Origin of the sequence: Tardiphaga sp. 709 (assembly GCF_032401055.1) — a bacterium.
Taxonomy (GTDB): Bacteria; Pseudomonadota; Alphaproteobacteria; order Rhizobiales; family Xanthobacteraceae; genus Tardiphaga.
The window spans coordinates 2,150,901-2,612,273 of record NZ_CP135529.1 but is presented as its reverse complement, the minus strand read 5'-3'; the positions used below and the strand labels follow the sequence as shown (position 1 = coordinate 2,612,273).

The window sequence follows — 461,373 nt, the reverse complement described above, 5'->3', positions numbered from 1 at the left end:
GCACCACGCGTCACGCCAGCGCGACCGAGAATGGCCAGGCCTATTTCGAACGCGCGCTGACCATTCTGGCCGATCTGGATGCCGCCGATCAGGCGGTGGCGCAGGCGCAATCGACGCCGCGCGGATTGCTGCGCGTCAATGCGCCGATGTCATTCGGCACGCTGCAACTCGGGCCGGCCATCGCCGACTTCATGGCGCAATGTCCGGAGCTGCAAATTCAGCTCGTACTCTCGGACGATCAGGTCGATCCGATGCAGGGTGGCTTCGATGTCACGCTGCGTATCGCCGATCTGGAATCATCCAGCCTCATTGCGCGCAAGATCGTCGCCATTGATCGCGTCGTCTGTGCATCGCCGGATTATCTCAGGCAGCACGGTACGCCAAAGCTGCCGGAAGACCTGCGCAGCCACGCACTTCTGACTTACGGCTTCCTGCTCACGGGCAATCAATGGAAGCTCACGGGCAAGAATGGTGACGATCACTGGATCCAGCCGAGCTGGACGCTCTGCGTCAACAATGCCGAGGTGCTGCGCGATGCCGCCATCAAAAGCAGGGGAGTCGCGCTGCTGCCGACCTTCATTGCCGGCGATGCATTACGTGCAGGATCTCTGCGCGGTGTGCTCAGTGCCTACAAGGCGCCGCCGTTGACGCTCTATGCGATCTATCCACCGACGCGGCATCTCGCCGTGAAGGTGCGGCTGTTCATCGACTTCCTGGTGGCGCGCTTCAGCGGCGTGCCCGAGTGGGACAAGCAACTCAAAACGTAGGGCGAATTAGCGCCAGATCGCGCGCATGCGGGAATTGATGTCCATGCGCACACCCTGCGCGGCCGCACGCGCCGGATCGACTGCCGCGACCTGTGGCCAGGTCGTGCGTTCGAACAGGTGGAGCAGCGCTTCGGGTATGAAACGCGTGCGCGACGCATAGACATGGCGGTCGCCTTGCGCGTGCTGGCCATGGGTGAAGAAGCGCTGCGGCACCATCAGGTGCAGATCGTCCTTGGCGCGCGTCATCGCCACGTAGAGTAACCGGCGCTCCTCCTCGATCTCGGCGGATGTGCCGGTGCCCAAATCCGACGGCATGCACCCATCGACCACATTCAGCACATAGACCGATTTCCATTCCTGCCCCTTGGCGGAGTGGATGGTCGAAAGGATCAGATAGTCCTCGTCGAGCAATGGCACGCCAGACTGATCGCTGGTCGCGTCCGGTGGGTCGAGCGTGAGTTCGGTGAGAAAACGTTCTCGCGACGGATAGCCTGACGCGATCTGCTCGAGCTGGATCAGATCGGCGCGGCGCGCCAGCGGATCCTCGTGAATGCGATCGAGATGCGGCTCGTACCAGCGCCGCGCCAGTTCCAGTTCGGCGGGCCAGCCGGCACGGCCTGATTTGATTTCACTGATGACCTCGACAAAGTCGCGCCAGTCGGCGGCCGCGCGCGGCGGAGCCGGTGCGTGAACAAGGGCGTCGATCGGATCGGGCGCTGCGATCATGTGATCCAGCGCACGCTGCGCCGATGCAGGTCCCACACCGGGCAGCAATTGCATCAGGCGGAAACCGGCAACCCGGTCGCGCGGGTTTTCGACGAAACGCAGCAGCGCCAGGATGTCCTTGACATGCGCGGCATCGAGAAACTTGAGTCCGCCGAATTTGACGAATGGAATGTTCCGCCGCGTCAGCTCTACCTCAAGCGACCCGCTATGCGACGACGTCCGGAACAGCACGGCCTGTTCCTTTAGCTTCATGCCGCCTTCGCGATTGTCGAGCACACGCGCAACGATGGCGCGGGCCTGATCGGTCTCGTCCCGGATGGTGACGAGTTGCGGCTTGGCGGAGGAGACGCGATCGGTCCAGAGATTTTTGGTGAAGCGCTCGCGCGCGAGATCGATCACGCCATTGGCCGCTGCCAGGATCGGTTGCGTGGATCGATAGTTGCGGTCGAGCGTGATGATTTGCGCGGGTGGACTGAACTGCCTGGGGAAATCGAGAATGTTGCGCACTGTGGCGGCGCGAAACGAATAGATCGACTGCGCGTCGTCGCCGACGACGGTGAGGCCCGCCCCGTTGGGCTTCAAAGCCATCAGGATCGCCGATTGCAGGCGATTGGTGTCCTGATATTCGTCCACGAGCACGTGATCGAAGCGACCGCCGATATCGCTAGCCAGTAGCGGTTCGCTCGCCATCTGCGCCCAGTACAGCAGCAGGTCGTCGTAATCGAGCACGTTCTGCTTCTGCTTGGCTTCGACATAGCCGGCGAACAGCTCGCGCAGCTCGGCCGACCATGCCGCGCACCACGGATAGGAGGCGCCCAGCACGTGATCGAGCTCGGTCTCGGAATTGACGCAGCGGGAGTAGATCGCGAGGCACGTGCCCTTGGTCGGAAAACGCGTCTCGGTTTTGGAGAAGCCGAGTTCGTGCCGGACCAGATTCATCAGGTCGGCGGAATCCTCGCGGTCGTGAATGGTGAATGCAGGATCGAGTCCGATCTGTTCGGCATAGTCCCGCAGGAGTCGCGCGCCAATGCCGTGAAAGGTGCCGGCCCAGGCCAGTGCGTCGGTCATGACGCCGGCATTGTCGCCCATCACCTTGCGCGCGATGCGTTCGACGCGGCGGCTCATTTCGCTGGCCGCGCGCCGCGAGAAGGTCATCAGCAGGATGCGGCGCGGATCGGCGCCATTGACGATCAGATGCGCGACGCGGTGTGCGAGGGTGTTGGTCTTGCCGGAACCGGCACCGGCGATGACCAACAGCGGAGCAGACGTGATGCTGTTCCCCTGCGGGAACACGCCATGCTCGACGGCACGGCGTTGTTCTGGATTGAGGGCGTCGAGATAAGAGGCTTGAGCGAGCAAGGCATGTATCCGAGGTGACGAATCACGCTCGCTGATTCCCGCTTTGTTCGCAATGGAAGAGCGGCGTGCCGAAGCGCGCCGCTGGAAGAATTAGGCCGCCCGCACTTCGCGCAGGAACACATCGACCTGCGTGCGGAGGTCTTCGCCGTTGCGTGACAGGTCCGCGGCCGATTCCACCACGCGCGACGCGGCGAGGCCGGTCTCGCGGGCGGCGTCATTGACGCCGGCAATGTTTTGCGAGACCTCGCCGGTGCCGCGGGCGGCTTCGGCGACGTTGCGGGCGATTTCGAGCGTGGCTGCGCCCTGTTCCTCGACGGCGGCGGCGATGGCGCTTGCGATCTCGCTGACGCGGCCGATGGTCGAGGTGATGCTCTGGATCGAACCCACCGAGAGCTTCGTGGCGTTCTGAATCGCGCCGACCTGTGCCGAGATTTCGTCCGTTGCCTTCGACGTCTGGGTAGCCAGTGCTTTCACTTCGGAAGCGACGACGGCGAAGCCGCGGCCGGCTTCACCTGCGCGGGCCGCTTCGATGGTGGCGTTGAGTGCGAGCAGGTTGGTCTGCGCAGCGATCTCGCTGATCAGCTTGACGACGTCGCCGATCTTCTGTGCCGCCTCCGCGAGGCTCTGCACTTCGCTATTGGTGACGTTCGCTTGCGACACCGCATCGCCGGCGACGCGGGCAGATTCGTTGACCTGCTGTGCGATCTCGCTGATTGAGGCGTTGAGCTCCTCGATAGCAGCGGCGACCGCCTGAGCGCTCTGCGTGGCCTCCTCGGACGCTGCCGCGACGGCTGCGGTCTGCCGGGTCGATTCCTCGGCGGTGGCCGCCATCGATTGCGCGGTGTTGCGGAGTTCGCCGGCAGCCGAACCGACGGCGGTGACTACGGTACCAACGCTGCCCTCGAAGCGCGAGGCGAGAGCATTCATGGTGTCGCGGCGATCGTTCTGGGCGCGCTCGCGCTGTTCTTCCTGCGCGGCGCGCAGCTGTTCGGTTTCAATGAGACCGGTCTTGAAGATTTCGACAGCGCCGGCCATCGAGCCGATCTCATCCTTGCGGCCTGCACCCGGCACGGCAACCGTGTGGTTGCCGCCGGCGATCGTGCGCATGGCGGTTTCGAGCGCGCGGATGGGCTTCGCCATGGAGCGTCCCATCCAGGTGGCGATGGCGCCCGCGAGCAGCAGCACGCAGGCAGAAATGATGCCGAGCCAGTTGAGCGACGAGCGCATCAGGCTTTGATAGCTGCTGGTATCGCGGGTGATTTCGAACACGGCGACGTTGTCGCCGGAGAAACTCTTGATCGCGCCGAAGGTGGTTGCGACCGGCTTGTTGTTGAGTTCGCCATATTGCGTGACGATTTCCCCTCCGAGCGCGCGCCGGAGCAACGCAGCGTCGGGTGCCGTCGACGTCAAGGTCGATGCCAGGGTCATGACCTTGTTGTTCTGGCCGTCGATCTGATGAATGCCGACGTCAACCTTGAAACGTGCCTTCATGCTTTCGACGAAAGTCTTGCCGAAGGGGGCGCCGACATCCATCGTGCCGAGCAGTGTGGTGCCGTCCATGATGGGAACGACGCCGAAGACGTTGAGCGCGTCGCGACCAGGCTCGATGCCGCCAACAGGCTTCCGGCTCGACTGTCCCTGAACGACCATCTTGCGGCGTTCGCCGACATTGTCGCCGAAGGTGCCGGGATTGTGCACACGGGCAAACGTTACGGCCGGCGGAACCTGGATGGAGATCAACTCGATGCCGCGCGGCTTGATCAGTTGATGCGCTTCCTTGAGGCTTCCGATCATCCGCTCGCGGTCATTGGCTTTCAGCGCATCCTTGGAGGTCTGGCTCGACGCCATGGTTTCGGCGACGGCCAGAACCGTGCGAGTCTCTGCGTTCAGCGCTGCCGTGAGATTGGCGTAGTCGTCATGCGCTTCGCGCGTAAGGGCCGTGTCGATGATCGCCTGTTGCTGCCACATGCTGAAGGCAGCGAGCGCGCCGCACGATCCGGCAGCGACGAGCGTGATGGCGACAATCATACGTGCCGAAATAGAATTGAGTGCTTGCATCGACGTGCCCCTTGGACCGCGACAAGCAATTTTGCTGCGGCACTGAAATTCCACGTGAAAATAGGGAAGCCGAGTGAAGGAGCCCTTAATTACCTCTGCTGTGTAGGTATCCTGGTATCATGATTCCATTATGCCGCAGCAGATTTTGGCTTCGGGCGATGCCAGCATCAGTCGTGATCGAATGTGCGACGATACTAGTGGAGCCGAGACGAGCCATTCCCCGGCGCAAGGCACCGGTCCACGTGCGAGAGAAGAACCGCCGATTTGAGGGGCTTCTGGAGGCGACAGACGGCGCCGAGCTCGGTGGACATCGCGAGAAAATCGGGCGCTGACACGCCTGCCGGTGAGGCCGCGTGATCTGACATGACGATGATCGGGATCTCCGGGCGGCACTGATGCGCCAGCTTCATCGTCTCCAGCCCGTTCATCCCGGGCATGAAGATATCGATGATGAGCAGATCGAAATCCGCGTTGCGGAGGATGTGGCGCGCGCGCGGGCCGTCACTCGCGCAGGTGACGCGGTGGCCTTCGCGCTCCAGCATCAATTTGGTGAAGATCTGAACGACCTTGTCATCGTCGACGATCAGGATACTTGCCATCTGCCGGTCCCCTGGATGCCGTCGCGCCAGTGCGGAGCATGGTTGTCTGGTTACGCACGCATCGCTACATGCCACGTTGCAAATGTGGCTTCTCGTTAAACGCCGCATCGAGCAGCGACCTGTGCACCTGAATATGTCCGTCATAACTGACGAAGCCGAGCTTGCGAAACTTGTTCATGAAGAAGCTGACGCGCGACCGCGTGGTGCCGATCATCTCCGCCAGCATTTCCTGACTGATGTCGATATCGATGGGATGGCTGGCGCCTCCCTCGCCATAGTGAGCGAGGATCAGTAACAGGCGCGCGAGGCGCTTCTCGCTTGAATTGAACAACTGATCGATCAGATCTTCTTCGATGCGGTTGTTGCGCGACAGAAGATAGGCGACGAAGAATTCTGCGAAAGCCGGCTCATCGCGCAGATGGGCGAGCATCACCGACTTGTTGATGGTAACAATCGTGCAGTCTTCCATCGCCGTCGTTGTGACGGTGCGCAACGGATGACCATTCAGGCAACCCTCACCGAGGAATTGTCCGGGTTCGAGCAGGCCGACGACGGCTTCCTTGCCTTGTTCGGACAGGACCGTGAGCTTGATACGCCCGCTCAGGATGTAACAAACAGAATCTGCCGTCTCACCCTGACAGAAGATGTTCTGGTTTTTCTTGTAGTCGGTCGTAACCTTTCCGATGCCGGGGCAGATCAGAAAATACGGCGCATCGAACTCGGCTACAGCAGGGACCTTCAAGGCAGCTAGCCGTGTCATCGCGAATCTCCGGAGATCGATCTTTGCAGGTCAGCGTAAATCTATTCAGGGTTGTATTGTTCCCGTCAGATCTAGTTAAATTGCCGGCATAGATCACAAACGCACATGCGTAGGCGGGAGGATTGATGGGGTCATCAATGCCGATGCGCACATAGATACCACCAGGCGCGTGACGCGGCGTAGTTACGTCATCGGATTCACTGCCCTGAAACAACTTCCCTCCATGTTGCTACGCAACTTAACGCGCAGATCGTCTGTCATGTCCGCAACACACGCTGCCCTCGAATTGCGAGGGTTAACGAAACGTTTCGATCGGCCAGCTGTCGACGGACTCGATCTTACGGTTCGTGCTGGCGAGTTCTATGCGCTCCTGGGTGCCAACGGAGCCGGCAAGACGACGACATTGCGCATGGTCGCTGGATTGCTGCGCCCCGATGCAGGATCGGTGTCGATACTTGGTATCGACGCGCTCGCCGATCCCGTTGCGGCAAAGCAGATCATGGCCTGGGTCTCCGACGAGCCGATGATCTATGACAAGCTGACGCCGCTCGAATATCTCGAATTCGTTGCCGGTCTATGGGGCTGCGATGCTGAAACGGCAGAGAGCACGTCGCACGGATTGTTGGCATCGCTAGGCCTTGGTCCACATCTGCATGAGCGATGCGAAGGCTTCTCCAAGGGGACGCGCCAGAAGGTGGCGCTGGCCGGCGCGCTGGTGCATGAGCCCCGGCTGATCATTCTCGACGAACCTTTGACCGGGCTCGATGCCGTGTCGGCGCGTCATGTCAAAGGCCTGTTGCAGGATCGCGTGCGCTCCGGCTGCACAGTGATCATGACCACGCATATTCTCGAAGTCGCCGAGCGCATGGCTGACCGGATCGGCGTGATCGCTGCGGGCAGGCTCATCGCCGAAGGTACGCTTGCCGAATTGCGTCAGCAGAACGGACAGGGCGACACCAGCCTCGAAGACATGTTCGTGGCGCTGGTGGACGGCGCACCGGTCGCCGCATGACGCCATCCGCCAGCGTGATGTGGTTTGCCGGCCATGAAGTCCGGCTGGCATGGCGAGAGATGCTGGGCATGCTCACAGCGGGCCGTCGCTGGCGTCCGCGCAGCATTTCGCTTCTGCTGATTGTCTTCGTGATCTTCCTGCATTTGCCGGCCTATGCGGTGGTCGGCCGTTTCGCAGATGTGCAGACGCCGCTCGATCAATCGACGGCGATTGTTATCACTGCGAGTATCTTCCTCGCCTGGGCGCTCGTTCTGTCGCAGGCGATCGAGTCCGTCACCCGCGTGTTTTATGCGCGCGCCGATCTCGATCTCATCATGTCGTCGCCGGCACCGCTCACCAACCTGTTCTCCGTTCGCATCGCGGCCATCGCATTGACGGTGACGCTGATGGCGATGTTGCTGGCGACGCCTTTTGTCAACGTGCTGGTGATCGGCGGCGGCGCACGCTGGTTCTCCGCCTATGCCGTCGTCATCGCGATGGGCCTGTCCGCATCGGCGTGCGCCATCGCCATCACCGTCGGACTGTTTCAGCTTTGCGGTCCCGCGAAGACACGACTGGTCGCGCAGATTATTTCTGCGGTTACGGGCGCAGGCTTCGTCATCGCATTGCAGGTTGCGGCGATTCTCTCTTACGGCACGCTGTCGCGTTTTGCCGTGCTGACCTCCGATGCCGCAGCCGCCTTTGCGCCGGCGGCGGACAGCGTGGTGTGGTGGCCCGCGCGCGCGATGCTCGGCGATATCGCAGCACTGGTGCCGCTGCTGGCGGCCGGGTTGATCCTGCTTGGCATCACGATGGCGATCTTCTCGCCGCGATTCAGCAACTACGTGGCCAGTGCCGTGCCATTGGCGCAAGTTGGTCGGAAGAAAGTCGCAAGACCGTTCCGGACGGGATCCCGGCGTAACGCCTTGCGTCGCAAGGAGTTTATCCTGTTGTGGCGCGATCCGTGGTTGGTCTCGCAAACGCTGATGCAACTGCTGTATCTGCTGCCGCCGGCCTTGATGCTGTGGCGCAGCTTCGGCGAGGGCGCCGGCGCCTTCATCGTGCTGGCCCCAGTGATCGTGATGGCCGCGGGTCAGCTCGCCGGCGGCCTGGCCTGGCTGACGATCTCCGGTGAGGACGCCGCGGATCTGGTGACGACCGCACCGCTTCCGGCAAACACGATCGTCACGGCCAAGGTCGAAGTCGTGCTGGTGATCATCGCCGCCGTGTTCACGCCGATGGTCGCAGGTCTGGCGCTCGTTTCACTGCAGCTGGCTGCGGTGACGGCATTGGCGACCGTTGTGGCGGCAGCCTCGGCGACGGCCATCCAGCTCTGGTTCAGGGTGCAGGCACGGCGCAGCCAGTTCAGGCGACGTCAGACGTCATCGCGTATCGCGACCTTCGCCGAAGCCTTCTCGTCGATCGGCTGGGCTGCGACGGCGGCGCTGGCACTGGTGCTGCCGATTGCCTCTGTGATCTCGGGTGTCATGACGGCAGGCCTCATGGCGCTGACGTGGAAGATCAGTCCTGTCAGGACCTGAAACAACAAAGCCGCCCGCGGACACGGATGGCTTTGCAATTACCGACTGCCTCTTAAACGACTAAGCCACCATCGACATCCGTGCGACGGCAGGGGTGGCTTCGCTAAAAACCTCTTCGGTGATCACCCTAAAGCGCACCAGCGGCGTCGGGCCGAAATTGGTGGAGATTGCGACGTCCGCGGCATCGCGGCCGCGGGCCATCACGATGCGCCCGATGCGCGGATGATTGTGGCGCGCATCGAAGGTGTACCACTTGTGTCCGAGATAGACTTCGAACCAGGCGCTGAAATCCATCGGCGCGGGATCCTTGGGCACGCCGATATCACCGAGATAGCCGGTGCAGTAGCGCGCCGGAATGTTCATGCAGCGGCACAGCGCGACGGCCAGATGCGCGAAGTCGCGGCAGACGCCGATGCGCTCTTCATGACCTTCAAAGGCTGTACGATCGTTGCGGGCATGGTGATAGCCGAACTCGATGCGTTGATGCGCGTAATCGACAATGGCTTGGACGCGCGCTGCGCCATCCTCGATATGGCCGAACAGCGACCAGGCCAGATCTGACAGCTTCTGAGTGTCGCAATAGCGGCTGCCGAGCAGGAAGACCATGACATCGTCAGGTAGCTCGCCGACCGCCTGCAGCGGCCCGGACGGCGGAGCCGCATCCGGCAGCCCGCTATCTGAAATCAGAAAGTCATTTTTGATCTCGATGAGCCCGGGCGGTGCGACGATGCGCGTGCAGGTATTGCCGAACATGTCGAGATAGTCATGCGCCTGTACGTCATGGGAAAACTGGATGCGGTGTGGGCTCTGCAAATCCTTCGCGCGCGAAGGATGAATGCTGAGCATCAGGATCATGGGTGTTTCCTGCAAACACTGGAAAGCGATGTCGTAGCCCGCGCGAATCTTCACTTTTACGTCTCCACTAGCTCGGCAAATCAGGAATTCATCGTTGCCAGACAAGTGTAGTCACCAAACATCGTTCCGAGGTTCAGTGACAGGAATGTGCAGAAAATGTGGGCAGCGAGGCCGCGCCGGCCTCGCTGCGCCATAAGCTATTTCTTCAGGGACAATAGCAGCAGCGAGCGGGCGGTCACCTGATACATATGGCCGAACGGGAAATCCTCGCCGCCTTTCGTATCGGGGATATTGGTATCCACCAGAAGTTCCCAGGCCTGTCCACCAAACGCCTCGGGCATCGTGAAATCGACCAGTCCTTCGAAGCCGTTCAGAATCATCAGCATGGTCTGGTCCTCGGCGGGCTTGTGGATGCCGGTCTTCTGCGCGCGGCCGTCCAGCAGCATGCCGAAGCATTTCATGTTGCCGTCTTTCCAATGTGTGTCTTCCATCGGGCCGCCATTGGCGTTGATCCAGGTCACGTCGCGGACGTCGAGATCGGGATCGTGTTCGCCGGTCAGGAAGCGGCTGCGACGCAGGACCGAGCAGCCGCCGAGCAGTTTGATGAGCCGCTTGGTGAAAGCGAGCAGATCCTTGCCCTCGGTCGTCAGGCTCCAGTTGAACCAGGAAATCTCGCTGTCCTGGCAATAGGCATTGTTGTTGCCGTTCTGCGTGCGGCCGAATTCATCGCCGCCGAGCAGCATCGGCGTACCCTGCGAGAACAGCAGCGTTGCCAGCATGTTGCGCTTCTGCCGCTCGCGCAGCGCGATGATCGCCTTGTCGTTGGTCGGCCCTTCCACACCGCAATTCCACGAGGCGTTGTTGGAGGAGCCGTCCTTGTTATCCTCGCCATTGGCCTCGTTGTGTTTCTCGTTGTAGCTCGTCCAGTCGTTCAGCGTGAAGCCGTCATGGGCGGTGACGAAGTTGACGCTGGCCCAGGCGCGGCGGCCCTGGTGGTTGAACATGTCGCCGGACGCGACAAGCCGCGGCGCCAGTGCCGAGACCGGCGCTTCGCCACGCCAGAAGTCGCGCGCGGTATCGCGGAATTTGTCGTTCCATTCCGCCCAGCCTGGCGGGAAGCCGCCGACCTGATAGCCGCCGGGCCCGATGTCCCAAGGTTCGGCGATCAGCTTCACTGTCGTCAGCAATGGGTCCTGATCGACGGCTTTCAGGAAGCCGCTCTGTTCGGTGAAGCCGTAGACTTCTCGCGCGAGAATGGTGCCGAGATCGAAACGGAAGCCGTCGATGTGCATCTCCCGCACCCAGTAGCGCAGGCTGTCCGCCACCATCTGGATGACGCGGGCATTGGACAGGTTGACCGTGTTGCCTGTGCCAGTGTCGTTGATGTAGTAGCGGGGTTTGTCCGGCATCAGCCGGTAATAGCTGGCATTGTCGATGCCTTTGAAGGATAGCGTCGGGCCAAGCTCGTTGCCTTCGGCGGTGTGGTTATAGACCACGTCGAGGATGACCTCGAGCCCGCCGGCGTGCAGCGCCGACACCATCTCCTTGAACTCGCGCAGCGAGTTCGGTACGTCCGATGCGTAGCGAGGATCGGGCGCGAAGAAGCCGATGGAATTGTAGCCCCAGTAATTCACCAGCTTCTTGTTCAGCAGATAGTCGTCATTGATGAAAGTATGGATTGGCAACAGCTCGACCGAGGTGATGCCGAGGCCGCAGAGATAATCCACCACAGGCTTGCTGCCGAAGCCGGCATAGGTGCCGCGCAGTTTTTCCGGCACGTCGGGATGCAGCTTGGTGAAGCCCTTGACGTGGGTCTCGTAGATGATGGTCTGGTCCCATGGCACAGGCTGCCGGCCGGCTTCACCGGCCCAGTCGAAGTCGCGATCGACAATCACGCATTTAGGCATGAACGGGGCGGAGTCGCGTTCGTCGAAAGTGGTATCGTCGCCGCTCTCCATCTTGTAGCCGAACACGGCCGGATTCCATTCGAGCTGCCCGGCATGGGCGCGGGCATAGGGATCCAGCAGCAGCTTGTTCGGATTGAAACGATGGCCCTTTTCCGGCTCATACGGGCCATGGACGCGGTAGCCATAGAAAGTGCCGGGGCTGACGTCCGGGATGTAGCCGTGAAACACCTCGTCGGTATATTCCGGCAGCTCGATTCGCGTTTCCTTGTCGCCGTCGAACAGGCAGACCTCGACCTTGGTGGCATTGGCCGAGAAGAGCGCGAAGTTGGTGCCCTTTCCGTCCCAATGCGCGCCAAAGGGATAGGGAAGACCTTCTTCAACTACTCTGTTCGTCACGATTGCCCCACTGTCTGGTGATGAAAATGCGCGGGATAACTGCGCCGCCGCATTTCCGTTGCAATGCAATCAGGTTGTTTCGGAATATATCTTGGCCTGCGAGGGTCGCTAGCCCGGAGTTTTGCTTATGACCGACGTCTCCCGTCACAAACGCATCGCATTGCTGGGCGCGCCAGTTGAAGTCGGGGCCTCGCAGCGCGGGACTTTGATGGGGCCGGCGGCCATGCGGACGGCAGGCTTGGGGCCGCTGCTGGAGGAGCTTGGCTTCGAGGTGGAGGATCATGGTGACCTCATGCCACCGTCTGTGCCTCTGTCGACAGATACGCCGCCGGAGAATGCCAAGCATTACCGTGTGATCCAGAGCTGGATCCAGGCGTTGAGTGCGCGAGCCTACACGCTTGCCAAATCGGGCGCGCTGCCGATCTTCGTGGGGGGTGATCACAGCCTGTCCATGGGATCGGTCAATGGCGTGGCGCGACACTGGCACGAGCAGGGGCGCGAACTGTTCGTGCTGTGGCTCGACGCGCATGCCGATTACAATACGCCGCACACGACCATCACCGGCAACATGCACGGCATGTCCGCGGCCTTTCTGTGCGGCGAGCCCGGTCTGGATGGCTTGCTCGGCGTTGATCCGCGCGCATCGATCAAGCCTGACAATCTCGATCTGTTCGGGATTCGCTCCATCGACAAGCTCGAGAAAGAGCTGGTGCACGCACGCAAGGTGGCCATTGCAGATATGCGGCAGATCGACGAGTTCGGTGTCGGAGTTCTGATCCGCCGTGTCATCGAGCGGGTCAAGGCGCGCAACGGCGTGTTGCATGTGTCCTTCGATGTGGATTTCCTCGATCCTGCAACAGCGCCCGGCGTTGGCACCATGGTGCCCGGCGGCGCGACCTATCGTGAGGCGCATCTGATCATGGAGCTGCTGCACGATTCCGGCCTGATGTGTTCGCTGGATGTCGTCGAGCTCAACCCGTTTCTGGACGAGCGCGGGCGTACCGCACGGGTGATGGTCGAGCTGGTCGGCAGCCTGTTCGGGCAGCAGATCACCGATCGGCCGACACCGAGCAACGCAATTATACCGCCCGGCTAGTTCACGTTCGGCAAAACCTCGATTGGTTCCGGGCTTTCGTGCGCGTTACGCGTGATCGTTTTGTCATGCTCTCGGAACTAACCCTGCAGTGCGGGATTGCTACCTCATGGTTCACACACGAGGAGCACGTCATGATTAAGCATCTTGCCATCATCGCCGTTGCTGCGGCGGGCATCAGCAGCGCAATTCCAGCCAAGGCCCAGGAGTTCGGCGTTGGCGTCGGTCCGGGAGGCGTTACGGTTGGCGCCGTCGGCCGCGACCGCTATCGCGACGACTATGATCGCGGGTACTACCGCGATCGTCGTGACCGCAACGAGACCGTGATCATCAAGCGCAGCCGCGACCGCGATCGTGGCTATTACGATGGCGGCGTCGAACGTCGTACTGTCATCGAACGCTACTAATATTACGCCGAACGAGAGGCGGCCCTTCCTCGGAAGGGCCGTTTTTTCGTGCGTGATGGAAGCCTCAGAACATTGAGTGACAGGACCATGGCAACTGCAGCGACAGTCTGGTGGCAGGCCGGTACCATCTATCAGATCTATCCGCGGTCGTTTCAGGACTCGAACGGAGACGGCATCGGCGATCTCGCGGGCATCGTTGGCCGGCTGCCTTATCTGCGGCGGCTCGGCATCGACGCGATCTGGCTGTCGCCGATCTTCCCGTCTCCGATGGCAGACTTCGGCTATGACATATCAGACTATATCGGCGTCGATCCGATTTTCGGTACGTCGGCCGATTTCGATGCGCTGGTGGCTGCGGCTCACGGTCATGGTCTGAAGATCATTCTCGATCTGGTGCCGAACCACACCTCGGATCAGCATCCGTGGTTTGTCGAAAGCCGGTCATCATCAGATAATCCCAAACGCGATTGGTATATCTGGCACGATCCGAAGCCGGACGGCAGCGCGCCGACCAACTGGATGTCGGAGTTTGGCGGCAGCTCCTGGCAATATGACGAGGCCACCCAGCAATATTACTATCATGCCTTTCTCGACAAACAGCCCGACCTGAACTGGCGCAATCCTGCCGTTCGTGACGCCATCTATGAGGTGATGCGGTTCTGGATGCGCCGCGGCGTAGATGGCTTTCGCGTCGATGTGATCTGGCATCTGATCAAGGATTCTGAATTTCGCGATAACCCTGCAAATCCGAATTTCACGGCCGGGCGCCCGCCACACGAGGCTTTCCTGCCGCTCTACTCGACCGATCGGCCGGAGACGCTGGATGTGGTCGCCGAAATGCGCCGCGTGGTCGATGAATTCGACGATCGCGTGCTGATCGGCGAGATCTATCTCCCGTTCGATCGGCTGGTCGCCTACTACGGAAGTGACCTGTCGGGCGCGCATCTGCCGTTCAATTTTGCGCTGCTCTCCGCGCCGTGGAATGCTTTTGCCATCGGCGAATTGATCGCGCGCTACGAAGCCGCACTGCCGCTCGGCGCCTGGCCGAACTGGGTGCTCGGCAATCACGACCGGCCGCGCGTCGCTAGCCGGGTTGGCATGGCCCAGGCGCGCGTCGCTGCGATGTTGCTGCTGACGCTACGCGGGACGCCGACGCTATACTATGGCGACGAGATCGGCATGAAGCAGGTGCCTATTGCACCGGATCAGGTTCAGGATCCGTTCGAAAAGAATGTGCCTGGGATTGGTCTCGGCCGCGACGGATGCCGCACGCCGATGCAATGGGGTGCCACCGAGCATGCGGGTTTCACGACCGGCCAGCCCTGGCTGCCGCTGGATGCGGACTATCCGCATCAGAATGCGGCGGCGCTTGCGGCCGATCCCCATTCGATTCTTAGCCTCTATGTGAAGCTGATCGATTTGCGCAAGCACATGCCTGAGCTTGTGTTCGGCGGCTATGAGCCTGTGGACGCTGCGGGCGATGTGCTGGCCTATCGGCGCGTCTATGACGGGCAGGCGCTCCTGATTGCCCTCAATTTGAGCGGTGAGCCTGTCGTATTGCATGTGGAGGGCGGCGAGATTTTGCTGGCGACGGCGCTGGATCGTAAGGGCGAGAACGTGTCGGGCCAATTGGAGTTGCGCGGCAATGAGGGCGCTATTGTAAGGTTACGATAGCTCAGGTCCATCAGCCATCTTCCTGGACTGCCTGGCTTGCGCTCGCAATGACGCGGAGGGGCTGGTGCGATTATCCCGGATGCGCATCCGTCTCGCCATCGATGTCGCTTCTGCGCAGCAGATAATCCAGACCGCCGACACGATACCAGCGATAGGCATAGGCCTCCAGCATCAGATGATGCTTGCCTTTGGCGTCGGCGCGGCTGTGGTCTTCAGCCAGAAGGTTGATCAGGTGTTCGCCCTGCTGGCCGTCTATCCCGACAGCAAAGGTAACTTCGCAGGGTTTCTCGTCGAGATTATGCACGAACAAGACCGAGTTGTTGCGCCAGTCATAGCGGATCGCGAGCACGGCCGGATTGCGCGTGGCGATGATGGCAAAGTCGCCCCAACCGATCTCCGGCACTTCCTTGCGCATGCGGATCATGCGCTCGGTCCAGTTCAGCATCGAATTGGGATCGCGGCGTTGTTTGGCGACATTCACGTGGTCGTAGCCATAGGGGCCTTTGTTGATCACCGGGTTTTTCGACCTGTCGCTCTTGGTGAAGCCGGCATGCGGCTCGGTCGACCATTGCATCGGCGTTCGCGCGCAATTGCGCTCCGGTAGGGATAGATCGTCGCCCATGGCGATTTCGTCGCCATAGCGCAGCACCGGTGTGCCGGGCAGCGTGTACATCAGGCTATAAGCGAGTTCGAGCCGGCGCCGGTCGCCGCCCAACATAGGCGCCAGCCGACGGCGGATGCCGCGGTCGTAGAGCTGCATGTCCTTGTCCGGGCCGAATTTGGCAAACACCGTCTGGCGTTGCTCTTCAGTCAGCCGTCCAAGATCGAGCTCGTCATGATTGCGCAGAAACAAGCCCCATTGCGCCGTCGCCGGGCGCGGCTTGGTCACCTTCATGGCCGCCGCCAGTGGACGTACATCGCCGGAGGCCAGCGCATAGAAAAGGTTCTGGTTGACGTGGAAGTTGAACATCATCTGCATGCGGTCGCCATCGTCTCCGAAATATTCCATGTCGGTTTCCGGCAGCACATTGGCTTCGGCGAGAATGATTGCATCGCCCTTGCGCCATTGCAGGAATTCGCGGAAGGCGCGCAGCATGTCGTATTGTTCGGTCGGCTTATTGACCTTCGGTCCCTTGGTGGCGATCACGAAGGGCACGGCGTCCATGCGGAAGCCGGAGACGCCGAGCTGCAGCCAGAAGCCCATAATCTTCAGGATCTCGGCCTGTACATAGGGATTTGATGTGTTGAGGTCGGGCTGAAAATCGTAGAAGCGATGGAAGAACCAGGACTTCGACGTGGTGTCGTGGGTCCAGGTCGATTTCTGCACGCCGGGAAACACCATGCCCTTGTTGGCATTGGCTGGCTTCTTGTCCGACCAGACATACCAGTCGCGATACTTCGAATCCCTGGCGCTGCGCGCGTCCTTGAACCAGGCATGCTGGTCCGAGGTGTGGTTGACCACGAGATCGATGATGACGCGGATGCCGCGCTGGTGGCAGCCATGGGTGAATTCGACAAAGTCGCCGAGCGTGCCGTAGCGCGGATCGACGCCGTAATAGTCTGAGATGTCGTAGCCGTCGTCCTTGCCGGGCGACGGCTGGAACGGCATTAGCCAGATCGCGGTAATGCCGAGGCCATGAATGTAGTCAAGCCGCCGCGTGAGGCCCTTGAAATCGCCGCAACCGTCACCGTCGGCATCCATGAAACTGCCGACGGACAGGCAGTAGAAAACGGCGTTTTTGTACCAGAGGTCGTCGATCATGATGGCACCGGTATGCAGGACGGTGCGGTTCAAGTCGTGGCGCAAGCGAGGGTTCCGTTTTCGCCGGCGGTATCCATCGTTCTCATTGCAAACAAAAACGCCGCCGGTTGCCCGACGGCGTGTTGATAATGCGATCGGCTGGTGTGCCGAAGCTCAGTCGAGACCGATTGTGGTCAGGTCCTGGAACCAGTGCTGGGCCTGCACGAACTTCTTCACCTTAGGCGACAGCGCATGCGGGTTGGTGTCGTGAACTACCCAGACCAGCACGGCATCGTCGACGATCTGCGCGTGGGCTTCGGCGAGCAACTCGTCCTGCTTCTTCGGATCGAACGTGTTCTTGGCTTCGTCGATCAGCGCATCGACCTTCGGGTTCTTGTAGCCGCCCCAGTTCACGCCGACCGGTGCGATCTGGCCGGAGTGGAAGAAGCGCACGATGGCGTAGAGCGGATCCGAGGTGACGTAAGCGATGTTGTTGGACGTGATGCCCTTCATGCTGTCGTCGGCCGCACCCTTGCGCCATGCGGTGTAGAGAACTTCGAGTTCGACGACCTTGAATTCCACCTCGACGCCGATTTCCTTGAAGCTCTGCTGCAGGAATTCGTTGATCGGCAGCGACAGCATCTGGCCGGTGCCGCCATTGGCGATGATGAACGTCGCCTTCAGCGGCTTCTCCGGGCCGTAGCCGGCTTCCTTCACCAGCTTCTTGGCTTCGGCAAGATCATACTTGATCTTGAATGTCGGCTTGCCGAACCACGGGCTCGACGGATCGACCTGGCCGATGGCGGGCTTGGCGAGTCCGTTCATCAGCGCGACGACGGCATCGCGATCGATGGCGAGGTTGAGCGCCTTGCGCAAGCGGACGTCGGTCCAGGGTGAACCCGGCAGCACGCTGAGGTGATAATTCCAGACATGCGGCGTGACGTTGTCGACGATCTTCATGCCGGCGCCCTTGAGCTGCGGCACAGCGTCGGGAGCAGGGGTCTCGATCAGGTCGACCTGACCGGCGAGCAGCGCGTTGGTGCGGGTGAGGGCTTCCGGCATGGGCACGAGCACGAGCTTGTCGGCTTTCGGAATGCGCTTCTTGTCCCAGTAATCCGGATTCTTGCTGAGCTCGGCGAGCTCGCGCGGAACGAGCTTGGTCAGCTTGAACGGGCCGGTGCCCGACGGCTGCGATGCGAACTTGTCCCAGTCCTTGCCGACCTTCTCATACTGCGCCGGGCTGGAGACCAGGAACCAGAGCATCTGATACGGGAAGAAGGAGTCGACGGTCTTGGTCGTGATCTCCACGGTGCCGTCGTCGATCTTCGCGTAGCTTGCGACCGAGGGCAGGCGGGTCTTCACCTGCGCGCTCTGGCGCTTGTCGAATTGCGGCGCCTTCTCGTTCAGCACCTTGTCGAGATTCCAGATCACCGCATCGGCGTTGAAGTCGCTGCCATCGTGAAACTTGACGCCCTTGCGCAAGGTGAAACGCCACTTGGTCTTGTCGGTGTCGTCGACCTTCCATTCGGTGGCGAGGCCGGGAATGAGTTTACCCGGACGATCGGCGACATCCATTTCCCAGGCGACGAGCGGATCGTAGATTGTGTAACCGGTGAACTGGTAGCCGCCGGCGCCGCGATCGGGCTGACCCGTGGTCAGCGGCACGTCCGCCATCGAGATGCCATAGCGCACCACCGTTTCGGCTTGCGCCGGCGCGGCTGCACCTATGGCGGCGGCGATGGCCGCAACAAACAACGAGCTTCGAACGCGCATAAACCAGACTCCGTATGGTGGGATATTGTCTGCCAGATACCTGCAATCCTGATGCCAGATTGGGCATTTCGAACGGTTGGTGTGTGCTGGTGTGCTGCAGTGCCGCAGTTTGAGTCATTGCGGTGCAAGGTTGCAGGCCTTGGCACAAGCGTTGCATAAGAATTAGCCAGTTTAGAACAAACCAACACTGGCGAGAGCCAACGTGTCATCCAAAGCCAAGAGGGACTGATTACGATGCGTATCGAAAAGCCGACAAAGAGCCGTCTCGCGGCAGCAGTCACGATGCTGACGCTCGCCACGGCCCTGACCTTGCCACAGGTGGCGCGCGCCGAAACGGTGCTGCGCATCGGCATGACCGCTGCCGACATTCCGCGCACGCTTGGCCAGCCCGATCAGGGCTTCGAAGGCAATCGTTTCACCGGCAATACGATGTATGACGGCCTGACCGGCTGGGATCTGTCGTCCGCGACCAAAGCGAGTGTCGTTATCCCGGCGCTCGCCACCGAGTGGGCAGTCGACGACGCCGACAAGAAGAAGTGGACCTTCAAACTGCGTCCCGGCGTCACTTTTCACGACGGTTCGGCCTTCAATGCGGACGCCGTGGTCTGGAATGTGGACAAGGTGCTCAAACAAGATGCAGTCCAGTTCGATGCCAGCCAGGTCGGTGTAACCGCCTCGCGCATGCCGACTTTGGTGTCGGCGAAGAAGATCGACGACATGACCGTCGAGCTGACCACCAAGGAGCCGGACTCCTTCCTGCCGATCAATCTCACCAACCTCTTTATGGCGAGCCCCACCAAGTGGCAGGCGCTGTTCGACAAGGCTGAAGGCGCCGATGCCAAGGCCAAGTCGCAGGCCGCATGGGCGGCCTTCGCGCGCGAAGCTTCTGGCACCGGCCCGTGGAAGATGTCGAAGTTCACGCCGCGCGAGCGTCTCGAACTGGTGAAGAACGACGCCTACTGGAACAAGGACCGTGTTCCGAAGACCGACAAGATGGTGTTGCTGCCGATGCCGGAAGCCAACGCACGCACCGCTGCGTTGCTGTCCGGTCAGGTGGATTGGGTCGAAGCGCCGGCGCCCGACGCGGTCAAGGAAATCACCGCGCGTGGCTTCAAGATCGAGAAGAACGAGCAGCCGCATGTCTGGCCGTGGCAGTTCTCCCGTGCCGAAGGCTCGCCGTGGAACGACATCCGCGTCCGCAAGGCCGCCAATCTCTGCATCGATCGTGAAGGCCTGAAGGATGGTCTGCTCGCCGGCCTGATGGTGCCGGCAAGCGGCACTTTCGAGCCGGGCCACCCCTGGCGCGGCAAGCCGACCTTCGAGATCAAGTATGACCTGAAGGCAGCGCAAGCGCTGATGAAGGAAGCCGGTTACGGCCCCACCAAGAAGCTCGAAGTGAAGACGCAGACCTCGGCGTCCGGCTCCGGCCAGATGCTGCCGCTGCCGATGAACGAATATCTGCAGCAGGCGCTGGCGGAGTGCTACTTCGACGTCAAGCTCGACGTCATTGAGTGGAATACGCTGTTCACCAACTGGCGCCGCGGCGTCAAGGATCCCTCGGCGAACGGCTCCAACGCCACCAACGTCACCTATGCGGCGATGGATCCGTTCTTCGCACTGGTTCGCTTCCTGCAGTCGTCGATGGCGCCGCCGGTCTCGAACAATTGGGGCTTCATCAACAATCCGAAGTTCGATGAACTCGTGACCAAGGCACGCACCACCTTCGATGCGACGGCACGTGACGCGGCGCTGGCCGAGCTGCACGCCGCTTCGGTCGATGACGCAGCCTTCCTCTACGTGGCCCATGACGTCGGTCCGCGTGCGCTGAGCCCGAAGATCAAGGGCTTTGTGCAGCCGAAGAGCTGGTTCGTCGACTTCTCGCCGGTGTCGATCACGCCGTAAGCAACAGGTGAATATCGGCCGCACATTGTGCAGCTGATATTCGCACGAACCTCTCCACGTCATGGCCGGGCTTGACCCGGCCATCCATGCCTTCTTCGCTGCAAAGACGTGGATGCCCGGGTCAAGCCCGGGCATGACGAACGAGGGGGCAGAGTCTGAACCGAAGGTGATTAGTGTTCGTCTACATCGCGCGACGCGTCGTCTATGTGATTCCTATCGTCCTCAGCGTGGCGCTGGTGTGTTTCCTGCTGGTGCACATCACGCCCGGCGATCCTCTCGTGGCCATTCTCCCCGCTGACGCATCGCAGGAACTGGCGCAGCAACTGCGCGTCGCTTACGGCTTCGATCGCCCGCTGCCGGTCCAGTTCGGTCTGTGGCTATGGCGTGCGCTGCATGGCGATCTCGGCAGCTCCATCGCCACCGGACGCCCCGTGCTGGCGGAAGTGCTGAAGGCCGTCGGAAACACCGTGACGCTGGCCATCGCCGCGGCGGCCATCGGCTTCACGCTCGGTCTGTTCTTCGGCCTGATCGCCGGCTATTTCCGCGACACCTGGGTCGACAAGGTGGCGACCTCGATCGCCATCGCTGGCGTCTCCGTGCCGCATTACTGGCTTGGCATGGTGCTGGTCATCATCTTCTCGGTGCAGCTCAACTGGCTGCCTGCGGTTGGCGCAGGGCCGGGCGGCTCCGGCTCATGGGCTTGGGACTGGGAGCACATCAAATATCTTGTGCTGCCGGCGATCACGACATCGGTCATTCCGATGGGCATCGTGACCCGCACGGTGCGTGCGCTCACAGGCGATATCCTGTCGCAGGATTTCGTCGAAGCGCTGCGCGCCAAAGGCCTGCAGGAAACCAAGGTGTTTCGCCACGTCATCAAGAATGCGGCGCCCACGGCGCTGGCTGTGATGGGCCTGCAGCTCGGCTACATGCTCGGCGGTTCGATCCTGATCGAAACCGTGTTCTCGTGGCCCGGTTCGGGGCTTCTTCTGAACTCCGCAATCTTCCAGCGAGACCTGCCGCTGCTGCAGGGCACGATCCTGGTGCTGGCGCTGTTCTTCGTGTTCCTCAATCTTCTGGTCGATATCGCGCAGGCATCGATCGATCCGCGCATCAAGCGGAGCTGACCATGCTGGATATCCTCTCATGACTGTAATGACAGACACCGCATTGCAGGCGGCGCCTGCCACCAAGGCCCGCGGCTATTGGGCCACGGTCGGCCGCCGCATCGTGCGCGACAAAGTCAGCATGGCCTGCGCGTTCATTCTGCTGCTGATCTTCCTGGCGGCGATCTTTGCGCCCTATCTGCATCTCGCAGACCCCTATCAGGGCTCGATGATCCGTCGCCTGCGCGCGATCGGTACGCCCAATTATCCGCTCGGCACCGACGAACTCGGCCGCGACATGCTGGCGCGCCTGATCTATGGCGGCCGTCTGTCGCTGTTGATCGGCATCCTGCCGGTGATCCTGGCCTTCATCATCGGGACGGGTCTTGGCGTTGTGGCCGGCTATGTCGGCGGCAAGCTCAATACCGCGATCATGCGCACCGTCGACGTGTTCTACGCGTTCCCGTCGGTGCTGCTGGCCATCGCGATCTCCGGCGCGCTCGGCGCCGGCATCGTCAATTCGATCGTGTCGCTGACCATCGTCTTCGTGCCGCAGATCACGCGTGTCGCCGAGAGCGTTACCACGGGCGTGCGTAACATGGACTATGTGGAAGCCGCGCGTGCCTCCGGCGCGAACGCTTTCACCATCATGCGCGTGCACATGCTGGGCAACGTGCTGGGTTCGATCTTCGTCTACGCGACTGGCCTGATCTCGGTGTCGATGATCCTCGCTGCCGGCCTGTCGTTCCTCGGCCTCGGTACCAAGCCGCCGGAGCCGGAATGGGGTCTGATGCTGAACACGCTGCGCACCGCGATCTATGTCAATCCGTGGGTGGCAGCACTCCCAGGCGCGATGATCTTCGCGGTGTCGATCTGTTTCAATCTGCTGAGCGACGGCATGCGCAGTGCCATGGATATCCGGAACTGATGGCATGAGTGATATTGTAGAAGAAATCGACAAGCTGGAGCCGCTGGAAGACATTGGCGGTGTTGCACAGCCGCTGTTGCAGGTGGTCAGCCTGACCAAGCACTTCCCCGTGCGCGGCGGCTTGTTTGCGCCGAGCAAGACCGTGCGGGCGGTGGACGATGTGTCCTTCGCCATTTCCAAGGGCGAGACCGTCGGTATCGTCGGCGAATCCGGCTGCGGCAAGTCGACGACAGCGCGGCTGCTGATGCATCTGATGCCGCGCAATTCCGGCGATATCATCTATGACGGCCGCACCGTCGGGCGCGAACTTTCGCTGCGCGAGCTACGCCGCGGCATGCAGATGGTGTTCCAGGATAGCTATGCGTCGCTTAATCCGCGCCTGACCATCGAGGAATCGATCGCCTTCGGGCCGAAGGTGCACGGCATGGCCGACAAGGCCGCGCGGCTGCTGGCGCGTGAGCTGCTCGGCAAGGTCGGCCTGCGGCCCGAGACCTTCGCCAACCGCTATCCGCATGAAGTCTCCGGTGGCCAGCGTCAGCGCGTCAACATCGCACGTGCGCTCGCGCTGTCGCCGCGTCTTGTCATTCTCGATGAGGCCGTCTCGGCACTCGACAAGTCGGTCGAGGCGCAGGTGCTCAATCTGCTGGTCGATCTCAAACGCGAATTCGGCCTGACCTATCTGTTCATCAGCCACGATCTCAACGTGGTGCGCTATATCTCCGACCGCGTGCTGGTGATGTATCTTGGCGAAGTGGTTGAACTCGGTCCGGTGGACGAGGTCTGGGACGGGCCGGCGCATCCCTATACGCGGGCGCTGCTCGCCGCGATGCCGTCATCCGATCCCGACAACCGTACCGAGACGCCGCCGATCACAGGCGATCCGCCGAACCCGATTGATCCACCGTCCGGTTGTCGTTTCCACACACGCTGCCCCTTTGCCGAAGCGATGTGCGGTGAGGCGACGCCGAAGCTGACTGAAATCACGGTAACCGGCCATCAGGCTGCCTGTTACATGGCGATTCCGGGCTCGGGACACAGCAAAGCACCTGCCGCAGGAGTGCAGTGACATGACCAAACCGACTGCCAAGCAGATCAAGGCGCTGACCGAAGTCAGCGGCCTTCCGGCCTCCGACGAGGTTGCGGAGCGCATCGCCAATTCGATCGGGCCGGCGTTCGAGGGATTCGCGGCTGTGGCTGGGACGCTGCCGTTCGATCTTGAGCCCGCGACCTTCCTCGCTGTTCAGAATACGAAGGCTGCCAAATGAGCGCGACCGAACCCGCATTGCTGTCGCTGACGGAAGTCGCCGACGCTATCGCCACAAAGAAGATTTCGTCGCGCGAAGCCACGCAGTCGTGCCTCGATCGCGCCGTGAAGTCGCAGCCGAGCCTCAACGCCTATATGTCGATCGAGGCGGATACGGCGCTGACAGCGGCCGACGCAGCCGATGCCGAGCTCGCCAAGGGGGAAAGCCGCGGCGTGCTGCACGGCGTGCCGCTGGCGCACAAGGACATGTATTACGACGAGGGACATGTCGTGACCTGCGGCTCGCATATTCGCCGCGACTGGGTGGCGACCACGACGGCGACATCGCTGCAGCGCCTGAAGGATGCCGGCACGGTGCGGCTCGGTTCGTTGCAGATGGTCGAATTCGCCTATGGCCCGCTCGGTCACAACGTGCATTACGGCGCCGTGCATAACCCCTGGCATGTCGATCACGTCACCGGCGGTTCATCGTCCGGCTCGGGCTCGGCCGTTGCGGCGCGTCTCACTTTTGCGGCGCTCGGCTCCGACACCGGCGGCTCGATCCGGCTGCCGGCGCATTTCTGCGGCGTCTCCGGTTTGAAAACGACCGTCGGTCTGGTCAGCCGCGCCGGTGCGATGCCGCTGTCGCAATCGCTCGATACGGTCGGTCCGCTGGCGCGCACCGTCGAGGATTGCGCGCTGCTGACCGGTCTGATGGCCGGTGCGGATCCGCTCGATCCGACCACCAGCACGCGCCCTGTGCCGGACTACATGGCGGCGACGCGCGTGTCCGCCAAAGGCATGACGGTCGGTATCCCCAAGGCGTTCTATGTCGACGATCTCGATGCCGATACCGCGGCCATTCTGCAGAACACCATTGCGACGCTAAAGGATGAAGGCATCAAGATCGTCGAAGTCGATCTGCCCAATCAGGGCCAGCTCACGGCAGCCTGCCAATTCGTGCTTGCGACGGAAGCCGCGGCAATGCACAAGCGCTGGATGATCGAGCGTCCGCAGGACTACGGCGCGCAGGTGCTGATGCGGTTGCAGAACGGTCTCGCGATCACCGGCGTCTCCTATATCGAGGCGCTGCGCTGGCGCGGTCCTGCGCTTGCGGCCTATCTCGCTGCGGTGACCGGAACTGACGCGGTGCTCGCTCCGGTCTCGCCCGGCGCGGCTCCGACCATTGCCGAGACCGATGTCGGCAACAGCTCGGGTGCTGAAGCGATGATCCAGCGCCTGACGCGCTTCACGCGCCCGATCAACTATCTCGGTCTGCCCGGTCTCTCGATCCCCGCGGGTTTCACCAAGTCGAAACTTCCGGTCGGCATGCAGCTGATTGGTCGGCCGTTCGATGAAGCGACGCTGGTGACCATCGGTGCTGCCTTCCAGCGCGCCACGGATTTCCACAAACAGTGCCCGGAGTTGGCATGAGCAATCTTGTCGAGGTTCGCAATCTCAACGTCCGGTTCGGCGGCGAACGCACCGTCTATGCGGTAAACGATCTCAATCTCACGCTCGGCGAAGGCGAGGTGCTTGGCCTGCTCGGCGAGTCCGGGTCAGGCAAGAGCGTCACTTTGCGCGCGCTGATGCGACTGCTACCCAAAAAGCGTACTCAGATCACCGGCACGGTCAACGTGCTCGGCAAGGACGTGCTGGCACTCGACGATGACGAGCTCTCGGCATTTCGCGGCCAGACGGTGTCGATGATTTTCCAGGAGCCTGCGCTGGCGCTGGACCCCGTTTATACGATCGGCCAGCAGATCGCCGAAAGCGTGATGCGCCACGAGGGCAAGAGCCAGGCTGAGGGCGTGAAGCGCGCGCTCGAAATGCTCGAGGTCGTGCGCATTCCCTCCGCCAAGCGTCGTCTCGATGCCTATCCGCACGAGATGTCCGGCGGCATGCGGCAACGCGCGATGATTGCGCTGGCGCTCGCCTGCAAGCCGAAGATTCTGCTCGCCGACGAGCCGACCACGGCACTCGATGCCACCGTGCAGATCCAGATCCTGCTCTTGCTGCGCGAGCTGCAGCGCGAGTTCGGCATGTCGATCATCTTCGTCACGCACGATATCGGCGTGGCCATCGAGATCTGCGACCGCGTCGCGGTGATGTATGCAGGTCAGATCGTTGAACAGGGCACGCTGAGCCAGATCGTGCGCTCGGCCGTGCATCCCTATCCGCAGGGGCTGCTGGCCTCGACCGTGCACGGCGCCAAGCGCGGGGCACGGCTTGAGACCATTCCCGGTACGCCGCCGTCGCTCGACAAGCCGCCGGTGAATTGCTCCTTCGCGCCGCGCTGCAAATTCGCCCAGCCGCGTTGCGTCGAGGCGCCGCCGCCGAATGTCGAACTCGCCGATAATCGTGTGGTGCGGTGTATTCTGGCGGAGCAGGCGGCAGCGGCAGTGCCGGCCTGACGCCTTCCTACCCCGCCAAATTCTTCAGCAGGAACGTCAGCGCCGTCTGCGCGAAACTGTGCATGTTGCCGGACCGGTCGCTGCTGCCGGTCTCCAGCGTCATGACCTCGTTCCGCGGGCCGGCGACGGCCATGCAGCTATGGCCGGCGGCGTCGCCGTAGCGATTGCCGGAGGGGCCGGTGGCGCCGGTCTCCGACAGACCCCAGTCGCAGCCGAGGCGGGTGCGGATCTGCGTTGCCAGCAGTTGTGCATAGGGCTCGGAAGACGAACGCATGCCCGGTACCCGAAACGCATCATCGGAAATATCCATCAACACGCGCCTTGCATCGCGCGTATAGATCACGCCGCCGCCGATGAAATAGGCGGAGGCGCCGGGCACCGCGAGCAGCGCGGCAGAAATCAGACCGCCGGTGGAGGATTCGGCTATGCCGATGGTCTGCTTGCGTGCGATCAGCTCAATGGCGATCTTCTCGGCGAGGGGAATGAGATCTCTCATGACTTCTTTCCCCAAGGTTTAGACCAGGGCCTGATCCACGGCTTCTTTGCCAGTGATCCGTAGACAGCGCGAATGAAATTCTTGCTGGCGGTTTCGTTCGGCGCCCATTTGGCGTCGAGATCGGCGAATGGCTTGGCCGCCAGAACCTCGTCCTCGGTCTTGCCTTCCTTGATCAGCTTCGCCATGCGATCGCGCGCCGTCACCAGCATGGTGCGATAGTCGACCAGCGCAGCCTTGTTCGCGAGCGGACCGTGGCCGGGAACGATCTTAGTGTTGTCATTCGCCAGTTTCAGATAGGCGTCTGTCGCTGCGATCATGCCCTTGATATTGCCGCCGTTGAGGAGATCGATATTGGGATAGCGGCCATTGCTGAATGTATCACCGGTCGCAATGACATTGGCGCTCTTGAAGTAGACATAGGTGTCGCCGTCGGTATGCGCGTTGTCGGGATGGCGCAGTTCGGCGATGCGGCCGGGCAGACTGAGTTTAAGCTGATGCGTGTAGGTGTTGGTCGGCAGCGCCGCCTTCGGCGCAGGCGGATTCTGCGCGCCGGTCAGGAAATTCGTGGTGCCCTTTTTCAGGCGGGTTCTGACCTTGACGTTGGCGACGATGGTCGCGCCTTCGTTGGCAAAGGCCTCATTGCCGCCGGTGTGGTCGCCGTGGAAATGCGTGTTGACGAGATACTTGACCGGCTGCGGTGTCACCGCGGCGATGGCGGCCTTGATCTTGTCATGCAGCGGGGCAAACTGGCTGTCGACGAGGATGGCGCCCGATTTGGCCGTGGCCAGCGTCATGTTGCCGCCCTGGCCTTCGAGCATGTAGACGCCGTCACCGAGGTCCGTGGTCTTGATCTCGACTTTTGAGAAGTCGGGCGGCGGCGGTGCTGCCGGCGGTGTGGGCGCCTGCTGTGCGAGCGCAGGCGCCAGCGCCAGAAGGGTGAAAACCGCGGCCAGTGTCGTCCGATTCATCGCAAGCTCCATTCCGAAACAGGCCAGACTTCTAGCATGTTTCGGATGGCGATCTGCTCGCGAACACGTGATGTCGACAATGCCGATCAGCGGCCAGGACGGTCACGCTCCGGCGGGACCTGCGAGAGCAGCCACTCACGAAAAGCCTTCAGCTTCCGCGAGTCCGAAGAGGCTTCGGGCGACACCAGATAGAAGCCGGCATCGGCGGGCAGGCTAATGTCGAACGGCATCACCAGCCGGCCCTTGGCCAGATCGCCCTCCACATAGGTGGTGCGGCCGATCGCGACGCCGAGGCCATCGATAGCGGCCTGCAGCGTCATGAAAATCATGTCGAAGGTCAGGTCCGGTTGCTTCGAAATATTGGCCGGCAGTCCGGCGGCGGTGAGCCAGAGCCGCCAGTCATCGTCGTAGCCGCCGCTCGAATGCAATAGTGTATAGCCGGCAAGGTCCTGCGGCTGTCGCAGCGCCTTTTTGCCGGTCAGGAGCGCGGGGCTGCACACCGGAAACAGATGATCGGCGGTGAGCCAGTCCGCGCGCAAGCCCGGCCATTGGCCGCGGCCGTAGCGGATCGCGGCATCGACATCGCCGCTCTTGAAATCGACCATGCTGGTCGACGTCGTGATACGTACATCGATATCGGGATGGGCTTTCTGGAACATCGAGATGCGCGGCAGGAGCCATTTCGACGCCATCGACGCAAGCGTGCTCACGGTCAGCACGTGGTCGTTGTCACGGCGCTTGAGTCGGTCCGTAGCAAGACGCAGATCGTTGAAGGCCGCGCGTACGCTCGGCAGATAGTCGTGTCCTTGCGGGGTGAGTGCGAGCGCACGGTTTTGCCGAATGAACAGTTTGAGACCGAGCTCCTCTTCCAGTCGCTTGATCTGATGGCTGATCGCGGTCTGCGTGACGTTCAGCTCGCTTGCCGCATTGGTGAAGCTCAGATGGCGCGCGGCGGCTTCGAAGGCGCGCAGCCCGTTGAGTGACGGCAACCGGGTGCTCATCCGCGCTCTCTCCCTGGCGATTCACCGCTCGTGCCATCCATGAATTTTTGTCATGTGATGCGGTGCACAATGTCGTTTGTGCGATTTGGAAATGAAGTCGATATTTGCCGCATAAATTTAGCTTCAGGAGAGAAAAATGTCTACTTGCACCCATGAATCGATGACAAATTATCATGCCCCGCTGAGCCTCGGAGCGATCGCTGAGACCCTTCACGTCTGGCGTGAGCGCGCCAAGCAGCGGCGTGAACTGGCGCAGTGGAGCGAGCGCGACATCCACGATGCGGGTTTCTCGGTGAACGACGTGATGGCTGAGGCCGGCAAGCCCTTCTGGCAGGCGTGACGCCCAAGGGATGTTAGGGAGCGACTGCGATGAAACATCTCAACCTCGATGATCTCGGCCAGTATTCAGACGTGCTGTTGCTGCGTAGCGGAACAGCCGTCACGGTGCGCTTTGTCGAGGTTGCAGATGCCGAAGCGTTGCAGGGCTATTTTCGCGGCCTGTCGACGCGTTCGCGCTACAATCGCTTCATGGGTGCCGCCAGTGAATTGCCGGCCGGGCAGCTGCAGAAGTTCATCCATGTCGGCGAGGCCGACAGCTTTTCGGTCGTCGCAACGATCTCGCGCGATGGTGCGGAGACGATTGTCGGGGAAGCCCGCTATGCGTTCGATGAACTGACATCCCGTTTCGAGATGGGACTGTCTGTTGCCGACTCCATGCAAGGGCAGGGCGTCGGCGCGGCGCTCCTGTCCAATCTGGAGTGTCGCGCTGCGGCGTTGGACGCCGATTTTCTGTTTGGCGACACATTGCGCTCCAATGAGGCGATGCTCGCGCTGGCGCGCAAGGCCGGCTTCACATTCGCGCCGACACCGGGCGATTGGAAGCAGATGCGGTTCGAGAAGCAGATCGATACGACGCCGGCCCGAACATCTTGCGCAACATGGCGCCTTGCAGCGCAGTCGCTGCAGCCGACACTTGCCTGAGCGCGGCAAGATTAGCCACGCCGAGGCAAGAGCGACGCGACGAAGCAATCCAATTCCCTCTCTCTAGCTCCGGATTGCTTCGTCGCAAGTGCTCGTCCCGAAGACGGAATCAAGCTGTCTGTTTGGTAAAGTCGGTTGACGTAGCTACCTCGCGCCACGCTGCCAGTTCCTTCTCGACAAAAGCATGCTTGCTCTCGATCCGCGCAACCGTGTCGCTGCCGAGCGGCAAGCGGACCGGAGGGGTCTTGGCAGCCGCGAGCTGCATGAAGGCCTTTGCCAGCTTGCTGGGATCGCCGGGCTGCGCATGATTGGCGTCGGCGGCATGGCCGCGAGTCTTGCCGACGGTTGCGTGATAGTCGCCGATCTCGAGCGCGGTGCGCACCAGCGAGTTATCATCCAGAAAGTCGGTGCGAAAGAAGCCGGGCTCGACCACCGTCACATGGATGCCGAGCGGCGCGACTTCGGCGGCCAGCGCTTCGCTGATGCCCTCCACGGCGAATTTGGTAGAACCATAGACGCCCCAGCCGGGGAAGCCGGCATATCCGCCGACTGATGACACGTTCATGATGTGACCTGAGCCCTGCCGGCGCATATGCGGCAGCACGGCACGGGTGACGCCGAGCAGGCCGAATACATTGGTGGCATAGAGACGTTCGACTTCCTTGGCGCTGGCTTCCTCGATCGCGCCGAGCAGGCCATAGCCGGCATTGTTGACCAGCACATCGATGCGACCGAATTTTTTGACGGCTTCAGCCGCAGCTTCATGAGCCTGGGCTTCGTTGGTGACATCGAGCCGCGTGGCCAGCAGGCGTTCATGGGCACCGAGGCGTGCGGTGACGGCGCTGGGATCGCGGGCCGTTGCAACGACGGCGTCGCCCTGGGCCAACGCTTCTGCCGCGATGAGGGCGCCGAAACCGCGGGATGCTCCTGTGATGAACCAGACACGCATGATGGTCTCCCTTTCGTATGGCCCCGCGTCAGTGCCGGGCTGATGGGAGGAAACTAGCGGCTCGCCAGAGCTGAAATAATCCTCTATTTATTCCATGCGTTCATGAGCTGGATTCAACAATGAGCCTGATCGGCCCGGCCGACCTTGCCACCTTTCTGGCGATTGCCCGGCATCGCAGCTTTCGCAATGCCGCCGTCGAACTTGGCGTATCTGCTTCGGCATTGAGCCATGCCTTGCGCGGCATCGAGGAGCGGCTGGATATCCGGCTGGTCAATCGCACCACCCGCAGTGTCGCGCTGACCGAGGCCGGGGAGCGGCTGTTTGCGCGGGTTAGCCCGGCATTCCAGGACATCGATGACGCGCTGGAAGATCTCAATCATTTTCGTGGCAAGCCGGCGGGGACGTTGCGCTTCAATGCCGCCCGGCAATCCGCGCAGCTCGTGCTGCTGCCGATCGTCACGCGATTCCTGAAAGCCTATCCGGAGATCAATGTCGAGATTGCCGTGAATGACGGTCTTGTCGACATGGTCTCTGCCGGCTTCGATGCGGGTATCCGCTTCGGCGAAACTGTCGCAGCGGACATGATTGCCGTGCCTATCGGTCCGCGGCAGCGATCGGCCGTCGTTGCGTCACCCGGCTTCTTCAAGCAGCACAGGCCGCCGCAGACGCCACACGAGCTGAAGGATCTGCCCTGCATCCGCTATCGATTCTGGGGCGGTGCGCTTTATCGCTGGGAATTCGAGCGCGGCGGCATCGAGGTCGAGATCAACGTCACGGGCGCGCTCACCTTGAACGATCAGGACCTGATGGTGGACGCTGCGCTGGACGGAGCCGGGCTGGCTTACGTGTTCGAAGGACAGGTCGAGGAGTTGATCGCCAAGCGCAAGCTGGTGCGCGTGCTCGCCGACTGGTGCCCGGCCTATCCCGGCTTCTTCATGTATTATCCAAGCCGGCGACAACTGCCGGCGGCATTACGCGCCTTCATCGATTTTGCCAAAACGCCCGCTCCTGCAAAGTCGAAGACCTAGATGCGTTTCAGTTGCCTGAGAAGTTCGGCTTGCGCTTCTCGATGAAGGCTTGCACCGCCTCGCGGTGATCTGCCGTCATGGTCGTGCGGATCAGCCGCTCGGCTTCATGGTCCCGCGCCGTCGCAAAATCGAAGGCCAGTGCCTCGTCGAGATTGTCCTTCATATAGCGCAGTGCCAGCGTCGGCCCCTGCGCCATGCCGCGCGCCAGCGCGAAAGCCTCGTCCTGCAGCCTGTCGTCGGGCACCACGCGGTTGAACAACCCGATGGCTTCGGCGCGGCTTGCCTCCACTTTTTCGGCGGTGAACATCAGCTCGCGCGCGCGGGCTGTGCCGACGAGACGCGTCAACAGCCAGGCGATGCCGTAATCGCCGCTGAGACCGACGCGCAGATAGCCTGTCGAGACGAAAGCCGATTGCGCGGCGATGCGGATATCGCAGGCCATGGCGATGGCGAGGCCCGCACCTGCAGCAGGGCCTGGGAGCGCGGCAATGGTGGGCTTGCGCACGGCAACGAGGGCGCCGGTCAGGAGGCGCTGGCGCTCCTGCAGATCGGCGACACGCTCGTCGAACGACATCTCCAGCACCGTCTGCTTGCGATGCGCGCCCATGCCCTTCACGTCGCCGCCGGAACAGAAGGCGGTGCCGGCGCCGGTAATCAGTAGCGCGCCGACATCAGGATTTTCGCCGCAGGTGCGGATCATTGTGCGCAATGCGGGCGTCAGATGGTCCGACAGCGAGTTGCGCGCTTCCGGCCGGTTCAGGGTGATGACGGCCACGCGCTCGCGGATCTCACACAGCAGTTCACTGGTGCCGGTGTCGATGACCTTTACGGCTTCGCTCATGTGTCTCGCCCCGTTCTCGCGTCAGAATTTCTCGACCCATGGACGGATTTCGAGCTCCGAACTCCATGCACTGCGGGGCTGCTGTAGCACGTTCCAGTAATTCATGGCGATGGCATCGGGGTCGAGCATCGAGTCCGGCCTGTCCGCTGGCTCAACGCGGACTGAACTGCGAATACCGCCATCGATGACAAAGTGGGCGATGTGAATGCCCTGCGGCGCGAATTCGCGGGCCAACGACTGGGCCATGCCACGCAAAGCGAACTTGCCCATGGCGAAGGGAGCCGATTGCGCAAAGCCCTTGATACTCGCGGAGGCACCAGTGAACAGGATGGCGCCGTGCTTGTTGGGCAACATGCGCTGCAATGCCTGTTGCGCGACCAGAAATCCGCCGAAGGCGCTAACTGCGATGGCTTGTGCAACATCGGGAGGTGCGAGCTCGATGAAAGGCCCGCGGGCGCGCTGGCTGGCGTTGTAGACAACGATATCCGGCGCGCCGATCTGGCGTTCGACATCTGCAAACAGTCTGGCCACATCTTCGGCCTGGGTCGCGTCGCAGGCAAAGGCCTTGGCGCCGGTCTCCTGGCACAGCGCATCCAGCTTGCCAGGATTGCGGGCGGCGAGTGCGACGCGGATGCCATGTTTGGACAGCAGCCTCGCCAGCGATGCGCTGATACCCTCACCGACGCCGACGATCAAAGCGGTTTCGTAATGCGGAATTTCCATGGATCAAATCTCCGGCTGGGGCACTTTATTCGCTGGCGCGGCAGGCGCATGATGAAGATGGAAACGCAACTGCCAAACACAAGAGGTCGTCATGAACGCCCACGCCCAGATTGCCGCCAATCTGATCGCACCCGATACGTCCGGCATGAACTTCTACCGCGCCGATCCGGCGCTGACCGATCTGCTGCGTATTCATCTGCCGGAGGATCTGTTCAACCATATCGAACCGCATCTTGATCGGCTGGGCGGTCTTGTTGGTGGGCCGCTCGATGAAGCGGGGCGGATGGCCGACAAGCATGGACCAGTGCTGCATCAGCGCGACAAGTTCGGCCAGGACGTGCAGTGGGTGGAATATCACCCGGCCTATCGCGAGCTTGAGAACGCAGCCTTCGGCGAATTCGGCATTCACGCTTTGTCGCATCGCAAGGGGATCATGGGCTGGCCCTCGACCTATCCGGTGGCGGCCAAACACGCCTTTACGTTCCTGTTCAACCAGGCCGAGTTCGGCATGGGGTGTCCCATCAATGTCACCGATGGGGCGGCCAAGTTGCTCTCGAACTATGGTGATAACGCACTGAAGGCGAAATATCTCGACGGCTTGACGCAGACCGACATGAGCAAGCTGACCCAGGGCGGCCAGTTCATGACCGAGAAGGAAGGCGGCTCCGACGTCGGCAAACTGACGACGCGGGCCGTGCAGGAGGGCGATCACTGGCGGCTGTATGGAGAAAAGTGGTTCTGCTCCAATGCCGATGCGAAGGTCGTGATGCTGCTGGCGCGGCCGGAAGGTGCGGTCGGCGGCACCAAGGGCGTCGGCCTGTTCCTGATGCCGCGGACGCTCGATGACGGCACGCCCAATCACTACCGGATCGTGCGCTTGAAGGACAAGCTTGGTACGCGGTCGATGGCGTCAGGTGAGATCAAGCTCGAGGGCGCCATTGCATATGCCGTTGGCAAGCTCGATCGCGGCTTCGTGCAGATGGCCGAGATGGTGAACTCGTCGCGTCTCTCGAATGGCGTGAAGTCGACCTCGCTGATGCGCCGCGCCTGGCACGATGCGATGGCAGTCGCGCGCGGCCGTGTCGTATTCGGCCAGCGCATCATCGACATGCCGCTGGCGCGGCGGCAATTGATGAAGATCATGGTGGCGACCGAGCAGGCGTTGTCGATGAGCTTCCTCACTGCGGATGCGCTGGACCGCGCCGAAGCCGGCAGCCAGGACGCCGCAGCGCTGCTGCGGATCCTGACGCCGACGCTGAAATTCCGTGCCACGCGTGATGCGCGCAAGGTCTGCGGCGATGCGATGGAGATGCGCGGCGGTGTCGGTTACATCGAGGAATTCGCCACCGCGCGGCTGCTGCGCGATGCGCATCTCGGCTCGATCTGGGAGGGCACCGGCAATATCGTAGCGCTGGATGCGCTGACGCGTGCCGTGGGCCGGCATGGCGCGGAAGCCGCGCTTGCGGCCGATCTGCATGCGCGGCTGGACGATTCTCCGAGCGTGCCACAGGCATGGCGCGATCGGCTGCGCGGTCTCGCCGACCGTGCCATCGGCTTCGCGCGCGAGGTCGCCGCACGGTCGGACAACGAAGGCGACGCCCGCCGTGCGACCAGTTCTCTGTATCATGTGGCCAGTGCCGTGGCACTCACATGGGAAGCGCACCGCATCCACGCACGACGCGGCGATGCGCGGCGTCTGCTGTTGTCGCGCCTTGTCATCGATCATCGCCTGATGGCGCCCGATCCGTTCGCGCTGGTGGAAACCGAGACGCAGAAGCAGATCGTCACGCATCTGCTCGGCGAGCGCGATGTCAGTATGGCGGAGGCCGGCCGGCTCGTGCTGGCCTGATCTGATCGCAGGGGCTATGACGGCGGGCTGTTGTCTTTCAGGAACTCGAGCAGCAAGCGGCTGACCTCTTCTGGTTGCTCCTGTTGCACCCAATGGCCCGCGCCGTCGATCAGATGAACCGCGCGCATGTCCGTGCAGGCGCTGTTCTGCATGGCCTCGATGGCGCCGGGACGCTGATAGATGCCCCAGTCCTGCTTGCCCGAGATGAAAGCTGAGGGCACGTCGATGGTGCGCCCGGCGAAGGTCTCGTAGTCTGCATTGAACGCGCCTGTCGTGTTGCAGCGGTACCATTGCAATCCGCCCTGGAAGCCGGTCCGGGCATATTCGCCGGCATAGAAGGCCAGCTCATTGTCCGGCAGCCATTTGCACAATGCGACCTGCTCGGGCGTCGGCATTTCCGCAGCGACGGTCTCGGCCATGGTCTGGCCGCGGTCCATCACATAGTAGGTTGGCAATTTCGCGAGTTCGCTCGCGGTCCAGCCTTGCAATGGAGTGGGCGTATTGCCCGACCAGTCCGCACTTTTGTGATGATAATAGGCGCGCAGGAAATCATGCACGCCTTGCGGCGCGTGCTGCATATGCGCGTTGGCATCGCGCGTCGCGTAGTACCACTGATAGTGGATGCGCGGCCGCGGCAGTGCGGCGAGGTCGCGATGCACGGGATCTTCCGCCTTTGGCGGAGCCGGCTGATCGGCGGTACCGAATGGCAGCGGCGGAGGCCCGGCGAAGGGCGCACTCATCAGCACGACGGATTTGAAGACATCCGGCCGCACCAGTGCGCACCATGCTGCGACCGAGCTGCCGTAGTCATGTCCGACCACCGCATCGACATGGCGATAGCCGAAGGCTGCGACCAGCCCGACCGCATCGCGCACGAGGTTGAGCAGATTGAAGGGACGCAGATCGCCATCATAGTCGGCGCTCCAGCCGGTGGTGCGGCCATAGCCACGCTGGTCCGGTGCAATCACGTGATAGCCGGCCGCGGCCAGCTGCGGCATCACCTTGCGCCAGCTGAAGGCCAGTTCGGGAAAGCCGTGCACCAGCAGGATGCAGGGCCGGCCCTTGGTTTCGAAGCCGGCCTCCAGCACATGGACGCGCAAACCGTTGATGTCCTCGACAAAGCGCGAGCGAATTCCAGCCGGCAGAATGTTGGGATCGATGGGTGTCACGTCGCCTCCATGCTGCACTTGTGCGGCAGCGTGAGTGCACTCCAGCGCAAGCACCGTGAAAAGACAACTAGCGTTTGAAGCGGGCCACCAATTCGATATGGGGCGTATGCCGGAATTGGTCCACGGGTGTGACCCTGTCGAGCTTGTAGCCGCCATCGATCAGGATCTTTGCATCGCGTGCGAAGGTCTGGACGTTGCACGACACGGCGACGACGACGGGCATCTTGCTTGCCGCGAGCCGTTCAACTTGTGCCTGCGCGCCCTGACGCGGCGGATCGAACACGACAGCGTCGAAGTCGCGCAATTCCTGCGGTACCAGTGGACGGCGAAACAGGTCGCGCATCTCGGCCTTGATCGGCTTCAGTCCCTTGGTGTCCTTGATGGCCTGTTGCAGCGATGTGATCGCGCCACTGTCGCTGTCGAGCGCGGTGACCTTGGATTTGGTTGCAAGCCGGAGCGCAAAGGGACCGATACCGCAGAACAGATCGGCGATGTTTTTCGCGCCTTTGCAGAGCTGGAGCACAAGCGCCGCCAATGTCTCTTCACCGGCCGCGGTGGCCTGCAGGAACGAGCCGGGTGGTAATGTGACCTGTGCGCTGCCCATCGTCACGACCGGCGGCACGCGCATCAGCACGAGTTCGCCATGCCGTGTCAGCCGCGCCAGTTTGTGCGCTTCGGCAATGCGCGACAGTGTCGTGATGATCGCGGTCGGCAATGGCCCGGTGCCGCGGACGTCGATATCGAGTCCGTTACTGGCGGCTGTCACCTGAATGTCCAGCGGTTTGCTGACCGGCTTCAACACCTCGGCCAGCGCGCGTGCGGCATCGAGCGCGCCATCCAGTCCAGGATCCAGGATCGGGCACGCGTCGATGGCGATGATGGCGTGGCTCGCCGATGCCGCAAAGCCGACACGCAGCTCGCCATCGCTGCCACGCCGGGCATGCAGCGTCACGCGGCGGCGGCCGGCGCCATGGGCATCGACGATCGGATCGACCGGGCAGGTGATCTTCGCCTGTGCCAGCGTGTCGATCACGATCTGGCGCTTCCAGGTCTGATAGGGATCGGGCTGCCAGTGCTGGATGGCGCAGCCGCCACAGCGCGTGAAATAGGTGCAGAACGGGTCGATCCGTTCCGGACTGGCCGTGTCGATCTGCAGCAGTCGCCGCCGCTCCGGATGCCCGTCATCGGGGCCGGCCTCGACGACCTCATGCGCCAGCGTGTAGGGCACGAATAGTGACGCGCCGTCTGCGAAGCTGACGCCGTCGCCGCGCTGGCCGACATGATCGATGGTCAGGCGTTCAGCCACGCCGGGCACCCATGAAGAATTCGATATTGCCGTCGCCGCCGGTGATTGACGACGGGAAGACTTCAATATCAGTGCAACCGAGCGTCCTGGCAAAATCCGTGATGTCGTCGCAGATGGCCTGATGCACCGCGGCGTTCTTGATGATGCCGCGTTTGGATTGCTTTCGATCGGCCTCGAATTGCGGCTTGATCAGCGCTAGCAGGCTCATCGGCGCCGCCGCGAGCGACAGCGCAACAGGCAGTACCGCCTTCAGCGAAATGAAACTGACATCGATCACGACCACATCCGGGCGGGCCGGCAGACGCTTGTTCTCATAGCTGCGGATATCGGTCTCCTCCATCGAGATGATTTTCGGATGGCCGTGCAGCGATGGATGGAGCTGGCTGTGCCCAACATCGATGGAGAACACCATGCTGGCGCCGTTGGCGAGCAGCACTTCGGTAAAGCCGCCGGTGGAGGCGCCGACGTCAAGACAGACGTGATCCTCGATCTCGATCGGGTATTGCTCGAGCGCACCTGCGAGCTTGACGCCGCCGCGCGAGACCCAGGGATGCGCCGGTTCAGCCTCGATCGCGGCATCGAGCGGTAACGGTTCGGAGACCTTGGCGACAGCCTTGCCGTTGGCCTTCACGAGACCTGCTTCGATGGCAGCTTGGGCACGTGCGCGGCTTTCGAAAATGCCGCGTTCGACGAGAAGCGTATCGGCGCGCTTGCGTAGCGCAGTCGCAGTGGTCGGAGATTTCATCATGGTCAGTACGATGCAGCAAGTTTCAAACAGGCTTCGAAGCTCGTCAGATCCTGCCAGAGATCATTGGGCGCTTCGCGGGGGACGATCATGGACGCGCCATAGAGATCGAGCGCGTGGATCATCATCAGATTGTCGGCGAGGCCGAAATTTTCGACGGTGAGCCCGTTCGCATCGACCAGATGGCCATCATGATCGGTGATCTCCGTCATACGGCGGACGCGGTCGATATAGAGCGCGGGGTCATTGCAATAGCCGAAGCACAGCTTGCCGTGGCCCGCCATATAGCCGAGCTCGAACACCGTACCGGCATCGGCGCTGGGGCCGCGGAATGGCGTGAGATTGGCGATGATGATGTCGCAGTGGTTCATCATCGCTTCGTTGCCGTGGAATATCTGGCGCGAGGCGTCGCCGGCATTGATGTCGATGGCGTTATCGAGCGGGAAGAACCCGTGTGCGCCGTAGCGCTTGCAGAGCGCGACCTTCTGCCGGCCGATCTCGGCGGCATTGGGCAGGAACACGTCGGGGCCTGCGAGATAGATATTCATGAAGTCCCCGTCTCATAGTGAGCCGCGCCGACATTGACGAGCCAATTCAGACGAGAACGAGGCAATCCGGCGGTTTCTGCCGAATTGCCTCGTCGTATTCTCTTCGCAATTGCAAACGCGATGTTGCGTTCAACGACAGATCAGGCGAGCTTGACGGTCTCGGCCTTGAAATCCTTGCCGAGGGTCTCGAACACCTTCTTGACGATCCCCTTGGAGTCCAGACCCGCCTGGGCATACATCGCTGCTGGCGTGTCGTGATCCTGGAACATGTCGGGCAGCACCAGCGAACGCATGCGCAGACCGCCGTCGAGCATGCCGTTGTCGGCGAGCAGCTGCATCACATGCGAGCCGAATCCGCCAATCGAACCTTCCTCGACGGTCAGAAGGATCTCGTGATCGCGGGCGAGCTTGAGGATCATGTCAGTGTCGAGCGGCTTCATGAAACGTGCATCGGCAATCGTGGTGGACAGGCCGTGGGCGGCCAGTTCGTCGGCCGCCTTCTCGCATTCGGCAAGGCGCGTGCCGAACGACAGAAGAGCAACCTTGCTGCCTTCGCGGACGATGCGGCCCTTGCCGATTTCCAGGGGGATACCGACTTCAGGCATCTCGACGCCGCGGCCTTCCCCGCGGGGATAGCGCAGGGCGCTCGGTGAATCGTTAATGGCGACCTGGGTCGCGACCATGTGCACCAGTTCGGCCTCGTCGGAGGCAGCCATGATGACCATGTTCGGCAGGCAGCCGAGATAGGCATTGTCGAATGAGCCCGCATGGGTCGCACCATCCGCACCGACCAGTCCGGCGCGATCGATGGCGAAACGCACGGGCAGATTCTGGATCGCCACGTCGTGGACGATCTGGTCGTAGCCGCGCTGCAGGAAGGTCGAGTAGATGGCGCAGAACGGCTTGTAGCCTTCGGTCGCAAGACCGGCGGCAAAGGTCACCGCATGCTGCTCGGCGATGCCGACGTCGAAGGTGCGGTTCGGGAACGCCTTGTTGAAGATGTCGACGCCTGTACCCGACGGCATGGCCGCCGTGATGGCGACGATCTTGTCGTCCTTCTCGGCTTCCTTGACGAGGCTCTGGCCGAACACGTTCTGATAGGCCGGGGCGTTGGGCTTGGACTTCGATTGGGTGCCGGTGGCGACGTCGAATTTGACGACCGCATGATATTTGTCAGCGGCGGCTTCGGCCGGACCGTAGCCCTTGCCCTTCTGGGTCACGACGTGAAGCAGGATCGGGCCGGTCTCCATGTCGCGGACGTTCTGCAGCACGGGCAGCAGGTGATCGAGGTTATGACCGTCGATCGGGCCGACATAATAGAAGCCGAGCTCTTCGAACAGCGTGCCGCCGTTGACCATGAAGCCGCGCGAATATTCTTCGACGCGCTCGGCACGATCGGCGATCAGCTTCGGCAGATGTTTGCCGAGCTGCTTGGCGGCATCGCGCAGCGAGCGGTAGGTCTTGCCCGAATACATGCGCGACAGATAGGCCGACATGGCGCCGACCGGCGGCGCGATCGACATGTCGTTGTCGTTGAGGATGACGATCAGGCGGGAATTCATCGCGCCTGCGTTGTTCATGGCTTCATAAGCCATGCCTGCCGACATCGAACCGTCACCGATCACGGCGATAACGTTGTTCTTGCCGCCGGAGAGGTCGCGGGCGACCGCCATGCCGAGGCCGGCCGAGATCGAAGTCGAGGAGTGCGCAGCGCCGAACGGATCGTATTCGCTCTCGCTGCGCTTGGTGAAGCCCGACAGGCCACCGGGGGTGCGCAGGGTGCGGATACGGTCGCGGCGACCGGTGAGGATTTTGTGCGGATAGGCCTGATGGCCGACGTCCCAGATGATGCGGTCGCGCGGCGTATCGAAGACGTAGTGGAGGGCGGTGGTCAGTTCGACAACGCCGAGGCCGGCGCCGAAGTGGCCGCCGGTGACGGACACCGCATCGATGGTTTCCTGACGAAGCTCGTCGGCAACCTGACGAACCCGCTCGATCTTCAGCTTCCGGAGATCTTCCGGAGTCTTGATGGTATCGAGCAACGGTGTCTTACTAAAATCGGTCACGGCACTATTCCAATTTTACATGTCCGGGACTGCGTCTGGCTTCGGGGCCGTCGCGTTTCCGCGCGCCCACCGGACAACCGCAGCCTCCAGAACCGGGAAGCCTGTTTCGAGGCCTTATAATGGGCTTCGATTTTTCAGTGTGATATCTAACATGCTTAGCGGCGACTTCATCTGATCATTTTTGCCAGATGAATGAAGCGCTTATCTACGTTAACGGCCGGCGTTTCAGCCTGCTCGTCAGCGCATAGTCCTAGTCCCTTTACACCAAAGCGATGGCCAAAGCCAACCGCCGTGCCTGCGGGGGTGGCAGCACAAAGGCGCTATGGACATTCGCGCGGTGTCCTAACCGATGCGCCGGGCGACCGGTTCCGTCTCATGGGAACCCGTATGAGTGGGGCTCTTCGCGCCCAAATCGAGCTTTTTCCATGCGTTTTCGCGGGTAGTGGGGGGGCCATCGACCAACGCCAAAGTTGTGGCCGGCTGACTGACACGCCCCCTGAGAGGCACGGGCCCGCAAACGATCATGAAGAAATCGTAGGCATGCGGCCGCTCATTGGCCATGACGAACTGGAAGTGCACCCGGAAGAACTTCCAGCGGAACCGGTTGTAATGTTCCGGGCGGATGATTTCACGGAACCGGACGGGGACGATGGTTGGATTCCGCCGGGCCGGGCCAGCGTCGATCCCGTGACCGACGATGGGATCGAACGGGAAGAAGTTCATCACGTCCTTGCGGGACTGGCAGTCGATCCAGTCGATGGAAGGCTCCACGGCCAGCAGCCGCAAATTGTCGCGAAAGCCTTGCGCGACTCTATGGAAGCCGACGATCGGCATATTGCCGCCGAGCGTCAGCAGCACGACGCGAGGGCCGTGGCTGCCGAGTTCCGGATCGAGTTTCAGCGCGCGGGCGAGGATTTCGGAGCCAAGGAACGACCCGGAGCTGTGACCGACCAGCACGATTTCCTGCGCTTTGGTAGACTTGGCAACCTGGACCAGATGCTGCGCGAAGCGGTCGATCCGGGCGTCCCAGTCCGGCCGGTTGCCGTGGGAGAACTGCCAGGTGAAGATGGTGTCGGCCATCAGATAGAGCAGATAGGTGTGTTTTTCGGTGTATTTCAGCAGCGAGCCGAGGACGGCCACAAACACCGCCGCAGCGCCGCAGCCCACCAGAAATCCGTGTATTCCAAGCGCCTGCAGCCCTAGCGCGAATAGCCAGGCGATACCCGCCGACCAGATCGCTCCGTTGAGCAGCAGGACGTGGGGCCAGCTGATGAAGGTGGCGAAGCGCCAATGCGCCTTCCAGAACCGGCCCATCGTGCCCGAGAAGACGAGGCCCCAATAGATGGCGATGGCGTGGATGAGCGTGCGCCAGATCGGCACGGCCAGATCGCGCTGGATCATGTCTTCCCAGCGCAGGAAGTCGTAATCGGTCGTAGTCTGCCAGCCGTCACCGGAGGTTTCGATGCGCCAGGAGGCGGATTCATGCGCGAATTCGCCTTCGGTATGGCCCTTCGGCCGGCTGACCGAGGTGGTCAGGCCATAGAGGCGGCCGAACTTGCGCAGTTCGGTCCGAAACATGCGGTAATACTGCGAGAGTCCCCGCGGATCGTATCCCTGCACATAGATGACATGACGGTGCTGGACGCGCACGCTGGTTCCCCGGACTGACGGCGGACTATAAACAGGCCGCGCCATGCGCCAAGCGCTAATTCGGCCGCGGGGTGGTGCGAGGTCTCAGCCCGCGCGATTTCCTACTGGACGTCCAGCGGTTCGGTGCCGATCGCTTTGCCATTCGAATCCGTGGTGATCTTGTCCACGCGGGCTTCGGCCTGACGCAGCAACTCGTCGCAGCGCCGTTTCAGCGCCTCGCCGCGCTCATAGATGGCGACCGACTCTTCCAGCGGCACCTTGCCGTCTTCGAGGCGCTTCACGATCGATTCCAGTTCTTCGATCGCGGTCTCAAACGTCAGCTTCTTGACGTCAGCATGGGTGTTCTCGGCCATTCGGTTTCCCGTGTGCGCATTTTGGAAGGACGGAGTCAAAGATATGTTTGAGGGCGTATTGTGGCGGGTACGTTTTGCGACCTGCGCCCCTGTCAGCGCGATGCCCCCATCAGCGCAGAAACATGGGCTGCGGCCGATTCTTTCAAGCCCTGCAGATCATAGCCACCCTCGAGTACCGAGACAATGCGGCCACCGGCGGTGCTGTCGGCCAGATCCATCAGCTTGCGCGTCACCCAGCCGAAATCCTCGGCGTCGAGATTGAGCGACGCGAGCGGATCGCGACGATGCGCATCGAAGCCGGCGGAGATGATCAGCAGTTCCGGTGCGAATTTCTGCAGTTGCGGCAGGATGAGGTTGTCGAAGGCAGAGCGGAATTTTGCACTGCCGTCGCCATCATGCAGCGGTGCATTGACGACCGTGTCGTGCTCGCCGCGTTCCTGGGATGCACCGGTGCCGGGAAACAGCGGCATCTGATGTGTCGAGCAATACATCACTGTGGGGTCGGCCCAGAAAATGTCCTGCGTGCCATTGCCATGGTGGACGTCGAAATCCACGACGGCCGCGCGGGTAATGCCGTAGGTGCGCTGCGCATACCGCGCTGCAATCGCGGCCTGATCGAAGAAGCAGAAACCCATCGGCTTGTTGTGCTCAGCATGATGGCCGGGCGGGCGGGTCGCGACGAAGGCATTGCTGTGCTCGCCCTTCATCACCGCGTCGGTCGCCGCGATTGCGCCGCCGACGCCGCGCATCACGGCTTCCCAGGTGCCGGGGGACATCGACGTGTCGCCGTCGAGATAGACGAGGCCGTTGCTCGGCGCGACATGGCGCAGCTCATCGATGTAGTGATTGTCATGGCAGAGGCTGACCACTTCGAGATCGCCCTCTGGCGCTTCGCCCCGCACCAGCGCCTTGAAGCGATCCTCACCTAGTACCTGTTCCACAGCGCGTATGCGGTCGGGGCGTTCGGGATGACCGGGCGGCGTGAGGTGATCGAGCGAGGCCGGATGGCTCAGAAGAAGTGTCGTCATGCAAATGGTCCGCAAGCGCAGGGTGCGCTGGTATGATGAGACGATAACCTAGCCGGTCAGGTCAGGTTCCGATAGGGGGGCATCGCTGGTGCGGTCGGCCCCTGACAAAGCTACCGATCAGAATTATGGATCGCTTTCTTCACATTCGATTCATGTCGTTTCATCGACACCGCCTGACGCCGCGGAATTGAAACGCGCGTTAAGTCGTGGCTGCTATCGGTGGAGGTTGCGGCATTCTGCGGAGAAGGTGCGCATATTCCATCGTCGGACTCCGCAGTGGCGCTCGCGTCTGGGGTGGGTTCGTACGCGATGAGTGAATCGAGATATCCAAGGCGCGTACCCCATCTTCTGCGTTCGGTGTGGCCGTTCGTCGCTATCGTCTTGCTGCAGGCATTTCTCGCCGGCACCAGCATCCACATCCTGTCGTCGGTCCGCGCCTATGTCACCGGCGAAAGCCGATGGTCGAAGGGGCAGATGGAGGCGGTGCATTCGCTCAGCCTCTATGCCGAGACCGGCGACGACAGATATTATCGTCTCTATCAGGCGAGCATCGCCGTGCCGCTCGGGGATCTCATCGCGCGCCGCGCGCTCGAACAGCCGGTGCCGGATCTGCGGGCTGCCTATGACGGATTCCTGCAAGGCGGCAACGATGCCGCCGACATCCCCGGCATGATCTCGCTGTTTCGCAATTTCAGCAAGGTCGTCTATCTCGCCCGAGCCATCGAGACCTGGCACGCCACAGATCCCGTGATCCAGAATCTGGTGGATACGGCCGACGCCATTCACGCCAGCGTCACCGATGGCAAGGTGGGATCGATGCGCCTCGCAGCCCTGAAGGCGCAAATCGACCAGATCAATGAACAGACCTCGCCGCTGGCAGTGGAGTTCTCCCGGCGCCTCGGCATCGGCTCCCGCGCCATTCAAGGCATTCTGCTGGTCGCCAATGTGCTTACCGCGGCGCTGTTGATCCTGCTCGGCATCTGGCGGATACGCAAGCTGCTGATCCAGCGTCAGCGCTTCGAGACGGCGCTGAAGATCGAGAAGGAGCGTGAGCAGAAATACATCTCACGTCTCGCTTTCCAGGCCTCGCATGATGCACTGACGGGGCTGGCGAACCGCCGCGAATTCGAGCGTCGGGTCCAATACGCATTGCCGCGGATCGACGCCGATGCGCGGCCGCATGCACTGATGTTCCTCGATCTCGATCAATTCAAGATCGTCAACGACACCTGCGGCCATGCTGCCGGCGATCATCTGCTGCGGCAGGTCTCGGGCATACTGAAAAAACATCTGCGCCCGGACAATCTGTTGGCCCGCCTTGGCGGCGATGAATTCGCCGTGCTGCTGGAGCGCTGCGAGCCGGATCGTGCGGCTGCGACCGCTGAGCGATTGCGGCGGACGGTGGAGGAACTGAACTTCGTCTGGAACGGACGTTCGTTCAACGTCACCGTCAGTATCGGCCTCGTCTGTATCGCGCAGCCCGACGTGACGCTGGAAGAGGCGCTGCGCGCGGCCGATGCAGCTTGCTACATGGCCAAGGAGAAAGGCCGCAATCGCGTTACACTGCATCAGCCCAGCGATTCCGAATTGCTGCAGCGGTTCGGCGAAATGAACTGGGTACAGCGCATTCACGATGCGCTGGAACAGGATCGTTTCTGTCTCTATGCCCAGAAGATCATTCCGCTGAGCGAGCGAGAGGATGGCACTCTGCATGTCGAACTGTTGTTGCGGCTGCGCGACGAGGCGGGGCAACTGGTTGCGCCCGGCCATTTCATTCCCGCGGCGGAACGTTATGGGTTGATGACGCTGATCGATCGCTGGGTGGTCAGGAGTGCGTTCGCCATTCTCGCCGCGCGATTGGCCGAAGGTGCCACGCCGGTCTCGACCTGTGCCATCAACCTGTCCGGCGCGACATTCAAGGATGAAAGCTTTCTGGATTATGTCCGCGAGCAATTCCGTATCTATCGGATACCGCCGACCATCATCTGCTTCGAGATCACGGAGACCAGCGCCATCGCCAATCTCGCCGATGCCAACAAATTCATTCAGGCGCTGCAGCAGATCGGCTGCCGCTTCTCGCTGGACGATTTCGGCAGCGGCATGTCGTCCTTCGCCTATCTCAAGCACCTGCCGGTGGACTATCTTAAGATCGATGGTTCCTTCGTCAAGGACATGCTCACCGATCCGATCGACCGTGCCATGGTCGAGATGATCAGCCATATCGGCAAGATCATGGGCAAGCGGACGGTGGCCGAATTCGTCGAGAGCGCCGAGATCATCACGGCGCTCACCGAGATCGGCGTGGACTTTGCGCAGGGCTATGCGGTGGGCCGGCCGGAGCCGTTCGATGTCCATAGCGAGATCGACCGGAGGAACGTGGCGTAGAAGGTGGAGGCCGTTCAATTTAATGATCGTCATGGCCGGACGGCGCGAAGCGAACTTCGCGATGATCTCAGACCTTTCCCCCACGTCATGGCCGGGCTTGTCCCGGCCATCCACGTCTTCCTCTTTTTGCGGCCAAGACGTGGATACGCGGGACAAGCCCGCGCATGACGGCTGAGTATGCGATGACGGCTGCGCGTCGTTGCCTATTCGAATTTCAAACAGCCACTGTGCTTCAGACATGCGTCATCGCCCCCATTGTTTGCGGCGCGGGGGCGCCGTCGTCGCTTGCATTCCCGCCCCCTGTGAGAGGGCGTGCGGAACGCCGGGTGCCCGTTGCACCCTTGGGCCTGATGCGAATGCGGTCTTCCGCAATTGTGAGTGCATCAGGACTTTCGGAGGCGCCGAGCGAGTGCCCGACGTTCCGCATGCGGTGTTTTTTCAGCCTGCTTGCACTTTGCCTTGGCGAACGGTCCGATCACCAAAATGATGGTCCCACGGCGGAGGGACAGGGAGCCTCAAGCGAGTAAGCCGGACGCGTTTCGAGTTGGTCGTCCGTCACACTGTCCAGGGGTCTTTCCATCCCAAGGCCAGCCGTCTCCTTGCCAGTGGCAGTGCTGGCGCAGATCCGTCCTGCCCGAAGACAGACGTCCCCCATGAACCGCGTAACGCCGCATCTCCGGCGTCCACCGCATCCCACCCCGCGAACGTGACGATCGCGATCGCCCCTCTCGGTGGGGCAGGACGAAGGGGAATATAATCAAGATAGGGATACTGTCAATGGGATATAGGAATATTAGGGTGCTACCCCGCCCCATACTCGTCATTCCGGGGCGCGGGCGCGCCTTCGCGCACGCGAACCCGGAATCTCGACATGTTCAGCGCAAAACATTTCGGGATTCCGGGTTCGCGTCCGGCAAGTGCCGGCCGCGCCCCGGAATGACGAGCGAACGCCTCGGAATGACAGCCTGGCGCAGACCGTCGTTGCCCTAATCCACCCGCGCAATCCGCCCCAGCGGCATCGGCGACACCGGGCTGTTGGCCTTCATGTAAGCGTTCAGCGCATCGACATCGTAGACGCCGACCAGCGGCTCCCGGCCCTCTTTCAATACCGTGAAGCCATCGCCGCCGACGGCCAGAAAGCCGTTCACGGTGACGCGATAATTGGCCGTGGGATCGATCACCTTGCCATCCAGCATCATGCGCTCGGGCGGGACGCGCTGACCCGCCGCCGCCGTGTTATCCCACGCGTAGCTGAAGCCTTTCGACACCTGCAGGATGCGGGGCCGGCTCGGCGTGATCCATTGCTGCTCGAGCATCGCCTTGATCTGCGCGCCTGTGAGCGTCAGCGTCACCAACTGATTGCGGAACGGCTGCGCTGCGAAGACGTCGCCATAGGTCACGCTGCCGTCTGCCGATTTGGTGATGTCGGCGCGGATGCCGCCGGGATTGGTGAAGGCGATCACGGCGGCGCCGAGATTGCCGGCCGATGTCGCGGCGAGATGTGCGTCGGCGATGATATCGCCCAGCGGGCTTTCGCCGGTCGTCATGTCGGGCATGCGCGACAGCGTTGCGGTGACCGATCCGGCAGGGCGACTGGCAATGGGCGCGGCAACCTTGTCATAGGCGGCAAGCAAGGCCGTCTGGGTGGGATCTGCGGCATAGGTTGCCGTCCGCACGATGACGTTGTCGGCCTTCGCGCTGATGACATCGCGCGTCGTGCGGTCGAGCTTGAGATCGATGGTGGTGACCAGCGTGCCGTATTTGTCGCCCGAGGTGACGAGGCGCCCGTCGATCTGGCAGGTATAGGCGCGGTGGGTGTGACCACTGACCACGACATCGACCGCCTTGTCGAACTTCTTCACGATATCGACGATTGGTCCGGAAATACCCGGACATTCATTGTAGTCGCCGGTGGGGAAGCCGCCTTCGTGGATCAGCACCACGATGGCTTCGACACCTTTGGCCTTCAGTTCGGGCACCAGTGCGTTGACGGTGTCGGCTTCGTCCCTGAATTCGAGGCCGGCAATGCCGGGCGGCGCGACGAGGCCGGGCGTACCTTTCAGCGTGAGCCCGATGAAGGCGACGGGAATGTCGTCGAATGTCTTGATCTGATAGGACGGCAGCAGTGGCTTGCCGGTCTTGGTATCAATGGTGGAGGCGGCGAGATAGTTGAACGTCGCGCCGGCAAAGGGATGCGGACCCTGGCAGCCATCGACGGGATGGCAGCCGCCGTTCTGCATACGCAGCAGCTCCTCGCGCCCTTCGTCGAATTCGTGATTGCCGACCGAGGCGATCTCAAGGCCCATCATCGACAGTGCTTCGATGGTCGGTTCGTCATGGAACAGCGCGGAGAGAAATGGGCTGGCGCCGATCAGGTCGCCGGCAGCGACGAACACGCTGTTCGCCTTGCCAGCGCGGAGCTGCTTGACCAGCGTCGCCATATGCTCCGCGCCGCCCGCGGGCACGGTGATCTTCTTCGTCCTATCGGCGGGATCGTCGATGGTGATGCCGCCGGGGGCAGGGCGCAGATTGCCGTGGAAGTCGTTGATGGCAAGGACGGTGATGTCGACGGGAGATGCGGGGGTCTGGGCGTGGGCGGCCGGCGCTACACACAATAGTGCGCCAGCTAGAACAGTGCACGCAGCGAGCGCTGCATTCTTAACCTCTCCCCGTGCTTTACGGGGAGAGGTCGGATCGCTCTTGCGATCCGGGTGAGGGGCGGCGCAAGGGCATTGCCATTCGGGAGAGCTATCGGGTCGCATGATTTTGAGCATCTTGTATCGATGATTGAGGACTTTGGCGTCTCAGTGCGACAGCGATGTGATCCGCGAGATCTCCATCGATGCTGGCATGGTGCCATGCCCCTCACCCGCCGCGAAGACGCGGTGACCTCTCCCCGCCTAGCGAAGCTGCGCTTCGCACGGGAGCGGGGAGAGGTTAAGAGAAGCCAGCACCTACGCCTTCTTGCGCGCGAAGAACGCCTTGAACGCCGCGCTCGCCTCCTGCGACTTCATGCGCTCGCCGAACAGATGGCTCTCCTGATCGATGCGCCGCGTGAGATCCTCGGGCGGGAGCTTCAGCAGCCGGCGCGAGATTGCCACGGCTTCCACCGGCAGGGCGCAAATTTCGCGGGCGACCTTGCGCGCCTCGACTTCGGTGTGACCGGGCGGCACGATTTCGTTGATGAAACCGGCGGCTTGGCCATCTTCCGCCGTCATCGTGCGGCCCATCACCAGCGCGGCGAAGGCCCGCTGATGACCCATGGTGCGCGGGAACAGCAGGCTGGAAGCGGCTTCCGGCACCAGGCCGAGATGGATGAACGGCGTTGAGAAGGTTGCGGTGGTCGAGGCTAGCACATAGTCGCAGTGGAACAGCATGGTCGTGCCGATGCCGATGGCAATGCCATCCACCGCGGCGATGATCGGCTTGGTGTTCTGCGCCAGCGAATACAGAAATTTCACGGCGTTCGACGCGCGTGGGGCCTCGGCCTTTTCGGCGCTGTCCTTCAGAAAATCCTGCAGGTCGTTGCCCGCGGTGAAGGCGCCGGAGCCGCCGGTGATGATCATGCAGCGGATATCGGGATTGTTCTGCGCGGTGTCGATCGCGTCCGACATGGCGTGATACATGTCCTGCGTCAGCGCGTTCTTCTTTTCAGGCCGGCGCAGCGTGATCACGCGCGTGGCCTCTTCGTCGGTCACGATCAGATGTTCGGTCATGTCAATTCCCTGGCATAGCCCAAGCGCCCCGCAAAAAGCGCGGCTGCCGCGTTTCCTCTGCCGGATATTACATCAATCCGCTGCGGCCGATATGGTGGGCGACGGTTTATGCCAGCAAAACGGCATCGGCCGACATCACGGATTCACTGGAGTCCATCACGGTGCGTTCAAGCGAACCAGCCTGCACTGCAACATTCTCGGCGAAGAACCGCGCCAGTGTGACATAACGCGTCGCATCGCTGCCGCCGTCGATGTCGCGCGCTGCAAGCGCCTCGTTAGCCAGCATGCAGCCGCCGAGCGCGGAGCCGAACAGCCGCAGATAGGGCGTGGCGCCGGACAGTGCGTCGTTCGGCGCCGAGGCCAGCTTCTCCAGCAGCCACTTGCTCGAACGCTCCAGCGAGCCGAGCGCGTCGCGGAGTTTTGCGCCGGTGGTGCCGAAACCGGGATCGTTGGAGGCCTCGACGCGGCTGACGATGCCGGAGAGCTCCTCGATCAACGCCCAGACCGCTTCGCCGCCTGATGCCGCGAGTTTTCGCGTGACGAGATCGATCGACTGGATACCGTTGGTGCCTTCATAGATCGCGGTGATGCGCGCATCGCGGTAGTGCTGTGCCGCGCCGGTCTCCTCGATGAAGCCCATGCCGCCATGGATCTGCACGCCCAATGACGTCACTTCATTGCCGATATCCGTGGAGAAGGCCTTGGCGATTGGCGTCAGCAGGGCGCCGCGTGCCGCCGCTTCGGTGCGCACCTTGGCGTCGGGCGAACGCGCGGCCACGTCGAGCGCCACGGCGGTGGCGTAGCAGATGGTGCGCGCAGCGGCGGTGAGCGAGCGCATCTGCATCAGCATGCGCTTGACGTCGGGATGCACGATGATCGGGTCCATGCCGGCGGTCTTGCTACCGATGCCGCGGCCTTGTTTACGCTCCTGCGCAAAAGCCAGCGCCTGCTGATAGGCGCGGTCGGCAATGCCGACGCCTTCAAGGCCGACGCCGAGCCGGGCCTGGTTCATCATCGTGAACATGCACAGCATGCCGCGATTTTCCTCGCCGATCAGGTAGCCAATGGCGCCGCCCTTGTCGCCCATGGTCATGGTGCAGGTGGGCGAGGCGTGCATGCCGAGCTTGTGCTCGACGCCTGACGCATGGATGTCGTTACGTTCGCCGAGCGAGCCGTCGGCATTGACGAGAAATTTTGGAATCAGGAATAGCGAGATGCCCTTGGTACCGGCGGGGGCATCGGGCAATCGCGCAAGCACGAAATGCACGATGTTATCGGTCATGTCGTGATCGCCATAGGTAATGAAGATCTTGGTGCCGGAGATGCGATAGCTGCCGTCCGCCTGGCGCTCGGCACGCGAGCGCAGCGCGCCAACATCGGAGCCGGCCTGCGGCTCGGTGAGCTGCATGGTGCCGGTCCATTCGCCGGTGACCAGCTTCTCCAGATAGATCTTTTTCAGCTCGTCGCTGCCATGGGCATCGAGTGCTTCGATGGCCGACAGCGTCAGCAGCGGGCAGAGGCCGAAGGCGATATTCGACGCGCTCCAGATTTCGGTGCAGACGGCATTGACGGCCAGCGGCAGGCCCTGTCCGCCGAAGGCCTCGGGACCGGAGACGCCGTTCCAGCCGGCGGCGGTCCAGCGCGCATAGGCATCCGGCCAGCCGGGGGCGGTGGTGACTTTGTTATCTGCGAGCTTGATGCCGTTCTTGTCGCCCACCGTATTGAGCGGCGCCAGAACGTCACTGGCAAAGCGGCCGGCCTCTTCGAGCACCGCAGCGGTCATATCGGCGTCGAAATCGCCATAATGCCCGGCTTTCAGGGCCGCCTGCAGGCCGGCGCCGTGATTGAGGGCCAGCAGCATGTCGTTGATCGGTGCTCGGTAGGTCATGGCATCTTGCTCCCGGAAATTCTTTCAGCTTTCCGCCGTCTTCCCACGAAACGGGCGGCCCCTCAACACGCCAAAGGGCGCATCCGGGGCTGGCTGTGGCTGGGGCAGGAAGATCCGGGCCTCCGTAGGGGGAAGCAAGATCCGTCAACTTCTCCAGCATTATCAATGACTATCCTGAAGGTGACTTGTGCGATACGACGCATTCATGTTGACGCGGATCAAAAGCTGGGCACGACAGATCAAGACGGACACGCATGCCGTCTATCTCGCCGCGCGCGATCCGCGGGTGCCATGGTTTGCGAAAGTTCTCGCGATCGCTGTCGCCGCCTATGCGCTGTCGCCGATCGATCTCATTCCGGACTTCGTGCCGGTCCTTGGCTATCTCGACGACCTGATCATCGTGCCGCTGGGCATCTGGCTCGTGGTGGCGCTGGTCCCAAGCGAGGTGATGGCGGAGTACCGGATCAAGGCGCGCGAGGCTGCAGAACGCCCGACCAGCAGATCGGGCATGATCGCCATCATCGTGTTGTGGCTTGCGAGCGCACTCCTGCTCGGGTGGCTCGGCTATCGCTACTGGACGCGGGCCTGATCGCCCAGGTCCGTCAGAACCTGACCTTCACACCGGCATAGAAGGCGCGCGGCCGCGCCGGGCTGACCGAACGTGCGTCCGTGAACTGAGCGCCGCCATTGGCAAAATTCGGCACCGAGTCGGTCTCGAAGAAAGTCCCGTAGGTCGAATAGCGCCGGTCGAGGACGTTGTCGACGCGGGCGAAGACCTGCACGGATTTGTCGATCTGATACGACGCATGGGCATTGAACACGGTATAGGCTTCAAGTTTCGGCGCCTGGTTGGAATCGTCACCGACGAAATACTGGCTGCTGACGAACAGCGCATCAGCCCCGACCTTGAAAGCGTCAGTCACCGCATAGTCGAACCCGGCCTTGACGCGGTGACGCGGGATCGCCGGGATCTGGTTGCCGGGCAGGATCTGGACGTTGCCGTTGTCATCCTTGAACGGGCTGTTCGATCCGATGGCGAGCGCATCAAGGAAACGCGCATCGACGAAGGCATAGCTGGCATAGAGCTGCAGGGTCGGCGCACGCAGCGTGACTTCCGCTTCGATGCCCTGCCGGCGCGTCGAGCCCACATTCTGGAAATAGCCGTAGCCTTGCAGCACCGGGCTCGGGATCGCGAGAATGTCGTCGTTGTTGGTGGCGCGGAACGCGCCGAGCTTCCAGCCCAGCGTGCCGGCATTCAGCTCCTTGGTGCCACGCAGACCGGCTTCTATCGTATGCGAAACCACCTGCTTGAGCGGCGGATCGGAGATCAGGAAGGCGCCGACGATGCAGGGATTGGCGGGGTCGGCGCAGCCGAGTTCCAGCGGGGTCGGCGCGCGGTTGGCTTCCGAATAGCCGGCATAGGCGGTCAGCTCAGGCGTGATCTTGTAGGTGCCGCCGATGATCGGATTGAAGCGATTGAACGTGTGGTCACCGTTGAGCGCGGTGCCGATCTGATCCTCGAGCACGATCTGCGCGGTGTTGAAGCGACCGCCGCCGGTAATCGAAAAGGCATTGGTCACATCGAACGTGTCGAGCGCGTAAATGCCGCCATAGCGATTGGTGGTGCGCAGCGACACCGGGCCGATCGCGATCGGATCGCCGGACTGACCGAGGGAAATCCCGCTGCCGGTGACGATGTAATCCGGGCCGATCGTGCCGAGTTCGGCGCTGGCCGTGAACTGGCTGACGCTGGACGAATAGCTGGCGCCGACGACGAAGCGGTTGTCATGACCGAAGAGCTGATCGGTATTGGTCGCCTGCAGGGAGCCGCCCACCGTGGTCGAGCGCGTCGAGGTGCGATCATTCTCGCCAAGAACCGCGCCGGGCGCGAAGGGATTGGCGAGTTGCGCGCCGTTCAGGCCATTGGCCGGCGTGTCATCATTGCCGAAACACAGAAGGGTCGGATCTTCGCAGGGCTGGGTGCCGGTCGGATTGCCATCCTGGGTCTTGTTGCGGAAGAAGCGAAGATGCGCTGCCGCCTCCACCGTCCAGGTCGGCGTCGCCTCGACCTTTCCAGTGAAATTGAGATAGCCGACGCGGTTGTTCGCGGTCTGCGGCGTCGTATAGGTGGCGCCGTAATTCTGCTGCAGCAGCTCGACCGGAACAGTGGCCGAGGCGCCGAATTTGTTGTTGGCGACGCCCATATTGAGGTGAAATTCGCTGCTGTCGCTGCGATAGCCGACATCGCCGTAAAAGCGTCGGACGTCCGATGTCGCGAAGTTGCGGAAGCCCTTTTCATGCAGGCCTTCGAGCGCGCCATAGACGGCGAATCCCTCGACCTGCTTGCCCCATTGCGCCGAGCCCTGGATGCGGCCGAACGAGCCGCCCATCGTGCTGAGCTCGGCTCCCTGATAGTTGAAGCCGTCCTTCATCTGGATGTTGACCGCGCCGCCCAGCGCGTTGAGGCCGAAGGCGGGATTGTTGGTGACCACGCTGACCGAGCGGATTGCCGCTGTCGGGATCAGGTCCCAATTGACGGTGTCGCCGAAGGCTTCGTTGATGCGCACGCCATTCTGATACACCGCGAGCCCCTGCGGCGTACCAGCCACCGGCGAGGCCACGAAACCGCGAAATTGCAGGTCGGGCTGGAAGGGATTGCCCGCGACTTCGTTGATCAGAATGCCGGGCACTTGCTGTTGCAGCGCATCCGTGACGTTCAGGGAATTGGCGCGTTCGATCGCGCGGGCATCGACATAATTGATACTTGCTGTGACCTTGTCGACGTCGATGCCGGAACGCGATGTCGGCGTGGTCGGATAGACATAGACCGTGCGGGGCCGCTCGGTGGTGACCCGCTGGGTCGTCTGACGCCGGGGGCCGCGTTTGCTGGCGACGGCAGGGGCGGACACCACCACCGGCGGCAGCACTTGCGGTTCTCCAGGAGGACTTTGCGCAAAAACCGTTTCGGAAACCGGTAGAAGACCCGTCGACAGCGAAGCAACGACCAGCACTCTCACGCGCATCTGTTCCACCCCATTCCCATTCCGCGTCGGCGCTCTGATGGCACCGTCCGGTAGCGTGATACTAGCGAGTGAGGAGGACTGCGCTATCTGCAAAGTGTCGAAATCCGGTTCAGTTATTTTCCCGATAAAGTCGGGACAAATTCCCGATCTCGCGTCACAGGAGCATTTGGCAGTGAATCAGTCACGGGAATGATAGCCTCGACAGTCACACCGTCCACATCAGATCTGACTATGAGCGTCCCGCCCAGGGCCCAGACCCGCTCTCTCATGCCAATGAGGCCAAAGCCGCCATTGTGATCGGGATCGAGGCCGAGGCCATTGTCGCGCACGCGGACCAGTACGTTGTCACGCTCAGGCGTCGCCGCCGCTCCCGTCACCGGTTCGATGACCACGCTCACGGCTGAGGCTTGCGCGTGGCGGAATACATTGGTGAGTGCCTCCTGCACGACACGATAGGCGGTCAGTTCGGCGATCTCGCCAAGGGGAGCAAGCGCTGGCGATACCCGGCTCTCGATCATGACCTCGGGATGGGATTCGCGCCAGAGACGCAGCAAGACCGTGATAGCACCGGACAAGCCGAGATCCGTCAGCCCGACCGGCCGCAATCGCTCGAGAATGCGGCGATTGAACTGCTGCAAGACATCGACCTGCGCCAGAATGGCAGTGCCGTGCCGCGACAAGGCGCCTGTGCCCGACGGATCGTGATCGGCGAGGCGCATCACTGCGCCTGCATGGGCGCGCAGGGCAAAGAGATATGGCCCGAACTCATCATGCAGTTCGCGTGCGATATCTTTGCGTTCAATATCCTGCAGCGAGACGGCCCGTTGGGCCAGACGCCGCCGGTCTTCCAGCACATCGCCCAATGTGGCAGCGAGATGATTGAGCCGGATGCAGAGTGCGGCGAGTTCCGGCGCGCCCGCGGGGGCGACGCGTGCCTGATAGTTTCCCGCTTCGATATCGACCATGGCCTGCGACAATGCATCGAGCGGCGCCAGCGCCCGCCTGACGACCAGACTCGTGACGACGAACAGCACCATTGCAACGATCAGGCTGACTGCGAGCTGGGTGACGATGCCATCCCATATCTCCCGCATCTCGTCATCCGGATGTGAGGTGATCAGCAGCGTCTGCCGCTTCTCGCCAACCATCACCGATACCGACTCCGATATCCGCTCCGGGTGAATCAAGGATACGAACCACGATGGCGGAGAGCCTGCATCATCGCTTCGACCCTGACCGTCACTCTTCGGGGACGGCATGATCCCGTCGCCTTGCCTGACGATACTGACATGTCGCAATCGATTCAGATCGGCGACAATTTTATCGAGCCGCGCATTCGGATCCTGCGCTTCGCTCAGGCCAGCTCCGATACTTTCGATGACTTCACGCGTCAGCCGGATCACGCTCTGGTCCTCAGCCTGGACGCGCGGGCCAGCTTCCAGCGCGAGCCGCGCGACATTGGCGACCAGGCCAAGAGCGAGTACGAGCGCTACCAGGAGATTGATCCGCGCGCGCAGCGAAAGATTCTGCCACATGACCATGCTTTCACTCGCATCTCGCCTGCATGCCGCGACTATGAACTTGACAGCGAAATTCGACGGCGATCATATCGGATCGAGGCGACCTTCGATTGTCAATCATTTCACTCCAAAGGCGCGCGGCTGATGCAGCGCAGCAATCGAGGAGCAGGCCTGGACCTGCCGACAGAGTTTACGGGGTTAACCCATGCGCGTTCTGATCGTCGATGATCACCCCATCGTCACATCGGGCTGCCGCGCGGTGTTCGCGGACGATCCGGAGATCGAACTGCTGGAAGCGTCCGATGCCGCCAGTGGGGAGCAGGTTTTCCTGACCGGCGACCCCGATATCTGCATCATCGATATCAATCTGCCGACAGTGTCCGGATATGAACTGGCGCGGCGCATCCTGCTGCGCGACGACACGATGCGCATCATCATGTTCAGCATGAATGACGACCCGATCTTCGCAGCCCGTGCGATCGAGAGTGGCGCCAAGGGCTATGTCTCCAAGACCGGCGACCCACACGATCTCCTGGAGGCCGTCTATGAGGTTGCGCGTGGCGGCGTCTATCTCCCACCGGCGATGGCGCGAAGCCTTGCTTTTGCCGGACCTGCGCTGACCCAAAGCCCGCTGTCGAAGCTGAATTCGCGCGAGATGGAGATCCTGCGACTGCTCGGTGCCGGCAAGAGCCTCGCCGAGATTGCATGGATGGTTCACGCCTCCTACAAGACGGTGGCCAATACATCGTCACTCATGCGGCAAAAGCTCGGCGTCCGCAGCTCGGTCGAATTGGTGCGCTTCGCCATCGAGCGTGGCATCGCCTGACCGGGCGTCCCTGATTAGACATCACTTGTTTCGGCGATGTCGCATCGCTGCCGCACCCAACCTGTAAAGTCATGACCATGCAGACAGTTTCGCTCAATCGATCATATGGCGGCACACAGGGTGTCTACAAACACGCCAGCCGCGCGACCGGAACTGACATGACATTCTCGGTCTATGTGCCGCCGCATCAGGATGGCGTCAGGCTGCCCGTGGTCTGGTATCTCTCGGGCCTCACCTGCACCCACGCCAATGTCACCGAAAAGGGCGACTTTCGCGCCGCATGCGCCGAACTGGGGCTGATCTTCATTGCGCCGGACACCAGCCCGCGCGGTGCCGATGTTCCCGGTGACGCCAACAATGCCTATGACTTCGGCCTTGGCGCCGGCTTTTACGTCGATGCCACCCAGGAGCCCTATGCGCGCAACTATCGCATGTGGAGTTATGTGACCGAGGAGCTGCCGCAGCTCGTAGCCGACCAATTCCCCATCGATAGCAGCCGTCAGTCGATTTTCGGCCATTCCATGGGCGGGCATGGCGCGCTGACCATTGCGCTGCGTCATCCCGATCGCTACCGCGCGGCCAGCGCGTTCGCTCCGATCGTGGCGCCGTCGCTGGTGCCGTGGGGAATCAAGGCGCTGGGAGGCTATCTCGGCGACGACAAAGCGGCGTGGCGAAAGCACGATGCGGTTGCCCTGATCGAGGACGGCGCGCGATTCCCCGAATTGCTGGTCGATCAGGGTGACGCCGACAATTTTCTGGCCGAACAATTGCGGCCTGAACTGCTGCAGAGCGCTTGCACAAAGGCGGGCATTCCGCTGACGCTACGCCACCAGCCCGGCTACGATCACAGCTACTATTTCATCTCGACCTTCATGGCGGATCATCTGCGCTGGCACGCGGCGCGGCTCAAAGGGTGAGTTGCGGCCCGCATTACTGCGGCTGCGGGGCACCGTAATTCGGAGCGAGCAGGCGGTTGCGAACCAGATAGCTCGTCGCGCGCGACCAGCTTTCATCGGTATTGCCGCGCAGGTCAGCGCTCATTGTGGCGACCAGCCGCCCGGTGTGAACATTTCGCAGGGTGATGTTCATATTGAGGATCAGGTTCGAGACCTTCTGTACGAGCCCCGTAATGACAAGGTCAGCGCCGATCTGCTGCGCGAGTTGTACGTCACAGCCGCCGCATGCCTGCAGGTTCCGGCCTTGCGCCGCAACATTGAGGGATGACATATCCAGCAGCTCGAAACGGCCGGACTGCTTCATCTCCTCGCGAAGCTGGTCGGCAGCATGGAGCAGTCTTGCCTGCTCGTCGCTGCGGCGTCCCTTCACCTCGCCTTCGAGGCTCGTATCCAGCCATTCGAAATTGAACACCGCCACTTTAGGCGCTGCGGCGTGAGCCGTCGCTGTCATCATCAGTAACAGCACGGTGATCGATAGGGCTCTCATCGCGGACCTCGCATCATTAAAATGCAACGCGTCGGCAGAATCCGAGGTTGCAAGCTACGATAATTGGTTCATGTTTCAAGCCACGAGACCCTTCACCGGCGCCAAGCCGGGAAGGAGTAGCCGGAGGGAACATGATACGGTGGTTGATCGGCGCGATCAGTCTATGCGCCGTGACGTCGTCTGCGCTGGCGGCCGAACCGCTGATGATCAGCATCGGTTATCTCGGTCAGGCCGGCATCAAGGCAACTCTTTCGCTGGTCGAATTACCGTCCGAGAACGATGGCATCGCCGGGGCGCGGCTCGCCATCGAGGACAACAACACCACGGGCAGGTTCCTGAAGCAGCAGTTCGGGCTGGAAGAGGTCCGTGTGAAGGAGGGCGACGATGTCGCCGGAGCCGCGCGCAATCTCGCTGGCCGTAATAGTTTCATCATTACCGACCTGCCGCCTGATGCATTGCTGCAGGCGGCGGACGCGGTGCGTGACCGCGGCGGCATCCTGTTCAATGTGGGGGCCGCCGACGATCGGCTGCGCGAGGCGGACTGCCGTGCCAATGTGATCCATATTGCGCCGACGCGATCGATGCTGGCGGATGCACTGGCGCAATATCTGGTGTGGAAGCAGTGGAAACGCTGGCTGCTCGTGGTCGGCTCGCATGACGACGATCGGCTTGAAGCCGACGCCTATCGTCGTGCCGCCGCCCGGTTCGGCGCAAAGATCGTGCAGGAACGTGTCTTCGAGGACACCGGCGGCGCGCGGCGCACCGATAGCGGCGTTACATTGATCCAGCGCCAGATCCCGGTCTTCACGCAACAGGCACCGGCCTATGACGTCATGATCGCCGCCGACGAGAGCGAAGTCTTCGCATCCTATTTGCCATATCGCACCTGGGATCCGCGACCGGTCGCGGGATCGGCGGGTCTGGTGCCGACCAGTTGGCATGCCGCACAGGATCAATGGGGTGCCGTGCAGATCCAGAACCGCTTCACCAAGCTGAACGCGCGCCGCATGACAGCGCGCGACATGCAGGCCTGGCTCGCGACCCGCATGATCGGCGAAGCCGCGTCCCGCACGCGTTCGGGCGACGGCAAAGCCATTCTGGCGTTTCTGAAGTCGCCCGATTTCTCCATCGCCGGCTTCAAGGGTCAGCGGCTCACGATCCGTGACTGGAACCTGCAGCTACGCCAGCCCATCCTGCTGGTCGACGGGCGCATGGTGGTTTCGGTATCGCCGCAGGACGGCTTCCTGCATCAGGTCTCTGAGCTCGACACGCTCGGTATAGATCGTCCGGAAAGCAAATGCAGGCTGCAATGATAATGAAGAGATCAAAGATGCTGTGCCGTGTCTGGTTGTGTGGAGCGGCGACGTGGCTTGCAACGGCAGTACCTGCATCGGCCTTTCTCGCTTATGTGTCGAACGAGAAGAGCAACACCGTTTCGGTGATCGACACCGATAGCTGGACCGTCACCGCGACCATCAAGGTTGGTCAGCGTCCGCGCGGCATCGAACTGACGCGCGATGGCAAATCGGTACTTGTCGCGGTCGGCGACGACGACACCATCCAGATCATCGACGTCGCCAGCCAGAAGGTGGTCGACTCGCTGCCATCGGGTCCCGACCCCGAGCTTTTCACCCAGGATGCCGCCGGCAAGATTCTCTATGTCGCCAATGAGAACGACAACACGGTGACCGTACTCGATCTCGAAAAGCGCGTGCGCATCGGCGACGTGCAGGTCGGTGTCGAGCCCGAAGGCATGGCGATCAGCCCTGATGGCAAGATCCTGATCAACACGTCCGAAACCACCAATATGGCGCATTTCATCGACACCGCGACGCGCGAGATCGTGGCCAATGTCCTGGTCGATGCGCGCCCGCGCTTTGCCGAATTCAAGCGCGACGGCTCGGAACTGTGGGTGTCCTCCGAAATCGGTGGCACCGTGTCCGTGATCGATCCCGCCAAGCGGGTCGTGACCGACAAGATCGAGTTCAATATTCCCGGTCTGCGGCGCGAAGCCATTCAGCCGGTCGGCATCGGCATGACCCGGGATGCCAAAACCGCTTTCATCGCGCTCGGCCCCGCCAACCGGATCGCCATCGTCGATGCGGCGACCCACAAAGTGATCAAGTATCTGCTGGTGGGCCAGCGGGTCTGGCACATGGCGTTTACCCCCGATGAGAAATATCTGCTGGTCACCAATGGCGTCTCCAACGATGTCTCGGTCATCGACGTCGTGGCGCAGAAAGTCATCAAGACCATTCAGGTCGGCGAATTGCCCTGGGGCGTCGCCATGGCACGGCCATGACCACAATCGAGACATCCCGCCCTGACCAGATCGCGCACGACGCGCCCGAGCCATTTGACGCGCCGGCGGTCACACCCGCTCTGTCGGTCGCAGGCATCAGCCATTGCTATGGTCGTCGGCAGGCGCTGTCGGATGTCTCCTTCAATGTCGCACCGGCGAGTTTCACGGCTCTGCTCGGCCTCAATGGCGCGGGCAAGAGTACGCTGATTGCGCTGATCACCCGGCTGTTCGGCATTCAAACTGGACGGATCAGCGTCTTCGGCCACGACATCAGCGACACGCCGAGCGAAGCCTTGCGGCTGCTCGGCGTGGTGTTTCAGCCACGTACGCTCGATCTCGATCTGTCTGTCATGCAGAACCTGCTCTATCATGCGGCGCTGCAGGGCATTGCACGGCGCGAGGCTCGCGTGCGCGGCGACGAGGTGATTGCGCGCATCGGCCTTGCCGACCGGGTGAACAGCCGGGTGCGAGATCTCTCCGGCGGACAGATGCGACGCCTCGAGATCGCCAGGGCACTGCTGCACCGGCCGCGGCTGCTGTTGCTGGACGAAGCGACCGTTGGCCTCGACGTGCAGGCGCGCGCCGATATTCTTGCGCATGTCCGGATGCTGGTCGCGGAACAAGGCATTGGCGTGCTGTGGGCAACCCATCTGTTTGACGAGATTGCCGCCAGCGACGATCTCGTCGTGTTGCATCACGGTCATGTGCTCGCACGCGGTCCCGTGACGCAGATCCTGGGCGAAACCGGCGCTGCCAATTTCGACATGGCTTTCCGGGGCATGACCGAGGCGGCCGACCGGGGCGGGAGGTCATCGTGAGTACAACATTTGTCACGCATGAGCGTCGCAAGCTGGGTTTCGGCAATTATGTCACCTGCCTCAACGGCATCCTGTGGCGCGAGGCGTTGCGCTTCCTGCATCAGCGCGAACGCTTCGTCTCGGCGCTGGTGCGTCCGCTGGTATGGCTGTTCATTTTCGCCGCCGGCTTTCGGCAGGTGCTCGGTATCTCGATCATCCCGCCTTACGAGACCTATATTCTCTATGAGGTCTATATCGCGCCGGGCCTTATCGCGATGATCCAGTTGTTCAATGGCATGCAGTCCTCGTTGTCGATGGTCTATGACCGCGAGATGGGGAATATGCGGACGCTTCTGGTCAGCCCGCTGCCGCGCTGGTTCCTGTTGGTCTGCAAACTGCTGGCCGGGACGGTGGTCTCCCTGCTGCAGGTCTATGCGTTTCTCCTGATCGCGTGGTTCTGGGACATCGCTCCGCCGCTCATTGGCTATCTCACCGTTCTACCGGCACTGATCCTGTCCGGATTGATGCTGGGATCGCTGGGCATGCTGATCTCGTCGCGCATCAAGCAACTGGAGAATTTTGCGGGGGTCATGAACTTCGTGATCTTCCCGATGTTCTTTGCGTCGTCCGCGCTCTATCCTTTGTGGCGCGTGCAGGAGGGCAGCCCGATGCTCTATTATCTCTGCCTGTTCAATCCCTTCACGCATGCGGTCGAACTGATTCGCTTCGCGCTCTATGACAAGGTCAACTGGCTCTCCCTTGCCGTTGTCGCGGGCTGTACTGCCGTCTTCATGATCGGTGCAATCATTGCTTACGATCCCGGCCGCGGCCTTGCCCGCCGGGCACCAGCCGGGGGCGAGACATGAACAGACCGATCGGCATCATCACGGCACTCTTGTTGATCTGGTCGGGCACTGCGCGGGCCGCCGATCCGCGTTATCCCGACTGGCCGTGCGTTCAGGCCAAGGTGCCGGAAATCTCGCTGGCTGCCGTCTGGGCCGGACCGCCGATCGACGATGTCGCCAGCGTCTGGAAGGACGATGCCCAGGTCAGCTCGCTTGTCGAACGTCTGGCGACACGGCGCGTGCCCGTTGAGGAAGCGCAGAAGGCGATCACGGATTTTCTCTCGCGATCGCCGGACAAGGCCAGGTCAGGCAAACTGATCTTCGCCGGGTTGTTCGACAGTTTGAACGCGCAGCGCGCGACGGTGTTGGCCGGTCTCGAACGCGTCACGCGCAAACAGCGCGAAGCGGCGGATCGCGTCCGCGCCGACACGGCCATGCTGCAGACACTGCAGAACGCGTCGCCACCCGATCAGGCGAAGATCGACGAACTCAACAACAAGCTGCTATGGGAAGCCCGCATCTTCGACGACCGCCGCCGCGTCGTCACCTTCGTCTGCGAGGTGCCGACGCTGATCGACCAGCGCCTGTTCGCGCTCAGCCGCACCATCCAGCAGGAGATGGAATAGTATCGCGCGCCAGGGCGTGTACCCATATGTCCAGCAAGCTTCAAAAGCCTGCGGCGACGATGGCGCGCAGCAGCTTCGCGTTGCTGAAGCCAATATCTTCACGCGTTAATCCCATGCGCAAGATCACCAATTTGCGCGAGGGAATGACCGCGATCACCTGACGGAGGTGGCCTTGCAACATAAACGTGTCGGCAGGGAGATCGAATCCTTGGCCCCGGGCCAACCAAAGCTGTCCACGACCATAGACGGGGCCTTGGCCCTCATCGGACGCTGGCGCAGGTGAGCGCATATAGTCGACAAAGCCCGCCGGCAAAAGCTGTTGGCCGTTCCATTCCCCGCGCAATCGCAAAAACTCGCCGAAGCGCGCCCAATCGTGTGCGTTGGCGTAGAGGAAGCCTTCGCCGAGAAACGTGCCGGCCTCGTCGGCTTCGATAACGGCGCTATTCATGCCCAAAGGGTTGAACAGCCGCTCGCGCGGATAAGACAGAGCCCCCTCGCCAATCGCGTTCTGCCACAGTCGCGTCAGCAGGACGGACTCGCCGGACGAATAGTGGAATTTGGTTCCCGGTGAGGCGACGAGCCTTCGATCCCTCGCGAAAGCCGCCGCATCCCGCACGAGATACTCCATGCGCCCCGGGTCGGTGTGTCGCCCCTGATCTTCGTTCCATTCCAGTCCGCCAGACATGGCCATCAGATCGGCGACCGAGATGTCCGAGCGGGCGTCCCCCGCCCATTGCGGAAACAACTTCTTCTGATCGAGCGAAAGCTTGCCGTCCTTGATGGCCAGGCCGACCAGAGCCGCCGTGACGCTCTTGGTCATCGACCAACCCAGCAAGGGTGTTGAAGCGGTGAAACCCTGGCCATAGGTTTCGGCGACGATGCGCCCGTCGTGAACGACAACGATGGCGCGCATGCCGGGACCTTGAAAAACCGGATTGTTCACCGCCGCCTGCAAACGTGTGTTGTCGGATAATTGCGCCTTCTCGCCGGTCGGCCAAAGCTTGTCGGCGTCTTTCGTAGACGAGAGTCGCAGTGCGGCAGGGCGGTCCCAAGATTGGTCGTTCAGGACGTTGGTGCAGCCCCGTCCCTCGACATATTGGGCGTGACGTTTGGCGAAAAAACCGAAAAGACTGGCGTCGACGCTGTGGTCGGCGGCGCTGACGTCGATTTTCATGAGGCGGAAGATCGGATGTCCGAGGGCCAGCAGGTCGGTACGCAAGATCGCATCCGCTTCGCGCTTGGCCATGAATACGTTCGAGCAGATGGTCTTCGCCGCAGCAGCGGAGGCGAGCCGTAATTCGTCCTGATGGGCGATGACGATCCAACCGCCGAGCCCGAGTATCGCCAAGGCCAAAACACCGACGACGAAACCGAAAAGCCTGAGCGCCCAATGCATGATGTCTTAATCCCAGCCAAGGGGAGTCTTTTACTATGGCGCGGAAGATGGTTCCAAGCGCGCCCTAGTTTGCCGGCGGCCGCGGTTCAGGCTGCGCATCCGCCAGCGGTAGATCCTCCAGCTCCCAACCGTCGGTGCCTTCCGGATACCAGACGACATTGCTGTAGCCATAGGACACCGCGCGCTTTGCGGCATTCCACGACATCCAGCAATCGGCCTGACAGTAGATCACCAGAAGCGCAGCACGGTTGCCGGCCGATGCGCGCGCGAGACCATCCCGCAGATAGGCCTCGGTCTCGGTGGCCAGCCTGCCGTAGCCGGTGTCGGGCAGCCACAGGCTGCCCGGAATGTTGTGCCGCGGCTTGTCGCGCCAGACCGTTTCCGGCGGCAAATTGGCCGGTTTCGGCGGACGCGGCATGACATCAATGAAAGCGCCTCGTTTGCCGCGCCAGATCGCCTCGGCGTCTTTCGTCGTGATGACGCGTCCGCCTTTCAGCGTCGCCGGCACCGGCGTGCGATAATTGTCGGTGCGATAGTCGTCGGGCTCGGGGACGATATCCTGTGCCCGGGCCGTCGTGACCATCACCAGTGCCATCGCGAGAAGGATGGCGTAACGCATGGTCACGGCGACTTGGCTGCCGCCTCCGGCCCGATCGGACGATTGTTCTCATCGAGAATGGGAACGCCGAAATCGAGCAGGACCTTGTTGATGGCCGGTTGGTTTTCCTGAATCAGCCGGTTGAGCTGCCGCTTCCAGTTCTGATCTGCGGAGCGCACGCCCATGCCGATGCGATAGACGAGGCGCGGCCCGGTGGTTTCCTTGACCAGCGGCGTGACATGAAGCGGAGGATTGGCGTTCTTGGCGTAGAAGCCCGCCATAGGCCCCCACAGGATCGCTGCGTCGATATCGCCAGATGTGAGATCCTTGATCATGGCCAGTGCTGATGAATCAATGCGGGTATCGATCACCAACGGATAGGGCTTCGCATTCACCATCAGGCCGTTGACCGCCATATTGGTGGCCGGCGGCGTCCCCGCCACGATGCCGATATGCTTGCTCTTCAACCTGGCGTCATCCAGCGTCGTGACGTCATCGAGACCGGCGCCGGTCTTCGAGACCAGCGCATAGGCCGTCCGGTAATAGGGATTGGTGCCCTGGACGAGGTCGTCGCCCTGCGGGAAGCCCATGATGACATCGCAACGATGCGCGCCGAGAGTCATGCGAACGAAGCCCGTCGCCTGCGGGAAATAGACGTAATCGAGCTTCTTCTGCAGTTTGGCTGCGAACAGCTCGGCGAGCTTGTTCTCCAGACCCTCGCCCTTCTCATTCGAGAACGGCATGTTGCGCGGATCGGCGCAAACACGCAGGACCTGCGGATCGACCAGTTCGATCGAGAGATCGTCGGTCGCAGCAGTCTGGGCAAGCGCGGTGCATATGCCCTCAAGCAACAGCGCACTCGCGAACAGCGATGTGAGTAGCGCGCGACGTGTTCCGGATCGTTCCGCTCGGTGCTGCATGCGCTACCTGCCGTTCACATTTGATGGGTGACACGACAAAAACCTAGGCCTCTCGTTTTAAGCGTGCAAGATGCAATGGGGCGCTTCCGATGTTGCGCCGCACTTTCCGGGCAATTGCAGAGTCGCTGCTTCCCCGGGGTGATATGGAGATGCAAATGACATCTCGCTTTGCGATGCATGCAGCGCTCATCATGCTGGCAATGCTCGCATCCGCTCGCGCGCAACAGCAGACCTTGGCGATCAGTGAAATCGCACCGGGTGTCTTCATGCATCAGGGACGCATTGCCTTGATGTCGTCGGACAATGACGGCGCCATCGCCAATATCGGCGTCGTGATCGGCGAGCAGGCTGTTGCGGTGATCGACACCGGCGGCAGCGTGCGGGAGGGGCGGCAACTACTGGCCGCCATTCGCGCACATACAGACAAGCCCATTCGCTACGTCATCAATACCCATGGCCATCCCGACCATATGTTCGGTAACGCCGCTTTCGTCGCTGACGGAACCGAGTTCGTCGGCCATATCAGGCTGCCGCAGGCACTGGCTGTACGCGGACAGTATTATCTCGACGCATTCAGGCGCAGCATGGGCGACGCGCTGATCGATGACGTCCGTATCGTACCGCCAACCCGGCTCGTCGATGGTGAGCTCGTCCTCGATCTTGGCGGGCGCACACTTGTCGTGAAAGCCTGGCCCACCGCCCATAGCGATAGCGACGTCACGGTATTCGACTCGGCGACGAAGACGTTGTTCGCTGGAGATCTGGTCTTTCTCCGCCATATCCCGGTGCTCGATGGCAGCATCCAGGCGTGGCTCAAGCTGCTGGACGATCTCGCGGCGCTGCCGGCCGAACGCGTCGTTCCCGGCCATGGTCCAGTGAGCGATTGGCCGCAAGCCCTCGCCGCCGAACGCCGGTATCTCGAAACACTCGCGTCCGGTATCCGCAAGGACGTCATCGACGGCAAACCGATCGCGGCAGCTACGAAACACGCGGCAGAAGCCGAACGCGGCAAATGGGAGCTTTTTGACGACTATAACGTCCGCAACGCAACTGCAGCATACTCACAATTTGAATGGGAATGACCGCCGGTTGGGTTAGTATCAAGTGCGTCGCTTCTTCCCTTGCGAGGGCCACTCCATGCCGGAATTTGCAATCCGCAGCGTCTGTGCCGCCATCCTGCTGAGCGCCTTACTCAGTCCGCATTCTGTGTCCGCGGCTGGTCCGGAGCCTTACGATCCATGGCCGGGGCTGGTGCAGGACATTTTCGACAGCCGACCGATGGAAGACGGCAGCAACCTGATTGCACTCGAGATGCCGACGCGCGCGGAGGATGCCGCCATCGTGCCGGTGACGTTGCGCCTTAAGCCGACGTCGGACGCACGCTCGCGGGTGGTGACGATCACGCTGGTGATCGACCAGAACCCGGCGCCCATGGCCGCGAAATTCAAGCTCGGGGCCGACGCAAATGTCTCGGAGATTTCAACGCGTGTCCGAATCAACAACTACACCAACGTCCATGCCGTCGCGGAGACCAGTGACGGCAAGCTCCATGTGGTGCAAACCTATGTGAAGGCATCCGGTGGCTGCTCTGCGCCTGCGGCGAAGAATGCCGAAGAGGCCAAGGGCCGGTTGGGCCAGATGCGCTACAGGGAGTTTGCTGGAGCGCAAAACGAGGAAAAAAGCGGTACGCGCGAGGCGCAGGTCATGATCGGCCACCCCAATAATTCCGGCCTGCAGATGGATCAGGTCACGCAACTCTATATTCCGGCCCTCTATGTCGACCGGCTCCAGCTTTGGCAGGACAACAGCCCGGTCCTGTCGGTGGAGGGCGGCATCTCGATCTCCGAAGACCCGAATATTCGATTCACTTATGTCTCAAATGGCGCAAAGACGTTCCGTGCCGAAGCCAAGGACACTGACGGGCATCAGTTCAAGCATGAGTGGAAGGTCAATGGCTCCGGCATGTAACGCAGCGCATCATGCAGGCGATCGCGCTAGAAGCAGCGCACTTCAGCCTCGGCTTGGGCGCGCCTGACGTCATTGATGGCGCTGTTGGCCTGCTCCGAGGTCCGAAACTGGGCGCTCAGATTGCCGCGCACCTGCGACATGCTCAGCGCCGTTTCCGCCGTGATATAGCGGGTATAGGGCACAATCGACGCCACCACATCGATGGAGCACGAACATTGCTCGATCGACTGCCGGGTCTCGCCATTTGCCTTCATGCAGCCGAAGACATATTCGGCACGCGCGGAGGTCGGATAGTCATTGATCTCCGCTGCCTGTGCTGACCCCGACAAAAGGGCAATGATCGCAAACGGGGCGAGATATCCTGTCATTCGATCGGGTCCCACGAAAGCCCCAGCAAAGCTGGCGAAGACGACTGGCAAACTATACTAAGAAAACGAAACGGCTCAATAAGCCGAACAGATATGGAGGGGACATGTCGCGCGCATCTCTATCGATGGCTGTCATACTGCTGCTCATCGCAGGCAACGCTCATGCTCAAGGCAAAGCCGGCAAGGGCATCCGGCTCTGGAATCTGACGACGTCGACCATTACCGGGTTCCAGCTATCCCCGGCCGGAAAGCAGCAATGGAGCGCCAACCTGACACTGGCGGACAAGGATAAGGAAGTCGATCACGACGAGCGGCTGCGCATCACGGGGATAGAGCCCGGCAGTTACGATGCCAAGGTCAGCTATTCCGAGGCGCGCCAATGCGTGGTCAGGAATATCGAGATCAAGGCCGATGCCGTCTTCTCGATTGCAGACAGGGATCTACAGGATTGCAACAAATAGCGCCGGGTCGTTTGGTCAGCCGGCCTTTGTTCCCTGCGCAGTATCGGCCTTGTCATGGCTATGCGGATATTCGCAGCGCCACTTCACCGCGGTCCATTTCGGATGTTCGCCGATCCACTGGGCGATGTAGGGCGGCGCTGCCATGGCACATTGATGCAGCGAGAAGTCCGCCGTAAACGACAGGTTTCGCTCTTCGCAGGTGTTTGGCGACATCACCGCGCAGACTGTCAGGACCAGATTGATCATATTCATGTCGGCATCCCTGATCGTTCACCGGACGATAGCATCTGAAATACGCGCCCGTCAGCGCGAAGTTTCGGCGATTTCCAGGCTAAAAATTGATCCCATAAACGAGACGGGCCTGGTGACGTTCGAAATTGACCAGATCCAGCGTCGATCCTGGCACCTCCGAACGGCCCCATAATTGGGTGCTCCAGCTTGCAGTCAGCCGTGATCGGTCAGAAAGCTGGAAATAGGCGGTTGGCCCGACGAACAGCGCCTGACCAGCCAGTTCGCCAAGGCCGATCCCTTCATATCGGCGCATATAGCGCGCCTCGCCTCCGAGAAGGATGCCGGGACGCACCTGCATCATGACGCCGAGCGCCGCTCCGATGCTCGCCTCGCGTTCCCGCGTTCCGGTATCGACATAGCGCGTCCATTCCGGCTGATAGATCAGATTGAGCGCCGCAACGGCGACGTCAGGGACGATCTCGCGATCGAAGGCCAGCGTGAGCCCCGTGCCGTAGCTCCTGACCCGCGCTGCGCTCGTTTCGTCGATCCCGTTGAACTGCGCGTCGATCGCGAGCGTCATGCCGACGGGGGCCGTTTCGCGATCGAGAAATCTGTAGCGGAAATCCAGCGATACCCCCTGCCAGGCGAGCGTGCGCTGATCGGCGAATCCGGGAACGCCAGTGATCCGATGGGCTGAGAAGCTGCTGCCGATCTCGATGCGAATGTCCTTGGCGGGAACGAACTCCAGTTCGAATTCCTGCTCGCCCGCGCGATAGCGACCGCCGGATTTGCCGAATCGCCCGGTCGTCTCGCTCTGGAATTCTCGCTCGCCCACCCGGCCGACGTCACTGCCGATCATGAAGCCGAAAATATGCTCGGTATCGATGTTACCGGCCTGCACGCGTGGCACGGCCAGCGTGCTGAATGCAAGAATCGCCGCGTAGACTGTCCTGACGCCGCGCTGCACCTGCATCCAATCCTGTCATCGAAGAGAGACGTATATAAAGATAACGTGCCGCGCGAGCCTAGTCGAAATTGGCCCAGCCGCGAAGACGTCTCTGCGATTGACTTGAACATCGCACCAGGATCGGTTGCTATACACATGCGGCGCGCCGTTAGTGCCAATAGTCAGGGAAGGATATGTCTATGGCGAGACTCCTGGTCCTCTACAAAACACCGAAGAAGCCCGCAGCCTTCGACAAATACTATCAATCTGTACATATCCCGCTGGCAAAGAAGATTCCGGGGCTGAGACACTATGGTGTCAGCACAGGGGGCGTCACAACGCCGACGGGTGACAGCGATATTCATCTGGTCGCCGCGCTGGATTTTGAAACGGTTGCAGCGCTCAAACTGGGCCTCGCCTCGCCGGAAGGGCAGGCCGCAGCAGGCGATCTCGCGAATTTTGCGGATGGCGGCGTAGATCTTCTGATCTTCGACACGAAGGACGTCTGACAGCCGCAACGCGCGTTCAGCGGCCTCTGCCCGGCTCACAAACCGTAGTCTGCGAGCCGGGAGAGATCGATCAAGACGATCAATCTGTCACTTACGGGCCGCGCAGGCGTACATGTTGATTTCCATGCCGACCTGCACTTCCACGATCTTCGGAGTCTTCCAGCTCATCTTGGTCTCCTCAGAGTTTGCGCGATGATTGCGCCGCCGCACGATAAGCAGTGAGGCGACGTCTTTCAACTTAACTCCTCAGGTTGCGGCGCAAAATGTGCAGGCAACCGAAGTGTAACTACACTTCCGCGGTGAGGGCAGGCCGCTGATGGCCGTGATGCGCTCTGTGAATCGCGGACGGAGCCACGCCAAAATACTTCCGGAACACGCGACTGAAGTGCGAAGAACTTGAGAAGCCCCAGGAAAACGCGACGTCCGTGATCGTCTTTCCGTTCTGCGCTTCCAGTTCCTGCCGGCAATTCTGCAGCCGCGCCTGCCAGATATAGTCGCTGACAGTTATCCCGCGGTCGCTGAACAGCATATGCAGATAACGTTTGGTGCAATGCAATGCAGACGAAATCTGATCGATGCTGAGCTCGGGGTCACGCAAATGTTCCCGAATGAAACCCTGCGCACGGACATACATGGCTTCCGGCCCGACACGATCAAGCGTCATGTCGACTTCCCGCAGCGGCAACAGCAACAGATCAATCAGTGAATCGGCAACACCGATGGCACTGTTTGGCGACAGTCTGGTCGCTTCGTGAAAGGCGGCCTGTACAAATTCGTGCGCGATGCGCCCGGTGCCGGCGCGCGCCGACAGTTTGCAGGCGGCCAGATTTCCCGCACCGAGGCCGCGCTCATGCAGCAATTCCTTGGGCACGATCACGACGTCATGGCGTGTAAAGGCCGGGCTGACGATGGTGTGCGGACACGACACGTCATAGACGAGGCAATCGCCGGGCCCGATATCGATCCGGCGACTATCCTGTTCGAAATGCGAGACGCCATAAGTTTGGAACACGATCTTCACGTATGGATGATCGCTTTGCCTAATTCGCGGGGCCGCATGGCCGATTCGATGCTGACTCGCCTCGATATGACACAATTTCAGCCGCGAAACCGATGTGCAGCTGATCAGCGCATCGAATGTGGATGCTTCCAGCGGATCGATGTCAAATCGCCCGCACAGATCGGTCAGGGCATCTGACCAAACCTGGATCTGCCTTGTCGGCGTCAATCCGGATGTGCTGAGAGAACTAAGCGTATCGGACATGAACAATTCACCGATCAAAGACCATCACGTAACAATAGGTCGCGCGACGGAACTATACTTACAGAACGAAGCACATATCGAACGCAGCACATATGGAAGAATGTGCAAAACAATATGTAAAGGCGCAGCCCGCAGCTCGTGAATCGTGGTCAGAGTAACTCACTTCTCCTTGTCGATCCTCTGACTCGATACCAGCCCCGTCAAGTGAAACATCACCCTTAGGTCGCAGTGCGGCGATCCGTGTGCAGTGCGAAAGGCGCGGACTTTCCAGATACCTTTCAGGTTTTTCGTCAATGTACGAGAAAATTATCTTGCACGGGTTCTCTGTCGAGCAAGCCTGCTTCGCTCTTGGGCAAGTATGCAGCAGCGGATCTTGCTACTCATAGATACCAAAATGAAGCTGGGCCGCTTGACGAGACCCGGCATTATGTCTGGGAGGACATCACGATGCGAAAGGTGCTGCTTGCGACCTGTCTTGGCACAATGGCGGCCTCTGCCGCGAGTGTTGCCATCGCCAATGATGAACTGACAAAGATGGCGCAGAACCCGAAAGACTGGGTAATGCCAGCGGGCGACTACGCCAATACGCGCTATTCGAAGCTGAACCAGATCACGGCGGCTAATGTCGGCAAGCTGCAGGTGGCTTGGACCTTCTCTACCGGTGTTCTGCGCGGCCACGAAGGCGGTCCGCTGATCATCGGCAACATGATGTATGTGCATACGCCGTTCCCGAACAAGGTCTACGCAATGGACCTGTCGCAGGACAACAAGATCGTCTGGAAGTATGAACCGAAGCAGGATCCGAACGTCATTCCGGTGATGTGCTGCGACACCGTCAATCGCGGCGTTGCCTATGCGGACGGCAAGATCTTCCTGCACCAAGCCGATACCACGCTGGTCGCACTCGACGCCAAGACCGGCAAGGAAGTTTGGACCGTCAAGAACGGCGACCCTGGCAAGGGTGCAACGGGCACGTCGTCCCCGCTCGTGGTCAAGGATAAGGTCCTGATCGGCATCTCGGGCGGCGAATTCGGCGTCCAGTGCCACATGACTGCCTATGACCTGAAGACTGGCAAGCTCGCTTGGCGCGCCTTCTCGGAAGGACCGGACGACCAGATCATGGTGGATCCGGAGAAGACCACCGCGCTCGGCAAGCCCGTCGGCAAGGATTCCAGCATCAAGACGTGGCAAGGCGATCAGTGGAAGATCGGCGGCGGCTGCACCTGGGGCTGGACCTCCTACGATCCGGAGCTGAATCTCGTTTATTACGGCTCGGGCAATCCCTCGACCTGGAATCCGAAGCAGCGGCCGGGCGACAACAAGTGGTCAATGACCATCTTCGCGCGCGATGCCGACACAGGCATGGCCAAGTGGGTCTATCAGATGACGCCGCATGACGAATGGGACTATGACGGCGTCAACGAAATGATCCTCAGTGATCAGCAGATGAACGGCCAAAACCGCAAGCTGCTGACACATTTCGATCGTAACGGCCTCGCTTACACCATGGACCGTGTCACCGGCGAATTGCTGGTTGCCGAAAAATACGATCCGAAGGTGAACTGGACCACCGGTGTCGACATGAACAAGTCGTCTCCGACCTATGGCCGCCCGAAAGTGGTCGATCAGTACTCGACCGAGAAGCAAGGTGAAGACGTCAACACCAAGGGCGTATGCCCGGCGGCACTCGGCACCAAGGATCAGCAACCCGGAGCCTATTCGCCGGATACCCAGCTGTTCTATGTGCCGACCAACCATGTCTGCATGGACTATGAGCCGTTCAAGGTGAACTACACCGCCGGCCAGCCTTATGTGGGTGCGACGCTGTCGATGTACCCGCCTCCGGGCGAAACCCATATGGGTAACTTCATTGCCTGGGACAACAAGACCGGCAAGATCGTCTGGTCCAACAAGGAACAGTTCTCGGTCTGGTCGGGAGCGCTCGCCACTGCCGGTGGCGTGGTGTTCTACGGGACGCTGGAAGGCTACCTGAAGGCGGTCGATGCCAAGACGGGTAAGGAACTCTACAAGTTCAAGACTCCGTCCGGCATCATCGGCAACGTCACCACCTACGAAAACAATGGCCGGCAATATATCGCCGTCCTGTCGGGCGTCGGCGGCTGGGCCGGCATTGGTCTCGCAGCGGGTCTGACGGATCCGACTGCCGGTCTCGGTGCCGTCGGTGGTTACGCAGCCCTGACCAACTATACCGCACTCGGCGGCGCGCTGACGGTCTTTGCACTCCCACAGTGAACTGACGCATCAGTCACCGGCGCATGGTTCGTCCATGCGCCGGTCTTTTCTGAAATCGCATGCCGAGGACAAGCTATTGCGTCACATCTGGTCTGTCATTGCCACGATTGTTGTCGTGGCCTCTGGGAATACGAGCTTCGCCGAGAATGCCGGCGATCCGAAAGCCGTCAAATCCGAGGACGGCAAGTATCTGGACAAGGAGGGCAATCCGACCTTCAACGTTGCCGCCGATGGCACCATCGACTGGTACACATATTCGGGTTACCGGCGCTATCACTCGGAATGCCACGTTTGTCATGGCCCCGATGGGATGGGATCGACCTACGCACCGGCACTGAAGGACTCGCTGAAAACGATGAGCTATGGCGACTTCCTCGGTGTTGTCGCCAGCGGCCGCAAGAATGTCAGCACGTCGCAGGAAAGCGTCATGCCGGCCTTTGGCGATAACACCAATGTCGCCTGCTACATGGACGATCTCTACATCTATCTGCGTGCGCGCGCCAATGATGCGGTCGGCCGCGTCCGCCCGGGCAAGCGCGAGGAAAAGCCCGCAGCCTATACGGAGGCCGAGAGCGCCTGCATGGGAAAACCGCACTGATGCGGATCACGAGCGAGCCGCTGACCTGCAATCCCGGATGACGCAGACTCGGACAGTACAGGACCGGATGACGCAAGATCAAATGACCGAGGGAGTTGAGAATGAAGACCCGCGCCGCAGTCGCCTTCGAAGCAAAGAAGCCGCTTGAGATCGTCGAAGTCGATCTCGAAGGGCCGAAGGCAGGCGAAGTTCTGGTCGAGATCAAGGCGACCGGCATTTGCCACACCGATGCCTATACGCTCGATGGTTTCGACAGCGAAGGCATCTTTCCTTCCATCCTCGGCCATGAAGGGGCCGGCATCGTGCGTGAGGTCGGTCCCGGAGTCACCTCGGTCAAGCCCGGCGATCATGTCATTCCGCTCTACACGCCGGAATGCCGGCAATGCAAAAGCTGCTTGAGCCAGAAGACCAATCTCTGCACCGCGATCCGCGCCACCCAGGGCAAGGGCGTGATGCCGGACGGGACTTCGCGCTTCAGCTATAAGGGCAAGCCGATCTACCACTACATGGGCTGCTCGACCTTTTCGAACTTCACGGTGCTGCCGGAGATCGCGGTGGCGAAGATCCGCGACGACGCGCCGTTCGACAAAAGCTGCTATATCGGCTGCGGCGTCACCACCGGCGTCGGTGCCGTGGTCAATACGGCGAAGGTCACGCCGGGCTCCAATGTCGTGGTGTTCGGCCTTGGCGGCATCGGCCTCAACGTCATTCAGGGCGCACGGATGGTCGGAGCCGACAAGATCGTCGGCGTCGACATCAATGACGACAAGGAAGAATGGGGCCGCCGCTTCGGCATGACCCATTTCGTCAATCCGAAGAAGGTCGATGGCGACATTGTTCAGCATCTGGTGGGGCTGACCGATGGCGGCGCCGATTACACCTTCGACTGCACCGGCAATACCACGGTCATGCGCCAGGCGCTCGAAGCCTGCCACCGCGGCTGGGGTGTCTCCGTTGTCATTGGCGTCGCGGAGTCCGGAAAAGAGATCGCGACCCGGCCATTCCAGCTCGTCACAGGTCGCGTCTGGAAAGGCACAGCCTTCGGCGGCGCGCGCGGTCGTACCGACGTTCCCAAGATCGTCGACTGGTACATGAACGGAAAGATCGAGATCGATCCGATGATTACGCATGTGCTCAAGCTGGAAGAGATCAACAGGGGATTCGATCTGATGCACGAAGGAAAATCGATCCGATCGGTGGTCGTGTTCTGAATGCGAGCTGCAACACCAAAGTGCCAACACAACAATGCTTCACACAAGTGACGCATCATACCAGGAGGATAGACTGATGACTGTTCATATCCACCCGTCCGTTGACGGCGGTGTCAAACAAGGTTCAGGCCATTTTGCCGGCGGAACGCTGGTCTGCAAATGCAGCGACAAGCCGGTCAAGGTTGGCGTCAAAGGCGACGTCGCTCATAACCACGCCTGCGGCTGCACCAAATGCTGGAAGCCAGATGGGGCAACCTTTGCGGTGATCGCAGTTGTTCCGCGCGAAAATGTCACCGTACTGCAAAACGGCGACAAGCTGCGCATCGTCGATCAGGCCGCAACCATCCAGCGCCATGCCTGCACCGGATGCGGCACCCACATGTTCGGCCGCATCGAGAACAAGGGACATGCGTTCTATGGCCTCGACTTCATTCATCCTGAATTGTTCGAAGAATCCGGCTCGGCCGCACCGGGCTTCGCCGCCTTCGTCTCGTCGGTGATTGAATCCGGCGTGAAGCCGAGCGACATGACCGCAATACGGTCGCGCCTCAAGGAACTGGGACTCGAACCTTATGATTGCCTTTCGCCTGCGCTGATGGATGTCCTCGCCAATCACGTGGCAACGGCCAAAGCGGCCTGAGTTAACACAGCATATGAGCATCCGCCGGTGGCGACATGTCGCCACCGGCGTTGCTATCGGTAGATTCGCTCCGGCAAGGCGCTTCGACCGAGTGGGTTACCCGAATAATCGCGCTTCGGCCTCGCTGCGATCGGCCCGCTGCTTTGTGCGACACTCACAGCATTGACTGCACGAAGAAGGAGAGCCCGCAAGCGCTCGTCATGCCCTTTCGCTTTCGCGCGGCACAGCGTGCGGACATCCATGCGGTCTGACCGCGTGAATCTCAAATATCACGGTCAAGCCCAGATTATGCCTTAGCGAAAGTCAGCAGTCGTTGTCGGCGGTTTTGCCCGGTGCAGCCGTTGCTCCCTCGGCCTGCTGCGCTGCAGTGGGCCGTCCTTGCATCTGTTTCTGAGCATCCTCGGACGACGCTGGAGTATTGCCGGCCTGCTGGTTCATGGCGCTCGTCGGTGGGTGCTGACCAGTGTTGGAATTTGCACTGCCTACCGTCGTTCCGGTGTTTCCCGGCGTCGGGCCAGAGCCCGCGTCACGCATTTCTGCCGATTTGTCAGTGGTGCAGGGCCCCGCATACGCTGTAGCGCCACTAAGCCCCAGTGCGATGGCGCACGCGAGAATCAGTCGAGTCATTTTCATCTGTCTCTCCCTTGGGTAACGCAAGCAAGCTATGCATCTGCGTGCATGCAGCATTTCCAACAAATCGTCGGGAGACGCTTAGGTTCCGTGCGTCGGTGGTAAATCAGCCCCTGAATGCGCGATCCGTGGCTCCACGCATTCTACGTTGCCGACGCAGGAACACTCTGAAGTAAAATAATTACCGGATCTGGGCGGCCACCGGTCCGTATCATTATCAGAACCGGGAAGGCGAGGCCGATGACCATTCCGGCCAACGCCCTTTTATCCCGAAACCCTACCTTGCCGGGGCCTTGGTGTCCGCAATGCGGACATTCGAGAATATGCGTTAAGCGGCTTCGGGCTGATTACACTCGACGTGATGCTCGGCAATCAGGTCCATGGCCTTGTGCCGCCACATCTCGGCGTCGGCAAGATGCTTCCAGCTTTCTTCGGGGAAGTGCGCGGCTCGCTGACGGCAAAGGCTTTCCATCGCGCGATAGGTCTGAAGCTCTTTCATACCGACCTCCCGTTTTGTTTATCCTATCTCCGGTTTGATGGCGGGCTCAAGAAGATTCAAAGCAGATGTTTTGCAAGGATGCTCTCCGACGCGATCCTTGTCCGCCGGTTGCATCTGGCCCTTTCGTCCTGCCGCATTTCTTGGTCTTTCATGATCATCTCCTTTTCAGAGGAACACTTTGAACAATCGCAGGTTTCTCAATTCATCATCAGGAGATATCGGTGCCCGAATACTCAGAAGAGCAGATCCGGAAATATGCCCATCAACTCTGGGAGAGGGATGGTAAGCCCGAAGGCAAGCCAGAGGACTTCTGGCACCGAGCCAAGGGTGAATTGGAGAGACCCAATCCTGACGATCCGAAACCGATGCCTGAGTAACGCATGAGAAGCGCAGGCAGTGCGTCAGAACGCCAAGCCACAGGTCAGGGTCTGTGTAGCTAAAGTATTTTGGGCGCGCATGATTGAGCACAACGCGCCCGCTGAATCACGTCGACCAACGACGCCTGTTAAGGGATGTGTGCTGGCACGGGCGTTTTGGAGGAGGCCGAGTGCAAATTGACGCAGGGCCGGTGCAGCAGGGACTACTTCAAGAATGGACCAAGGGAGCTGTCAAACGGCACCGTTCCGAGCTGTCTCTAGCGCATTGCTCAGCTCGTGAAGCTCATAGGGTTTGCGCAACAGCGGAAATTCCAAACCGGACTTCCGCGAGGCATCACTATAGCCCGATGCGAGAACCACCGGTATGTGCGGGTGACTTTGTTTGAGATGGCGAGCGAGACCAAGACCGTCCATTTTTCCCGGCATCACAACATCACTGAACACAATGTCGATGCCGTTACGCTCGACTTCGCGCAAGGCGGAATCTGCGTCGGCTACCCATTTCACGCGGTATCCTAGCTCCTCCAAAAGGAGGGCGCTGGAGGTTGCAACATCGGGATTGTCTTCAACAAGAAGAACGGTGCCCGCTCCTTCGGCCAGAACCTCTGCTTCGTGCGCGCCAGCATGGCCTTCTCCGCGCGGAAGGCGAATGACGATTTCGGTGCCGGCGCCGAGGCAGCTTTTGATCCCGACATTGCCGCCGGCCTGATTAACAAAGCCATGAACTTGCGAGAGCCCCAATCCCGTTCCCTTGCCAACAGGTTTGGTCGTGAAAAACGGGTCGAACACCCGCGCAATGACATCGTCGGGAATACCAGTGCCAGTATCGATCACCTTGATGCTCACATACTCGCCTCTATCATCTCCATCAGCGACACAGTAATTCTCGGCCGCAATCGTCAAGGTGCCGCCGTCGGGCATGGCATCACGCGCGTTTATGCCCAGATTGATAAGTGCGGTCTCAAGTTCGGTTTGATCCGCAAATACCGGCCAGAGTCCGGCGGGTACAGAGATTTCGAGCTGTATCGCGCTGCCCAAAATCGTTACCAAAACCTCGCGCACAGCCTGTACTGTCTCTCCAACGTCAAGCAATACCGGATCGACCTGTTGGCGGCGCGCAAACGTGAGCAGCTGGCGGGTAAGTGATGCACCGCGACGAACGCTGGCCTCGATCGCTTCTGCTGCCTTGACCACGCGAGGATCGATGGCGTGGCGCTTGATCAGCCGAGTGTTGCCGGTAACCGCCATAAGTAAGTTGTTAAAGTCGTGGGCGACTCCGCCGGTCAGCTGTCCGAGCGCATCCATCTTCTGCGATTCCGCTAGCTGCTTTTGCATACGTTCAAGCTGCTGCGCCGCTTGACGTCGTTCTGTGATATCGCGCGTTATCTTGGCAAAGCCAATCAATTCGCCTGCATTGTTGCGAACGGGATCAATGACCACGCTCGCCCAAAAAAACGAACCATCTTTGCGAACGCGTAAGCCTTCCTCCTCGTAGCGGCCCTTCTCACGCGCAATTGCTAGCGCACGCGCCGGTTTTCCCGCGTCCCGGTCACCGGGGGTGTAAAAGCGCGAAAAGTGCTGGCCGATAATTTCCTCGGGAAGATAGCCTTTGATCCGCTGACCGCCCAGGTTCCAGCTGGTGACCCGACCTTCCGGATCAAGCATGTACAGGGCGTAGTCTGTGACATTCTCCACCAGCAGCCGAAAATAACTTTCGCTTTCGTTCAATGCGGAGCGTGCCTGCATCCGCTCGGTAATGTCGCGCGTGATTTTCGCGAAGCCGACAAGAACATCATTTTCATAGATGGCATCAATGACGACGGAAGCGAAAAATCGCGAACCGTCTTTGCGCATCCGCCAACCTTCCGCTTCGAAGCGCTTATTCCGACGCGCGGCCTCTAATGCGGCGGCCGGAAGCCCGGCTTCGCGGTCTTCCGGGGGATAGAAAATAGAAAAGTGCTGGCCCACGATCTCATCCGCGCCATATCCTTTAATCGTCTCGGCACCCGCATTCCAATTCGATACGATGCCGTTCAGGTCCAGCAGATAGATTGCGTAATCCGTAACGCCCTGTACGAGGAGCCGAAATGCACGCTCGCTTTCGAAGAGGCTACGCTCGGAGTTATTATTCTCAGTCATTAGTCACTTCCCTCGAAGCTTAATTAACGCGCGCCTGGGTTATTGGCTGGTTATCGCCGGCTAGGACTAAACCTTACAGCTGTTGCCGACGAAACGCTCTACTCGACGGTCAGGTCTTCAAGTTCTTCAGTAACGCTTAAACAGTTCACACACTCGAACGTTCGCAGTGGGTTGCCCGCGAGAAGATACTCGCATTCGCGTCAATGCTCCGAAGAGAAGGCAGCCGGGGATCAAGCGCACGGATAGCAGCTTTCATCTCCCGTGTGCCGGCCGGCGAAATGCCGCGCCTGGCCATTCTAGCGACCGATGGGGTTCGGCGGTTCAGGGCGGCGGGAGCCCGAACAGTCGACGCGCCCTCAAGGGAGAGCTGTCTTAGCCGAGCAATGTCGTTCTCTGTCCAGCTTCGACTGGTGGGATGGGGCATGCACTTACCTTTCAGGAGGCCGTAGGCCAGGAGAATTGGCCCAAATGTGAAGGTTGGCGTACCTCGGGCAGGCTTGCTCAAGCAGCCGATCCCGCTCCACGCCGGCGGGCATTCGCATTGCGCGGGCGCGCAACGCCTTCGCCTGATCAACCAGGATCTGCTGGGGATCGTTGTCTCTGAAAAAGTGACGCGGTTTCATGCACGCCTCCCTTCCATTGGAGGGGCGGGAGCGCGAATGGCGTTCTCATCACGGATAAAAGCCGAGAGCCACGCGGTGACGACGACCAATGATCTGGGCTCGCATTGGTTCCGCCCGAGGGAACTCGTGGCGAGGCATCATTAAAGCCGTTCTTGCTGGAGAGCAGATGGCCGGCGTGTAGAAGGAGTTTGCGTGCAATCTCTCGACAACGCGAATTGCTGCGGGTTAACCGGAAACTTTCGGGAATTGGACAGCTATTTGCGCCGATTTCGCCAGCCAGAGACTGTTCCGTTCGGGGGAAAAGCGCGAATTGCGGGCCATTCTCGAAACATCAGGGAAAATAGACGTCCGACGGGACTGGTCTGGCTGGGGCGGGAGTGCTGTTCGCACCTGTCTCTAAGCCAATTCCCTGCAAACAGGGAATTTTACAGGGAACTCATCCGCTTCGACAGGAGCGACCGTCTCGTGGGGCAGTTCCTGGGACAATTAAACAGGGAATTTGTTTTCGAAAGCAGGGAAGCTTCTGGGTCGATCAGAGATGAGAAAGTCATCCTCGCGATCAAAAGCGGACATCAATATTTTTAAGCCCAGAACGCGGCTTGCGCCATCTCGTGCTTTAGTTGACCGCGCTACCGCTTTATTCGTCGGCAAGGAACACCAATTTCTTCTCACATGTCGGCGCGACTTTTGCTCCGTGTCAGGCTGCCCATTCTGAGGTTGGAGGCGTCCGTCATGAGCACCTGAAGATATGGATCGTAACTTGGCGGACCAGTTTGGTTGCCTTCCTCAGGGACGTACCCATGCACTGCGCGGTTCGTGAGTACACTCCCATCGGTCGACGGCCTACAGCTTATCGTTGTCGTGCGAGGACATCTTGCGACGGTTCGGCTCAGACGAAGGTCATCACTCACCAACTCTGCCTGTTGGTCCGAAGAATGGCGTGTCGGCCGAGACGGACGACATTGCACGAGCACTCTTGAGCGGCTCGTCGCCGATCCGCCGCCCATTAATGTGGCAGCTCTGCCCAAATCATGGGAGCGGACGATCCAAATTATTGTACGTCCCGGGACAAGCTTTCTGCGGACATGCGCCCGTAGGCTTCTTCGAGGTTAGGAACATGGTTCAGGCCATGACAACGTCGAAGGAGCGATCGAATGGTCAAGTTGCATTTTGCTGACATCCGTAGGCTTTGGCCTGAAACGGGCGCGATGATCGGATGGCGTGCGGCGGCAGTGGGCGCGCTATTGGCGGTCGGTACCTTTGTTCCGATGTCGGCGCAGGCGGCCGTGCCGGCGGCTTGCGCCGAGTTGCAGGCGAAGTATCCGGACTGGAAAGGCAAGACGCTCGTCAACGCCATTAATCCGCATACACCGGGCTATGAATCGATCGATCCCAAGGATCCCAACAAATATATCGGTTTCGATATCGATCTCGGTGAGCAGATCGGCGAATGCCTTGGCTTCAAGCTGACCTACAAGGCTGTGACCTTCGCAGCCTTGCTGACCACGCTGGCATCGGGCCAGGCCGACATCGTGATATCCGACATCTATGCCACCGAGGAGCGCGCCAAGGCGGCCGATTTCATCACCTATTCCAAGGTGTTCGACGGCGTGCTGGTCGCCAAGGGCAATCCGAAGAAGATTACCGGCATCAACACCTCGCTGTGCGGCACGGCTGCGGCGGAAAACACCGGCTATGTCGAAGTGCCGCTGATCCAGGCGCTGGGGCCGGAATGCAAGAAGGAAGGCAAGGCGGAGCCGACCATCCAGCTCTATGACAACAATGCCAACTGCATCCAGGCGATCCTTGCCGGTCGCGCTGACACCTATATCAACGACGTCAACACTGTCGACAACGCGGTGAAAGCCTATCCGGACAAGCTCGAAAAGGCGGTTGCGGTGACGATCCCCTATCAGGTCGGCATCGCCGTGCCGAAGGACAAGCCCAAGTTTCGCGATGCAGTGAAGGCCGCACTCACCGAGATCTACAAGTCCGGTGATCAACTGGCACTGCTGAAGAAGTGGAAACTCGATCCGGAAAACCTGATGGAGCCCGGCCTGCTGACGGTGAAGTAACGCCGGCCCGCAAGCAAGGATACTCTCACGTAAGGGCTTTCCGCCTCCATGGAGCTGTTCCTCCACTATCTCAGCATGCCGTATATGATCGAGGGCATCCAGGCGACCTTGCAGGTCACCGCCCTCGGTCTGTGCGGCGGGCTGATCCTCGGCCTGATCCTGGCATGGATGCAGCTCAGCAGGTTCAAGCCGCTGGCATCCTTCGCCCGGGTCTATGCCGTGATCTTTCGCGGCACCCCGCTGATCCTGCAGATGGTGTTTGCCTATAACGCCCTGCCGCAGATCGGCATCAAGCTTCCCGCCATTCTCGCCGCCGGCCTGGCACTGGCTTGTAACGAGGCGCCATTCATCGCCGAAATGCTGCGCTCCGGCGTACTCGGTGTCGATCGCGGTCAGGTGGTGGCCGGCCAGGCGCTCGGCATGACCCCGGGCGTCCTGATGCGCCGGATCATCGCGCCGCAGGCGATCCGCTCGATGATCCCGGCTTTCGGCAATGAAGCGGTCAGCGCGCTGAAGAACTCGTCGCTGGCCTCCGTCATCGCCGTGCAGGAGCTGACGTTGCGCTCGACGCAGCTGGCATCCTCGACTTTCGATTTCTTTTCGATCTTCTTCGCGTCGGGTCTGATCTATCTGCTGCTCACAGCGGCGATCGCCGGCATCCAGCTGCTTCTGGAATGGAAGTTCGACCTCGATCGTACGACCAGGCAGAACCAGTTCATGCGCTTCATGCCGTGGTATCGCGCGCCTGGCAGCGACGATCCGCTGGCGCCGCAGGCGGACATGCTGCCGGAAATCCTGCCCGACGGCGGCATTGCGGAATTACCGCCGCCGCGGATGCGGCCGGAACGCGCCGATCGCGCCAAACGCGCGGAGATGCTGGCGCGCAACAATGTCGCCGTCGAGGTCTCCGATCTCCGCAAGAGCTACGACAGGAACGTGGTGCTCGACGGCGTCGACATCACGGTGCGGATCGGTGAAGTGATCGCGCTGCTCGGACCAAGTGGCTCCGGCAAAAGCACGCTGCTCCGCTGTATCAACAATCTCGAACTGTGGAACGGCGGCGCCATCAAGGTCGCCGGCCGCCAGCTCGGCTTCAACGCGCACGGTAAGCCGCTGTCGCCACGTTTGCTGGCGAATGCCCGCGCCGAGGTCGGCGTCGGCATGGTGTTCCAGCAGTTCAACCTGTTCGGCCACCTCACGGCCAAGGAGAACATCGCCGGCCCGCTGCGTTGGGTGCACGGTGTCGCGCGCGCCGCTGCTGAGCGCCGCGCCGATGAACTCCTGGCGCGCGTCGGTCTCAGCCACCGCGCCGATGCGCTGCCGCGGCATCTGTCAGGCGGTCAGCAGCAGCGCGTCGCCATTGCCCGCGCGATCGCGCCCAATCCAAGCGTGCTGTTGCTGGACGAGCCGACGTCGGCGCTCGATCCCGAACTGGTCAATGAAGTGCTCGAAGTGATCCGCCGCCTCGCGGTCGAGGACGGTCTGACCATGATCATCTCGACGCATCAGCTCCGCTTTGCCAGCGAAGTGGCCGACCGTGTGGTGCTGCTCGCCGGAGGCGCGATCATCGAGGAAGGCCCAGCCAGTGAAGTCCTGACCAATCCGCGCAATCCCGTCGCGCAGCGTTTTCTCAATGCGATGGAGGCGGAAGTCTCGTGATCATCGCGCCTGTGAAGTTCGTCCATTTGCTACCGAGGGCCTCAGCATGAAGCATCATCTTCTTCCGGTGTCGCCGAAGACCGTTCACTGGGGCTATTTCAGCAAGGTGGTCACGCCGGCGCTGACGCTGAAGTCGGGCGACCGCGCTACCATCGAAACGCTGACGCATCATGCCAATGACGATTACGAGCGCATGATCGAAGGCGATCCCGGCGCCGAAAGCGTGTTCAAATGGACCCGCGAGCACAAGGCCGTCGTCCGCCGCGGCTCCGGTCCGACGGAAGGTCCGTTCGTCCGCGGCTCAGGCGAAGGCGTCGGCGTGCATCTGCTCACCGGGCCGGTGGCGATCGAAGGCGCGGAGCCGGGCGATGTGCTGGAAGTGCGTATTCTCGACGTGCGCCCGCGGCCGGCCTGCAAGGCCTGCTATGCCGGCAAGTGCTTTGGTTCTAACGTCGCGGCCAATTGGGGATTCCACTATCACGACCTGATCGAGGAACCGAAGCCGCGCGAGGTCGTGACGATCTTCGAGCTCGATACGTCGGGCGAGCCGTTTGCCAAGGCGGTCTATAATTATGTCTGGACGCCGCAGACCGACCCCGATGGTATCCTGCATCCAACCATCGACTATCCCGGCGTACGCGTCGATCACGCGACCATCAGGAAACGCGAAAGCATCCTGCCCAATGTCAGGGTGCCGGCACGGCTGCATTTCGGCACCATGGGCCTCGCGCCATCTGAGGAGGATTTCGTGTCGTCGATCCCGCCGAGCTACACAGGCGGCAATATCGATGACTGGCGCGTCGGCAAGGGCGCCAAGATGTTCTATCCCGTAGCGGTGGCTGGTGCGTTCTTCTCGGTCGGCGATCCCCATGCCGCGCAGGGCGACAGCGAGCTCGGCGGCACGGCCATCGAGACCTCGCTGACCGGCGATTTCGAGTTCATCCTGCACAAGCATCGCGACCTTGGCGGTACGCCCCTTGAAGGCCTGACGCATCCGATGCTGGAAACGCCCGACGCCTGGTCGGTCTACGGCTTCACCTTCCCGAATTATCTCGCCGAGCTCGGCGCCAATGCGCAGCTCGACGTCGCCAATCATTCCAGCCTCGATCGGGCCATGCGCGATGCGTTCCGCAAGCTCAGGCGTTTCCTGATGACGGTGCACAAGATGAGCGAAGACGAGGCGATCTCGCTGATGTCGGTCGGTGCGGATTTCGGGGTGACGCAGGTGGTCGATGCCAATTGGGGCGTCCACGGCACAATCCGCAAGAACGTCTTCCGCTGTGACTAAGCGGATGAAATTGCACTGAATTCGGCTATGAGGATGATGGCGCGGTGATCGGGGAAGTTGCAGGGCAGGGCGCTGCGTCCTTCGGGATGGCACGGAGGTTGCTTCGCTTCGGCTATGAAGGTCGATGCATGAGCCTCCGTCCGTTCACCAGTGAATCCTACTCTGAAGACGACCGCCCCGAAGCATGGCGCGACGTCCTGAGTTCGATTGGCCTGCAGCCGACGGCTGCGACGACCACGCATCACGGACATGCCACCGCAGTTCGTCGGACCTTCGAAGGTATTGCACTGGCTAAATTGTCTGCCGGCGCACAGGCGATCTCGCCATTGTCGGATCTCGCCAGCGACCATCCGCTGGTGTTGCTGCCGCTCGAGGACGGTGTTGCACTGAAGACCGCCGCCGGACATCAGATCGTCGCCGTCGGGCATCTGCTTTTGCTGCCCCGCAAAGGGTACTGGAGCGTCGCATTCCAGCGCGACATGCGCGCGGTGGTGCTCTCGGTGACGTCCGATCCGCTGCACAGCCGCCGCGCCAGTGCTCCCGCCATCGCTGATGTCCAGGTCGTAGGCCCCGGCGGCTTCGGCGACGTGTTCGCGCGTATGATGGAACAGGCGGCCCGCAACCTCGAAACATTGTCCGATGCCGAATGGTCGGCGATCGCACAAAGTCTTGCCGATCTGTTGCCGACCTTTACACGTCAACTGGCCGAGCCGACGGCCGATCTCAACAGCGGCACGGCGACCAAGGCTGCGACCTTGCATCGGCTGTGCCAGACCATCGAGCGACGCCTCGACGATGCGGATCTGACGCCGGCCAAGGTGGCGCAGGCCGAGGGCATCTCCGAACGTTATCTGCAGAAACTGTTCGAAGGCACCGGCAGCAGTTTTACACATTATCTCCGCGAGCGCCGGCTGCAGCGCACCTGGGCCGATCTGTCGAATCCGTCCGAGGCGCATCACTCGATTTCCGAGATCGCCTTTCGTGCCGGCTTCAATGACTCCGCGCATTTCAGCCGCACGTTCCGTCACCGCTTCGGCCTGTCGCCGCGCGAATTCCGCCAGAACGAAGCCGAGCGCTTGACGGCGTCGGCGACGGCGGCGGGACAACGCGGATGGCCGCAGGAAGCGCTGGCTCAGTTGCGCAGCCAGCACGGGCCGTCGATCACAGGGAAGATTGCGCAGCCGGAGCCGGCCGCGACGATCATGCAGGGCATCGCGGATGCTTCGAAGAATCAGCGGCACCATCATCTCGCCGCCGATGCATCTCGCGTGCACTGGGGCTATTTCAGCCGCTCGTTGCCGCCGCAGATCGAGATCAATTCCGGCGACACGATCACCATCGAAACACTGACGCAGCACGCATCCGACGATCCCGAGCGGATGATCAAGGGCGATATCGGCGCTGAGAGCGTGTTCTGCTGGACGCGCGATCAGAAGAATGTCGATCGCCGCGGTGCCGGTCCGATGGACGCCTCGATCTATGGCCGCGGTGCCGGCGAGGGCTTTGGCGTCCACATTTGCACCGGGCCGGTGGCGATCAGGGACGCGCAGCCCGGCGACGTGCTGGAAATCCGTATCCTCGACATCGTGCCGCGCGCCAGTCGCAATCCGGATTTCGACGGTCAGGTTTTCGGCAGTAGCGTCGCGGCGTGGTGGGGCTATCACTACAAGGAATTTCTCGCCGAGCAGAATGCGCGCGAGGCGGTAACGATCTACGAAATTCTCGATCACGACGACGTGCCATATGCGCGCGCGCTCTATTCGTATCGCTGGGAGCCGCAGACCGATCCGTTCGGCACCGTGCACAACACCTACGACTATCCGGGCATTCCGATTACGCCAGCCTCGGTGCGGCGTCGGCATGACGTGCTCGACGGCATTCGCATTCCCTTGCGCCCGCATTTCGGTGTCATTGCCGTGGCGCCGCGCGAGGCCGATCTCGTCGATTCAGTGCCGCCAGCCTATTTTGGCGGTAATCTCGACAATTGGCGGCTCGGCAAGGGATCGACGGTCTATCTACCGGTCTCGGTGCCCGGCGCATTGCTGTCGGTCGGCGATCCCCATGCTGCGCAGGGCGACGGCGAACTCGGCGGCACGGCGATCGAATGTTCGATGACCGGAACCTTCCAGGTGGTCTTGCACAAGAAGGGCAATCTCGCCGGCCAGGCATTCGCCGATCTCACTTATCCGCTGATCGAGACCGAGAGTGACTGGGTGCTGATGGGCTTCAGCCATCCGAACTATCTCGCCGAATTCGGCGCCAAGGGGCAGAGCGAGGTCTATGCGACCTCGTCGCTCGATCTCGCGATGAAGGACGCCTTTCGCAAGATGCGGCGTTTCCTGATGAACATCAAAGGTCTCACCGAGGATGAGGCGATCGCGTTGATGTCAGTCGCGGTCGACTTTGGCGTGACGCAGGTGGTCGACGGCAATTGGGGAGTCCATGCCATTCTGAGCAAGCGGGTGTTCGACCACACGTCAAAATCATAAAGTCCAGGAGACGCGCTGTTGCGATTTCACATGATCTCCGGCGGCCCGAAGCCGGTCGCGCCGTTCAGCCATGCTGTGGAGACCGACGGCTTCGTGTTCGTCACTGGGCAGATGCCGGACACGCCGGCAATGCCGGGCGTGCTGCCTGATGGCATCGTGGCGCAGACCGAAGCGGTGATGGAAAATCTGCGCGTGGTGCTCGCGGGGCTTGAGCTCGGCTTCGAGCACATCACCATGACGCGGATCTATCTTACCGAGTTCAAGCGCGACTACGTGGCGATGAACGAAACCTATCGCAGCTATTTTCCGCCGGATCGCCTGCCGGCGCGGACCTGTGTCGGCGTCACGGGCCTCGCTTATGACGCTCTGATCGAAATCGACCTGGTTTGTCGACGGCCCACATAATGGTCGGTGCGAAGAGATGGAAAACCTAGTTCGCCTTTTCGATCAGGCTTTCCAGCAGGCGCTTCAGGTCGGCCGTTGCCTTGTTGCCGTAGTTCTCGGCGATATGGGCTTCCTGGCTCAGCGCCAGCGAGTTCAGCCGCAGGGTCAGTGTCTTGCCGCGGTCGGAAATGAACATCACCACCTTGCGGCGGTCGTCGGGGTCCTGCACCCGGTAAACCAGCGCATCAGACACCATGCGATCGACCATCTTGGTCAGGGTCGGATGATTCAGCAGAACCGCATCGGCGAGGTCGCCCATGGAGTGGCCCTTGCCGTCGGACAACACTTTCAGAATGCGCCACTGTTCGACCGGCACGCCTTCCTTCTTGAAGCGCGCATCGAGCTGGCGATTAATTTCCCGGTTCGCCTGCGCCAGCAGATAAGCGAGGTGTTCGGTGATGGGCGTGCTCGGCGTTCTGGCCACGGTTGGGAAACTTTACTGGAATGGGTGATGAATATTAAGCGACTTTGCCTGATCCATATGCACGGGAATCGTTGAATATTCAATATTTTCCTCTACGATATTTTCTTTCGCACGATTTTACTGACGATCAATTGATGCCGCACCGCCGCTGACAACGTCGAAAGGAGAGCGACATGCTCTCGTCACTGCAGATTGCAACGACCGGCGCGCTGCCGATGCCGGCGCCATGGTTGCTGAAGGGCTTTCATGACAGCGGGGGAGGCCGTGACGCGATTGCACGTCCCGATCTGTTTCCGCGGCGTCGCAATCGCGAAAAGCTGCGCGTCGTCAATTTTATCGGCTTGTCCGGTCCGGCCGGGATCTGGGGCCTGGCGGGCACCAATAGCATGATGCTCGCGGCTTCGGAGATCAATCGGCGTGGCGGCATTCTCGGGCGCGAGATCGAGCCGGTGTTTCATGACGCCGGCGGCGATATCGATGGCGTTGCTCGCACGGCAACCGACATGATCGCGGCTGGCGATGTCGATGTCATTATGGGCTCGCATATCAGCGCGGTCCGCGTCGCGCTGCGCAAGGTGATCGCCGGGCGCGTGCCCTATATCTACACGCCGGTCTATGAGGGCGGCGAACGAACGCCCGGCGTGATGGCGATCGGCGAGACGCCGCGCGATCAGTCGCGGCCGGCCATCGAATGGCTGGCGAATGAAAAGAAAGCGAAGCGCTGGTATCTGATCGGCAGCGATTACGTCTGGCCGTGGCTGGCCCACAAGGCCACCAAGACATACATCGCCGGCGCCGGAGGGCGTGTGGTGGGTGAGGAATTCGTTGCGCTTGGCGAGCAGAATCACGATGCCCAGATCGCCCGTATCCGGGCCGCCAAGCCGGATGTGGTGGTCATCTCGCTGATCGGCACCGACAGTATCGTGTTTAACCGCGCCTTCGCCGAACATGGTCTCTCGTCGAAGGTTCTCCGACTGGCGGGGGCCATGGATGAAACGCTGCTGCTCGGCATGGGCGCGGATAGCTCCGAGGGGCTCTATTGTGCATCGGGCTATTTCGTCGACCGTGCGTCGGCGGCGAATGATGCATTCCGTGCGCAATATGAAGCATCGTTCGGGCGCTGTGCGCCTGTGCCGGGATCGGTCGCGCAGTCGAACTACGAGGGGCTTCGGTTTCTCGAATCCGTGGCGACCAAGGCGGGCTCATTCGACGTCCGGTCGATGCTGAACGCGGCGTCCAGCGTGGCCTATCACGGCGCCCGCGGCGAGGTCAGCATACGCGGCGGGCGGGCGAAAATGCCGATCTATCTTGCCGAAGCAGACGGTCTGGATTTCAGGCTCATCCGGACATTCTAGGTCAGTCGCAGACCCGATTCAGGACGACCGCGAAAAATAATACTTGAAAAGGAAAATATTTCTCTTTCTAATGATGCGCGAAAGGCGACACCGTCGTCGCCTTGACGGCGTGGGCATCCCGAAGAAATGCCGCGCCGGTTGCATCGTGGATATCAGGAGAAATCATCGTGGCCGTTTCACTTCCCACTCCCGATCAACTCCTCGCCGTCGCCGATCAGTGCGGCCTCGCGCTGTCCGATGAGGACGTCACCTCGTTCCGCGCGCTGATGCAGGGATCCGTCGATGCCTACAACGTCGTGGCGGCGATGCCCGACGAAGTGCCCGAAGTGAAATATCCGCGTACGCCTGGCTATCGGCCCGCGCCGGAAGAGAACACGCGCAACGCCTGGTATCGCAAGTCGGTGGTGAAAGGTGCGCCCAGCGGCAAGCTCAAGGGCAAGACCGTCGCGCTGAAGGACAACATCATGCTGGCCGGCGTGCCGATGATGAACGGCTCGTCCACGCTGGAAGGCTATGTGCCGGATTTCGACGCCACCATCGTCACACGCATGCTCGATGCCGGCGCCGAGATCATGGGCAAGGTGCATTGCGAGATCCTTCTGCATGTCCGGCGGCAGCCACACCAATTCGACGGGCAACGTGCATAACCCGCACAAGATGGGCTATTCCGCCGGCGGGTCGTCGTCCGGCAGTGCCGTTGTCGTGGCGCTTGGCGAAGTCGACATGGCAATCGGTGGCGATCAGGGCGGCTCCATCCGCATGCCGTCGTCCTTCTCGGGCACCTATGGCATGAAGCCGACCTGGGGCCTGGTGCCCTATACGGGCATCATGCCGATCGAGATATTCGTCGATCACACCGGTCCGATGACATCCAATGTCGCCGACAACGCGCTGCTGCTGGAAGTGCTTGCCGGCGATGACGGCTATGATCCGCGGATCAAGTCGCCGGAAGTGCCGGAATACACCAAGGCGCTCGGCGCCGGCGTCAAGGGCATGAAGATCGCCATCGTCAAGGAAGGTTTTGAGCAGCTCGGCGCCGAGGACGCGGTCAACCGCAGCGTCCGCGAAGCCGCCAGGCGCTTCGCCGATCTGGGCGCGACAGTGGAGACGATCTCGATCCCGATGCATCTCACCGCGGCGGCGGTGTGGACCCCGATCGGCACCGAAGGCATGACCCAGACCATGATGGTGGGCGACGGCTATGGCCTCAGCCGGTCGGATCTCTATTCGACCTCGCTGATGGATGCCCATCGCGGCTGGCGCGGGCAGGCGGATTCGCTGTCCGAAACCACGAAGCTGCTGCTGCTGTTCGGCACCTATATCAACAATAGTTTCGGACCGCGCTTCTACGGCAAGGCGCTGAACATCTCGCGTCGCGTCACGGCTGCCTATGACAAGGCGCTGGCGAGCTATGATCTGTTGCTAATGCCGACCACACCGATGAAGGCGACACCGCTGCCGGCGCCCGGCGCGCCGCGTGAAGAAGTCGTCGGCCGCGCCTTCGAGATGATCTCCAACACCTCGCCGTTCGATATCTCGCATCATCCGGCGATGTCGATTCCCTGCGGCATGGTCGATGGCCTGCCCGTCGGGTTGATGTTGGTCGGCAAGCATTTCGACGAGATGACCATCTATCGCGCGGCTCATGCCTTCGAGCAGTCCGCTGATTGGAAGACGATGTGAGGAATCCATGCAGAAGCGGGGATCGGTGATCGCGCATGGATAATCTGATCATGGCGATCTTCGAGATCGCCAGTTTCGGGGCGATCGTCGTGCTGGTCGTGCTGGGGCTGGGGATCATCGCCAGCATGATGGGCATCTTCAATTTCGCGCAGGGCGAGTTCGTTCTGCTCGGGGCCTATGTCACCTATATCGTCCATTCCGCCGGCGCGCCGGTGTGGCTGGGCATGATCGCCGCACCCTTTGTGGTTGGTGCTTTAGGTTTCGTACTGGAGCGGCTGATCGTCCGGCGCTTCTATGCTGCGCCGATCGTCGCCATGCTCGGTACCTATGCGCTCGGGCTGATCATTCGCGAGATCGTGCGCGGCCTGATCGGTGGGCTGTATCTCTCGGTACCGGAGCCCATCGGCGGCTCGGTGGCCATCGGCGGCATGCATTTCTCAACCTGGCGTCTGGTGATCATCGTGATCACCGCACTGGTAATGGCAGGGAGCTATCTGCTGCTGGCGCGCACCGCGTTCGGCCTGCGCATCCGCGCTTCGCTGGAGAACCCGGCGCTGGCGCGAGCCTCCGGCATTTCGACCAACGCAATCTATGGCGCAACCTTCGCCTTCGGCGCCGCGCTCGCAGGTCTGGCCGGCGCGCTGATCGTGCCGGTGTTCACGCTGTTCGCCGATCTCGGCATTCGCTTTCTGATTCAGGGCTTCGTCGCCGTCATGGTCGGCGGCATCGGCTCCTTTGCCGGACCGGTGGCTGGCGCCGGATTGATCGGCACGCTGAGCGCGGCGCTGCCCTGGGTCATCTCGCCCGTTATCGCCGATGTCGCCGTATTCGTGCTCGCCATCATCTTCATCAAATTCCGGCCGCAGGGCCTCGTTGCAGGAAAAGGGGTTTAGTCCGATGTCTCATGACGCCAACACTCTCAGCCGCCGCCGCTTTCTCGGCAATGCGGCGCTGTTCGGTACGGCCGTCGCCACCGGTGTCGGCAGCTGGGTCATCCCCGCTGGCTGGGCCAATGCGGCTGCCGGACCGATCAAGGTCGGTGTCGGTACCGATCTGACCGGGCCGATGGGCTATGCCGGCAATGCCGACGCCAATGTGGCCAGGATGGTGATCAAGGACATCAACGATGCCGGCGGTCTGCTTGGCCGGCCGCTGGAACTGTATATCGAGGACACTGCGTCCAATGAATCCGTCGCGGTCGGCAATGTCCGTAAGCTGATCCAGCGCGAAAAGGTTGATCTGGTCATCGGCGGCATCACCTCGTCGATGCGCAACGCCATCAAGGACGTCATCGTCTCCCGCGGCAAGACGCTCTATATCTATCCGCAGCTCTATGAAGGCAAGGAATGCACGCCCTATCTGTTCTGCACCGGGCCGACGCCGGCGCAGCAATGTGATGAATTCATCCCCTGGCTGATCAAGAATGGCGGCAAGAAGTTTGCGCTGCCCAGTGCCAATTATGTCTGGCCGCATACGCTGAACGTCTATGCCCGCAAGGTGATCGAGGCCAATGGCGGCGAGGTCGTGTTCGAGGAGTATTACCCGCTCGACCAGATCGATTTTTCGTCGACCGTGAACCGCATCATTTCGAACAAGGTCGATGTTGTCTTCAACACCGTCATTCCGCCAGGTGTCGGGCCGTTCTTCAAGCAGCTCTCTGAAGCGGGCTTCCTCAAGAATGGCGGGCGGCTCGCTTGCGTCTACTATGACGAGAACACGCTCAGCATCAATCAGCCGGCCGAGATCGAGGGCCTCGCAAGCTGCCTCGATTACTTCAAGGCGCTGACGCCGGAAGATCCGTTCAGTGCCAAGCTCCAGGCGGCCTACGAAAAACAGTTCCCGGGCAATTTCCTGTTCGCGGCTGGCAGTGCCGCGACCGGCACCTATCGCGGCCTGAAACTGTGGGAGGCGGCCGTCAAGGAAGCCGGCAGTGTCGATCGTGATGCAGTTGCCAAGGCGCTCGACCATGCCAAGATCGCCGAAGGCCCGGGCGGCCCGGCCGAGATGGTCCCCGGTCAGCGGCACTGCAAGATGAAAATGTACACGGCGGTGGCGAAGGGCGGAAAATATGAGGTCGTCGCGCGCAGCGCCGGTCTCGTCGATCCCAAGGAATGCTGAGCCGATAATCCGAACCTCGCGGGAGTGACCGATATCACTCCCGCTTCTCTTTCTCTCATGTCGGCGACCTAATGACCGAGACGACGCCACTCTCTGCCGTATCTCTGACGCGAGGCATCAGCGCATCGCGCCAATGGCGCGTGCTGCCGATGATCGAAATTGCGGTGCTGGTCATTGGCTTGCTGCTGCCGCTGGTGCTGCAGGACTATCTCACCGTCTATGCCACGCGCGTGCTGATCCTCTGCCTGTTCGCGCTGTCATTCGACCTGGTCTGGGGCTATGCCGGCATCATGAGTTTCGGCCAGGCCGTGTTTTTCGGCTCGGCCGGCTATGGCGTGGCGCTACTGGCGCGCGATCTCGGCATTACGTCCATCCTTCTCGTGCTGCCCGCTGGTCTTCTGATCGGCTTCGCCTTCGCGCTGCTGCTCGGCGGCTTTCTGCTGCTTGGTCGCCATCCCGCCAGCGTCATCTTCGTGGCGCTGGGCACGCTAACCGGCTCCTATGCCTGCGATCGTCTGGCGCGGGGCTGGTATTATCTCGGCGGTCAGAACGGCATTCCCTCGATCCCGCCGATGACAATCGGCAGCTATGAGTTCACAGAGGGGCCTTCCTATTACTACATGGCCATCGGCTTCCTGATCGTAGTCTATCTGCTCTGTCGTTTTTTAATGCGCTCGCAATTCGGCCTCGCGCTGGCCGGCCTGCGCGAGAACGAACAGCGCATCGCCTTCTTCGGCTACAAGGTGCAGCACCTCAAGGCGATCATCTTCTCGCTGAGCGGGGCTATCGCTGGGCTCGCCGGCAGTCTCTATGCGTTTCACGAAGGCTTCGTCTGGCCGAACATGCTGGGCGTCGTGATTTCCACCCAGGTGGTGCTCTATGTGTTGTTCGGCGGTTCCGGCACGCTGATCGGCGCCGTGATCGGCACGGTCGTCATCGAGGCCGTCAGCTTCTGGCTGTCGAACAGTTATCAGGACATCTGGCCGATCATCCTCGGCGTATTGCTGCTGCTGGTCATCCTGTTCCGGCCCGCAGGACTGGTCAGTCTGTTGTTGTCAGAGCGCGAGCGCGTCGGCAGCTTCGGCCGGCCGGGGAAGCGATAGTCATGGCGCTTCTCGAAGCAAAAGGCCTCATCAAGATCTTCGGCAAGCTCACGGCGCTGAACGGTGCCGATCTCACCATCGCTGCCAATGAATTCCATGGCCTGATTGGACCCAACGGCTCCGGCAAGAGCACGTTGATGAAATGTATCGCCGGCGCCGAGACACCGACGCAAGGCACGGTCACTTTCGGCGGTCACGATATCACGCAGGCTTCGCCAGCTGAGCGCGCCCGTGCCGGCATGAGCCTGAAATTCCAGATTACCAGCGTGCTGCCGGCGCTGACGCTCTACGACAACATCCTGCTGGCGCTGCAGGCACAGACATCGCTGCTCAACCTGGCGCTGTCGCGCACCCGCGGCGTGCTGCATGACAAGGTTATGGCGATGCTCGAACAGTTTCGTCTCGTCGATCGCGCCCACGAGCCGGCATCCGCGCTGTCGCACGGGCAGCAGCAATGGCTTGAGATCGCCATGGCGCTGGCGCCCGAGCCGAAGCTCCTGCTGCTCGATGAGCCGACCGGCGGCATGAGCCTGGAAGAACGCCGCGTCACCGGCGAATTGCTGCAGCCGATCAAGGCGCGCTGTTCGCTCGTCATCGTCGAGCACGATCTCGATTTCATCCGCGATATCTGCGACCGCCTCACGGTACTGGATCAGGGCCAGATCCTGCAGACCGGCTCGGTGCAGCATGTGCAGTCGTGCCCGAGGGTCCAGGAGGTCTATCTCCGCCGTGCCTGACGATAAATTCCTCGATATCCAGTCGCTGGATGCCGGTTACGGCCGCAGCCAGGTGCTGTTCGGCGTCACGCTCAGCGTGCCGTGGCGCGGCGGCGTCGCCATTCTCGGGCGCAACGGCGCCGGCAAGACCACGCTGATGAAGGCTGTTGTCGGCGAGTTGCCGGTGCTCGGCGGTGCGGTGAGCCTCGATGGCCGCGATGTCGGCAAACTCCCGACCGAGCAGCGCATTCGCCGCGGCGTCGGCTATGTCCCGCAGGAACATTCGGTGTTCGCCAAACTCTCGGTGCGGGACAATCTCGCCGTCGGCGCGCTGACCAATCGCGACAGTGGGGCAGTCAACCGCGTGCTGGAGATCTTCCCGAAGCTCGGCCAGCGGCTTGATCAGTTTGCCGGCACGCTGTCCGGCGGTGAGCGCAAGATGCTGGCGATCGGGCGCGCCATGCTGTCCGATCCCAAGATCTTGCTGCTGGATGAGCCGACTGAGGGCGTCTGGATCGGTGTCATCGAGGAAATCACCGAGCGCCTGATCCTGCTGGCGAAGGACATTGCCGTCGTCATCGTCGAGCAGCATCTCGATCTCGCGCTTCGGGTCGCGAGCCGCGCTTACGTGCTGGATCGCGGCCGGGTTGCGCTGACGGGTTCGGCCAGCGAAATTCGCGACGATCCGAGATTGTTGCAGTATTTGGCGCCTTAGAGCCAAGCGAGATCGGTGGCACGCGCCTTTGCAGCCTTTGCTTCAGGGTGAATAGTGTCCGCTTCTGGCAGTGGGCTCAATTGGTCGGTGCAACACTCTAATCTTGTAGCAAAGATGGAGTGCGGACATGAACCGGCGACAACGCATTAACTACTCGGCGGCGCAACGATCCGAGATCTGGGATCGTTGGCAAGCAGGCGAACCGATGAGTTCGATCGGACGCCGGTTTGACCGCGATTCCTCATTGGTATTCTCGATCATATCGCCGACTGGCGGTATCCGGCCGCCGGATCGGTGCCGTGCCAAGCGAGCGCTTAGTCTGTCTGAACGGGAGGAGATTTCTCGTTGGCTCAGCATGTGCCGCTCCTTGCGGTCGATCGCACGTCATTTGGGACGATCGGCTTCAACCATCAGCCGTGAAGTCCGACGCAATGGTGGGGCGGATCGCTATCGGGCAGCCCGGTCCGATCAGGCCGCCTGGGATCGATCGCGGCGACCCAAGCTCTGCAAGCTGGCTTGTCGTCCGTTCTTGAGGCGGACAGTATCGACCTTGTTGGGGAGGCACTGGTCGCCGGAACAGATTGCCGGCTGGCTGAAGCGGACGCACCCGGCGGAGCCCGAAAAGCAGGTGTCACACGAGACGATCTATCGCAGCCTGTTCATCCAGGCGCGCGGCGTCCTGAAAAAGGAGCTTCTTGAGCACCTGAGAGCAAAGCGTACGGTTCGTCGCTCCAGGCATGCGAGCATGAAACGGAACGGGCTCGGCCAGATCAAGAACGCCGTATCCATCAGTGAACGACCGCCTTCCGTCGATGATCGTGCGGTCCCTGGCCATTGGGAAGGCGATCTGATCGGTGGATCGAGGAATAGCTATATCGCAACGCTTGTTGAACGGCATTCGCGCTATGTGATGCTGATTAAAGTCGCGAACAAAGATACCGAAAGCGTTGTCTCGGCGTTGATCAAGCAATCGCGGCGGTTGCCCAGCGAACTTTACAGGTCCCTGACTTGGGACAGAGGTAAGGAGCTCGCCGACCATCAGCGACTGGCATTGGCCGCCGACGTCGATATCTATTTTTGTGACCCTCGCTCCCCATGGCAGCGCGGATCAAACGAGAACACCAACAGGTTGCTGCGCCAATATCTGCCGCGGGGCACCGATCTCTCCTTGCACAGCCAAGCCAGGCTCAGCGCCATTGCAAGGCAGCTCAATGAGCGACCACGGAAAACCTTGCTTTATCAGACGCCGGCTGAGAGGTTTGCCGAATGTGTTGCAGCGATCGGTTGAACTCACCGCGCAAAGCGGACAACGTCATAAAACGCTTCTGATCCGGAAGTCCGGCCTTACTGAGTGTTCGAGGTCGCCTTTCGGAATGCTGGATCCCAGGCGGTACATTTATTCAGAGGTTTAAAGTGACATCATAAATTCCGTGATCTTCTGTGTCTGCCATGACTTCGAAACCCAGCTCTCTGCACATTTGAAGCATGATCGTGTTTTCGCGCATGATTTGGCCAACGATCTGTTTAAGCCCTTCGGAGCGGGAATATTCAATAATCAACTGCATCAAAGCCCAACCGAGCCCTCTGCCTTTGAGGTCCGATTGAAGGAGGATGGCATATTCACCGGAAACGCCGTCATCTTTACGATGCATCCTGACGACGCCAAGCGGCTCCTGGCTCGCCTCATCGAACGCGATGAACGCCATGGCCCTAGCGTAATCAATCTGCGTCAAGCTTACGAGAAACGGGTGGGAGAATTCCTTGATGGCACCGAAGAAGCGAAGCCTGAGATCGCCCTTATTAACGCGGGAGAGAAGCGTCAGAACTAGAGGTTCATCCGCCGCCGTGATTGGCCGCGTAAAAATTCTCCAGTCAGAATTGAGAACGAGATGTCGCTCCCATTCGACCGGGTAAGGACGAGTTGATCCACCGACCGCGTTCATGTGTGTCTCGTGGCCTGATCCTATTAAAAACCGCCCTGCAGCTTGGCAGAGAGCACCTTCAGAATACCTTCGTAAGTGGTGATCATCTTCTTGTGCCAATCGATCGTCTCGGTCGTTATGTCCTGCCAATCGGCACCGTTGGCACGCTTGCCGATCTGCAGTTCGCCAGCTTCCATAGGCGACATGTGCTCGTGGCATTCGTCCAGAGCCTCCCTGATGCCATGTGCGTATGTTTCAAGATTTATCATGAGGACCTCGTTGGTTACATGGTACAGACGGGTAGCCCGTCGAATGTCTCTCGGTAGTTTGAAGCAGACGGTAGATCTCCTAGGCTGGATCAGAGATGCTATCAGCTAGGTTCCTTACGCAATAACGCGCGATGACCAACTCCTCGTTCGTCGGAATGATCCGGATTTCAACACTGCTATCCCAAGTGCTGATGCACGCGGATCCTGCATCGTTTGCGTCTGTATCGAGGGTGAGACCTAACCAGCTCATCCGCTCGCAAACGCGCCGGCGAATTTCCTGTGCGTGCTCGCCAACCCCGCCGGTAAAGATCAGACAATCCAGACCATGGAGACTGTTGACCATCATCGCCGACTCTCTGGCGATGGACGTCACGAACAGATCGATGGCTTCGGAGGCATGCGGGTCTTTACTGGCGAGCAGTGCTCGCATGTCGCCTGATAGTCCCGACACTCCAAGCAGCCCGGATTCTCGATAGAGCAGATTTTCGAGGTCGGTTGCCGACATTCCGAGCTCTTGCTGCAGATAGAGGAGCACGCCAGGATCAATGGCGCCGCAGCGGGTGGCCATCACGAGGCCGTCAAGTGGGGTAAAGCCCATCGTGGTGTCGATACTGGCACCGCCACGCATGGCGCATAGGCTGGCGCCGCTGCCCAGATGCGCAATAACGCACCGTTTTTCGGCGGCAGATGGTGAGAGTTCCTGGAGTCGTCCGGCAATGAACTCGAACGACAGTCCATGAAATCCATAGCGGCGGATGCCGGTGTCGTGGAGCTGGCGTGGAATGGCAAAGCGGGTGGCGGACGCGGGAAGTGAGTGGTGGAACGCCGTGTCGAAGCAGGCAATTTGGGGCAGTTCCGGGCGTTCGGTCATGATGGCACGTATCGGCGATAGACAGCGTGGCTGATGCACCGGCGCCATCGGTGTCAGCTTGGCAAGCTTATTGACGATCGATCCCGTCAATCGGACCGGCGCTGCGAAGGCCAGTCCGCCATGGACCACGCGATGACCAACTGCAATCAGATCATCACTGGCAAGATAGCCATCGACCCAGTTTAAAGCATCGAGCAGCAGTTCTTCTCCGTGTCCGTCTGCAACTTTGCGATGCTGATCATAGAGAACGGCACCGTCGGTCACTTTGATCGTCAGGCGCGGTTCGGCATCGTGTTCGTCCAGACTCCCACGGCAGAGCAATCTCGGCTCTCTATCCGATGCGATTTCGAATAGCGCAAGTTTGATGCTTGAAGAGCCGGAGTTCACGACAAGGACGGCATCTGGCATTGTTTGTCCTCAGTCGGCCGTGTGCTTGGTGAAGCGGTCTGGCCAGCTCCAATCGCGAATCTGCGGCATGTCTTCGCCATGGGCGCGCACATAAGTTGTGTGTTCAAGCAGCTTGTCGCGAAACTGCTGCTTGATCGCCGGTGCTGTGACGCCGAGGCGAGGAACACGTTCGATGACGTCGATGGCGAGATGGAAGCGGTCGAGCCGGTTCAGTACCACCATGTCGAACGGCGTAGTCGTCGTCCCTTCCTCCTCGAAGCCATGTACATGCATGCCGTCATGGTTGGCGCGGCTGTAGGTCAGGCGGTGGATAAGGTTGGGATAACCGTGAAAGGCGAAGATCACCGGCTTGTCCCGGGTGAACATGCCATCAAAGTCGCGGTCATCCAGTCCGTGCGGGTGCTGCGTCTTGGGTTGCAGCGTCATCAAATCGACGACGTTGACGACGCGGATCTTCAGGTCGGGTAGGGCTTGCCGAAGAAGGTCGACCGCGGCCATGGTTTCGAGGGTAGGCACGTCGCCACAACAGGCCATCACGACGTCTGGTTCGCTGCCCGTGTCTTCGGTGCCAGCCCAAGGCCAGATACCGATCCCAGCGTCGCAATGGGTCGCAGCTTCCTCAATGCCGAGCCATTGCGGCGAGGGTTGCTTGCCGGCAACGATGACGTTGATGCGGTCATACGTCCGAAGCACGTGATCAGTGATCCAGAGCAGTGTGTTGGCGTCCGGCGGGAAGTAGATCCGGACGATGTCGGCCTTCTTGTTAGCAACCAGGTCGACAAAGCCCGGATCCTGATGACTGAAGCCGTTGTGGTCCTGACGCCAGACATGGGATGTAAGGAGATAATTGAGAGAGGCAACGGGGCGTCGCCAGGGCAGCGCCCGGGACACTTTCAGCCATTTGGCATGCTGATTGAACATTGAATCGACGATGTGGATGAATGCCTCATAGCAGGACATCAGCCCGTGGCGTCCGGTCAGCAGATAGCCTTCCAGCCAGCCCTGACATAGATGCTCGCTAAGCACTTCCATCACCCGGCCGTCCTGGGCGAGATGGACATCGTACGGTTCGACGCCCTCCATCCAGACGCGCTCGGTCACGTCAAATACGGCGTCTAGCCGGTTCGACGCTGTTTCATCTGGACCCATGATGCGGAAGTTGCGCGCATCGGCGTTCAGCTTGATGACGTCGCGCAGGAACTGCCCCATCACGCGCGTTGCTTCGCCTTCTGTTCCGCCGGGATGGGGAACATCGATGGCATAGGCGCGGAAGTCAGGCAGCTTTAGCTCGCGCTTTAGCAAACCACCGTTGGCATGGGGATTCGCTCCCATGCGCCGGCGACCCTGCGGCGCCAGGGCCTGCAACTCAGGTAGCAGCCGGCCAGCTTTATCGAACAGATCGTCGATCCGGTAGCTGCGCATCCATTCTTCGAGCAGACTGAGATGTTCAGGATTGCCGCGCGGGTTGGCAATCGGCACCTGGTGAGCGCGCCAAAAACCCTCCACCTTCAAGCCGTCAACTTCCTTGGGTCCGGTCCAGCCCTTTGGACTGCGCATGACGATCATCGGCCATTTCGGCCGATCCACCGTTGCGCGACCGTCACGGGCCGAAGCCTGGATCGAACGAATCCTGTCAATCGCGCGCTCGAGCGTATGTGCCATCAGCGGGTGCATCATGGCGGGATCGCTGCCCTCGACGAACATCGGCTCATGACCGTAGCCATGAAACAGATGGCGTATTTCGTCGTCGCTCATCCGCCCCATCACGGTGGGACTGGCAATTTTGTAACCGTTGAGATGAAGAATGGGCAGTACCGCGCCGTCATGCTTCGGGCTCAAGAACTTGTTGGAGTGCCATGACGCGGCGAGGGGGCCGGTCTCCGCTTCGCCGTCTCCGACGACACAGGTGACGATCAGGTCGGGATTGTCGAAGGCCGCGCCGTAGGCGTGCACTAGCGCATAGCCGAGTTCGCCGCCTTCATGGATAGAACCGGGAGTTTCCGGAGCCGCATGACTAGGAATGCCTCCCGGAAACGAGAACTGTCGAAACAGTTTCTGCAGTCCGTCTTCGTCCCGGGTAATGTCCGGATAGACCTCGCTATAGGTGCCTTCCAGATATGTATTTGCGACCATGCCCGGGCCGCCATGGCCGGGGCCGCAGATATAGATCATGTCGAGGTCGTGGGCGCAAATAATGCGATTCAGATGCGCGTAGATGAAGTTTAGCCCAGGCGTGGTTCCCCAATGGCCGAGCAAGCGGGGCTTGATGTGGTCCTTGCGCAACGGCTCGCGCAGCAGGGCGTTGTCGAGCAGATATATCTGACCCACCGACAGGTAATTTGCGGCGCGCCAATAGCGATCAATCAATTGCACCTCGTCGGTGCTGAGGAAGGCCTCTCCATAGCGTGGCATATGCTGCACCTTGATCCAGTCGCTGCACGGCGGCAAATATCTTCCGCCAATATTCGCAATCGCTTTGTCGTAAATTTCAGCGGCTTGCGGGCGCGTCGCCGTGCAATATACCGATCTTGAAGTGTTTCTTGGCGTAAGCGACGATTTGACCATCGGTCGGATGGTCAGCGGCCTCGACGCCGACAATGCGGCTGCCGATGTGCGTGTGCTCTCGCAGATAGGTCGCCAGTTCGGTTTTCGCCTGCGCCGGACCAATGATCAGAATCTCACCGGCATCACTCACCGCGTCCGCCACGTCTTTCATCAGTCCCTTGTCTTCGTGGACGTGACCGCTTCCGATTTCGTTGGCCTTGTGATGAATGTGGCGTGTCTCGAATGTCGGATGGAGATCGAGTTGATCTGTCCCGGTGAGGCCGACATGGAATATCTTCGCTTCGCGATGGTCGATCCAAACGACCGCATGAAAATGATGCATCTTGTTTCCTTGTTTGCGATTTGCGCTCGCGTCTAACTTGCTCTTGCAGCGGTGTTATCTTCTGCAGAAGCGAGGTGCATGCTTGTTGTTGCGGAATATCGTCGCAGAACAGTACGGCAAACGGCGAGTGGCCATTTGACATACGTCAAACAGCTGTCACGTCAGAAACGTTTTAATTAAAGAAGACCACGAACACGCATCGATGATCGATTTCGATAGATCCAAACCGCCAGAGCGGCGGAAGTTCCGAATATAAGTTTCAGGCCGACGATAACGCTCGCTCCAGCAATCAGCGGAAGGAACTTCGTTGTATGATTTGAGGTGAATCCGTGTCACCCCACATGTGGCATCCGCTTGAACCCGCGCGCGTCGTCTGGCTGACGACGCTCGATGGCGCCTCCATTGGCCTCTTTGGCATCAGCGCAGGAGATCGTCGTGATGAATACACCTTTGCTCATTGCCAGGGCCAATGGCGATGCGCTGGAACTGTGCCCAACAGGAAGTTGGACCGTCGTCAATGCGGCAACTCTGGAGCAACTATCTGCCAGCATTGCGCCTCAGCTCGCGCGGGCACGGTCGGTAACCGTGAACATGTCCGGCGTCCGCGAGCTCGACACGTTGGGCGCTTGGCTTATCGAGCGAATATCGCGACATTTGGCCGGCGGCGGACAACGTGCGCACATTGTTGGTGCTGCAGAAGACTATATCGATCTGATCGAAGAATTGAGACAGGTCAATCGACGACGTAATCCGGGTCTCACCGAGCGTAAGTCCATCGCCGGCAGATTGGAAATGCTGGGTCGGGCGGCGCTGGCTGCAATTCTGGATCTGTCGGCTTTCCTTCAAATGCTCGGCGCGATTTGCCTGGCCGCTGTCGGTGTGCTTCGCCGCCCGAGATCGTTTCGGCTGACATCACTGGTTTACCAGATCTATCGGGTCGGCTGGCAGGCGCTTCCGATCGTGGTGCTGATTACATTTCTGATCGGCGCCATTATCGCGCAGCAAGGCATATTCCACTTCCGCAAGTTCGGCGCGGAGGCCTATGTGGTCGATATGGTCGGGATCCTGGTGTTGCGTGAACTGGGGGTTCTGATCGTTGCAATCATGGTCGCCGGAAGATCCGGAAGCGCCTACACCGCTGAACTGGGCTCCATGAAGATGCGCGAGGAGATTGATGCCCTATCGACGATGGGTCTTGATCCGGTCGATGTGCTGATCCTGCCTCGCGTCGTCGCGTTGATCGTCGCGTTACCGATCCTAGCCTTCGTAGGGGCGGTCGCGGCGCTTTACGGGGGAGGCCTCGTCGCATGGTTTTATGGGGGAATGTCGCCGGTAACATTCATAGCCCGGTTACATGAGGCGATTTCGGTGACGCATTTCGAAGTGGGTATCATCAAAGCGCCATTCATGGCGCTGGTGATCGGGATCGTCGCGTGTAGCGAGGGGCTTCGCGTGAAAGGTAGCGCTGAATCCCTAGGCAAACAAACAACGACATCTGTCGTGAAATCGATCTTCCTCGTCATCGTTCTCGACGGACTATTCGCCGTGTTTTTCGCATCGATAGGAATGTAGCGATGCAGGAGACAGGTACACATCTTGCCATTCATGTTGAGGACCTAGTTGTCGGTTTCGGCCGCCATATCGTCATCGATCATCTTTCACTCGATGTTCGACGGGGCGAAATCCTGGGGTTGGTCGGTGCCTCCGGTGGCGGGAAGTCCGTGCTGATGCGGACTGTGATTGGTTTGATTGAGCGGCAAAGCGGAAAGATCGAGGTGATGGGGAGCGATATCGGTCTGACGCCCGCGCGCCGGGCAAAGGGTGTCGCTGCAAAATGGGGAGTGCTGTTTCAGCAGGGGGCGCTGTTTTCGTCACTCACGGCATTGCAGAACGTTGAGTTTCCGCTTCGTGAAAATGCAACGCTCTCGGACGAACTCATGGCCGAGATTGCGAATGCCAAGCTTGAAATGGTGGGTCTCGCACCTGAGGACGGTGCCAAGTTTCCGTCGGAGCTTTCCGGCGGCATGACAAAGCGAGTCGCGCTTGCACGCGCATTGGCGCTGGATCCGGCCATTGTCTTTCTCGATGAACCGACTTCCGGCCTTGATCCTATCGCAGCTGGCGATTTCGACACGCTGATCAAGACGTTGCAGAAGACCCTGGGACTGACGGTCTTCATGGTCACGCACGATCTCGCCAGTCTGAACACCGTTTGTGATCGCGTTGCGGCCCTGGCTGATGGAAAAATCGTCACGATCGGACCGATGAGCGAGCTGCTTCGATCCGAGCATCCATGGGTTAAGGCTTATTTCCATGGCAAGCGCTCCCTCATGCTCCAACCAAAGGCGATCTGATATGGAAACGCGCGCTCCTTTCGTCATCGTCGGCGCATTCGTTCTCGCAGCTATCGCTGCGGTGTTCGGCTTTATATTCTGGCTGCATAGCACCGGAAATTCAGGTCCGCGGACGGCCTATCAAATCCAATTCGACGGCTCTGTGCCGGGTCTGCTGGTGGGTGCCGCGGTACTCTTTAACGGCATTCGCGTAGGGGAGGTGACGCGTCTCGATTTGGCGGCCGATAGCCCCAGTCGCGTCACTGCAAGCATCTCGGTTGTGAACACCACTCCCGTTCGCAGTGACACAAAGGTGGGATTGGACTTCCAGGGACTGACGGGGGTGCCGGTAATCGCATTGGAGGGAGGTAAATTGTTGACGAATTCCGCTCCCGTGACGATGCTGGTAGCCGAACCCGGCGCTGGCCGCAGTATGACACAAGCGGCACGCGATGCCCTTGGGCGGGTCGACGGCGTTCTGGCGGACAATGCCGCGCCGCTCAAAAGCACGATCACCAATCTTCAAGTTTTCTCAGAAGGACTCGCTCGCAACACTGGAAAGCTCGACGGAATTGTCAGCGGTCTGGAGCGAATGACGGGCGGCGGCGTTTCTCCGGTATCTAAGGTGACCTATAATCTTCGCGCTGCTGTCGACTTCCCGGCACCAACCAAAATACTTAAGGGGCAGTTCGCGATACCCGAGCCAACAGCTGTCGTCCTTTTGCAGACGCAACGATTCTTGTTTTCGCAGCCCAAGGACATGGCGGCCTTCCCCGACGCGCAGTGGGCAGACAGCATTCCCAAGCTCGTCCAGGCGAAGATCTTGGAGAGTTTCGAAAACTACGACGTAACACATGCACCTACGCGGCCACTGGACGGCGTTCAGCCCGATTATCAGCTTTTGATGGTGAGTTCAACCGATCGCTGCAACACATTCGGCAAACCTCTCAGCCGGCGTCTGATAAAGCAAGGTTTTCCGTGGTCGCTCATTGAGCTGCCTTGCAATGGCGCTGAGCCTGGCTTGGCTGTGCAAGGAGAGATCGGTGCCCCGCGGCAGATATTGGCGCAGCAACCTGTTGGTGTTCTCGTTTGATCCGCGCTGCCATGGGGAGCGAGGGTCACAAAAATAGATATCGACGTCGGCGGCCAATGCCAGTCGCTGATGGTCGGCGAGCTCCTTACCTCTGTCCCAAGTCAGGGACCTGTAAAGTTCGCTGGGCAACCGCCGCGATTGCTTGATCAACGCCGAGACAACGCTTTCGGTATCTTTGTTCGCGACTTTAATCAGCATCACATAGCGCGAATGCCGTTCAACAAGCGTTGCGATATAGCTATTCCTCGATCCACCGATCAGATCGCCTTCCCAATGGCCAGGGACCGCACGATCATCGACGGAAGGCGGTCGTTCACTGATGGATACGGCGTTCTTGATCTGGCCGAGCCCGTTCCGTTTCATGCTCGCATGCCTGGAGCGACGAACCGTACGCTTTGCTCTCAGGTGCTCAAGAAGCTCCTTTTTCAGGACGCCGCGCGCCTGGATGAACAGGCTGCGATAGATCGTCTCGTGTGACACCTGCTTTTCGGGCTCCGCCGGGTGCGTCCGCTTCAGCCAGCCGGCAATCTGTTCCGGCGACCAGTGCCTCCCCAACAAGGTCGATACTGTCCGCCTCAAGAACGGACGACAAGCCAGCTTGCAGAGCTTGGGTCGCCGCGATCGATCCCAGGCGGCCTGATCGGACCGGGCTGCCCGATAGCGATCCGCCCCACCATTGCGTCGGACTTCACGGCTGATGGTTGAAGCCGATCGTCCCAAATGACGTGCGATCGACCGCAAGGAGCGGCACATGCTGAGCCAACGAGAAATCTCCTCCCGTTCAGACAGACTAAGCGCTCGCTTGGCACGGCACCGATCCGGCGGCCGGATACCGCCAGTCGGCGATATGATCGAGAATACCAATGAGGAATCGCGGTCAAACCGGCGTCCGATCGAACTCATCGGTTCGCCTGCTTGCCAACGATCCCAGATCTCGGATCGTTGCGCCGCCGAGTAGTTAATGCGTTGTCGCCGGTTCATGTCCGCACTCCATCTTTGCTACAAGATTAGAGTGTTGCACCGACCAATTGAGCCCACTATCGATATCAGACGATTTGACGTTGGGCCTGATGAAACGCCAGCGGCAGAAATTGAGTTGTCTACAAAGATTCTGGATAAGGATGGAAAGGTCATCGCTTCCCGAATATTTCGCCAAAGCCAGAGGATCGAAAAGCTGGATGCACCAGGAACCGTTCGGGCTTTCGACTCCGCTTTCTCAAACCTTGCCAAAGAGCTCGTCTCTTGGACTACCCAGAGTTTCTGACTTCGGAATCAGCAATGGTTGGGTTGTTCGCTTTTGGCGCAAAGCGGACCTTCATTCGTAAATCCGAGCCCTTGTGGAGGGGTGCCGTTGGTGCAGGCCGTGATTGCAGATCGCTGATACGCCCGATTCCTCCAGGCTCCGGATATCTTCGAAGGACTTGAGGCAGAGGTCCGGATTTCGCGCATTGCGAGGGCCGGTATTGCGATCGAGATTTTAGCACGCTGGAAGCGTCTTAGCTCCGATCTCAAACCGTGTGCAGGGCGCCTGGCAAGCTCCGCTATTTAGGCCATACGGTGCAATGTGGACGTCCAGCCTTCCGTGCTGCTACTTGTTCAGTCACATTCATCTCGATCGTTTGTCCGGGCCTCGTTTCGCATGCAGAATTCCACTGGCCAGAGGAGACGGATGTCATTGGCGGGCATCCGTCTTGACCGGGCTTCGTCAGTGGCATTGCCCCAGCAAATTGCGGCGCAGATGCGCGACGGGATTCTGCAGGGGATGCTGCCGGCGGGCACCCAGTTTCTCGGTTCGCGGGAGATTGCGCGCGAACTCGGTTGCTCGCGCATGGTGGTGTTGAGTGCCTGGGACATCCTCTACGCCGAAGGCTATCTGGAATCGATGCCGCGCGGCGGTGTCTCGGTCGCCGCGGTCAGCCGCAACGCAGCATCGCCGGCGGGCGCGTCTGCGGATATCTCGCGCATCGCCGGTCCCATCTCTCAGCGCTGGCAGTTGCTGATTGGCTTCACCTACGAGACCAATTGGGCGTCGGATTTCAGCCCCGGTGCGCCCGATATCTCGACCTTTCCGTTCGGCGATTGGGCTCGGTTGCTGCGCCAGACGTCGCTGCAACCTGACAAGGAGGAATGCCTCGATTTGTCCCCCGCCGGCCTTCCGGAGCTTCGGCGCGAGATCGCGGACTTCCTTGGCGCGGTACGTGGTCTCGTCTGCACGCCTGAGCAGATCGTCGTTACCTCGGGCACTTCCAGCGCGCTGGACCTGTGTAGCCGCATGATCCTCGATCATGGCGACGAAGTTTGGGTGGAGGAGCCGGGCTTCGTCGAGGCGCAGTGGTCGCTGACGGCGGCCGGCGGTAAATTGGTGCCGATACCGGTGGACGACAAGGGGCTATGCGTCACCGAGGGCATTCGCCGCGCGCCGAATGCGAAGCTGATCGTGGTGACGCCGTCGCATCAATATCCGCTCGGCGTCAGCATGGGGCTGGAGCGGAGGCTCGAATTGCTCGACTGGGCCAATCGCAACGACGTCTGGATTGTCGAGGACGACTACAATTCCGAGTTCCGGCATCAGGACAGCATGATCGCGTCGCTGAAGTCGCTCGACCGCGAGCAGCGCGTGATCTATCTCGGCACCTTCTCCAAGATCATGATGCCGAGCTTGCGCTTGGGCTACATCGTCGCGCCGGAGCGCTTCGTCGAGATCTTCACCAAGGGCCGCGCGCGCATCGACGTGCACAGTTCCGGCATCGGCCAGCGCGCGCTCGCCGAATTCATGCGCGAGGGCCATCTGCTGCGCCATCTCCGCCGCATGCGAAAAGTCTATGCGGAACGGCAGCAGGCCTTAATGGATGCGATCCGTCAGTATTTGCCTGATGATCTCACTGTCGCTCCCTGTGCAACCGGTCTTCATCTCGTCGCTCTGTTCACCGAGCGCCTGAAGGCGCGGATGAGCGATGTGGAGGCGGCACGGCTGTTGAAGCAAGGGGGTCTCCACGTGCAGCCGCTATCGCAGAATCATCTGGAGACGCCGATCTATGCCGGCCTCGTATTGGGCTATGGCCGCCTCAAGCCCACCGATGCGCCGCGCCTGATCGCGAAAATGGCGCAGCTTCTCGGTGTGGAGCCATCTGCAGCAAAAAAATAATCCGATCCGCCATATGCGTTTCCCGGCAGTGGCCACGCGCCTGCAAATTGCTCAATCTTCGGCGGGTAGCTCCCCTTGCCGCCGCGTAGGCGCGATCTCGTCGAGCCATCGACGGCGCGACAACTGCCGCACATCCTGCATCTGAATAAATCAGCGCGCTGATGGGATCGTTGCTGCATTTGCGTGCAGCGCTTGCACTGTAACTAAGCACCTTAGCGCCTCGCTAGCGCATTACCCTGCGTCCGGCAATCTGGCCTAGTCGTTTCCAGCGAGTCTGGCTCTATCCGGATGCGCGCGATGCGCCAAGATTTTGCAGAACGAGGTTCGACAGGGGACGGTGGCAGATGATGGCTGATCGCGGGCGTTTGTTGAGATTGACGGGCAGCGTGGTGCTGATGGCGCTCACACCAGCGGCGGCACAGGCGCAGACGCGGGCCGAGACCCTGCGCCAGGTGACCGGCAACAATATCCCGACGCTGGACCCCACCACGCCGGGTGCGACACGTGAGGCCTTTGGCGTCTCGACCAGCATCTATGACCGCCTTGTGGCCTTCGACCGCAAGCGCGACGAGAACGGCGTCTGGGTATTTGATCGCAGCAAGATCCGCGGCGAATTGGCCGAGAGCTATGAGGTCAGCCCGGACGGGCTGAAGATCACCTTCAAGCTGCGCGATACCAAGTGGCACGATGGCACGCCCGTCACCGCAGAAGACGTGAAATGGTCGCTCGATCGTGCCGTCACTGCCAAATCCATTGCCGCAGGGCAAATGGGCACGGGATCGCTGACCAAGGCCGAGCAATTCGCGATTGTCGACGAGCGCACGATCACCGTAACACTACCCAAAGCGGATCGTCTGGCGCTGGCCAATCTCGCCACGCCGCTGGCGCCGATCTTCAACAGCAAGCTCGCGAAACAGCATGCGACCGCCGAAGACCCCTGGGCGCAGGAATGGCTGAAGACCAATACCGCTGGCTCGGGCGCCTATACGGTCGAGATGTTCAAGCCGGGCGAGCAGTTGATCCTGAAGCGCAACGACAACTGGAAGAGCGGCCGTGACGGCAAGCTGCCTTACTTCAAGCGCGTCATCGAACAGACCATCGGCGATCCCGCCACGCGCGCCAATCTGATCGAGAAGGGCGATGCCGACATCGCCATCGATCTGCAGGCCAGCGACGTGCCGTCGCTGCAGCAGCGCGGCAAGGTCAAAGTGGAATCGACGCCGCAGACCAACGGCTTCACCATGATTGCCTTCAATACGCAAATGGCGCCGTTCGACAATCTCAAGGTCCGTCAGGCCATCGCCATGGCGCTGCCCTATAACGACATGTTCAGCGCAGCGATCTTCAAACGCGGCTTCCCGCTGTTCGGCGCGTCGTGGACGTCGCCACCAAATGGTGATTTCCCGCAGCCGATGCCGGCGAAGATCGATATGGCCAAGGCCAAGCAGCTTCTGGCTGAAGCTGGTTTCGAGAAGGGCTTCAAGACCACTTTCAGCATCAATGTCGGCTCCGCAGCTGTTACGGAGCCCATGGCGGCGCTGCTGAAGGAGGCGCTGGCGAAGCTCAATATCGAGGTCGATGTGCAGAAGCTGCCGGACTCGCAGATGTCGACGCAGATCACCGAGAAGAAACTGCCGTTCTTCACCGAAGGCTCCACCGCCTGGCTGCCGACTACGGATTACTTCTTCCGCAACTTCTTCACCGGTAACCAGCGCTGGAACTATAGCTCCTGGAATGACGAGCTGGTGGTGAAACTGGCCAATCAGGCTCGGTTCGAGCAGGATCAGGCCAAGTATGACGAGATGGGCAAGCAGATGATCGCGGAATACGTCAAGGAAGTTCCGCTGGTGCTCTTGTGGCAGTCCAACCAGGACGCCGTGATGATCCCGCAGCTTGATGGCTACACCTACTGGTTTCACCGCCAGGTCGATTTCCGCGATCTCGCCCGCAAGTAAGCGAAGACGAACGACCCGGCGATGTAGTCCTTGTGCTGCATCGCCGGCCCTGAACGAAAGCGGGACCAACGCGCGTGACGAATATCTGGGAAATCGGAACCGACATCGGTGGTACCTTCACCGACATCATCGCCATTCGGCGCGACACGTCAGAGACGCGGATCGCCAAGGTGCCGTCGCGCCCGCACGCGCCGGTGCAGGCGATGCTCGAAGCCATCGAGGCTGTTGGTCTGCGCAAGAGCGACGTGAAGCGCTTCATTCACGGCACCACCCGGATCACCAATGCGATTGTCGAAGAGCGCCTGCCCAGGATCGCGCTGATCGCGACGAAGGGTTTCGAAGATGTTCTGGAGATCGCGCGCTATCGCCGCCGCGACCTCTATCGCCTGGATATCGCGCCAAAGGCCAAGGCGTTGGTGCCGCGTGAATTGTGTTTCGCGCTCGATGAGCGCCTTGATCACGAGGGCCAGGTGCTGAGGCCATTGGCCGAAGCCGAAATCAAGCGCCTGATCGCCTGGCTGAAGGAGACCGGCGTGGAAAGCGTCGCCGTCTCGCTGCTGCATGCCTATGCCAATCCCGTCCATGAACAGATTCTAGCCGAGCGGTTGAAGGCCATTGTGCCGCATGTCTCGCTGTCGCATGAGATCAATCCCGAAGCGCGCGAATATGAGCGCACGTCATCGACGGCGTTCAATGCAGCGGCAATGCCGATTGCGGTGGAATATCTGAGCGAGCTTGAAGAACGTCTGCCCATCGGTCCGGGCCTGCAGGTGTTTCATTCAGCCGGCGCGATGATCCCGATCTCGGCCGTCAAGCGCCGCCCGCTGGTGATGGCGATGTCCGGCCCGGCCGCCGGCGTCGCGGCCTCGGTCAGCATCGCGCGCCAGCTCAAGAAATCCCGCGTGCTCACTTTCGATATGGGCGGCACAACGACCGACGTCTGCCTGATCGTCGATGGTCAGGCGGAGATGGCCGACGGCAAGATGCTTGGCGATCGCCCGCTGCGTCAGCCGATGCTCGCGGTGCATTCCATCGGCGCCGGCGGTGGCTCTATCGTACGCGCCGGCGCCGGCGGTCTGACCGTCGGGCCGGAAAGTGCCGGCTCGGAGCCTGGCCCGGCCTGCTATGGCCGTGGCGGCACCAGGCCGACCATCACCGATGCCAACGCGCTGCTCGGCTATCTCAACCCCGAAACCAAGCTCGGCGACCGCATCGGCATCGATGTCGATGCCGCAGCCCGCGTGATCGAGCCGATCGCGCAAGGACTTGGACTGAGCCTTACCGAAACCGCACTTGGCATCATCCGCGTGGCGAATGCCACCATGGCTCGCGCGCTGCGCCGCGTGACGGTGGAGCGCGGGATCGATGGCCGCGACTGTACGCTGCTGGCGTTCGGCGGCGGCGGCCCGATGCATGCGGCGGGTCTCGCCGAACTCTACGGGATCACAGAGATCGTGGTGCCCGCCGCGTCCAGCGCCTTTTCCGCGCTGGGATGTCTGACCGCCGATTTCAGCTTCCTGCAGCAGCAGACTCTGCGCGTCGCGTTGGACGGGATCGATCTCGCCAAGGTCACGCAGCGTATCGACGTGCTGGTCGAGCAGACCCTTGTGCCTTTGCTCGCCAATGCGATCCCGCGCGACTCCATCCAGACCGAACTGGTCGCGCTGATGCGCTATGCCGCGCAGGCCGATGCGATCCCCGTGCCGTTCACGATGCCGCTCGATGTCGATAGACTTCGGCAGGACTTTCTCGTCAAGCATCGCGAGTTGTTCGGCTACGCGACCAACGAAAGCTGCGTGATCGAATCCGTGCGTGCGCAGGCACGGCAACCCTCGACCACCGAAGTGAGCCGTCCGACGACAGTTTTGCACGCCGAAGCTGCTCCGAAACGCCGTTGCTCGTTCGATGGCGCGCTGGACGTCATGACCGATGTGGTCGATCGCAGCGCCATGACTTCCGTCGTGACCGGTCCGGCGATCATCGAAGACGCGTGGTCCACCGTAGTCCTGCCGCCGCAATGGCAGGCGACGCCGGACAGCAACGGCAATCTCTATCTCGCGAAGGTGGCATCATGAAGCTCGACCCCTTTGCCGTCGAAGTGATCCGCCATGGCCTGTCGGCCGCAGCGGAAGAGATGAGTCTGGTGATGACACGCTCGGCGCGCTCGCCGCTGCTGCGCGAGGCCGGCGATCTGTCCTCGGCGATTACCGATGCGCAGGGCGAACTGGTCGGGCAGGGCCGCGACATCCCGGTCCATCTCGGCGCCATGGCCTATACGATCCGCGAATTGCTGAAGGTCGTGCCGGCTGCGACACTGAGCGAAGGCGATGTGTTGATCTATAATCTCGGCGCGCTCGGCGGCAATCACCTCAACGACGTCAAGGTCGTTCGCCCGGTGTTCTTCCAGGGTGACATCGTTGCCTTCGCCGTCAGCCTGGCGCATTGGCCTGATATCGGCGGCACATGGCCGGGCAGCTATCTCGCCAAGGCCATCGACACCTTTCAGGAAGCACTGCGGATTCCGCCGATCAAGATTGTCACGGCGGCGGGTGTCAGCGATGCCATCGTCCAGTTCCTCAAGGTCAATGTCCGCGATCCGGAATCCTGCGAGGGCGATTTGCTCGGCCAGATCGCCTGCACGCTGGCCGGCGAAAAGCGCATCGTCGAATTGTGCAAGCAGCACGGCAAGGCAATGTTCGTGGCGGCGCTATCGCGGCTGCACGATCTCTCCGAAGCCGAGATGCGCGAAGCCATTCTCGGGTTACCTGACGGCGTCTATGAAGGCGAGGATTTCCTCGACGACGGCGGCCCCAATGACGAGCCGGCGCGTATCCATGTCAAGATCACCATCAAGGGCGACGAAGCGACGTTCGATCTATCCGGCAGTTGCGACCGGGTCTCGAATTTCTGTAACACCACGTCCTTCATCGCGAAATCCGCGGTGGCCTATAGCGCGCGCATCATGAGCGGGCGCGACATGCAGCAGAATGGCGGCGCGTTACGTCCGCTCACTATCATCACCCGACCGGGCTCGATCTTCGAACCCGGTCTCACCGCGCCGGTGGCGGCCGGCAATCACGAGACATCGCTGCGCATCGTCGATGCGATCTTCCTCGCCATGCAAAACGTGATTCCGGAGCGGCTGTCGTCGGGCGGCGCCACCACGTCCGGCATGCTCTCTTTCGCCGAGCCGCGGCAGGATGGCTCCTGGAAGATGCTGTACGAGGTCCATGCCGGCGGCGAGGGCGCGCGACACAACCGCGCCGGCTGCGCCGCGACCCGCGTGCACTTGACCAACACCTCCAACACGCCGGCCGAGGCCATCGAGGCCAACTACAATATCCGCGTCGAGCAGCAGGCGATCCGCTGGGGCTCCGGCGGGGCAGGCGCCTATCCGGGCGGCGACGGTGTCGTGCGCAGCTACCGCATCCTTGCCCCCAGCATGCATCTGACCAGTTGTGTCGAGCGCAAGATTATTCCCCCGTTTGGCCTGAAGGGCGGCGCACCCGGCAAGACCGCACGCCTCACGCTCACGCGGGGCGGCGAGGTAATCGACGTCGAGGGCAAGTCGAACCTCGTGCTGCAACGGGACGATGTCATCACCATCGAGATGTGCGGCGGCGGCGGCTATGGCCGCGCGTGATGCACCTCCGCAAGGATAAAAAGGATAATCGATGAGCAGACTTTTGCGGACGGGCCTCAATGCCGGCGACAGCGCCCCTCTGACCGTGGTCGGTGGCGAAGGCGTCTATTTCCATCTGCAAGATGGGCGCCGCCTGATCGACGGCAGCAACACCGGCGGCGGGCTCGGTCATCGCCACCCGAAAATGGTGGAAGCCATTCGTGCAGCCGCGGATACGCCGGTCGTCAACGAGGGCTGGACCTGGATCGGCCGCGAGAAAGCTGCGGACGATCTGATCAGCACCGCCTTCGCGGGCGAGGAGGACTGGGTCGGCGGGGTACGCTTCTGCATCAGCGGCTCCGAGGCCAACGACATGGCACTGTCGCTCTGTCAGGCTCTGTCGCAAAAGTCAGCGCTGGCGACGCGCGAGCGCGCCTATCACGGTCTCGTCGGTCTGTCGCGCAGCATGACTGTGCAGCCGCACTGGCATGGTGGGCTCGCCGTGCAGGCCGGCGGCTCGCGTCTGCCGGCCCCGATGGCGCCGGTGAAGATCCTGCCTGCACCTGACGGGGCGATCTACGGCGCGCCGCTCAGCAACCAGCCGGTCAAAGACGTGCTCGCCGATGCTGGCACTGTTCTGGCAGATACGGCGGCGACCATCATCGACTACACGCAGGGCGGCAATTACTACGACGGCGACTATCAAGACGAAGTCGCCGATCACGCCGCCAAAGCAAATTCGATCTGGATCGCCGACGAAGTCGTCACCGGCGCCGGCCGTTCTGGCCGCTGGTTCGCGTTCCAGGGCGCCAAGAGCCGTCCGGATATCGTCACCATGGGCAAGTCGCTCGGCGGTGGTGCTGCAGCGGTGGCCGCAGTGGTGGTCTCGAAGAAGATCGTTGAGCAGCTCAAGGGATCGAGCTGGCAGAACTACGGCACGCTACGTGGCCATCCGATCAGCATGGCCGCCATCAGTGCCTATCTCAATGTGGTGACGGAAGAGGACATTCTGGCGCGCGTGCGCGCCATGGAAGTGTTCTTCACGAAGCGCCTGCTCGAACTCGCCCGTAACCATCCGAGCGTCAGCCGCGTTGCAGGCCAGGGCCTGCATTGGACCGTCGAACTGCACGGGCCCGACTGGCGTTCATGGGCTGCTGACACCAAGGAAAATCCGATCGCTTCACGCGTCGCCGCACGGGCGATGGAAGCAGGCGCAGTGATCGGCACATCAGGCGAGCAGACCTCGCTATTCCTGGCGCCGCCGCTGATCATCAGCGAGCAGGATGCCGAGCGGCTGCTCGCAGCGCTCGACCACGGACTTGAACTTGCCGATGAGGAACATGCGCGTTCCGGCGGCCTCAACTGATACACGACAACAGAGACTTGAAGATGCAAGACGAACAGGACATCCGCGCCGTCATCGTCGGCTATTTCGAAGCGCTGTATGACGGTGATGTCGCCGGTTTCCGTTTCGCCTGAGTATCTGCATGAGGACCGCGTCAGGAGGCTTGCCGTGAGTGCCGTCTCTCCGTTCTGGCCGCCCGGCGAGCCGCACACGCTGCCGTTGCCCGAGGGTGTCCTGTACGATGCGCTGGTGCGGGCGGCGACGGCGCGGCCGGATCATCCGGCTACGCTGTTCTACGGCGGAGTGCTCACTTACGCGGAACTGTTGCGGCAGGTCGACGCGCTCGCCGGCTATCTGCAGAGCATCTGCGGCGTGAAGCGCGGTGATCGCGTCATGGTCGCGCTGCAGAATTCGCCGCAATATGTGATTTCGTATTACGCCGTCATGCGGGCCGACGCGGTCGTGGTGCCGATCAACCCGATGAACAAGACCGCCGAACTCGACCATATCGCGTCCGACAGCGGCGCTGGCGTGGCAATCGTCGGCGGCGATCTCGTCGATGTCTTCACGCCCCTGCTGAGGCATGCCGTCAACAATATCATCGTCGCGCACTATCACGACTATGTGCCCGAGCCATCGCCTTACACGCTGCCCGCCTGCGTGACGCAAAACGGATCGTGCCCCACCGCGCCGGGCTGGCGCGCCTGGGACTCTGTGATCGCGCGCAACGAGACGCCGTCGCCGATGACCGCGACGCTAACCGATCTCTGCCTGTTCCCTTACACATCCGGCACGACAGGCAAGCCGAAGGCCTGTATGCATCTGCACTCAAGCGTGCTGTTTACGGCGGTGTTGCAAGCGCGCTGGTACCGGCTCGGTGGCGATGACGTGCTGACTGGCGTGCAGCCGTTCTTTCATGTGGCGGGCATGCAGGGCTCGATGAATGCAGCGATCTCGGTCGGCGCGACGCTGATGCTGATGGCGCGCTGGGATAAGGACCTGATCCCTGGTCTGTTCGAGGCCCATGGCGTGACCTTCTGGAACGCGGCGCCGACCATGATCGTCGACGTGCTCTCCAGCCCGACATTCCGCGAAGAATGTTTTGCAAAGCTCAAGGTCATCACCGGAGGTGGCGCGGCGATGCCGGTGGCGGTGGCCGAGCGGCTGAAGACCCGCTTCAACCTCGAATTCGTCGAGGGCTACGGCATGACCGAGACCATGTCGCCGACCCACATCAATCCGATGGAAGCGCCAAGGCGCCAGTGCCTCGGCATCGCCGTGCACCAGACCGACGCGCGGATCATCGATCCCGACACGCTGACCGAGCTCGGCAATGACGCCATCGGCGAGATCGTCGTCAACGGCCCGCAGGTGCTGCAGAACTACTGGAACAAGCCCGAAGCGAACGAGACCTCTTTCGTCACGCTGGGCAGCAAGCGCTTTCTACGTACCGGCGATCTCGGCTATCGCGACCGCGACGGCTATTTCTTTGCTGTCGATCGGCTGAAGCGGATGATCAATGTCAGCGGCTTCAAGGTGTGGCCGGCGGAAGTCGAGTCCATCATGTATGGCCATCCCGCCATCAAGGAGTGCTGCATCATCTCGACGCCGGACAGCTATCGCGGCGAGTCGGTGAAGGCACTGGTGGTGCTGCATGATGCGGCCAAGGCGTCGACAACGGCAGACGACATCATCGGCTGGTCGCGTGGTGCCATGGCCAATTACAAGACGCCACGCTCGGTGGTGCTGGTCGATAGCCTGCCGCGCTCGGAAAGCAACAAGATCAGCTGGCGGTCGCTGCAGGAAGCGGAGTGGACATGACGACAGCAACCTCGCCAGCGGCCGAGCTTGGTCCCGAAGGACAGTTCTGGGCCCATCTGCGCGCCGGCAGACTGATGATCCAGCGTTCGCGCTCGACCGGCGAATATGTGTTCTATCCGCGCCTGATCGCGCCCTGCAGTGGCGCAGACGATCTCGAATTCGTCGAAATCAGTGGCTTCGGCACGGTCTATTCGACCACCATCATGCGGCGGCCCGCGAAGCATGGCGGCGACCACAATGCCTGCGTCGTCGAGCTCGACGAGGGCGTCCGCATGCTTAGCCGCGTCGTCGAATGCGCGCCGGATGAGGTTCATATCGGCATGCGCGTGCAGGCGGTGATCGCGCCGGTGGATTTCGGCACCTATGCCAATAGCGAACAGCCCATCGTGCTGTTTCGCCCCGTGGGAGCCGCGCCATGACCGCATCCTCGTTGCGTGGCAAGAGCGCCATCGTCGGTATCGGCACCTACGGCCTCGGCCGCGCGCCCGGTCTGTCCTCGATGGACCTGATGGCCGGCGCCACTGCCCGCGCCGTTGCGGACGCGGGTCTTCAGTTGAAGGACATCGATGGCATCTGCGGTGGCACGCTGTATCACATGTTCCCGACGCTCTCGATGGGTGAGTATCTCGGCATCCGTCCGAAATGGGCGTGTTCGGACATGACCGGCGGTTCGTCCTTCCTGTCGCATCTCCTGCAGGCGACAATGGCCATCGAGGCAGGGCTCTGCACCACGGTGCTGATCGCCTATGGCTCCAACCTCAAAGGGGTCGGCACCTTCGGCATCCACGAACTGCCGACCTTCGAGAAAGTCTACGGCCTGATGTCGCCGCTGCCCGGTTACGCGATGTGCGCCGCGCGGCACATGTATGAATATGGCACCACGCGCGCGCAGATGGCGGAAGTCGCCGTGGCCGCGCGGCAATGGGCACAGCTGCATCCCGATGCGACGATGAGGGCGCCGCTGACCATCGACGACGTGCTGGCATCGCCGCTGGTGGCCGATCCGCTCTCGCGGCTGGATTGCTGTCTGATGAGTGATGGTGGCGCTGCCGTCATCGTCACCAGTCCCGATCGTGCGAAAGCGCTGAAGCACAAGCCGGTCTATTTCCTCGGCGGCGCCGGCGCAAGCTGGAGCCGCGAGGTCTCGCAGATTCCGGATTTCTGTACGACGCCGACGGCGGAATGCGCGCCGCGCGCGTTCGAAATGGCGGGCATCACCACGGCTGATGTCGATGTGTTGCAGCTCTACGACGCCTTCACCATCAACGTCATCATGTTCCTGGAAGACATGAGCTTCTGCAAGAAAGGCGAGGGCGGCGCCTTCGTCTCCGGTGGTCGGATCGCGCCGGGTGGTGCTCTGCCGGTCAATACCAATGGTGGTGGATTGTCGTTTGCGCATCCAGGCATGTATGGGCTGTTCACGCTGATCGAAGCGACGGAGCAATTACGCGGCAATGCCGGCGCACGGCAGATCGCGGATCCTGAGATCGCGATCGCTCATGGCAATGGTTGCACCTTCTCGCATGAATTTACGGCCGTGCTTGGCGGCGCCAACACGCTGTAATGACAGATCTGTTGATGTCCTTCATCGGCTTGCGTCGCCGTCTGTTGAAACAGGTACAGGTTGCCGAAGCCCGGCGATGAATGGGTCATGTATGTATCGCGCCTCTACGGTGAAATGTTCCTAGCTTTGCTGGCAGAGGTCGCTTACCCGGCCGACGCAAACCTTCATCAGCGATCATTGCCGCCAGCCTTTGAACGGAAAGCGCATACGAGCCGAATGCGAGAGAAAAGCGCCCCTTTGCGGGCGCTCTTTTTTGGCCACTCCGAGGAACGCATTAGCAACGAGTTGTCAGGATGGGCAGGGGATGAGTTGTCAGAATGGATTCCGGTGAAAATCCATAACCATCTGATAATATTGTGAAATATTGGCTGGGGCGGGAGGGATCGAACCTCCGAATGGGGGAATCAAAATCCCCTGCCTTACCGCTTGGCTACGCCCCAACGGCCAAGGCGACAACAGGCGGGCTGGGCCCGCGGATCGCTTTGGCTCCGTGGGTCTATAGAGAGAGCTGCGCAATTTCAACCACCTGCCAGCGGTGTTCCCCGCTTCCGGATGCGACTGACTTTTGTGCAATTGGGGTGTCGGCTTCTGCCGGTGTGCGTGAGCCCCTGACGCCCTGAATTTTCCGATTTTCGCGGTCGCATATTAGACGACAAGGCCTGTGAGCTCGCCCAAGGCGACGTTCCCGAAGCCTGTCCGTAGGCGCGGGCTCTCGCCAGCACGCCATAGAATGTGTTCGGAACGACCGTTCTAGAGTTGTATATGCGGGACGTGCTTGAGCGAGACCTCATCGAGGGCCTCGCCATACCCGGCATCCGCGTAGCGGATGACGCCGAGGCCCGTGTCGTTGTCGAGGCTCATGGCGAGTCGTTCTGCCGCGGCGGCCGTGCCGTCGGCGATCAGGGTGACCCCGGCGCTGGTCATGTAGCCGGCATAACCTCCGCCGCCGGAGTGGACGGCGACGAGATCGGCCTGGGACGAACATAATGCCATGGCGTCGAGCAGTGGCCAGTCGGCGATGGCATCGGAGCCGTCGCGCATGTTCTCGGTCATGATGTTCGGATGCGCCATGCCGGCGGCATCGAGATGATCGCGCGAGAAGGCGACCGGTCCCCTGAGCGTGCCACTGGCGACGAGTTCATTCACGCCCAACGCCAGTTCGCTGCGCTCGCCATGGCCGAGCCAGGCGATGCGTGCCGGCAAGCCTTCGAAAGGCACGTATTGGCGCGCGAGCTTGATCCAGTTGGAGACGATCTGGTTGTCGCCGAACAGGCGCAGGACGAGATCGTCGATGGCACGGATATCGTCGGGATCGCCCGACAGCGCCATCCAGCGGAACGGACCGATGGCGCGTGCAAATAGCGGGCGCAGATAGGCTTCGGTGAAGATCGGGATATCGAAGGCATTTGTGACGCCGCCTTCCTTGGCGTGAGTGCGAATGAGATTGCCGTTGTCGAACACTTCCGCGCCGCGCGCCTGGAAGGTCAGCATCGCGCGCACATGGTCGACAATCGACGCGCGGCTCTCCTTCATCAATTGTTCTGGCGCTGTCTTGCGCATGACGCGCGCTTCCTCGAGTGAGCGCGTGCGCGGCACATAACCGTAGACGAGATCGTGGGCTGCGGTCTGGTCGGTCACTACATCGGGGATGACGCCGCGCCGGGCGATTTCCGGATAGATATCGGCGGCATTGCCGACAAGACCGACCGACAACGCGCGACGCTCCGCCTTCGCGGCGGCGATCATCTCCAGCGCTGAATCAAGGTCGGGGGCGATCACTTCGAGATAGCCGATCTCCTTGCGCTTGCGCGCCCGTTCCGGATCGATGTCGACGGTGAGGATCGCGGCGCCGGCCATGCGCCCGGCGAGCGGCTGCGAGCCGCCCATGCCGCCGAGCCCGGCGGTGAGGACGAAGCGCCCGGCGAGCGTGCCGCCGAAGCGACGTTCGGCGATGCGCATGAAGATCTCGTAGGTGCCCTGAATGACGCCCTGCGAGCCGATATATTGCCACGCGCCGGCCGTGAGTCCGCCCCAGCAGATCAGACCCTTGCGTTCGAGTTCGTAGAAGATCTCGGCCTTGGCCCATTGTCCTACGATGTTGCAATTCGCCATGATGACCAGCGGCGCCTTGGCGTGGGTGCGCAGCAGGCCGACCGGCTTGCCGGACTGAATGACCAGGGTCTGGTCTTCCTCCATGGTCGTCAGCGCCTGCACGATGGCCTTGTGTGCGGGCCAGTTACGGGCCGCGCGCCCCAGCGCCGCATAGACGACGAGATTCGACGGATCCTCACCGACCGCGAGCACGTTTTCCAGAAGCCGCAACAGACCTTCCTGCCGCCAGCCCTTGGCGCGCAGCGTTGGGCCGCCAGGAATCGGAAAATCGGGGTGCCGTGGATTCGCTGATGTCATGGCGGACTCCTGTCGTGTCTCAGGCCAGTGCGTAGCGTGCGATCTCGATGCCCATGGCGCGTTCGACAGAGGGATAGACCGCCGGATCCTTGACGCTGGAGGCGAGCGGAATGATCGTCTTTGGCACATGGAACAGATGCACGTTCATGCCGACTTCGAGATGGCCGACGCTCATCGGCTCCGCATCGTCGGACAGCGTCGCGATGATGTCGGGGAAGGTCGCGAGACGATTGCCCGATGCATCGACGATGGCCATGTATTCGTTCATCACATGCAGCGTGATGGCGCGGTCGCCTTCGCCGATGATCAGCGTGCCGATGTCGAAGGCTTCTGGCGTATAGACCACATTCTTCGCCGTGATCTTGCCGCTGCCGATGATCGCGCCGCCGGTGTCCTTGCAGATCGCGTCGATCACGGCAGACGGACCTTTGGACTCGGCGGCGAGGATGGCTTCGCCGAGGCGCAGCGCGAGCGAGATGCCGCCCAGAGCGGCGTTGTCGCGCACATAGGACGCGCGAACCGGATTGCGGCAGGATGCAATGAAACCGCCGGACATGTCGCCGGCGGTACGCAGGATCGGCGACACCTTGGCGGTGGCGCCCCGCACGGTGAGCTCGATATAGCGGTTCTCGGCGCGGTTGCCGCCGGCGGCTGTCTGGATCATCGGCTCGGGCGAGCCGGCAAGACCGATCGAGCCCATGTCGCCGGTCGGATGCGCGCGCATGTCGCCGACGGCATCGACCACCTTGGTGCCGAGCAGGGCCGATGGCAGCCACGCATTCATGGTGGACGACTTGCCATTCTGGCCGATGATGAGGCCTTTCAGCGGTTCACCCAGCGCATCCTGCAGCAGTTGCACCGCGCGGACGTAATCCTTGCCCTGCATCTCCCAGGCGGTGGTCGACGCCGGCGCGCCGATCGCGGCTGCAGTGGCCACCCAGTCGTCGTCGTCGAGTTCGTCGATCGACACGAGTTCGGGCTTGCCGACGAGAATGGCGGCGCGGCCGAGCATGCGCCCGTGATCCGCCCAGCCGCCGCCACCGGCAGCGTAGACACCGCCGCCGCGCACGGCGGCTTCAATATCGCGTTCGGTCAGAATACGTCCCATCGGAATGTCTCCTCGGCAGATGTTCTTGTGTTCGATATGTGGTCGGTGATCGGAACGGCGGGCGTCACGCCACCGGAAGTCGCTCTGGGAGAAGCAGCGGCGGCCGCACGAATTGTCCGCTGCCGGGCTCGGCGAGAACCTTGCTGCCGTCGAAGGCAAGCTGGCCGCGCACGTAGGTCGCAGCAACGGTCCATGGCAGCGTGATGCCGTTATAGGGCGACCAGCCGACGACGTTGTTGCCGCTCGCTGCGGCATCGTAGATGACGGGCTTGTCCACCAGCACGGTGATGTCGGCGTCGAGGCCGGGCGCCAGCGCGCCCTTGCGATCGTCGATGCGGAAGTGCCGTGCCGGATTGAATGACATCAGCTTCGCGGCATGGGTCAGCGGCAATTCGCGTTCGACGAGGCCCTTTACCAGCAGCGGCACCATGGCCTCCAAGCCGGGGACGCCCGACGCGTTGGCGAGCATGTCCGGATTGATCTTGCGATCCTCCGACCAACTGACGTGATCGGTCGAGACCAGCGAGACGCGTCCGGCTGCAAGCTCTGCCCAGAGCGCCTCGACATCGGCACGCGGGCGCACCGGCGGATTGATCTTGGCCTTGCCGCCGAGGCGGGAGACGTCATTCTCCTCGTCGAGCACGAGATAGTGGATGCAGCATTCCACCGTGGCGTGATGACCCTCGGAGCGATACCACGCCGCAATATCGTAACCGCGCGCGACAGAACAATGCACCACATGGGCGGGACAACCGGTCTCGGCGCCGGTCTCATAGATCTGCAGCATCGCCAGAATTTCGGCGAGCGGCGGGCGCGACATGGCATGCGCGCGCCAGTCGGTGATGCCTTTTGCCTTCACCTTGGCGACGGCATCGCGGATGAATTCGTCGTCCTCGTTGTGCACGCCGGCGGCGAGGCCAGTCGGCGCAATGGCGGCGAAACAATCGGCGAGCAGCGGCGCGGGGATGCGCGGAAAGCGCTTCGGGTCAGTGCCGAAGGTGGAGAACTTGAAGGCGGCGACGCCGGCCTTGGCCTGTTCGACAATGCGCGCCGGACCCTCCTCGGGGTCGATAGTGCCATAGAGCGCGAAATCCACGCGCGCCTGTTTGCTCGCATGGGCAATCTTGCGCTCGACTGCAGCAGCCGAGCAGACCAGATCGCCTTCGTCATAGGGCATGTCGACGATGGTGGTCACGCCGCCGGCTGCGGCGGACCGCGTCGACCACACGAAGTCTTCCTGATTGCGCTGCGACAGCGAGTGGACCTGTGCGTCGATGGCGCCCGGCAGGATCATGCCGGACTTGAAATCCTGCCGCTCGCGTGCGGCGGGCGGCGTGCCTTCGCCGACGGCACCCACGCGCCCGTCGCGGACCGCGACCCAGCCGTTCTCGATGATGCTGTCGTGACCGATCACCTTGCCGGTGAGAACCAGATCGAAATCCATGTGCAACTCCACATTCGCCGCCGGTACGCCGGCTTGTCGTGATGGTCCCGCGGGACCGTATGTCCTAGAGCCTGTGTTCCAGCCGCGCGATCAGCCGCACGACCGGCAACAGCAGGAGCAGATAGATGATGGCCGCGAGGATCAGCGGCGATGAGTTGTAAGTGAGCGAGCGCGCCAGATTGGCGGAATGCAGCAGCTCCGGCACCGAGATGACGCTGGCCAGCGTCGTGAGCTTCACCAGCTCGACCGTGTTCGAGAGCAGATCGGGCAGCACGTTCCGGATCGCCTGCGGCAGCGTCACGTAAAGCAATGTCTGTGTGGCAGAGAGTCCGGTCGACCGCGCGGCCTCGCGCTGGCCCTTCGGCACGCTAACCATGCCTGCGCGATAGATCTCGCCGTAGTAGCTCGCCGAATTGATCAGGAAGGCGACGGCGACTGCCACCAGCGCGGGCACGCGCAGTCCAATGAAGGGCAGGCCCGCGTAAACGAAGACCAGCAGCACCAGCGGCGGAAAGGCACGGAAGAAGTCGACGGCGGCGATCGCCGGCCAGCGCAGCAGGCGATAGGGGCTGGTGGTCAGCAACATCACGAGGATACCGCTGACGAGGCCGATCGGGATCAGGAACGAGCACAGCAGAAGCGTCTGCAGCAGTCCCTGCAGCAGGAACGGCGCAACCTTCGCCATGACGTCGAGATTGAAGAATTCCTGCGTGAACTGCTCCATCAGTGCTCACCCCACCGATAGTTGCGTTCGAGTGTACGGGAGGCGATCACGAGCGGGATGAACACCAGCACATAGAGCAGGGCGCCCATGGTGAGCGGCGTCGCATTGGCGGACATCGACAGCGCGGAATTGGCGCGGCCAAGAATCTCGTTGACGCCGATGGCGCTGCCGAGTGCGAGGTTCTTGGTGATGGAGATGGCGCGATTGGTCAGCGGCGGAATGCCAAGGCGAACGGCCTGCGGCAGGATCACGTAACGCAGGGTTTGCGCGAAAGTGAGGCCCGTGGAGCGCGCGGCCAGCCATTGGCCCTTGGGTACCGAGGTGATGCCGGCCCAGAAGATCTCTTCGGCAAAGGCTGCAAGCACCGCGCCGAGGGACATCCACAGCACGATGAGGCTGGGCAGGACGATGCCGATATTGGGAAATCCGAAGAACAGGACCAGGATGATCGCCAATGGCGGCAGCGAGCGGAAGATATCGACGAACACGATGATGAGAAAATTGACCGGTTTCCAACCGATTGCACGCAAGGCGGCGAGGCAGAACCCAGCACCGATACCTGTGATGACCACTGCGAGGCCGGCAAGAATGGTAACGCCGGCGCCCTGCAAAATCTCCCAGCCATACTTCATCGCGATATCCGCGTTGAAGAAGGTGAAGACGAAGCGGTCCCAGTTGCTCATCGCGTCGGCGGCGGCCATGGCCTAGTGCCTGATCTGCGCGAGAAAACGTTTGGTACGTTCTTCCTGCGGCCGCAGGAAGATGTCTTCGGCACTGCCTTGCTCGATGACGAGACCGCCATCGAGGAATACGACCTTGTCGGCGGCTTCGCGGGCGAAATTCATCTCGTGGCTGGCGATAACCATGGTGATGCCGCGGTCGCGGAGGTCCTTCACGACAGCGAGCACGCTGCCGACCAGTTCCGGGTCGAGCGCCGAGGTCGGCTCGTCCATCAGGATGATCTTGGGATTGAGCGCGAGCGAACGCGCGATGCCGATGCGTTGCTGCTGTCCGCCGGAGAGTTGCGCAGGATAGGCGGCCGCCTTGTCGGGCAGGCCCACCAGCGCCAGCATCTCCGCGGCGCGAGTGTTGGCGTCAGTGGTGCTCATGCCGGCCACCTTGCGCAGGGCCAGCGTGATGTTCTTCTGCACGGTGAGGTGCGGATAGAGATTGAAGCTCTGGAATACCATGCCGATCTGTCGCCGCGCGGCATTGATATCGGTGCGCGGCGACAGCAGGTCGACATTGTCCATGATGATGGAGCCGCCATCCGGCTCCTCCAGACGATTGCAACAGCGCAGCAAGGTACTCTTGCCTGAGCCGGATGGGCCGATCAGAAAGACCAGCTTGCCCGGCTCGACCAAAAGATCGACGCCCTTCAGGACTTCTGTGGTGCCGAAGCTCTTCCGGACGCCGCGTGCTTCGAGCAGATAGCGGGGCACAGGCGCTGCTGCTGCCGAACTCATGAACAGGTCGGTTTCTGCTCGGCCGGGTCATAGCCGGCAACGCCCGGTGCGCCATAGCCGGGATAGATGGTGGTGGTCGCCGAACCGGCCTCCGGCTCGACACCGAACCACTTCACGTAGAGTTTCTTCAGCGTGCCATCCTGCTTCATGCAGACCAGCGCGTCTTCGAGCTTGTTACGCAATTCAGTATTGCCGTTGCGCAGCGGCATGCTCCAGACGAGGCCCGTCTTGTAGAGAAAGGCATTCTTCAGCCGCGGATTGTTCTTCACGATCCAGGCAACGACGGTGGCGGCCGAGATGTTGGCGTCCGCACGGCCGGCGAGCACGGCCTGCGCCGCGTCGGTGCTGGTGGCGAAGGATTCCGACTTCCAGCCATATTTGGCGGCATTGTCGTTGACCCATTTCTCGTAGATCGCGCCTTTCTGCACGGCGATGGTCTTGCCGGAGAGATCTTCGAGCTTGGTGATGGGAGGTGCCGAAGCCAGCGTCATGAAACGATAGTCGGCGTCGACGAAGCCTTCCATGAACAGCAACTGCTGCGCACGCTCGGGCGTGACGGTGACCACAGCGGCGAGGAAGTCGTAGGTGCCGGCCTGAAGCGCCGGAAGGAGACCGGCGAATTGCGCGCCTTCCACCGTGATCGGGCGCTTGATGCGCTTCGACATCTCATCGACGACGTCGATATTGAAGCCTTCGAGGCCGCCCGACAGTTTGGGCATCGCATGCGGCGCGAAGGTTGAGTCGATCGCAGACTTCAGCGGTTCCTGCGACTGCGCGAATGCGGGGCTGGCCAAAGCCAGAAGCCCGGCGGCAACGATCATTGCTTTCATCGAACACCTCCATTGGCGCGGCCAGGCCAAGCCGGCATCTGGCTTCCGCGGTCCCTGTTATGAAAGCTAACGCAATTGCGCATCGGGGGGATATCCCATTTGATGGACATCCTATACGCTCTCGCTGCAGCGCGGAAAAATCGACTACAGACCCGGATGACAATGGAATGGACATTGCGACCTTGGTGATGACCGCCGTGGTGCTTCGTTGCGGCAATGTGCGTGAGGCCGCGCGTCAACTTGGACGCGCACCCAGTACGCTCTCGGCAGCGGTGAAACGGTTCGAGCGCTCCATTGCGGCGCCACTGCTGAATCGCGTGGGTGCGGCGAGCTTTCTCACGCTCGAGGCACGGCGAATGCTGGATGAGATTGAAGCCGCCGCGGATATAGCGATGGGGATGATCGCGCCCGATAGGGCAGGCGATGTAGCACGGGCTTTCTGCGCCGAGTGTGATGTCAGTCTCACGGCCTTGCAGCGTGTCGCATTGGTTGCGGAAACCGGCAGCGTACGCCGTGCCGCACGCATCATTCGTCTCGGTCAGCCGCAGCTCGCGCGACAGATTGCACGCGTTGAAGATGAACTCGGCAGTGTGTTGTTTTATCGCTCCCGTATCGGTGTCACGCCGACGCCGGCATGCCAATTGCTGGTCACGTCGTTGGCTGAACTTGAAAAAGCCATGCAGCGACTGTCACGGCGTGCGCGTGAGCGTTTTCGTTCGACCAATGCCACGATCAGGCTCGGGGCGGTGATGCCGCTCGGTCACGAAAGCAATGTCGCGCGGCTGCTGGCCTTTCTCGTCGCAGCCTGGCAGCGGGATCGGCCGACGCAGCCGCTGTTCGTCACCAATGGTACGGCAGAGGATCTGCTCACCGGCTTGAAGGACAAGCGCTGCGATGTGGCGCTGATCGACAGCGATACGATCCCGGCAGATGTCTCGTCTCGCGCGCTGGTGCGATCGAAGCTTGTGGTCGTCGGCGCGCGCGCGGTGCTGGGTGACCAGCCCGATGTCGTGCAGGTGCTTCGGCAACAGCCGCTAGCGCTACCCAGCCGACGCACGGGACTCGGGCAAGCCGCGCACAAACTGCTGGCGCAATTGCTGCCTCAGGCAGAGATAGATGCGCTGACCATCACGGAAATCGACTCGATCCCGATCATCGCCAATCTGATGCTGGATTTCGGCTTCGTCTCGGTGCTCCCCGAAAGCGCGCTCGTCTCGTTCGATGCACGCCTCGTGGCGCTGCCGGTTGATCCCGGGCTTGAACTTATCCTGTCGCTGGTCTGGGTGCAGACCGAAGGCGCGCGGCGCGGCGCCCGCTCCATTCTTGCTGCCCTGCGCAACTATGCGCCGGCAACGCCAGCAGCCGCCATGATGGTCAACAGCGATTGATTTGAATGAGCTTGGCTACTCGTTGGCGTTGACTATGAATTATAATTCTTGATCTTTTCCAATTTCGTGCATTATGCTGCAGAGATGCGAACGCGAGGGCAATGCTCACGCCTGGCGTCAATCTGCATTGGTAGGCCGGATCAACCGGTCATCAATTATTCCGAGGGGAGACGAGCCGATGACCACCAAGGGGTTTCTGCGTCCGTTGACGCGGCGCGCCATGCTGTCCGGGACCGCCGGTGCAGCAACATTCATTGCGACGTCGCCGCTTCATAGCCCGGCCATCGCGCAGAACGCGCCGTTGAAGGTGGGGATGATGCTTCCCTACACCGGGACCTATGCGAAGCTCGGCCAATTCATCGATGATGGTTTCCGCCTCTATGTCGAACAGAAGGGCGGCAAGCTCGGCGGCCGCGATATTGCGTTCGTGCAGGTGGACGATGAATCGAAGCCGGAAGCAGCCACCGACAACATGAACCGGCTGGTCGGCCGCGAGAAGGCTGACGTCGTTGTCGGCACCGTTCATTCCGGCGTCGCCATGGCCATGGTCAAGGTCGCGCGCGACACCAAGACACTGCTGATCATTCCGAATGCCGGCGCCAATGACGCGACGGGTCCTGCTTGCGCGCCGAACATCTTCCGCACGTCGTTCTCGAACTGGCAGAGCACCTACCCGATGGGCAAGGTGATGGCCGATGCCGGCATCAAAAACGTGGTCACGATCACATGGCGTTACACGGCCGGTGCCGAGATGATCGGCGCCTTCGCTGAAAACTTCACCAAGAACGGCGGCAAGATCGTCGCGGACCTGACGGTGCCATTTCCAGAGGTGGAATTTCAGGCACTGATCACGCAGATCGCGCAGTTGAAGCCCGATGCCGTGTTCAGCTTCTTTGCAGGCGGTGGCGCGGTGAAGTTCGTCAAGGATTATGCGGCGGCGGGCCTGAACAAGACCATCCCGCTTTATGGCGCAGGCTTTCTGACCGACGGCACCATCGAAGCGCAGGGTGAAGCCGCCAAGGGTATCAGGACGACGCTGCATTACGCGGACAATCTCGATAATCCCGCCAATCTCGCCTTCCTCAAAGCCTTCAAGGCCAAGACAGGCAAGGACGGCGATATCTACGCCGTACAGGGCTACGATGGCGCGGCGCTGCTGGATATCGGGCTGACGGCTGTCGGCGGCGACTTCAATGCGCGCGACAAGATGATCGCGGCAATGGGAGCTGCGAAGATCGACAGCCCGCGCGGGTCGCTGTCCTTCAACAAGGCGCATAACCCGATCCAGAACATCTATCTGCGCGAGGTCCGCAACGGGCGTAACGAGATGATCTCGATCGCCCAGGCCGATGTCGACGATCCCGCGCGGGGCTGTAAGATGACCTGAAGCATCGTTGCGCGGTCTGTCGATGAAGATCGAATCGTCGAAGCCTGTTGCGCGCAAGGCCGTCCGTGACGGAGGTGTTACTGCGCAGGAAGGTACGCCCTCATGCTTGATTGCGCCGGCGACTGAAGGTGGCCCGCCGTGGTTGGATTGATCTGATGGACCTCATCACACTAGGCGTTCAGTTGCTGAATGCGGTTCAGTACGGCGCGGTCCTGTTCCTTGTCGCGAGCGGTCTGACACTGGTGTTCGGCATCCTGGGGGTCATCAATCTCGCCCATGGCGCGTTCTATATGCTCGGCGCCTATCTGGCTTACTGGATCACGTTGATGACTGGCAGTTTTGTTGTCGCCCTGCTTGTCGGCGTACTGGTTGCCTTTGTAGTCGGCATTCTGCTTGAGACCGTCTTCGTTCGTCTTCTCTATGGCCGGGATCATCTGGCACAGGTGCTGCTCAGCTTCGGCCTTATCCTGGTGATCGACGAAGTCAGGCAGTTGCTGTTCGGCAAGGACGTGCACGCGGTCGCCCCACCCGCGTGGTTGTCGGGGTCGATCCAGCTGACTGACAACCTGTCCTATCCGCTTTACCGGCTGGCGATCTGTGTGTTCTGCCTAATAGTGGCACTCGTCATCTTCTTCGTGATCGCGCGCACAAAAATCGGCATGATCGTGCGGGCAGGTTCGGAAAATCGCGAGATGGCGCGCGTGCTCGGCATCAAGTTCGACCGGGTCAATCGCTACGTCTTCGCCGCCGGCATCGCGCTGGCGGCGCTCGGCGGCATCCTGATCGCGCCGATCTCGACAGTGTTTCCCGGCATGGGGGATGGCATGCTGATCCTGTCCTTTGTCGTGGTCGTGCTCGGCGGCATCGGTTCGGTCGCTGGCGCAGCCGTCGGAGCACTGCTGATCGGCCTCACGGATACGTTCGGAAAGGTGTTCTTTCCCAGCGTCTCCAGCATTCTGATCTATGTGGTGATGGCAGCCGTGTTGCTGTGGCGGCCCAGTGGAATTCTCGGACGCCAGGATGCTTGATATGAGCATGCCCAATCTGCGGGTCCGATTGTTCGGCATCGCCTGTATGGCTATGGCGATTGCGCTGCCATTCTGCGTATCGACCTATTACACGCAATTCTTTGCCAAGGCGCTCATCATGGGCATGCTGGCCATGTCACTGAATCTCGTGGTCGGCCATGGCGGTCTGGTGAGCCTGTGCCATGCCGCCTTTTTCGGCCTCGCCGGATATGTACTTGCGCTGTTGTCGCCTCGTTATGATGCGGCGTCGCTGTTAACGACGCTTCCGATTGCGATCCTGTGCTCCGGCACTGCGGCCCTGCTGATAGGCGCACTGGTACTGCGCACCCGCGGCGTCTATTTCATCATGGTGACGCTCGCCTTTGGCGAGATGCTGTTCTTCTTCTTCCACGATACCAAATTCGCGGGTGGGTCGGACGGCATCTCCATCAACATCCGGCCCGAGATCGCCATTGCCGGCCGCCAATTGCTCGATCTCGACAAGCCCATGACTTTCTACTTTGTCGTGCTGGGTTTCCTGGTGGGTGTGATTTCACTGCTCACAATGGTGCTCCGCTCATCTTTCGGGCGGGCGCTGGCGGCATCCCGGGACAATGAGCGCCGGGCGCGGTCGCTCGGCTTTCCGATCTTTCGCCTCCGCCTGACGGCGTTCACCCTGTCTGGCGCGCTGGCGGGCGTTGCCGGCTATCTGGCCGCGGCCCAGTTCGGCTTCGTCGCGCCGCAGATGCTGGGATGGCACCAGTCGGCGACAATCCTGGTCATGGTGCTGATCGGCGGCCTGCGCTCGGTCACCGGGCCGCTGGTCGGTGCGCTGGTTCTGATCGGCATGGAAGAAGTGCTGAAGGCGCATCTCGACAACTGGAAGCTTGTCGAAGGTTTGATCATCATCGGCATCGTAATCCTGCTGCCCAATGGTGTCCGGCAGATCTGGTCGATGGTGTTCGGGGCGTCGCCGCAACGCGCGGCCGAGATGAAGTCTGCAGCCGCGGAGGCTCGTCATGCATGACGTTGCGCTGCGTGCCGCTGGATTGCAGAAGCGTTTCGGAGGCTTGCTGGCCGTCTCCGATGTGTCGATCGATATTCGCGCCGGCGAGATCCACGCGGTGATCGGCCCGAACGGTGCCGGGAAATCCACGCTGATCAATCTGCTGGCCGGCGAACTTCTGCCAACCTCGGGTGAGGTCTTGTTGAATGGCGTGGATATCACCTCCTTGTCGCCGGATCACCGCGCGCGCGCTGGCCTCGGCCGCGCCTATCAGAAGACGACGTTGTTTGCGCAATTCAGCGTTCATGAGAATGTGCGTCTTGCGGCGCAGGCTCGTTCAACCGCGCCGCTCCGGATGTTTGGCGGCACGCGGTCCGACCGGCCATATCTCCAGTTGGTCACCGATGCGATCGACCGGGTCGGGTTATCCGCACGCTCGCAGATCGTTGCCGATAAACTGAGTCACGGCGAACAGCGCCAGCTCGAAATCGCGATGGTGCTGGCGACCAATCCGCAGGTCATTCTGCTCGACGAGCCGCTGGCCGGCATGGGACCATCGGAGGCGCGGGGCATCATCGGATTGATTGCGTCGCTGAAGGCTGACCGTGCGCTGCTGGTGGTGGAGCACGACATGGATGCGGTGTTCGAACTCGCGGACCGGTTGACGGTGATGCAGGACGGCCGTGTCATCGCCACAGGTTTGCCGCAGGACGTGCGCGTGGATCCCGGCGTGCGTGCCGCCTATCTCGGTGCTGATAGAAGCATCGCATGATGACCTTGCTGGAGGTGGAAAAGCTCGATGCGTTTTATGGCGCTAGCCAGATTCTGCACGGCATCGATCTGACCTTCGCGCCGGGCGAGCAGGTGGCGTTGATCGGTCGCAATGGCATGGGCAAGACCACGCTGCTGCGTTCGCTGATGGGATTGATGCCGCTTTGTCGCGGCAGTTTGCGCTTCCACGGCCATGATATCCGCAATGCAGCGCCCGAGACGATCGCGCGATGCGGCATGGCGCTGGTGCCGGAGGGGCGGGGCATTTTCGGTTCGCTGTCGGTCACCGAAAATCTGGTGATGGCTGCGCGACCAGGAAATCACGGGCGTCAATCCTGGACCCTGCCGAAAATCTTCGAGCTGTTTCCGCGTCTGCATGAACGCCGCAATAATGGAGGGCATCAGTTGTCGGGAGGTGAGCAGCAGATGCTGACCATCGGTCGCGCGCTGATGACCAATCCCGATATGATCATGATCGATGAGGCCACGGAAGGCTTGGCGCCGCTGGTGGCGCAGTCGATCTGGCAAACGCTGGCGATCGTCCGGGGCGAGGGCATCGCGACCATCGTCGTTGACAAGGATTTTCGGAGTCTCGCGAAAGTCGCCGACCGAATGGTGATCCTGTCAAAGGGCTGCGTGGTGTTCGACGGAACGCCGGCTGCACTGGCTGCGCAGCCGGACGTGCTGGAGCGTCATCTCGGCGTTTGAGCGATCAGGCCACGACGACGGTCAACGCATCGTCGTTGGCCGCAAGAATATTGTCAGAAAGCGGCTCCGGCCATTGCACCACGAGGCGGCCGAACAGATCGTTGAGTTCTTCCCGTTCAATGGCGTCGTAAAAACAGGGCGTCGTGGCGCGCGCGATGAAGCTGTGCAGCAGGTGCGCGGCGTCGTAGTCATAGACGATGTCGCCGGGAACGCTTCCCGGTCTGCGCAGCAGGAAGGTTCGCAGGCTTGTCAGGCGTGCCTGCCCGCCGTCTGTTGCGGCAAAGGAGAGCACGGCTGCCTGATGCGCAATGCGTGGGCCGTCCTGCATCCGGTCATACATCGGCAGCGCATTGGCGCTGATGACATCGGCGAGATCGCGGAAATCGTTTGAGACGTCTTCGGAATGCAGGGTATTGCGGATCGCCATGACACCGACGGGATCGAAGCCGCGTGCTTGCAGAAGCTCGCCCAATGTCACGACGCAGCGCTTCTCAGCCCGAAAGCCTGGGCATTGGTGTTCAACACACGCGACACCGCGCCGACCAGCTGCGCTGCAGCCTTGTCCTTGCTGAGGCCGGCCGTATCGACAATGGCGGATGCGCGGGAATAAAGCGGTTCGCGGCTCAGCAGGATTGTGCGCAATTCCTGCATAGCGGAGCGGTCGTCGGCCATCGGGCGCAAGTCACCCTGGCGGCGGACGCGCGCCATATGTTCTTCGGGCTTGGCCTTGAGCCAGATTGTGTAGAACGACGACAATACGCGATCGAAGGTCACAGGTTCCGAGACGATGCCGCCGCCGGTCGCAAGGACGATGGGCTCCTTGCGTCCCAGCAGGCCGTTCAGCGCGGCCTGTTCCATGCGACGAAAGCCCTCCTGTCCATAGAGCGCGATGATCTCGGCGACCGATAGTCCGTTGTGCTGCTCGATCTCCTTATTGAGCTCGACGAAGCTCCAGCCGATCTTGTCCGCCAGCAATTTCCCAAGCGTCGATTTTCCGGCGCCGCGCAGCCCGATCAGGGCGATGCCGCTGAATGACATATAATTCTGGAACTGACCGTTCCCGCGTCCGGCGAGAACGTCCTTGGCCTGGGCGATCTGGTTCGGTGTCGCGTTGCGAACGAGGTCGCGAATGACCGGCCACTCCGTTGTCGGTTCGTCCGCCGGAATCAGATCTTCGAGATGGGCGCCCATGGCGCCGGATACCCGGCGCAGCAGCACGATAGACACGTTGCCCTTGCCGCTTTCCAGTTGCGCGATGTAGCGCTCCGAAATCCCCGACACTTTCGCCAGTACCTTTCGCGACATGCCGCGCAGGCCGCGCATGGTGCGGACACGCTGACCGAGCTGTTCAAGAAAGGCGGTTTCGGGATCGGCCTGGTCGGTCATGTGGCGTGCGTGCTCGCAGAGGATTTCAGGAAAGATAATTCCGGATGCGATTGACAGCAACCGGAGTTGGTGACTTTATATGAATTATAATTCAAAAAAGACGATAGGGAGAGCACCGTGAGCAACGGTTGTGGAATCGCCCAAGGTGCAAACGCATCATGAGTGGGTCGTCCAGTTCTTACAATGCGGTGACCTGGCTTCTCGACCGCAACATCGATGAGGGCCGCGGTAGCAAGCTTGCCTTTACCGACACGGTATCCGAACTAACCTACGGTGACTTGCAGGCAAAAAGCTGCCAACTGGCCAATTTGCTGAAGCGGCTCGGCGTCCGGCGCGAAGAACGTGTCGCGATGATCATGCTCGACACTGTCGACTTTCCGGTGGTGTTCCTCGGCGCGATCCGTGCCGGCATCGTCCCGGTGCCGCTCAACACTCTGCTGACCTCGGAGCAATACGCCTATGTGCTGGCCGATTGCCGGGCGCGCGTGCTGTTCATTTCCGCGGCGCTGTTGCCTGTGGTCGACGACATGCTTGGTCGATTACCGGATCTTGAGCATGTGATTGTGGTCGGCGGCGTTGCCAATGGCCGCAAGAGTCTGGCCGACGAAATCAGGGACGAGAGCACAAGCTTCACGACGGTCGCGACCCATGCGGACGAGCCGGCCTTCTGGTTGTATTCATCCGGGTCCACCGGCATGCCGAAAGGCGTTCGCCATCTGCACGCCAGTCTGGAAGCAACGGCGACGACCTATGGCAAGCAGGTTCTCGGCATCCGCGAGGATGATGTCGGACTGTCTGCGGCCAAACTGTACTTCGCTTACGGCCTCGGCAACGCCATGACATTTCCCATGTCGGTCGGCGCCACGACGGTGCTCAATTCGGAGCGCCCGACGCCGGCCACCATATTCGGCCTGATGCGCCGATATCAGCCGAGCATCTTTTTCGGGGTGCCAACATTGTTCGCGGCGATGCTGAACGATGAGGGGTTCAAAACGGAAGCTCGCCTCCCGCGCCTGCGCATTTGCACCTCGGCCGGCGAAGCGCTTCCGGAGCCGGTGGGCAACGGCTGGAAGAGCCGCTTCGGCGTAGATATTCTCGATGGCGTCGGCTCAACCGAACTGCTGCATATCTTTCTGTCGAATGCTCCCGGCGATATCAAATACGGCACGTCCGGAAGGCCGGTGCCAGGCTATCGTGTGCGGCTCGTCGATGACGCGGGCCTCGATATTGCCGATGGAGAAATCGGCGAGTTACTCGTCGATGCGCCGTCCGCCGGTGAGGGATACTGGAATCAACGCAGCAAGAGTCGTCGCACCTTCGAAGGTCATTGGACGCGCACCGGCGACAAATATGTCCGCGATGCCGACGGGCGCTATACGTTCTGCGGACGCGCCGATGACATGTTCAAGGTGTCCGGCATCTGGGTCTCCCCGTTCGAGGTGGAGAGCGCGCTGATCGCGCATCCCGCCGTATCCGAAGCCGCGGTCGTGCCGGAGGCCGACGCCGAGGGGCTGTTGAAGCCGAAGGCCTTCGTGGTGCTGAAACCGAATGCCGTGCTTGAGGGCCTGCGCGAATCCTTGAAGGATCACGTCAAGCGACGGATCGGTCCGTGGAAATATCCACGCTGGATCGAGGTTGTCGATTCCCTTCCCAAAACAGCCACCGGAAAAATCCAGCGCTACAAATTGCGCGATGGAGCGGCGGTCTGAAACCGAGAGATGGATGACAAGATGAGCGCATTGCAATCCGCGGGACGGCTGACCATCGGTGCGTCCGAACTCGAATACCGCATGATCGGTCCGCAACCGGATGTGGCGCCGACCATCGTGCTGCTGCATGAAGGGCTGGGCTCGGTCGCGCTGTGGGGCGACTTCCCGGACAAGCTTCAGGCAGCGACCGGGGCCGGCGTCTTCGTCTATTCGCGCGCCAGCTATGGCGCGTCGACCCCGGTCGCGCTGCCGCGGCCGCTGGACTACATGCATGTCGAAGCACTTGAGGTGCTCCCGCAGTTGCTCGATGCCATCGGCTTTCGCCGCGGCTTGCTGGTCGGTCATTCCGATGGTGGATCCATCGCGACGATCTATGCCGGCGGCATCCAGGATCACCGTATCCGCGGCGTCTCGATGATCGCGCCGCATTTCGTCGTCGAGGATATTTCTGTAGCGTCCATCGCCGACATCAAGAGGGCGTACGAACAGGACGACCTGAAAGCCAAGCTCGCGCGCTGGCATGATGACGTCGACAACGCGTTTTATGGCTGGAACGGCGCATGGCTCGACCCGCAGTTCCGCGACTGGGATATTTCCGACTATCTCGCTTATGTGCGCGTGCCCGTGCAGATTTTGCAGGGAGCCGACGATCAGTACGGCACCATGAAGCAGATCGAGATCGCCGAGGTCGAATGCTATTGCCCGGTGGATGTCGAGATCATTCCAGGCGCTGCGCATTCGCCCCATCGCGAAGCCCCCGAGACAACCTTGCGGGCCGTGGCGGATTTCGCCGATCGCTTGCTGCATTTTCACGGCGAGGGCGAATTACGCGCTGCGTAAGCGGGGATGGTCGTGACTGTCACTCCTTCTCTCGCGATGCCGCGCTGGCCCTATCGGCTCGGCAAGCAGACGAAGGCTGATCACGACACGCTGGCGCAGGCCAAGGCACTGGTCCCGATGCGCTATGCAGGCTTCGTCCCGGCCAGTGATCCGGCGTTGCGCTATGGGCTCGCGCTCAACGACGCCGGCTTCTTCTGGGAGGCTCACGAAATTCTCGAGGCTGTCTGGAAGGTCGCGCCGCAAAGAGGGCGTGATCGGATTCTGCTTCGCGCCTGTATTCAGGTTGCCAATGCCAATCTGAAACTCAGTCTGCAGCGGCCGCGCGCGGCACATCGATTGCTGCAGGACGCACTGTCCGAACTCGATGAACTCGCCATGCGCCCGCCGGCGGGTATTGCGGGAAGCTTTTCCGAGCACTTTCCGGTCGCGATGCTGGCGTCTGCGCTCGCGCATCAACTGGCGATCGACGAGGCCGAGCGGGGTCCGGTCCAGATCACCGGAACATGAAAGAAAATGCATAATTCTATCGGATTTCCCTAGACGCCCTCAATATCATGAATTATTATGCATATAACTAAGGCGCACGACGCATAAATCAAGACTGTCAAAGGGTGGAGCATGGCCGCAGAGCAACGCGTTCTCTCGAACGGCGCCAAATTTATCGACTTCCAAACCGATCCGTCGCGCTACCGCCACTGGAAGCTCAGTGTCGATAACGACGTGGCAACGCTCACCATGGATGTCGATGAGAATGGCGGTCTGTTCGAGGGCTATCAGCTCAAACTGAATTCCTACGATCTTGGCGTCGATATCGAACTGGCGGATGCCGTGCAGCGGCTTCGCTTCGAATATCCCGAGGTCAAAGTCGTGCTGCTGCGCTCCGGCAAGAACCGCGTGTTCTGCGCTGGCGCCAATATCCGCATGCTGGCCGGCGCTACCCATGCTCACAAGGTCAACTTTTGCAAATTCACCAACGAGACTCGCAACGGCTTTGAAGACTCGAGCGAAAATTCCGGCCAGCGCTTCATTTCGGTGATCAATGGTACTGCTGCGGGTGGTGGCTATGAACTGGCGCTGGCAACCGATCACATCATCATGGCGGACGATGGTTCGGCGGCGGTCGCGCTGCCGGAAGTGCCGTTGCTGGCGGTGCTGCCGGGCACTGGCGGTCTGACGCGCGTGGTCGACAAGCGCAAGGTGCGCCGCGATCACGCCGACTATTTCTGCACCATTGAGGAAGGCATCAAAGGCAAGCGCGCAGTGGCGTGGCGGCTGATCGATGACATCGTTGCCAACAGCAAGCTGGAAGCGAAAGTCGCCGAGCGGGCCAAGGAGTTTCTGGCGACGTCAAAGCGCAATGGCACGGGCGAGGGCCTCAAGCTGCCGCCGCTGAACCGCAGCTTCGATGACAGCGGTATTCGTTACGGTCTGGTCAATGTCGATATCAATCGCGCAGAGCGTATTGCTACTATCTCGATCAAGGCGCCTGACGCCGCGGCGCCGTCGGATATCGACGGGATGATGGCGCAGGGTGCTGCCTTCTGGCCGCTGCAGGTGGCGCGCGAGCTAGACGACGCCATCCTGCATCTGCGGATCAATGAACTTGAGACCGCCATGCTGGTGTTCAAGTCGCATGGCGACGGCGCCAATGTGCTGACCCATGATGTCTTCCTCGAAACACATAAGGTGCATTGGCTGGTCAACGAGATCCGGCAATACTGGAAGCGAGTGCTGAAGCGTATCGACGTGACGTCGCGCACGCTGGTGACGCTGGTCGAGCCGGGCTCGTGCTTTGTCGGCACCCTGGCCGAGCTCGTCTTCGCTGCGGACCGCTCCTACATGCTCGTCGGCCAGAAGCAGGGTGACAACCGCGCACCGCCAGCGATCGTATTGAGCGCGATGAATTTCGGGCCTTACCCGATGAGCCACGGGCTGACGCGGCTACAGTCGCGCTTCCAGGCCGATCCGGAGGATGTAACCCGCGCGAAAGCGCGGATCGGCGAGCCGCTCGATGCGGAAGCCGCCGAGCAGCTCGGGCTCGTCACCTTCGCGCTCGATGACATCGACTGGGATGACGAGGTGCGTGTGTTCTTCGAGGAACGCTGCAGCTTCTCACCCGACAGCCTCACGGGCATGGAAGCCAATCTGCGCTTTGTCGGACCGGAGACGATGGAATCGAAAATCTTCTCGCGGCTGACCGTCTGGCAGAACTGGATCTTCCAGCGGCCCAATGCGGTCGGCGAGAACGGCGCGCTTGGACGTTACGGCACCGGCCAGAAGGCGCAGTTCGACATGACGCGCGTGTAAGCCTCCGCAACTGGAACAGCGCGGCCATGTGTCACTCTTTGGATAAATGCAAGTCGGTAGCTTGCCCAATTCGAACGATCAGAAATACAGCGGGAGATCCCAGTCATGAACATCATGAATGTCGACTACAGCACCAAGATTCCGAACAACGTGAATCTGGCCGAGGATCGCCAGGTGCTCAAGGCGCTGGAGGGATGGCATCCCGGCTATCTCGATTGGTGGAACGACATGGGGCCTGAAGGTTTTCAGGAATCCCTCGTCTATTTGCGCACCGCGATATCAGTCGATCCCAAAGGCTGGGCCAAGTTCGACTATGTGAAGATGCCTGAATATCGCTGGGGCGTGTTGCTGGCGCCGCAGGACACCGAGCGCAAGGTGAACTTCGGACGACATATGGGTGAACCCGCCTGGCAGGAAGTCCCCGGCGAATACCGCGCGATGCTGCGCCGTCTCGTCGTCATTCAGGGTGACACGGAGCCAGCGTCGGTCGAACAGCAGCGCCATCTAGGTCAGACCGCGCCGTCGCTCTATGATTTGCGCAACCTATTTCAGGTCAATGTGGAGGAGGGGCGCCATCTCTGGGCGATGGTCTATTTGCTGCAGAAATATTTCGGCCGCGACGGCCGCGAAGAGGCCGACGATCTTCTCCGCCGCCGCTCGGGCGATGCCGATGCGCCGCGCATGCTCGGTGCTTTCAACGAGGCCACGCCGGACTGGTTGTCCTTCTTCATGTTCACCTTCTTCACCGACCGCGACGGCAAGATGCAGTTGGAAAGTCTCGCCCAATCCGGCTTCGACCCGCTGTCGCGCACCTGCCGCTTCATGCTGACGGAGGAAGCGCATCATATGTTCGTCGGCGAGACGGGCGTCGGCCGTGTGCTGCAGCGAACCTGCGAAGCGATGAAGGCGGCGGGGATCGAGGATCCCAATGCCATCGAAAAAATTCGTGCGCTCGGCGTCATCGATCTGCCGACCATGCAGAAGAAGATCAACCTGCATTATTCGCTGTCGCTCGATCTGTTCGGCTCCGAAGTATCCACAAATGCCGCGAATTTCTACAATTCCGGACTGAAGGGGCGCTTCCAGGAGACCAGGATCGAGGACGATCACCAACTCACCAACGACATCTATCAGGTCCTGAAATTCGTCGATGGCGAAATCAAGCTGGTCGATGAACCGGCGCTGACCGCGCTCAATATGCGCCTGCGGGACGATTACACCGCGGACTGCGCCAAGGGAGTTGAGCGCTGGAACAAGATCATCGAGAAGGCCGGCGTCAATTTCCGTTTCGATTTGCCGCACACCGCATTCCATCGCCAGATCGGTGAATTCCGCGATGTGAACGCTTCGCCGAAGGGCATCATCATGAGCGATGCCGCCTGGGCGAAAGCCAGGAACGACTATCTGCCGTCCGTTGACGACGGTGATTTCATCGCGTCGTTGATGACGCCGGTCAGTGAGCCCGGCAAGTTCGCCAGCTGGATATCGGCGCCGAAGGTCGGCATCGACAACAAGCCGGGCGATTTCGAATACGTGAAGATTGCGGCCTAAAAGGAGTACACGCGGCGGAAGGATTTCCAGCTTCCTTCCGCCGCTGTCAGTCCTCGATGGCACGCGCGGGATTTGCCATGAACGCCCCTTTCAAACAGCACCTGATTGATCCGGAAATCTGCATCAGGTGTAACACCTGCGAGGAGAGCTGCCCGGTCGATGCGGTAACGCATGATGACAACAACTACGTCGTCAACGCAGAGATCTGCAATTACTGCATGGATTGCATCTTGCCGTGTCCGACCGGCGCGATCGACAACTGGCGCGTCGTGGCGGCGCCGTATTCGCTCGACGAGCAGTTCTCCTGGAGTGACCTGCCGGCGCAGGAGGAGATCGCGGACAATAGCGCCGGTGCGGGCGCCATCGAGGCACTCGAGGATGAGATCGGCGCGTTGCTCGAAGAAGCACGCAAGGGGCTGGGCGGAAAGCCCGTCGCGCCGCTGTCATCGAGCAAGGCATCGGTCAATCTTTATAACCGCGGCAAGCCTGCGCTGGCCACGGTGACCGGCAATTTCCGGCTAACCCACGCGACGGCCGACTCCGACGTGCGCCATATCATCCTGGATTTCGGCGAGCAGCCGTTTCCCATCCTCGAAGGCCAGAGCATCGGCATTGTCGTGCCGGGCCTGGGCGCGGACGGCAAGCCGCATCAGGTGCGGCTCTATTCGATCGCGAGTTCGCGCGATGGCGAGAAGCCGAACACCAACAATCTCGCGCTGACCGTGAAACGTGAGTCCGGCGGGCTGTGTTCGAATTACCTGTGCGATCTGCCGCGTGGCGCAAAGGTCGAAGTTACCGGGCCGTTCGGCGCCACCTTCCTGCTGCCGAACGATCCTTCGGCGAATGTTCTCATGGTCTGCACTGGCACGGGCTCTGCGCCATTCCGCGGCTTCACGGAGCGCCGCCGGCGCGCGATGCCTGGCGCGCCCGGGCGGCTGCTCCTGTTCTTCGGTGCGCGCCGCCCCGAGGAACTGCCCTATTTCGGTCCGTTGCAAAAGGTCCCGGAGGAGTTGCTGGGCAAGCACTTCTGCTATTCGCGCGTGCCAGGCGAGCCACGGATCTATGTGCAGGATCGTATCCGCAGCGAAGCTGCTGCGATCACGTCGCTGCTGCGCGACGCGCAGACCCACGTCTATATCTGCGGGTTGAAAGGCATGGAAAGCGGCGTTGAAGAGGCCTTCGCCGATATTTGCCGCGCCGCGTCGATGGATTGGTCGGATCTGAAAGCGGCGATGCGCGGCGGTGGAAGATATCACGTCGAGACTTACTGATCGATGTTGCATCGATCCGAGCCGGCAACGACCGGTTCGATTGGACAGCCCGAATAAGAACAAAGACGGGTACGCTATGGGGGAGAAAAGCGATGGTTCTGGACCGCGACAATGCGGCTAGCTCAGGCAGTCCATTTTTTCTGACGCCGTCGGTTGACGCAGAACAGCGATCCGACGGTACGATCCTTCTTCGATCCGATACAGCACTGCGCCCCTATGCGCGTTGTGTCGGGGACTGGCTCGAACATTGGGCACAACAGGCGCCGGAGCGGATCTTTCTGGCGGAGCGGTCCAGTCCGGATGTGCCTTGGGTGACGCTGAGTTATGCCGAGACGCTTCGGCGTGTGCGTGGCGCGGCTAGCTGGATTCTTGCACAGGAGATGAGTGCGCAGCGGCCCCTCGCAGTGCTATCGGACAACGGCATCGAGCATGCGGTTCTGGCCCTGGCAGCGATGCATGTCGGTGTGCCGGTCGCTGCGATTTCCCGGGCCTATTCGCTGATGTCGAAGGATTTCGAAAAGCTGCGTGGCGCGATTCAACTTCTAGATCCCGGTGCCATCTACGTCTCGGACTCGCAACAGTTCGGTCCGGCCCTCGCTGCGATCGCCCCGTTTCACACTGCTGCCATCATCGGCGGTGGCGCGACCGCCGGAGAGGCGTGGTCATATGCTGATGTGGTCACGACGCCGGTAAGCGCAGCCATCTATCATGCCTTTGCAGCGGTCGATGCCGATACGATCGCGAAATTCCTGTTCACGTCGGGATCGACCGGCGCGCCGAAGGCGGTCATCAATACCCAGCGCATGCTGACCTCGAGCCAGCAGGCCAAGGCACAGACCTGGCCGTTTCTCGAAACTCAGCAGAGCGAACTCGTCCTTCTCGACTGGCTGCCCTGGAGCCATACCTTCGGCGGAAATCACAATTTCAATATGGTGCTGCGCAACGGCGGAACGCTGTACATTGACAGCGGCAAGCCTGCACCGGGATTGTTCGCGACGTCGATCGCCAATCTGCGCAGCATCATGCCGACGATCTATTTCAACGTGCCGCGTGGCTTCGACATGCTTATTGCAGCCCTGCGGAAGGACGATGGGTTGCGACAGCGTTTCTTCAGCGAGGTGAAGTTCGTCTTCTATGCCGGTGCGGCTCTGCCGCAGAGCACATGGTCCGCGCTGGAGACACTTTCCATCGAGACAATCGGGCATCCGTTGCCGATGGTTTCCGCCTGGGGATCGACGGAAACATCGCCACTCGCGACCGATTGTCATTTTCAGGCGCCGCGATCAGGCAATATCGGCGTGCCGATTCCCGGTACGGAGCTGAAGCTCGTGCCATCGGACGGCAAGTTCGAGGTGCGGGTGCGTGGGCCCAATGTGACCCCGGGCTACTGGAAGGCGCCGGACCTCACCGCGAAAGCTTTTGATGCGGACGGCTTCTATCTGATCGGCGATGCCGTTGCATTTGCAGATCCGGCTCATCCCGAGCAGGGCCTGCTGTTCGACGGGCGCATCGCCGAGGATTTCAAGCTGACATCAGGCACATGGGTCAACGTCGGAACGCTGCGCGTGGCAGGAATCTCCGCATTGGCGCCGCTGGTTCAGGACATTGTCGTGGCCGGCCATGGCGGTGAGGATGTGCGTTTCCTTCTTGTTCCCAATCTGGCTGCCTGCCGCGCGGTGTCCGGCCTGCCGGAGTCAGCAAGCATTGATGCCGTGCTTGGCTGCGAAAATGTGCGTTCGTCCATTGCGGAAGGGCTCGCAAGACTGAAGGCGGCAGGTGGAGGGTCTTCCACCTATGCAACTTGCGCGCTGTTGCTGGCAGAGCCGCTATCTGTCGATGGCGGAGAAATTACTGACAAGGGCTACGTCAACCAGCGTGCCGTTCTGGCGCGCCGTGCAGCCGACGCCGAAGATCTGAACAGAGGGGTCTCAGGTCGCCTGATAATCTGCGCGAGTGTCGAGCAATATGCCCGTCATGCCTAGGACGTTCAGAATCCGAATGATGCTTCGGGATTAAAAAATATCGCGTTGATGGAAGGCATCAGGTCGAGCGACCACACGCAAGACTCTGCTGATGCGATCAACTGTCACATGCCGTGTCATGTCGTCGTCACACACCAGCGCGGCCGCCGTGGTCAAATATGGCGCTCTTCCCCAGAGCACATGGACCGGCGCGAGGGCATTCGCGCGCTCCACGAGGTCGCCTTTCCCTCCAGGAGGCGACCTCGTTTGTTTTCGATGAACGGCTCATGCCGAGTGTTCGCGGAACGTATCTGATCCGCATGCGTGTTAAGTGGCACTGAGTTCTGCTCCCGGTGCGGACCGAACTCCGGCATTCTTCTCACACAGTGAGATTTCACGCGACACACACGGCAAATCCCGGCGCTGCACGTCGTTGCATCATTCTGGTCTGTCAGGGCCGAGCGAAGAACCGTTGATGCGACGGATCGGAAAAATTTGAAATCCTATTCCGCCGATCGCTCGAACTATGAAGTTTCTTCTCAGGCAAACTGAGTATGATGACCGCGATCCGCAATCGGATTGCGCGGTGCCGATGCTATCGTTCCGTCAAGCACATCGACTGGACAGAGCGAGCAATAGTAATGCGGACGATTGGTTTGATTGGTGGAATGAGCTGGGAAAGTACTGCTGTTTACTATCGCCGGCTGAATGAGCAAGTCCGCGCCGAGCTCGGTGGGCTCCACTCCGCGGATATTCTGATGCGTTCGATCAACTTCGACGCGATTGTCAGCTTGCAGAAACAAGGGCGTTGGGACGAGGCCTGTCAGGTTCTCGCTGACATCGCACGCGATCTGGAAGGAGGCGGTGCTGGTTGCATTCTGATCTGCACGAATACAATGCACAAGCTTGCCGACGAAGTGCAGCAAGCAGTGTCGATCCCGCTTCTTCACATTGCCGACGTTACCGGCGCTGCCGTGAAGGCTGCAGGGCTGCAGCGGCCGCTACTTCTGGCAACGCGCTACACGATGGAACAGGACTTCTATGTGACGCGATTGCGCGAGGGGTTCGGGCTAGATCCCGTTATTCCCGCTGAGGCCGATCGTGTGTTCATTCACGACATCATCTTCGATGAACTATGCCAAGGCGTTGTTCGCGAGGATTCACGCCGTCTCTATCTCGATGCGATTGCACGAGGAAAAGAGCGTGGCGCTGACGGCGTAATTCTTGGTTGTACCGAGATCTGTCTCCTGGTCGGCCCCGAGCACATCGATCTTCCAGTCTTCGATTCAACGATGCTGCATGCAGATGCGGCGCTGGCTTTTTCAATGTCGAAAGAAGAGCCGCGACCACGTGCTGCATGACACCATCGTGATTAATGTTCGGGCTGGCACCAATCTTGCTGGGCTCACCAACTTGGAAGGCGACGAGGTTTTCGTATGAGTGATATGCGTACTGCGCAACGTAAGATCTCGCCTGTCCTCGATCACGTCGTCATTAACGTGATGGGCCAGCTTGATGAGGCTGCTGCACAATATGTTCGCCTCGGCTTCCAGTTGACGGAGCGCGGTCACCATACGCTCGGCTCCAGCAACAACCTTGCGATCTTCGGCACGAACTATCTCGAATTGCTCGGCTATCTGCCAGGGCGTGAAACGATGCGTGCAGATCTCTGGACGCATCCGCCGGGATTGAGCGGTCTGGTTTTCAAGTCGGTCGATGCCGATCTGGTCTATGCGACGTTGAAGGACAATGCCGTTCCCGTCATGGAGCCAATGAGCTTTGCGCGGCCGGTCGAATTGCCGGGCGGCGCTCAAGACGCTCGTTTCAAGGTCATCCGCGTGGCGGGCGAGGAGGTGCAGAATGGGCGCACTTTCTTCTGCCATCACGATACGCCGGAACTGGTGTGGCGCCCCGAATGGCAGACGCATGCCAATGGCGCCACTGAAATCGTCGAATTTGTCATCGCCTCGCAGCAGCCGGCGCGAACTGCGGCGCTCTATGAACGCATGTTCGGCGCACCGCTCCTGACGCCGACGGATGGCGGCTTTTCGTTCAGCGCCGGTGCCGCGACGATCTTCGTACTCGATCCTGCAGCCGTCGCGGATCGCTACGTCGGGGCTGCGCTGGTCAGCCCGGATGGCACTGACCGCATGGTCGCGCTGGTGTTCAAGGTCGCGTCGCTCGACACGCCGCGCGCCGTATTCGATGCGGCCGGCGTTTCCTTCAAGCGCTATGCTGACGGGATCATCGTGTCGCATGCCGACGCAGCCAGTGTCGCTCTGGGGTTCACGGCGTGATGGTAGCGCTCCCCAATGATTTCACCCGGAGTTTTGCGCTTGACTATGACGGCGCGCGCGTAAAATTTCGCAACGCTGCGAATGACGTCGATGCTGCGTTGACCACCTACACCCATCCGGCGCTGAAGGGCCCGAATGGCCAGGATCTGTGCATCGATGTGGCGCGGCTCGGCGATCCGCGCGCAGCTTCGCAACTGGTGATCCTCAGCGGTACGCACGGCCTCGAAGGCCTCAGCGGTTCGGCGGCGCAGATCGGTTGGATGCAGAGCAATTTTGCACGCGCCCTTCCGCGCGGCGTGTCGGTTCTCTTCGTCCACGCGATCAATCCCTACGGCTTTGCCTGGGGTACGCGGACCACTGAAAACAATGTCGATCTCAATCGCAACTTCATCGATTTCGCCGCTCCCCGCCCGGCCAATCCGGGCTATGCGAAGCTATATCCGCATCTCCTTCCGGACGACTGGACGCCGGCAGCTCTGCAGATCTACGCCGACGCCGTGGAAGCCTTCAAGGACGCGCATGGGGATGACGGTCTGTTCGACACGCTGGCGCGGGGGCAGTACGACTTCCCGGATGGCTCCAATTATGGTGGCTCCGGGCGCGAGTGGTCCAATCTGACTCTGGAGACCGTGGTTGCCGATCATCTCGGTGCGGCCGAGCACGTCGGCTTCATCGATTGGCATACTGGCATCGGCGATTTCGGCGAGTCCTTCTTTCTGTGCTTCAACCCTGAAGGTAGTGCGCTTCATGCGGAAGCCGTGCGCTGGTGGGGGCGTGAACGGATCGTCGGCCAGAAGCCGAACAATTTTGCGCGGCCCAATTATCAGGGGCTCGTGTTTCACGGCATGACCAGATTCCTCGGCGCGCGATCGATGGTCGGCGCAGTGATCGAATTCGGTACGCGTGGCACCAAGGTTCGCCGCGCCTTGCAGCTCGATCTCTGGCTGAAGTTCAAGGCCGAGAAAGACAGCGAGCGCGTTCGCATGCTGCGCGCAGACCTGCACGATTGCTTCGTGCCCGTGTCGTCGCACTGGCGTGAAGAGACCACCGAACAAGCCATTTCCATCACTCAACAGGCGGTGGAGGGGCTGGCAAGCTGGTCCCTCTCCGCCGCAGCCTGAACCAACGGAGCGAGATAGATCATGCGAGCAGTTGTCCTTCACGAACACGGCGATAACGATAAGCTGCAATTCACGGCGGATTATCCGACGCCGAAGGCCGGCGAGGGCGACGCTGTCATCCGCGTGCGAGCATCGTCGATCAACTATCACGACGTTTTCACCCGCCGGGGTATGCCCGGCATCAAGGTGCCGCTGCCTGTCATCATTGGCCTCGACGTGGTCGGTGAGATCACCGAGCTTGGCGCGGGCGTCACCGGCTGGAATATCGGTGATCGCGTGCTGATCGATCCCGTCAACCGCGTCGAAGGCGGCCTGATGGGCGAGACCCAGGATGGCGGTCTCGCCGAATTCTGCCGCGCCAAGGCGCATCAGCTCGTCAAGATTCCGGAAGGTGTCAGCTTTGAGCAGGCGGCCGCGCTGCCGGTCGCCTATGGCACCGCAATTCGCATGATGAACACCATCGGCCAGATCAAGGCCGGCGAGAAGGTTCTGATTCTTGGCGCCAGCGGCGGCGTCGGCGTGTGCTGTGTCCAGCTCGCCAAGCTGGCCGGCGCCTACGTGATCGCCTGTGCCGGCAGCGAGGAGAAGGGCAAGCGGCTCACGGAGCTCGGCGCGGACGAGATCATCCTCTACACGCAGTCCGACTTCATGAAGACGATCTATGAGCGCCACGGCAAGCCACATCGCAGGCGCTTCGTCGAAGGCGGTGGCGTCGATGTCGTCGTCAACTTCACCGGCGGCGATACCTGGGTCAAATCGCTGCGCTGTCTGAAGCTCGGCGGCCGCATTCTGACTTGCGGTGCGACTGCCGGCTACTCGCCTACTGAAGATCTTCGCTTCATTTGGACCTTCGAACTGGAGATCAAGGGTTCCAACGGCTGGGAACGTGACGATATCACAAAACTGTTCGATCTCGTCGCAGCCAAGAAGCTGCAGGTACTGATCGACAAGACCTATCCGCTGGAAGAAGCGAAGGAAGCGGTGCGCGTCATTGAGGACCGTGCGGTATTCGGCAAAGTCGTGGTGACGCCGTGAGCAAGCCCGACGTCAAGACGCTGACGGCCCCTGAGATTCAGCAAATGCTGGACGTGTCGCCGTTCAACCTGTTCCTCGGCCTTGAGGTGATCAAGGCCGATCCGGAAACGCAGGAAGTGACGATGCGGTCGCCGATGCGGCCGGAATTCGAACGCCGACCGGGCTCCAAGCAATGGCATGGCGGCGTCATTGCCTCGGTCATCGACACCGTCGGTGATTTCGCCGTCGGCATGATGGTCGGGCGCGGCCTTCCGACCGTGAACTTCCGGGTCGATTACCTGAAGCCGGCTGTCGATACCGCCTTGGTCGCCGTGTCGCGGGTGCGCCGTGCCGGAAAGAGTGTCGGCGTCGCTGACGTCGATGTGTTCGACGAAAAGGGGGCGCTGCTCGCTATCGGCCGCGGCACCTATTCGACGCTTGAAGCAAAATAATAGCAGGGCCGGGCAGCGCACGATGGCGGACCGGTTCCTGTCTGCAACAAAGGAAGAACAATGAGCGGTTTTAGCAGACGTGATTTTTTGATGACGACAGCCGGTGCTGCTTTGGCCTCCGGCTTTGCCGGTTCTTCCAAGGCGGCAACCGGGGCGCCGAAGCGCGGCGGCACGCTGGTCGGCACATGGGGCGGATTTGAACCGCAATCGCTGTTCGTTCCAGCGGGTGGCGGCTCCAGTCCGTATTTCACGTCGACCAAGGTGTTCGAGCGGCTGATCCGCCTGACCGCCGATCTCAAATTCGAACCGGTGCTGGCTCTCGGGATCGAGCCGGCAGAGGATTTCCGGAGCTACACGATCAAGCTGCGTCCGAACGTCACCTGGCATGACGGTAAGCCGCTGACCTCGGACGATCTGGTCTTCAATGCGATCCAATACTGGAAGCCGATCTCCGCCGGCGTGACACTGGATGCGCTGCAGACCGCAGAGGCCGTGGATCCGCTGACGGTGGTGCTGAAATTCAAGGTGCCGGTGCCAGAGTTCTTTCTCAAGTCCGTACTGGCCGGCAAGGCCGGTCTCGTCATTCCCAAGCATATCTATGACGGGTCGAACATCATCACCAACCCGATCAACAACACGCCGATCGGCACCGGTCCTTTCAAGGTCAAGGAGTGGGTGCGCGGCAGTCATGTCGAATATGCCCGCAATGACAACTATTGGAATGCTGGCAAGCCTTATCTCGACAAGCTGGTGATCCGCTGGTGGCGAGATCCGGCGTCGCGGTCGGCCGCGTTCGAGGCTGGTCAGCTTGACATAGGCACATTCAATCCGATCCCTGCACCGGACATCGCGCGCCTGACCGCAACCAAGAAGTTCGTTGCCGAGACCAAGGGTTATTCGAACTCTGCCTGGATCACGAGCGTCGAGTTCAATCAGCGTCGCGAGATCTTCAAGAAGCGCGAGGTGCGTCAGGCCCTGCTTCATGCGATCGACCGCGGCTTCATCGCCGATACGGTTTTCTTCGGTCGCGCGCGTCCCTCGCTTGGCGCTCTCCACTTCTCGAATTCGATCTTCTTCACCAAGGACGTCCAGGATTATCCGTTCGACGTCAAGAAGGCTGCCGCGCTGCTCGATGCTGCCGGCTATCCCGTGAAATCCGGCTCGCGCTTCAAGATGAGCCTGGTGTCAGCCGGGTGGTTCGAGGAAAACGTCAAGATCGGTCAGTACCTGAAACAGGCCTTCGAGGATGTCGACATCACCGTCGATCTGGCTATCCCCGATCGCGCGACCTCGCTGAAACGCATCTACACCGACTATGACTACGACGTCGCTGTGTCGAACAATTCAGCCAGCATCGAGCCTATCCCGCAGACAACGCAATACTACACCACCGATGGTATCGTTAAGGGGGCAGCTTTCCGCAACGCCACCGGCTATTCCAATCCGAAGATGGACGAGACCGTCAGCAAGATGGCGATCGAGACCGATGAGAAGAAGCGCGTATCCTTGGTGCACGAGTTCGACAAGCTCGCAGCGAGCGACGCGCCGGTCCTTCCAATGGTCGACCTTGAACCCGTGACGATCGCTCGTTCTGACGTTCGCGATCATTCGCTAACCGCAGACTTCATGGGCGAAAGCTGGGCCGAGGTCTGGCTGGACCGCTGAGAGCGGAGGCGAACATGCGTCGCATCATCATCCGCAGGCTCGTGCAAATCATTCCGCTGATCTTCGCGGTCATTGTGATGAATTTTGTTCTGATCCATCTGGCGCCGGGGAGTCTGTTCGACGTCATGACGTCCGAACAGCAGATCACCGATCCGAAGATGCTGGATCAGCTGCGTCACACCTACGGCGTCGATCAGCCGGTGTCGGTGCAGCTTGCCAAATATATCTGGTCGGTGATGCGGCTCGATCTCGGCTATTCGTACCGGCAGAACGCCCCGGTGTTTGATGTGATCATGCAGCAGCTGCCGGCGACGTTGATCCTGATGCTGGCGGCGATCGGGATCGCGCTGCTCGTTGGCGTCACGGCCGGCGTGCTGGCATCGATCAAGGTCAACACGATCTGGGATAATCTGATCTCGCTCGGTGCGGTATTCTTCTTCGCCGCGCCGAGCTTCTGGCTCGGCATCATGATGACGGTGATGTTCGCGGTGAAGCTCGGCTGGTTTCCGGTCGGTGGCATGCGCACCATTGGTGTGGATGAGAGCGCCATCGGCGCTGTGCTGGACGTCATGCATCATCTCGTCCTTCCCGCAACGGCACTAGGGCTTTTCTACGCAGCGACCTTCGCGCGCGTGATGCGGGCCTCAATGTTGGAGGTGGCCCGGTTGGATTTCGTACGAACGGCGCGTGCCAAAGGCCTGTCGGGCGGTCGCGTGGTTCTGGCACATGTGATGCGCAACGCGATGTTGCCGATCGTCACGCTGCTCGGATTGCAGCTTGGCACCATGCTTGGCGGCAGCGTCGTTATCGAAGCGGTCTTTAGCTGGCCCGGCATCGGCAGCCTGCTGTTCGACAGTGTAATGAGCCGCAATTTCCCCATGGTACTTGGCGTGCTCGTCCTCGGTTCGCTGCTGGTCGCTGTCTGCAACGCGACTGTCGATCTGCTGTATCTGCGGCTCGATCCCCGGATCAAGGCGAGGTAGATCATGCTGACATTGTTCGTCGACTTCGCCCGGCGCTTCGCCCGCAACCGCGCGGCGCTGGTTGGTCTGTTTCTCGTCCTGGTCGTCGTCGGTGTTGCTATTGCCGCGCCATGGTGGTTCCCGCGCAACCCGCTTCGTATTGTCGGGCGGCCGGAGATCTGGCCCTTCATGTCGTCGCGTTATCCGCTCGGCACGGATTCTCTGGGTCGTGACATTGCAGCGATGATTGCCCACGGCGCCCGCACCACGCTTCTGATCGGCCTCTGCGCCAGCCTGACCGCCACCATCATCGGCATCACTGTTGGCGCCACTGCGGCCTATGTCGGCGGCTGGGTCGACGAGCTGTTGATGCGTCTGACAGAATTGTTCCAGACCATCCCGAACCTGATCTTCGTGCTGACCATCGTTTCGATCCTCGGGCAGAAGATCGAATATGTCACCATCGCAGTGGGCGTCGTGACCTGGACGCCGATCGCGCGGCTGACGCGTGCCGAGTTCATGTCGCTGCGCGATCGCGAATTCGTGCAGGCCTGCCGCGCCATGGGGATGGGCAGCCTGCGGATCATGTTCGGCGAGATACTGCCGAATGCATTGCCGCCGGTGATCGTGCTGTCATCACTGGTCGTTGCCGGAGCCGTTCTGTTCGAGTCCGCTGTGGCATTTCTCGGGCTCGGCGATCCTAATGTCACCAGTTGGGGACAGCTGATCGGGGACGGCCGGACGCTCATTCGCTCGTCCTGGTACATCTGCGCAGTGCCGGGTCTTGCGATCATGCTCACTGTGCTGGCGCTCAACCTTGTGGGCGATGGCCTCAACGATGCGCTTAACCCCAAGCTGCGGGACCGCTGAGATGATCATGGGCAGCAAAGCCGGTCCAACGCCAATCCTCGCCATTGAGAACCTGCAGGTGTCGTTGTTCACGCGCCGTGGCATTTTGCCTGCGGTCGATGGCCTGTCGCTGACGGTCTCGGCCGGCGAGACGCTGGCCATCGTCGGTGAATCCGGCTGTGGCAAGTCGCTGACGGCGCTGGCGATCATGCGGTTGTTGCCGAACCCGCCCGCAAAGATCGGCGGGGGTGCCGTCCGCTTCATGGGGCGTGATCTCGCTGCTCTGTCCGAGCGCGAGATGCAACGGGTTCGCGGCAAAGACATCTCGATGATCTTCCAGGATCCGATGACATCGCTGAACCCTGTGGTCGCGGTCGGGGATCAGCTGATCGAGGCAATCAGGCGCCACAATGACGTGTCGCGTCACGAGGCGAGAGACCGCGCGGTTGAGTTGCTGCGTCGGGTGCGCATCCCGGATGCGGAGCGCCGCCTCGCCGATTATCCGCACCAGATGTCCGGCGGCATGAGCCAGCGCGTGATGATCGCCATGGCGATCGCCTGCGGGCCAAAGCTCCTGATCGCCGACGAACCGACCACGGCGCTCGACGTCACCATTCAGGCGCAGATCATCGAACTGATGAAGGAGCTGCAGTCCAGCTCCGACATGGGTCTCATCATCATCACCCATGATCTCGGTGTCGTTGCGGAGGTCGCAGACCGGGTGGCCGTGATGTATGCCGGCCGCAAGGTCGAGGAAGCGCCGGTGGAGGCATTGTTCGAGCGGCCGCTGCATCGCTACACGCGCGGGCTACTGGGCGCGACGCCATCGGCGCAGCGCCGCCGGGGCAGCCGCTTAGTCGAAATTACGGGCAACGTGCCGGCGCTGTCCGATTTGCCGCAGGGCTGTGCCTTCCAGAACCGTTGTCCCGATGTATTCGATCGCTGCCGTGCCGAGCGACCACAGCTGGCGCCGTTGCTGCCGCACCGTTCCGCCGCCTGTTTTGCTGCCGAGAAGGAGTTATCGCGCGATGCCGCTGCTATCGGTGCTTAGTCTCTGTGTCCAATACCTGAGCGCACAGGGTGTCCTGCGGGCGGTCGACGATGTGAGCTTCGACCTCGAACCCGGAGAGACTGTGGGGCTGGTCGGGGAATCCGGCTGCGGCAAGTCCACGCTCGGCAAGGCGATCATGCGTCTGGTGCCGACGTCCGACGGACGCGTCTTCCTCGATGGTGACGACGTCACGCGGATGCAGGCAGGCGCGTTGAAGGCCTCGCGGAAGTCGATGCAGATGATCTTTCAGGATCCTTATGGATCGCTCAATCCACGCCACGACGTCGGCACCATCGTCGGGCAACCGCTCAGCGTCGCCGGCTGGTCGCGCCGTGATATCAAGGATCGTGTCATCGAATTGTTGGGACAGGTGGGCCTGCCGGCCGATGCGATGCGGCGCTATCCGCATGAGTTCTCTGGCGGCCAGCGCCAGCGTCTCGGCATTGCGCGTGCACTTGCGCTCAAGCCCAAGGTAATCATCTGCGACGAGCCGGTATCTGCGCTGGACGTTTCGGTGCGCGCGCAGGTCATCAATCTGCTTGAGGACCTGCAGCAGGCGACGGGCGTGTCGTATCTGTTCATCTCGCACGATCTTTCGGTCGTCGAGCATATTTCGGACCGGCTGATCGTGATGTATCTCGGTCGGATCGTCGAAACAGGCCGCAGCGAGGATGTCTGGGATAGACCGGCGCATCCTTATACGGAGGCCTTGCTCGCCGCCGCGCCGATCGCCGATCCGCGCATTGCACGGAGCCACGCTCGCAGTGTGCTGCAGGGCGAACTGCCAAGCCCGCTCAATCCGCCGCCAGGCTGCAGCTTCAGCACGCGCTGCCCCTACGCTCAGGCGCTTTGCCGCGAGGAGCGACCGATGCTGCGCGATGTCTCCGATGGCCGCAAGGTGGCCTGTCACTACGATCTACTTGAACAACCCGCGGCGCTGCCGCGTGTCGCGCGAGTGGCTAATTGAGTTCTCAGAAGTGGAGCATTGCCAATGCGGTGGAATAATCTCGGTGACCTGATCGATCGCAGCGGTGACCTTGATCGGGAGGCGGTCATCGATCTGATCGATCCCGCGCATCCCAGGCGCTACACCCACCGTCAGATCGATGAGATGGCAAACGGGGTCGCCCAGTATCTTGTCGATAGCGGTTACAAGCGTGGCACGCATGTCGCGATTCTGTCGTTTAACCGCGCCGAATACATCATGTGCTATTTCGGCATCATGCGCGCCGGATGCATCGCTGTTCCGGTCAATATCAAGGCTGCGCGCGACACCGTCGATTTTGTGATGGATGACGCGAAGATCGCGCTGGCCTTCGTGGACAATGCCAACCGGCCGATGGTGCGCGACGGCATTCCCATCATCAATTTCGACGATAGCGGCCCAAGCGGCTTTACTGCGACCATCAAGCCCGCAGCGTTCAGCGCCGTCGAGACGACGCGGGAAGAGGTCGGGCAAATGCTCTACACCTCCGGCTCCACCGGCCGGCCCAAAGGCGTACCGCTATCGCACTACGGACAACTCTGGGCGATCTCGACACGGACCAGCGGTGCGCTCAATCAGGATGATCGCTACATCATCGCGCAGCCGCTGTTTCACATGAATGGCCTGTTTGCCATCAAGACGATCTTCGCTCAGAATGCGTCTGTAGTGGTGCTGCCGTCGTTCGAGACCCGCAGTTATATTGAGGCCATCGCCAAGTACAAGGTGACCGCCGCCACGGCCGTTCCCACCATGTGGGCCCGTGTCGTCAAGGAAACGGAACTGCTGGCGAAGAATGATATCACCTCGGTTCGTCGCCTGATGCTTGGATCGGCGCCGATGACCATGGGTCTATGGGACAGGATCAAGCAGGCGCTGCCCAACGTCGTGATGACGATGGGCTATGGTACTACGGAAGCAGGGCCGGCTGTGTTCGGCCCGCATCCCGACAAGATCCCGACGCCGCCGTTAGGGTTGGGCTATCCAATCCACGTGGAGGATGTCCGGCTCGTCAACGGCACCGAGAACGAAGGCGTGTTGTTGATGCGCAATCCGGCGGTGCTGGATCACTATCACAATCTGCCGCAGCAGACCGCCAAGGTGTTGACCGATGGTTGGTATTACAGTGGCGATGTGATGCGCCGCGATGCCAACGGCTTCTATTTCTTCGTAGGCCGTGCCGACGACATGTTTGTCTGCTCCGGCGAGAACATCTATCCGGGCGAAGTCGAGAAGCTGTTGGAACGTCACCCGCAGGTCCAGCAGGCGGCAGTGGTGCCGTTGCCCGACGAAGAACGGAGCCAGGTGCCGGTCGCCTTTATCGTCACCCGCGAGCAGCCCACGCCGAGCTTCGACGATATCCGTCAGTTCGCGATCGCCAATGGTCCGGCATATCAGCACCCGCGGCGGGTTGAGTTCGTCCACGAACTGCCTTGGGCGGGCACCAACAAGATCGACCGCAAGGCGCTGATCGATCGGGCGCGCAGCCTGGAAGCCAGTCACGGCTGGTCCGCATGAGCGGGCTGGCGGGGAAAATTGCGCTGGTTACTGGCGCCAGTCGGGGGATCGGTCAGGCTATCGCACGTCGCTTGGCGAAGGACGGCGCAACCGTCGCGATCCATTACAACGCCTCGGTCGATGCCGCGAATGCGACTGTGGCGGCCATCACCGCCGCTGGCGGCGACGCCTTTCCGATCAAGGCTGATCTCTCGGAACGCGGTGGCGCAGCCGCCTTGGCCGCGGATTTTGGCGCCGAACTGACCGAACGCCATGGCAGCGCTGCATTCGATATTCTCGTCAACAACGCCGGCGTGGGAAAACGCGCGGTCATTGAGGATATTTCCGAGGACGACTTCGATCTTCTGCTGCAGACCAATCTGAAATCGCCGTTCTTTCTGATCAAGGCACTGATGCCACATCTTCGCAATGGCGGCCGTATCATCAATATCTCGTCGATGGGGACGCGTTCGGCCTATCCGACCATGGCCGCCTACGCGCCGGCCAAAGCGGGTCTGGAAGCGCTGAGCCGCTTGCTGGCCGTTCATCTCGGGGGTCGACAGATCACGGTGAATTCCGTGATGCCCGGCGCGACGGCGACGGACATGAACATCGTCGCGCGCGATCCGGTGGCCAGCCGCGCAGTGGCTGAGACAATCGCGCTCGGCCGGGTCGGGCAACCCGACGATATCGCCAGGGTCGTCGCCTTTCTCGCGTCGGACGAGGCGGGCTGGGTCACTGGCCAGCAGATCGATGCGAGTGGCGGCCAGCGGCTGTAAGAGGCCACGCATTCAATCAACGCGCCGATATCACGATACGCGGTGGCGCATTCATCTTAGCGCTGCGTTAGCGAAGGCGTCGCTTTTGACGCCAGCCTGCTGCTCGAATGCGCAGCGATGATAATTGTTTATGCTCGCGAACTTTCAAATCTCGCAATAGCATTGCGTCACGATGGCAATGAACGGCAGAAATATTCTGCGTACACCTTTCATCGGAGGCAACTATGCTCGACGAGCTCGACCGCAAAATTCTCGCGGCACTCCAGGTAGACAGCAGCCTTTCAATGCAGGACCTCGCCGATCGCGTAGGTCTGAGTTCCACGCCGTGTTGGCGTCGCATCCAGAAGCTCGAAAGCTCTGGCTATATCAAGCGACGCGTTGCACTTCTCGATGCAGACAAGCTGAATTTGGGTGTCAGCGTTTTCATCGCGGTGCGAACGAACCAGCATAACGCGGAGTGGGTTCAGCGTTTCCGGAAGATCGTCGTCAGCTTCCCCGAGGTGGTCGATTTCTATCGCCTGAGCGGTGATGTGGACTATCTGATCCGGGCTGTGGTCTCGGATATCCGGGCCTACGACGATCTTTATCAGCGGCTGATCGCCAAGATTGATCTGCATGATGTGTCGTCGATGTTCACGATGGAGCAGATCAAGTCGACGACCGAATTGCCGCTCATGAATGCTTTGGTGAAACAGGGGCGGGGCGATATATCTTCGGCTGCGCATTCCCTGTCACATTGAGATGCCGCGGCTCCGAAGCTGCCGCATGGAGTGTAATCGTTCGTGTGCTGCGGGCAGCACCGTTCCACGATTTCCGGCTAGAGCGGTACGTGCCGGCCGATCGCACCTGTGTCTTCTACGGTTCGACGGGGGTCAGCAGAGGCATTATATGCGCCAAACGAAAAAACCGCCGGTTAGGGCGGGATCCAGCGGTCATCTCGATTTTGGTCCATCATTCAAAGCCACAAGCGTACCGCCCCCGCAAAGGGGGCTGTTTCAAGTTCGTTTGAGTCCGGTGATATGGCTGCTTATGCCGGGCGATTGGAACGGGCAGGGAACAGAGCCCCGGATATTTTCGTATTGAACCGCGATTTCGCGTTCTGTCTGCCGCGAGACGCCTGATTGTCAGGTGCCTCGGTCCGGAGAACTTATTGATTTAACAGGGAAAAATGGTGCTGCCAGACAGGATTGAACTGTCGACCTCTCCATTACCAATGGAGTGCTCTACCACTGAGCTACGGCAGCATGCTGGGTGCAGGAATCAGCCTCGAGGGCGCCTACCAAGCGGGGCGATCCTTGCCACAAGGTCACGGGCGGCGCAAGCGCGGGTGGCACTTAGAATGCATCATTATAACAGGGGTGTGGTCGGCCTGTTGCGGTTGCAGCCGCCTTGCGCTTCGCCATTGGCGAGTCGATCCGGTTCCCATGGCTTCGACAACCGCCGGCAGAGCCTTCATTGGCCGGATCATCACCTCGAAGCCGATCATCTCGCCTGACACGTTGAAGGCGGTTATGTATGGGGTCTCAGGATCCAATCTGGCGCATCTCTGCACACCATTCGATCGACCATAACAGCCATGACCGATACGCCGAGCAAACCCGCCAAGGAAAGTGCAACTGCCCGTCACGACAGGCTGCGTCAGGCGCTGCGTGAAAATCTCAAGCGCCGGAAGGTGCAAATGCGCGGGCGCGCCAGTCAGGCCGGCGATACCGTCGCAGTCGAGGCGTCACCGGATGCCGATAAGATACAGGACTTCTGTTCAAGACCCGTCGATCCCGATCGGGATTGATGGCACCTGTCCGCCGCGTGAGCATGCGAGTTTAAATGTCATCAGAATCCCAAGCATCATCCAGCGCCGAGCTGCCGGCCTACGCGCCGCGGGCGGCGCTGCCGCGGCACGATCAGACTTTTCCCGTGCTGACGGCGGCGGAGATCGAGCGGATGCGCCGCTTCGGTGAGATCCGGCATTACAAGGATGGCGATTGCCTGTTCGAGACCGGCAAGCCCGGTCCCGGCATGTTCGTGGTGTTGTCCGGACATGTGACGATCACCCAGCGCGACGGTTTCGGCCGTATCACGCCGGTGGCCGATCAGTGCACCGGACAGTTCGTCGCCGAGATCGCGCAACTGTCGGGCCGCGTCGCGCTGGTTGACGGTCATGCTGAAGGCGATGTCGAGACGCTGCTGATTCCGCCGGAACGGCTGCGCGCACTGCTGATCGCGGAAGCGGATCTGGGCGAGCGCATCATGCGTGCGCTGATCCTGCGTCGGGTGAACCTTTTGCAGGGCAGCGCTGGCGGTCCGGCTTTCATCGGCGCAGCCAATTCCAGCGATGTCATCCGCCTGCAGGGTTTTCTCAGCCGCAACGGTTATCCGCATCATCTGCTCGACCCCGCAACGGACAAGGACGCCGCCGATCTGATCGCGCGCTATACGCCGTCGCCGGAGGATCTGCCGCTGGTGGTGGTGGCCGACGGCACGGTGCTGCGCAATCCGTCATTCTCCGAACTCGCCCGCGCGATGGGCATGATCAGCCATATCGCCAAGGGCAAGACCTATGACGTCGCCATCGTCGGCAGCGGACCCGCGGGCTTGTCCACCGCGGTGTATGGCGCGTCGGAAGGCCTGTCGATTGCGGTGTGCGATGCCAAATCATTCGGCGGGCAGGCGGGTGCCAGCGCGCGGATCGAGAACTATCTGGGTTTCCCCACCGGCATCTCCGGCATGGCGCTTACGGCGCGTGCCTTCAACCAGGCGCAGAAGTTCGGCGCCGATATCATGATCCCGGCGGCCGTGAAGTCGCTGGACTGTTCACGCAAGGACGGACTGTTCGCTCTTGAACTTGACGACGGCGATGTCATGCGTGCCAAGGCCATCGTGGTGGCATCGGGCGCACGCTATCGCCGGCCGGATATCGAGCGGCTCGCCGATTTCGAAGGTCGCGGCGTCTGGTACTGGGCATCTCCGATCGAGGCCCGGCTCTGCAGGGAGCAGGAAATCTACCTGGTCGGGGGTGGCAATTCGGCAGGTCAGGCGGCGGTGTTTCTCGCGAGCCAGGCCAACAAGGTGCATATGGTGATCCGCGGCGGCGGCCTCGGCGCCAGCATGTCGCGCTATCTGATCGAGCGCATCGAGGCGACACCGAATATCGAGCTGGTCTTCAACACCGAAGTCGTGGCGCTGGAGGGGACGCAGGAGGCGGGGCTCGAACGGATCTGCACCCGTAGTCGGCTGTCCGGCGAGGAGTCCTGCGCTGACATCCGCAATCTGTTCCTGTTCGTCGGCGCCGATCCCGCCACCGAGTGGCTGGCGGACTGCGGCGTCACGCTCGATCGTCATGGCTTCATCATCACCGGCATTCCCGCCAATGGCCGCAGCGTGCAGGCGCTGGAGACGTCGGTGTCCGGTGTCTTTGCGGTCGGTGATGTGCGCTCGGGTTCGGTGAAGCGTGTCGGCGGCGCGATCGGCGAGGGCGCCCAGGTGGTGGCGGCGCTGCATGGTTTTCTCGGCGATACGGCCACGCCAACCCTTTGAGCTCATAACGGGAGATCATCATGCCGAAAGGCTGCACGCATATTTCCGGCATTCGCGATGTGACACCCAGCGCACTCGGTTGCGAGGAATGCCTGAAAACGGGCAGTATGTGGGTGCACTTGCGGATCTGCCGGACCTGCGGTCACGTCGGCTGCTGCGACGACTCCCCGAACAAGCACGCGACCAAGCATTTCCACGCCACGAAGCATCCGATTATCGAAGGCTACGATCCGCCCGAAGGCTGGGGCTGGTGCTATGTCGATGAAGTCATGTTCGATTTGTCGGATCGAAAGACTCCGCACAACGGGCCGATTCCGCGCTACTACTGAGACAATCGTCCCGACGCGGGCGACGTTTCAGTGGGGACTTCATGCACATTTTTACGATCGGACGCCGGGCTTTGTTGGGTGTGCTGCTGGCCGTCCTGGCAGCGCCGTTTCTCCCCGTATCCGCTTCAGCGCAAGCTCCGCAAAGCCGCTTCGCCACCATCAACGGCGTCAAGCTGCATTATCTCATTGCGGGCAAGGGCGATCCGATCGTGCTGCTGCATGGCTATGCCGAGACCAGCCATATGTGGCGCCCGCTGATCGCGAAACTTGCGGCCAGTCATACGGTGATCGCGCCAGATCTGCGTGGCTTCGGCGATTCCGACGCGCCGGCTGATGGCTACACCAAGGCGGCGATGGCGCGCGATATCCATGCGCTGGTGGTCGGCCTGAAATATCCCAAGGTGAAAATTGTCGGGCATGACATCGGTCTGATGGTCGCCTATGCCTATGCTGCGCAATATCCGGCCGAGGTCGATCGTATCGCGTTGATGGATGCGTTCCTGCCCGGCGTCGGCGACTGGACCCATGTCTGGCTGCTGCGCGATCTTTGGCATTTTCATTTCTACGGCAAGACGCCGCTGGCGCTGGTAGCGGGCCGCGAGCGCATTTACCTCGAGCACTTCTGGAATGATTTCGCGGCGGACCCGAAGAAGTCGGTGCCGGAAAAGGACCGCGTGTTTTACGCCAAGGCCTATGCGAAGCCCGGCCACATGGCAGCCGGATTCGAGGTCTTCCGCGCTTTTGAGAAAGATGCCGCCGAGTTTGCCGAACTTGCCAAGACCAAACTGCCAATGCCGATGCTGGTTCTCTCCGGTGAGAAGGCCGGTGGGTCTTTTCTGATCGAGCAAGGGCGCCTCGTCGCCAGCAATGTGGACGGCGTTATCGTCAAAGGCTCAGGCCATTGGCTGATGGAAGAAGCTCCCGATCAGGTGATCCCGAAACTGGTTGAGTTTCTCAACAAGTAGATTGCGCGGCTCTATTGATCGAACGCGAATGTCTTGAACAAAACGGCGCCCTGCGCGCAAATCTATATGATGACTATCAGCCAAAAACTATTGGCAAGTTCCCGCGCTGCACCCTAAGATTTGAAAAGTTCTAAAGCAGGGGTGCATCATGGTCCTAGGAATGAGCTTGGCAACGTTCACGTTGCTTCATGTGGTGGTCAGCCTGATCGGCATCGTCGCGGGCCTTGTCGCAATGGTCGGGTTGTTGAAGTCAAAGCCGATGCCCGGCTGGACCGGTCTGTTTTTGCTGACGACGATCCTGACCAGCGTGACCGGCTTTTTCTTCCCGGTCGAAAAACTGCTGCCGTCGCATGTCATCGGCATCATTTCGCTGGTGCTGCTGGCGGTCGCCTGTTTGGCGCTGTACGGCCAGAAGCTGGCGGGGTCATGGCGCTGGATTTACGTGCTGACTGCGATGATCTCGCTTTATCTCAATGTGTTCGTGCTGGTGATCCAGAGCTTCCTGAAGGTCCCGCCGCTTCATGCGCTGGCACCGAGCGTGCCGCCGAGTGAGCCGCCTTTTGCGATCGTTCAGGGCATCGTGCTGGTGTTCTTCGTCGTCACGACCTTCCTTGCGATCAGGAAGTTTCGCCCGATGCCCGGCGGCTTCGCCTGATCGCAGCGCGACGATCTCCCGCCGATAGCCGCTAGGCTTTGCCTTTTCGGGCGGGCGATTCCCGGAGGATCGCCCGTATCTCGCCGAAGGTGCGCTTCACCAGCGCCTCGGGTCTTTCGCCCGCGCCCTGCGCTAGCCAGATCTCGCCGCCGATCCGCATCGCGCCCGTCGTGATCATGGCGACCAGCCGCGCCTGTAATTGGCCGGATTTGTCTTTGGCGCGGTTGCCGAGCGCGGCAGCGATGGCGCGCTCCATCTTCTCGTATTTCACGTGGTCGCGCGCGCGCAGCGCGGGATTACCGTGCTTCAATCGCGCAATGGCGATCGCCTCGGAGCTCTCGAGCTGCTGCGCCATCGAGAGCAAAGCATTTTCCGCGGCCAGCAGCATCGGCTCGTCCGCGGGCCTTGCGGCGATCGCGGCCACAAGGAAATCCGTGCTGGCATCCTGCCACGCCAGCACCAGGTCTTCCTTCGACGCGAAGTAATGGAAGAAACTGCGGCGCGAGATCTCTGCGGCAGCGGCGATGTCGTCCAGCGTCGTTTCTTCGAAACCGCGCCTGAGAAACAGTTCCATCGCGACCTTGGTCAGCCGCTCTCGGGTCTGCTGGCGCTTCCGTTCGCGCAGGCCGGTCGGCGGCACAACAGGTGCCGCAACCGATTCCGTGTCTGTTTTCTTCGGCTTAGCCGGCGTCCTGGCGGTCACAACAATCCTCGATCTGCACCTATTGCAAGTTTGCACTGAGTGCACATTTATGTCCGGCGGCCGCGCCGCGCAACGATTCTCGATCCTGGGGAGATATAAGCATGACGGACTGGAGCATCGACCATATTCCGCCCATGACCGGCAAACTGGCCGTGGTGACCGGGGCGACAGGCGGCCTCGGCTTCGAGACGGCAATGGCGCTTGCGGGAGCCGGCGCCGAAGTGGTGCTGACCGGCCGTAGCGACGCCAAGGGGAGTGCCGCGATCGAGCGCATCTGCGAGCGACATCCCGACGCGATTATCAGCTATGAGCACCTCGATCTCGCCAGCCTGGACTCCGTCGCTACTTTCGCACGCCGTTTCGATGCGATGTACGCGTCGCTTGATCTGCTGATTAATAATGCCGGCGTGATGGCGCTGCCGACGCGCCAGACCACCGCCGACGGCTTCGAGATGCAGCTCGGTACCAATTATCTCGGTCACTATGCGCTCACGGCGCGTCTGCTCCCGGTGCTTCGCCGCAACAAGGCGCCGCGTGTGGTCAATCTCAGCAGTCTTGCGCATCGTTCGGGCCTCATCGACTTCGACGATCTTCAGGGCGCGACATTCTACAAGCCGTGGAAAGCCTATCAGCAGTCGAAGCTCGCGATGCTGATCTTCGCGATCGAACTGCAGCGGCGCAGCGATGCCGCGGGCTGGGGTCTAATGAGCAATGCCGCGCATCCCGGTTTCGCGCTCACCGATCTCATTCCGAACGGTCCCGGCAGTGGTGGCTTGATGGGGCTCGGAAGCCGGTTGCTGCGTCCGCTGAGCCATTCAGCCGCCGCCGGTGCCTTGCCCACGCTGTTTGCGGCTACCTCACCCGATGCGAAGCCAGCTGGCTATTACGGCCCGAACGGCGTCTACGAAATGAAGGGGCCGCCGGCTCCCGCGAAGATCATGCCGCGAGCGCAGGACGCCGCCGTCGCTGCGCGGTTGTGGGAGGTCTCAGCTGCGCTCACCGGCATGTCGTTCGATCAGGTCGCAATTGCCGCCTGATTGCGTCGCGCGATCGACTGTCAGTGATCCAAAGGAAGTCTCATGAAAGTCATTCTGTTCGGTGCGACCGGCATGGTCGGCCAAGGCGCGCTGCGCGAATGCCTGCTCGATCCCGATGTCGAAGCCGTGCTCGTGGTCGGCCGCAGTCCTACCGGGCAACGCGATGCCAAACTGCGTGAGATCACGCATACGGATTTTTTCGATCTGTCGGCCATCGCACCTGACTTGACGGGCTATGACGCCTGCCTGTTCTGCCTCGGCATCTCTTCACTGGGCATGAGCGAGTCGGATTATCGCCGGGTCACCTATGACATCACCCTCGCGGTCGCGAACACGCTGGTCCGGCTCAATCCTGGCATGACCTTCGTCTACGTGACCGGCCAGAGCACCGACAGCACCGAGCAGAGCAGCGTGATGTGGGCGCGGGTCAAGGGTAAAACCGAGAACGACTTGCTCAAGCTGCCGTTCCAGGCGGCCTATATGTTTCGCCCCGGTGGCATCCAGCCGCTGCATGGTGTTCGTTCGAAGACGGCGTGGGTTCAGGCGATCTACACCGCGACCGCGCCGCTTTGGGGGCTGCTGGTCCGGATCGCGCCGAAATACGTCACCACGACGGAGAAAGTCGGCCGCGCCATGATCCGGGTGGTTCGCAACGGCTATTCCAAGCCCATTCTTGAGACGCCTGATATCAACCTGGTCGGAGCGTAAACGGGCCGATTCGGCCCTTTTTCAGATTTGCTGCCGGCCTCATCGAAAAACCGCAAATTTCGACGCTTTTGCTTTAAAGAGGCCATCCGCCCTATAGTCGGGGCACAGCAATCAGCGGGAATCGGTATGGATCGCATTCGCATCGTCGGCGGCAGCAAACTCAATGGCACGATCCCGATTTCGGGCGCCAAGAACGCGGCGCTGCCATTGATGATCGCCGGTCTGTTGACCGACGAGACGCTGATTCTCGACAACGTGCCGCGTCTGGCCGACGTCGCGCAGTTGCAGCGCATTCTCGGCAATCACGGCGTGGACATCATGTCGGCCGGCAAGCGCCCGGGCGACCATGAATATCAGGGCCAGACCCTGCATATCTCCGCCGCCAACATCATCGATACGACAGCGCCCTACGAGCTGGTGTCGAAGATGCGCGCGTCCTTCTGGGTGATCGCACCGCTGTTGGCGCGCATGCACGAAGCCAAGGTGTCGCTACCCGGCGGCTGCGCCATCGGCACCCGCCCGGTGGATCTGTTGATCATGGCGCTGGAGAAGCTCGGCGCCGAACTCACCATCGACGGCGGTTATGTCATCGCCAAGGCCCCCGGCGGCCTCAAAGGCGCGGAGATCGATTTCGCCAAGGTCACCGTCTCCGGCACTCATGTGGCGCTGATGGCCGCCACGCTGGCCAAGGGTACGACCATTATCAACAATGCGGCGTGCGAGCCGGAAATCGTCGACGTCGCCGACTGCCTGAACAAGATGGGCGCGCGCATTTCTGGCGCCGGCACCCCGACGATCACGATCGAGGGCGTGGCCAAGCTGAATGGCACGCGCCACACCGTGCTGCCGGATCGTATCGAGACTGGCACCTATGCCATGGCCGTGGCCATGACCGGGGGCGACGTGCAGCTCTCAGGCGCACGGCCTGAATTGCTACAGTCGGCGCTCGACGTACTGGTCGAGGCGGGCGCGACGGTGACGCCGAACAACGATGGCATCCGCATCTCGCGCAACGGCGCGGGCATCAAGCCGGTGAACGTGTCGACGGCGCCATTCCCGGGCTTTCCGACCGATCTGCAGGCGCAACTCATGGCGCTGATGACGACAGCCACGGGCTCCTCGCATATTACCGAGACAATTTTCGAGAACCGCTTCATGCATGTGCAGGAGCTGGCACGCTTCGGTGCGCGAATTCACCTCGACGGTGAAACCGCGACCATCGACGGTACGGCCAAGCTGCGCGGCGCGCCCGTGATGGCGACCGATCTGCGCGCCTCGGTCTCTCTGGTGATCGCCGGCCTCGTCGCGGAAGGCGAGACCATGGTCAACCGCATCTATCATCTCGATCGCGGCTTCGAGCGGCTCGAGGAAAAGCTGTCTGCCTGCGGCGCCACCATCGAGCGCATCAGCGGATAGGATTCTCTCAAAGGGGTCGCCGTGACGGGTCAACGCAAGCTGATTGCACTGGATGCTGACGACCTCGCGGTGATTTCCGCGCATGTTCAGGATGCCGCCGTCAATGTCGGCGACATTATCTGGCGGCAGGGCGAGAAGCGGCTCGTGGTCGGCATGAGCCGGCTCGACTGGGATCAGACGATTTCAGGGGAAGTCACGCCGCGCCGGCTGGTCTCGGCGCTGCGCTTCGACCGCGTGCTGGCCTGCAAGTCCCGCGATATCGATCTCGAAACGCCCGACATCGCGCTGGAACTGTTCGGCATCGAATTCCATGCCGCCGAGCCTCCTGGCGGTAGCGTCGTCCTGATCTTCGCCGGTGGGGGCGCACTCCGGCTGGATGTCGAGTGTCTTGAGGTCGAACTGGCGGATCTCGGCCCGGACGATCTGACCAGCGATGCCGGCACCGAGGCCTCCGGTCTGGACGCCTGATCCGCTATTCATCCTTTCCATGGCAGCACAGGGTTGACGGCCCTTTGCCGCCGCGCCATTGAGCAGGGGGCCTTGGCCGGCAAGGCCCCGCCGGAACACCAGAATGCCAATTCGTATCGATACCGCCAGCGCCGATTTCACCCAGCGCTTCAATGCTTTCCTGACCATGAAGCGTGAAGTCGCGGCCGATATCGAGGCTGCCACGCGCGCCATTGTCGACGACGTCGCCGCTCGCGGCGACGATGCGCTGCTGGAGGCCACCCGTAAGTTCGACCGGCTGGACCTCAAGGCCTCCGGACTGCGCGTGAGCCCGGCCGAGGTCGATGCCGCCGTCGCCGCCTGCGACGCAGAGACCGTCGAGGCCCTGACATTCGCCCGCGATCGCATCGAGCTGTTCCACAAGCGCCAGCTGCCCAAGGACGACCGCTTCACCGATGCGCTCGGGGTCGAGCTTGGCTGGCGCTGGAGCGCCATCGAGGCCGTTGGTCTGTATGTGCCCGGCGGCACCGCCGCCTATCCATCGTCGGTGCTGATGAATGCCGTGCCGGCCAGGGTCGCCGGCGTCGAGCGCGTGGTGATGGTGGTGCCGTCGCCGGACGGCAAGCTCAACCCGCTAGTGCTGGCCGCGGCGAAGCTCGGCGGCGTGTCCGAGATCTATCGCGTCGGTGGCGCGCAGGCCGTGGCCGCTTTGGCCTATGGCACCGCGACCGTCGCGCCGGTGGCCAAGATCGTCGGTCCCGGCAATGCCTATGTGGCCGCTGCCAAGCGCCAAGTGTTCGGCAAGGTCGGCATCGACATGATCGCCGGTCCGTCGGAAGTCCTGGTCATCGCCGATGACACCGCCAATGCCGACTGGATTGCGGCGGATCTCCTCGCGCAGGCTGAGCACGACGTCAATGCGCAGTCGATTCTGATCACCGACAGCAAGGCACTGGCCGACAATGTCGCGCGTGCAGTCGAAGCGCAGCTCACCACGCTGCCGCGCGCGGACATCGCGCGCGCGTCGTGGGACGAATATGGCGCGATCATTCTGGTGCAGGCGCTCGATGACGCCGTGCCGCTCGCCAACGCCATTGCCGCGGAGCATCTCGAAATCATGACGGCCGATCCTGAAGCGTTCTCGCTCAAGATACGCAATGCCGGCGCCATCTTCCTCGGCGGCCATACGCCGGAAGCGATTGGCGATTATGTCGGCGGCTCCAACCACGTGCTGCCGACGGCGCGTTCGGCGCGGTTCTCGTCGGGCCTCGGCGTGCTTGACTTCATGAAGCGAACATCGATCCTGAAGTGCGGGCCGGATCAGCTGCGGGCGCTGGGACCGGCTGCGATGACGCTGGGCAAGGCCGAAGGCCTCGATGCCCACGCACGTTCGGTCGGATTGCGCCTCAATTTGCGATGAGTAATGCCCCTCCACCAGAGGATGACAGCAACAACCGCATCGTCGCGGTGACGCTCGATGAGGAATCGATCGGCCGTTCCGGGCCGGATATCGAGCATGAGCGCGCGATCGCGATCTACGACCTGATCGAGCAGAATCTGTTCGCGCCGGAAGGCGCGCATGTCGGTCCGTTTACGCTGCATATCGGCATCACCGGCAGCAGGCTGATGTTCGACATCCGCCGCGAGGACGGCACGCCTGTCGTCGCGCACCTTCTGTCGCTCGGGCCGTTCCGCCGCATTGTGAAGGACTACTTCATGATCTGCGACAGCTACTATCAGGCGATCCGTACCGCTACGCCCGACAAGATCGAGGCGATCGACATGGGCCGCCGCGGCATCCACGACGAAGGCTCGCGGACGCTGCAGGAACGATTGGCCGGCAAGGTGCGCGTCGATTTCGAAACGTCGCGGCGGCTGTTTACGTTGATCTCCGTCCTTCACTGGAAAGGCTAGTCGCTGATGGCCGCGCCGCCACGCGCGCGTACGCCGCAGGCGGTGTTGTTTGCCTGTGGCCAGAACAGCGTGCGCTCGCCGATGGCCGCCAGCCTGTTGCAGCAGATGTTTCCGCAGGCGCTGTATGTGAAATCTGCCGGGGTGAAGAAGGGCGAGCTCGATCCCTTCGCGGTGGCCGTGATGGCCGAACTCGGCCAGGACATCTCCAGACACAAGCCCATGACCTTCGAGGAACTCGAAGACTGGGAAGGGCTCAATTTTGACCTCATCATCACGCTGTCGCCCGAGGCGCATCACAAGGCGCTGGATCTGACACGCACCGATGCCGCCGAGGTCGAATACTGGCCGACGGTGGATCCTACGGGAACCGAAGGTAACCGCGACCAGAAACTGGCTGCCTATCGCGAGGTCTGCGATGGGCTTTTGCTGCGGATCCGCAAACGTTTCGCCAAAGGCAGTGCTGCCAGCGGCTAAATACAGCGTGTGCGGTTGTCGAAGCAGGGGGCTTCCGATAGGTTCCGCGCGCATTTCCAGGATCGCAGACCCCGCATGCTCGGCCGCCCCAAATTCGTTCTCGCCTCCGGTTCGCCCCGCCGCCTCAGCCTGCTCAACCAGGCCGGGATCGAGCCCGATGCGCTGCGTCCCGCCGATGTCGACGAGACCCCGAAGCGGGGCGAACTGCCGCGCGCCTGTGCCAATCGGCTGGCGCGCGCCAAGGCGGAAGCGGCGCTGAAGTCGGTCCAGCTCGACGACGAACTCCGCGGCTCGTTCATTCTCGCGGCAGATACCGTGGTGGCCGTCGGCCGCCGCATTCTGCCCAAGGCGGAACTGGTTGATGAGGCCTCGCAGTGCCTGCGGCTGCTGTCGGGCCGCAACCACCGCGTCTATACGGCGATCTGCATCGTCACCCCCAAGGAAAGCTTCCGGCAGCGGCTGATCGAGACCAAGGTGCGCTTCAAACGCCTTAACGAAGATGACATCTCGACCTATATCGGCTCCGGCGAATGGCGCGGCAAAGCTGGTGGCTACGCTGTGCAGGGCATTGCCGGTTCCTTCGTGGTCAAGATGGTCGGCTCCTACACCAATATCGTCGGCCTGCCGCTCTACGAGACCGTCTCCCTGCTGGGCGGCGAGGGCTTCCCGATCCGTTTCGGATGGTTGAATGCAAGCTAAGGTGTCCAAATCCGGCGAAAAGCCGTGCCCGATCTGCGGCAAGCCCGTTGTCGAGGCATCCAAGCCGTTCTGCTCCGAGCGTTGCCGCGACGTCGATCTCAATCGCTGGCTGTCGGGCTCCTATGCGATTCCCGGCAAACCGACGGATGACGAGGACGCCGAATAGGCTCGACGGGCATTCGCGCTGTCCAAGCTGGTCCGAAGCGGTCATTTCCCATTGTTTTGACGGGAAAATCTTCGTTCACAGAAATGCCATCGGGCGGGTGGACAGGGCCGATTTGCCTGACTATAAACCGGCGCTCCCTGGACCTGATCCGGGGCGGCGCCCAGGTAGCTCAGTTGGTAGAGCATGCGACTGAAAATCGCAGTGTCGGTGGTTCGATCCCGCCCCTGGGCACCATTTGTATGTCCCCCAGCTTCCTCCTCTGTCCGCTGATGTGCTATAAGTGCTTGAATTAGAGCGCTTTCTCGTTCGCTGACATTCGCGACCGTCCGCCGGCAGCCGTTGTTTTTGTTGGTATCGCTGTTGGTATCCCGTCGATCGTGTGTTGGTAGATTGACCGCGGGGATCTAATCGATGCCGCTTTCGGATGCCGCCTGCCGTGCCGCCAAATCCGCCACGAAGCCCTACAAAATCAGCGATGGAGGCGGGCTGCATTTGCTTGTTGAAAAGAACGGGTCGCGGCTTTGGCGACAGGCGTATCGGTTCGACGGAAAGCAGAAGCTGATCGCGCTGGGCGCCTATCCGGCGGTCGGTCTCGCCGACGCCCGCGCCGGCCGGGACGCGAACAAGGCGCTTCTGGCCAAGGGCATCGATCCGTCCGCGCAGCGCAAGTTGGATCGCAGCGCGGCGCGCATTGCGCGCAGCAATACCTTCCGGATCGTCGCGGACGAACTCATCGCGAAGTTCGAAGCCGAGGGCGACGACCCAAAGACAATAGAAAAGAAAAAATGGCTTCTCGGCTTCATCAACGCCGATTTGGGCGATCGACCGATCGCCGAGATCAAGGCGTCGGAATTGCTTGATGTGCTTCGAAAGATCGAGAGGCGAGGGCGATATGATACAGCCCGACGCGCCCGCAGCATTAGCGGTCGCGTCTTCAAATATGCGATCAGCACCTCTCGCGCCGAGCGCGACCCATCGGCTGACCTAACGGGCGCCCTCATAGCGCCAAAGGTCAGTCACCGGGCCGCCGTCACCGAGCCGAAGGCCGTCGGCGCGCTTCTCCGCGCGATCGACGACATGGACGGTCAGATCACAACACGCGCAGCGTTGCAGTTGATCGCCCTTACTTTCGTTCGGCCGGGCGAACTGCGGCACGCGGAATGGAAGGAATTCGATCTGCGGGACGCCGTCTGGAACATCCCGAAGGAAAAGATGAAGATGCCGCGGCCGCACAAAGTGCCGCTGTCTCGACAGGCGATTGCGATCATCAATGACCTTCGCGAAGTCACAGGCACGTCGCCCTATTTGTTTCCGCAGATCCGCTCGTGGCATCGTCCGATTTCCGATGGGACGCTAAACGCTGCGCTTCGCCGGCTTGGGTACACGAAAGCGCAAGTGACCGCGCATGGCTTCCGGTCGACGGCGTCGACACTGCTGAACGAAAGCCGCCGCTCGGATGGCAGGCGCCGTTGGGATAGCGATGCTATCGAACGTCAGCTAGCGCACCAAGAGGAAGACGAGGTTCGGGGTGCCTATAATGGTGCCGAATATTGGGAAGAACGCGTCCCGATGATGCAGTGGTACGCGGATTACCTGGATGACCTCCGCAGGCCCGGAACCGCTCTGTCGACCGCGAAGGTCCGACGATCCCGATCGTCGTCAGCATCCTAGCCGTCGAGCCTACCGTACTAGCTAGACAACGCCGCTTTAATCGGTCGCCGCCGCCTTTCGGCTATCGCGCGGCAATCCTGAATACCTATACTGTTCGCCAGACCTCATGCTGAGTGAGAACGGTGATTGACGAGCTATTTTGGCGTTTCGTGCGCGATTTGGTCGAAGACCTGAAGCAGGTAAGCGGCGCGAGCTTCGAGAAGCTCAACCTACTCCACGATCAAAGCGTCACACGGCGTCGGCGACTGAACTACCTCACCCAGGACTGTCGTGAACGCTTTGACGTTAGGGCTGCCTCGCGTCAGTATTTGACGTCGCCACTCAGAGTGAGCGCAGAGATTCGTCCCAATGGGCGCAAATTATCGGACGAATGTCGGGGCGGTGCCAGACGCACGATCTTGCGGTGCCCAAATGCTATGTGAAAATAATTGTCGTCGGGAAGGAATTTGTTGTCCGCGATTTCAACAAAACGCGTCGCCGTGACGGCTTGCAGGTCGAGAAAGAAACCGGCGTCGTCTTCACCAAGCACCGCGCCAATCGTCTGGTCAACCGCCGACGTCGGGGGGCAAAGAAAATGAAAGGCTTCTTGAGGTTGATCGGAGTCCTCGGCTGCGAACGTCGCATGTACAGTGTCATGCGCCGCTGGCCCAAAGCGATAGCAGTGACCGGCGTCGAAGAACCGGTCGAGCATCTCGAACGCTCCAATTGAAAGCCCGGCATGCGGTGCGATGGTCACATTGCGCACCGCTTCGATCACCGGCGTCTTGCCGTCTCTCAGGCAACGCAAGGTCAGTTTGCCTGCGGCGGCCCGCGGCGTGTCGTTAACGAGATGCAGGTAGAGCCCGTTGGTGCCTTCGTCAGTGATCGACAAGCGAAGCGGCAGCGCGGCGCGGCGCAGTGCGTAGAAGGCCGATTTCGGACGGCCGTAGCAATCCAGCAGGCCCCAGCCTGCGCCGGGCTGCAGGTCGCGCCACAGCCATATCAGCGCGCCAGCGGTGGTGGAGGCCGGGCGGCGCCATTCGTCGATCGTCCGTTCGATGACCTCGGCTGTGATCGCGCGCGATAGCTGGCGCCAGCGCCCGGGTTCGCTGGGGCGCAGGCTGCGGCCGTCTTCGTTCCACAGCGCCTGAAGATAATGCTCGCGCACATCGTCGAAATCCCAAGATGCACCGCCATCTCGCGGGACGCCGGCGAGCCAGCGTTCCGGATTGCTGGCAGGATCGAGCCGATGGTCAGCGAAGTGACGATCGTCCGGCAGGTTGGCGAAAGCGAGACACTCGGAGGCGAAGCGGACATTGGCGCGGCGCGCATCGTCGAGGGGCCGCAAATATGCGCCAACGCCGTAATAATGCGACGGGCCCGCTTCAGCCACGAAGGGCAGCACGCCGCCGGACGGCGAACCCGGCACATAGGCGACGTCACACCAGCCCGCCAAAACTTCGGGAATGACGGTTTCCGCCAGCGGTACGTCGCGCATCTGGCGCGGCAGGCCCATCATCGCAGCCTGCTGACCAACCTCACTGCCACCGCACATCACGACCAGTGACGGCGACGCGCTCAACCGGCGAGCGACCGTCGTGATTTCGCTGCGGATGACTTCAGCAAAGGCCACATCCGACGGGTAATCAAAATTGGCCATCATGACGTCCTGCCAGACCATGATGCCGAGCCTGTCGCAGAGGCGGTGGAAACTTGGGGTCTCATAGACCATGGTCCCGCTGAGACGGACCATGTTGAGGCCAGCACTTTGCACCAGGCCAAGGTCCCGCGCGTAATCGGCGTCAGATGCCTGCAGGCTCACCACGTCGATCGGCGTCCAACATGCGCCGCGGCAGAAAATGCGGACGCCGTTGACATGCAGGGCGAAGCCGTTTCCGTCCGGCCCGCGGTCGACCGCGATCCGGCGAAATCCAACCTCTCCCAAATCGATCCGGACGGTACCGATGTCGATGGTCACCGCATGGAGCGTCGGGCTACCATGGGTGTGAGGCCACCACAGCTCCACATCGGGGATCCGCAGTGTGCCCTGCCAGCGCGCCGCACCGGCGGGCGGCGCTTCGATGTCGAGCGGTCTCAGCTGCACCTCCGCCCCAGCGCAGTGCAGGACCGGCGTCACGCCTTCCGGCACTCCCGACAGATCGAGCGCGAGCGTCAGAACGCCTTCGGTGTCGTCGAGCCGGCTGCGCAGATCGACATTGTCGGCGCGAACAATTCCCTCTTCGATCAGCAGCACAGACCGGTATGGGCCGGCCACATCGACGGGCGGGCACCATCCGGGCATGTGCCCGATCAGCGTGGTGCGCAGGAACCGCAGCCGTGGCTCCTCGATCATCATCGTCTTCCAGCGTGGCCGAGGGCCTTTCGTTCCTGCCAGCACGCCGCGGAGGCTCCTGAAGGCGATATGCATCCAATGCTCGCCGCCGAGCACAATCTCGGCCTCATACGGCTCGAACATCGAGCTCCCGGTCAGGATGAGCCTGCCATCGAGGAAAACCTCGGCGAATGTCGCGAGCCCCTCGAACCGCAGCTTGCGCTTGCCGCGTCCACTGATTTGGACCCGGTACCAGACGTCCTTGTTGTGCAGCGGCTGAGGGTCATCGAAACTCCATTGCCCGAGGGTCCGCAGCGCGCCGGCGGCCGTGCCAGGGATGATCGCGGGCAACCAGATGGCTTCACCCAACCCGCCGGGCTCTTGCCATGCTTGAGGCGGCGACAGCGCCAATTCCCAGCCGCTGTCGAGCGGCTGCACCTTGCGTCCCGTCATGGCGCGGATGTCGGTCATGGCAATCAATAGGCCGATCAAGTCACAGGGAGATCATGCCGCGGCACCGCGAGCGACGAAACCGTTCATGAGGCTGTCGAGGGCGATATCGTAATTACTTGCGAGCTGGCGGACGGCATCCGCCACATCCGGAACCTTGCCGCGGGCCGAGGCGCGGGCGAATTGAAACTGCAAGATCTTGGTGCCGCCGGCGATCGCCTCCGCGGCCAGCCTGGCGCGCTCCAGCGCCGGGTCACCGTGCTCCTGTAACCACGCCAGATAGGTCGCGAGCAGTTCGAAATTCGCACCGGCCTGACGTAATGTACTGAAGGCGTAGGTGTGAAACCACTCGGGAGGCCGTCCAATCAGCCGGCCGATGTCGGCACCGATCACGTCGCCCCATGCGGTAAATGGATTCCGCGCCGGACGGCGACGCAGGTGTTGCGCCAGCAACGTGCGAGACATCTCGATCTGCTTATGGGCAGAAGACGCCGGACCGAACTTGATGAATTCGACGTAAGGGAAAAGCGGCAGGCCGTTGTCACGCACAGGCCGCAACAGCGCCTCGAAGTCTTCGCCTTCGAGACGGAAGTATCCGCCATTGTGAAAGTAATCGAGCCGGCGGTCGACCGAATCCAGGACGTTGACGCCGATGGTCGTTTTGCTGTGACTGTGACGATAGGTGATGCCGCGGGTATCCGGCAGGTAGTAAGAATCGACCTCGATCAGCGGCAGACGGCCCCGCGTCAACTGCACGCGCGCGTGATCTTCCAGCTGATCGAAGATCGCGAGCTCCAGAATCTCGACGCCGTACAGCAGCGCGAGATCGGCGGCCGGAATCTTGAAAAACGTGAACTGGTCGCCCTCGTAATCCTGCGCGACCGTGAAAGCCAGCGCCGCCCGGGGATCATGCCCGCGTCGGGCCAGTACTTCGATCAGCAGATCGACGTAGCAGTTCGTCTCAGGCCAGTTGCGCGCGGGATCATGCAGCCCGTGACGAACATAGGTTGCGGGATCCAGTCCATCGATGGCGCAGGCGGTTTGCAAGGCCTAGCCCCACAGCACGCGGCGGACATCCGCGGGCCACGCGTCGACCTTGGTGCCGTGGTGACGGAACAGCGCCAGCGCCGTCCGCTCCAGGCCGAAGCCGACACAGGCGGAGTGCGCGACCTCGCCGTCCGCGAAGTGCATGCCCCACAGGCTGCCGAAATGGTTCTGGTGATAGTTGAACGACAGACACGCCGTCGGATCTTCATCGCTCGCGACTGGGATTAGCAACTCAAATTTCAGACCTTGGTCGCGCTGACTCGACGCCATGACGCGGCCAGTGCGCCCGAAGAACGGATCGTTGGCCACATCGATAACGCAAGGCAGGCCCAACGAAGCGATAAGCTTTTCGCCGCGCTCGAGCCAAGTGGCCCGGAAAGATGTCACTTCGTCGGCCGTGCCGATGCGGACGAATTCGCGCATCCGGAACAGCTGCATCCGCGCCGGATCCTTCGAGGGCTCATGGCGGAAGCAGTATGACTTGAGATCGAACAGCCGACCGCCCTCCGGCACCGGACCTTCCGCCGCGACAGTAGGATAAAGCGGGTAGCAGGCAGCCGGCGTCAGCGCGACTTCCGTCGCATCCTGCATCTCGGTCCAGTCTTCGCCCCGCTCGATCATGCCGACGAGCTTGGCATGGTCGGCGTTATCGCCCATGAAAGAGTGGACGCAGCCGGCCAATTGCGGAAAGCTCTTCAGGTAACCGGCTTTCACAAGATTCTTGCGCGGCATGCCTGGCGGAAAATGAATCCGCGTCGCCTGATCGCCGACGGCTATTTTCGTCACCGCGGCTTCGAACCCGTCGATGACCTCTTCGAACACACCGGCGCGGCCATAGAGCCCGTCGACGCCGGTCCTGATCAGGATCGACTCGTCGAACAGGGCGTCGAGAAATGCTTCCGGACTTTGCACGGCTTTAACAGGCGCGTTCATCGCTATCACTCCAGATCTGAGTCAAATCGGCTCGCGACCACGAGGCCAGCGGTGTTGGCGAGGATGCGATCGTTAGCCACCATCAGCGGCGCCGACAGCACATCCCTGAGATGGCGGCCGACCGAGAATGGACCGTCGTTGCGATAGCCGGCGATGCCCGTCACCATCAGCGCTTCACGTACGATGTCGACGGCCATGGTCGAAGCCATGACCTTGAGATTGTTCATTTCGATCGCGAAATTGATCGAGCTGAGATCGTCTTCGTTGCGCTTCGCAGTCTCGAACCGCTCAATATGGGCGACGAGCGTGGACTTGAACGTCTGCAATTTGGCGGTGGCCTCGGCCAGTCGAGCCGCGCCTGGGAGCGGCCCCGCGAAATCGGACGGCACGCGCCGCGCCGTTGCTCGAACCGAGGCGCGCGCACGCGACAAAGCATCGGTCGCGATCCCGAACCAGACGCTCGCCCACAGCACATGTGCGGTGGCCAGCATGGACTGCACTGCGATCTCGTGGAACGGCTTCGGAAAGATCTGATCGGCTCCGGCCGTTGCCGTCAGCAGGAAACCCTCGGAGCAGGTGGCGCGCATGCCGAGCGTATTCCACTCAGCGGTGCGCTGAAGTTGATAGTCGCCACGCCGCAGCGCGATCAGGACCTGATCGGACCCGATCGACGCCGGACCGCGCCGCGCGGTCGCCAGGATGATATCGGCTTCCGCGGCATAAGACAGGACACTTGCCTGCTTTGTCAGCGAAACCCGATCACCCGTCGTCTCGATCGCGCAATTCGATATCCGCAGATCGCCGCCGATGCCAGCCTCCGTGGTCGACGACGCGATCAGTAGCTGCTTGACAGCTACATCGCGCATGAGCGCGCGATGATATTCGGTTTGCATCCCATGGGCGACCAGGCTCGATAGCTTGATCTGATGCATGGCGTAAATCATGCCGCTGGCGCCGCACGCGCCCGCGAGAATCGCGCAAAGATTGGCAATCTTGCGCAATTCCAATTCCTGGCCACCAAGGCTTCTAGGTACCATCAAGCCGAGCATCTCGTTACGACGAAGAGCTTCGAATGTCTGCGCTGGAAACGTCGCGGTTAGGTCCGCAAGAGCGGCATTTGGCGAAGCAACCTCGATGGCAACCCGCCGCATCGCGTCACGCCAGGACACGGCTTCGGGCACGTCAATGCCTTGCTTCACCGCGTTCGGGATCATGACCCTAGACTTTCTCAGAGACGAGCTGTTCGACAGCAGCAATCAACCCACCAAGCGTCGCAAATGTTTTGCGAGTCAGCAGACTGTTTGGAAATTCGATATCGAATTCTTCCTCGATGGCCATCATCAGCTGAACTGAACCGAACGATGTCATGCCCGCATCGAACAGATTGTCCTGGTCGGATAAGCCATCGACTGGAACGGGAAGTAGGTTCAGCGATCCGACAATGGTGCGGACACGGTCACGCATGAAGTTTCTCCAACGCTACAAAAAGTCCATCGCTTCGCCAGGGGATGCGAGCGGCTCACAGTGATATGGACAAGATATCAATCAAAGGTGGAGAGGATCGTAATAAGCCTCAAATGCAAAAGACCGTTCCGGCGTCAAGCTTAACGGAATGAAGATATAATCACGCAAAATGGACGCTTTCGTTAATCCTGGCGCCGGTTGCTGCGGTCGCAACTATTAGTCGGGTGCTTTCGAGCAACGGCGTCGATATCAGGATCAGCGGGTTCAAGTCGATCGCGCGAGATAACGAACCATGATTAGCAAATAGCTAACTATCGGCGGCAACGTACCGCGCCGAGTACACGTTAATGATGGAACGCGATATCGAATGACACCTTCGTCGCCCCTGAGTTAAGAAATTGGCATCCGGCAAGGGCGACTGCTTAGCAGCGAAAATATCCATTTGCTGGCGCCATTCGGCTAACGAACAGAAAACTGTAATAGTTTCAAGATCATGACATTCCGATATGGCGCACCTGTAACGTTTGATACTTTCGGCGGCTTTTATCACGCGGGCTGCATTGACCGATGCGGACGCAAGGCGGTGCTGTTGCTCGCACCGATCGGATATGAGGAATTGTGTACCCGAGCCACATGGAGTGCTTTGGCCGAGTACATTGCCGCGGCAGGTCATGCATGCCTCAGATTCGATTATCCCGGCACGGCAGATGCAATCGATCTCGCTGCCGACCCCGAAGGCATCTCTGACTGGTTTGTTGCTGCCCGTCAGTGCGTTGCATTCTTGCGGGAATACAATCCCGGCATCGAACTCGTTCTGGTCGGACAAGGCCTTGGCGCCAGTCTGGCCGCCCAACTCGGAACCGAATTACCCGACGTCGCAGCGACGGTCCTGATGGCGCCGGTCGTCAAAGGGCGCGCCTATCTTCGTGAACTTCAGGCCTGGTCGCGCATGCTGACCGACCGGATGGGTATCGGGCCCGACCCATCCGACAACGGCTACAGCGTCGCTGGTATTGCACTGGCAAGCAGCCGCGCCGCAGCCATCAAAACTATCGATCTTACTCGGACAACTGAGCCTCCCGCCGCACGGGTTCTTTTGGTTGAGCGCAGTCCGATGTCCCGTGACAGCTCAATCGGCAACCACCTGAAGACGCTCGGAGCCGAAGTTTCGTCCATCGACTACGAGGGGTATGAAAATATCCTGCAAAATCCAAGTTTGGCTGGTCCACAGCTCGGCACGCTGACACGAATCGTGTCATGGATCGACGATCTCGGGCATTTTCCAATCGCGGGCGCCAACTGTTCCGCCAAAGTGACAGGGCCCGCGCGGCCAATCGTCGGACCTCACTATGAGGAGTTACCGGTTCGGTTTGGGCCAGACGAGCGGCTCTTCGGAGTCCTGTGTCGGCCGCTCGGTCGAAGGCCTTCAGCTATCGCAGTGCTCGCCAATTCGGGGCGCGACTATCACATCGGCTGGGGTCGCGCGGCAGTAGAACAGGCTCGCGCCCTCGCGGAGCACGGGATCGCTTCGTTGAGAATCGACGCCGGCGGTATAGGCGACAGTGCGGCGTCGGCAGGCGCGCCGGCCGAAGTACTTTATTCGGAAGAGCAAACTGCTGACCTGCGTCACGCGATCGACTATGTAGAGAAGCTCGATGCCGGCCCGATCGCCTTGGTAGGACGCTGCAGTGGTGCTTACGCCGCATTCCAGGCAGCGGTGCAAGATGTGCGCGTTCGCAATGTCGTCGCCATCAATATCATGCGTTTTGTCTGGGACCCACGGGAAACCGTCGCTGAAGCCTTGTTATCGGCCCATCGAACCATTGGCGGGTCCGTTGCGATGTTGTTTAGCAAGCGAAGCTTGAGACGACTGCTGTCAGGCAATTTGCGCATCAAAGCTCCGGTTATCTTTTTCTCAAAACGCCTTGTTCGAACTGTCTCATTGATAGCCAGCCACATCCCGGGCCGGACCGGCCAGAAGCTCTACAGCGAGGGTCATCGCCGTTTCCAAATTCTCGAAAGTCGCGGCGTTCGTCTAGCGATGTTATTTTCGGAAGGAGATCACTCGCTGGGCGAATTCCGCACGTATATGGGAAGAAGAGGCGCGCGGCTACGCCGCTATCCGAAGGCTTCGGTTTCGATAATCCCTGATGCCGACCACGATTTCACCCACTCGGCGGCGCGCGCGCGACTAACGAGCGCCCTGTGCGACGTGCTCGCGGCGCCTTCGTCACCGCCATCCCGCGAACAGCACCGTCAGGCTTCCAAGTTTCCCTTGAGATCTCTCTTGCGCCGCTAACGTTTCTCGACTGCTTTGCAGTGTCCTCGGACTCGAGGAGCCTCATGGAAACGTGTTCATTTCGTTTATCTACGTGCGATCGGATGAAGCTTAACCCTATCGATCTTGTGGAGGAGGGCCATTATGTCTGACCCAGAGGTCAGCTCTCAACGGCTGGCAAAATTTCCGGCGTTTGACGGCTTTCGTGGCGTCGCCGTGCTAGTTGTCGTCTTCAGCCACTTGCCGCAAGTGGTTGACAGTGAGCTATATAACATCGCCTGGAAGATCAATCAGGCGCCGCGGACGGGTTATGTCGCGCTGGACATTTTCTTCGCCATCAGCGGCTTCTTCATTACCCGGCTGTTGCTGCGGGAACGCGCCAAGACCGGCCGCATTTCGTTCTCTAATTTTTATGCTCGCCGCGCACTGCGAATCTTCCCGGTCTATTATATTGCCGTGGTCTCTTGCTACTTCGTTTTTCATTTTGGGGCGTGGGATACGCTCAGTCTGCTGACCTACACGTTCAATTTCTACCACCCGTTTCATCCTGCGCCGCATCCGCTCGAGCAAACCTGGTCGCTCTCCGTCGAGGAGCAGTTTTATTTCTTCTGGCCGCTGTTGGTCCTGTTGGTGCCGCAGCGCCTGTTGAGCGTTGTTACGGGGCGTGTGATTCCGGCTCTTGCAATCGTCAGCGGCCTCGTGATCGCTGCAATTTATGGCAGCCGGGATAATGTTTTGTCCGGTGATCTCGTTTATATGTCGATCTTTACGCGCATGCTGTCACTATCGCTTGGCGGTTGGTTGGCGGTTCGCGAGTTTGAAAAACGCTCGCTGCATGGACTGCATTGCGTGCTGTTGCTGGCTGTCGCGATCTTGCTGCTGATCGTCAATCGAATAGGCCGGGACACTGGCATCATCACGTCCCAGGCGGCGTATTGGACCGTGGCCCTGGCGGCCTACGCGATGATCAGTGTATCCTTTGTCAGTACGATGATTTTTGATGATGGTATTATGAAGCGTAAGCTTACCGCGGTCCTGTCGACACCGGTCTTGCGTGGCTTCGGCTATATCTCCTACGCAATGTACGTTGTCCATCTTCCCGTGCTGTTCTATTTGGGTCTTAACGACGGTGCACTAAGTGGCAGTAGAGCGTCGCTGATGCAGGTGGTGCTAGCCTTCGCCATCACTCTTGCACTTTCTATTCTCTCGTATTTTGCTATTGAGCGCCCGCTCTCGGCCTTCAAGGAACACTTTGGCGGATCGCCGGGACAGCCTGCGGAGAGTTCCGGTCGCTGAGCCCTGACCACAGGGCGCCGGCGAACTGAAGCCCGCTCACGGCAATTTCCCGAAATGATCGCGCACTATCGTGACGCTCGCTCAAAGCGGCCCGGTGTCGCTATTAACCGCCATTCCCAGTAGGCATTTACGTTAATCTGAACTCGCCGCGATTGCTGTAGACAAGTACCGATAATAGCTGTTCGGTCCATCGTGGCGGCTGAGCAGTGCTGCGAACCATTAGGTTAAATTTGCAAATGTTTCCGGTTTGGTGGCTTCCGAGCGGTTGGCCGTCGCCGCCATTGCTCCGTCAATGGCCTGCTCTCCATGTTCGGCGTCGGGCGACCTAAAAAGGCATGCTGCTATGGGAAATTTAGCCGATCTTTACCATCTGTCGCGCTTCGCAAACCGTCATCCGCTCGCGCGGCAGAATAAACGCCGAACGTTCATAAGGTTCATGCGGTGGCAGCTTGCCAGCCGCGCCATTCAACATCCCATCGTTTTACCCTTCGTCGGAGATTCCCGGCTTATTATATCCAAACAGATGCCGGGCGCTGCGGTGAACTATTACTTCGGTTTACCCGAGGTCGAAGAGGTCTCGCTCGCGCTTCACTTCCTCAGGGAAGGCGATCTGTTAGGGGACGTCGGCGCCAACATCGGCGCACTTTCTATTGCGGCAAGCAGCGTAGTAAAAGCACGCGTGATCGCCATGGAACCGGTGCCCTCAACATTCAAAGCTCTGCGCGACAATGTAGCGATCAATGAGGTGTCGAGCCTGGTGACCACGCTCAACATGGGGGCGGGGAAGGAAGCTTCCGATCTGAATTTCTCCACAGATCGCGGGGGAAACGACCGGATCGTCCTGGATGGCTCAGGCTTGTCGATTCCCGTCCGGGCTCTTGATGAGGTGTTTCCGGCGACTCCGAACATGCTGGTTATCGATGTGGAGGGATTTGAGCCTGCAGTCATCGCAGGAGCCAAACGGCTTCTCGCTGATCCCAAGCTTGAAATCATCATTGCTGAAACGCTGGGCCTCGCCTCCGACTACGGCCTCGACGATCGCGCAATGCACAACACGATTCTCAGCAACGGTTTTGTCACAGCGAAATACGATGGATTTACGCGCGTACTCGCACCGACAACGGGCATGGATAAGTTCAATACGATCTATGTGCGGGACGTGGCGAGGATAAGTGAGAAGGTCCGCAAGGCAAATGCGTTCCGGGTTGGCGATCGCCTTATCTGAAGGTCGCCTGGATCCGGTGCCGACCCCCCGGTCGTTGACGGTGCGGCATCGCCTTCACGGGTTGCTGACGACGAACACAGGAACTCCAGTCCCCAGGACGATGCTCATGAATTGAAAGCGATTTTCGCAAAAGCATTCCGGTTCAAGGCGACCCTGCGAGCTGGATCCAACGATCCGAGAGAAAGCTAGTGTCCAGGCATAAGTTACGTGGACGGCGCGCCCGTTCACCAAGTGGCGCGGAAGCCGCCAGTGCCCTTGTAGCTGCGGTTCGCCGCGGCGTCCTCAAGGCTCGCGCTATAGGAGACCTCGCCGAAGACAGCGTAGCGGCCGTTGGCCCAGCTATAGGTGCCGCCGCCGCCGATGCTGCCCCACAGCCGGTCTTGCGCGCTGGCGAAGCCGGTGCCGGCGACGTCGACATTGGTGCCATTGAGGAACTCGTAGCGCAGATTGCCGATGCCATAGATATCAGAGCGCACGATGCCTGCGCCGTCGTTCCAGGTCTTCTGGTGGTTGAGGGCAAGTCCGGCGCGGCCGAGCAGGCTGTCGCCATCGCGCAGCGGCACCGAGGCGCCGAACCGATCGGTGAAGCCATCGAACTCGGCCTTCGAATAGGACAATTGCGCCTGCGGCGTCAGTGACCAGCCGTTGCCGACAAAGAACCGCTTGCCGGTTTCAACGCTGAAGGCATAGCCCACCCCTTCATTGCCGTGGGTCAGGCTGCCGGCCAGCACGGAAGACAGATCGCTGCGGTAGAACATCGACTGCGCCTGGCCGTCGACATAGAAGCCGTTGTCGCCGAACCAGGTCAGCGTGCCGCCGACACCCGAACCTTCGACGCGGATCCGGCCGTTGCCGAAGAACGACGCGACATTGGCGGTTGTCAGGCCATAATTGCCCGGTGAGACCGACGATCAGCCGGCCGCGCTCGTTCTCCATCAGGAGACCGTCGAGGCCTGCCTGCACTTTCAACTGGTCGGCCTTGTAGGTGGAGCCTGTCGTGGTGGAGGGCTGCAAATCGGATTGGCCGCCTTCGATGCGGCCCCAGAACGCCGTGGGCGTCGGCGACGCCTCGCCTGGCGCCGCGGCGACGCCCGCGCGCGCCATGGCATCGCTGCCGCCCCAATAGCGATTGCCGACGCGCTGCTGCACGGTCGGCAGCTCGTTCATGCCGAGCAGCACCTGTGCATAATTCTCATACAGCGGAACGCCCGGCTGATAGAGAGGACCAGCAGGAGCAGCCGGCGGAGGATTGATCAGACTGGAGGCAGATACCAGTCGCCATCGGTTGGCGTGCTCACGCCGTTCTTCTGCAGCGTATTCCCGCCGACGTACATCGTGGTTCCGATCCGCCTGGGATCAGCTTCGACGAGCCCTTCCGGCGAGGTCTTCCCTATCTCGACGATCTCCAGGATCGGCTGGAATTCCGCCGTTACCCGTAGCTGCGGGCGGGTTGGGACAGGGTTTATTGCGTTCTTTATTTGTCCGATATGAAGCGCCGAACCTCAGCGAACCCCTAACGGCGCGGGATATCACCCCGCCTGAAGGAGTTTGGATTTTAATGAATTACTCTATATCTAATTGATTTGAACGGATATTTTCAAACTGGCGTTCGGTTTGGGAATGTGCCATATTATAAATTATGAGCAGAGAAAAAAGAGGACTTATAAACCAGCTTGCTAGCAAACTTCCCGAGGGAATGCTGGTAGATGCCGCTTGGCTAAATGCCCAAGGCTATTCAACTCAACTCCAACATCAGTATGTGAAATCGGGCTGGCTTGAACAACCCACACGCAGTGTGTTTCGCCGGCCCCGCGGCGTCTTGAGCTGGCAGCAGGTCGTCATATCGCTTCAGACCATCCTCAATTATTCGCCGCTCATAGTTGGCGGACGTACCGCCCTCGAATTACAGGGCTACGCCCACTACCTTTCGCAATCGACCACCGTCGTACATCTTTACGGTCCGAAACCACCGCCGGGATGGGTTCAGAAACTGCCGCTCCAAGTCAAATTTGTTTATCACAATGACCGACGGCTCTTCAAAAACGAACCGGTTACCAAGGGCGTCAACAGCGTCAAATGGAATATCGACAAAGGTGAGGCTCTCGATGTGACGAGCTTCCGTGGCGGCGACATAACCGAATTGACCTGGGGCCAGTGGGACTGGCCCTTGACGCTGTCCACGCCGGAGCGCGCGATATTCGAACTGCTCGACGAGTTACCCAACCGCGAGACCTTTGAACAGGTCGATGCCCTGTTCGGTGGACTCGCCAATCTGCGCCCCGATCGTTTGCAAAAATTATTGAAGGATTGCGCTAGCGTTAAGGTCAAGCGCCTCTTCTTCTATTTTTCCGATCGTCACAAGCACGCGTGGCTCAAGCGCCTGAAGAAAGAAGATATCGATCTCGGCAGCGGCAAGCGTATGCTTGTTAAAGGCGGGGTGCTTGACCCGACCTACCACATAACCGTTCCTGGGGATCTGAATGGCGTTCGCTGACGTCTACAAACGGCAAGTCGCCTTGCTGATCCGCGTTCTTCCCCTCGTTACGGAAGAAGCATGCTTTGCTCTGAAAGGTGGGACGGCGATCAACCTGTTTGTTCGCGACCTTCCGCGCCTCTCGGTGGATATTGATCTGACCTACTTGCCGGTCGCGCCGCGCCCGGAATCCCTTGCCGACATCGACGCCGCCATGAAACGCATTGCCGGCAAGATCAAAGCCGCTGTTCCTGATGCGCAAATCACCGAGTCCAAGACTGAAAATACCGTCGTCAAATTGATCGTTCGTTCCCAGGGCGTTCAGATCAAAATTGAAGTGACGCCGGTCTTGCGCGGCTGCGTCTTCGAACCCGCATTAGCTGCGGTAAAGCCAGCCGTCGAAGAGGAATTTGGATTTGCGGAGGCGCGTACCGTATCGTTTGAAGACCTCTACGCCGGGAAGATCGTCGCCGCGTTGGACCGTCAGCATCCCCGCGATCTTTTCGACGTACGTGACTTGATGGCGAATGAAGGCATCAGCGACGCGTTACGTCAGGCCTTTATCGTTTACCTGCTAAGCCATGACCGACCCATGTCCGAGGTGCTAGCACCAACCCTCAAAAACATCGAAGCTGCGTTTAAGCATGGCTTCTCAGGAATGACGCGAGACCCCGTGGAGCTTGCCGATCTACTCTCCGCAAGAGCCGCCCTGATAAAGTCTATCGTCGGCGATATGCCTGCCGCACATCGCAAATTTCTCGTTTCGTTCGAACGGGGCGAGCCCGACTGGGGCCTGTTGGGACTACCAAATGCGGCCGAGCTTCCCGCCGTCCGCTGGCGCCAGCAGAATCTCGACAAGCTGTCGCCGAACAAGCGCGCCATCCTTGTCGCTCGGCTTGAAGAGGTGCTGTCAAAACGTGGATAGCGGCAGCACCGCTACGTGGTAGTCTTTAGAAAGATCGTCAGTCATTCAGCCATTGCAAATTCGAAGCTCATCTTATACGGCGCAAACGTTTAGCCGGACCTCTCGCTATTAACCACCGCTATTCTCGGCGAAACTATGTGTTCGCCACCAGCAATAGAATCCAGCTTTAAGTACTCTGATCAGGCGCGTCAGGCTGTGCCGGCCACGCTCTTCATTCAAAAATAGCTCCCTGATACGACGGCTGCTTATATCCCGTCGTTCGTCCCAGCTGAACACAAGGCTGCAATTCGCAACGACGGGAGCTCAGGGTTCTGGGCGCGCGCGGCAGTCGCCGCTCCGGGCTCTCGTGAACCGGGCCGCAAAGCTGCGTCTCGGCCTTCGGCTTCGATCCCTCGCGCGATAACGTGTCGCTCGCCGGAGGCACTCGATCCCGGGTCCCGCCAAAAGGCGGCGCTATGCTGACCCTCCTGCGGGTGCCTTTTTAACCGGTCTCGCGACTGCCGACTGGCCTTCGCTTCGCTGCGGCACAGACGCCCTTTTTCCGTTTGGGATCTCTAAGGGCTCCGCCCTCGCGCGGGCAAGGGTGAAGTCCCGGAAGATCCGGGACCGGCCGGGGCGGTCTCCCCGACCTTCCGCGCGGTCGTCAAGACGGGACAGTTGCCATCTCGGAATCCGCTTGTGCAGGCCGGGTGATCCCCCTCCGCCCCGGCCGCCCTTGCCCTTGCTACCCCGGTCTCGCCGACGGGCAGGGGTGCAGCGCAGCGCTGCGCTTGCACCCCAACCCCCGAAGGGAGAACGACTATGTCTGCCAAGAATGTTGAAATCGTCACGCAGAGCGGGACGGAGATTTTCATTCCGCTCAACAAGCTCAAGAAGTCCGCGAACAACGCCCGCAAGACGCCGCACAGCGAGGCGTCGATTGAGGCTTATGCGGCTAGCATCGCCGCGAAAGGCATCCTGCAAAACCTTGTCGTCGAACCGGAGCTGGACGCAGAAGGTGCGGCAACCGGGTTCTATTTCGTCACCATCGGCGAAGGCCGCAGGCTGGCCCAGCTGCTGCGCGTCAAACGCAAGGAGATCAAGAAGACGGAGCCGATCCGCTGCGTCATCGACACCGCGAACGACGCTTTCGAAATCAGCCTCGATGAAAACGTCACGCGCGAGAATATGCATCCCGCCGATCAGTTCGAGGCCTTCAAGAAGCTGGCGGAAGAACGCGGGTTCGGCGCGGAAGAAATCGCCGCCCGGTTTGGCGTGACGCCCCATGTGGTGCGGCAACGCCTTCGCTTGGGTGCGGTGTCGCCCAAGCTGATGCAAATCTATCACGACGGTGATCTGGTACTCGACCAGTTGATGGCCTTTGCAATCACCGAGGACCATGCCCGGCAGGAAGCAGCCTATGAGCGACTGTCCTTTAACCGGGACGCCAGCACGATCCGTCGCCTGCTCACCGAACCCCATGTCGCCGCCACGGATCGCCGCGCGATCTTTGTCGGCGCGGAGGCCTATACCGAGGTGGGCGGCACGATCCTGCGCGATCTCTTCACCGAGGACCGTGGCGGGTATTTCGAGGACGTGGCGCTTCTGGACCTGCTTGTGATGGCGAAGCTCGGACGCGAAGCGACCACTCTGCAGGAAGCGGAGGGCTGGAAATGGACGCAAGTTCACCTCGACTATCCCCACAGTCACGGCCTACGTCGGACTTATCCGCAACCGGTGGACCTGTCGGCGGAAGATCAGGGCGCCTTGGATGCCGCTCAGGCCGAGTTCGAAAGCCTGAAGGAGCAATATGAGAGCGTTGAGGAATTGCCTGATGAGGCCGATGCGCGTTTTGGCGAGCTTGAAGCTGAAATCGAGCGGCTTGAGGCGAAGCGCCGGGCTTACGACCCCGACGACATCGCGCGTTGCGGAGCTTTTGTCATTCTCAATCATGATGGGACCGTACGCATCGAGCGCGGTTTCATGCGGGCCGAAGACGAGAGAGCGGAGCCGGAAACGCAGGACCTAAGCGGCGAAGGAGAGGGCGGTGACGCAGTCTATGACGGCGGAACCGGCTCGAATGGTGAAGCCGAGGGTGACAGTTTGTGCGCGGAGGATGAGGATGCCGACGATCACACACCGTTGTCGGACATCCTGATCCGCGATCTCACTGCGCATCGGACCCTCGGGCTTCGCCTCGCTCTGAGCGAACAGCCAGCGGTCGCCATCGTAGCGGTGACCCATGCGCTCACTGCGCAAATCTTCTATCGCGGGGCGGACGCCCACGTTCTCGATATCCGTCCGGTCAGCACGGTACTAGCCTCACATGCTGATGGTATCGAGGATACACAAGCGGGGAAGGCATGGGCAGATCAGCATGCTCGTTGGGCGGCGCAGATGCCGCGCGACGTATCCGACCTGTGGACGTTCGTCGTCGAGCTTGACCACGATAGCCGCATGGCGTTGTTTGCGCATTGCGTCGCGCTCACGGCTAACGCGCTGAGACTACCGTCGGAGCGCAGGCCCCGTGCGGTGGCAACGGCGAACAGGCTGGCGGAGGCCGTGTCACTCGACATGGCCGCGCATTGGGCACCGACCGTGCAGACCTATCTCGGTCGCGTCACCAAGGCGCATATTCTTGCCGCCGTGCGCGAAGCCGTCAGTGTCGAGGCCGCTGACCGGATCGGGGATATGAAGAAGCAGGACATGGCGGAAGCTGCCGAGCAGTTATTGATCGGCGCCGGGTGGCTGCCTGCGCTGATGCGAGCGCAGGGAGCCGCGCAAAAGCCTGCCGAGCACCCACAGCCGGATGCAGTCACGGAGACGAACTCTCACGCCTATTCCGTCGCCGCCGAGTAAACGGCATGCCGGGAGCGCTCACGCGGTCCCGGTATGTCATCGTGCCACTGGCGAAATTTTTTGGCCGTGCGCCGTCGGGCGCGCGGCCAATCTCACGACACTCACGCCCTCGACCGGGCGCATTCTAGAAAGCGAAACACTTTTCAAGCTGAAGCCAGCGGGGAAGGGCGCGTTATGGTCGGCGCCAGTGAACCCGCCCGAAGGACGACACGTCACCGCGGATCATGCCTTGGCGCGATTGCGATGTCGGTTCTGACTGTTCGACGATCTTACCCTTGTCAGCGAAATTAGATCGTGATGGTCGTATCGATTGTTCCTGACATCGCGATCGCGAGCCGGCCCCCACGGGTCTCGGGCTGAGAGCACGCCAACTGGCGCACAGCACTGCGAAATCATGCGCTATCGTTCGTCGGGGCACGCCTTCACCTTCGTTGACGCGCGGGCGCAGGTCCTTGTGCGACCGGTGAGGCCCTGTCCTTGTGCGGCAGCGATGGCAGCGCTCATGGTTGTCTCCGTCAGTCCGTTTATGGGCGCGTCCCACGCAACCTCGAATGGACGGATCGGGCCCGAGGGGCGGCTGCGCCTCGATCGCCTTCCCGCAACGGCTACGTCGGCTTTTTTCCCCTGCCGCGAAGTGGCGGCATTCCTCGCGAGGCAAAAAAGCCGTCTGCCGCCGTCCTCCGCTGCGCTGCGGGCCTGACGGCTGCGGGCCGATCGCTCCCCGGGCCAAGGACCGCCATCGAGGCTGCGATGGTCGCGGCCCGACAACAGAACGGAGACCACCATGGCTACCATCGGAACCTTCACTGCGTCGAACAACGGCTTCATCGGCTCGGTCAAGACACTGACGCTCAACGTCAAGGCGACATTCGTCGCGACCGAGAAGGAGAACGACAAGGCGCCCGACTATCGCATCGTGACAGGCGCCACCGAGTTCGGCGCTGCCTGGAAGAAGACCGCACGGGAGACTGATCGCGAATATCTCTCAGTCAAGCTCGACGATCCGAGCTTCCCGGCACCGATCTACGCCTCGCTGGTGAAAGGCGAGGGCGACGACAGCTTCACGCTGATCTGGTCCCGCCGTAACGGCGACTGATCCAACCGGATCGACGCGCCCCGCCTCTTCGGAGGCGGGGCTTTTTTTGCGCTTAGGCCACCGTCGCGCAGAAGGAAGGGGGAGACCTTCGGTCTTGTTGTTGTTGGATGATCGCTAAGGGCTCCGCCCTCGCGCGCGCAAGGGTGAAGCACCGTTCGGTGCCGGCCGGAGCGGTTTCCCCGGTCTTCCGCGCCGTCGCTGCATTTTCATGACGACATGAATGCGAGGCGCGTGCAGACGCGCGCGTAGCCGGCGCTCCGACCGGATGCCGTAGCAGTAGCCGACCAGCAGCATCCGGACGAGCAGCTCGGGATCAATCGATGGCCGTCCGGTCGAACTGTAGAATGGTGCCAGCTCGCTCCGAATGATTGACAGCTCGACGAACCGGTCGATGTTCCTCAGCAGATGAGAGGCTGGAACGTGTCGCTCCAGCGAGAACTCGTAGAACAGAGCCGCCTGATCAGTCTCCTGTGGACCCATCATCGGTTCAGCCTCCGCCGATACCGAGATTGAATCAGCGATGGCGCCACGCTTCAACGCGGGAGTTTTTCAACAAAATCGGCGCAATGCGGTCTTTGCGCCGTGTCATTGGGGGCATCTTGTTGTGCTGACGCGGTTGTTTTCAGGTCTCATTTGGTAGCAAGGCCGAGCCTGAGCATATGCAGCTTTAATGCTGTTTGCACCTCGAAGGATCTGCCGGCTGTACGCCAGTTTCCGAGCAGTCGCTCGACGCTATCAAGTCGCTGCCGAAGAGTATTCTCGTGAATCCCGAGTGTTCTGGCGGCCATGCCGGTATTATAGCCGCTGTCTAAGTAGCAAGACATGGTCTCTGTCAGATTTGTGTTTCGCTTCCTGTCTTGCTCCAGCAAAGCGCCGATTGTGTGCCTGATATACGCATCGAGTTCTTCGCGGGATCGCTCGGCAAACATGACGGCATAAACGGTCAATTCGTCTTGCGTGCATATCGCGCCCTGTCGTGCGAGGACTCTCACCAGGTCCAGGCAGCGGCCGGCTTTGGCGAATGTATCCCGGAACTCCGTGGATGGCATGAACTCAGCCGATTGCAGGATATTGATGCGCGAGCCTGTCCGCTGTTCAACGGCCTTCTGAGCCGCCGTTGCCACGAGCGGTGCATCTGCAGGCGGGCAAAGCAGCAAAAGTCGCCCTTCCAATTCGCCGCCAATGAATCTGCGGGTTGGACATGCTCCCTTAATAACCCGCAGGACGTGGCTCGCCATCCTGTCAGCGATATCGACAAGCAGCATGATTACAGGTTGGCGGGGATCCATGCCCCACTGTTCCATTTGGCGGGTCAAGGCGACAGACGCTTCCGGGTTGCGGTTGCGCAATCCGATGAAGAGTTCAGCGGCGTCTTGCTCGAGTCTCTTGGCGGCGCGATCCAGCGACAACAGGACGATGCCGCAAACGATCGCCCCTCTCTCAAGAGTGCGAGATCTCATGATCGCTGAGCGGAGCCTGGCGCCAGACGACCAACGCACCAAGGATTTGGGTTGCGCTGATGATTGTCATCGCGATGCTCGGTGGAATGCCTTGGAAGGTGACGGACACCGACCGGCCGATCGACTGGCTCTCACCCAGAGCGCGAAGCAGTTGGCTTCGATTACGGGCCTGGCCCAGCTTGGCGCCAACGTTATTGCCGGCAGGATCGACGGCCAGACATGCCGTCTCGTATTGGTGGTCCAGGACAACTACGCCCGCGTGAAGGATCGCTGCAAGCATTTGCGCCACGTCGTCCAGGCCGCCGCCCCTTGCAACGAGCGCGATGAGTTGTTCGTGGACAGCAATCGCTTCTTGAGTTTCCGCGGTCTTGATTTCCAGTGCTTCGAGAGCGGTGCGGGTCTCCTCAAACAGCCGGGCATTCTCCAGAGCCAGCGCAGCGTGTGTCCCCAGCGACACGAGCAGTGCGACCTCCTCGGGCGCGAAGGCGCGTGCGTGGCGGTCGGCGATATAGAGAATGCCGAGCACTTGTCCGTCCAGCAGCAGGGGAACGGCAGCCATCGATACGATTCCCTCTCCTTCAAGGGCCGTATCCACCGTTGTGGCGTGAATAAAGCGAGGGTCGTCCCGATAGTTTGCTGTGACGAAGGGACGCTTGCTTTCGATGATCGGATGGCAGCTACCAAGGTCGCGAGGAACCCTGATGTCGGCGAAGCGTCTCGATACCGCGCCCTCGATGGCGCGAACGAAGAAGTCCCGCCGCTCGGGATCATATGCCGACAGATAGCAGATTGCGCTGCCCACGAGGCTGCGGGCGCGGCGGACGATGGCGCCAAGGACCTCGCTTGTATTGCGCAGCCGGTTCAGGTCGAGAGTCGTCTCCTGAAGTGCGAGCAGCTCCTTCTCGCGCCGGCGATAATAGTCTGAGGGCGTGAGGTCGGTTGACGCTTGTGGCTCGGCGGCATCCGCCGAAGAGGGAGGCCCGTTTCGTTTGCGGGATACCTGCCGCGCAGACGGCGACGCACGTGCCGTTGTGGCTGAGAGACTCTCGCTTTTCCGTTTTCGCGCCAATGCCGGTCTCTCGGGTGTTTGCGGCGTGCAACTTGGCCGTCATCTATGTCGATACCAACATAAAAAGTCTCAATCAATGGACTTTTGAACGTTGAGGGAGGCCGGCCGGCCATCTACGGCTTGCACCAACCTGTTGGCGATTGATCGTCGACGACAAACCGACAATGCCGGGGGGAAACAGGATTGAGCACTCACAGGAGATCTGCGTCGGCCGCGGTCGTCGGCATTGGCGAAGTGCCATCCGGGCGTTTTTCCGATCGGAGTGAAATCGAAGCGGCAGTCATTGCGGCGCGCGAAGCCATTCTCGATGCCGGCCTGTCGCCGCGCGATATCGACGTGGTGATGCCGACGGGTGCTCTGGCGTCCCGGCATTTCAACGTCGACCTCGTGTTCTCGCGGCTCTGCGAGGAGCTCGGCATGCTCCGCAGCGCCAAGATGAACGTTCAGGTGATGGCCGGCGGCGGCAGCAGTTCCAGCATGCTCGCGGTCGCCGAAGCTCTGGTTTCGACCGGTGCGGCCCGTACCGTGTTGTGCCTCCACTCCGATAAGGTTGGTTCACTGCCGCGTCAGGCGGGCATCGATCTCTTCGCCACCACCGGCGTTTCCGAAGAGTGGGAAGCGCCTTACGGCCACAACATGAATGCGGTCGGCGCATTGGTGTCGCAGCGCTATATGTACGAGACGGGCACCACCGAGGAAGAACTCGCAGCGGTCTGCGTGTCGCTGCGGAAGTGGGCGGCGTTGAATCCCCACGCCATGTTCCGGCAACCGCTCACGGTGGAAGAGGTGCTGGCATCGAAGATGATTGCCGACCCGCTGCGAGCCAAGCATTGCAACGTGCTGGCGGATGGTGCGAGCGCCTATATCGTCGCATCGGCGCAGGATGCGCAGAAGATGACGAAAACGCCGGTCTTCGTGCGCGGGCATTCGTCGCTGGTGACACACTATACGCTCTCGCAGGATACGGATCTGGCGAAGCTGGGGTTTCCGGAAGCGGCGCGTGCTGCCTATGCAGAGGCGGGCCTTCGCCCGCAGGATATCCAGCTCGCCCAGATCTACGATTCCTATCCGGTCTTTGCCCTCATCGCGATGGATGCGCTCGGCGTGTGCGGCGGCGAGCGGGCCGGCGCGTTCGTTGCGGCTGGGCATACGTCCCCCGGTGGGCGTATGCCGATGACGACGAATGGCGGGATGCTCTCCCAGGGACACACCGGGGCAGGCGGCGGCATTGCAGTTCTCGTCGAAGCCTTTCGTCAGCTCATGGGCAAGGCTGGAGAGCGCCAGGTCGCGAATGCCGTCAACGCCGTTGAAACGGCCTCCGGCGGCACCTGGATGGACTCGCACGTCACTATTCTTTCCAAGGAGCCCGGCTGATGTCGTTCGCCCACGCACTTCCCGTCCCAACTCCGTGGAGCGCTCCCTATTGGGAGGCGTCGCGAAAGAAGCGCTTCGTTCTGCAGTGCTGCAATGCCTGCGACCGGCTCATCATGTATCCAAAGCGGTTCTGCCCGTTCTGCCTGAGCGAGGATCTCGGCTGGCGGGATTCCGCGGGAACGGGCGAGATCTATTCCATCACCGTACAGCGTGCCGGCGCACCGACAGGCTTCAGCGAACACCTGCCCTATGTGCTGATCATCGTGCGACTGGACGAGGGCGTACAGCTCATGAGCCGGCTGATCGGGCCCGACGCGGAGACCGCGCGTTGCGGCGATCGGGTCAAGGTCGATTTTCAGGATATCGCCGGAGCCGATGTGACGCTGCCTGTATTTCGCCTGGACGGCGCGAAGACGCCCGCCAATGGGAGCCGATCAACATGAGCAAATCTCCGCGGGTCGCGGTCATTACAGGGGTCGCAGGAGGGATCGGCGCTGCCGCTGCCGCTCTCCTGCACGCACGGGGCTGGTCGGTTCACGGCATCGATCGTCGGCCGAGCACGAACCCCGGCGTGACGAGTCACGCGTGCGACGTTACTGATCCCGAAGCGATGATGGCCGTCGCGGAACGTATCGGTCCGATCGACGCACTGGTTCCCGCTGCCGGAATCAATCTGCGTCCGGACGACGGTCCGGCCGAAAAACTCGTACTCGATGCCTGGCATCGGACGATCTCCGTCAATCTCACCGGGACGATGCTGGCTGTGCGGGCTTTCCGGCCACGTCTCCGCGCGGACGGTGCGATTGTTCTTGTCAGCAGCGTCGCAGCCATCCGCGCGATGCCGCACGCGGATGCCTACACGGCAAGCAAGGGCGCGATCTCCGCTCTCACAAGAACCTGGGCCGTTGACTACAGTCGTGATGGAATCCGTGTGAACTGCGTTGCACCCGGTCCGACGGACACGGACATGATGAAGGGGATGCGCGAAGAATATGTCCCGGACCGACAGGTACAACTGCCGCAGCAGCGCATGGCGACGGCCGACGAAGTCGCGCAAGTCATTGCCTTCCTGGCCTCGCCTGAGGCTTCCTACGTTTCGGGGGTGATCGTTCCCGTCGATGGAGGGGCAACCGCCCATAGCGCAGGAATTCCGTTTCCGAAGCGCCGGGCGCTGGCAGGCTGAGCGAGACTGGCTGTTATGGACATCTCTTTTTTCATCCGTCAGTGCTTTGGAGACGCTGCGAGGTTCTCGCCGCAAAATGCGGCCATCGCCTTCGATGACGGAGATTTTCTGAGCTATGAGAATCTGGCAAAGCGTGCCAATCGCTATGCCAATGCCCTGCATGAGCTTGACGTCCAACCGGGCGACCGGGTTGGAATTCTGCTCTACAACTGCACGGAATACTGGATCGCTTACTTCGCGATCACGCGCATCGGCGCCATTGCAGTTCGTTTGAATTTTCGCCTCGCGGCGGAAGAACTGGAATACGCCATCGACGATTCCGGTGCGACAGTTTTGCTCGCGAATACGGACATCCTGCATCGGATCGCGCATTGCTGCGCAGCTCTGCCGGTCCGCAACTTTATAGCGTTTGGTGACGAAGTGCCGAGCCCGGACTGGGCGATGCCCTGGTCCTATCTTGAATCCGGTATGGATCGCGAACTTCCGCTTCCGCTTCCGTGTCCCGAAACACCTGCCATGCTCATGTATACGTCCGGGACGACGGGGCGTCCGAAGGGAGCGCTGTGGTCCCACGGGACCACGACCTGGTGGACGGCCATGCAGGTCATGGAGTGGGGCTTGACGCCCCGCACGGTGACGATGGTCACCGGGCCGATGTATCACATCGGTGCCCTGGAGAATTACGCCCTGCCGACACTGGCAGTTGGTGGGCGTGTTGTCGTGTTGCGGAGCCGGAATTTCGACATTCGGCAGACGTTGCAGATTGCCAGCAGGCAGCAGGTCACCGACATTCTGTTGTTTCCGTCCATGATCTACCAGATGTTGCAGGCGACTGAGATCGACAACATCGATCTCAGTCGCATCCGGCGCGTCTTCAGCGGTGGCGATCCGCTGCTGCCTTCCGCGATCGAGCAAATGCGCGAACGCTTCGGCTGGATGGATATCGTGCAGGTCTACGGTCTCACGGAGGGGACGCCGATTGTCGCCTGTAGCGGGCCGGGACAAGGCTACGACGCGCCGAGCACCGTTGGCCGTGCTTTCCCGTTCGCCGAGCTGTCGATCCGCGACGATGACGGCATGCCGGTGCCGGCCGGGCAGGCTGGAGAAATCTGGACTAGTTCACCCGCGAATGCGCTGGGCTACTGGCGCAAGCCGGAAGCGACCGCAACGACATTTGTCGATGGGTGGTGCAGGACAGGCGATCTCGGATCAATCGAGAACGGGGCGTTGCGCATTGTCGGTCGCAAGAAGGACATGATCCGCAGCGGCGGCGAGAATATCAATCCGAGTGAGATCGAGAACCTCCTCCTCAAGCATCCCAGGATCGTTGAAGCTGCGGTTGTTGGCATTCCCGATGCTCGATTCACCGAAGTGGTATGTGCGGTCGTCGTATTGGCGCAAGGCCACTGCCTGAGTGAGCAGGACGTCATCGATCATTGTGTGGCTGGGCTCGCAAAATACAAGAAGCCGCGCAAGGTCGTGTTCGTCGACGAGCTTCCTCGGACAGCGTCCCAGAAAATCATCAAGCACGAGTTACGGCGGCGCTTCTCGAGTGAAGCAAGTCCATCTGCTTGAGCTTGATCTGACGTTCTACCAAGGCAGGGAAACTGCCCATCGCATACTGAAAACAGGGGAAACGCGTTATGACCAACATCACACGACGGACGTTTGCAATCGGTTCTCTTTATGCGGCAGGCGCCATGACGTTGCCGTCTTCGGTTCTCGCCCAGGCTGGTGGCAAGCGGGTGAAGGTCGGCGTGCTGACGGATATGTCCGGCTTCGCCTCCGATGCGAACGGCAAGGGCTCCGTCACGGCCGCTCAGCTCGCTGCCGAGGAATTCGCGTCCCAGTTTCCCGGCTGGACCATAGAGGTCGTCTTTGCCGATCATCAGAACAAGCCGGATATCGGAGCCAGCATCGCGCGGCGGTGGATCGAGAATGAAGGTGTCAACGCCATCTTCGACGTTCCCGTGTCGTCGGTCGCGCTGGCCGTCAGCGAGGTCACGCGCAACTCCAATGCCTTGTTCATCGGTTCGGGTCCGGGTTCGACCGAACTGACGGGAGCGAAATGCTCGCCGCATACCATTCACTGGACGTATGACACCTGGTCGCTGGCCCGAGGCACCGCGAAAGCAGTCACGGAAGCAGGCAACAAGCGCTGGTTTTTTCTGACGGCGGACTATGCTTTCGGTCACGCGTTGGAGCGGGATGCGTCGGAGCTCGTAAAGGCCAGCGGCGGAACGGTGGTTGGCGCTGTGCGGCATCCCATCAACACGTCGGATTTCTCGTCGTTCCTGCTGCAGGCACAGGCAAGCAATTCCGAAGTCATTGCGCTGGCCAATGCGGTCGGCGACACCATCAACAGCATCAAGCAGGCCTCGGAGTTCAACATCACCGCCGGCAAGCAGAAGCTCGTTGCTCTCCTGCTGCAATTGACCGATGTGCATTCGCTCGGACTCAAAACGGCGCAAGGTCTGTACCTGACTCAGCCGTTCTATTGGGACATGAACGCAGGAACGCGCGCCTTCTCGGATCGTTTCATGGCCAAGGATGGCCGCCGGCCGACCGATGTGCAGGCCGGGGTCTATTCGTCGCTGATCCACTATCTGAAAGCCGTCAGAAAGACCGACTCGTCGAATGCCGATGCCGTCGTTGCTGCCATGAAGGACATGCCGACGGACGATCCGCTTTTCGGCCGCGGCGCGATTCGCAAGGACGGTCGTGTCATTCACGATATGTATGTCATGCAGGTCAAAACCCCGGCCGAATCAAAGGGGCCGTGGGATTACTTTAAGCTTGTGAGCACGATCCCAGCGGCCGATGCATTCCGGCCGGAAGACCAGGGCGGCTGCCCGCTCGTTAAAGCCTGAAGCGGGCAGAAAAAGACAGAAAGTTCGCTGCTTTCTGCTGAGATCTCTCCCAAACTGTAGCGCGAGGCCGAGAGCAATCGGCCCGCTCTTGACTAGCGCTGCACGGCCTTTCTCAAGGCGCGCTCAAGAAGTGGTCCGTGACATTGAGCATTTGACGAAAACCATGAGACCCACTCACTCGTGAGGAAGCAAGCGAGGTATCCAGCGCCAAACGGCTGCTTACCAGCTGCGTAGATCTCAGCCGGGAGTTCATTAGCTGGGACGGTGCCAAACGAAACCGCAGCTGCCTGCTGTTCCATACCGGCGCCAGTGAACCCGCCCGAAGGACGGCACGTCGCCGCGGATTATGCCTAGACGCGACTGCGATATTGACTGTCGTTGATCGACGGCCTCGCCTTTCACCAACGAGATTAGCTCGTGATGGCCTGTCGATCGTTCCTGACATCGCGATTACGAGCAGGACTCCGCGGGTCTAGGGTTGAGGGCACACCAACCGGCGCGCAGCGATGCGAGACCATGCGCGGTCTTTCGCTGGGTCGCGCCTTGACCTTCGTTGATGCGCGAGCGCAAGCGCTTGTGCGACCGGTGATGTCATGTCCTTGTGCGGCGGCGGTGGCAGCGCTCATGGTTGTCTCCATCGGTCCGTTTATGGGCGGCGCTCCACACGCAACCTCGAATGGACGGATCAGGCCTGAGGGCCGGCTGCGCCTCGATCGCCGTCCCGCAACGGCTAAGCCGGCTTTTTCCCCTGCCGCGAAGTGGCGGCATTCCTCGCGAGGCAAAAAAGCCGTCTGCCGCCGTCCTCCGCTGCGCTGCGGGCCTGACGGCTGCGGGCCGATCGCTCCCCGGGCAAGGACCGCCATCGAGGCTGCGATGGTCGCGGCCCGACAATAGAACGGAGACCACCATGGCTACCATCGGAACCTTCACTGCGTCGAACAACGGCTTCACCGGCTCGGTCAAGACACTGACGCTCAACGTCAAGGCGACATTCGTCGCGACCGAAAAGGAAAACGACAAGGCGCCCGACTATCGTATCCTGACAGGCGCCACCGAGTTCGGCGCTGCCTGGAAGAAGACCGCACGGGAAACCGATCGCGAATATCTTTCAGTCAAGCTCGATGATCCGAGCTTCCCGGCACCGATCTACGCCTCGTTGGTGAAAGGCGAGGGCGACGACAGCTTCACGCTGATCTGGTCCCGCCGCAACGGCGACTGATCCAACGGATCGACGCGCCCCGCCTCTTCGGAGGCGGGGCTTTTTTTGCGCTTAGGCCATCGTTGCGCAGAAGGAAGGGGGATAACTTCGGTCTCCTTGTCCGCATAAACATCGCTAAGGGCTCCGCCCTCGCGCGCGCAAGGGTAAAGCACCGTTCGGTGCCGGCCGGAGCGGTCTCCCCGGTCTTCCGCGCCCTCGCAGAATTTTCATGACGACATGATGAGCACCAGGCGCGTGCAGACGCGCGCGTACCGCGCACCCCTTTGGGCGGGTGATCCCCCTCCACTCCAGCCGCCCTTGCCCTTGCTACCCCGGTCTCGCCGACGGGCAGGGTTGCAGCGCAGCGCTGCGCTTTAACCCAGCTACATGAGGAGAATGACCTATGACCATGGTGACCCTGACCCAGAACGAGCAGCCCGTTTCCAATGGCTTTCGCGTGGACGTGTCGCGCGGCGAGCGTGTTGGCCGCGTGTCGTCAGAATGGTTTTCCCGACCCGATGACGAGCGCTTTCTCAGCCTGACTGATCTTTATGAATCGGTGCGTCGCCGCGCCGAGCACGCACAAGCCCGCACCGTGGAAAGCCGCGCGGTCAGGGTGGATGCGAGCCGGGACAATGCCGAGCGGCTGGCTCTGATGGTACCGGGACATGACGAACCAGTGGCGCCTACACATTGGAGTTTTGGACAATTGTGTAGCCTTGTCGGTGCACCGTCATCCTATATGCGGCAGCTTCCCGCGCCGCTGGCCGCGATCAATCTGCAACACGGTTTGCTGTCGCACCGCGCCGAGCTTGTGAAAACACTGGAAGCAGGTGACGGTCGCGTCGAGCTTCGCGCGGTCACCGGCCCGGACTATGGCCGCATCTGGGATCACGAACTTGTCGCAGCCGTGATGAAGATCGCGGGTAACGGCATTGGCGATACGCGGTGGAAGGTGCCCGGCGTACTCGATTGGACTGCGATGACGCACAACCCTTTCGTGGATGTCACCAAGGACACCACGACGCTCTACGCCAGCGACCGCGACGTATTCCTGTTTCTGGTGGATGATACCCATCCGATCGAGGCCGGACGTCTGCCGGATGGATCGCCGGATTTGTATTTTCGCGGCTTCTATTGCTGGAATAGCGAAGTCGGATCGAAGAAGCTCGGCATCGCCTCATTTTATCTCCGGGCGGTCTGCATGAACCGCAATCTCTGGGGCGTCGAGAACTTCGAGCAAGTCACCATCCGGCATTCAAAATTTGCCGCGCTGCGGTTTGCTCATGAGGCGGCGCCGGCTCTGACTAGCTTCGCCGACTCGTCGCCCGCGCCGTTCATCGCGGGTATCAGGGCCGCGCGTGAGCGGATCGTCGCTCGTACAGGAGAGAATCGGGAGAACTTCTTGCGCCAGCGCGGGTTCTCCAAATCCGAGACGGTGAAAATCATCGAGACTGTGTTGCATGAAGAAGGCCGTCCGCCGGAAAGCGTGTTCGATTTTGTGCAGGGGATCACCGCGCTGGCCCGTGGCAAGGCGCACCAAGACGCGCGTCTTGAACTTGAGGGGAAGGCGAAGCGGCTGCTGGAACGCGTCATCTGATGAGCGAATGGCTGCGCAGCCGGATGCCCGGTTGCGCGGCTAGCGCTTCTCGATGCTCTAAGCTTTGCTATTTTCCGCCGATCCGGTTTCCGGATCGGCGGCGGACGCGTATCCGCGTCCGGGGCTCGCCGGGCCTGCGGTCCGGCTCGCGAAGGCCACAGCCCAACTTTAGTCTGGTAAAAACAGGAGAATCACTACCCCAGAGAAGCCTGTGTCTGCATCCTGCGACAGCCTAGCTTCTTCTCTAAGTCTTTCGCTTGGTTGTCTTCGGCCGTTCGTCGCGCGCTTCATCATCGGGCTGAACGAGCTCGACGTGACTGACGCCGAGCGTGCTGGAAAGATGGAATAGCGTTACGACCGTCGGATTTCGCCGGCCGCGTTCGAGACCGCTGATATATTGCTGCGTGAAGCCGGAGGCCTCAGCGAAACGCTCCTGGGTGAAGCCTTTTTCCCTTCTCAGCCGTTCGAAATTTCGGCCCACAAGTTTGCGCATATCCATTCGCGCAACTTGCGTCTTTACATACTATGAGGTTTATCTCCTATAATGTGTATTCGCGGATGAGGCTGGCAGCTGAGATTTAAATGCGACTAAGGTGCGGCTGCACGCAACCTCGACATCGCCGTAAGAATTTAGGGATTATCGCTAGGAGCACGATGCAGACACCGCCGCTCGATCCTAACGTCGCGGACGTTGCGCCCACCGATCCGGCGCTGACGGTCTACGACGAGCAGCATGTTGTGACGTATATGCGCCTTCTCGCCGCCGAGTCTGAGGGGGCCGACTGGCGAGAAGTCGCGCGGGTCGTGCTGCATCTTGATCCCGACAGCGAACCAGTTCGTGCGCGCAATGCGTTTGAAAGCCATCTGGCCCGCGCCAAATGGATGACTGAGCATGGTTATCGTCATTTTTTACGCGGTGGCGCGACCAAATAGAGAAAGCCATTCACATGAACTTTCTTTCGAGAAAAACAATTCTCTTCGTGCAGTGATCACTTTGAAGCATCGCGCGCGATGCTCAATTGGGGACTTCCTGCAACCTCTTGGATCCGAATTTATTGCCCCGCAATCTTCGATATGTTGCGTGGGGTCAGAGCAATGCCTGAATTCGACTGGCGAGCGCCAGAGTCGTACAAGCGCGTACAAGATGCCGAAATCACCGCCATCGCCTGGGAATACCTTCGTCGCAATCCGGACTATCGGCGTGACTACGAGGAGATGGTCGGGGCAGGGCGCGTTCATAATGTGACTGCCGGATTCAGGAGGAGATGGGGCCTCTGCTTTCGCTCATGACCCGCAAGGGTCCTTTCACGAGCAGACGATCTTCTGGGCGCCGGAGGCTCTGCCGACGGTGGTGCCAATCGGTCGGCCTGCATCGTCTTCGAATGTTGACGGCGTCGGCCAGTCTCTCGTCGATCTGACGGCGGGCGATTTACGCCGAGCGTCTGACGGTTGGCACGCGGTTCTGCGCATTCGTGGAGCTGAGCATCGTCTATGGCTGGCTGAGCCGCCGACGATGAGCATGTCGTATACGGCGGTGCTGCCGCTCGACTCTGCCTTCGAAGTTCGCGCGCACGCCGCCAATCGGCTGTGGCGGGCCATCAATGGGCGTGCGCCCGGTCCGGCATTCCATGAACTGTCTCTTCAGCGTCGTGAACGTTTGGTTCTGGCGGTTCGTGCGCTCGATGGGCGCATGGACGGCGGTACCTATCGTGCGGTCGCCGAAGTGTTGTTCGGCAAGAAGCGCATCCCCGAGCGTGCCTGGAAAACCCACGATCTCCGCAATCGCACCATTCGCCTGGTCCAGAGCGGCGTTGCGTTGATGCGTGGCGGCTATCGCGAGTTGCTGCGTTACAGGCGCAAACAGAAGTAGCGCTGATTTCGCGGGGGTATCGCAAACGCACCCCCTGATCATCGGTATCCCCCTTCGCGGCCTTGCTCCGCCATCGTGACCGCCGACGCGCAACGCTCCTCGCTGACGCGCGGTGTTATCACGGAGCCTTCAAATGCCCGATCCTATGGCCGGCTTGCCGCCGCGCTTTCTGCGCACCCCCGAGGCCGCGCGATTCCTGGGTCTCTCCGGCCGCACGCTGGAAAAACACCGTACCTACGGCACCGGTCCGACCTACCGCAAAATTGGAGGCCGAGTCGTCTATGCGCTCATTGATCTGCAGGCCTGGGCCGATCGCGGTGCCAAGACGTCAACGTCCGATCCGGGGAAGGGCACCGTGCTGCCCGCCAAGAAACACGCAGCAGTGCTGCGCCCATATGCCGGGCAAGAGCGACGCTGATTGCTGGGGAGTGCGTCGTGACGAGACATCGGCATAAATCTGAGCGCGAACAGCTTGATCTCTTTCGCGCGTTGCCCGGCGATCTCGCGCCGCGCGATGCGCAGGATCTGATGGCGTATCCGTTTTTCTCTCTCGCAAAATCCAAGCGTGTCGTACCGATCGATTTTCGCGCGGGAACCATCACTATTCGTGTCGAGGCCGTGCCGGAACATGGCATGGCGACCATCTGGGACGCGGACGTTCTGATCTGGGCTGCCTCACAGATAGTCGAGGCGCGTGACGCCGGCCTGAAGACGTCGCGCCTGATGGCTGCAACGCCTTACGAAATTCTGACCTTCGTTGGCCGCGGCACCGGTGCACGCGATTATGATCGGCTGAAGGCCGGTCTCGACAGGTTACAATCAACCACCGTGCTGACCTCGATCCGTCAGCCGACCGAACGGCGCCGGCATCGCTTCTCCTGGATTAACGAGTGGAAGGAGACCGCCGATGCACATGGGCGACCATTTGGCCTCGAGCTAATACTGCCGGATTGGTTCTACGTGGGCGTCCTGGACGACGCGCTCGTGCTGACGATTGACCCCGCCTATTTCGATCTGACCGGTGGACTTGAGCGCTGGCTTTATCGGCTGGTCCGCAAGCATGGCGGTCGCCAGGAGGGCGGCTGGAGCTTTGACTTTATCTACCTTCACGCCAAGTCCGGTAGCCTCTCGCCGCTCAAGCATTTTGCTTACGACCTGCGCGAGATCGTCCGTCGCCAGACATTGCCTGGCTATCGGCTCGTTATCGAGCGTGACCTCCGCGGCACCGAGCGTCTCATCTTCGCGCCCATCCCGGTCGATCCATTCGCCGAGCGGCTGCGCAAGCGCGGGCTCGTTCCTCAATCGGAGGACGGCCTGTGAATCAGCTCGTGCTATCAGGGACCGCAACCCTCGTGCCATCAGGGACTGGGTCCTCGTGCTATCGGGGACCGAAATCGGGTCTAAGGCCTTGTTGCTCAACGCTTTGCAGCGCCCGTAACTTTCCTAACCTAAAATCCTTCGGATTTTCTCTAACGGACCACCCGGTCATTGCTGTTGGGGATAACCAGCAAGGGCTCAGCGCGAGCACTGTTCGCGTCTCGCTCCCGAGTCCGATTCAGAACCAACGCATCGGTAAAACGCGACTTCGGCAACAGGTGCGCTCCGCGCAACGCCTTATGGCGATGGCATTGCTGTCGCTCAAGCACCCACATCGATTGCCAGGTTTCTCCCGACGCGATCGGTGTCTGCGATCCCTGAAGTATGGCCGACGCGCATCGTCGCCGTCGACCTGCAACCTGATTCATCTTTTCAAACATGGAGGAGGTTCATGAGCGATCTCACGCAGGTCGAGATTCTGTGGCTTGAGAAGCGTATCGAGAACCGGATTCGCTTCGGCCGCATTGTCGAAGAGCAGATTCTTGATCGCCGCCGGCGCGTTGTGTCATTTGCGCCCGGCAGCATCTTCGCGTTCGTCCGCTGGACCTCGAATGACTTCGGCACGGTCATCTCGCGGATCGACATCTTGCGGGCCGTTGCGGCCGGCCAGCGTTGCGCCACGGTGCCCTATGTGAGACCCGGCGGCGACATTCTGTTGCGGCTGTCGGGCTGGCCCAAGGTCGAGCGGGTGCTGCAACTGATCGATGTGATCGAGGCGCTCGGCATCGATCCCGCGGACGCTGCACCCGATTATTGGCATCACGTCCATAACCGCCTGTCCGTCAACGAAGCTCCACGAACCTATACCAAGTCGCGTCACCAGGCGTGGCTTCACCGGCAGAGGATCGCGCCATGAATGGTCGGTTCTCGACGCTCGCAGTCATGCTTTTTGGAATCGCCGTTCTCGTTGCACCGGTCGTCGCGGAGCCGGTTCCCCTCTACGTGTGGAATGCTTCCGAAAGTGTACCGCTTGGCCTCTATCGCTTACGGCCCGCGGACAGACTGTCTGTCACCGAACTCGTCGCCATCAAGCCACCCGAGCCGCTGGCGACCTTTCTTGACCTGAACGGCTATCTGCCAGTCGGCATTCCCATGTTGAAGCGCGTGCTGGCGCTTCCGGGCCAAACGGTTTGCAGAAGCGGGCGCACAATCTCGGTCGATAAGATCGACATGGGTGAGGCGCGCGAGCGAGACAGCCGCGGCCGGCCACTACCGGTCTGGCACGGCTGTCGTGTTGTCGGCGAGGACGAACTCTTTCTCATGAACTGGCAGTCCAAGGACTCGCTGGACGGCCGGTACTTCGGGCCGATCGCGGCATCTGCCGTCATCGGCCGCGCGTTCCCGGTGTGGACTGGGGAGGAGTGAGTGTGCGTATTACCCTTGCTCGATTTGCCATTCCTCTGTTCGACCGGACGCTGCACCATTCCTCCGTCCCGACCAAAATCCGCAAAGCCACCGCGCGCAGCGGCGGTCCTGGGCGGCCGCGAGGCCGGCGCGAAGCAGCTTTACCCTGGACGGGCGCGAGCACGGCGGCATGCTTGCGTCGTTTAGGGACGGCAGCTTGTACCGTCGTGATGATGTTGTCGTTTGCGATCGTGCTGGTTCATGCCGCACAAGCTGATCACGCACCAACCAGACATCCGGCGAGCGCACGGCCTGCCGGGTCGTTTGCGAATCTCATCGAAGAGGCTTCACGCCGATTCGCCGTACCGGCGCATTGGATACGCGCCGTCATGAACGTTGAAAGTGCCGGTGATGCGCGGGCCAGGTCGCGGAAAGGCGCGACGGGGTTGATGCAGATTATGCCCGAGACGTGGGCTGACCTGCGCATGCGTTACCACCTCGGCAACAATCCTTACGATCCGCGCGACAACATTCTGGCCGGCGCCGCGTACCTCCGCGAATTGCACGACCGCTATGGCTCGCCCGGCCTTCTCGCCGCGTACAATGCGGGACCAAGCCGCTACGAACAATATCTTGCGGGCCGTCCATTGCCGACCGAGACCCGCGCCTATGTGGCAACACTTGCTCCTTTGTTCAGTGGCGGTGAACTTGCCGGTCCGATCTCCGTCGCAGTTGGTCATTCGAAGTCGTGGACCGAGGCGCCGCTGTTCATCGGACGACCCGAACGCGCAACCGCTGCCGATCGTGTGTCGGCTGAGCGTCGATCGGACCGCGTTCCGGCGGGCGATCCAATGCGTAATATTCCTGCGCTCGTGCCGCAAGCGCGCAGCCTGTTTGTTGCTCGATCCAGTGCGGGAGGCCTGTAATGACGGGATGTGCAGCTTGGCGCGCCATGGCGTGCTCCGGGATAGAATGGCTGGGAAGGCGAGAGCAGCAGGGAAGCACGACTGCGGGACGGCGAGATAAAAGCGGCTCGCCGCTCGAACCCAAGCCATTGGAATGGCTTGGGTTCGGGCGTGCCGGTCGGTCGGGGCGCGTGCCGCGCGGGATGCTTTCGCCAATGAATTCAACCGTGTTTTCGGCACTGCCCGGCATTCCCTGTTCGTGGAGCCTTTGCCATGAGCGCGGGCGACAGCGATTTACGCATCCGGCCTGGCCGCATCCGCGGCACACGAGCGCCGAAGCCGAAGAGCTTCATCAACCAGGTGCTGCGCGCGGCGAAGAAGGCCGGTCCCACCTCCAGTCTTGCGGCTGCGGGGAAGCGCTCCTCAAGCTACGGGCGCTCGACCTTCGGGCGCGGCCGGATCAGTTTTAGCCGCAGCCGCCTGTTCAGTCCGGCGCGGCGCGTGGTGGTGAAGGCGCGCGTTGTCCGCCATCAGGGCCGTTCGTTCCGTTCTGCGCCGCTGACCGCCCATCTTTCGTACCTCAAGCGCGACGGTGTCACCCGTAACAGTGAGAAGGCGGTGATGTTCGATGCCGGCAGCGACCGCACTGACGACGCGGCCTTCGCGGATCGCTGCAAGGACGATCGGCATCATTTCCGTTTCATCGTCTCGCCCGAGGACGCCGCCGAGATGACCGATCTCAGAGCCTTCACGCGCGATCTCGCCCGGCAAATGGAAGTCGATCTCGGCACCCGGCTCGATTGGATCGCCGTCGATCACTGGAACACGGATAACCCGCATGTTCATCTGCTCGTGCGCGGCGTCGATCAGACGGGCGCCGACCTCGTGATCTCGCGAGACTACATCAGTCAGGGCTTGCGCTCGCGCGCCGAGGAATTGGTCTCGATCGAGCTTGGTCCAAAGCCCGAGCACGAGATCCGCAACGCCCTGGAAAAGGAGATCGCGGCCGAACGCTGGACGCGGCTCGACGTCGAGATCCGCATGGCCGCCGACGAAACCGGCGCCATCGACCTGCGCCCCGAAAATCCCGGCGCGGGCGACCCCGAAATCCGCCGCCTGATGATTGGACGGCTCCAGCACCTGGAGAAGATGGGCCTTGCCGCGCCGGCCGGCCCCGGCGAATGGATGGTCGGGCTGGAGGCCGAGCGCAATCTCCGCGACCTCGGCATGCGCGGCGACATCATCAAGACCATGCATCGCGCCTTCACGGAGCGCGGGGAGGCACGCGGCGTCGCCGACTATGTGATCGATGGTGAGAAGCCGGGATCACCGATCATCGGCCGGCTGGTCGACAAGGGGCTTCATAACGAACTGACGGGCGAAGCCTATGCCGTGATCGACGGTACGGATGGTCGCGCCCACCATGTTCGCTTCCGGGGCATCGAGGCGTTCGAGCATGCGCCGCCGATCGGCGGCATCGTCGAGATACGCCGCTTCGGTGGACCGGACGACCCGCGCCCGATGTTGGTGCTCGCCAACCGCAGCGATTTCGACCTCAACCAGCAGATCACCGCGTCAGGCGCGACCTGGATCGATCATCGACTCGTCGAGAGCGATCCCATGCCGCTTGCCATGGGCGGGTTTGGTCGCGAAGCGCGCGACGCCATGCAGGCCCGAGCCGAGCATCTTGCCGGCGAAGGGCTCGCCCGGCGGCAGGGTCAGCGCGTCATCATGCAGCGCGATCTCTTGAACACCTTGCGTCGACGCGAACTGGACGCGGTGGGTGCAAACCTCTCAGCCAAGACGGGATTGCCGCACATGAAGGCCGCGACCGGCGAGCATGTGGCCGGCATCTATCGTCAACGCCTGACGCTCGCCTCCGGCCGCTTCGCCATGATCGACAACGGCCTCGGCTTCCAGCTCGTGCCCTGGTCGCGCGAGATCGAAAAGAAGCTCGGCCAGCACGTCGCCGGCGTCACCAAGGGCGGTGGCGGCATCGAGTGGACCCTTGGTCGTAAACGAGACCTGGGCTTGTAACTCCGTCGTTTCCACACGGTTCAATGACAGACAAGGACCTTCGCCATGTCCGCGACCAAAATCCTCTGGGGCCAGATCACCGTCGTCTTCCTGATCGTGTTGCTCACGATCTGGGGCGCCACGCAGTGGACGGCGTGGCGGCTCGGCTTCCAGCCCGAGCTCGGCCGGCCCTGGTTCGAACTCGCCGGGATGCCGGTCTACTATCCGCCGGTCTTCTTCTGGTGGTGGTACATCTACGACGCCTATGCGCCACAGGTCTTCGTCGAGGGCGCCTTCATAGCTGCGTCCGGCAACTTCATCTCGATTGCGGCGGCGATCGGCATGTCGGTCTGGCGGGCGCGAGAGGCAAAGAACGTCGCCACTTATGGATCGGCGCGCTGGGCCGAACCAGGCGAGGTGAAGGCAGTCGGGCTTCTTGGCGCTGATGGCGTCGTGCTGGGCCAGCTCGGCCATGATTATCTCCGTCACGACGGGCCGGAGCATGTGCTATGCTTCGCGCCGACCCGTTCCGGCAAAGGCGTCGGCCTGGTCGTGCCGTCTCTCTTGACCTGGCCGGGCTCGGCGATCGTCCACGACATCAAGGGCGAGAACTGGCAGCTCACCGCCGGCTACCGCGCCAAGCACGGCCGGGTGCTGCTGTTCGATCCGACCAACGCCAGGTCGTCGGCGTACAATCCGCTGCTTGAGGTTCGCCGCGGCGAGTGGGAGGTGCGTGACGTCCAGAACGTCGCCGATGTGCTGGTCGACCCGGAGGGATCACTCGACAAGCGGAACCATTGGGAGAAGACCAGCCATTCACTTCTCGTCGGGGCGATCCTGCATGTCCTCTATGCCGAGGTGGACAAGACACTGGCCGGCGTTGCCGCGTTCCTCTCGGATCCCAAACGGCCGATCGAGACGACGCTGCAAGCGATGATGACCACGCCGCATCTCGGCGGACACGGTCCGCATCCCGTCGTTGCCTCGACCGCACGCGAGCTGCTGAACAAGTCCGACAACGAACGATCGGGCGTGCTTTCCACCGCCATGTCGTTTCTCGGCCTCTACCGCGATCCCGTCGTCGCCGAGGTCACGTCCCGCTGCGACTGGCGGATTGCCGACCTGATCGCCGATCTCCAACCCGCGACGCTCTACCTCGTGGTGCCGCCGTCCGATATCTCGCGGACCAAGCCGCTGATCCGCCTGGTGCTGAACCAGATCGGCCGCAGGCTCACCGAGGATCTGCATGCGAAGGATCGCCGTCACCGCATCCTGATGATGCTCGACGAGTTCCCGGCGCTTGGCCGGCTCGATTTCTTCGAATCCGCGCTCGCCTTCATGGCGGGCTACGGCATCAAGAGCTTCCTGATCGCGCAATCACTGAACCAGATCGAGAAAGCCTATGGCGCCAATAACTCGATCCTCGACAACTGCCATGTCCGCGTCAGCTTTGCCACCAACGACGAGCGCACGGCGAAGCGTGTCTCCGATGCGCTGGGGACAGCGACCGAAATGCGGGCCATGAAGAACTATGCTGGTCACAGGTTGAATCCGTGGCTTGGTCACCTCATGGTTTCGCGGCAAGAGACGGCGAGGCCGCTACTCACGCCGGGCGAGGTGATGCAGCTCCCGCCTACTGACGAGATCGTCATGGTTGCCGGTACGCCGCCGATCCGGGCGAAGAAAACCCGCTATTACGAGGATCACCGTTTTACCGAACGCGTCCTGCCGCCGCCTGATCCGGCGAAGTCTGGCCGGTCACGACGGACGGACGGATGGTCGCTGCTGAAGCCGCAGACGCCGGACACGGCGTTGCTCGCGGAAATCGAGCGGGCGGAAAAGGATGCCGCTAACAGCGGCTTGCGCCGCGAACCCGAACTTCCCGACCATGTCGCCATCGCCAGGGAGACGACTGATCCGAGGCCTGCGGAAGAGTTCGCCATTGTAATCGACGACGAGGCGGACGATGCCGCGAGGCAAGCCCGCATTCTGCGCCAGCAGATGCGTGGCATCGCCCGCCAGGTCTCGCTCGACCCGAACGATGGCATGGAGTTGTGAGACCATGCGGGATCGGATGAATGTGTATTTCCCGCCGGAGCTTCTGAGGCAAATCGCGGATCTGGCGGACCGCAAGAAGCTGTCTCGATCGGCAATCGTCGAGGCAGCCGTCGCCTCGTTTTTATCGCCGGACGGGGAGGATAGGCGCGAGGCGGCATTTGCGCGCCGTCTCGATCGGTTGTCGCGCCAAATGCAGAGGCTGGAGCGGGATGTTGGCCTTACCGCCGAAACACTGGCGTTGTTTGTCCGTTTCTGGCTGACGATCACGCCGCCCTTGCCGAACGACGCGCAGGCTACCGCCCAGATCAAGGGCCGCGAGCGGTTTGAAGGTTTTATCGAGACCCTTGGCCGCCGCTTACAGAAGGGCCAGAGTTTCTTGCGTGAGATCCCGGACGACATCGTGAACGAAAAGCCGGAATGACCGGAGCTGATGGACTTCGCAGAAGCAAGAATCCTCAGGGCCCAGACGTCGATAGCGGTGTCTTCGGTTGCACGCGGCACGCCAAGAAGCCGCCTTCGATATCGATCGACTCAGGAGCTTGTCGTTCGACGCTTCTGTAGCGGCTCCGGACCGACCGCCGCTTGCTGGCTTCGGTTTGCCCCCTTTCTCTTGTGATTGGCGAGCCGTCTCAGCCGGTGGGATATCTGGATCATGATCGCTCTCTCGAAGCCGTCTGGAGCCGAGTGGGCAAGGCGGGCATAGACGTTCGCTGCGTTGAGACATGTTTCTCTCGTCAGCGCGGCCTCTGAGTGCGGCTGGGATTCTGGGATTGGCGCCACAGGGATCATGGGATGGATCGATTGACTGCTCTAACGCAACGTTATAACATTACAACTATCGATCGGTTTTAGTTTCAGCAAGAGGTTTCTGAGTGCGCAAACTTCCGGTCCCCTTGGTGTCCGGCTTTTTGGGAGCTGCAAAAACAACGCTGCTCAATCACGTCCTGGACAATCGCCACGGTCTGAAGGTGGCGGTGATCGTCAATGACATGAGCGAGGTGGAAGGGACATTTCTGGTTGGCGACGCGGCCGGAGTGGGTCGGCGAGCTCAGTCAGGCCGGCGCCATCGTGCGAACGACCGGATTGGGCTTCTGGTGGGCCAACATTCCGGCGGAGCGCTGGCCGAATGATCCGAATTGGCGGCAATCTTTGAAGAAGAACTGGAACGGCATCTATGGCGACCGCCGTCAGGAGATCGTGTTCATCGGTACTGACATGGACGAAGTGAATCTTCGGCGACGCCTCGATGCATGTTTGGTGAAAGGGAAGACGCTCGCCTTGGCCGTGGCGGTAGCCGTCTTGTTTCTCGGCATCGGAACCCTCCTTTGCCTGGCGCTGCCCCGCCTCCTGTCTCACGCGGCCTGACGAAAGCGAAACGGTCCGGACCGCACCTCTCAATTCACCTGAAATCGGCATCGACCTGACCGACAACATCGGACGAAAGAAATGAGCCAACTGAACGAGGCCATCCCGGCGCAGATTCCCGTCACGTTGCTCACCGGTTATCTCGGTGCAGGAAAAACGACGTTGCTGAACCGGCTGCTGACTTTGAGCACCGGAAAGCGGTATGCGGTGATCGTCAACGAATTCGGAGAAATCGGCATCGACAACGACCTGATCGTCGATGCCGACGAAGAGATCATCGAGCTCAACAACGGGTGCGTCTGCTGCAGCGTCCGCGGCGACCTCGTCCGCATCCTCGGCGGCCTCATGAAGCGGCCGGATCGGTTCGACGGAATTCTCATCGAGACAACGGGATTGGCCGATCCCGCTCCCGTCGCGCAGACCTTCTTCATCGACGAAGACGTCCGCAGGAAGACCAAGCTCGACGCGATCGTCACGGTTGTCGACGCCATGCACTTCCTGGACGAGGTCCGCCTCGCTCATACGATGGAAGAACAGGTCGCCTTCGCCGACGTGATCATCGTGAACAAGTGCGATCTCATCCTCCCTTCTCAGCTTGTCGCGCTGGATAGGCACATCAGAAAACTCAATCCGTATGCGCGCGTCCATCATGCCGAACGCTGTGCCATCGATCTGCGCGAGGTTCTAGACCTGGGATCGTTCGATCTGGACCGCATTCTAGAGACGGCGCCGGATTTCCTCGACGGTGACCATCGTCATCACCACGACGGCGGGATCGGAAGCCTCTCGATCGGCCACCCCGGGGAAGTCGGTCCGGACAAGTTCTTCCCGTGGATACAGCAGATGATCGAACGGTTTGGACCGGATATTCTACGGATGAAGGGCATTCTCGCGCTGCGCGACGACGCGGATCGTTTCGTCGTTCAGGCGGTGCATCAGATCGTCGAAGGAATCCATCAGAGACCTTGGAAAACGGATGAGCTGCGGCAGTCGCGTCTTGTGTTCATCGGACGGCGCCTGCCTGAGGAACTGCTCAGGGACGGCTTCCAGAAATGCTGCCTTTGAGTTCTTCTGACGCCCCGTGTCCAGCGGACGGGCTTCCGTAGGAGAGCGAAAACTGAGCGCCTGCGTGACGTCGATCGAACTGCTGGGCGGCGAGCCGGTCGCCACTTTGGGCGATGGGAGGATTGTCTTTCTCGGCCAGAGAAGGACCGTTGAAGCGCACGCAGGGGCGATCCTGTGCGCCGCCCTCGCGACCGAAGGATCCGGTCTCCTGTCCGGCGGCGATGATGGTCGACTTCGTCTGACCAGGCAGGATGGTACGGAAACGCTCTTCCAAGGGTCGAAATGGATCGACGCCGTCGCCTCGCGCCGCGCGGGAGCCTACTATTCATCTCGCCGAGTCTTTCTCTTTCTGCGCCAATCTACGATCACCTCCGGAGCGCTGTTGCGCCCAGCCAACTCCTGCCTTTTCTAATCATCCCTATCTGGGGACGCTCTTCACGCGGCCTCATTGGTGGGGGCGGCAGTGACAATTCATTCGGCTCAAGCAGAGGCGATTTCGCGCGGCGCGCGGATGCTCCGCAGCGCGCTTGGCCCAGCTATTGCGCGATACTTGGAGGACGCCTCGATCGTCGAGGTCATGCTCAACCCCGATGGCCGGTTATGGATCGACCGGCTGTCGAGCGGCTTGACCGACACAGGAGAGAGCCTCTCGGCCGCTGACGGAGAACGCATCGTTCGGCTGGTGGCGCATCACGTCGGTGCGGAAGTGCATGCTGGTGCGCCGCGCGTTTCTGCGGAACTACCCGAGACTGGAGAGCGCTTCGAAGGTCTGCTACCGCCAGTGGTCGCGGCTCCGGCCTTTGCTATCCGTAAGCCAGCGGTCGCCGTGTTCACGCTCGGCGACTACGTTGATGCCGGCATCATGAGCAGGGATCAGGCTGAGGCCCTGCGGAATTCGGTTGCTGAGCGCAGAAACATTCTGGTCGCTGGCGGTACCTCCACCGGCAAGACCACGCTGACCAACGCCCTTCTTGCGGAAGTCGCTAAAACCTCTGACCGCGTCGTGCTGATCGAGGATACGCGCGAGTTGCAGTGCAAGGCGCCGAACCTTGTGGCCCTGCGCACCAAGGACGGCGTGGCCTCACTGGCAGATCTCGTACGGTCGTCACTTCGTTTGCGACCGGACCGCATCCCCATCGGCGAGGTGCGCGGCGCTGAAGCACTTGATCTCCTCAAGGCGTGGGGCACGGGTCATCCCGGCGGCATCGGCACCATTCATGCCGGGACAGCACTCGGCGCACTGCGGCGGCTTGAGCAACTCATCCAGGAAGCCGTCGTCACCGTTCCGCGCGCTCTAATCGCCGAAACCATCAACATCGTCGCCGTGCTTGCCGGACGCGGCGCGGATCGTCGTCTCACCGAACTCGCTTGCGTCACCGGGCTCGGACCCGCCGGCGACTACAGCCTTTCACCAGCAGGAAACCAAACATGAGACCTCGATCATCTCTTTCTCACCACGCCATGTCGTTCGGCGTATCAGCCTTAGTTGCATTCGTTGCCGCTCCCGCTTGGGCTGCCGGCTCGAATATGCCGTGGGAGCAGCCGCTCAATCAGATCCTGCAATCGGTCGAGGGGCCCGTCGCCAAGATCATCGCGGTGATCATCATCATCGTCACGGGTCTCACGCTCGCCTTCGGCGACTCCTCCGGTGGTTTTCGCCGGTTGATCCAGATCGTGTTCGGCCTGTCGATCGCCTTCGCCGCATCGAGCTTCTTTCTGTCATTCTTTTCATTCGGCGGTGGAGCCCTGATCTGATGGATGAGCCGGTCGCTGGCTTCGTGGCGCCCGTGCATCGCGCGCTGACCGAACCGATCCTGATGGGTGGCGCGCCCCGGGCGGTCGCCATCGTCAACGGCACGCTCGCAGCCGCCCTTGGTCTCGGTCTGCGGCTTTGGATTGCAGGTCTTCTGTTGTGGGCGATCGGCCATGCAGCCGCGGTCTGGGCCGCCAAACGTGATCCCGCATTCGTCGATGTGGTGCGCCGTCATCTGCGCATTCCCGGTCATCTCAGCATTTGAGTTTTCAGTCATGATGAATCTTGCCGAATACCGCCGCTCAAACACCCGCCTCGCGGATTTCCTGCCTTGGGCTGCATTGGTCGGGGAGGGCGTGGTCCTCAACAAAGACGGTTCATTCCAGCGCTCCGCAAGATTCCGCGGACCGGATCTCGACAGCGCAGTCCCGGCCGAACTCGTCGCTGTCGCTGGCCGCCTCAACAGCGCCTTGCGACGCCTCGGTTCGGGCTGGGCTGTTTTTGTTGAAGCTCAGCGCCATTCTGCCAGCCGCTATCCGGCGAGCACGTTTCCGGATGTGGCGTCCGCATTGGTTGATACGGAGCGCAGAGCCCAGTTCGAGGAGGCGGGAACTCACTATGAGTCGAGCTATTTTCTCACCTTCCTCTATCTACCGGCAGTTGAGGACGCCGCGCGGGTCGAACGGCTTCTCTACGAGGGCCGCGATCGCACTGAGAGTGCGGATGCACGCGAGGTGTTGCGCGGATTCGTCGATCGTACCGATCGGGTGCTGCAGCTGGTCGAAGGTTTTATGCCCGAATGCGCCTGGCTCGATGACCCGGAGACACTGACCTATCTGCATTCCTGCGTGTCGACGAAGCGTCATCGGGTCCGGGTGCCCGAGACCCCGATGTATCTCGACGCGCTGCTGGCGGACCAGCCGCTGACCGGCGGCCTCGAGCCGATATTGGGGGCATCGCATCTGCGTGTTCTCACCGTCGTTGGGTTTCCGACCGCGACGACGCCCGGAATACTCGACGAACTGAATCGTCTGGCATTTCCGTATCGCTGGTCGACGCGTGCGATCATGCTCGACAAGATCGATGCCACCAAATTGCTGACGAAGATCCGCCGGCAATGGTTCGCCAAGAGGAAGTCGATCGCGGCCATCCTCAAGGAGGTGATGACGAACGAGGCATCGACGCTGCTCGACACCGACGCCCACAACAAGGCGATGGATGCCGATGCCGCACTTCAGGAACTAGGCTCCGACCAGATCGGCGAAGCCTTTGTGACCGCGACTGTCACCGTATGGGATGACGATCCGCGTGCGGCCGATGAGAAGCTGCGTCTGGTCGAAAAGACGATCCAGGGTCGCGACTTCACCGCGATGACTGAGACGGTGAACGCTGTCGAAGCCTGGCTCGGCAGCTTGCCCGGTCATGCCTATGCCAATGTCCGGCAACCACCGGTCTCGACCCTCAACCTGGCCCATATGATTCCGCTCTCAGCGGTGTGGGCCGGAGAAGTGAGGGACCATCACTTCGCGGCGCCGCCTCTGCTATTCGGAAAAGCCGAGGGTTCGACCCCGTTCCGATTTTCTCTCCATGTCGGGGATGTCGGTCATACGCTGGTGGTTGGTCCGACCGGCGCCGGAAAGTCAGTGCTGCTGGCGCTGATAGCGTTGCAGTTCCGCCGCTATCCGGGGTCGCAGATCTTTGCCTTTGATTTCGGCGGATCGATCCGGGCGGCTGCGCTCGCCATGGGGGGCGACTGGCATGACCTCGGGGGTGCGCTGTCGGACGATGCGTCAGAACCCGTCGCGCTGCAGCCGCTGGCCTGGATCGACGACGCCTCCGAGCGGGGCTGGGCGACCGAATGGATCGCCGCGATCCTCGCGCGGGAAAAAATCGAGATCACGCCGGAGGCCAAGGATCATCTGTGGACCGCCTTGACCTCACTAGCCTCGGCTCCGATCCAGGAGCGCACGGTGACCGGTCTTTCCGTTCTGCTCCAGTCGAGCGCGCTAAAGCGGGCCTTGCAACCCTATTGCCTGGGAGGACCCTACGGCCGGTTGCTCGATGCCGAATTCGAACGCCTCGGTGAATCCTCCGTTCAGGCTTTCGAAACCGAAGGACTGATCGGCACGGGCGCGGCACCCGCAGTCCTAGCCTATCTCTTCCATCGCATCGGAGATCGTCTCGACGGCCGCCCAACCCTGCTCATCGTGGACGAAGGCTGGCTCGCGCTCGATGACGAGGACTTCGCCGGGCAATTGCGCGAATGGCTGAAGACGTTGCGTAAAAAGAACGCCTCCGTCATTTTTGCCACGCAGTCGCTCTCGGACATCGACGGCTCAGCGATTGCGCCTGCCATCATTGAGAGCTGTCCGACCCGCATATTGCTGCCGAACGAGCGCGCGATCGAGCCACAGATCACGGCAATCTATCGCCGCTTTGGTCTCAACGATCGGCAAATCGAGCTGTTGAGCCGGGCAACACCGAAGCGCGACTACTACTGCCAATCCCGCCGAGGCAATCGGATGTTCGAACTGGGCCTGGGCGAAGTCGCGCTCGCGTTTACGGCCGCTTCCTCCAAGTCCGATCAGGCGGCAATCGCACGCCTGCTCGCAGAACACGGCCGCGACAGCTTTGTGCCCGCCTGGCTCCAACATCGCGACGCTTCGTGGGCCACTGATCTGATCCCCAATCTGAGAAATCTGGAGACATCGTTATGAGACGTCTTTGCTTATCTGCTGCGGCGGGTGCTGTCGCGTTGTCGCTTGCTGCTGTGTCGCCGGCATCTGCGCAGTGGGTCGTCTTCGATCCCAACAACTACGCCCAGAATGTCCTGACGGCGGCGCGCGAGCTGCAGCAGATCAACAACCAGATCACGTCGCTGCAAAACCAGGCGCAGTCACTGATCAATCAGGCGAAGAATCTGGCGAACCTGCCATACTCGTCGCTGCAGCAACTCCAATCGTCGATCCAACGTACCCAGCAGCTGCTCGCTCAGGCCCAGCGCATTGCCTATGATGTACAACAGATCGACCGCGCATTCTCGACCAATTATGCGCCGGCGACGAGCAGCCAATCCAATCAAGCGCTCGTCACCAACGCGCAATCGCGTTGGCAGAACTCGGTGGCTGCGCTGCAGGACGCGTTGCGTGTACAGGCCGGTGTTGTCGGCAACCTCGACACCAATCGCACCCAGACGTCGGCGCTCGTAACATCGAGCCAGGGCGCAAGCGGCGCCCTGCAGGCGACACAGGCCGGCAACCAGATCCTTGCGCTTCAGGCTCAGCAACTCGGCGATCTCACGGCGACCGTAGCCGCCCAGGGCAGGGCGCAGAACCTTGAAGCGGCTCAACGCGCGGCGGCGCAGGATCAGGGCCGCGAGCAGCTGCGGCGGTTTTTGACCCCCGGCCAAGGCTATCAATCCTCAAACGTGCAGATCTTTCATTGATGAGCGCGTTGAGCAGGTTCAAACGACTGCCAGTTGTCGCGGCAGCCGCATCCCTGATGTCGGTGATGGCGGCATGCGCCATCCAACTCCGCGGTGATGGCAATGAGGCGGCGTCGAATTCAGCGGGTCCACAGACCACGGGCACGCTCGCCCCCAGCCTCGCGCGCTGCCGAACGGTTAAGCCGGAGCAAACGGCAACCTACGATTACTGTCGCCGAATCTGGGCTGAGAACCGACGTCGTTTTTTCGGTCGGAAGGGAAGTGCGACGGCTCCCGCAGGCAGTGATGCGCTCTCCAGCCAGCCATCTGAGTTGCCGCCAAAGGATCAGAGCCGGATGCCGCAAGGCTATCCGTCGGTTGCCCTCCCAGAGAGCGAGTAAGCCATGACGGGCACCGGTGTAATCGATCAATTCCTTGATACCTTTACCCGCTATATCGATTCCGGGTTTGGCCTTTTGGGCAGCGAAGTCGGCTTTCTTGCGACGACGCTGGCTGCCATCGACATTACCCTTGCGGCTTTATTCTGGAGCTGGGGAACCGATGACGATCTGATCGCGCGGCTCGTCAAAAAGACGCTGTTCGTCGGCGTCTTCGCTTACCTGATCGGCAACTGGAATAATCTCGCCCGTATCGTATTCGAGAGCTTTGCCGGTCTCGGGCTGAAGGCTTCGGGTACAGGTCTGTCATCCGCGGATTTCCTGCGGCCGGGTCGAATCGCCCAGGTTGGCCTCGATGCCGGCCGGCCGATCCTCGACGCGATCTCCGGCCTGATGGGGTACATCAGCTTCTTCGAAAATTTCGTCCAGATCGTCGTCCTGCTGTTCGCCTGGGTCGTTGTGCTGCTCGCCTTCTTCATCTTGGCAATCCAGCTGTTCGTGACTCTCATTGAGTTCAAGCTGACAACACTCGCCGGCTTCGTGCTGATCCCCTTTGGTCTATTCGGCAAGACCGCATTTGCGGCTGAGCGTGTACTCGGTAACGTCGTCTCGTCGGGCATCAAAGTCCTGGTTCTTGCCGTCATTGTTGGGATCGGCTCGACACTATTCTCTCAGTTCACGTCAGGGTTCAACGGCGGACAGCCGACCATCGAAGACGTTATGGCGCTGGTGCTGGCGGCATTGTCGCTACTCGGTCTCGGCATTTTCGGTCCTGGGATCGCTAACGGCCTGGTCTCCGGCGGACCTCAACTCGGGGCAGGAGCTGCGGTCGGGACCGGACTTGCTGCGGGCGGCATTGTTGCAGCAGGCGCGGGTCTGGCTGCAGGCGGTGCCGGTCTTGCTGGTGGAGCGCTGGCGGGAGCCGCGCGGGGCGGCGCCGCGCTCACAAGCGGTGCGTCCGCGGCTTATCGCAGTGGTGGCCTCAGCGGTGTCGCCAATGCCGGGCTCTCGGCAGCGGCAAGCCCGCTGCGTCGGGCCGCGGCAACTCTCAGTAACAGCGCTCAATCCGCTGGGCAGGAGCCAACCACAGCGGGCGCCGGGGCCGAGACCGGGAAGGCCGCGCCGGATGGTCCGCCCGATTGGGCGCGGCGCATGAAGCGTGCCCAGACCGTCAGCCATGGCGCATCAGCCGTCACTCATGCCGTTCGCTCGGGCGACCATGGCGGAGGCGGTGCATCGATCGATCTCTCTGAAGGAAACCGCTGATGTTTAAACGTCCATCCGTTCACTACGGTCGCACGCCCGAGCCGGTCACACCCTATCAAAAGGCAGCGCAGGTCTGGGACGATCGTATCGGGTCAGCCCGTGTGCAGGCAAAGAACTGGCGATTGATGGCATTCGGATGCCTCGCGCTGTCAACGGGTCTCGCCGGCAGCCTTGTCTGGCAGTCGACCCAAGGCACGATCACGCCCTGGGTGGTCGAGGTCGATCGTCTTGGCCAGGCCCAGCGGGTGGCACCGGCCAACACAGACTACCAGCCGACTGACCCGCAGATCGCCTACCACCTCGCGCGATTCATTGAGGATGTCCGGGGCCTGCCGGCTGACGCCATCGTGCTGCGTCAGAATTGGCTGCGCGCCTACGACTTCACGACCGATCGCGGTGCCGCCGCTCTCAATGACTACGCCCGAACCAACGATCCCTTTGCCAGGCTCGGCAAGGTGCAGGTGTCGGTCGAGGTATCCAGTGTTATTCGCGCGTCGACAGAGAGTTTTCGGGTGGCTTGGGTTCAGCGCGCCTACGACAACGGGTCTTTGAGTTCAACTGAGCGCTGGACAGCCATTCTCAGCGTGGTGATCGAGACGCCGCGCGATGCCGATCGGCTGCGCAAGAATCCCTTGGGCGTCTACGTCCACGCGATCAACTGGTCGAAGGAGCTTGGGCAGTGAATACGCTATTTCGCAAGTTGGTTTCTCCGCGCCGTGCCTCATGCAGTCGCTCCGTTTCATTCAGATCGGATGGTTCGGCGCTGCGAAAGGCGATACTTCCAGCACTGCTGCTGTGCGCTTCGACCTTGGGTGGTTGCTCAACTTTCACGCCGCCCGAGATCAGCTACGACAGTGACGTTCCGCCATTGCCTCCGCCACCCCTACCTGCCGACGACAAGCCGCGGCCGCTTCATGTTCCGCCACTGTGGAAACCGACCATTGGCGGTAAATCCGGTACTAAGGAGGAAACCGAGCCGGTAAGCCGGGTCGAGACGGCGAACAGCGCGGCTCGGGTCGAGCCGCGCAAGAAGGGATACTTTAACGCCGCACAGGTCTACGCCTACAGTCCGGGTGCGCTGTACCAGGTTTATGCCGCGCCCGGACAAATCACCGATATCGCGCTCGAGGAAGGTGAACAACTCACGGGATCGGGTCCGGTCGCGGCGGGCGACACCGTTCGTTGGGTGGTCGGCGATACCGAGAGTGGCAACGGAGAAACTCGCCGCGTCCATATCCTGGTGAAGCCGACGCGCGCGTCGATCGAAACCAATCTTGTCGTCAACACCGATCGGCGCACCTACCTGATCGAGCTACGCGCCCGCGAAAAGCCCTACATGCCTTCGGTCGCCTGGTACTATCCGGAGGAGCGGTCGGGCAGGATGCGATCCGTGCCCTTGACGCCGGTGCTACCCGATCCGACGCAGCGTCGCTTCCGCTATGTCATTGAGGGCGATGGTCCGCCCTGGCGGCCGCTCGCGGCCTATGACGATGGACGCAAGGTCTACATCGAGTTCCCGCAGGGCATCGTTCAAGGTGAGATGCCGCCTCTCTTCGTTATTGGCCATGACGGCAAGACGGAGATCGTGAATTACCGCGCCTACGGCAACGTCCTCATTGTCGACCGGCTCTTTGCTGCCGCGGAGTTGCGGCTCGGTGGCGAGCACCAGCAGAAAGTCCGGATTGTCCGGACCGATGGGAGGTCGTCGTCATGAGCACCCTTCGGAACGAAGACATCAACGAGCAGCCCGGCGAGCCGAACAGGTCGGAAGAATTGGCGCACGGGTTCCGGTTAAGGGCAGATCATCACCGCGTCACTCGGCTGTCCCGTAAAGTCCTGGCGGGAGGGACCGCCGTTGCATTGGTTCTTGTTGGGGGGGCCGTGGTTTGGGCTCTCCAAAACAACCGCTCCCGCGGGCCCGCAAATGACGAACTCTACAGCACCGATCATCATAACGTCGCTGATGGCCTCGCCGGTTTGCCGCGGGACTATGCTGGCGTTCCGCGTCAGGTGCCCTCGCTGGGCCCACCGCTTCCTGGTGATCTCGGCCGACCAATCCTTGCCGCTCAGGGGCAGCCGGCAACCACAACTACGGGGTTCGATCAGGAGCAGCAGCGCCGTGACCAGGAGATCGAAGCCGCGCGCGTGAGCCGTTTGTTCGCCTCCACCAATGTTCGCGAGACGACGCCCGCCGCGGCCCAGGCCTCAAACGTGGACCGAACCTCTCCATCGTCCATGCCGGGAACTGACGACGGCTTTGCGCAGAACGGGCAGGATCGAAAACTCGCCTTCGTCAATGCATCGGTCGATCACCGTACCACAAGTCCGGATCGCGTCACGAAACCAGCTTCGCCGTATGTGGTGCAGGCAGGGACGGTTATTCCTGGGGCTCTCATCACCGGAATCCGCTCAGATCTGCCCGGACAGATCACCGCGCAGGTGACTGAGAACGTTTATGACACACCCTCTGGTCGTTTACTGCTAATCCCGCAGGGAGCTCGTTTGATCGGAATCTATGACAGCCAGATCGCATTCGGTCAGTCACGCGTGCTGCTGGTCTGGACACGCTTGATCATGCCGAACGGCCGTTCGATCGTGCTCGAACGCCAGCCAGGCGCGGATTTAGGCGGCTATGCTGGTCTGGAGGACGAAGTCGACAATCATTGGGGCGCGCTCTTCAAGGCGGCACTCCTGTCTACGTTACTCGCTGTCGGCAGCGAAGCGGGAGCCGGCTCCGACACCGGCAACAATGGTGACATCATCCAGGCCCTTCGCCGCGGATCGAGCGATAGCTTAAATCAGACAGGTCAGAAGATCGTTCAACGCAATCTCAACATTCAGCCAACACTAACGATCAGGCCCGGTTTCCCGGTTCGCGTGATCGTCAATCGCGACCTCGTACTTGAGCCTTACAGAGGGTGAGGAATGAAAATGGCCAAGCTTAAGATCGGGGCGCTTCCAAATGACAAGCCCGTCAAGGTCACTGTTGAATTGCCGGCCGCCGTGCATCGAGATCTCGTCGCCTATGCGGGAGCCCTCGCACGTGAAACCGGCCAGCCGGTCGGTGATCCATCAAAGCTGATCGCGCCCATGCTGATGCGCTTTATGGCGACGGATCGGGGATTTGCGAAATCGCGACGCGCGGCTCACTTACCAGTCGCTGGCGACGGGTAGCGCTCGGCTAATAGTTTTAGGAAGCCAAGAAGAGCGGGGTTATCGTTGTCACCTCGCCAATGTGCCGAGAAGCTTAGGAAGCTCGGTCGTATTCCGTCGCGCAATTCGCGATAAACTGAACCGGCAGTGCTGGCGCCGATATCTGATTCCATCACCAGGCTGACGCCGAGTCCCATACTGACTAGGCTCTTGATGATGCTCCGACTGACGTCGTGGTGCTCTATTTGAGGCCTATCCCCAAGCAAAGGGAGCTTGGAAATCAGGACATCCTCGAGTTCGTGTCCGGGGTCATATTGGCTCAGCAGAACTTTTTGATTCCGAAGGTCGGTCCACAAAACGACGTCACGCGTCGTTAAGGGATGGCCCTCTGGCAAAGCGGCCAGGATGCGTTCGTTCCAGAGCTGAAGCGTCTGACAGTCTAAGAGAGGCGTAGCGCCGGTCACGATGAGGATATCGAGTGTTCCGTTTCGCAGCGCAGTCGCCAGGCGCGCTCGCGATCGTTCGACGGCCGCGAGTTCGATTTGCGGAAAGTGCACCTTGAAATCGAGCAGCGCGGCCCGCAGGTTCCCTGTCGAAAGGGACGTGCAGAAGCCTACCGCTAGTCTGCCGGCTTTTCCGCGCTTAGTCGTTTGAGCGCTCGCCACGAGCGCATCTACTTGCTCCAAGATTGCTCGCGCCGTTCGGAGAAATTCGTGGCCGCCGGGTGTTGGCTTCACGCCACCGCTCCATCGCTCGAACACGACGCCCCCAATCGAATGCTCAAGCTGGCGGACAGATCGGCTCAGCTGCGATTGACGAAGCCGCAGTGTATCCGCAGCTTGCCGAAAGCTACCAGCATCCGCCGCGGCCACGGCAAATCGCAGCTGCTGTAGATCGACGGTCGGCGGTAGAGCGCGAGATCTCCGCATATCGTTCGCCATGGTTCCCAGTGTTCTATAACTTGGGGAAGAAAAGCTTGCGGCGTCCGTGCGCAGACGCCGCAAAAAACGTTCGTGAGTTTCAAAACGGTTTCTCAGGCAGCCATAAACGCGACCGGGGCCCACAGCACCGGTCCCTGCAGCCCCCCGGCGGCATGCACGCGTGCCAAGGCCTGCGACGAAACCTCGAGATAGCCGGCGACCGCTACGGTGCTGCCGAGCGGGCGAGGTTTACCTATCCGCCGCAAGGGCCACCCTGCGCGGCGCAGGATCCGCTCCATCCGGGCATCGGTAACGGTGACGATCTCGGTGAGCTGTCGCGACAGGCCGAACTCGATCATGCCCGCGAACAGTTCATAGGTCGCGATTGCCAAGCCGTGAGCGCCCTTGGGCGCGTCGGCTGCAACATCGAGCGCAAAGCGGCTGCTTTCCCAGACAGTAGGGCTAGCAGGAGAGCACGCTCCGTCCAAGAGAACGGGAAAAGTATCGCGAAGCATGGTAGGGCCGGTCGAAGGAAGTAGACGTACACAGCCTTGCACGCGATTGTCGCGTGCTCGCTGGATCAAATAGGCGGGGTGAAGCGCGTCGAATTCGTCAATTTCCATATCGTTACTGAATTGGACGTCCCAATCGAGCCGCTTCTTAAATACGCGGTACCGCAGACGATGCATTTCCGTAACTGTTTCGATAAAGCTACTGTAGTGATCAGCTGTGATGAGTTGCATCATGGACCGCCTCCGGCTTTGGGATGACCATGCCCATTGAAGGCGAGCAAGATGAATGAGTCACCTCCCGTAACTAAGGGAGGCGAATCAGTGAATGGGTCGTTGTCCAAACGATTTGGATGCCGTGACGCGGGCCACGGCCTGCACGATCGTCCGTACACCAAGTTTGGTTTTTGCATTTTCAAGATAAGTGGCGACCGTGTGCCGCGAAAGGCCGAGAATAGTGCCGATCTCCCAAGCGGATTTACCTTGAGCAGCCCATTCTAGACATTCAGCTTCGCGTGGTGACAGCGCCGCGCCAGTGGTGAGCCGATTGCTGCCCGTCCCCCGCCGGGCGTGCGCGTGAAAATACATTGCCATGAGCTGCAATACACGTGCGTGTTCACTGATGATCCGTTCGAATTGCGGTCGTCGCTCGCCTGCCGCAAATGTCACCGCTGCAACCAGGCCGCTGTCGTTGTGAATCGGAATCGTGAAACCGCAGCGAATGCCGAACCTCGCGGCCTCCTCAAACAACTCTTGAGAATTTGATAGCGCCAATGAGCCGAATCCGAGCCCCCATTCGAAAGGTTCGGGATGGCCGAGCGCCCGATTAATCACGGGGTCAAAGCGCTCGTAGTGGCTCTGCAAATAATGGGTCGTCCAAGCTGCTGGATAATTTGAGATCAGCTCTGGCGGGCCTCCTGCTTTTTCCGGCATGGAGAGGTACGCGAAGCAAGACAGATCGAGCCCGGCTGCCGCCTGCGACATGGCATCGCGAAGGGCATCTGAGTTCGTTGCGCTCGAAAGGCAATCAATAAAATTCTGAAATATCCGATGCATGAATCGTGGTGACCTGCCTCCGGAGATACTGATCTTAGAGCGGTAGTCCCGCCCGCATACACCTCGGACTTCTTGACCCATTCGTCATGCCTTGACCGACATCACCGAACTCGTCAGCGATTTGAAGCACCTGAAGCTTGTGGCCGCATCTCGCCTGAATTTGTGCATCGTAACCATCCTTCCTGTCCTTGAGGCTCAGGCAGGTAAGAATGTCTCGCAAGTCCGTACAGTCTCACGCAAAAAGGCCGATACGGATGTTATGTGGTGCTCGTTCGGTAAGCGGGCCGACGAACCCGACGAAGCCTCGTTGACCCTCCCTGCATGATGAGTTCGGATTGAACTATGTATCGTTTCCCTCGTCTGATGATCATGCCCAGATGACAGCGGATCCTGCCCCTGGGCCAACAGTCTTCTTCCATCACATCATGCTGAAACAGTCTTTTCATCGGTAGACTGCGTTGACGTGGCGCGCGGGGCGATGGCGATGAACATTGTCAGTCCGCTTATCAGAAGCAGCGCCCCGAGAGCGTAAAGACCGCTGTCCAATTGTCCCGTCGTATGCTTGACCCAACCTATGATTGCGGGACTGAAGAAACTTCCCAATTGGCCAAGGCTGCTGATCAGCGCGATGCCACCAACTGCTGCTCTACCAGAAAGATAATTTTGTGGGACGGACCAGAAGATCGGCAACGCCGAGAACGTCAGGCCGACTGCAACACACAACAGGCAAACGACAGCCACCAAGTGTCCGGCGGCACTTGGGAGCGCCAACAACGAGAGGGCGCCTCCCACGGCACAGAAGAGATAGTGGGTTCGACGCTCGCCTCGAGCGTCCGAACTCTTCGAGATGAGCACGATAGCTATTGCTCCGATGCCATATGGGATCGACGAGAGCATCCCGACTTCCAGGACACTCGAGCTGCTCACACCTTTGATGAGTGCCGGTAGCCAGAACGCGATTGCCATCGTTCCGCATACGAGCATGAAATAGACAGCGGCAAGAATATAGACTTTAGGAGATTTGAAAGCGTCTTTCAGGGAATGTGAAACGTCGTTCTGGTTGCGACTTTCGTCTTCAGCCAAAGCTGTCATAAGGAGAGACTTTTCCCGATCGGTCAGCCATTTTGCGGAGCGCGGGCCGTCATCGACGACGAAGAACGCCAAGACACCCAAGAAGACTGCAGGCAAGCCTTCGAGAATGAACATCCATTGCCATCCGGATAAACCTCCGAAGCCTGCAAAGTAGGTCATGATCGTTCCTGACAAAACGCCTCCGATCACGCCAGCCAGAGCCACGGCGACGAAGATCCACGACACAACGCCGGCACGCCGTTCTGTCGGGAACCAGAATGTGAGGTACAAGATAATCCCGGGGAAAAAGCCTGCTTCGAACGCTCCAAGCAAAAAGCGCATGACATAGAGTTGCCAGGGAGCGGTGACGAAAGCCATTCCGGCGGAAACAAGGCCCCAGCATATCATGATACGCATGAAGGTTAGTCGGGCACCGATGCGGTTCAGGAGTAGATTGCTTGGAACCTCAAAGGCAAAGTATCCGAGGAAAAAGATGCCGGCGCCGAGGCCGTAGACGGCGTCGTTAAAACCGATATCTCCTTTCATTTGCAGCTGCGCGAATCCGATGTTTATTCGATCGAGAAACGCGACGATGAAAGAGATGAAAAGGAACGGCAGTATCCGCCATGCTGCCTTATCGTAAATAGAATCGAGTTCAGTACCCGCTTTTGCGTTCGTCATTTTACTCCCTTTCAATATGTTTTTATTTTTACGAACCGTGCGTCAGAGGCGCGCAATCCATTCTGCTATTACGTCGGCTGTTTCCTCGATCAATGCTGGCTGGCCAGCCAGGTAATGATTGGCACCGGGAAGCCGATGCACACGTGCGCGAGAGCCTGCGGCCGCCAGCCATGCGCCCCGTGTCGATGGGAATGTGGATGCGTCGGCTGAATGTTCGAAAAGCAGCACCGGTATGGAAGTGCGAGCGAGGTTCGTCGGTCCATCGGCTTGACTGCAAGATGCCCACTGACTGAGGAACGCCGATAGCGAGGTGAATCGGCCCATGGCGTTGGATGCATAGTTCACCTCGCGGGCGCTCCCCCAAATGCTGCCGACGGGTCGATCGTTGGCATCCAAGGACAGATCCAGAAGGCGTGGGTCGGCTTGCGTCCGATGGATCACGAATGCCATGTCCCGCGCCGGACCGGATTTGCGTAGCTGCCGAAGTCTCTGCCATACCCAGGCTTCGATCCGGTCGCGGCGTTCGCGCTGCGCGGCCCGAAATCGGTTGATCCACTCAGGATCGAAAGGCGGTCCATTGGATGGATCGAAGACGTCAAGATCGGGGTCGGTGGCAATCGGATCCGTTTCATCGATGACGGCGGGATCGATCCACTCTACCAGAAGACGCGAGCGGCCGAGATGCGCGGCGCTGAGGATGATTCCGTCTGCTGGAGGTAGGTCGTCGGGACCGATGGCGACAGGGGTGCCATCAGGCGCCTGCGTTACCGTAAGTTTCTCTGCCTGCGCCTGATAGAACGACACAAGCGCACCGCCGCCTGAATTTCCGATCAGCACGACACGCTCGTAGCCCTGGCGGCGCAGAAAATTGACGCCGGCACCAAGGTCCTGGATGACTCGCTCCATCAGCAACGTCGTGTCGTTGCCCACATACCGGCTGTTCAGACCAAGACAGCAGATGCCGCGCTTTGCCAACGGCGTGATGAGGTAGTGGCCATGGAAGTTGCTCGTGGGATGCATGACTACGCAGGCGGTCTTGCCGGTCCGCGGCGAGGGCTCTTCATAGGCGCCATAGATGCGAGGCGACTGCATCTGCAGGCCGGACTGGCTTTCCATGGCCGAGCCCGGTTTTACATCGATAACAGCCAGACGCCTCTCAGGCATGGATCCGCCCTGCTTTTTCCGTCGTCCATTCGGCCAAGGCTGCATGGGCATGTTTTTCTGCGGCCGCCATTTCTTCTTCGGAGGCGATCCGTGTCGTGAGCTCCAATCGAATCCCGTTCGGATCGAAGAAGTAGATCGATTTGATGATGTGATGGTCGGTCACGCCGAGGATCTCGACGCCCTCGGCTTCCAGCCGTTTTTTGGCCGCGCGAAGTTCGCTTTCACTGGCAACTTCCAGGGCAAGATGATTCACCCATGCAGGAGTGTTTGGCGACGGATCGGCTGCAATGTTGTCACCGAGATCGAAGAAGGCGATGTAGGAGCCATCGCGCATCTGAAAAAAATATGAACGTAGGGGCAGTATTCTCCAGTGCTCGGGACGTGGTCTTCCTTGATGAGATGGACCAGAGGAAGTTCGAGCAGGTCTTCGTAGAAGTGACGCGTTTGCTCGGCATCGCGACATCGCCAAGCGAAATGATGGAGCCGGTTGATACTCGGCATCGCTTTTTCAGCTTTCATGACAGGGCCTCTTCTTTCTGAGCGGTCGTGTGAATATCGGTCCTTGGTTGCATCGCCCTGTCACGAATCCCGCAGGCGACCGCGAGTACTTTGCTTGCGTCAAAACCAAATCCGGATTTGCTCCGCCAAGCGACGTGCCCGTCCGGCCTGACCAGCACAAAGGACGCATCGTAGGCGTCGGCCAAACGGATGTTGTCCGAGCGATGAATGCTGAAAGGAATGCCGAGCCGGTTAGCCGCCGCTTCGAACGACAGCGCCACGTCGCTCGCGTCGCCAGATGCATCAAGAAATACAAACTCGTCGCCGTAGAGATCGAGTGTGGACTTGCCGTCGTCGAGCCAGACATGCGGCGCGCGATGGCCGGGCCGGGCCGTCTGCTCATATTCGATGACGGAATCGAAGGGCGCTTCTGTCCCATCCGGTATGCAGATGGGAGACGCTTCGTAGCGGTATCCAAGCGCCCCGCCGATCGGATTGAATTCGCGTCGGAACGTGTCTGCCATACGTTTTCCGGTCGCACGGCGCCATTCTTCAGCTTCCGGACTATCTACCGTCAGCAGATGGGTACCTTCTTTCAGTACGGGTGCCATCGCCACCCAATCCCGATAGATCGAGCCGGCAATGCGTACCGTGCGGGCGACCGCGTTTCGCCGCTCCACGTCATAGGCGTCAAGCAACGCGTCACCGCCCCATCCCTGCACGACGGCGGCAAGCTTCCAGCCCAGATCGGCTGCATCGATGAGGCCGGTATTCATGCCGAATCCGCCGGTCGGCGGCATGCCATGCGCCGCATCGCCGGCCAGCAGAACGCGATCGACACGGTACTTCGAAGCATTGGTTTCGCGATTGATCCAACCGAGCACCGGCGTGGTCAATTCATACTCGAAATCTTTCGCAACGAGACTTTTGATAGCTTTGTGCATATCGGCGATGGAGACTTTGCTCGCCTCCACCATCAAGGTGAGCCGATACAGATCTTTTCCATCGAAGGGCAGCAGCGAGATGGACATGCCTTCCGGCCTGACCATCGTATAACGGCCGGCGTTGCCCTTGTTATGAAGCGAGGCAAGCTCCCGGCTGTGAAATATGGCTTCCGCCGCGTAACCATAATGAGGGCTCGACTCGCGGTCCACGCCCAGCGCGTCGCGGATGCGGCTCTTTCCGCCATCGCAACCCACGAGATATCGGGCGCGAAGGGTATGCTTCGTATCATCCACGAGATTGGTCGCGTGAACTTCGACAAAGTCCTGGTGTTGAATGAAGCTGTCGTATCGCCATTGCAGACGCACGTCCGTGCAGGGCTGGGCCCGCGCAAAATCCAGGAGAATGGGATTAAACCACGACTGAGGGCACCGCTGCGCGAATGTCGGGCTTTCCGGAGGTGGCGCCATGTCGGCGATGCAGGGCCATGGAATTCGGCCCAGCTCATAGCCATCTAGCGATGTGGCGAAGATTATGTCCTGGCCATGGTCCTGTGGCCACCCGCAATTTCGCAATCGCTCTTCCAGACCCCAGCGACGCATGAATTCCATTGTACGAATGTTGACGGCATGCATCCGCGGATCGCGGAAAATGCCATCCGTTTGTTCAAGAACGATCGTTGAAATTTTTCGACGGCCAAGATCCCCGGCCAAACCTGCGCCAACGGGTCCAGCCCCAACGACTATAACGTCCGCATCAAAGTTGCTCATCTGTGGCAAAACCAACACCGTCGATACTCCTCTCGCGCTGCCTGCAGGATTACATTATAAGCAATTAATTACGCAAGGAGAAATTTCTGATGGATGACGACGAATCTGACGGTATAGGGAAACCGGAATCGACGGAGCAGAGAGCCTCTGGCGGTGTAAATTCTGTGGAAGTTGGACTGTCACTTCTTCAGCCCCTACTTGAGGCGGGTACGCCGTTGACCTTGAAGGCAATTTCGTCGGCTCTGGGAATGCCTCCGCCAAAAGCTCATCGCTATCTCGCAAGTCTGATAGCTGCAAAACTGGTTCAGCGAGAACACAGCACGCCACGATATGAACTTGGACCATTGGCGGTCCGGCTTGGGTTCGCTGCATTGGGGATGCTTGATCGGGATGGTTTGGCGCGCCGCGCCATGAGCCGGCTGGCAATGGAAACGCACACGACCGCATGCGTTGTGATGTGGGCTGACAAAGGCGCTATCGTAGTAGCTGTGGAGCCGGGGCCAGGAACAATTTTTACTGGCCTGCGAATTGGGTCTCATCTGCCGTTACTGCATTCTGCAACGGGGAGGCTGTTTCTTGCCCATCTCTCCTCAATGCAAACAGCGTCACATCTGATCCTGGAAGACTGCGTGCCGCCCGAAGCCGATCCGGAGTTGGCGAAAGCGCTCCGCGACATCAGGACGTCGGGCGTGAGCGGCATTCGGGATGGAGTGATGCTGGGGATGAGCGGTCTTGCAGCGCCGGTCTTCAACCATGAGGGAGGTATCCATTGCTCTCTAACTTTGGTCTTCCAGACCTATGCCGTGAAAAGTGAGAAAGTCGTGTCGATGACGAGACAGCTTCGCTCGGCGGCGGAAGATCTTTCGCATCAGCTCGGTTTCGTCAAAAGGGACATGATGGCCGACCAGGCTGAAACGAAAGGCAGTAAGTAAGGCACATCAGGTCAAAGCCGGTTGGCGTGCGATCTCGATAGCTGTTGCTGGCAATCACAATTGCAATAAACGCGATATTGGTCTCTCTCGCTATCGGACAGGGCCATGACTTTAGCGACATCGGTTTTCGGAACGAGCGAAATGCACCACGTCCTGCAACAGTTCGGCGAGGGTCGGCGCATCTTACGGATTTCGTGCAAGTCATTAGTCGTGCGCAGCGATTAGGCTTCCCAGCCCGGGATTCGAGCAGCTGGTGACCATGTGTTCGTGGCTGGCGACAAGTATCTTTCACCGGCTTGTCGATCGAATCCGCGAACAGCGGCGTTGAACGCCGATGTGACGATGGTTATTATGACTTTGCTGACGATCTCGATCGAAGCAACGTCTTTGCGAGTACTGGCGTTTGTCGACGAGTAGCTCTCGAGTCGAGGTGCGCCTGCGCTTTAAGTTCCGAAAGCTGATGAAACATATGCTTTAGAACCTTTCGCGCCGTGGCGAGCTCGGACTCGGGCAGGCCTGCAGTCAACCGGGTCTGATAGGCTTGCGCAACCGGAGCCAGAAGTCTGGACAGCTCTTTGCCGCGTGGCGCAACGGTCAAAACCAATTCTCGTCGATTTGTCTTTGATCGCACTTTTGCGAGAAGTTTATCGGCTTGCATGGTCTCGACCAATCGAGAGAGCGTCGAGGCGTCAATTGACGTCATGGTCGCAAGATCGACTAGTCGTTGCTCACCCATCTCTGAAAGCACTGCAATGACGCGCCACATGGGCACGCTCAGGTCAAATGGGGCAATATCTCGGGCGAAGAGCTGAGTCGTGGCGTTGGCTACACGATTGATGAGGTACGGAAGCAACTCGTTCAGATGAAAGTCGGTGGATTTGGTCTTGGCTGTCCCGACAGCCACCCGCCGTTTTTTTGTTTCAACAACAGTCCGCTTAGCCATTCGACCCACCAGCCACGCGCTTTTGACGTCCAAGGTTGAATGACGATGAGCCGGGGAAATGTCAATCTCCGTCGAAGGAACCGGGCACGCGCGAACGATTCGAGGCGACCGGCGCCGATCCATCATTCAGGCAGCCGGGTTGCGGATAGCTACCGACACGATCGTTGTTGAAGAAGCATGCGAAGCTCCCTGTCAATTTCTTGTCGGCTTTTCGTTGCCGAGATATGTCGCGACGAGCCTTTCGTCGGACCGCAGGACATCTGCGGTTCCTTGCACGAAGAAACTACCCATCTCGAGGACATACCCGTAGTGGGAGATCTCCAGTGCCGCGCGAGCGTTCTGCTCGACGAGCAGAACGCTCAGGCCGTCGCCGCAAAGACGTGAGATCGTCTGCATGATGTCCTGAACGATCAGAGGCGCGAGGCCGAGACTGGGTTCATCGAGAAGAAGCAGTTTCGGTCGGCTCATGAGCGCCCTGCCGATCGCCAGCATCTGCCGCTCACCGCCCGACAAAGTGTTCGATTGCTGTCGCCTGCGTTCCTTCAAACGTGCAAACAGCGCGTAGACGGGTTCAAGTCCGTCGCGCCAGGCACGGTCCCCGAGCGATCTCGGCCCGCTGTCCCCCGAGCAAGAGATTTTCCTCGACGGTCATAGTCCCGAACAATTCGCGCTTCTCCGGGACCAGCGCCACACCGGCCATGACCCGTTCTTCGAGAGGCCACGTCGAAATGTCCTCGCCATCGAAGACTACAGTGCCCTCCGACGGCATGACGCCCCCGAGAGAGTTGAGCAGGGTCGACTTGCCGGCGCCATTGGGACCGAGCACTGAAACGATTTGACCATGTCCTGCGCGCAGCGACACGCCTTCCAGTACGCGGGCCTTGCCGTAGCCGGCGCACAGGCCGCCGACCTCCAGAATCGATGTGGCCATCTTTAATGATCCGTCCCTAGATAAGCTGCTCTTACCAACGGACTGGCGCGGACCTCCGCCGGAGTTCCTTCGATGAGCTTCTTGCCGAATTCCATCACCACGATTCGATCAGCCAGGCGCATGACGAAATCCATGTCGTGCTCGACCAGCAACAGGCTGAGGCCCTCGTCCTTCAACTGGCTCAGAACATCCGCGAGCTTGGCTTTTTCCGCGTGTCTCAGTCCCGCAGCGGGTTCGTCGAGGAGCAATAGAACGGGATCGGTCGCCAGGGCGCGTGCGATTTCGACAAGCCGTTGAGGACCAAGAGCAAGATTTCCGGCGAGATCGAACATCACCGACGACAATCCGATTCGTGCCAATTGCCGCTCGGCCTCCTTCATCGTGGATCTTTCTTCCGCCCGGTCCAGATGCAGGATCGACGACCATGCCCCTGCGCGCGTCCGCAGGATGCAACCCATCGCGACATTCTCCAGTACCGTCATGTCGGGGACGAGCTTGACGTGCTGGAACGTGCGAGAAACGCCAAGCCTGGCGATGCGGCGGGACGGTTGGCCGTCCACACGTTCGCTCGTGGCGTCGGGACTTGCGGTGTAGGGCTTCATGCCGTTCGCGCCGATCTATGCTGTGTTCGCATCGCGCCGGCCCTATGACTTCATCCATCAGACCATCGCAGAAGAAACCCGCACCGTGAAGATCGTCTGCACGCTGCCGGGGCTTACCTCCGGTTATGGCCTGAGCCATCAGGCTGCCCAGAATTTTCTGCATTGCTCCGGGCGATGCCGAACATGATGGTGATCGATCCCTGCGATGCGCATGAGATCGAGCAGGCGGTGCCCGCCATCGCCGCGCATGACGGGCCGGTCTATATGCGGCTGCTGTGCGGCCGGGCGCCTCTAGTGCTCGACGAATACGACTACCGGTTCGAACTCGGTAAAGCTAAGTGATCCGCGACGGCAACGACGTTGTAATCATCTCCTCGGGCCTTCTCACCATGCGCGCGCTGGAAGCGGCCAAGGCGCTGGCCGCGTCGATCTCGGTGTGTTGCATGTGCCGACGATAAAGCCATTGGATAGCGGAACGATTCTGCGCGAGGCCGGACGATTCGGCCGACTGGTAGTAAGTGCAGAAAACCACACGTTGATGGGCGAGCTCGGCGAAGCGATTGCCGGAGTACTGATGCGCCCGGGTGTGCATCGTACATTCCGAAAGAAGGTCGGTCCACAAAACGACATCACGCGTCGCTAAGGGATGATCCTCTGGCAAGGCGACCAGGATCCGCTCGCTCCAGAGCGGAAGGGTCTGGTTCTCCAGAAGATACGGAGCGCCGGTCACGACAAGGATATTGAGTGAACCGTTTCGTAGCGCCGTTGTCGGGCGCGTTCGCGATCGTTCGACGGTGACGAGTTCAATATGCGGAAAGTGTACCTTGAAGTCGAGAAGAGCCGAACGCAGGTTCCCGTCGAAAGAGACGTGCAGAACCCACTGCTAATCTGCCGGTTCCTCTTCGCATGGTCGATTGGGCGCTCGCAATGAGCGCATCAGCTTGCTCCAAGATGACTCTTGCCGTCCTGATAAATTCGCGACCGCCAGCTGTTGGCTTCACGCCACCTCTCGATCGCTCGAACACAACGACACCGATCGAGTGCTCGAGCTTGCGGACAGATCGGCTCAACTGCGATTGACGAACCCGCAATACATCTGCAGCTTGACGAAAGCTACCAATATCCGCCGCTTTCACTGCAAATCGCAACTGCTGTAGATCAACGGCCAGCGGTCGGGCGTCAGGTCGCCGCTTGTCGTTTGCCATGGTTCTCTCCGCCATGTTTTGTTCGATAGCTCGTCGAGGTAAAATGGCGACGTCTAAGTGCAGACGCCGCCAAAGAAAGCTCGTGGAGGTTCTATAAAAAGTGTCTCAGGCAGCCATAAACGCGACTGGAGCCCACAGCACGGGTCCATGTTAGCCGGAACACGGAAGAGATTAATCGCTGCGCATAACTGATGGCCTGGATGTAAATTTCTGAAAGAAATCGAAAAAGTGGCGGTAGGTTCTTGTTGCTTCATTGAGAAGGAACTATCGGTCGGCCCACCGACGACAAATATAACATCAGCACCGATGAGCGCTGCGGCAAGCTGAATGCGCCGGACCATGGCATCACCTCAATCCTGCATGTTTTCTCGAAGTCGCGAGGGGCCAGTCTAACGCCGGCAAGCGGCTACCCCAGCAGCGCCGCCTTGTTCGCCTTCAGAAAAGCAGTCAACAGCTGTGGCGTCGTGCCAGAGAGCTTCTTTACGTCGCCCGTCACCTCGGCGAACCCGCCGCCTCGCGTGTTTGCATTGAAGGAGATTAGCAGCGGAACGATGGCTTCCGGCACGCCGGCCACCTTCATGCCTTCAGTAAGAGCTTCGTCGGACAGGTTGACAACCTCAATAGGCTTGCCAGTTACTTCACTGGTAAGGGCGGCGATCTCGGCGTTCGTCAGAGCCTCTGCGCCCGTTAGCGTGTAAGTGACGCTCTGATCGACTGCCGACGCGAGGGCGCCGGCAATGGCACAGGCAATGTCGTCGCGTGATACATACGCGGTGCGGCCCTCGCCGGCCGAGCTATACCACCTCCCGGTCTTGAGCGCCTGTGGTAGTGCCATGAAGAGGTTTTCCTGATACCAGCCGTTGCGAAAGATAGTGTAGGGAAGCCCGGTCGCCTTGATGACCTGCTCAGTGCCGTGATGGTCCGGCGCGAAGAGGACAGGGTTGCCGGGATCGGGCTTGGGCATAGACGTGTAGGCGATTTGGCTAACGCCAGCCACCACTGCTGCGGCGACAGCCGCTGCGTGCTGGCGCAACCGCTTGCCCGGCTCGTTGAGCGCGTCCGTGGAGATGAGGAGGACGCGGTCAGCCCCTTCAAAGGCGCTCACGAGCGAGGCCTCTTCATCGAAATTTGCGACGCGTATAGTAACACCTTTGGCCGACAAGTCAGCGAGCTTCGCCGGGTCGCGAGTAGTGACGACAAGGCGCTCGGCCGGATAGCCTCGCGTTTCTAAGAGATGGTGGACGATCCGACCACCGAGCTGGCCTGCAGCTCCGGTGATGAGTATGGTCTTCGTCATGCACGTATCCCCTGTCTCGTCATTGTTGTGATTTGGTACCGAAAAGAGAGCTGAGTTAAAAGAAGGCAGTATTTTGGGTGCTAGTTACACGAAAGGAACCACCGGGCATGGACACACAGTCCGTTAGTATGCGTACCAAGCTGGAGAGTTACCGCGCCTCCTGTGGAGGCAATCTTGCCAATTGCCCTGTGCGTGAAGTCATGGCTAATCTGAGCGGAAAGTGGGCCTCGCTCCTTCTGCTGCTGCTCGCCGAGCAGCCGCTTCGCTTCGGCGAGCTGCGTCGCCTTGTGCCCGATATTTCCCAGCGCATGCTAACGCAAACGCTGCGGGACCTGCAGCGCGATGGATATGTGCGCCGCGAAGTCTTCCCGACCACGCCGCCCAGTGTCGAATACAGCCTGACCGATCTTGGGCGTTCTATGTTCGAGCCGCTGCGCGGGTTACTGCAGTGGGCCGAGGGCAATCACACGGCGGTGCGGACGGCGAGGACGAGTTATGATGAGCTGGTAAGATAAAAGCACTCGCGGTCGACTCACGGACACCAAGCAGACGATCAAGGACCGCCGCCTTCGTAGGGCATTGGATCGCAATAGCAGTCGGACCGCTCCGATGCCAACGAGATAATTTGCCTGATCTCAATTGTACGGAGTTCAAGGCTCGCCCGGACACATCTATTCGCCGAAGACGATAATGACGGTCGCCTTAGCGGGTGACCGAACGGGCGCTCCAGGTCGTCCGGGACAGCGATATTGATGGCATCACCGCCTTGGGCGGCGGATCCGCCGTCGGCTTGTCCAAAGCGCTCTCGTTCAGAAGGAAATTCCCGCAGCTTGTGCTTTCGACGACCTATGCAGGCTCCAAGATGACGCCTATCCTTGGGAAACTCGGGATGACCTAAACCACCAAGCGCGCGAGGAAATTCTTCCAGCGCAGTGACCTATGATGTCAATCCGACGTTGGGATTGCCGTTTGCCATGTCGGCCAGCAGCGGCCTGAACGCCATTGTGCGTGCCGTTGAGCGCTATATGCACCCGAAAGCAATCCGATCATAACGATGATCCGCCGCGAGGGTCTGTTGGCTACCGGGAAGCAATCCAGTTCCGGAGCCCGTCCAGCGTTCGAAATCCGTCGGCCGAGTAGCACCGGATTGACGGCATCAAGGTGTGCATCATGTCGGCGAGGGCATGTCCCGGGCCAAGATCCAACACACTGTCTGTCCCCAATTCCACTAGAGCTTGGAGGGTCGTCGCCCATTCGACAGGGCGCGCAATCTGGCTCGCCAGTTTGGCCATCGCATCCGTTTCGGAAAATATGCGCTCTCCATCGGTTCCAGCCAACAAGATGCGGTTGCTTGCGACGGGCGAATGCCGGCTCGAGTCCAGCGCTTGCCGGAAGGGCTCGCAGGCCGGCTCGAGTTGTGCGGTGTGCGACGCGACCTTCACCGCCAGAAGTCCGGCACGCGGCGCACCTTCGGCTGTCGCCTCATGGCAGAGATCGGTCACGTCGCGCTCGGTGCCGCCCACCACGAAAAGAGCGCCGGGGTTCGTGATGGCGATAGCGCAGTGGTGCTTGTCAAGCAGGCGTTGCAACGTGTTCCGATCAAGCCCGCGGACATATCCCAGGCGTCCATTCTTCCCCGCGGCGCTGTCCATCAGACGGGCGCGGATATCCGTGAGCCGCAGGACTTCGTCCGGGCCCCAAATTCCCGCAATGCTCCACGCAGCCATTTCGCCCACGCTATAGCCAGTGACGGCGGTTTGCTCCGAAAGCAGGTCTGCCACGCAGGCATGGGTTGCGAGAGCTGCCGTCACGGACAATAACTGGCTGACGTGATTGGTTGAGAGGTCATCGGCGTCTCGCGTCCGGATCAGCTCGCGGGGGTCGTGGCCGAGACAGGCAGTTGCGGCGACAAGAATTGGCTCCGCGGCCGGTTGATTGGCGACCAGGTCGAAAATCTCTGGCGACAAGCTCCCTTGACCACCGCAGAGCAGCGCCAGCATCACGCGTCCAGCCGATCGACGAACATGGCCATGGCGAGCAGATCCGCCGAGCCTCCGGGGCTCAAGCCACGCGTCATAAACGCTTTGTGAACGTCGAGCGCCCGCGTGCGCCAGCCTAAATATCGGATGCTTCCCGACGCGAGGAATGCGGCCGCACAGGCTTGCGCAAACTGCAAGCCCTCCGCTCCTCCGCGATGCAGCAGGTTGGTATCCACCACCGTCGCGATCAGCGTCATACAAGCGTGAACGCGAACCGCTTCTGCGTCGTGAAGAGCGATCTGGCGCCCGGCATGCAAGGCAGGAATGGCGATGCGGTAGACCGATGGGAAACCGCAAGCTGCCTCTGTCCTCGCACCCCCGGCGCCGTAGCGCCGCGCCGCAACGGCGCCATGGCTACGGAGAGACACCGGGTCCGACAGGATGGCGTCGCCCCAGCGCTCGGAGATCAATCTGCCGAGCGGCTTGCGGACGCCGACCGCGTTCCGGTATCCGGCTGCGGCGCAGAGCAGACCCAGGCCGAAGATCGCACCGCGATGCGTATTGATGCCGCCCGTCGTAGCGAGCATCGCGCGCTCCGCCATGACCCCAATCGCGCGCAAGCGATCCATCCCAGCGTCCGCAGCGCCGGCGGCCGCCAACTCCCGAAAAAAGGAGTCAGGGTATCGGCACTTCGGCAGAGCAGTTCGGCATCCATATCGCTGTGCGAGCCGTTGTCGACATGGCTGACAAGGCCTGGCTTCGGAAAGGTCTGGACTTCGAGTTTCAGGCAAAGCCTCGCCAGATCGCCAAGCTCCGCGGCATGGTCCTCAATTCCGGGCGACAATTGCCGTTTCAGTGCAACACTCATGGGAGCGTTCCGGAAAGAAATGCCGCCCTGGTCATGCTGCGGACGCCATCAGTTGCTTTCACGAGGATTTCGCCCCGCTCATCGCCCGTCAGTTCGCGCCATTGCACGCCGCCCGCCGCCCCGATGATTTCTCCATCGAGCCTCACAGGCGCCTCGCGCGCGATCTGGGCAATGTCCGACGGCAGTGTGTTCGCCCGCCGAGCGGACGACAATGGCCACAGCAGGTCGAGGTCCGAACCATCCGAAATGTATGGCAGGCCGGTGAGGTGCTGCCACGCGAGGCTGCCGAATGTGCGGGTCTCTGGCAGCAGACGGAGCAGCCGATCGATGGTCTCGTGCCAGTCCCCGGGCGCTGTCGCTGCCGCGTCCCCTAGCAACGGAGGCGGGGCCTGCTCGATGATCTCGCCCGGTGCGAGCGCGACCGCGATCCGCCGCTTGCCGTACAAAGGCGGCAACGGCAGACCGAGCGGAATCATCCCTGGGCAATCGCTGCAATGCGGCCGGCGGACGACGAGGGGACGTCCCGCGCGCACCCAACTCTCGATGATCGGCTGCCGAGCGAGGTCCGGATGCCGCGCCATCATGGCGGTCCAGGCGGCCGTCGACGGCTTCACCATCGTATGACGACCGAGAGGCTCAACCATGTCGCGACTCCCGATGCGAGTTCACCGCAAGAGTGATAACCCGAGCGGAGATGCCGGCCGCTTTTCGCCGCCCGCCGCGCTCCGCGCCGAGCCGATCGCGGTCATCCGGTCCGGCCGGCTGCTCCAGTATCGCGGCGAGTTGAGTCGCCAACGGAGCGCCCGCGTCCCAAACGATATGAATGCCGCCGGTCTGCACCATATTGTCGAGACCTGGAGCAAAGACCGGTGTCGCTTTCGCTTTCGCTTGCAGGACGTCGATCGGAAGCTTGGTGACCCGTGCCATCGAGGGCAGATCCATCACCGCGGGATGCGCCCCCGGAAGGGCCACCAGCATGCCGGTGGCGAGCGCCGTGGCGATGAACGCGCCGGCCGCGCTGCCGCCGTAGAGCAAGCCGACGGTGCGATGCCCCTCGGCATCCGCCAATCGCAGCACCTTGGCGAGGTGGGCAAGATATTCGCTGAGCCCGAGCAACTCGTCGCGTCTGCTCATGCGCTGGCTGGCGGAGTCCACCAGCAGCAAAATCGGAGCGCGGTCCGCCGACCTGATGATCTCGATGACGCGCTCTGCCAGGACAATCGCCTCGTCTACGCCGAGCGGCAATCCCTGGGCGATGCCCAGCACGTGGATCGGTCTCTCTCCAACCAGCATGGCCTTTCCGGCTATGGTGCCGCAACTCGTCCTGAGACTGCTCCCGTTCGGAAACAGCCCGGTCAAGATTTCATCGAGCGTCATCGGCGTCCTCCCTCTTGTCCGCGGTGCGCCGAAGAAATTCGTCGGTCGGAAGCCCGGGAATTTCCGTCGGGGCGCCGATGCCGATGGTCTGCCAAATCTCCACCGCGTCCTCGGCTTTGCCGAAGCGTTCCAACCGTCGTTCGAGGCGCTTTTGCTCTGCTTCAAGGGTGGCGAGATCGTACCGTCTTTCGATCCGGCGTGCTTCGATGGCCGCCTGGCGAAACGCCAAGGCCTCGTCATCGACGAATATGTCGGCGCCGCCGATCAGGTACCGATGCTTGCCGCCCATGGTGCGCCACACGAGGGCGCGGTCGCGCGAGTCGAATTCTTCGACGCCCTTGTTGGTTTCGATGACCTCGGGGCCGCTGACGCTGATCCGGCCGTGCTCCGATACGATCAGGCTCGAACACGTCCCGGCGATCAGACTGCCGCCGCCGTAGCATCCGGCGCGCCCCCCGATCAGCCCGATCACGCGGACGCCTGCCTGCCGGGCCTCAATGACCGCGCGCATGATTTCCGCAATGGCAAGCTCGCCGGCATTCGCCTCCTGGAGACGCACGCCGCCCGTGTCGAACAGGATCAGCACGTCCAGATCGAGCGCGCGCGCGGCACGCAATAATCCGGTCAGTTTTGCGCCATGGACTTCACCGAAGGCGCCTCCCATGAACCGTCCTTCCTGCGCGGCGACGAGCACCGAGGCTCCGTCCAGGCGGCAGCGGCCGATGACGATGCCGTCGTCGAATTGCTGCGGAAGATCGAAAATCGCGAGATGGGGGCTCGTTTCGCGCTGTTCCGGGCCGATGAATTCATGGAAGCTGCCGGCATCCGCGAGAGCCTCGATGCGCTGGCGGGCGCTCGCCTCGTACCAGCTCTGCGCGCTGGTTTTGGTTGTCGCGGCCATCATGCTTCGGGCTCCTCGATCATGCGGATGCCCTGGGCCAGACGCAGGGCGACAGTGTCGGGCCGGGCTCCGCCATCGTTGACGGAAATGCGAAGGCCGCCGGCGGCGCGACGGGCCACGAAGTCGCGGACCACCGCTTCCCACACGGCACCAAATCCATGAGCCGCTGTGGCGATGTCGATCGTACAGACGTCGGGTGGCGAGGCTCGCTCCAGCAAGACCTCGAGATTGCCCGATGCGACGACGCCGACGATCGCCTGGGCACGGGTGCCTGCCGCGCGCTTCGCTGCGCTCAATTTGAAGCTGAGTGTCTCCATGCGTTGTCCTCACCAGTTACGGAAGCGGCTGGGCGGCCGGTAGAGTCCGCCGGACGCCAGCATGAGATCCTTGATCGAGCGAGCCGCCAGCAGGCGGCGATCGGCGTCGAGCGGGTCGATGCCGAGGTCTTCGGGACGCCGGATGACGCCGCGCTCCCGTAGCCGCTGGACCATTTTCGGATCGCGTGCCCGACCGATATCCGTGTATCCGGCGACGCCGCGTATCGCCTGCTCGCGCTCGTCTTTGTTCCGGCACAGCAGCAGATTGGCTATGCCCTCTTCGGTAACGATATGCGTGACGTCGTCGGAGTAGACCATCACCGGCGCAAGATCGAGCTTGAGCTCGCGCGCCAGCTCGAGCGCATCCAGACGCTCGACAAACAGCGGGACGTTGCGGTCGCCGAAGGTTTCGCCGATCTGCACCACGAGCTTGCGGCCGCGGCGCAGTGGAGCCGCGGAGTCGGGGTCGGCCTCCGCGCCGGCCTTGAGCCAGGGTTCGCTTGGGTGACGGCGGCCGCGTGGATCGGAGCCCATGTTGGGCGCGCCGCCGAACCCGGCAATGCGATTTGTCGTCACTGTCGAGCTATGGCCCTCGAGATCGATCTGGAGCGTCGATCCTATGAACATGTCGCAGGCATAGAGGCCGGCGGTTTGGCACAGGGCGCGATTGGATCGCAGTGACCCGTCGGGGCCTGTGAAGAAGACGTCGGGTCGCGCGGCGACATAGTCTTCCATCCCGACCTCCGATCCAAAGCAGTGAATTTGTTCGATCCACCCGGATCTCGATGGCCGGAATGAGCGTCGGATGCGGATTGAGCGCAAAGTGGGTGCAAATCTTGCCCTTGAGGCCGAGCCGCTCGCCATATGTTGGTAGCAGCAGCTCGATTGCTGCGGTGTTGAAGCCGATTCCGTGATTGAGGCGACGCACGCCGTAGGGCGCGTAGATTCCCTTGATAGCGAGCATCGCCGTCAGGATCTGGGTCTCGGTGATGGCCGCCGGGTCGCGCGTGAACAGTGGTTCGACGTAGAACGGCTTGCCTGCTTCGACAACGAAATGGACGAGGTCGCCGGGGATATCGACGCGCGGCACCTTGTCGACGATCTCGGCCACTTGGGCCACCACGAGACCATTCTTGTAGCTCGTCGCCTCGACGACGGTCGGAGTGTCTTCCGTATTGGGCCCGGTATAGAGGTTGCCATCCTTGTCGGCGCTCACCGCAGCGATCAAAGCCACGTGCGGAGTGAGATCGATGAAATAGCGGGCGAACAGCTCCAGGTAGGTGTGCACGGCGCCAAGCTCGATCCTGCGGCCGAACAGCATCCGCGCAATGCGTGCCGACTGCGGGCCCGAATAGGAAAAGTCGAGCCGGCGCGCGATGCCCTTGTCGAAGATGTCGAGATGGGCAGGCAGAACAACGCCCGACTGGACCATGTGAAGATCGTGAACCTCCGCAGGGTCGAGGTCGACGAGTGCCGAGGCGAGGAGGTCGGCCTGTTTTTGATTGTCTCCCTCGATGCAGACCCGGTCACCGGTTCTGATCACCGCCTTCAGGAATTCGGAAAGTTTCGAAATCGGGACGGTCTTTCCCGAGGCGTGCTGTCTGCCGGCCGCTAGGCGCTCCGCCAAAATCCTCTTTTGCATACCCCATTCGCTCATTTTCGCTCCTCGGCATGCGGATGCTGGGTTCGGATCGCTCTATGTATTCATATTGCGCTAGAAAGTCAATTAACGTATACGTAATAAGCCAATTTGAAATAATATGCATGCACGCAAGGGGATTTTAGATGATTATGCATACATCAACTCCAGCGCGACATGCGGAACGCGCTCAATCAAGGAGGGAGCAGCCGTGACCCATCTCAGGTGTTGCTCTGCTTTCCATTTGCACATTGCTGGGTAGTCTCCTGGGCGATCTGCTCGGGGTGGCGCTCGGGGTTAAGGCCAACGTCCGCGGCGTCGGCATCGCGATGATGTTCTCGCCGCAAATTCGCTTCTCACCGCGTTCGCCGCTGTGGGGATCCTCATGTGGATTTCCGGAGCAATCTCGAAATATCTCACCTTCGGGCGCATTCACGCGTCGGCGATCGCGATCATGTTGGGGCTTGCGCTGGCCTTTTGTGAGGGCGTTGCCACCGAAGGTGAGAAGGGCGTGGCCGACCTGCCGGCGTTGGCCGGCATCGGCTGATGGGAGGGGCGATGCCGCGAGATTTCGCGATCGTTGCCACGGCATTCGAGCTCGATGCCGTTCATGCACGCAAGGCTGGGGTGATCGGCGCTGTCGCGCTCGGGTTGGGAACCATCGTTCCCTTCATTCTCGGCGTTCTCGTTGCCGCGGCGTTCGGCTATACCGATGCCGTCTCGCTGACGACCATCGGTGCTGGCGCTGTCACGTATATCGTTGGACCAGTGACGGGAGCGGCCTTGGGGCGCCTTCGCCGGTTATTGCGCTCTCAATCGCTACAGGTGTATTCAAGGCTGTCATCGTCATGATTGGAACGCCGTTCGTGGCGAAGGTGATCGGCCTCAACAATCCACGCAGCGCAATGGTGTTCGGTGGATTGACGGGGACGGTCAGCGGAGTTTCGGAAGGTCTCGCCGCGACCGATCGGCGTCTGGTCCCCTACGGAGCGTTGACCGCGACATTCCACACCGGTCTGGGATGTCTGGTCGCTCCGTCTGTTCTCTATTTTGCGATGCGCGCGATCACAGGAAGCTGAATGACGGGTTTGTTCAAAATCGCTGCCGAATCCGAAGAGGATGGCGGCCTTCTGTCCGACCGCATTCGAAACGCGCTGACCGACGAGATCGCGTCCGGCACGCTCGCTGCCGGTTCGGCATTGGAAGAACAGCAGCTCGCTGATCGTTTTGGCGCCTCCCGCACACCCGTGCGGGAGGCGCTTCGCCAACTCGTGGTCAGCGGACTGGTGGAAGTACGCGGGCGCCGCGGCGTCGTTGTTGCCCGGATGACGCCCGAGCGCATTATGGACATGTTCGAGACAAGCGCCGAGGTTGAAGCGATGTGCGTGAGGCTTGCGACCTACCGCATGACCCCGCTCGAGCGCAGCCATCTGATCGAGCTTCACGAGGCATCGCAGGCGATGGTCGAAGCAAACGATGTCGACGCCTATGATGCATTCAATCGCGAATTCCACGAGTGCATCTACCGCACGACCCACAATTCTTTCCTTGCCGAGCAGGCGCTGGATGTCCGTTCGCGGCTCAGCGCCTTTCGCCGGACTCAATTGCGCCAGGGCGACCGCATTCGTCGGTCTCGGGACGAGCATGAGGCCATCATGCAGGCCATAGCCGAAGGGGACGGCGATGCGGCAGCGCGCCGAATGCGAGCTCACATGTTGAATGCGGCTTCGGCACTCAAACGCTATATCGACGATCGCCTCGGCTGAGATGGCCGCGAAAGGATTTCCGGCTGGGCGCCCCGCCATTAAGCCGGCGCTGATCCGGTTGAGCCGTTTCGGCCTTCGGGAGAAGGTCTCGTCGGTCGCCGTGATGCTCGCGGTCAATGGCTACATCATGGGCCAAAACCTTGAATGTGAACGGTGTACATGAGCAGCTTGATCCGATTCAGTCGCTGCCGCCGCTTCCATCCATATGCTTCTTCGACGCGCGCCGCAGGTGGCCGCCGAATGCCTTCAGGCAGTAGACCCCTGGTCCCAAGAGTTTTTGTAGTAGGCGCGGACGATTTCTCTTAGCGGGCTCTGCTCTAGGTGTTAGAATCTCATCGGGTTCTCGATGGCAAGGCCGTCGGTGTTCATCTCGATCTCCCGTTTCAAAGCCGCAGTCAAATAGCCTGCAGAGCGTCCACATCTCTTTTAAACAGATTCACGATATGCTTCGTGACGATCCGTATGCGCGCGAGAAACTCCAGATCCTCATGGACGCTCAAATACACGTCACGGAAGATCTGGATTTCGTCGGAGAGAATCGGAATCAGGGCGCCGTTCTTCCTGGCTGAAAACAGCGGCAAAAGCCCGATACCGACCCCAGCGGCTACGGCATTTTGCTGAGCGTGCATGCTTGACGATCTGAATGCAACGGACGTTGGATCGAGAACATCCAACAACCAGCGCACCGGCTGGATCGCCACCAAGTCCTCCACATAGTCTACGAAGGTGTGGCTCGCCAGCGCGTCGCGATTTTCCGGCACCCCATGCTTGAAGATGTAGTCTTGGCTTGCGAATAGAGCGAGCCTAAAGGAGCCGACCTTCTTGACGACCAACCGCTGTCCCGTAGGGGGCACGAAGCTGATGAAGATATCGGCTTCGCGCTTGGTTAGATTTATCAAATGCCGTTCGGTAATTAGTTCGATAACCAATCCTGGCTGCTCATTGCGCAGTTCTACGAGACGCTCGGCAAGAAACCATGCACCGATTCCTTCCATAGTCGCGACCCGCACCCGGCCACTGGCCGACGCATCTCCTGTACCGAGAAGCGTGGGCACATTGCCAGCTTCCTGCTCGATCCGCTCGGCTATCGCGAGAAGGCGGTGACCTTGCTCGGTCAGGACAAAGCCATCTGTCTTGCGATCGAAAAGCTTTACCGAGAGATCTTTTTCCAGCTCAGAGATGCGGCGGCTGACGGTCGTGTGATCGACGCGCAGACGCCGCGCGGCAAGCGCGAGCCGGTTCTGCCGGGCGAGCTCCAAGAAAAAAACGAGATCATTCCAGTTGAACACTGAGCTATGCGCCGTGCGAGTGAAAGCCGCGCTCAATTTGACCCATACTCGCTCGATTTCACAGCAAATTATTGTCGCAACGCAGTATCGCCGTGGGGTTGTTCCCCCACCACGATTTCAATTGAGTACACAGCGTTTCGGCGACCTTCCCCTGGCTGCACGACTCCCGCCATGCTCGTCGCCTTCGACGCCAGTTTGTACAGACCTGCCGCCGAAGGGCGCCATTCGTATCGAAATCTTCGCCAAGCGTGACCCGCTTGCGGCTCCAGCGCGGCCTCTTCCCAACCTCGTCCGCCGTCCGTAGAGACAAGCACCCGGTCCACACCTTCGTCGCCCCACGCCCATCCCCAGACGTTGATCGCATTGTGAGGTGTCAGATTTGCTTCCTCGGGTGACGGGGAAACGATGACCGATTGCACGGCGGTTCGCCAAACAGGTAAGGTCCGATCTCCCGTCGCATCAGGATCGAGATACCAGCGCTTGGTAAAGGGGCTGTTAGCTCGGGTGTCCGCAAGAGTGAGGGTCTGCAGCCATTTCACGCTGTTCGTTCCATAGTATCCCGGCACGACCAACCGAACAGGAAAACCATGTTCGGCCAGAAGGGGGGCACCGTTCATTTCGTAGGCGAGCAAGGCATTTTGGTCGGCTTGCCCCAGCGGCAGGTCTTTGACGTAGTGCCCACATTCCACATTCCCGAATTCACCGCTATCAGCTCCTTGCGACCAGAGGTACTTAGCCTCGGGACGAACGCCAGCCATGGCGAGGATCGTCGATAAAGGTACCCCGCCCCAAACTACGTTGCACACCCGTTGAGACGGCTCATCGGGCCGCAATGGACTGCCGGCACATTGGTGAACGCTGGTGACTTGCTTCTTCTCGAAGCCGAGAAGATCATCCTGCGTGAGGATAATTGGACGCTCGACCAAGCCACCCACGTCGAGGCGCCAGCGAGCGGCAGACAATCGCGGAATGCCCATGTGGCATAGCACGATGGATTGCACCGTCGGTGTGATCCTGTCTGTGAGATCGTGCGGCTTCGAAGGCAGTCGGCCAAAGAAACCGCGATGGTGATATTCGACATCAGGAACGTTAGCGGCCACAGGCAAATCCTACTCAGGTTGGTTGCGATGCAGCAAACATGGCGGGGCCACCCGACATGCGTGATGATCGCGAGATTGCTGATCACGGAAGCAGCGATGCGAGCAATACTTGGGCGTAGATTGCTTAAGCCTTGCGCTTAGTTTGAAAACGCGAATTTGCGCAAGCCTTCGTGCAGAATTCGGGAGTGGAGGCCCAACGAAGAGCTGCTACGCCTGTGATACCAGATTAGATAGAGGGAGGCACGAGCATGACGAAGAATCTCCACTTGAGTAGCTGCAGGTGTGGATGCGCGGCTTTTGCGCCGTCCGAAGTCACGCAGACGCTCGACGCGGCCGTCAGCGATGCCGTCGAGGCCTCACTCATCACTGGACTGTTTCCGGAACCGCTGCTGCGGCGACAACTCTTGAAAACAGTTGGTGCGGCAACTCTCTTGGGCGCTCTGTCCAGTCTACTACCCCTCAACACGCTGAAGGCGATCGCTCAAGAGCGAAAGCCGCTGGAGAAGACAAAGCTCTCGGTTGGCTTCCTTCCTATCACCTGCGCCGTGCCGCTGATCTACGGCGAGAAACTTGGCTTCTACGGTAAAGAGGGTCTCGACGTCAGTCTTCAAAAGATCGCCGGCATCGCCCTCATCCGCGACAAGATGCTGAACGGCGAGCTCGATGTTTCGCAGCAGGTCATGCCGGTTCCGCTCACTATGACGGCGGGGCTTGGCGGCAACAAACAGTCAATCAAGGTTCTCACTATTCTCAATCAGAACGGCAATTCGCTCGTTCTCGCGATCAAGCACAAAGACAACCGAGACCCCAGGAATTGGAAGGGGTTCACGTTCGCCGTTCCGTTCGAGCAAAGTCACCAGACGCTTCAGCTGAAAAACTATCTCGCCGCAGCCGGTCTCGATCCAGACCAAGACGTCAAGTACCGGATCGTGCCCCCGACGGAGTACGTCTCGAGTCTGCGCGTAGGCAGCATCGACGGCTTCTTTGGCGGTGAGCCGGGCGGTCAGCGAGCGGTCTACGAAGGCGCCGGCTTCATCCATCTCATTTCGAAAGAAATTTGGGATGGCCATCCGTGCTGCTCCGTAACCGCTTCTGAAAGCTGGATCACGGCCAACCCTAACACTTTCATGGCGTTTTACCGCGCCATCGTTGCAGCCAGCCTCGTCGTCTCGAAACCGGAAGCTCGCACCGGAATGGCCGCCGTTCTGGCGCAACCTCAATATCTGAACGCACCCGAAATCGTTCTCGACCAAGTGCTGACCGGCAAGTATGCAGACGGTCTCGGCAATGTGAAGAACGATGCAGCGCGCGTCGACTATCAACCCTTCCCGAAGTATTCCGCGGCCGTCTGGCTGATGGTTCAGCTGCGGCGCTGGAATATGTTGAAGGAAGATGTCGACTATAAATCGCTTGCGGAGCAGGTGATGCTCGCCACCGATGCTTCGCGCATCATGCGTGAGCAGGGGGCGACCGCACCTAAAGTCGAATTCGGCAAAGAGATGATCTTGGGCAAGGAATTCGACTCTGCCAAACCGGAAGAATACCTCAAATCAGTGCGAAAATCTGGCTGATTATGGTACGCTCCTTTATCGCGGCACGACCTTGGATCGCAACCATCGCGATTTTCTGCCTTTTCATAGGCCTATGGCAAGTCGCCACCACACAAAGCCAATCGGCGAATACGCCCGACAGCGAATATGCGCGCCTGATGGGCGCCTCTGCCGGGCCTAAGAAAAGTCCACTCCCCACGCCTTACGACGTCGTTGAAAGAAGCGTCGAATTGGGCCGCACTTTCTTCGATAGCAGCAACCCGAACAACCTCGGTCTTGCGTGGCATATCCTCTATTCGATGGGGCGAGTGGCCGTAGGATTCTTTTTGCATTGATTGTGGCGATTCCGTTGGGATTTCTGCTGGGATTGGTGCCCTATTTCGGCAGTGCACTGAATCCGTTCATTCAGATTTTGAAGCCCATCTCACCCCTGGCTTGGATGCCGCTCGCCCTCTACACGCTGAAGGACAGCGGCGCGGCGATGATCTTCATCATCTTTATCTGCGCTATCTGGCCCATGCTTATCAATACCGCGGCAGGCGCGGCGGCCGTCCGTGCGGAATGGACCAACGTCTCACGCGTGTTCGGACTCCGGCCCATTGAGCACGTCCGCAATGTCGTGCTGCCTGCAAGTGTTCCAATGATCCTCACGGGCATTCGCGTATCAATCGGCGTGGCCTGGTTCGTCATCGTAGCGGCCGAAATGGTAGGTGCACAAAGCGGCATAGGCTACTTCATCTGGAACGAATGGAATAACCTTCAGATCAGCAGTATGGTCGTTGCGATCGTCCTCATCGGCTTGATCGGGCTTTTGCTCGATCAGGGCCTGAAGAAAATTGGCGATGCATTCAGTTATCGGGAATAGACCATGAGCGCGATATCGATCCAGGACGTCTCGGTATCATTCCAGGGTAAGCGAGGTGCCACTTTCTCGGCGCTCAGCAGCATATCTCTGGAGATTCGAAGCGGCGAGGTTGTGTGTCTGATTGGGCACTCCGGCTGTGGCAAGAGCACGCTGCTCAATACGATCGCAGGACTCCAAGCACCTACCTTGGGGCGCGTGATCTGCGGAGGAACAACAGTGACGGGACCCGGCCCCGACCGCGCGATGGTGTTTCAAAGTCATGCGCTCCTTCCTTGGAAAACATGCTTGCAGAACGTCGAAATGGGCGTCCGCCACGTACTCCGCGATATCGCTCCGGATGAAATCCGTGAACGCGCAATGGTCGCGTTGAACCTTGTTCACCTTGAGCACGCCCGAGACAAATATCCTGCCGAAATTTCCGGCGGAATGAAGCAGCGGGTGGGCATTGCCCGGGCCGTTGCCGTAAATCCGGGCGTTCTGTTGCTTGACGAACCCTTCGGCGCTCTGGACGCACTGACCAAAGCAAGCCTTCAAGACGAGTTGCTTCAGATTATCGAAAGAAGCAAATCGACCGTCGTAATGGTCACCCACGACATCGACGAAGCGATCTATCTGAGCGACCGGGTGGTCGCGATGACCAATGGACCGGATGCTCGGATCGGGGAAATCTTCGCCATCGAAGTGGAACGTCCTCGCAATCGTGTCGCCCTGACAAAGGATGCGAATGCCATCCGCAACCGCGAGGGGCTGATCAAATGTCTCCTGGATACGCAACGGCCTCGCACCAAACAGGTATCAGCCTGAAGGACCTACGCTGAGCCCATAATTCTGGCGCTCCGACCTATTGTCGGGAACAATGACGCATTCTTTCTACCGCGCGATCAGTACTGCGTCGCCGGCACGTGGACGACAAGCCGATCGCGATCATCGGATAGGCATATTTGGCAGATCGGACGACTGCCGAGGCGCCTTTCGGCGGCGACCAGACCTAGCATTTCAATCGCCTGTTCAGACGGCGCGCAGCGCTTCGCCTCAATAGTGCCCATCGCTGCCGCGGAGTGGGCTGACCATTCCCCGCAGTACTTCGCGCGGATCAGCGCCGGCAATTCCAACCCTTTGGGGCATCGGGCAGGCCTCGAAGCATTTACCACAAGGTGCAAGCCGAGGCGATGTCTTCCATCTTGGCGTCGAGCGCTTGGAGAAAGTTCATGGATCAATCTTTCTTTAGCGTTTCGGAGTCTCTGGACCCGACGCTAACGCCAGATCGGATCTCCCACATAGTTCCGAACACTTGGGCGAGCGCATTGAGATTGCCGATGTTCATAAACGCGTCCGATGCGGCCATTGACCGTGTCAATTGGCGCAGGATCCGGTGAGAGCAGTTCCAATTTTTGAATGGCATCGAACAGCAAGGTCTCCGGCCCGGTGACTATTCGACCTTCAGATTCGCGTCCTTGATCACTTTGGCCCACTTCGGGAGCTCCGCCTCGATCCGCCCTCTGAACTGCTCGGGAGAACTACCGACTGCGTCGAATCCCAGTTGTGCCATCTTTGATTTCACGTCGGGATCATCCATTGCAGCGACGATCTCCTTCTGAAGCAAGTCGATGATCGCTTTCGGCGTGCCCGCGGGCGCTAGGTAGCCTTGCATCGTGTCGGACTCCAAGCCGGAAAATCCCTGCTCGATTAGTGTCGGAACGTCGGGAAGCGCGGGCGAGCGAAGAGGTGTCGTCACCGCCAGCGCCCGGAGCTTTCCGTCCAGCACCTGCCCGACCGCTGGGGTCATGACTGTGAATCCGATCGGCGTATGCCCACCTAGCACGGACTGGATCGCCGGACTTGAGCCGGCGAAGGGGATATGAACCAGATCTAAACCTTGCGAAGCCTTAAGGACCTCGGCTGTCAAATGCGGAGCTGTGCCGGCGCCGCTCGACGCAAAACTGTATTTTCCAGGATTGGCTTTGACATAAGCGATGAGTTCTTGAACGTTTTTCGTCGGAAAGGAAGGATGGACGACCAGAATATTGGGCGTCAGAGCAGCAAGGGTGATCGGTTCGAAATCCTTGATTGGATGATAGGGCGCGCGTGCGTACAAACTGGGGTTTGCTACGAAACTGGAGGAAACCACCAGCAGGGTGTGACCGTCAGGCTTGGCGCGCGCAACGGCAGCCATGCCGATATTGCCACCTGCACCGCCCTGGTTTTCGATGTAAAATTGCTGTCCGAGTTTGGCGCTCATCCGCTGCGCCACAAGGCGGGCGAATACATCGGTCGGACCACCTGCTCCGAACGGCACAATAACCTTGACTTGACGAACTGGGTACTTGATCTCGTCGGTCAAAGCCGTTCCGCACAACAGAACCGCCGGTAGCAAAATCAGCATTGATTTAAGTGACATCATTGTCCTTCTCCAAACCGGGAAGGATGAACGATGACCCCTCAACTGATCAGATCAAGCACGAATTTCGCAAGGCGCCCTGCATCGATTCCCGCACGACCGGAATATAGTGCCTTGACGCCCGACCTACTGGCCGTGACTATTTTCTAAATACTGGAGCATGATGCAGCATGGCGGTTTCAGGGCCGAATTCGAATTATAGTGTCGCCAATATCGAGACAATCGTGAAAGGCACCGACGTCGTCGTTCGCGTGTTCACGCTCGAGCCGGGCAACCGAATCCCTTGGCATTATCATTCGGAAAGTCTGGATCATTACTTCGTACTTGAAGGAAACGTCTCGATAGAAACGCGAGGCGCGGAGCCGGACGTATCACTGAACGTTGGTGACCGTTACAAGATCGAGCCAGGCATCGCTCATACCGTTGCGAATACCAGTACCGCGACCTCGCGCTTTCTGCTCGTGCAAGGCGTCGGCCAGTACGACTGGCTCAAAGCATGAAATGGCTCGTCTGACGGGACCAGTTTGGACCCACGCCGGGCAGACCGTACATCGCTGTGAGCCTTCACGGCTAGGAAAGCTCACCGGTCAGAAACTGCGCGCGACCGAGGCCGAACGACCAATCGGCATCGCCATTTTCCACGAAGGAAACTATGATGTCGGAGCTCTCGATTCCGCAATCTTCCTTCAAATTTTCGCAGAGTATCTCGTAGAAGCGCTTCTTCTGCGCTTCAGGCCGCATCCGGGACGTCACTTCGACGAGCGTCACTTTGTTCGTTCGCTTGATGCCGAGGCCGGTATCTAGCAAAGTGAGAGTTCCCTCGCGGTATTCCGACACAAGCTGATATCGATCTCCCTCTGGCACCCCGAAGGCGGTAACGATGGCACGATGTGCGGCATCCAGCAGTCTTGAAATTTCCGGATCTGTTCGACCTAGGAGAATGTTGAACCGAAGTAGCGGCATTGTTTGACCCTTTCGTTCTTACGATGTTGCAAAAGCACGCGGAATAATCATTTGAAAGCGAGCAGCGTGTCGTGTTCGGCAATAGTCTTCAGGTGCGGTCCGAAGCGCTCGGGCTTCACAGGCTTGAGGAAAGCTTAGAGTTGTGTTTGACGACGCTATGACTGCCGCTGCCGGGCGGTTGATCGTTGTTGCTTGCTATGTTCGAACTCTCCAGCAGGATATCGCGGAAGGCCTGGAATGCCGGCGTCGCAAATCCGGGACGGCAGGCGAGATAGGTATCGACGGTCGTAAAAGGGGTCGTCTCGACTGCTACGTGACGCATCAGCTCGACCACACTTTTTGGCATGACGCTGATGCACGCGCCGGCGGCAGTGCATGCAAGCATGGCGTGATACGACTTGACCTCGTGGAAGGTCAGCCCAGCCGCCGTACCTCCGTTTTCCGTCAGCCAATTCTGCGCGAGCTCGCGATAGGTGCAACCCGGTGCAAAGGCCGCCAAAGCCCGCGGCTTTACATCTTGAGCGGTGCGAACCTCAGGATGGCCGGCCGGAGTCAACAGGACCAACTGCTCGCGGAAGACCGGGACCTTCTCCAGTGCATCGGGCGCGAGCCACCACTCGCCGGCAGGCACCGCGATCAAAGCGCAATCCAGACGATGTCCGAGGACCGCGTCTATCAAGGACCGGGTTGGTGCCGTTGAAAGATCGATCGCGACTTCGGGCCAAGCTTGATTGAAGCGGGTCAGCGGAGCCGGTAGCCGGCTGGCAACAGAACACTCCATCGACCCCACGCGAAGGGTGCCGGTCGGCCGGGTAGGATTGACCGCCTGTCGTGCTTCGTCGGCCAGATTAAGGATGCGCTCGGCGTAGTCGAGGTAGGTGGCGCCTTGCGGGGTCAGCAGCATGCGTTTCGTTTCTCGCTGAAAAAGCGAGACTCCGATTTCGGCTTCTAGCTGCTGGATTTTAGTTGTGACGTTGGAAGGAACGCGCCCTAGCCGTTCGGCGGCTTTAGTGACGCTTTGCTCACAAGCTACGGCCCGGAACACCTCCAAAAGAGCGATATCCATCAGATTCTCGATTGCAGAATATTGTTTTATGTGTATTCTTTATTTGTGAATATGTCAATTCAAGTCATGAGGGCGTCGTGTCACAATTCAATCCATCCAGCCTTTTCGGCTGGTCATCGCCGATCATCCAAGCCCCTATGGCAGGGGTCTCGACCCCGGAGCTTGCGGCGGCGGTGTCGAACGCGGGCAGCCTCGGCTCTATCGGGATCGGAGCAAGCTCCGTTGACGAGGCGCGCCAAATGATCGCGAAAACACGCTCACTCACGAACCGTGCGTTCAATGTGAACTTGTTCTGCCATGAACCTGCATTGCGCGACACGACGAAAGAAGCTGCATGGCTTCAGTTTCTGGCTCCGCTTTTTCAGGAGATGGAAACATCGGCTCCTACGAAGATCGATGAGATCTACAAAACGTTTCTTACGGATGAAGATGCTTTTCGGATGCTGCTTGATCATCCACCAGCCGTTGTCAGTTTCCATTTCGGTATTCCGACGGCGGATCGCATCGCCGCTTTCAGAGCTGCGGGAGTGAAGACCCTGGCAACCGCGACAAGTCTGAGAGAGGCCGCGTTGATCGAGGCCGCCGGAATAGATGGTATTGTCGCTCAAGGGGTTGAGGCTGGCGGACATCGCGGTGTTTTCGATCCGGACGCGGTCGATGAGCGTCTGAGTACCGCGGTCCTCGTGAGGCTTCTGGCCCGGCAGACGAAGCTGCCGATCATCGCCGCCGGCGGGATAATGGACGGCCAAGGCATCAGTGCCATGCTGGAGCTCGGCGCCGCAGGCGCACAGCTGGGGACCGCATTCGTCCTCTGTCCCGAATCGGCGGCCAACCCTGCTTATCGTCGCAGTCTGAAGGGTGAGAGAGCATACACCACGCGATTAACCTCCGTTCTTTCTGGAAGGCCAGCCCGCGGAATGGTCAACCGCTTTATTCTGCATGGCGAGTCGCTGGGTAGTCCGCTTCCGGCCTCCTATCCCGTCGCCTATGATGCCGCGAAGCGACTTGGTGCGGCAGCAGGGAAGAAAGATATTCATGAGTTCGCAGCTCAGTGGGCAGGGCAGGGTGCGCCCCTTGCCAGAGAAATGCCTGCGGCCGAGCTCATCAGTACGCTTTTAGACGAACTCTCGTCCATATCGATCCGGAGCTGACTGAACCTCCATGCGGACGACGATCGATACGCACTTCCGTTCGCAATCAAGCGGACGGGGGAACCGTCAAGGATCCCGACGTCATGATGAGTGGGGCCGCGAGCTATGAGTACGCGGCGACCCGCCAGCGGCGTCCTTTACGGACGGCGCATCGGGCAGTCGCGTCGCATAGATCGATTGGAATCTTCGATCGACGAGGCCGGTTCCGAAAGGTCTGCCCGCATCGCAAGACATCATCGCCTTGCATAGCGTGACGAAGTCTCACGCTGCGCGGACGCGTTCGAGGAAGCGGTCGACATCTTCTCTCAATATCTCCGAATGCTGGCCAAGCTCTCTGGCTGAGACCAGAACATGGCTTGCCGCTTTGCCAGTCTGATCAGCCGCATCGTGTACCCCCACGATATTGTGGGAGACTTGCTCAGTGCCATGGGAGATCTGCTGGACGCTGCGAGCGATCTCGCGAGTTGCGGCCCCTTGCTCCTCCACCGCGGACGCAATTGCGACTGCGATGTCGTTCATAGACGATATCGTGCCTCCGATGCCCTGTATGGCTTGCTCTGCATCACGCATCGCACCGCGCATTTCCAAAACGTGCGAAGAGATTTCTTCGGTCGCCTTGGCCGTCTGACTGGCCAGCGACTTCACCTCGCTTGCGACCACGGCAAACCCCTTGCCGGCCTCGCCAGCACGAGCGGCTTCGATCGTGGCATTAAGGGCCAGGAGATTGGTCTGGCTGGCTATGTCGCTAATCAGCTGCACGACATCACCGATCTTGGCCGTTGCGATTACGAGGCCCTGCACCGTCGAATTCGTGCGCTTCGCTTCCTCGACCGCCTCACCTGCGACTCTTGTCGAGCGGGTCACCTGGTTTCCAATCTCAGCTATTGAGGCTGATAGTTCTTCCGTAGCCGATGCGACAGCCTGAACGCTCGTGCTGGCCTCCTCGGCAGCCGACGCGACCACGCCGGACTGACAGCTCGCGGCCTTCGCAGTCTCCGACATTCCCTCGGAGGTACCGCACATGGTCGAAGCCGACCTCGACAACACGTCCAGCGATGAGCGAACACCTTGCTCGAATTCGGCTGCAAGCTTTTCGAGAAGATCCTTCCTCTCCGCCTGCGATTGAATCTGCAACGCATCCTGCTGCGCGCGCAAGCGGCTTGCCTCGTTCATCGCCTCTTTGAAGACGTGGACCGACCTCGCCATCGCCCCGATCTCATCTTTCCGCTTAATCGCCGGGATCGCAGACGTTGTATCGCCGCCTGCCAGATTTCGCATCATTACGGTAAGCTTTGATATCGGCTTGGTGATGCTGCGGCTCAACAACATCGAAATCATGACTACGAACATAAGTACGGCCGCGATGAACGCCGCTATCCGCTTCAGTTGGGCCATGAATATTTCATCGATGTCGTCCACATAGATGCCTCCGGCGATGGCCCAGTCATAGGGCTTGAACTCGGCGACATAGGCGATTTTGGGTAACGGCTCACCATTCCCAACGCGTGGAAAGCTGAAAGCAACGAAGCCGGAGCCGGCTGATCTGACCAAGTCGGTCTGGCGCCTGGCAAAGAGGACCCCATTTCCGTCGACGGCATCGTACATACTTTTGTTCTGCAGCTTCGGATTGGGGTGGGCGACCAGCACCGAATTCGCGTCGAGTGCATAGAAATAATCATCTTTTCCGAAGCGGAGCGATTGCAGAAGTTGTTTGCTCCGCTCCTTGGCGTCCGCTGCTGTAAGTCCCGCCTTGCGCGACGCTGAGTAATCCTGCTCGAGCGTCTGTTTCGCCAACATGACGAGCTGCTGGAGCTTATCCTTACGGTCCTCTAAAAGGCTACTCCGCAGTGTGGTCAGGCCTAGGCCTGCTACCAACACAATGCCCGCGATAGCAATGCCGACCATCAGCATGAGCTTCGATGAAATTCCGAATGAGAAAGGCATAGCTATATCCAAATCTAGAAATGCGTGTTGCTTTGACTGCATGCATTGTCTCGATACAGTATGAAAAATGCCTTTCTCCCTAGTCGTGGCATGATCGATTTGTTGTCTTATCGCGCCGACACGATCACGCGCATTGTGCATCATGATCCAAGATGATGGTCATCTTCAATGGAGATGGATCGGCAACTATACGTCTTGAGTTAGTCGCGGCGGCAAATCCGCACCACCTGAATGGCATCGTCACGTCAATGCTGAAAAGAGCGCGATAGTTGCCGGTATCATCAATGCAAGGCGCGCCGTCTCGGACAGACGGCGCGCCTGCTAACAATCAGTCGATCACGTTTCAGTCCGCCGTACGGGCCGACGCAACCGTCTCGCGGCTCACGGAGACGGCACGCCGTGGATCGCAGAGGAGATTTACGACCGCAGTTATGACGGCGATAGAGATCGGGTAAGCAAGGCCAGCATAGATGTTGCCCGTCCAGGCGACCAATGAGAGACTGATGAGTGGTACCAATCCGCCGAATATGCCTGTTCCGATATGGTAGGGTAGGGATAGAGATGTGTAACGCAGCCGCGCCGGAAACAGTTCGACCAGAAATGCTGCGTTGGGACCATAAACCATAGCGACAAACACCAGCTGCGCCACGATAAGCGCGGTCACAAGAATGAAGTTTTGTGAGGCGGCAGCGCTTGCGATTCCCATGTAGATCGGGACGTAAAGAACCGCCGCGAGAAACAACCCCGTTACCATCAGTGATTTTCGCCCGATCCGATCGGACATCGCGCCGCATGCGACGATCAGGGGCGTCCCAATGACCAGTGCGGAAGCGAGACAGATGTTCGCCGTGAGGAAATCGATCTTCAAGACGCTTTGGAGGAAGTAAAGCGCATAGAACTGGCCGGTGTACCAGACGCAACCCAATCCGGCGGTCGCGCCAAAAAGTGCGTACATCACAAAGCCGAGGTTCTCACGGTTTCCGAAGCTTTCTTTCACCGGCGATCGTGCCAGCTTCCCTTCGTGTCGCATTTTCTCGAAGATCGGCGACTCGCTCAGTTTCATCCGCAGATAGATTGAGAGGAAAACGAGCAGGAACGACAACAAGAACGGGATGCGCCATCCCCATTCCTTGAACGCAGCGTCACCGAGCGTGAGACGACATGTCAGCACGACCACAATGGCTACAAAGAAACCGACGGTCGCCGTGGTCTGAATGAAGCTGGTGAAGAATCCGCGACGGTTCGGAGGCGAGTGTTCGGCGACGTAGATCGCGGCGCCGCCGTATTCGCCGCCGATCGCAAGCCCCTGGATCAATCGCAGCAACACCAGGGTCACTGGTGCGAAGTATCCCGCTGTCTCGAAGGTCGGGAGCAGCCCTACGAGTGCTGTCGACACTCCCATCAGAATCAACGTCAGCAGGAACGTATGTTTCCGACCGAGTCGGTCGCCGAGACTGCCGAACAACAAAGCGCCCAGGGGGCGGACCAGAAACCCGGTCGCGAAGGTCGCAACGCTGATGAGCACTGCCGCAGTGGGCTCGTTCGCGGGATAGAACAGCGTCGAAAAGAAGATGGCGAGGCTGCCGTATAAATAGAAGTCGTACCATTCGATGATCGTGCCGGCACTCGATGCCAGAACTACCGTCCATATACCGGGTTCGTCTTTTGTGTTGGAACTTGCTGCGTTCAGGCTCATGTGATGCTCCATTGTCGAGTGTTGTAGGGGGTCTGATATCCGCCAAAGATCTAGCGTGCGGTCCTCTACTTCACTCGACGCAATGGCGCGGCGTCGGTTTTGATGAGGTCTTGCGACAGAGATAGTCGTGCTATCGCTTCGGATACGACGGAGTCGATCAACTCCCGTGCAGTTGGCAGGTCGTGGACCAGGCCGATTGCTTCACCGACCGTGACGTTCGCAGTGTCGTGATCACCTGAGATGCAGGCCGCTTCGACCTTCTGCAGCTCATCCGCCTGGATTTTTCCGAGCTCGGTCTCGCGGCCGTGCCACTGCTCGATGAATTTGTTGCGGAGCAGGCGCCCCGTGTATGGGAACGGCCACGCTTTCTGACGAACGACGTCGTAGACCGTCGTCCGAATGGTATCGTCGCCGCTCGCGGCGACGACTTTCTTTTGGCATCCTCGTGGATCAGCGCTTCTTGCGTGGCCCAGAAGCGAGTGCCCATAAGTACGCCGTCGGCGCCGAGCATGAGAGCCGCGGCAAGGCCGCGTCCATCCGCGATGCCACCGGCGGCCGCCACCAATGTTCGCGGCGACCGTACGGCACAAAGATCGACGACGTCCGGAACGAACGGCATGGTCGAGCGGACGGCGAAACCGTGGCCGCCCGCTTCGGTGCCTTGTGCGACGATGACGTCAGCTCCGACGTCGATGGCACGCTTTGCATGCTCGATCGTATGCACCTGGCAAATGAGAGGTATCCCACGCTGCTTGACACGGGCGCCGAGTGGCGCAGGATCGCCGAAAGACAGCATCATCGCTGTCGGACGTTGATCCAGGGCAAGATCGAACAGAGCGGTGTCCGGCGTGACGGACCATGTGATGAAGCCGCAGCCGACCCTGTCATGGCTGATCTTTGCGGACTCGGCTTCAAACCACTGACGGTCGCCGTAGCCTCCGCCCAACAGACCCAGAGCACCGGCATCACTTACCGCCGACGCGAGCACGCCGCCGGCAGCCGGCGTCATCGGGGCGAGGATGATCGGATGCGAGATGCCGAAGAAGTCTGTTAGTCGGGTCCGTAGGCCAAACCCATTGAAAGTATTTGCCATATCGCATTGCCTCCAAAAATGGCAGCTCTTGTGACTGCCTCAAAATTGACAGCTTGGCTTAAGTCTGGCGTTGACACATTACAAATGATTAGATTTGATCATTTTCATCTGCTTTTGAGATGGAGCGTTGAGATGAATAGCGCAGACCTCAAGTTTTTCCGGGCTGTTGCGGATGCTCGCAGCATTTGCGGTGCAGCAGGTGTTCTGAACACCGTCCAGTCCAACGTCACGGCTCGCGTCCGTGCGTTGGAGATCGAGCTAGGTGCGCCGCTGTTCCATCGGTCCCGAAAAGGTGTGACGCTCACTCACATGGGAGATAGACTGCTTCCCTACGCCGTCCAGGTCGGTGAACTGCTGGCGCAAGCTCGCAAGGCCGTCACCGACGACATCCTTCCTTCAGGCCAACTGCGGATCGGATCGTTAGAAACGACCGCCGCCCTACGGCTTCCACCCACTCTGATACGTTTTGCGCAGAGATACCCCGCAGTGGATGTGCACATCGAAACGGGGCCTACGGATCATTTGCTCCAACGCGTGCTGGAGCGAAAGATCGACGGCGCGTTCGTTTCCGGCCCTGTAGAGCATATCGATCTCGAGATTACGCCTGTCGTGGTCGAAGAGCTCGTGATCGTGTCTAAAGCATCGACCATGACATGGGAGCAGCTACGTTCTGAATTCGTTCAGAGCGGCGCTAAAGTGCTCGCCTTCCGCTCGGGTTGCTCGTACCGAAAGCGGATGGAGGCATTTCTGGCGCACGATGGTGTATTCGACGCTCGTTGGATGGAGATGGGAACGCTAGACGGCATCATCGGTTGCGTTGCGGCTGGAATCGGAATTGCGATGCTTCCCATCTCCGTAACCCAAATGGCCATCGATGCCGGTCATATCCGCGCGCATGCTCTACCCAATGGAGCCGGACTAGCTACTACGGTGTTCGTTCGAAGAAAGAACGATTATCTTTCGACTACCCTGCGAAGCTTCATTAACAACGTCGGTTCATGTGCATCCATCACGAAGGTCGATCAGAACGGCGCGGTGGACCGAGCGGAAGATGCGGCACTGTATAATAGCGAGCGCTTTCTTCCTGCCGCGGGTCATTGAACGAAACGGTCTACAACCTGTCTTTCGGCAGGAGGGAATCGGTCCACTGTCAGCCAAAGCCGTTTCTCATGGTATTCCGCAGAAATTCTACGAACACTCGCACGGTTCGCGGGACGTGCGACGAGTACGGCCGAATCGCAAATAGCTGGTCTCCAAAAGCTCCGGCAACTCGCCAGTCCGGCAGCACGACTTCCAGCTTGCCCGCTTCTATGTAGCTTTGCGCGCTGAAATCAGGAAGGAGAGCGATACCGATCCCACCCAATGCCGCCTCACGCAGAACCTCGCTGTTATTGGCAGCAAAGCTTCCGGCGACTTCAACCGTGATCCGCTCGCCATCGCCTTTCCTGGGTTCGAGCGTCCAGATGGGCACCACGTTTCCTCGCATGTAATGCAGACAGTCATGGCCCGTCAGATCGTGTGGGATGGAAGGCACGCCACGTCGCCGCAAGTAGCCGCGTGTGGCGACCAGAAGCGAATTCGTTTTCGAAAGCCGCCAAGCGACGTGCGTGTCCGGAACGCTCGCTACGTGCCGAATAGCCAGATCGAAACCTTCCTTGGCGAGTGAACTAAGATGGTCGGACAGTTCTAGCTCGATCCTCACGGCGGGATGCATGCGCAGAAAATCAGGGATCAGCGGGGCAATCCGCTGCCGGCCGAGAGCCACGGGGACCGTGACGCGGAGCAGACCACGCGGTGCCGCGGCCATGTCCTTCACCGACGCGAAGCTTCGGTCCAGATCCGAAAAATGCGCGCGCGTTTCATCGACGAGCTGCTGACCGGCTTCGGTGAGACGCATCGTCCGGGTGGTCCGTCGGACAAGTGACACCCCGGCAGCCTGTTCCAATTCGCCGATGCGATGGCTCATCGCCGCCTTACTTACGCCTAGCCGCTCGGCGGCGGCTGTAAAACTTCCCATATCAGCTAATACGACGAGCCAATGCATGTGCGACCACAACGCCTCGATCCGTTTTGTTTTCATCGTGGCGGTCGCTTCATGTTTTTGGGCTATCAGCTCGAAGGGGCACGTCATCGACCCGCCGACACCATGATTCCATTGAGACTGCCTCCTCGTACCCAGCCTACGCGGAATGGACGCTTTCCCTTTGACGCTCGTGAAAGGCAGGCCCTGGCGGACAAACAAGGTAGCTCAGGCATCCGGGGCATTGTTCACTTTTTTGAACAGTTAGTCCACGTCTTATGCATATCCGGAAATTGCCGGAGCTCCTATTCGTAGCCATCACTTAACGATGGAGCAGACCGATGACCCAAACGCCCTTCACGTCGAACGAAGATGTCGTCAACTTCATTGACGGAGACAAAGTGCCCGGTTCGACCTCCGAACGTCGCCCGATCTACAACCCGGCACTTGGCAAGGTCGCACGAGACCTTGTGCTGGCGGGCCCGGCAGACGTCGATGCTGCTGTTGAGAGCGCAAAACGGGCCTTCCCGCGCTGGTCAGACACGCCGCCTATCCGCCGGGCCCGTGTGATGAACCGGTTCTTGCAGTTGGTGAACGAAAACAGCGATGTTCTGGCTGCGATGATCACTGCGGAACACGGCAAGGTTTTCAGTGATGCTCAAGGCGAGGTGGCCCGGGGCATCGACATCATCGAGTTCGCGTGCGGGATCCCGCAGCTCCTGAAAGGCGATTTCACGGATCAGGTCAGCACGGGCATGGACAATTGGACCATGCGTCAGCCGCTTGGTGTCGTGGCGGGCATCACACCTTTCAATTTTCCCGTGATGGTCCCCTGTTGGATGTTTCCGGTCGCGATCGCAGCCGGCAACTGTTTCATCTTAAAGCCTAGCGAGCGCGATCCCTCTCCGTCGCTTTTCTTGGCCGAACTGTTGATCCGGGCAGGATTGCCGAAGGGCGTCTTCAACGTCGTACAGGGTGACAAGACGGTAGTTGACGCCTTGCTAAAGCATCCGGACGTCGCAGCGATCAGCTTTGTCGGATCCACACCCATAGCCCACTACGTTCACCAGCAAGGATCGCAATTCGGAAAACGTGTCCAGGCGCTGGGCGGCGCGAAGAATCACATGGTGGTAATGCCCGACGCTGATCTGTCGCAGGCCGTGGATGCCCTCATTGGCGCAGGGTATGGCTCCGCTGGCGAACGGTGCATGGCCGTCAGCGTCGCCCTGTTTGTGGGCGACGTCGCGGACAGAATACTACCCATGCTCGCCGACCGCGTCAAAAAGCTACGGATCGAGAATGGCATGAACAGCGAGGCGGAGATGGGCCCGATCGTCACCCGCGAGGCACTCGATCGCATCGAGGGTTACGTCCAGATTGGCGTCGATGAGGGGGCTACGCTCCTGGTGGACGGACGCGGTCATAAGGTCCCGGGGTATGAGGATGGCTTCTTTACCGGCGGCTCTCTGTTCGACAACGTCACGCCATCGATGCGGATCTACAAGGAAGAGATATTCGGACCTGTACTGTCCTGTATTCGCGTCAAAGATTTTGGCGAAGCGGTGCAGTTGATCAACGATCACGAGTTCGGAAATGGAGTTTCCTGCTACACGCGAGACGGAAACGTGGCACGTGAATTCTCGCGTCGCATTCTCGTCGGAATGGTCGGCATCAACGTGCCTATCCCTGTGCCAATGGCCTGGCATGGCTTCGGCGGCTGGAAGCGAAGCTTATTCGGCGACACGCACGCGTATGGCGAAGAAGGCGTGCGATTCTACACGCGGCAGAAATCCATCATGCAACGTTGGCCGGAAAGCACAGCGAACGGCCCAGAATTTGCGATGCCTACCGCTAAATAGACCTCCGCCCATAAGCGCCCGGGTCGGATTGCTCATATCCGGCCCGGATAGAAAGCCTACGAACTCCTCACGGAGCCGTGAAGTATCTTTGACTTACTGTCGGATCGACGAAAGGACGAAGCGATGGCCACGACATCGTTCAGTCAATCGAAAGCGCACGAAGCGATTTTGCCAAAAGCATGGGTCGTCGCCTTGGTTGGAGGGGCATCCCTCTCGATCGCAATGGGGATCGGTCGGTTCGCGTTCACTCCATTGCTTCCGATGATGCTCCACGAGGGGGTGGTCGATCTGCAATCCGGAAGTCATCTGGCCACGGCTAATTACGTTGGCTACCTGCTCGGTGCGATGGTTGCGGCCACGCAACCCTCGATCATCAGATGGCTGTCGTGGCAGCGAAGTCCGCCCTCGGCAGGTATCGTCCGATGGGGGTTGTTGCTGACTACGCTGCTCACCGGACTTATGGCCTTCCCCGTGCCGAGTCTGTGGCTTTCCCTCCGGCTCCTGGCGGGCGCCGGGAGTGCCTACGTGCTCGTCTTCACGTCAGGATGGTGTCTCACACACCTGGCTCGCCATGACCGACCTACGCTGGGCGGCCTAATTTTCATGGGGCCAGGCATCGGGATCGTGATTTCGGGGCTCGCCGCCAGCGCACTAGCTCGCAATCATTTCACGTCCGGGTCCGGATGGCTCTTTTTTGCCGGTCTCAGCGCCGTAGTCACGGCGGGCGTGTGGACGACGTTTCAGGGCACCGATCCCCACTTCGAGACCGTTGAGCCAATTGTATCAACGAAGCCATCGGTGAACAGCATTGAGATCGGACTTTTCGTTCTGGCATACGGTCTCGCCGGATTTGGCTATATAATCACAGCTACGTTTCTGCCTGTGATTGCCAGGAGCACGCTGAGCTCCTCGCCTTGGATAGACCTGTTCTGGCCACTGGTCGGGTTCGGAGCCGCAATCGGTTCGGCACTTTCCATCCTGACGCCGAGGACATTGAACCGCCGCCTTGCATTGGCGGGCCTCTATGCCATTCAATCACTCGGGGTTGCGTTGACCCTCTTCTTTCCGTCGCTCGAAGGTTTTATCGCCGGCAGCATTCTCGTCGGAATCCCCTTCATGGTCATCACGTTCTACGCCATGCAGGAAGCCAAGCATCTACGTCCACACCATTCGGCCGCGTTGATGGGGGCGCTTACGGCAGCGTTCGGAATGGGACAGATACTCGGGCCGGCGGCCGTAGCCGCCTTTGCAGCGAGTGAGTTCTCCCATGCACATGCCTTCGCGTTCTCGCTCGGCACCGCGGCTGCGAGTCTGGCCATAGGCGCCCTGCTTTTCCTGACGATGAACATCTGCTGGCCGCATAGAAAGGGCAACTAACGCGGGCAAGCGAGGTGGCGACTCCGCGTCACCGCATCCGAGAGCCCGTCCGTCGAACAGATAGGGATGAGCCGGTTGGTCTGCTCGGGCAGGCTCGACTGGTCCACCGATCGACCAGGGTCGCCAAGCAGGCGTACCATGTCGAATTTGTACAGATAACCAGGATACGTCGTCCGCTCAGCGTTCGTTCAGCGCGGTGTGTCTCCGCCCACTTGCATTCTTTCATATTTTGAAAGGCTGCATTTCGCTAAGGCGGTATTCTGCACTCGACCGTCTCGGGTTATGGTTCTTACCTGCGAAAAACGTCAGAGCATGAGAAGAAGCTATTTATGAAACTGTATCATCGACCTTTGTCCGGACATTCCCACCGGGTCCGTCTTTTTTTGTCGATCATCGGGGAGGACTGCGAACTGATCGCTGTTGCTCAAGGAGCCAACCGCGAACCCACGTTTTTGAAAATCAATCCATTTGGGCAGGTGCCGGTACTGGTCGACGGCGATGTAATCATCGCGGATTCGAACGCCATACTGGTGTATCTGGCCAAGAAGCACGGTAGGACCGACTGGCTGCCGGAAGACGCGACTGGTGCCGCTGCGGTCCAACGATGGCTTTCGGTGGCGGCGAACGAAATCGCGAACGGTCCATGCGCTGCCCGTCTAATTACGATCTTCAAAGCCCCGCTAAGCGCTGAGCAGGTCATTCAAAACTCGCACAAAGTGTTGAACACGATCGATGGCGTGCTGACGGAGCGAGAGTGGGTTGCGCTCGACCGTCCGACCCTGGCCGACCTAGCGCTCTACAGTTACATCGCGCGCGCGCCGGAGGGCAACGTCGATACGTCTAGCTACCCCCACATCCAATCTTGGCTAGCACGCGTCGAGGGACTGCCCAATTTCTTCCCCTTCGTAGAAACTGCGGTTGGCCTCAGGACCCCGTCGTGAGGATCGCACGATGTCGGAACATCCATTGGCGAGTACGACAATGCTCGAGAGGCTAGGGCGTTCGCCCTGGCATGGCGGAGAGCTCGCATTGCAACGCGCCCTAGGCGTTGCCGAGCGCATGGAATCGCGAGGCCGACAGGTCGTCCGTGACCATCTGACCGGGCAACACCGAGAGTTTTTTGCCGGTCTCCGATATCTCGTTCTAGGCGCGGTGGATGGGCAAGGGTTGCCCTGGTCCACCTTACGTGAGGGAAGCGTCGGGTTCATCAGGGTCGAAAATGAGCGGACCCTCCATATCGAGGCCGATGAGCGGCTCCTAGATCCTGCGCAGTCGGGGCTGTCGAATGGAAACGCCGTTGCTGCACTCGGAATCCAGCTCGATACTGGACGACGCAATCGAGCGAATGGATGGATCGTGGAATCCTCGCGCAATGGTTTCGATATTGGAATCGAACATAGTTTTGGGAATTGTGCGAAACATATCCGTTTGCGTGATCACCTTCCCCTTCAAGCGGGCAGCCCACCTGTGAATGAGAGGGCGGAGTTCTTCAGGGCTCTTGAAGGTCGGCATATCGCCATGATTGGACGTGCCGATACGTTCTTCGTGGCGTCGTACTGCGAACGCAAAGATGGCGCACGGCAGGTCGATGTATCGCATCGCGGTGGATGTCCGGGCTTTATCGATGTCTCGCGGAACGGTTGGTTGACGATACCCGACTACGCGGGCAACAATTTCTTCAACACGCTCGGCAATGTTCTCGTCACCGGCAAGGCCGGGCTGACCTTTCCGTCATTTGAGAATGGTACCTTGCTGCAAATGACCGGTGACGCCGAGGTGAATCTGAATTCCGGCTCGTCTATCCGTTCCCGAGGGGCGGAGCGAACGTGGCGGTTCCGTCCGCGTAAGATCGTCGAGCGCTCAGATGCGTTTTCTTTCAGATTGAAGCTTGTGTCAGACCTTGTCCTGCCGCCCGAGAGCCCCAGCGTTTTTGGCCAGTAGAACAACGAGCCTTCCATCACCGCTGCATAAAATGAGAATCCAGAAGTTGTTGCAAAAGCGAGGTCTTACAGTAAGCCTCAAGCCGCACCGCGATAATCGTCAGCTCGGCTCGCATTAGGGCTCGACCGGCGGCCCAAGCTCAGCCAAGCGGGTAAGAGGACCATCAACGAAAGTCGCCGGCACGATGCGTTTTCGGTTGACCGTCAAATCAAAGACGTCGAACCGATTATAGTACCCGACGACGTCATGGAATTGCTTCGGCTCGATACAGCGGCGCAGATCAAAGTCGGCGTACGCGATTCCTTCTTCGTCCTGAAGGGAATCGCCGAGTATCTCACCCGTCGGATCGACGAAGAAGCTCGCGGCACGCTGCGTTTGATCAATCACGTCGATGACCGACGGATCACGCGCAACTAGGTAATCCCGCATTGCCGCGTCCATGTAACCGGCCGTGATGATGCCGAACGCCTTCGCTTCAAAGGAATGGGCGCTGGCTCGGATGCGGTTGGCGGCCACGTTATTGAAATTGCCTCCGGCACTGGGCCGACGAGTAGGCCACATCGGGGGCCAGCTCGAAATGTGGATCTGCTCCGCCTGAGCCATTAGGGTGTAACGTGCGAGCGGATTGGTGTTTTCGCCGCAGATTAGGTTGCCGACACGGCCGGCCGGTGTATCTACGACGCAAAGGCCAGCACCGTCACCGGCAGCCCAGATGAGCTTCTCGTAGAACGTCGGCACCAGTTTGCGGTGATGGTTGAGCAATGCGCCGTCAGGTCCGATTAGGACGTTGCTGTTCCAGATCAAGCCGACGCTGGCGGGCGAGCTTTCGCTGATGCCCATCGACACCGTGACGCCGAGCGCTTTGGCTTCGTTGCGCAATGCGGCCATTTCAGGTCCGTCGATGGCGACCGACTGCTCGGCCATCGTCACAAAGAGATCGTGGTTTTCGATCGGCGCCCACAATGCGGCCCAAACAGGAAATGCAGGGATGAAAGTCTCAGGGAATGCGATCAGCCGCGCTCCGCCCTTCGCGGCTTCCCTGATGATGGAAATCGCTTTCGCCGTAGTGGCAGCGCGATCGAGGAACACCGGCGCAGCGTGGACAGCCGCTACCTTTACGGGGGATTGCATACTGCGCTCCTAGTGGGGGCAGGACCGGAAAGAATGGTCCGCGCTGGGATTATCGAAACCAGTTTAGTCGATCGCGAAAGGGCGGCCATCAGGCATTTCTGCACTTGGATGTGCGCAGAAGCCGCCTCCCGGATAATTTTCGCAAACGGAAATCGCCGGTGGCGCGGTGCAAACGGGCTTCACAGGTAGTAACTCCCGTCTCGACGAGTCCGCGACCAGCCTATCAATCTGGAGCGATCGTATGACCACGCCCTCTCCGACGAAGGCTTCGCGATTTGTTTCGATCGTTTCCAAATCGTATAGGTAATCGACCGTTATCCCAAAAGATTCTTGAACGCCGCGCAGGCTGACGTTTCTGCGCCAGTTCAATCGCTCAAGGTGCGCGCCATTACTCAGATGAGCGCGCTACCGGGTCGGGTGGATTCTTCAGCGACGACCACCGTGTCAGGTAAATTGCGCAGAGGCTCATGAACTCGTTGCGTCGCGCCTCGGTGGTCGGCAGAGCGAGCCGCTCATCCGACCCCCGGAAATCGCTCGTAGGCGGAACAATAGCTTGTCCGAAGATCCCCTACATGTCGTCGACTACCTCAATTGCTCGGCCTCGAAATAGCCTGAGATTCCGGTGCCAGGGGCGCAATTGACGTACTCAAAGATTTGCCCCTGCTCCGGCAACACGAAGACCTCATGCCAGGTACGCAGCTGATTGGCTTTGCCATACTTGCGATAGCGCGCGATCGCGGCCGTGAAGATCGCCTCATGGGAAGCATGACGTTCGGCCCAGTTTTCCATGTGGCCCAACGACAGAAAATATCCCAGCGCGTGTGTTTCGAGTGCGGGAACGCCTGTGGGGTCGCATGTCTGCTGGAATCGCAAAGAACAACATCCAGTCGCTGTCGGACTTTCGCGCAGATAGTCCATGCCTCGTTCCAGCGGAGCGCGCAGGTCGCGCATATAGTCCTCGGTCTGGCTCGGATCGCATCGACCCCAAAACGCCGCCGAGCGGATCATAGCGAAATTGTGTGGCGTCACGATGCGCCACCGCGCCGAGCGAGTGCTGCGTTCTTTCGACGCCGGCAGATCGCCGTAGGCCGGCGCTAAGGCATCCACCGCAGCCAACGGGATGCGATCGCGCATTGCCCCATAGTATCCACAGTAGGGCGTTGGGTATACCGCCACATCATCGGATCTACTCAGGCCGGCAGGATAGTCCTGCCAGTACAACGTCTCCTGTCTTTCCACCGGCACCGTCACGCTCTCCCGGAAGTAACCGTTCGGCTCCTTCAGGCGTGCGGTGTCGCTCCACCAGCCTGCTACAAGCGGATCGTTGATCCAGGTATTGCGACGCTGCTGATCTACCCAATAGGCGGCGACGATGTGCGTATAAAGGCCGTTCGGATCGATGAACCAGGCATGGTCGTGGACGGTGGGGCCGCTCGGCAGCGCGACCGCGTCCTCAATCCAACGGAAAAACGGCGACGCGTAGACGCTCGCGGCGTCCTTGCCCTGGATTCCGTGGAAAGCTACGCAGAGTGTGTCACAGCTGTTCATAAAGCCCGCGGACCAGCGCTGGACCACTGGCTCGAACCCTTTGGGCTTCCGCAGCGGATTGACCCGATCGTAAACTTGAAGTCCCATTTTACTCCTCCCCATCTATTTGCTTAGTGCACACCGAAGTAAGCCTTATGCAGCTCAGAGTTCTGCTTGAGCGCGTCCGCGTCGCCCTCTGCCACCACTTGGCCCTGGACTAGTACGTAGCCGTAGTCGGCGACATCCAGCGTCTGCCGTACATTCTGCTCGACCAACAGGATCGATAGCCCGGCCGTCTTGAGCCGCCGCACGATCCCGAATACTTCTGAAACGAAAAGCGGCGACAGACCGAGGGACGGTTCGTCGAACACCACCAGTTCCGGATCCGTCATCAGCCCGCGCGCAATCGACAACATCGATCGTTCGCCTCCCGATAGCGTCCCTGCGAGCTGGCTCCGCCGCTCCTTGAGGCGCGGGAAGGTCTCGAATAACTCTTCCATGCGGGCGGCAACTCGCCTGTTGTCGCGCACCAAAAGACCGCCCACCTTAAGATTGTCGAGCACGGTCATGCGCGGCAGAACCCGGTTGCCCTCGGGCACGGTCGCGATTCCGAGAGCGGCGATCTTGTGGGTCGGCATATTGGCGATCGCGTCGCCGCCGAAAAAGACCTCACCCTTCCGCACCCGGTTCAGACCTAGAACCGTCCGGATAAGCGTGCTCTTGCCGGCGCCATTGGCGCCGAGAATGCACGTGACCTTGCCCGGTCTGGCCTCCACGCTGACGTTCTTCAAAACGTCGGCCCTGTCGTAGCCGGCGGTCAAGCCGATCACCGAGAGGCGGCGGGTCGCCGCTGTGTAGGTGCTCATGCACTTGCCCCCAGATAAGCTGTCTGAACCTGAGCATTGGCGATGAGACCATCGAACGGTCCCTCGAAGATCTTGCGCCCGAAATTCAGGACCACGCAGCGATCGGACACCCTGCGGATGACGTCCATTTCGTGTTCGACCAGAATAACCGCGAGGTCCGGCATCTCGGCGCGGAACGCCAACAGGTCGTCCATCAGCTGCCGAGTCTCGTCGTGCGTCATACCGGCGGATGGCTCGTCGAGCAGCAACAGGCGCGGCGCCCCGATCAATGCGCGGCAAATCTCGATGCGGCGACGATCAATCATGGTGAAAGCGCCTGCCGGCTGGAACAGCCGATCGGCAATGTGCGGATTAAAGCGGCACGCCAGCGCCTGCGCGTTGCCGATCATGGCGTCAAGCTCGGTGCGCCAACGACCGCGACGAAACAGGCTCGTCACAAGGCCAAGGTCTAGACGTGACAGCGCACCGACCGCGATGTTGTCGAACACGCTTTGATCCAGCATCAATCGAGAGCGCTGGAACGTACGTGCGACGCCAGCCCGTCCGATCATCTGCGGTGGCTTGGCGAACAGGTCCATATCCCCAAGGTGCACCGATCCGGCCGAAGGCGTGTACAGCCCGGTGATCACGTTAAAGAACGTGGTCTTACCCGAGCCGTTGGGGCCGACCAGACCGATGGTCTCCCCTTTGTGGATATCGATGTCGAGACCGTCCAGCGCCACCAGCCCGTCGAACCGCATGGTCAGGCCGGCGCATGCAAGCAATAGGTTACTCATGCCCGGCACCAGTCGTGCTCGTGAAACGCGACAGATCCCGCAACGGACGCGGCAAAATGCCGGATGGCCGGAAGAGCAAGATGCACAGTACGAGGACCGCGAAAATCAGGAGCCGATATTCCTGGATTGCCTGCAGCTTCTCGGGAATGACCAGAATGACGATAGCAGCCACCACGGCGCCCCAGAAATTGCCGAGTCCGCCGAGCACGATGATCGACAGCAACAGCAGAGATTCACCCAGTCCGGCGCCGTTCGGTGTCACAAAGCCATTCATCATGCCGTAGACCGCGCCCGCGGCACCGATGATCGCATTGCCGATCAGGAAGGCGAGGACCTTCCAGCGCGCGATCGAGAGTCCGAAGACCGAAGCGGCTGTCTCGTCGCTGCGCACTGCATCGAGCGCCACGCCGATCCACGAACGTTCGATCCTTCGCACAAGCGTGAAAGCCAGCGCGAATAGCCCGATCGAGAGGACCGCATAGGGAAGATAGAAGGAGACGTCCAAAGGTCCGAGCGAGGTCGTGCGGCCGAAATCGAAACCGAAGAGAGAGAAACTTCTGATCTTCATGCCCTGCGGACCACCGAACGTATCGTTCACCTCCAGCAATGTACGTAGTAGCAGTCCGAAGGCGATGGTGACGAGCGCCGCATAATGGCCGCGGGTGCGCAACACCGGCAGCAGCAGGACGACGCCGAGCACCCCGGTGACAAGCCCGCCGACGACGATAATGGCGAGATGCGGGATGCTGGCATACGCAGTCAGAACGGCCGCCGTATAGGAGCCGATGACAAAAAAAGCGGCGCCGGCGAAATTGACGACCCCAGCAAATGCCAGCTGCAAATTTAGGCCGATGCAGGCGGTGGCGAACAGCGCCACCGTAGCGAGCATTAGCAACGTGTAGTGCTCTTCGCGAAATGTTGCGGCTATCGCCAGTGCTCCGATCAGGGCGATTGCATTGGCGAAACCGCCGTAGTCACTGCAGATAGCCGAGATCTCCTGGCCGACGCCGGTGCGGTCGGCAAACGCGAATACGACTAGAAAGGCGGCCAGCAGTCCGAGCACCTGGATCTGCGATTCGGCGTGCACCATCAATCCGCCGCCTAGGAATAGTAGCGACACGATGACGACGACGACCATGCGCGGATAGCGTTGTAATCGCACCATGGGAAGCCGTGGAACCGAAGCGGGAATAATGCTCATCTCACACCCGCTCACTGCGTCGTTCGGCGATCAGCCCGGTCGGGAAAAAACCGATGAGAACAATAATGGCTGCGAAGGCGACGACGTCCTTGTAGGCACTGGAGAATGGCAGCAGCACGACGACCAGGGTCTGCACGCCCGCGAAAAGGAAGCCTCCGATGATCGGGCCAAGCAGACTGCCAAGCCCGCCAATCACAGCCGAAGCAAAGCCGATGATTCCGAGCAAAACGCCCATACTGAAATTGATCTCACGGTAATACAGACCCAGCATGCAACCGGCGAAAGCAGCCAACGCGGAGCCCAACGCAAACGTCCCCAGCACGACCCGCTGAAAGTCGATCCCCGACAACCGCGCGATCTCGCCATCCTGCGCAACCGCGCGGATCGACAGTCCCAGTCGGGTCCGCGTGATCAGAAGATGCGTGGCGAACACGAGCGACAAGCCGGCGCAAAGGATCATTACGCTATCGATGCCGACGCTGAAGGACCCGGTCGCTATGGTACCGCTTGGCAGCAATGCTGGAAACGGCTTCGGGTTTCCGCCATTTGGCACGCCGAGCCGGATGGTTTCGCGTAGCACGGTTCCTGCCATCAGCGTCGCAAGCAGCACGTTGACGGCTGGCGCGTGACGCAACGGCATAACCAGCAAGCGGCCGATCAGGATGCCGGCGAGCGATCCCATAGCTACGGCGGCGGCGAGGCCCGCGGCAAGTGCAAGCGCCGGCGAGAACACGACTAAGCCTCCCGCAAGTCCGACAGCGCCGAGACCGGAGAATGCGCCGACAGTGACAACGTCGCCGTGTGAGAACTTGATAATGTCCAGCACGCCGAAAAACAGCGAGAAACCGACCGCAATCATTGCATAGATCACGCCAAGCATCAGGCCGTTGAAAATTTGCTGGGCGAGAATGCCTAGATCCATCACATGGTCCTCGAAACAATGATTTGATAGAGGCTGGCTAGGGCGGCAGGGTGGATGCCCGCCACCTTGCCGAGAAAACTCAGTTCTTCGCGAGTTTCTTCTTGCCAGCGGCATAGTCGCTGTCCGGCCAATAGACCCACTTGCCGTCTTGAGCGACGTAGACATTGGCGTTGACGATGTTCTGGCGGTGCCCGTCGAAGTTGATCTCGCCGACCAGCGCCTTATGGCCCTTGGTGGTGTTGAGGACCGCTTTCACCTTCTTGCGGTCGGGCCCCACCTTCTCGATGGCATCGATCACCAAACTAGCGGCTGAATAGGCGAAGGGTCCGTAGGCGTCGGGGTCTTCGCGAAATCCCGCTTTGGCATACGCGTCGATAAAAGCCTGTCCCTGGGGATATTTGCTGATCGGGGCTCCGTTGTGGAATGAGACGGTACCCTCGCCGGCTGCGCCCGTGCCTTCGAGAAAGCCGGCTGTCATGATACCAGAAACTCCGGCCAGCTGCGCGGTCACGCCAACGCGATCCATCTGCGACCGCAGCCGGACTCCAAGCGGTGTCAGTCCGCCGACGAGTATCAGATCGGGCTTCAATTCCTTGATCTTCGTCAGTTCGGCTGTGAAATCCTGCTGGTCCGGGCTTACCGGAAAGGTTGCTATGACCTCGTTACCGGTAGGCTTGAGATACTCCGCGAAGTACTTGTTTTGGCCCTTGCCATAGTCCGTGGTGTCATGGATGACCACGAACTTCTTGTAGCCCTGCTTGGTCAGGAATTCGGCGGCGAGCTTGCCCTCATTGATCATCGTACCATTGACGCGGTGTATTTCCTTGAAATCGTTTCCATAGGTGATCTCAGGCAGGATCGCCCCCCAGACCACGACGGGTAGTCCAAAACGCGCGTAGGTGTCCACGGTCGCGATACCGACTGCGGAGCAATAATGCGTAACTCCGGCCACGATCGAGTTGTCGGAAGCGGCCTTGGTCGCCACCTGTATGCCGACATTTGGCTTGCATTCGTCGTCGAAGGTCACAAGTTCGTAGGTGTATTTTGCAGCCGGGTCTGCATTGCGCTGCTGCACGGCCAGCGTAGCTGAATTGCGGCCGCCGAGGCCCGGCGCCGAGTTACCGCCCGATAGCGGGCCGATGAAGGCAATCTTCACCGTATCCTTTGCTGCCGCGGGCGTATCAATTAGCGCGCACAGCGTAATCGCGCCCCCGAGCAACGATAACAATCTCGATTTGGTCATGACGGCTCCCTCTATCTCCGAGGTGAGCCTATCGGCTCACACAGGGGAGGCCATTAGGCATTTCTGCAAGGCTACGTGCGGGGACTAGCCGTGTGCATGAAACAAGCAGTTTACCGTGCGCCGGTGAGGCATCGTGCTGGTTTTCTGTGCGACTGCGATCGCGGACGTGTCGAAAGATCATGACTGGTGCTATCCGACACGATGAGATCTTCGGGACTCCACTGACGCAGGTATAGAACCCAGGCGAGCCTTATATTGTGCGGCAGCCATCTAACGTCTTGTGCTCTAGTGGACTACTCGTGGCGCTGAAGTGCCGAGCTTCCTTCAAACGGCGTCTTCCCGCTTCGCGCGTAGCCCGGCTCACGTAACGACTAAGATTTTTGGCCTGACGGATATTCTGGACCAGCGGGATGAGGCCGCCGTGTTCTTTACGCCAGCGATACTGCCAACGTCTGGCGCATGCTGGCGTGCACAGGATATCGTAGAAGATCATTACCAACACGGCTTTCACCGGCTTGTCGATCGAATCCGCGAACGGCGGCGTTGAACGCCGATGTGACGATGGTTATTATGACTTTGCCGACGATCTCGATCGAAGCAAGGTCTTTGCAAGTACTGGCGTTTGTCGACGAGTAGCTCTCGAGTCGAGGTCCGCCTGCGCTTTGAGTTCCGAAAGCTGATGAAACATATGCTTTAGAACCTTTCGCGCCGTGGCGAGCTCGGACTCGGGCAGGCCTGCAGTCAACCGGGTCTCATAGGCTTGCGCAACCGGAGCCAGAAGTCTGGACAGCTCTTTGCCGCGTGGCGCAACGGTCAAAACCAATTCCCGTCGATTTGTCTTTGATCGCACTTTTGCGAGAAGTTTATCGGCTTGCATGGTCTCGACCAATCGAGAGAGCGTCGAGGCGTCAATTGACGTCATGGTCGCAAGATCGACTAGTCGTTGCTCACCCATCTCTGAAAGCACTGCAATGACGCGCCACATGGGCACGCTCAGGTCAAATGGGGCAATATCTCGGGCGAAGAGCTGAGTCGTGGCGTTGGCTACACGATTGATGAGGTACGGAAGCAACTCGTTCAGATGAAAGTCGGTGGATTTGGTCTTGGCTGTCCCGACAGCCACCCGCCGTTTTTTTGTTTCAACAACAGTCCGCTTAGCCATTCGACCCACCAGCCACGCGCTTTTGACGTCCAAGGTTGAATGACGATGAGCCGGGGAAATGTCAATCTCCGTCGAAGGAACCGGGCACGCGCGAACGATTCGAGGCGACCGGCGCCGATCCATCATTCAGGCAGCCGGGTTGCGGATAGCTACCGACACGATCGTTGTTGAAGAAGCATGCGAAGCTCCCTGTCAATTTCTTGTCGGCTTTTCGTTGCCGAGATATGTCGCGACGAGCCTTTCGTCGGACCGGAGGACATCTGCGGTTCCCTGCACGAAGAAACTACCCATCTCGAGGACATACCCGTAGTGGGAGATCTCCAGTGCCGCGCGAGCGTTCTGCTCGACGAGCAGAACGCTCAGGCCGTCGCCGCAAAGACGTGAGATCGTCTGCATGATGTCCTGAACGATCAGAGGCGCGAGGCCGAGACTGGGTTCATCGAGAAGAAGCAGTTTCGGTCGGCTCATGAGCGCCCTGCCGATCGCCAGCATCTGCCGCTCACCGCCCGACAAAGTGTTCGATTGCTGTCGCCTGCGTTCCTTCAATCGTGTAAACAACGCGTAGACGGGTTCAAGTCCGTCGCGCCAGGCACGGTCCCCGAGCGACCTCGGCCGCTGTCCCCCGAGCAAGAGATTTTCCTCGACGGTCATGGTCCCGAACAATTCGCGCTTCTCCGGGACCAGCGCCACACCGGCCATGACCCGTTCTTCGAGAGGCCACGTCGAAATGTCCTCGCCATCGAAGACTACAGTGCCCTCCGACGGCATGACGCCCCCGAGAGAGTTGAGCAGGGTCGACTTGCCGGCGCCATTGGGACCGAGCACTGAAACGATTTGACCATGTCCTGCGCGCAGCGACACGCCTTCCAGTACGCGGGCCTTGCCGTAGCCGGCGCACAGGCCGCCGACCTCCAGAATCGATGTGGCCATCTTTAATGATCCGTCCCTAGATAAGCTGCTCTTACCAACGGACTGGCGCGGACCTCCGCCGGAGTTCCTTCGATGAGCTTCTTGCCGAATTCCATCACCACGATTCGATCAGCCAGGCGCATGACGAAATCCATGTCGTGCTCGACCAGCAACAGGCTGAGGCCCTCGTCCTTCAACTGGCTCAGAACATCCGCGAGCTTGGCTTTTTCCGCGTGTCTCAGTCCCGCAGCGGGTTCGTCGAGGAGCAATAGAACGGGATCGGTCGCCAGGGCGCGTGCGATTTCGACAAGCCGTTGAGGACCAAGAGCAAGATTTCCGGCGAGATCGAACATCACCGACGACAATCCGATTCGTGCCAATTGCCGCTCGGCCTCCTTCATCGTGGATCTTTCTTCCGCCCGGTCCAGATGCAGGATCGACGACCATGCCCCTGCGCGCGTCCGCAGGATGCAACCCATCGCGACATTCTCCAGTACCGTCATGTCGGGGACGAGCTTGACGTGCTGGAACGTGCGAGAAACGCCAAGCCTGGCGATGCGGCGGGACGGTTGGCCGTCCACACGTTCGCCACCTACGGTGACCCGCCCGGTGGACAAGGGTGTGACGCCGGATATCAGGTTGAACGTCGTGGACTTTCCGGCGCCGTTTGGACCAATCAGGCCGACGATTTCGCCACTGCCGACCGTGAAGGTGACATCTTGGACGGCGGCCAGCCCGCCAAACCGCTTGCTGACAGCTTCGACCCGGAGAAGCGCTTGGCCGGGGACTTGCTTCGGCCGATCAAGGAGCGGGGGCGCATCTTCCCAATCCCGCCTGGGTCGCGGTGACCGCCACATTCGCTCCACGATCGACCAGAGACCGCCGGGTGCGATCTTGAGCACCACGATGAGAAGGACGCCGAAAACAACGATCTCGTAGCTGCCGGCTGATCCGAACAGGCGGGGCAACCAGTCCTGAAGCAGATCCTTGAGCACTGTCGTGAACGCCGCGCCTAAGAACGCGCCCCAGATGTGGCCAACGCCTCCGAGAACCGCCATGAAAAGATAATCGAGGCTACGGCCGATGCCGAACGGAGACGGATTCACGGTTCGCTGCATGTGTGCAAAAAGCCATCCGGCAACCGATGCAAGGAGAGCCGCTATCACGAAGGCCAACAGCTTGTGTCTGAAGACAGACGCGCCAAGGGACTCCGGCATGGTGGCCCCACCTCCACGATCGACGTTGATCGCGCGCATGACCCGACCAGTCCGCGAGTCAAGCAGCCGGACCATCGCCACCGCCGATAAAACCGCCATTCCCCAGATCAAGAAATAAAACCGTCTGCCATCCTGCAGGCTGAAGCCGGCCAGTTCGAGCGGCGGAATGTTGACGAGGCCATCGTAGCGGCCGAGCGCATCCAGATTTCCCACCACATAATACAGTGCGATGCACCAGGCGATGGTAGCGAGCGGCAGATTGAGTGCGGACATTCGCAGGGTGACGAAGCCGACAACCAAGGCCGTCACGGTAGTTAAAGCCAGTCCTGCAAGCAGGCCGATCCAGGGCGACAGGCCGAACGCGGTCGAGAGATAGGCCGTTGTATAGGCGCCGATCCCGACAAACGCGGCCTGACCAAACGACGTGAGACCCGCGACGCCCGTCAGCAGCACCAATCCCAGGACCACCAGCGCATCAATGCCGATGTAGTTCATCTGCGTGATGACAAATCCAGGTATCGGCAGGAATGGCAGCACGATCAAGAGACCAAGCACGGCAAATCCGACGCAGCGGACTGCCGCGCGGCTCCAGACGTCGGACGGCAGGCGCGGTCCGGTTCGAAGTAATCGAGATGTCACGATGGTCATGCTCAATGATCTTCCTGAGTCCGCGTGAGAATGGTGCGCAGCAGCAAAACCGGGATGACAGCACCGAATACGATCGAATCCTTGAACGCACTGGACCAGAACGAGCCGAACGACTCCAAAAGGCCCACTCCGATGGCTCCAATCATGACGCCTGGAAAGCTTGACAGGCCCGCGAAGACCGCAGCCACAAATCCTTTCAGGCCGATCAAAAATCCCGTGTCGTAGTACAGCGTCGTCGTCGGGGCGATAAGGATTCCCGACAACGCGCCAATCGCGGCGGCAAGAATGAAGCTCGTCTGTCCGGCTCTATCGCTCGAAAGCCCCACGATGCGCGCTCCCAATCTGTTCACCGCCGCGGCCCGCAGCGCCATTCCTGGAAAGGTGCAGGTCGAGAACCAGAATAGGAGCGATATCAGGAGAAGTGCGGTCACGATCACGACGATGGCCTGACCGCTGACCGGGACCGACCCGAGCTGGACCGACACATCCAACAAAGCAGACGTTCGATAGCCTTCAGGACCGAAGAAGATCAGGCCCAGCCCGACCAGAGCAAAGTGCACACCGACCGACACGATCAACAGCGTCAGGACGCTGGCGTCCGCAATCGAGCGATAGATCAGTCGATAGACAAGCATGCCCATTGGCGCTATCAGCATCAGCGACAACAATGCTTGCAGTATCAGTGGAAGACCCACCGGGGCAGCCAAGACGGTCACTGCGATAATAAAGCTCGACGGCAACAGGACTCGGGCGAGCTCCCGCGCCAGCCGGCGATCGACTCGCCGCCGTTGCCAGGCCAGCCAGAGCTCCTGCAACAGGCAGCCCAGCGTCAATGTCCCGAGCAGGTAGATTGCCGACGGCACGCTCCCGGCATTGATTTGCGCCAGGGTGATCGCCCCGAATACGACGAACTCCCCCTGCGCGATAAAGAGTATCCTCGTCACGCTGAAAACCAGCACGGTCGCCAGCCCGATCAACGCGTACACCGCGCCGTTCGAGATTCCGTCAACAGCAAGCATCGAGCCTACAGTCAGATCCATAACACGGCTCCATCTAGCAGAACGATCGGCAATGGTTCGGACCGGACGTTGCGCGAAGTCCAGCTTCGCGTCACACGCCCGACCACGGTCAGGCCAATTTCCCGCGATTGTTCCCGGAACGACAATTCAATGAGCGGCGTTGCCTATTGGGCGAGTTTCCAGGCCCCATCCACGATGCGCAGAAGGACGACTGCGCGTTTGTCGGAGCCGGCGTGATCGGATGCGCTCATCGTGTACACGCCTTGCGCGCCCCGAAGCTCGGTGGTGCCCTCCATGGCATCTCTCAAGGCTTCCCGGAATTCGGGCGTACCCGGCTTGGCCTTTGCGCGGGCCACGTTGACCGCCCGGTCCGCGATCAGGTACGCGTCCCAGGAATAGGCGGAGAACGAATTGTTCGTGTTGGCTCCGAACTTCGCATCGTAGGCACGGCCGAAGTCCAGGCCGGGTTTCTTTGTGGGACTGTTGTCCGGAAGCTGACTGACGACGACGACGGGGCCTGCAGCAACGAGGGCGCCTTGCAGGGCCTTGCCGCCAATTCGAAGGAAGTCGGGGTTGACGACTGCAGCGCTGTGGTAGATCTGTCCCTTGTAGCCGCGCTCGACCAACGTCGTATGTGGCAATGCTCCGGGCGTACCCGAGCCGCCGAGGACCACGGCATCCGGTTTTGCCGCGATGACCTTGAGAGCCTGACTCACCACGCTCGTATCGAGCCGCGCGTATCTTTCATTCGTGACGACCGTGTAGCCGGCCGCCGCCGCGTGGCTCATCAACGCCGCGTAGACCTGGTCGCCCCAGCCGTCGCTGAAGCCAATGTAACCGACGGTTTTTGCGTTACGTGCCTTGATGTCGTCCGCGACAGCACCGAGCTGCAGCGTCGTTGGCAGGGACACCGAGAAGACCCACGGGTTCTTGGCCGGTTCGCCACTGAGCGGAGACAGGGCGATCTGAGGCGTCTTGGTTTCCGACGCGACGTAACTGATTGCCGACGCGGTCGGGACATTTCCGGACCCGATCAGCAGATCGACATGGTCCTCGCTGACAAGCTTGCGCGCCAGGCGCGCGGCAGTCGCCGGATCGGTCGCGTCATCCAGAACGATATACGTCACCGGTTCACCGCCAAGAGTGGCTGGCAAGGCGCTGAATGTGTTTTTGTAGGGGATGCCGAGGGACGCTCCGGGGCCGGTCGCTCCGGTGATCACGCCCACCTTGACGTCTGCCGTCGCGGTCCCTGACAGTAGGACCAAAGTAGCCGTGGCGTACAACGCCGACTTTGCCGAATGTCTCATGCTCGAATCCTCCGATTGATGTTTTTGAATGCTCGCATTTATCGCGATTGACATTGTTGGCTTGAGTTAATTGCCGCAGACGCTCAGAGTGACCGGACTTGGTCCTTCAGGATTTTGCGGGAGATCTTGCCGACGCCCGTTGTCGGGAGTTTCGCCAGCACGAAAATTTCTTTTGGACACTTGTACGATGCAAGTTGTCGCTTGGTGAATGCGATCAGGCTTGCGTCGGTGACCGTCGATCCACCGCGCAACACGACTGCCGCAACGACCTTCTCCACCCATCGATCATCGGGAAGACCGAACACGGCCGCTTCGGACACGTCCGGGTGCAACAGCAAAATCTGCTCCACCTCGGACGGAAACACGTTTTCGCCGCCAGTCACGATCATGTCGTTCTTGCGATCGACGAGATAGAGGTAGCCGGCCGCGTCGCGATAGCCGATGTCGCCGGTACAGAGCCAGGCCCCTCTCATCACGCTGGCCGTCTTATCCGGTGATTTCCAGTATCCCTTCATCATGCGGGGGCTTCGCACCAGGACCTCCCCGAGCTGGCCCTCCGCCGCCTCTCTGCCCTCGTTGTTATCGACGCGTATCTCGCACCCGGCTATGACGTTGCCGCAAGATTGGAGAAGGTGGGCTTGCTCTCTGGATGCCGAAGCAAGCGCATGATCGTCCGGGGACAGACACGATATGAGGCCGCCCTCCGTCGACCCGTATGATTGGGAGAATCTGACCTCGCTGAACGTATTCATGGCGCGATGCAAGAGAGCGAGAGGCATCGACGATCCCGCGTAGACGATGCGCCGCAGCGACCGCGCTGCAGCCGCCGCACCATCCTGCGCAATCAGGTCTGCAATCATCGTGGGGACGAGGTGGACGTTGGTAATGGCAAAGCGCTCCAAGCTAGCGACGACGTCCGCCGCGTCGAACGCTGGCCTCAGGATTGACGTACTGCCCGCCGCAAACGCCGCTAGCAGGTAGTAACAAAGCCCGCCAACATGGAACATCGGCATCGCGCACAGAATGACGTCCGTTTCATCCACTTCAATGGCCCGCTCCGCCGACGCGACGCAGTTCGCGAGCAGGCCGCCATGGGTGATCATCGCTCCCTTCGGAGCACCGGTCGTGCCGCTCGTGTAGACGAGGAGCGCCGTATCGTCCGCGTCCAGCACGAGATGCGCTTCGCCCTTGCTGCCAGCTCGGATGAGATCCTCGTGGTTGAGCCAACCCTGGCGGTCGCCATCGACACAAACACGCAGGGGCATCAATGCCAGCGCCATCTGATCTGCAACGATGGCGCCTTCCATGTCGCACACCAGCGCCTTGGGACTACAGTCGTGGATCAGAACCGAGAGCTCCTGTGTCGACAGCCGCCAATTGAGCGGGACCGGTATGAGTCCCGCCTTCATCGTTCCGATGTATTCCAGCAGGGAAATGCTGTTGCGCCCGAGCAGCGCGATCCGATCGCCGGCCTGCAGCCCTCTCGACCGCAAGGCATCGGCCAAGCGGTTAACCCGATCATCGAATTCCGCGAAGGAAACCTCGCGCGACGGGTCGGAGAACGCGATCTTTCCGCCGAGCCTCCGCTGACGACGAATGACGTCGCCGAATGTTGTTGGTGGCTCGCTCTCTTTCGTGCGATCGATGACCGATCCGATCATTGCCGCACCTTTGCCGATCGGCCCTTCCAGTGTTCGTAACCAGCGACGAAGCGGGGCGACATTGCTTTCAAACGCGCGGGGTCTATCCGGCCGGACCGGCCGATGTAACTCATCGCGAACGGCCAGGCCTCAAGCCCCATGTGATCGGCAAACTGATCGTACCAATCGGCGCTTTGCGCCGCCGCATCGGTCATCTTTTCGATGACCTGCCGTCGCTTCGCATCGAACGATGCCAGCGCATCCAATACGCTATGCGGATGTTGTACAAGCGCGGCCGCAAGCGCCTGCACGTCCTCAAGCGCCAACCGCGTCCCCGAGCCGATCGAATAGTGAGCGGTCCTCAGCGCATCGCCGACCAGGACCATGTTTGCCGTGTAATAGTGCCGATTGCTGACTTTCGGGAATTGCCGCCACAGGGATCGGTTCGTGACCAGCGGGTGCCCGTCCAGTTCCTCGGCGAACACCTTCTCGCAACAGGCGCGCGACTGCTCTTCCGTCATCCCGCCGAAGCCGACGGCATCGAACGTTGACTGATCGACCTCCACGAGAAACGTGCTCATATCCTTCGAGTAACGGTAGTGGTGCGCGTTAAAGTGTCCCTGTGGGAGGGACTTGAAGGTCTGGGTGAGGTAGTTGAACGTCTTGGTCGTGCCAAACCAAGCGAAGTGATTATTCAGGAGAGAAACCTCAGTGCCGAAGGCCGCCTCGTGCGTCCGGCGTACAAGCGAATTGGCCCCATCCGCACCGATGATCAGGTCTGCCTCTCCCAATTCCCTGAGATCCGAAATCGTCCGCTCGTCGATCAACGTTACGCCAACGGAAAGGGCGCGCATCCGAAGGATTTCGAGGAGCTTCAATCGGGCGATCGCCGTGAAGCCGACGCCATCGATCTTGATCGACTCGCCATGAATCCTGACCTCGATGTCGCTCCAGGTTTCAAGGTCCTCTGTAATGAGGCGCAGCGTTTCAGCGTCTGCAGCGCCAAGAAACTCCAATGCCTTGTCCGAGAACACCACGCCGAACCCGAAGGTCACACCTGCGGCATTTTGCTCGAAGACGACGACATCAGCCGCTGGTCGCTGACGCTTGATCAGGTAGGCAGCGTAAAGTCCGGCTGGGCCACCACCGAGTATCTTGATCTTCATGATGCATGCCTAAATTGGGAGACGTCGAATTGCTGTTTTGGCGCAGTCATTCCGGGACGAGTCTCTTAGCGCGCTTTTCCAGGAACTCGCGCAACCCGGCCTGGGCGTGAGGACTGACCAGCGTCAAAGACGCGAGGATAGATTCGAAAAACAAGCCGTCGTCATGCGACGCATCGTGGATGCGCGGCAATCCGTTGATGATTGCATAGTTCGAAACCGGCGAGTTCGTCGCGATACCGGCGGCCAGTTCCAGCGCTTTGGCAAGCGCGCCTCCGACGGGCGTGATGAAGTGCACGAGATTGGCACCGGCAGCCTCCTGAACGTTCAGCACCCGGGCCGTGAGCATCATTTCCATCATCCGGGTGGTCGACATCAGGCGCGAGACGCGTACGGACCCCCCGCCGCCGACGAAGATGCCGCGCTTGCCTTCCGGGAGCGCGAAGAACGTCGACTCGTCAGCAACACGAATGTGGGCCGATGCAGCGATCTCCAGGCCGGCACCGATTGTCGCTCCCTGCAGGGCGGCGATGAATGGTATTTTCCCCTGCTCGACGGTGTTGAGAAGTACGTGCTGCGCACGCGAGTCGTGCATGCTCTCGATGGGGTCGCGCCCGAGGTGTTCACCAAGATCGAGACCGGCAGAGAAATTGTCGTTGTGCGAGTGCAGGATGCCGACGCGGGCTTCTTCGTGAGCGCGCGCCGCTGCGCGACCGAGCGCTTCAAACATCACCTGGCTCATCGCATTGCGCTTCTCGGGCCGATCGATTCCGATCAGGGCGATGTTTCCCCGCAGCTCGTAAGTGATATGGTTGTCGGACTGCATGTGATCGCTTTCGTTAAAGATATTCGTACTCCGCCAATCGGGCGGCTCCGATCAGGGCAAGTTTTTCTTGCTGAGCGGCTTTGAGATCGACATCGCTGAGCCAGTACCGTCCGCAGGCGGCCAATCGTTTTGCAATCGCATCGTCCTTGTCGTCGGATGCCAGCCGGACGGCGATCCACGCGGTGGCAGCGAGCATCGCGACGTTCAGAAAGGCCACCGCTCCAGCTTCGGCGTCCCGCGGACGCGATTGCGGATCGAGAAATGCCGCGCCGATCTTGCGCAACCGATCGAGCACTGAAAGCGCTGACGTCGCCAGGCCTGGATCCGCTGACGCTATTTCGCCCGTCGCGGTGTCCAGGAATGCCGCCAGGCTCTCGCCACGATCCCGCCTGAGCCGGCGGTGCACTAGGTCCAGCGCCTGAATGCCGGTTGATCCCTCGGCGATCGACATCATGCGGGCGTCGCGCATCCATTGTTCCAGGGGCCACTCGCGTGTGTAGCCGGCGCCGCCCAGCACCTGAATGCCCTCATTTGGCACTTCGAAGCCCGCCTCGGCGCAACTGGCCTTGATGATCGGCAGCAGCCACTGCGTCACCATGCGCGAACGCGTCGCCTCTCGCCCGGTTGGCTCGTCGACCGCCATCCGCTCCGCGTCGAGCCGCACCGCAATCTCGTATACGAGCCCGCGCAGTACTTCGACGCGTGAAGCCATGCCAAGAATTTGACGCTGGATGTCCGCATGGCGGGCGATCGGCACCGGCGGCACCGCCGGATCACCGCCCTGTTTTCGCGTTTCCGCATAGGATTGCGTCATCTGCACCGCGCCGAACGCCATGCCGACGCCCTCGATTGCCACCATCAGACGCATGCCTTGGATCATGACGAACATCTGGGACAGACCACGATGTGGATGTCCGATCAAATGGGCTCGTGCTTGCTCGAACCCCATGGCACAGGTAGGCGAACCGTGCAGGCCAAGCTTTTCCTCGATGCGCCTTGGGGTTACTCCATTGGAAACCCAGTCACCGTCGGCGTCCCGTACGCGATTAGGCACCAAGAACAGGCTCAGACCAGCGCTCCCCGGGGGCGCATCGGGTGTCCTGGCCAGCAGGAAATGCCCGATGCGCTCAACAAGATCGTTGTCGCCGAACGACGTCCACATTTTCTCGCCGGTCACGAGCCACGAGCCGTCGCCAGCGGGCAAGGCGCGCGATCGGATGCGTCCCACATCCGAGCCGGCATCGGCCTCGGAGATGCAAATCGTTGCCGACCACTCACCAGTCACGAAACGCGGGATCCACTCGTCGCAGATTGCCTTCTCGCCGAATTCAAGCAGCACCTGGGTGGCGGCCCGCGTGGGTCCGCTGAGCATCCCGATGGCCATGCACGCGCAATCGAACAGCTCACGACACGCAGCGTTGACAAACGAAGGCAGGCCTTGTCCGCCATATTCGGCCGGCTGGTCGACAGCGAGCCAGCCTGCCTCGGCCAGTTGCTTCCAGGCGCCGCTGTAGCCGGGCGCCGACAACACCCGGCCGTCCTGGAATCGGCAGCCTTCCAGATCGCCGGCGCGATTGATGGGCGCCAGGACGTCCTCCGCAAACACGGCGGCAGCGTCGAGCACCTGCGCCAGCGTATCGGCACCGACGTCGACGTCGACGGACAGGCGTTGACGGAGGGCGTCGTAGCCGGGGACCAGGGCAATATGCCTCCGGATCACATCAGCATGATATCTGTAGTCTGCGCTCATGATGACACCGCGACGTTCGCGCTCCCGGCGGACGGGTCGACCGCCGTCTCGTCCGGATACGGATGTCCTTGCCGGAAGGTCAGCAGCTCGATGAGCTGCTCGTCGCGCCACTTCGACCACTCCGCATTGCTGCGGTCGCCACGCAATTGCTCGACTCCTTTGCGAAGACTTTCGCAAACGTCGGGAGTGAGCGTCGGCTGTCCGAGGGACGCCCACCACAGCTCCACATCGCCTTTGAATCGGCTCAGGATCTGCTCGATGCCGCCGTCTCCGCCCGCGAGATTGAGGGTCATCAGAGGGCCCATCAACGCCCAACGCAGGCCCAATCCCCAGCGGACGGCGGCGTCAATGTCATCGGCCGAGGCGACGCCCTCGTTGAGGCAATTGATGGCCTCCCGGAGCAACGCAAATTGCAATCTGTTCGAGAGATGTCCGACGCGTTCTTTCAGCAGAACGATCGGACGCTTTCCGAGCTTCTGATAGAAGGCCTTGGCCAGGACCACGGCGTCCGGACGGGTCCTGTCGCCTCCCAGTACTTCGACGAGAGGAATGACATGCGCGGGATGAAACGGATGTCCCAGCACCAGCCGCTCCGGATGCACGCAATATTCCTGCATGCGGGTCGGGGGAACGCCGCCACTGCTGGACAGGATGAGCCGGTCCGGCGCGAGGTATCGGTCGATCTCCGATATCACCTTGCCTTTGACATCAATGGCCTCGGTCACATTCTCCTGGACGAGGTCACTGTCAGCCGCCAGGGCTTCAAGCGTCTCGACAAAACGCAGGCGAGCCAATGGCGGCGATGCCGGAGCCTCTTGGCGGAGCTGCCGGAACGTGTCCCACGCCGCCTCGACACCGGCGCGGACGCGCCGGGGCGCCTGCGGGTCCGGGTCGAACACAACGACGTCGAACTCGGCGTACAAGAGGAGCGCGGCCCAAGCCGTGCCGACCGACCCGGCCCCGGCGAGCCCGACGACGGCGATCTCTTCAAGCGGCAACAGTGGAGCGAGCGGCGCCATGTCTACGCCAGACCGAGCATGTCTCGGGCTTCCGCCGCAGTTGCCGGCTCGAATCCCAGTTCGCGAATGATACGGACCTGACGCTCGACAAGCATCTCGTTCGTCGCCATCACGCCCTTGCTGTAGTAAAGGTTGTCCTCAAGCCCGACCCTGACGTGCCCCCCCAGCAGAATCGCGTGCGTCGTCGCAGGAAGCTGGGCGGTGCCGATGGCGGAAACGCAAAAGATGGAGTCTTTCGGCAGGAGTCGAACCATCGATTGCAGGATGTCCGGGGTGTAAGGCATCGCCCCCTGAAACCCGCGGTCGGCATTCAATACCATGTTGATGTAATACGGCGGCTTGTCGCACCCGGCGGCGATCAGCCGGGTAACGTCCTGCAAGATATGGGCTGGGCTGAAGACTTCCCATTCCGGCTTGATGCCCTTTTCCCTGAACCGGGCCGCGAGTCTGTCGCATTGGCTGGGTGTCGTGCTGACGAGCATCTCGCGCTTGCCATGCATCGCTGCCACGGTAAAACAGTCGAAGGTCGCCATCTCAGCGCCGCCATCCAGACCCTTCATGCGCTCGTCGAAGTTGACGTCGAAGAGACCGTCGGGACGCTCGATCAGCATGTCGCCGTCAACGCCGCCTCCGGTCGAGTTGTTGATCACGATGTCGCAGCGCTCGCGGACCAGATCGTTCAGGCGACGGTAGATGTCGGCATTGCAGGTTGCCTCGTCGTCCGGCCTTCTCACATGCAAAGCCGCGACCGACGCTCCGGCGTCATGGCAGCGCCGTACGCTTTCGGCAATTTCCTCGGGCTGCGTCGGCAGATTTGGATTCTGCGACTTTTTGGCCATTCCTCCGGTCGGCGCGATCGTGACGATTACTTTGTTGCTGGCCATGTTGGCTCTCCGTTCAAGCGTTTCGTGTCGTTTGCAGCTGATCGTTGCGGTCGAGGATTGCGCGAATGTCGTCGGGGACACGCGACGTCTTGATCGCGGCGGGATCGTCTTAGGCCGGCGCCGTCCAGATGCGCACGTCCTCTTCTTCCATCAGCAGATCGCCGACCGTTGAAAACGGCGGCGAAAGGATAGTGACTTGTCGCCGCCCATTTTCGCGTTGAATTTGTGCGTCACGATTTGATGGAGCGTCGGGGATCTGTGAAGTCCCATCACCAACCGAAGGACGGGCAGGCCTCGACGCGCTCTCGCTTCATCGATCTTGTTGGGGTCAAAACCCAACAGAAAGAACATCTCGCTCCGGCCATCGACGATCCGGCGCGCGTAGTTCGGGGAAAAAACAATCCCGCCCGGGTCGCATTCGCTCCAGTGCAACCCACGCTCATAGCTATAGGTACGCATGGCGCTCATGCTTGATGCCTTGCGATCTCAGGCGGGATTCGGTGCGTTGTGCGCGGTCGCGCATCGACCACCATAGTCGACAGCGTATGTATCGCTCCTCAATGCGCGTTCGCTTTCGCGACCATCCAACCGAATGTTCCATAGCGGCCTCTATATCCTTATAGATCTCAGAATGCATTCATTTGCGACAATTAGTCAAGCTAACAGTACAATTCAGATGCAGAATTTGAAACGTGATAATGTGCGGTGCGGCATTGCTTTGTAATGCCAGCGACAATTCATGAGCCAATAGGGAATCGGACTGCTGTGAGGACACCACGAAAGACTGCGAAAATTGCTCCGCGCCGCGCGCGCGGTGTTTCTTCACCGGCAGCAAGCGACGTCGGCGCAAAACAGAAAGACCTGTTGGAAGAGTCGCTCGCCTATGCGATCCGGCGAGCCCAGGTTCGCTGCGACGAAGTGTTACTCCGCTATCTCGATCCGGGCGTGTCGCCGGCGAGACTTGCCGCCTTGTCGACGGTTGGTGCCAATCCGGGAATTAGCCAACGTGAGCTAAGCGAATTGCTGAGTATTGCCGCCCCAAGCGTGGTGAAAGTTCTTGATGATCTGGAGAAGATGTCCCTCTTGCGGCGCGACAAAATCAATGGACGCCTTCACGCGCTAAAACTGACAAAAAAGGGGGTCGAGGATCTTCAGCGATACCGGTTGAGCGTGAACGTATTCGAAGCCGAGATTGCCGTCCGCTTGACGGCTGCTCAACGGGCACAGTTGCTTTCGCTGCTGCGCGACGTCGCGCGCTAGGTGTTTTCAGCAAATGCGGGGAAGTAGATCCATTTACGCTGATCGCCATTTTCTGGGTCGAAGCTAATGATGTCGGCGACATATGGGAGCGCCGGAACAGCATGTCGTCGATGACGTGACTTCCGGTTGCCGCCCAATCTCATTCTCATGACAAGGTCGCTGGCCGAGCATCGGAGATTTCCGGCAAGGGCAACAAGCAACGGGTGAATCCCTTTGATGAGGTGCTCGACGGTCTAGCTGGTGCCGTCCAGATTGCGAGTAGGGCTCGGAAGCTCAAGTCCTACCAGACGTCGATCGTGTTCTGGACCTGGCGGTCGCCAGGCCATACATGAAGGCGCGCTCGATATCAGTCGCGTTGTCAGAGAGCACCGACGAGCGCGAAACTGGCGCATTTCTATACGACCTGGCCGAGGCATGAGCTATCGACAGCCGCAATCGTTGCCTCAGCGTCGGATAGGATATGCCGCAACAGCGAGTCTTTCAGCACCAGACTGAACGGAACGAAGACTGCTTCGACGTAGTTTGTCGCGACCAGCACCTGCAGACCCATTGGTCCGTCGGCATTATCACGACAATGCGGTCGCCCCTCTTCGCACCAGCGCGTCTAAGTCCATCTGCGAGACCCCGCACCAACCAGCTCTTCACGAAATGTCTCATCTGGCAGATCAGCGTCCTCGAATCCCGGCCGGGGAAGCTCGTTATTTCTCTACGAACAGCGAGGTGGTACTCTCGCGGAGCCATTTGAGCGCGGGATCGTCAGCGAACCTCGTGTGCCAGAATTGCTGGATTGGATAGGGCCTGATGTTAATCGGCGGCTCGACCATCCTCAGTTTTTCCAGGCGGGCGTAATACTCGGCGATGGATCGGGGAACCGTCACGATGAGGTCCGTGGCGGCGATGATCGCCGGCACTGAAAGAAAGTGCGAAGACAGCAATTGGATGCGTCTACGTAGTCCCTGCTTCTTGAGCAGCGTCTCGAACAATTCGTTGCTGCGTCCTACTGAGTGGACGACGGCATGCGACAGTTGCAGGAAGGTGGGGAGGCTCACGGACGAGGATTTCACGATCGGATGGTCGGCCCTCACAAGGCACACCAGCGAGTGCATGAATAGTCGTCGTCTCAGCAATCCGGGACCTTCCAGATTGGGGAAATAGCCGAGGGCGAGGTGCACTTGGCCGGATGATAGGGCCGCTTCCATCTGGTCGTTCGCGATCTGCTCGCAGCGGAGATTGCAGGAAGGTGCGTGCTTGGCGAGATGAGCCGCCAGTTTCGGAAGAAAGTGAATCTCTCCGACGTCCGGCATCGTCAATACGAATTCACGGCGCGCTGTTCCTGGATCGAATGCGGCTTGCTTTGTCACAGCGACATCGATCGCCTTGATCGCCTGTTCCGCGACACCCACCAGTTCCTCGCAACGCGATGTCGGCAACATCCCGTGCGACGTGCGTATAAAAAGTTCGTCGCCGATGGCCTTCCTGAGCCGCGCCAACGCGAGGCTGGTCGCGGGTTGACTGAGATCGAGTTCTTCGGCCGCTCTGGACACGCTGCGCAGACGATGAAGCGCGATCAGCAGCCGCATCAGGTTGAGGTCGAGGCTATGTGCGTTCCGCATCGTTCATCTCCGCCTGATATTTGTAAAACGAATATACCGAATACTATAAACTTTATTGCGTAAATGGGCAGTTTGGCCTTTCCTCCCACTCAGACGCTCGCGACCGGCGGCCGGCTGTGGCACCGGTCGAAGAAGCACATGGGTGGAAGCGGTGGTAACGATTCAATCGAAGCGGCGGCCGTCTTTGGACGATCGGTATCGCGTGGAGGATGGCCGTCTTTTCCTGACCGGCAACCAGGCGCTGGTTCGGATGCTCATCGAGCAGATGAAGAGCGACCGCAGCGCCGGAATTCGGTCCCGCGCGTTCGTGACCGGCTATCCCGGCTCGCCGCTTGGAAGCATCGATCTGGCTCTAAAGCAGGCCAGCAAACATCTCGCTGAATACGGCATCACCCATCTGCCGGCTCAAAACGAAGAATTTGCGGCTTCGTCCCTCATGGGGACTCAGATGCTCGACGAGCATCCGCACGACGACGTCGACGGCGTCGTCGGCTATTGGTACGGCAAGGGTCCTGGTCTGGATCGGGCTGGGGACGCGCTCAAACACGGTAATTTCGCCGGCACAAGCAAGAACGGCGCGGTCGTCATCCTCAGCGGTGAGGATCACGAAGCCAAGAGCTCGACCGTCCCCTATCAGCAGGAATTCGCCTTCGAGCACCACGGCATCCCCGTGCTCTATCCAGCAGACATTCAGGAGTTTCTGGATCTGGGGCTGCACGCCGCGGGTTTGTCCAGATTCAGCGGATGCTGGGTGGCGTTGAAGCTCGTTGGGACGCTCTGCGACGGCGGCGAGGTCGTACAGGTCCATCGCGACGGCGTCGCCATCGAGAAACCGCAAATCCAGACGGCGGCCGGTCCTTTCGCGAAGGTCGCGAACCACAGGTTCTTTCCCGTCGTCAACGTCGAGACAGAGCGGAAGCTCTACGAGGAGAGGCATGCCGCGGTTCTCGTCTACGCCCGGGCAAACAAGCTCAACAGGATCGTGGTCGACAGCCCGGAAGACGAAATCGGCATCATCAGTGCGGGCAAAAGCTGGTCCGATACTCTGCAGGCGCTCGATGATCTGGGGTTATCCGGCAAGCTGCCTGCGGCTCGCATCCGACTGGCCAAGATCGGGCTCGTCTGTCCGCTAGATAAGGAGTTCGTCCAGCGGTTCGCGCAGGGTCTGAAGACGATCATCGTCGTCGAGGAAAAGCGCGATTTCCTGGAACGGCAGATCGCAGCGGCGGCGATCGGTACTACCGTGGTCGAAGTGCTTGGCAAAAGAGACCGAAGCGGCGAGATCCTGTTTCCCGTTCACGGCGGAATGAACAGCGACCTCATCGCGGAGCGGTTGGCGAAGGTTCTGCCGTCGACGACGAAAGTGCCAGCCGCTGCGACACCTGCTGCCGGCAATAACGCCGAGATACACACGAAGCGAACTCCGAACTACTGCTCGGGCTGCCCTCACAATACCTCGACGCTTCTCGCGCCGGGGCAGATGGCATGGGGTGCACCCGGCTGTCATCTCTTCGCGGCCTTGATGGACAATCCACAAAAGCGGGTCGAAGCAACTACGCAGCTAGGCGGAGAGGGACTGCCGTGGATCGGCCTGTCGCCGTACACCAGCCGTGGCCATATCGTGCAGAACCTCGGTGACGGCGCTCTTTTCCATTCAAGCTACCAGAACATCCGTTATGCCGTTGCGACGGGGGTCAACATCACGTTCAAGATCCTGTTCAACGGCGTGCTCGCGAACACCGGCGGGCAAGAACCGGTCTCGACGGCGACCGTAGCCGATCTACTGACCCACTTGGCCTTGGACAGGGTTGCCAGGATCGTACTGATCAGTAAAGAGCCCGAACGCTATCGCGCTGTGAAGCTCCCTCCGATGGTGGAGCTGCGCGATGTCTCGAAACTGGAAGCTACCATGGCCGAGTTGGCCACTGTGCCGGGGGTGACTATCGTTCTATATGACGGTATGTGCGCCAACGAGCGCAGGCGTCGTCAAAAACGTGGGCTTCTTCCGGCACCGACCAAGTTCACCTTCGTCAATGAAGATGTCTGCGAGAACTGCGGAGATTGCGGCGTCAAGGCCAACTGCATGTCATTGCAGAAGGTCGACACGGATTTCGGGCCCAAAACCCAGATCCATCAGTCGTCATGCAATCAGGATCAGGCTTGCGTCGTCGGCGAGTGCCCGTCCTTTGTGACGGTGGAGGTGAGCGACGGTGTTTCCTTAAAGAAACCGTCCGCCGCAGAACTCGACACATCTTGGCTGACCGAGCCGGTCTATGCGCCGATTACGCAGACTTACAGCATCTACATTCCTGGACTTGGCGGCACCGGGGTTCTGACCGCAAGCGCGATGCTCGCCCAAGCGGCAGCGCTCGACGGTCTCGAGGTGAAGACATACGATCAGACGGGAGCCGCCCAGAAGTGGGGCCCTGTCCTGTCGAGCCTGGTGCTTGCTCCTTCTGGCACGGTTCCGTTGACGAATACGGTCGGCCGCGCGAAGGCGGATCTTTATCTGGCGCTCGATCTACTGGCGGCGGTGGAGCCTGCGAACCTTGCCCGCTGCGACGTGGGGCGCACGAAATCCGTCATGAATGTGAGCGTCCTTCCGAACGGAGAGATGATCCGGGACGTACGGATCAAGGCGCCCATCGAAGAACTCTGCCGCAGGATCGCCGGAGCGACGAACGGAGACGCTGCGGTCGCCCTTGATGCGCGGCGGATCGCCGAAGCGCTGCTCGGGGATTATCTGATGACCAATATGGTGGCCATCGGAGCCGCGTATCAGGCGGGGTGGCTGCCGATCTCTGGACCGTCGATCGAGACGGCGATCGAACTAAACGGGGTTCAGGTCAACGCCAATCTTCTCGCATTCCGGGCAGGGCGCCTGTGGCAGTGCGACCCCAAGCGGATGAGCGCCATGATCCAGCCGCGGCCGCAATTGCTGGCAAACCGGCTTGATACATTGACGAGTGGACCCGTGAGCCGCGCTCTGAACGGGGTCTGCGCCGCAAATGCCTGGATGAGCGGATTAACGAAGGACCTCATTTCGAAGCGCTTCGCGGACTTGGCGAATTATCAGGGCCTGCGATATGCCCAAGAATATATCGATGCCGTACTGAGAGTTGCGGATGCGGAGCGCGCCGCCATGGATGGATCGTTCGACGCGTCGCTGGTCGGTACCGTGGCCCGCAATCTGCACAGCCTCATGGCGTACAAGGATGAGTATGAGGTCGCACGTCTGCTGACCCGTAATTCCTTCGAAGCCCGCTTGCGCGGCAGCTTCAATGGGCCAGTACGCATCAATTACAATCTACAGCCCCCGTTGGCCCGGCATTTTGGCGTAACCAGCAAAGTTCGGCTCGGTCCTTGGTTCAGGCCGCTCATGGTCGTGCTGGCGCGACTGAAATTCCTGCGCGGAACACCGTTCGATCCATTCGGTCGGTTGGAATCCCGCCGCGAAGAGCGAGAGCTCATTCATTGGTATCTTCAGCTTCTTGATGTCGCGCTGCCGCTATTGCGATCAGACACGCTCGGTAAGGTGGACGAGATCCTATCGCTGCCTGCGGAGATCAGAGGCTACGAGCACATCAAATCGGATTCCGTAACCAAGACCAAGCAGCGGGCGGCCACACTTCTTTCATCGCTCACAGCGCCTCCGGCGAAACGAGTTCAAGAGGCCGCACCTGAGCTTGCCTAACCGGCAGCGGGGCGCCGTGCGGTCGAAGTCCGCCCCATAATTCGCAGATGCCCCAATCGTATCTGCAGTCGAATTTGACGATCGAATTGAACTGCTTGCGTGCCGAGGCGCAAAGCGGATCGACAATCAACTCGGATCATCAAACGGAGGGAACATCATGATGAATGAGCACGCGACCACCGCGGCGATTACGCCTCAATCCGAGCGGAAGACCAAATCAGAGCAGGCCGCACATCGCAAGCTTCTGGTCGCCGGAGCGATCGGGACGACGATCGAGTGGTACGATTTCTTCCTTTATGGACTAATCGCCCCCTTTGTTTTCGAGCGTCTCTTCTTTCCAAAATTCGATCCCACGACTGCGACAATTGCGGTCTTTGCGACTTTTGCGGTTGGCTTTCTCGCCCGCCCCCTTGGCGGAGTGATCTTCGGTCACTTCGGAGATGTGGTGGGCCGAAAGTCGGTGCTTCTATCGACGATGCTCATCATGGGGCTTGCGACCATGACTATGGGCCTATTGCCCACCTACGAAGCGGCCGGCGTCGCGACCACGGTGGCGTTGGTGTTTTTGCGGTTTCTGCAGGGCTTCGCTCTGGGCGGTGAGGCCACGGCTGCCGGCCTAATGGCCGTCGAGACGGCGAGCAAGAATTCGCGCGGATTGTCGGGCGCGGTCATTCAGGCCGCAGGCCCGATCGGTGTCGTGCTGGCATCGCTTTCTGTGCTTCTGATTACCAGGCTTCCGGAAGCCGACCTGTTGTCTTACGGGTGGCGTATCCCATTCGCGGCCAGCGGCGTGCTGGTCGCCGTCGGCCTCTATTTGCGCTACGGCATCGAGGAATCGAAGTTGTTCAAGGCGGCGGCTACGACAGAGCGCCCCGCCGTGGAAGCCATCAAGAAGTATCCGAAGCAGATATTGATCGTTTTTTTCATCGAGCTGGCGCAGACCTCGTTCTTCTACCTCAGTGCCATCTATACACTCTCTTACGCAACGCAAACGCTCGGCGTGGCACGCGGTACACTTGCCCAGGCGGTGCTCATCGCGAATATCTGCGGACTATTCTTCGTGCCGTTCTTCGGAGCGCTTTCCGATCGGGTCGGCCGTCGGCCTGTCTACGGAACCGGACTCGTTCTCGCAGCGGTATCCATGCTGGTGTTTTACGACGTATTGGCGATGGGGAGCGTGACCTATCTGACGATCGCGATCGTCATTACGGCCGGCATCATCCATCCGATGATGTTCGGACCGGAAGGGAGCTTCTTTCCGGAATTGTTCCCGACATCCGTTCGCTTCAGTGGCGTCTCGATCGGCAAACAATTTGGTACCGTCCTCGGCGGTGGCATCGCGCCGTTGGTTGCGGCTACTCTATATGCACGTTTCGGAACGACCACTGCGATCAGCGTCTACTTCATCATCTTGGCCGTGGGCGGAGGCATCGCACTGGCCATGGCCCGCGAAACCGCGAAAAGTGCGCTCAACGAGTGACGGAAGTCGCTCGGTGCCAGACCGCTGGCCCAGGCGTTCGGCCGTCTTCGAGACGGCCGAAGTTTTTTGCGAGAGACGGGCGAAGCACGGATGCGCATCGAGATGTGGCGGGGCATCCAGTGTAAGTGCGTCGAACGGCACATGGACCTTGGTGATCCGCGGAGCTCGCAAGAGGACTCTTCGTCAGCTCCTGGCTTTCGTCGACCCGGGTTTTGGCGCCGGCTGCATATCCTTGAAGTCCATGATCCGATGATACATCTCGCGGAGGAGCCGGCGCATGGTCTCGATCTCCTCTGTGGAGAAGTCCGCGACGATGATCTTCTCATAAACGAGAGCGGCAGGGGTTAGCTCTTCGACCAATTCCTTGCCGCGGCGCGATAAGGTGACAGTGATCTCACGCTTGCTCAGCTTGGAGCGCTTCTTCTCGATCAGGCGCCGCCGCTGCATCCCTTCGGTAAGCCTGGAGAGGGTCGAGGAGTCGATGCTGGTGTGGATCGAGAGCTCGATCAGCTTTTGATCGCCTATGTCATGCAGGACCGACAGGACGCGCCAGTGGGCGATCGTCAACTTCTGCGCGGCCAAGTCACGGGAGAAGATGTCGTTGACGGCCGACGCAAGCCTGTTGGTCAGATAGGGAATGCGTTCTTCGAGGGCGTAGTTCAGCTTCTTCATGTGCGACTTTTGCAAAGCCGCACACTATTCTTGGGGTGCAGGAGAGGCAAGTCGGTTTCTCTACCGGAGCCTAGTGTTTTTCCTCGCGGAACAGGCCCAGTTTCTCATGAACCGGTCGATCCGAAAACGAGAACAGAACACAGTCGCCTTTGAGCGCGCGGATCGTGTAGGGGCTCCAGCCTGGCATCGAGAACACGCCATTCTCTTGCAGGATCTCGGGCGGACGGCCCTCGACAGCGATCTCGACTTCGCCTTCGAGCACGACAAAGACTGCGCTGTCGGTCGAACGATATTTTGCCGTCGAGAAGTCCGCCGGAAGAAGCCTCATGGTCGGTCCCAAGGTCGGCATGACCCAATCGCCATTCACCGGATTGACGTATCGGAGGCAAATGCCGTGATGGGGATCGATCTCGCCGGTGCCCGCGAGGCGGTGCAGAGCTTCGCGCGTCCGCGCATAAGGATAGTTGAAGATCGGCGAGGTCAATGATTCCGGACGATATTCGACCGGAAGCAGCCCGCTTCCGAAGCGCGCCTCGGAATATCCTTCCGGGCGCGTCATGGCCTGAGCCGAGTCCTGGTGCTCTTCGCGGAAGCCCGTCTTCAGGAAGCCGACGAGCGGTACGTCGAGGCAGTCCATCCAGATCACGGGACCGTCGCCGTCGTGTCCGTGATCATGCCAGGTCCAGAATGGGGTCAGGATGAGATCGCCACGGTGCATCATGGTCCGCTCGCCTGCGACCGCGGTATACCCGCCGTCACCTTCTAGGACGAACCGCAGCGCCGATTGGGTGTGACGGTGGGCGGGGGCGACTTCGCCAGGCAGGATGAGTTGCAATCCGGCATAAAGTGTATCGGTGATCTGCGAGCGTCCGCGCAGCGCAGGATTTTCGAGCACCAAGACGCGCCGCTCGGCCTCCTCGGCACTGATGGACGAGCCTGCCGCAAGCAACTGCGGGCGGACGATCGACCAATGCCAGGCGTAAGGTGTCGCCGTCGGTCGAGGATCGGACGGAACGAGGCCTTTCAACACCTCCCATAAAGGCGCTAGGTTGAGGGAATCGAGCTTCTGATAGAATTCGCTGCGATCGACGCTATTTTTCAAGATGTTCTGTTGGTTCATTTGATTTCCTTTCGCGAAACGGTCTCTTCGTTCTGCCCGGTCTCATCCGCGAGCCGGCTAGCGATGATCGAGCGCAGAGCGGCGCGATCCAGCTTGCCCACCCGCGTCACGGGGAAGGAATCGATCGGTTCGATTCGCTCGGGTAGTTTGAACTTCGCTAGCCCCTTGGCGATGAGGAATCGGGCGATTTCGGCGAGGGTGATCAGTTGGCGGCCCGGCTTAGGAATGATGAAAGCGCAAGCCTTCTCGCCATATGTCGGGTCAGGCATCGCCACGACTTTGCCGTCCACGACATCCGGGTGCTGGGCGATCAGATGTTCGATATCTTCGGTGCCGAACTTTTCTCCGCCGCGGTTGATGTTGTCCCGCATCCGTCCTTCGAATACGAAAGCCGTTCGGCCATCGATTTGAACGCGTCGCATCAAATCGGCAGTGCGAAAGAATCCGTCACTCGTCAAGCATTCGGCGGACAGTTCGGGCGCTGCGAAATAGCCTCTGAGCGAGGAGGGCCCTCTAAAGCAGAGTTCTCCGACCTCGCCATCCGCGACTTCGTCCTCCGTGCCCGGTTGAAGCAGGCGAATTTCGTCGAAGGCCGAAGAGGGGGCGCCTACCGATGCATGCCGGACCGAAGCCGGGTCATCGGGATGGCCGGTCAGGACAAGACCTTCCGTGATGCCGAACATGTTCGTGGTCGCGACACCGGTCGTGCGCTCGATCGAAGCTGCGCCCTGGAGCGTGAGAAAAAAGCGCAAAGTGGAGAGATCGAACCGGGAGACGCCGTCGAACGAAGCGATAGCAGGTGCGTGCGGACCGATCGTGAAGGCGTGATTGACCTTCCAGCGCTCAATCAGCGTGAGGAATTGCTCGGGATCCCAGCGCGGAACGAGCACGGTACAGCAACCGTAGAGGACTGTCCGGAGCAACGCGAACATCATGCCGGCATTGTGCATGAGCGGAAGTGCCCAGATCCCGACATCGCCGGGCTGCATGTCGTAGCGGTCACACCACTGCCGCACGTGTCCCAGATACTCCGCGTGAAACCTCGGGATCACCTTCGGCACGCCCGTCGAACCGCCGGACAGCTGCAGAACCGCAACATCCTGGCCGGATGTCGCCAACCGTCCCGTCACCGCAGTCAGGGCGTCTGACTTCTTGTAGGACGTGATGTGGTGGCCCTGCCGTTCGGAGGGCCGGCTGAACGCGATCACGTGGGCAATGGATTTCTCCCGCGCGACATCCTTGGCGAATTGCACGAGATCGAACGTGCCTTCTCCGCTCTGCACGAAGTAGGCCGACGGACGAGTGATATCCGCCAGCTTGTGCATCTCCAGCTCCCGGTACTGCGGAATGGTGCAGACCGGGATTACGCCAGCCTTGAGGCAAGCGAAGAAGGACACGACGGTCTCGATGGTCGTGCCCATCTGGAAAAGAGCGCGGTCGCCTGGTAGCAGCCCGCACTCCACCAGAATACGGGCAAGCTCATCCGACCGCATTCCGAGCTCTGCGAACGTCATCGTCACGTCGTCGCAGACGAATGCCGTCTTATCTCCGTAACGCTCGCAGCACTCTCCAAGCTGCTCGTCGATACGCCGGTCGATCCACGCGCCGTCGCGGATGAAGCGTTCGGCCGCGGCGGCATTCGCATAGACGACGCCCTCTAACGGCACTCGTGGTCCTCTCACTTCGCGGCCCCCTGGACCAAGGCACAGTTTCCGGCGTTGAGAGGCCTGAACGCAGCCTCGGCCGAAATGGTATCGATGAGTTTGTAGTAGTCGAAGGGGTAGCGGCTTTCTTCCGGCCGCTTGACCTGGAAAAGATAGATAGGATGCACGGCGCGGCCGTCGGCTCGCACCGTCGTTTCGCCGAAAAGCGAATCCTTGATCGGAGCGCGTTTCATTTCCGGAACGGCGACCTTCGCCTCGTCCGATCCGCCCGCTGCGACCGCGCGCAGATAAGCGAGGGTGGACGAATAGACGCCGGCATGGTTCGCGCTCGGGACTTTGCCGCCCATCCGCGCCGCGAAGCGCTTCGCGAAGGCGCGCGTTTCGTCGTTCATATCCCAGTAGAACGACTCGACGAGCAGAAGGCCGCTCGCTGTCTTTAGTCCGATCGAATGAATATCATTGATGAAGATCAGAAAGGCGAGCAGGGACTGGCCGCCGCGGCTCACGCCAAACTCGTCGGCCTGCTTGATCGCGTTGATCGTATCCGTTCCCGAATTCGCCAGCCCGACAACGTCTGCCTTCGAAGCTTGAGCACTCAGCAGAAACGATGAGAAGTCGGCCGTCGCGAACGGATGACGTGCTGACCCTTTGACGCTGCCTCCCTCGGCCACGATGAAGGACGTTGCCTCACTCTCCAGGGCCATGCCGAGCGCGAAGTTAGCGGTGAGAAAATACCAGCTCTTGCCGCCGCGCTTCGCCATCGCAGACGTCGTCGCACGGGCAGACGCCCAAGTGTCATTGACCCATTGCACGGTGTTCGGCGAACAGAACTGTCCAGTCATGTCCGACGTCGCCGTGCTGGATGCGAGAAGCGTCATCTTTGTTCCGCGCAGCAGCGAATTCAGCGCGAGGCCGACGGCCGAGTTGGGAACATCGACGATCGCGTCGACGCCCTCGACATCAAGCCACCGGCGAGCGATCGCCGTCGCGACGTCGGGCTTGTTCTGATGATCGGCATATATGATTTCGACCTTTAGATCCTTGCCGCCGCCGGCGAAGTCCTCGACGGCCATCCGCGCGGCTTCCACCGAACCCGGCCCGTTGGTGTCCTGGAAAATTCCAGACATGTCGTTGAGCACGCCAACCCGAACGACGCCGCCCGAGATGTCGGCTCGTGCGCTGCCGTTTGACATCGCTATCGCACTGCAAAAAGCCGCTGCTACCAATTTTCTGTACATCGTTCCCTCCGGTTCATTTGTTTCACTTGGCACTGCCGTTCATCGACGGCTTGACCTTAATCAATATACTGCATATGCAACAAATGCAAATGCATCAATAAACTCTGCCAGGGAGAGGCGCAAATGAAGATCTGCAGGTTCAACTCCAATCGTGTGGGTGTCATCGAGGGTGATACGGTAAAGGACATCACCAACAAGCTTGATCTTAATCCGACATGGCCACTTCCGCCCGGTGATTGGGTCGTTTCCCAGTTAGCAGCGGCAAATAGCAGCGATCTGCTTGCCGGTGCGAAGAGCTTGCCGCTATCGGACATTCGGCTGGACAGCCCGATCGCGAATCCAGGGAAAATCATCGGCGCGCCGATCAACTACAAGGCCCATATCGATGAAGCGAATGCCGACCGCGAGATCAATCAGGGCAAGACCTATACGCAGCTCGACGAATATGGTCTGTTTTTGAAGGCGGGCAGTTCGCTCATCGGCCCCTCGGAGGTCATCCGTCCGCGTTTCGCCGATCGACGCACGGACCATGAAGTCGAACTCGCGATCGTCATCGGCAAGACGGCGAACCGTGTCTCTCGCGAGAACGCATTCGACTACATCTACGGATACACGGTCGGCCTCGATATTACCGTGCGCGGCAAGGAGTTCCCGGGCTTCCGCAAGTCGCCGGATACGTACAGCGTGCTCGGTCCGTGGATCGTGACCGCGGACGAGATTCCGGATCCCGACGCGCTCGACCTGTGGCTCAGCGTTAACGGCCAGATCAAGCAGAAGTCAAATACGCGCATGATGATCTTCGGCGTAGCGCGCCTGATCGAGTACGCGTCGTCGTTCTACACACTTCATCCCGGCGACGTCATTATGACGGGCACGCCCGAAGGTGTTGGTCCGATCGTGCCGGGTGATACCCTCGACGTCGAAGTCGAACGCGTCGGCAAGCTGGCCATCAAAGTCGGTGAGGTGACCGCTTGAACGCGTTCGCTTATACGAGACGGTTGAGTTGGAGCGAATGCGACCCCGGCGGAATCGTATTCTTTCCGACCTACGCCCGATGGGCGGTGGATGGCCTCAACGAGATGTTCCATGCCGGCGGCTATACGCCCAACATTAGAAGGGCCGACGGCTCCACAGAGGGCCTACCTTGTGTAGAGTTCAACATGCGATTCTTTGATGCACCCAAACTTCACGCATCGATCACGCATGAGATCTCCGTCAGCCGAATCGGCACAACATCCTTCACCGTCCGGCACCGCTTCACCGGTGAGGGGGGTACTTACGCGGAGCTGACGGACAGCCGCGTATGGGCCTTGCACGTAGACGGGGGTCTCCGGAAGAGTCCGCTGCCGCAGCCCGTGATCGACCTTTTAAACGCTCGAAAAGTCTCCGAGGCCGAGGAGTAGTATGGCGAAATCACCCATCAAGATCAGAATTCTTGGCGCAGGTCCGGCCGGTCTCTATGCTGGATACCGGCTCAAGCGCCTCCTGCCGTCTTCCGACATCATGATCGTCGAGCAGAATCCGCAAGACGTCACCTTTGGCTTCGGCGTCGTCCTGTCGGCGCAAGGGCTTCAATTTCTTGCGGGCGACGATCCTGAACTCGTTCAGGCGATCTCCAGCGGATTGGAAGCTTGGGAGGACATCGAGGTGAGGGTCGGCGGAGACCGCGTTCGCATCGATGGCATCGGGTTCACGGCCATCGCCCGCCTCGAACTTTTACGTATCCTTCACGCGAAAGTCCGCGAGGTCGGTTTGCAGCCGATCTATGGTAAGTCCCTTGGGGATCTTTCCCAATTCCGCAATGCCGATCTCGTCATCGGTGCCGACGGCGTAAATTCTCTGGTTCGGAACGAGCATAAGGAGGCGTTCGGAACGAAGGTCGAGAATCTCACAAACTGGTTCGCCTGGTTCGGCGCTGCACGCCCGTTCGACGCGCTAACACAGACCTTCCTGGAAACGGAAGAGGGCCCGTTTAACGCCCACCACTATCGTTATTCCAAAACGCACAGCACATTCCTGGTGGAGACAACTGCCGACAACTTCGAGCGGCTCGGGCTTCAGAAGTTCTCTGAAGAGGAGTCGCGCCTCTTCTCACAGAAACTATTCACTCAGGTTCTGGAGGGAGCCAATCTACTGACAAATCGGTCGATCTGGCGTCAGTTCCCAAAGATCACGAACGAACGCTGGTCGCACAAGAATATGGTTCTTGTGGGCGACGCTCTGCGGACGGCCCACTACTCGATCGGATCCGGAACGCGGCTTGCGTTGGAAGATGTGCAGGCGCTCATCGGTGCAATTGCCGGGACGAACGGCGATATTCCATCGGCGCTCGCTCTATATGAAGAACGGCGGAAGCCGATCGTAAATAAACTGCTCTCCGCCGCTGCCCAAAGCGCGGAGTGGTACGAACATTTTGATCAGAGGATGAAGCTTCCGCCGCTTGAATTCGCGCACGAATATATCAGTCGGTCGGGGCGGGTGGATCCAGACCGTCTTGTTTTGACGTGTCCCCAGTTCGCGCAGGACTATATGAACTGGAAGAAGATCGCCGATAGGGGGCCTGGCGGCTGACTGTCGCCTTCGTCAGAGTCGGCAGCTCATCGAGACCCGTGCGTCGCCGGAGTCGCCGCCGTTTGAAGTGCCGAACTTGCAGGCTAGCCGCGATAGATATCGCCGCAACGATAACTCCACCAATCGCGTCGTCCAAATGCGTCAGAGCGAGCATCCACTTGCAGATTTCGGTGGCGACGGCGTTCCATTCGTTCGGCGGAGGGCCTCTTTATTTGCCGTCCATTCTATGGACGGCTCCGGAGGGCGTTTTATACGCGGCCCAAAATTGCTAATAGCCGTTGGCTGAATCAACGGGCTGGAATTTTAGTTCGTTATGTCGAAACTGGAAGAGAGTGGCAGGGAGTACGACGGTTTTCTAGAGGTCGTACCAAAGTTGATACTAAGATCGCCGCGTCGCTTTCTTTTGGCCAATACAATGCTTCGATGCTTACATCTGGCCCAGTTGTAAGCGAGCATAATGGCCGGCGCTGGTCAGCAATACCGGCCGAGCTTTGAATGCCCGTACTCAGCTAGAGTTTTCGCTCCATCACTGCATCAAAGTTCGTGACAGGCGGAAATGCTTCCTTATCGATTGTCACATCGATGACAAACGGAACCGAACTTTTCATTGCTTGGGCTAAAGCAGCAGAGAATTCCTCTCTGTTGTTGACCTTTGCTCCCTGTGCGCCAAGGGCCGTTGCCGCCATTGCGAAGTCGATCTTCCCGAAGTCGTTAGCCTCGGCGACGACGTTTCCGTTCCACCGATACTTCTGCTCGTGATATTCGAATGCGAGCGCGCTGTTGTTCATGACAAGGATCACCACCGGCAATTGATAGCGTACGGCCGTCTCGATGTCCGCGAGATGATAGCCAATACCGCCGTCACCTGTGATGCAAACGACCTTTTCCTGACGTGCCATTTGGACCCCGAGCGACGCGGGCAGCGCCCATCCAAGAGATCCGATCGCACGGAAGAAGCTATCGTACCGAGCAATAGGGTAGAGCACGCCGGTCCATGCAGCCATGTATCCGGTGTCGGCAACGAGCGTAACTTCGGTGGCATAACGAGACAGCTCGTCGAGGACTGAAAGCGGTGAAAGCGCAGCGTTGTCTGCAACAGCCTTGATCTGTTGCTTGTGGTGAACGGTCCACCCTTCCACTTGGGTCCTGCAATGTGTCAACCAATCGCGGGAAGCCATCATTCCCTTCTGTTTCACGACATTCAGGATGTCAGCTAGAGAAATCCCTAGATCTGCTCTGATAGCAAGTGAAAGCGCATAGGCGTTTACCAGCGCCTGAGAGTCATGATCGATCTGCAGGACGGTGGCGCTCCGATTGGGCAGGGAGTAGCCGTTTGTTGCCAGGCCACCCAGTCGTGTTCCCAGAGCGAGAACACAATCGGCTTCTGCCAAAAGCGCATTAGCCGTGACCGACGAATACCGACCGACGACGCCGCAGAAATTTGGATGGGACGCGAGAACGGCTGGCTTTCCGCCCGCGGTTGCGACAATCGGGATACCGGCGAGATCGGATAGCAGCGCGAGATCGGTCCACGCGCTAGCGAGCCTGACACCTTCACCGACGAACAGGACGGGCCGCTGAGCATTCTTCAGCGAGGTGACGGCCGCTTCGATTTCGGAAGCAAGCGGACGAATCTTGCTCGGTTCGGCAATGTTGCGTCGCGAACCTGCTCTTGGCGTGTCAGGAGCGCCGGGCATTCCGAAGAAGTTCTTTGGAATGTCGAGATGCGTCGGACCGCGAGTAGGCGTGGCTGCAATCTGTAAAGCCTGCCACACAAGGTCGCCGGCCGTGCCCGGATCCGCGACGGCGCCGTTCCACTTGGTCACGGGACCGAAAATGATGTGTTGATCGAGGTCCTGATACTCGTTCATGTGCACTGCTTGTGTGGCAGTTGCGCCCGTGAGTGCAAAAACGGGCGATTGAGCCCAAACTGAGTCGGCCAAAGCGGCCGCAACGTTCGCGGCCCCTGGACCCGCCTGCCCGTAGGTAGGAGTTACGCGTCCGCTCGCTCTAGCATAGCCGTCCGCCATATAAACAGCACTGGCTTCGCTGCGGCCCACCACCATTCGGATTCCGGCATCGCGAAGTGCGATCCAGAGTGGCTGGTCTCCGCCTGTCAGAAGAAAGAAGTTTTCGACGCCGGCGGTCTTTAGGGACGCTGCGATATCGGTGGCGACATTGTTTGTCATTCTATTGTCCTTGGAGTCAGTCGTCGCCTTCGACAGGCGGCATGATGTGAATTCGCGTCCTCCAAAAAAGACGTAGTACCGTAATACTGAAGCAATTTATTTTGTCAAACCAAGAGCAGTATTTGCGTTCCGCTGCAGTGCAAAAGCTGTTCCTGCCGAAATTCTGTCATCCTCTTCATTTCTCGATTGACGCGAATAAATAAATAATACGATATTACGAGAGCATATTATTTATGGCGCTGAGATCGATTGCGAGGGATATGGTGAAAAAATATCAAATGTACATCGGAGGAAAGTGGGAGAACCCGAGCTCAGGCGAATGGTTCGAAACACTCAATCCCTATACCGCCGAGCCTTGGGCGCTGATCCCGCGCGGTAACTCGGATGATGCAGCACGTGCGGTACAGGCTGCGCATCGTGCAATGCATGTAGGGGAGTGGCCGAAGCTGAATGCTACCCAGCGCGGCGCCTTGATGCGCAAGCTCGGCGATCTGATTGCGGCAAATGCCGAGCGACTTGCCGAGATCGAAGTAAAGGACAACGGCAAGCTGATCAGCGAAATGCGGGGGCAGCTCAATTACATACCGCAGTGGTACTATTATTTCGGCGGCTTAGCGGACAAGATCCAGGGGTCTGTCCTCCCGATCGATAAGCCGAACATGTTTACCTACACAAAGCATGAGCCAATAGGCGTGGTGGTTGGCATTATTCCTTGGAACTCGCCACTCATGCTGGTGGCGTGGAAACTCGCTCCGGCGCTTGCCGCCGGAAATACAGTGGTATTGAAGCCGTCCGAGTTCACATCGGCATCGCTCCTGGAAATGATGTCGCTGGTAGAGCAGGCCGGATTTCCGCCCGGCGTCATCAATGTTGTGACCGGTTTCGGCAACGAGGTGGGGCCGACGCTGGTCGAGCACCCGCAAGTTGCGAAGGTCGCCTTTACTGGCTCCGACGCTACTGGCCAGAAGATCTATGAAAGTGCGGCTCGTGGCTTGAAGCGCGTCAGCCTTGAACTCGGCGGAAAATCACCCAACATCGTGTTCGATGACGCTAATCTGGACAACGCCGTCAATGGCGCTATTGCTGGCATCTTCGCGGCGGTGGGGCAGGCGTGCATTGCGGGCTCGCGAATGCTGGTCCAGGAGTCCGTGCATGATGCATTCGTCGAAAAGCTTCTGAAAGCGACGCGCGCCATCAAGATGGGCGATCCCATGCTCGCCGAAACCCAAGTCGGACCTGTCGCTAACATTCCGCAATTCGACAAGGTGCTGTCCTATCTCGATATTGCCAAGAAAGACGGTGCTCATCTCGCGATCGGGGGCGAGCGCTCCTATCGGCCCGAATGTGGCAAGGGACTTTTCATCGAACCGACTGTCTTCACGGGCGTCAAGAACAACATGCGCATTGCACAAGAAGAGGTGTTCGGACCAATCCTCTCGGTAATACCTTTTCACGACGAAGAGGAAGCTATCGAAATCGGGAACGACACCTTGTTCGGCCTCGCAGCTGGCGTCTGGACGCAGAACATGAAGCGGGCCCATATCATGTCCGATCGGCTCAAGGCCGGTATGATCTGGGTGAACACCTATCGCATGGTGAGCTATATGGCTCCGTTCGGCGGCTACAAGCGAAGCGGTCTCGGTCGTGAAAACGGCATCGAGGCGATCAACGAGTATATGCAGACTAAGACCGTCTGGATGAGCACTGGCGAGGAGCCGTATCCGTTCGTACTCCGCTAGGTCATGCAACAAGTACAATGCCAGTTACTAGGCGAAAGATGCGAACTGCCCGAGTACTGTAGATGAACTGATCAACGAAAATGACCGGCGGGATCAACCCGAGCGGTCGCATAAGAATATATAGGGAGAACACCATGAGAGCAGCAGCTTCGGCCGTGGCCATTGCGATGTCGTGCTTGGTTCTTTGTCAAGCGCCGGTACAGGCGCAGAATAAGGAGGCAACCAAGCCCATCGTGTTAAAGGGGGCAACCTTAATTGACGGCCTGGGTGGGAAGCCCATACCGGCTTCCGTTCTCGTCATACTGGATGGACGTATCACGGTTGTCGGTAGCGCGAAATCTGTGAAGACGCCGCCGGGTGCCCGGGTTGTCGATCTCAAAGGCAAGACGATCATGCCTGGCATGATCTCTAACCATTCTCACATTGGTATCGTGAGGGGGCTGAAGGCAGGCCCGGACAACTACAATCGCGACTATATCCTGTCGCAACTCCGGCAGTGGGAGGCCTATGGAGTGACCACGGTCACTTCGCTTGGTCTGAACGCACCGGAATTCTACGATCTGAGAGCGGAGCTGCACTCCGGTAAGGCACCTGGAGCGGATGTTTTCGGAGCAGACCGCGGGATCGGTGTTGCTATGGGTGCTCCACCGGCGGCGATCGTGCCGGTTGGACCAAGTCAGATCTATCGTCCCGATACACCGGAGGCCGCGAGGGCAGCCGTTGCGGAAATGGCGGCGCGCAAGACTGATCTGATCAAAATATGGCTCGATGATTTCGGAAAGATGCTACCGGTCAAGGTGAAGCCTGAGGTTTATGCGGCGGCGGTAGACGAGGCTCATAAGAACAAGCTACGCGTCGCCTTCCATATCAATGATCTGGAGGACGCACGGGAAGCCTTGAAGGCTGGCGCAGACATTATCGCACACGGCATCCGCGACAAGGAGGTTGACGCTTCTACGATCGACCTCATGAAGAAGAGGTCAACTTGGTACGTCGCGACGCTGGCACTAGACGACTCCAATTTCATCTTTGCCGACAGGCCAAAGGTCACGGCCGACCCATTTGTAAACCGGGCTTTGGATCCGACCGTCAAGACGCAGTTGGAAGATCCCGCGTGGCAACAGAAGGTTCACGATGCTCCGGGATCGGAGCGTGCACGCAAGGCGCTGGCGATGAATCAGAAGAACCTGATGACACTGTATAAGGCCGGCATCAATATTGGCTTTGGATCAGATTCCGGCGTCGGCCTTCGCTTCCCTGGCGTTGCCGAGCATCGTGAGCTTGATCTGATGGTTGAGGCGGGCCTTACGCCCCTGCAAGCTTTGACGATTGCGACCAGCGGTGCTGCGAAACTGCTCAAGCTCGATGATCGTGGTGTCCTGAAGGCCGGAAGGCTTGCTGATCTCGTCGTACTGGACGCGGACCCTTCAACTGACATCAGCAACGCCCATAAGATCGCAGCAGTCTGGCATCGCGGTCGGCCGGTTGCGGCCTCTATTGGGACGTTTGCACAACGATAACACGGGCGGACAGCGACAATAAAAAGGGTTCTAGCCCGTTGCCGCTTTTGTTCTTGCAGAAGCGCCGTTCTCAAGACCAGTCCTGGGGAGGAACGTATGGGAAAATTGACAAGACGTGCCGTAATTGCCGGGGCTTTGACGATGCCCTTCGCCGCCAAAGCCCAAGAGTGGCCTTCAGGCCAGATGAAGTTTATCGTTCCATTTCCTGCGGGAGGAACGCTCGATGCGATCGCGCGGTTGGTCCAGCCTGCATTGCAGCAGCGACTAGGGACAACGATCATTATTGAAAACCGTGCTGGCGCTGCTGGCAGTATCGGTGCTGCTGCGGCAGCTAAATCGCCACCGGATGGTCGAACCTGGCTGTTTGTGTTCGACACGCATGCGACCAACCCGGCAATGCAGCCAATGCCGTTTGATTCCGAGACAGATCTCGATCCAGTTATGCTAGTTGGCACGGCCCCTAACATCGTGGCGTGCGGGCCTTCGCGTCCATATCAAACGCTGGCCGAACTCATTGCCGCCTCGAAAGCTAAGTCAGGTGGGCTCACCTTCGCATCAGCAGGAACTGCTAGCCTTGGCCATCTGACCATGCTGCAGCTTGCCAAACGTTCTGGCGCTCAATGGACGCACGTGGCCTACAAGGGTGCTGCTCCTGCGGTGAACGACGCGATTGGCGGTCACGTCGATATGATCATTGCTGCGACAACGGTGCTCAACAGTCAGATCGAATCCAAGATGCTGCGTCCACTCGCCCAAACGGGGGCCGCGCGACACCCGACCCTATCCGATGTGCCAACGCTCGTTGAAAGCGGTTATCCCGATCTGGATGCGACGCCGTGGTGGGGCCTCTATGCGCCTGGCAAAACACCGACGCTGATGATTCAGCGCTTCAATGCTGAGATGGTTGCTGCTCTCAAGGAAGAAAGCGTTGCGCAGAAGCTAAAGGCCATGGGGCTCACGATAGTGGCAAGCGATCCTGCATACATGCGACGTTTCTATACGAAGCAGGCACATGTCTGGGGCCAGGTAGTCCGGGATAACGGCCTCAGGGCCGAAGGGGGATGATATTCACCTGGAAAGATTGATTTCGATTGTTACACGGTCACCCGTCCCACAGGATTGCTTGGCTGCAGATCTCGCCTCGGACGTCCCCGAGGCCGCTTGGCACGCAGAGCCGCCTCGGCATCGAGCGCAGCCTGACGCGTCGAAGCGGCTGCGAGTTGCTCCAACACTTTCAGAGTCGCTTCCGCACCTTTGTTGACATGATTGACTGCCGCGTTCCACGCTGCCTGTGGGTTCTTTTTGACAATCGCATCGATGATTGCGTGAACCTCAACGGCGTTTTCGCGGAGCCGTTCGGGTTGTGAGAGAACGATTGGCCGCAGATAGCTCAAGCGAGCTCGGATAACGTCCACGAAGCCCTTTGCAACGACATTCGAGCAGATGCTCATCAAGAATTCATCGAGAAGATTTTTGAAGCCAAGGACCTTTTCGACACTGCCGGTCTTAAACGCCCGATCAAGTTCGCGTTTTAGTTTGAGCAATTCCTTGATCTGCGGTTCTGTGATCTCTTCCGCGACGCTTCTCGCTGCTAATCCTTCCAGAACCGCTCTCACGTCGTAGTGCTGACGAGCTTCGTCGGGCGAAACCTGTGCAACGACTGGTCCCTGATTGGGGATGTTGTCTACAATTCCTTCAGCCTCTAACTGCCTCAGAGCCTCGCGCACGGCAGTTCGGCTCACGCCGGTCCAGGAACAGAGCTCAGCCTCCTTAAGCCGCTCTCCTGGCCGAAATCTGCCCTCGATGATCGCGGTCCGTAGATTGCTGGCGACTTGTTGTCGAAGAGGCGCTGCCGTAACCGGCACGCGTTGCACCTTAGAGCTTTTCACCCAATTGTTCCTGTTTCCGTCTCTAATTAAGTCACACAATACTATGCTATTATTCATTTTGCCACACCGGCAGACCGCAGCCGTAACGACGAAGCCGACTAGGCGGCGTTTGGCCGGTACGGTACCGATCGCCGACAACTGGAGTTCTCCAGCGTCGCGGGCGCCATCCGCTCACTCAGGTGCTTGCGACAGAACGCCATTGGGTTCGCGTATCTCCGACGTCGTGAAGCGCGCGGGGGCAGCGTGGCCTTATTTGGGGAGTCGCCCCAGCGTTTTCAGGCGATCGCAGGCATATCGACAGGATGGCCGGTGACTGTCGAGAGTAGCCCAGTCGGATCTGGAATAGAATTTCCGCGCCAAGCAACGATCTGGTCTGGACGGACTAGTGCAAAATCTGCCTCGTAAAGTTCGCGCACTGCCGGTTCGGCGATGTCCACCACTTCTAGTTCGAGGCCTGCGGTCCGCGCGGAACTGATCAGCCCGGAGCTCGCGGCATTGTCACGTCCCATACGCAGTAGCGTCCATTCAAAGCCGAAGACATCGAACAACGACTTGTTTTGATCCAGCCAGATATGTGGCGCGCGGCCACCGGGGCAAGCCGTCGGTACGTAGAGGTTGGCCGTGTCGGGCGGCGGCTGCGTACCATCGGCGATGATAATGGCCGACCCGTCATAGCGCCCGCCAAAGGTCACGCCGGGGATATTGAACTCAGCTCGAGCGTGAGCTTCAAGATGAGCCCCCGCGATCTCACGGGCCTTGGCACCTTCAGGCTCATCTACCTCGATCTCCGGGACCGGCAGAAACAGGCCCAGGGAATCCGCTAATCTGCGCGCATAGCCCGTGTTCCGGATCGCCACCGGCCGTCGCTCGACCTCGTAGGTCGCAAGCAAATCAGGGCCACCTTGACCTTTCAATGTTGCAGCCAGCTTCCATCCCAGATTGACAGCATCTTCAACAGCCGTGTTGTAGCCGAGCCCGCCGGTCGGCGTGAACAGGTGGACGGCATCCCCCCCGAGGAAAACGCGTCCCTTTTGAAAATGATCGGTCACAAGCGCGTGCCCGGCGGTCCAGTTGCCGCGTGACAGAATCTCGGCCTGCACCGGCGCGCCGACAGCTGCCTGGAACATCGCCAGTGCGTCGGCGTCGGTGATGGTGTCGGGATGCTCATGGGCGCGCAGCTGCGTGTGGAAGGCAAACTCGCCCTTACCATCGACAGCAGTCATGAAGGCGCGACGATCGGCATTGAAGGTGACGTTCATCCACGCCGGCGGGTGCGGAACCAGATTATAGAATTCGACGGCGCGCAGATAGATCGCATACATCTGCCCGCCCATGAAGTCGCGGATAACGCCAGTTTCGCCCTGATAGGAAAATCCGAGTTGATCGCGCACCATGCTTCGTGGACCGTCGGCACCAACGAGATACTTCGCCGTCACCTCTTTACGCTGTCCATCCGCAATGCTTTCGATCACGGCATCGACGTGACTGCCTTCATCATGGAACGATACAAGTTTCCAACTATAGTTCACAGAGATACCGGGCAATTTCTCCGCGTGCGTACGGAGGGTCGCCTCAACGTATTTCTGTGACACGCGGTGGGGGAGTTCCGCCGCACTCCACGAACCGGACAGGCCACTTACCTGAGCACGTGCCTGATTGGCCGAAGGCAGTTTATATCGAGCAAGCTCGTGCCCTGCATACCTTGTAAAATAGGCAATGTCGGTTGGGAATTCCGGAGGCATCCCGAGGGCACGAATCTCATCGGCAAATCCTAATCTGCGGAAGTGCTCCATCGTTCGAGCCTGGGTCGCATTGGCTTGTGGGTTGAAGGCCGTTGTCGGCTTGGCATCGACCAGGATCGCATCTATTCCCCGCCTACCCAGTTCATTCGCAAGCATTAAGCCACACGGCCCACCGCCAACGATCAATACGGACCAAATTTCTGCGGGCATCCTCATTTCCTCACGACCGACAATATAGGAAGGTAGCATGACTATTCTGTCAAGTTCTTGTCTGCGCGAGAATGCGGGGCTCTAAAGTTCGTTTCAGATTGTCGTTGAAAGGCTGAATGACGTGGGCATCAAAAAAGAAGTCGTACAACTCCTCAGGCGTGCACCAGCGCGTCTTACTTCAACGAAACAAGTGCCGGTCAAGATGCGGGCAACAAAGTCGCCCCGCGATGTTGATAGTTGGCGCCACGATAATGTCGGCCGCCTGATGAACAGTGCGATTCGGCGCTTTGAAGCCCGCGTGCTCGAAATCATGAAGGACGCCGGTTACCGAGATACCCGTATTTCCCACGTCAATTTGACTCGAAACCTTGATCGGCCCGGCACCCGGGTCACCGAATTGGCGAAACGTTCCGCGATGACTAAACAGGCCATGGGCGAGCTTGTGGATCAGTGTGTTCTCATGGGGCTCGTCGAGCGCGTGCCGGATCCAGCGGACGGTCGCGCTCGCACGGTCCGGTTCACCAAGGCCGGTCTCGAATGGCTTGATGCGTTCAGAAAAGCGGTTGACCAGGCTGAGTTGGAAATGGGCGACGAAATCGGCCAGCCAAGGCTCGAAAGCATCAGGGTTGGGTTGGCAAAATACGCCGTCCGACACGACTCTTTACGCCAGGCGGACTAGGTCGTGCTTGCACAAGCTCCGATCCAGAGACGCGCTGAGGCAGGCCGAGGCGGCCGCCTGAGCAAATTTGTCGAGCGCTAATAGGCTGCAGGCAAGGGCAGGCGCTTGAAGACCCCGCGCGGCATCACGCCCTGGGAAGTTATCTGCACGGCCTGGGCAACGAGCCAAGCGTAGCGTCGCGAGACGCAGCCGGATACGGAAAGAGGCTACCCAATTTTCATTTGTGAAGCTGGGGTCCGTTCAACCTCGGAAGCGACATCGATGATTATTTCGCGTAACCAAACCAGCGCCGGATCGGTGTGAAAAGATGCCGGCCATTGAAGAGCCTCCCGAAATGCGGGGATGCGTATCGGTGCGCGCAAAAGCTTGAGGGGAAAGTTTCGCGAAAAGATCGCCGCGAGCCGATGATGCATCGTCGCGATACGGTCGGTCCCGATTACCATAGCCGCCATCGCGGTGAAATTAGGCGCGATGACCTCGATCCGCCGTTTGTGACCAAGTCGCACAAGCGCCCGTTCATCGAACGATATTCCCCCCATCAATCCGAGTTGAGCCGTAATGTGCCCAGCCTGAAGATAGCGTCGGAGCGAGATCGAACGGCCTATCTGTCGGCTTCCTTGCCAGGCAACGCAGCAGAATTCGTCGGTGAACAAAGGTTGGCTCGGATGACCTTCGATCAGATTGGTATCTGGGACCACTGCGAAATCGACCTCTCCTCGCTGAAGCTGATCGTCCACGCTGTCGCTGAACGGAAGAATCTCGAGGCGAATGCCCGGCGCGGCGTTATAGATACGCTTCATCACGGGATGCATCAGCACGATGCTCGCATAATCTGAAACGACCAGACGAAAACGTCGCTCCGAACTCGCCGGGTCGAATTTAGGGCGGGAAATCAGATTAGCCCGAATTTGCAGCAGAATCTCTCGGGTGGGCTTTTCGAGAGATTGCGCCAACGGCGTGGGGACGAGCTTCCGCTGCGATATCGTGAAGATCTCGTCGTTAAAATATTCACGTAATCGGCCGATGGCAGCGCTGGTCGCCGGTTGGCTGAGGTGAAGACGGCGACTGGCGCCAATGACGCTCCGCTCTTCGAGGATCGCATCGAGAGCGATGAGGAGATTGAGATCCAACCCTTCGAAACGCATCGGTCATATCCATTCTGCAAATATCACGGATAGATATAATCGATTTTTCAAATCCCGGAACCCCGAGTAACGAAGTTGCAGGGCCCTAACGCCTTCAAAAAAGAATACGCTCGGGAAGGAACGCATCTTGATCAAACCTTGGATCTTCGAGTTCATGCAGGCCCCAACTCCTGACGAGGGGGCCGCTCTACCGGGTTTAGTGAGCGCCGTATTCCAGGATGGGAACGCGTTCTGGCTCGAAGCCGAACGGCTCGGATTCGAGGGAATCTTCTTCAGCGAGCATCACTTCGGTCACTCGTTGAGCCCATCTCCTAATCTTCTGATCGCCTCCATTGCCGCCCAAACCAGCCGGCTTCGGCTAGGAACGATGGGGTTGGTCGTGCCGTTCTACGAGCCGTGGCGCATCATCGAAGAATTGACAATGCTTGACCATCTGACGAATGGACGCCTCGAAATCGGCTTCGCGGCCGGCGTTCCTCAGGAACTGCAGCGGATCGGCCTCGGAATGGAGGAAGGCCGCGAGCGGTTCAACGAGGCTCTCGAGATACTCGACGCTGCTCTGACGAACCCCGTCATCAGCCATAGCGGGAAGTACTGGAAGATCGAGAAGTTGAGCCTCATGCCGGGCGTGTTCCGGCAACCCGCACCACCCAAATGGACGACCGTCGTAAGCGATGGATCGGCTAGGAAATCGGCGCAACGACAATCCAAAATCTGCACGGGTTTTGAATCCGTCGGTCGGATATCCGAGATCTTCGATGTCTATAGGAACGAATGCGTCGAACTGGGACGACCGGCACTCCCCGAGCAGCTCGCGATCCGACGCAATATCTCGATTTCGCGTGATCCCTCCGAGGCAAGAGAGGAGGCCCGGGCCGCAAGGGAGGCTACGCTGAAGATCGTGGCTGGCGACCCGCGCGTCGTCGAGCGAGTCTCGTCTCTGCTCGACGCTCCGCGCGCCGGAGCGGGCTTCACGGTTCACGATGACGACTACATCGCGGGCACACCGTCGCAAGTTGCCGAACAGATCATCGATCAATGCCGTAGATGCGGTGCAGGCCACTTCCTTGCGATGCTTGGCAGGAGCAGTTCACCGCGTCGCCGGGAATCTCTCGCGCTTTTCGGCGAGGAGGTCTTGCCGCAAATGCGGGAAGCTCGGATCCGTTGATCCACCCGTTCGGTCGCGCAACCGCCAGCGGCCTCAAGTCAGGCGGTTGGCGTATCGCCCGCGCCGCGAAGAGATCTTCTCGAAATGCAGGAGCACAAGATGATCGAAGACAGGCCGCTCATCGTCGGCATCGGCGGCACCCCGCGGCCCGGTTCGTCGTCTGAACGGGCGCTCGCGATCAGTCTCCGTGCGGCCAAGGAAAATGGCGCGAGGACGATGCTTCTCTCGGGAGCGGAGCTGTGCCTGCCGATGTACGCTCCTGGGCAGCCGCATTCCGACCAGGCACTACGACTCCTGACGGCACTTCGTGAATGCCACGGGATCATCATCGCGTCACCAGCCTATCATGGATCGATATCGGGATTGATCAAGAACGCTCTGGACTATGCCGAAGAGCTGAGGAAGGACACCCGGGCCTATCTCGATGGAATTCCGGTCGGCTGTATCGCATGCGCCGGCGGATGGCAGGCGGTCGGGCAGACACTGGGAGCGCTGCGGACAATTGCCCATTCTTTGCGGGGCTGGCCGACCCCCTTCGGCGCGACGTTGAACACATCCACGGCTTTGTTCGATGCCGAAGGCAACTGCACCGATATGGCGACCCAGCGTCAGCTCGAGACGGTCGGGCACCAAGTCATCGAGTTCGTTCACATGCGGCATGCCGGTAGGGAGATCGCCTGGTCACCTCCGGCGATCTCCGCAGCCGGACCATAGTTGGGCGCATCGCGCGGCAGATCCGCTAGGAGGTAGATGTGAAGTTCGAAACGATAAGACACGACATAGACGGCGTCGACACGGTGATAAAGGTCATCGGGGAGGGGCCGGCCGTGTTGGCGCTTCATGGCGCAGCGACGATCGAAGGCTACGAATGGGCGCGCGGTCTAGCCGATAGATTTCGGATCTATCTGCCCTTCCATCCCGGCTTCGGAGAAAGCGGGCCCGCACCTCATATTTGCGGCATGCAGGACCTGATTGTTCATAATCTCCGACTCGTCGCGTCCCTTGGCCTGGATCGTCCGCACCTCGTAGGCCACTCAATGGGTGGTTGGATGGCGGCGGAGATGGCGGTGGTCGCCGGCGAGCGGTTCGCCCGCCTGGTGCTCAACGCGCCTGCGGGACTTAACCATCCCGATCATCGCGCCACCGATGTGAGCAAAGTGCCTCCAAACGAGCTGCCGCAGTATCTGGCGCATCGCACCGAAATCGCACTCCGGTACTTTCCGGGTGGCGCGCTGGCACCTTCCCCAGACGACTTTCTTGCGACACGTGCAAAGGAGGGCGAGGCGCTTAGCAATATTCGGAAGTGTCACGGAGTTGGGCATCCAAATCTCGGCCGATGGCTCAGCAGGATACCCAACGAGACACTTCTGTTCTGGGGCGAAAAGGACCGGGTGGCTCCTGCAAGCCAGGCAGCGGTATGGGCGCGAGCGATTCCAAGCTCCCGAATTCATATCGTGCCCGACGTCGGGCACCTCGCTCTGCAGGAAGATCCAGCCTGCGTTGCGGCCTTGGGCGATTTCCTCGCGAACTCAACGTAGTTCCTCGGTCATTTCTCGATGAGCGACCGAAGACAAAAGCCGACCGTTATAAAAAAAGCATTAGGGAGATTAACATGAGAGCGATCGTCATCGCGCTCGCTTTCGTCGCGGGCCTGACATCTACGTCTTTGGCGCACGCCTGGCCTACTCGACTTATTCGACTTGTGGTCAACTTTCCGCCAGGAGGCGCGGCCGACTTGCTCGCACGCCTCGTAGGCCAGAACCTCACGGAGGCGTTTGGCCAGCCGGTGGTCGTCGAGAACAAGAGCGGCGCCAACGGAAATCTTGGCGGGGAAACGGTGGCCCGAGCTGAGCCCGATGGCTACACCTTGCTTATGTCTTCGGGTAGCATGGTCGCCATCAATCCGCATCTATACGCCAAAATGTCTTTCGATCCATCGAAGGATCTTGTTCCCGTCGCCTCCGTCGCGCGTGTCCCATTCTATCTGGTCGTTCGGTCGGAAACATCGTCGCGCGATTTCAATGCCTTTCTGGCTGATCTTCAGGTCAACCCCGGAAAACGCAATTTTGGATCGCCAGGGGTCGGCAGTTCTCCGCACCTGGCGGCGGAAATGTTGAAGAAGATGACGGGCACGGATGCCGTGCACGTGCCCTACCGGGGCGCAGCGGCTGCGCTTAACGACCTACTTGCGGGGCAGATCGACTTTCTGTTCGACCCTGGCATCGCGATGGAGCATGTGAAGGCCAATAGGCTACGCGCGCTCGCAATTGGAAGTTCCAAGCGCTCGCCTCAGCTTCCCGACGTGCCAACGCTAGAGGAAGTTGGCCTTGTAGGGTTTGACGCGGACGCCATCTTCGGCGTGTACGCACCCTCTGGAACCCCTCGCGATATCGTTACACGCTTGAATGCCGCCATCAACAGCGCCCTCGCAACTGATGCTTTGAAGGACCGCATCATTGCGGTCGGAAACGTGCCAGCTCCAATGTCGCCCGGAGAGTTCGGGGAAAGGGTTCGCGAAGATTCTCTACGGTTCGGCGCGATCATACGGGAACGAGGAATCACAGCCAGCAACTAGAGCAAATCCAGTCTTTAGCGGATCGGCTTTGGCACCTGCTGCTGCTTCAGGCTCAAGGCTGGATCGCACGGCGAGTGGCCGCCTTGATGCAAGACCAGTCAGCGCCGTCAAGGACACCGACGGTTCTTGGTCGATTGAGGTGCCAGGAGATCGTAGGAGGGCGATCCGCTATGCAGGCATAAATTTGGCAGATGTGCAGCGCCGAGCGTTCAAGCAACGCTGGCTGCACCCGACGACGAAAGGACAACGTATGACCGGATTCTTCACCGAAGAATTTTCCGTCGAAGCCGTAAATGGCCGAATGGGAGAGCGCGTCCATCCGCGCCTCGCCGAAATCATGGGATCGCTGGTTCGTCACCTACACAGCTTTGCGAAGGACGTTCACCTGACGACGGAAGAATGGGAATTCGCCATCGATTTTCTCACCAAGACAGGCGGTATTTGCACCGAGGATAGGCAGGAGTTCATTCTCTTGAGCGATACGCTTGGCTTATCCATGCTGGTGGATGCGCTCAATAACCGCCGTCCACCTGGCGCAACTGAAAACACGGTTTTGGGCCCATTCCATGTGGTAGGCGCGCCAGAGCGCAAGATGGGCGACAAGATCACACTCGATGGCAAGGGGGAGGCGTGCTTGTTCGAAGGCCGGGTGATCACTACCGATGGTGATCCGATCAGCGAGGCGCGGATCGACGTTTGGTCTGACAACGCCGATGGCTTCTATGACGTTCAGCAGCCCGGTACTCAGCCGAAATGGAACAACCGTGGGGTGTTCAGAACCGGCATCGACGGGTGCTACAGTTTCGTCGGTATCAAGCCAGTCTCATACCCGATCCCAAACGATGGTCCGGTAGGGCAGATGCTGGAGAGCTTGGGGCGTCACCCGTACCGGCCTGCACACATGCATTACATCGTCACCGCGCCAGGCTATCAAAAGATAGTGACGCATACTTTCGTTGGCGACGATCCGTACATCACGTCCGACACCGTGTTCGGTGTCAAACAAACGCTCGTCGCGCCGTTTGAACGGATCGACCACGAACACGCAATCTGGCGATCCAAGTTCGATTTTGTCCTCGTCCCAGCGGCGGAGACCGCTTCTACGCTGTGATCTCCGGTGTCATGGCGGTTCATCGAATGACGATGCGGCGCTGAACCGCTAGATAACGGGACGCCGGTGCTTCGCGCGCTGATCGAAGGCCTCAAGTGCGCCGCCGCAACGTCTCACCAAAAATGTCATGGTCCGCGTCGCACGCGGCTGTATATGCTGTGCCGCGGAGCGGAACTCCGTGGCGACCGCCGTCTGTTACGTACTCGAAGTCATCTTGAATCGACATCTTGCTAGAGCTACGGCGTCCCGGGGCGCCGCAGGTGTAATGTGCCTGGGCCGACCTCGTTCACCGATTGACGTCAACTACGACTCTTCCACGGATCTGCATGACCGGAACCGAGATCGTGCACATATCCTATCGCGTCGAAGCTTCTGAGAGCTTTTGAGGCGATGGACGACATCTCGGTGTCACATGACCGTCAAAACGACTGCGGCGAAACGATTGTATCGTATCGCACTCTCGACCGTGGGCGTAGTTGATGGCCTTTGATCTCTGGAACGACCATCAACTCCAGAAACTATATCCCGTCACAATTGACTGCCGCATGGTTGAAGTTCTGCCGGTATTGCAAAGGAGGCGCCTGGAAGACGCGTATGAATGCACGCCGCATGTTAGCCGGGTTACGGAACCCAACCCGATGAGAAATTTGCTGGACGGATAGCGGTGTCGTTTCGAGAAGGATGCGCGCCGCTTCGACCCTGATGCTTTCGACGAAGCGGGCGGGGGTCGTCATCATCTCATCTATGAAAACGCGACTGAAATTCCTTGGACTCATCGCTGCACGCTTGGCAAGGGCCTCGACCGAAAGATCGACGGTGAGATTGTCTAAGGCCCAGTCCATGACTTGGTTGATTTGAGTATTTCGGATCGACTGCGCCTTGAGAAATTCGCTGACCTGAGGCAGGGTGCCGGGCCTCCTTAGGAAAACGACGAGTATCTTGGCGACATCCAGAAATGTCGTTTGGCCACAATCGGTTTCGATCAGGTGGAGACAAAGGTCTATCCCAGCCATTCCACCGACCGCAGTGTAGTAAATGCCATCGCGAACGAAGAGCCTGTCCGGCTCCACGCGAACTTTTGGAAACATCGTCGAGAACTGCTCCGTATGATCATGGTGCGTCGCGGCCCGGCGTCCGTTGAGGAGACCGGCCGCTGCCAAGGCGAACGTTCCAGTGCAGGTTGAACAGATCCGGCGCGCGGAAGGTGCACATCGGATAAGCCAGTCGACCAAAAGCGGGAAGTTGTTTCCAGATTTGTGAAGATCCTGACTACCTGAAACCAGTATGGTGTCGTAGGCGATATCCAAATCCGGTCCGAGAACCTTGTCCGGTAGCATGCGAACGCCGGATGAGCTCACGATTGGTCCAGGCGCTACACCGATCAAATCGACGTTGTAGCGACTTCGCGTTGCGTTTGACTTGCTGGCTTCGTTGAAGGCGTCGCTCGGCCCGATGAAATCGATTGCGTTGGATCCGTTGACGGCCACGATTCCAACCCGCAATGCCGGACCATTGTTACTGTGGTGTTCTTGAGGGGGCTGAGTGATGATCGCCATCGATGAATGCCTCGGCGTTCAATGATCTGAGATCGCTACCGGGCACACAGATCCACTCCCGTCGGCCGAAGCAGCGTCGGATTTCGGGACAGCAGCGTTGCAATGACCGTTCGATGGCGCCGAATGTAAGCTATCCGTCACGATTTGGCGGCCAAAGTTACGTCAGTGTCGGCCATTTGCGGTTCAGATGCAGCTATGTGTAGGGGTGATCGGAAGGCTTAGAGTTGCGCAAATTCTGCCACTTCAGCCTGATGATGCAGCCCGGGGCGGCGTGCTGGCGCCTCTACCTACCGTAACAGCATACGGTTTTAGCCGGACGTTTGAATGGATTTTGGCCTGTTAGATCTCGGATGGTCGATCGGGACATGATTGGTGCCAGTCCATGCACTTCGAAATCGAAGCCGATATTCAGCGGGCCCAACACCAAGGTTTCTGATGAATGCTCTCCTCATGCCGTCAGCGTTGCCGAAGCCACAGCGCATAGCGATCTGCTGCATTGACTTCCCACCCTCTTCAAGCAATAGCCGGGCCGCATCCAGCCTCGCTGCGTCTACGAATTCAGTGGGTGTCATATTCATTTCCTGGCGAAATACGCGCGTGAAATTTCGAACGCTCATGCTGGCCTGCGCCGCCAGATTCTCGGCAGAAAGTGACGCCGCGAGATTGTCGAGAATGTGTTGCTGAACCTGCCGGATTTTGGTCTTTCCAGACATTTGAGCAGCAAGATGTGCGCTGAATTGTGATTGACCGCCTGGGCGCTTCAGGAACATGACCATGTAGCGTGCTACGACTAGTGCCAGCTCTCGCCCATAATCCTCCTCGACCAGAGCAAGCGCCAGATCCATTCCGGCGGTAACGCCGGCGGTGGTACACAGATTGCCGTCTCGGATGAATATCTGATCGGAATCAATATTGAGGTCTGGATATTCGGCCCGAAGACGTGCCGCGCATTCCCAATGAGTTGTCACGCGTTTTCCCGCAAGCAAGCCCGCTGCTCCGAGAAGGAAAACGCCCGTACAGATCGAACCGAGGCGTCGTACCGTACCGGCTCTGCGCCGCAACCATTGGACCATGGCAGGATCGATCGTTGCAAATGACGGATCGCCTCCAACAAGGAGCGTGTCGATCGGTTGGTCGGGATCGAAGATGTGCCGGTCCGCCACGAAGCGCAGCCCGCCTGTTCCGCGGATGGGATCAGCCGATCCGCCGATCACTTGCACAGTATAGGCATTCGGATCTCCAAGCCGCCTGGCTGCCTCCCAGAACACTTCGGCCGGGCCTACGATGTCGAGCGACTGAACCCCTGGCGGAGCAAGCAAGGCTATGCGCATCATCAATCCTCAAATGAGAAAAATCGGTAAGCAATTCTCATACCCCCTGTCGTGCATTAAGCCGTCACTTTCGGCCAAATCGACGCGGAATTCGGACTCTTGTGCGACAATTGAGGCTCCAACCTTTCATTGTAGGTATGGGAGCAGGGGCGACTGATCGGTAGGAGCCTCGGCAGCCGCTTTCAACGACGGGCATGGCCAATCCGGCTATGATGCGGCGTTGCTCGCTATCACGGGCATTATAGTCTTGCAGCCCTGTTGGTCCGAAGCACCAGCTTGGATGTCATCCGCCAAACGACGCGATGCTGATCAGGGGGCCAGTGTGGCTCGGCCATCGAGGCCGGAGCGTTTCACCATCGTCTCGAGTGCGGTGAGCCAGATTTCATAGTAATCCCAACTCGGGTCAGACGTGTCGTGGGTAGCTTCCCACGCGACGATCGTCGATATCAGCTCCGAACGAAAGTCGTCCCATTCGAATACCCCCTGCTTGGAGAGCGCTAGCGCCATACCGAACGCTTGGCGCTGCCAGGGCGCACCGAAGCAGAGGCTTCCGTTATCCTTGGGCGGCATGTCGGATTGTCCCAACATGGCGCCCATGGCGAAATGCTCGAAGCTTGTCTGCATTGTTGCCTCAAGCGCCGGGCGGTTTGACGATGGCGACGCCCATCATCGACTCCGGTGTGACGAGAGCAGCCAATTGCTCTTCGCTAAACCCGTCCGTGCCCGCCGGTCGCTCCGGAACCACAAACCAGCGAATATGGGCGCTGCTGTCCCAGGTTTTGATCTCCTTGCCTGGGTCTACGTCCAGGCCGAACTCTCCGAGCACCTTCCGCGGTTCACGCGCAGCCCGCGCGCGGAAGGAAGGGTCCTTGTACCAATAGGGCGGAAGGCCGAGGATCGGCCACGGGTAGCACGAACAGAGCGTGCAGATAATGAGATTGTGCACTTCCGGCGTGTTGACGGCCGCTTTCATATGCTCGCCTTCAGCACCGGCACCCTTGGTTGCGAAGTTCATTTGCTCGACAGCGGCCATGGTATCTTGGGCGAGCAGTATCTTAAACGCTGGATCGACCCACGCCTTCGCAACGAGTTTGGCCCCATTGAACGGGCCCATCTCGGTCGCGAAGATCGCCATGATCTTGTCGACGGTCTCACTCGTGATCACGCCCTTTTCGATCAGAAGCGCCTCGAGCGCGCGCGCGCGCCCGCGTTGGTGGCTTCGCGGTCCCTGGAATACTCGAAACGGTCCATTAGAGGTTCCTCAGTGTGGTAGCAGGCTCGAGGTAGGCCTCAAAGAGGTCTGCGTAGAAGGTGAAATTCGTCTCGGTGTTGCCCGGCCAGAGATCCTCAGGATCGAACTTGACGCAATAGACGGGCATCGCCCTCCCAACTCCGTCAACGCCGGTGTCGCAAAGATAGGTGTAGGCGTCGGGGTAAACACTATCGATGAGGCCCACCTTATTCCGGAGATGGCCGGGCAGGCGCGTGTGGTCGACCGATTTCGGGTCGGCGACACGAACGGCGTTCCCGACCGCGAAGAGGGGTGGGACTGGCCGCTCACGTCTCGGATCATCTCCGGTCATCAGATATTTCCGCACCCGAGCATCCACCGCGACGTCTCCGCCCATCGGCAGCGCGGCAGATGACGACAGAAAGGCCGCTGTACGCGCGTCGAGGTCGGCCTGGCTGATATACCCCTTCGCGACGAAATATTCCGAGATGCCGCCAAGCCATTTCTCGTAATAGCGGAATTTAAAGTAGTCGAACGGGTTCATGGCCTCCGCGCCCTTGCGCAGATCCGCCCAAGTCCACTCGGTGTTGAACGTGCTTGGGGTGGCTTCGAGGTCGAGTTGCGGGCTCAGCGCCATCATCGCTGTATGGATGCCGAAGATGCGCTCCTCCCAGGGTTCCACGAAGACTCGTGTTTCGAGCGAGATCGGATCGAGGCCTTCGAGGCCTCCGAGGTAATGCTGCAATTTCATACGGTAGTTCGCTTTCCTTCAAAATCGCCGCTTGCAGCCGGAGGCTGACGGATCCGGAGCCGAGCCGACCTCCAGGTCAGACAGCAGCGCGGCGTCCACCGAGCTACGCGATCAACTAAGCGACAAGGCTTGCGTCTGGTTGGGTCAGGCCAGCAATGTCATTACGAGATCTGAACAGCATCGAGTCCTCTTCCAATAAAGACGATCGCGCTGATGCGGGGCTCACTGCCCGCCCACGGCCGCCCTGGACGGCCTTCGAGCGTCATATGGACACCATGGAATACCCAACGCCGCGCTTCGCCGGTCAACGACAGAATGCCCTTGCAGCGTAGAAGGCGGTCTCCGTTCTGTTGAACGAAAGCGTTTAGCCATTTGAAGAATCGAGGACCGTCCACGGAGCGCTCTTCGCGGACTTCCACGCTGATCACGGACGTGTCGTGCTCGTGCTCGAGGTCGGAGAGCAGCAGCGGCTCGATGGCCAAGCAGTTCTTCAGATCGAAAGCCTTGACGTCGACGATCGAGGCGACGTTCAGCCGACCCTCGATCGGGGCCAACACGCGCGCCATCGGATTAATGGCCCGGATCGTCGCCTCGCATTTGGCGAGACGGCCTTCTTCGGCCAGATCTAACTTGCTAACCACTACGATGTCGGCAAAGGCGATTTGCTCGGCCGCAATGTTTTCGCCGGTGCTCTGGTCGGCCAGCCACCGATCAATATGGGTGGCGTCGACCACCGTCACGACGGCGTCGAGCATGGTTTTGGTTGATAGCACTTCGTCGACAATGAAACTCTGAATGATTGGGGCGGGATCGGCCAGCCCTGTCGTTTCGATGAGAATGCGGCGGATCGGTTTCGTTCCGGACAGCAGATTAGTAATCGTCGTAACGAGATCTGTTCGGACAGTGCAGCAGATGCAGCCGTTATTGATCTGGAGGATCTCCTCGTCTACGCCGACGACTAGCTCGGCATCGATACTGATGGCACCGAACTCATTCACGATGACGGCCGAATCCGCCATTAGTCCGCTTTCGAGGAGTTGATTCAGTAGGGTCGTCTTGCCCGACCCAAGAAATCCAGTGAGGATAGTGACTGGAATTTTCTGTGACATTCCGATCGGCCCCTGTGCTTTGTTGTACCACTTCGTGGCAAAGGCTAGTTTTGTGGTGAGGGTGATCGCAACTTCGGTGAACGTGCAAATTCTGCCAAATAGCGTCACTAATATGCGCTGTGACTGCAAGAGCCTCGATACTTAAACGTCTGGTAACAGGGCTGGAACAATCTGACGATCATTTTTTGATCGAGGGATTCCAATGTCTGTTCGTGGTCTGAGAGTCAAGTTCCTCGTTATCATCGGCATAGCGCTAACGGGCATGATCACTCTGGTACCGATCGCGCTATACAACATCCGCAGCCAGATGATGACCGATAGGCAGGCCAAGATCCAGCATATGGTCGACATCGGGCACGGCATCCTGGCGCACTATCAAAAGCTTGAAGGTGACGGCTCGCTTGGCCGCGAGCAGGCTCAGGCTGCTGCACTCGCAGTGATCAAGGGGCTTCGCTACGACAAGGTCGAGTTCTTCTGGATCAACGACATGGCCCCCAACATGATCATGAGCCCCGCCAAGCCTGAGCTCGATGGCAAGCCGGTCGGAGACCTGAAAGATCCGAGTGGAAACTACCTTTTTCGTGGTTTTGTCGACGTCGCACAGAAGCAGGGGGAGGGCTTCTACGGTTATCTGTGGCCCAAGCTCGGCTCCGAGCAGCCAGTCTCCAAGCTGTCCTATATAAAAAAATTCGCGCCTTGGGACTGGATCATCGGGACCGGCATCTATCTTGACGATGTCGATGCAATCTTTCGACACACTGCCTGGACCTTCGCGTGGATTTGCCTTGGGTTACTCGTTCTGGTCCTTGCCATTTCGCTGGCGATCAGTCGGACCGTGACGCAGTCGCTCATCACGATCACCTCTCTTACCGAGAAGCTCGCTGCGGGCGAAGATGAATTCGAGGTGCCATACACAAACCGCCGCGATGAAGTCGGGAGTCTCGCCCGCGCCTTGCGCGTATTCAAGGAAAACACGACCGCTGTTCGTATGATGCACGGCGAACAGCAAAAACTCATGCAAAGAGCGGATGAAGACAAGCGTGGGGCTATGCTGGAACTTGCCGGAAAGTTCGAGACGAGCGTCGAAAGTGTTGTGCGGGAGGTGTTCTCCGAGGCGAGTGAAATGCAGAAGGCTGCCGAGAGTATGTCAGAGAGCGCCGATCGTGCGAACGGGCGTGCGAACTCGGTTGCCGAAGCATGCCACGAAGCATCCGGGAACGTGCAGATGGTTGCCTCAGCCGCCGGTCAATTGTCGGCTTCGATAAACGAGATAAGTCTTCGCGTCACGCAGGCAGCCCAAGTTGCCGACAAGGCCGCTAACGACGGGCAGCGTGCCAATGCAACAGTACAGGGGCTCGCTGCGGCAGCCTCCAAGATCGGTGAAGTGATTGGGCTCATTAATAACGTTGCCGCGCAAACCAACCTGCTCGCGCTGAATGCCACAATCGAGGCGGCGCGCGCCGGCGAAGCGGGAAGGGGCTTTGCTGTCGTGGCCACCGAGGTGAAGTCGCTCGCAACGCAGACGGCCAAGGCGACTGACGAAATTAGTGCGCAAATTACGTCGATACAGGCCGAGACTTCGTCCGTGGTCGGTAACATTCAGAATATTCTCGCGACCATAAACCAAGTCAATGAGATCTCATCTTCGATCGCGTCAGCAGTGGAAGAGCAGGGCGTCGCAACTCAGGCTATTGCACAAAACGTTCGGGACGCAGCTTCCGGAACGAACCGGGTTTCGCAGAACATTTCTGACGTCAATGCCGCGACGTCAGAAACCGGACTCGTGGCGGGCACCGTTGTTGCGGCGAGCGCGCGCTTGACCGGCAAGCTGCGGTCGTTGCAGGCCGAAGTCAGCGGCTTTGTCGCCAGTATCAGGGCGGCATAGAGCAGGACCAGGGCGGCCTGAGGGCCTAAGACCGCCTCAAGCTCCGGGATCTATCGCTACGGGTTTTGTTCTCGCATGAGGCGATAAAGATGTCCGCGGCTGATACCCAGCAGCTCGGCGGCGCGGCGCTTGTTGCCGCCGGATTGCTCTAATGCGGCCCGGATTTCCGTTGCCGTTTGGGATTGGATGCGCTGCTTAAGCGGTCGCGACGCGCTGTCCGCGTCCTGTTGAAGCCGTGGAGGTGCGGCGGCCATCATCAGGCGACCGGTAACGATGAAGCGCGTGAGCACATTTTCCAGCTCTCGAACATTCCCGGGCCAGTGGTGTGCAACAAGAGAGATGATCTCATTCCGGTCCAATTGCGGCGGCGCGGCGCTCAACCGAGTCGCGATCCGCCTCAACAACTGTCGAGCGAGAAATTCTATGTCGTCCCGATCGCGAAGGGGAGGTACGTCGATCGGCAATACGCCAAGGCGATAGTAGAGGTCCTGCCTGAAACGACCCACGCGAGCGAGCTCGGGAAGTGATTGATTGGTTGCGCAAACCACGCGGGCATTGACGGCAACCGGCGTCGTGCCACCGACGCGCACCATCTCGCTGGTCTGAATAACGCGTAGTAAACTGCCCTGAAGATGCAGTGGCATATCGCCTATTTCGTCTAGTAATAGCGTGCCGCCGGAGGCCAGCTCGAACTTTCCCAATTTTCCGCGACTGCGCGCTCCGGTGAATGCACCACCTTCATAGCCGAATAATTCCGCCTCTATTAGTTCGCTCGGGATCGACGCGCAATTGATCCAGACGAAGGGACCTTCGGATCGGCTCGAATGCGCGTGGATGGCATGGGCAGCCAATTCCTTGCCGGAGCCAGTTTCACCAGAAATCAAAACTGGAAGGTCGTGCCCGGCGACGACTTCAAGCGAATTTCGGTAGGCATCCATAGTCTCGCCTTGGCCAATGATGTCGCTGATGCTGAACCGTGAACGCCACGGCTTGTTACCTTGAGGCAGCGCTAGCTCAGATTGTGTGGCCCGTCGGAAAGTTCTTTTCAGGGTGCCGAGATCCGAGAAGAGCGCGAGGCCGACCGCGCCAATGATGCGGCCGTCCTGAAGGACGGGAACCTGTCTTGTGATCAGTTGATGGCCGCGCACCTTCAGGGGATAGCCAACATGGCTCCCTTCCCCTCGTGCCACGAGATGAAGCTTGGTTTGTGGTCCCACCACATCGGTTATGTGCCGCCCCACGAAGTCTTCCGCCGCCCCCCCTAGGAGCCTGCAATAGGGCTGGTTGATCAAGACGACCGTGCCGGAAGTATCAACTGCAACGAGACAGTCCGACACGTGATCGAGAACAAGCCTCAAGAAGCCTGCTTCCTCAGACGATCCGGCAATCCACTGTGAAAGGACCATTCCAGCCTCACACGTCGAAGTGTCACAAATATGCGACAACGAGGTGGCAAAAATGAGACAATATCGTTGCTATCAGCAAACGTCAAATCGTCTGACGTTCTTGAGAATTGGCAATTAGTGACGCGATAACAGCGCCGTACGATGTCTCAGCCTCCGAGCGGCCGACATGGCACGGACTTTGCGAAACTCCCACAGCATAAGACAACCGCCCTGGGAGGAGCGAAATGATACGTAATGGAACTATCGAAATTGGAGATGCCATCGTGCAGGTGTCGGGGGAAGGAATTCCCTTGGTGTTCGTGCACGGCTTCACAACGACCGCCGAGTTCTGGCGCGAACAGGTCGAAACATTCTCGGCCCGGCACCGAATAGTGCGCATCAATTTGCCTGGTCATGGCCCTTCGCGGCATCCCAGAGACCGAAGCTACACGATCGAGGCCTTCGTTGAAGACGTGCTCCGGGTGTACCGAGCATTGGAAATTGATGTGTCCATTCTTGTAGGGCTGTCGATGGGAGGGACTGTAGCCCAAAGTTTCACGCTCACGTACCCGGAACTCGTGCGAGCACTCGTGCTTGTAGGTGCCACGCCGCACGGGTTAGGTGCGGACGTTAACGTCAATAACGTGCTTAAAGCCATTGATGATTTGGGTGTAGCCGTAGCGAGTCAGAATGTCATCGAACGATCATTCGGCTCTGCTGCAGGTTCTTGGCTCATCGAGTTTGCCAAGAACGAAGTTGCACAAACGCCGGCATTCGTTGCGCGTGAAGCGATAGCTTCGCTCAATGCGTCGGACAGCCGCCCAAGGTTACAAGAGATCCGCGTGCCAACGCTGGTCGTCGTCGGCGACGAGGACATCATCACCCCGCCGAGCGAATCGCAGGCCTTGGCGGAGGGCATTCTCAATAGCCAGCTCGAAATCGTAACTAACGCGGGCCACTTCCCGATGCTTGAGCAGCCGGATGCGTTCAATCTTTTGTTAGGCGCTTTCCTAACGCGGCAAGAAATTGAACTGCAACATACGAGCGCGAGTACTCACGCGCGACAAAACGTTTAAGCGGGAGGAAAAAATGTCCATTCAAGCAATCACATCAGGGACCACATCTGCTTCCCACCACCTTGATCGGGATAAGAAACGTATCGTCTTTGCGGCAGCACTTGGCACCGTTTTCGAATGGTATGACTTCTTCATCTACGGCTCTTTGGCTGCATTTTTCAGTACGCTGTTTTTCCCGAAAGGCAATGAGACGGCGGCGTTGCTGGCCGCATTGGCGACCTTCGGCGCAGGCTTTGTGCTTCGCCCGTTTGGGGCGGTCGTCTTCGGACGGCTCGGCGATCTCGTCGGTCGCAAGAAAACATTTCTCGTGACCATGCTGGTAATGGGACTCGCCACTGCGGCCGTCGGCTTGCTGCCCACGTTCGAGACTTTAGGCTGGTGGGCTCCGGCAATTTTGGTTGGCTTGCGTCTGCTGCAAGGGCTTGCCGTTGGCGGAGAATTCGGGGGCGCCGTAACATATGTTGCTGAGCACTCTGATTCCGACAAGAGAGGCTTTACGACAAGCTGGATTCAGATCACCGCTACGCTAGGCTTGTTCCTCTCGCTGGCGGTAATTCTTTTATGTCGCTATTCGATGTCGGTAGAGAGTTTTGCGAGCTGGGGTTGGCGTATCCCATTCGTCGGATCAATCGGCCTTCTGGTTCTTTCTTTGTACATACGTCTCAAACTTCACGAGTCGCCTGTGTTCCAGCAAATGAAGGCTGAGGGTAAAGGTTCGAAAAATCCGATCGGCGATACGTTTGGTGATCCTCGCAATCTGCGCCTGGTGCTTGTTGCCATCTTCGGCGTCGTAGCTGGCCAGGCGGTGATCTGGTACACCGGGCATTTCTACAGCCTCTATTTCATGACCACGACACTGAAGATGAGTCATGAGCAGGCCAATACGTACTTGCTGGCTGGGCTCGCTCTCGGAACTCCGTTCTTTCTGTTCTTTGGCTGGCTATCCGACAAGATCGGACGAAAGTGGATAGTGGTCACCGGGTGCGCATTATCCGCCGTCCTGATCATGCCTCTCTTCCAGGGGTTGGCAACTTACGGCAATCCGGCGCTTGCGGAGTTCCGAGCTAGGACCTTGGTAGTGATTCACGCAAACGATTGTAGCGAGGATCAATCCTTGTTCGGTCAGCTCTTTAGTCCCCTAGCCACGAAGGAGTGCACTCGGGTGAAAGCACTCCTGACTTCCCGCGCCGTTCCTTACGCTGTAAAAGCCGATTCAGCGTCCCTATCTGTTCAAATCGGCGATCAGCCAGCTATGGCTTTCGATGAAGCCAAGCTTCTCAAAACGCTGAACGAAAGCGGCCTGCCGTCAGCGAAGGCTCCGGCGGAGCCTAACGCTCCTATGGTCATCGCCGTGCTCTTCGCCTTAGTGTTCTTAGCGACGATGGTTTATGGGCCGCTCGGAGCTCTGTTGGTTGAACTGTTTCCTGTCCATATCCGATACAGTGGTGTCTCTGTCGCCCTGCAGCTCGGCAACGGCTGGATCGGAGGCTTCGCGCCGTTTGTCGCAACGGCAGTCGTCATTGCCACGGGCAATATTCTCGGTGGACTTTGGTACACGGTGGTGATTGCCGGGCTGACGGCCATTATTGGAGCCCTGTTCCTACCAGAAACCCGCGGCCGAGATTTAAGTACCTGATCTACCATTGTCGCAATGGTGGCGTGGAGAATTCTCCACGCCACCACCTGCTATAGCAACAAGGCGTGTCTGCGATGGCAGCTCGCGACCCTTTGAGACGAAATCGGATGCTTGCGGCACCAAGATCCATCGTATTCTTGGGTTCCAAGATTCGTTTTAAGGCACTCTCTTTGGCCAGGACGTTTGCGCGTTTTGTAACACTTGTAATTCAGCGAGTTGCTACTGGCAGCTATCGAGTCGATCCTTGTGGCTACTCTGGTTCAAAAAGAAACTTGATTAAGGGAAACAATGAATAGCCACAATCAAGAAGAGACTGTCTGCGACAAGATTTACGACGTACCGGCTGAGTGGACGACGCGCGCATTCGTCGATGACGCGAAATACAACGAGATGTATGCGCGCTCGATTAGCGATTCCAACGGCTTCTGGGCCGAGCAGGCCAAGCGCCTCCACTGGACCCACGCCCCCACCAAGATCGAAAACACGTCCTTTGCCCCAGGCAAGATCTCGATCAAGTGGTTCGAGGATGGCGTATTGAACGCCGCCTATAACTGCATCGACCGCCATCTGCCTGACCGGGCCAATCAGACCGCGATCATCTGGGAAGGCGACGACCCGTCGCAGTCGAAGCACATCAGCTATCAGGAGCTGCACGACGAAGTGTGCAAGATGGCCAACGTGTTGCGCAACCGCAATGTCGGCAAGGGCGACCGCGTCACCATCTATCTGCCGATGATTCCGGAAGCCGCCTACGCGATGCTCGCTTGCGCGCGCATCGGCGCGGTCCATTCGGTGGTCTTCGCCGGCTTCTCGCCGGACTCGCTGGCGCAGCGCATCACCGACTGCCAGTCGAAGATCATCATCACCGCCGATGAAGGCCTGCGCGGCGGCAAGAAAGTGCCGCTGAAGAACAATGTCGATGCTGCCGTCGCCAAGGCTGGCGGCGTCGATTGGGTTGTGGTCGTCAAGCACACCGGCACGCCGGTGAACATGGATCCGGTGCGTGACTTCTGGTACCGCGAGGCCGCCGAAGTCGTAACCACCGAATGCCCGTGCGAGCCGATGAACGCGGAAGATCCGCTGTTCATCCTCTACACGTCGGGTTCCACCGGCCAGCCCAAGGGCGTGCTGCACACCACTGGCGGTTATCTGCTGTTCGCGTCGATGACGCATCAATATGTCTTCGACTATCACGAGGGTGACATCTACTGGTGCACCGCCGACGTCGGCTGGGTGACCGGTCACAGCTACATTCTCTATGGGCCGCTGGCCAATGGCGCGACCACGCTGATGTTCGAAGGCGTGCCGAACTATCCCAGCATGTCGCGCTTCTGGGAAGTGATCGACAAGCATCAGGTCAACATCTTCTACACCGCGCCAACGGCGATCCGCGCGCTGATGCAGGCCGGCGACGAGCCGGTGAAGAAAACCTCGCGCAAGAGCCTGCGCCTGCTGGGTTCGGTCGGCGAGCCGATCAATCCGGAAGCCTGGGAGTGGTACTATCACGTCGTCGGCGAGGCGCGTGCGCCGATCGTCGATACCTGGTGGCAGACCGAGACGGGCGGCATTCTCATCACGCCACTGCCTGGCGCCACCAAGCTCAAGCCCGGCTCGGCGACGCGGCCGTTCTTTGGCGTCGTGCCCGAGATCGTCGATGCCGACGGCAAGGTGCTGGACGGCGAGACCTCGGGCAATCTCTGTATCGCCAGGTCGTGGCCGGGCCAGATGCGTACGGTCTATGGCGATCACGCCCGCTTCGAGCAGACCTATTTCTCGACCTACAAGAACAAGTACTTCACCGGCGACGGCTGCCGACGGGATGCCGACGGCTATTACTGGATCACCGGCCGCGTCGATGACGTCATCAACGTCTCCGGCCACCGCATGGGCACCGCCGAAGTGGAGTCCTCGCTGGTTGCGCATGAGAAAGTGTCGGAAGCCGCTGTGGTTGGCTATCCCCACGACATCAAGGGCCAGGGCATCTACGCTTATGTCACGCTGATGAACGGCGTCGAGCCGACGGAAGAGCTGCGCAAGGAGCTGGTGGCCTGGGTCCGCAAGGACATCGGCCCGATCGCCTCGCCCGATCTGATCCAGTTCGCGCCGGGCCTGCCGAAGACCCGCTCCGGCAAGATCATGCGCCGCATCCTGCGCAAGATCGCGGAGGATGAACCGTCATCTCTGGGTGATACATCGACACTGGCCGATCCCGCCGTGGTCACCGACCTCGTCGAGCATCGGCAGAACAAGCGATAGCGCGAGCGGGTTATGAACATTGACACGAACGCGATAGATCATGCGCCTCCAAATGACGTCGTCGTCCTTCATCGCCGTCATCGCTGTGCAGAAAGCGGATATGCCGATGAGGTACGCAAGTTGATCGAGGCAAGATGGGCCTCCGCCGTTGACGAAATCCGCTTTAAAGGAGAAGTGAGATGAGACTCGTGCTTCTAGGTCCGCCCGGAGCCGGGAAGGGAACGCAGGCATCCAAGCTGTCGCAGCTTCTTACCATCCCGCAACTGTCGACCGGCGATATGCTCCGCGCGGCAGTCTCGGAAGGCACGGCGATCGGGCAACAGGCAGCCGAGATTATGCAACGTGGCGAGCTGGTGCCGGACCAGCTGGTGGTCGGGCTCATTGCCGAACGTATAGGACGGTCAGATGCAGCGCGAGGCTTCATCTTGGACGGATTTCCCCGGACTGTTGCTCAGGCCGAGAGCCTTGACGAAGTCCTTGAAAACCAAGAACTGGATTGGGTGCTTGAGCTCAAGGTCGACGAGCAGTATTTGCTGAACCGAATCCTCGGGCGTGCCATGCAGGCCCGCGAAAGTGGTGCGGTCGTGCGAGCGGACGACAACGAGGGAGCACTCAGCGTGCGCCTAACCGCCTATACCGACCAGACAAAGCCACTCACCGATTATTATGCTGCCCGGGGCCTGCTCAAAACGATTGACGCTTCACAAACCGTGGATCGGGTCACGGCAGCACTCGTCGGAGCGATTGGATAACTTCATCAAATCAGAGTGTCGCCGCGAGGCGTCAAGTACGAGCACAGCAGCTACGAAATCGACATCCAGTGTCGCTTCAGCGATAGGACTCTTGTGCATCGACGAGCGACAATGGGTTGATGTCTTCTTACGAAGACGTGGTCGATGCCGTTCGACCCTCAAAGCTACTTGTGGGGTCAATGGGCAATCCACGTGGGTCATCACACATTGCTATATCTACGGCCCGGGCACCACGTTGATGAGATTTATTTCTCGCGCAGTCCCAAAAGCGGTCCCCGGTGTTCATCGAAAGGGAGCTATAGAGTCTCGGGTGCACGCAACAGTGCTGCGCCTATACCCAAGTCTTTCACCGATTGACGTTAACGACTGCGCGTCCGCGGATTTGGCCGGTCATAAGGCGTTCTGCCGTGTCTTTGACTTCGTTAAGTCCGATTTCCATTGTCGTCGGTTCGAGATCTGCATCTGTCAGTAGCGAGGCGAGGCGATCCCAAGCTTTGATACGCTCCGCCTTCGAGCGGGTCACGCTGTTAATTCCGAACAGCGCAACACCGCGTAAAATGAACGGGGCGACGCTCGCCGGGAAATCCAGGCCTTGCGCCATACCGCACGCGGCCACCGCGCCGTCAGACTTGATTCCGGCGCACACGTTGGCGAGCGTATGGCTGCCGACAGAGTCAATGGCTGCGATCCATCGCTCCTTTTGCAGCGGCTTGCCGGGTTGAGAGAATTGCGCGCGATCCACGACTTCGGCGGCGCCAAGGCTCTTGAGGTATGACTCTTCTTCTGGCCGCCCGGTCGAAGCCACAATCCGGAAACCGAGCTTGTGAAGTAGCATGATCGCGATGCCTCCGACGCCGCCCCCAGCGCCGGTCACCAGAACATCGCCGCTTCCGGGACGAATGCCGTATTTTTCGAGCGCCATGACAGACAGCATGGCCGTGTAACCCGCCGTACCGATGATCATGGCGCGGCGGGCCGACACTGATGTCGGCAACTTGATCAGCCAATCGCCCTTGACCTTCGCACGTTGTGCCAGTCCACCCCAGTGTTGTTCGCCGACACCCCAACCGTTGAGGACCACGCGGTCGCCGGGAGAGTAGGCCGGGTCTGAGCTCGACGACACCGTGCCAGCGAAATCAATGCCGGGAACCATGGGGAAAGACCTGAGGATCGGACCCTTACCGGTGATCGCCAGACCGTCCTTGTAGTTCAACGTGCTGAACTCGACATCGACCAGTACGTCTCCTTCGGGAAGACGGCTTTCTGGAAGTTCGACAACGTCGGCGCGGTATCCTTGTTCGTCCTTTTCGATCAGCACAGCTTTGAACAATTGACGCTCCTTTTCATGGTTTCTTCTTCGTCCCAGCCTTTGTCCGATCCGGACGGGGCAGGCCGGCGACAAATCCGGCAATGAAAGTGTCGAGCGGAGTACCGTTCTTAACGAGGCGCGCCCGCATCACTGCGCCTTCCCAGCCGATCCAAAAAATTCAGCCAAGACATCGCAGTCGGCGTCATGGCTAATCTCGCGGGCATCGCGCGCAAGCTCGAGACACCGCGCCACTTTGCGCTGCCATCCAAGGACGATTTCGTTCAGCAGCGACCGATAATCGTCTGGCAACGCTTCGACTTCCTGACTGAGGTTTCCGACGAGGCATCCGCGGGCATAGCCGTACTTGGCCATACCTCGTTTGGCATCCTCGACGAACGCACGCATGCGCTCAGACGGCGCCAGTCGCTCATCGCCCAAAGCGCGATCAAGTTTGCGATGGAAGAAGGCATCATAGGTCTTCATGACCTCTCGGCCGAAATCGGCCTTGCTGTCGAAGTAATGGTAGAATGAGCCTTTCGGCACGGTCGCGCGGCGTAGCAGCGCATCCAGACCCGTGGCTGCGAACCCCTGTTCTGTCAGCACTTCCATCCCGCAACGAAGCAGAACGTCCTTTGTCGGCACGTAGCCAGCCGCGCGCCGGTCCGCACCTATTGTTGTCCCCGGATTGTCGTCGCTCTTCGTCATCGCCTCACCATTAGACCGATCGTCTAGAACATTGCAGTTGGAATGGCAAATTGGCGGACGCGAAGAGCTCCTCCTGATTTCGCTGGAATAAAGGTATTTGCTGCGACGCAATGCAGTTTGCGTAGCATTTCAGCATCAGATGGCGAGACAATGTGCGGTTTTGCGTTGCGTCATCGTTGTTTCGTTCTTGACACAAAGTGTCCTCAGTCCGAAGGTCGGGCGTCCTTCGAGAAAGGTGTTTCATAATGCAGGTGTTCAGAAAATCGACCCAACTAGCGGCCGTGTTCTGCCTCGGCCTTTTGTCCGCTCCAGCGAGTGCTGCCGACGCCTATCCGTCGAAGACGATCAAGCTGATCGTCGGGTTTCCGCCGGGCGGCCCCACGGACATCATGGGGCGCGTCATCGGGCGTCTCCTTTCAAAGGAATTGGCGACGAATGTTATCGTAGAGAACAACGGGGGTGCGGGAGGTATGATCGCCGCTTCCAACGTCTCCCGCGCTGCGCCAGATGGTTACACTCTGCTTGTTGCGGTCGAGTCCTCGAACACCCGCGCTGCCGCGCTTTATCAAAGTGTGCGCTACGATCAGCAGAAAGGCTTCACCTACATCCGCAAAGTCGCGAAACAGCGAAATTTACTAGTGGTGAATCCAAAGCTTCCGGTTTCAAATTTTGCCGAGTTTCTCGCATATCTCAAAGCACACCCTGGGCAGGTGAACTTCGGCGGAACGTTCGGTGCCACGTCGCATATCGGCGGAACGCTTTTCGACATGACCTACGATACGAAGATGTCGTTCATCAACTATTCGGGCGGCAACCAACCGATCACAGACACCATATCGGGCGTGGTCGAGGCGGGCTTCTTCACGGAGGCAACCATCGCAGAGCACGTCAAGGCCGGTTCGCTCAAGGCGATCGCGGTGACGGCGAACGAGCGGTCGCCGGCGTTCCCCGATCTTCCGACTGTCGAGCAGGCCGGAGGCAAGCCGCTGGACGTCTCACCATGGTTTGGTGTCGCTGGCCCAGCGAACATGCCTTCGGAAGTCGTGGGGAAGATTGGCGCGGCTCTCGACAAGGGAGCAAGCGATCCAGAATTTCTCGCCCACTTGGTCACGCTCGGCGCCACGCCGATTCAGGGGTCGACGGCGGAAAGCTTCACCGCCGACGTCGGACGCGAAGAAGCGTTCTGGAATAAGTGGGCTAAGGACGTCGGAGCACCTCTTCAGAAATAGGGTTCGAAGGGAATTCAGTGATGAACGCCTATCATCAGTATGACAGTCTCCTCTCCGCGGAAGAGCTTGGGTATGTAGCGAAGGCGCGAGAGTTCTGTACCGGTTCGTTCTCCGAAAGCCTGCTTGCCGCACACATGGCGGGTGAAGCCTTTCCGGAAAGATGGATCGCCGACTGGGCGGCGATCGGAATGCTCGGACTCCAGGCCAAGCGCGCCCATGGCGGGCTGGGAGCGTCCTATCTATGCAAAATCCGGGTCGCGCAGGAGATGGCGCACCACGGCTTCGCAGCGGCATTCTGCCTTAACCACCACCAAGGCGGGGCGACGCGCCTTTCCCAGGCCGGCACAACGGTCCAGATCGAACAACTGTTGGCTCCAGCACTGCGGGGCGAACTTCTCCTGACCACCGCGATGACCGAACCTGCAGGCGGCAGCGATGTCTCTGCGTTGACGACGACGGCCACCCCCGTCGATGGCGGATGGACGCTGAGTGGGACCAAGGCATGGATGACGAATGGCCTGCTCGTCGGCGGACTGATCGTCCTTGCCCGCGTTGGCGATGCCGCGGGCGCTGAAAATATCGCGAGCTTCTACGTGCCGTTCGGAGCCAGCGAGAGTGTCAAGCGTACGGAGGTACTGGTTCCGGGAGGACGCTCGTTCCGTCTTGCAGAAGTTGCGTTCGACAAGCACTTCGTCCCTGATTGGTGCTTGATCGCTCCACCGGGGGCGGCGTTGAAGGCGTCCATGACGGCGGTGAACGGTGCGCGCGTGCATGTGGCCGCTATGAGCGTAGCTACGCTCTACGCTGCTCTATGTGAAGCGGTGGACTACTGCGAAAATCGTAAAGCGTTCGGCAAACCGTTGACAGGGCATCAAGGCCTTCGCTGGGAGCTTGCGGAGGTGTCGATCCGCCTAGAGGCCGCCAACGCGCTTGTATTCCGGGCCGCCGAGCAGATTCAGATCGGCGAAAATCCCGTCGGTCTGGCCGCGCAGGCGAAGAAGTTCGCTGTCGATACCGCGATCTGGGGAATCGACCAGTGCGTGCGGATCGTCGGCGCGACAGGAGCAAGTGCGGCCCATCGTCTGAACATGCATCTCGCCGAGGTCCGGATGGCCGCTTATGCGGACGGCACCAGTGAGATGCTGCTCGACCGCGTGGGGCGAGGACTGTCGTCGGCGTATCCAAAATCAATCTCTTAAAAATCAAAACGGGCGGAACGATGCGAAACGTAGTGGTCAAGGACGCCGGAGCGGCCGTGGAGGGCATCCAAGACGGTAATGCCATCATGATGGGCGGCTTCGGTGGAGCGGGTCTTCCGCTTGGAGTGGTGAGGGCGGTGCTAGACACGGGTGTCCGCGACCTCACCCTAATCTCAAACAACGCAGGTTCAACGGAAGACGACCTGTCGCTTTGGTTCGAGGCCAAGATCGTCCGGAAGATCGTCTGTTCGTATCCGCGTGCTGCCAAGCAATTTGCCGAACAATATCGTGCCGGTACGGTCGAACTTGAACTCGTTCCGCAGGGAACGTTGGTCGAGCGCATTCGGGCAGGGGGGCTGGGCTCGGAGGCTTCCTGTCTCCGGTCGGCGTCGGCACGGTGTTTGCGGACGGTAAGCAAAAGATCGTCGTCGGCGACCGCGAGTTCATTCTCGAACTACCACTGCGCGCGGATTACTCCTTCGTGAAGGGCCACCTCGCCGACACGCTCGGGAACGTCACCTACAACAAGACCGCCCGCAATCATTGCGCGGTCATGGCGACCGCCGGACGGACGGTTGCCGTCGAGGTGGACCGCGTTGTCGAACCCGGCGAACTCGATCCTGAAGCCATCGTCACGCCGTGCATTTTCGTGGATCGCGTTTTCGCAAGGAGCCCCCGATGACCCCGCTTTCGCGCGACGCGCTCGCACGTATGGTCGCATTGCATCTCCCCTCAGAGGGATTCGTTAATCTCGGCATCGGCGCTCCCACGCATGTGGCGGATTTCCTGCCGGCCGAATCCGGCGTGATCCTCCACAGCGAGAACGGCATTCTCAATGTTGGTCCGAAGCCTGCTGTGGGTCAGGAAGACTGGGATCTCATCAATGCCGGGAAGATGCCGATCTCGCTCCGCACAGGCGGCTCTTATTTCGACTCGAGTCTGTCATTCGCAATGATGCGCGGCGGCCATCTCGATGTCGCTGTCCTTGGAGCGTTCCAGGTCTCGAAGGACGGCGATCTGGCGAACTGGTCGACTGGGGATAATGGATCACCGCCCGGCATCGGAGGAGCAATCGATCTCGCGGTCGGAGCCAAATCCATCTGGGTGATGATGGACCACACGACGAAAGAGGGGCAGCCCCGCATCGTCGAACGTTGCGTGTATCCGCTCACGGCGCGCAACGTCGTGACCCGCATCTTCACCAATCTGGCGATCATCGACATCGTAGAAAATGGTCTCGCGGTTCGGGCGTTGCTTGAGGGCCTCTCGATCGAGGCGCTGCAGGAAGTTACGGACTCGCCGATCCACGCCCCTGGTGCACCGCAGATCATCAAGCAGGACGGGAGCGTCGTATGACGTACCGTGTGGCGGAACTGATCGCCGATAGCCTGGCTGCGCATGGCGTGGATCGCGCGTTCTGCGTACCGGGGGAAAGCTTCTTGCCGCTCCTTGACGCGCTTCATGACCGGAACGATATCGATCTGGTGACCTGCCGCCACGAAGGCAGTGCAGGTCTTGCCGCAGTTGCCGACGCCAAGCTTACGGGGCGTGCGGGCGTCGTGATGGCGAGCCGCGGCCCCGGTGCTTTCAACGCCGCGCTCGGTCTCCATGTGGCAGCTCAGGAGGCGATCCCCCTTATCATGCTGGTCGGTCAGGTAGACCGCCCCAATCTTGACAGGGACGCCGTGCAGGAGGTCGATTGCGGCCGCTCCTTCGCAGGGCTGCTGAAATGGTCGGTACGCCTGAATTCGGCAGACCTCGTTCCGGAAATGATGGCTCGCGCATTCGCGGCGGCGCTTGCAGGGACACCCGGTCCCGTCGCGGTCGAACTGCCTGAGGATCTCCTCGCTGAAACGGCTGAAGGCCTTGTTGCCAGAACCAATGAGCTTGCGCTCCCAGAACCAGGCATTGACGCCATCAAACGCGCCGCTGGGCTGTTGGCCGCGTCTGAGAAGCCGATCGTATTGGTCGGCGGCGAATGCCGGACGGCTTCTTTCAGGGAAGACCTGATCACCTTCTCAGAAAAATGGGACGTTCCAGTCGTCACCCTGAACAAGATGCAGGACCAGTTCCCAAACGATCATCGTCTTTGGGCTGGCCAATTCGGCTTCTTCACGTCGCCGTCACATGCGAAGCTTCTTGAGCGCGCTGACCTGATCGTCGCAATCGGGACGCGCCTCGGCGATCTATCTTCGCTCGGCTTCGCGTTTCCGCGGCAGTCCGAGCCGCGTCAGCCTTTGATCCATGTCTATCCGGATACTGATGCTATCGGTAAGCGATTCCGGACCGATGTCGCAGTCGTCTCCGGATCGCACGCATTCGTTTCGGCCATGCTCGCGGCACCGGCAGCTTCACCAGACCGGAAGCAGTGGTTACAAGAGACGGCGGCGGTGCGGGCGGCAACACACGGCTGGCCGCGGATCGGCGTTCCGTCGGAGGACGTCCTCGGACACGCAGTCGCCGCCATAGCCTCGCATTTCAAAGCGGATGGCATCGTCACGACTGATTCCGGAAACTTTGCGGGATGGGTTCATCGCATCTTCAGCCTCGCGCCCGCTTCGCGGCTGTTGGGGTCGGCCTGCGGAGCGATGGGAAGCGGCGTCCCAGCCGGACTTGCCGCGAGCCTTCGCTACCCAGATCGCCAAGTAATTGCGTTCTGTGGCGACGGCGGCTTTCTGATGACCGGTAACGAATTGGCGACGGCCGTCGATCGACGGGCGAACCTCATGATCGTCGTGTCGAACAATTGCTCGTACGGAACGATCCGTTCGCATCAGGAGCGCACGTTTCCCAACCGTCCATATGGCACCGATCTCTCCAATCCCGACTTCGCGGCCCTGGCGCGTTCCTTCGGCGCCTCGGGATTTGTGATTGAAGATGCGGAGAGCGCTCCTGGCATTGTGGGCGAGGCGATGTCAGTCCGCGGACCCGTGGTCGTCGAGGTGCGCTCCGATGTGCGCCAGACCCTCGATAAATCGCTCGTCGCAACACGCTGACGAAGAACAACAGATTTCGATCCAAGAGTAGGGAAGAACGATGGACGCCCAAGCAATCGAAAAGAAACCGGTCGTTACATCCTGGCAGGGTGTCGTACGCTTTCTGCACAAGACACCACGGGCGTTCCTGCCCATGCGCACATTCCCCGAGATCGAGCTCATCGCAAGCCGCGGGATCGATGGGGATCGATACCTGATCGGGCAGGAGACGGGGTTCTACTCTCACAAGCCGGAGGAAGGTCGCCAGATTACCCTGTTCGAGATGGAGACCCTTGAGGCTCTCAAGCGAGACCATGGGATCGACATGCTCCCTGAGGAGCATCGTCGCAACGTCACCGTCGAAGGCATTCCGCTCAATCATCTGGTCGGCCGACGCTTTCGGCTCGGTGAGACGATCGTCGAAGCGACCCGCCTTTCGACGCCATGTCGGCACATCGAAGAAATTCTCGGCAAACCGGTGTTCGATCCGATGATCAACCGTTCCGGTCTAAACTGCAAAATCATCGTTGGCGGTACGCTTCGCGTCGGCGATACCGTAAGGCCGATATAATGGCGAAGGCGATCAAAACGGTATCTACCGTCGTTTCGAAGGTGGAGGATCTTGGCAACGACACCAAGCGCTTCACGCTGGTCGATCAGGACGATTGGGAGTTACCGCCATTCAGGCCCGGCGCCCATATCGACGTTCATCTGGAGCCGGGACTTGTCCGAACGTACTCGCTTTGCAACGAGCCGGACGACGATCGCCGCTACGTGATCGCCGTGAAGCGCGAGCGCGAAGGGCGCGGCGGATCCGCATTTCTGCATGATCGCGTGCAGGTCGGGCAACCGATATCCGTCTCGCTGCCGCGCGGGGGCCTTGCGCTCGATCCGGAAGGGACAAACGTGTTCGTGGCGGGCGGCATCGGTGTAACGCCGTTCATTTCCGCGATTCGTCATCTCGATCGCCGCGGCCAAACGAATTACGTGTTACATTGGACCAGTCGAGGTCAACCGGTTCTTCCGGATATGATCGCACCCGCGATCAAGGCTGGCCGCGTCCGACTTTACGATACGACTGAACAATCGAAGCCCATAATCGCCGAGATCGTTGGGGAGTTCGGCGGCTCTGGCTTGGCTGCCTGCTGCGGACCGGATCCCATGCTTCAGGCTTTCGAGCAAGCGGTCGCAACCTGGCCGGAGAACCGCAAGCATATCGAAATGTTCACGCCCCCGAAGCTCGTCGCCAAAAGCGACGTGCCTCCCTACGAACTTTACCTCTCGGCTAGCAGGATGCAGGCGGTCGTCACCCCAGACATGGGCCTTTTGGGAACGCTGGAATCGATGGGGATCGATGTCCCGGTGTCATGCGGTGGTGGCATCTGCGGCGCTTGCCGCGTGCGCTGGACAGAGGGGCCGCCAATCCATCGGGACCGTGTGCTTTCACCGACCGAACGGCAAAGCGAGCTCATCGTCTGCGTCGGAGACTGCGCGGGCCCGAGGCTCGTGTTGGATCTCTGACCGGGCGATGCCGGATCGGTGTGTAACCGGCATTTGAATTGTTGAAGGTTTGGTGCGAGAGGATGCAGGCAAGTTCAACAGGCAAACCGGTCAGATGACATTGAATCTCAAATTTCTTCGCGTCCAGAGCGGAATGACGCTGGAGCAATTGGCGACGGACACCGGTTTGACTCGTAGCTACCTTTCGAAACTGGAGCGTGGCTTGTCATCGCCGTCGATCGGTTCAGCGATCAAGATCGCCGAGGCACTCGGGACGACCCTAGACCAGTTCTATGGACAGCCCGACGACAATGACCCGGTGACCATCGTGCGCGCCAGGAACGGCAAAGCCGGGGTCACGGATAACTATCTCTCGCTCGTCGCCGGACTGTCCGATGAGCGCACGATGCGCGCTTTCATCGTCCGGCCGACGAAAACCGCGAAACACGGCCGCATCATGAGCCACCATGAAGGAGAGGAAATCCTGTTCGTTCTCACGGGCAAGATCGAACTCGTCATTGGCAAGCGAAAAGAAGTCTTAAGCCCCGGCGACTGCGTGCAGTTCGATTCAACTATACCCCACAAACTCACGCAGATGACCGCCGAGGCGGCGTCGGCACTCGTCGTAATTGCGAATAAAACTGTTCCTTAATTAAACAAGTTGACCTCAGGCAGGAGTCTTGGCGGCTGCGATGATCTTCATCGCATCGGAAACGACGCATTCACCCCGTTCGCTCAGCGTTTGACCGGCTGTCTCGATGTCGCGTTGTTCGCGGTTTTGGCTCAGCTTCGACTTTCCGACCAACCGCGTGATCTCGAATTCGATACCCACGATCGCCTTCATCATCATGTCGATGAATTCCTTCGAACTGTCGGTCATCTTCCACGGCGTCGGTTCACCGGCTTCATGGGTGCGTGTCAACCGCGCGACTACGCTACGCAGATAGCGTTCGTCATCCCGGATGGTCGCGCGCGCGTATGCGTGAGCGACCATGTAGTTCCAGGTCGGCACCTGCTTATGAAATTCGTGTTTGCTCGGATACCAATTTGGCGAGATGTAGGCATCAGCCGCTCGGAAAACGACGAGTACTTCGTCTCCGTCGGCAATGTCCTGCCACACCGGGTTTGCCCGGGCGACATGTGAATGCAAAACGCCCAGCGAGCCTTCGTTTCGAGCAAGATGAAACGGGATGTGGTTCGCATCGAGACCGCTGCGGCCATTGGTGATGAGGATGCCGAGGGCGTTCTTGTCTATCAGGTCGTGGAGCACATCTTTCCGCTGCTCATCGAAATGCGGGGGTACGTACATGGTCGTCTCCGAAGGGCGAACGTTCGCCGGTAATGATGATCAAAGCTCGACCATCTCGAAATCGCTCTTGCCTGCGCCGCAGTCCGGGCAGACCCAATCGTCCGGAACGTCAGACCACCGCGTTCCAGGAGCGATCCCGTCGGCTGGCCATCCGTCTTCTTCGCTGTAGATGAGGCCGCACAGCACGCAGAGCCACGTTTTGTACGGCAATGACGATTGGTCGAGGTCCACCATTGGTCAGTCCGATCGATGCCGATCCCGATCATGGTGCGGGTCTGGACTAATAAACAGAGCCAGAATTAGGAAACCGATATGGTCCAGATCGCCAGAGGGTGGTCTGACGCCTCCCAACTTTCGTGGCGTATTCTGGCCCTGTGACACGAACGGCGCGCTTCGTACTCTCGGGTCAACTAAACCAAGAAACGGGAACGAGTGTTATGAATGTCATTCAGCCGCAGGAGTGGGCGAAGCCCAAGGGATTTTCGCATGGCGTCGTCGTCGAAGGACCTGGACGGTGGATCGTTCTCGCTGGCCAGACTGGCGATGAGGACGGCACATTCCCGGCTGATTTGGCCAGACAGGCTGACGTCGCGCTTCAAAAGATCATCCGACTTTTGAAAGAAGCTGGGGGAGGCGCGGAGCATATCGTTCGGCTGACGTGGTATCTGACCGATCGAGAGGAATACGCGGAAGCGGGGGCAGGCATCGGAGCGGCGTGGAAAGCGACACTCGGGCGGAATTTCCCTCCGTCTACGCTCCTCTATGTATCGGGCCTGGTTGATCGCGCGGCAAAAGTTGAGATCGAGGTCACGGCCTTTATCTCCTGACATGGGGACCATGTCTCCATCCGTTAGGTCTGAGCGGCTTTCTGGTCTACTGTGATGTCGATCTTGTCGATATCGTAATGGACCAATATGCCGCGTCTCAAGAGTAGCTTTGCTCTTCCTTCGCTGAAAACTCTGGACCGGACATCCGGTCGGGTGGGACATCAATTGGCCCAAGGCCTTCGCGATGCCATCACGATTGGCGACCTGAAACCGGGCGAGCGATTGCCGTCAACGCGGACGCTCGCCATTTCGCTGGGTCTTGCGCGGGGAACGATCGTCGAGGCGTTCGAGCAGCTCAAGGCCGAAGGCTATCTCGAGGCATTGCCGAGGGCCGGGACCGCTGTGGTGCGAGATTTGAAGCGCGTAGATGTCCCGGCCTCGTCCGGCCCGCTGCAGATCAAGCCGAGAACGAGCGGCAAAATGCCGTTCAATGCCAGGAAATTCGCCGCCGCCGAGCAACTGCTGCAGCCGCAGCCCGGTCTGCCTTTCGCGATCGCGCATCCAGCGGATGCAGCCGCGCCCGATGCGACATGGCGAAGGCTTGGTAACAGAGTTCGAGCAACGCGCGCGGCGGCGCCGAGCGGTTATGTCGATCCGCGTGGCCTTCCGGAACTGCGCAAGGCGATTTCGGATCACGTCCGGAAGGTCAGAGCAGTCCGTTGCACTCCGGAGCAGGTAATCATCACCGCCGGGACGCAGCAGGGACTATTCCTGGCGGCAACGGTTCTGGTGGGGCGCGGCGACGCCGTCTGGGTCGAGGATCCGGCCTATCCGGGCATTACAGCCGTTCTTCAGGCTCTAGATGTCACAACTCATCATGTCCCGGTGGACCTAAACGGGATTGATGTCGATTGGGCGGTGAATGCATGTCCGGACGCAAGGGCCGCGTTCGTTACGCCATCGCATCAGTATCCGATCGGGATGCCCATGAGCATGTCGCGCCGCCTTGCTCTCCTTCGATGGGCACAGGATTCCGACGGCTGGATCATCGAGGACGATTACGACAGCGAACTGCGCTATTCCGGCCACCCGTTTCCATCGCTGCAGGGGCTTGATCCCACACGCGTCGTCTATCTCGGTACGATGAGCAAGGTTCTCTTCTCCTCCATGCGGATTGGCTACGCGATCGTTCCGGAACCACTGGTCGCCGCCTTCGCAGGCGCCCGGGCAATCGTCGATCGCCATTCACCGGCGGCAGATCAGCATGTGCTCGCGGCTTTCATGGACGAAGGACATCTCGAAGCTCATATCCGTAGAATTCGCAGTGCGTATGCTGAACGACGCACATTTCTGATCGAGGCGATCTCACGCGAGTTTCCAGAATGGGCAGTCCTACAGCCGAGTGATCAAGGAATGCATCTCGTCGTCTGGCTGCCAAAGAAAGTCGATGATGTGAAAGTGGCAGGTGAAGCGCGTTCCGCGGGCATCGTCGTACGGGCGGTCTCGCCGCTATATGCATCGAAGAAGCGTCGTTCCGGCCTGATGCTCGGTTTTGGTGGCTTCTCCATAAAAGATCTTGACGTCTTCGCGAAACGATTGGGGGCCATTCTGAAGCGACACGAAGTCGACTAGAGCTACGTGCCGAGCAGCATGCTCACCTGTCAGATTAAACGATGTCCTTTGCCGTCGCAGACGAGTGAGGGCGACACCTTCACCTTGCGATGTACCGCTGAACCAAAGACAGCAATCAGGAGTTCAACCGATGATCAATCTGGTTCCCGCGACGGAAGCCCCGATGACATTCGAGGATGTCGTACTCAGCCCGCAAAAAGAGACCATCCGGGCATTTTACAAGGATATGTGGGATCACGCGAACGTCGATCTGATCCCTCAGATATTCCATGAGGATTTCACATTCCGCGGCTCTCTTGGACCCGTGCTGGTGGGCCACAAACAATTTTCCGATTATGTGGCCTGGGTGACCGGCTCCCTGCAGAATTATACAACGGACATCCTGCTGATGGTCGAGGAGGGTAGTCTCGTTACCGCCAAGGTCCGCTTCCACGGCATTCAACGCGAGCCGATGTTTGGTCTCCCGGCGACGAACCGACATGTCGGTTGGCTCGGCGCACCGGTGTTCAAATTTGAAGCGGGAAAGGTGCGCGACCTGTGGGTGCTCGGCGATATACACGGACTGCTTGGCCAGATCCGCGGCAATGACGTTGCGCCGTCAGAATTCGTCACGTCGTCGTAAAAAACTCAGGCGGCGCGGCGCGCAAACAAAAGCGTCGCGCCTAATCCGCACATGATCGCCCCTGACGCTTGCCGCATCCTAACGAGCAGTGTCGGTCGCGCGGTGAATCCCGACCTAACTTTGGCTGCCCAATACGCCACGCCCAGATCGACTCCGGTGTTCAGCGCAACCGCAATCAACCCGAGGAGAATGAATTGTATCGCTACGGGCTTCGACGGGTCCACAAATTGCGGAATGAAGGCGAGAAAGAACGCAGCAGTTTTTGGGTTGAGCGCCTCGACCAAAATACCTTCCCGGAATGCTTGCCCTGCGCCTGTTTTCCGCACCACGGTCGGACCGACATTTCGCGCGCTTCGCCACGATTTCACCCCAAGCCAGATAAGGTAAAACGCGCCGGCGATCTTCAGAACGGTAAATGCCTCCGCGCTCGCCATGACTAGTGCGGAAATGCCGACGGCGCCGCCGATGACATGAACAAGGCCGCCCAGACCAAGGCCCGCGCTCGAAGACAGCCCTTCTTCGAGACCGCCGTCCAGCGTTCGTGCTGCGATATAGAAAATGCCTGGGCCCGGCGTGACCGCTAGCAACAAGGCGATGGCGATGAAGGGAAGAAATACTGCGACACTGGGCATTTGCACACTTAGGAAAGCTGACCGCCTGAAGTTCGGCGTAGTGGAGCGCCGATCGTCATGCAACATCAGCGCAATCTATTCACACAGTCTATGTGCGACCCGCGCGTGTTTCAACCACACGACAGAAATCGTTCTCCGCAGATGATCCAGATATTCTAACAAATTGAGTGATTCTGGTCCTTTTCAACATCGGGACTCTGCATTTTACGAGAATGGCCGGGATAACGAATATCTCTTAGCCCCGCATCGGCAGAAGCAACTGCAACTCAGCTCTGAAAGCCACGCTGACCTTGCCGACGAGGGCTGTGCCCTCAACCTTTGCAGTTTTGTCGGCATAAGACCCGGAGAAGCCGCAGCTGACTTCCCGTCCACCAAACAAGAGGTTCTTGCCGGGCGCATCGGTGTGTTGACGCGTCATCAATTCGCCGCGCCATCTACCGTTCTTAGCCTCGAAAGTCCCTGTGTAATAAAAGAAGCTGTCGCCTCCGATAAGTGCTCCATCCTGCAAGTTGATGATGCCAGAGGCTCGGCGACGATCCTCGCCGTCCATCGAGATACGTATCGAATAGAGCCCGTTGGCAATCGGCATAGGTAGGTCCGGTTCGAACGAAGCGATATCAATTCAATAAAAAGGGTCTGCGCGGAGAAATTTAAAGCCCGCAACGATATAAATACATCGAAATCTCAGTTGAGGCACGCATTAGGGCGACTACAGCTGGCAATGGTCGCAAAACGAAGCCGGTAAGAGAGATGGAAATCTAGAATTTCGGTAGCCTCCGGGGCTGGCGCGGCCTCTCGCATCAATAGGAGACCGGTGATCGTTTTCGGTCTGTCGATCGGTGCATTGTTCACGCTATTCGTCGTTCCCGCTGTCTACAGTCTGCTGGTTACCACGCGTACTATCAGCCTCGACGCCTCACTCCGGCCGACGCTTACTACGGCAGGGCAATGCTCGCAGAGCGTTAGCGCATCAAACGCGTCACCGTCGCCAACCAACCGCCGCTTGCAGCATCGACTGCAGGCCACTTGAAACTTTAACCCTGATGAGCCAGAGCTTCGCTTTGCGAAATGTCCGATCAGTCTCAAATTGGCTGACGACGGACAGACGAGTAAGTCGTGCGAGAGCTTGTGTTAGCGTGTCTCAACGGCCATTCTTGTGCCATGCTTCGCAATCTCCACTTGACCGCTCTGCGTGCTTTTGAGGCCGTGACCCGTACCGGATCGTTTCGCTTGGCGGCCGACGATCTGGGACTGACGCCGAGTGCCGTCAGTCATGCCATCCGCGGCCTCGAACGGGACTTAGGAACAGTGCTTTTTGAGCGCGAAGGCCGCGGCATCCGTTTGACGCCGGAGGGCGAGACGTTGATGCGGCATGTCGAGCGCGGCTTTGGCGAGTTGCATCTCGGCCTGGGTAGCGTGGCAGCGAGAAAGCCCCAATTGTTGAAGCTGCATTGCGCACCGAGCTTTGCCGCTCAATGGCTGGTTCCTAGATTACGCAGGCTTCTGTCGGACTGTCCGGGTCTCGAGCTGCGGCTCGCTACCGGCACGGACTATACGAAGTTTCTTGCCGATGAGTTCGATGCAGACATTGTCTACGGCGTCCCGCCGACCGGCGACTATGGATCCTTGAAACAAGGCTTGATCGTGTTGCCGCTTGGAACGGAGGTCGTCACACCACTCTGCGCTCCCTCACTCGCGGCAGCGATCCGCTCACCCGGTGATCTGCTGCAGCAGATATTGATTGAAAGTGACAACAAGAACGTGCGTTGGCCGGCCTGGTTCGCCGCAAACGGGCTTGTCGCGCCACTTCCGAACGGACCGCGCTTTGATCGCAGTTTCATGTCGCTGAGTGCTGCGGCGGATGAGATCGGGGTTGCTCTCGAATCCACCCTGCTGGCCGAGCGTGAGATTGCATCCGGCCGCCTTGTGCGGCCCCTTGAAGGCGTGAGCGAAGACGTCTTCTACACCGGGCACTGGTTGGTCTTCCCGCGGTCACGGCGATATGCGCCATCGATGGTGACCTTCATCGGCTGGCTGACGCGAGAACTCGGCATCAACATAAATCTCGAAGCTCTGGAAGGGACCCCCGCCTGTCAGATCGCGCCGCCTCCAGCGCGCGCCAAGGCGCCCTGACGGACAGGTGAGCTGAATTCATCAATTCAAGTGAATTTCTCGTTTGTCGATGAGGATGGCGCAATCATAGATTGCTCCAAAATCTGACAGGGAGGACATTCATGTTGCTCAGCGAGAAGACCGCCGTGATTTCGGGCGCGGCCAGTGCACGCGGGATCGGTCGGGCCACCGCACGGCTGTTCGCAAGCCAAGGGGCCAAGGTCGCCATCCTCGATCTCGATGCCGCCGGAGCGAAGAGTGCAGCCGAAGAGCTGGGTCCGGGTCATGTCGGCCTGGGCTGCGATGTCAGCGACCCCGCCAGTTGCCGGAATGCGGCCGAGCAGGCCATCGCGGCGTTCGGCAAGATCGATATTTTGATCAACAATGCCGGGATCACTCAGCCGCTGAAGCTGATGGATATTTCACCTGAGAACTGGCAGCGCGTGGTCGATGTCAACATGACCGGCGTGCTCTATCTCAGCCAGGCGTTCGTCCCGCACATGCGCACGCGCCGGCAGGGCACGATTGCCTGCATGTCCTCCGTGTCCGCCCAACGCGGCGGCGGCATTTTCGGCGGCCCGCATTATTCGGCGGCGAAGGCTGGCGTGCTCGGACTCGCCAAGGCGATGGCCCGTGAACTCGGACCGGATGGCATCCGCGTCAACAGCGTGACGCCGGGACTTATCCAGACCGACATCACCGGCGGCAAGCTGACGCCCGAAATGAAGGCCGACATCATCAGCGGGATTCCGCTCCAGCGACTCGGCGACGCCGTGGATGTCGCGAACATCTATCTGTTTTTGGCCTCCGATCTCTCCGCCTACGTCACCGGGGCCGTGATCGACGTCAATGGCGGCATGCTCATTCATTGAGATGCAGACACGGGAGATCGTCATGGATACGAAGACACTCGCCAATGCCCCCGATATCGCGGAACGTGCCTATCGGGTGCGCAGGAATGCGCTGCGGATGGGTGAGGTGCAGGGCCAGGGTTACATCGCGCAAGCCCTGGATATCGCCGACGTGCTGGCCGTCGCCTACTTCCATGCGATGCGCTATCGGCCGGAGGATCCATCCTGGGAGGGACGCGACCGCTTCCTGCTGTCGAATGGCCATTACGCCATCGCGCTGTATGCGGCACTGATCGAGGCCGGGATCGTCCCCGAAGCTGAACTTGAGACCTACGGTTTCGATGAAAGTCGGCTGCCGATGTCCGGCATGGCCGCTTATACGCCCGGCATGGAGATGTCGGGCGGATCACTCGGGCTCGGGCTCGGTATCGCCGTCGGCAGAGCCCTCGGGCTCAAGCGCAAAGGCTCAGATGCGCGCGTCTATACGCTGTTTTCCGATGGTGAACTCGACGAGGGCTCGGTCTGGGAGGCCATCATGTCAGCCAGCCATTTCAAGCTCGACAACATGATCGCGATCGTTGACGTCAATAATCAACAGGCCGACGGCCCTTCGACACAGGTCATGGCGTTTGAGCCGCTGGTCGAGAAACTCGAGGCATTCGGCTGGTTCGTACAGCGCATCGATGGCAATGACCTTGATGCCGTCGTGGCTGCCTTTGATGCAGCGAAGCATCACACTAAGCCGCAACCTCGCATGATCGTCGCAGACACCTTGATGGGGAAGGGTGTGCCGTTCCTGGAGCAGCGCGAGAAAAACCACTTTATCCGCGTCGAGGCGCACGAATGGCAACTCGCCTTGAAGGCGCTGGATGCCGGGAGGTCAGCATGAAATCCGTCACCACGACGCCGTCAGGCAAGCCCCGCCTGACGACCTCCGCCATGATCGCGTCGATCGCGTCCGAGGGGCAGCGGACACAGTCGGCGCCGTTCGGGCACGCGCTGGTCGAACTCGCCCGCGCACGTCCGGAGGTCATCGGCATGACCGCGGATCTCGGCAAATATACTGACCTGCACATCTTCGGAAAGGAATTCCCCGACCGCTACTATCAGATGGGCATGGCCGAACAATTGCTGTTCGGCGCGGCCTCGGGGCTCGCGGCCGAGGGTTTCATGCCGTTCGCGACCACCTATGCGGTATTCGCGTCGCGCCGGGCCTATGATTTCATCCACCAGACCATCGCGGAAGAGAACCGCAACGTGAAGATCGTCTGCGCACTGCCTGGGCTGACGTCCGGCTACGGCCCCAGCCATCAGGCGGCAGAGGATCTGGCGTTGTTCCGGGCGATGCCGAACATGATGGTGATTGATCCTTGCGATGCGCATGAGATCGAACAGGCCGTGCCCGCTATCGCTGCGCATCAGGGGCCGGTCTATATGCGGCTGCTGCGCGGCCAGGTGCCGCTGGTACTTGACGAGTACGACTACCGCTTCGAACCTGGCAAGGCGAAGCTGGTCCGCGACGGCAGGGACGTCCTGGTGATTTCCTCCGGCATCCTGACCATGCGCGCACTGGAGGCAGCCAAGGCACTCGCCGATGACCGCATCGACGTCGGTGTGCTGCATGTCCCGACCATCAAGCCGCTCGATACCGAGACGATTATTCGCGAGGCCGGAAAATCCGGTCGTCTGGTCGTCGTCGCCGAGAACCATACGCTGATTGGCGGACTCGGCGAGGCGGTTGCCGGAGTGCTGATGCGGGCAGGCGTGTATCCGACATTCCGGCAGATCGGACTTCCCGACGAATTCCTCGATGCCGGCGCACTGCCGACACTGCACGACCGCTACGGCATCTCGGCCACCGCCGTGGCGTCGCAGATCAAGGGATGGCTGTAAGGTCGCGGCGTTAGCTCCGATCTGGGACGAGTACGACAGCAACGCCGTCACTGCGCAGCAGTACCGGTGGCGAAGAAGATGCTTTTACAGACCGGCCTCCAAGAGCCGGCGACCATCACGACAACAAGATCCATCGTCTGGATGACAACGGAGGAAATCATGACCATTCAAAAGCGTGCCACGATCTCGCGTCGCAACCTGCTGATGGCAGGTGCTGCCATCTCGTTCGGCGGCATTTTGACCCGTCCGGCATCGGCGGCCGAGTTCACCTACAAACTCGCCACCGGGCAGGACCCAACACATCCGGTCAATGTCCGCGGTCAGGAAGCCAGCGATCGAATTCGCGAGGCAACCGGTGGCCGACTGGAGATCAAGCTGTTTCCCAGCAACCAGCTCGGCTCCGACACCGAACTCCTGACCCAGGTGCGCAATGGCGGGGTCGAGTTCTTCAATCAGTCATCGTCGATTCTCGCGACCTTCGTGCCGGCCGCCGGCATCGTCAATACCGGCTTTGCCTTCACCAATTACGCCGCGATCTGGCAGGCGATGGACGGTGAGCTCGGCAGTTATATCCGCGCCCAGATCGCAAAGACGCCGATCATGACGGTGTCCAAGGTGTGGGACAACGGCTTCCGTCACGTCACATCGTCGGGGCGCGAAATCAAGACGCCGGACGACCTCAAGAACTTTAAGGTTCGTGTTCCGCCGGCACCGATCCTGACCTCGCTATTCAAGGCGCTGCAGGCCGGGCCTGCGCCGATTAACTTCAACGAAGTCTATTCGTCGTTGCAGACCAAGGTCGTCGACGGGCAAGAGAACCCGCTGCCCATCATCGCGACAGCCAAGCTATATGAAGTACAGAAATCCTGTAGTCTCACCGGTCATGTCTGGGACGGTTACTGGATTCTCGGCAACAAGCGCGCCTTCGAGCGTCTGCCGAAAGATGTGCAGGAAATCGTCTCGCGTGAATTCGACCGTTCGGCAACCGACCAGCGGGGCGACATAGCGAAACTCAGCGAGTCGCTGCGCGCTGATCTCACGTCGAAGGGGCTGCAATTCATCGACGTCGATCGTGCCATCTTCCGTGATGCCCTGGCCAAGACCAGCTTCTACAGTGAGTGGAAGGCCAAGTTCGGCGAAGAGGCCTGGAGCCAGCTCGAAAAAGTCTCCGGCAAGCTGGCCTGATCATCATGGCGCACGCGCAGCAGATTGAAACCCGCGTGGAGCCGGCGCAACTTCGCGCCGGCTGGCCGCGCTGGGTCGCCCGCGCCAACACGGCGCTGTTCACATTCACCGCAGTACCAGCAGCGCTGCTGGTGCTGGCGGAAATCGGCATCCTATTTGCCGGGATCGTCGGGCGCTACGTCTTCCATACGCCGTTGATCTGGTCGGACGAGTTGGCCGGCATCCTCTTTCTCTGGCTCGCGATGCTGGGATCGGTGCTCGCCTTCCAGCGCAACGAGCACATGCGGATGACTGCCATCGTCAGCAAGCTCGATCCGGACATGCGGGCCTTTCTTGACACGGTCGCCGTTTCTGCATCGCTCGCATTCCTGGTGCTGGTCATTCATCCCGCCTACGAGTTTGCCGCCGACGAGGTCTATGTCAGAACGCCCGCGCTCGACATCGTCAATACATGGCGGGCTGCGGCGCTGCCGGTGGGCATGGGGCTGATGTTGCTGGTCGCACTGCTGCGGCTCGCCAGCGTTGCCGACTGGCGGCGCGTGCTGATGGCCGTAGCGCTGGTCGCGGTGATCATCACGGCTCTTGCTTTGCTAGGGCCGGTGCTGAAGCCGCTCGGCAATCTCAACCTGCTCATCTTTTTCGTTTTCCTCGTCGGCGCGATGGTGTTCGCTGCCGTGCCGATCGCCTTCGCCTTCGGTCTTGCGACGGTCGGCTATCTCACCCTGACCACCGGCACGCCGGACGTGGTTGTGATGGGCCGCATGGACGAGGGTATGAGCCATCTGATCCTGCTGGCTGTGCCGCTGTTCGTGTTTCTCGGGTTGCTGATCGAGATGACGGGCATGGCCCGTGCCATGGTGGGCTTCCTCGCCAGTCTTTTGGGACACGTTCATGGCGGCCTGCATTATGTGCTGGTCGGCGCCATGTATCTCGTGTCCGGCATTTCAGGGTCCAAGGCGGCCGACATGGCAGCGGTAGCGCCGGTGCTGTTTCCGGAAATGAAGAAGCGCGGCGCCAAGCCCGGCGATCTTGTCGCCCTGCTGTCGGCAACCGGCGCGCAGACCGAAACGATTCCACCCTCGCTGGTGCTCATTACCATTGGATCGGTGACCGGCGTGTCGATCTCGGCACTGTTCACCGGCGGATTGCTGCCCGGCATCGTACTGGCGATCATGCTCTGCGCGGTGGTTTGGTGGCGCTATCGCGGCGAGGATCTGTCGCAGGTCGAGCGGGCGACGAAGCGCCAGATCGGCCTTGCCTTCGTGATCGCCATTCCAGCCATCGCATTGCCCTTTGTCATTCGCGCCGCGGTGGTTAAGGGCGTCGCAACCGCTACTGAAGTGTCGACCATCGGCATCGTCTACTCGGCTCTGGCGGGCCTGCTGATCTATCGGCAGTTTGCCTGGCGGCGCCTCTATCCGATGCTGATCGACACGGCCGCGCTGTCGGGCGCGATTCTGCTCATCATCGGTGCGGCGACCGGCATGGCATGGGCATTGACCCAATCCGGCTTCTCATCTTCGCTTGCCACGTTCATGACTGGACTGCCCGGCGGCGTCCCCGTCTTCCTCGCCGTCACCATCGTCGCGTTCGTGATCCTCGGCAGCGTGCTGGAAGGCATTCCCGCCATCGTGCTGTTCGGGCCGCTACTATTCCCGATCGCGCGGCAGGTCGGCGTCCATGAGGTCCACTATGCAATGGTCGTCATTCTCGCGATGGGCATCGGCCTGTTCGCTCCGCCATTCGGCGTCGGTTACTATGCCGCCTGCGCCATCAGCCGCATCAACCCCGATGAGGGCATGAAGCCGATTATTGGATACATGCTGGCGTTGCTGATCGGAACACTCATCGTAGCTGCAGTGCCGTGGATCTCGATAGGCTTCCTATGAGGCGCGGCGCGAGCAGATCCATCTTCATCGCGTCCTCCTCAATAGCTACCTCATGGTCGATGTCTCCGGAAAGCTCGATGACCTCGTCGATGTCGAATGCGATGCACATTTGGAATCCCCCTGCTCAGGAAACCTAACGAGGGCGAATGCAATCGCCAATCAAGCGGCTGATAGTTTCTGTACGCTGTCGCATTGTGTTCTGATGGATGCCCGGTATCCCAGCCTCTGCTGCTATGTCGAAACCGTTTCCGAGAATCAAGATAGTGTTTCCGTGGGTGAACAGCCTCTTTTGCCGGCATAGTCGAGTACTGCACCGATGGCCGGGTAAAATTATCGAGTTCGTCACGGGATTGCTCAGCGAGCATCACTGCGTAGGCGCTGAGAGCGCCTCGTGTTGATATGATACCGTCCTGTCCAAGAGCTTTCAGTAAATCGAGGCAGTGGTCGGATTGCGTGAATCAACATGAACGCGGGGAAATCAATAACCTTGGCAGCGATGGCATTTCTGCAGTTTCAGACTCGCTGGAAAACGGACTCTATCGACCTGCGTGAGATGTTCTGGATCTCTTCCTTAACAAGGTTTGTGAGGGTAACTCGCCATACGCAGTGCGATACGCGCGCGCAAAATGTCCCATGCTTTGAAAACCGCAGCGGATTGCAATCATCATGACTGTGTCAGAATCCTCGGCCGCCTCCAACATGCTCCGTGCTCTCTCCAATCTGAGCTGTCGCATGAACTCATTAGGAGTCACACCCCGAAGCGATCTGAAATAGCGGAAGATACTTCTGATGCTCATTCCGAATTCGTCGGCTATATCCTTAATGTCAATGTCCTTCTGCCAGTTTGCAGCAAGATAGCTCTCAACCCGACGCAGTTGGTTCAAAGAGGGAGATGATGCACGGCCTTTAAGCCTCGGACTAAATCGTACTGAGCAACTCATCAGCAACCGGACGAGAAGGGCCTGGCCAAAGATTTCAGCAGCAAATGAATCGCCTTCCATCACTGAATCCAGATCAGAAATAAACTGGATGGCGGAAGTTCTCATGCTGTTTCCGAAACGATCGTGTGTCCATGACTCGGCATTGAGCTGCTCAGCCGGAATATCTTCTCCGAGCATCGCGCTAATGACGGTCCTCAGGGCAGCAATCTCGATTCTCAGGGCGATAACCCCGTGCTCGCCCGAGGCGATTCCCCGAAACGAAGAGCCTGCAGGTATCACGACTGAGGTATTCGACGCCGAGAGCACATCGGATCGAGCACTGTGATCGAACGTTATGTGTGTTCTGGAACGGGCTTGGAGAAACTGCCGGACTACCGGGGCAGCATCATATGTTATGTCAGTGGACGTGCTGCAGAATGCGCTCGTGATCCGGACATACTTAGTGTCGACCCAATTTGCTTTGGCGATAAATGGTTGTTCTCGAAATTGACAGTCAAAATGGCTGACGTTGAAGTTGGAAAAAAGTATTTCGCGATTGACCTCCGGATTCTTTGTATGGAAGCCGGGAAAACGTTCAAGCATAGGCGTCATCCAGATGTTGTGGTTTGGCGCCCCTTCCTGTTCGTCTACTAATTCCAGAATCGTTTGGGTCACAAAAGATCCTACGATTCATCGCTTAGCATTTTACGACAGTCGCCGCCTTTATTGCTCTGCCTTTGAACAGGGCGCGAAATAGTGCAGGTCGCATTTCATTCAGGTTAAGTCGGATCGACGAGGCGCCTAGCGCTTATTCCTGCCGAGCGTTGATGTCCCTTAGTTTGGGCGACATCATCTCGATGTTGCGCAGGTTACGCGAGCGACTAGAAGCCTATGACAGAACGCTTTGCTCCTGCTCTTGATGTAACTGCAGTTTTGTCACGGCATAACCGACTTCCTTTTCAAAGCATTGGGCTTTCGCCCTGTCGTCTGCGCTCCACGATATTGCTCGTAAGTAAAATCTCGGTGTCACCAGGCCTGAGCATGGCTGAGTAGTATCTAATATCTTCCGATCTGGCCGTGATCAGACCGGTGTTGGATTACCAACGAGATTTTTCATCTTCAGGTGCCGCGACGATGCGCGGACTATGGTGATACCTCTTGGCGCACGACATTAGAAGTTGGTGTGTCGCCACAGGAACTCGTCAGGCACTGCAGGGGCTAACCGAATCTTAAACGCGTCCCTGTATACCCAATCACGTATTTAAGTAGTGGGGTTCAGAGGAACTCATGTACCCGCCTCGCAATCATGAACTGGGCGCGACCGCGACGGATTTCAAATTTCAAGCCTGTGAGGCGCGAGTGCAGTCTCTTTGAAGCGATCGCAAAGGATTGCTGGGCGCGCCCGCAGTTCAAATTGAATGCGCTACATTGCAAACTAGGGACCGTACAAAATGGCGTTCTGGCGACAACATTCCAAATCTGACAGCGCAACTGCCCAGTTGGCGGCAATCAACAAATCGCAAGCGGTCATCGAATTCGATATGAGCGGTGAGGTCCTCACAGCCAATCAAAATTTCCTTATTGTGCTTGGATATACGCTTGCCGAGATCCAGGGCAAGCATCACAGCATGTTCGTTGAACCGGAATTCCGCGACAGCTCGGCGTACCGAGCGTTCTGGGCGAGCCTCAACCGTGGCGAGTTTCAGTCCGCCGAATACAAACGGGTCGGCAAGGGTGGCAAGGAGATCTGGATTGAGGCATCCTACAATCCGATCATGGATCGTAGTGGCAAGCCAATCAAGGTCGTCAAGTTCGCGACCGATATTACCTCGAAAAAAATTCGGAGTATGGAGGAAACCAGCAAGATCGCGGCAATCGAGCGCGCTCAAGCCGTGATCGAATTCGATCTGGACGGGACGATTGTCACTGCGAATGAAAATTTTCTCGATGCGCTCGGTTATGCGTTGGCTGAAATCCAGGGCAAGCATCACAGCATGTTCGTCGAACCGGTGGTGCGGGAAAGCGGAGAATATCGAGAATTTTGGGCGCAGTTGAATCGTGGCGAATACCAGGCCGCCGAGTACAAGCGCATCGGCAAGGGTGGCAAGGAAGTTTGGATTCTCGCCTCCTACAACCCGGTCCTCGACGAAAAAGGCAAGCCATTCAAGGTGGTGAAATTCGCCACCAACGTCACCGAGCAGAAGCTCCAGACCGTAGACCTTGCCGGACAGATCGCTGCGATCGGAAAATCACAGGCTGTGATCGAATTCGGTATGGATGGCATCGTCTTGACGGCGAATGAGAACTTCTTGCAGGCGCTGGGATATTCGCTGGAAGAAATCAAGGGCAGGCATCACAGCGTGTTCGTCGATCCTTCGGAGCGCGACAGTGCCGCCTATCGCGAGTTCTGGGCAAGTCTGAACCGTGGTGAATACCAAGCCGCCGAGTATAAGCGGATTGGTAAGGGCGGCAAGGAAGTCTGGATTCAGGCGTCCTACAATCCCATCCTGGACCTCAACGGTAGGCCGTTTAAAGTCGTCAAATATGCTACTGATACAACGGCTCAGGTAATTGCCCGCATGAAGAGCGAGCGAGTTCGTTCGATGATGGAGTCGGTTGCAGCAGGGGCCGAAGAGCTAAATGCTTCCGTGCGAGAAATTTCTGAAGCGATGGTCAAGTCAAAGAATACTGCGATGTCGGCGGTGGGCAAGGTTGAGTCCGCGGATGGGCAGGCGCAACGCCTCAGTGCGGCAGCGCAGGCCATGAGTGGTATCGTCGAATTGATTGGGAATATCACTGGGCAGATCAATCTGCTGGCCCTGAATGCCACGATTGAATCCGCGCGCGCTGGCGACGCAGGACGCGGTTTCGCGGTCGTCGCTTCCGAGGTTAAGAATCTTGCAAATCAGGCCAAGCAAGCCACTGACAAGATTACTCGCGAGATTGACAGTTTGAACGGAATTTCGAGCGACGTCGTGACCGCGCTTGAAGCAATCAAGCAAGAAATTCAGAATGTCAGTGAATATGTTACCGCTACTGCGGCTGCGGTTGAAGAGCAAAGCACCGTGACGGGCGAAATGTCGTCAAGTATGCAACGCGCGGCGGCCGAAGCTGCCAGTATCGGAGGGTAACTCGACCCGCCGCCACTTTCGAAGCCGGGATCTGGGGCTTCGTTGTCCTTGGATGGACGACGAAGCAGCAAAAAAGCTGTTGGAGCTCCCCTTCCGATTCGAGTCTGGTCAGCCCTAAACCACCTTAAATGCGGTTGTATGCTCGCAGCGAATGCTTGTTGCAATCCAGGCGTCGATCGGTTTTAAACCCGGTGAGTGTATCCCCTAGGGCTGAACGAGAAGCGCTGCGCGGTTTTGCCGTGTTTGTGACAAGCTATGCACCCGGCGTAGCTCAAGCGTTCTAGAATCCGTTCCGTGTCCTTCAAAAATCAAAGGAATGACCATGGCCAAGATGACCAAGGCGCAGCTGATCGACGCGATTTCGGAATCGAGCAACGTGTCGAAAAGCGACGTCAAGGCCGTGATCGAACACATGGCAACTGTCGGCTACAAGGAGCTCAACGAGTCTGGCGAGTTTGTCATTCCCGGCTTTGTAAAGGTGTCAGTCGTCAACAAGCCGGCGACCGAAGCTCGTAGCGGCATCAATCCCTTCACGAAAGAGCCGATGGAATTCGCGGCCAAACCGGCCAGCAAAACCGTCAAGGCGTCGCCGTTGAAGGTTGCGAAGGACGCTGTTTAAGCGTTTCGGTCTGATTTTCCTTGGGCGCGGTGGCCGGACTTGCGGCCCACTTTAACTCGGGATCATCGCAGCTGATGCACTGCAGGTCGGTACGCCCGGTGCGGCAGTTCTCGCAAAGGCTATCTGTCTGTACAGCTCTGTTTGAGGCCGCGAAGATCACTTCGCGGGCTCCGGCGTGGTTTCTCGAACGTCCGGCGGCCTTCAGTCCGCGTAGCTCGGCTCGCCTTGACAGCCATCGAATATAACTGCCGCCCTCATGGGGCGGGAGGTCGTTGGAATCGCATCACGTGATGCGCCGCCGGCATCATAGTCAGGGCACGTTCGAGTCCGTGCTAGGTCAGCTGCGCTTTTTCTTTGGCTTGTGCTCTGCCACGATGGTCTTCACCAAGTCCACGATACTCTGGCGGAGCTTCCTGTCCTCGACTTGCGAAAACGCCGTAATGAGCGCCAGCCCGTCCTTGGTGGACAGGAACTGCTCGATAACGTCGATCCCAACCTCGGAAACAGCCCCGCCCTTATGTTAAAGTCCATCATACAGAAAGGTAACCGGTACTTTCAGGATAGCGGCGATCTGCTGCATGCGGCCGGCACTGATCCGATTCGCGCCTTTTTCGTATTTTTGCACCTGCTGAAACGTCAACCCGATTTCATTTGCGAGCGCTTCTTGGCTCATGTTCATGATCAGGCGGCGCATCTTGAGGCGCTTCCCAATATGGACATCGACTTCATTGGCATGCCTTGGTTGCATTTGGGCTCCGCCAGATGGACTTAAAAGAAGTGGATATGAGCATGGCTGCGACACAACGTTCAAGTCGATCCGCTACAATGAGCCAATCAATTGCTTGTATTCCGTTTGGTTAGGCACAGGCTCACGTGGGACGTTTCGACGCTATATTCTCTGCGTTCGAACTTCTGGACAAAGCCAAAACTGAGGTGTCCCTGCGCGATACCTTTGCGGCGGCCGTCCGGCAATTCGGCTACGACTCCTTTATGGTTGTTTCTTCTCGTATCCAGCCGACCGCCTTCGACAAGATGTTCATCCTGGATCATTGGCCGCGCGCTTGGCGGTTACAGTATCACCGCGAGAACTTGATCCTAGTTGATCCTGTCGCGAACTATGCCCGGAAGAGCTTCAATGCCTTTGGATGGCATGACGCACCGGTGCTCGATCAAAGAGGTGGCCGGGTTCTTGAGATTTCCGCGATTGAGCACGGCCTGCGGAGCGGCATATGCGTCCCCATCCAGGGCACCAGCGGTTATCAGGCGACCGTATCTCTTGCCGGTCACGCTGTCGACGAGAGCAAGGAAGGTCGCCGGGCCGTCGAAATGATGGCCCTCTATCTCTACAAGGCGAACCTCAAACTCAGGTCTGAATCCCGGACATTCACGTTGACGCCCCGGGAGCGCGAAGTGATGAGATGGGCCGCCGTCGGAAAATCGGCCTGGGACACCGGCGAGATCCTTCATATCTCTGAGCAAACCGTTAAGTCACACATTTCCTCGGTGCTTTCAAAGCTGGGTGTCTGTTCCAAGACCCAGGCCGTCGTCGAATCGATCCGGCGCGGCGAGATCCATCCCTAGTCAATCCCTCTCCTGAGCGATTCTGTGACCGCCTCCTGTCGTGACACTCCGCCGTGGGTTCACGGCAGGAGGCGGCATGATCAGGGTCATCGACCAATCGAACAGCGCAATGTTCGCTCCTACGCTCGATCAAGTCTTCAAGCTAAGACACGCCTGTTTCGTGAAGGAACGGGGATGGCAAGAATTTGAGAAAGACGGCATTTATGAGCAGGACCAATACGACGACGACCATGCCATCTACCTCGCCTCGCTCGATGATCAGCATGACGTCATCGGTTGCCTCAGGCTTTATCCGACGGCGCTGCCCCACATGCTCAGCGAACAGTTCGCCTATCTGGTCGATGGGCCCGTGCCAAGCTCGGAACAGGTCATCGAGATGACACGGCTCGCCATCAAGCCGGGAAGACGCGGCGGCGAAACCTATCATGAGCTTCTCATCGGAGTGCAGGAGTTTTGCATTGCCCGCGATATCCTCAATGTGACTGCCGTCGTCCGGGCACTCCGCATGTCGCTCGTCCAGAAGATGGGATATCAGTTGAACCCCTTGGGTTCTGTTCATCAGATCGACGGCGATGCGACGATCGCGGTCATGTTCGACACGAGTGAACCAGCCCTCAACAAGATACGTGCTCGCACGGGCGTGACTCATTCAGTCATGGAGGACACTCGCGTTCCGATGATACGGAAGAGCGCTTAAGTGACAGAAGAATCCAAACCAGAGCCCCCAAAGGATCACGACGAACTCGTCGATGGACTGGTGGCCCTCATACCGATCGCCCGATTGGTCGGCAATCCTATGACCGTGAAGCTGCTCGAAATGGCACTCCTCAACGAAATCGGCGGCGCGTCAGATCCAAAATAACATCATGTCTCACGTTAGCGTTGCACGGGTTTTGGTGCGAGATCGGGCCTTGTTTTGACCGGTCCTGCTTAGCGTCCCATCAGCCTTGCATCTCGGCTGACCTGACGCAGATTTCCGGCAGCCGCAAGGGCAAGCCCTCGCGCTGGCGCGCCCTGCGGCGCAGCTCCCGTCTCTCTTCGTCCCCGGTCGCCGGCAAGGCCAGCGGTTGCCAGCAAAGGAGAAACAAATAAGCAAGATCATTTCGATGTTCACCAACACCAGCCCGAGGTTCATCTTTGCCGAAGAGTGCTCGTTTCAACAGCTCACTGACGGCGCTGTCGATCACACCACTCGGCCATTTGACTTATTGCTATGAAATCGCCGTCATCGACGAAGAGCTGACGCTTTAAGAGGCGCTGCGACGAATGTCGCTTTGCATCTCGGCCTCCGTCTCCTGAAGCCAGAACGGCATGTCCATCGTGCGGTACAGTGCGGCCGCGCTGGTGAAATACTTCTGCGCGTGCGCGTGGGGGCCGCTACGCCGGTAAAGCTTGCCGAGGCCGAACTTGCAGTGGGCGACCAACGGACGCATGCCGCGCGTTTCGGCGAGTACCAGCGCCCGGCGAAAATGGGTCTCGCCGCGCTCGGCATCGAACCGATCGGGGTGGGTCGCAACCTCGCCGAGAAGATGCAGCGCATGAGCCGCGAACCCGGCCTGGTGCAGCGAGGCTTCCAGTGCGCGGGTGCCGAGCCGCTGCGCGTCGCCGAGACGCCCCAGCAACAGCGCTGTCCGACCTAGCCACGGATAGAGCCATCCGAGATTCCCGACATATCCGGTCGCGACCTGACGCTCGACGAGTTGCTCACCTTCCTGAAGCCGGCTCAGTGCCTCGCTGGCGTCGCCAAGCTGCGCCATGTTCCAGGCGGAGAAGGCGACCGACAGGGAAAGCAGGAGAGGGAGATTTCCTGCCCTAATCACCGCCATTGCACGCTCAAAACCTGGGCGCGCCTGTGCCCACTCGCCCCGCAGCAGGTGGACCGTCCCATCGGTAAGGTGAGCCCATCCGACGGCGTAGGCATCCAGCAGCGGTGCGACGAGCCGGATCGCTTCGGCTGCAGGCCCGGCCGCTTCGGCGAAGCGGCCTAGTTCCGCCAGGCTCATGATCAGGTAGCCACGGTCGTGAACCGATGGCGGAGCAGCGATTCCGAAATTCTCCAAGGCCCAACCGGTAGGCAGAGCGGAAAGATTGTCGGTGGTCAGGTCCACCACCCGGGCATGATCGCCGCGGAAGAAGCGTACCTGCGAGAGAAAACTTGTGGCAAGGATGCGAAGCCTGAGGTCCCCGAGGCGCCCCGCGATCTCCAGCGCGCGAGCGCCGGACGCAAGCCCGTCTTCCAGCTCGCCGAGCCCACCGTGCATACTTGTCATGACGGCGCAGACCCGGCCGCGTCGGCCGTCGTCGTTCATCCGCTCGGCGAGGGTCCCCGCTTCACGCAGGCGTTCCAGCGCCCGCCCGACTTCGCCGAGCCGGACTAGCAACTGACGCAAGTCGAGTCGGATATCGAAGCCTTGCTCGAGCGTCGACCGACTCTCCGGCAGTGTCGCGAGAACCTCCAGCGCCCGTTCGAAGAATTCGACAGCTTCGCGGAGCGCCCATCGCACATGGGCAAGCCGACCCGCCTTGAGCCAAAAGTCGATCGCCTCACTAGCAAGCCCGGCCTCGGTGAAATGGTGGGCGACCACCTCGGGCAGGCGTTCTACCGTCGCCGCAAGCCGCTCGACCAGAACATTGGCGATGTCTGCATGCAACTGTCGCCGCCGGCTCCTGAGCATCGTGATATAGGCGGCGTCCTGGACCAGCGCATGTTTGAACGCGTAAGTCGCGTCCGCCGACGTTCCGCGTCGGGAGATGAGGCCGGACGCCGTCAGCCGTTCCAGTGCCGCGTGGAGGTCCATCGGGGGCATGGCGGACACCGCGGCAATCAGCTCGTGGGAGAACTCCCGTCCGATCGCGGCGCCGATCTGCGCCACATGCTTGACCGTGCCAAGCCGGTCGAGGCGGGCGACCAACGAAGCTTGCAGCGTGGTTGGGATCGCGAGTGGCGGCAGCGGTCCATCGAGCACGTAGCGGTCCGTCGTCTCGCGCAACAATCTGCTATCGAGCAGCGTGCGCGTCAATTCCTCGATGAACAGTGGTACGCCATCCGTATGCGCAAGGATCTGATCGGTGACGACGTCAGGCAGCGGCTTGTCCTTGGTGACGCCACCAATGATGGCGGCGCTGTCATGACGTCCAAGTCGGCTCAAGAGCAGCATCGTAACATGCGGCTGACCGACCCAGGTTGGTTCGAGTTCCGGCCGGAACGTGACGGCCAGCAACACCGGCAGGTTAGCGGCGCGCGCGACCAGTCGATCGAGCAGGTCGAGTGAAGTTGGATCGATCCAGTGGACATCCTCGAACACGACCAGGATGGGGCTCTTCGCTGCCAGGCCGTCGAGCTGGTCGAGCAGTGCCGCGAGTGTCATCTCTCGCTTCTGCTGCGGACTGACCGCCAATGCCGGATAGCGTCCATCCGTCGGCAGCGTCAGCAACTCGGCGATCAGCGCCATGTCGCGCGGCAGATTTTTCGCCGTCGGCTTTAGCAGGGCCTCCAATTTCTCGAGCTTCGCGCTGAAGTCGCTGCTCGGCTCGAATCCCGCGGCCTGTTCCAGCTGCGCGATGAACGGGTGGAGCGCGCTCTGCGCGTGGTGGGGCGAGCAGAAATAGCGAATGCGGGTATGCGGCTCGTCGTCGAGACTGCGCAGCAGGCTTTCGGCAATGCGCGATTTGCCGATACCGGGCTCGCCGGAGAGCAGCACGACCTGACCCTCGCCGAGCTTGGCCTGATCCCAGCGGCGCAACAGCCGTTCGATTTCTTCCCGCCGTCCAACGAGCGGGGTGAGCTTACCCGCGCGCCTGGCCTCGAACCGGCTGACGCCGGCCGTCTCGCCGCGCACCTGCCACGCTTCCACCGGTTGCGGCAGCCCCTTCACCTCGATGGGATCGCGTGCGCGGCAGTCGAACATCTGCCCCACCAGCCGCCGCGTGCTGGCGGCAATCAACGCTTCACCGGGCACTGCGGCGGCTTGCAGCCGCGTCGCCATGTCCGACGTATCTCCGATCGCAACCCGCTGCTGCATATTGCCGGCCCCCCGCCATTTGCCCACAACTACGAGCCCGGAAGCAATTCCGGCACTGGCCTGAAGCGCGGTGCCGAAGGAGGTTTTTAAGGTGCTGACGGCATCTAGAAGGGCACGACCAGCGCGAACCGCTTGCTCGGCGTCATGCTCACGCGCAGCGGGATACCCGAAATAGATGAGTGCGCCGCTGCTTTCATAATGCGCGGCGAATCCGTCGAACTGCGCGACTATTTCTGCGATCATCCTGTGGAATGCCGTGATCAGATCATGGACATCTTCCGCATCGAGCCGATCGGAAAGCGAGCCGACCAATTTGCAGACAAGTATCGTCAACTGGCGTTGTTCGAGATCATCGACGTTCGCCGCAGTTGCCGCGTAGGTAGACGTGGGAAATGCTTCAGCGACGGCAGGCCCGGCATGCTGCAGCTCGAAGCCGTGCGCCTCTGGCGTGTCGGCCGCTCCACCGCTTCGGATTTCTGAGGCGAGCGCCCGCGTTGCAGCATCTGGCTCGGTGCTGAGCTCGCGCTTCAACATCGAAACGATATCTAGATAATACGTCAGCGCTTCGGTTCTACGGCCCTTGGCGACGAGCGCCTGCATGATTAAACGGTGGACGTCTTCCCGCATGTTGTTGAGAGCGTGGGCTCGTTGGCCAGCCTGCAAGGCTTGGTCGATACGGCCGGCGGTCAACTCTTGCCCGCCGATGCTGACCAGTGCGTTCAAAGCTAGTTCCTGGAGCCGCTCGCGTTCGCCGGCTAGCCACTCGCTCCAGCTCTCTTCGCTGACACCGATAATGTCATCCACAAATGGACCCCGGTAGAGATTTGCCGCCGTATGCATCGCATCGTGGCCACCATCCCGGATCAGTGCCTCGAACCGGCCGACATCGCACGACACCACGGTTGGATTCAGGCATACGAACTCGCCATCGCTGTTGATGGCGTCCGAGCCGATAACCTGACGAAGCTTGAAAAGGGCCTGCCGCAGGTTCTGCCGGGCCTGGGCGTCGAAGTGGGAGCCCCATAGGAGCGTCGAGAGCCGCTCGCGCGGCTGAGGCACAGGCCCCGTACAGCCCAGATAACTCAGCAGTGCAGCGAGCTTTTTGTTCGGCAGGCTTATTACGCCATCGGGCCCAGTCAGGACGAAACGGCCCAAAAGCGAAAGATTAATCCTCGGGCTAACTGCGTCCACTGCTCGGCTTCCAGCTTTTCTCCAAGCTGTAGCACTTTAAGTGTGCAACTTGCACGAATTCACCGCCGCGCGAGAAATAATAACGCTGAAATGACGGCCCACTAACGTCACAGACGTCCCGGACTGCCCTTATGCGCGCTCGTCACCGTCCGCGCGTCAGCTCTGTGGCGCCGCGTTCTCTCACTATTCGTAAGACCGGGTCAGCCGTCTTGCCGCTGCTCTTTCGAGGCGACTGACGGGACTTCGTGTCGAAAGCAAATGCGCTTGGCGTTTTGGAGTTAAGTTATGAAGTTCAAACTCGGTTCGCCGACGAAGCAAACGACGCAGCCAGCATTTGAAGATTCGCATCTTCGCCGCGCTTTTCTCCGAAGCACCGCGCTTTGGCTATCATTGTCCATCGTGGTGATCGCGAGCGGCGTCCTTGTGGGCCCGGCCCTCGCTGACGGCGGTGCGGGCGGAAATAACGCGGCTGGTTCCGCATTTGGCGGCGAGGCGGGTTCGGATAACCTATCAGGCGGCTGGGGCGCGGCTGGAAACCCAGGTGCGGCCGATCCGATCGGAGGCCACGGAGGTGGCGGCGGCGGGTCCGGCGGGGACGCACGAGCGCCAGTTACCGCTGGTGGCGCTGGCGGCGCTGGCAGTGGTGGTGCGGCGGGAGGAGCGGGTGCGACCCAGGCGAACGTTTCTGCGGGGGATGGCGCCGCCGGCGCAGCCCCCGGTGACGGCGGCGGGGGCGGCGGCGGCGGGTTCAATGTATATCACGCCAATTCCAGTTTAAGGTCCGGCGGAAACTTCACGGCGAGTGCCGGAGGTAATGGCGGGGCTGGAAACGGTAGCGGAGGCGGAGGCGGGGGCGGAGCAGGCGCAGCCCAATTAGCGTTGTCAGGAAATGCCAATTACAAGGCCGATTTCGGTGATCAGCGGACTGGCGGCGCGGGCGGTGCTGGCGGATCGAGCGCAACCGGGTTCGGTGGTTCAGGCGGTACAGGCGGGTTCGGTGCGCTTTTCGCAGCCGGCGGAACGTTGAATGTGGAGACAGGAGCTCTAGTGAGCGGAGGCGCCGGAGGCGCCGGAGGCCTTGGCGGCGCGGGCAATGGCGCTAATGGAACGGGCGGCGCCGGTGTTGTCGGTCAGGACATCACGATCGTTAACAATGGCACGATCCGGGGTGGACTAAATGGCGACGGCGTAACTCGGGCCGCTGCAATCCGTTTCATTGACGGCGACAACACCCTGACACTCGGCAATGCGACAGCTGCCATCATCGGAGATATCGACACCGGAGGCTTTTATCTTACGCTCGCACAGGAGACCAATTCAACACTCGCTGCCAATATTATCCAGAACAACGGTCGCCTGGGAGAAATCACAAAAACCGGCGCCGGAACCTTGGTGCTGGCTGGAACGAACACATTTATCGGCGACCTCAATATCAGAGGCGGTGCGTTGTCCATTACAAGCGGTAGTAATCTGGGCAGCAGCAATAAACAGATTAAGATGTTCGATGGCGCGACGCTGGCAGTTACGGCCAATGCCATCTTAGCTAGCAACTTCACATTCGTGATGAGCGGCAATCCAAATTTCGATATCGCAGCGGGGACCACGACTACCATTCAAGGCGCAATTGCCAACCTGTTTGGGCCCTTCGGCGAAGGATCTGGCTTCACCAAGATTGGCGCTGGAACGCTGGAGCTGGCCGGATCAAATAGTTACTTTGGTCCTACCTATGTGAAAGCGGGCACATTGCGGGCTGCATCCGGCAGTGCTTTTGGGCCCATTCCAACCGTCGATGTTTCAGCCGGCGCAACAGTAGATCTGAACGGCTTCAATCAAACGTTTTTCAACTTGAGTGGCGCCGGCACCGTGATCGGCGGTGATGTTTCAATCTCCAGTTCGTTTTCGGCTGGTGAGTTCCGCACCTTGGTTCCCGGTTCGTCGACAAACATCGTCGGCAATCTAGCGTTTCAGTCGGGTGCTTTCTATGTGGCTTATGTAACACCCGCGGCATCTACCTTTGCTAACGTAACAGGTACGGCAACACTCGGTGGTGCGAAGGCCTTCGTCGTCTTTGCCGATGGGGCATACGTACAGAAGACGTACAGGATCCTCACCGCGACCGGCGGCGTCAGCGGCACCTTCTCCTCCGCGGTATCCACCTATAATGCGCCATCAAACTTCAGTTCAACGCTGAGTTATGACGCCAACAATGTATATCTCAACACGATTCTGAATTTCGCCATTCCAGGCGGCCTCAACGCAAATCAGCAGAACGTCGCCAACGCGTTGACCAATTTCTTCAACACCACCGGCGGCATTCCCACGGTGTTCGCCAACATGTCCGCAAGCGGCCTGTCGCAGGTCTCCGGCGAGACAGCCACCGGCGCCCAGCAGACCAGTTTCGACGCCATGACCCAGTTCATGGGCGTGATGACCGATCCGTTCACCGTAGGCCGCGGCACGCCGGAATCCGCTGCGATGGGCTATGCCGACGAGACGCTGGCCTATGCCGCGAAGCGCTCTCCGAGCGATGCGCTGGCGGCGATCTATCGCAAAGCTCCGCCAATGGCACCTGCGTTCCAGGAACGCTGGAACGTGTGGGCGGCAGCCTTCGGCGGCTCGCGCAACACCGACGGCAATACGGTGGTCGGTTCGAACGATACCCGGTCGAGCATCGGCGGCGTTGCGGTCGGCGCCGACTACTGGTTCTCGCCCAATACGCTGGCGGGTTTCTCGCTGGCTGGCGGCGGCACCAACTTCTCGGTGGCCAACGGCGGCTCGGGCCGCAGCGACCTGTTCCAGGCTGGTGCGTTCGTGCGCCATACGGTCGGATCAGCTTACATCACAGCAGCGGTAGCCTATGGCTGGCAGGATATCACCACTGATCGTGTTGTCGGCGGTGATCGGCTGCGCGCGCAGTTTAATGCAAACAGCTATTCGGGTCGCATCGAAGGCGGCAATCGTTACCTGATGTCGTGGCTGGGCGGCGTCGGCCTCACGCCCTATGCGGCGGCGCAGGTCACAGCGCTCGATTTGCCCTCCTATGCAGAGACTGCCGGCGGCGGTGCCAACACCTTCGCACTGGCCTATGCTGGCAAGACGGTGACCAGCACCCGCAGCGAACTCGGCTTCCGCACCGACAAGTCGTTTGCCGTGACGGACGCGATCTTGACGCTGCGCGGCCGCGTCGCATGGTCGCATGACTTCAACACCGACCGTTTCGCTTCGGCGACGTTCCAGACGCTGCCCGGCGCGAGCTTCGTCGTGAACGGCGCGGCGCAGGCGCGCGATGCTGCGTTGACGACCGCATCCGCGGAGATGAAGTGGACGAACGGCTGGGCCGTTGCCGGCACCTTTGAAGGCGAGTTCTCGGATGTCACGCGCAGCTACGCCGGCAAGGGCGTGGTGCGGTATGCGTGGTGAAATGTTGATACTAAAGATGCTTTCATAACACTCGAACAGCGAATGCCCGGTTGCTGGCAATAGCGCATTCCAGGAGACGAGCCGAAAGACTTGTGGCTGGAAGGAAAGTGTCAGCGCCGCGGAAGCGGGCCGCGCCTCAGATCAAAGCGGCCAAAGTCGACGACGCGGAAGCACGTAGAGCCGCGGCCGCCTTCGACAAACAGCAGCGGAAACGCGAAACCGACCTGCGCAAGGAAGCGCTAGCCAGGACCAAGAAGCGAGAGCGGAAAGCAGCGCAGGTTGCAAGGGCACAACAAGCCTTTGATGCCGCTGAACGGGAGCACGACGCGAGGGGCGCCGCGATAGAAGGGAACGAGACGATATCGACAAGCGCGCGAAGGCGGAACGACGGCGCTGGGAGCAGCAACGAGAGAAGCTGGGTGCCGCGCTGCGTCGAGCCGAGAAGGGCGGCGACTGAGGCGGGGATTGGAACGGAACTCCGATCGTTGGGTTTCGTAACCATGCAGCTTCGCAACATCGATAAGCTTTGCATCGCGGCCGCGTTTCCGTTGGCGCTTTTTCTCCTTGCGATCGCCTATGCGCCGTTTTTGTTAGGCTGGAATGAAGCGTTCGACTCTCATCCCCTTTGACTTCGTCTCCGGCCCCCATCCAGACGCGTGTCATCGACATGCTGTCGAGTAGCCTCCCTCTATTTAGCTGGATAGGCTCAAGGCTGGAAGGAAGCTCGCCGTTATAGGCGTAAAGGGATCTACAAAATAAATCAGACAAAACTCCGTCTCATTCGTTCAAATAATGGAACGAAGATCAGTAGGCCGACTTGGCGCATTACAGTTAGTGGCCTGTGTGTGCCCACCGGAGGTGGGAATGCCGATAGTTCTCGTGGTCGAAGATGAAACCCTTATCCGGGATTTGGTCAGCGAAGAGCTAAGCGACGCAGGATTTGAGGTACTGCAGGTCGGCAACGCAAGCCAAGCCATAGCTGTGCTGGAGGCCCGTCAGGATATCCACCTCCTGTTCACTGACATTGACATGCCCGGTTCCATGGATGGCCTGAAGCTAGCCGCTGCAGTGCGGGACAGATGGCCACCTGTCCACATCATCATCACGACCGGTAAGGCGAGGCCAATGACCATTCCAGCCAATGCGCTGTTCATCCCCAAGCCCTACCTTACCAGAGCGTTGGTGTCCGCAATGCGGACATTCGACAACATGTGCTGATTACTTCGGCGGCGTAGATCGCCGCCCCGCGTCGTTTAAGACGATTATTTCGAAATCGAGATCGGAAAGACTGATGGTCACGCGAACAGCAATTCTTTGCGCCTTCATCGCGGTTGGCGGAATCACAGCGGCCTCGGCAGAGTGCGAGATTGGTGATGCCAAGCTAGAAGAAGCGGTCCAGCAAAATCCCCGATTTCGTGGCCCTACTAACAGCCAGTATGTGCGCGATCTCCGCAATCTGCGGGACGCCGCATTGACGCTTCGATCTTACGGACGTCACGAGGATTGCGAGCGGCTTCTTGCAAATATCCGCGAACTGATTGCAGGCCCGCCGATGGGACTGCTGGGCGACAACGACGAGGAGGAAGCGGACAAGCAGAATGCCGCGAGTGAGCCGAAGGTGAAGCGCGGGGCTGCTACCGGTACTCGCAATAAAAAAGATGCGAAGCCCCTTCTGCGGATAGACGAACTTGCGCCGGGGTTAAGGACTGACGAAATGATTGGCTCGGAGGTCCGCAGTTCCGACGACAAGATCGTCGGCGAAGTGAGGAACATTGTATTTGGCACAAAAGACGGTCGCGATTATGCGGTCGTGGCTTCCGGCGGATTTTTTACGACCGGAAAGGACAGTATCGTCGTCCCGGTTCGGTCACTGATGATTTCGCAGGACCGCGGCAGCTTCTATCTTTCAATCACTAAGGAGGCCATGAAAGCCGTGCCGCTTATGCCCGATCCTGACTACAACTGGTTGTCCGATCTGACGTGGCGCACGCGCAACGATGCCCTCTTCCAAAAGCCCTGAAGTTTTAATGAATGGGTGAATCCTAAGCCTGTCGGCTATCACGGGGCTTGAAATAGACAATAGCTACAATTTTCCCGTGAACTGAATTCAGGAAGCAAACATTCGGTCCGCCACACTCCATCAGACAGGCGGCCCAATGCGAGATAAACTCTGGCACCGGGCCGCCCACCGGACGTGAGTGCGGAAATCTCCCGCCCGTTTTCACATGATTGCCGCCTACGCTCAGTCCTCAAGAATAGATTTTGTAGCGACAAACACCTGTTCCGCAGTGCCTTTGATCGTTCCTTTTGCCCATGCTTGGAATACCGTCACGTAGGCAGTCTTGTGGGCGACCTCGTCAGCAGAGAAATAGATTTCGTCGGTGGTGGTGTCCAGAACGAGAGCACCGGTATCGATGCAAATCTCCTCGATTAGAACGAGTCGTTCTTCGTGCTCGGCCAGGTGGCGCTGAACAATACTCATTAAAACTCCAGACAACGCCCGCAGGCAGTTCATTTACTGACGCAGCGAAAGCCGTGACATATCCTATGCGACGTAGCGCGCAGGGGGCCGATCTGTCTCGCCATCGAGCCAGTCTTGTTCGGCGGCCAAATCCAACCACGCTTTTTCCATTCGTCTGTAGCGTGCGATCGCCGGGCGGCTGGTCGCTGCATCGGCTAGCTGGGAGCAATTCGCGGCGTTCTCACGGAAGGTGTCTGCAAGCTTCATTTCATCCTCCTCTAACCCGTCGTTCTTCGGGTCACAGCGTTCTTACTTGCCGCGCTCAATGTCGCGGGCCTGCTGTTCCAATTCGTCCGTCAGCTGGAGAATGTTGCGCTGGACCTCCGGGTCGGAAACCAACCGCGCCATAGCACGATACTTTTCGACCTTCTCACGCAGTTCCCTGACAGTACGCCTCGTATGCATTGCATTTCCCTCCGCGGAATCAATACGCCGGAGGGGACAAATAGTTCTGTTTCAGGCGCTGCAACTAAGCCTGACTTTGAGTTTTTGAGTTTTCTGGTTCGACCGGCAGCAGCTGCATCGGCGGCACTGCAGATCGCAGGGATGCGTGTTGCACTTCATCAGCCAGGCGCGTCAGTTGATCATGCAGCCGGGCATACATTGCGCGTTTGGTAGGATCTGTTGCGAGATCCCGCACCAGACCCGCCTCTGCGGCATCTATCCGCAGCTTTTCGATTGAAGCCAAAAAATCTTTCATGAGACGCGTCGCTCCTGGCTTGAGAAGGCGGGAGCGCTACAGGCGGTCTCATCACCGATATATGCCACAGACGTGCGGTGATAATGGACAACAAACTGCTTCGATGTCGGTTCCAGTCGATTAAATCCAGTAGAGATGCAGTTTACGATCGCTGTCTTTCAGGGCGTTCAATCGGAACGCGACCCTATTTGCATTAGATTGATCGAGAAGCGAACGAAAGAGCCGGCATCCGCTTATTGTAGGGGTCCTCCAAGCTGTAGAATGAAAAAAATGATGTTTCTTGCAGAAAGAAAACGATTTACTCGGCCGCGTGGAGTGTCAACCAATCCCTATTGGACGGCGGCACTCGTCGGCACAGCGGGCCTGGTGGCTTCCGCTATTATCAATCGCTTCCTCGCAAAGAAGGCAGAGCGCGACAACCCACCAACTGGCAGGTTCATCAACGTCGACGGCGTCGATCTGCACTATGTCGAGCGCGGCGTCGGACCAGCTGTCGTGCTGCTGCACGGCAATGGCAGCATGATCCAGGACTTTGGGTCGAGTGGATTGATCGACGCGGTCGCCCGCGATCATCGGGTCGTAGTATTTGATCGACCAGGCTTTGGTCACACCAACAGGCCTCGAAACGCGGTGAAGTGGGGGCCGAACGAGCAGGCCGATCTGATTAAAATCGCTCTCGAACGCCTCGGCATTCAGAACGCAATTATTGTTGGCCATTCGTGGGGAGCCTCAGTCGCGGTCGCAATGGGATTACGCCATCCTGCGTCGGTACATGCGCTTGTGCTCGTGTCCGGCTATTATTACCCGAGCTTTCGTCCGGATTTTGCCGCGATGTCTGCGCCTGCTGTACCTGTCATCGGTAATCTGATGAGTGTGACCGTATCGCCGATAGTCAGTCGGTTAATTTGGCCAGCACTCGTCGCCAAGCTGTTCGGCCCGGCTGCAGTGCCAGCCAAATTTAGGCGGTTTCCGAAAGAGATGGCAGTTCGCCCTTCTCAAATCCACGCCGCGGCCGAAGAATCTGGTTTGCTCGTGCTCAATGCTGCCCGCTCTCAGGCTCATTATAAAGAGCTGTCAATGCCTGTAACAATTATCGCAGGCCAAAATGATCGTCTGATCGATCCAATCTCACAGTCCGGACGTTTACATGACGATGTCGCGCAAAGCAGGTTTCACCCGATCCCGGAGACCGGGCACATGGTGCACCAGACGGCAACTCAATCCGTCGTCGATGCGATTGGTGAGGTCAGCACCCCAGCCTCTGCCGTCGACAAGTAAGGGCAACCTGACGGCGGGATCTGAAAGATCGGTTTAGGACTACTCCCATATCAGCACCGTCACAGGAGGACGATAAGCGCTGCTAATGCAATCAAACCCGCTATACCCGCCATCATTAATATTAGAAAGAACTTTAACATGCAGAACAACAACGCGATAACGACGAAGTTGCACGCGTAGTCGCCGATTTGCGAGCCGTGAATGTTTCCCCTGCAGGCCGAAGAACTGTTAGCTTAAATGGGCAACCACCCAGAGGGGAACCCCGTGCCTAAAGCTCCTGGAAAAGCGCACGCGATGGATTTCGAGCAGCTTCTTGAAGCAATCGCCGCAGCAGGCGTGACCTTGTGGACTTGGAATGTTGACTCCGATGAACTCACGATGGATGACGCAGCATTTGACCTTTGGGGCGTCCCAAGGAGCGACAGCGTAACTTTCGAAGATCTTTCAGCTCATATACACCCTGCGGACCGAGACCGCGTCAGGGCGGCTTTTGCCGCCACACGGGGGATTGTTGGACCCTATGAAATCGATTTCCGTATCATCATAGAGGAAGAAATCAGATGGATCTCTGCTCGGGGGAAGGGCGACGACGCCGGCATCCGAGATCGCGTAATGTCCGGTATTTTTATCGACGTCACCGGACGTAAGCAGGCCGAAGAGGGGCATGAACTACTCGCCGGAGAAATGAGCCACCGAGTTAAAAACCTGCTGGCAATTGCATCTGGCCTTACGGCCATCACGTCCCGGTCGACGACAACAAGCGTCGAGATGGCGAAAGAGCTGACCCAGCGGTTATCTGCTCTTGGGCGAGCCCACGATCTTATCCGCCCGATCCCAGGGCATGAAGGCAAAGCAGCATTACTCGGCGACTTATTAACTGTGCTGTTAGCACCCTATGACGACCTCGGTGCATTCAGCGGACGAATTCGCGTGTCGGTACCACGTATGGGCGTCGGAGAAGCGTCCGCGACAACACTGGCCATGGTCGTGCATGAACTTGCTACCAATTCGCTGAAGTACGGTGCGTTGTCTGCCCCGACGGGCACGCTTGACGTCGCATGTTCAAGCCCCGACAGCGAAGTCATCATCGTCTGGACGGAGCGTGGCGGACCTACTGTCTCCCCGCCAGTTGGGGCCGGCGGCTTTGGAAGCAAACTCGTTGCGCGAAGCATGACATCTCAGCTTGGTGGATCGATAGACCGTCAGTGGCAGGAAGAGGGAGTAGTTGTAACAATAAAGATGGATAGAGAGAGGCTCGCTACGTGACCAAGCGTGTACGGCATATTGCGATTATCGTCGGCGTCGGTGTGCGTAGCAATGACCGTACCCAATCGACCGGGTTTGACGAAGCCTATATGTGCATCCACAGAGCGTAAGACTCCGACCATTCCAAGGTGCTATTGTAGCGCCGTTCAGCTTCAGTTCACTAGAGTTTCGATCCCGCAGTTCTTATGGAAGAAGCGAACGAGATCGCCTGCAATTTCCTGGAGCGGTCGGGAGGCCTGGAACGTTTCGATTGCCGCGCTTACCATGCTTTCTGTCGCGTCAAGCCAGAAAGTCGCGACGTTCGCCCGTGATGGCCATCTCACACTCGGCGTATACGTCACACAATTCGGTGATCTTCTTTAGTTCTGTCCGTCGTCGGGCTTCTTGCTCTGCCCACCCGAACTGTTGCCTTCCTCCTCGTCCTGCGCCTTTGAGCTGAGGTCCTGTGCACGCTCGATGTCCTCGGGGGGCTTCTCGTTACGACCGTGAAGCTCGATCCCGTGTCCGTTCTTCGGGGTCTTGGGCATGGTGTTTTCCTTCTTCAGTCTGCAGGCAGGAACGAGCAGAATTCCTAAGGCTATAAAGTCCGAGGAAACGACCCATAAGAATTGCACGTCGAAGACTATTGGCCATGATCAACTAGGACTCGGTTGCAACTCTGCGAGATTTTGGAGCGGTTTTGCTGGAGGCAGCTGAGGATCGCAAGGTCGCCCTGATCGAGGACAGCGGCGCAGTATTTTTTCACGTCAGGTGCACAAGCTTGCCGCTCCTGTTCGGTTCCTCCCTGCTGCGCGAGAGCGTGTCCGGAGAAGATAACAATTGTCGTCAGAGCCGCGGTAAATAATCTGAGCATGTTGGTCCTTTGGTTACCGGTTCAAGCGATAGGATCGCAGGTTGTTCCCGACCAGAACCACATGCGGGAAGCAAGCCGGCATTTGTCTAGATAATCAGATCGCGAACGGAACAGGTTCATCTTCGGTCAGTTAGAAGCGCCCTGTCACTGACTAGTGAGGAAAACAAAATGAACCGCCTTTCGCCACTCTGTATAGCTGCTGCTCTGTTCGTTTCGGGGGCTGCGCATGCGCAAGCACCTGCCGCGAAAGACGGTCCCGGCAATAATGCAGTCAACAACGAACAGAAGAACTCGGCCGCGCCGGTCGCCGGTAGAAACTCCTTCACCGAAGGTCAAGCCAAGAGCGCGATCGAGAAAGCCGGTTATAGCGATATCTCTGAGCTCAAGAAGGACGATGACGGTGTGTGGCGCGGCAAAGCCAGCAAAGGTGGAACCGCAGGCGCAATCAGCGTCGACTTCCAGGGCAACGTCAACGCTGCCAAATAATCAAAGGAAACACTCATGACGGTAACGATCTCACGTCTATATGACTCTTATGCAGATGCGCAGCAGGCGGTGACCGCGCTCGAGGCAGCCGGCGTCCAACACTCCAATATCAGCATCGTTGCCAACAATTCGGATGGTTGGTTCGACGGAAAGAAGGACCGCGACGGGGTCGATGATCGTGCTGAAGCGGCGGGAACTGGCGCCGGAATCGGTGCGGGCGTCGGCGGCGCTGCCGGCCTTTTGGCCGGTCTGGGGTTGCTTGCGATTCCAGGTCTCGGGCCGGTCGTCGCGGCAGGGTGGCTTGCCGCTACGGCAGTCGGGGCTGCGGCCGGCGCCGCGACCGGCGGCGTGGTCGGTGCTCTGACCGAAGCCGGCGTGTCGAAGGAAGATGCGCCACTTTATGCAGAAGGCGTTCGCCGCGGCGGGACGCTCGTCTCAGCCAAGGTAGCTGACGCGGATCGCACCCGCTTCGACGGCATCTTGAACCGATCGTCAGTCAATCTGCAGGATCGTAGCGCAACATGGCAGAAGACTGGCTGGACTGGTTACGATCCGGCCAATAAGCCTTACGGAGCGGATGAAGTGCGGAAAGAGCGCAGCCTATACGGCAGCTAATACTGAGATGGCCCGCTAAGCGGGCCATCTCTTCAAGTGCGGTGAATCCGGCGCGCGTTCACGGCGGTTCATTGAGTCGGGAACTTCGCGAAGGCGGAAGTATTGCTCTTTGGCTCGCGGCCAACTTGGACAACGGCGCCAAACTCAACATGTCAGGAAATAGAATGATCCTCCCAACGGATACCATCGTTGCTGTTGCCGACGGTGAAAAGTTGAACCTTTTCCGCAATGTCGGCACCGAAACCGAAATGAGCTTGGTCGCTGCTCCCGGCGAGGATGTCGAGCCGGTCAGCGGCAGTGGTGGACAGAATAGCAGCTCCGCCAACCCCGATCAGAGTCGGGCGGAAGAAGACGGTTTTGCATCCGGCATCATCGAAATGCTGAATGCTCAGGTGCTAACAAATAAGTTCAGCAACATCGTGATCATCGCCGCGCCGAAGACACTTGGTGAGATGCGCAAACATTACCACAAAAAGCTCGATGAGGCTCTGGTCGGCGAAATCGCGAAGGACCTGACTGGTCACTCGATAGCGGATATCGAGAAGACGATACTTGCTGCGTAGCTTTTGATCCTCGACCGGCCACTTGGACCAGGCACCTTTTTCTGGCGAGTTCCAAGAATTGCGAAGGATGAGCCCGATCGACGGGGAACTCTCCGTTGAAATCCGCGTTCGCAATCCGCCGCAGGATACGGCAGTTATCGATAACAGGAGGATGCGATGGGTCTGTTCACTAAAGACATTAAGACCATGGAAGACATGTTTCTTCACGGCTTGCAGGACATCTATTACGCTGAAAACCAGATCACCAAGGCGCTGCCGCAAATGATCGAGCAGGCGACCAATCAGGATCTTGCCGCTGGCCTTAAGTCGCATCTTGAAGAGACCGTGAAGCAGGTAGGTCGTCTAGAACAGGTCTTCAAGAAGCTTGGCAAGGAGCCAAGCGCTACGGATTGCCCAGCCATCGACGGTATCATCAAAGAAGCCAAGGAGACTGCGGGCGAGATCGACAATAAGGCGGTCCTGGACGCCGCCATCGTCGCGAACTCTCAAGCGGTCGAGCACTACGAGATTGCTCGCTACGGCACGCTTATCGCCTGGGCAGAGGAACTGGGTCACGACGACGTTGTGCGGCTGCTGACCACCAACCTTAACGAAGAAAAGGCGGCCAACACCAAACTGAATACGATCGCGCTTCGTAAGGGCGTCAACAAGAAGGCGGTGGCCTGAAGACGCCACCGATCGTCGGTCGCGACGGTGACACTGCAAAATCCCGTGACGCCAGATGGCGGGCACTTCGTCGTGAAGGGCCGCCTCTGGCGCTTGTCTCCGGCTAGGGAAGCACTGATGGAATTTGCAGCCGCCAGAGCGATCGCTCGGGCGGCTTTTGCATTTAGTGAACTGTTGGCCTTATGGATGGTCCGCTAATCGGCGGCGTCTATCCTCTCGTGCAGTCTGACCCACGGCACGGATACGTATCGGCGCTCGCGGCAACGGTGTTCGCGACATCTTCGGTGGGGGACTGTCGTCCTCATCAAGTGAGCTGAGCGCTACGAGAATATCGCCGATCCTGACCGTCCCATTGGAGCCGGGGATCTGGCGTAACCATGGCTTCCCCTCCACCGTAAAAGCATCTGATGCCCAAGCCGCAAGAACGCATCGCTTTTGCAGAGTGTCTAAGAAGGGATTCGCGAGAACTTCCCGCGGATGCGTGAAGGTGCTGGCGAGGAGGGAATTTGCGTGGATTCCATTCATCGACATGGCAGATGTCGTCATGTGGGCCTCCTAACTCCTTTCGTTTAAAGGCGACAATCGATGTAGATTTCTACAATCCTCGGTCAAGAGGGGAACCAAAAATTTTTGCGATCTTGCATCGCTTCTACCCGCTGAACTCGCTCTAAAAGCCGCGGCCGTGCAACAAAGTAGGCCTGCGAGTGGGGCTTCGTATATATACCCCGCATCGTTGTAAACTTCCCAAGCGGCTAGCGATTAGAGCGCAAAAGGACGTTCCATTATTTCATGAAGGCGGCCAGTTCGTCCGGCGTTCCCATCGGGAAAGCTTCTTTCAAGTAGTCCAGAAAGGCAGAAACACGAGCGCTCAGCAGCCGCCGAGAGGGATAAAGAGCCCACAGAGCGATGTCCGGTCCGCCTACGTCGCCCCACTGCACTAACGTCCCAGCAGCCAGATCATGACTTACGAGTGATATCGGAAGGCGTGCTGCGCCAACGCCCGCGCGGACCGCGTCGCGCACCATGACAATCGATGAAAGAGAGAGGACCGGATCGATCGCGATGCGCGATTTTCCTGTTGGTGTTGTTACATCCCAGGATGTCTCCCCACCTGCTCCACGCACAACAGCTGGGACAGGCGAGTCGGCGGGTCGAGCCAAACTTGAACTCGCAACGACTACCAGCCGATCGCGCAGAAAGGCTCGTCCGACGAGTCTTTCATCCGGATCCGGATTGATGCGGATGACCAGGTCGTAACCTTCTTCCACCATGTCGACGGGCCGGTCTTCGGTCGTGATCTCCAGCCGCACCTGCGGATATTTGAGCGCGAACCCAGCGGCCAGCTTGCCCATGGCAATCTGTGAAAACAGCAGGGGAGCACTAACCCGCAATTTGCCGCGCGGTTTGTCGCCGCGCGAAGCGATCGCGGCTACCGTTTCGTCTAGCTCGGTAAGCAGGGTCCCTGTCCGCTCGTAAAGTGATCGCCCCTCCTGAGTAAGCTTCAATTCTCGCCCGCCGCGCTCAAACAGGCGCAGGCCGAGGATGCTCTCCAGTTCCGCCACCCGTCGCGACAGGGTTGCCTTCGGGTGACCCGTCGCACGTGCCGCGCGGCCAAACCCGCCATGGCGGGCGACCAGGTTGAAATCTGCGAGGGCAAGTAAATCCATCTGTTCCATCTATGAGACTGTCTGTCCAAATATGCCGTCTATCGGACCATTTGTGAACCGCTCATATCCGGAGGGTGTTCAACCCAACAGGAGAAAATCCAATGACCATCCTCGTAACTGGCGCTACCGGCAACATCGGCCGCAATGTCGTCGAACAGCTCGCAAAGCGTGGCGCCTCGGTGCGCGCCCTCGTCCGCGATCCCTCCAAGGCCAAATTTCCAGACGGTGTGGAGGTCGTCCAGGGCGACCTGCTCGACGTCGATTCCCTCCGGTCAGCCATGAAGGGCGTATCCACGCTGTTCCTACTGAACGGTGTCGTGGCCGACGAATATACCCAGGCGCTGATCGCGCTGAACGTCGCCCGCGAGGTCGGGATCGAGCGGTTCGTCTACCTGTCCGTCATCCACAGCGACCGTTACGTAAACGTCCCGCACTTCGCAGGCAAGTTCGGCGTTGAGCGGATGATCGAACAGATGAAGCTCGGCGCCACCATCCTGCGCCCGGCCTACTACATGGACAACGAGATCACGATCAAGGACGTGGTCACCGGCTACGGCATCTACCCAATGCCGATCGGCGACAAGGGCCTTGCCATGATTGATGCGCGTGACGTCGGTGAACTCGCCGCGATCGAGCTGATCCGCCGCCAGCAATCGCCCACGTCCCTTCCGCTCGATTACATCAACGTGGTTGGGCCCGACACGCTCACCGGCGCAGATGCAGCGGCGATCTGGTCGGATGTCCTCGGTCGCACGATCACCTTCCCCGGCAACGACACCGCCGGGTTCGAGCAGAACCTGCGCCAGTTCATGCCGAGCTGGATGGCCTTCGACATGCGCCTGATGGCCGAGCGGTTTCTGACCGAAGGCATGGTCCCGGACGTCGGCGACGTCGAACGGCTGACCGCGCTGCTCGGCCGTCCGCTCCACTCGTATCGCGACCACATCGCGCAGATCACGGCATAGCTCGCCGCGACGTCATCTAACAATCCAGGAGACTATCATGATCTATTCGACCGCTACCGTTCCGGTGAATCCGGACGGTGAAACCAAGCTCACCCGCGAGCAGGCCTGGAAGGGCCTGGAGCTCAAGGCTCGCGATGCGCGCCTGTTCCTGCCGCCGGGCTTGTGCACCCGCTGCGACGTCGTCGAGGAAAGCGAAACCCACCTCGTGCGGGAGGCCACGATTGCCGGCGCCTGCGGGAGATCATCGTGCTTGAGAAAGGAAGCAAGGTAACCTTTTCCAGGCTACCGGTCCGCGCGAAGGTGTAATCATCAATGAGTTGTTCGTGGATGAGGCCGGAGCGCTCCAGCTCCGCTTCTACTGTTACACCGGCTTACGCGGGAAGAAGCCTCATGGCCCTGAGGAACAAGCCGAGCAGGCGCAGTTCGACAGCGAGGATAAGGGCTACAAAGCCGCCCTGTTATCGACACTAAAGCGCACCCGCGAGCTGCTCGCGGATGGGCGGCTCTGAGAGTTCACAGAATAAAGGGGGCTGTCTTAAGGGAGGCGCCCCCTTCGAGAAGGCACGGCCGCGCAAGTCAGATTCGCATAACCTTTATATGAAAATGCCTCTAAGAAAGTTAGGCGAACGTTGTCTTTCAACTGGGCTGCCTGTTACTCACTCAGGTGTGGCAAGCTCAACGCCACACCATTCGGCGATGAAAAGTGTCATCGCAGTAGTGATGCGCTTGAGAGACGCAATACTGACGCGCTCATCAAAGCCATGAATGTTTTGGGAGTAGGGGCCGTAGCATAGCGCGGGAATCTTGTCGTAGAGCGCATAAACCCTGGTATCGAGATAACCGGCAGTCATGAAGCTTTCGAGCTTCTTGCCGGTCGCCCCTAAATGAGCATCCGCGAGCACCTTTTCTGCCTCGGAGCCTGGCGGCAGTTCGTATCCTTCTGTGTGGAAGCCGTGGAAAGTGACTAATGGGGGAATGTTTGAAAGGAACGAGTCTTCCCGCGCGAATTTTGCAATTCGCTGCTCAATCTCAGCAGCTGCCTCCTTGGCACTGACGCCAGGATAGATCGAAACGCGGCAGCCGATTCGACACCATGCGGGAACGGACGACTCCCAGTCGCCGCCCTCAATTTTGCCGACGTTCAAATTAATAGGATGTTCTTCGTTTTCAAAGTTTGGACGCCCCGCTTTCCGAGCGTTCCATTCCGTTTCCAGTTTGCGGAGCTCACCAATGATGCGGTAAGCCGCGTCGATCGCATTGGCACCCGTGCCCATCTCGCGGACGTGGACGGGTAGACCCCGCACCTCCACCTGAAACCAAACAACACCTACGTTCGCTCGTACTAGCTTCTCGTCTTCTGGCTCTGGAATGAGAACGGCGTCGGCTTTGTAGCCGCGAAGATGCGTCATCAAAGCGCCGTTACCAGTCGATTCTTCCTCGACGACGGATTGAATATAGACGGTCGCAGCCGGCTGCAGCCCGATCCTGCGCAGCGCATCGAGAGCGTAAAGGTTCGCCGCGTGGCCCGCCTTCATGTCTGCGCCACCTCGGCCATAGAGCCAGTCGCCCTCAATCACCGGGTCGAAAGGTGGATGGGTCCACAAGCTCTCTGGTCCCGGCGGGACGACATCAACGTGGGCCTGCAAGATGAGGGACCGACCGGCTTCGTCGCGCGGGCGATGTGTTCCAACAACGATCGGGGCGCGTGAATGATCGTCTGAGAACGGGGAGCCGCCGGGATGCCGCCCGATGGCCTCACGGTCCATGTCGAAGCGCTCCATCGCGTATCCGCGATTACGCAACTCATTGAAAACGCGGTCCTGAATAACAAATTCATCGCCGCGCACGGATTGCAGCCTGATGAGATCCTGCGTGTAGGCGATCTGCTCGGCAAATCCGTCTTCGACCGAAGCAATCAGTTTTTTGCGAAGCGTATCGTCGAGAACCATGGCTGCCATCCGGTGAGAGACAGCACATTTTGGTCCACGGCCCTTGTTTGTGTCAACACATGATGTAGAGTGTCACAGCATGATACAAAACCCACTTGCCGGACGGCTGTCGGCAACGATCGCAGACAAGCCAGGCGTTCCCATCGTAAGAGCACTGGACCGGGGCATCGCGCTCCTCAAGGCCTTCCATATCGCACGACCTCGTCAAACCTTGACAGAACTGTCGGCAGCGGCCGATCTGGACAAAGGGACTGCGCGACGACTACTTCATACGCTTCAATGCAGCGGGCTGATTGATCACGATCCCTCGAGCGGTCTGTATTCGCTCGGTGTTGGCGTGCTTGAGCTCGCATCCTCCGTGGAAAAGGGGAGGGAGCTGCGCGAGATTGCAGCGCCCTTGCTGAGCGAGCTCAGCGAGACAACTGGTACCACTGCCTATCTTTGGGTTCATCATGAGGGCAGCGCCATCTGTGTCGAGCGCGTGCGAGCCTCCATTCCAAATGTCGATGCCGCCTGGTTCACTGTCGGATCAAGGGCGCCGCTTAATTGCGGAGCTGGGCCCCGCGCGTTGTTGGGCTTTATCTCACCGGAAGAGCGATCCGTCGCTCTTTCGCTTGAGCTTGCGAAACGCACGCCGAAAAGCCAGACCAACATCAAAACCCTGAATGCCGAGGCCGTGCGAATTCAAAAGCAAGGCTGGGAGCTGGCCGTTGATGATTTCGTTGTAGGCCTGGCGGCATTGGGCGTGCCTGTCTTCGATCGCCAGGGACATCTAGCCGGAAGCATCAGCATCACGACATTGACTGCGCAGCTGGTCGAAGGTGCGAAGCCACGTCACCTTGACCTCATCAAGAAGGTCAGTGCTGAGATTGGCGCGAAGCTTTTTAGCCGCGACGCACGATGACCGACCGAGATAGCCCTTTAGTAAAGCTGAGTGAGGATCGAATGAACAGCGTTGAACTTGCACAAGCCTTGGTGCGATTTGATTCCCTCAACCCGCCCGGCAGAGAAAAGGATTGCGCAGGTTATATTGCCGATTTGCTGCGGGATGCCGGCCTTGCCGTTACAGCTTACGAGTTCGCGCCGGGACGGCCGTCAATCGTCGCCAGGTTGTCTGGCACGGAGGCACTAAAGCCACTTGTCTTCACAGGCCACATTGATGTCGTGCCGCTTGGAGAAAAGCCGTGGTCGGCACCGCCGTTCGCGGCGGAGATCCGTGAGGGCAAGCTCATCGGGCGCGGCGCCAGCGATATGAAAGCTGGCGTCGCAGCCTTCGTTGTTGCTGCGGTCGAAGCGACCAAGAAAGGCCGCTTGAAACGCGGCATCACGCTGGTCATCACCGCAGGTGAGGAGACGGGGTGCCAAGGAGCGTTCCACCTTGCACGCGAGGGTGCCCTTGGGGACGCAGAGCTATTGATCGTTGCGGAGCCGACGTCGAATCTTCCTATCATCGCGCATAAAGGCTCGGTCAGGCTGAGAATCACGGCCACAGGAAAGACAGCGCATTCTTCGATGCCTGAGCTGGGCGAAAACGCTGTGTATAAGGTTGCGAGCTGGGTCGGACTTATCGAAGCTCTGAAGTTTCCTGAGAACGAACACCCGTTGCTAGGGAGGACGACCGCCTCGGTCACCACGATCTTCGGCGGTCAAAACATCAACTCCGTTCCCGATTCGGCAGGCGTTACAGTCGATTTTCGCACAGTGCCCGGACATGACCATCAGGTGCTCATTGCAGACATCCAAGAGCGATTGGGAGCTGAAGCATCGATACAGCTGGTCACCGATTTCAAAGGGTTCGCGACTGCACCCGACGAGCCTGCGATTGAACCATTGATGGACATCCTGGCCGCTCGACTGGGCGCTCCCCCTGTGCCGGCCGGCGCTCCTTACTTCACCGATGCCTCTGCCTTGGTGCCGGGGTTTAACAATGTGCCAACCGTCGTCATCGGTCCCGGCGAAGCGGCGCAATGCCACCAAACCGATGAGTTCTGCTACGTCGAGCGAATTGATGAGGCATTCGACATCTACACTCAGCTTATAGACCGTATCTGCAGGTAACCTTTTGTGGGGAGGTAAGGGCCTCTCAAGCCGGCACCCCGCCTTGAGGCGCGCTGCGCTTCAAGAAAATCGGAATCGCATACTTACATTATAGAATAAAAACCTAGGCTAGCGACTAGCTGACCGTCGCCGGGTCCGTTCGATGCCATCGTTGATCTCGCCCCGGCACGCTTCAACAGCCAGTTCACGCGAGCGAAACTTGACCGGCCCCCGTATCTACCCGGATAGATGTTCCAGCGCCAAAGCCCCCGGCTGGACCTCCTGCACGTCGTATTGAATTGTTCGATGTAACAATGTGCATACTCCCCGTTCCCCAGTGGAGGATAACACAACCGGAGTGGTTATAAATTCTTGATTCACACAAGACATCCGGCGGCTGGATCCGCCTATCGAAAGGTCTGAGCCTCCCAGGAACGAATCTTATCTGACGCGCTTGAATCTGCCATCAGTTGCGGAGTTGCGTTGTGTCCTGGTCGACTCGATTTCCGAATCCGATCGTCCTGCCTGCCGGCGGTAAGCTGGCCACCCTGCAGGACGCCGGCGAGTATATCACCCGGCTGCCAAAGCAAACGCACGACACTCCCCCGTGGCAGAACGCGATGCACGTCTTGATCCAGGCCGCTGAGTATGGCGGGCCGATTGAGTTCGCGCGCCTCGGCATGCTGCAAGCACTCTTTCCCAAAGGCACTCCGGTTTACCACTCGGTCGACAAAGACACGAAGTGGCGCCACCGTTATACGCCAGTGAGGGATCGATGAACCTCTCGGACTAAGGGCTCACACTTTACACTTCGTGTGAGGCCCAGCTTATTCTCAAAGAGAGTGATGATTTTTGAGCAGCCGGACAGCATCTTTTCAAGGTCGATAATCCGGTTAGGCCCGACGGGCATTTCCCCCGATGACGCAGCCCGTCGACAAGCTGCGCTGTGTAGAGCCAAGCGCTGCTGCCGCGTTGGATGCGCATTGATACCCAAACGTTGACTTAATATCGACGTCAATCTCGGTTGCAGCGAGCATGGGCTCCGTCGCCCGTTATCTAAACGTCGCCATGATGACTATATCCTCGCGATCGATCGGCTCCTGAAGAAGATGTTGGTCAAGCGTTGACCTGCAGGCGCGTTGGCTGCTGTATCTTCTCAAGAAAGCCAAGAATAAGATCGAAAACCTATTTATCGTAGGTAGCCGAGGGCTCCGTCATTGCGTATTGGCGCGGGCGTTAGCCTGCGATTTAGAATACGATTCGCGCATTCCGGAGTCGCAAAGCCGGGTTCGTCCAGCCCGGTGATGGGTGTTGGGATGCGGCTCGCGGCAAAAATGGAAGCCTGCTATCACCACATATCAGGGCACCAGAAAATCGTGTGGCCCTTAATCAGGCGAGCCGAGACCGATGAGCGAAACGACGACTTTCCGCGATCGCAAGAAGTCCGCAAACGTTAAGAAAAACGGGAAAGCGACGGTGTCTGTCGAGGACGCCGTGGCGCTCCGGTCGGGACAGCTTCTCAATGCCATTCTGGCCTTTCGAGACGGCGACTTTTCGGTTCGCCTGCCCTCGAACTGGCCCGGCATGGATGGTCGGATCGCCGAGGCTTTTAATCATAGTGTCGCATATGAAGCGCGGATTTCCCGGGAAGTTGCGCGTCTGAGCGACACGGTAGGCAAGGAGGGCAGGCTCAAGCAACGCATAACACTGCCTGGCGCTACGGGAGGCTGGGCCGAAAAGGTCGACTCGATCAACACGCTGCTCGACGATCTGGTGCGCCCGACGACCGAGGTGGCGCGCACGATTGGCGCGGTGGCCAAGGGCGACCTCGGACAATCCATGGAACTGGAAGTCGACGGCAGGCCTCTCAAAGGTGAATTTCTGAGGTCGGCCAAACTGGTCAATACGATGATCGAGCAGCTCTCGGTCTTTACGTCCGAAGTCACCCGCGTCGCGCGTGAAGTCGGCACCGAAGGCAAGCTTGGCGGCCAAGCCCAGGTGAGGGGCGTCTCCGGTGTCTGGCGGGAACTGACCGAGTCGGTGAACCAGATGGCCGGCAATCTGACGGCGCAGGTCCGCAACATCGCCGACGTGACCATCGCCGTCGCCAATGGCGATCTGTCGAAGAAGATCACGGTCGACGTCCGCGGCGAGATCCTGCAGCTCAAGGAGGCCATCAACACGATGGTTGACCAGCTCCGCTCCTTCGCCTCCGAAGTGACACGCATGGCGCGCGACGTCGGTACCGACGGAAGCCTGGGCGGTCAGGCTGTCGTTCCCGGCGTGGCCGGCACGTGGAAGGACCTGACCGACTCCGTCAACGCGATGGCGACCAACCTCACGGAGCAGGTGCGCAACATCGCGACCGTGACGACGGCGGTGGCGCGCGGCGACCTCTCGCGCAAGATTACCGTCGATGCCAAGGGGGAAATCCTGGAACTGAAGAACACCATCAATACGATGGTCGACCAGCTCAACGGCTTTGCGGCCGAGGTGACCCGCGTGGCGCGCGAAGTTGGCACCGAAGGCAAGCTCGGTGGTCAGGCCGCGGTGCCCGGCGTCGCCGGCACCTGGAAGGATCTCACCGATAACGTGAACTTCATGGCGTCGAACCTCACGGGGCAGGTCCGCAACATCGCCGAGGTGACGACAGCGGTGGCGCGCGGCGATCTGTCCAAGAAAATCACCGCGGACGTCCGCGGCGAAATCCTCGAGGTGAAGAATACCATCAACACGATGGTGGACCAGCTCAACGGTTTCGCATCCGAGGTGACGCGCGTGGCTCGCGAGGTCGGCACGGAAGGCAAGCTTGGCGGTCAGGCCGCGGTGCCCGGCGTCGCCGGCACCTGGAAGGATCTCACCGACAACGTCAACTCGATGGCGTCAAACCTGACCGGTCAGGTCCGCAACATTGCAGACGTCGCCACGGCGGTGGCCAATGGCGACCTCTCGCGCAAGATCACGGTCGACGTGAAGGGCGAAATCCTCGCATTAAAGAACACCATGAATACCATGGTGGATCAGCTCAACGGCTTCGCGGCGGAAGTGACGCGCGTGGCGCGCGAAGTCGGCACCGAAGGTAAGCTCGGTGGTCAGGCCGCTGTGCCCGGCGTCGCCGGCACGTGGAAGGATCTCACCGACAACGTGAACTTCATGGCCTCGAACCTGACGGGGCAGGTCCGCAACATCGCCGAGGTCACGACCGCGGTGGCGCGCGGCGACCTGTCCAAGAAGATTACGGCCGATGTGCGTGGCGAGATCCTCGAGGTGAAGGACACCATCAACACGATGGTGGATCAGCTCAACGGTTTCGCCTCCGAAGTGACGCGCGTGGCGCGCGAAGTCGGCACCGAAGGCAAGCTCGGCGGCCAGGCTCAGGTGCCCGGCGTCGCCGGAACCTGGAAGGATCTTACCGACAACGTCAACTCGATGGCCAATAACCTGACCGGTCAGGTGCGTAACATCGCGGAAGTCACCATCGCGGTCGCCAATGGCGATCTGTCCAAGAAGATCACGGCCGACGTGCGCGGCGAGATCCTCGAGGTGAAGCAGACCATCAATACCATGGTCGATCAGTTGCGCTCCTTCGCAGCGGAAGTCAGCCGCGTGGCGCGCGAGGTCGGCACCGACGGCAAGCTCGGCGGCCAGGCCCATGTGCCTGGCGTCGCTGGCACCTGGAAGGATCTCACCGACAACGTTAACTCGATGGCCAATAACCTGACCGGTCAGGTGCGTAACATCGCCGACGTCGCGACGGCAATCGCGCGCGGCGATCTCAGCCGCAAGATCACCGTGGACGTGAAGGGTGAAATCCTCGAGCTGAAGGAAACCATGAACACCATGGTCGATCAGCTCTCGGCCTTTGCCTCAGAAGTGACGCGCGTCGCGCGCGAGGTGGGCACCGAAGGCAAGCTCGGCGGTCAGGCGGCGGTGCCGGGCGTCGCCGGCACCTGGAAGGATCTCACCGACAACGTCAACTACATGGCCTCGAACTTGACCGACCAGGTCCGCAACATCGCCGAGGTTACCATCGCGGTGGCCAGCGGTGACCTGTCGAAAAAGATCACCGTCGACGTGCGCGGCGAAATTCTTCAGCTCAAGGAGACTATCAACACGATGGTCGAGCAGCTACGTTCCTTTGCGTCGGAAGTGACGCGCGTGGCGCGCGAGGTAGGGACCGAGGGGCGGCTCGGCGGACAGGCCGCGGTGCCCGGCGTCGCCGGCACCTGGAAGGACCTGACGGATACGGTCAACGGGTTGGCGAACAACCTGACCACCCAGGTGCGCAACATCGCGGAAGTGACCACGGCGGTGGCGCGCGGCGACCTGAACCGCAAGATCACCGTGGACGTGCAGGGCGAAATCCTAGAGCTGAAGAACACCATCAATACCATGGTCGATCAGCTCAACTCCTTCGCCGGCGAAGTAACGCGCGTGGCGCGCGAAGTCGGGACCGAGGGTCGACTGGGCGGTCAGGCGGCGGTGCCCGGTGTCGCCGGCACGTGGAAGGATCTCACCGACAACGTCAACTTCATGGCGTCGAACCTGACAGATCAGGTCCGCGGCATTGTGAAGGTCGTGACCGCCGTGGCGAACGGCAATCTCACCCAGCGCCTGAACGTTCAGGCGAAGGGCGAAGTGGCGGCGCTGGGCGAGACTATCAATAACATGACGGATACGCTCGCGACCTTCGCCGATCAGGTGACAAACGTGGCGCGCGAAGTCGGCGTCGACGGGCGGCTCGGCGGTCAAGCCAACGTCCCCGGCGCCGCCGGCACATGGAAGGACCTCACCAGCAACGTGAATCTGCTGGCGGCGAATCTGACGACACAAGTGCGCGCGATCGCCGAGGTCGCGACGGCTGTGACCAAGGGCGATCTGACGCGAACGATTCAGGTCGATGCGCGCGGCGAAGTCTCGGAGTTGAAAGACAATCTCAACACGATGATCTCGAACCTGCGCGACACCACCGAGAGCAACCGGGAGCAGGACTGGCTCAAGACCAATCTCGCGAAATTCGGGAACATCCTACAGGGCCAGCGCGAACTGAGCACGGTGGGCAAGATTCTTCTGAGCGAATTGGGGCCGCTGATCCAGGCCTATCAGGGTACGATCTACCATTTGGACAGCGCCGATGAAGACACTAGGCTGACGCTTCTTTCCAGCTACGCGCATCGCGGCGACGGGCTGCCGGAAACCATCGCTTTGGGCGAGGGTCTTGCAGGCCAATGTGCCGTCGAGAAGAAGAGCATCGTGCTCAGCGATGTGGCGCCCGAATTCATTGGGATCTCGTCCAGTCTGGGCAAGGCGACGCGGGTGAGCATTGTCGTTCTCCCCGTTCTCTTTGAGGGGCAGACGAGGGCCGTGATCGAATTGGCGAAGCTGCAGCCTTTCAGCGCCGTCAATCTCGCCTTCCTGGAACAACTGACGCTCAATCTCGGCGCCGTCTTCAACACCATCGAAGCCACGATGCGCACCGAAGGACTGCTGACGCAATCGCAACAGCTCACGGCCGAACTGCAGTCGCGGCAGGCGGAACTGCAGCAGACCAATGAAGAACTCGGCACCAAGGCGAAGCTGCTTGCCGATCAGAATGCCGAAGTGGAGCGCAAGAATACGGAAGTCGAGCAGGCACGACACGCGCTCGAGGAAAAGGCAATCGAACTCGCACTGACCTCGAAATACAAGTCCGAATTCCTCGCTAATATGTCCCACGAGCTGCGGACGCCGCTCAATTCGATTCTCATTCTCAGTCAGCAACTGGCCGAGAATGTGCCCGGCAACCTGTCCGATCGGCAGATCGAGTTCTCCCGCAACATCAATTCGTCCGGCTCCGATCTCCTCAACCTCATCAACGATATTCTCGATCTGTCGAAGATCGAGTCTGGCACCGTGACGGTGGAGGTCGAGGAAATTCCGTTCGGCCGACTGCGCGAAAATGTCGAGCGCAACTTCCGTCACGTCGCGGAGGCCAAGAGCCTGCCGTTTGCCGTGGAATTTGCGTCCAACTTGCCGCGCTTCATGGAGAGCGACGACAAGCGGCTGCAGCAGATCCTCAAGAACCTGCTGTCGAATGCCGTCAAGTTCACCGCGCATGGTCACGTCCAGATGAGCGTTTTGCTTGCGGAGCAGGGATGGACACCCGATCATCCGGTTCTCAGCAAGGCGGATCAGGTCGTCGCTTTTGCGGTCGAGGACACCGGCATCGGCATTTCGCCCGACAAGCAGCGGCTGATCTTCGAGGCGTTCCAGCAGGCGGATGCCGGGACGTCGCGTCGCTATGGTGGCACGGGTCTGGGACTCGCCATCAGCCGCGAATTGGCGGCGCTGCTCGGCGGCGAAATCAAGCTCGCAAGCGTGTTCGATCAGGGCAGCACTTTTACGCTCTATCTACCTGTCAAATTCATCAAGCGCGATATTCCGCAGACCGAACTGACTGAGACGACTGTGTCTGCCCAGTCCTTGACGCGCGAACTCAAGATACTGCCGATCGCGCGGGAAGAATATGTCGAGGATGATCGCGACATCGTGCAGGAGGGAGATCCCGTTCTCCTGATTGTCGAGGACGACGTTCACTACGCGCGCATCCTGCTGGGCCTTGCGCGCGACAAGGGTTTCAAGGGTGTCATCGGCAATCGGGGCAGCGTCGCGCTGGCGCTTGCCCGTCGCTACAGGCCGATGGCGATCTCGCTCGATATCTTCCTGCCGGATATGCTGGGCTGGACGGTGCTCAATCAGCTGAAACTCGATCCTGTCACGCGCCATATTCCGGTGCAGATCATCACGCTCGATGAAGAGAGTCAGCACGGGCTCTCACACGGCGCCTTCGCCTATCTGGTCAAGGAGCCAACCACAGACGGCCTTGAAATGGCCTTCGACCGGCTGAAGAAATTCACCGCGCCGCGCACTAAGCGGCTGCTGGTCGTCGAGGATGACGACATCGAACGGAAGTCGATCGTGGAGCTTCTGAACGACAAGGACATCGAATTGGTGACGGCTGCGACCGGCGCGGATGCCCTGCGCGCAATGCAGGATCATCCGTTCGACTGTGTTGTGCTCGATCTGCGGCTACCGGATATGACGGGCTTCGAACTCTTGGAGAAGCTGCACGCAGATCTCGGCTCTGTCGAAGGTGCCCGTGGTGGTCTTCACCGGCAAGGATCTGAGCGCGAAGGAACAGGCGCAGCTACTGGCGATGGCCAAGAGCATCGTGCTGAAGGACGTTCAATCGCCCGAGCGGCTGCTGGATGAAACGGCTCTGTTTCTCCATCGCGTGATCACCGATCTGCCGAAAGAGAAGCAGGCCATGCTCGAACGGCTGCACGGTTCGATGGAGATTCTCCGTGGCCGCAAGGTATTGGTTGTCGACGACGATGCGCGCAACATTTTCGCGCTCACGTCGCTGCTGGAAAATCACGACGTCGACGTGCTCAGCACCACCAAAGGCCGGGACGCCATCGAGCTCATTCGCACCACGCCGGATATTAGCCTGGTTCTGATGGACATCATGATGCCGGAGATGGACGGATACGAGACTATCCGGCATATACGGAGCCTTCCAGAGTTTCGAACCCTGCCTATTTTGGCGCTCACCGCCAAGGCGATGAAGGGCGACCGGGAGAAATGTCTCGAGGCCGGTGCGAGCGATTACATCTCCAAACCTGTCAACACCGACCAGCTTCTGTCCCTCATGCGCGTGTGGCTTTACCGATGAGTGCGGTCGGCCTTGCAGGTGAACGAGTTTTGGTCTGCGGAACCTCTGTCGGAGCAAAAGGATGAGCGTTCCGGAGCTTTCTGGCGATCGTCAATCCGTGAGCCAAGTGGGGGCGCCACGGCCGGTGGCTGCCGCCCTCGACGTCGTCAATATCCTGATCGTCGATGACGAGCCCAAGAATCTGACCGTCCTCGAAACCGTCCTAACCGATCCGAGATATCGTCTGGTCAAGGGAGGATCCGCCCAGGATGCGCTTCTGGCGTTGCTGCGGGAAGAGTTTGCGGTGCTGATCCTTGATGTGCAGATGCCCGGCGTCACCGGTTTTGAACTCGCCCAGATGATCAAGGAGCGCAAGAAGACCGCCGAGATCCCGATCATCTTCCTCACCGCGTTCTACAATGAAGACGAACACGTCATTGAAGGCTATGACAACGGCGCCGTCGACTACCTGCTCAAGCCCATCAATCCCTCGATCTTGCGTTCAAAAGTGAGCGTCCTTGTTGAATTGTATCTCAAACAGCGCCAGCTGGAGAGCGCTAACCGCGCATTGTCTGCCGAAGTCGCTGAACGGCGTCTCATCCAGGCGCAATTGAGCGAATTGAACGACACGCTGGAACAACGCGTCGCCGAGCGGACGGAAGCGATTATGCAGGCGGAACGTCTGAATCGCCTTCTGATGAACGAAGTCAATCATCGCTCGAAGAATCTTCTGAGCGTCGTATTGGCTGTTGCGCAACAGACGGCCTATTCGAGTGGCCCGGATTTCGTTCGAAATTTTTCGAACAGAGTGCAGGCGCTGGCCGTCAATCAGGATCTGCTCGTCGAGAATCAATGGCGGAGCATCGGAGTGCTGGAGCTCGTTCGCGGTCAGCTTGCGCATTTTGGCGACCTCGTTCAAAGCCGGATCGCCGTCGAAGGACCGTCATTGCAACTTTCGCCTTCCGCTGCACAGTCGATCGGGATGGCCGTCCATGAACTGTCGACCAACGCGGTCAAATATGGCGCGCTTTCGACGGATCATGGCGCGATCGAGATCACATGGGCAGCCGACTATGAAAAGACGGATCAAGGCTTTCATATCCGGTGGGAGGAGCGCGGCGGCCCTGAGGTGAAGGCGCCCGCGCATCGCGGCTTCGGCACGACCGTCGTGACGAGAATGATTGAGATGGGGCTCGGCGGCCGGACAACCCTCGTCTATGCCGCCAGCGGACTGATCTGGAGCTATGTAAGTCCGCTCAGGAGGGTGTTGGAAGAGGAGCGATGATCTAAGGCTAATTGCTATTGCAGATCCCCGAATGACCGCTTCTGGCAAAGCCGCCACTCATCTTGCAAAATATTCCGCAGGTGTCAGTCGTCGCGTCGGGTTCTGCAGCTTCAACAATGTCATTGCACTCGCCGCCATGGCCGCGCCGGCCAACGACACAGCAGGATAGCCGATCACGGCGCCGCCTAATGCGCCGCGATCGCGTTGCGCAGGTTGAAGGCGCCGATGTTCTTCGCCGAAGCGAGATGATCTGCATCTGCAGCGGCCTCCATCACCTGCATCTGCAAGGGCGGCACGATTGGCGGCGCTGTGACGCGTGACGGCGAACAACTGTCGGATCCCGTAATGAACCAGCCTTTCATAATGATCCTGCCGTTTTCGCTATTATCAGATTGCCGTCGAGCTAGGGATGTCAGGTTCTGGCGCAAAACAGACCTTCATGCTCGCGCTCGTGTGTGAATTGTGAACACCTCCTGCGGCGAAGCGATTGACACATCTCCAGCGCCGGCGCGGCGCGTACAGGAATTTCGGATTTGTGCTCAGTTACAGACTTCGAAGTTTCCGGCGTATCCATTGCGCGTCTGCACTAGTTTGCATCCCTTGCCGATTGGGCGGCAGCCACCATTACCACAAATGATTTGCGCGGACGGCGCTGCGGGCGCCGCTACCTGGGTCGTTGAAGGGGCGCGCTTAGTCGGCGGCTTCTTGACTTCGATTTTTTCGCAAGCGTTGTTGTCTCCAACCTCATAGCCGGCGCGGCATGTTACTTTCGTGCAGCGATCGCCATCGGCCTTGTAGCCGCTTTCGCAGACCAACGGACAGATGCGGCCGGTTTTACTTTTGACTAGATCGAGCGCATCAAGACTTGCAAGTTTCACATCTAGGGTGGTGCCGGCGTGCTTGTTAAAGAGACCGAGTGCGCGCTGGGCGGCGCCGTTCCACTCGCTGGTAACGGCTCCGGTGTTGCAACCAACTCTACGCAGCTCTGCTTGTACTTGACGAGGTATATCAATTGCATTTTCGGCAGATCGTGATGAAGTTTCGAACTTCGAATCGGATGCAACGCTGGCCACCGGCCCAGTAGGTCTGTCCGTATCCAAATTCGGCGAGATCGCCTGGCGTCCGTCAGCCTCGCGCTTCCTCTCCGGTAGATTTGGGCCATCGGTAGCGTTTTTCTTCTCCGCCGCAACGCGTGCTTCTCCCGCAGCCTTCGCTACCGCGGCGATCTTGGCGCGCTCTGCTTCGGCCAGCTTGGCGTCTTCCGCCGCTTTTTTCTTTTCCGCTGCAACGCGCGCCTCTTCTGCAGCCTTCGCTACGGCGGCGGTCTTGGCACGCTCTGCTTCGGCTAGCTTGGCGTCTTCCGCTGCTTTTTTCTTTTCTGCAGCGATCCGAACCTCGTCGGCTGCCTTCGCGGCTTTCGCTGCTTTCGCTTGTTCCGCAGCACGCGCACCGTCGGCAGCGAGCCGGGCTTTCTCTTCGTCGGCGATACGTGATCGCTCGGCCGCGGCGCTGCGAGCTTCCTCGGCCAATAACTTTGCGCGCTGCGCCTTGGCGAGCTCCGTGTATAGGCCTCTCGGATAATCGACAATAAACGCCTCCCAAACCGCTTGGGTACCGATCGTCACTGCGGCGTCGTAGTCACGCCGGGCATCGGCATTGGTGGAGCCTGGCAATGAAGATGGGGGGGCAACTACAGTCGGTGATAGAACCGCACCCGACGGCACTAGCGACACGTCGTTGCCGCCGAGGGACCCGTAAACATAGGGCTCTTGCTTGTTGTCGGTAGCTTTCATCACATCGTCGCGAATGAAGCCGAAAGCCTTACGCAGGTCCAGTCCGGGTTTAGGCAGGTGATCCACGAGTGCGGTGGCGAACGGGCTATTGCGGCTCGTGCCGTCTGAAGCGGTCGAACCTGCTTTGGCGGCGAACGCAATCATGGTATTGGGCGTGGTAGGCTCAACCTTTGCCAAGCCTCGGCCAATCGCGCGAGAACCCAACGTACGCTTCATGGTCTTGGCGAACGGGTTGTCGCGACAAGCATCAAGGATTACCAGCCGCAGCTTTTTGGCGGGCTCAACAGCGACAAGGATACGGTCGAGCGAGACCGCTTCATCGTAGATATCCGTGTCCTGCTCAAGAGTCGCGTCGATCGGAATAATGTAATTGATGCCGTCGACTTCAATACCGTGTCCCGCGTAATAGATAACGGCTACGTCTGCATCACGCGTCTTTGCCGTAAAGTCCCGCAGTACTTTTCTCGTGTCACTTATGGAAAGATCACGACGCGAATCGACCGTATCGAAACCGGCTTTTCTCAACACTGTTTCGATGGCGGCCGCGTCATTCGCCGGATTCGCAAGTCTTCCGACATGACTGTAGGCGGAGTTTCCCACGATCAACGCGACTCGTTTTTCTGCCGCCGCCGCTGTAACCAACGTGCAGTAGAGCCCAGCCGCGATCAAAAGGCGTATGACGGTCACTATCAAAATTCCAAAAAGTATAACTTAGATTGCTACAGAAGCCCCCTGTTGGGTAGCGTAAAATTCGTCTGGTTAGCTTGGACTACCTGGCAGGCAACAAAAAAGATGGCGACGGTCGTTACTGCGTTCACCATCAACCTCCGTGGCGATCGCCGCTAATGGGATTAACCAGATACCGCTGTAATTTACCGTACCGGAACTGCCCCGCCAGAGCGGGTAGGGTCCTTAAGATCCGATTGTATTAAAAGGAAATCGTTCGAACTACCACCTCTCGCCAATCCTGAACGGTTGCAGTCAGGGCGCCTCGCAGATGCAAGTCCTTCAGTGTCGGAGGAGCGGGGGTCAATTCCTGTGGAGAGAGTCTGTCACCACAGTTATTTGCCCCGGTGCGGAGCGGCTAGGAATTGAAATAACCGCTTGGATGAGTCTGTCGTGACGTCCTGTCTAAACTTATAAGAAACTAGGTTCCCGCGTAAATCCGTCTTGCTACGACCGTCGAGTTGCCGGCAGTCCCAGCAGTGGCCAGTGTCAGGGTAGACATGCCATTCTACGGCTGAGCCAGCCGACTTGGCTTCATGTAGTTTTTCAACGCATTCGCTGGCGGGGGTTTCATTGTCGGTGGCGCCCATGAGAACCAGTGTCGGCTGCTTCATGTCATCGCTGACGATGTCAAAGCTCGGCGTATTTGGCCGCGAAACGCGGAAGCACCCGGGATAGAAACTTGCAACGGATGCGAACGGGCGACCGCCCAGCGCTTCCGCGTACCTTGCGCTGGAGACGATAAGGCCAACCATCGCTCCCCAAGAGAACCCGACGAATGATAGCCGAGTCGGGTCCACGAACGGATATTGACGGAGATGGTCCGCCGCTTGAAATGCGTCCTTTGCTCCGCGGAATAGATTGACGCCGTTTCGCGGCCCGAAGCACAACGTGCTAACCTGCCGAGGCGTCAGACTGTCGATCAGGAGAACGACATAGCCAAGGCTGACAGCTTCGCGCGCCCAGAGGACGATCGCTTGGTTCACGCCTGCGCACTGATGGACCATCACCAGCGCAGGAAACGGGCCATCGCCGTCAGGCTTCAGAAACGCAGCTTGGGACGAAATCAGTTCATCTCCCGCCTTGACCGGCTGCGGAAAGGTGAGATCCTTCGCGAATGACGCGGCGCGGCTGGCGATTTCAGAAGGAAGCATACGTAACGGCGGGACAAAATCTTCCGCCAGAGAGCTCGTCAACAGCCCGGCGGTACCTGCGATCAACACTAGTGCAACGTAAGACACTCGGCAAATGGTCGCCATCTCGTCTCCGAGCGTTACTACAATGAACCTGGTTCCATGCGGAACCTGTCTCAACGCGCTTGTCGATCAAATTGGTTTGCGGCTAGGATCACGTCATATTTTGATAAGTTATTTTGGAGCCGTGATCATGCAAGCGGTCATTTCCAAGCGATTGATAGTTCGGCATGTGGCTTTATGCGCATCGGCGACGCTCTTCATCAGCGCAGCGCTCGCGCTGTTGTCGCAGGCGGCATTTGCGCTCACGCAGGAAGCTGCGATCGAGCAGTGCCGGATGTCGGTTGGAAAGCCAATTGTGATGTCCTGCATGCGCGGTGGCGGCGGCAGCCTGGAGGCATGCCGGACGAAGGCCACTCCCGCAGTACGCTCTTGTGTGATGTCGAGACTGAACGCGGCAAACGGGCGTGCCAATGTCGCCGTCGCCGTCCCCGCCGATGTCACGCCGAAGATCGCACCGGAAACGGCATTGCCGGTCGGCTTTGTCGCACCGCCGCGCTCGATCTCCGATATCACGGCGATCCTCGATACCGAGAAGCCGGACGAGAAAAAGATCGAGCAACTAAGGGCCGACGCAGACGTGAAGCCTCCCGGCGGAGCTTCGCGCGTCTCGCTTGCGCAGTTCTATCTCGACCGTGCGGGCGCAAGAAGCCAGCTCGGTCGGCTAACGAATTCCATCTCCGATCTTGAAAAAGGGATTGAGGCGGGCCGCGGTGCTGCTCCGCCCGGACTGATGGCGCGCCTGGTTCAACTAGTGGCTGTCCAGTACGGCAGTGCGGGCGATCCGAAGAAGGCGCTCGAAACATATCAGCGGCTACTGCGCGACACCGCGAACACGCCGGGTGCGAAGGGGTTCGTACATACAGCTAATCGCTCGATTGCCAATTCGCTGATCCAGATGGGCGATATCGTTCAGGCAGAAGGCTACATGCGCCGCAGCCGCCCGGCGATCGAGGAGGCGCGAACGAGTGGCCATCCTTCCATGCGCGCAGCGTATGCGCGTTACGGCCAGAATTGGGAGGCGGAGATCGAGCTCGGGAATGCTGCCATTTTCGAGGCACGTGGACAGTTTAAGGAGGCTGAGGCTTCGCTTCGCATTGCGGAAGCCCGCAAGCGCGCAGGCATGAAGGGCCTTCTCAGTGGCGAGAATCCGCCGACGGAGTCGGCATTGCTTCAATCCATCGATTTTATCACGCTCAGTCTTGCACGGACGAAGGCCCGGCAGGGCCGTCTTGCGGAGGCCGAATCCGATGCACGTCGCGCGCTGTTGTCCCGGTTGAAGGACCAAGGCAAATATCATTACGCGACGCCGCGTTTCATTGCAGGTCTTGCGGGCATCCTGGTCGAACAGGGGCGCCATTCCGACGCCGAAAAGCTGCTGCGCGTGGCACTCGATATCGGCAAGACGACGGGCGTTCCGGATGAAGCGCCACAAACCGTACAGATGCTTTCACAGCTTGGCGGCGTCCTTAACTTGCAGCGCAAGAGCCGTGACGCCGTCGCGGTTTATGCCCAGATCGACAGGGCAATCGCCAACTGGGAGCCGATGCGGCGTCAGGTATTCGAACTGAACGGCTCGCGTATCGCATCGCTCTATGCTTCGGGCCAGATCGAGGCGGGCATTTCCGCGGCTGACCAGTTGGTCAAGAAGCAGATCGCACGCGTAGGCGAGAGCCATTTTGATACGGCGTCGGCGCGCGGAACCCTTGCTATCGGCTTGATGCGAGCAGGACGCGATGAGGAAGCTATCCGCGAATTCAAGACCGCAATACCAATCCTAGTCGCATCGTCGCGAGAGAATGCAGACGGTGACGACACAACCGTCGTTGCGGCCAAGAATCAACGCTTCCAGGCGATCATAGAAGCCTATTTCAGAATGTTGGCCAGGCAGAAGAGCCGGTCCGCAGATATCGGTGTCGAAACATTCAGCTTGGCGGACGCCATCCGTGGCAGCTCGGTGCAGCAGGCCTTGGCGGCTTCGAGCGCGCGTAGTTCAGTCAAGGATCCCGCGCTGGCCGAGCTGGTGCGCAAGGAGCAGGATCTGTCGAAACAGATCAATGCGCAAATCGGTACGCTGAACAATGTGTTGTCCTTGTCATCGGCTGAGCGAGATGAGAAGGGCGTGCAGACGCTGAATGTGTCGATCGCCAATCTGCGCAGCGCGCGGACCAAGGCGCGACAAGAGATCAATCGGCTTTTTCCGGCTTATGCAGATTTGGTCGCGCCAAGAGCGCCATCCGTGGACGAGATTCGCGATACGCTGGCGCCCGACGAGGCGATGCTATCATTTTACTTTGGTCAGGACGCGAGTTTCGTCTGGGCGGTTCCGAAGACCGGTGCGGTTGCCTTTGCTTCAATCGGGTCCAATGCAGCGGATGTCCAGACCAAGGTAGCTCAGTTGCGCGAAGCGCTCGAGCCGCAGGCGGCTATGATTTCCGATATTCCCGCTTTCGATGTGGCATTGGGATATGACCTGTATTCGTCGCTCCTTAAGCCCGTAGAAGCCGGCTGGAAGCCGGCCAGGAAACTGATCGTCGTCACCAACGGCGCGCTGGGTCTGCTGCCACTCTCACTACTGCCGACGCAGCCGTCGGTGATCAAGAAGAATGAGGAGGTTCTGTTTGCGAGCTACAGGGATGTGCCCTGGCTGGCGCGCACCCATGCGGTCGCCATGGTTCCGTCCGCAGCCGCATTGCGCACTTTGCGGCAGCTACCGCCCGGCAAGTCCGACCGTAGCGAGATAATCGCGTTCGGAGATCCGTATTTCAACACCGAGCAGCAGGCCGAGGCCGAGCAGATCGATGCAAAAATACGAATCGCCGATGCCGCCGACGCCAATACCATGCGCGGTGTGCCGCTGAAGCGGCGCAACAGTCCGAAGCTTGACGGCGTGGATAGCGCGGAGCTTGGCTTGTTGCCGCGGCTTCCGGATACGGCCGACGAATTGCGCTCGATCGCCTTGGCGCTGCGGGCCGACCCGTCGAAAGTCTTGAATCTAGGCAAGGGAGCGACGGAGAAAGCCGTTAAGTCGATAAATCTGTCCGGCTTCAAGATTATCGCGTTTGCAACGCATGGCCTCGTGCCTGGCGAATTGAATGGGCTGACCCAGCCGGCGCTTGCATTGTCCTCGCCGACTGTGACCGGTGAAGAGGGCGACGGCCTATTGACGATGGAGGAGATACTCGGTCTCAAACTCGACGCGGACTGGGTCATTCTTTCGGCCTGCAACACCGGTGCGGGCGCCGGCGCCGGCGCAGAAGCCGCCTCGGGCCTTGGCCGGGCGTTCTTTTACGCGGGCACCCGCGCTCTTCTGGTCACCAACTGGTCGGTGCATTCACAGTCCGCGCGAGAGTTGATGACAGATCTGTTTAAGCGGCAGGCCGACGATCCAAAGCTGGCACGCGGCGAAGCTCAGCGTCAGGCCATGATGGCTTTGGCTGACGGACCCGGCTATCTGAATGCCGATGGAAAGACAGAGTTCGCTTACGCACATCCGTTATTCTGGGCGCCCTACTCCATTATAGGGGATGGGGGCACCAGATAAGTTTATAGATCGCGTTGGGGGGGATGATGCGACGTCGTATAGGAATTTGCTTTACGTTCGCCTGCCTGATCGTGCTGTGTCAATCCGTGCCGTCGCGGGCCGCGGGGGTATTAATCACACAAGAGGAGGCCTCCTTGCCGCCGCCGAAAGGTGCAGTGGTCGTCGATCGGCGCGGTGTCACGCGTGGCCCGAAGATCGAGCTCCTTTCCGGCAGCGATAACATCCAATCGCCGACTCACTTTCAGCTCAAGTTCCTGTCATTTGGTGGAGCGACGATCGATGTTACCTCCGTAAAGGTCATTTATCTTCGTACGCCGAATGTGGACTTGACGGAACGGTTGAAGGTGTTCGTTCAACCGGCTGGCATCGATATGCCGGATGCGTCTCTACCTCCCGGCGAGCACATGCTGCGCGTGGATCTCAAGGATTCTGATGGGCGCCCCGGCAGCACGAGTTTCGTCCTCAAGGTAGCGCGCTGACGCGATGGCAATCATTTGTCCGTACTGTCTTCGAGAGAACAGCGATCTCGTACTGGTCTGTGGCTGGTGTTCCAGAGACATCGCCGTTCCCGAAGCACTGGCGAGGGAACGCAAGGACCTGATTGCCAAGCGTGATGCAGCAGTGGCTAAACTTTCCCGGATCAGAACCGAGATCGCGTCCATCCGTGCGAAGCGGAAGGGCTGAGGCGTCTTATGGAATGCCCGTTCTGCACAGAGACAATCAGGGATGAAGCCATCGCGTGCAAGAACTGCTCGCGTGACCTGCGTTTCGTCCGTCCGATCCTGCTCGAGGTCCAGGACCTTGTCAGTGAAATCGACAATCTAACGCACGCGCTGGATCGGGCCGAGGTTGCGCTGGCGCGGCTGACCAGTCCGCTCCGCTACTACGTAATTCACTTCGCGGTCTATGTACTGCTGCCAGCCGTGTTACTTGTAGCCGCCCACATTGTAATCACCATCGTCCTCAATGTTGCACCGCTATATCTGCGTCTTGCATCGATCGTGATCCCGTTGCTGTTCGGAATTGCTTCGATGCCCTTCAATAAGCTTGGGCCACTCGGCGCTTGGCTGGTGGGGTTGATCACGGCCATCCTGAGTGTAGGGTGCATGTTGGTTGTTACCGGAATCAACGACAGCGTGCCGATTGTCCCGGCATCGGTCGTCGAGTGGCGTGAGGTCGGAGAATATGTAGCCAGCATCAGTTTGGCATTCCTGTCCGGCAATGTCCTCGGGATGGTTATTTTTCGAATTTTGCCGAACACATTGGCGCAGGGTGGCAAACCCAATGCCATTGCCTTTAAGGCTGCCCGCCTGCTCGGAGAGCACGTTGGCGGAGAGCAGATGAGACGTCGTGCAAGATTGATTCAGGAGTTTGCGCAGACCGCGGGACCACTGCTCGGCGCAGGTGCCGGCGTGGCTGGGTCTCTTTATACCGGACTCAAAGGTGTGATTGGATCCTAACTTCCACAAGCCAACGTGTGTTCCGTGCCGTTGGCCAAACGCGCGCCAACTCCGTCAGCTGAACAATGTTTGTTGGCCGCTCCGCAACCGTCCGCTTCTGGCGCAAAGCCGCCGTTCATAGGGCTCGCTGTCGGGGAGCGAGGACTTCTATTTCACCACGCGATAGGCCGCTCCGGCCAAATCCGTCTGGTGGCTCGCGTCGCCTAATTTTTAAATGGAGAAGCTCCGCCGGGTCTGACGTTTATGTTTTTTCCCCGTCCGTATTTGGGTTAGTGGTGCTCAATATCCTGAGGAGATAGAGCCTCCAGTGCTCCTAAGACCGCTACCAGTTTCGGCAGCGTTCGTTTCGAGCGCGGTGTCTACGTCCAAATGACGGCGATCGATGGTTCGTGGCGCCGCTCATGCGTCATGAGGGATGTATCGACATACGGAGCCACGCTGACGACTAAGGCGTCGATCGAAGGCCTTAACCTCTGCGAATTCTTCCTCCTATTATCCACTACCGGACTCGCTTTTCGCAGGTGCGAATTAGCTGGCGTCAAAGGCGATGTTTTCGAAAGGGGCGAAGAAGAAGCCTCAATCGGTTAAAGCGGAATGGCGCCAGCAACCGATCGACCACGATGGCGCGCAGGATGGCCACGCCCGACTAATTGCAAAGGCTTGAATAAGGATCAACTCCGTGGCGATGAAGTATGTAGTCGCTATGACAAACAATGCTACCGGCCGGAAGCTCCGTGTGGGGAACGGAACTCGTCCGCCAAAGTTTCATCTGCGGTTGATATCACACGCCAATTTGCGCGGAAGGGCAAGATGCACGCAGGAAGAGGTGGTTCGTACGGTGCCGACTCGGCCGTCGATGAGGGCTTCGTGCGTGTTCGCGGAGCTCGCGAGCACAATCTGAAGAATATCGACGTCGACATTCCCCGCAATGCACTTGTCGTTTTTACAGGGGTGTCGGGATCGGGCAAGTCCTCGCTGGCCTTCGGCACGCTCTATGCCGAGGCGCAGCGGCGTTATCTTGAGTCGGTGTCCCCTTACGCGAGAAGATTGTTCAATCAGATGTCCATTCCTGAGGTGGACGAAATCGAAGGTCTACCACCAGCCGTGGCTTTACAGCAGCAACGCGGATCTCCGACGACACGCTCGTCGGTCGGCAGCGTGACGACATTGTCGAACCTGCTGCGCATGCTGTATTCGCGCGCCGGCGATTACCCGCGTGGACAACCACTGCTCTATGCCGAGTCATTTTCGCCCAACACTCCCGAAGGAGCTTGTCCTCACTGTCACGGAATCGGTCGGATCCACGATATTACCGAGGCCTCGATGGTCCCCGATGACAAGCTCACCATAAGGGAACGAGCCGTGGCGGCTTGGCCAAGCGCCTGGCAGGGACAAAATCTGAGGGACATCCTGGTAACTCTCGGTCATGACGTAGACACGCCTTGGCGCAAACTGCCGAAGAAGACCCGCGACTGGATACTCTTTACCGAGGAACAGCCCACCGTCCCGGTATATGCAGGCTACACGCCAGCTGAGGTGAGGCGAGCCCTCAAACGCAAGGAAGAGCCGAGTTATCACGGCACCTTCACCGGCGTACGCAAATACGTCTTGCAGACGTTCGCAACAACGCAGAGCGCGATGATGAAGAGGCGGGTTTCGCAATTCATGCTGAGCGGCCGTTGCCCGGTATGTCGGGGAAAACGGCTTAAGCCCGAGGCCCTCTCGGTCAAATTCGCAGGCTTGGATATTGCGGAACTGTCTGAGCTTCCTTTAAGGGGCGTTCGCGAGTTGATCGTGCCGTATCTGGAAGGCAAAGCTCATACGCCCAAAGACCATCCGGAAAAAGCTCTCGTGGTTCAGCGCATTCTGGAAGATCTGAATGGGAGATTGGCGGTTCTGCTCGATCTCGGCCTGGGATATCTCGCCCTCGAGCGCAGCACGCCGACACTGTCCCCCGGCGAATTGCAGCGGCTCCGGCTGGCGACACAAGTCAGGTCGAACCTGTTTGGCGTGGTGTATGTTCTGGATGAGCCCTCCGCTGGGCTTCATCCAGCCGACACCGAAGCTCTCCTGCGAGCGCTGGACCGGCTCAAGGCAGCAGGCAATTCGCTTTTCGTCGTCGAACATGAATTGGATGTCGTCCGCCACGCGGACTGGATAGTTGATGTCGGCCCCGCCGCGGGCGTTCACGGGGGCGAGGTGCTTTACAGCGGCATCCCTAAAGGACTTGCCGACGTCGAGGCGTCTGAAACAAGGCGCCACCTGTTCGGAAACGCGAAGGCCATCGACCGCAGGCACCGTCTCCCGCGAGGTCAGCTACAACTTCGCGGTGTCACCCGCAACAATCTCAACGACCTCGACGTCGACATTCCTGTCGGTGTGTTTACCGCGGTGACCGGCATCTCGGGGTCGGGCAAGTCCAGCTTGATCACTCAATTTCTGGTCGAGAAGGTTGGGGAAATATTGGGGCACAAGAGGGGCGAAGAGGACCGGGGCGCTCCGGACGAAGGAGACCTTCTGGAAACCGCCGTTCAAACACTTGGCGGCAACATCGTCGGGGGCATGGAGCACATAAAACGTCTCGTTGTCGTCGATCAAAAGCCGATCGGGCGAACTCCGCGGTCGAATCTCGCAACCTATACAGGACTTTTCGATCACGTCAGAAAGCTGTTCGCGGCCACGAAGCAGGCCAAGACACGGCACTATGATGCCGGCCGCTTTTCTTTCAATGTCGCCAAAGGACGTTGCGAAACCTGTCTGGGTGAGGGCTTCGTCACCGTCGAATTGCTTTTCCTCCCGTCAGTCTACGCGCCATGTCCGACCTGTCATGGGTCGCGCTACAACGCGAAGACGTTGGAAATCAAGATCCGGGACAAATCCATTGCCGACGTGTTGGGCATGACGGTGGACGATGCGTTCGTTTTTTTCGAGAAAGATCCGCTACTAGCACGTTCGCTCGGTGTCATTCGAGAGGTAGGCCTCGGTTATATCAAACTCGGTCAGTCCGCAACGGAGCTCAGTGGCGGCGAAGCCCAACGGATCAAGCTCGCTACCGAGTTGCAACGAGCTCAGCGCGGGTCGGCACTATATGTACTGGATGAGCCGACGACTGGATTGCATCCCTCAGACATTGAAAAGCTAATGCTGCAGCTTCAAGGCCTGGTGGATGCCGGCAACACGGTAGTCGTCGTCGAACACGATATGGCAGTGGTCGCCGAAAGTGATTGGGTAATCGATATGGGCCCCGGCGCAGGCAATGAGGGCGGGTCCGTCGTGACCGCCGGCGAACCGCAACATGTTGCGCGCAACGCCGAAAGCCGCACGGCCAGATTTCTGGAAGCCTCAATCGGTTAGAGACCCGATCAACTTACTCCCGTCTTTCTGAAGAAGCCGGCGCCAGACATGCCTTATCGCAACGTCACCGGGATCGTACCGTAAAATGGGGTGATGAGCGGGCATTGAAGCCGCCGTGGCCATGGACAAGTCGGGGGGCCTCCCGTCAAACTTGATGACACCTGTTCCGGCGAGCTCGGGGGCGGCGTGATCGTCTACGGGTTGAACTCTCTTTGGAACCCGGCGTTGACGGGTATGGAGGTCGTTCGTGTTTCGAATTTTGTATCTTAGCACTGCAAATGAGCCATTTTCATCCGGGGATCTTTCCGAGCTACTGCAAAAGGCAAGGGCCCGGAATGATGTGGCGCATATAACAGGCATGCTTGTCCATTCGGACGGCGACTTTCTCCAGGTGCTTGAGGGAGAGCCGGAGAATGTGATCGAAGTTTACAGCCGCATCAGCGTCGATCCGCGGCATCGAGATATCAGCTTGCTCCAGCGCGGCCTTGCATATGGTGATCGACTGTTTCCGAACTGGGCAATGGGCTTCAAGCGGGTGCCGGATCAGACGTTAGTTACCGAGGCCGTTGGGTTGAACGGCCGTGTGAAATTGCGATATCTAGATGCTATGTCGGCTCTGGAGTTCCTGTTGGCGTGCAGCCAAAACCAGACCTAAACAATCCCTCAGATGGGCGCCCTGAACTTGAGATGGACCTCCAACCTGATGTCTGGCACCTGAGGGGAAGCGCCGAAGCCGCGTGCGTCTCCCCGAATGATGGTCCCGGCGAAGCTCAGCGTCGCCTCGTCCAGCCCGAACAGGGACGGGATTTCGTTGGCGTGACGCGATGTCCGTACAGTCGCTTCGAACTTCCCGTCTCGTTGCGAGTAAGCGCCTTTGTACAGCAGAGAAGAATCGCCCCCAAGCAAAACGCCGTCACAGAGCACGACGACGCCGGCACCTCCGGACCCGCCCAGGCCGGCATTGAACGCAATGCTATAGAGCCCATTCTGTAGCAACGACCTACGCCTTTTGGCCGCGGTGGATAGCTACTTGCAATCGCTCAACTCGCGGTCTGGTTCCATCGACCCGAGGCTTTAGAACACGTCTTCGAAAGCGAAAAGATACGGCGACCGCCGGTATCGCCGATCGGTGGCGGAAGCTCTGACGCAAGGCATGGTGAATGCCTTTCCGACCGAGAAGGAACTCAAGAATAGCTTAGCTGTTTTCAAGCCGTGCCCGACGATGACCACATTCTCGAATGTCAAAACACCGAAACGGCATGTCTGATTTCCGGTCAACGCCAAATCCCATTCTCGGGACGAAATTCCCTAGAGAGACGTGACTATGTCGAAGAACACGAACGACGCCGAGACTCTATCCCTGTGGGCGACGGATATCCTCCTTGAGGCCCATGCCATCGCGCCCTGTCCGGATCACGGCTATCTGCGCCTTCGTCACAGCCACCATGCCGTGGATTATGCAAGATCGATCGCCGAACATCGAAAGTTCTCCGGTAAGAACAAGGAGCAACGGGTGAAAGCCATCGAGAAAGTACTCGATGGCCTGGCGGACACCTGTCCGGCCTGCGAGTGATGGCCCGGAAGCTCAAGACCTACCAGACATCGATCGGCTTTTTCGACCTGGCCGTTGCCGCGCCGTCCATGAAGGCCGCGCTCGACATCTGGGGCGCCGACAGCAACCTGTTTCACCAGGGCTTCGCCGAGGAGACCGACGACCCTGCAATCGTCTCGGCAACGATCGCGCATCCCGGCATCGTTTTGCGGAGAGCGGTCGGCACCAATGGCGCGTTCAAGGAGACGAGCGAACTTCCGAAAGGCCTTGCGGCCGGCAAGAAAGTGTCAATTCCGCGGAAGCCGGTGGCTCCTCAGGCCAAAGCGACCAAAGTCGACAACGCGGAAGCACGTAGAGCCGCGGCCACCTTCGACAAACAGCAGCGGAAACGCGAAGCCGACCAGCGCAAGGAAGAGCGAGCCAGGATCAAGCAGCGAGAACGGAAAGCAGCGCAGGTTGCAAGCGCACAAGTAGCCTTTGATGCCGCTGAACAGGAGCACGACGTGAGAGATGCCGCGATACAGGCGAAACGCGACGAAATCGACAATCGCGCGGAGGCCGAACGACGGCGCTGGGAACAGCAACGGGAGAAGCTGGGCGCCGCGCTACGTCGGGCCAAGAAGGGCGGCGACTGAGGCGGGAATTGGAACGGAACTCCGATTGTTCGGTTTCGTAACCATGCAGCCTCGCAACATGGATACAATCTTCATTGCAACCGCTTTTCCACTGGCGCTTATTCTCCTCGCGATCGCGTACGCCCCGTTCTTATTTGGTTGGTTATGATGTGCGGGATCCCCCTGACCTTTGACTTTGCGCTGCGGCTCCATAACTAGGTCGTAGATCCACAGCCTTGGTAGAATCCACTGTCCGACCAATTCAGTTTGTTTGCGGAAAACACGCCAGGTCCCGATGGACTCCGGTATGCCGAAGACTTCGTTTCGGCAGCGGAAGCGCTCGACCTTATAGCCCAAGTGGCCGACTTGCCCCTCCAGCCGTTTCAGTTCGGCCAGTATGAGGGCAAGCGTCGCGTAGCCTCCTTCGGGTTCAGCTACGACTATACGGCACGCCACCTCGTTGAAGCCGAGCCAATTCCTCAATGGCTCTCCGATGTCTCACATCGCGTCGAGACTTTCGGTGGACCCAGTACGCGAATACAGCAAGTCCTCTGCACCGAATACGACGTCGGCGTCGGGATCGGTTGGCACAGGGACAAGCCGCACTTCGACCGGATCTTCGGCCTGTCGCTGGGCGCGATATGCAAGTTCCGATTTCGCAGGCCCGCTTCGACCAAGTTCGAGCGTTTCACCCTCGAAGCGAAGTCCCGTTCGATCTACATGATGTCCGGCGAGGCGCGGTCGGTATGGGAACACAGCATTCCGGCCGTCGAAGCCAAACGCTACTCCATCACCTTCCGGACGATGGTCGAGCGTAGCCCCTAAATGGCAAAGAATCGGATATCGAGGACGAATGGCGAAACGGACCGGCAGCGCCGATCTTCCTTTGCATGGTGGACGGGTTCCGCCATGGCTGGCCTCGCGCATGTCAGCGCTCGGTGCCATCGTCGCCCAGGCGATCGTCCACCATTACGGTCGCGACGAATTTTTGCGGCGGCTGTCCCATCCGTTCTGGTTTCAATCCTTCGGTGCCGTGATGGGAATGGACTGGCATTCGTCCGGGATCACGACCAGCGTCATCGGTGCTCTCAAGCGCGGCCTGGGTCCGCTGCAGGACGAACTCGGCATCCACGTCTGCGGAGGTCGGGGCCAGCATTCGCGGAAAACTCCTGACGAACTTCACGCGCTCGGCGACCGCATCGGATTCGACGGGGCCGCCCTGACGCGCGCGAGCCGTCTCGTCGCCAAGGTCGATAGCGCAGCGGTCCAGGATGGCTTCGATCTTTACCTGCACGGCTTCTTCGTCACCGACGAGGGCAAATGGACGGTGGTCCAGCAGGGCATGAACGGCGACAAGAAACAGGCCCGTCGCTATCATTGGCATTCCGAGAGCCTGACGAGTTTCGTCGACGAACCGCACAGCGCCATCGATGGTCCGTTTCAAGGAAACGTCGTCAATCTGACGGATGGGCGTGCCGCGCCTTCCCGAACAGCGCAACTGGACCTGCTGATGGCTTTGGGACCCGACGGCATCGTCGACGAGTTCGCGGCGCTGACTGGCAGCGCGCCTGCCCAGCCCCTCCTGCCGCATCTCGTCATGCCGGCGCATCACGATGTCCGCTCGAGCGATGTGTTCACCCGGCGCCTTCATGGCACGCTCGCCGCGGCTGCCGAGCGCGGGCCGCTCGACTTTCCCGAGCTACTGCTCACGCCGGGCGTCGGCGCACGGACGGTCCGCTCGCTTGCGATGGTGGCCGAGGTCGTCCATGGCGCGCCGTACCGCTTCCGCGACCCGGCGCGGTTTTCACTCGCCCATGGAGGCAAGGATCGTCACCCGTACCCGGTGCCGATCAAGGTCTACGACGAGACCATCCGCGTGCTGAAGACAGCCGTCCAGAACGCCAAGCTCGGCCGAGACGAGGAGATGCAGACTCTGAAACGGCTCGACGACCAGGCTCGCCGCCTCGAACAAACGGCAAGCGGTCCGTCCTTCGAGGATTTCGTGGATGGCGAATTACAGGCATCCTCCGCGCTCGGCGGTCGCTCGGTCTTCGGCTTGGAGGAGGAGCGATTCGGCGAGCGGTCGGCAGCGAAATGAACACCCGGCTGCCGCGCGTAACGCCCCTGACGCTGAAGAGCAAGGACGCGCTCGCGCTTTCAGCCCTCCTGATGAAGCCGCGGAACGCGCAAGCCTGTTTCGTCTTCGCCCACGGTGCAGGCGCAGGCATGGCGCACCCGTTCATGGAAGATGTCGCTGCAAAGCTTTATGGCCATGGCATCGCGACCTTGCGCTTCCAGTTCCCGTTCATGGAGAAGGGCATCAAACGCCCCGACACTCCGGCTGTTGCGCATGCGGCCATACGATTGGCCGTGGTGGACGCCCGCCGTCGATGCCGCGGCATGCCTATTATCGCGGGTGGCAAATCATTCGGCGGGCGCATGACCTCGCAGGCGCAAGCAGAAGATCCGATCGAAGATGTACGCGGGCTGGCCTTTGTCGGTTTCCCCCTGCATCCGACCGGTAAACCTTCGATCACAAGGGCCGAACACCTTGCACGCATTCGGATCCCCATGCTCTTCATCCAGGGAACGCGTGATAAGTTGGCGGAGCCCGTGCTCCTTCGCCAAGTTTGCAAGGGATTGAGATCGAGGGCAACCTCTCACCTAATCGATGGCGCCGATCACGGCTTTCATATCCTGGCCCGCAGCGGCCGGACCGACCAGGACGTAGTGGCGGAAATTGCGCTCACCATCTCCCAATGGGTGGAGCGCTTGGAAAGCTAATGTCGCCTCCCGTCGAGCCCGCTCGGATCGAATTACTTCGCGCCCATGTCTCCGGCGAGCAAAGCTGCATACGCCCGGGCCTTTTCGAGTGCCCTGACTTCCACCTGCCGCACACGCTCGCGTGACACGCCCAGTTCTGCGGCCAGGTCGTCAAGTGTAAGAGGGGTATCCGACAGCCATCGTGCTTCGATGATACGCTGCTCTCTCGGTTTCAGATGGGCGAGCGCTTGCCCGAGGATCTGCCGCCTCCAGTTAAGTTCGCTGCGTTCCGCGACGTCGTCTTCAAAATTCGACGTTGGGTCGGCCAAGCGCTCCTGCCACTCAGCGCCTTCTTCTTCGTCCACTCGTGAAGCCGCATTGAGCGACATGTCTCCGAGGAACCGCCGGTTCATCTCAATGACCTCGCGTTCAGGCACATTCAAGCGGCGCGCTATCGTTGCTACGTGGTCGGGCTGCATATCGCCTTCTTCGAGCGCTGCGATCTTGCTCTTCAAGCGACGCAGGTTAAAGAACAGCCGCTTTTGGGTGGACTTGGCGCTAATCTGGACGATCGACCACGACCGCAGGATGTAATCTTGGATCGTTGCCTTGATCCACCAGGTGGCGTAGTCGCAAGCTTGAAACCTTTAGACGGATCAAATCGCTTCACGGCTTGCATCAGGCCGATGTTGCCTTCCGAAATGACATCAGCGATGGGCAGCCCATAGCCGCGATAGCGCATCGCCAATTTGGCGACCAGCCGGAGATGGCTGGTCACAAGATGATAGGCAGCGTTCCTGTCGCCGTGTTCGCGTAAGCGCCTGGCGTAGGCGAGCTCCTCTTCAGGTTTGAGGAGAGGAAACTGCTTAATCGCGGTGAGATAGCTCGTAAGGCCCTCTCCAGCGGCCAACGCTGGAAGTGCGAATTGGGTCATCACTGCCTCCTGTTGACTTCACGACGATCAGCGCGCCATTCGAATATCGCGCGTATCCGCGACGGCCGAAGCCATCGCGGAACGATTGCACGAAGTGATCGAATAGGCGTCAGGCCGCCTTGGCTTCAAGTTGCTCGACGTTTGAGCGCGGGCCTGCGTTGATGGCGATCTTTCGCGGCTTCATGGCCTCGGGAATCTCGCGGATCAGGTTGATCTGCAGGAGGCCGTTCTCGAAAGTCGCGCTGGTTACCTGGACATGGTCGGCGAGGTTGAATTGCCGCTTGAACGCGCGACCAGAAATGCCCTGGAAAAGGAAGTCACGCTTCTGTTCGCCCTTGCGGCCCTCGACCGTCAGAACGTTCTGCTCTGCCGTCAAGCTGATCTCGTCCGGCGAAAAACCCGCCAGAGCAAGCGAGATGAGGTATCGATCATCTCCGACACGTTCGATATTGTATGGGGGGAAACTGTCCTCGTTGGCGCGCTGAGCGGCATCCACGAGGTCAAACAGGCGATCGAAGCCAATGCTTGAGCGCCAAAGCGGAGCAAAGTCGTAAGTCTTCATAGCCAAATCCTCCAATGAGCAAGATGGGTATGAGCGGGCGCCGGACACCCCCGGCGTCCGCCTCACGCTGGACCCAACCTCTGGCGTCCAGCGCACCTAAAATAAAAAAAACTGGCGGAAAGTTTCAAGGGGGTGGCGCAAATTTTTTGGCTTCCGCCAGGGCGAATTCTAGACCGGCCGGTCGACCGCTCTACATCGCTGATCGCCGTCTCAAACAGAAAGGAGTGAAGGAGGCGACCACTAAGCTTACGTCGATCCATGACGCCTAGTAAGGGGCGATTAACCGATTGCGGTCGAGACGACTGATCCCGCCAGATGCGGCGGGCTCCTAGCGCCGACGGGGGCGTTTCACCACTGGCTTTCCTTCTTCGACGGCAATGCCATCCGATGCCCAAGCGGTATGAACGCATTCCTTGCCTGGGATGAACGGACTCCTCAACTCTCTGACAGTCGCAAACCCTATCAGCTGAATATTTGGCAATCGCGGCGGTCAGCTAACCTGGCCAAACGGATAATTGGAACCTGACGGCCGGCAACGAATTGACCAAATTCCGAATTTTATTGAATTTATGGGGTCACGTGAGCCTTTTTCTCAGTCCCGTTCGAAACGCTTCGAGTCGTCGCGACCTTGTACAGCTGCCGCCAGCTGAGGCCTTGGCATGACGGCAATGATGGCTTCGGGGCTGCGCAGTGATGTGCTATCCACATTGGGCGATCATATCCGCCAGATATCAGACCCTGACGATCTTGCGTACGCCGCCGCGGAGACCTTGGGGAGGGCTTTCGGTGTCAGCCGCGCGGGTTACGGCACGATCGACCTTTCCGCTGAAACCATTACGATAAGCCGGGACTGGAATGCGCCGGGCATAAAAAGCCTTGCTGGGGTTTTGCAATTCCGGGATTACGGCAGCTACATTGAGGACTTGAAGCGCGGCGTAACCGTGGTGTTCGCCGACGCCGAAAAAGATGGTCGGGTGGGAGATCAGGCGAAGGCCCTTGAGCTTATTTCGGCACGCGCCTTGGTGAACATGCCCATCCTTGAGCCAAACGGCGTGGTGGCATTGCTCTATCTCAACAATGCCGAAGCACGAGAATGGTCAGACGCCGAACTTGACCTCATGCGGGAGGTCGCTGACCGGACCCGGACTGCGGTAGAACGGCGTAGGGCAGAGGCAACTATTCGGGCGAATGAAGCCCGTCTTGTCTTTCTGGATGACCTCGGCAAAGAAACTGCGAAGTGCCGGAGGGCCGACGAGATTCTATCAGTCACGACCCGGATGCTAGGCCAGCACCTCAACGTGTCTAACTGCGCCTATGCCGACATGGATGAAGATCAGGATGGCTTTACTATTCGCGGCGACTGGGCAGCACCTGGCGCGAAACACATCTTAGGTCACTACAGCCTTGCTGACTTCGGCAGAAAAGCTGTTCAGGAGCTGGGTAACGGCCGACCGCTGATCATCAATGACAATCTTGAAGAATTGGAGCCGGAAGAAGCCCGAACCTTCCAAGATATTGGGATCGGATCCACTATTTGCATGCCCTTCGTGAAAGAGGACCGCTTAACGGCATTGATGGCAATACATCATCAGACCGCCCATCGCTGGGCAGCTGGCGAGCTGGCCCTGCTTGCGGAGGTTACCGAAAGGTCGTGGGCTCATATCGAGCGAGTCCGTTCAGAAGAAGCCGCGCGAGAAGCCGCAGAACGCCTCAGCCTTGCTAACAACGCAGCCGGTATCGGAACGTGGGACTTTGACCCGGTAAATAACGTCCTTCGCTGGGACGCGAGATGCAAAGCTCTGTTTGGCCTTTCATCCGAAGCCGAGATTTCATATGAAAAATCGTTTCTTGCGGGGCTGCATCCTGACGATCGCGAACGCGTTCATCGCGCGGTGACCAACGCCTTGGACCCCTCCTCCTTGGCTGCATATCGCATCGAGTATCGGACGATTGGAATTGAGGACCGGATCGAACGATGGCTCGCCGCAACGGGTGACGCAATATTCGTCAATCACAACGCAGTGCGCTTTGTTGGCACTGTCATCGATATCACGGCGCGCAAGAAATCCGAACGACATCTCAGGATCTTGAATGACACGGGGGCAACCGTCGCCAGGGAACGCAATCTCGAGACCATCGTCCAGACCGTTACGGATGCCGGCCTGGAGCTCTGCGGTGCGGAATTTGGCGCGTTCTTCTACAACGTTCTCTCGCCTGAGGGCGAGAGCTACATGCTCTACGCGCTCTCCGGCGCGCCCCGGTCTGCATTCGCGAATTTTCCGATGCCGCGGAATACAGCAGTGTTTGAGCCGACGTTTCTTGGCACGGCGGTTGTACGATCAGAAAACATCCTCGCCGACCCGCGATACGGCAAGAACGCTCCCCGCAAAGGAATGCCCGAAGGCCACCTTCCGGTGCGCTCGTACCTTGCGGTACCGGTCGTCTCACGCACCGGTGACGTTTTGGGGGGGCTGTTCTTCGGCCATCAGGAAACCGGCAAGTTCCAAGAAGAGCATGAGGCTGCTCTCTTGGGGATTGCGGGACACGCGGCGACGGCCATCGACAATGCGAGGCTGTTTGCGGCTGTCGAAAGGGAGCTCGCCGAGCGGAAACGGGCCGAGGCGGAGTTGCAGGCGCTCAATATCGATCTCGAGCAGCGCGTGGCCACGGAGATTGGCGAACGTTCGAAGGCGGAGGAGCAGCTGCGACAGGCTCAAAAGATGGAGGCGGTTGGCCAATTGACTGGCGGGATAGCTCACGACTTCAACAACATGCTCGCCGTGATCATCGGAGGCTTGAATCTAGCCCGCCGGAAGCTGGCAAAGGGTGACATTGACATCACCCGCTTCATTGACGGAGCCTTGGACGGCGCTAACCGGGCCGCTACCTTAACCCAGCGCTTGCTGGCTTTCTCCCGCCTGCAGCCCTTAGCTCCAGAAGTCATCGTAGTGAATCGTATGATCGCGGGTATGAGCGAGCTTCTCGATCGGTCGCTGGGCGAGACCATTGCAATCGAGACAGTGCTCGCAGCGGGGGTGTGGAACGTCCAAGCCGATCCGGCTCAACTTGAGAGCGCTTTACTCAACCTCGCGGTCAATGCGCGGGACGCGATGCCTCAAGGAGGAAAACTCACGATCGAAACGATGAACGCGTCTGTGGATGCGGCGTATGCCCGACAATACTCAATTGAACCGGGACAGTTCGTTCTCATCGCAGTGACCGACAGCGGTGCCGGTATCAACAGCGATGTGCTGAGCAAAGTTTTTGATCCGTTCTACACGACCAAAGAGGTCGGAAAAGGCACGGGCCTTGGCCTTAGTCAAGTATACGGCTTCGTGCGTCAGTCGGGCGGTCATGTGAAGATTTATTCGGAACTTGATATTGGCACCACCGTGAAAATCTACCTGCCGCGTTTCTACGGCGAGGTTACGACCGATGCTCCTACTGCGGCGGTGCGCGCAGACGTGGGGCAGCATCAAGAGCTGGTACTGGTGGTTGAGGACGAAGAACGCGTGCGAGCGATCTCTGTCGAGACGCTTCGAGAACTTGGCTATTCGGTCATAGAAGCTGCAAGCGCGCGAGAAGCCATTCACCTCATTGAGAACGGCTCACGGCCCGATTTGGTTTTCACGGACGTTGTGATGCCCGAAATGACAGGCAGTGAGCTCGCAAAAGTCCTCCAACCGCTGTTGCCCGACGCCAAGATTTTGTTCACCACGGGCTATACGCGAAACGCCATAGTCCATAATGGCGTTCTGGATGCGGGTACGCATCTCATCTCAAAGCCTTATACAATCAACGATCTCGCAGAAAAGGTCAGGGCGTTGCTTGACGGCCTCTAAAACCAAAGCTGCGGCGCCTTAAGCTGAACGAAAACAACAGATACAGGAGCTCTGGCTGCCGACGTATTCCCTCGATCAACGCGATCAATTGACGCTCCTCGGCTAATGCCCATCGGCCAGATCGAAGGTGCACGGAAGCCTCAACATCGGGAACAGACAGGAAATCGATTGGGATATCGCACTTGGATTATGTAAACAGAAGTGGATGATTTGGTTCCGCTCCAAGATTGGTGAGTGCAGATCAACAGGTCTCGCCGCGTCAGGTTTTTCGACGATGCCCCAATTTATTGCATCTTGACAGTGCAAGCCAGATCGAGGAAATGCGGCCTCCCGCCAAATTTCCGACGTCACGATGGTCAAATCCGAACTTGTTCAACGCATAGCTAAGCATAACCCGCGCCTCTACCAGCGGGACCTTGAGAACATCGTGAACGCGATTCTCGATGAGATCGTCGCTGCGCTGGCACGCGGTGATCGGGCTGAGCTTCGCGGTTTCGGCGCATTCTCGGTAAGGCATCGCCCCGCTCGTGCAGGCCGCACCCCACGTACTGGAAAACATGTTACCGTGCACCAAAAGAGCCTTCCGTTCTTCAAGGCCGGAAAGGAAATGCGCGAGCGCCTGAATCGCGAAAATACTGCGCCGGGAATAAGCGCTGCCTCAAGACCGGCCGCCGGTTTTTCGGGGAGCTAAACCAGCTTTGTCTAACCGTAGGGGGAAGTCTGAAAGCATTTTAGGCGCGATCGCCGAGGACCGGCGCTCTCCTCAAGCGCAGATTTTTTCCTGTCTGGGGAAAATGCATACTGCGTATCACAAAACGAATAGGCGGAAATCTCAACGACATCCGCCACTTTAGCTATTTCATGGATGGCGAGGTACGCAGCACTGGTACGCACCTGCGTACTGCGTACCGTAGGATAAAGGTCTGGTGCCGGATGCCAGCGGTGCGTGCCTTTAATGAAGTTTTTGAGACGGGCTTCGAAGATAGCCGTTCCGATACAGAAGCTACAGCTCACGAGATGTCTTTTGCTTTGCTATCGGACACGTCCATTTCTCCGCATTATGCGCGCACAATGCCTATTGATCGTGAACGTTCAGCCACAATTGGATTGCTCGCGCGGCACGCATCCACTCGCTGGAGCTTTGGGGGACGCTTCGGCCGTGCTGATATCCAGCCAGATCGCGGATCGCAGTCAAAGCTGCTCGTTCAGCCTCGGCCATCGCGGGAGAGGTGTTCGTGGTGACCTGCTCGGTGGCCAGGCCGTTCAGCAGAATGCGGGCTTCCTGCTCGGTGCTGATCGCGGCGACCTTCAGGATCGATCTGCAGTAACGGGCCTTGATGAGGCTTTGGTCGTCTCTCATTCGAGAGCGCTCGGCGGGTTGGGCATTTGGCAGCGTAGGAAGGTCAAGCTGGTTGGTCGTTTTCAAGATGCAGCCTTGGTCGATGGGACCATAGAACAGGCAATCGCCGGCTTAGTTCCCGCCCGTGAAGGCAGATCAAGCTTCTTTCAGCAGGTAGCGAGCGCGGAGCTGCTTCTCTATTCGCACCACGGTCTTTGCCAAATCGGGATAGTGCCGGCGTTCGGTGGCATTCGTCAGCGCGGACCAATTGCCGTTACCGATTGGAATAATCGCAATCCCGGCATTGGGAAAGTTGGAGCCTGCAAGCTTCTCGTGAAAGAGCCAGATCAGCTCGTTGGCGGTCGCTTTCTTTTTAAGCATGGAGGTCAGACTTCAGGACGAGGTGGGAGTCTGACTTTCTGTAAGGGATCACTCCGGGGCGCGCAATTCATATTGATGGCGCAGTTTGTTTACGGTCATTTCCAGCGCGCTATGCAAAGCACCTGGATCAATTCGACCTTCTGTGAAGGCATACAGAGTCCAATTCGTATCGGCTCGAAGGTCACTGTATTGGACGTCGACTGCCTTCAGCGTCTCGCAACCTGGGCGTTTTCTCATCTCCGCGAGGGCTTCGCGCTCCGGCTCCTTTTTAGAAAGTATCACTTTCATCGATTGGCTCCGGCGAGTTTTCCAGAAAAACAGCCGCTGTGGCGGATCGTTCCCGGTCGCGAAGGTTCAGCAATGAATGATCACTCTGTCGCCATGTTTCACGCCGCCCTTAAGGTCGTCATCAAACGTCCAATCATCGTGCTCGATGCGCTCGGCGACTCCGAGATGAGGTGTCAGAACCAGGGGCAGGTCTGGATAGGGCGATCAACGATGTGCGCTGGCTGAGGGTATATTGACTGACAACTCTCACCTTGAGTGAAGAAATGTACCCGCCCCGGAGATGCCCGCGGCGGCCGTAATTGTTCTGATTGCCTCGCCAATCGTCTGGCAAATAGAAAAGGCCGGCATTCATTTGCCGGCCTCTCACTGACGTCAGCAGTCTTTAGAAGGTGCCAGTGCCGAAGTTGCCCAGATTGAAGCGGTAGTTCAGGCCCGCTTTGATCGTGTGCTCGTCGTTTCGGAAGCCGCCGATAGCAAACGTCGGAGTGACGAAACTGGTCGTCCCGAAATCGTAGTACTGATATTCGACCTTGCCCGACCAATTCTGGCTGAACAGATATTCGAGACCGCCGCCAACTGTGTAGCCATCCCGTCCACCATTGCCGGTGAAGCCGTTGGTAAAGCGCGAGTCGGCCCAGGCGTAACCGCCCTTTACGTAAAGAAGGGACGGGCCCCATGTGTAACCGAGACGGCCGGTAACCGAACCGAGACCGCGGTTTGCAAAGCTGCTGCTGGTGTCAATGAAGCTGTAGTTCGCTTCCAGACCAAACACCCAGTTAGGCGCGAACTGTGTGTCCCAACCGATCTGACCGCCGCCCATGAAGCGACCGTCGTCACCGCCGCCGAGAACGTTGTTCGAATTGCCGCGGAAGGCGCCGCCGACGTGACCGCCGATATAGAAGCCGGTCCAATTGTAGATTATCGCGGGCGCCATTGCGGGCGCCTTGGTGTAGGGACGTGCCGCCATGTCGGCAGCCGAGGCCGATGTTGCCGCGAAAAGTAGCGCGGCCGTTGCGAGTAAGTACTTTTTCATGTGTCGCTCCATTTTGAATCTGTAGCGAGATCGTATGAACTAATCCGCCCCACTACCGTCTCTCAAAAGGCACACACGGGGACGATCGCGCCGAAGTTGTCAGCTGCAGGCGGGAACAAATTAAAGCGTGCGGCACCCGCTACCGTCCGGTTCCATGCGTAGGAAGAGCGACGTTGAGCATCCAGCTGATCAGCAAGCCTTGATGGCAGCATGCCGGCGTGACAGGCCTGATCATGGGCACGGATCGAGGCGGGACACCTCCGATATCCAGACTTCGGTATTGAAACTGTCCGCCTGCTGCACCGGGAGCGAGGCGGGTTTCGCATTCAATGGGCGATGCTAGTGATGTCGTTGCGCAGCATTTTTCTAACCCGTACTCTCGTTCTTCTGTCTATCGTCCTCGATTTTCGCGCTGCAGCGATCATGTATTGTTATTGCGAGTGTCGGCGATCCGCACCTAGATGCACTCGAAGTCCGTTTCTTCGGAATGTGGGCAACAAGCCCTACTGACCAATGGCAATCTGACTATTCGTTGCGTTCGACCAGAGACGGGCTATCGCCTCGGAGAAGAGCTCGTGCGTCTTGGATCAGTTCGTTGGCGATCTGTTCGTTGATCAGAAAATCGTAGTGCCCATCTCGGGTGACTAACGTCAGAGTACCAAGGAGCGGGGAATCGTGTATCGACATCACGCCCACATCGAGGGCCAGCAGCGCCTCGAGGTCATCCTCGGCGGGCATGTTGAGTGGTTTGTCATGCAGGGAAGCCGCTGGTTTCGTTGTCATGCTTGAGATCTGGCAAGGTGGGTGTCAGCATGCGGGACACTCATCACTCAGCCCATCGAGCACGCTCTCGACCGCCGCGATCCGCTCCTTTTTGTTTTTGCTCGAGAATGTTCGGTGTACTGCCAGTGACAGCGTAGTCCACAGCGTGATGGCTGTGTCGCAAGCGCATATAGCCGTGGTCGGGGCATGGAGTGATCGCGTGCGCTTCCATCAGTAGATCTGCGGCCCACATCTCGAGTTCATTCTCAGTCTTTCTCTTGGGCATGGTTAGGCCTTCTTGGTTCGTTTCGGCTTTGGAGGAGGCTGCTGCGGGATAGATCGAAATAGTACGTCGCCGATGACGTGCCGCTCGGTCGTCTCGATGCTATCCGCTGCGAACGAGAGGCGATCACGCCAATCCCGTCCCATAGGATCTGCTCTCGTCGCAATGGCGCGAGCCACATCCTCGGTCTCGGCGGGGACGATGGCAATCTGTCTGCTCTTCTCAAGCAGATTCAATGCAGGCGTTAACCGCCACAATCGATTGGTTTCGGGGACCAAAACGGGTGGAGCGGCGACCTCGGTGACGGGCTCGTCTTCGTCGGACATAAGGGGAAAACGACAATCAGCGCGCCATGTTCCTTGGAGAGATGGGGAGCAGCCGGGCGTGCGCTTGCTACCGGGATCGATGATCTGCGTAACCAGCAATCACGGCCCCTACGGCGATGCCGATAATGATGCCAGCGGTCACGTTCCTGATGGCAATGCCGAGGACAGCTCCAAGGCACACCCCTAACGCAATGCCTAGCCCCATCCTCGAAGGATGTTGTTCCATCGGATTCCAAACCAGTTGGGATAAGATAGCTTAGGGAAGCGGCGCGCTGTAAGTCCAGATGTTTAGGGCCCCGGTGGGTCTCTTCGTGGAAAAGGCAAACGCGGGGTCGAACCGGAGCGCCAATCTAACATCAGGCCTTGTGCGCCATCACCGCCACAAAGGAAGCGCCGTCCTCGAAGAACAAATCCTTCATCATCGAGGAGATGGCCCCGAGATCGTGCGCTGCTATTGGGAAGGGCATCACGTTCGCCTTGACAGGTTTTTGGAGAGCCGAATTCGTCCGAGCGCGCACGCTTAAAGAGGCGGCCCAGCGCCCGTTTGGACTCAGGCGCCGAGCCTAACCAACAGCCGCTGAGGAAAGCTGCCGGCTTCGTAAAAAATCAACGCAAACCTAATTCGTTCCTCGGGAAGATCGGCCCGACGGCGGATGGGATCGACCGCCGGGCCGCCTCACTGAACTCGGTGCGGAATGATCCCGAGCCCGGTGATGGAAATTTAGAGAGGCCCGGCGGCGGTCGAGTTGGGTGCGAGGGTACGCCGCCGAGCCCGGAAGGCAGACACACAGAAACTGCCGACCGCGGGAAAAAATTGGCAAAAACAGATTTAGTTCCAACCAAGCCCGGCAGCGAAATGGCCCGACGCTCAACCGAATCCATGAGCGCCGAGCCTGGCCTAAGCGTGGCTTCTAGGGTCACGCCGACCATCGACCTCTAGCATCGCAACCCAAGGAAACTCAATGATCCGCCTGTTCTCCGCGTGCGCTTTGCTGTGCGCATTTTTCAATTCACCGGCGTTTGCCCAGAATTTTCTCGAAGGCGTTGTCTCGATTGGCGTCAAGTTGACCAAGGAAGAAACGCGCATCGCCAGCCAGTACGGCGTTGGGGATGGCTACCACGGCCGTAGGACGGCTTCGGGCGAACGGTTCAACACCTACGCCCTCATGGCCCCGCACAAGAGCCGGCGCTTCGGTAGACACGTCACGGTCACGAACAAGAACAACGGCAGATCGGTGCGGGTCCGCATCACGGACCGCGGCCCGTTCATCAAGGGGCCGCATCGACCTGTCTCGAGCAGCAGCCAACGCAATCGGCATGGGCGGGATCGCGCGCGTAACCGTTCAGTAGCCCACGAGGCCCGAGAGGGCGACCGGGATGACCCGGTCTTGTTTACGGTGCGATTCTAATCGAAGGGGTTTAGCAAATACGAGATGCAGCACGTAAATCCGCAAAAGAACGAAGCCGATACCGAGCGAAGTCGCTGAATTTGGTCGGGCAATTGATGTTGGACTCGGAGCCATTCGAACGCCCGACCCTCACAATCGAAATGCGGTGCTCGTTCATGGCATTGCAACATTTTCCCGATTGGAACTTAACGACAGTCTTTTTTGTTCTTCCCCGACAAACGGGGCGTGATGGATGGTAGAAAAGGCCGGAACGGAAGCGTTGCGCAAGCGACGGATGGTGCACATCGAACAAGCGTCACCCAAAGCAGAGCGAAAGCCTCTACCTTTAGGAGCTGACGCGCGTAGGAACTCCCGGGTCGTGCTTGCCCTGGCCCTTTTCGGCCTCGGGGCATGGACCGCCTCCGCTTTTCTGCCGGCCCTGATATGGGCCACCATTCTCGCAGTTGCCCTGTGGCCGCTGTACCTTAAGTTTGCGGGGCGCTTTTCGTCAGGTCCTTCAAGTCTGGCAGCGTTCATCTTCACCGCAATCGTGGCTTTGGTGCTGTTCACTCCACTTTCACTTGCCATCTACCAAATCGCGCAGCAAGGCGACGTTCTTGTGAGGTGGCTAAAGCAAGCCAGCGAGAGCGGTGTTGAGGTGCCGGATTGGGTCGCGCGTCTACCGCTCGTTGCGGAAACTCTGCAAACTTGGTGGCGCGCCAACCTTTCGGATCCAAAAGCTGCAGCGGCATGGCTTCAAACTGTTAACGCGGATAATGCGTCGGAGTTGTTTAAAACATTCGGCTCACAGCTGCTTCATCGTCTTTTTCTGTTGCTGTTCGCGCTTCTGACCTTGTATTTCCTCCTCCGTAATGGTCGCGCTGTCACGAGCCGTTTCCTCGAGACGTGCGACCGCCTTATCGGCGATCCAGGAGAGGGACTCGTCGAGAAAATGGTCGAAGCGACGCGCGGCACGGTCAACGGTACAATTCTCGTCGCTGTGGGCGAAGGATTGCTTATTGGTGTCGGATTCTTGGTCGCCGGTGTACCGACCCCCGTGATGTTTACTATAATAACCATAGCATTCGCGATGTTACCGTTCGGAGCCTGGTTGGCTTTCACCGCGGCGGCATTAGTCTTGGTCTCCGGCGAAGGCAGTGGGTTTGCGGCCGCTGGGGTGTTTCTATGGGGTGCGATCGTTATGCTTGCTGGCGATCACTTCGTATGGCCCACTCTGGTCGGTGGTTCGGCGCGACTTCCCTTTCTTCTAGCATTTGTTGGTATCTTCGGAGGTATTGCTGCGTTTGGCCTGTTCGGCTTATTCCTAGGGCCTGTCATTATGGCAGCACTACTGACCGTGTGGCGCGAGTGGATCTTCCGGCCAGTGCCGCAGTAACTTTGTGATCCTCCGCAAAATGAAAGATTTCCATATGAACTACGCTAGCAACTAACAAACCAATGAGGTGCCTTTGCCGTCACAACATCAGTAATGGTCCAAAGATCGTGGCCCGCGGGAGGGGCCCACACGGCAGAAATCAGCTTTAAGTCAAGGCGTTCTGCGCGGAATTTATTAATTTCTCAAGCCGATCCCCGGCATTGATGTAGTTCACCTTCAGCGCCGCGAAGCTCGCGCGCAGGCAACAAAATAATGGGTCTAGCCGCGTCTAAGCAAGAATTACTCGACTAGAGGGTTCACCAGATCGCGCCCGTCAGCAGTGGCGAATCCGCGCGGCAACGAAAGGCAACTCGTCGTCTTACAACACCCGACCGGCGAAACGGCCGGTCTTGGCGCACGGCCATTGTGAGGTTCAGTGCCTTGCTGTGAGTGACCTCCAGCCCGCATGTGGCTCGCGTAGACGGCTTGCTTCAGGTTTCGCCCACAGGCGTCATACGCGCCATCGAACGGCTTGGCCTAACATATCCAAGCGAAATCTAAAGCCCCCGTCGTCCGCCTTAGCCGCTGTTCAGTATAAGACTTGCGGCAGCCAAGGTTAGCGAGAAGATCGGCGCATTCAATTCGATCTACTACGTTCCACCTAACTCACGCGACCTCACGTCGATAGGCAGCTCCAGATCCGCGAGCACCCATCCAATGCGGCATCGCTGCGCCGTCGCGGTGGCTGCCGCCGACGCTGGCGGCGGCCACCGCGATCACAGCGCCCAGCAATATGGCCGCCGCGACGGAGAAGGCCAGGATCACTGAACTCCGTCGAGATTTGGCTATCGACGCTTGAGAGGTTGCAATCGCGGCATCGACCCGTTTTTCCGCCTCTGCGCCGGCGAGACCGGTGTTCGCGGCAACGAGTTGAGCAAGATAAGATCGATCCTCGCTGCTCATTCCCGAGTGGCTCGACGAGGTCAAGAGAATTCTTCCCGCCTCCGCACGTTCCTGCAGAAGGTCTACGTTTGCGGCGCGACGCAAGGGCCTGAACAGGCGGTCGATCTCGTAGCTTAGCAAAGGCTCCGCAGCGCTGGTGCGTGCTGACGATCCGTTACTGTTCGGCCGTGTTAGTGTCGCGCTTCCAATGAAGGCCGCAAGCGCTACGCCAAGAACAACGGCAAGCGCCCACGCAGCGAGTCCATGTAGACCATCGCGCTGTTCAATTTCGGCGGTATCCAAAGCAGCGAGACCGACATTTGTCCGCCCGGCAATATAGCCTCCCACTCCGAAACTCAGCGCGGCTTGGAGAATGAGATAAAGTCCCGACAATATCCAAAGCGCAGCGGAGGCGTCCCGCCAAGTCGGAGCCGTGGATGAAACGCCAAGTCCGATCGTTACGCCAAAGGCCAGCAGAATTGACGAAAGCGCGGTCGCTATGAGGGCACCGAGGATTACTGGCGTCCAGCTCAAATACCTTGACGGGACTTCAATGGAAGCTGCGGCAGGTTCAATCGATTTAATCATCTCAGCGCAGCCCGAAGAATGACAACACGGCCAAGATGACGACGATTAATCCCACCAGATAAATCAAACCATTCATCGTTCTTCTCCTCGTTTTGTTACCGTCAGAGCCTGCAGTCCTCACCGCTGTATTCAAAAGCAATCGCTCGCCCGTCTGCATGAATCGAATTTTTTGCCCTGCGTTTTCAAACTCTCGAATATTGCTTATTGTTCCCGACGCGTTGAGGCTCGCGGCCTCGAGCGACGGTGGCTCTACCTGCCGCCAGGGGTTGCGGCGCATCCTCATCGCTCGCTTGTCTCTTCTCGGCCTCGAACGTATTCCCCAACCGGGAAAAGATGATTGTGGCCGAAGGCGCCCGTCGGGATGGCCTTCGGGCGGTAAAAACGAACTCGCGTGCAAACGGCGAATAGGCCTGCTAGCAGCAAAGCTAGAATGTCAGCAGAGCTCATCAGTTTCCGGCTCTTTTCGGGACGCTGGAGGCTGTCGTCCATGAGAGTCGGATTGATTGGCAAGCGGGAGCTAAACCGACTCAATGTTCTCGCACGGTTGAGCAGTAAGACTGACAGGTGCAGCTGCGGCCGGCGGTCGTCGAACATTCGGTGGTCCGACGACGTCCATGATCAGGCGACCGTCTTGGTCAGGAATGTCCCGAGGCCGTCGATCTTCACCGCCGGACCCAGTTCGGCAGGATGCCGAGCGTCGTCTAGTCCTGAGCCGGCGTATGGACATGGCGACGACGAAAGTTACGATGAGGGGGGGTGCGAAGCCAGGACGGAACCCTCATCATCCGTCCATCAGGACCCAGCGGCGTCCGCGGCTTCGCGAGCTTTCTCGCCCATGCGTTGCACAGTCCTTTCACCGACCTTCTCGGCAGCAGCACGTGCCTCGCACTTGGTCCGGATATCCTCTAATTCCTCGTCGGTCAGATGCTCGATGCCGACGAATGAGTTATGAGCGGCACTCGTTCGGATGAGTTCGTCTAGCTTCACCTGAATGGCGGCGCTGTCTCGGTTCTGAGAGTTCTGGATGAGAAAGACCATCAAGAACGTCACAATCGTCGTCCCAGTGTTGATGACAAGCTGCCACGTGTCCGAGTAACCGAACAGAGGACCGGTCACGGCCCAAATGATCACGACGGCGGCTGCGACGATGAACGTCGTGGCTCGACCCGCGAGTTGAGAAGTCTTGTTAGCAAGGTCTCCAAAAAAGCGGGAAAATCCGCTGCGACGTTCGTTGTTTGACACTATTGAATCCATTTTCCGGTGCGACCTTCCACAACATGCCGTGCAAATTCAAGGCAGACCCGCGTTTTGCGATGGTAATTTATGGGTCGAGCGCTTGGTCACGCCAGGGGCCACATTTCTTGGCACCCATGGATGACGTGACGCTCAATAGCCCAACAATCCTTACGCGCAAACGCTGTAGCAAGCTCACCAGGTCAAGGGTAGTTGCTCGGAATCCTCAGGTTGCATCACTTGTGGCCTTGAAATGCGCCGGCTTGCATAGTGCGGCGTCTGGCGCATCTTACGCCGGCGGGGCGTTTCTGTGACTTGGCGGAACTCAGTTGGCTTGCGCTCGGCGGTGTTTGTAGAGGCGAGGATAGGTGTCGGCTTCGCCGGCTCGACAGCAGCCGGTTGTAGGTGAACTTGACGCGGAGCGGATCCGCCGCCTTCGCCGCGCAGGCATTCTTCGGAGTAGTATGGCCAGTTTTGCTTTTCGCACACGCTATCGGCAGCAGTTTGCGAAACCCGTGCGGCGTCTTGGTCCATAGGCGCTCTGCCTGATGCGATTAGCGCGTCAGAAGCTCCTGCGGGGGCATTAGGCACCGCGGAGCCCTGGGTCGCAAATGCTAACGTGATGAAACCAGCGAAGATGATTAAGCCAGCTGCACGTCGATCGAATGTCCTTAGAAAAGTCATGCGGATAACCTTGTCAGAAAAGGAGGAGGTGGCCCATGCGGGCCACTTCCTAGGATCAATCCCAACGATGACGGCGCTGCTTAATCACTACCACCCGGTCGCGATTGCGCCAGCCGCGGTGCCATCCATGATCGCGGCGATATTCCGCGCGAGGGGCCGCGGTAGCCGCGGTCATAGTCGCGGGACATTCCGTGATCCTCGCCGATGCGAACGCGCACGTCCTGCGCACTTGCAAAGGTCGGGGTAGTTATGGTCGCCACGACGGCAGCGGCAAATGCGTAAGTTGATAACTTCATCTTCAAGCTCCCTTGTTCAACCGAGACGCCAACGGGATAAAGTGGCAATCGTTCCGCTGTAGCTGCATTGATCCGCACAAGGCCAAAAAAAACTGCCCGCGGATGTGGACCCGGGGCAGTAGAGTGAACGAGGAACGAGTGTCTAGCGCCACAAGGCGGCGCCGGGCCTAACCTTCGATGATGTAGACGATCTCATGCGTCTGCGGTCGAAGGATAACGTAACGACCATTGACCAGAATGAAGTCGTATCCGCGCCATTCTGGATAGATTTCGATCACTCGCGTTGGGAGCGGGTGCACGCGCACTGTAGACGGTACCGTCACGCCTACTGAGATGTTGAAGTTCACATTGCGAACTTCCTCGACCTTTTCTTGCCGGATCGCACTAGTGATCTGCGTGCGCTTTTCAGCAGGAAGGGCAACGGTTGCAGACGTCGCGGCATTGCCCGTCGTAGACGCGGAGCCGGCCTTGCCGTCGCCGGTTTTCGCGTCAGTGGCAGCCTTGGTATCAGTTGTCGACTTGGTGTCCGTCGCGGACTTCGCGCCCTTGGTGTCGGGGCGCTCTTGCGCAGAGGTCCCGGCTTTATCCGACGGAGCGACGGCAGGCTTATCCTGGGCGGTCGTTGCTGGTTTGGCAGGCGCGGCCTTCTGGTCGGAGGCCGCCTTGGCATCAGGTGCAGATCTGGAATCGGTCATCGACTTGGCGTCACTCGCAGTCCCCTTTGCAGCGGGCATGTTGGTCGAAGGAGCCTCGCCGGCCCGCGGTGCTGATGCGGCAGGTGCATCGCCGCCCTTTGATCCGCTCGCCCCGCCGCCCTGCGCCAGAGCGAAAGCAGTCGTGGCAATCAAGGCAATGGCCGCAGCCGATCCTATCAATCTCCTATTCATTTTATGACCTCCACTGTCGAGACCGCTCATTCGGTCTTGCGCAACAACAGCGAAAGCAGTTTCTTGGTTCCGTTCTTGGATGACAACTCCGGGTAAAAGAAGCAATACGGGCGGCGCCATATTCCAAAAGACGCACTGATGACAGCAGTTGGCCTCGTAACGCCGAGCTCAGGAACCCATCGCAACCCGGGAACTTGTGTCAACGGCCGCATGGTGCGGTCAAAGGAGAGCAATATGAAACGGATGATGATCGCCGGGGTCGCGGCCCTTTTGTTGACGGCGGGAAGTGGAGCGGCCGTGGCCGCTATGCCGCTAGCGCCGATGACAGCTTCGGGCGATGCAATCGAGATAAAGGGCGGCCACGGTCATGGTCATGGCCACATGCATCGCGGTGGACGCGGACATCATTACGGCTGGTCCCGCGGGCGCGGGCATCATTACGGCTGGAGCCGCGGCCGCGGTCATCGTCATCATTGGTGATAAGTCCGGCGGACGCGATTAAGCGTCCGCCACTCGTTCCGCGCCTGGCGCTGTTGTTGCGCTGCGCCCACGCACGCAATGCAGCAGCGTTTCCACAGTGAATTTCGCGCGGATCCGGCGACAGGCGTCGCGCCTCCCTAAGACTGTAGCCGCACTTTCTCCCATGTCATAGGAACCCTAGCCACTTGTCGATCCACGTCCTTAGGCTTTAAGCCTGCGGCTGGAGCTGTGCCGAAAGAAGTGGCCAAGACTTGATCGTGAAGAACTCTAATTTAAGCCCATCTCGACGGCTATACGGATAAGATCGGAGTGGTTCCGTGCGCCCAGCTTCTGCTTCAATAGGGACGTGGTATTTGCTACCGTCTTGTAGGAGATGCCGAGCGCGTCGGCGACCTCAACGATCTTGTCGCCCCGGCCGAGGAGCCGAAGAATTTCCAGTTCCCGGGCCGACATGCTGGTGGCCGGATTTGCCCGGATAGCAGCGCCTGAGAACGTTACTGTCTTTGCGAGATGCGGCGAAATGAAGTTCTCACCCGCAGCCACTTTGCGTACTGCCTTGATGAGCAGGCGCGGATCGTCGCCCTTAGAGACATAGCCTTGGGCACCGAGCTCGATAGCTCGGACCACAAAGGCTGGATCGTCATTCATGCTGAACATGATAATACGCGCGTCGGGATCATCCTTGCGGATACGACGCATCAACTCGAAGCCGGATAGATCCGGCAGATTGATGTCGATGATCGTTACGTCGGGCCGTTTAGATAGATAGGCGCGGTGCCCCGATTTCTCATCGACCGCCTCATCGATGGATATTGTAGGGTCCGACGCAAACAGCGAACGGCAGCCCGACACCACGACGGGGTGGTCATCGACAATCAGGAGCTTCACAGGCTGTGCCATCGGCGGGACAATCTCGCAATTATGCTATCCATATTGGATTTCAACGCTTTGACCAGAGGAATGGTGCCGGGTTGACCAATTTAATGATTCCAATGTGGACGACTTTGTCGCTGCGTGCACGCATTTGCGTGCTGCTGGGCGGCATGTTTCTGAGCGCCCTGATTGCCGGCCTCGCTTTGCTATGGATTTTCTCCTCGGATCAAATTTTGGAGGAAAACGAGCCATCGGCGCGGTCGGCAATCACCGTCGCGGCGGGTTTGAACGCCGCTCTCGCGGCCTCCACAAGACCCGACGCAATCCTTGCGGCGTTCGTCGATCAGCTCGGTTCGACACCTGCGGACGCGATCCGGTTTCGCCGTGATGGCGAGGTGCATGCACCGGAGCAGGGCAAGACGTCCGGCAGGGTCCCGGAATGGTTCGTGAAAGCGCTGTTCGTGCCTGACCTTGCGCAGCATATTCCCGTCCTGGTCCAAGGTCGCCGGGTCGGCGATCTTATTTTCGAACCAGATCTCTCTGCGCAGATCTACGAGAAATGGATCGGCTTTCTCTCGCTTCTCGGGTCACTCGTCGGCATGGCATTGCTTGCCGGCCTCTTGTCGTTTGTGACGATTGGCGCAGCGCTGCAGCCCTTACGCGATCTCGCTGAGGGGCTGGCACGGCTCCGCACTGGTGACTTCTCGAAGAAAGTCGATTGTTCCGGCCCCCCTGAAGTTCGGGAAAGCTGCTTGTCCGTGAACGAGCTTGCTTTGACTCTCGGTCGCCTCAGTTCAGAGAACCGAAGTCTATTACGAAGGATGATCTCCATCCAAGATGAGGAGCGACGTGACATCTCGCGTGAGTTGCACGATGAACTTGGTCCGCTTCTGTTTGCTATCCGGGCTAACGTTACTGCTATGATCGACGACCGCGGCAGCGGCACCAACCGGTCCATGGGAGAGGAGCGTGTGCTGCAGGCGGTGGAGGCTTTGCAAATCGCCAACCGCCGCATTCTTGAGCGGCTGCGACCAATGCTCATCGAAGAGCTGGGTCTGGATGCTAGCATTCAAAAGCTTTTGCGTGACGTACACACGCAGGTGCCTGAAATGGCCGTGACATTCGAGATCGATCCCCGGATCGTCACGGCGGACAGTGTGGTCGCTCAGACCGTATACCGTTTGCTGCAGGAAGGCATCACCAACGTCCTGAAACATGCCGGTGCGTCTAAGATGAGCGTGAAGACCGAGGTGACGAACGAAGCTATTCTGGTCGAGGTTGCCGATAATGGTGCGAGGGCGCCCCTGGAGCCGAAATTCGGCCGGGGCCTGACGGGGATGCAGGAGCGCCTCCGCGCCTTAGAAGGTAAGTTTGACTACATCCGTGCCGACGGATGGACAACAATCCGGTGCAGCTTACCGCTGGCAGCGCCGGATTAGGTTGGACCGGTTGTCTTTGCCATCGGCGTGATCTCAAAACCGGCCAGCGAGAGAGCCGTGATCACTACCTTTGCAACGCAGGTCGCTTGCTCGCTCGTTATCGGCAATTTTTCTCCGTTGCGGTTCTCGATAGCACAAGTGCTAATAGCCTCGGCTATGATCGTCATTAGCTGGAAGTCATCCACCTCTAGCAACTCCTGAACAAAGCAACGACCTGCTTAAGTCTTTAGGAACGGCACGTTGAATAGGCAGGGCTTGGGGCCTCCGATCTATTATTTGACGATGCGAAACGCCGCGTCCCGGGCACGGCGGGTCTTCCGGCTGACGATGATGCGCCATGCTGCGCAATGAATCGGTGGGCCTCCAGCCCTTTGCGGAGGAGCTTTTTGTCGGAGAGCTGTCGCTTTCGCCGATGACAAATAGAACTCCCAGCAGTACGGCGCCGACCCACACGAAATATTGAAATATGGGCAAGATGATCCTCCCATAAAGACGCACCGAACTGGTCGAGGCGGCCCTTTCGGCCCGCCTCGAAAAGCGCGCTTAGTCGATCACTTCGACAATCCGACGGGTGCCCGGGTCGACCAGTACGGTCCGATCGTTGACCACCGTGTAGCGATAGGCAGTGGAACCGTACTCTCGCGGAACTTCATAATAGGTGACGCCTCTGTCGGGCAATACAGCACCGACGCGTAGCTCGCGGTCATATCGGTACGACGGGTGACGGCGCTCGGTGACGTAGCTGTGGAAGCGGGGACGGTTGGCCTCGGAAATGCCGCCTGCCGTGGCGCCGGCGGCAGCGCCAACGGCGGCACCGACAGGGCCGCCGACGGCGCCACCGACGATCGCGCCGCCGACGGCTCCGCCCGCTGCTCCATTCTGAGCGAGGGCAGGCGAGAAGTAGGCCAGCGAAGCGATTGCAATGGCAGCCGTGGAAATGAATTTCATGATCGTCCTCCTGGTGTGTTGGCGGGGTGAAAACTGCCAACACTTAAGGTCGTTCCGTCGAATTGCCGCTTTATCCCGACATTTTCCATCGATTGTGTGGAAGGCGGGGAAACGGGTTCTATCCGAATGATCGGAGACCGCGCGCCCACGTTGGTACTCGCTAATACATTGACTTATGTGACCTATCATAACTACTGAATGTGTTTCAGAAAGCGTAGTGCTGACTATTATGAGCCGTGGGAGAAACGGACGAGCGGGAAATCCTGGTATCTCGATTGCTGCCGAGGAGGAAGACAGCTTCATATAGAGCGCGGGGATTTGGACGCGCATCCGGCGTCGGAGGAATTGCTTGTCGCCATGCCGGGATTGACCGCTATGAGCTCGTGGAAGGTCAGATTTTCTGACGTTAGAAAATAGTTGGACCAATAGCCGACTGATGCATAACCGAACTATAAACAGAAATCCTAGGCGCGAAATGAACACAGACAATGGTGCGGACGAACACGTCATCTACCAAACGAGATTTCAGGGAAGGGTACTGGATTTCCGCGGGCGTCCCGTTTTCCTGAGATACGACTGCTGTGAGTTCGTCAAATGCCAGATACTGTTCGATGAGGGGACCACCAGCGTCGCTTTCACGTACTGCACGTTCGAAGATTGCAACATCGATGCAATCCAAGCCGACGAGCATCGAGGCGTGGTCGCTCGCGATAATATTTTCAAGCCGCCAATAGAAGATCGCAGGCTTGACTTAGAACGACGCTTAGCGGTGGCGCTCGCTGCGAGGGATGTGTCACGCGGACGGAGGTTCCCTTAATCGATCGATGTGCTCCTGAAATTGTTAATCACAACACAGGCGTGATGCCCACTCGATTAGCACTTCGGCAACGGGACCCATTGAGTGATCGATTCATGCCTGTCCCGCTTTCCGCTACGCGCGAAGGTGGCTGGGGCACTGCCGTTCGCTAAGGCTCGAGCCGCGCCGACATGTGCTGCAAGCGCGAGACGTCGTGGAGCGCTGGACATGCGATTGCGCATCCTTGCGATTAATCGCGTCGACTTTCGCTAATCGGAACCGCGACACCGTGGCCGGTCGGCACAAGCACCCGTCACCGATCGAGGTGACGGGTGCTGACGCGCGTCAGTTCTCTGTGCAGACCTGCATGGTCTTCATGCCGGTTTCGGCTTCCGTTCTGGTCTTGAACGTTCCGTTGTCGACAATCGTCGTTGTCGTGGTCGTTGGCTTCTTATCAACGATTGTGCACTTCTTGGTGGTGGCATCGCGCACCACGTAGTAGTCGCTGGAAACCGTCGTCGTTTGAGCGAAGGCCGAGGTACAAGCGAGGGCAGCCAGCGTTCCGGCGAGATAAAGTGTTTTCATGGTGTATCCTCCAATTGCAAAATTTGCGAGACGCAAACGCGTCAATCAATCCGCGCAATTGCCGAAAGTTCCCGATCATGGTTTGGCAGTGAGTTAAGCAACGGCATGCAAGCCGGCCATATGACCCGCCGTTGCGGGAAAGAATGGCATAAGCAAGGGATGTCGCGCCGCTATCGTAGCTCCAGGCCTTTTTTCGGCAATCAATGGAACGCGTCAGCTAACAGCTTGTTGGAGGATCCCAAACACCAACCTATGAGGGACCTATGAAACGCGTTTCGATTATCTGTGTCGCCGCTCTCCTGATCTCGGGAGTAGCCCATGCCCAGAGCCCGGCGGCAAAAGATCGTCCGGGCAACAATGCCGTCAACAGCGAGCAGAAGAACTCCAATGCGCCGGTCGCCGGACGCAACTCCTTCACCGAGGGGCAGGCCAAGAGTGCCATCGAAAAGGCTGGTTACACGAACGTCACCGAACTGAAAAAAGACGACAACGGCGTATGGCGCGGCAAAGCGACCAAGGGTGGCTCGACCAGCGCGATCAGCGTCGATTTCCAGGGCAACGTCAACGCAGCAAAGTAACCGGAAGGTAATCTCATGACCGTGACCATTTCACGTTTGTACGACTCGTATACGGAAGCGCAGAAAGCTGTCGGAAGCCTTGAGGCCGCCGGCGTTCCTCATGGGGACATCAGTATCGTGGCCAACAACTCCGAGGGCTGGTTCGACGGCAAGAAGGACCGCGACGGTGATGGCGTCGATGATCGCGCCGAAGCAGCCGGCACCGGTGCCGGAATCGGTGCAGGGATCGGCGGCGCTGCGGGCCTTCTAGCCGGACTAGGGCTGCTTGCAATTCCTGGCCTTGGACCAGTTGTCGCGGCAGGATGGCTTGCCGCCACGGCAGTCGGCGCTGCCGCCGGAGCAGCAACCGGCGGCATTGTTGGTGCTCTGACCGAGGCTGGCGTCTCCAAGGAAGATGCACCGCTTTACGCGGAAGGCGTTCGCCGCGGCGGTACGTTGGTCTCGGCAAAGGTCAACGAGGCCGATCGCGCGCGCCTCGAGGCGCTGATGAGCCCATCGTCAGTCAATCTCAATGATCGCCGTGTGGCCTGGGAGAAGTCGGGCTGGAGCGGGTATGACCCGGCAAGCCCGCCCTACGATGCGGGACAGGTGCGCAAGGAGCGAGAATTGTACGGTCGTTCCCGATAACAACGATGGCCCGCTTCGGCGGGCCATTTTTTTCACCGGAGGTCAAGCTCAGCAGTCAGGGCGGAGTGGTGTGGCGTGTCAGGCGGCCGATGCGAGACACCGGGGTACGCGACGGGGAATAATGAACAACCGGCGGGATAAATTGGCAGCACTAATGCGGATCAATGTAGCATCGTCGAAGCGCTGCGTCCGTCGTTGAAAGCTGATCTTGAGGGTTTTCGTGAGTCATCCGGCAGGGGGCATCTTGGCTGCCGCATTGAATGGTGACTTAGCGGCGTCGCACGGCGTGGCGATACCGGACAGCGCTATTTTTACTCGTTCTATGGTCAGTTCGCGCGCCGTCGACTGGCATTTGACACCGGCCAACCGCGGGTTGGGAAACGCCAGCGTTTAGTGAGGTAGAGTCGGGAAACACCGGCAATCAAGGCAAGCGCAGAGCGCTGAATGTTCCAGCTCGCGGAACTCGATGGTGCAGCGCGTGTTATTGCATATCACTCTGGCGTTTGGAGACACCTTGAACCGCAGACAACTTCTCGGCGCTTCGGCCGCTTTGCCATTGATGACGATTATCCCGCGCAGCGCCCGCGCAGCTCCCGGGCCTGTGCCGTTCGACGCCGCCGTGGTGCGGCAAATGGCGCGGGAAGCCGCCGCCAGGGCGTTCAAGGCGCCAGACAACAAGCTGCCCGACTCCTTCAAGGATCTGGACTACGACCGATACCGCGCACTGCGCTTTAATCCGGAGAAGGCTTTGTGGCGCGGCGAGAAGCTGCCCTTCGAGGTGCAGTTCTTTCATCGTGGCTCGTTCTACACCAATCGCGTCGATATCTATGAAGTGGCCAATGGCCAGGCGACCCAAGTCCCTTATCAACCTGAGCATTTCTCCTTTGGCGCTACGCCGCCCCCGCCGGCCGGCGCCGACTTAGGCTTCGGCGGCTTCCGGCTGCATGCCCCGATCAACAAGCCCGATTACTATGACGAGGTCTGCGTTTTTCTCGGCGCCAGCTATTTCCGCGCGGTGGCCAAAGGCCAAGTATACGGCTTGTCCGCGCGGGGCCTGTCCATCAACACCGGCGAGGCGACCGGCGAGGAATTCCCACAGTTCAAGTCCTTCTGGATCGAGAAGCCGGCGTCCAACGCCAACTCGATCGTAGTGCATGCGTTGCTCGACAGTGAAAGTGCCGCGGCCGCCTATCGGTTCACCATCCGGCCAGGCGATACGACCATTTTCGATGTAGAAATGGTCATTTATCCGCGGGTGGAAATAAAAAACACTGGCCTCGCGGCGATCACGAGCATGTTCTTCTTCGGTCCGAACGACCGCAAGGAAGTGGACGATTTCCGCCCTGCCGTGCACGATTCCGACGGTCTGGCAATTTTCAACGGGCGAGGCGAGCAGCTCTGGCGACCCCTGCATAACCCGCGCGATCTGCAGATCAGCTCTTTCGGAGACCGAAATCCGCGCGGCTTTGGACTGATGCAACGGCAGAAGGACTTCTCCGACTACCAGGATCTCGAATCAAGTTTCGAACGGCGCCCCAGTCTCTGGGTGGAGCCGATTGGCGATTGGGGCGAGGGATCGGTGCAACTGCTGGAAATTCCGACCAAGGAAGAGATTCACGACAATATCGGTACCTTTTGGCGTCCGAAAAACCCACTTCCAGCAAAGGGCGAACTCGCGTTTACCTACCGCCTGCATTGGGGGCCCGATCAACCGAAGCCGTCGGCGCTGGCGATCTTTTCACGCAGCGGCATCGGTGCGCGCGGTGACGATACCAAGCTATTTGTGCTCGATCTGATTGGCGACAAGCTCAAATCCATCGATCCCACCAAGATCAAAGGTGTTGTCACGGCCGAAAAGGCTGAAATCCGCAATATCGTAACACAGCGGAATCCGCAAAACGGCGGCTGGCGCCTGAGTTTCGAGATGCCGGTCAAGAGTAAGGCGCCGGTCGAATTGCGCGCTTCTTTGATGCAGGACGATCAGGCGATCTCCGAAGTTTGGGTCTATCGATGGACACCATGAATGTGAAGAACCAAATGCCGTTGGTTACCGTGCCTGCGGCTACGTTGCCGGCCGGCGCGGGCGAGAGGTTTCTACCGCCAGAGATGCCGCTGACGATGATATCGGATGGGCTCGCAGGGCCAGCCTCCTCCCAACGACGCGCGCAGTTCAGGCCCATGCCGACTGTTCTGCGGCGCGCTTACATCCTCCTCGGCACCGTGGCCCTGACCGCGGCCGGCGGCTACGAGATGTTCGAGGTGCTGAAGGTCGGCGGCGTGACCATCCTCGAAGGCATGGTACTGGCGCTCTTCGTGCTGCTGTTCGCCTGGGTCGCGTTCTCGTTCATGTCGGCGCTGGCCGGCTTCGTCCTACTGTTGATGCGCGCACGGGATCCGCTCGCCATAGAACCGCTTACGCCACTTGCGATGATCTCAAGCCGCAACGCGATGCTGTTACCGACCTATAACGAAGATCCCCATCAGATCACGGCGCGGTTGCGGGCGATGTGGGAATCTATATCGGAGACCGGTTACGCCGCGCAGTTCGACTGGTACGTGCTGAGTGACAGCACTGACCCTGCAATCTGGGTGGCCGAGGAAAAAGCCATTTTGAAGCTGCGCCGCGAGACTGCCAGCGATCGCATCTTTTATCGCCATAGGATGCGCAACACCGCGCGCAAATCGGGAAATATTGAGGATTGGGTCAAGCGGTTCGGCGCTGGGTATGATCACATGATCATCCTGGACGCCGACAGCCTCATGACTGGTGACACGATCGTGCGCCTGGTCGCCGGCATGGAGCAGCATCCCGGCGTCGGTCTGATCCAGACGCTGCCTATCGTTGTCAATGCGCGGTCGCTATTCGCACGGATGCAGCAATTCGCTGGCAGGCTTTACGGCCCGGTAATCGCCTCCGGAATCGCTTGGTGGCACGGCTCGGAAGGCAATTACTGGGGACACAACGCCATCATCCGCGTGCGCGCCTTTGCAGAACATGCCAGCCTGCCCGAACTTCCCGGGCGCAAGCCGTTCGGCGGCCATATTCTCAGCCATGACTTCATTGAAGCAGCTTTCATGCGGCGCGCCGGATGGGCGATCCACATGGCACCGAAACTGGGCGGCAGTTTCGAGGAATGCCCGCCGTCGCTCCTCGATTTTGCAGCGCGCGACCGCCGATGGTGTCAGGGCAATCTGCAGCACCTGGCTGTGCTGGGAGCGCCGCGGCTTCATTGGGTCTCGCGGTTGCATCTCCTGACCGGCATCGGTTCTTATTTAACTGCGCCGCTGTGGCTTATGTTTCTGGTGCTCGGGATTCTCATCTCGCTGCAGGCCCAGTTTGTGCGTCCGGAATATTTCGCAAAGGGATTTTCGCTGTTTCCGCAGTGGCCAGCCCAAGATCCGGTTCGCGCGGCCTGGGTCTTCGCCGGCACGATGGGTCTTCTGATCGTACCAAAACTGCTTGCCTACGTTTTGCTGCTCACCCAGGCCGAAAATCGAGCGCGGTTCGGCGGCGGCTTTCTTGCTTTGTCCGGCATCATCGTCGAGACTTTGCTGTCCGGCCTGATCGCGCCAGTGATGATGATCTTCCAATCGTCGGCGGTCGGCGAGATTCTGCTTGGTCGGGATGCCGGCTGGCAGGTTCAGCGCCGCGACGACGGCGTTGTCCCGATCCGCGAAGTGGTCAGAAAGTACGCGGTACCGACCGTGTTCGGTGTACTGATGGCGATTAGCGCTTATGCGGTGTCGCTACCGCTATTCCTGTGGATGACGCCGGTAATCGTAGGTCTGTGGCTGTCGATGCCGCTGGCCATCGTGTCGTCGCGCGCGCTGCAGCCAGGCCAGCACGCCCGCTTATTCGCAACTCCCGAACAGAATCTACCGCCGAAAGTACTGATTCGCGCAAAAGAGTTGGCCTTGGCGGCACCGATCTACGGCGCAAGCTCGCTGCACGAATTGCGTAAGGACATGGATCTGTGCGCGGCCCATTTGAGATCGCTGGTTGATGAGCCACGCAGCCGTGGCCAGATCGATTCCGACCTCGCCATCGCGCGAGCAAAAATTGTAGAAGCTGAGGATTTTGACGAAGCCGTCAGTTTTTTCAGTACGCGCGAGACTTTTGCGGCGCTGAACAGTCGGGTCGCGCTTCAGCAATTGGCTGCACTGCCCGATAAGGCACACGCCACGAAGTCAATCTGAGTAGGACCTGCCAAAATATAATACGGAAAAGTGCGCGAGCCCCCATATGAGAGCCATCGCACCCGAGGTTTCGGCCTTTGTAATGACATTGCGAAAAAAGAGGCGGCCCATTGGCCGCCTCGATTCACTTTGTGAAGTCGTGTCAGTCAATTTCGTCGATCACCACGCGCTCTCCGGGGTCGACCAGATAGGTGCGATTTTCGCGGTGGATGTAGCGGTAGTCGCGCAGTGAAGGAGCTTCTCGGTAAACGACGTCGGGAAATTCTTCAATCTCGACCGTTTCCGGTAGACGCTCGCCGCGGCGGATAACCGTCTTGGCCGTACTGCCGGTCGTTTGGCGCTCGGTTGTCCTCGTCTTGACGTGCTTGCGCACAACGTCCCGGTCCTTGTCGGTAAACGAGACCTTGGAGCGGGCCGGTGCAGGCGCGGCGGCCGTTGATCCACCGGAGCGCGGCAGCACAGTTACGATTTGCAAGGTCGAAGGTTCGACGATGACGATTTCGTCGCGCACCACAAAGAAGCTGTAGCCTCGATATTGCGGTACGACTTCGACGACCTCAGAGGGAAGCGTCTGCAGGCGGGTGTCGCGGGGAACAGAGGTGCCCACGGTCAGGGAAAAATTAACGTTGTTAAGAGGCTGCACGTTGAGCCGAGAAATCGACTGGGTAACACGCGTGCGCTGCTGGTCGTTAATATTGACGGAAGCATTGACGCTGGTCGATTGCGACTGCGCATTGTTGTTCGTCGAGGGAGCTTGCGCCGCGTTGTTAGAAGGAGACTGCGCCGTATTATTCGTTGTCGTTGGCTGCGCTGCAGCGTTAGCACCGCCGCTGGTCGGAGCCTGCATCTGGCCGCCGGCCGTTGCGGGCGCCGTGTTGGTCTGCGCCTGCGGGGGCTGCGATGTCGAAGACCCGGCCGCCGACGACGGAGCAGTCGTCTGCGCCTGCGAAGAGCTGGTGGATGTGCTTGGTGAAGTGGACGTGGACCGATCGTTGGTCGTATCGGGTGCCTTCTGAGTCGTAGGCGAAGAGGTGCTCGGGGACTGCGTTTGTTGTGTGCTAGGGGAGGTTGCTGTCGCGCTTGGCGACTGAGCAATTGCTGCGGTGGCGAACACCAAGCCGACCGCCGTGCTAAATAAGAAACGCGCCTTCATGATCAATTCCTCCATTTTTTTGTAGTCATCGTGAACGAGGAAGATACACGGTAGTTCCGATGGAAATCGGGAATAAGTGGCAAATTCTAATGACAAGGGTCTCTTCTCGGTCGCGTATGCATTGATGGCCGCGTGGCAGAGCCGGAGAGCGAGAGCCTGCCGCAATTGCACGGCGCCTGCTGATCATCACCGTCCCTGCGAGTTCAAGCCTGCTAACCGGCTCACTCCTTGTATTCTCGCAAAATCCGCCGGACTGCTCCGGCAATCAAGCAACCATTGTAATTGGGGAGTACGTCAAGGCAGACACACGCTCGTGGTGCACCGGCGACGCGCAAAGGGCTCAATCGCCCGACAATGACGTGACGGGAACCGTATTATGGTGTTTTAGCGGGACCAAAATTATTTGTAGGCGGGACGCATTGCGGGCCTACTGGGAACGGCGTCTCAACGACTGCCCGGCCTCGGAATTAGACGACCTTCAGCCGGTCCGCAGCGGGGTCGCAATTGCATACCTTTCCCGCGACGTACTCGTACTGGCCCGCTGGAGTTCACCGTAGAAGGTCAAATAAGCGTTTTCAAATGTGGGCCATCGAAACGTGAGTCGCTGGGAACAACGCTCAATTAGAGCTCTTGATCCCACGTCCTTGCATGCACGCAAACTCTTGCATAGACGAACTCGCCGCGCGGACCTTTGGGTTGGCGCGGCTCCTTTATGTGATCGTAAGGCTTTTACAGAGCGCTAACCTGCGCGACTGGCGGCAGCAATTCGCTGACCGTGCCAGATGGCTTTGAAGCGGTCTTGGCGGGAACTTGATGCCGCTGTCCGCTGTTCTAACAGGCGAATCGAGGCTGCTATGGACGATCTTAAAAAGAAAACTCGGCAAGATCGCAGCAAGATCAACATGCACGAAGAGCATGAAGTTCGATACTGGACCAAGCACCTCAAGGTTACGAAGGAGGAGTTGCAAAGCGTTGTCGAAAAAGTTGGCAACTCTGCCGCGACCGTGCGTAAAGAGCTCGCAATTTCATAATGGGAGGCGACCCTGACTACTGTCTCGCTCGCTGCGCTTCTTGATGAGTCCGTCGATATCGCTTTCGATTTTCTGCGGCGCTCTGGAGACCTGGACGATGTTCGTGAGGCTAACCAGTTCCTCACATTTCACGTAGCCAGACTGATGCGAGAGGGCATCACGAGCCGCCTTCTGTTATCCAATCGGGCCATCGCAGCATATCGATCTCGAGCGGCCAATGGCCCGCCAAGGGATGTCAAGCGCTCAGCAGGCTAGCGTGGAGTCTTACCGGTCCAACCTTCGCGCGTCGCCGAAGGTTGGAGGTCTGACGCCGACTTGGCCTTCGCCAACTGGGAGATCCCCGGCTAAGTCCTCAGGTCTAAGTCTGCGCTCGTTCTGGCCGCAATGCTCGTTGGATGGGCCCTCATTCAACGTCGAGGCCAAGCTCACGCAACGCTCGGGCTGGCTCAACCGAACCGAATGCGTCGCGGCGCTCCTCGGGATCATAGCGTCCTAACCGAAATGGGGAGCCGCCGAGCCCGGCGACAGCTTAAGGGATCATCTGCTAGCCGCCGGAAAGAACAGAATTCTTGGAATCCTTCCTGCGCCGACGGAAACCGGATTGTATGACCTTGGAAGAACGACCATCGGCTCCTCAAATAATCAGATCTGATCGACAACGTTCCGGTCAACATCCGCCTAGCTTAGTGGGGCCGCTCATATTGCAATTGAGCGACCCCGTGCCACGCAATTGAAATGTTGCCAGTACGAACGACAAGTCCGGCAACGTCACGCGACACTTTTGACGCTAAGCCCTTCGTTCATGTGCACAACACAAGCCGCTCCTTAACCTAACTACTCAACCTCACCGGCGAAATTCGTTAGCCGCTTCTCGCGGCTTGCGGAGCGGATTTCGCCATCGCCAGTCACCGGCGGCGCAGGGCACATCAGCTGAGTACAATCATAGGAGGCTCGGCGGCGTTGGGTTTTGGGGGTGGGAAGCCGCCGAGCCCGGCCGACAGCACCACACAACTGCCGCCCGCAGGAAAAAGCGGCAATATTAGATTTCGTTCCATCAAATAGCAGCCAATGAAATGGCCCGACGCTCAGCCGAATCCTCGAGCGGCGGGCCGACCGTCGCGTGTGCTTCCTAGGATCGCTCCGGCCGGGAAAATGTAGCATCAAACACAAATGGAAACTCAATGACCCGCCTTTTAGCGGCAGCCTGGCTGTGCGTGCTCTCCGTCAGGCCTGCTGCTGCTCAGAACTTCCTCGAAGGCGTCGTATCCCTCAACCTCACCATGACCAAGGAGGAAACCTGCATCGCTAGCCATACGGCGTAGGAGATGGCTATCACGGCCGCAGGACGGCCTCGGGCGAACGGTTCAACTTACGCCCTGGCGGCCGCACACCGCACCACGCGCTTCGGCAGCCACGTCACGATGATAAAGCCAATGATCGGTCGGTAAAAGTTCGGATCACGGATCGCGGCTCGTTTATCAAGGGTCGTTGCATCGATCTGTCTCGAGCAGCAGCCAATGCAATCGGCGTGGGTGGTATCGCGCGCGTCACCGTCCGGTAGCCCCACGAGCGGGTGACCCGGTCGTGTTTGCCTCCGGAACTTGTCCGGCTGTCGAACGGAGGCCGGGCTTTTTGTAATCCGTTGCGATGGAGTGTCTAATAGCCGGACAGGCACGGTGCCGACAGGGAGGTTGCAATGCGCGAGCAAAATCCATCCCGGACGATTAACTTTGGTCAGGCCATCGTTTTAATCGTTCTGTTCGCCATGCTGCTCTTCGCAATTGTCTGGTCGATGATGGCATGGACGTCAGCTGAGGACGCTGAGATGTCGATCCATGGTTGGATCGCCTTGGCGCTCGGGACGGTTTTCTCACTCGTTATTGGATGCGGCCTGATGGCCTTGATGTTCTACAGTAATAGAAGCGGCTACGACGACACGGCAAACACCGATTGGCGCAGCGAAAAAAAACCGCCAGATGATGAAGTCGGGTAGGTACCCGCGATTAGCCTGCAGCCGCTCTTGCTCGGCGCCGGCGATGGTGACCGGGCTTTTTATTCGACTAGCCTGATGACCCTCAGCGCGTTTGCGCGGTCAAGTGGCCCTAATTTGGCGGGCCGCATTTTTGGAAGGTGATCTGGCCAGCAGCATCAAATTCAAAGTCAGCCCGGATATTTGAGCCGTGGCAAACGTAAGTAATGGCAACGCCATCACGGGCCGGTTCGAGATTGTCCAAGTCCGCGGCCGGAGAATCTCTTAGGCGCTGCTCCCAATATGCACGTAAAGCCTCGCGACCATTTATCGTCGTGGCGCCGCCGCAACCACATTCGATCGTAGCGGCTTCGGCATAAAGGCCGAGAATACTTTCAAGGTCGCCTGAGCGATAAGCATCTAGCCAATCAACTACCGCGGCCATCGGGTCAAAGGACATTTTCTCACCTACTTGCCAAACGTATGCGTTTAACAAGCGATTTAGAAGTAGTCTAATGAATGCGTCCTGAATGGTTTATTCAGGGAAGTGGCCTGAAACCCACCGTGGACGGTATATCAGTATGTTAGTGGTGTTTGGTGATCGCCGTCCTCTTAGCACTTTGAAATCTGGGGATTGCTCCGATGGTCGGATCGACAGCACGAGCGAGCGCATTAACGATGCGCTAACCAAGCTCGATCAGCCTATCCAAGAATGCTGCGGCACCGGACGGGGAGCCGGCAGCCGCATCAGGATGCCGGCCGGTGTCATGCCCGGGCGGCTTTTTCGTCATTCGATCAATCGGATCACTTTGCGCCGATAGAGCCGATCCAGCGTGGCAACGAAGTCCCGATCGTCGAGCACGTCGATCAGCCGATCGACTGGATCAACGGCACTTCGCGAGCCCGGCCCGATGTAGTCTTTCAAAAGATTTCTCGCCGCGGTCACAGAACGTATTAGATGATCGATCTCATCTCGCTCACTCATTGGTCCCTCGCCAGCTTGGTCGCGCCACGCCGGCTCCTTCTTGCCCTAGTGATAGACGGGTTCATCCATCGGAAAAGGTTTGCATCGAGCCAAGCCGAGCGAACATTTGCGGTCTAGAAACTGGCCCCCGACACCAACAGAACCGCGCCGATTACCATTAGGAGAATGCCCGGCCAGTTGGTTCCGAGCCCCAAGAATCTCATGCCCCGCCGCGGTGGCTCCAGAGTGTCGCGAACTGGCCGGGAGGAATCTGGGCCGCTAAGCGATCCCCGCCAAATAGCGGCGCGTGCCATGTACAAGACGCCGCCTAGGACTAGCAGCGCGCCAAGGCCCATCAGGAACATTCTCGCCTCCGCATTCATCGCTGACACCCGCACGGACCGGGATTTTAAGAGCCGGCCGAATAATTCGTTCCGGGCTGGCCGATCGACAGGCGAGGCAGATTGCTGACGAAGTATACGCTAACAAAAAAAGCCCGCCGAAGCGGGCCTTTTCTCAATCAGAGAGAACCATACAGCTGGCGCTCTCTGCGCATCTCGTCCGCATCGAAGGTTTGCTCGCCGGATCGTAGCCAGTCCAGCCGCTTTTCTGCCAGGCGGGCTCCCTGGAAAGTAGAGAGCGAAGACGCTCATCGATGCAATACGTTTCATGTTCTTCACGAGCAGGGGGCCCGTCCAACTCGCACGTGCGAATGGTGTTCCAATCCCATCGCGCTCGATGGTGCGGTGCGATCCGACCAAGTGGCCAGCCAGATGATGTTTCCAATTGGTGAGCCGTGGAGGAACAGAGCAAGGCGAAGAGCTGTTATCAAGGGCAGATAGGAGTTACTGATGACACGTTCGATCCTTTTAATAGCTGCGGCAATCGTATTCTCCGGCACAGCCCTCGCGCAAAGCAGCGGAACGCTGGAGGAGCAGGCTGCGTGCCGTGCCAGCGTGAAGCGCTATTGCGCACAAGCGATTCAGGGCGGGGATATGATGGTGCTTTCCTGCCTTCAGCAGAATAGGCCGCGCATTTCGAAAGCATGTCGGCAAGTGTTATTGAAGCATGGCCAATAGGCGTGCTCAGGCGAAGGGCCCCGGCACTTGCTCCGGGGCCCCAGCTGTCCAGTAGAGTACATCCGTCCAACTGGACAGTTAGTTCCCGCCGCCCGCGCCACCCCCGGCACCGCCGCCTGCGCCACCACCTGCGCCGCCTGCACCACCGCCCGCGCCGCCGCCGCTAGTGCGGCCTTGGTCAACGTTGTTCATTGAGTTGGCGCCACCGGCTTTTCCTGCAGCTGCGTTTGAACCGCTGAGAGAGCTGGCGTTGTTGCCGCGTTCCGAGCCAACTGCGCCGGTCGTCCGGTCCGACGTTGTTGGTGCAGTGGGCGAGCTCGGCGTCGTCTGGGCGAGCGCCGGCGCTGCAATAAGTGTCAGTGCTGCACTTGCAATAAGAAGTTTTCGCATGTCGTTTCCTCTCGTGACGCCCCAACCGAGAAATGCAAACTAACAAAACCTGTTCCCGAACGACTTCACTTTTAGATGGGAACAATTTCTGGTTCTCGCATTTCTCAGAATGCCTCGCATGAGTGTGTCTTCGTAAGGCGTTCAATTTTCTGGTTGCCTCGCCGCGGCGCCCCGAGCGCCGGGGGACCCTTGAAAGTAGCCTCTATGTTGAAGAGTCCGCGACGATCCATCCGACCGATTTACGGCTACGCGCTCGGCTTCATCTTGTTGCTGGGTCTCATTGGAGCCGCGGTCTCGGTCATCAGAAACGAAGGTAAGGCACCTGTCGATCAGCAAACCAAAACGGTGAAATAGCGTGCCTCAGCCGAAAAGGAGAAAGCAGGGACTCGTTAAAGCCGACGGATCGAAGTCGAGCGTCAGCCTTGAGCCTGAGTTTTGGAGCGCTTTAAAGGAAATTGCCAGTGAACGAGGGACGAGCCCAGCAGCCCTTGTCAGACTCGTTGACCGCAATGGGCCTCAGGTGAACTTAACCTCGGCCGTGCGTCTGTTCGTCTTGCAGCATTTCAAAGCCAAAATAAAGGACGGGTCTCCCGCCTAACTTAGTCGGCAATTGGCAACGTTCGCATTGTGAATTCAATGCGGTCATCAGCAACCGGCCGGCAATGCTCAATCATCGTCATGTATGCCTCCGCTGGAAAATCCGCGAAATAAGCGCGCGCTCGTTGTCTGGCGGCATGACGGGCCGGGTAAATGTCTCGCGGGCGGACCCACTGTTAAGTCGAAGCTTTACACGTCGTGATCGAAGCCGTTCGCTCAACGACCGGGCTTCGTTTACGATCCTCAACTGGCCATAGCCCCTCTGCAAACTCTCAGAGCGGCGATTTACATCGTCCGGTCGAGTATTTCAGGCATGCGGGTCGCGAGGCCCAGGGTGTAGTCCCATAGAAGCCGCAGGTCCGTTTCCAGATGCCAGACCCTTTCCGGGTTCGCATTCCAGTCTTGCTGAGCGATGGTGCCCACGTTTACGTCGCCGGACCGGATGTCCATGTCTCGAGTAGGGCGGGAGGGCGATGGCGGGAGAGTTCGGGCGGGCATCACAGCGCCTTCGTGGCGTGCCGCTGTCCGGGCGGCGCTATAAGCCAATGTGCTGCCGGAAACCGACATGGAATATTTTGGCAGCGACGGCGACCGCATGCAGATGATGTTCAACTTTCACGTCAACCAGAAACTGTTCTATGCGCTGGCCTCCGGCGACGTGCGCCCACTGGCTGCGGCGATGAAGGTGACCAAGCCACGCCCGGCGACGGCGCAATGGGGCCTGTTCCTGCGCAATCATGACGAGCTCGATCTCGGCCGGCTGACCGAGGAGCAACGCCAGATGGTGTTCGCGAAATTCGGCCCGGACAAGGACATGCAGCTTTACGATCGCGGCATCCGACGTCGGCTGGCGCCAATGCTCGGCGGCGACCGACGCAGGCTCGAGCTTGCTTACAGTCTGATGTACACGCTGCCGGGTACGCCGGTGCTGCGCTATGGCGACGAGATCGCCATGGGTGATGATCTCACGCTGCCTGAACGCAACTGCGCGCGGACGCCGATGCAATGGTCGACCGAACCCCGTGCCGGCTTCACCAAGAGCGAAAAGTCAAAGCATCCTGTGATCGACAAGGGCCCCTACGGCTACAATCACGTCAATGTCGCCAAGCAGCGCCGCGATCCCAATTCGATGCTGAACTGGACCGAGCGCATGATCCGGATGCGCAAGGAGGTCCCCGAAATTGGCTGGGGCGACTTCACCATCATCGCCACGCGCAACCCTGCCGTGCTGGCGATCCGCTACGACTGGCGCAACAACTCCGTGCTGTTCGTGCATAATCTCGACGAACAGCCACGCGAAGTGTCATTCGCACTCGGCCTCGATGGCAAGCAGGGCGACCACCTGATCAATCTTCTGGCGGAAGACCATAGCCGCGCCGATGCCCGGGGCAAGCATCACCTGATGCTGGAAGCATATGCCTATCGGTGGTACCGCGTGGGCGGTCTAGATTATCTGCTCCGGCGCAGTGACATCGACAGTGATACGGATGCGCATCCGGCGTGAGGATGTTGCGCCCGGATCGCGGGACCAAGCCTGCGGCCCTCAGCGAGTACGCCGACATCAACGGAAGGCAGATGAAGAAGCTTCGCTCTAAAACCTGGAGAGCGATACGACCTGGAACATGGACAGGCCTTCGCGCCAGTCTCCTGATAGAGTAGCCGCTGCGGCCCAGCTGAGGGAACATGCATCGAACCTGGCGATTAGCAGGCGCACCTACGCCAGGACGCTCCGCCTTATGAATACGAACATCGAGCCTTTCGCGATCGTCACCATTCCGGCCTGCGACGAAGCCGACCGGATCGAGCGGTGTATCGCTGCGCTGGCCGTCCAGCGCGACCGTTTCGGCGCGCCCCTTGCCGCGGACGCGTTCGAGATCCTGGTGTTTGCCAACAATTGCACTGACGGTACCTCGGCAGTCGCCAGACGTTTCGCCGACTCGGTCCCGCAGAGGGTGGTAGTCATAGAGGAGGAATTGCCGTCGGAGATGGCCAACGCCGGCTGGGCGCGGAAGCGTGCAATGGACCTTGCGGCCGACCGCCTCGATGCGCTCGGCCCGGGCGGTGTAATTATGAGCACGGACGCCGATAGCTGCGTCGGTCCCGCGTGGTTTTCGTCTAACCTCCATGAGTTGGCGAACGGTGTGGAGTGCGTGGCAGGCTACATCGATGCAGAACCGCTCGAGATCGTTTCGCTTGGACGGGATTTCCTGTCCCGCGGTAGGCTCGAAGATACTTACCTCAGCCTTGCCGCGGAAATCGTCGCGCGCTGTGATCCGCGAGCCCATGATCCGTGGCCGAACCATCGTGTCTCTTCGGGCGCGAGCCTGGCCGTAACCGTGGCGGCCTATCGGGCCATCGGAGGACTTCCTGCACGCGCTCTCGGCGAAGACGCCGCCCTTACGGCTGCGTTGGACGAGGCGGGATTCAAGGTTCGTCACTCGCTCGACGTCGTCGTCCAGACGTCCTGTCGGATCTTGGGGCGGGCGCCTGGCGGAGCGGCCGACACCATGCAACGCCGGCTCGCCGATTTGAATGCTCCTTGCGACGACGATCTTGAGCCCGCATTGCAGATCGCCCGTCGCGCCATGTACCGATCGCTTTTCCGCCGGGCGTGGCAGAGTGCGCTCGAAGACGGTCCGATGTCCGCCCGGTTGTGCATTCCCTCCGACTTCGTTCGTCGCCTCCGTGCCGAGGAGGCGACGCTTCGTGAGGCATGGGAAGCCGTATCGGGCAGAAGTCCTGTTCTCACGGTTCACCGGACGCTACGCCCCTCGGAGCTGCCTCGGCAGATCGCGATCGCCAGAATGATCGTCGCAAGCCTGAGGGCCGCCGCAATCACGCGGACAGCCGCTCCAGGCGGTAGACTTCATCGCGAAGGATCCGGCGAGCCGGAACTCGCTTGACGACGGCGTAGGCGAAAGCGTCGCTGGCCTCCGTTCCTCTCAGCGGATAGTCAGTCGCGCCCAGCCAGTGGCAGAGGACGATCTCTCCGTCGGGAGCGAGGACCCTGCAGCAGTTTTCGGCCACCGAAAGGAGATCGGCCCGGCTGAAGTAGTACAGCACTTCAGACAGCACGATGAGGTCGAAGGCGCCGTCCGGGAATTCGGTCGGCAGCACACATTCCTCGAAGGCGACGTTCGGCGGCGCGTCCTTTCGCGCAGCTTCCAGCGCCGTGCGGGACGCGTCGATCGCCAGCAGTTGCCCGCCTCGCTGCGCGAGCCTTGCCGTCAGGACCCCGATCGAGCAGCCAACTTCGAGGATACGATCGTAATGAGCGCGCGTAAGAGCCGACAGAGTGCGGTCATATTTCTCCCGCTCGTAGGCGCTGGTTCGGAATCCCCAGGGGTCGATATCCTGCCGGTACCGTTCCTCGAAGTATGAAGCGGGCAAACTCTCTATGTGCCTCCTCATCGGGAGACCTCGTAAACGTACTCGTGCTCGCCAAGGAACGGCGCCAACGTCTCTTCGGTGAACCGGAAGCCCGTTGGATCGTCTTCGATAAGCGTGGACATCTGCGAAGCGTGGGCCGCGATAGCGCGGTGCTTGAGATCACGTTCTCCAGCGATATCCAGCCGGTGGCCCCGCGGGAAGCCTGGGACATCGTCGTCCTGATCGAGGTGCCACCCCCAGATGGGGTAGGCCCAGAGCCTGACAGCTGGGTTGGCGACTCCGGCCGCCTTGGCGATGGCAGCGGCCGCCTGATGATCGCAATGCGGATCCCGATCCCACGTCACAAACAAAGCCTTTGCGCCCGTCTCCTGAAGAAGGTCGGACACAGCGCGGACCGCCGCGTCGAACTGGGGTCCCTCCAGAGGGGCTTGCGTGTCGGGGAGGTCGAGATGGCGTACGAACGCCGGATGGAGGCCCAGAATTTCGCCTGCCGCCCTGACTTCCGCCTTCCGGAGATCGACCAGCCGTTCCGGAGGGTACTGGACCGACCGGGGGTGCGAGCCTGCACCATCGGTCAAAACCACGACGTGAACCTTCTGGCCTGCTTGGCAGGCCTGAGCGATCAGACCGCCAAGACCTAACGTCTCGTCGTCCGGGTGCGGCGAGAGAATTAAGAAGGGCGCACCCTCCGTCAGCGCCTCGCGCGAGATGATAGGAAGCGCCTTCGTCACTTTGAGATATTCCGAAACCTTCACTAAAAGTCTCCTGCCGACCGCGACGAATTCAGAAAGACCTGAGCCCCATCGCTCATGGCGCGGTCCGGCACCGGTTGCCGCAGATACGTCGCCAGGTCGCGGCAGATGCGCTCAACGTCGTGAGGACGCACAAACGCCCGAAGCCCGATGCCTCTTTGGACGGTCTCCATGACAGTCAGGGCGGATCGTTCGACAACCAACCGGGTGAGGTTTGCGAAAGCCACGATGCTCTCTGGATCATCCTCGACCGCCAAACGCCGCGCGGCGTCCTCCACCCAAAAGCGCGCCGTCGTCGCGTTGGCGACACAAGTCGCAAGGCGCTCGAGCTGATACGCGTCTTCGCCCCTTGCTGAGGAATTAAGGTGCTCTCGGAACAGGTCGACTAGCCGTTCCGTTGCGCCGGTATGGACGGCGCAGAAGCGCCATGCGCCGCCCGAGAAGTGCGGCTGTCGCATGAAGTCGCCGGGAGCGCCGATCCGCTCACGATCCGTGATATGTCGCCCCGTGAAGTCGACCGTCCCGGTCGCCGTCGCGCGCATGCCTTGCGCCTGCCAGCTGGACGTGTCGTGCGCATATCCGATCTCGAGGTCGAGCAGGCACATCTGCTGCCCCTCCGGCGCTGATGCGGTAACTAGGGGACGCGTCACGAACCCGGCGCCCGACGCCAGGATCTTGCGGCCTTTGAGGACGTTGCCATCCCGCTCCGGGATGATCCTCAGGCCCTGCGCGTCGTCGGCGCCCCATACTGCGGACAGCGCACCGTTGCGTACGCTTCCCGCGAGACTTTCGATCTGCGCTTCAGTCCCGTAACGGCAGACGAGCCCCACTGCGTTGATGTGGCCCTCAAATATACGGGCGAGCGAGAGGTCCGCAGCGCCGATCAAACGCAGGATAGTGCAGAGCTCGGCGCCGAACCGCGGCTCCCAGAGACCGTTGCCGCCGAGCTCGTGAGGCAGTGGGCTCATGGCCAATCCGCTGAAGCGGAAGTCCGTCCAGACGTCCGGTGCGATGTGAGCAGTTCTGTCCGTATCAAAGGCGCGGCTTGAGAGCTTCGCGGCGAAGGCCTGCGCATTCTCCAGCAGTTTGTGATGTTGGGAAGGAGCGAGAATGGCGGTGTCCTCACGAAAGTTGGCGAGCATGCGATGAAGTCCGCAGCGCACCGATAGTTCCGATCTGCTGGAACGAGTCTCATTCCTTGCGTTGTCTTAGGACTCTTTGGGATAAACTATATGGCGATCATCGAACTGCAGCCGCACAACGAGAACTCCGAGACGTGGCTGCTCGTCTGGGCCGAGCGTCAGGAGATCGTCGGACGCGTCCGACGGGGGGAGGATGGGTGGTTCCATATCACCGCTCACGGACCGCACTGGAGCCCCATGAAGAGTTTCGCCGGCGACAAGTTCGACGACCCGTCCGAGGCTCTGAAGCAGGTTCAGGCATATTTCGGAAACCGGTAGGGCACTGTCCTACAATAAGCAGATAGGACAAAGGCCACGTCGTCATGGGCGATGCGGCCTTTCTTTTTAAGCATTATCTAGTCGATCGTTCGAAGCACCAACCGCACATGCGAAGGGCCGTAGGCGCCAGCGGGCCGCGGCCATCCTAATGCGGTTTGAATAAACTTACGACGAAGTCGTCGCCGACGAGGCGAAACGACGCTAGGTCCATTCCAGTCCGGTCCATTTCCTCGATTGGAATCCGTAATGGACCGCCGCCAAGCCGCTTCAACATAACGATCAGCAACTGATCTTTGAAACGATCGACGAGACCATCGCCGTTAAGTCTCGGATCACTTCCTAGTGCAGTCTTCATGAAACGCTCCGCGGCCGCTTAACGGCCTTTGCTGGTGAATCGTGGGCAAAGACGCTGCCTCCAAAGAGATCCAAGCGATTCATCGCCCAGGCGCAAGCACGCCGGAAAAGGTCGTTAGATAGCCAAGGCTCAAGTGGCGGAGACTAGGCGACCTTGATCGTTGAGACTGCGAAAGCGAGTTCAAGAGTCCGGCGACTTCACTGTATGACCAAGTGAAAATTGTTAGCGTTGTTCCCAAGATGTACCGCTGACATTGGTCCATCCATCGAGCAGAGCCGTCTGCCATGCGAATTATTACTACTGCCGCGGCGGCAATCAGGCCGACAGCGTCAACGTAACCAAGATCCGAAGTCCCGCCCCATTAAGGCGATCCGCTGGCCCGCTGGCGTCCCGTTGCCGACCGCCGGCCGCAATATGGGCGCAACCGGGCAAGCCGTGAAGGAGGGAGCGAGGCCTAGTCCTTCGCCGCCTTTGCTAGGATAGCCCGTGCCTGCTCCAAAATCCGACGTGCAATTTCAAGCTTGGCCACCTGCTCGGCGTCTATCCCGGGGATTGTGGTTCCGTCCTTTGTGACCATGGCAAACACTTCCACGCTGATGAACGCGAAAACAGTTTGATCTTAAAAGCACGTTCCAAAGCTGGCGCGAAACGGCGTCGCGGCCCTCAAGGACAGCGAACAAGGCGGTAAGCAAGACGATCTGCAACGTGGAGTCTGACAGAAGGGACATGGCGCCCGTACTACGTTCCTTTCGCAGGTGCGTTCCAATCTAAACTGCGTTCTCAACACTCTGCATTTAGATAAAATTACGGCCACGCAATCGAAGGCATCGTCGCATCGCGAACCCATGAGGGACCTTCGCCTTGCTCCATCGGCTCTCGCCATGGCAGGCAAAGTGTCATGAGCCGATGAGGCTGACGCTAGTCAAGACAGGTGGGCGTAAGATCCGGTGCATTGATTGTGGTTCAATTTAATAGAGCACCCTTCGATCTTTGGTGAAGGGCTGTCTGTAAGGCACTACTCAGCTCATGAAGCTCGTAAGGTTTTCGCAACAGCAAAAATTCAGAGCCCAGTTTCCGCGCTGCGTCACTGTAGCCCGTTGCGAGAACGACGGGGATGTTCGGGTAATTCTGCCTAAGATGGCGGGCGAGGCCGAGACCATCCATTTTTCCAGGCATCACGACATCGCTGAAAACGAGGTCGATGCCGTCGTGCTCGATCTCGCGCAATGCGGACTCCGCGTCCGGTACGCATTTTACGCGATATCCCAACTCTTCCAGAAATACGGCGCTGGCGGTGGCAACATCCGGATTGTCTTCAACAAGAAGGACATTGCCGGCGCCTTTGGCCAGAACCTCTGCTTCGTGCGCACCTGCATGGCCTTCGCCACGCGGAAGCCGAATGGTGATTTCCGTGCCAGCGCCGAGCTTGCTTTGGATTTCGACACGACCGCCGGCCTGGTTGGCAAAGCCATGCACCTGTGAGAGTCCCAATCCTGTTCCTTTGCCGACGGGTTTGGTCGTGAAAAACGGATCGAACACCTTCGCAATGACATCCTCGGGAATACCTGCGCCGGTATCAGCCACCTTGATCTGCACGTACTCGCCTTTATCCTCTCCATCCCTGACTCGGTAATTTGCTGCCGTAATCGTCAAGGTGCCCCCGTCGGGCATGGCGTCACGAGAGTTGATGCTGAGATTGATGAGTGCAGTTTCGAGTTCGGTTGGATCCGCGAAGATTGGCCAAACTCCGGCCGGTACGGAGATTTCGAGCTTGATCGCGCTACCCAGAACGGTAGCCAAGACCTCGCGTACAGCTTGCACGGTCTCTTCAAGATTGAGCAGCGTCGGAGCGACTTGCTGACGCCGCGCAAACGTCAGCAACTGACGAGTAAGTGCCGCGCCGCGACGAACGCTTGCCTCAATCGCTCCTGCTGCCTCGATCACGCGGGGGACAATGGCATGCCGTTTGATCAGCCGAACGTTACCAGTGATTGCCATAAGGAGGTTGTTGAAGTCATGAGCCACTCCGCCGGTCAGCTGACCGAGCGCGTCCATCTTCTGCGCTTCCGCCAGCTGCTTTTGCATGCGTTCAAGCTGCTGTGCTGCTTGACGTCGCTCTGTGATGTCGCGCGTAATCTTGGCAAACCCGATCAGCTCGCCTGCGTCATTGCGGACGGGATCAATGACCACACTCGCCCAAAAGAACGTGCCGTCTTTGCGGACGCGTAAGCCTTCTTCTTCGTAACGGCCCTTTTCACGTGCAATGCTGAGAGCACGCGCTGGTTTTCCCGCGTCCCGGTCGCCGGGGGTATAAAAGCGCGAAAAGTGCTGACCGATAATCTCGTCAGGAAGATAGCCTTTGATCCGCTGACCGCCGAGGTTCCAGCTGGTGACATGACCTTCCGGATCAAGCATGTATAACGCATAGTCCGTGACATTGCTCACTAACAGGCGAAAAAGATTTTCGCTTTCGCTCAATGCGGAGCGGGCTTGCAACCGTTCGGTGATGTCCCGCGTGATCTTGGCAAAGCCGACAAGGACATCGTTTTCATAGATGGCGTCGATAACCACGGACGCGAAAAACCGCGTACCGTCTTTCCGCATCCGCCAGCCTTCCGCTTCGAAGCGCTTATTCCGGCGTGCGGCCTCCAATGCGGTGGCGGGAAGTCCGGCTTCGCGATCCTCCGGCGGATAGAACACCGAGAAGTGCTGGCCCACGATTTCGTCTGCGCCATACCCTTTGATCGTCTCGGCGCCTGCATTCCAGTTTGATACGATGCCGTTGGGGTCGAGGAGATAAATCGCATAATCTGTGACGCCTTGAACGAGAAGTCGGAAGGCGCGTTCGCTTTCTAAAAGATTGCGCTCGTTTTTTGTTTTTGGCATCATTCACTTTCCGCGAACCAATCCCTCTGGTAGAGGGCGATAACTGCCATCGTTTAGCGGCACGGGAGTCGCAAGTCAGAGTAGGCTCCCCCACATACGCGGCACAAGAACACTTTTACCGTCAAATTCGGAACCAAAGTTTGCTTTAAGGGTTGTCTCTGCCGTCTCAGATTAGCCGCTCGTTACGGCGATAAATTCAAATTTCTAGAAGAGGGCAAGGCGGCCGGCCGGAGGATCGCCTAAGCCGCGGACTGCTTCGAGCAATCGGGGTGCGCTTGGCGCGAGGCTGATGCGGGTGAAAGATCTTCGACGGCAGCATCAGCGCAGCGCCGGATCTCTTCCGAAACGTCGGCGGCCCAATGCTCGAAGGTGTAAGGCGATGCTCCCTAGGCCTTACATTCCCGGCGCTGTAGTCCTGCCGTTGCTATCCGGCAGAGCGCTTATTCTGCGTAACGCCGGCTCGCGCGAACCGCCGGACCAGGTTTTCAAAGCGCAACGGGAATGATCTTGGACCGGGAAGAACCGTCTTGCCCGGAACAATACTCATAGTGAGTGCTTGTGCAACGACCCGATGAGGACGCGCCATGACCGATCAAGACACGCCACGCGTAAGTGACCAATTGTCAGATCTAAAGGCCACCGTGGCGGATGGTGTCAAAGCCGTCGCATCAACAATAGGAGAAGCAATCGAGGAAGGCAAAAAGCCCGGCAAGCCGCTCGACATACTAAGCAAGCTTACGCGTGAAGCTCCGCTCGGTATGTTGTTGGCAGCATTTCTCATTGGCCGGGCACTGGCACGGCGGCGATGATTAGGACGTTTGCCTTTTGAGATCGTCGAGCGTGACGCTTTTGGGAAACATGAATCTAGCAGTGGCTTGTGCCCGACAGTTATTCCGGAGGACATTATGGGTTTAGCAACTTATGCCGTCATCGAATCTAACGATGGCTGGGGCGTTCTGCACGATGGAGACGTGGAAGGGAAATTCCTGACCAAAGAGTCTGCTTTCGAAGCAGCCGTCGCTGCAGCGTCTCTTGCGATCCGGCAGGGACACGAAGTCCATGTCAGCGCCCCGAGCAGCGAAGCCGGAAACAAGACAGCACTTGGCGGTGCAACAAATTGACGGGGGCTCAAGCTCCGTGAAAGGATATGAATTGGGACGAGATGATGATGGCACCGTAGTAAAGTCAGCGCGCAAAGCACGCGGCGCCGAGCCAGGGCCGTCGGTTCGCAACGTTTTAATTTGGAGCCTTGGCTTAGTTGTGGCCGCCTTTGCCGTTGTATATTTCCTGTTTTTCAAAACCTAGCCGACCGTCAGCTGGTGGCGGCGTACCCGCTTGGAGACGCCGATCAGGTTGCCGTCTGTAACGTAGAAACGACTTACATTCCTTCCTCTTTTGAGGTTGAACGTCCTGTTCGCATGGTGGCCGTTCCGATGGCCCTGCCTTCGCTCCAAACGTGGAGGAGCTTTTGCTGTCATAGCCGTTGGTATGCAGTAGCCGGATGAACTCGTCCATCGAGGTGTTAAGCTGTCGGTACGCTCGGCAGCTTCCGGTGTGAGGGTGCGGCCAAACAGCCGGCTGATGGATTCGCGAAAAGCCATGAGAGGCCCCTTTTTCGTGACAGCGCTTTTCTGCGCGGACGAGAGAAAGGTTCATTCGGGAGCGACAGTCCTCACGGAATATTCTTGGACGGGGAACTGGTCACATAGTGGCGTCTTAAGCGCACAAGCAATTATAGCGATCGATGCGATCGCCTGCATGACTGTTCCAAAGCGATTCGCCGCCGCAATTATCCGTTTTTGAGGAGAGACCGATGCCCCGATACTCTGAAGAACAGATCCGAGAGTACGCTCACAAACTTTGGGAAAGGGAAGGTCGCCCGGAAGGTAAGGCCGATGACTTCTGGCACCAGGCCAAAAGCGAGCTCGAAAGCGATGCGCCTGGCGACGAAGACCCGAAACCGATGCCAGAGTAGGAAAAAGCTGCCCAAGCGCCCCTTCGTCATTGGGCGGGGCGATGTCGCCACCGGCGGAACGCTGCATCCAATCAAGCGTTTTCGATTGGCACTTATCTAGGAGCTGGTTCATGCCCCATTGTTATCCCGCGCCTCCTTTTGCTTCCCAGAAACAACCGATGCCCGGCCGAACGGAGGCCATGCAGCCTCGTCCCGATCATGGCGAGAGCAGCTACAAGGGGGGTGGTCGATTGCAGGGCATGAGAGCGGTTATTACCGGTGGCGACAGCGGGATCGGCCGCGCTGTCGCGTTGGCCTACGCACGCGAAGGTGCCGACGTCTTGATTTCTTATCTCGATGAGACCGAGGATGCCCTCGAAGCTAAAGCTTTAATCGAGCGCGAAGGCCGCAAGGCCATAATGGTGCCAGGTGACATCCAGCATCGGCGCCATTGCGACGTGATTATCGATAAGGCGGTAAGGGAATTGGGCGGGATCGACATCCTCGTTAACAACGCCGCGCATCAAGCGACGTTCAAGGACATCGGCGACATTTCCGATGACGAGTGGGATTTGACGTTTAGGACAAATATCTATGCAATGTTCTACCTGACAAGGGCCGCCGTGCCTCACATGAAGCCCGGAAGTGCGATCATCAATACCGCGTCGGTCAATTCGGATATGCCGAACCCCACCTTGCTGGCCTATGCAACGACGAAGGGGGCCATTCAGAATTTCACAGGCGGCTTGGCGCAGATGTTGGCCGATAAGGGCATCCGCGCAAACGCGGTGGCACCGGGACCGATTTGGACGCCGCTCATTCCATCCACTATGCCAGACGAAGCCGTTAGAAATTTCGGCAAGCAGACGCCGATGCAACGTCCCGGACAGCCCGCAGAGCTTGCGACCGCCTACGTGATGCTCGCAGATCCACTCTCAAGCTACGTTTCCGGGGCCACGATCGCCGTTACAGGTGGCAAACCTTTCATCTAATCGGATCGAACGTTGCGGCAAAGCAGTGGGGTCTCATCGGTGTCCAGCATTTTGCCGTGGGTGGGAGGGTTCGCCGCTGTCCTGACTTAGCTGTCGTACATTCCACAAGTCCGGAAAGCATTGCCCCGGAGCTCAACCAAAGATCTGTCGCTCAAGATGCTTGTGGTGCTGACATCAGGCCTCGGTCTCTGGATCGCCTACGGTCTACTCAAGGGCGACTGGATCATCGTTCTGGCGAACAGTATCGGCTGTGCGCTGACAGCAACCGTGCTCGGCTGTAAAATACGAGACATTCGCGGGGAGGACTCTGC

General features: G+C 59.9%; 407 protein-coding genes, 3 tRNA genes and 22 pseudogenes (2 of these 432 running past the window's edge). 256 read left to right on the top strand and 176 right to left on the bottom strand.

Annotated features, from left to right (window positions below):
- Nucleotides 1–767, top strand: partial view of a LysR family transcriptional regulator gene (locus tag RSO67_RS12885; RefSeq protein WP_315843777.1) — the 3' portion only. 151 nt of this gene lie to the left of the window's left edge; the window shows 767 of its 918 coding nt (coding positions 152–918); its start codon lies beyond the left edge, outside the window; the stop codon is at nucleotides 765–767.
- Nucleotides 768–773: 6 nt separating this feature from the next.
- On the opposite strand, the gene RSO67_RS12880 is transcribed toward RSO67_RS12885, so the two are convergent.
- From RSO67_RS12880 to RSO67_RS12865, 4 genes are all read right to left on the bottom strand, one after another.
- Entirely contained in the window at nucleotides 774–2,852 is a 2,079-nt protein-coding gene (locus RSO67_RS12880; RefSeq protein WP_315843776.1) for an ATP-dependent helicase, read from the bottom strand.
- A gap of 90 nt (nucleotides 2,853–2,942) precedes the next feature.
- A complete protein-coding gene (locus tag RSO67_RS12875) occupies nucleotides 2,943–4,910 on the bottom strand; it encodes a methyl-accepting chemotaxis protein (protein WP_315843775.1) in 1,968 nt (655 codons plus the stop codon).
- A 194-nt stretch (nucleotides 4,911–5,104) separates the two neighbouring features.
- Nucleotides 5,105–5,509 (bottom strand): response regulator, encoded by a 405-nt coding sequence (locus RSO67_RS12870; RefSeq protein WP_315843774.1) that lies wholly within the window; start codon nucleotides 5,507–5,509, stop codon nucleotides 5,105–5,107.
- Between the two features lie 64 nt (nucleotides 5,510–5,573).
- Nucleotides 5,574–6,269 carry a Crp/Fnr family transcriptional regulator gene (locus RSO67_RS12865; protein WP_315843773.1) on the bottom strand — a complete coding sequence of 232 codons (696 nt, stop codon included), beginning with the start codon at nucleotides 6,267–6,269 and terminating at the stop codon, nucleotides 5,574–5,576.
- Between the two features lie 223 nt (nucleotides 6,270–6,492).
- Here RSO67_RS12865 and RSO67_RS12860 point away from each other — a divergent pair, with 223 nt between their 5' ends.
- Nucleotides 6,493–7,281, top strand: a complete 789-nt coding sequence (locus tag RSO67_RS12860; RefSeq protein WP_410001848.1) for an ABC transporter ATP-binding protein — start codon at nucleotides 6,493–6,495, stop codon at nucleotides 7,279–7,281.
- Nucleotides 7,278–8,801, top strand: a complete 1,524-nt coding sequence (locus tag RSO67_RS12855; RefSeq protein ID WP_315843771.1) for a permease — start codon at nucleotides 7,278–7,280, stop codon at nucleotides 8,799–8,801. Before RSO67_RS12860 ends, RSO67_RS12855 begins: the two co-directional genes overlap by 4 nt.
- Nucleotides 8,802–8,861: 60 nt before the next feature.
- On the opposite strand, the gene RSO67_RS12850 is transcribed toward RSO67_RS12855, so the two are convergent.
- Nucleotides 8,862–9,710 (bottom strand): transglutaminase family protein, encoded by an 849-nt coding sequence (locus RSO67_RS12850; protein ID WP_315843770.1) that lies wholly within the window; start codon nucleotides 9,708–9,710, stop codon nucleotides 8,862–8,864.
- Between the two features lie 143 nt (nucleotides 9,711–9,853).
- Nucleotides 9,854–11,959, bottom strand: coding sequence for a glycogen debranching protein GlgX (gene glgX, locus RSO67_RS12845; protein WP_315843769.1), 2,106 nt, complete (start codon nucleotides 11,957–11,959; stop codon nucleotides 9,854–9,856).
- Between the two features lie 127 nt (nucleotides 11,960–12,086).
- Between glgX and rocF the strand changes: the two genes are divergently transcribed.
- The 3 genes from rocF to RSO67_RS12830 all read left to right on the top strand — a co-directional run bounded on the left by rocF (nucleotide 12,087) and on the right by RSO67_RS12830 (nucleotide 15,133).
- Nucleotides 12,087–13,055: an arginase gene (gene rocF, locus RSO67_RS12840; RefSeq protein WP_315843768.1), complete on the top strand. Its 969-nt coding sequence runs from the start codon at nucleotides 12,087–12,089 to the stop codon at nucleotides 13,053–13,055.
- A 131-nt stretch (nucleotides 13,056–13,186) separates the two neighbouring features.
- The gene (locus RSO67_RS12835) at nucleotides 13,187–13,459 is read left to right on the top strand and encodes a hypothetical protein (protein ID WP_120287064.1); all 273 of its coding nucleotides are present in this window, start codon (nucleotides 13,187–13,189) and stop codon (nucleotides 13,457–13,459) included.
- An 87-nt stretch (nucleotides 13,460–13,546) separates the two neighbouring features.
- Nucleotides 13,547–15,133 carry an alpha-amylase family glycosyl hydrolase gene (locus tag RSO67_RS12830; protein ID WP_315843767.1) on the top strand — a complete coding sequence of 529 codons (1,587 nt, stop codon included), beginning with the start codon at nucleotides 13,547–13,549 and terminating at the stop codon, nucleotides 15,131–15,133.
- A gap of 70 nt (nucleotides 15,134–15,203) precedes the next feature.
- Here the strand turns inward: RSO67_RS12830 and RSO67_RS12825 are convergent, their stop codons facing one another.
- Both RSO67_RS12825 and RSO67_RS12820 read right to left on the bottom strand, forming a co-directional pair.
- Nucleotides 15,204–16,895 carry an alpha-amylase family protein gene (locus RSO67_RS12825; RefSeq protein WP_315844239.1) on the bottom strand — a complete coding sequence of 564 codons (1,692 nt, stop codon included), beginning with the start codon at nucleotides 16,893–16,895 and terminating at the stop codon, nucleotides 15,204–15,206.
- Nucleotides 16,896–17,048: 153 nt separating this feature from the next.
- On the bottom strand, nucleotides 17,049–18,647 hold the full coding sequence (locus RSO67_RS12820; RefSeq protein WP_315843766.1) for an ABC transporter substrate-binding protein: 1,599 nt from the start codon (nucleotides 18,645–18,647) through the stop codon (nucleotides 17,049–17,051).
- A gap of 234 nt (nucleotides 18,648–18,881) precedes the next feature.
- Here RSO67_RS12820 and RSO67_RS12815 point away from each other — a divergent pair, with 234 nt between their 5' ends.
- From RSO67_RS12815 to RSO67_RS12785, 7 genes are all read left to right on the top strand, one after another.
- Complete coding sequence (locus RSO67_RS12815; protein ID WP_315843765.1) at nucleotides 18,882–20,549, top strand: ABC transporter substrate-binding protein; 1,668 nt, start codon at nucleotides 18,882–18,884, stop codon at nucleotides 20,547–20,549.
- Between the two features lie 173 nt (nucleotides 20,550–20,722).
- On the top strand, nucleotides 20,723–21,676 hold the full coding sequence (locus RSO67_RS12810) for an ABC transporter permease (protein WP_315843764.1): 954 nt from the start codon (nucleotides 20,723–20,725) through the stop codon (nucleotides 21,674–21,676).
- Nucleotides 21,677–21,704: 28 nt separating this feature from the next.
- Complete coding sequence (locus RSO67_RS12805) at nucleotides 21,705–22,583, top strand: ABC transporter permease (protein WP_410001885.1); 879 nt, start codon at nucleotides 21,705–21,707, stop codon at nucleotides 22,581–22,583.
- A 4-nt stretch (nucleotides 22,584–22,587) separates the two neighbouring features.
- Nucleotides 22,588–23,649, top strand: coding sequence for an oligopeptide/dipeptide ABC transporter ATP-binding protein (locus RSO67_RS12800; RefSeq protein WP_315843762.1), 1,062 nt, complete (start codon nucleotides 22,588–22,590; stop codon nucleotides 23,647–23,649).
- A gap of 1 nt (nucleotide 23,650) precedes the next feature.
- The gene (locus tag RSO67_RS12795) at nucleotides 23,651–23,848 is read left to right on the top strand and encodes a hypothetical protein (protein WP_120287058.1); all 198 of its coding nucleotides are present in this window, start codon (nucleotides 23,651–23,653) and stop codon (nucleotides 23,846–23,848) included.
- On the top strand, nucleotides 23,845–25,260 hold the full coding sequence (locus RSO67_RS12790) for an amidase (protein WP_315843761.1): 1,416 nt from the start codon (nucleotides 23,845–23,847) through the stop codon (nucleotides 25,258–25,260). Before RSO67_RS12795 ends, RSO67_RS12790 begins: the two co-directional genes overlap by 4 nt.
- Nucleotides 25,257–26,240 (top strand): ABC transporter ATP-binding protein, encoded by a 984-nt coding sequence (locus RSO67_RS12785; protein WP_093757055.1) that lies wholly within the window; start codon nucleotides 25,257–25,259, stop codon nucleotides 26,238–26,240. Before RSO67_RS12790 ends, RSO67_RS12785 begins: the two co-directional genes overlap by 4 nt.
- A 7-nt stretch (nucleotides 26,241–26,247) precedes the next feature.
- Here the strand turns inward: RSO67_RS12785 and RSO67_RS12780 are convergent, their stop codons facing one another.
- The 3 genes from RSO67_RS12780 to RSO67_RS12770 form a co-directional block, all read right to left on the bottom strand.
- Nucleotides 26,248–26,736, bottom strand: coding sequence for a CinA family protein (locus tag RSO67_RS12780; RefSeq protein WP_315843760.1), 489 nt, complete (start codon nucleotides 26,734–26,736; stop codon nucleotides 26,248–26,250).
- The gene (locus RSO67_RS12775; protein ID WP_315843759.1) at nucleotides 26,733–27,704 is read right to left on the bottom strand and encodes an MBL fold metallo-hydrolase; all 972 of its coding nucleotides are present in this window, start codon (nucleotides 27,702–27,704) and stop codon (nucleotides 26,733–26,735) included. Before RSO67_RS12775 ends, RSO67_RS12780 begins: the two co-directional genes overlap by 4 nt.
- An 86-nt stretch (nucleotides 27,705–27,790) precedes the next feature.
- Entirely contained in the window at nucleotides 27,791–28,705 is a 915-nt protein-coding gene (locus RSO67_RS12770) for a transcriptional regulator GcvA (RefSeq protein WP_315843758.1), read from the bottom strand.
- A 136-nt stretch (nucleotides 28,706–28,841) separates the two neighbouring features.
- Here RSO67_RS12770 and RSO67_RS12765 point away from each other — a divergent pair, with 136 nt between their 5' ends.
- Complete coding sequence (locus tag RSO67_RS12765) at nucleotides 28,842–29,045, top strand: DUF1127 domain-containing protein (protein WP_315843757.1); 204 nt, start codon at nucleotides 28,842–28,844, stop codon at nucleotides 29,043–29,045.
- Between the two features lie 29 nt (nucleotides 29,046–29,074).
- On the top strand, nucleotides 29,075–29,686 hold the full coding sequence (locus RSO67_RS12760; RefSeq protein ID WP_315843756.1) for a GNAT family N-acetyltransferase: 612 nt from the start codon (nucleotides 29,075–29,077) through the stop codon (nucleotides 29,684–29,686).
- Between the two features lie 109 nt (nucleotides 29,687–29,795).
- On the opposite strand, the gene RSO67_RS12755 is transcribed toward RSO67_RS12760, so the two are convergent.
- Entirely contained in the window at nucleotides 29,796–30,635 is an 840-nt protein-coding gene (locus RSO67_RS12755; protein WP_315843755.1) for an oxidoreductase, read from the bottom strand.
- A gap of 119 nt (nucleotides 30,636–30,754) precedes the next feature.
- Here RSO67_RS12755 and RSO67_RS12750 point away from each other — a divergent pair, with 119 nt between their 5' ends.
- On the top strand, nucleotides 30,755–31,663 hold the full coding sequence (locus RSO67_RS12750) for a LysR family transcriptional regulator (RefSeq protein WP_315843754.1): 909 nt from the start codon (nucleotides 30,755–30,757) through the stop codon (nucleotides 31,661–31,663).
- A gap of 7 nt (nucleotides 31,664–31,670) precedes the next feature.
- Here the strand turns inward: RSO67_RS12750 and RSO67_RS12745 are convergent, their stop codons facing one another.
- Both RSO67_RS12745 and RSO67_RS12740 read right to left on the bottom strand, forming a co-directional pair.
- A complete protein-coding gene (locus RSO67_RS12745; protein ID WP_315843753.1) occupies nucleotides 31,671–32,504 on the bottom strand; it encodes an enoyl-CoA hydratase in 834 nt (277 codons plus the stop codon).
- 21 nt (nucleotides 32,505–32,525) lie between these two features.
- The gene (locus RSO67_RS12740; RefSeq protein WP_315843752.1) at nucleotides 32,526–33,227 is read right to left on the bottom strand and encodes an SDR family NAD(P)-dependent oxidoreductase; all 702 of its coding nucleotides are present in this window, start codon (nucleotides 33,225–33,227) and stop codon (nucleotides 32,526–32,528) included.
- 91 nt (nucleotides 33,228–33,318) lie between these two features.
- Here RSO67_RS12740 and RSO67_RS12735 point away from each other — a divergent pair, with 91 nt between their 5' ends.
- Entirely contained in the window at nucleotides 33,319–35,076 is a 1,758-nt protein-coding gene (locus tag RSO67_RS12735; protein WP_315843751.1) for an acyl-CoA dehydrogenase family protein, read from the top strand.
- Nucleotides 35,077–35,090: 14 nt separating this feature from the next.
- On the opposite strand, the gene RSO67_RS12730 is transcribed toward RSO67_RS12735, so the two are convergent.
- The 8 genes from RSO67_RS12730 to RSO67_RS12695 all read right to left on the bottom strand — a co-directional run bounded on the left by RSO67_RS12730 (nucleotide 35,091) and on the right by RSO67_RS12695 (nucleotide 43,941).
- The gene (locus RSO67_RS12730) at nucleotides 35,091–36,236 is read right to left on the bottom strand and encodes an alpha/beta hydrolase (RefSeq protein WP_315844238.1); all 1,146 of its coding nucleotides are present in this window, start codon (nucleotides 36,234–36,236) and stop codon (nucleotides 35,091–35,093) included.
- 76 nt (nucleotides 36,237–36,312) lie between these two features.
- Nucleotides 36,313–37,551 carry a class I SAM-dependent RNA methyltransferase gene (locus RSO67_RS12725; RefSeq protein ID WP_315843750.1) on the bottom strand — a complete coding sequence of 413 codons (1,239 nt, stop codon included), beginning with the start codon at nucleotides 37,549–37,551 and terminating at the stop codon, nucleotides 36,313–36,315.
- Nucleotides 37,544–38,299, bottom strand: a complete 756-nt coding sequence (locus tag RSO67_RS12720) for a TlyA family RNA methyltransferase (RefSeq protein ID WP_410001847.1) — start codon at nucleotides 38,297–38,299, stop codon at nucleotides 37,544–37,546. Before RSO67_RS12720 ends, RSO67_RS12725 begins: the two co-directional genes overlap by 8 nt.
- Before the next feature lie 2 nt (nucleotides 38,300–38,301).
- Nucleotides 38,302–38,844, bottom strand: a complete 543-nt coding sequence (locus RSO67_RS12715; protein WP_315843749.1) for a nucleoside 2-deoxyribosyltransferase — start codon at nucleotides 38,842–38,844, stop codon at nucleotides 38,302–38,304.
- Nucleotides 38,845–38,984: 140 nt separating this feature from the next.
- Entirely contained in the window at nucleotides 38,985–40,910 is a 1,926-nt protein-coding gene (gene dxs, locus RSO67_RS12710; protein ID WP_315843748.1) for a 1-deoxy-D-xylulose-5-phosphate synthase, read from the bottom strand.
- A 342-nt stretch (nucleotides 40,911–41,252) separates the two neighbouring features.
- On the bottom strand, nucleotides 41,253–42,560 hold the full coding sequence (locus RSO67_RS12705; RefSeq protein ID WP_315843747.1) for an alpha/beta hydrolase: 1,308 nt from the start codon (nucleotides 42,558–42,560) through the stop codon (nucleotides 41,253–41,255).
- Between the two features lie 101 nt (nucleotides 42,561–42,661).
- Nucleotides 42,662–42,913: an exodeoxyribonuclease VII small subunit gene (locus RSO67_RS12700; RefSeq protein ID WP_068734542.1), complete on the bottom strand. Its 252-nt coding sequence runs from the start codon at nucleotides 42,911–42,913 to the stop codon at nucleotides 42,662–42,664.
- Nucleotides 42,914–43,005: 92 nt separating this feature from the next.
- On the bottom strand, nucleotides 43,006–43,941 hold the full coding sequence (locus RSO67_RS12695; RefSeq protein ID WP_315843746.1) for a histone deacetylase family protein: 936 nt from the start codon (nucleotides 43,939–43,941) through the stop codon (nucleotides 43,006–43,008).
- 309 nt (nucleotides 43,942–44,250) lie between these two features.
- Between RSO67_RS12695 and RSO67_RS12690 the strand changes: the two genes are divergently transcribed.
- Nucleotides 44,251–46,326, top strand: a complete 2,076-nt coding sequence (locus tag RSO67_RS12690) for a putative bifunctional diguanylate cyclase/phosphodiesterase (RefSeq protein ID WP_315843745.1) — start codon at nucleotides 44,251–44,253, stop codon at nucleotides 46,324–46,326.
- Nucleotides 46,327–47,312: 986 nt separating this feature from the next.
- Here RSO67_RS12690 and RSO67_RS12685 read toward each other — a convergent pair.
- From RSO67_RS12685 to RSO67_RS12675, 3 genes are all read right to left on the bottom strand, one after another.
- Nucleotides 47,313–49,088, bottom strand: a complete 1,776-nt coding sequence (locus tag RSO67_RS12685) for a bifunctional metallophosphatase/5'-nucleotidase (RefSeq protein WP_410001846.1) — start codon at nucleotides 49,086–49,088, stop codon at nucleotides 47,313–47,315.
- A gap of 192 nt (nucleotides 49,089–49,280) precedes the next feature.
- The gene (locus tag RSO67_RS12680) at nucleotides 49,281–50,042 is read right to left on the bottom strand and encodes a crotonase/enoyl-CoA hydratase family protein (RefSeq protein WP_315843743.1); all 762 of its coding nucleotides are present in this window, start codon (nucleotides 50,040–50,042) and stop codon (nucleotides 49,281–49,283) included.
- A 106-nt stretch (nucleotides 50,043–50,148) separates the two neighbouring features.
- Nucleotides 50,149–51,930, bottom strand: a complete 1,782-nt coding sequence (locus tag RSO67_RS12675; RefSeq protein ID WP_315843742.1) for an acyl-CoA dehydrogenase — start codon at nucleotides 51,928–51,930, stop codon at nucleotides 50,149–50,151.
- Nucleotides 51,931–52,135: 205 nt separating this feature from the next.
- On the opposite strand from RSO67_RS12675, the gene RSO67_RS12670 reads away from it, so the two are divergent.
- The gene (locus tag RSO67_RS12670; protein ID WP_315843741.1) at nucleotides 52,136–52,519 is read left to right on the top strand and encodes a YkvA family protein; all 384 of its coding nucleotides are present in this window, start codon (nucleotides 52,136–52,138) and stop codon (nucleotides 52,517–52,519) included.
- Nucleotides 52,520–52,532: 13 nt separating this feature from the next.
- Here RSO67_RS12670 and RSO67_RS12665 read toward each other — a convergent pair whose 3' ends face one another.
- Together RSO67_RS12665 and RSO67_RS12660 are read right to left on the bottom strand one after the other, a co-directional pair.
- The gene (locus RSO67_RS12665) at nucleotides 52,533–54,953 is read right to left on the bottom strand and encodes a TonB-dependent receptor (protein ID WP_315843740.1); all 2,421 of its coding nucleotides are present in this window, start codon (nucleotides 54,951–54,953) and stop codon (nucleotides 52,533–52,535) included.
- 113 nt (nucleotides 54,954–55,066) lie between these two features.
- Nucleotides 55,067–56,488: a histidine kinase gene (locus RSO67_RS12660; protein ID WP_315843739.1), complete on the bottom strand. Its 1,422-nt coding sequence runs from the start codon at nucleotides 56,486–56,488 to the stop codon at nucleotides 55,067–55,069.
- Between the two features lie 190 nt (nucleotides 56,489–56,678).
- Here RSO67_RS12660 and RSO67_RS12655 point away from each other — a divergent pair, with 190 nt between their 5' ends.
- Both RSO67_RS12655 and fghA read left to right on the top strand, forming a co-directional pair.
- Nucleotides 56,679–57,299 carry a response regulator transcription factor gene (locus tag RSO67_RS12655; RefSeq protein WP_068734560.1) on the top strand — a complete coding sequence of 207 codons (621 nt, stop codon included), beginning with the start codon at nucleotides 56,679–56,681 and terminating at the stop codon, nucleotides 57,297–57,299.
- A 71-nt stretch (nucleotides 57,300–57,370) separates the two neighbouring features.
- Nucleotides 57,371–58,216 carry an S-formylglutathione hydrolase gene (gene fghA / locus RSO67_RS12650; protein ID WP_315843738.1) on the top strand — a complete coding sequence of 282 codons (846 nt, stop codon included), beginning with the start codon at nucleotides 57,371–57,373 and terminating at the stop codon, nucleotides 58,214–58,216.
- A 13-nt stretch (nucleotides 58,217–58,229) separates the two neighbouring features.
- On the opposite strand, the gene RSO67_RS12645 is transcribed toward fghA, so the two are convergent.
- Nucleotides 58,230–58,742 carry a DUF3280 domain-containing protein gene (locus tag RSO67_RS12645; protein WP_410001845.1) on the bottom strand — a complete coding sequence of 171 codons (513 nt, stop codon included), beginning with the start codon at nucleotides 58,740–58,742 and terminating at the stop codon, nucleotides 58,230–58,232.
- Between the two features lie 131 nt (nucleotides 58,743–58,873).
- Here RSO67_RS12645 and RSO67_RS12640 point away from each other — a divergent pair, with 131 nt between their 5' ends.
- From RSO67_RS12640 to RSO67_RS12620, 5 genes are read left to right on the top strand one after another with little or no spacing between them, the layout of a single operon-like run.
- Nucleotides 58,874–60,055 (top strand): ABC transporter substrate-binding protein, encoded by a 1,182-nt coding sequence (locus tag RSO67_RS12640; protein ID WP_315843737.1) that lies wholly within the window; start codon nucleotides 58,874–58,876, stop codon nucleotides 60,053–60,055.
- Between the two features lie 17 nt (nucleotides 60,056–60,072).
- Nucleotides 60,073–61,044 carry a YVTN family beta-propeller repeat protein gene (locus tag RSO67_RS12635; protein WP_315843736.1) on the top strand — a complete coding sequence of 324 codons (972 nt, stop codon included), beginning with the start codon at nucleotides 60,073–60,075 and terminating at the stop codon, nucleotides 61,042–61,044.
- Nucleotides 61,041–61,862 carry an ABC transporter ATP-binding protein gene (locus RSO67_RS12630; RefSeq protein ID WP_315843735.1) on the top strand — a complete coding sequence of 274 codons (822 nt, stop codon included), beginning with the start codon at nucleotides 61,041–61,043 and terminating at the stop codon, nucleotides 61,860–61,862. The genes RSO67_RS12635 and RSO67_RS12630 overlap by 4 nt, the downstream gene beginning before the upstream one ends.
- Entirely contained in the window at nucleotides 61,859–62,707 is an 849-nt protein-coding gene (locus RSO67_RS12625; protein WP_315843734.1) for an ABC transporter permease, read from the top strand. Before RSO67_RS12630 ends, RSO67_RS12625 begins: the two co-directional genes overlap by 4 nt.
- Nucleotides 62,704–63,312: a hypothetical protein gene (locus tag RSO67_RS12620; protein ID WP_315843733.1), complete on the top strand. Its 609-nt coding sequence runs from the start codon at nucleotides 62,704–62,706 to the stop codon at nucleotides 63,310–63,312. Before RSO67_RS12625 ends, RSO67_RS12620 begins: the two co-directional genes overlap by 4 nt.
- Nucleotides 63,313–63,352: 40 nt before the next feature.
- Here the strand turns inward: RSO67_RS12620 and RSO67_RS12615 are convergent, their stop codons facing one another.
- The 3 genes from RSO67_RS12615 to RSO67_RS12605 form a co-directional block, all read right to left on the bottom strand.
- Entirely contained in the window at nucleotides 63,353–64,708 is a 1,356-nt protein-coding gene (locus RSO67_RS12615; RefSeq protein WP_315843732.1) for a serine hydrolase, read from the bottom strand.
- 64 nt (nucleotides 64,709–64,772) lie between these two features.
- The gene (locus tag RSO67_RS12610) at nucleotides 64,773–65,327 is read right to left on the bottom strand and encodes a PQQ-dependent catabolism-associated CXXCW motif protein (RefSeq protein WP_315844236.1); all 555 of its coding nucleotides are present in this window, start codon (nucleotides 65,325–65,327) and stop codon (nucleotides 64,773–64,775) included.
- Between the two features lie 2 nt (nucleotides 65,328–65,329).
- Nucleotides 65,330–66,226, bottom strand: a complete 897-nt coding sequence (locus RSO67_RS12605; protein WP_315843731.1) for a substrate-binding domain-containing protein — start codon at nucleotides 66,224–66,226, stop codon at nucleotides 65,330–65,332.
- Between the two features lie 155 nt (nucleotides 66,227–66,381).
- Here RSO67_RS12605 and RSO67_RS12600 point away from each other — a divergent pair, with 155 nt between their 5' ends.
- Entirely contained in the window at nucleotides 66,382–67,308 is a 927-nt protein-coding gene (locus RSO67_RS12600) for a quinoprotein relay system zinc metallohydrolase 2 (RefSeq protein ID WP_315843730.1), read from the top strand.
- A 55-nt stretch (nucleotides 67,309–67,363) separates the two neighbouring features.
- Entirely contained in the window at nucleotides 67,364–68,194 is an 831-nt protein-coding gene (locus tag RSO67_RS12595; RefSeq protein WP_315843729.1) for a quinoprotein dehydrogenase-associated SoxYZ-like carrier, read from the top strand.
- Nucleotides 68,195–68,220: 26 nt separating this feature from the next.
- Here RSO67_RS12595 and RSO67_RS12590 read toward each other — a convergent pair whose 3' ends face one another.
- Nucleotides 68,221–68,562: a hypothetical protein gene (locus RSO67_RS12590; RefSeq protein WP_315843728.1), complete on the bottom strand. Its 342-nt coding sequence runs from the start codon at nucleotides 68,560–68,562 to the stop codon at nucleotides 68,221–68,223.
- A gap of 104 nt (nucleotides 68,563–68,666) precedes the next feature.
- On the opposite strand from RSO67_RS12590, the gene RSO67_RS12585 reads away from it, so the two are divergent.
- Nucleotides 68,667–69,023 carry a hypothetical protein gene (locus tag RSO67_RS12585; protein ID WP_315843727.1) on the top strand — a complete coding sequence of 119 codons (357 nt, stop codon included), beginning with the start codon at nucleotides 68,667–68,669 and terminating at the stop codon, nucleotides 69,021–69,023.
- Nucleotides 69,024–69,038: 15 nt separating this feature from the next.
- Here RSO67_RS12585 and RSO67_RS12580 read toward each other — a convergent pair whose 3' ends face one another.
- Nucleotides 69,039–69,275 carry a hypothetical protein gene (locus tag RSO67_RS12580; RefSeq protein ID WP_315843726.1) on the bottom strand — a complete coding sequence of 79 codons (237 nt, stop codon included), beginning with the start codon at nucleotides 69,273–69,275 and terminating at the stop codon, nucleotides 69,039–69,041.
- A gap of 79 nt (nucleotides 69,276–69,354) precedes the next feature.
- Complete coding sequence (locus tag RSO67_RS12575; RefSeq protein WP_315843725.1) at nucleotides 69,355–70,227, bottom strand: hypothetical protein; 873 nt, start codon at nucleotides 70,225–70,227, stop codon at nucleotides 69,355–69,357.
- Between the two features lie 173 nt (nucleotides 70,228–70,400).
- On the opposite strand from RSO67_RS12575, the gene RSO67_RS12570 reads away from it, so the two are divergent.
- Complete coding sequence (locus tag RSO67_RS12570; protein WP_175366351.1) at nucleotides 70,401–70,709, top strand: EthD family reductase; 309 nt, start codon at nucleotides 70,401–70,403, stop codon at nucleotides 70,707–70,709.
- An 87-nt stretch (nucleotides 70,710–70,796) separates the two neighbouring features.
- Here RSO67_RS12570 and pqqA read toward each other — a convergent pair whose 3' ends face one another.
- Nucleotides 70,797–70,877, bottom strand: coding sequence for a pyrroloquinoline quinone precursor peptide PqqA (gene pqqA, locus RSO67_RS12565; RefSeq protein WP_081421972.1), 81 nt, complete (start codon nucleotides 70,875–70,877; stop codon nucleotides 70,797–70,799).
- A gap of 118 nt (nucleotides 70,878–70,995) precedes the next feature.
- Nucleotides 70,996–71,973 (bottom strand): helix-turn-helix domain-containing protein, encoded by a 978-nt coding sequence (locus RSO67_RS12560; RefSeq protein WP_315843724.1) that lies wholly within the window; start codon nucleotides 71,971–71,973, stop codon nucleotides 70,996–70,998.
- Nucleotides 71,974–72,420: 447 nt separating this feature from the next.
- Between RSO67_RS12560 and xoxF5 the strand changes: the two genes are divergently transcribed.
- The 4 genes from xoxF5 (at nucleotide 72,421) to gfa (ending at nucleotide 76,675) form a co-directional block, all read left to right on the top strand.
- A complete protein-coding gene (gene xoxF5, locus RSO67_RS12555) occupies nucleotides 72,421–74,226 on the top strand; it encodes a lanthanide-dependent methanol dehydrogenase XoxF5 (protein WP_089266008.1) in 1,806 nt (601 codons plus the stop codon).
- A gap of 34 nt (nucleotides 74,227–74,260) precedes the next feature.
- Nucleotides 74,261–74,824, top strand: a complete 564-nt coding sequence (locus RSO67_RS12550) for a c-type cytochrome, methanol metabolism-related (RefSeq protein ID WP_410001844.1) — start codon at nucleotides 74,261–74,263, stop codon at nucleotides 74,822–74,824.
- A gap of 101 nt (nucleotides 74,825–74,925) precedes the next feature.
- Nucleotides 74,926–76,035, top strand: a complete 1,110-nt coding sequence (locus RSO67_RS12545) for an S-(hydroxymethyl)glutathione dehydrogenase/class III alcohol dehydrogenase (RefSeq protein WP_315843723.1) — start codon at nucleotides 74,926–74,928, stop codon at nucleotides 76,033–76,035.
- Between the two features lie 76 nt (nucleotides 76,036–76,111).
- Nucleotides 76,112–76,675, top strand: coding sequence for an S-(hydroxymethyl)glutathione synthase (gfa, locus tag RSO67_RS12540; protein ID WP_315843722.1), 564 nt, complete (start codon nucleotides 76,112–76,114; stop codon nucleotides 76,673–76,675).
- A 958-nt stretch (nucleotides 76,676–77,633) separates the two neighbouring features.
- Here the strand turns inward: gfa and RSO67_RS12535 are convergent.
- Complete coding sequence (locus tag RSO67_RS12535) at nucleotides 77,634–77,804, bottom strand: hypothetical protein (protein WP_315843721.1); 171 nt, start codon at nucleotides 77,802–77,804, stop codon at nucleotides 77,634–77,636.
- Nucleotides 77,805–78,025: 221 nt separating this feature from the next.
- On the opposite strand from RSO67_RS12535, the gene RSO67_RS12530 reads away from it, so the two are divergent.
- The gene (locus tag RSO67_RS12530; protein ID WP_315843720.1) at nucleotides 78,026–78,181 is read left to right on the top strand and encodes a DUF2934 domain-containing protein; all 156 of its coding nucleotides are present in this window, start codon (nucleotides 78,026–78,028) and stop codon (nucleotides 78,179–78,181) included.
- A 231-nt stretch (nucleotides 78,182–78,412) separates the two neighbouring features.
- Here the strand turns inward: RSO67_RS12530 and RSO67_RS12525 are convergent, their stop codons facing one another.
- Nucleotides 78,413–80,320: a PAS domain S-box protein gene (locus RSO67_RS12525; RefSeq protein ID WP_315843719.1), complete on the bottom strand. Its 1,908-nt coding sequence runs from the start codon at nucleotides 80,318–80,320 to the stop codon at nucleotides 78,413–78,415.
- Nucleotides 80,321–82,151: 1,831 nt separating this feature from the next.
- On the opposite strand from RSO67_RS12525, the gene RSO67_RS12520 reads away from it, so the two are divergent.
- The 5 genes from RSO67_RS12520 (at nucleotide 82,152) to RSO67_RS12500 (ending at nucleotide 88,859) form a co-directional block, all read left to right on the top strand.
- Nucleotides 82,152–83,018: an ABC transporter substrate-binding protein gene (locus tag RSO67_RS12520; RefSeq protein WP_244527955.1), complete on the top strand. Its 867-nt coding sequence runs from the start codon at nucleotides 82,152–82,154 to the stop codon at nucleotides 83,016–83,018.
- A gap of 48 nt (nucleotides 83,019–83,066) precedes the next feature.
- Nucleotides 83,067–84,677, top strand: a complete 1,611-nt coding sequence (locus RSO67_RS12515; protein ID WP_315843718.1) for an amino acid ABC transporter permease/ATP-binding protein — start codon at nucleotides 83,067–83,069, stop codon at nucleotides 84,675–84,677.
- 46 nt (nucleotides 84,678–84,723) lie between these two features.
- The gene (locus tag RSO67_RS12510; protein WP_315843717.1) at nucleotides 84,724–85,965 is read left to right on the top strand and encodes an acetamidase/formamidase family protein; all 1,242 of its coding nucleotides are present in this window, start codon (nucleotides 84,724–84,726) and stop codon (nucleotides 85,963–85,965) included.
- 128 nt (nucleotides 85,966–86,093) lie between these two features.
- Entirely contained in the window at nucleotides 86,094–88,454 is a 2,361-nt protein-coding gene (locus RSO67_RS12505; protein WP_315843716.1) for an acetamidase/formamidase family protein, read from the top strand.
- A gap of 18 nt (nucleotides 88,455–88,472) precedes the next feature.
- On the top strand, nucleotides 88,473–88,859 hold the full coding sequence (locus RSO67_RS12500) for a RidA family protein (RefSeq protein ID WP_315843715.1): 387 nt from the start codon (nucleotides 88,473–88,475) through the stop codon (nucleotides 88,857–88,859).
- Between the two features lie 25 nt (nucleotides 88,860–88,884).
- On the opposite strand, the gene RSO67_RS12495 is transcribed toward RSO67_RS12500, so the two are convergent.
- Nucleotides 88,885–89,322 carry a MarR family winged helix-turn-helix transcriptional regulator gene (locus RSO67_RS12495; protein ID WP_315843714.1) on the bottom strand — a complete coding sequence of 146 codons (438 nt, stop codon included), beginning with the start codon at nucleotides 89,320–89,322 and terminating at the stop codon, nucleotides 88,885–88,887.
- A gap of 173 nt (nucleotides 89,323–89,495) precedes the next feature.
- On the opposite strand from RSO67_RS12495, the gene RSO67_RS12490 reads away from it, so the two are divergent.
- From RSO67_RS12490 to RSO67_RS12455, 8 genes and pseudogenes are all read left to right on the top strand, one after another.
- On the top strand, nucleotides 89,496–90,677 hold the full coding sequence (locus tag RSO67_RS12490; RefSeq protein ID WP_315843713.1) for a substrate-binding domain-containing protein: 1,182 nt from the start codon (nucleotides 89,496–89,498) through the stop codon (nucleotides 90,675–90,677).
- 167 nt (nucleotides 90,678–90,844) lie between these two features.
- Nucleotides 90,845–92,360, top strand: a pseudogene (locus tag RSO67_RS12485) (amidase).
- 35 nt (nucleotides 92,361–92,395) lie between these two features.
- Nucleotides 92,396–93,253: a branched-chain amino acid ABC transporter permease gene (locus tag RSO67_RS12480; RefSeq protein WP_315843712.1), complete on the top strand. Its 858-nt coding sequence runs from the start codon at nucleotides 92,396–92,398 to the stop codon at nucleotides 93,251–93,253.
- A 4-nt stretch (nucleotides 93,254–93,257) separates the two neighbouring features.
- A complete protein-coding gene (locus RSO67_RS12475) occupies nucleotides 93,258–94,478 on the top strand; it encodes a substrate-binding protein (protein ID WP_315843711.1) in 1,221 nt (406 codons plus the stop codon).
- A 71-nt stretch (nucleotides 94,479–94,549) separates the two neighbouring features.
- Nucleotides 94,550–95,581: a branched-chain amino acid ABC transporter permease gene (locus tag RSO67_RS12470; RefSeq protein WP_315843710.1), complete on the top strand. Its 1,032-nt coding sequence runs from the start codon at nucleotides 94,550–94,552 to the stop codon at nucleotides 95,579–95,581.
- 2 nt (nucleotides 95,582–95,583) lie between these two features.
- The gene (locus RSO67_RS12465; protein ID WP_315843709.1) at nucleotides 95,584–96,318 is read left to right on the top strand and encodes an ABC transporter ATP-binding protein; all 735 of its coding nucleotides are present in this window, start codon (nucleotides 95,584–95,586) and stop codon (nucleotides 96,316–96,318) included.
- Complete coding sequence (locus RSO67_RS12460; protein WP_315843708.1) at nucleotides 96,311–97,012, top strand: ABC transporter ATP-binding protein; 702 nt, start codon at nucleotides 96,311–96,313, stop codon at nucleotides 97,010–97,012. Before RSO67_RS12465 ends, RSO67_RS12460 begins: the two co-directional genes overlap by 8 nt.
- 127 nt (nucleotides 97,013–97,139) lie before the next feature.
- A complete protein-coding gene (locus RSO67_RS12455) occupies nucleotides 97,140–98,300 on the top strand; it encodes an IS30 family transposase (protein WP_315840826.1) in 1,161 nt (386 codons plus the stop codon).
- A gap of 112 nt (nucleotides 98,301–98,412) precedes the next feature.
- Here the strand turns inward: RSO67_RS12455 and RSO67_RS12450 are convergent, their stop codons facing one another.
- The 5 genes from RSO67_RS12450 to RSO67_RS12430 form a co-directional block, all read right to left on the bottom strand.
- On the bottom strand, nucleotides 98,413–98,955 hold the full coding sequence (locus tag RSO67_RS12450) for an N-acetyltransferase family protein (protein WP_410001843.1): 543 nt from the start codon (nucleotides 98,953–98,955) through the stop codon (nucleotides 98,413–98,415).
- Between the two features lie 23 nt (nucleotides 98,956–98,978).
- Nucleotides 98,979–99,203, bottom strand: coding sequence for a hypothetical protein (locus RSO67_RS12445; RefSeq protein WP_315843707.1), 225 nt, complete (start codon nucleotides 99,201–99,203; stop codon nucleotides 98,979–98,981).
- Nucleotides 99,204–99,282: 79 nt separating this feature from the next.
- A complete protein-coding gene (locus RSO67_RS12440) occupies nucleotides 99,283–100,482 on the bottom strand; it encodes an acetate/propionate family kinase (protein ID WP_315843706.1) in 1,200 nt (399 codons plus the stop codon).
- A 9-nt stretch (nucleotides 100,483–100,491) separates the two neighbouring features.
- Nucleotides 100,492–102,894, bottom strand: a complete 2,403-nt coding sequence (locus RSO67_RS12435; protein WP_315843705.1) for a phosphoketolase family protein — start codon at nucleotides 102,892–102,894, stop codon at nucleotides 100,492–100,494.
- 76 nt (nucleotides 102,895–102,970) lie between these two features.
- Nucleotides 102,971–103,369, bottom strand: coding sequence for a translational machinery protein (locus RSO67_RS12430; RefSeq protein WP_315843704.1), 399 nt, complete (start codon nucleotides 103,367–103,369; stop codon nucleotides 102,971–102,973).
- A gap of 438 nt (nucleotides 103,370–103,807) precedes the next feature.
- Here RSO67_RS12430 and RSO67_RS12425 point away from each other — a divergent pair, with 438 nt between their 5' ends.
- From RSO67_RS12425 to RSO67_RS12415, 3 genes and pseudogenes are all read left to right on the top strand, one after another.
- Nucleotides 103,808–104,941, top strand: coding sequence for an ABC transporter permease (locus tag RSO67_RS12425; protein WP_315843703.1), 1,134 nt, complete (start codon nucleotides 103,808–103,810; stop codon nucleotides 104,939–104,941).
- A gap of 2 nt (nucleotides 104,942–104,943) precedes the next feature.
- Entirely contained in the window at nucleotides 104,944–105,723 is a 780-nt protein-coding gene (locus RSO67_RS12420; protein ID WP_315843702.1) for an ABC transporter ATP-binding protein, read from the top strand.
- A gap of 1 nt (nucleotide 105,724) precedes the next feature.
- Nucleotides 105,725–106,609, top strand: a pseudogene (locus tag RSO67_RS12415) (MlaD family protein); the annotation flags it as partial.
- 6 nt (nucleotides 106,610–106,615) lie between these two features.
- Here RSO67_RS12415 and RSO67_RS12410 read toward each other — a convergent pair.
- Nucleotides 106,616–107,776, bottom strand: a complete 1,161-nt coding sequence (locus RSO67_RS12410; protein ID WP_315840826.1) for an IS30 family transposase — start codon at nucleotides 107,774–107,776, stop codon at nucleotides 106,616–106,618.
- Here RSO67_RS12410 and RSO67_RS30490 point away from each other — a divergent pair.
- The 9 genes from RSO67_RS30490 (at nucleotide 107,757) to RSO67_RS12370 (ending at nucleotide 120,247) form a co-directional block, all read left to right on the top strand.
- Nucleotides 107,757–108,059 carry an ABC-type transport auxiliary lipoprotein family protein gene (locus RSO67_RS30490; RefSeq protein ID WP_410001842.1) on the top strand — a complete coding sequence of 101 codons (303 nt, stop codon included), beginning with the start codon at nucleotides 107,757–107,759 and terminating at the stop codon, nucleotides 108,057–108,059. The two genes, RSO67_RS12410 and RSO67_RS30490, sit on opposite strands and share 20 nt — an antisense overlap.
- A gap of 474 nt (nucleotides 108,060–108,533) precedes the next feature.
- Nucleotides 108,534–109,940 (top strand): PLP-dependent aminotransferase family protein, encoded by a 1,407-nt coding sequence (locus RSO67_RS12405; protein WP_315843701.1) that lies wholly within the window; start codon nucleotides 108,534–108,536, stop codon nucleotides 109,938–109,940.
- Nucleotides 109,941–110,287: 347 nt separating this feature from the next.
- A complete protein-coding gene (locus RSO67_RS12400; protein WP_410001884.1) occupies nucleotides 110,288–111,895 on the top strand; it encodes an ABC transporter substrate-binding protein in 1,608 nt (535 codons plus the stop codon).
- Nucleotides 111,896–111,969: 74 nt separating this feature from the next.
- Nucleotides 111,970–113,970: a hydantoinase/oxoprolinase family protein gene (locus tag RSO67_RS12395; protein WP_315843700.1), complete on the top strand. Its 2,001-nt coding sequence runs from the start codon at nucleotides 111,970–111,972 to the stop codon at nucleotides 113,968–113,970.
- Nucleotides 113,967–115,538: a hydantoinase B/oxoprolinase family protein gene (locus RSO67_RS12390; protein WP_315843699.1), complete on the top strand. Its 1,572-nt coding sequence runs from the start codon at nucleotides 113,967–113,969 to the stop codon at nucleotides 115,536–115,538. Before RSO67_RS12395 ends, RSO67_RS12390 begins: the two co-directional genes overlap by 4 nt.
- A gap of 31 nt (nucleotides 115,539–115,569) precedes the next feature.
- Nucleotides 115,570–116,883, top strand: a complete 1,314-nt coding sequence (locus tag RSO67_RS12385) for an aminotransferase class III-fold pyridoxal phosphate-dependent enzyme (protein ID WP_315843698.1) — start codon at nucleotides 115,570–115,572, stop codon at nucleotides 116,881–116,883.
- A gap of 147 nt (nucleotides 116,884–117,030) precedes the next feature.
- Nucleotides 117,031–118,683 (top strand): long-chain-fatty-acid--CoA ligase, encoded by a 1,653-nt coding sequence (locus RSO67_RS12380; protein WP_315843697.1) that lies wholly within the window; start codon nucleotides 117,031–117,033, stop codon nucleotides 118,681–118,683.
- On the top strand, nucleotides 118,680–119,102 hold the full coding sequence (locus tag RSO67_RS12375; protein ID WP_315843696.1) for a Zn-ribbon domain-containing OB-fold protein: 423 nt from the start codon (nucleotides 118,680–118,682) through the stop codon (nucleotides 119,100–119,102). Before RSO67_RS12380 ends, RSO67_RS12375 begins: the two co-directional genes overlap by 4 nt.
- Nucleotides 119,099–120,247, top strand: coding sequence for an acetyl-CoA acetyltransferase (locus RSO67_RS12370; protein ID WP_315843695.1), 1,149 nt, complete (start codon nucleotides 119,099–119,101; stop codon nucleotides 120,245–120,247). The genes RSO67_RS12375 and RSO67_RS12370 overlap by 4 nt, the downstream gene beginning before the upstream one ends.
- A gap of 365 nt (nucleotides 120,248–120,612) precedes the next feature.
- Here the strand turns inward: RSO67_RS12370 and RSO67_RS12365 are convergent.
- From RSO67_RS12365 to RSO67_RS12330, 8 genes are all read right to left on the bottom strand, one after another.
- Nucleotides 120,613–120,687: transfer RNA gene (locus RSO67_RS12365), tRNA-Gln, on the bottom strand.
- A 310-nt stretch (nucleotides 120,688–120,997) separates the two neighbouring features.
- A complete protein-coding gene (locus RSO67_RS12360; protein WP_315843694.1) occupies nucleotides 120,998–122,656 on the bottom strand; it encodes a urocanate hydratase in 1,659 nt (552 codons plus the stop codon).
- A gap of 19 nt (nucleotides 122,657–122,675) precedes the next feature.
- Nucleotides 122,676–123,764 carry a DUF917 domain-containing protein gene (locus RSO67_RS12355; protein WP_315843693.1) on the bottom strand — a complete coding sequence of 363 codons (1,089 nt, stop codon included), beginning with the start codon at nucleotides 123,762–123,764 and terminating at the stop codon, nucleotides 122,676–122,678.
- A gap of 64 nt (nucleotides 123,765–123,828) precedes the next feature.
- On the bottom strand, nucleotides 123,829–125,208 hold the full coding sequence (locus RSO67_RS12350) for a dihydroorotase family protein (protein WP_315843692.1): 1,380 nt from the start codon (nucleotides 125,206–125,208) through the stop codon (nucleotides 123,829–123,831).
- Between the two features lie 64 nt (nucleotides 125,209–125,272).
- Nucleotides 125,273–125,932: an amino acid ABC transporter permease gene (locus tag RSO67_RS12345; RefSeq protein ID WP_089266064.1), complete on the bottom strand. Its 660-nt coding sequence runs from the start codon at nucleotides 125,930–125,932 to the stop codon at nucleotides 125,273–125,275.
- The gene (locus RSO67_RS12340; RefSeq protein WP_315843691.1) at nucleotides 125,932–126,633 is read right to left on the bottom strand and encodes an amino acid ABC transporter permease; all 702 of its coding nucleotides are present in this window, start codon (nucleotides 126,631–126,633) and stop codon (nucleotides 125,932–125,934) included. Before RSO67_RS12340 ends, RSO67_RS12345 begins: the two co-directional genes overlap by 1 nt.
- Before the next feature lie 3 nt (nucleotides 126,634–126,636).
- Nucleotides 126,637–127,398, bottom strand: coding sequence for an amino acid ABC transporter ATP-binding protein (locus RSO67_RS12335; RefSeq protein ID WP_315843690.1), 762 nt, complete (start codon nucleotides 127,396–127,398; stop codon nucleotides 126,637–126,639).
- Nucleotides 127,395–128,228, bottom strand: coding sequence for a transporter substrate-binding domain-containing protein (locus tag RSO67_RS12330; RefSeq protein WP_315843689.1), 834 nt, complete (start codon nucleotides 128,226–128,228; stop codon nucleotides 127,395–127,397). Before RSO67_RS12330 ends, RSO67_RS12335 begins: the two co-directional genes overlap by 4 nt.
- Nucleotides 128,229–128,395: 167 nt before the next feature.
- Here RSO67_RS12330 and RSO67_RS12325 point away from each other — a divergent pair, with 167 nt between their 5' ends.
- The 6 genes from RSO67_RS12325 (at nucleotide 128,396) to RSO67_RS12300 (ending at nucleotide 134,495) form a co-directional block, all read left to right on the top strand.
- Complete coding sequence (locus RSO67_RS12325) at nucleotides 128,396–129,616, top strand: LysR family transcriptional regulator (protein WP_315843688.1); 1,221 nt, start codon at nucleotides 128,396–128,398, stop codon at nucleotides 129,614–129,616.
- Nucleotides 129,617–129,794: 178 nt separating this feature from the next.
- The gene (locus RSO67_RS12320; RefSeq protein WP_315843687.1) at nucleotides 129,795–131,003 is read left to right on the top strand and encodes an ABC transporter substrate-binding protein; all 1,209 of its coding nucleotides are present in this window, start codon (nucleotides 129,795–129,797) and stop codon (nucleotides 131,001–131,003) included.
- Between the two features lie 155 nt (nucleotides 131,004–131,158).
- Nucleotides 131,159–132,031, top strand: a complete 873-nt coding sequence (locus RSO67_RS12315) for a branched-chain amino acid ABC transporter permease (RefSeq protein ID WP_315843686.1) — start codon at nucleotides 131,159–131,161, stop codon at nucleotides 132,029–132,031.
- A gap of 1 nt (nucleotide 132,032) precedes the next feature.
- Nucleotides 132,033–133,037, top strand: a complete 1,005-nt coding sequence (locus RSO67_RS12310; RefSeq protein ID WP_315843685.1) for a branched-chain amino acid ABC transporter permease — start codon at nucleotides 132,033–132,035, stop codon at nucleotides 133,035–133,037.
- Nucleotides 133,030–133,788: an ABC transporter ATP-binding protein gene (locus tag RSO67_RS12305; RefSeq protein WP_315843684.1), complete on the top strand. Its 759-nt coding sequence runs from the start codon at nucleotides 133,030–133,032 to the stop codon at nucleotides 133,786–133,788. Before RSO67_RS12310 ends, RSO67_RS12305 begins: the two co-directional genes overlap by 8 nt.
- Nucleotides 133,785–134,495 carry an ABC transporter ATP-binding protein gene (locus RSO67_RS12300; protein WP_315843683.1) on the top strand — a complete coding sequence of 237 codons (711 nt, stop codon included), beginning with the start codon at nucleotides 133,785–133,787 and terminating at the stop codon, nucleotides 134,493–134,495. Before RSO67_RS12305 ends, RSO67_RS12300 begins: the two co-directional genes overlap by 4 nt.
- Before the next feature lie 4 nt (nucleotides 134,496–134,499).
- Here RSO67_RS12300 and RSO67_RS12295 read toward each other — a convergent pair whose 3' ends face one another.
- Entirely contained in the window at nucleotides 134,500–134,973 is a 474-nt protein-coding gene (locus RSO67_RS12295; RefSeq protein WP_315843682.1) for a hypothetical protein, read from the bottom strand.
- A complete protein-coding gene (locus RSO67_RS12290) occupies nucleotides 134,970–135,881 on the bottom strand; it encodes a helix-turn-helix transcriptional regulator (protein WP_093756981.1) in 912 nt (303 codons plus the stop codon). The genes RSO67_RS12295 and RSO67_RS12290 overlap by 4 nt, the downstream gene beginning before the upstream one ends.
- Nucleotides 135,882–136,039: 158 nt before the next feature.
- Here RSO67_RS12290 and RSO67_RS12285 point away from each other — a divergent pair, with 158 nt between their 5' ends.
- The 20 genes from RSO67_RS12285 to RSO67_RS12190 all read left to right on the top strand — a co-directional run bounded on the left by RSO67_RS12285 (nucleotide 136,040) and on the right by RSO67_RS12190 (nucleotide 158,929).
- A complete protein-coding gene (locus tag RSO67_RS12285; RefSeq protein WP_315843681.1) occupies nucleotides 136,040–137,590 on the top strand; it encodes a benzoate-CoA ligase family protein in 1,551 nt (516 codons plus the stop codon).
- Between the two features lie 21 nt (nucleotides 137,591–137,611).
- On the top strand, nucleotides 137,612–138,430 hold the full coding sequence (locus tag RSO67_RS12280) for an alpha/beta hydrolase (RefSeq protein ID WP_315843680.1): 819 nt from the start codon (nucleotides 137,612–137,614) through the stop codon (nucleotides 138,428–138,430).
- 12 nt (nucleotides 138,431–138,442) lie between these two features.
- Nucleotides 138,443–138,937 (top strand): DUF309 domain-containing protein, encoded by a 495-nt coding sequence (locus tag RSO67_RS12275; protein WP_315843679.1) that lies wholly within the window; start codon nucleotides 138,443–138,445, stop codon nucleotides 138,935–138,937.
- A 111-nt stretch (nucleotides 138,938–139,048) separates the two neighbouring features.
- A complete protein-coding gene (boxC, locus tag RSO67_RS12270) occupies nucleotides 139,049–140,737 on the top strand; it encodes a 2,3-epoxybenzoyl-CoA dihydrolase (protein ID WP_315843678.1) in 1,689 nt (562 codons plus the stop codon).
- Between the two features lie 105 nt (nucleotides 140,738–140,842).
- Nucleotides 140,843–142,288, top strand: coding sequence for a benzoyl-CoA 2,3-epoxidase subunit BoxB (gene boxB / locus RSO67_RS12265; protein ID WP_315843677.1), 1,446 nt, complete (start codon nucleotides 140,843–140,845; stop codon nucleotides 142,286–142,288).
- Nucleotides 142,289–142,365: 77 nt separating this feature from the next.
- A complete protein-coding gene (gene boxA, locus RSO67_RS12260; protein WP_315843676.1) occupies nucleotides 142,366–143,559 on the top strand; it encodes a benzoyl-CoA 2,3-epoxidase subunit BoxA in 1,194 nt (397 codons plus the stop codon).
- Nucleotides 143,560–143,651: 92 nt separating this feature from the next.
- The gene (locus tag RSO67_RS12255) at nucleotides 143,652–145,541 is read left to right on the top strand and encodes a feruloyl-CoA synthase (protein ID WP_315843675.1); all 1,890 of its coding nucleotides are present in this window, start codon (nucleotides 143,652–143,654) and stop codon (nucleotides 145,539–145,541) included.
- A 620-nt stretch (nucleotides 145,542–146,161) separates the two neighbouring features.
- Nucleotides 146,162–146,881, top strand: coding sequence for an aspartate/glutamate racemase family protein (locus RSO67_RS12250; RefSeq protein ID WP_068734729.1), 720 nt, complete (start codon nucleotides 146,162–146,164; stop codon nucleotides 146,879–146,881).
- 75 nt (nucleotides 146,882–146,956) lie between these two features.
- On the top strand, nucleotides 146,957–147,817 hold the full coding sequence (locus RSO67_RS12245; RefSeq protein WP_315843674.1) for a VOC family protein: 861 nt from the start codon (nucleotides 146,957–146,959) through the stop codon (nucleotides 147,815–147,817).
- Complete coding sequence (locus RSO67_RS12240; RefSeq protein ID WP_315844233.1) at nucleotides 147,817–148,938, top strand: M14 family metallopeptidase; 1,122 nt, start codon at nucleotides 147,817–147,819, stop codon at nucleotides 148,936–148,938. The genes RSO67_RS12245 and RSO67_RS12240 overlap by 1 nt, the downstream gene beginning before the upstream one ends.
- A gap of 21 nt (nucleotides 148,939–148,959) precedes the next feature.
- Nucleotides 148,960–149,973 carry a zinc-binding alcohol dehydrogenase family protein gene (locus RSO67_RS12235; RefSeq protein ID WP_315843673.1) on the top strand — a complete coding sequence of 338 codons (1,014 nt, stop codon included), beginning with the start codon at nucleotides 148,960–148,962 and terminating at the stop codon, nucleotides 149,971–149,973.
- Entirely contained in the window at nucleotides 149,970–150,404 is a 435-nt protein-coding gene (locus tag RSO67_RS12230; protein WP_315843672.1) for a PaaI family thioesterase, read from the top strand. The genes RSO67_RS12235 and RSO67_RS12230 overlap by 4 nt, the downstream gene beginning before the upstream one ends.
- A gap of 90 nt (nucleotides 150,405–150,494) precedes the next feature.
- Nucleotides 150,495–152,069 (top strand): ABC transporter substrate-binding protein, encoded by a 1,575-nt coding sequence (locus RSO67_RS12225; protein ID WP_315843671.1) that lies wholly within the window; start codon nucleotides 150,495–150,497, stop codon nucleotides 152,067–152,069.
- A gap of 14 nt (nucleotides 152,070–152,083) precedes the next feature.
- Complete coding sequence (locus RSO67_RS12220; RefSeq protein WP_315843670.1) at nucleotides 152,084–153,052, top strand: ABC transporter permease; 969 nt, start codon at nucleotides 152,084–152,086, stop codon at nucleotides 153,050–153,052.
- Nucleotides 153,053–153,055: 3 nt separating this feature from the next.
- On the top strand, nucleotides 153,056–153,901 hold the full coding sequence (locus RSO67_RS12215; RefSeq protein WP_315843669.1) for an ABC transporter permease: 846 nt from the start codon (nucleotides 153,056–153,058) through the stop codon (nucleotides 153,899–153,901).
- Nucleotides 153,902–153,908: 7 nt separating this feature from the next.
- On the top strand, nucleotides 153,909–154,931 hold the full coding sequence (locus tag RSO67_RS12210) for an ABC transporter ATP-binding protein (RefSeq protein ID WP_410001841.1): 1,023 nt from the start codon (nucleotides 153,909–153,911) through the stop codon (nucleotides 154,929–154,931).
- Nucleotides 154,909–155,898 (top strand): oligopeptide/dipeptide ABC transporter ATP-binding protein, encoded by a 990-nt coding sequence (locus RSO67_RS12205; RefSeq protein ID WP_315843667.1) that lies wholly within the window; start codon nucleotides 154,909–154,911, stop codon nucleotides 155,896–155,898. Before RSO67_RS12210 ends, RSO67_RS12205 begins: the two co-directional genes overlap by 23 nt.
- 24 nt (nucleotides 155,899–155,922) lie before the next feature.
- Nucleotides 155,923–157,431, top strand: a complete 1,509-nt coding sequence (locus RSO67_RS12200; protein ID WP_315843666.1) for a class I adenylate-forming enzyme family protein — start codon at nucleotides 155,923–155,925, stop codon at nucleotides 157,429–157,431.
- Nucleotides 157,428–158,189, top strand: a complete 762-nt coding sequence (locus tag RSO67_RS12195) for an SDR family NAD(P)-dependent oxidoreductase (RefSeq protein WP_315843665.1) — start codon at nucleotides 157,428–157,430, stop codon at nucleotides 158,187–158,189. The genes RSO67_RS12200 and RSO67_RS12195 overlap by 4 nt, the downstream gene beginning before the upstream one ends.
- Nucleotides 158,190–158,413: 224 nt before the next feature.
- A complete protein-coding gene (locus RSO67_RS12190; RefSeq protein WP_089266090.1) occupies nucleotides 158,414–158,929 on the top strand; it encodes an Lrp/AsnC family transcriptional regulator in 516 nt (171 codons plus the stop codon).
- Nucleotides 158,930–159,358: 429 nt separating this feature from the next.
- On the opposite strand, the gene RSO67_RS12185 is transcribed toward RSO67_RS12190, so the two are convergent.
- Nucleotides 159,359–159,433 (bottom strand) — tRNA-Thr (locus tag RSO67_RS12185).
- Between the two features lie 332 nt (nucleotides 159,434–159,765).
- Between RSO67_RS12185 and RSO67_RS12180 the strand changes: the two genes are divergently transcribed.
- The 5 genes from RSO67_RS12180 to RSO67_RS12160 all read left to right on the top strand — a co-directional run bounded on the left by RSO67_RS12180 (nucleotide 159,766) and on the right by RSO67_RS12160 (nucleotide 163,672).
- On the top strand, nucleotides 159,766–159,978 hold the full coding sequence (locus tag RSO67_RS12180; protein WP_315843664.1) for a hypothetical protein: 213 nt from the start codon (nucleotides 159,766–159,768) through the stop codon (nucleotides 159,976–159,978).
- A gap of 35 nt (nucleotides 159,979–160,013) precedes the next feature.
- Nucleotides 160,014–161,723 carry an FAD-dependent oxidoreductase gene (locus RSO67_RS12175; protein ID WP_315843663.1) on the top strand — a complete coding sequence of 570 codons (1,710 nt, stop codon included), beginning with the start codon at nucleotides 160,014–160,016 and terminating at the stop codon, nucleotides 161,721–161,723.
- A gap of 20 nt (nucleotides 161,724–161,743) precedes the next feature.
- On the top strand, nucleotides 161,744–162,052 hold the full coding sequence (locus RSO67_RS12170; protein ID WP_092145281.1) for a UBP-type zinc finger domain-containing protein: 309 nt from the start codon (nucleotides 161,744–161,746) through the stop codon (nucleotides 162,050–162,052).
- Between the two features lie 41 nt (nucleotides 162,053–162,093).
- Nucleotides 162,094–163,017, top strand: a complete 924-nt coding sequence (locus RSO67_RS12165) for an alpha/beta hydrolase (RefSeq protein ID WP_315843662.1) — start codon at nucleotides 162,094–162,096, stop codon at nucleotides 163,015–163,017.
- Between the two features lie 148 nt (nucleotides 163,018–163,165).
- Nucleotides 163,166–163,672 carry a hypothetical protein gene (locus RSO67_RS12160; RefSeq protein WP_315843661.1) on the top strand — a complete coding sequence of 169 codons (507 nt, stop codon included), beginning with the start codon at nucleotides 163,166–163,168 and terminating at the stop codon, nucleotides 163,670–163,672.
- A gap of 31 nt (nucleotides 163,673–163,703) precedes the next feature.
- Here RSO67_RS12160 and RSO67_RS12155 read toward each other — a convergent pair whose 3' ends face one another.
- Nucleotides 163,704–164,312, bottom strand: a complete 609-nt coding sequence (locus RSO67_RS12155; protein WP_315843660.1) for a TetR/AcrR family transcriptional regulator — start codon at nucleotides 164,310–164,312, stop codon at nucleotides 163,704–163,706.
- Nucleotides 164,313–164,476: 164 nt separating this feature from the next.
- On the opposite strand from RSO67_RS12155, the gene RSO67_RS12150 reads away from it, so the two are divergent.
- From RSO67_RS12150 to RSO67_RS12100, 11 genes are all read left to right on the top strand, one after another.
- Nucleotides 164,477–165,412: an SDR family oxidoreductase gene (locus RSO67_RS12150; protein ID WP_315843659.1), complete on the top strand. Its 936-nt coding sequence runs from the start codon at nucleotides 164,477–164,479 to the stop codon at nucleotides 165,410–165,412.
- Between the two features lie 42 nt (nucleotides 165,413–165,454).
- On the top strand, nucleotides 165,455–166,120 hold the full coding sequence (locus RSO67_RS12145) for an epimerase (RefSeq protein WP_315843658.1): 666 nt from the start codon (nucleotides 165,455–165,457) through the stop codon (nucleotides 166,118–166,120).
- Between the two features lie 126 nt (nucleotides 166,121–166,246).
- Nucleotides 166,247–167,536, top strand: a complete 1,290-nt coding sequence (gene murA, locus RSO67_RS12140) for a UDP-N-acetylglucosamine 1-carboxyvinyltransferase (protein WP_120286962.1) — start codon at nucleotides 166,247–166,249, stop codon at nucleotides 167,534–167,536.
- A gap of 21 nt (nucleotides 167,537–167,557) precedes the next feature.
- Complete coding sequence (locus RSO67_RS12135; protein WP_315843657.1) at nucleotides 167,558–168,004, top strand: DUF2948 family protein; 447 nt, start codon at nucleotides 167,558–167,560, stop codon at nucleotides 168,002–168,004.
- Nucleotides 168,005–168,107: 103 nt separating this feature from the next.
- Entirely contained in the window at nucleotides 168,108–169,403 is a 1,296-nt protein-coding gene (gene hisD, locus RSO67_RS12130; RefSeq protein ID WP_315843656.1) for a histidinol dehydrogenase, read from the top strand.
- The gene (locus RSO67_RS12125) at nucleotides 169,400–169,897 is read left to right on the top strand and encodes a UPF0262 family protein (protein WP_089266102.1); all 498 of its coding nucleotides are present in this window, start codon (nucleotides 169,400–169,402) and stop codon (nucleotides 169,895–169,897) included. Before hisD ends, RSO67_RS12125 begins: the two co-directional genes overlap by 4 nt.
- A gap of 6 nt (nucleotides 169,898–169,903) precedes the next feature.
- Complete coding sequence (locus tag RSO67_RS12120) at nucleotides 169,904–170,371, top strand: low molecular weight phosphatase family protein (RefSeq protein WP_089266103.1); 468 nt, start codon at nucleotides 169,904–169,906, stop codon at nucleotides 170,369–170,371.
- 75 nt (nucleotides 170,372–170,446) lie between these two features.
- On the top strand, nucleotides 170,447–171,070 hold the full coding sequence (locus tag RSO67_RS12115; protein WP_315843655.1) for a Maf-like protein: 624 nt from the start codon (nucleotides 170,447–170,449) through the stop codon (nucleotides 171,068–171,070).
- Nucleotides 171,060–171,236 carry a DNA gyrase inhibitor YacG gene (gene yacG, locus RSO67_RS12110; protein ID WP_068734778.1) on the top strand — a complete coding sequence of 59 codons (177 nt, stop codon included), beginning with the start codon at nucleotides 171,060–171,062 and terminating at the stop codon, nucleotides 171,234–171,236. Before RSO67_RS12115 ends, yacG begins: the two co-directional genes overlap by 11 nt.
- A 158-nt stretch (nucleotides 171,237–171,394) precedes the next feature.
- Nucleotides 171,395–171,470: transfer RNA gene (locus RSO67_RS12105), tRNA-Phe, on the top strand.
- A 177-nt stretch (nucleotides 171,471–171,647) separates the two neighbouring features.
- Complete coding sequence (locus RSO67_RS12100; protein WP_184511823.1) at nucleotides 171,648–172,907, top strand: tyrosine-type recombinase/integrase; 1,260 nt, start codon at nucleotides 171,648–171,650, stop codon at nucleotides 172,905–172,907.
- A 301-nt stretch (nucleotides 172,908–173,208) separates the two neighbouring features.
- Here the strand turns inward: RSO67_RS12100 and RSO67_RS12095 are convergent, their stop codons facing one another.
- Genes RSO67_RS12095 through RSO67_RS12075 form a run of 5 tightly spaced genes read right to left on the bottom strand, consistent with a single transcriptional unit; the run spans nucleotide 173,209 to nucleotide 179,112 of the window.
- Nucleotides 173,209–175,689, bottom strand: a complete 2,481-nt coding sequence (locus RSO67_RS12095) for a glycoside hydrolase family 2 protein (RefSeq protein ID WP_184511822.1) — start codon at nucleotides 175,687–175,689, stop codon at nucleotides 173,209–173,211.
- Between the two features lie 33 nt (nucleotides 175,690–175,722).
- On the bottom strand, nucleotides 175,723–176,715 hold the full coding sequence (locus RSO67_RS12090; RefSeq protein WP_184511821.1) for a DUF1839 family protein: 993 nt from the start codon (nucleotides 176,713–176,715) through the stop codon (nucleotides 175,723–175,725).
- 3 nt (nucleotides 176,716–176,718) lie between these two features.
- A complete protein-coding gene (locus RSO67_RS12085) occupies nucleotides 176,719–177,627 on the bottom strand; it encodes an amino acid--[acyl-carrier-protein] ligase (RefSeq protein WP_320447654.1) in 909 nt (302 codons plus the stop codon).
- Nucleotides 177,628–177,653: 26 nt separating this feature from the next.
- Nucleotides 177,654–178,835, bottom strand: a complete 1,182-nt coding sequence (locus tag RSO67_RS12080) for an acyl-CoA dehydrogenase family protein (protein WP_410001883.1) — start codon at nucleotides 178,833–178,835, stop codon at nucleotides 177,654–177,656.
- A gap of 31 nt (nucleotides 178,836–178,866) precedes the next feature.
- Nucleotides 178,867–179,112 (bottom strand): acyl carrier protein, encoded by a 246-nt coding sequence (locus RSO67_RS12075; RefSeq protein WP_184511818.1) that lies wholly within the window; start codon nucleotides 179,110–179,112, stop codon nucleotides 178,867–178,869.
- Between the two features lie 493 nt (nucleotides 179,113–179,605).
- On the opposite strand from RSO67_RS12075, the gene RSO67_RS12070 reads away from it, so the two are divergent.
- The 3 genes from RSO67_RS12070 to RSO67_RS12060 all read left to right on the top strand — a co-directional run bounded on the left by RSO67_RS12070 (nucleotide 179,606) and on the right by RSO67_RS12060 (nucleotide 183,911).
- Complete coding sequence (locus tag RSO67_RS12070; protein WP_184511817.1) at nucleotides 179,606–181,411, top strand: alpha/beta fold hydrolase; 1,806 nt, start codon at nucleotides 179,606–179,608, stop codon at nucleotides 181,409–181,411.
- 123 nt (nucleotides 181,412–181,534) lie between these two features.
- On the top strand, nucleotides 181,535–182,686 hold the full coding sequence (locus RSO67_RS12065; RefSeq protein ID WP_184511816.1) for an acyltransferase family protein: 1,152 nt from the start codon (nucleotides 181,535–181,537) through the stop codon (nucleotides 182,684–182,686).
- A gap of 343 nt (nucleotides 182,687–183,029) precedes the next feature.
- Nucleotides 183,030–183,911 (top strand): FkbM family methyltransferase, encoded by an 882-nt coding sequence (locus RSO67_RS12060; RefSeq protein WP_184511815.1) that lies wholly within the window; start codon nucleotides 183,030–183,032, stop codon nucleotides 183,909–183,911.
- A 224-nt stretch (nucleotides 183,912–184,135) separates the two neighbouring features.
- On the opposite strand, the gene RSO67_RS12055 is transcribed toward RSO67_RS12060, so the two are convergent.
- Both RSO67_RS12055 and RSO67_RS12050 read right to left on the bottom strand, forming a co-directional pair.
- Nucleotides 184,136–184,753, bottom strand: coding sequence for an autotransporter outer membrane beta-barrel domain-containing protein (locus RSO67_RS12055; RefSeq protein WP_276511337.1), 618 nt, complete (start codon nucleotides 184,751–184,753; stop codon nucleotides 184,136–184,138).
- A 109-nt stretch (nucleotides 184,754–184,862) separates the two neighbouring features.
- Nucleotides 184,863–185,186: pseudogene (locus tag RSO67_RS12050) on the bottom strand (autotransporter outer membrane beta-barrel domain-containing protein); the annotation flags it as partial.
- A gap of 364 nt (nucleotides 185,187–185,550) precedes the next feature.
- Between RSO67_RS12050 and RSO67_RS12045 the strand changes: the two are divergent.
- From RSO67_RS12045 to RSO67_RS12030, 4 genes are all read left to right on the top strand, one after another.
- Nucleotides 185,551–186,405 carry a type IV toxin-antitoxin system AbiEi family antitoxin domain-containing protein gene (locus RSO67_RS12045; protein WP_315843653.1) on the top strand — a complete coding sequence of 285 codons (855 nt, stop codon included), beginning with the start codon at nucleotides 185,551–185,553 and terminating at the stop codon, nucleotides 186,403–186,405.
- On the top strand, nucleotides 186,392–187,309 hold the full coding sequence (locus RSO67_RS12040) for a nucleotidyl transferase AbiEii/AbiGii toxin family protein (RefSeq protein ID WP_315843652.1): 918 nt from the start codon (nucleotides 186,392–186,394) through the stop codon (nucleotides 187,307–187,309). The genes RSO67_RS12045 and RSO67_RS12040 overlap by 14 nt, the downstream gene beginning before the upstream one ends.
- Before the next feature lie 801 nt (nucleotides 187,310–188,110).
- Entirely contained in the window at nucleotides 188,111–190,147 is a 2,037-nt protein-coding gene (locus RSO67_RS12035; protein WP_315843651.1) for a ParB/RepB/Spo0J family partition protein, read from the top strand.
- 784 nt (nucleotides 190,148–190,931) lie between these two features.
- Nucleotides 190,932–191,243, top strand: a complete 312-nt coding sequence (locus RSO67_RS12030) for a DUF736 domain-containing protein (protein ID WP_315843650.1) — start codon at nucleotides 190,932–190,934, stop codon at nucleotides 191,241–191,243.
- 231 nt (nucleotides 191,244–191,474) lie between these two features.
- Here RSO67_RS12030 and RSO67_RS12025 read toward each other — a convergent pair.
- The 3 genes and pseudogenes from RSO67_RS12025 to RSO67_RS12015 all read right to left on the bottom strand — a co-directional run.
- Nucleotides 191,475–191,726, bottom strand: a pseudogene (locus tag RSO67_RS12025) (transposase); the annotation flags it as partial.
- 146 nt (nucleotides 191,727–191,872) lie between these two features.
- Nucleotides 191,873–192,652 (bottom strand): helix-turn-helix domain-containing protein, encoded by a 780-nt coding sequence (locus RSO67_RS12020; protein ID WP_315843649.1) that lies wholly within the window; start codon nucleotides 192,650–192,652, stop codon nucleotides 191,873–191,875.
- Nucleotides 192,653–192,683: 31 nt separating this feature from the next.
- Nucleotides 192,684–193,772: a GAF domain-containing protein gene (locus RSO67_RS12015; protein ID WP_315843648.1), complete on the bottom strand. Its 1,089-nt coding sequence runs from the start codon at nucleotides 193,770–193,772 to the stop codon at nucleotides 192,684–192,686.
- A 183-nt stretch (nucleotides 193,773–193,955) separates the two neighbouring features.
- Between RSO67_RS12015 and RSO67_RS12010 the strand changes: the two genes are divergently transcribed.
- The 7 genes from RSO67_RS12010 (at nucleotide 193,956) to RSO67_RS11980 (ending at nucleotide 201,997) form a co-directional block, all read left to right on the top strand.
- Entirely contained in the window at nucleotides 193,956–195,146 is a 1,191-nt protein-coding gene (locus RSO67_RS12010; protein ID WP_315843647.1) for a thiolase family protein, read from the top strand.
- Entirely contained in the window at nucleotides 195,146–195,589 is a 444-nt protein-coding gene (locus RSO67_RS12005) for a Zn-ribbon domain-containing OB-fold protein (RefSeq protein WP_315843646.1), read from the top strand. Before RSO67_RS12010 ends, RSO67_RS12005 begins: the two co-directional genes overlap by 1 nt.
- Entirely contained in the window at nucleotides 195,586–196,329 is a 744-nt protein-coding gene (locus tag RSO67_RS12000) for an SDR family oxidoreductase (RefSeq protein ID WP_315843645.1), read from the top strand. The genes RSO67_RS12005 and RSO67_RS12000 overlap by 4 nt, the downstream gene beginning before the upstream one ends.
- Nucleotides 196,330–196,344: 15 nt before the next feature.
- Nucleotides 196,345–197,904, top strand: coding sequence for a class I adenylate-forming enzyme family protein (locus tag RSO67_RS11995; protein ID WP_315843644.1), 1,560 nt, complete (start codon nucleotides 196,345–196,347; stop codon nucleotides 197,902–197,904).
- A 68-nt stretch (nucleotides 197,905–197,972) separates the two neighbouring features.
- Nucleotides 197,973–199,199 carry an ABC transporter substrate-binding protein gene (locus tag RSO67_RS11990; RefSeq protein ID WP_410001840.1) on the top strand — a complete coding sequence of 409 codons (1,227 nt, stop codon included), beginning with the start codon at nucleotides 197,973–197,975 and terminating at the stop codon, nucleotides 199,197–199,199.
- Nucleotides 199,200–200,106: 907 nt separating this feature from the next.
- Complete coding sequence (locus RSO67_RS11985; RefSeq protein ID WP_315843643.1) at nucleotides 200,107–200,418, top strand: DUF736 domain-containing protein; 312 nt, start codon at nucleotides 200,107–200,109, stop codon at nucleotides 200,416–200,418.
- Between the two features lie 388 nt (nucleotides 200,419–200,806).
- A complete protein-coding gene (locus RSO67_RS11980) occupies nucleotides 200,807–201,997 on the top strand; it encodes a DUF932 domain-containing protein (RefSeq protein WP_315844231.1) in 1,191 nt (396 codons plus the stop codon).
- A 244-nt stretch (nucleotides 201,998–202,241) separates the two neighbouring features.
- Here the strand turns inward: RSO67_RS11980 and RSO67_RS11975 are convergent, their stop codons facing one another.
- Nucleotides 202,242–202,496 (bottom strand): helix-turn-helix transcriptional regulator, encoded by a 255-nt coding sequence (locus tag RSO67_RS11975; protein ID WP_315843642.1) that lies wholly within the window; start codon nucleotides 202,494–202,496, stop codon nucleotides 202,242–202,244.
- A gap of 155 nt (nucleotides 202,497–202,651) precedes the next feature.
- On the opposite strand from RSO67_RS11975, the gene RSO67_RS11970 reads away from it, so the two are divergent.
- The 26 genes and pseudogenes from RSO67_RS11970 (at nucleotide 202,652) to RSO67_RS11850 (ending at nucleotide 224,012) form a co-directional block, all read left to right on the top strand.
- Nucleotides 202,652–202,930 carry a DNA -binding domain-containing protein gene (locus tag RSO67_RS11970; RefSeq protein ID WP_315843641.1) on the top strand — a complete coding sequence of 93 codons (279 nt, stop codon included), beginning with the start codon at nucleotides 202,652–202,654 and terminating at the stop codon, nucleotides 202,928–202,930.
- 78 nt (nucleotides 202,931–203,008) lie between these two features.
- Entirely contained in the window at nucleotides 203,009–203,287 is a 279-nt protein-coding gene (locus tag RSO67_RS11965; protein ID WP_315843640.1) for a transcriptional regulator domain-containing protein, read from the top strand.
- Nucleotides 203,288–203,510: 223 nt separating this feature from the next.
- Complete coding sequence (locus tag RSO67_RS11960; protein WP_315843639.1) at nucleotides 203,511–203,867, top strand: DUF2285 domain-containing protein; 357 nt, start codon at nucleotides 203,511–203,513, stop codon at nucleotides 203,865–203,867.
- Nucleotides 203,868–204,000: 133 nt separating this feature from the next.
- Nucleotides 204,001–204,285 carry a helix-turn-helix domain-containing protein gene (locus tag RSO67_RS11955; protein ID WP_315843638.1) on the top strand — a complete coding sequence of 95 codons (285 nt, stop codon included), beginning with the start codon at nucleotides 204,001–204,003 and terminating at the stop codon, nucleotides 204,283–204,285.
- A gap of 17 nt (nucleotides 204,286–204,302) precedes the next feature.
- Nucleotides 204,303–205,187: a replication initiator protein A gene (locus tag RSO67_RS11950; RefSeq protein WP_315843637.1), complete on the top strand. Its 885-nt coding sequence runs from the start codon at nucleotides 204,303–204,305 to the stop codon at nucleotides 205,185–205,187.
- Nucleotides 205,188–205,635: 448 nt separating this feature from the next.
- Nucleotides 205,636–206,100 (top strand): DUF2840 domain-containing protein, encoded by a 465-nt coding sequence (locus tag RSO67_RS11945; RefSeq protein ID WP_315843636.1) that lies wholly within the window; start codon nucleotides 205,636–205,638, stop codon nucleotides 206,098–206,100.
- Nucleotides 206,097–206,609, top strand: a complete 513-nt coding sequence (locus tag RSO67_RS11940; RefSeq protein WP_315843635.1) for a S26 family signal peptidase — start codon at nucleotides 206,097–206,099, stop codon at nucleotides 206,607–206,609. Before RSO67_RS11945 ends, RSO67_RS11940 begins: the two co-directional genes overlap by 4 nt.
- 2 nt (nucleotides 206,610–206,611) lie before the next feature.
- Nucleotides 206,612–207,514, top strand: a complete 903-nt coding sequence (locus tag RSO67_RS11935) for a lytic transglycosylase domain-containing protein (protein WP_315843634.1) — start codon at nucleotides 206,612–206,614, stop codon at nucleotides 207,512–207,514.
- A 252-nt stretch (nucleotides 207,515–207,766) separates the two neighbouring features.
- Complete coding sequence (locus RSO67_RS11930; protein WP_315843633.1) at nucleotides 207,767–209,530, top strand: relaxase/mobilization nuclease domain-containing protein; 1,764 nt, start codon at nucleotides 207,767–207,769, stop codon at nucleotides 209,528–209,530.
- Between the two features lie 45 nt (nucleotides 209,531–209,575).
- Nucleotides 209,576–211,567 carry a conjugal transfer protein TraG gene (locus tag RSO67_RS11925; RefSeq protein ID WP_315843632.1) on the top strand — a complete coding sequence of 664 codons (1,992 nt, stop codon included), beginning with the start codon at nucleotides 209,576–209,578 and terminating at the stop codon, nucleotides 211,565–211,567.
- A 4-nt stretch (nucleotides 211,568–211,571) separates the two neighbouring features.
- Nucleotides 211,572–211,988: a CopG family transcriptional regulator gene (locus tag RSO67_RS11920; protein ID WP_315843631.1), complete on the top strand. Its 417-nt coding sequence runs from the start codon at nucleotides 211,572–211,574 to the stop codon at nucleotides 211,986–211,988.
- Between the two features lie 451 nt (nucleotides 211,989–212,439).
- Nucleotides 212,440–212,523: pseudogene (locus tag RSO67_RS30485) on the top strand (GTP-binding protein); the annotation flags it as partial.
- Between the two features lie 40 nt (nucleotides 212,524–212,563).
- Nucleotides 212,564–212,836, top strand: a pseudogene (locus RSO67_RS11915) (GTP-binding protein); the annotation flags it as partial.
- 198 nt (nucleotides 212,837–213,034) lie between these two features.
- Nucleotides 213,035–213,997 carry a GTP-binding protein gene (locus tag RSO67_RS11910; RefSeq protein WP_315844230.1) on the top strand — a complete coding sequence of 321 codons (963 nt, stop codon included), beginning with the start codon at nucleotides 213,035–213,037 and terminating at the stop codon, nucleotides 213,995–213,997.
- A 64-nt stretch (nucleotides 213,998–214,061) separates the two neighbouring features.
- A complete protein-coding gene (locus RSO67_RS11905; RefSeq protein ID WP_315843630.1) occupies nucleotides 214,062–214,409 on the top strand; it encodes a WD40 repeat domain-containing protein in 348 nt (115 codons plus the stop codon).
- 99 nt (nucleotides 214,410–214,508) lie between these two features.
- Entirely contained in the window at nucleotides 214,509–215,429 is a 921-nt protein-coding gene (gene trbB / locus RSO67_RS11900; RefSeq protein WP_315844229.1) for a P-type conjugative transfer ATPase TrbB, read from the top strand.
- Between the two features lie 29 nt (nucleotides 215,430–215,458).
- Nucleotides 215,459–215,752: a TrbC/VirB2 family protein gene (locus RSO67_RS11895; protein ID WP_315844228.1), complete on the top strand. Its 294-nt coding sequence runs from the start codon at nucleotides 215,459–215,461 to the stop codon at nucleotides 215,750–215,752.
- Complete coding sequence (locus RSO67_RS11890; protein ID WP_044587821.1) at nucleotides 215,752–216,015, top strand: VirB3 family type IV secretion system protein; 264 nt, start codon at nucleotides 215,752–215,754, stop codon at nucleotides 216,013–216,015. The genes RSO67_RS11895 and RSO67_RS11890 overlap by 1 nt, the downstream gene beginning before the upstream one ends.
- A gap of 10 nt (nucleotides 216,016–216,025) precedes the next feature.
- The gene (gene trbE, locus RSO67_RS11885; protein ID WP_315843629.1) at nucleotides 216,026–218,467 is read left to right on the top strand and encodes a conjugal transfer protein TrbE; all 2,442 of its coding nucleotides are present in this window, start codon (nucleotides 216,026–216,028) and stop codon (nucleotides 218,465–218,467) included.
- Nucleotides 218,464–219,195 (top strand): P-type conjugative transfer protein TrbJ, encoded by a 732-nt coding sequence (trbJ, locus tag RSO67_RS11880; RefSeq protein WP_315843628.1) that lies wholly within the window; start codon nucleotides 218,464–218,466, stop codon nucleotides 219,193–219,195. Before trbE ends, trbJ begins: the two co-directional genes overlap by 4 nt.
- Nucleotides 219,195–219,575, top strand: coding sequence for a putative entry exclusion protein TrbK-alt (gene trbK-alt, locus RSO67_RS11875; protein WP_315843627.1), 381 nt, complete (start codon nucleotides 219,195–219,197; stop codon nucleotides 219,573–219,575). Before trbJ ends, trbK-alt begins: the two co-directional genes overlap by 1 nt.
- 3 nt (nucleotides 219,576–219,578) lie before the next feature.
- Nucleotides 219,579–220,838 (top strand): P-type conjugative transfer protein TrbL, encoded by a 1,260-nt coding sequence (gene trbL, locus RSO67_RS11870; RefSeq protein ID WP_315843626.1) that lies wholly within the window; start codon nucleotides 219,579–219,581, stop codon nucleotides 220,836–220,838.
- The gene (gene trbF, locus RSO67_RS11865) at nucleotides 220,838–221,521 is read left to right on the top strand and encodes a conjugal transfer protein TrbF (RefSeq protein WP_247453100.1); all 684 of its coding nucleotides are present in this window, start codon (nucleotides 220,838–220,840) and stop codon (nucleotides 221,519–221,521) included. The genes trbL and trbF overlap by 1 nt, the downstream gene beginning before the upstream one ends.
- Before the next feature lie 80 nt (nucleotides 221,522–221,601).
- Complete coding sequence (gene trbG / locus RSO67_RS11860) at nucleotides 221,602–222,552, top strand: P-type conjugative transfer protein TrbG (RefSeq protein WP_315844227.1); 951 nt, start codon at nucleotides 221,602–221,604, stop codon at nucleotides 222,550–222,552.
- Nucleotides 222,549–223,760, top strand: coding sequence for a TrbI/VirB10 family protein (locus RSO67_RS11855; protein WP_315843625.1), 1,212 nt, complete (start codon nucleotides 222,549–222,551; stop codon nucleotides 223,758–223,760). The genes trbG and RSO67_RS11855 overlap by 4 nt, the downstream gene beginning before the upstream one ends.
- 9 nt (nucleotides 223,761–223,769) lie before the next feature.
- A complete protein-coding gene (locus RSO67_RS11850; protein WP_315844226.1) occupies nucleotides 223,770–224,012 on the top strand; it encodes a DUF2274 domain-containing protein in 243 nt (80 codons plus the stop codon).
- Here RSO67_RS11850 and RSO67_RS11845 read toward each other — a convergent pair.
- The 3 genes from RSO67_RS11845 to RSO67_RS11835 form a co-directional block, all read right to left on the bottom strand.
- Complete coding sequence (locus RSO67_RS11845) at nucleotides 223,985–224,932, bottom strand: LysR family transcriptional regulator (RefSeq protein WP_315843624.1); 948 nt, start codon at nucleotides 224,930–224,932, stop codon at nucleotides 223,985–223,987. The genes RSO67_RS11850 and RSO67_RS11845 overlap by 28 nt on opposite strands.
- Nucleotides 224,933–225,024: 92 nt before the next feature.
- Nucleotides 225,025–225,657, bottom strand: a complete 633-nt coding sequence (locus RSO67_RS11840) for an acyl-homoserine-lactone synthase (RefSeq protein ID WP_315843623.1) — start codon at nucleotides 225,655–225,657, stop codon at nucleotides 225,025–225,027.
- An 84-nt stretch (nucleotides 225,658–225,741) separates the two neighbouring features.
- Complete coding sequence (locus tag RSO67_RS11835) at nucleotides 225,742–226,476, bottom strand: LuxR family transcriptional regulator (protein WP_315843622.1); 735 nt, start codon at nucleotides 226,474–226,476, stop codon at nucleotides 225,742–225,744.
- A 91-nt stretch (nucleotides 226,477–226,567) separates the two neighbouring features.
- Between RSO67_RS11835 and RSO67_RS11830 the strand changes: the two genes are divergently transcribed.
- Nucleotides 226,568–226,801, top strand: a complete 234-nt coding sequence (locus RSO67_RS11830; RefSeq protein WP_315843621.1) for a hypothetical protein — start codon at nucleotides 226,568–226,570, stop codon at nucleotides 226,799–226,801.
- A gap of 98 nt (nucleotides 226,802–226,899) precedes the next feature.
- Here RSO67_RS11830 and RSO67_RS11825 read toward each other — a convergent pair whose 3' ends face one another.
- From RSO67_RS11825 to RSO67_RS11810, 4 genes are all read right to left on the bottom strand, one after another.
- Nucleotides 226,900–228,228 (bottom strand): MFS transporter, encoded by a 1,329-nt coding sequence (locus tag RSO67_RS11825; RefSeq protein ID WP_315843620.1) that lies wholly within the window; start codon nucleotides 228,226–228,228, stop codon nucleotides 226,900–226,902.
- Nucleotides 228,229–228,270: 42 nt separating this feature from the next.
- Nucleotides 228,271–229,344 (bottom strand): alpha/beta hydrolase, encoded by a 1,074-nt coding sequence (locus RSO67_RS11820; RefSeq protein WP_315843619.1) that lies wholly within the window; start codon nucleotides 229,342–229,344, stop codon nucleotides 228,271–228,273.
- 40 nt (nucleotides 229,345–229,384) lie between these two features.
- On the bottom strand, nucleotides 229,385–229,726 hold the full coding sequence (locus RSO67_RS11815) for a VOC family protein (RefSeq protein ID WP_315843618.1): 342 nt from the start codon (nucleotides 229,724–229,726) through the stop codon (nucleotides 229,385–229,387).
- Between the two features lie 181 nt (nucleotides 229,727–229,907).
- Complete coding sequence (locus tag RSO67_RS11810) at nucleotides 229,908–231,620, bottom strand: FAD-dependent monooxygenase (RefSeq protein WP_315843617.1); 1,713 nt, start codon at nucleotides 231,618–231,620, stop codon at nucleotides 229,908–229,910.
- 71 nt (nucleotides 231,621–231,691) lie between these two features.
- Here RSO67_RS11810 and RSO67_RS11805 point away from each other — a divergent pair, with 71 nt between their 5' ends.
- Complete coding sequence (locus RSO67_RS11805; RefSeq protein WP_315843616.1) at nucleotides 231,692–232,534, top strand: IclR family transcriptional regulator; 843 nt, start codon at nucleotides 231,692–231,694, stop codon at nucleotides 232,532–232,534.
- A gap of 349 nt (nucleotides 232,535–232,883) precedes the next feature.
- Here the strand turns inward: RSO67_RS11805 and RSO67_RS11800 are convergent, their stop codons facing one another.
- The 4 genes and pseudogenes from RSO67_RS11800 to RSO67_RS11785 form a co-directional block, all read right to left on the bottom strand.
- Nucleotides 232,884–233,477 carry a MarR family winged helix-turn-helix transcriptional regulator gene (locus tag RSO67_RS11800; protein WP_315843615.1) on the bottom strand — a complete coding sequence of 198 codons (594 nt, stop codon included), beginning with the start codon at nucleotides 233,475–233,477 and terminating at the stop codon, nucleotides 232,884–232,886.
- A 192-nt stretch (nucleotides 233,478–233,669) separates the two neighbouring features.
- The gene (locus RSO67_RS11795) at nucleotides 233,670–233,969 is read right to left on the bottom strand and encodes a hypothetical protein (RefSeq protein WP_315843614.1); all 300 of its coding nucleotides are present in this window, start codon (nucleotides 233,967–233,969) and stop codon (nucleotides 233,670–233,672) included.
- Nucleotides 233,970–234,048: 79 nt separating this feature from the next.
- Entirely contained in the window at nucleotides 234,049–234,408 is a 360-nt protein-coding gene (locus RSO67_RS11790; RefSeq protein WP_315843613.1) for an ATP-binding cassette domain-containing protein, read from the bottom strand.
- Nucleotides 234,409–234,410: 2 nt separating this feature from the next.
- Nucleotides 234,411–234,968, bottom strand: a pseudogene (locus RSO67_RS11785) (ABC transporter ATP-binding protein); the annotation flags it as partial.
- 13 nt (nucleotides 234,969–234,981) lie between these two features.
- Here RSO67_RS11785 and RSO67_RS11780 point away from each other — a divergent pair.
- Nucleotides 234,982–235,617, top strand: a pseudogene (locus RSO67_RS11780) (transketolase family protein); the annotation flags it as partial.
- Here RSO67_RS11780 and RSO67_RS11775 read toward each other — a convergent pair.
- The 3 genes and pseudogenes from RSO67_RS11775 to RSO67_RS11765 form a co-directional block, all read right to left on the bottom strand.
- Nucleotides 235,603–235,818: pseudogene (locus RSO67_RS11775) on the bottom strand (LysR substrate-binding domain-containing protein); the annotation flags it as partial. The pseudogenes RSO67_RS11780 and RSO67_RS11775 sit on opposite strands and share 15 nt — an antisense overlap.
- The gene (locus RSO67_RS11770) at nucleotides 235,814–236,215 is read right to left on the bottom strand and encodes a LysR family transcriptional regulator (RefSeq protein WP_315843612.1); all 402 of its coding nucleotides are present in this window, start codon (nucleotides 236,213–236,215) and stop codon (nucleotides 235,814–235,816) included. The gene RSO67_RS11770 and the pseudogene RSO67_RS11775, both read right to left, overlap by 5 nt.
- A 406-nt stretch (nucleotides 236,216–236,621) precedes the next feature.
- A complete protein-coding gene (locus RSO67_RS11765) occupies nucleotides 236,622–237,512 on the bottom strand; it encodes an SDR family oxidoreductase (protein WP_315843611.1) in 891 nt (296 codons plus the stop codon).
- A 107-nt stretch (nucleotides 237,513–237,619) separates the two neighbouring features.
- Between RSO67_RS11765 and RSO67_RS11760 the strand changes: the two genes are divergently transcribed.
- Nucleotides 237,620–238,027, top strand: coding sequence for a helix-turn-helix domain-containing protein (locus RSO67_RS11760; RefSeq protein ID WP_315843610.1), 408 nt, complete (start codon nucleotides 237,620–237,622; stop codon nucleotides 238,025–238,027).
- 194 nt (nucleotides 238,028–238,221) lie between these two features.
- On the top strand, nucleotides 238,222–238,410 hold the full coding sequence (locus RSO67_RS30480) for an iron-containing alcohol dehydrogenase (RefSeq protein ID WP_410001839.1): 189 nt from the start codon (nucleotides 238,222–238,224) through the stop codon (nucleotides 238,408–238,410).
- 181 nt (nucleotides 238,411–238,591) lie between these two features.
- Here the strand turns inward: RSO67_RS30480 and RSO67_RS11755 are convergent, their stop codons facing one another.
- From RSO67_RS11755 to mdcA, 7 genes and pseudogenes are all read right to left on the bottom strand, one after another.
- Entirely contained in the window at nucleotides 238,592–239,512 is a 921-nt protein-coding gene (locus RSO67_RS11755; RefSeq protein ID WP_315843609.1) for an acyltransferase domain-containing protein, read from the bottom strand.
- A pseudogene (gene mdcB, locus RSO67_RS11750) lies at nucleotides 239,512–240,359 on the bottom strand (triphosphoribosyl-dephospho-CoA synthase MdcB). Before mdcB ends, RSO67_RS11755 begins: the two are co-directional and overlap by 1 nt.
- The gene (gene mdcG, locus RSO67_RS11745; RefSeq protein WP_315843608.1) at nucleotides 240,356–241,003 is read right to left on the bottom strand and encodes a malonate decarboxylase holo-[acyl-carrier-protein] synthase; all 648 of its coding nucleotides are present in this window, start codon (nucleotides 241,001–241,003) and stop codon (nucleotides 240,356–240,358) included. Before mdcG ends, mdcB begins: the two are co-directional and overlap by 4 nt.
- Nucleotides 240,996–241,736, bottom strand: coding sequence for a biotin-independent malonate decarboxylase subunit gamma (locus tag RSO67_RS11740; RefSeq protein WP_315843607.1), 741 nt, complete (start codon nucleotides 241,734–241,736; stop codon nucleotides 240,996–240,998). Before RSO67_RS11740 ends, mdcG begins: the two co-directional genes overlap by 8 nt.
- Entirely contained in the window at nucleotides 241,723–242,640 is a 918-nt protein-coding gene (locus RSO67_RS11735) for a biotin-independent malonate decarboxylase subunit beta (protein ID WP_315843606.1), read from the bottom strand. Before RSO67_RS11735 ends, RSO67_RS11740 begins: the two co-directional genes overlap by 14 nt.
- Nucleotides 242,637–242,954: a malonate decarboxylase acyl carrier protein gene (gene mdcC, locus RSO67_RS11730; protein ID WP_315843605.1), complete on the bottom strand. Its 318-nt coding sequence runs from the start codon at nucleotides 242,952–242,954 to the stop codon at nucleotides 242,637–242,639. The genes RSO67_RS11735 and mdcC overlap by 4 nt, the downstream gene beginning before the upstream one ends.
- A 9-nt stretch (nucleotides 242,955–242,963) precedes the next feature.
- Nucleotides 242,964–244,611: pseudogene (gene mdcA / locus RSO67_RS11725) on the bottom strand (malonate decarboxylase subunit alpha).
- Between the two features lie 200 nt (nucleotides 244,612–244,811).
- Here mdcA and RSO67_RS11720 point away from each other — a divergent pair.
- The 3 genes and pseudogenes from RSO67_RS11720 to RSO67_RS11710 form a co-directional block, all read left to right on the top strand.
- Nucleotides 244,812–244,931 (top strand): annotated as a pseudogene (locus RSO67_RS11720) (malonate transporter subunit MadL); the annotation flags it as partial.
- A gap of 35 nt (nucleotides 244,932–244,966) precedes the next feature.
- Nucleotides 244,967–245,672: pseudogene (madM, locus tag RSO67_RS11715) on the top strand (malonate transporter subunit MadM).
- Nucleotides 245,673–246,359, top strand: a complete 687-nt coding sequence (locus RSO67_RS11710) for a GntR family transcriptional regulator (protein ID WP_315843604.1) — start codon at nucleotides 245,673–245,675, stop codon at nucleotides 246,357–246,359.
- Between the two features lie 395 nt (nucleotides 246,360–246,754).
- Here the strand turns inward: RSO67_RS11710 and RSO67_RS11705 are convergent, their stop codons facing one another.
- Both RSO67_RS11705 and RSO67_RS11700 read right to left on the bottom strand, forming a co-directional pair.
- Nucleotides 246,755–247,648 (bottom strand): LysR family transcriptional regulator, encoded by an 894-nt coding sequence (locus RSO67_RS11705; protein WP_315843603.1) that lies wholly within the window; start codon nucleotides 247,646–247,648, stop codon nucleotides 246,755–246,757.
- Nucleotides 247,649–247,716: 68 nt separating this feature from the next.
- Nucleotides 247,717–248,748 (bottom strand): molybdopterin-dependent oxidoreductase, encoded by a 1,032-nt coding sequence (locus RSO67_RS11700; protein ID WP_315843602.1) that lies wholly within the window; start codon nucleotides 248,746–248,748, stop codon nucleotides 247,717–247,719.
- Between the two features lie 248 nt (nucleotides 248,749–248,996).
- Between RSO67_RS11700 and RSO67_RS11695 the strand changes: the two genes are divergently transcribed.
- The 3 genes and pseudogenes from RSO67_RS11695 to RSO67_RS11685 all read left to right on the top strand — a co-directional run bounded on the left by RSO67_RS11695 (nucleotide 248,997) and on the right by RSO67_RS11685 (nucleotide 251,967).
- Nucleotides 248,997–250,319 carry a CmpA/NrtA family ABC transporter substrate-binding protein gene (locus RSO67_RS11695; RefSeq protein WP_315843601.1) on the top strand — a complete coding sequence of 441 codons (1,323 nt, stop codon included), beginning with the start codon at nucleotides 248,997–248,999 and terminating at the stop codon, nucleotides 250,317–250,319.
- A gap of 2 nt (nucleotides 250,320–250,321) precedes the next feature.
- Nucleotides 250,322–251,163: pseudogene (locus RSO67_RS11690) on the top strand (ABC transporter permease).
- Nucleotides 251,164–251,166: 3 nt separating this feature from the next.
- Nucleotides 251,167–251,967: an ABC transporter ATP-binding protein gene (locus RSO67_RS11685; protein ID WP_315843600.1), complete on the top strand. Its 801-nt coding sequence runs from the start codon at nucleotides 251,167–251,169 to the stop codon at nucleotides 251,965–251,967.
- A 625-nt stretch (nucleotides 251,968–252,592) separates the two neighbouring features.
- On the opposite strand, the gene RSO67_RS11680 is transcribed toward RSO67_RS11685, so the two are convergent.
- Nucleotides 252,593–253,564 (bottom strand): tripartite tricarboxylate transporter substrate binding protein, encoded by a 972-nt coding sequence (locus RSO67_RS11680; RefSeq protein WP_315843599.1) that lies wholly within the window; start codon nucleotides 253,562–253,564, stop codon nucleotides 252,593–252,595.
- Between the two features lie 221 nt (nucleotides 253,565–253,785).
- Here RSO67_RS11680 and RSO67_RS11675 point away from each other — a divergent pair, with 221 nt between their 5' ends.
- Nucleotides 253,786–254,061 carry a cupin domain-containing protein gene (locus tag RSO67_RS11675; RefSeq protein WP_315843598.1) on the top strand — a complete coding sequence of 92 codons (276 nt, stop codon included), beginning with the start codon at nucleotides 253,786–253,788 and terminating at the stop codon, nucleotides 254,059–254,061.
- A 70-nt stretch (nucleotides 254,062–254,131) separates the two neighbouring features.
- Here the strand turns inward: RSO67_RS11675 and RSO67_RS11670 are convergent, their stop codons facing one another.
- Nucleotides 254,132–254,524 carry a tautomerase family protein gene (locus tag RSO67_RS11670; RefSeq protein WP_315843597.1) on the bottom strand — a complete coding sequence of 131 codons (393 nt, stop codon included), beginning with the start codon at nucleotides 254,522–254,524 and terminating at the stop codon, nucleotides 254,132–254,134.
- Nucleotides 254,525–254,639: 115 nt separating this feature from the next.
- On the bottom strand, nucleotides 254,640–255,590 hold the full coding sequence (locus RSO67_RS11665; protein WP_315843596.1) for a LysR substrate-binding domain-containing protein: 951 nt from the start codon (nucleotides 255,588–255,590) through the stop codon (nucleotides 254,640–254,642).
- Between the two features lie 11 nt (nucleotides 255,591–255,601).
- Between RSO67_RS11665 and RSO67_RS11660 the strand changes: the two genes are divergently transcribed.
- Nucleotides 255,602–256,741, top strand: coding sequence for a nitronate monooxygenase (locus RSO67_RS11660; RefSeq protein WP_315843595.1), 1,140 nt, complete (start codon nucleotides 255,602–255,604; stop codon nucleotides 256,739–256,741).
- Nucleotides 256,742–257,002: 261 nt separating this feature from the next.
- On the opposite strand, the gene RSO67_RS11655 is transcribed toward RSO67_RS11660, so the two are convergent.
- The 3 genes from RSO67_RS11655 to RSO67_RS11645 form a co-directional block, all read right to left on the bottom strand.
- Nucleotides 257,003–258,685 (bottom strand): methyl-accepting chemotaxis protein, encoded by a 1,683-nt coding sequence (locus RSO67_RS11655; RefSeq protein ID WP_315843594.1) that lies wholly within the window; start codon nucleotides 258,683–258,685, stop codon nucleotides 257,003–257,005.
- Between the two features lie 343 nt (nucleotides 258,686–259,028).
- Entirely contained in the window at nucleotides 259,029–260,381 is a 1,353-nt protein-coding gene (locus RSO67_RS11650; RefSeq protein WP_315843593.1) for an MFS transporter, read from the bottom strand.
- 157 nt (nucleotides 260,382–260,538) lie between these two features.
- Nucleotides 260,539–261,390: a nitronate monooxygenase gene (locus RSO67_RS11645; RefSeq protein ID WP_315844225.1), complete on the bottom strand. Its 852-nt coding sequence runs from the start codon at nucleotides 261,388–261,390 to the stop codon at nucleotides 260,539–260,541.
- A 216-nt stretch (nucleotides 261,391–261,606) separates the two neighbouring features.
- Here RSO67_RS11645 and RSO67_RS11640 point away from each other — a divergent pair, with 216 nt between their 5' ends.
- Entirely contained in the window at nucleotides 261,607–262,575 is a 969-nt protein-coding gene (locus RSO67_RS11640; RefSeq protein WP_315843592.1) for a LysR family transcriptional regulator, read from the top strand.
- Between the two features lie 49 nt (nucleotides 262,576–262,624).
- On the opposite strand, the gene RSO67_RS11635 is transcribed toward RSO67_RS11640, so the two are convergent.
- The gene (locus RSO67_RS11635; protein ID WP_315843591.1) at nucleotides 262,625–263,605 is read right to left on the bottom strand and encodes a LysR family transcriptional regulator; all 981 of its coding nucleotides are present in this window, start codon (nucleotides 263,603–263,605) and stop codon (nucleotides 262,625–262,627) included.
- A gap of 230 nt (nucleotides 263,606–263,835) precedes the next feature.
- On the opposite strand from RSO67_RS11635, the gene RSO67_RS11630 reads away from it, so the two are divergent.
- The 4 genes from RSO67_RS11630 (at nucleotide 263,836) to RSO67_RS11615 (ending at nucleotide 268,671) form a co-directional block, all read left to right on the top strand.
- On the top strand, nucleotides 263,836–265,353 hold the full coding sequence (locus RSO67_RS11630; RefSeq protein WP_315843590.1) for a CoA-acylating methylmalonate-semialdehyde dehydrogenase: 1,518 nt from the start codon (nucleotides 263,836–263,838) through the stop codon (nucleotides 265,351–265,353).
- A 123-nt stretch (nucleotides 265,354–265,476) separates the two neighbouring features.
- Nucleotides 265,477–266,730 carry a YbfB/YjiJ family MFS transporter gene (locus RSO67_RS11625; protein WP_315843589.1) on the top strand — a complete coding sequence of 418 codons (1,254 nt, stop codon included), beginning with the start codon at nucleotides 265,477–265,479 and terminating at the stop codon, nucleotides 266,728–266,730.
- Between the two features lie 329 nt (nucleotides 266,731–267,059).
- Nucleotides 267,060–267,671, top strand: a complete 612-nt coding sequence (locus RSO67_RS11620) for a glutathione S-transferase (RefSeq protein ID WP_315843588.1) — start codon at nucleotides 267,060–267,062, stop codon at nucleotides 267,669–267,671.
- Between the two features lie 88 nt (nucleotides 267,672–267,759).
- On the top strand, nucleotides 267,760–268,671 hold the full coding sequence (locus RSO67_RS11615) for a pyridoxamine 5'-phosphate oxidase family protein (RefSeq protein WP_315843587.1): 912 nt from the start codon (nucleotides 267,760–267,762) through the stop codon (nucleotides 268,669–268,671).
- A gap of 114 nt (nucleotides 268,672–268,785) precedes the next feature.
- Here the strand turns inward: RSO67_RS11615 and RSO67_RS11610 are convergent, their stop codons facing one another.
- From RSO67_RS11610 to RSO67_RS11520, 20 genes are all read right to left on the bottom strand, one after another.
- Nucleotides 268,786–269,802 carry a carbon-nitrogen hydrolase family protein gene (locus RSO67_RS11610; protein ID WP_315843586.1) on the bottom strand — a complete coding sequence of 339 codons (1,017 nt, stop codon included), beginning with the start codon at nucleotides 269,800–269,802 and terminating at the stop codon, nucleotides 268,786–268,788.
- Between the two features lie 63 nt (nucleotides 269,803–269,865).
- Nucleotides 269,866–270,171, bottom strand: coding sequence for a hypothetical protein (locus RSO67_RS30475; protein ID WP_410001838.1), 306 nt, complete (start codon nucleotides 270,169–270,171; stop codon nucleotides 269,866–269,868).
- Between the two features lie 213 nt (nucleotides 270,172–270,384).
- Nucleotides 270,385–271,437 carry a phenylacetaldoxime dehydratase family protein gene (locus RSO67_RS11605; protein ID WP_315843585.1) on the bottom strand — a complete coding sequence of 351 codons (1,053 nt, stop codon included), beginning with the start codon at nucleotides 271,435–271,437 and terminating at the stop codon, nucleotides 270,385–270,387.
- Between the two features lie 23 nt (nucleotides 271,438–271,460).
- On the bottom strand, nucleotides 271,461–272,195 hold the full coding sequence (locus RSO67_RS11600; RefSeq protein WP_315843584.1) for an ABC transporter ATP-binding protein: 735 nt from the start codon (nucleotides 272,193–272,195) through the stop codon (nucleotides 271,461–271,463).
- Nucleotides 272,192–272,971, bottom strand: coding sequence for an ABC transporter ATP-binding protein (locus tag RSO67_RS11595; protein ID WP_315843583.1), 780 nt, complete (start codon nucleotides 272,969–272,971; stop codon nucleotides 272,192–272,194). The genes RSO67_RS11600 and RSO67_RS11595 overlap by 4 nt, the downstream gene beginning before the upstream one ends.
- On the bottom strand, nucleotides 272,964–274,172 hold the full coding sequence (locus RSO67_RS11590) for a branched-chain amino acid ABC transporter permease (RefSeq protein ID WP_315843582.1): 1,209 nt from the start codon (nucleotides 274,170–274,172) through the stop codon (nucleotides 272,964–272,966). The genes RSO67_RS11595 and RSO67_RS11590 overlap by 8 nt, the downstream gene beginning before the upstream one ends.
- Nucleotide 274,173: 1 nt before the next feature.
- A complete protein-coding gene (locus RSO67_RS11585) occupies nucleotides 274,174–275,094 on the bottom strand; it encodes a branched-chain amino acid ABC transporter permease (protein ID WP_315843581.1) in 921 nt (306 codons plus the stop codon).
- A gap of 79 nt (nucleotides 275,095–275,173) precedes the next feature.
- Entirely contained in the window at nucleotides 275,174–276,337 is a 1,164-nt protein-coding gene (locus RSO67_RS11580; protein WP_315843580.1) for a branched-chain amino acid ABC transporter substrate-binding protein, read from the bottom strand.
- Between the two features lie 568 nt (nucleotides 276,338–276,905).
- Nucleotides 276,906–277,499 carry a MarR family winged helix-turn-helix transcriptional regulator gene (locus RSO67_RS11575; RefSeq protein ID WP_315843579.1) on the bottom strand — a complete coding sequence of 198 codons (594 nt, stop codon included), beginning with the start codon at nucleotides 277,497–277,499 and terminating at the stop codon, nucleotides 276,906–276,908.
- 192 nt (nucleotides 277,500–277,691) lie between these two features.
- Nucleotides 277,692–278,429 (bottom strand): ABC transporter ATP-binding protein, encoded by a 738-nt coding sequence (locus tag RSO67_RS11570; protein WP_315843578.1) that lies wholly within the window; start codon nucleotides 278,427–278,429, stop codon nucleotides 277,692–277,694.
- A gap of 2 nt (nucleotides 278,430–278,431) precedes the next feature.
- The gene (locus RSO67_RS11565; protein WP_315843577.1) at nucleotides 278,432–280,273 is read right to left on the bottom strand and encodes a branched-chain amino acid ABC transporter ATP-binding protein/permease; all 1,842 of its coding nucleotides are present in this window, start codon (nucleotides 280,271–280,273) and stop codon (nucleotides 278,432–278,434) included.
- A 2-nt stretch (nucleotides 280,274–280,275) separates the two neighbouring features.
- Nucleotides 280,276–281,313 (bottom strand): branched-chain amino acid ABC transporter permease, encoded by a 1,038-nt coding sequence (locus tag RSO67_RS11560; RefSeq protein ID WP_315843576.1) that lies wholly within the window; start codon nucleotides 281,311–281,313, stop codon nucleotides 280,276–280,278.
- Between the two features lie 143 nt (nucleotides 281,314–281,456).
- Complete coding sequence (locus tag RSO67_RS11555; protein WP_315843575.1) at nucleotides 281,457–282,599, bottom strand: ABC transporter substrate-binding protein; 1,143 nt, start codon at nucleotides 282,597–282,599, stop codon at nucleotides 281,457–281,459.
- Between the two features lie 83 nt (nucleotides 282,600–282,682).
- On the bottom strand, nucleotides 282,683–284,260 hold the full coding sequence (locus RSO67_RS11550; RefSeq protein WP_315843574.1) for a class I adenylate-forming enzyme family protein: 1,578 nt from the start codon (nucleotides 284,258–284,260) through the stop codon (nucleotides 282,683–282,685).
- Nucleotides 284,257–285,405, bottom strand: a complete 1,149-nt coding sequence (locus tag RSO67_RS11545; RefSeq protein WP_315843573.1) for an FAD-dependent monooxygenase — start codon at nucleotides 285,403–285,405, stop codon at nucleotides 284,257–284,259. The genes RSO67_RS11550 and RSO67_RS11545 overlap by 4 nt, the downstream gene beginning before the upstream one ends.
- A 46-nt stretch (nucleotides 285,406–285,451) precedes the next feature.
- Entirely contained in the window at nucleotides 285,452–286,228 is a 777-nt protein-coding gene (locus RSO67_RS11540) for a crotonase/enoyl-CoA hydratase family protein (protein ID WP_315843572.1), read from the bottom strand.
- A gap of 13 nt (nucleotides 286,229–286,241) precedes the next feature.
- Nucleotides 286,242–287,978 (bottom strand): acyl-CoA dehydrogenase family protein, encoded by a 1,737-nt coding sequence (locus RSO67_RS11535; RefSeq protein ID WP_315843571.1) that lies wholly within the window; start codon nucleotides 287,976–287,978, stop codon nucleotides 286,242–286,244.
- Nucleotides 287,975–288,997 (bottom strand): 3-hydroxyacyl-CoA dehydrogenase NAD-binding domain-containing protein, encoded by a 1,023-nt coding sequence (locus RSO67_RS11530; protein ID WP_315843570.1) that lies wholly within the window; start codon nucleotides 288,995–288,997, stop codon nucleotides 287,975–287,977. The genes RSO67_RS11535 and RSO67_RS11530 overlap by 4 nt, the downstream gene beginning before the upstream one ends.
- 2 nt (nucleotides 288,998–288,999) lie before the next feature.
- Entirely contained in the window at nucleotides 289,000–289,881 is an 882-nt protein-coding gene (locus tag RSO67_RS11525; RefSeq protein ID WP_315843569.1) for a 3-keto-5-aminohexanoate cleavage protein, read from the bottom strand.
- A 150-nt stretch (nucleotides 289,882–290,031) separates the two neighbouring features.
- The gene (locus tag RSO67_RS11520) at nucleotides 290,032–290,349 is read right to left on the bottom strand and encodes a hypothetical protein (RefSeq protein WP_315843568.1); all 318 of its coding nucleotides are present in this window, start codon (nucleotides 290,347–290,349) and stop codon (nucleotides 290,032–290,034) included.
- 297 nt (nucleotides 290,350–290,646) lie between these two features.
- Here RSO67_RS11520 and RSO67_RS11515 point away from each other — a divergent pair, with 297 nt between their 5' ends.
- Entirely contained in the window at nucleotides 290,647–291,141 is a 495-nt protein-coding gene (locus RSO67_RS11515; RefSeq protein ID WP_315843567.1) for a MarR family winged helix-turn-helix transcriptional regulator, read from the top strand.
- A gap of 698 nt (nucleotides 291,142–291,839) precedes the next feature.
- On the opposite strand, the gene RSO67_RS11510 is transcribed toward RSO67_RS11515, so the two are convergent.
- Nucleotides 291,840–292,754 (bottom strand): LysR family transcriptional regulator, encoded by a 915-nt coding sequence (locus RSO67_RS11510; RefSeq protein WP_315843566.1) that lies wholly within the window; start codon nucleotides 292,752–292,754, stop codon nucleotides 291,840–291,842.
- 142 nt (nucleotides 292,755–292,896) lie between these two features.
- Between RSO67_RS11510 and RSO67_RS11505 the strand changes: the two genes are divergently transcribed.
- Nucleotides 292,897–296,448 carry an indolepyruvate ferredoxin oxidoreductase family protein gene (locus RSO67_RS11505; RefSeq protein WP_315843565.1) on the top strand — a complete coding sequence of 1,184 codons (3,552 nt, stop codon included), beginning with the start codon at nucleotides 292,897–292,899 and terminating at the stop codon, nucleotides 296,446–296,448.
- 157 nt (nucleotides 296,449–296,605) lie between these two features.
- Entirely contained in the window at nucleotides 296,606–297,928 is a 1,323-nt protein-coding gene (locus RSO67_RS11500; RefSeq protein ID WP_315843564.1) for an MFS transporter, read from the top strand.
- A 183-nt stretch (nucleotides 297,929–298,111) separates the two neighbouring features.
- Here RSO67_RS11500 and RSO67_RS11495 read toward each other — a convergent pair whose 3' ends face one another.
- The 4 genes from RSO67_RS11495 to RSO67_RS11480 form a co-directional block, all read right to left on the bottom strand.
- Nucleotides 298,112–298,600, bottom strand: coding sequence for a MarR family winged helix-turn-helix transcriptional regulator (locus RSO67_RS11495; RefSeq protein WP_315843563.1), 489 nt, complete (start codon nucleotides 298,598–298,600; stop codon nucleotides 298,112–298,114).
- A gap of 70 nt (nucleotides 298,601–298,670) precedes the next feature.
- Nucleotides 298,671–299,720 carry a gentisate 1,2-dioxygenase gene (gtdA, locus tag RSO67_RS11490; protein ID WP_315843562.1) on the bottom strand — a complete coding sequence of 350 codons (1,050 nt, stop codon included), beginning with the start codon at nucleotides 299,718–299,720 and terminating at the stop codon, nucleotides 298,671–298,673.
- On the bottom strand, nucleotides 299,717–301,387 hold the full coding sequence (locus tag RSO67_RS11485) for an AMP-binding protein (RefSeq protein WP_315843561.1): 1,671 nt from the start codon (nucleotides 301,385–301,387) through the stop codon (nucleotides 299,717–299,719). The genes gtdA and RSO67_RS11485 overlap by 4 nt, the downstream gene beginning before the upstream one ends.
- An 11-nt stretch (nucleotides 301,388–301,398) precedes the next feature.
- A complete protein-coding gene (locus RSO67_RS11480; protein WP_315843560.1) occupies nucleotides 301,399–302,577 on the bottom strand; it encodes an ABC transporter substrate-binding protein in 1,179 nt (392 codons plus the stop codon).
- A 168-nt stretch (nucleotides 302,578–302,745) separates the two neighbouring features.
- Here RSO67_RS11480 and RSO67_RS11475 point away from each other — a divergent pair, with 168 nt between their 5' ends.
- From RSO67_RS11475 to RSO67_RS11470, 3 genes are all read left to right on the top strand, one after another.
- Complete coding sequence (locus tag RSO67_RS11475; RefSeq protein WP_315843559.1) at nucleotides 302,746–303,597, top strand: fumarylacetoacetate hydrolase family protein; 852 nt, start codon at nucleotides 302,746–302,748, stop codon at nucleotides 303,595–303,597.
- 86 nt (nucleotides 303,598–303,683) lie between these two features.
- Complete coding sequence (locus RSO67_RS30470; RefSeq protein WP_410001882.1) at nucleotides 303,684–304,025, top strand: hotdog domain-containing protein; 342 nt, start codon at nucleotides 303,684–303,686, stop codon at nucleotides 304,023–304,025.
- Between the two features lies 1 nt (nucleotide 304,026).
- Nucleotides 304,027–305,193 carry an FAD-dependent monooxygenase gene (locus RSO67_RS11470; RefSeq protein WP_315843558.1) on the top strand — a complete coding sequence of 389 codons (1,167 nt, stop codon included), beginning with the start codon at nucleotides 304,027–304,029 and terminating at the stop codon, nucleotides 305,191–305,193.
- A 509-nt stretch (nucleotides 305,194–305,702) separates the two neighbouring features.
- Here RSO67_RS11470 and RSO67_RS11465 read toward each other — a convergent pair.
- Entirely contained in the window at nucleotides 305,703–307,382 is a 1,680-nt protein-coding gene (locus RSO67_RS11465; protein ID WP_315843557.1) for a thiamine pyrophosphate-binding protein, read from the bottom strand.
- 233 nt (nucleotides 307,383–307,615) lie between these two features.
- Here RSO67_RS11465 and RSO67_RS11460 point away from each other — a divergent pair, with 233 nt between their 5' ends.
- From RSO67_RS11460 to RSO67_RS11450, 3 genes are all read left to right on the top strand, one after another.
- Nucleotides 307,616–309,121, top strand: coding sequence for an aldehyde dehydrogenase (locus RSO67_RS11460; protein WP_315843556.1), 1,506 nt, complete (start codon nucleotides 307,616–307,618; stop codon nucleotides 309,119–309,121).
- Nucleotides 309,122–309,255: 134 nt separating this feature from the next.
- Nucleotides 309,256–310,641, top strand: a complete 1,386-nt coding sequence (locus RSO67_RS11455) for an amidohydrolase family protein (protein WP_315843555.1) — start codon at nucleotides 309,256–309,258, stop codon at nucleotides 310,639–310,641.
- A 96-nt stretch (nucleotides 310,642–310,737) separates the two neighbouring features.
- The gene (locus tag RSO67_RS11450; protein ID WP_184511727.1) at nucleotides 310,738–311,706 is read left to right on the top strand and encodes a Bug family tripartite tricarboxylate transporter substrate binding protein; all 969 of its coding nucleotides are present in this window, start codon (nucleotides 310,738–310,740) and stop codon (nucleotides 311,704–311,706) included.
- A 29-nt stretch (nucleotides 311,707–311,735) separates the two neighbouring features.
- Here RSO67_RS11450 and RSO67_RS11445 read toward each other — a convergent pair whose 3' ends face one another.
- The gene (locus RSO67_RS11445; protein WP_315844224.1) at nucleotides 311,736–312,587 is read right to left on the bottom strand and encodes a GntR family transcriptional regulator; all 852 of its coding nucleotides are present in this window, start codon (nucleotides 312,585–312,587) and stop codon (nucleotides 311,736–311,738) included.
- A gap of 218 nt (nucleotides 312,588–312,805) precedes the next feature.
- The gene (locus RSO67_RS11440; RefSeq protein WP_315843554.1) at nucleotides 312,806–314,482 is read right to left on the bottom strand and encodes an FAD-dependent oxidoreductase; all 1,677 of its coding nucleotides are present in this window, start codon (nucleotides 314,480–314,482) and stop codon (nucleotides 312,806–312,808) included.
- A 121-nt stretch (nucleotides 314,483–314,603) separates the two neighbouring features.
- On the opposite strand from RSO67_RS11440, the gene RSO67_RS11435 reads away from it, so the two are divergent.
- Nucleotides 314,604–315,161: a MarR family winged helix-turn-helix transcriptional regulator gene (locus RSO67_RS11435; protein ID WP_315843553.1), complete on the top strand. Its 558-nt coding sequence runs from the start codon at nucleotides 314,604–314,606 to the stop codon at nucleotides 315,159–315,161.
- 206 nt (nucleotides 315,162–315,367) lie between these two features.
- Here the strand turns inward: RSO67_RS11435 and RSO67_RS11430 are convergent, their stop codons facing one another.
- The gene (locus RSO67_RS11430) at nucleotides 315,368–316,306 is read right to left on the bottom strand and encodes a LysR family transcriptional regulator (protein ID WP_315843552.1); all 939 of its coding nucleotides are present in this window, start codon (nucleotides 316,304–316,306) and stop codon (nucleotides 315,368–315,370) included.
- Nucleotides 316,307–316,433: 127 nt separating this feature from the next.
- Between RSO67_RS11430 and RSO67_RS11425 the strand changes: the two genes are divergently transcribed.
- From RSO67_RS11425 to RSO67_RS11405, 5 genes are all read left to right on the top strand, one after another.
- A complete protein-coding gene (locus RSO67_RS11425; protein WP_315843551.1) occupies nucleotides 316,434–317,474 on the top strand; it encodes an LLM class flavin-dependent oxidoreductase in 1,041 nt (346 codons plus the stop codon).
- Nucleotides 317,475–317,573: 99 nt separating this feature from the next.
- On the top strand, nucleotides 317,574–318,188 hold the full coding sequence (locus RSO67_RS11420) for an NAD(P)H-dependent oxidoreductase (RefSeq protein WP_315843550.1): 615 nt from the start codon (nucleotides 317,574–317,576) through the stop codon (nucleotides 318,186–318,188).
- 38 nt (nucleotides 318,189–318,226) lie between these two features.
- Complete coding sequence (locus tag RSO67_RS11415; protein WP_315843549.1) at nucleotides 318,227–319,012, top strand: alpha/beta fold hydrolase; 786 nt, start codon at nucleotides 318,227–318,229, stop codon at nucleotides 319,010–319,012.
- Between the two features lie 74 nt (nucleotides 319,013–319,086).
- Nucleotides 319,087–320,049, top strand: a complete 963-nt coding sequence (locus RSO67_RS11410; protein ID WP_184511722.1) for a Bug family tripartite tricarboxylate transporter substrate binding protein — start codon at nucleotides 319,087–319,089, stop codon at nucleotides 320,047–320,049.
- 250 nt (nucleotides 320,050–320,299) lie between these two features.
- Entirely contained in the window at nucleotides 320,300–321,160 is an 861-nt protein-coding gene (locus tag RSO67_RS11405; protein WP_315843548.1) for a dioxygenase, read from the top strand.
- A 518-nt stretch (nucleotides 321,161–321,678) separates the two neighbouring features.
- Here the strand turns inward: RSO67_RS11405 and RSO67_RS11400 are convergent.
- The 6 genes and pseudogenes from RSO67_RS11400 to RSO67_RS11375 all read right to left on the bottom strand — a co-directional run bounded on the left by RSO67_RS11400 (nucleotide 321,679) and on the right by RSO67_RS11375 (nucleotide 327,246).
- The gene (locus RSO67_RS11400) at nucleotides 321,679–322,716 is read right to left on the bottom strand and encodes a GlxA family transcriptional regulator (protein WP_315843547.1); all 1,038 of its coding nucleotides are present in this window, start codon (nucleotides 322,714–322,716) and stop codon (nucleotides 321,679–321,681) included.
- A 308-nt stretch (nucleotides 322,717–323,024) separates the two neighbouring features.
- Nucleotides 323,025–324,047, bottom strand: coding sequence for a GlxA family transcriptional regulator (locus RSO67_RS11395; protein WP_315844223.1), 1,023 nt, complete (start codon nucleotides 324,045–324,047; stop codon nucleotides 323,025–323,027).
- Nucleotides 324,048–324,356: 309 nt separating this feature from the next.
- Complete coding sequence (locus RSO67_RS11390) at nucleotides 324,357–324,671, bottom strand: nitrile hydratase accessory protein (protein ID WP_315843546.1); 315 nt, start codon at nucleotides 324,669–324,671, stop codon at nucleotides 324,357–324,359.
- 7 nt (nucleotides 324,672–324,678) lie between these two features.
- Nucleotides 324,679–325,298, bottom strand: a pseudogene (gene nthA, locus RSO67_RS11385) (nitrile hydratase subunit alpha).
- Nucleotides 325,298–326,029: a nitrile hydratase subunit beta gene (gene nthB, locus RSO67_RS11380; RefSeq protein ID WP_315843545.1), complete on the bottom strand. Its 732-nt coding sequence runs from the start codon at nucleotides 326,027–326,029 to the stop codon at nucleotides 325,298–325,300. The pseudogene nthA and the gene nthB overlap by 1 nt, the downstream one beginning before the upstream one ends.
- A gap of 161 nt (nucleotides 326,030–326,190) precedes the next feature.
- On the bottom strand, nucleotides 326,191–327,246 hold the full coding sequence (locus RSO67_RS11375; RefSeq protein WP_315843544.1) for a GTP-binding protein: 1,056 nt from the start codon (nucleotides 327,244–327,246) through the stop codon (nucleotides 326,191–326,193).
- Nucleotides 327,247–327,340: 94 nt separating this feature from the next.
- On the opposite strand from RSO67_RS11375, the gene RSO67_RS11370 reads away from it, so the two are divergent.
- On the top strand, nucleotides 327,341–329,023 hold the full coding sequence (locus RSO67_RS11370; protein WP_315843543.1) for a methyl-accepting chemotaxis protein: 1,683 nt from the start codon (nucleotides 327,341–327,343) through the stop codon (nucleotides 329,021–329,023).
- Nucleotides 329,024–329,079: 56 nt separating this feature from the next.
- On the opposite strand, the gene RSO67_RS11365 is transcribed toward RSO67_RS11370, so the two are convergent.
- Nucleotides 329,080–330,429 (bottom strand): sigma-54 interaction domain-containing protein, encoded by a 1,350-nt coding sequence (locus RSO67_RS11365; protein WP_315843542.1) that lies wholly within the window; start codon nucleotides 330,427–330,429, stop codon nucleotides 329,080–329,082.
- Nucleotides 330,430–330,653: 224 nt separating this feature from the next.
- Here RSO67_RS11365 and RSO67_RS11360 point away from each other — a divergent pair, with 224 nt between their 5' ends.
- The 4 genes from RSO67_RS11360 (at nucleotide 330,654) to RSO67_RS11345 (ending at nucleotide 336,128) form a co-directional block, all read left to right on the top strand.
- A complete protein-coding gene (locus RSO67_RS11360) occupies nucleotides 330,654–331,484 on the top strand; it encodes an alpha/beta fold hydrolase (RefSeq protein WP_315843541.1) in 831 nt (276 codons plus the stop codon).
- A gap of 13 nt (nucleotides 331,485–331,497) precedes the next feature.
- Entirely contained in the window at nucleotides 331,498–333,120 is a 1,623-nt protein-coding gene (locus RSO67_RS11355; protein ID WP_315843540.1) for an MFS transporter, read from the top strand.
- Nucleotides 333,121–333,408: 288 nt separating this feature from the next.
- The gene (gene acs / locus RSO67_RS11350) at nucleotides 333,409–335,376 is read left to right on the top strand and encodes an acetate--CoA ligase (RefSeq protein ID WP_315843539.1); all 1,968 of its coding nucleotides are present in this window, start codon (nucleotides 333,409–333,411) and stop codon (nucleotides 335,374–335,376) included.
- A 179-nt stretch (nucleotides 335,377–335,555) separates the two neighbouring features.
- Nucleotides 335,556–336,128, top strand: coding sequence for an adenylate kinase (locus tag RSO67_RS11345; protein ID WP_315843538.1), 573 nt, complete (start codon nucleotides 335,556–335,558; stop codon nucleotides 336,126–336,128).
- A 346-nt stretch (nucleotides 336,129–336,474) separates the two neighbouring features.
- Here the strand turns inward: RSO67_RS11345 and RSO67_RS11340 are convergent, their stop codons facing one another.
- A complete protein-coding gene (locus tag RSO67_RS11340; protein WP_315843537.1) occupies nucleotides 336,475–337,458 on the bottom strand; it encodes an MDR family oxidoreductase in 984 nt (327 codons plus the stop codon).
- A gap of 126 nt (nucleotides 337,459–337,584) precedes the next feature.
- Nucleotides 337,585–338,142 carry a TetR family transcriptional regulator C-terminal domain-containing protein gene (locus tag RSO67_RS11335; protein ID WP_410001837.1) on the bottom strand — a complete coding sequence of 186 codons (558 nt, stop codon included), beginning with the start codon at nucleotides 338,140–338,142 and terminating at the stop codon, nucleotides 337,585–337,587.
- A 245-nt stretch (nucleotides 338,143–338,387) separates the two neighbouring features.
- Between RSO67_RS11335 and RSO67_RS11330 the strand changes: the two genes are divergently transcribed.
- The 8 genes and pseudogenes from RSO67_RS11330 to RSO67_RS11290 all read left to right on the top strand — a co-directional run bounded on the left by RSO67_RS11330 (nucleotide 338,388) and on the right by RSO67_RS11290 (nucleotide 345,697).
- The gene (locus RSO67_RS11330; protein WP_315843536.1) at nucleotides 338,388–339,371 is read left to right on the top strand and encodes a tripartite tricarboxylate transporter substrate binding protein; all 984 of its coding nucleotides are present in this window, start codon (nucleotides 338,388–338,390) and stop codon (nucleotides 339,369–339,371) included.
- A 20-nt stretch (nucleotides 339,372–339,391) separates the two neighbouring features.
- Entirely contained in the window at nucleotides 339,392–340,570 is a 1,179-nt protein-coding gene (locus RSO67_RS11325; RefSeq protein ID WP_315843535.1) for an acyl-CoA dehydrogenase family protein, read from the top strand.
- Between the two features lie 20 nt (nucleotides 340,571–340,590).
- Nucleotides 340,591–341,252 (top strand): annotated as a pseudogene (locus tag RSO67_RS11320) (CoA transferase subunit A).
- Nucleotides 341,249–341,926 carry a 3-oxoacid CoA-transferase subunit B gene (locus RSO67_RS11310; protein WP_315843532.1) on the top strand — a complete coding sequence of 226 codons (678 nt, stop codon included), beginning with the start codon at nucleotides 341,249–341,251 and terminating at the stop codon, nucleotides 341,924–341,926. Before RSO67_RS11320 ends, RSO67_RS11310 begins: the two are co-directional and overlap by 4 nt.
- On the top strand, nucleotides 341,923–343,566 hold the full coding sequence (locus tag RSO67_RS11305; RefSeq protein WP_315843531.1) for a thiamine pyrophosphate-dependent enzyme: 1,644 nt from the start codon (nucleotides 341,923–341,925) through the stop codon (nucleotides 343,564–343,566). Before RSO67_RS11310 ends, RSO67_RS11305 begins: the two co-directional genes overlap by 4 nt.
- Before the next feature lie 40 nt (nucleotides 343,567–343,606).
- The gene (locus RSO67_RS11300) at nucleotides 343,607–344,116 is read left to right on the top strand and encodes an MOSC domain-containing protein (RefSeq protein ID WP_315843530.1); all 510 of its coding nucleotides are present in this window, start codon (nucleotides 343,607–343,609) and stop codon (nucleotides 344,114–344,116) included.
- The gene (locus RSO67_RS11295) at nucleotides 344,116–345,066 is read left to right on the top strand and encodes a PDR/VanB family oxidoreductase (protein ID WP_315843529.1); all 951 of its coding nucleotides are present in this window, start codon (nucleotides 344,116–344,118) and stop codon (nucleotides 345,064–345,066) included. Before RSO67_RS11300 ends, RSO67_RS11295 begins: the two co-directional genes overlap by 1 nt.
- A 94-nt stretch (nucleotides 345,067–345,160) precedes the next feature.
- On the top strand, nucleotides 345,161–345,697 hold the full coding sequence (locus RSO67_RS11290) for an XRE family transcriptional regulator (RefSeq protein WP_315843528.1): 537 nt from the start codon (nucleotides 345,161–345,163) through the stop codon (nucleotides 345,695–345,697).
- Nucleotides 345,698–345,712: 15 nt separating this feature from the next.
- On the opposite strand, the gene RSO67_RS11285 is transcribed toward RSO67_RS11290, so the two are convergent.
- Together RSO67_RS11285 and RSO67_RS11280 are read right to left on the bottom strand one after the other, a co-directional pair.
- Nucleotides 345,713–346,354 carry an FMN-binding negative transcriptional regulator gene (locus RSO67_RS11285; protein WP_315843527.1) on the bottom strand — a complete coding sequence of 214 codons (642 nt, stop codon included), beginning with the start codon at nucleotides 346,352–346,354 and terminating at the stop codon, nucleotides 345,713–345,715.
- Between the two features lie 39 nt (nucleotides 346,355–346,393).
- Complete coding sequence (locus tag RSO67_RS11280) at nucleotides 346,394–346,588, bottom strand: rubredoxin (protein WP_410001836.1); 195 nt, start codon at nucleotides 346,586–346,588, stop codon at nucleotides 346,394–346,396.
- A 203-nt stretch (nucleotides 346,589–346,791) separates the two neighbouring features.
- Between RSO67_RS11280 and RSO67_RS11275 the strand changes: the two genes are divergently transcribed.
- From RSO67_RS11275 to RSO67_RS11265, 3 genes are all read left to right on the top strand, one after another.
- Nucleotides 346,792–347,181, top strand: a complete 390-nt coding sequence (locus tag RSO67_RS11275; RefSeq protein ID WP_315843526.1) for a RidA family protein — start codon at nucleotides 346,792–346,794, stop codon at nucleotides 347,179–347,181.
- Between the two features lie 87 nt (nucleotides 347,182–347,268).
- Nucleotides 347,269–348,753: a PLP-dependent aminotransferase family protein gene (locus RSO67_RS11270; protein ID WP_410001835.1), complete on the top strand. Its 1,485-nt coding sequence runs from the start codon at nucleotides 347,269–347,271 to the stop codon at nucleotides 348,751–348,753.
- A 163-nt stretch (nucleotides 348,754–348,916) separates the two neighbouring features.
- Nucleotides 348,917–349,375 carry an ester cyclase gene (locus tag RSO67_RS11265; RefSeq protein ID WP_184520278.1) on the top strand — a complete coding sequence of 153 codons (459 nt, stop codon included), beginning with the start codon at nucleotides 348,917–348,919 and terminating at the stop codon, nucleotides 349,373–349,375.
- Between the two features lie 5 nt (nucleotides 349,376–349,380).
- Here RSO67_RS11265 and RSO67_RS11260 read toward each other — a convergent pair whose 3' ends face one another.
- Both RSO67_RS11260 and RSO67_RS11255 read right to left on the bottom strand, forming a co-directional pair.
- Complete coding sequence (locus tag RSO67_RS11260) at nucleotides 349,381–350,007, bottom strand: LysE family translocator (RefSeq protein ID WP_184520280.1); 627 nt, start codon at nucleotides 350,005–350,007, stop codon at nucleotides 349,381–349,383.
- A gap of 235 nt (nucleotides 350,008–350,242) precedes the next feature.
- A complete protein-coding gene (locus RSO67_RS11255) occupies nucleotides 350,243–350,596 on the bottom strand; it encodes a GrlR family regulatory protein (protein ID WP_315843524.1) in 354 nt (117 codons plus the stop codon).
- A gap of 183 nt (nucleotides 350,597–350,779) precedes the next feature.
- Here RSO67_RS11255 and RSO67_RS30465 point away from each other — a divergent pair.
- The 7 genes and pseudogenes from RSO67_RS30465 to RSO67_RS11225 all read left to right on the top strand — a co-directional run.
- A pseudogene (locus tag RSO67_RS30465) lies at nucleotides 350,780–351,037 on the top strand (hypothetical protein); the annotation flags it as partial.
- Between the two features lie 131 nt (nucleotides 351,038–351,168).
- Nucleotides 351,169–352,140, top strand: coding sequence for a LysR substrate-binding domain-containing protein (locus RSO67_RS11250; RefSeq protein ID WP_315843523.1), 972 nt, complete (start codon nucleotides 351,169–351,171; stop codon nucleotides 352,138–352,140).
- Between the two features lie 101 nt (nucleotides 352,141–352,241).
- Nucleotides 352,242–352,991 carry an SDR family NAD(P)-dependent oxidoreductase gene (locus RSO67_RS11245; RefSeq protein WP_315843522.1) on the top strand — a complete coding sequence of 250 codons (750 nt, stop codon included), beginning with the start codon at nucleotides 352,242–352,244 and terminating at the stop codon, nucleotides 352,989–352,991.
- A 22-nt stretch (nucleotides 352,992–353,013) separates the two neighbouring features.
- Nucleotides 353,014–353,859: a transketolase gene (locus tag RSO67_RS11240; protein ID WP_315843521.1), complete on the top strand. Its 846-nt coding sequence runs from the start codon at nucleotides 353,014–353,016 to the stop codon at nucleotides 353,857–353,859.
- Nucleotides 353,856–354,863, top strand: a complete 1,008-nt coding sequence (locus tag RSO67_RS11235) for a transketolase family protein (protein ID WP_315843520.1) — start codon at nucleotides 353,856–353,858, stop codon at nucleotides 354,861–354,863. Before RSO67_RS11240 ends, RSO67_RS11235 begins: the two co-directional genes overlap by 4 nt.
- Before the next feature lie 159 nt (nucleotides 354,864–355,022).
- Nucleotides 355,023–356,048 (top strand): TRAP transporter substrate-binding protein, encoded by a 1,026-nt coding sequence (locus tag RSO67_RS11230; protein WP_315843519.1) that lies wholly within the window; start codon nucleotides 355,023–355,025, stop codon nucleotides 356,046–356,048.
- Nucleotides 356,049–356,053: 5 nt separating this feature from the next.
- Nucleotides 356,054–357,937: a TRAP transporter large permease subunit gene (locus RSO67_RS11225; RefSeq protein ID WP_315843518.1), complete on the top strand. Its 1,884-nt coding sequence runs from the start codon at nucleotides 356,054–356,056 to the stop codon at nucleotides 357,935–357,937.
- A gap of 536 nt (nucleotides 357,938–358,473) precedes the next feature.
- Here the strand turns inward: RSO67_RS11225 and RSO67_RS11220 are convergent.
- Nucleotides 358,474–359,532 (bottom strand): AraC family transcriptional regulator, encoded by a 1,059-nt coding sequence (locus RSO67_RS11220; protein WP_315843517.1) that lies wholly within the window; start codon nucleotides 359,530–359,532, stop codon nucleotides 358,474–358,476.
- A 776-nt stretch (nucleotides 359,533–360,308) separates the two neighbouring features.
- Between RSO67_RS11220 and RSO67_RS11215 the strand changes: the two genes are divergently transcribed.
- Nucleotides 360,309–361,988 (top strand): PAS domain-containing methyl-accepting chemotaxis protein, encoded by a 1,680-nt coding sequence (locus RSO67_RS11215; protein WP_315843516.1) that lies wholly within the window; start codon nucleotides 360,309–360,311, stop codon nucleotides 361,986–361,988.
- Nucleotides 361,989–362,310: 322 nt separating this feature from the next.
- On the top strand, nucleotides 362,311–362,607 hold the full coding sequence (locus RSO67_RS11210; RefSeq protein ID WP_315843515.1) for an HU family DNA-binding protein: 297 nt from the start codon (nucleotides 362,311–362,313) through the stop codon (nucleotides 362,605–362,607).
- A 520-nt stretch (nucleotides 362,608–363,127) separates the two neighbouring features.
- On the opposite strand, the gene RSO67_RS30460 is transcribed toward RSO67_RS11210, so the two are convergent.
- Nucleotides 363,128–363,355 carry a helix-turn-helix domain-containing protein gene (locus RSO67_RS30460; protein WP_410001834.1) on the bottom strand — a complete coding sequence of 76 codons (228 nt, stop codon included), beginning with the start codon at nucleotides 363,353–363,355 and terminating at the stop codon, nucleotides 363,128–363,130.
- A gap of 125 nt (nucleotides 363,356–363,480) precedes the next feature.
- Here RSO67_RS30460 and RSO67_RS11200 point away from each other — a divergent pair, with 125 nt between their 5' ends.
- From RSO67_RS11200 to RSO67_RS11190, 3 genes are all read left to right on the top strand, one after another.
- Nucleotides 363,481–364,188, top strand: a complete 708-nt coding sequence (locus RSO67_RS11200; RefSeq protein WP_315843514.1) for a LuxR family transcriptional regulator — start codon at nucleotides 363,481–363,483, stop codon at nucleotides 364,186–364,188.
- 76 nt (nucleotides 364,189–364,264) lie between these two features.
- Complete coding sequence (locus RSO67_RS11195) at nucleotides 364,265–364,885, top strand: acyl-homoserine-lactone synthase (RefSeq protein ID WP_315843513.1); 621 nt, start codon at nucleotides 364,265–364,267, stop codon at nucleotides 364,883–364,885.
- Nucleotides 364,886–365,050 carry a hypothetical protein gene (locus RSO67_RS11190; RefSeq protein WP_315843512.1) on the top strand — a complete coding sequence of 55 codons (165 nt, stop codon included), beginning with the start codon at nucleotides 364,886–364,888 and terminating at the stop codon, nucleotides 365,048–365,050.
- A 385-nt stretch (nucleotides 365,051–365,435) separates the two neighbouring features.
- On the opposite strand, the gene RSO67_RS11185 is transcribed toward RSO67_RS11190, so the two are convergent.
- The gene (locus RSO67_RS11185; RefSeq protein WP_315843511.1) at nucleotides 365,436–369,401 is read right to left on the bottom strand and encodes a BTAD domain-containing putative transcriptional regulator; all 3,966 of its coding nucleotides are present in this window, start codon (nucleotides 369,399–369,401) and stop codon (nucleotides 365,436–365,438) included.
- Nucleotides 369,402–370,448: 1,047 nt separating this feature from the next.
- On the opposite strand from RSO67_RS11185, the gene RSO67_RS11180 reads away from it, so the two are divergent.
- From RSO67_RS11180 to RSO67_RS11165, 4 genes are all read left to right on the top strand, one after another.
- Nucleotides 370,449–372,821 carry an autotransporter domain-containing protein gene (locus tag RSO67_RS11180; protein ID WP_315843510.1) on the top strand — a complete coding sequence of 791 codons (2,373 nt, stop codon included), beginning with the start codon at nucleotides 370,449–370,451 and terminating at the stop codon, nucleotides 372,819–372,821.
- Nucleotides 372,822–372,928: 107 nt separating this feature from the next.
- Nucleotides 372,929–373,450, top strand: coding sequence for a hypothetical protein (locus RSO67_RS11175; RefSeq protein WP_315843509.1), 522 nt, complete (start codon nucleotides 372,929–372,931; stop codon nucleotides 373,448–373,450).
- Between the two features lie 235 nt (nucleotides 373,451–373,685).
- Nucleotides 373,686–374,039 (top strand): response regulator, encoded by a 354-nt coding sequence (locus tag RSO67_RS11170; protein WP_315843508.1) that lies wholly within the window; start codon nucleotides 373,686–373,688, stop codon nucleotides 374,037–374,039.
- Between the two features lie 73 nt (nucleotides 374,040–374,112).
- Complete coding sequence (locus tag RSO67_RS11165; RefSeq protein WP_184511687.1) at nucleotides 374,113–374,841, top strand: PRC-barrel domain-containing protein; 729 nt, start codon at nucleotides 374,113–374,115, stop codon at nucleotides 374,839–374,841.
- A gap of 222 nt (nucleotides 374,842–375,063) precedes the next feature.
- Here the strand turns inward: RSO67_RS11165 and RSO67_RS11160 are convergent, their stop codons facing one another.
- The 4 genes from RSO67_RS11160 to RSO67_RS11145 all read right to left on the bottom strand — a co-directional run bounded on the left by RSO67_RS11160 (nucleotide 375,064) and on the right by RSO67_RS11145 (nucleotide 376,042).
- A complete protein-coding gene (locus tag RSO67_RS11160; RefSeq protein WP_184511686.1) occupies nucleotides 375,064–375,303 on the bottom strand; it encodes a hypothetical protein in 240 nt (79 codons plus the stop codon).
- A gap of 63 nt (nucleotides 375,304–375,366) precedes the next feature.
- Nucleotides 375,367–375,549: a hypothetical protein gene (locus RSO67_RS11155; RefSeq protein ID WP_184511685.1), complete on the bottom strand. Its 183-nt coding sequence runs from the start codon at nucleotides 375,547–375,549 to the stop codon at nucleotides 375,367–375,369.
- A gap of 42 nt (nucleotides 375,550–375,591) precedes the next feature.
- Nucleotides 375,592–375,747 carry a hypothetical protein gene (locus RSO67_RS11150; protein WP_184511684.1) on the bottom strand — a complete coding sequence of 52 codons (156 nt, stop codon included), beginning with the start codon at nucleotides 375,745–375,747 and terminating at the stop codon, nucleotides 375,592–375,594.
- A 64-nt stretch (nucleotides 375,748–375,811) separates the two neighbouring features.
- Nucleotides 375,812–376,042, bottom strand: a complete 231-nt coding sequence (locus tag RSO67_RS11145; RefSeq protein ID WP_184520282.1) for a hypothetical protein — start codon at nucleotides 376,040–376,042, stop codon at nucleotides 375,812–375,814.
- Nucleotides 376,043–376,312: 270 nt separating this feature from the next.
- Between RSO67_RS11145 and RSO67_RS11140 the strand changes: the two genes are divergently transcribed.
- Nucleotides 376,313–377,320 (top strand): alpha/beta fold hydrolase, encoded by a 1,008-nt coding sequence (locus RSO67_RS11140; protein ID WP_184519825.1) that lies wholly within the window; start codon nucleotides 376,313–376,315, stop codon nucleotides 377,318–377,320.
- A gap of 294 nt (nucleotides 377,321–377,614) precedes the next feature.
- On the top strand, nucleotides 377,615–378,586 hold the full coding sequence (locus tag RSO67_RS11135) for a sensor histidine kinase (RefSeq protein ID WP_068738809.1): 972 nt from the start codon (nucleotides 377,615–377,617) through the stop codon (nucleotides 378,584–378,586).
- A gap of 359 nt (nucleotides 378,587–378,945) precedes the next feature.
- Here RSO67_RS11135 and RSO67_RS11130 read toward each other — a convergent pair whose 3' ends face one another.
- Together RSO67_RS11130 and RSO67_RS11125 are read right to left on the bottom strand one after the other, a co-directional pair.
- Nucleotides 378,946–379,113, bottom strand: coding sequence for a hypothetical protein (locus RSO67_RS11130; protein ID WP_184511683.1), 168 nt, complete (start codon nucleotides 379,111–379,113; stop codon nucleotides 378,946–378,948).
- A gap of 95 nt (nucleotides 379,114–379,208) precedes the next feature.
- Nucleotides 379,209–379,439, bottom strand: a complete 231-nt coding sequence (locus RSO67_RS11125) for a hypothetical protein (RefSeq protein WP_184511682.1) — start codon at nucleotides 379,437–379,439, stop codon at nucleotides 379,209–379,211.
- A gap of 168 nt (nucleotides 379,440–379,607) precedes the next feature.
- Between RSO67_RS11125 and RSO67_RS11120 the strand changes: the two genes are divergently transcribed.
- The 4 genes from RSO67_RS11120 (at nucleotide 379,608) to RSO67_RS11105 (ending at nucleotide 381,769) form a co-directional block, all read left to right on the top strand.
- Nucleotides 379,608–379,925 carry a hypothetical protein gene (locus RSO67_RS11120; RefSeq protein WP_184511681.1) on the top strand — a complete coding sequence of 106 codons (318 nt, stop codon included), beginning with the start codon at nucleotides 379,608–379,610 and terminating at the stop codon, nucleotides 379,923–379,925.
- Between the two features lie 15 nt (nucleotides 379,926–379,940).
- A complete protein-coding gene (locus tag RSO67_RS11115; RefSeq protein WP_315843507.1) occupies nucleotides 379,941–380,540 on the top strand; it encodes a hypothetical protein in 600 nt (199 codons plus the stop codon).
- A 164-nt stretch (nucleotides 380,541–380,704) separates the two neighbouring features.
- The gene (locus tag RSO67_RS11110; RefSeq protein WP_184511679.1) at nucleotides 380,705–381,103 is read left to right on the top strand and encodes a host attachment family protein; all 399 of its coding nucleotides are present in this window, start codon (nucleotides 380,705–380,707) and stop codon (nucleotides 381,101–381,103) included.
- Nucleotides 381,104–381,259: 156 nt separating this feature from the next.
- Nucleotides 381,260–381,769 (top strand): ferritin-like domain-containing protein, encoded by a 510-nt coding sequence (locus tag RSO67_RS11105; RefSeq protein ID WP_315843506.1) that lies wholly within the window; start codon nucleotides 381,260–381,262, stop codon nucleotides 381,767–381,769.
- Nucleotides 381,770–382,551: 782 nt separating this feature from the next.
- Here the strand turns inward: RSO67_RS11105 and RSO67_RS11100 are convergent.
- The gene (locus tag RSO67_RS11100) at nucleotides 382,552–383,436 is read right to left on the bottom strand and encodes a LysR family transcriptional regulator (protein WP_184519822.1); all 885 of its coding nucleotides are present in this window, start codon (nucleotides 383,434–383,436) and stop codon (nucleotides 382,552–382,554) included.
- A 101-nt stretch (nucleotides 383,437–383,537) separates the two neighbouring features.
- Here RSO67_RS11100 and RSO67_RS11095 point away from each other — a divergent pair, with 101 nt between their 5' ends.
- Nucleotides 383,538–384,401 carry an SDR family oxidoreductase gene (locus RSO67_RS11095; RefSeq protein WP_184511677.1) on the top strand — a complete coding sequence of 288 codons (864 nt, stop codon included), beginning with the start codon at nucleotides 383,538–383,540 and terminating at the stop codon, nucleotides 384,399–384,401.
- Between the two features lie 37 nt (nucleotides 384,402–384,438).
- Nucleotides 384,439–384,910 (top strand): annotated as a pseudogene (locus tag RSO67_RS11090) (AtaL-like protein).
- Nucleotides 384,911–385,057: 147 nt separating this feature from the next.
- On the opposite strand, the gene RSO67_RS11085 reads toward RSO67_RS11090, so the two are convergent.
- A complete protein-coding gene (locus RSO67_RS11085; RefSeq protein ID WP_184511675.1) occupies nucleotides 385,058–386,350 on the bottom strand; it encodes an ArgE/DapE family deacylase in 1,293 nt (430 codons plus the stop codon).
- A 79-nt stretch (nucleotides 386,351–386,429) separates the two neighbouring features.
- On the opposite strand from RSO67_RS11085, the gene RSO67_RS11080 reads away from it, so the two are divergent.
- The 6 genes from RSO67_RS11080 to RSO67_RS11060 all read left to right on the top strand — a co-directional run bounded on the left by RSO67_RS11080 (nucleotide 386,430) and on the right by RSO67_RS11060 (nucleotide 397,365).
- Nucleotides 386,430–387,254, top strand: a complete 825-nt coding sequence (locus RSO67_RS11080) for an IclR family transcriptional regulator (RefSeq protein ID WP_184511674.1) — start codon at nucleotides 386,430–386,432, stop codon at nucleotides 387,252–387,254.
- Nucleotides 387,255–387,295: 41 nt separating this feature from the next.
- Nucleotides 387,296–388,408 carry a M20 family metallopeptidase gene (locus tag RSO67_RS11075; protein WP_184511673.1) on the top strand — a complete coding sequence of 371 codons (1,113 nt, stop codon included), beginning with the start codon at nucleotides 387,296–387,298 and terminating at the stop codon, nucleotides 388,406–388,408.
- A gap of 464 nt (nucleotides 388,409–388,872) precedes the next feature.
- Nucleotides 388,873–389,166 carry a hypothetical protein gene (locus RSO67_RS11070; RefSeq protein WP_184511672.1) on the top strand — a complete coding sequence of 98 codons (294 nt, stop codon included), beginning with the start codon at nucleotides 388,873–388,875 and terminating at the stop codon, nucleotides 389,164–389,166.
- Between the two features lie 628 nt (nucleotides 389,167–389,794).
- On the top strand, nucleotides 389,795–395,638 hold the full coding sequence (locus tag RSO67_RS11065; protein ID WP_410001833.1) for a HAMP domain-containing protein: 5,844 nt from the start codon (nucleotides 389,795–389,797) through the stop codon (nucleotides 395,636–395,638).
- Nucleotides 395,526–396,101, top strand: a complete 576-nt coding sequence (locus RSO67_RS30455; RefSeq protein WP_410001832.1) for a response regulator — start codon at nucleotides 395,526–395,528, stop codon at nucleotides 396,099–396,101. Before RSO67_RS11065 ends, RSO67_RS30455 begins: the two co-directional genes overlap by 113 nt.
- Before the next feature lie 61 nt (nucleotides 396,102–396,162).
- The gene (locus RSO67_RS11060; protein WP_184511670.1) at nucleotides 396,163–397,365 is read left to right on the top strand and encodes a response regulator; all 1,203 of its coding nucleotides are present in this window, start codon (nucleotides 396,163–396,165) and stop codon (nucleotides 397,363–397,365) included.
- Between the two features lie 185 nt (nucleotides 397,366–397,550).
- On the opposite strand, the gene RSO67_RS11055 is transcribed toward RSO67_RS11060, so the two are convergent.
- From RSO67_RS11055 to RSO67_RS11045, 3 genes are all read right to left on the bottom strand, one after another.
- On the bottom strand, nucleotides 397,551–397,727 hold the full coding sequence (locus RSO67_RS11055) for a hypothetical protein (RefSeq protein WP_315843505.1): 177 nt from the start codon (nucleotides 397,725–397,727) through the stop codon (nucleotides 397,551–397,553).
- Between the two features lie 177 nt (nucleotides 397,728–397,904).
- Nucleotides 397,905–399,836, bottom strand: a complete 1,932-nt coding sequence (locus RSO67_RS11050; protein ID WP_315844221.1) for a caspase domain-containing protein — start codon at nucleotides 399,834–399,836, stop codon at nucleotides 397,905–397,907.
- Nucleotides 399,837–400,219: 383 nt separating this feature from the next.
- Nucleotides 400,220–401,143, bottom strand: a complete 924-nt coding sequence (locus tag RSO67_RS11045; RefSeq protein ID WP_315843504.1) for a dienelactone hydrolase family protein — start codon at nucleotides 401,141–401,143, stop codon at nucleotides 400,220–400,222.
- Nucleotides 401,144–401,516: 373 nt separating this feature from the next.
- Between RSO67_RS11045 and RSO67_RS11040 the strand changes: the two genes are divergently transcribed.
- The 11 genes and pseudogenes from RSO67_RS11040 (at nucleotide 401,517) to RSO67_RS10990 (ending at nucleotide 414,445) form a co-directional block, all read left to right on the top strand.
- Entirely contained in the window at nucleotides 401,517–404,681 is a 3,165-nt protein-coding gene (locus RSO67_RS11040; protein ID WP_315843503.1) for a CHAT domain-containing tetratricopeptide repeat protein, read from the top strand.
- Nucleotides 404,682–404,815: 134 nt separating this feature from the next.
- Entirely contained in the window at nucleotides 404,816–405,160 is a 345-nt protein-coding gene (locus RSO67_RS11035; protein WP_315843502.1) for a hypothetical protein, read from the top strand.
- Nucleotides 405,161–405,373: 213 nt separating this feature from the next.
- On the top strand, nucleotides 405,374–406,141 hold the full coding sequence (locus tag RSO67_RS11030) for a hypothetical protein (protein WP_120286831.1): 768 nt from the start codon (nucleotides 405,374–405,376) through the stop codon (nucleotides 406,139–406,141).
- Between the two features lie 369 nt (nucleotides 406,142–406,510).
- Nucleotides 406,511–406,690: pseudogene (locus RSO67_RS11025) on the top strand (PilZ domain-containing protein); the annotation flags it as partial.
- 261 nt (nucleotides 406,691–406,951) lie between these two features.
- Entirely contained in the window at nucleotides 406,952–409,495 is a 2,544-nt protein-coding gene (uvrA, locus tag RSO67_RS11020; RefSeq protein WP_315843501.1) for an excinuclease ABC subunit UvrA, read from the top strand.
- A gap of 247 nt (nucleotides 409,496–409,742) precedes the next feature.
- Nucleotides 409,743–410,150 (top strand): BLUF domain-containing protein, encoded by a 408-nt coding sequence (locus RSO67_RS11015; protein ID WP_315843500.1) that lies wholly within the window; start codon nucleotides 409,743–409,745, stop codon nucleotides 410,148–410,150.
- Nucleotides 410,151–410,819: 669 nt separating this feature from the next.
- Nucleotides 410,820–411,068, top strand: a complete 249-nt coding sequence (locus RSO67_RS11010) for a hypothetical protein (RefSeq protein ID WP_315843499.1) — start codon at nucleotides 410,820–410,822, stop codon at nucleotides 411,066–411,068.
- Nucleotides 411,068–411,682 carry a cell envelope biogenesis protein TolA gene (locus tag RSO67_RS11005; RefSeq protein ID WP_315843498.1) on the top strand — a complete coding sequence of 205 codons (615 nt, stop codon included), beginning with the start codon at nucleotides 411,068–411,070 and terminating at the stop codon, nucleotides 411,680–411,682. The genes RSO67_RS11010 and RSO67_RS11005 overlap by 1 nt, the downstream gene beginning before the upstream one ends.
- Nucleotides 411,683–411,928: 246 nt before the next feature.
- Complete coding sequence (locus RSO67_RS11000; protein WP_068738783.1) at nucleotides 411,929–412,486, top strand: alpha-ketoglutarate-dependent dioxygenase AlkB; 558 nt, start codon at nucleotides 411,929–411,931, stop codon at nucleotides 412,484–412,486.
- Nucleotides 412,487–412,514: 28 nt separating this feature from the next.
- Nucleotides 412,515–413,759, top strand: a complete 1,245-nt coding sequence (locus RSO67_RS10995; RefSeq protein WP_315843497.1) for a DUF763 domain-containing protein — start codon at nucleotides 412,515–412,517, stop codon at nucleotides 413,757–413,759.
- The gene (locus tag RSO67_RS10990) at nucleotides 413,756–414,445 is read left to right on the top strand and encodes an alpha/beta family hydrolase (RefSeq protein WP_315843496.1); all 690 of its coding nucleotides are present in this window, start codon (nucleotides 413,756–413,758) and stop codon (nucleotides 414,443–414,445) included. Before RSO67_RS10995 ends, RSO67_RS10990 begins: the two co-directional genes overlap by 4 nt.
- A gap of 32 nt (nucleotides 414,446–414,477) precedes the next feature.
- Here RSO67_RS10990 and rpoH read toward each other — a convergent pair.
- Both rpoH and RSO67_RS10980 read right to left on the bottom strand, forming a co-directional pair.
- Nucleotides 414,478–415,358: pseudogene (gene rpoH, locus RSO67_RS10985) on the bottom strand (RNA polymerase sigma factor RpoH).
- Nucleotides 415,359–415,467: 109 nt separating this feature from the next.
- Nucleotides 415,468–415,920: an Hsp20 family protein gene (locus RSO67_RS10980; protein WP_231081045.1), complete on the bottom strand. Its 453-nt coding sequence runs from the start codon at nucleotides 415,918–415,920 to the stop codon at nucleotides 415,468–415,470.
- Nucleotides 415,921–416,579: 659 nt separating this feature from the next.
- Between RSO67_RS10980 and RSO67_RS10975 the strand changes: the two genes are divergently transcribed.
- The 3 genes from RSO67_RS10975 to RSO67_RS10965 all read left to right on the top strand — a co-directional run bounded on the left by RSO67_RS10975 (nucleotide 416,580) and on the right by RSO67_RS10965 (nucleotide 421,995).
- Nucleotides 416,580–419,762, top strand: a complete 3,183-nt coding sequence (locus RSO67_RS10975) for a GAF domain-containing protein (protein ID WP_315843495.1) — start codon at nucleotides 416,580–416,582, stop codon at nucleotides 419,760–419,762.
- A gap of 352 nt (nucleotides 419,763–420,114) precedes the next feature.
- Nucleotides 420,115–420,453, top strand: coding sequence for an integration host factor subunit beta (locus tag RSO67_RS10970; protein ID WP_315843494.1), 339 nt, complete (start codon nucleotides 420,115–420,117; stop codon nucleotides 420,451–420,453).
- 387 nt (nucleotides 420,454–420,840) lie between these two features.
- Nucleotides 420,841–421,995, top strand: coding sequence for a hypothetical protein (locus tag RSO67_RS10965; protein WP_315843493.1), 1,155 nt, complete (start codon nucleotides 420,841–420,843; stop codon nucleotides 421,993–421,995).
- 157 nt (nucleotides 421,996–422,152) lie between these two features.
- Here the strand turns inward: RSO67_RS10965 and RSO67_RS10960 are convergent, their stop codons facing one another.
- The 3 genes from RSO67_RS10960 to RSO67_RS10950 form a co-directional block, all read right to left on the bottom strand.
- Nucleotides 422,153–422,803: an outer membrane protein gene (locus RSO67_RS10960; protein ID WP_231079541.1), complete on the bottom strand. Its 651-nt coding sequence runs from the start codon at nucleotides 422,801–422,803 to the stop codon at nucleotides 422,153–422,155.
- A gap of 525 nt (nucleotides 422,804–423,328) precedes the next feature.
- Nucleotides 423,329–423,586: a hypothetical protein gene (locus RSO67_RS10955; protein ID WP_315843492.1), complete on the bottom strand. Its 258-nt coding sequence runs from the start codon at nucleotides 423,584–423,586 to the stop codon at nucleotides 423,329–423,331.
- Nucleotides 423,587–423,853: 267 nt separating this feature from the next.
- Nucleotides 423,854–424,273, bottom strand: coding sequence for a hypothetical protein (locus RSO67_RS10950; RefSeq protein ID WP_315843491.1), 420 nt, complete (start codon nucleotides 424,271–424,273; stop codon nucleotides 423,854–423,856).
- Between the two features lie 863 nt (nucleotides 424,274–425,136).
- Between RSO67_RS10950 and RSO67_RS30450 the strand changes: the two genes are divergently transcribed.
- Both RSO67_RS30450 and RSO67_RS10940 read left to right on the top strand, forming a co-directional pair.
- Complete coding sequence (locus RSO67_RS30450) at nucleotides 425,137–425,583, top strand: septal ring lytic transglycosylase RlpA family protein (RefSeq protein ID WP_410001831.1); 447 nt, start codon at nucleotides 425,137–425,139, stop codon at nucleotides 425,581–425,583.
- Nucleotides 425,584–425,941: 358 nt separating this feature from the next.
- Nucleotides 425,942–426,958, top strand: coding sequence for an AI-2E family transporter (locus RSO67_RS10940; protein WP_315843490.1), 1,017 nt, complete (start codon nucleotides 425,942–425,944; stop codon nucleotides 426,956–426,958).
- 645 nt (nucleotides 426,959–427,603) lie between these two features.
- Here the strand turns inward: RSO67_RS10940 and RSO67_RS10935 are convergent.
- The 6 genes from RSO67_RS10935 to RSO67_RS10910 form a co-directional block, all read right to left on the bottom strand.
- Nucleotides 427,604–428,467, bottom strand: a complete 864-nt coding sequence (locus RSO67_RS10935) for a hypothetical protein (RefSeq protein ID WP_231079545.1) — start codon at nucleotides 428,465–428,467, stop codon at nucleotides 427,604–427,606.
- A gap of 1 nt (nucleotide 428,468) precedes the next feature.
- Nucleotides 428,469–428,744, bottom strand: coding sequence for a hypothetical protein (locus RSO67_RS10930; protein ID WP_315843489.1), 276 nt, complete (start codon nucleotides 428,742–428,744; stop codon nucleotides 428,469–428,471).
- Nucleotides 428,745–429,259: 515 nt separating this feature from the next.
- Nucleotides 429,260–429,721 carry a low affinity iron permease family protein gene (locus RSO67_RS10925; protein ID WP_068738758.1) on the bottom strand — a complete coding sequence of 154 codons (462 nt, stop codon included), beginning with the start codon at nucleotides 429,719–429,721 and terminating at the stop codon, nucleotides 429,260–429,262.
- Nucleotides 429,722–430,464: 743 nt separating this feature from the next.
- Nucleotides 430,465–430,680 carry a hypothetical protein gene (locus tag RSO67_RS10920; protein WP_315843488.1) on the bottom strand — a complete coding sequence of 72 codons (216 nt, stop codon included), beginning with the start codon at nucleotides 430,678–430,680 and terminating at the stop codon, nucleotides 430,465–430,467.
- A 167-nt stretch (nucleotides 430,681–430,847) separates the two neighbouring features.
- Nucleotides 430,848–431,687: a DUF1236 domain-containing protein gene (locus tag RSO67_RS10915; protein WP_315843487.1), complete on the bottom strand. Its 840-nt coding sequence runs from the start codon at nucleotides 431,685–431,687 to the stop codon at nucleotides 430,848–430,850.
- A gap of 627 nt (nucleotides 431,688–432,314) precedes the next feature.
- Entirely contained in the window at nucleotides 432,315–432,947 is a 633-nt protein-coding gene (locus tag RSO67_RS10910; protein WP_081422136.1) for a response regulator transcription factor, read from the bottom strand.
- Nucleotides 432,948–433,018: 71 nt separating this feature from the next.
- On the opposite strand from RSO67_RS10910, the gene RSO67_RS10905 reads away from it, so the two are divergent.
- Nucleotides 433,019–434,359 carry an ATP-binding protein gene (locus tag RSO67_RS10905; RefSeq protein ID WP_309943785.1) on the top strand — a complete coding sequence of 447 codons (1,341 nt, stop codon included), beginning with the start codon at nucleotides 433,019–433,021 and terminating at the stop codon, nucleotides 434,357–434,359.
- On the opposite strand, the gene RSO67_RS10900 is transcribed toward RSO67_RS10905, so the two are convergent.
- The 3 genes from RSO67_RS10900 to RSO67_RS10890 form a co-directional block, all read right to left on the bottom strand.
- Nucleotides 434,356–434,544 carry a hypothetical protein gene (locus RSO67_RS10900; RefSeq protein ID WP_315843486.1) on the bottom strand — a complete coding sequence of 63 codons (189 nt, stop codon included), beginning with the start codon at nucleotides 434,542–434,544 and terminating at the stop codon, nucleotides 434,356–434,358. The two genes, RSO67_RS10905 and RSO67_RS10900, sit on opposite strands and share 4 nt — an antisense overlap.
- Before the next feature lie 358 nt (nucleotides 434,545–434,902).
- Nucleotides 434,903–435,307: a DUF1236 domain-containing protein gene (locus tag RSO67_RS10895; RefSeq protein WP_315843485.1), complete on the bottom strand. Its 405-nt coding sequence runs from the start codon at nucleotides 435,305–435,307 to the stop codon at nucleotides 434,903–434,905.
- Nucleotides 435,308–436,448: 1,141 nt separating this feature from the next.
- Complete coding sequence (locus RSO67_RS10890) at nucleotides 436,449–436,688, bottom strand: hypothetical protein (RefSeq protein ID WP_315843484.1); 240 nt, start codon at nucleotides 436,686–436,688, stop codon at nucleotides 436,449–436,451.
- 263 nt (nucleotides 436,689–436,951) lie between these two features.
- Between RSO67_RS10890 and RSO67_RS10885 the strand changes: the two genes are divergently transcribed.
- The 4 genes from RSO67_RS10885 (at nucleotide 436,952) to mdoH (ending at nucleotide 442,090) form a co-directional block, all read left to right on the top strand.
- On the top strand, nucleotides 436,952–437,266 hold the full coding sequence (locus RSO67_RS10885; protein WP_315843483.1) for a hypothetical protein: 315 nt from the start codon (nucleotides 436,952–436,954) through the stop codon (nucleotides 437,264–437,266).
- A 15-nt stretch (nucleotides 437,267–437,281) separates the two neighbouring features.
- Nucleotides 437,282–437,893 carry a hypothetical protein gene (locus tag RSO67_RS10880; RefSeq protein WP_068738739.1) on the top strand — a complete coding sequence of 204 codons (612 nt, stop codon included), beginning with the start codon at nucleotides 437,282–437,284 and terminating at the stop codon, nucleotides 437,891–437,893.
- Between the two features lie 559 nt (nucleotides 437,894–438,452).
- Entirely contained in the window at nucleotides 438,453–439,916 is a 1,464-nt protein-coding gene (locus RSO67_RS10875) for a glucan biosynthesis protein G (protein WP_315844220.1), read from the top strand.
- A 14-nt stretch (nucleotides 439,917–439,930) separates the two neighbouring features.
- On the top strand, nucleotides 439,931–442,090 hold the full coding sequence (mdoH, locus tag RSO67_RS10870) for a glucans biosynthesis glucosyltransferase MdoH (protein ID WP_374725639.1): 2,160 nt from the start codon (nucleotides 439,931–439,933) through the stop codon (nucleotides 442,088–442,090).
- A 142-nt stretch (nucleotides 442,091–442,232) separates the two neighbouring features.
- Here mdoH and RSO67_RS10865 read toward each other — a convergent pair whose 3' ends face one another.
- Nucleotides 442,233–443,243 carry a DUF1236 domain-containing protein gene (locus tag RSO67_RS10865; RefSeq protein WP_184511635.1) on the bottom strand — a complete coding sequence of 337 codons (1,011 nt, stop codon included), beginning with the start codon at nucleotides 443,241–443,243 and terminating at the stop codon, nucleotides 442,233–442,235.
- 854 nt (nucleotides 443,244–444,097) lie between these two features.
- Here RSO67_RS10865 and RSO67_RS10860 point away from each other — a divergent pair.
- The 4 genes and pseudogenes from RSO67_RS10860 (at nucleotide 444,098) to RSO67_RS10845 (ending at nucleotide 446,267) form a co-directional block, all read left to right on the top strand.
- Nucleotides 444,098–444,274 (top strand): DUF3606 domain-containing protein, encoded by a 177-nt coding sequence (locus tag RSO67_RS10860; RefSeq protein ID WP_081422158.1) that lies wholly within the window; start codon nucleotides 444,098–444,100, stop codon nucleotides 444,272–444,274.
- Between the two features lie 1,181 nt (nucleotides 444,275–445,455).
- The gene (locus tag RSO67_RS10855) at nucleotides 445,456–445,596 is read left to right on the top strand and encodes a hypothetical protein (protein WP_315843482.1); all 141 of its coding nucleotides are present in this window, start codon (nucleotides 445,456–445,458) and stop codon (nucleotides 445,594–445,596) included.
- A 68-nt stretch (nucleotides 445,597–445,664) separates the two neighbouring features.
- Nucleotides 445,665–445,835, top strand: a pseudogene (locus tag RSO67_RS10850) (RlpA-like double-psi beta-barrel domain-containing protein); the annotation flags it as partial.
- A 135-nt stretch (nucleotides 445,836–445,970) separates the two neighbouring features.
- Nucleotides 445,971–446,267: a hypothetical protein gene (locus RSO67_RS10845; protein ID WP_120286796.1), complete on the top strand. Its 297-nt coding sequence runs from the start codon at nucleotides 445,971–445,973 to the stop codon at nucleotides 446,265–446,267.
- Between the two features lie 109 nt (nucleotides 446,268–446,376).
- On the opposite strand, the gene RSO67_RS10840 is transcribed toward RSO67_RS10845, so the two are convergent.
- Nucleotides 446,377–446,703 (bottom strand): nuclear transport factor 2 family protein, encoded by a 327-nt coding sequence (locus RSO67_RS10840; RefSeq protein WP_081422157.1) that lies wholly within the window; start codon nucleotides 446,701–446,703, stop codon nucleotides 446,377–446,379.
- 327 nt (nucleotides 446,704–447,030) lie between these two features.
- Nucleotides 447,031–447,168 (bottom strand): hypothetical protein, encoded by a 138-nt coding sequence (locus RSO67_RS10835; protein ID WP_315843481.1) that lies wholly within the window; start codon nucleotides 447,166–447,168, stop codon nucleotides 447,031–447,033.
- 890 nt (nucleotides 447,169–448,058) lie between these two features.
- Here RSO67_RS10835 and RSO67_RS10830 point away from each other — a divergent pair.
- The 4 genes and pseudogenes from RSO67_RS10830 to RSO67_RS10815 all read left to right on the top strand — a co-directional run bounded on the left by RSO67_RS10830 (nucleotide 448,059) and on the right by RSO67_RS10815 (nucleotide 452,176).
- Nucleotides 448,059–448,286, top strand: coding sequence for a hypothetical protein (locus tag RSO67_RS10830; RefSeq protein ID WP_081422133.1), 228 nt, complete (start codon nucleotides 448,059–448,061; stop codon nucleotides 448,284–448,286).
- A gap of 745 nt (nucleotides 448,287–449,031) precedes the next feature.
- Nucleotides 449,032–449,274 (top strand): ribbon-helix-helix domain-containing protein, encoded by a 243-nt coding sequence (locus RSO67_RS10825; protein WP_315843480.1) that lies wholly within the window; start codon nucleotides 449,032–449,034, stop codon nucleotides 449,272–449,274.
- 540 nt (nucleotides 449,275–449,814) lie between these two features.
- Nucleotides 449,815–450,777 (top strand): annotated as a pseudogene (locus RSO67_RS10820) (trehalose synthase); the annotation flags it as partial.
- Between the two features lie 232 nt (nucleotides 450,778–451,009).
- Nucleotides 451,010–452,176, top strand: coding sequence for a glycosyltransferase family 2 protein (locus tag RSO67_RS10815; protein WP_315843479.1), 1,167 nt, complete (start codon nucleotides 451,010–451,012; stop codon nucleotides 452,174–452,176).
- Here the strand turns inward: RSO67_RS10815 and RSO67_RS10810 are convergent.
- From RSO67_RS10810 to RSO67_RS10800, 3 genes are read right to left on the bottom strand one after another with little or no spacing between them, the layout of a single operon-like run.
- Nucleotides 452,109–452,663: a class I SAM-dependent methyltransferase gene (locus tag RSO67_RS10810; protein ID WP_315843478.1), complete on the bottom strand. Its 555-nt coding sequence runs from the start codon at nucleotides 452,661–452,663 to the stop codon at nucleotides 452,109–452,111. The two genes, RSO67_RS10815 and RSO67_RS10810, sit on opposite strands and share 68 nt — an antisense overlap.
- 17 nt (nucleotides 452,664–452,680) lie before the next feature.
- Nucleotides 452,681–453,418 (bottom strand): PIG-L family deacetylase, encoded by a 738-nt coding sequence (locus RSO67_RS10805; RefSeq protein WP_315843477.1) that lies wholly within the window; start codon nucleotides 453,416–453,418, stop codon nucleotides 452,681–452,683.
- Nucleotides 453,418–454,557 carry an acyl-CoA dehydrogenase family protein gene (locus RSO67_RS10800; protein WP_315843476.1) on the bottom strand — a complete coding sequence of 380 codons (1,140 nt, stop codon included), beginning with the start codon at nucleotides 454,555–454,557 and terminating at the stop codon, nucleotides 453,418–453,420. Before RSO67_RS10800 ends, RSO67_RS10805 begins: the two co-directional genes overlap by 1 nt.
- Before the next feature lie 90 nt (nucleotides 454,558–454,647).
- Between RSO67_RS10800 and RSO67_RS10795 the strand changes: the two genes are divergently transcribed.
- Nucleotides 454,648–454,875, top strand: a complete 228-nt coding sequence (locus RSO67_RS10795) for a hypothetical protein (protein ID WP_315843475.1) — start codon at nucleotides 454,648–454,650, stop codon at nucleotides 454,873–454,875.
- Nucleotides 454,876–455,020: 145 nt separating this feature from the next.
- Here the strand turns inward: RSO67_RS10795 and RSO67_RS10790 are convergent, their stop codons facing one another.
- The gene (locus RSO67_RS10790; RefSeq protein WP_309943806.1) at nucleotides 455,021–455,230 is read right to left on the bottom strand and encodes a hypothetical protein; all 210 of its coding nucleotides are present in this window, start codon (nucleotides 455,228–455,230) and stop codon (nucleotides 455,021–455,023) included.
- Nucleotides 455,231–456,193: 963 nt separating this feature from the next.
- Nucleotides 456,194–458,119 carry a PAS domain S-box protein gene (locus tag RSO67_RS10785; RefSeq protein ID WP_315843474.1) on the bottom strand — a complete coding sequence of 642 codons (1,926 nt, stop codon included), beginning with the start codon at nucleotides 458,117–458,119 and terminating at the stop codon, nucleotides 456,194–456,196.
- Between the two features lie 581 nt (nucleotides 458,120–458,700).
- On the opposite strand from RSO67_RS10785, the gene RSO67_RS10780 reads away from it, so the two are divergent.
- The 5 genes from RSO67_RS10780 to RSO67_RS10760 form a co-directional block, all read left to right on the top strand.
- Nucleotides 458,701–458,925, top strand: coding sequence for a hypothetical protein (locus tag RSO67_RS10780; RefSeq protein WP_184511624.1), 225 nt, complete (start codon nucleotides 458,701–458,703; stop codon nucleotides 458,923–458,925).
- 96 nt (nucleotides 458,926–459,021) lie between these two features.
- Complete coding sequence (locus RSO67_RS10775) at nucleotides 459,022–459,237, top strand: hypothetical protein (RefSeq protein ID WP_089261416.1); 216 nt, start codon at nucleotides 459,022–459,024, stop codon at nucleotides 459,235–459,237.
- Between the two features lie 692 nt (nucleotides 459,238–459,929).
- Nucleotides 459,930–460,091: a DUF2934 domain-containing protein gene (locus RSO67_RS10770; RefSeq protein WP_081422126.1), complete on the top strand. Its 162-nt coding sequence runs from the start codon at nucleotides 459,930–459,932 to the stop codon at nucleotides 460,089–460,091.
- A 110-nt stretch (nucleotides 460,092–460,201) separates the two neighbouring features.
- Nucleotides 460,202–461,062 (top strand): SDR family oxidoreductase, encoded by an 861-nt coding sequence (locus RSO67_RS10765; RefSeq protein WP_315843473.1) that lies wholly within the window; start codon nucleotides 460,202–460,204, stop codon nucleotides 461,060–461,062.
- Nucleotides 461,063–461,182: 120 nt separating this feature from the next.
- On the top strand, nucleotides 461,183–461,373 hold the 5' portion of the coding sequence (locus RSO67_RS10760) for a SemiSWEET family sugar transporter (RefSeq protein ID WP_315843472.1). 4 nt of this gene lie beyond the right edge of the window; only the first 191 of its 195 coding nucleotides appear in the window; it begins with the start codon at nucleotides 461,183–461,185; the stop codon falls past the right edge of the window.

Bases quoted from the DNA above. Each gene is read 5' to 3' on its own strand.
- RSO67_RS12875 (WP_315843775.1), bottom strand. From the start codon at position 4,910: ATGCAAGCACTCAATTCTATTTCGGCACGTATGATTGTCGCCATCACG.
- RSO67_RS12870 (WP_315843774.1), bottom strand. From the start codon at position 5,509: ATGGCAAGTATCCTGATCGTCGACGATGACAAGGTCGTTCAGATCTTC.
- RSO67_RS12865 (WP_315843773.1), bottom strand. From the start codon at position 6,269: ATGACACGGCTAGCTGCCTTGAAGGTCCCTGCTGTAGCCGAGTTCGAT.
- RSO67_RS12860 (WP_410001848.1), top strand. From the start codon at position 6,493: ATGTTGCTACGCAACTTAACGCGCAGATCGTCTGTCATGTCCGCAACA.
- RSO67_RS12855 (WP_315843771.1), top strand. From the start codon at position 7,278: ATGACGCCATCCGCCAGCGTGATGTGGTTTGCCGGCCATGAAGTCCGG.
- rocF (WP_315843768.1), top strand. From the start codon at position 12,087: ATGACCGACGTCTCCCGTCACAAACGCATCGCATTGCTGGGCGCGCCA.
- RSO67_RS12835 (WP_120287064.1), top strand. From the start codon at position 13,187: ATGATTAAGCATCTTGCCATCATCGCCGTTGCTGCGGCGGGCATCAGC.
- RSO67_RS12830 (WP_315843767.1), top strand. From the start codon at position 13,547: ATGGCAACTGCAGCGACAGTCTGGTGGCAGGCCGGTACCATCTATCAG.
- RSO67_RS12825 (WP_315844239.1), bottom strand. From the start codon at position 16,895: ATGATCGACGACCTCTGGTACAAAAACGCCGTTTTCTACTGCCTGTCC.
- RSO67_RS12820 (WP_315843766.1), bottom strand. From the start codon at position 18,647: ATGCGCGTTCGAAGCTCGTTGTTTGTTGCGGCCATCGCCGCCGCCATA.
- RSO67_RS12815 (WP_315843765.1), top strand. From the start codon at position 18,882: ATGCGTATCGAAAAGCCGACAAAGAGCCGTCTCGCGGCAGCAGTCACG.
- RSO67_RS12805 (WP_410001885.1), top strand. From the start codon at position 21,705: ATGACAGACACCGCATTGCAGGCGGCGCCTGCCACCAAGGCCCGCGGC.
- RSO67_RS12800 (WP_315843762.1), top strand. From the start codon at position 22,588: ATGAGTGATATTGTAGAAGAAATCGACAAGCTGGAGCCGCTGGAAGAC.
- RSO67_RS12795 (WP_120287058.1), top strand. From the start codon at position 23,651: ATGACCAAACCGACTGCCAAGCAGATCAAGGCGCTGACCGAAGTCAGC.
- RSO67_RS12790 (WP_315843761.1), top strand. From the start codon at position 23,845: ATGAGCGCGACCGAACCCGCATTGCTGTCGCTGACGGAAGTCGCCGAC.
- RSO67_RS12785 (WP_093757055.1), top strand. From the start codon at position 25,257: ATGAGCAATCTTGTCGAGGTTCGCAATCTCAACGTCCGGTTCGGCGGC.
- RSO67_RS12780 (WP_315843760.1), bottom strand. From the start codon at position 26,736: ATGAGAGATCTCATTCCCCTCGCCGAGAAGATCGCCATTGAGCTGATC.
- RSO67_RS12775 (WP_315843759.1), bottom strand. From the start codon at position 27,704: ATGAATCGGACGACACTGGCCGCGGTTTTCACCCTTCTGGCGCTGGCG.
- RSO67_RS12770 (WP_315843758.1), bottom strand. From the start codon at position 28,705: ATGAGCACCCGGTTGCCGTCACTCAACGGGCTGCGCGCCTTCGAAGCC.
- RSO67_RS12765 (WP_315843757.1), top strand. From the start codon at position 28,842: ATGTCTACTTGCACCCATGAATCGATGACAAATTATCATGCCCCGCTG.
- RSO67_RS12760 (WP_315843756.1), top strand. From the start codon at position 29,075: ATGAAACATCTCAACCTCGATGATCTCGGCCAGTATTCAGACGTGCTG.
- RSO67_RS12755 (WP_315843755.1), bottom strand. From the start codon at position 30,635: ATGCGTGTCTGGTTCATCACAGGAGCATCCCGCGGTTTCGGCGCCCTC.
- RSO67_RS12750 (WP_315843754.1), top strand. From the start codon at position 30,755: ATGAGCCTGATCGGCCCGGCCGACCTTGCCACCTTTCTGGCGATTGCC.
- RSO67_RS12745 (WP_315843753.1), bottom strand. From the start codon at position 32,504: ATGAGCGAAGCCGTAAAGGTCATCGACACCGGCACCAGTGAACTGCTG.
- RSO67_RS12740 (WP_315843752.1), bottom strand. From the start codon at position 33,227: ATGGAAATTCCGCATTACGAAACCGCTTTGATCGTCGGCGTCGGTGAG.
- RSO67_RS12735 (WP_315843751.1), top strand. From the start codon at position 33,319: ATGAACGCCCACGCCCAGATTGCCGCCAATCTGATCGCACCCGATACG.
- RSO67_RS12720 (WP_410001847.1), bottom strand. From the start codon at position 38,299: ATGATGAAATCTCCGACCACTGCGACTGCGCTACGCAAGCGCGCCGAT.
- RSO67_RS12715 (WP_315843749.1), bottom strand. From the start codon at position 38,844: ATGAATATCTATCTCGCAGGCCCCGACGTGTTCCTGCCCAATGCCGCC.
- RSO67_RS12700 (WP_068734542.1), bottom strand. From the start codon at position 42,913: ATGGCCGAGAACACCCATGCTGACGTCAAGAAGCTGACGTTTGAGACC.
- RSO67_RS12695 (WP_315843746.1), bottom strand. From the start codon at position 43,941: ATGACGACACTTCTTCTGAGCCATCCGGCCTCGCTCGATCACCTCACG.
- RSO67_RS12690 (WP_315843745.1), top strand. From the start codon at position 44,251: ATGAGTGAATCGAGATATCCAAGGCGCGTACCCCATCTTCTGCGTTCG.
- RSO67_RS12685 (WP_410001846.1), bottom strand. From the start codon at position 49,088: ATGCGACCCGATAGCTCTCCCGAATGGCAATGCCCTTGCGCCGCCCCT.
- RSO67_RS12680 (WP_315843743.1), bottom strand. From the start codon at position 50,042: ATGACCGAACATCTGATCGTGACCGACGAAGAGGCCACGCGCGTGATC.
- RSO67_RS12675 (WP_315843742.1), bottom strand. From the start codon at position 51,930: ATGACCTACCGAGCACCGATCAACGACATGCTGCTGGCCCTCAATCAC.
- RSO67_RS12670 (WP_315843741.1), top strand. From the start codon at position 52,136: ATGTTGACGCGGATCAAAAGCTGGGCACGACAGATCAAGACGGACACG.
- RSO67_RS12665 (WP_315843740.1), bottom strand. From the start codon at position 54,953: ATGCGCGTGAGAGTGCTGGTCGTTGCTTCGCTGTCGACGGGTCTTCTA.
- RSO67_RS12660 (WP_315843739.1), bottom strand. From the start codon at position 56,488: ATGTGGCAGAATCTTTCGCTGCGCGCGCGGATCAATCTCCTGGTAGCG.
- RSO67_RS12655 (WP_068734560.1), top strand. From the start codon at position 56,679: ATGCGCGTTCTGATCGTCGATGATCACCCCATCGTCACATCGGGCTGC.
- fghA (WP_315843738.1), top strand. From the start codon at position 57,371: ATGACCATGCAGACAGTTTCGCTCAATCGATCATATGGCGGCACACAG.
- RSO67_RS12645 (WP_410001845.1), bottom strand. From the start codon at position 58,742: ATGAGAGCCCTATCGATCACCGTGCTGTTACTGATGATGACAGCGACG.
- RSO67_RS12640 (WP_315843737.1), top strand. From the start codon at position 58,874: ATGATACGGTGGTTGATCGGCGCGATCAGTCTATGCGCCGTGACGTCG.
- RSO67_RS12635 (WP_315843736.1), top strand. From the start codon at position 60,073: ATGCTGTGCCGTGTCTGGTTGTGTGGAGCGGCGACGTGGCTTGCAACG.
- RSO67_RS12630 (WP_315843735.1), top strand. From the start codon at position 61,041: ATGACCACAATCGAGACATCCCGCCCTGACCAGATCGCGCACGACGCG.
- RSO67_RS12620 (WP_315843733.1), top strand. From the start codon at position 62,704: ATGAACAGACCGATCGGCATCATCACGGCACTCTTGTTGATCTGGTCG.
- RSO67_RS12615 (WP_315843732.1), bottom strand. From the start codon at position 64,708: ATGCATTGGGCGCTCAGGCTTTTCGGTTTCGTCGTCGGTGTTTTGGCC.
- RSO67_RS12610 (WP_315844236.1), bottom strand. From the start codon at position 65,327: ATGCGTTACGCCATCCTTCTCGCGATGGCACTGGTGATGGTCACGACG.
- RSO67_RS12605 (WP_315843731.1), bottom strand. From the start codon at position 66,226: ATGCAGCACCGAGCGGAACGATCCGGAACACGTCGCGCGCTACTCACA.
- RSO67_RS12600 (WP_315843730.1), top strand. From the start codon at position 66,382: ATGACATCTCGCTTTGCGATGCATGCAGCGCTCATCATGCTGGCAATG.
- RSO67_RS12595 (WP_315843729.1), top strand. From the start codon at position 67,364: ATGCCGGAATTTGCAATCCGCAGCGTCTGTGCCGCCATCCTGCTGAGC.
- RSO67_RS12590 (WP_315843728.1), bottom strand. From the start codon at position 68,562: ATGACAGGATATCTCGCCCCGTTTGCGATCATTGCCCTTTTGTCGGGG.
- RSO67_RS12585 (WP_315843727.1), top strand. From the start codon at position 68,667: ATGTCGCGCGCATCTCTATCGATGGCTGTCATACTGCTGCTCATCGCA.
- RSO67_RS12580 (WP_315843726.1), bottom strand. From the start codon at position 69,275: ATGAATATGATCAATCTGGTCCTGACAGTCTGCGCGGTGATGTCGCCA.
- RSO67_RS12575 (WP_315843725.1), bottom strand. From the start codon at position 70,227: ATGCAGGTGCAGCGCGGCGTCAGGACAGTCTACGCGGCGATTCTTGCA.
- RSO67_RS12570 (WP_175366351.1), top strand. From the start codon at position 70,401: ATGGCGAGACTCCTGGTCCTCTACAAAACACCGAAGAAGCCCGCAGCC.
- pqqA (WP_081421972.1), bottom strand. From the start codon at position 70,877: ATGAGCTGGAAGACTCCGAAGATCGTGGAAGTGCAGGTCGGCATGGAA.
- RSO67_RS12560 (WP_315843724.1), bottom strand. From the start codon at position 71,973: ATGTCCGATACGCTTAGTTCTCTCAGCACATCCGGATTGACGCCGACA.
- xoxF5 (WP_089266008.1), top strand. From the start codon at position 72,421: ATGCGAAAGGTGCTGCTTGCGACCTGTCTTGGCACAATGGCGGCCTCT.
- RSO67_RS12550 (WP_410001844.1), top strand. From the start codon at position 74,261: ATGCGCCGGTCTTTTCTGAAATCGCATGCCGAGGACAAGCTATTGCGT.
- RSO67_RS12545 (WP_315843723.1), top strand. From the start codon at position 74,926: ATGAAGACCCGCGCCGCAGTCGCCTTCGAAGCAAAGAAGCCGCTTGAG.
- gfa (WP_315843722.1), top strand. From the start codon at position 76,112: ATGACTGTTCATATCCACCCGTCCGTTGACGGCGGTGTCAAACAAGGT.
- RSO67_RS12535 (WP_315843721.1), bottom strand. From the start codon at position 77,804: ATGAAAGAGCTTCAGACCTATCGCGCGATGGAAAGCCTTTGCCGTCAG.
- RSO67_RS12525 (WP_315843719.1), bottom strand. From the start codon at position 80,320: ATGACTGAGAATAATAACTCCGAGCGTAGCCTCTTCGAAAGCGAGCGT.
- RSO67_RS12520 (WP_244527955.1), top strand. From the start codon at position 82,152: ATGATCGGATGGCGTGCGGCGGCAGTGGGCGCGCTATTGGCGGTCGGT.
- RSO67_RS12515 (WP_315843718.1), top strand. From the start codon at position 83,067: ATGGAGCTGTTCCTCCACTATCTCAGCATGCCGTATATGATCGAGGGC.
- RSO67_RS12510 (WP_315843717.1), top strand. From the start codon at position 84,724: ATGAAGCATCATCTTCTTCCGGTGTCGCCGAAGACCGTTCACTGGGGC.
- RSO67_RS12505 (WP_315843716.1), top strand. From the start codon at position 86,094: ATGAGCCTCCGTCCGTTCACCAGTGAATCCTACTCTGAAGACGACCGC.
- RSO67_RS12490 (WP_315843713.1), top strand. From the start codon at position 89,496: ATGCTCTCGTCACTGCAGATTGCAACGACCGGCGCGCTGCCGATGCCG.
- RSO67_RS12480 (WP_315843712.1), top strand. From the start codon at position 92,396: ATGGATAATCTGATCATGGCGATCTTCGAGATCGCCAGTTTCGGGGCG.
- RSO67_RS12475 (WP_315843711.1), top strand. From the start codon at position 93,258: ATGTCTCATGACGCCAACACTCTCAGCCGCCGCCGCTTTCTCGGCAAT.
- RSO67_RS12470 (WP_315843710.1), top strand. From the start codon at position 94,550: ATGACCGAGACGACGCCACTCTCTGCCGTATCTCTGACGCGAGGCATC.
- RSO67_RS12465 (WP_315843709.1), top strand. From the start codon at position 95,584: ATGGCGCTTCTCGAAGCAAAAGGCCTCATCAAGATCTTCGGCAAGCTC.
- RSO67_RS12455 (WP_315840826.1), top strand. From the start codon at position 97,140: ATGAACCGGCGACAACGCATTAACTACTCGGCGGCGCAACGATCCGAG.
- RSO67_RS12450 (WP_410001843.1), bottom strand. From the start codon at position 98,955: ATGAACGCGGTCGGTGGATCAACTCGTCCTTACCCGGTCGAATGGGAG.
- RSO67_RS12445 (WP_315843707.1), bottom strand. From the start codon at position 99,203: ATGATAAATCTTGAAACATACGCACATGGCATCAGGGAGGCTCTGGAC.
- RSO67_RS12440 (WP_315843706.1), bottom strand. From the start codon at position 100,482: ATGCCAGATGCCGTCCTTGTCGTGAACTCCGGCTCTTCAAGCATCAAA.
- RSO67_RS12435 (WP_315843705.1), bottom strand. From the start codon at position 102,894: ATGCCACGCTATGGAGAGGCCTTCCTCAGCACCGACGAGGTGCAATTG.
- RSO67_RS12430 (WP_315843704.1), bottom strand. From the start codon at position 103,369: ATGCATCATTTTCATGCGGTCGTTTGGATCGACCATCGCGAAGCGAAG.
- RSO67_RS12425 (WP_315843703.1), top strand. From the start codon at position 103,808: ATGAATACACCTTTGCTCATTGCCAGGGCCAATGGCGATGCGCTGGAA.
- RSO67_RS12420 (WP_315843702.1), top strand. From the start codon at position 104,944: ATGCAGGAGACAGGTACACATCTTGCCATTCATGTTGAGGACCTAGTT.
- RSO67_RS30490 (WP_410001842.1), top strand. From the start codon at position 107,757: ATGCGTTGTCGCCGGTTCATGTCCGCACTCCATCTTTGCTACAAGATT.
- RSO67_RS12410 (WP_315840826.1), bottom strand. From the start codon at position 107,776: ATGAACCGGCGACAACGCATTAACTACTCGGCGGCGCAACGATCCGAG.
- RSO67_RS12405 (WP_315843701.1), top strand. From the start codon at position 108,534: ATGCGCGACGGGATTCTGCAGGGGATGCTGCCGGCGGGCACCCAGTTT.
- RSO67_RS12400 (WP_410001884.1), top strand. From the start codon at position 110,288: ATGGCTGATCGCGGGCGTTTGTTGAGATTGACGGGCAGCGTGGTGCTG.
- RSO67_RS12390 (WP_315843699.1), top strand. From the start codon at position 113,967: ATGAAGCTCGACCCCTTTGCCGTCGAAGTGATCCGCCATGGCCTGTCG.
- RSO67_RS12385 (WP_315843698.1), top strand. From the start codon at position 115,570: ATGAGCAGACTTTTGCGGACGGGCCTCAATGCCGGCGACAGCGCCCCT.
- RSO67_RS12375 (WP_315843696.1), top strand. From the start codon at position 118,680: ATGACGACAGCAACCTCGCCAGCGGCCGAGCTTGGTCCCGAAGGACAG.
- RSO67_RS12370 (WP_315843695.1), top strand. From the start codon at position 119,099: ATGACCGCATCCTCGTTGCGTGGCAAGAGCGCCATCGTCGGTATCGGC.
- RSO67_RS12360 (WP_315843694.1), bottom strand. From the start codon at position 122,656: ATGACATCAGCGAATCCACGGCACCCCGATTTTCCGATTCCTGGCGGC.
- RSO67_RS12355 (WP_315843693.1), bottom strand. From the start codon at position 123,764: ATGGGACGTATTCTGACCGAACGCGATATTGAAGCCGCCGTGCGCGGC.
- RSO67_RS12350 (WP_315843692.1), bottom strand. From the start codon at position 125,208: ATGGATTTCGATCTGGTTCTCACCGGCAAGGTGATCGGTCACGACAGC.
- RSO67_RS12345 (WP_089266064.1), bottom strand. From the start codon at position 125,932: ATGGAGCAGTTCACGCAGGAATTCTTCAATCTCGACGTCATGGCGAAG.
- RSO67_RS12340 (WP_315843691.1), bottom strand. From the start codon at position 126,633: ATGGCCGCCGCCGACGCGATGAGCAACTGGGACCGCTTCGTCTTCACC.
- RSO67_RS12335 (WP_315843690.1), bottom strand. From the start codon at position 127,398: ATGAGTTCGGCAGCAGCAGCGCCTGTGCCCCGCTATCTGCTCGAAGCA.
- RSO67_RS12330 (WP_315843689.1), bottom strand. From the start codon at position 128,228: ATGAAAGCAATGATCGTTGCCGCCGGGCTTCTGGCTTTGGCCAGCCCC.
- RSO67_RS12325 (WP_315843688.1), top strand. From the start codon at position 128,396: ATGGACATTGCGACCTTGGTGATGACCGCCGTGGTGCTTCGTTGCGGC.
- RSO67_RS12320 (WP_315843687.1), top strand. From the start codon at position 129,795: ATGACCACCAAGGGGTTTCTGCGTCCGTTGACGCGGCGCGCCATGCTG.
- RSO67_RS12315 (WP_315843686.1), top strand. From the start codon at position 131,159: ATGGACCTCATCACACTAGGCGTTCAGTTGCTGAATGCGGTTCAGTAC.
- RSO67_RS12310 (WP_315843685.1), top strand. From the start codon at position 132,033: ATGAGCATGCCCAATCTGCGGGTCCGATTGTTCGGCATCGCCTGTATG.
- RSO67_RS12305 (WP_315843684.1), top strand. From the start codon at position 133,030: ATGCATGACGTTGCGCTGCGTGCCGCTGGATTGCAGAAGCGTTTCGGA.
- RSO67_RS12300 (WP_315843683.1), top strand. From the start codon at position 133,785: ATGATGACCTTGCTGGAGGTGGAAAAGCTCGATGCGTTTTATGGCGCT.
- RSO67_RS12290 (WP_093756981.1), bottom strand. From the start codon at position 135,881: ATGACCGACCAGGCCGATCCCGAAACCGCCTTTCTTGAACAGCTCGGT.
- RSO67_RS12285 (WP_315843681.1), top strand. From the start codon at position 136,040: ATGAGTGGGTCGTCCAGTTCTTACAATGCGGTGACCTGGCTTCTCGAC.
- RSO67_RS12280 (WP_315843680.1), top strand. From the start codon at position 137,612: ATGAGCGCATTGCAATCCGCGGGACGGCTGACCATCGGTGCGTCCGAA.
- boxC (WP_315843678.1), top strand. From the start codon at position 139,049: ATGGCCGCAGAGCAACGCGTTCTCTCGAACGGCGCCAAATTTATCGAC.
- boxB (WP_315843677.1), top strand. From the start codon at position 140,843: ATGAACATCATGAATGTCGACTACAGCACCAAGATTCCGAACAACGTG.
- boxA (WP_315843676.1), top strand. From the start codon at position 142,366: ATGAACGCCCCTTTCAAACAGCACCTGATTGATCCGGAAATCTGCATC.
- RSO67_RS12255 (WP_315843675.1), top strand. From the start codon at position 143,652: ATGGTTCTGGACCGCGACAATGCGGCTAGCTCAGGCAGTCCATTTTTT.
- RSO67_RS12250 (WP_068734729.1), top strand. From the start codon at position 146,162: ATGCGGACGATTGGTTTGATTGGTGGAATGAGCTGGGAAAGTACTGCT.
- RSO67_RS12245 (WP_315843674.1), top strand. From the start codon at position 146,957: ATGAGTGATATGCGTACTGCGCAACGTAAGATCTCGCCTGTCCTCGAT.
- RSO67_RS12240 (WP_315844233.1), top strand. From the start codon at position 147,817: ATGGTAGCGCTCCCCAATGATTTCACCCGGAGTTTTGCGCTTGACTAT.
- RSO67_RS12235 (WP_315843673.1), top strand. From the start codon at position 148,960: ATGCGAGCAGTTGTCCTTCACGAACACGGCGATAACGATAAGCTGCAA.
- RSO67_RS12225 (WP_315843671.1), top strand. From the start codon at position 150,495: ATGACGACAGCCGGTGCTGCTTTGGCCTCCGGCTTTGCCGGTTCTTCC.
- RSO67_RS12220 (WP_315843670.1), top strand. From the start codon at position 152,084: ATGCGTCGCATCATCATCCGCAGGCTCGTGCAAATCATTCCGCTGATC.
- RSO67_RS12215 (WP_315843669.1), top strand. From the start codon at position 153,056: ATGCTGACATTGTTCGTCGACTTCGCCCGGCGCTTCGCCCGCAACCGC.
- RSO67_RS12210 (WP_410001841.1), top strand. From the start codon at position 153,909: ATGGGCAGCAAAGCCGGTCCAACGCCAATCCTCGCCATTGAGAACCTG.
- RSO67_RS12205 (WP_315843667.1), top strand. From the start codon at position 154,909: ATGCCGCTGCTATCGGTGCTTAGTCTCTGTGTCCAATACCTGAGCGCA.
- RSO67_RS12200 (WP_315843666.1), top strand. From the start codon at position 155,923: ATGCGGTGGAATAATCTCGGTGACCTGATCGATCGCAGCGGTGACCTT.
- RSO67_RS12195 (WP_315843665.1), top strand. From the start codon at position 157,428: ATGAGCGGGCTGGCGGGGAAAATTGCGCTGGTTACTGGCGCCAGTCGG.
- RSO67_RS12190 (WP_089266090.1), top strand. From the start codon at position 158,414: ATGCTCGACGAGCTCGACCGCAAAATTCTCGCGGCACTCCAGGTAGAC.
- RSO67_RS12180 (WP_315843664.1), top strand. From the start codon at position 159,766: ATGACCGATACGCCGAGCAAACCCGCCAAGGAAAGTGCAACTGCCCGT.
- RSO67_RS12175 (WP_315843663.1), top strand. From the start codon at position 160,014: ATGTCATCAGAATCCCAAGCATCATCCAGCGCCGAGCTGCCGGCCTAC.
- RSO67_RS12170 (WP_092145281.1), top strand. From the start codon at position 161,744: ATGCCGAAAGGCTGCACGCATATTTCCGGCATTCGCGATGTGACACCC.
- RSO67_RS12165 (WP_315843662.1), top strand. From the start codon at position 162,094: ATGCACATTTTTACGATCGGACGCCGGGCTTTGTTGGGTGTGCTGCTG.
- RSO67_RS12160 (WP_315843661.1), top strand. From the start codon at position 163,166: ATGGTCCTAGGAATGAGCTTGGCAACGTTCACGTTGCTTCATGTGGTG.
- RSO67_RS12150 (WP_315843659.1), top strand. From the start codon at position 164,477: ATGACGGACTGGAGCATCGACCATATTCCGCCCATGACCGGCAAACTG.
- RSO67_RS12145 (WP_315843658.1), top strand. From the start codon at position 165,455: ATGAAAGTCATTCTGTTCGGTGCGACCGGCATGGTCGGCCAAGGCGCG.
- murA (WP_120286962.1), top strand. From the start codon at position 166,247: ATGGATCGCATTCGCATCGTCGGCGGCAGCAAACTCAATGGCACGATC.
- hisD (WP_315843656.1), top strand. From the start codon at position 168,108: ATGCCAATTCGTATCGATACCGCCAGCGCCGATTTCACCCAGCGCTTC.
- RSO67_RS12125 (WP_089266102.1), top strand. From the start codon at position 169,400: ATGAGTAATGCCCCTCCACCAGAGGATGACAGCAACAACCGCATCGTC.
- RSO67_RS12120 (WP_089266103.1), top strand. From the start codon at position 169,904: ATGGCCGCGCCGCCACGCGCGCGTACGCCGCAGGCGGTGTTGTTTGCC.
- RSO67_RS12115 (WP_315843655.1), top strand. From the start codon at position 170,447: ATGCTCGGCCGCCCCAAATTCGTTCTCGCCTCCGGTTCGCCCCGCCGC.
- yacG (WP_068734778.1), top strand. From the start codon at position 171,060: ATGCAAGCTAAGGTGTCCAAATCCGGCGAAAAGCCGTGCCCGATCTGC.
- RSO67_RS12100 (WP_184511823.1), top strand. From the start codon at position 171,648: ATGCCGCTTTCGGATGCCGCCTGCCGTGCCGCCAAATCCGCCACGAAG.
- RSO67_RS12095 (WP_184511822.1), bottom strand. From the start codon at position 175,689: ATGACCGACATCCGCGCCATGACGGGACGCAAGGTGCAGCCGCTCGAC.
- RSO67_RS12075 (WP_184511818.1), bottom strand. From the start codon at position 179,112: ATGCGTGACCGTGTCCGCACCATTGTCGGATCGCTGAACCTACTTCCC.
- RSO67_RS12070 (WP_184511817.1), top strand. From the start codon at position 179,606: ATGACATTCCGATATGGCGCACCTGTAACGTTTGATACTTTCGGCGGC.
- RSO67_RS12065 (WP_184511816.1), top strand. From the start codon at position 181,535: ATGTCTGACCCAGAGGTCAGCTCTCAACGGCTGGCAAAATTTCCGGCG.
- RSO67_RS12060 (WP_184511815.1), top strand. From the start codon at position 183,030: ATGGGAAATTTAGCCGATCTTTACCATCTGTCGCGCTTCGCAAACCGT.
- RSO67_RS12045 (WP_315843653.1), top strand. From the start codon at position 185,551: ATGAGCAGAGAAAAAAGAGGACTTATAAACCAGCTTGCTAGCAAACTT.
- RSO67_RS12040 (WP_315843652.1), top strand. From the start codon at position 186,392: ATGGCGTTCGCTGACGTCTACAAACGGCAAGTCGCCTTGCTGATCCGC.
- RSO67_RS12035 (WP_315843651.1), top strand. From the start codon at position 188,111: ATGTCTGCCAAGAATGTTGAAATCGTCACGCAGAGCGGGACGGAGATT.
- RSO67_RS12030 (WP_315843650.1), top strand. From the start codon at position 190,932: ATGGCTACCATCGGAACCTTCACTGCGTCGAACAACGGCTTCATCGGC.
- RSO67_RS12005 (WP_315843646.1), top strand. From the start codon at position 195,146: ATGTCGTTCGCCCACGCACTTCCCGTCCCAACTCCGTGGAGCGCTCCC.
- RSO67_RS12000 (WP_315843645.1), top strand. From the start codon at position 195,586: ATGAGCAAATCTCCGCGGGTCGCGGTCATTACAGGGGTCGCAGGAGGG.
- RSO67_RS11995 (WP_315843644.1), top strand. From the start codon at position 196,345: ATGGACATCTCTTTTTTCATCCGTCAGTGCTTTGGAGACGCTGCGAGG.
- RSO67_RS11990 (WP_410001840.1), top strand. From the start codon at position 197,973: ATGACCAACATCACACGACGGACGTTTGCAATCGGTTCTCTTTATGCG.
- RSO67_RS11985 (WP_315843643.1), top strand. From the start codon at position 200,107: ATGGCTACCATCGGAACCTTCACTGCGTCGAACAACGGCTTCACCGGC.
- RSO67_RS11980 (WP_315844231.1), top strand. From the start codon at position 200,807: ATGGTGACCCTGACCCAGAACGAGCAGCCCGTTTCCAATGGCTTTCGC.
- RSO67_RS11975 (WP_315843642.1), bottom strand. From the start codon at position 202,496: ATGGATATGCGCAAACTTGTGGGCCGAAATTTCGAACGGCTGAGAAGG.
- RSO67_RS11970 (WP_315843641.1), top strand. From the start codon at position 202,652: ATGCAGACACCGCCGCTCGATCCTAACGTCGCGGACGTTGCGCCCACC.
- RSO67_RS11965 (WP_315843640.1), top strand. From the start codon at position 203,009: ATGCTCAATTGGGGACTTCCTGCAACCTCTTGGATCCGAATTTATTGC.
- RSO67_RS11960 (WP_315843639.1), top strand. From the start codon at position 203,511: ATGAGCATGTCGTATACGGCGGTGCTGCCGCTCGACTCTGCCTTCGAA.
- RSO67_RS11955 (WP_315843638.1), top strand. From the start codon at position 204,001: ATGCCCGATCCTATGGCCGGCTTGCCGCCGCGCTTTCTGCGCACCCCC.
- RSO67_RS11945 (WP_315843636.1), top strand. From the start codon at position 205,636: ATGAGCGATCTCACGCAGGTCGAGATTCTGTGGCTTGAGAAGCGTATC.
- RSO67_RS11940 (WP_315843635.1), top strand. From the start codon at position 206,097: ATGAATGGTCGGTTCTCGACGCTCGCAGTCATGCTTTTTGGAATCGCC.
- RSO67_RS11930 (WP_315843633.1), top strand. From the start codon at position 207,767: ATGAGCGCGGGCGACAGCGATTTACGCATCCGGCCTGGCCGCATCCGC.
- RSO67_RS11925 (WP_315843632.1), top strand. From the start codon at position 209,576: ATGTCCGCGACCAAAATCCTCTGGGGCCAGATCACCGTCGTCTTCCTG.
- RSO67_RS11920 (WP_315843631.1), top strand. From the start codon at position 211,572: ATGCGGGATCGGATGAATGTGTATTTCCCGCCGGAGCTTCTGAGGCAA.
- trbB (WP_315844229.1), top strand. From the start codon at position 214,509: ATGCTCCGCAGCGCGCTTGGCCCAGCTATTGCGCGATACTTGGAGGAC.
- RSO67_RS11895 (WP_315844228.1), top strand. From the start codon at position 215,459: ATGTCGTTCGGCGTATCAGCCTTAGTTGCATTCGTTGCCGCTCCCGCT.
- RSO67_RS11890 (WP_044587821.1), top strand. From the start codon at position 215,752: ATGGATGAGCCGGTCGCTGGCTTCGTGGCGCCCGTGCATCGCGCGCTG.
- trbE (WP_315843629.1), top strand. From the start codon at position 216,026: ATGATGAATCTTGCCGAATACCGCCGCTCAAACACCCGCCTCGCGGAT.
- trbJ (WP_315843628.1), top strand. From the start codon at position 218,464: ATGAGACGTCTTTGCTTATCTGCTGCGGCGGGTGCTGTCGCGTTGTCG.
- trbK-alt (WP_315843627.1), top strand. From the start codon at position 219,195: ATGAGCGCGTTGAGCAGGTTCAAACGACTGCCAGTTGTCGCGGCAGCC.
- trbL (WP_315843626.1), top strand. From the start codon at position 219,579: ATGACGGGCACCGGTGTAATCGATCAATTCCTTGATACCTTTACCCGC.
- trbF (WP_247453100.1), top strand. From the start codon at position 220,838: ATGTTTAAACGTCCATCCGTTCACTACGGTCGCACGCCCGAGCCGGTC.
- RSO67_RS11855 (WP_315843625.1), top strand. From the start codon at position 222,549: ATGAGCACCCTTCGGAACGAAGACATCAACGAGCAGCCCGGCGAGCCG.
- RSO67_RS11850 (WP_315844226.1), top strand. From the start codon at position 223,770: ATGGCCAAGCTTAAGATCGGGGCGCTTCCAAATGACAAGCCCGTCAAG.
- RSO67_RS11845 (WP_315843624.1), bottom strand. From the start codon at position 224,932: ATGGCGAACGATATGCGGAGATCTCGCGCTCTACCGCCGACCGTCGAT.
- RSO67_RS11840 (WP_315843623.1), bottom strand. From the start codon at position 225,657: ATGATGCAACTCATCACAGCTGATCACTACAGTAGCTTTATCGAAACA.
- RSO67_RS11835 (WP_315843622.1), bottom strand. From the start codon at position 226,476: ATGCATCGGATATTTCAGAATTTTATTGATTGCCTTTCGAGCGCAACG.
- RSO67_RS11825 (WP_315843620.1), bottom strand. From the start codon at position 228,228: ATGACGAACGCAAAAGCGGGTACTGAACTCGATTCTATTTACGATAAG.
- RSO67_RS11820 (WP_315843619.1), bottom strand. From the start codon at position 229,344: ATGGAAAGCCAGTCCGGCCTGCAGATGCAGTCGCCTCGCATCTATGGC.
- RSO67_RS11815 (WP_315843618.1), bottom strand. From the start codon at position 229,726: ATGCGCGATGGCTCCTACATCGCCTTCTTCGATCTCGGTGACAACATT.
- RSO67_RS11805 (WP_315843616.1), top strand. From the start codon at position 231,692: ATGGATGACGACGAATCTGACGGTATAGGGAAACCGGAATCGACGGAG.
- RSO67_RS11800 (WP_315843615.1), bottom strand. From the start codon at position 233,477: ATGGCTAAGCGGACTGTTGTTGAAACAAAAAAACGGCGGGTGGCTGTC.
- RSO67_RS11795 (WP_315843614.1), bottom strand. From the start codon at position 233,969: ATGCTGGCGATCGGCAGGGCGCTCATGAGCCGACCGAAACTGCTTCTT.
- RSO67_RS11790 (WP_315843613.1), bottom strand. From the start codon at position 234,408: ATGGCCACATCGATTCTGGAGGTCGGCGGCCTGTGCGCCGGCTACGGC.
- RSO67_RS11770 (WP_315843612.1), bottom strand. From the start codon at position 236,215: ATGGCAAACGACAAGCGGCGACCTGACGCCCGACCGCTGGCCGTTGAT.
- RSO67_RS11765 (WP_315843611.1), bottom strand. From the start codon at position 237,512: ATGACGAAGACCATACTCATCACCGGAGCTGCAGGCCAGCTCGGTGGT.
- RSO67_RS11760 (WP_315843610.1), top strand. From the start codon at position 237,620: ATGGACACACAGTCCGTTAGTATGCGTACCAAGCTGGAGAGTTACCGC.
- RSO67_RS11755 (WP_315843609.1), bottom strand. From the start codon at position 239,512: ATGCTGGCGCTGCTCTGCGGTGGTCAAGGGAGCTTGTCGCCAGAGATT.
- mdcG (WP_315843608.1), bottom strand. From the start codon at position 241,003: ATGGTTGAGCCTCTCGGTCGTCATACGATGGTGAAGCCGTCGACGGCC.
- RSO67_RS11740 (WP_315843607.1), bottom strand. From the start codon at position 241,736: ATGACGCTCGATGAAATCTTGACCGGGCTGTTTCCGAACGGGAGCAGT.
- RSO67_RS11735 (WP_315843606.1), bottom strand. From the start codon at position 242,640: ATGATGGCCGCGACAACCAAAACCAGCGCGCAGAGCTGGTACGAGGCG.
- mdcC (WP_315843605.1), bottom strand. From the start codon at position 242,954: ATGGAGACACTCAGCTTCAAATTGAGCGCAGCGAAGCGCGCGGCAGGC.
- RSO67_RS11710 (WP_315843604.1), top strand. From the start codon at position 245,673: ATGACGGGTTTGTTCAAAATCGCTGCCGAATCCGAAGAGGATGGCGGC.
- RSO67_RS11695 (WP_315843601.1), top strand. From the start codon at position 248,997: ATGACGAAGAATCTCCACTTGAGTAGCTGCAGGTGTGGATGCGCGGCT.
- RSO67_RS11685 (WP_315843600.1), top strand. From the start codon at position 251,167: ATGAGCGCGATATCGATCCAGGACGTCTCGGTATCATTCCAGGGTAAG.
- RSO67_RS11680 (WP_315843599.1), bottom strand. From the start codon at position 253,564: ATGATGTCACTTAAATCAATGCTGATTTTGCTACCGGCGGTTCTGTTG.
- RSO67_RS11670 (WP_315843597.1), bottom strand. From the start codon at position 254,524: ATGCCGCTACTTCGGTTCAACATTCTCCTAGGTCGAACAGATCCGGAA.
- RSO67_RS11665 (WP_315843596.1), bottom strand. From the start codon at position 255,590: ATGGATATCGCTCTTTTGGAGGTGTTCCGGGCCGTAGCTTGTGAGCAA.
- RSO67_RS11655 (WP_315843594.1), bottom strand. From the start codon at position 258,685: ATGCCTTTCTCATTCGGAATTTCATCGAAGCTCATGCTGATGGTCGGC.
- RSO67_RS11650 (WP_315843593.1), bottom strand. From the start codon at position 260,381: ATGAGCCTGAACGCAGCAAGTTCCAACACAAAAGACGAACCCGGTATA.
- RSO67_RS11645 (WP_315844225.1), bottom strand. From the start codon at position 261,390: ATGACGCCGGCTGCCGGCGGCGTGCTCGCGTCGGCGGTAAGTGATGCC.
- RSO67_RS11640 (WP_315843592.1), top strand. From the start codon at position 261,607: ATGAATAGCGCAGACCTCAAGTTTTTCCGGGCTGTTGCGGATGCTCGC.
- RSO67_RS11635 (WP_315843591.1), bottom strand. From the start codon at position 263,605: ATGACGTGCCCCTTCGAGCTGATAGCCCAAAAACATGAAGCGACCGCC.
- RSO67_RS11630 (WP_315843590.1), top strand. From the start codon at position 263,836: ATGACCCAAACGCCCTTCACGTCGAACGAAGATGTCGTCAACTTCATT.
- RSO67_RS11625 (WP_315843589.1), top strand. From the start codon at position 265,477: ATGGCCACGACATCGTTCAGTCAATCGAAAGCGCACGAAGCGATTTTG.
- RSO67_RS11620 (WP_315843588.1), top strand. From the start codon at position 267,060: ATGAAACTGTATCATCGACCTTTGTCCGGACATTCCCACCGGGTCCGT.
- RSO67_RS11610 (WP_315843586.1), bottom strand. From the start codon at position 269,802: ATGCAATCCCCCGTAAAGGTAGCGGCTGTCCACGCTGCGCCGGTGTTC.
- RSO67_RS11605 (WP_315843585.1), bottom strand. From the start codon at position 271,437: ATGGGACTTCAAGTTTACGATCGGGTCAATCCGCTGCGGAAGCCCAAA.
- RSO67_RS11600 (WP_315843584.1), bottom strand. From the start codon at position 272,195: ATGAGCACCTACACAGCGGCGACCCGCCGCCTCTCGGTGATCGGCTTG.
- RSO67_RS11595 (WP_315843583.1), bottom strand. From the start codon at position 272,971: ATGAGTAACCTATTGCTTGCATGCGCCGGCCTGACCATGCGGTTCGAC.
- RSO67_RS11590 (WP_315843582.1), bottom strand. From the start codon at position 274,172: ATGAGCATTATTCCCGCTTCGGTTCCACGGCTTCCCATGGTGCGATTA.
- RSO67_RS11585 (WP_315843581.1), bottom strand. From the start codon at position 275,094: ATGGATCTAGGCATTCTCGCCCAGCAAATTTTCAACGGCCTGATGCTT.
- RSO67_RS11580 (WP_315843580.1), bottom strand. From the start codon at position 276,337: ATGACCAAATCGAGATTGTTATCGTTGCTCGGGGGCGCGATTACGCTG.
- RSO67_RS11575 (WP_315843579.1), bottom strand. From the start codon at position 277,499: ATGGCTAAGCGGACTGTTGTTGAAACAAAAAAACGGCGGGTGGCTGTC.
- RSO67_RS11570 (WP_315843578.1), bottom strand. From the start codon at position 278,429: ATGGCCACATCGATTCTGGAGGTCGGCGGCCTGTGCGCCGGCTACGGC.
- RSO67_RS11565 (WP_315843577.1), bottom strand. From the start codon at position 280,273: ATGACCATCGTGACATCTCGATTACTTCGAACCGGACCGCGCCTGCCG.
- RSO67_RS11560 (WP_315843576.1), bottom strand. From the start codon at position 281,313: ATGGATCTGACTGTAGGCTCGATGCTTGCTGTTGACGGAATCTCGAAC.
- RSO67_RS11555 (WP_315843575.1), bottom strand. From the start codon at position 282,599: ATGAGACATTCGGCAAAGTCGGCGTTGTACGCCACGGCTACTTTGGTC.
- RSO67_RS11550 (WP_315843574.1), bottom strand. From the start codon at position 284,260: ATGATCGGATCGGTCATCGATCGCACGAAAGAGAGCGAGCCACCAACA.
- RSO67_RS11545 (WP_315843573.1), bottom strand. From the start codon at position 285,405: ATGAAGATCAAGATACTCGGTGGTGGCCCAGCCGGACTTTACGCTGCC.
- RSO67_RS11540 (WP_315843572.1), bottom strand. From the start codon at position 286,228: ATGCAGTCCGACAACCATATCACTTACGAGCTGCGGGGAAACATCGCC.
- RSO67_RS11535 (WP_315843571.1), bottom strand. From the start codon at position 287,978: ATGAGCGCAGACTACAGATATCATGCTGATGTGATCCGGAGGCATATT.
- RSO67_RS11530 (WP_315843570.1), bottom strand. From the start codon at position 288,997: ATGGCGCCGCTCGCTCCACTGTTGCCGCTTGAAGAGATCGCCGTCGTC.
- RSO67_RS11525 (WP_315843569.1), bottom strand. From the start codon at position 289,881: ATGGCCAGCAACAAAGTAATCGTCACGATCGCGCCGACCGGAGGAATG.
- RSO67_RS11520 (WP_315843568.1), bottom strand. From the start codon at position 290,349: ATGAGCGCCATGCGTACCTATAGCTATGAGCGTGGGTTGCACTGGAGC.
- RSO67_RS11510 (WP_315843566.1), bottom strand. From the start codon at position 292,754: ATGCGGAACGCACATAGCCTCGACCTCAACCTGATGCGGCTGCTGATC.
- RSO67_RS11500 (WP_315843564.1), top strand. From the start codon at position 296,606: ATGATGAATGAGCACGCGACCACCGCGGCGATTACGCCTCAATCCGAG.
- RSO67_RS11495 (WP_315843563.1), bottom strand. From the start codon at position 298,600: ATGAAGAAGCTGAACTACGCCCTCGAAGAACGCATTCCCTATCTGACC.
- gtdA (WP_315843562.1), bottom strand. From the start codon at position 299,720: ATGAACCAACAGAACATCTTGAAAAATAGCGTCGATCGCAGCGAATTC.
- RSO67_RS11480 (WP_315843560.1), bottom strand. From the start codon at position 302,577: ATGTCAAACGGCAGCGCACGAGCCGACATCTCGGGCGGCGTCGTTCGG.
- RSO67_RS11475 (WP_315843559.1), top strand. From the start codon at position 302,746: ATGAAGATCTGCAGGTTCAACTCCAATCGTGTGGGTGTCATCGAGGGT.
- RSO67_RS11470 (WP_315843558.1), top strand. From the start codon at position 304,027: ATGGCGAAATCACCCATCAAGATCAGAATTCTTGGCGCAGGTCCGGCC.
- RSO67_RS11465 (WP_315843557.1), bottom strand. From the start codon at position 307,382: ATGACAAACAATGTCGCCACCGATATCGCAGCGTCCCTAAAGACCGCC.
- RSO67_RS11460 (WP_315843556.1), top strand. From the start codon at position 307,616: ATGGCGCTGAGATCGATTGCGAGGGATATGGTGAAAAAATATCAAATG.
- RSO67_RS11455 (WP_315843555.1), top strand. From the start codon at position 309,256: ATGAGAGCAGCAGCTTCGGCCGTGGCCATTGCGATGTCGTGCTTGGTT.
- RSO67_RS11450 (WP_184511727.1), top strand. From the start codon at position 310,738: ATGGGAAAATTGACAAGACGTGCCGTAATTGCCGGGGCTTTGACGATG.
- RSO67_RS11445 (WP_315844224.1), bottom strand. From the start codon at position 312,587: ATGAATAATAGCATAGTATTGTGTGACTTAATTAGAGACGGAAACAGG.
- RSO67_RS11440 (WP_315843554.1), bottom strand. From the start codon at position 314,482: ATGCCCGCAGAAATTTGGTCCGTATTGATCGTTGGCGGTGGGCCGTGT.
- RSO67_RS11430 (WP_315843552.1), bottom strand. From the start codon at position 316,306: ATGCGTTTCGAAGGGTTGGATCTCAATCTCCTCATCGCTCTCGATGCG.
- RSO67_RS11420 (WP_315843550.1), top strand. From the start codon at position 317,574: ATGATCGAAGACAGGCCGCTCATCGTCGGCATCGGCGGCACCCCGCGG.
- RSO67_RS11410 (WP_184511722.1), top strand. From the start codon at position 319,087: ATGAGAGCGATCGTCATCGCGCTCGCTTTCGTCGCGGGCCTGACATCT.
- RSO67_RS11405 (WP_315843548.1), top strand. From the start codon at position 320,300: ATGACCGGATTCTTCACCGAAGAATTTTCCGTCGAAGCCGTAAATGGC.
- RSO67_RS11400 (WP_315843547.1), bottom strand. From the start codon at position 322,716: ATGGCGATCATCACTCAGCCCCCTCAAGAACACCACAGTAACAATGGT.
- RSO67_RS11395 (WP_315844223.1), bottom strand. From the start codon at position 324,047: ATGCGCATAGCCTTGCTTGCTCCGCCAGGGGTTCAGTCGCTCGACATC.
- RSO67_RS11390 (WP_315843546.1), bottom strand. From the start codon at position 324,671: ATGCAGACAAGCTTCGAGCATTTCGCCATGGGCGCCATGTTGGGACAA.
- nthB (WP_315843545.1), bottom strand. From the start codon at position 326,029: ATGAAATTGCAGCATTACCTCGGAGGCCTCGAAGGCCTCGATCCGATC.
- RSO67_RS11370 (WP_315843543.1), top strand. From the start codon at position 327,341: ATGTCTGTTCGTGGTCTGAGAGTCAAGTTCCTCGTTATCATCGGCATA.
- RSO67_RS11365 (WP_315843542.1), bottom strand. From the start codon at position 330,429: ATGGTCCTTTCACAGTGGATTGCCGGATCGTCTGAGGAAGCAGGCTTC.
- RSO67_RS11360 (WP_315843541.1), top strand. From the start codon at position 330,654: ATGATACGTAATGGAACTATCGAAATTGGAGATGCCATCGTGCAGGTG.
- RSO67_RS11355 (WP_315843540.1), top strand. From the start codon at position 331,498: ATGTCCATTCAAGCAATCACATCAGGGACCACATCTGCTTCCCACCAC.
- acs (WP_315843539.1), top strand. From the start codon at position 333,409: ATGAATAGCCACAATCAAGAAGAGACTGTCTGCGACAAGATTTACGAC.
- RSO67_RS11345 (WP_315843538.1), top strand. From the start codon at position 335,556: ATGAGACTCGTGCTTCTAGGTCCGCCCGGAGCCGGGAAGGGAACGCAG.
- RSO67_RS11335 (WP_410001837.1), bottom strand. From the start codon at position 338,142: ATGACGAAGAGCGACGACAATCCGGGGACAACAATAGGTGCGGACCGG.
- RSO67_RS11330 (WP_315843536.1), top strand. From the start codon at position 338,388: ATGCAGGTGTTCAGAAAATCGACCCAACTAGCGGCCGTGTTCTGCCTC.
- RSO67_RS11325 (WP_315843535.1), top strand. From the start codon at position 339,392: ATGAACGCCTATCATCAGTATGACAGTCTCCTCTCCGCGGAAGAGCTT.
- RSO67_RS11310 (WP_315843532.1), top strand. From the start codon at position 341,249: ATGACCCCGCTTTCGCGCGACGCGCTCGCACGTATGGTCGCATTGCAT.
- RSO67_RS11305 (WP_315843531.1), top strand. From the start codon at position 341,923: ATGACGTACCGTGTGGCGGAACTGATCGCCGATAGCCTGGCTGCGCAT.
- RSO67_RS11300 (WP_315843530.1), top strand. From the start codon at position 343,607: ATGGACGCCCAAGCAATCGAAAAGAAACCGGTCGTTACATCCTGGCAG.
- RSO67_RS11295 (WP_315843529.1), top strand. From the start codon at position 344,116: ATGGCGAAGGCGATCAAAACGGTATCTACCGTCGTTTCGAAGGTGGAG.
- RSO67_RS11290 (WP_315843528.1), top strand. From the start codon at position 345,161: ATGACATTGAATCTCAAATTTCTTCGCGTCCAGAGCGGAATGACGCTG.
- RSO67_RS11285 (WP_315843527.1), bottom strand. From the start codon at position 346,354: ATGTACGTACCCCCGCATTTCGATGAGCAGCGGAAAGATGTGCTCCAC.
- RSO67_RS11280 (WP_410001836.1), bottom strand. From the start codon at position 346,588: ATGGTGGACCTCGACCAATCGTCATTGCCGTACAAAACGTGGCTCTGC.
- RSO67_RS11275 (WP_315843526.1), top strand. From the start codon at position 346,792: ATGAATGTCATTCAGCCGCAGGAGTGGGCGAAGCCCAAGGGATTTTCG.
- RSO67_RS11270 (WP_410001835.1), top strand. From the start codon at position 347,269: ATGCCGCGTCTCAAGAGTAGCTTTGCTCTTCCTTCGCTGAAAACTCTG.
- RSO67_RS11265 (WP_184520278.1), top strand. From the start codon at position 348,917: ATGACATTCGAGGATGTCGTACTCAGCCCGCAAAAAGAGACCATCCGG.
- RSO67_RS11260 (WP_184520280.1), bottom strand. From the start codon at position 350,007: ATGCCCAGTGTCGCAGTATTTCTTCCCTTCATCGCCATCGCCTTGTTG.
- RSO67_RS11255 (WP_315843524.1), bottom strand. From the start codon at position 350,596: ATGCCGATTGCCAACGGGCTCTATTCGATACGTATCTCGATGGACGGC.
- RSO67_RS11250 (WP_315843523.1), top strand. From the start codon at position 351,169: ATGCTTCGCAATCTCCACTTGACCGCTCTGCGTGCTTTTGAGGCCGTG.
- RSO67_RS11245 (WP_315843522.1), top strand. From the start codon at position 352,242: ATGTTGCTCAGCGAGAAGACCGCCGTGATTTCGGGCGCGGCCAGTGCA.
- RSO67_RS11240 (WP_315843521.1), top strand. From the start codon at position 353,014: ATGGATACGAAGACACTCGCCAATGCCCCCGATATCGCGGAACGTGCC.
- RSO67_RS11235 (WP_315843520.1), top strand. From the start codon at position 353,856: ATGAAATCCGTCACCACGACGCCGTCAGGCAAGCCCCGCCTGACGACC.
- RSO67_RS11230 (WP_315843519.1), top strand. From the start codon at position 355,023: ATGACCATTCAAAAGCGTGCCACGATCTCGCGTCGCAACCTGCTGATG.
- RSO67_RS11225 (WP_315843518.1), top strand. From the start codon at position 356,054: ATGGCGCACGCGCAGCAGATTGAAACCCGCGTGGAGCCGGCGCAACTT.
- RSO67_RS11215 (WP_315843516.1), top strand. From the start codon at position 360,309: ATGGCGTTCTGGCGACAACATTCCAAATCTGACAGCGCAACTGCCCAG.
- RSO67_RS11210 (WP_315843515.1), top strand. From the start codon at position 362,311: ATGGCCAAGATGACCAAGGCGCAGCTGATCGACGCGATTTCGGAATCG.
- RSO67_RS30460 (WP_410001834.1), bottom strand. From the start codon at position 363,355: ATGCAACCAAGGCATGCCAATGAAGTCGATGTCCATATTGGGAAGCGC.
- RSO67_RS11195 (WP_315843513.1), top strand. From the start codon at position 364,265: ATGATCAGGGTCATCGACCAATCGAACAGCGCAATGTTCGCTCCTACG.
- RSO67_RS11170 (WP_315843508.1), top strand. From the start codon at position 373,686: ATGCCGATAGTTCTCGTGGTCGAAGATGAAACCCTTATCCGGGATTTG.
- RSO67_RS11165 (WP_184511687.1), top strand. From the start codon at position 374,113: ATGGTCACGCGAACAGCAATTCTTTGCGCCTTCATCGCGGTTGGCGGA.
- RSO67_RS11160 (WP_184511686.1), bottom strand. From the start codon at position 375,303: ATGAGTATTGTTCAGCGCCACCTGGCCGAGCACGAAGAACGACTCGTT.
- RSO67_RS11155 (WP_184511685.1), bottom strand. From the start codon at position 375,549: ATGAAGCTTGCAGACACCTTCCGTGAGAACGCCGCGAATTGCTCCCAG.
- RSO67_RS11150 (WP_184511684.1), bottom strand. From the start codon at position 375,747: ATGCATACGAGGCGTACTGTCAGGGAACTGCGTGAGAAGGTCGAAAAG.
- RSO67_RS11145 (WP_184520282.1), bottom strand. From the start codon at position 376,042: ATGAAAGATTTTTTGGCTTCAATCGAAAAGCTGCGGATAGATGCCGCA.
- RSO67_RS11140 (WP_184519825.1), top strand. From the start codon at position 376,313: ATGATGTTTCTTGCAGAAAGAAAACGATTTACTCGGCCGCGTGGAGTG.
- RSO67_RS11135 (WP_068738809.1), top strand. From the start codon at position 377,615: ATGGATTTCGAGCAGCTTCTTGAAGCAATCGCCGCAGCAGGCGTGACC.
- RSO67_RS11130 (WP_184511683.1), bottom strand. From the start codon at position 379,113: ATGCCCAAGACCCCGAAGAACGGACACGGGATCGAGCTTCACGGTCGT.
- RSO67_RS11125 (WP_184511682.1), bottom strand. From the start codon at position 379,439: ATGCTCAGATTATTTACCGCGGCTCTGACGACAATTGTTATCTTCTCC.
- RSO67_RS11120 (WP_184511681.1), top strand. From the start codon at position 379,608: ATGAACCGCCTTTCGCCACTCTGTATAGCTGCTGCTCTGTTCGTTTCG.
- RSO67_RS11115 (WP_315843507.1), top strand. From the start codon at position 379,941: ATGACGGTAACGATCTCACGTCTATATGACTCTTATGCAGATGCGCAG.
- RSO67_RS11110 (WP_184511679.1), top strand. From the start codon at position 380,705: ATGATCCTCCCAACGGATACCATCGTTGCTGTTGCCGACGGTGAAAAG.
- RSO67_RS11105 (WP_315843506.1), top strand. From the start codon at position 381,260: ATGGGTCTGTTCACTAAAGACATTAAGACCATGGAAGACATGTTTCTT.
- RSO67_RS11100 (WP_184519822.1), bottom strand. From the start codon at position 383,436: ATGGATTTACTTGCCCTCGCAGATTTCAACCTGGTCGCCCGCCATGGC.
- RSO67_RS11095 (WP_184511677.1), top strand. From the start codon at position 383,538: ATGACCATCCTCGTAACTGGCGCTACCGGCAACATCGGCCGCAATGTC.
- RSO67_RS11085 (WP_184511675.1), bottom strand. From the start codon at position 386,350: ATGGTTCTCGACGATACGCTTCGCAAAAAACTGATTGCTTCGGTCGAA.
- RSO67_RS11080 (WP_184511674.1), top strand. From the start codon at position 386,430: ATGATACAAAACCCACTTGCCGGACGGCTGTCGGCAACGATCGCAGAC.
- RSO67_RS11075 (WP_184511673.1), top strand. From the start codon at position 387,296: ATGAACAGCGTTGAACTTGCACAAGCCTTGGTGCGATTTGATTCCCTC.
- RSO67_RS11065 (WP_410001833.1), top strand. From the start codon at position 389,795: ATGAGCGAAACGACGACTTTCCGCGATCGCAAGAAGTCCGCAAACGTT.
- RSO67_RS11060 (WP_184511670.1), top strand. From the start codon at position 396,163: ATGAGCGTTCCGGAGCTTTCTGGCGATCGTCAATCCGTGAGCCAAGTG.
- RSO67_RS11055 (WP_315843505.1), bottom strand. From the start codon at position 397,727: ATGAAAGGCTGGTTCATTACGGGATCCGACAGTTGTTCGCCGTCACGC.
- RSO67_RS11045 (WP_315843504.1), bottom strand. From the start codon at position 401,143: ATGGCGACCATTTGCCGAGTGTCTTACGTTGCACTAGTGTTGATCGCA.
- RSO67_RS11040 (WP_315843503.1), top strand. From the start codon at position 401,517: ATGTCGAGACTGAACGCGGCAAACGGGCGTGCCAATGTCGCCGTCGCC.
- RSO67_RS11030 (WP_120286831.1), top strand. From the start codon at position 405,374: ATGGAATGCCCGTTCTGCACAGAGACAATCAGGGATGAAGCCATCGCG.
- uvrA (WP_315843501.1), top strand. From the start codon at position 406,952: ATGCACGCAGGAAGAGGTGGTTCGTACGGTGCCGACTCGGCCGTCGAT.
- RSO67_RS11010 (WP_315843499.1), top strand. From the start codon at position 410,820: ATGTCGAAGAACACGAACGACGCCGAGACTCTATCCCTGTGGGCGACG.
- RSO67_RS11005 (WP_315843498.1), top strand. From the start codon at position 411,068: ATGGCCCGGAAGCTCAAGACCTACCAGACATCGATCGGCTTTTTCGAC.
- RSO67_RS10995 (WP_315843497.1), top strand. From the start codon at position 412,515: ATGGCGAAACGGACCGGCAGCGCCGATCTTCCTTTGCATGGTGGACGG.
- RSO67_RS10990 (WP_315843496.1), top strand. From the start codon at position 413,756: ATGAACACCCGGCTGCCGCGCGTAACGCCCCTGACGCTGAAGAGCAAG.
- RSO67_RS10980 (WP_231081045.1), bottom strand. From the start codon at position 415,920: ATGAAGACTTACGACTTTGCTCCGCTTTGGCGCTCAAGCATTGGCTTC.
- RSO67_RS10975 (WP_315843495.1), top strand. From the start codon at position 416,580: ATGACGGCAATGATGGCTTCGGGGCTGCGCAGTGATGTGCTATCCACA.
- RSO67_RS10970 (WP_315843494.1), top strand. From the start codon at position 420,115: ATGGTCAAATCCGAACTTGTTCAACGCATAGCTAAGCATAACCCGCGC.
- RSO67_RS10960 (WP_231079541.1), bottom strand. From the start codon at position 422,803: ATGAAAAAGTACTTACTCGCAACGGCCGCGCTACTTTTCGCGGCAACA.
- RSO67_RS10955 (WP_315843492.1), bottom strand. From the start codon at position 423,586: ATGACAACGAAACCAGCGGCTTCCCTGCATGACAAACCACTCAACATG.
- RSO67_RS30450 (WP_410001831.1), top strand. From the start codon at position 425,137: ATGATCCGCCTGTTCTCCGCGTGCGCTTTGCTGTGCGCATTTTTCAAT.
- RSO67_RS10935 (WP_231079545.1), bottom strand. From the start codon at position 428,467: ATGATTAAATCGATTGAACCTGCCGCAGCTTCCATTGAAGTCCCGTCA.
- RSO67_RS10930 (WP_315843489.1), bottom strand. From the start codon at position 428,744: ATGCGCCGCAACCCCTGGCGGCAGGTAGAGCCACCGTCGCTCGAGGCC.
- RSO67_RS10925 (WP_068738758.1), bottom strand. From the start codon at position 429,721: ATGGATTCAATAGTGTCAAACAACGAACGTCGCAGCGGATTTTCCCGC.
- RSO67_RS10920 (WP_315843488.1), bottom strand. From the start codon at position 430,680: ATGAAGTTATCAACTTACGCATTTGCCGCTGCCGTCGTGGCGACCATA.
- RSO67_RS10915 (WP_315843487.1), bottom strand. From the start codon at position 431,687: ATGGCGCCGCCCGTATTGCTTCTTTTACCCGGAGTTGTCATCCAAGAA.
- RSO67_RS10910 (WP_081422136.1), bottom strand. From the start codon at position 432,947: ATGGCACAGCCTGTGAAGCTCCTGATTGTCGATGACCACCCCGTCGTG.
- RSO67_RS10895 (WP_315843485.1), bottom strand. From the start codon at position 435,307: ATGAAATTCATTTCCACGGCTGCCATTGCAATCGCTTCGCTGGCCTAC.
- RSO67_RS10890 (WP_315843484.1), bottom strand. From the start codon at position 436,688: ATGAAAACACTTTATCTCGCCGGAACGCTGGCTGCCCTCGCTTGTACC.
- RSO67_RS10885 (WP_315843483.1), top strand. From the start codon at position 436,952: ATGAAACGCGTTTCGATTATCTGTGTCGCCGCTCTCCTGATCTCGGGA.
- RSO67_RS10880 (WP_068738739.1), top strand. From the start codon at position 437,282: ATGACCGTGACCATTTCACGTTTGTACGACTCGTATACGGAAGCGCAG.
- RSO67_RS10875 (WP_315844220.1), top strand. From the start codon at position 438,453: ATGACGATTATCCCGCGCAGCGCCCGCGCAGCTCCCGGGCCTGTGCCG.
- mdoH (WP_374725639.1), top strand. From the start codon at position 439,931: ATGCCGTTGGTTACCGTGCCTGCGGCTACGTTGCCGGCCGGCGCGGGC.
- RSO67_RS10865 (WP_184511635.1), bottom strand. From the start codon at position 443,243: ATGAAGGCGCGTTTCTTATTTAGCACGGCGGTCGGCTTGGTGTTCGCC.
- RSO67_RS10860 (WP_081422158.1), top strand. From the start codon at position 444,098: ATGGACGATCTTAAAAAGAAAACTCGGCAAGATCGCAGCAAGATCAAC.
- RSO67_RS10855 (WP_315843482.1), top strand. From the start codon at position 445,456: ATGACCCGCCTTTTAGCGGCAGCCTGGCTGTGCGTGCTCTCCGTCAGG.
- RSO67_RS10845 (WP_120286796.1), top strand. From the start codon at position 445,971: ATGCGCGAGCAAAATCCATCCCGGACGATTAACTTTGGTCAGGCCATC.
- RSO67_RS10840 (WP_081422157.1), bottom strand. From the start codon at position 446,703: ATGTCCTTTGACCCGATGGCCGCGGTAGTTGATTGGCTAGATGCTTAT.
- RSO67_RS10830 (WP_081422133.1), top strand. From the start codon at position 448,059: ATGACACGTTCGATCCTTTTAATAGCTGCGGCAATCGTATTCTCCGGC.
- RSO67_RS10815 (WP_315843479.1), top strand. From the start codon at position 451,010: ATGAATACGAACATCGAGCCTTTCGCGATCGTCACCATTCCGGCCTGC.
- RSO67_RS10800 (WP_315843476.1), bottom strand. From the start codon at position 454,557: ATGCTCGCCAACTTTCGTGAGGACACCGCCATTCTCGCTCCTTCCCAA.
- RSO67_RS10795 (WP_315843475.1), top strand. From the start codon at position 454,648: ATGGCGATCATCGAACTGCAGCCGCACAACGAGAACTCCGAGACGTGG.
- RSO67_RS10790 (WP_309943806.1), bottom strand. From the start codon at position 455,230: ATGAAGACTGCACTAGGAAGTGATCCGAGACTTAACGGCGATGGTCTC.
- RSO67_RS10785 (WP_315843474.1), bottom strand. From the start codon at position 458,119: ATGATGCCAAAAACAAAAAACGAGCGCAATCTTTTAGAAAGCGAACGC.
- RSO67_RS10780 (WP_184511624.1), top strand. From the start codon at position 458,701: ATGACCGATCAAGACACGCCACGCGTAAGTGACCAATTGTCAGATCTA.
- RSO67_RS10775 (WP_089261416.1), top strand. From the start codon at position 459,022: ATGGGTTTAGCAACTTATGCCGTCATCGAATCTAACGATGGCTGGGGC.
- RSO67_RS10770 (WP_081422126.1), top strand. From the start codon at position 459,930: ATGCCCCGATACTCTGAAGAACAGATCCGAGAGTACGCTCACAAACTT.
- RSO67_RS10765 (WP_315843473.1), top strand. From the start codon at position 460,202: ATGCCCCATTGTTATCCCGCGCCTCCTTTTGCTTCCCAGAAACAACCG.